The sequence below is a fragment of the Corynebacterium suicordis DSM 45110 genome (assembly GCF_015351405.1).
Lineage (GTDB): Bacteria > Actinomycetota > Actinomycetes > Mycobacteriales > Mycobacteriaceae > Corynebacterium > Corynebacterium suicordis.
In genome coordinates, this window is sequence record NZ_JADKMY010000002.1 from 115344 (window position 1) to 452334 (window position 336991).

Here is a 336991-nt window from a genome sequence, read left to right on the forward strand (position 1 = left end):
TTCCACCGCGCACCTTCGCGTTGCAGCACCACCCACGTTGCTTCAGCCTTTTCTGACGCGCGATCTGCCGATCCCCAGAACACCACGCGGTCATCCGCAAAGTGCATCTCGATGCGTTCGGCATTCTTCACAGAGACGTACTCCAGATGCTCGCGATTCTCCGGCTTGAGGGCCGCCACTGCCTTCGCGGCTGCAGCGATTGCGGCCGAATCATCCGCCTTCACATCCCGGAATTCCGCGGCTCCTTCGGGCTGCACGCCGCGCAGGAAGGTCTTGCCCTGTGCATTCACCGCCAAGGGATCACCCTTGTCCTTCAAGTAGCCCACGGCTTGGTGCTCGGTAATGCTCACCGTCACGGTGTTGGGCCAGGAGCGGGACACTGTTGCTTTCTCCACCCACGGCTGCACGGCCACGCTCTGCGCGGCCGTGGCTGAATCCACCCGGAACATGTTTTCCCCCGCAGGAATGCCCGTGGCGGTCTTCACCTGCTCGGTATCGGCGTGCACCGCGCCCTCGACCTCGATGTTTTTCACCGTGAGCAGCGGGAAGAAATAGGCACACACGGCGAGGATCGCCACGAGGAGGACAACCAGCGCCACTGCCAGCGGGATGCGCCTGCGGTTTTTCTTCTTCACTACTGAGCTCCTGCTGTATCCGCACCAGCGCTGGAGTTACCCGGGTTTTCCCTCGCGGAATCGCGCTCAGTCAGGGCACGCATGATTTCATCTGCCAGCAGCGTGACGGTTCCGGCACCGATGGTCAGCACCATATCGCCGTTCTCCGCCAGCTCAGCAACGGATTCCGGAACTTCGTTGAAGACCGGCTGGTAGGACCATTGGCTGCTCACGTGCTTGCCGATGATCCGCGAGTCCACGCCTTCCACCGGCTCTTCGCGGGCACCGAAGATCTCCAGCAGGATCACCTGATCCGCCAGGGAGAGCGCTTCGCCGAACTCCCGGGCAAAGGTCATGGTGCGGGAAAACAGGTGTGGTTGGAACACGGCGATGACTCGCCCCTTGCCGGCGGCAGTCAAACGCTCGCGGGCGGCGGTGAGCACGGCCGTGATCTCCGTAGGGTGATGGGCGTAATCGTCATACACCTGGACTCCATTGACATCCCCGTGGAACTCGAAGCGGCGTCGCACCCCATCAAAGTCCCCGATGCCCTCCGCGAGCTTGGCCACATTCGCACCCAACAATGCACCGCCCAGCAGCGCGGCGATGGCGTTCAGCACCATATGCACGCCGGGAATTCGCACCAGCATTTCCACGGATTCGGAATCCCCACCTACTTCCGCAGCAACATCCGCATGCAAGCTCACGCTGGCATGGGTGCCTTGAGCGGTGATGCTCATCTTTTCCACCACTGCCCCGGCGGGGATCTCTGGGTGCGCGTCCGCTGCAGCGCGGGTGCCATAGCCCCAGACGGTCACGGGCTCTGCGCGGAAGTCCTGCGCCAAGGCCAGCTTGCCCAGCTCCACGGAACCGGGATCATCCAGGCACACCACCAGCGCGCCACCGGGCTCCACGAGCTGCGCGAAATCGGCGAAGACCTGACGATACGCCTGCTCGGTGCCGAAGTAATCCAGGTGATCGGGCTCCACGTTGGTCACCACGGCAACGCGCGGCGAATAGGACAGGAAGGAGCCATCGGACTCATCGGCCTCCGCGATGAAGATATCCCCCGTGCCGTGGTGAGCATTGGTGCCTGCGCGGTTGAGCTGGCCGCCAATCGCAAACGAAGGGTCCGTGCCCGCGGCCTGCAAAGCAGCCACGGCCATGGAGGTGGTGGAGGTCTTGCCGTGGGTTCCGGCCACCAGGAGCGAGCGACGATCCTGCATCAGCAGTGCCAGCACGTCAGAGCGACGGATCACTGGGATTCCTGCCTCGCGGGCGCCCTTCAGCTCTGGGTTGTCCTGCGGAATGGCAGCGAAGGACGTGACCACCACCGTGGGCTGTTCCCCGAGAAGCTGCAAGTTTTCCAACGCGTGCCCAATGGCCACCTCGGCACCCGCACTGCGCAGGGCCAGGATGCTTCGGGAATCCTTCATATCGGAGCCACTGACGTGATACCCACGGGAGAGCAAAATGCGGGCAATGCCGGACATTCCGGCACCGCCGATACCCACCATGTGCACGCGAGAGAGATCAACCGCTGGAGTGGTCATGTGTGAAGAAAACCTTTCGAAGATTTAAGACTGCTGAGCTGCGTCAATGAGACGCTGCGCGATATTGCGCGCGGCATCGCGGTGGCCAGCCTGGGCAGCGGCTCGGGATGCCTCGGCGAGACGTTGTGGGTCACGCAAGATGGGTACAACTTCGCGCGCGATGCGCTGGGCGGAGAGTTCGGAATCTGGAACGATTACACCGCCGCCAGCCTCCACGATGGGGCGAGCATTGAGCTCCTGCTCGCCGTTGCCATGCGGAAGTGGCACGTACACGGCGGGCAGACCCACGGCGGAGATCTCCGCGACGGTCATCGCGCCTGATCGGCACAGCACCATGTCTGCGGCTGCCAGCGCCAGATCCATGCGGTCGATGTATGGCACGGCCACGTACGCGGGTCCGCCCTGGGCAGTGACCACGAAATCGTTCTTCTGCCCATAGGCATGCAGCACGCCCACCCGGCTATCGGCCAGGATCTGCTGTGCTTCGGCCATCGCTGCGTTGATGGATTGCGCACCCTGGGAGCCACCGGTGACCAGGAGCACTGGGCTCTCCTGATCCAGCCCGAAGAATTCTCGAGCCTCGTTGCGCGTTGCGGCACGATCCAACTGCAGAACGGATTCTTTCACTGGGATGCCGACCACCTCGGCGTCGAGACCCGAACCGGCAACCGCGGCCAATCCCTGGCCACCTAGCCTCACGCCCAGCTTGTTGGCCACACCTGCGCGGGCGTTAGCCTCATGCACGAAAAAGGGAATGCCCAGGGACCTGGCGGCCAAGTAAGCCGGTGCGGAGACGTATCCGCCAAAGCCGATGAGCACATCGGCCTCTACCTCTCGGAGGATCCTCTTGGTCTCAGAGATTGCCTTGCGCAAGCGCAACGGCAGGGTCAGCGCGTCCTTGTTGGGCTTGCGCGGTACTGGGACGGGAGGAATCATCCGCAGATCGAAACCACGCGCCGGCACCAGCACATTCTCCAGACCGCGCGGAGTACCCAATGCGGTGATGCGCGCCTCGGGGCGAAGCGAGCGCACTGCCTCAGCCACGGCCAAAGCTGGTTCGACATGACCTGCGGTGCCCCCGCCAGCAACCACCACGGAAAGTTTTGCGGTCGAGGAATCGGGTTGTTGCGTGTCACTCATGTGGGCTTAACGCCTCCTGGAGTCTGGGCGGTTAGTTCTGCGCTGTACTGGGCTCTTTGCCTGCGGGTCCCGAGGAACGCGCCGGGAACGAGGTTCCTGGACGGGCGGCAATGAGCTGCGTCTGCGTCCATCGTAGTCACGCTGATAATCTTCCGCGCCGACTCGACGGCGAGACTCCGCCAGACGATCCCTCTCCCGGCGGGCATCCTGGCCCGCCCGACCCGCGCCTCCACGACGCTGGGTCACGGGCTCACCGTATTGCTGGGTGGTGGATCGTCGTTCTTCTCGACGCTCACTTCCCGCCACCACCGGTTGTGGCTCAGGCAGGAACAGAATTCTATCGATCCATGGCCGGCCTTCATGCTGCATGGCAGAGACCGTATTGGGCTCATGCCGGGCACAGTTGGCCAGCAATCCCAGGGAGAACAGGGTGATCACCGCGGAGGTGCCACCGGCGGAGATCAGTGGCAGCTGGATACCCGTGACGGGCATGAATCCCACCACATAACCCATGTTGAGGAATGCCTGCACCATCACGCCCATGGTCAGCGAAGCCGCCAGCAAACGCATGAATGGATCCACGTGAGCAAGCGCGGTCTTGATGCCGAACCAGCCCAGCAGAGCGAAGAGCGTAACCACTGCCATCGCGCCCAGGAAACCCAGTTCCTCGCCCACCACGGCGAAGATGAAGTCATTGGTGGCTTCCGGCAGGTAGAACCATTTCGCTCGTGATTGGCCTAAGCCCAGGCCGAAGAAACCGCCGTCGGAAATGGAAAGGATGCCCTGATAGGACTGGAAGGCCGCGCCCTGGGTGGTGGAGTCAGAGAAATCGAGGAACATGGTGTCCAGCCAGGTGGTGATACGCGCTGAGCGGTACGCCGTGGTGAGAATGGCCAACAAGCCAACCGCTGCGACTGCGCCAACAACAACGAGGAAGATCTTTCCTCGAGCTCCAGCCAGAAACACCAGCGAGAGCAGGACGATACCCACGGACATCATCATGCCGAGGTCCTTCTGGAACAGAACCATGCCCAAGATCACGCAACCATAGAGCAAGAACTTCCCCAGCACGTCTAGGAGGCCGTTTGATTTCGGGAGGCGCTCGGCCACCACCGATGAACCCCACACGGCGAGGGCAAGTTTGGCGATCTCCGAGGGCTGCACACCGAATGCGCCCAGGCGAAGCCAAGACCGGGAGCCCAGCTCGTCGCCCGAACCCAATCCGGGCACAAGTACCGCTGCCAATAAGAACAGGGCAACAAATAACAGCGCAGGCGCGTACTTGCGGATGGTCTGCGGCCGCATGCGAATAGCCACCCACATTCCAACCAGGCCGATTGCCACGAAGGTTGCCTGGCGGAAGAATTCAGTGAACACGCTGCCACCATTGGCGCGGGAATCCACCATGGAAGAGCTCAACACCATGGTCAAACCAAAGGCCGTGAGCAGCAGCGTGACCGAAAGAATGACCAGGTAGTTCACCAAAGGGCGAGCCAAAGTTCCGCTGACGCGTTCATGCACGGTCTTCCACGTGGAGGCAGGGCTCGCCCCAGAAGCGCGGACACCTGGAGATTGAGCGCTCTTGGTTCGCGGATCTTGTGAGCGTGAACTGGGAGACTTCACGCTGGCGGATCTGGCGCTGGATAGCGGCATGGATTCACGTTGAACTCGCGGGCTGCCCTTCCCTCGCGAGTTGGACAGCTCGCGGCCGTCCCCGCGGGAGTTGGCACCGGGGATTCTTGTGCTCATGACTGGCTACCTTCCATGGCGTACTCCGCAAAGAGATCGCCCCGCTGACTCATACCCGTATACATATCAAGTGAAGCGGCGGCAGGAGCCAGAATGACACTATCGCCCGGGCTCACCCGCTGTTTCGCGTTAGCAACCACTGCCTTCATTGCGGCCTCAGGATCGGTTTCTTCCACCACATCCACGGGCACATGGGGAGCTAGCTTTTCCAATGCTTCAGCGATGATTGCGCGGTCCACGCCCAGCACCACCACGGCCTTGAGCGCTTCGGCAACCTCCTGGATGAGTGGCTCGATGGCCGCTCCTTTGAGTTGACCGCCGGCGATCCACACCACGTTGGACTGGCCCTTGAGTGCGGCTGAGGCCGCGTGCGGGTTGGTGGCCTTGGAGTTATCGATCCACTGCGCTCCCCCGGTGCTTGCCACCACTTGTCCGCGGTGGGCTTGGACACGGAAGTTTTCCAGGGCGGAGGCGATGCTCGCGGGCTTGACTCCCACGCTCCGGGCCATGGCCGCGGCTGCCGCAGCATCGGCCAAACCGGCGGGTCCGGGAGGGGAAATGCCCTCGGCGCTGGCCAAGACGACGTCCTGAACTGCCAACTCCACCACCTTGCCCCCGCGGATGCACACATCACCGCGGCTCACTCGGCCATCCAGCACACTTTGTGCAGGACCCAGTTCAACCGATTCCCCGCTGCTGAACAGGCGAATGTCTTCACAAGGAATCTGCGTCGCGTCCGGCCACAGACGCGCGATGGTCTCCAGAACCTCAGGTTCGTTGGCCGGGATCACCGCGGTACGAGCGCGGAACACCTGTGCCTTGGCATCGGCATAGCTTGCATAATTTCCGTGCCAGTCCAAGTGATCTTCTGCCAGGTTGAGCACGCAGCCGGTATCGGGACGGAAGCTCGGTGCCCAGTGCAGCTGGAAGCTGGACACTTCGGCCACCATGACATCCACGCGCTGCTCCCCGCGGTCTTCCGCGGTCAGGGCGATTCCCGGTGCGGTGCCGATATTGCCCACCGCAGCGGCAGCTTGGCCATCCGCAATGAGCATGGCGGTGAGCATCGCCGTGGTAGTGGTTTTTCCGTTCGTACCGGTGATCGCCAGCCAGGTGCGCGCCGGTCCGAAAGTCTCCGCCTGATCAGCCAGCCACGCGGCTTCGATATCACCAATCACGGGGATTCCCGCGGCTTGAGCCTCTGTAAGGAGTGGAGAGTCCGGGCGCCAACCCGGAGAAGTGATCACCAGCTGAGGCGCGCTCTCCCCACCAATCAGCTCTCGAGCTTCCGCCACCTTGAGGTAAGTTTCCTTGGCGAATTCCGGCGAGTCCCGCACCGCTAGCTCGGCTTGCGTGACGTGATCATCGGCCACGATGATGTTCGCCGCACCCATCTGGCGCAGCATGGTCAGCACACCGCGCCCGGCCACACCGGCCCCAGCAACCAGCACGCCGCGTTCGCTCAGCATGAATTGCACGGCGTCCGCTGGTTCGAGTGTCTGTGTTGTGGTCACTGTGGCCTCACTTTGTTGAAGAGTATTTCTTTCTATTTCGACGCCATATCGGCCCCGGCTAGAAGCCTATTTCTGCGAGCCACTGCCCGTAGAACAGGGCGAATCCGGACATCGCCATGAGTGCGGCGATGAGCCAGAAGCGAACCACCACGGTGGTTTCCGCCCATCCGCCGTTTTCGAAGTGGTGGTGGATCGGTGCCATGCGGAAGACTCGCTTCCCCGTGGCCTTGAAGTAGCCCACCTGGATCACCACGCTGGCAGCTTCTGCCACGAAGATGACTCCGATAATCACCATGAGAAGTTCGGTGTGGGTGGTGATGGACAACCCGGCCACGAGTCCACCGAGTGCCAAGGAACCGGTATCTCCCATGAAGATCTTCGCCGGAGCCGCGTTCCACCACAGGAAACCAAGGCATGCGCCCAGTGCCGCGGAGGCGAGCACTGCCAGATCCAGCGGGTCGCGCACGGAGTAGCAACCCACGGCTGCGCCCGAGGCGCAGGAGTTGCGGAACTGCCAGAACGTGATGAGCACGTACGCGCCCATGACGATTGCGGTGACACCTGCGGCCAGGCCATCCAGACCATCGGTGAGGTTCACGGCATTCGACCATGCGGAGATCAGCAGGTAGATGAACAGCATGAACAATGCGCCACCGATGATGGCGCCACCGATGGCGATATTGAACGTGGAAATATCGCGGATAAAGGAGAAGTAGGTGCTACCTGGGGTCAGGCCGCGCTCATCGGGGAACTGCAGGATCAGCACGCTGAACAGCACGGCGATGGCCAGCTGGCACAGCAGCTTGGCCTTCGCGTTGAGACCCAGGTTTCGGCCCATGACTAGCTTGATGTAGTCATCGGCAAAGCCCACTGCACCCAGGGAGAGGGTCAGTCCCAGCACCAACCAACCGGAAACGCCTGGCCCGACTCCCCTGGTGATATATCCCAGCAGAGCAGCCACCAGGTAGCCGATGGTCAAACCGGCCAGGATGGCGATGCCACCCATGGTTGGCGTGCCGCGCTTCTTCAGGTGGGACTGCGGCCCATCCTCGCGGATTTCCTGGCCCAGGCCTTCGGCGGTGAACCGGCGGATAAGCACGGGAGTGAAGAACACTGTGACCAGAAACGCGACTGCGCCTCCAATAAAGATCTGCATCATGGTCTTAGTTGTCTCCCTCGTTCACGTCTCCGGCACGGGGAGTGAGCAAGCCTTCGGCCACGCCCCACAGTCCATCACTATAAGAAGCCTTCACCAGGACCACGTCGTGGGGACGTAGATCCACATCCAGCATGTTCACGGCGGCATCGATATCATCCACCAGCTTGGTTTTCACACCCTGAGCCTTGGCTTCGTTGGCCAGCGCGCGCTGGTTGACTCCCCTGCCCACGATGATCGCCCGATCAATCCGGCGTCCACCGAGGAAGCGGCCAAGCTCAGCATGTTCCTCAGAACCATCGTCGCCCAGCTCGCCCATCTGCCCAAGTACTGCCCAGCTGGTGGCTTCGGGACGACCCGCGGCGGTGTACGCCAGGGCGTCGATCCCCGCACGCATGGATTCCGGGTTGGCGTTATAGGAGTCATTGATCACGGTCACGCCATCCGGGCGGGTGCGCACATCCATGCGGTTGGCGCTGGCGGCCACATGGGAACAGAGCGCATTAGCAACCTTCTGCGGGTCGAGACCCAGCTCGATGCCCACCGCGGCAGCGGCCAAAGCGTTGGAAACCTGGTGCGCGCCGAAGACTCCCAGGCACACGTGGATGGAGCTGGTGTCCCGGATGCTGCCTGCCTCCGAGTGAACCGCAGCAGAGCCATCCGCAGACTGCCTGCTGGTGGGATAGTGCAGGTCGAACTCAGCGCGGGCAACCTCATCCAGAACAATATTGGTGGCGTAGTAATCCGCCCGTCCGGACTTCCCCATCGCCTCACTGGTGGAATATTTCACCACGCGGGCCTGGGTGCGAGATTCCATGGCGCTGACGATGTCATCGTCGGCGTTCAAGACGGCCAGCCCGGAGGCGGATAGTGCCTCCACCAGCTCGCCCTTGGCCTGCGCGATGGCCTCGCGGGAGCCGAATTCACCCAGGTGAGCCGTGCCCACGTTGAGCACCACGCCCACGGTGGGCGGAGTGACTTCCGCGAGGTGCCGGATGTGACCCACCCCGCGGGCGGACATCTCGGAGACCAGGAACTTGGTGTTCCATCCAGCTCGCAAGGCGGTGTACGGCAGGCCGATCTCATTGTTGAAGCTGCCCGGAGGCGCCACGGTCTCACCTGCGGTCTGCAACACGGCACCCAGCAGATCCTTAGTTGAGGTCTTGCCCGCTGAGCCGGTAACTCCCACCACGGTCAAGTCTGATTCACTGACCAGCCGGTCGGTGTTGTGCCGCGCCAGCTTGTCCACGGCGGCCAACACGGCTGCACCGTGGCCTGCTGCGTCGTGCTCAAATGCAGAAGCATTCGCTACTTCATCAGCGGTCTTGGCTGGCGCGGCCAGGAGTGCAGGCAGTCCGATATCGCGTCCTACCAGCAGCAGCGCTGCACCATCGGCCTGCGCACCCTGGGCGAAGTCGTGCCCATCCACCTGCGCACCCGGCAACGCCATGAAGATCTGCCCGGGCGTGATCACTCGAGAATCGAATTCCACGGGTCCGGCGACCATCGCGTTCGGATCCACTCCATTAATGAGCGTGCCGCCAGTGACGGTGGCGATATCCCCAATGCTGAGTTCAATCATGTTTCTAGCTCCTGTCACTTTCGGCCAAGACTTCGCGCAAGGCTGCACTGAGTACCGCCACGTCATCGAAATCGTGCATCACACCTGCCACCAACTGGCCTTTTTCATGGCCTTTGCCAGCAATCACAATCGCATCTCCGGGCTCCGCCCACCGCACCGCAGCCGCAATGGCTTCGGCCCGATCGGCGATCTCTTGGATGGTCACCTTATCTTGTTTTTCTTCTCTTTCTTTCGACGCCACCCGTGCCCCCTCCAGCACCTGCGCCCGGATCGCTGCAGGTTCCTCGTCACGGGGATTATCATCCGTCACGAATACTGCGTCTGCCACTCGGGCTGCCTCATATCCCATCTTGGGGCGCTTATCGTGGTCGCGGTTTCCGCCCGCGCCGAGCACCATGCCGATCCGCCCTTCAGCAGAAGGCATGTAATCGGCCAGGGTCTGCACCACGCTGGCCACGGCACCTGGTTTGTGGGCGTAATCCACCATCGCCAGGAACGGCTGACCCTCGTTAACCGCCTGCATGCGGCCAGGCACCTGGACGGTGCCGATGCTGCGGGCGATCTCCTCCACCGAACCAGCCGAGCTATCGCCAAGCGAGTACACGCAGGCCAGGGCCAGCAGGCTGTTGGCTACGTTGAAGTTTCCGGCGAGGGCGATCTGGTAGCCGAAGTCCTCTGTCTGCTCAGCATCTTCTTCCGCTAGCGGGCCCGCGCCGTTGCGGGTGACGTGGATGATCTGTTCGCCGGATGGCTGTACCTGCACGGAATCGGCGTTCCAATGACGTGCGCGCCAACCCGCGGCTCGCTCGGCGGCATCAGCCTCGGTGGTGACCACGCAGGTGAGCGCGGCCACGTCTTGCGTGTTCGCCGAATCGTTGTCCAGCAGCTGCTCCACCAGGCGCTGTCCCCACTTATCATCAGCACACACCACGGGAATAGGGCTGCCGTATGCGGGGCTGAAGAGAGAGGCCTTGGTCTGGAAATAATCTTCCATCGTGGGATGGAAATCCAGGTGGTCTTGGCTCAAGTTGGTGAATGCGGCCACGTCAAAGCCAATTCCGCGCACCCTTCCCAGCGCCAGCGCGTGGGAGGAGACCTCCATCACCACGTGAGTCACACCCTCGTTCACCATGCGCGCTAGCAGCGCTTGCATGGTGGGGGCTTCCGGGGTGGTCAGTTCCGTTTTCACCGGTTGCCCATTGATGCGCGTGCCCGTGGTGCCAATGATGCCCACGGAATGGTTTTGCATCAGCGCATTCTCAATCAGGTAGCTGGTGGTGGTCTTACCGGAGGTGCCGGTGATTCCCACCACCATCAGCTTGCTCGCAGGATGCCCATAGATCTCGGCGGCGGCATCCCCCATGTGGCGTCGAACATCATCAACCACCAGCACGGGCAGTGAGGGGTCTGCGACGGCCACAATCTCCGCGCCTTCCGCATCCGTCAGCACGGCACGGGCGCCAGATTGCGCTGCGAACTTCGCCCCGTGCGCGCGGGTGCCAGGCACGGCGCAGAACAGGGAATCTGCGGTGACTTCGGCGGAGTTCAGGGTGCAGGTGGATACTTCCACTTCCCCAGCGTGGTTATCTGGAAGCAGGGCGCCGCCCGTGATGCGGGCTAGTTCAGCGAGGGTACTCATGATTATTTCTTCTCCAGCATCAACATCGGGCCGGGGTCACCGGACAGAGGAACGTTGTAGTGATCCAGCAGCCAGGATGCGATGTCATTGAACAGGGGTGCGGCGGATCCACCGGCACCGCCATCCGTGCCACGCTCGGGATCATCCAGCATGATGCCCACGGCAAAGCGAGGGTTATCGGCGGGCGCGATGCCCGCGAAGGTGATCCAGTAGTTCGAGTTGGAATACGCACCCGTGTCCGGATCGATCTGCTGCGCGGTGCCGGTCTTGCCGGAGATCTGGTAGCCCTTCACCGCAGCCGCGGCACCCGTTCCCTGCTGCACGCCGGTGGGATCAGACTGGGTGACAGCGCGGAACATGTCCACCACGGTGCGCGCGGACTGTGGGGAAACCACTTCCGTGCGCTTAGCTTCTGGCATGGCGATCTGGCTACCGTCCGCAGCAGTCACGGACTTCACCAACCGGGGCTCAATGCGCACGCCCTCATTGGCCAAGGTCTGGTAAACACTGGTCATCTGCAACAAGCTCATGGACATGCCCTGGCCAATGGGCAGGTTAGCGAATGTGCCGCCGGACCACTGGCTGAGATCCGGCATGTAACCGGAGGTCTCGTGAGGCAGGCCCACTCCCGTGGCTTGGCCGATGCCGAAATCGCGCAGGTATTGGTAGAACTTGTCCTGGCCTACGCGCTGGGCCAGCATCAGCGTGCCCACGTTGGAGGACTTACCGAAGACACCCGTGGTGGTGTACGGAACGGTGCCGTGCTCCCACGCGTCCTTCACGGTCACGCCGGACATTTCGATGCTGCCGGGAACCTGCAGCACCTCATCGGGTTGGGTCTTGCCTTCTTCGATGGCTGCCGCGGCAGTCATGATTTTGGCCACGGAACCTGGCTCGAAGGCGTTCGAGGTGTTCCGATCGCCAAAGACGCGATCCCGCTTGAGCTGCTTTTCCACATCCTCGTTGGGATTGACCGTGTCAGAGCTGGCCATGGCCACGACTTCACCGGTGGTCGTATCCAGCACCACGGCGCTGGCGGACTTCGACTTGGACAGATCCTTGGCCTGCTGCACCTGCTGCTGGATGTAGGTTTGGGCATCCACATCGAGGGTCAGCTGGTAGGCGTCGCCATCCACCGGTGGGTGGGCATCGCGCACTGAGCCCGGGATCTCATAACCATCGCCGCCCACGTCAACGGTTCGTGAACCATCGACGCCCTGCAGGCGTCCGTCCTGGGAAAGTTCCAAACCGAACTGGCCCTGTCCATCAACGCTGATCTTGCCAATCACGTTGTTGCCGATCGCCCCATTGGGGTACTGGCGAATATCTTGGCGTTCCGAGGTGATCTCGGGGAACTCCTTGGTGACGGCGCGGGCTACATCCGGGTCCACGTTGCGCACGAGGACCGCATAGCTGGTGTCCGAAGTGAGCTTTTTGCGCACATCGGATTCGCGAATGTCATCGCCTTCCTCATTGATCATGGTGGGAAGTTTCTTGGCGATTTCATTGAGCCGTTGCTCCGGCGCAGCCACCTCTTCTGGATTGAGCTCGTGGCGCTCCTGCATGAACTTCTGCAGGCGGTCAGGCTGCACTGAAAGGGAGCGGGCTTCCATTGTGTAGGCCAGGATATTGCCGTTGCGATCAGTGATGGAACCGCGATGTGCAGGTTCCGTGATCACTGCCGTGCGCTGCAGCTGAGCTTGCTCGGCGAGCTTTGGGCCAGCCACCAACTGCACCCAGGTGAGGCGGAGAATCATCGCGAGAACCAAGATCACGATGATGATGGCGATCAAACCGAGACGCTTGCTCAGGTTCTCCTTGCTGTTATCGATGATCAGCCAGGCATTTGAGTTGGCTGTTCGCTGTGAATGAGGCTTGCGCGGTGTTGCCAAGACTTATTCACTCCTTTCTGCGGACAGCATTTGTGTCTCATTGTCCATCGCTTAAAGCAATGTGCCGGGCAATCTGCCCGGCGTGTCACTGCTTTGGCGGTGTGGGTGGGTTTGGTTCGTGCGGCTGAGGTGGGCCTTTTCGCGGGCTTAGTTCATCGGGCTTAGTTCGGTGGGGCTACTGGAGCTGCAGCTGGGTTAGCTGCTGGAGCAGGAGCCGCAGGCGCGGCTGGTGCTGCAGGGGTGTTCCCAACGTTAGGGGCTGCGTTGCCCGCGTTGCCCGAATTACCGGACTGCTGGTCAGAATAAGGAACCGCGCCCGTGCTGTTGTTCTGGGCTGCAGCACCCGCTGCGCTCTGCGGTGCGAGTCCTGGCACGTTGTTGGTCTTGTTCGGATCAGAAGTGGCACCGGGCTGACGCTGGTTTCCGTTGACATCCACCACTGGGCGGTTGGAATCGCCGGCCATTTCGCGACGCTCCTCTACCTTGTCCCCCTCCACGCTGAGGATTCCTGGCTGCTGCGGGGCAACCATGCCGAGCTTTGCAGCCTCAGCCGCGATGTTTCCACCGGACTGAGCCACTGCCACGTCGCGCTCCAAGGACTCCAGCTGATCGCTGAGTGCGGTCGACTGTTCCTTGGACTCGGCGATCTGGAAGGACTGCTCGGTGGTGACACCGGAGAGGTATTGGGTGAAGCCAATTCCCACCAAGAATGCAGCTACAGCCGCCACGGCCCAGTTCTTGAGTGCGGACTGAGACTTGACCGGCGCGATGCGACGACCGCGCACCGACACCTGCTGCTGAGAACCAAGCCGACGGGTACGACGCAGCGTGCGTGGAGACGCCGGGGTTTCCACAGTAGAAACGGGGCGAGCGGTTCCGCCCGCAACCCGAGCGCTCACTACCCGGGAACCAGGCCTGACAGTGCTCGTCCGCACAGCACCAGTCCCACCAACGCGAGTGCCGGACTGATCTTCGGTCTGGGAGTCTCCGTAGTACTTCGTTCCCGAGCTCCGACGGGGTGTCGCTGGGGCCGAACCTCGAGTCTTGAGCGAACCGGTGGTCATACTGTGTCCTTCGGGAGTTGAGTGTGGTGAGCGGGAACTACTGGGTGGCATGTGTGTGGTCATGACGTCCCCCGTGGAGGAACAGGGAAACGTTGGTATCCGCGCATGCTTGCCCTAGCAGCAGCGCGAACGCGCACGGGAGCGGATCGGGAATTCTGCTCAATCTCCGCTTCGGAGGCCTTTTCCGCGCCCCGGGTGATCAGCTCAAACTCAGCTTCCGAGCCGGGCAGATCCATCGGCAGACCAGCTGGCGTTTGAGAAGCAGTGAGCTCCGAGAGCCCCTTCTTCACGATCTTGTCTTCCAGAGATTGGTAGCTCATGTACACCCCAACCCCGCCAATGTGCAGCCACGAAGCCGCTGCTGGCAGAACGTTTTCCAGTGCCTCCAGCTCAGCGTTGACTTCAATGCGCAGGGCTTGGAAGGTCCGCTTGGCGGGGTGTCCGCCAGTCCTCCGCGAGGCCGCAGGAATGACCGCGTAGAGCAGCTCGACGAGTCGCCCGGAATCGCTGAACGCTTCCTTCTCCCGCTCTCGCAGAATCGCGCTGGCGATCTTTCCCGCGAAACGCTCATCGCCATAGGTCTTGAGAATCCGCGCCAGGTCACCGTGGGAATAGGTGTTGAGGATTTCCGCGGCAGTCAGAGGCATGTCCGGATCCATGCGCATATCCAGTGGCGCGTCCTGGCTATAAGCGAAACCGCGTTCAGCTTGATCGAGCTGCATGGAAGATACGCCCAGGTCAAAGAGGAAACCGGAGATGCCGTGCGTGGTGGCGTCGGTCGGGATTTTGCCCTGTTCCACCAGGTCCTGCAGTGCCTCGGTGATGCCATCGAAGCGGGTGCGGTAGCTCAGGAAGCGGGAACCGAAACGAGCCAGGCGCTCTTCGGCCTCCGCGATCGCGTTCGGATCGCGATCCAATCCCACCACGATGGCCTCGGGGAATTCCTCGAGGAAAGCTTCCGTGTGGCCACCCGCGCCGAGGGTTCCGTCAACGATGATCGGTTGTTCCGGCGCCAGCGGAGAGCGGACCCCACGAGCGATCAGCTCCACCATTCGATCCCGCATGACGGGTACGTGGCCGTGTGTGCTCATGTTGTCCTCCTCTCCTGACTGCTTGGTGTTCTTCGTCTTTTTCGACGCCGACTTTTCCGCCGAAAACCGTCTCAGAGCTGGTGAAATAACAAAGAGTGCGAACAGGGCCTTACCTGCGTGGGTGTGGGCTTGATATCGGGGAAGTACATCAAACGTCACGTCGTCCACGCAGATAAGGGCCTGCGCACACTCTGTAGAAGGTGCTTGTTAAAGGAAGTCCGCGAAGGATTCATCGTCGCCGACTGAGAAGTCGGTTTCATGCTCTGCGCTGTAGCGCTCCCATGCTTGGGCGTCCCAGATTTCGAGGAAATCCACGTTGCCGATGACCACGCATTCTTTGGTCAATTCCGCATAGTCCCTGTGTGGCGCGGGGATTGTGATCCGTCCTTGGGAATCTGGAGTCTGCTCGTCCGCGCTCGCCGCCAGGTTGCGCACGAAGGCGCGTGCCCTGGGGTTTGTGCGGGAGGCAGCTGCGGCCTTTTTGGCTCGGACCATAAATTCACCTCGCGGGTATACCGCCAAGCTTCGGTCCTGACCTTTGACCACCATCAGCCCGTCTGCCAATTCCTCGCGGAATTTGGCAGGCAGGGTGAGCCTTCCTTTGTCGTCCAACTTCGGTGTGAAAGTGCCGAAGAACATGTCTGCGGCTCCTTTCGCTTACCGGTTGACACTGAGGTTTCTTATCTTCACCAGCTCTGTTCAGTTATCAGCACGTTGCTTCCCCCACTTTACCCCACTGTCCCCCACTTAAACAGCCACACGCCGAACATTAAATAATTACTTGAGGGATTTCCTGTGCTGACCTGCACTATCTTTCCCGTCTCACAGGAGATTAGCAAGACGAGCTCAAAAATTCCGCCAGGGACCTACCCTCTCACAACCTCAGGCATACCGCGCTTCACCAGCGACGATAAGGGTTTGTGGGGCAAAGTGGAGGAAAAATGAGCAAAAGGGGGCGGTTGCGGGCACGAAAAAGGGGCGCCCCACCTTTTCAGTGGAACGCCCCTGCAGAAAGAGACTCGAGGTAAATCCAAAACTATGACGCGCAGCGACCCGCGCTACTGCGCCAGCATCGCGTCAGTGAAAGTTACTTCTCAAAGCGCTTACGGAAACTTTCCTCCATGCGATCACTCACGCCACCTGGCTTGCCGCCCTTGGTGGAAGATGCCGGTCCTGCAGGCCCGCCACGCTTAGCGGAAGGCTTAGCCTTTCCCCTTCCGGACCCTGCCGATCCCCCCTTGAACGCCATGAGCCCACCACCGAACATGATGAAGAACCCGAGCACGCTCAGCGCCACAAACCACAGAGAATGCTGAGCCAAGCTCACGCCACCGACCAGCACACAAAGACCCAAGAGCATGATGGCCACTGATTGAATATTGAGCGCAAAGCCTGTGCCACCCGCCCCTTGAGAAGCACGCTTCGCTAGACGCGGATCTTCCGCGGTAAGCGCCCGCTCAATTTCTTCGAGTGCGCGCTGCTCTTGCTCCGATAGAGCCACGATCAACCTCCATTTATGCGATAAATGAGAAATCTACCTGACTCACCCACCGCGTACTTGCGCAATGAATCCGCCATGTTCTTCCGCTCACTGAGAGCGCAGGCAGATGCTATTTAAGGAACTACTCCATACAACGCCCAGCATACGGATTTAGTTCCCTCTACGGCAGACTTTCTTCATTACTTGCGCGCGCTCCAACTAAGCAACCACCGCAGATCCCTCCACGCGATCGCGCGCCAGATCCACCAGATCACACGCTTGCTCATAGAGCTTTTGCACCACCAGAGGGCTCACATCTTTCTCCAGTCCCATGTCCGCGCGGCTCGCCAAGCGGGCATGGACCTCGAATCGCTGGCAGCGCTCGCTCAGACTCGGATCCAACGCACGAAGTTTGTCCCACGCGCTGCCCTTGGGGCGCCGCTTCCTGTCCGCCATCATGAGCTCAATCATCGCCCCGGCCCCCCGCAACGCAGCCCGGTACGAGAGCGACATCGCCGCATCCAGCCGTTCTGCCTGCCGAGATGCCGCCAGCTGCCTTTCGGCATCGTCCAAATATTCAGCAGCGCTCTTGTGCCCCGCCCGCGGATGAATCCTTTGCACTGCATTCATTTCGCCACACTCCTTCTGCCGCCTCGTTTTACTGCCTCGCTGATCACTTAAGAATCAATATAGGAACGCTCAAGACAAGACCCTCCCACCAGAAATCATAAATAGAACACCCGTTCTATTTTACAAACAATTCTAGAACACCTGCTCTTTTGCCCTGATCCTCATGGCATCATGTTTTCCATGTCCTTGGTATCCATCGTCACTGCGTCGCCCCCGCAGTTCCGCCGCCGCATCGCGGAACTCATTGAGCTCCACCTTGCCGCCATGGATTACCCAGCCTCCTACCGGAGCCAACGGCAAACCCTGTGGCTCTCCACCATGAACCACAAAGATTTCCGCTGTCACCTGGCACTACTCCACACAGCAGAACAACAACCGGATATTGATGATCCTTCCCAGCGAGTAGTCGGCGTGTGCTTCAGTTTCCGCGGCGAGCCACAAAATTGGTGGAATCAGCAGGTCTCCCGCGGACTCTCCGCCGCGGGCCGCTCCCCACAGCAAGTCCGCTCCACCCTGGCGGATTATGCCGAGCTTTCAGAATTTCATGTCAGCCCCCGCGTGCAGCACCAGGGAATCGGGCGCGCGCTCCTGAGAAAGCACTTGGGATCCATCTCCCAGCAGCACGTGCTGCTCTCCACTCCGGAAAGCCCAGGTGAGGACAACAGTGCGTGGCGCCTCTACCGCAGCATGGGCTTCCGGGAAGTGCTTAGGGATTTCTACTTCCCTGCCGATAACCGCCCGTTTGCCATCCTCAGCAAGGCGCTTTAGCGCACCATATCGTGGCCAAAGCCCGGCCCCCAGGCCGGAGCCATGCCCAGGTTGTGCAGCACTTCCTGCGTGGCGCGCACGTTATTCATGGTCATGAAGTGCAAATCTGGAGCTCCTTCAGCCATCAAGCGCTCCGCCATTCCCGTGGAAATCTCGATGCCCACCTCGCGGATCGCCTCCCGGTTAGCGGCTTCGTCCCCGTTGGCTGCCTTCATGAGCTTGTTCTCCACGTCCTTCGGGAGTGCGGCGCTCGCCAGCTCCATCTGCTTGCGTACTCCGCGCAGCGAGGTGATCGGCATCAGTCCCGGAATCACGGGCTTCGCACCATGTTCCCGGTCGGCCGCGGCCAGGCGATCGCGCAACCGCAGGTAGTGCTCCACATCGAAGAACATCTGCGTGATGGAGTACTCCGCCCCGGCACGCAGTTTCTGCAGCGTAAACCGCGTATCCGCCTCCAAGTCAGGAGAGCGGAAATGCCCCTCCGGGAAGCTCGCGATACCAATGTCAAAGTCCTCGCACTCCGGCATTTCCCGCACCATCTTGATGAGCTCATCGGTGTACAGCAGCCCACCCTCGGTTTGCACCCATTCCGCATTCGGATCTCCCGGGGGATCCCCGCGCAAGGCCAAGAGGTTGGTCAGCCCCAGGTCAGCGAAGGTGCGCAGCAGGTCGCGAATCTCCGCTTCCGTGTGCTCCACCAGCGTCATGTGCACCAAGGTGGTCAACGGCTTGCTGGCCAGCTGCTCAGCCACTCGCAGTGTGCGCTCGCGAGTAGAACCGCCCGCGCCATAAGTAACGGACACGAAACTCACCCCGAGGTCGTGAAAAGCCTCAGCCGCACCCCACAAGCGCTGCTCAGCTGCATCATCGCGCGGCGGCATGAACTCCACGCTAAACGGCACCCTTCCTGGGGTGTTGAGCTTGAGAGATTCAGAGACAGCCACCTGCCTGCGGATTTGCACCATGCCAGAAGATACTAATGCCATACCCATTCGCGAACTGAGATTGGGTGAAAAGGCCCAGCCTGTAGAATCTGGATACATGAGTGTTCCTGAGTCCACGTGGGGTTTGGCTTCCCCTCTTTCCGCAGTTCCCAGCGCCGTCAACCAATGCGTGGCGGATTATTTCGCGGCCAGTACTCAGGAATTCGCCGCGATCGGCCCGCAGTTTGCGCACGCCATTTCCCTGCTTCGGGAATTCACCGTGGACGGTGGCAAACGGGTTCGCCCCATGTTCGCGTGGGCCGGCATTCGTGCGGGCGTGGAAGGCGGTGGCGGTAGTTTTGATTTTCCTTTTCCCGACGCCACCCCGGACCCCCAATCACTCCTCACCGCTATTTCTGCAATGGAGTTCATCCAGGCGTGTGCGCTGATCCATGACGACATCATCGATCAATCCGATACCCGGCGCGGCTCTCCCACCACCCACCGCAGGTTCACGGCTCAGCACCGCGAGCATGCCTGGGCAGGTGAAAGCGAGCACTACGGCACCAGCCAGGCCATCCTCACCGGTGATCTGGCTCTGGCCTGGGCGGATGACATGTTTGGCATGTCCGGGATCAGCGCTCAAGCACTGCGGGCCAGCCGGAATCCATGGCGGGCGATGCGCACCGAGGTGATTGCGGGGCAGATTCTCGATGTCACCCTCGAAGCCAACGGCAGCGAAAGCGTGGAGGATTCCCTCAAGGTCATCGAGTACAAAACCGCCAGCTACACCGTGGCCCGTCCCCTGCACATTGGTGCGGCACTCGTCGGGGCTGATGAAGCAGTGGTGAGTACCCTGCGCCAGATTGGCCAGGATATCGGCGAGGCTTTCCAGCTGCGCGATGATCAGCTCGGGGTTTTCGGAAAGCCAGAGATCACTGGCAAGCCCAGCGGAGATGACCTCCGGACCGGCAAGCGCACCGCGCTGATCAATCAAGCGCTGATCAATTTGGCAGAGGGCAAGGGTGTCAAGGGCGGCGTCGAAAAGTTAAGAAATGGTTTGGGGGCTGTCGATACAGAGGAAGAAATCGACGAGTTGCGCGGCGTGATCGTGGAGAGCGGCGCCGCGGCTGACATCGAGGAATGGATCACGCGGCGCAGCCAGCGGGCCATCGAGACCATCCGCGGGGCGAACTTGGGAGCGGAGATCACCGAGGAAATGGTGGACGTCACCGCCAAGCTGAGCGATAGGAAGTACTGAGAATATGGCTGCTGCATCCCATGGCAAAGATCGTCGCCACCTGCGGCTTCCCCGCCCGCTGGTGCCCATGACCCGAGCCACGAAGCGAAAGCGTTACGCGGAAAAATCGCAGCACATCGTGGTGGTGGGTGCCGGGCTTTCTGGTTTGGCGGCGGCGGCTCGATTGCGCGCTTCTGGACTGCAGGTGACCGTGTTGGAAGCAGCCGATCACGTGGGAGGGCGCTGCGCCACGGAGATTCTCCGCAGCTCACACGGTGAATTCGCCGCTGATACGGGTGCAACTGTCCTGACCATGCCGCAGCTGGTGGAATCAGCGGTGCATGCGCTGGGTCAGCACATGCCTGAGACTTGGAAGCTGAACAAGCTCTCGCCTGCCTATCATGCGCAGTTCGCCTCTGGGCGCAGCATTGATCTGTATTCGGATCGGGCGCGCATGTCGCAGGCGATCGCGGATTTCGCAGCGGAGAAATTCCCTGCGGATCAGACCGGGGCCGCGCTTCGCCTCACCGAAGGTTTCCGGAGCTACCGGGATTGGTCTCAAGAGATGTTCGCGGCATCCTTTGAGAATTTCGTGGCTGCGGACTTCGATTCCCTGGTGGATCTGGTTTCTACTCCCGCAGCGGCCAATGACCTGTTGCGGTTGACCGGTTTGGGCGCTTTTGGCTCGCTCTCCAAAGCCATTCGCTCTCATATCGATGATGATGAGCTCTCTAGGCTCTTCACCTTCCAGGCCCTTTATGCTGGCCAGGCCCCCGCAGCCGCCCGCGCGGTGTACTCCGTGATTGGTCACATGGATACCGGGATGGGCGTGTACTACCCGCAGCACTCCATTGGCGAGGCTGCGGAAGCCATTGCCGGAGCGCTGCAGAAAGCGGGGGCGCAGGTTCGCTTGAACTGCGCAGTGGAGGATTTCCACATGGATTCGGCAGGCACGCAGATCACGGGCGTGCGCCTGGCTGATGGGGAGGTTATCCCCGCCGACGCTGTCATCTGCACCACGGATCTCGCGGTCCTGGATGAGATGATGCAGCGCAGCCTGCAAGGCAAGACCGGCCGGACTATGCGCACAGCCCGGCGCGCCATGCAACGCTCCACCCGCCGCGCCAACAGGCCGCTTCCGTTGCGCTGGTCCCCCTCCGCGGTTGTCATCCACGGCACTGTGCCCACGGATGTTTCCGAACACTTCGCATCCTCAGCCCACCACACGCTGAGCTTTGGCGAGGCTTGGGAGGACACCTTCACCGAGCTCACAGCGCGCAAGGGTCGCGGGCGCATCATGAGTGATCCCTCGTTCCTCATCACCCGCCCCGCGCGCACCGCCCCCTCCCGGATCATCCGCGATGCCGCCGGGGCTACATATGAACCGATCAGTATCCTCGCGCCAGTTCCGAATTTGGCCTCCGCCCCCATAGAGTGGAACCTCATCCAAAATCCTTACGTGGAGGAGATTCTCAACACCTTGGAGCAACGCGGATTCTCCCAACTCAGCTCATCCCTGGCCATCGCCCGGGTAGATACCCCTGCCACGTGGCACTCCGAGCACGGATACGGGGAAGGCACGCCATTTTCCGTGGCGCATAGCTTCAGCCAGACCGGCCCCTTCCGTCCGCGGAACACGGGTGCCTATGGCGTGGACAACCTGGTGCTGGCCGGCTGTGGCACCACCCCGGGCGTGGGTGTGCCCACCGTCTTGGTTTCCGGTGCGCTCGCGGCACGCCGAATCACCGGCGGCGGGGTGCGATGAGCACCTTCACCATGCGGCTACGCGCCCTGACGTGGCGCCATGCCATCATTCTGGGGCTCATCGGCTCCATCATCCTGGCGCTGAGTTCCCACGCCGCCGGTGCAGTGCGTGCCCGCGGTGGAGTTCTGCACATCATGAACCTCACCTCTCTCACCTTTGGCCACTTCACCGGCATCATGGTGGTGATCATGTGGATCGGGGTGGGATTATTGCTGCTTAGCTGGATGGTGGCTGGCGGGCACATTCTCCGTCACGGGCACTCCTTGGATGCCCCCATGGTGTTTGCCTGGATTGCCCCGCTGATGTTCGCCGGGCCCATGATGTCCCGCGATCTGTACTCCTATCTCATGCAGGGCACGCTGGCCCGCGATGGCATCAACCCTTATGAGCATGGCGCGGCTGCCAATCCGGGGCCCATTCTCTTCGAGGTCAGTTCGGACTGGCGCAACACCACCACCCCTTATGGTCCGCTTCACCTGTGGATCAGCGAGCTCATCACCACCATCACCGGGGATAACATCACCGCGGGCACCGTGGTGTTCAAGATCGTCTCCGTGGCCTCCATCGCGGGCATGATCTGGTCAGTGAACCGCTTGGCTCGCTACGTGGGCACGCGCCCCTCGGTAGCTGTGTGGCTGGGCGTGGCAAACCCGCTGGTCATCATCCACTTGATTGGTGGCATGCACAACGAGAACATCATGATGGCCCTGGTCTTGCTCGGCCTCGTGCTTTCGCTGCGGTTACGTCCCCTCCCGGGTTTCCTGGCGGGAACCGTGCTCATTGCGCTGGCAGTCTCGCTCAAGGTCACGGCCTTCATCGCCTTGCCATTCTTGGTGTGGATCTTCGTGGCCCGCTGGGCAGGTCCTGGGCCGGTTGCGCTGTTCCGTGAATCCTGGAAACGCCTGGGCACCCTGATGCTCAGCGGCATCGCTGCCCTGGCCATCACCGGCGGAGTGATCCAAGCAGTCACCCTGCTCTCTGGGCAAACCTGGGGTTGGATCGCAGAAATGGCCGGTAATACCAAGGTGATTAATCCCCTGGCGTTGCCGTCGTTGTTAGCCTCCACATTGGAGCCCACGCTCACCCGTTTGGTCGACGACGACCTGACCTTCAACGTGCTGGTCAGCGCAATCCGGCCGTTCACCACCGCACTGATGGTCCTCGGTTTGGCTGTGGTGTGGTGGATGTATCGCCGTGATGAGATGCAGGCCCTCAAGGGTGCGAGCCTGGCCTATCTGGTCACGTGCATCTTCAACTCCGTGACCCTCCCCTGGTACTACGCCGCGGTGCTCGCTCTCTTGGCGGTGTGGGCCACCGACAGGCGGATCATCTTCATCGCGGCCTGGCTCTCCGCCACCCTGTGCTTCATGTTCGATGGCGGCGGAAACAACCGCCTCTACAACCTCTGGTGGGTGCTACTCATCGGTGCGGTCATGTGGTGGGCACTGCGCGGAGCCACCGGTTACAGTCCGCTGCGCAAGCCACACCAGACCGACTCGTGGGTGCTCAATGAAGCCCGGGTGCTGGGGGAAACGCAGACGCCCGCACCAGCGCCAGCGCAGGCACAAGCGCTTAAACGATAGCCATCGCCTGTGCCCGGCGCATCACCTCGCGGGCCAGATGCCCGTGCAGCGCGTCCACTGGTCGCCCGGGGAGGGAATCATCGGCTTCATAGAGGTACTCCAGAATCTCCTGGGAGCTGTAGCCTCCGTCAGACAACAGGGAAATCACACCTGGAACAAACTTGTTGAGGTCCCCGTCCTCGGTGAAGAACATCTCCGGGATATAACGGACATTGTCCAGGCGGATCGCCAGCAGCTGACCGTTGTTGAGCAGATCCATCACCTTGGTCACCACCACGCCCATGCGCTCGGCGGCATCCGGAATAGCAATGACCGATTCCCCAGCGGGAACTCCCCCGGTGGCTTGGTCCAAAATGACTGATTCTTCTGTGGTTTCTCGCTCGTTATTCACAGAAACCACTGTAGCCCACGCCCGTCCGCGTGTGGATTGCTCACCATGCGCTCTCCTGTGCCGGGGTGGGGTGCAGTTAGTATGGGTTAATGAATCTCGCGCTTCGGGCGCAGAAAGCCCCGCGATGAAAGGACATCCACCCCACCGTGAGTGAGCTTTACACCGGAGACCTGCTGGACAACCGCTATCGCATCGGCGCGCGGATTGCCCGCGGAGGCATGTCCACCGTCTATTCAGCCGTGGATACTCGCCTAGATCGTGAAGTGGCAGTCAAGGTGATGGATCCCGCGTTGGCAGATCAGCGCTCTTTCCGCGCCCGCTTCGAGCGCGAAGCCCGCGCCGTGGCCAAGCTCAATCACCCCGCGTTGGTGAATGTTTTTGATCAGGGCGAAGATGGCGAATACGTTTTCCTCGTCATGGAGCTGGTGGTTGGTGGCTCACTGCGGGAACTACTCAAGGAACGCGGGCCCATGCCCCCGCACGCAGCTCTGGCCGTGATGGAGCCAGTGCTCACCGCGCTCTCCGTGGCTCACTCCACGGGCATGATCCACCGGGATATCAAGCCGGATAACGTGCTGATCAGCGATACCCACCAGGTGAAACTCGCCGATTTCGGACTGGTCCGCGCCATCGCCACCGGGGTGAATTCCAGTGGTGCCACCTCGCACGATGGCAAGGTCATCGGCACGGTCGGCTACCTTTCCCCCGAGCAGGTGGAAGGCAGTTCGCTGCAGCAATCTTCGGATGTCTACTCCGCGGGCATCCTGCTCTTCGAACTGCTCACCGGCCACACCCCTTTCCGCGAGGCAGACCCCGTGAGCACCGCGATGGCCAGGTTGCACAGGGATGTCCCCCTTCCCTCCAGCGTGATCCCCGGTGTACCGGCGGAAGTCGATGAGCTCATCGCTAGGGCCACCGCCCGCGCCCCACACCGTCGGTTCGCTGATGGAACCCAATTTCTCGACGCCGTGCAAGAGACCTCCCGGGTGCTCCGCCTCCCGGCATTCAAGGTGCCCTCCCCTCAGCACTCCGCGGTACGCAACGCCCTCGAGGGTGCGGATTATGGCGAGCGGCTCTCCTGGGATGACGAATCCATGTCCACGCGCGCGGTGAATCTCGGTGGGCCCAGCCGCACGTCAGAGCAGCCACACCCGGCACGTCCTTTCACCGAGACCACACACACGCAATTGCAACCGGCCAATCCCGGTGCGATGCAGCCGCACCCCGGCATTGATTCTCATCACCCCGCTGCGGCGTATCCGCTGAGCCAGCAACCCCTTGGCCCTCAGCTCAATCCCTATCCTGCCGGCCCGGTGCACCATGTGGATGACCCCGGGGTGGCGTCGACAAGAAATGATGGTGCCCACCCACCAACGTTGAGCAACCGTTCCACAGGACGGACCGTGCTGTGGATCGTGGTTCTGCTGGCGCTGCTGGTTTCGGTGGCTTTGGGTGCGTGGTGGCTGACCAGTGGTCGCTACGGCGAGGTGCCGGCTGTGGTGGGGATGGATCGGGTCACGGCACAAGCCACGGTGGAAGAGGCGGGATTCACCTCCGGGGTGGAGGAAGTCTATTCCAACGATTCCACCCGGGAATCAGTGATGGGAACCGACCCTCCTTTTGGTGAACGAGCACCGCGGGGAAGCCAGGTAGCGGTGCTCGTATCCCTGGGAAAGCCGACCGTTCCAGAGCCGGGACGGGCGGACACGGTGTCCACCTATACCCAGAAGCTGGAGGATCGCACGCTTCGCGCGCGGCTGGGTGAAGAAGTGTATTCGCAGGATGTGCCCAAGGGGCAGATCGCGCAAACCTCCCCTCCTGCCGGGCGCGAAGTGAACACCGAAAGCACGGTTGAGGTGCGGTTGAGCAAGGGTCCACGGCCCGTGCGCATCCCCGGGGTGAAGGGGCAAAGCCAGCAACGCGCCACCAGCACCATCAAGGCCGCAGGGCTAGAGGTGGGTGAAATTGTCCGCGAATTCAGAAGCAGCATTGAGGCCGGGGATGCGATTGAGACCCGCCCCGGCACAGGCGAGCAAGCCCCCGGTGGCAGTGAGATCACGCTGGTGATCAGCAATGCCATCAAGGTGCCCGATGTGGAAGGTATGTCCGCTGAAAAGGCACGCCAGGCGCTGCGTGCAGCTGGGCTCAACCCCGTAGATGGGGAATCCGTGGATGATTCTTCGGTGAGCTTGGGAGACATCGCTAAGCAGTCCCCCGCCGCGGGTGAGTTGGTGAACCCAGCCGCGAATACGAACGTGAGCATCCACGCCTCAGATTCTGTTCGCGTGCCATTCATGATCGGGAAGAGTGCGGAATCAGTGAGCCGTGAACTGGAGAAACTCGGCGTGGAAGTGGAGATCTCCGGTCCCAGTGATGGGCGGGTGTACTCGCAATCACCGAGCGCAGGAACGCGCATCCGCGCGGGCGATACGGTGAAGCTGAAGACGCTCTAAAAGCTGTAAACGCTGCAAGTACCCCAGACACAACAAAAGCTGGGAACGCTCGCAATGAGCATTCCCAGCTTTGAGAGCTTTGAGAAGATTTAGTTGCGCAGCATCTCAGCCACGAGGAACGCCAGTTCCAAGGACTGCTGCGTGTTCAGGCGCGGATCCACGGTGGTGGCGTAGCGCTCAGGCAGATCCACATCGGTGATGGACTGACCGCCGCCGACAACCTCGGTCACGTCTTCACCCGTGAGCTCCACGTGGATGCCGCCTGGGTGAGAGCCCAGGGAGCGGTGGACCTCGAAGAATCCCTGCACCTCATCGATGATGCGGTCGAAATCGCGGGTCTTGTAGCCGTTGGATGCGGTGTAGGTGTTGCCGTGCATCGGATCGCACTGCCAGATGACCTTGTGCCCGGTTGCCTCCACTGCCTCGATGATCGGAGGCAGAACGGTGCGGATCTTGTCGTATCCCATGCGGGAGATCAGCGTGAGCCGTCCCGGGATGTTGTTGGGATCCAGGGTGCGGACGTACTCCACGGCCTCTTCCGGCGTGGTGGTAGGGCCGATCTTCACGCCCACCGGGTTGGCGATCATGGAGATGAACTGAATGTGCGCATCTTCCAGACCGCGGGTGCGCTCTCCCACCCACACCTGGTGAGCGGAGAGGTTGTACAGCGCGTCTTCGCCGTTTTCGTCATGGCCCAAGCGCAGCATGGAGCGCTCGTAATCCATCACCAGGGACTCGTGGGAAGCGTAAATATCCGCGGTGTGCAGCTGAGAATCGGAGACACCACAAGCATTCATGAACTCCAGGCCGCGGTCGATCTCCTCGGCCAACGCCTCGTAACGAGCACCCGCTGGGGAGTTGGCCACGAACTCGCGGTTCCACTCATGCAGGCGGTAAAGGTCCGCGGTTCCGGAGGTGGTGAGCGCGCGCACCAAGTTCATGGCTGCAGAAGCGTTGGCGTAAGCCCGCACCATGCGGGAGGGATCGTGAGCACGCGCTTCTTCAGTGGCCTCTACACCGTTGACCAGGTCACCGCGGTAGCTCAGCAATCCGTTGCTTTCCCGGTCCGCGGAGCGGGGCTTGGCGTACTGGCCTGCGATACGAGCCATCTTCACCACTGGGGTGGAGGCACCGTAAGTAAGCACCACTGCCATCTGCAGCAGCGTCTTCACGTTTCCGCGAATGTGTGGTTCTGTGTTGGACTCGAAAGTCTCGGCGCAATCGCCGCCCTGCAGCAGGAAGGCCTTGCCCAGTGCCACATCGCGCAGCTGGTTGCTCAGCCGGCGTACCTCTTGTGCCACCACGATGGGTGGAACGGATTCCAAAATCTTCCGCACGCGTGCGGCGTGATCAGCATCCCAAGAGGGCTGCTGCTTTGCATCGCGCGAAAGTACATCGCCATAAAGTTTCTCCGACATCGCTGGTGGCAGCGGTGGCAGATCGGGCAATTCATCTAAAGGTACGTCAATAGTCCAAGCCATGGATCACAGCATACTCGGTCACGCGCAACAAGTACGCACTCGGACTTCCTGCTTCTTTGAGGTTGCTCTCAGGTATTTTTTCCCGACGCCACCCTTAGCGCCCCAGCGCCTGCATCGACAGCCGATACTTCACCACATTGAAGCGCGCGTCCGCGAGGGCGTCATGCGCGTTGGAGGGGGCCTCCGGCAGCCGTGGGCGCCCCGCCATTTCCCACAGTTGCTTGAGCTCATGAGTGAATCGGGGCAGTTCCCGGGGCAATCCGGTCATGTCGCCCCACAGCTGTGCCAGCACCACGTGATCGTAGGCACTCACCCATGCCCAGAGCTCTGGCCGATCTTGCTGGCTCAGGTAGTCCCCCGGCTCGTGGCCCGGCAGCAGGAATTCATAGAGTTTGCGCTTGAGCGTCTCGGTATCCATCCATCGCGAATCCGAGCGAGGTGGGAGCTGGTTTAGTACGTTGCGACGTACCCAGTCTCCCGCGCGGGAGGCATCGAAATCGGTGCAGATCGCATAGAACTCCCGTCCGTCTTCCGCAACCACGCCGATGGAGACCAAGTCAATGGTCTCTCCATCTTCGATAAATTCAGTGTCATAGAAATAGCGCACGTTTACTAGCTTAAACGCTGCTGCGCATGGGAGGTTATCGGGCAGGCTTGCGCAGCGGTGGTGGGTACATGGTCCACTTCACCACGGGAACCTTGCTGAGTCCGTAGAACACCGCTCCCGCGGTGATGCAGATGAGGATCCCCCACAGCACGCGCAGGTCAGGGTTTTCAATGCTCGGTCGCAGCTGTGGCTGGGTTTCCCACAGGTGCGGGTAGATGATCAGGTCAAACAAAGCGAGAAAAGCGTGGTGGGACACGTAGATAGGCAGTGTATTCCTGCCCACGAATCCGAAGATGCTTTTCAGAACCGGAAGGTAGGAAATCCACACTGCGAGCATGATTCCCATCGGCACAGCAGCCAGGATTCGCGCCTGCATGAGCATGGATTGCTGGCTGGCGATGATCTCACTCCAACCCTCGAAGTAGTAAATATCCATGCCGCGGTACAGCAATTCCCCCAGTGCGAAGAGAACCACTGCTGCTGCCACGCTCAGGAGCTGACCCGCATGATGCGAAATGCTGAAGAACAGGCTCCGGTAGTGCAGGCCGAGGAAGAAGATCGGCGCATACGTCAGCGCCTGGTACACGCCCTGAATCACCATCAGACCCGCCATTGCGGCCACGATCGCCGGCACAAAGGAGAGAGCTACTGCTAGCCAGGGCGGTTGGCGTCGAAGCAAAACTGCCGCCAAGTTGTACGCCATCAGGGTGTAGAGGAACCACAGGCCGGGATCACCGACGATCACAGCTTTCACCACATGGGTGAGCGAGAGAGAATCCTCGATATAAAGCCTGGTGGCAGCCTGCACCGGGCTGTACACCAGGTACGGGACCAGCAGAAACCAGAGGCGGCGAAACCAGAGTGTTTCCGCATTCCACGAGATGATCCGGTGGGCGAACATGCCCGAGATGAGGAAAAACAACGGCATGCGCAGCGGGTCCAAGACTGTGGAGACCCAGAACCATGGGGTCTCCATGCCTCCGGGAACGCCGGTGACCACGTGCATCAGACACACGCCGATGATGGATAAACCTTTGGCGCAATCTGCCCATTCAATGCGGCGAGTGGCCGCAGCAGTGCGTTCTTGGGACCGCGCGAGCTGCGGGCGTGGTCCCGAATCTGAAGGTTTCATGAGAGATCTAACGATTGCAGGTGATGGAGGGCGCGGTCAAACCGTTCCGGCAGCGCCTGCGAACCCCTAGTGGGAACGCGGTTCAGAACCCTCTGGGTAACCCGCCCCAGCTTCAAGCGACTTCTTCACGTCCGCAGCATAGAAATCCGGCACGTAATCCTGGCCGGACAGTTCCTGGAGAGCTTCCATGATGGCGTTGGTGAAGGCGCGCGCCTGAGCGTATTCATCGCCGGCATCCCGGAAATCAGCTGGGTGGACGGGATCGCCAATCCGGAAACCGCAGCGGTAAGGCCGGGGAATCCAGCTGCCGATGGGGTTGACCTGTTTGGTGCCGATCATCGCTGCCGGGTACACGGGGAGATCCGCCTGCATGGCAATGCGCGCCAATCCGGTCTTACCGCGGTAGAGGCGACCATCCGGGCTGCGCGTACCCTCCGGATACATTCCCAGCACGCGGCCTTCCTTGAGCACGCGCAACGCGGTCTGCAAAGCAGCGGACTGGGAAGTCTTGTCTTCCCTATCGATGGGCACCTGACCCACTGAGGAGAAGAACCACTTCTGGATCCCGCCGATCAAACCTGGGGTGGTGAAGTATTCCTTCTTGGCCAGGAACGTCATCTTCCGAGGCACCAAGAGAGGCAGGTAGAAGCTATCCATCACTGCCAGGTGGTTGGAGGCCACCACAACCGGGCCTTCCGCGGGGAGTTTCTCCAGGCCTTCCGAGAATGGCCGGTTATAAATGCGCAGCAATGGGCCGACGAAAACATTCTTCAGCCACCAGTACGTATCTCTCTTCATGCGCATTGACCCTTCTCTACCCTTTGTCACCCAGCAGCTCGTTGCGAGCCAATTTAGCTACGCCGATCATACCTGCCTGTGAACCCAGCTCGGCAACCGCAAGCCTGGCCACTGGGCGGCTTCCCGCGCCCACCACGCTGCGGTGCATCACCCGCTCAGCACGTTCCAAATACAGATCCGCATCGGCAGCTACTCCCCCGCCGAGGACGATCAATTCCGGGTCCAGGATGTCCTGCACCATGGCCAGGCCCCTGCCCAACCACGTAGCCATGTCCTTGATCACTGCCAGAGCCAGCGGGTCGCCCTCCCGCGCCATGTTCACCACCACGCGGCCGGTGATTTCCTCCGGATGGTTGCCGTATTCCTGTGCCAACCGGGATTCCGGGTAGCGGCCCATGGCGATGAGATCCTGCGCGGTCAACGGCAACGCCGAACCAGAGCAGTAACGCTCCAAACAACCGCGCTTACCGCAGGGGCAGCGCCGTCCATTGGGCATCACGGTGAGGTGGCCGAACTCCGGAGCCACGCCGAATGCCCCGCGGTAGATATCCCCGTTCATCATGATGGCCCCGCCGATGCCTGTACCCAATGCGCAGAGCACCCAGGTCTTCGTTTCTTTCGCAGCACCAAAGAAGTGCTCACCCCACGCTGCTGAATTCGCATCGTGTTCCACAGTCACGGGCAGGCCCAGGCGCTTGCTCATGTTCTGCTTCACATTGGATCCGCGCCATGGCAGGTGCGGGGCAAAGCGCACGGTTTCCTGGTTCTCATCCACGAATCCGGCGATGGCCAGGCCCACTGCGGCCACCTGCGGATGCCGAGCGGTGAGCTTATCCACCACGGCCTCCACTGCGGTTTCGAGAGCTCCGGACGAAGGCGGAGTGGGCAGCTGCTCCATGTCCAGCACCACCCCGGCCTGGTTGATCACAGCGGCGCGGAGGTTTGTTCCCCCAATATCAATACCGATCGTCAAGAGCTCTTCGCTCACTCCGCTGCCTCTCATCTTTCGTAGAAAACCTCATCAACTCTAGCGCGCTGCCCTGACCCCGTGCCTAACTGGGAACCTCGGGCCGTGCGCCACTCGCGCTTCTTTAGGCAGGGACATTCCACGCCACCTGAGGCGGCCTCATCCCCCGGCCGTGGATAACCGCAAGGAATTGATCACGGAGGACTTCCCACGTCCACGCATCGTTGACGCGTTTCCGGCCGGTTTCTGCCAGTGAATTGCGCAGGTTGGCGTCGGAAAGAAGCTCGTTAATCCTGGCTGCCACCTGACCTGGCTCGCGACCCGAAACCACCAGCCCCGTCTGGCCGTCAATCACCGTTTCGGGAGCGCCTCCGCCGTCCCCGGCGATCGTGGCCACCCCGCAGGCCTGAGCTTCCAGGAACACGATCCCCAAACCCTCCACCGACAACCCGCCCAGCTGCGTACGCACGGGCAACGCGAACACGTCACCCATGCAGAAATGCCCCGGGAGCTCGGAGAAATCCACTGGCCCGGTGACCGTCACGGCACCCTGCACGCCCAAGGACTGCGCCCTGCGCTCCAGCTTGATGCCCATCTTTCCCGGCCCCACCAGCATCAAGTGCGCATCCGGGTGCTGCGCCAGCACGGCGGGCATGGCCTCCACCAAGGTGTCTTGCCCCTTGCGGCTGACGATTCGTGAGACGGCCACGATGACCTTCTTTTTTTCGACGCCATATCTCCCCCGCAGCTCTTCCCTCATGCCTGGGTCTGGGCGGAACAGCGAAGTATCCACGCCACCGGGCATGGGCTCCCAGGCCACATTGGGCCCGAAAGCTGCCATCATGCGACCGCGGGCGTAATGAGAGACGTAGGTGAGGCAGTCCACGAAATCTCCGATGCGCCGCAGGATCTGCCGGGTGCCGGGGAACATGGACCAGCCGACCTCATGGCCGTGCGTGGACGCGATGATGCGGCGGGCACCTGCTCTGCGCGCGGCCGGAGCCAACAGCGCCAGGGGTGCAGCAGCGCCGAACCAGACTGTGTCTATCTGGTGTTCTTTGATGAGTGCTGCCATCTTCCGCGCGGTAGCTGGAGTGGGCAGCATGACCTTCGTGGGCCAGCGAACCACCGTGTACGGCAGTTGGGCATCGAAGGCTTGGGCAGCAGCGGCATCCTGAGTGGAGGCAAAGACGATGACGTGCGCATCTTGTGTGCTGAGGGTGGCCAAGTAATCCCGCACATACGTTTGAATCCCGCCCAAAGTGGGCGGGAAGTCATTTGTCACCACGAGCACCCGAGGGCGCCCCACTGAGCTATCCGTCATGTTTGCACATTGTAGCGGCTAGCCAGACCGGCTCTTTTAGTAGCGAACTGCGCCGGAGATCGGCATGGAATCCACGGGGACAACCTGCACTGGGATTCCGTAGTCAGAGGCGTGAACCAGCTGGCCATCACCGATGTACATGCCGACGTGCGTGGTTCCTGGGTAGTAGCCCACGATGTCACCCGGCTGCAGCTCATTGCGGCTGACTGGCTGGCCGCCGGCCAACTGGGCCTGAGAGGTGCGAGGGATGGTCTTGCCAGTCTGCTGGTATGCCCAGAGCATCAAACCGGAGCAGTCGAATTCATTCGGTCCGGAGGCGCCCCAACCGTAAGGTGAGCCAAGCTTGGACAGCGCCGCAGCTACTGCACCGGTTTGGTTCACCTTGGCGGCGACTGGGGAATCAGGCTGCTTGAGCTTGCCCAGGAACTCTTCAACGTTGACGTCGATGGGGCCATTGCTGTCCACCCAGCGCTGACGATCCTCCGGGCTCAGCCCATCCACCACGTCCATGACGCGCTTCTTGAGCTCATCCAGCTTCTGGGTCTGACGATCCAGCACCCGCTGGCGGGCGCCGAGATCATTGACGCGGAAGTCAGCGCGGAACTTCGCGCGATTAGCTTCCGAGTTGAGGTTGACTGCCTTGAGCAGATCCTCGTCCAGAACAGAGATGGTGCGATCCTTGCTCTCTGCCAAGCTGGCCAGGTAGCTACCGCGCTCCATCGCTGCCTGTGGGCCGGAGGCACTGGAGAGAACGGTGAGCGGATCTACAGAGGCACCGCGGTACATAGACTGGGAGACATCCTTCACGCTCTCCTCAGAGTTCTGCAGGTTCTGCAGAGCGATATCGGATTCACGCTTGGTCTTCTCAACGTCCTTTTGGACACCATCAAGCTCAGCCCGAGCCTTGTCGAGATCCAGCTGGTTCTGCTGCACCTTTTCGTTAGCAGCACCAGTGACGTGGGAAACCTGCTTCATGTGTGCCAACAGGCCGTCCACGTCTTGCGGAATCGGCTTAGCTAGCAGCTCATCAATGTAGCGATTAAAGGCTTTTGCATCGTCAGGGTTCGGAACTTGCTGAGAATTCTGGGCCTGATTCTGCGCGGGATCCGCTAGAGCGGAGGGAACAACTGGAGAAACTCCAATGGCGAGCGCGAGCAATGTTGCTTGCACGGAGCGGGAGAAGCGACCCTGGGGGCGAGCTAGAGAATGAAAAGAAGTGCTGGACACACGAACCTTCTTGAGAAATGAAAACGGATAGGAACCACAATTCAGCGGATTCTAGAAAAACATCCTAGAGAAAACACTGAATTAAACGAACTCCGAAGAGCTCTCTCACACACTGCCCGTGGCAGAGGCATTCCTGCTCTCTTCACAACACGAGCGGAACCCGTCAAGCACGTTGTGCTTCACCAGTTCCGCTGTATTGAGGGGGCGGTTGGGACGAATATTCGCACCAAGACACCGAGTTTTGCCAGATTTAGAAACGCACTGCGTTGTTGATTGGCATGTAGTTCAGGGAATCGATACGCACAGGAGCGTCAGAGTTCAATGCGTGGACGATCTTACCATCGCCGATGTAGATTCCCACGTGGGAAGCGCCACCGTAGTAAGAGACGATGTCACCTGGCTGCAGGGCGTTGATAGCCACTGGGGTACCAGCGGAAGCCTGTGCATCAGAGGTACGAGGAATGTTCTTTCCAACCTGAGCGTATGCCCAAGAGGTCAGACCGGAGCAGTCGAAAGAGCTAGGGCCAGCAGCACCCCACACGTAAGGGGCACCGATCTTGGACTGAGCCTTGTTGGCGATGTCCTGGCCGACAGAGGTAGCGGGTGCTGGAGCGGGAGTTGCTGCTGCAACGTTTCCAGCGGCCTGCTCAGCCTGAGTCAGGTAAGGCTTGATGTGTGGCATTACTTCATCAGGGACATCAACGGTGAAGTTGGTGTTTGGAACAGTAACCGGAGCTGCCTGAGCTGACGCAGGGTTAAGTACGGCAGCACCAACACCTACAGCAGCCATGATTGCAGCGTTGCGCTTGGTGTGAGTGGAGCTCTTCAGGTTGTGCTTTCCCATAGTGTTCGTCTTGAACCTTTCGATTATTCTTCGTGAGACAAAATGTCTCTCGCTGGTGACTATTGCCATCACCATTACGACTTGGAGGGCCTAGACGAGATGCCCTCGCCTCTTAGGTCTCGAAAAGATTACGAAATGGTTGCGATACATGTCTAGCCAAACACGGGATATATCTCGAAATGGTTACAATTTGCAGAAAGTGTAGTTTTTCGGGTGTGCGCAACCCGAAAATTTACCGCTCCGTTACCGAGTCGTTATCTTTCGCTGAACAGGGCATACTCCGGAACGCAGAAAACATCCGTCAAGCGGAAATCGAAGGTCGATCTGCCATATTCAGACGAATGTGACCTTCATCACAAATATCCCGGAAACGGCGCAGAAATCCAGAATCCTCCAGATTCGGCGCACCATTAATGCCCCAGTCTTGCTCCCGATTAAGATGGCATCCGTGCACAGACAGCCAGTAAACGGATCCTCCCGCTCACCACAGCGTGGTGCGGAGAACTCTGCGCAAACCGCGAGCAGCAGCCTTACTGGAAGCAACGCTCCATTGAGTGAGACCCTGCAAAACTGTGTGGTCATTGACGTGGAAACCACTGGGTTAGACCCATCCACAGAGAAAATCATCGAGGTGGGGGCACTCAGGGTCATTGATGGAGAAGTGGCCAGCACGTTTCACACGCTGATTAACCCACGCCGCCCTCTACCGGAAGTCATTCAACGCATCACTGGCCTCAGCGATGCGCATTTGCAGCAAGCACAGGACACGAAGGCTGCCCTGGTGGATCTTCTAGACTTTCTTCACGAAACCAACGCAGTCCACGGGTTTTCCCGAGGAAACCCGCCCGCATACTTCGTCGGTCACCACGTCGAATTCGATATCAGCTTTTTGGAAGCCGAAGCGCAGCGCACTCAATCCTCTGGTTGGGAGTTCCTCTCCCCTGCTGCGCTGCAATGCACAGCGCAGGCAGCACGTAACCTCATCCCGCGAGAGAGCGTTGGGCGCTACCGGCTATCTAACGTCGCCGAGTACCTGAAAACCGCCCACAAGCCCTCACATCGCGCACTGGACGATTCTCGGGCTACCTTCGAGGTGCTCCAGGGTCTGGAAAGAATCCAACGCGCACAGCGGAGTTAGAGGAAAGCTCCGTGGATCCAGGGCTCAGTAATACTGCCCACAAAGCATCAGACATAAAGGAAGGGCCCCAGCGCAATGCTGGAGCCCTTTTCGATCACCTAGGTCTCACTCATCGAGTGATCCCTGGGATTCGGCAACTAGTGCTTATCTGAATCCCGAATGCTCTTCTCCGTGAGCTTGGTGAACATGTCCTTCATCTCATTGTGGTTCTGGTGATCCAGTTCCTCTGCCTTATCGGCAATGTCCTGGTTGTCTGGGGAGAACCAGCCACCGCGACCAGGAGCTCCGGCGAAGCCCAGCTCGTTCATGGTCTTTGGAACCTGAGCACCCTGGTAGGTCAGCGGGATGGCATGTCCATGCTCATCGATGCCGCCCAGTGGCTGGTGAACCTCAATGAAGCCACCGGAAGGAAGCTGCTTGATGGTGCCGGTTTCGATACCGTGCTCCAGCACGTCGCGGTCACTGCGCTGCAAGCCAACGCAGATGCGGTGGGTGACGTAGTAAGCGATCGGCGGAACCAGAACCAGACCGATACGTCCCAGCCAGGTCATGGCATTCAGGGAGATATCGAAGTGGTAGGCGAAGAGGTCGTTACCACCAGAGATGGTCAGGATCACGTAGAAGGAGATCGCCATGACACCCAGCGCGGTGCGGGTTGGCACATCGCGTGGACGCTGCAGCAGGTTGTGGTGGGCGTCATCGCCCGTCATCTTCTGCTCGATCCAAGGGTAAGCGAACAGCAGACCAACCAGGATTCCCAGCAGCAGAGCTACCCAGAACACAGCGGCCACGGTGTAGTTACCCAAGTAGAGCTCCCATGCTGGCATGACACGGGCGGCGCCGTCAGTCCACAGCATGTAGATATCCGGCTGGGAACCAGCGGAGACCTGAGAAGGGTTGTATGGGCCCAGGGTCCAGATCGCGTTGATCTGGAACACGCCAGCCATGAAAGCGATGACACCAGCGGTGATCAGACCGAAGGATGCAGCCTTGAGGCCGAAGATTGGCAGAATACGCACGCCAATCACGTTGTTCTCGGTGCGTCCAGGTCCGGGGAACTGGGTGTGCTTCTGGTACCACACCAGTGCGAGGTGAGCCGCGATGAGAGCCAGCAGGATAGCTGGGATCAGCAGCACGTGCGCGATGTACAGGCGAGGAATGATGATCATGCCTGGGAAGTCACCAGCGAACATGATCCAGTGCAACCAGGTACCCACGATTGGCAGGGAAACCACGATCGCGGACATGATGCGCAGACCCACGCCGGAAAGAAGGTCGTCGGGAAGGGAGTAGCCCATGAAGCCCTCGGCGATGGAGAGCAGCAGGAGCAAGCAACCGATAACCCAGTTAGCTTCACGTGGCTTGCGGAACGCACCGGTGAAGAAGATGCGGAACATGTGCACCATGATGGACACGGCGAACAGCAGTGCAGCCCAGTGGTGGACCTGGCGGATGAACAGGCCACCGCGCACCTCGAAGGAGATGTCCAGCGCGGTGTGGTACGCAGCGGACATTTCTACACCATTGAGTGGTGCATAAGCGCCGTCGTAAATGACCTTCGACATGGAGGGGTCAAAGAACAGGGTCAGGTACACACCGGAGAGTAGGAGGATGACGAACGCGTAGAGCGCGATCTCACCCAGCATGAAGGACCAGTGGGTAGGAAATACCTTGTTGATCTGTGGGCGAATCATGCCGGAGGCACCATATCGCTCATCGATGTTGTTAGCCGCCTTGTTTAGGCGTGAAGTCTTGGTACTCATGAACGGCGCTCCCAGAAAGCAGGGCCAACGGGTTCAACAAAGTTGCCCTTGGCGTACATGTAACCCTCTTCGTCCACGGAGATTGGCAGCTGCGGCAAAGCGCGGGCAGCCGGTCCGAAGATTGGCTTGCCGTAGTGCAGTGCGTCGAACTGCGACTGGTGGCAAGGGCAGAGGATGCGGTTGGTCTGCTGCTCATACAAGGAAGTAGGGCAGCCAATGTGCGTACAGATCTTAGAGAAAGCGAAGTAATCTCCGGCGTGGAAATCCTCCTGGCCTTCACGCAGCACCGCGCGCTGAGCGTCTTCGTGGCGAAGGCGGATCAGCATCACGGAGTTGCGTGGGCCGTGGATGGAGTGCATGTGATCTTCGTACACATCACGCTTCGGGTCGTACTCTGCGCCGTCGTTAACCATGTCCTCGGTGAGCGGGAACACGGTCTCCATGGAGCCCGCATCCAGGTCGATGGCGCGGATACGAACCAGGCGGGAAATGCCGTCGGTGCTGTAGTGACCATCGTGCTCTTCGGCGACGTTGCCGTTATCGCGACCGAGGTACACCTTGTGTCCCTGTTCCACCAAGGTCCAGCCGGTGGTCCAGAGGGTGCCGTCGCCAGCGATGCCCATTGCCTTTGGCTTCCATGGGTTCTTGACGATGCCGCCGAGTGGCAAGATGACAGCCAAACCAGCAAGCGCTGCGCCAGCTCCTGCAAGGCCGGCAATAACTGGGCGTCGACCAAGGGTCGAGGTCTGCCACGAGTCATTCAGCAAGGCCACCAAGGTACGGCGATCCACTTCATCAGAAGGGCCGTCGTGACGAGTCTGTACCGAGATCTCCTCCGGTACGAAGGTCTTGGTGTACTTCACCGCACCCATGCCCAGGGAGATGATGGAAAGACCAGAGGTCAGTCCCAGCAATGGGGTGTAGAGGCTGTACCACCACAGGCCGTCCTGCTCGAGGTGCTTGTACTCCCAAGGCCAGAACAGGTAAACCGCGATGAACGCCAGGCCGAAGATGACGGCCAGTGCGAAGTAGAGAGCTACTCCCCTGGCGGCGCGCTTCTCGGCTGGGTCATTAGTCATTGGGAAGCGTTCCTTGCGGTACGCAACCGTTACTCCATCGAGCTCGGTGCCCAGACGGGCGAGCTCTTCGTTGCTCATGTTGCTGAGCTCTTTGTCTGTGTACTGAGTATTCACTTCATCGCTCACTGCCGGCTTCCAATCCACATTGCGAAGATGATCATCACCACGATGCCGACGAACCACATCAACATGCCCTCAGTGACGGGGCCAATGCCGCCCAGTCCGAAACCGCCTGGGTTAGGAGATTCCTTGGAGGACTTGATGAATGCGATGATGTCCTTCTTCTCGTCAGCGGAGAGCTGACGATCGGAGAACTTCGGCATGTTCTGTGGGCCGGTGAGCATTGCCTGGTAGATCTCCTGCTCGTTAGCAGGATCCAACGCTGGGGCGTACTTACCACCGGAGAGTGCGCCACCACGGCCCGTGAAGTTGTGGCAGGACGCACAGTTCAAACGGAAGAGTTCGGAACCGCGAGCTACGTCAGCTGGGTCGATCTCACCGTTGTTGTTATTTGCACCGCGCAGAGAATCCATGGCGATTGAGCCGTCATCGTTACGCACGATGCCTGGGCCGCCACCATTGGAGTTCACGAAAGCGGCAAGTGCTAGAGCCTGCTGCTCGGAGTAGCGAGGGGTCTTACGAGAAGCCTGTGCCTCGTTGCGCAGCATCGGCATGCGGCCGGAGTGTACCTGGAAGTACACGGCACCTTCGCCGACGCCAACGAGGGAAGGACCGCGGTCCTGAACACCCTGCAGGTTGGCACCGTGGCAGGTGATACAAGCTACTTGGTAGATCTGCTTGCCTTCATCAACCAGCGCGGTGGCATCCTGCTGAGCTACAGCAGTCTGGGAATCAGGGGTGAGCGCGTTAGCGATGAAGCCAGCGCCGGTGAGCGCGAAAACCATAGCCAGCGCACCGGCGAGGGCCTTACGAATCTTCCGGCGGCGGCGCAGGCCGCTGGCCGTACGTGAAGCGGAGGGTGTCACACCTTCGCTTTTCACGTTTGTGGAGTTGGTATCCATCTTGTTCCTTATTAACTCGTCAGTGGAATGCGATGGGCTGTATATGAGCCGATGATTGAACGGCCACTACGGCCTATTGGATGAAGTAGATCGTGATCCATAGGCCGATCCACACTACGTCGACGAAGTGCCAGTAGTAAGACACAACGACGGCGGCGGTGGCCTGAGCCGGGGTGAACTTCGACTTGAAGGTACGAAGCAGGATAACGACGAAGGCCAAAACGCCGGCCAACACGTGTGCACCGTGGAAACCGGTGGTGATGAAGAACACCGATCCGTACACGGAGCTGCTGATGGTGGTTCCGTGCTCCACCAGGTGGAAGTACTCATAACCCTGTCCAGCCAGGAAGACCGTTCCCAAGAGGGCAGATACTGCGTACCACCGGCGAAGTGCGAAAACATCACCTCTCTCCGCGGCGAACACACCCAACTGAGCAGTGAATGAAGAGGACACCAGAATCACGGTGATACCAGCCGCGTACGGCACATTCAGCTCAGTGGGGTGTGAAGGCCACTCGCCTCCAGAGTTGGCCTTGGACACGAAATACATCGCGAACAGGCCAGCGAAAAACATCAATTCTTGAGACAGGAACACGATCGTGCCGACGCTGACCATATTGGGTCGATTCAGCGTCGCAACACGTTGTGGTGCTGCCATACCTGGGTTTTCAACTGCGCTCGTCACGCATATCAGTATGGACTGTTCCCCGGCGTTAGTCGATTCCCCCGCCAGCGTTTCTTTAGGCTTTCTCTAAACCTGCAGGTGAATGCTTGGGTTTCGCTGTCAGTCCACCCCGTTAGGGGGTTGCCGGGAACTTTTACACCCTCGTATCCGACGCATCGCAAACCAACTGGTCATCGCCTTGGGAACCATTAATTGCCGCGGAAATAGCGTTGGCCCAACCCCCTCCGCAGCACTTCTGCTTATCTGGGAGCCAGCTGACAGAACACGCCCCGCCCCTCCCCTGCCGAGCCCTCTACAACGCACGGATACGATGGAGACAACGCACTGATTTTCCAGCACGTCCCCCAACCGTGAAAGTAGAGTCCCCATGCACGCACAGGCCACTTCCAGCAGCCAGGGCAAGCACCTCGCCGCAGACCAGCTTCCACAGAGCTATTTCACCTGGGCTGGAGTTCTGGACCGCTTGGGTAACCGAGATGAGCTCAGCGAGTCTCAGGTGGCGTGGGCAATGGAGCGGATCATGGAAGGCAATGCCTCCGAGGCCCAGATTGCCGCCTTTGCCTTCGGCTTGCGTGTCAAGGGCATTAGTGCCGCCGAGCTGGCCTCTGCCGCCGAAACCATGCGCGGTTTTGCCACGCCGGTGGATTTCTCCGAGGTACCCAACTGCGTGGACATCGTGGGCACCGGTGGAGACGGCCACCACACCGTGAACATCTCCACCATGGCGGGCATCGTGGTGTCCGCCTGCGGAGTTCCCGTAGTCAAGCATGGCAATCGCAAGGCTTCCTCGCAGTGCGGTGGCGCGGACATGCTGGAGAGCCTGGGCTACCACATTGAGCGGTCTCCGGAAGAAGTTGTTGCCGACGCCAAAACGAACCACTTCGCGTTTCTCTTTGCCAAGAGCTACCACCCAGCCATGCGTTATGCGGCACCAGTCCGTAGCCAGCTTGGGGTCTCTACCATTTTCAATCTACTGGGCCCCATGACCAATCCAGCAGCCCCGAAGTTCGGCCTGATCGGCTGCGCATTCCGGGACATGATGCCCATCATCGGTGGTGCGTTTGCCCACCAGGGTTCGCGCGTCTTGGTGGTGCGTTCCATGGATGGGATGGACGAGATCTCTGTTTCCGCCCCCACTGAGGTCGTGACGGTGGATTCCCAGGGTCGCACGGGCGAGACGGTTCTGAATCCGCGTGAACTTGGCTTGGATTTCTACCCTCTGGAAGACCTCCGCGGAGGAGATGCCGCATACAACGCGGACATCACCCGCAAGCTCATGGCCAATGAGCTTTCCGGTGCGATCAAGGATGCCGTCTTGATCAACGCTGCTGCCGCCCTGACTGCCGTCCACGGGTGGGAGGAAGCCGGTCTCAAGGAGACGGTGAAGAAGTACGTGGGCGTGGCCCGCGAAGCTCTGGAATCGGGAGCTGCCCAGGCCAAGCTCGAGGATCTATTGAAGAACTAACCACCGCCCGGTTCTCGAATTAGAGAAACGAAAGAAGCCCTCCCCCGAGAGAATTCGGGGCGAGGGCTTCTTTCGTGCACACTTTGGGGTCTCAGACCCCAGCTAGTGCTTAGTGCTTCTCTGGTGGCAGACCGTACTGCAGGTTCATTTTGGTGGTTGCCCACACCAGAACGGCTGCTCCGAAGAGAACCATCCAGATGTGCCAGAATGCCAGTCCGTAGGCCATGATGATCACGCCGACGGTCATCATCACTGGCCAGATGGAGGAAGCGGAGAAGAAACCGAGCACGCCAGCTCCATCCTCAATTTCAGCCTCTTCCCAGTCGGAAGGGCCGATATCACTCTTAGCCTCAGTGAGGTGAAGGTATCCCGCGAGCATCAATGCCAGCAGGGTGGCCATCACCAGGCCGGTAGCGCCAGCCCACTCCAGACCCTGCAAGCTAGCGGAGTCCTTCACCAGAGCCGTAGCGATGATGTAGACGGTGGTGACGATGCCAAAGAAGGTAGCAATACTATAGAAAAGCTTTGCGCCTGCAGCCATGTCTTTTTCCTCTTTCCGGCTTAGTTCTGGGAGTTACGGTTGATGTCGGAGCTCTCATCGCGAGTGCCCTGACGATCGGTAACGAATGGGCTGGTGGTGACAGCGTATGGATCCACGCCGATTGCCTCGAGTGCCTCGGAGTTAGGAGCCTCTGGGTGCTTCTGGCGGTAGTCGATGTAGCGGGTGAAGTCCTCAGGGGACACCACGCGAACCTCGAAGTTCATCATTGCGTGGTAGGTGCCACACATTTCTGCACAGCGACCCACGAAGGCACCTTCTTCGGTGATTTCCTCAACCTGGAAGCGACGCTCGGAGCGGTTCTGCTCTGGGTGTGGGAACACATCTCGCTTGAAGAGGAATTCAGGAACCCAGAAGGAGTGCACCACGTCAGAGGACGCGAGGTTGAACTCGATGGCGGTCTTGGAAGGGAGCACCAGGATGGGGATCTCTTCGGTGGAGCCAACGGTCTCAATCTTGTTGAAGTTCAGGTAGCTGTAGTCCTCGGCAGACTTGCCGTGGATTGGGCCAACTTCCTGGCCTTCGCGCAGCTCGTACTGAGAATCCTCGGCCAGTTTCTGTGCCTGCTCATCCACACCGTCGTAGTTCTGGTTGTTTGGCATGAGCTCGCTGTTGATCTCGCCGTAACCGAACTTCCAGTTCCACTGGAAACCGGTGACATCCACGGTGACCTTTGGATCCTTGTCCAACGCGGTGGCCTTGTCCTGGACCGGCACGTTGAAGAAGAACAGCACCATGATGATTAGAACGGGGAGCGTGGTCAGCGCGAGTTCCAGGGGAACGTTGTAACCCGTCTGTCGTGGGAATTCTTCGTTATCTCCGCGGCGCTTACGAGCCTTATCGGAGTCACGGAAGATAACCACGAACATCAAGGTCCACATGATGATGCCGATGATCCATGCGGCAACCCATACCCAGACCCAGAAGTTTCCTAGTTCCTGTGCTTCAGGGGTGATTCCCTGAGGCCAGCCCATGCGCAATGCATGAAAGAATCCGTTATCCGGCGGAGCGACCGTACATCCAGATAGAACCAGACCGCTTGCTCCCAGCAAGCCAGCCAAGCCCAGGCGGCGGTTCATACCGTGCACTTTTCGCTGTTCCACGCGAGTTAGCCTTCCTCATTCACACGTCAATTGGTCTAAAACCTCGTCAATCCCAGCCCACCTGCAGTGCGCGGTTTGGGAAAAATTTTAGACCGGTTCAAACAGAAACACTAGACCATTTGCAGCACTTTGCCACTATCCCCACAGGTTCATTTCCCTATTCGGGTGTGATGCTCCGCGAACCCCCTTACCCCGGCCGCTCGCTCGGTCTGCTCCCGCGTGGCAACTGGCTCCACTGTTTATCCAGCGCGTAGAGTCAACAGCCATGTGTGGTTTGCTTGGATTCATTTCCGCCGATGCTTCGGCCCCCCAATATGTCAGTGCAGTAGAGAACGCTCTCCCCTGCATGCACCACCGTGGACCGGACGATAGCGGCACGTGGCATGACAACAACGTGATTTTCGGTTTCAACCGTCTATCCATCATCGATATCGCCCACTCTCACCAGCCTTTACAGTGGGGCCCAGCGGATCAGCCGGAACGCTATTCCCTGGCGTTCAATGGCGAGATCTACAACTATGTGGAACTGCGCGAAGAGCTGCAGGCCGCCGGTTACACCTTTAATACTGAAGGCGACAGCGAGACCATCGTGGTTGGCTTCCACCACTGGGGTCAGGAAGTCGTGGAGCACCTGCGCGGAATGTTCGCCTTCGGCATCTGGGATTCCCAGAAGGAAGAGCTGTTCCTCGCGCGCGATCAATTCGGTATCAAGCCCATGTACTATTCCACGAGTGCTGCTGGCACGGTGTTTGCGTCGGAAAAGAAGTGCATTCTTTCCATGGCCGACGCGCTGGAAATCAGCACTGAGCTGGACGTACGGGCCCTGGCGCACTACACGGACCTGCAATACGTGCCGGAGCCAGAGAGCCTGCACAAGGCAATTCGTCGCGTGGAATCCGGCTGTTTCGCCACCGTGAAGCCAGGCGGAGAGCTCAAGCAGGAGCGTTGGTTCGAGCCTCGCTTCCCCGAGCGTAAGGTGGCCGCGGGTGATGAGGACAAGGTGTTCCAAAAGATCGCCGAGGCGCTGGAAGATTCCGTGGCTAAGCACATGCGCGCTGATGTGACAGTGGGCAGCTTCCTCTCCGGAGGCATTGACTCCACGGCTATCGCCACCCTGGCCAAGCGCCACAATCCTGATCTGCTGACGTTCACCACCGGCTTTGAGCGCGAGGGTTACTCCGAGGTGGACGTGGCAGCGGAATCCGCGGCGGCCATTGGCGCGGAACACATCGTCAAGGTGGTCAGCCCCGAGGAATATGCCGCGGCCGTGCCGAAGATCATCTGGTACCTCGATGATCCCGTGGCCGATCCCTCCTTAGTCCCGTTGTACTTCGTGGCAGCTGAAGCCCGCAAGCACGTGAAGGTGGTGCTGTCCGGTGAAGGTGCCGATGAGCTCTTCGGCGGTTACACCATTTATAAGGAGCCGCTGAGCCTCGCGCCTTTCGAGAAGGTTCCCTCCCCCATCAACGGCGTGCTGGCCAAGCTGGGCGCGGCACTTCCCGATGGCATGCGCGGCAAATCCTTGCTGGAACGTGGCACCATGCCGCTGGAAGATCGCTATTACGGTAACGCCCGCTCCTTCAACTACCAGCAGCTGGAGCGCGTGCTGCGCCACGTCCGCCCGGAGTGGGATCACCGCGAGGTCACCGCCCCCATTTACGCCAAGTCCCGCGATATGGATCCGGTAGCGCGCATGCAGCACCTGGATCTGTTCACGTGGATGCGTGGAGACATCCTGGTCAAGGCTGACAAGATCACCATGGCAAACTCCCTGGAACTGCGCGTGCCATTCCTGGACAAGGTGGTTTTCGAGGCCGCCGAATCTCTGCCCACCGATCTGAAGATCAGCCACGGCACCACCAAGTACGCACTGCGCAAGGCCATGGAGCGGATCGTTCCGGCACACGTGCTGCACCGCAAGAAGTTGGGCTTCCCCGTCCCAATGCGCCACTGGCTGGCCGGCGATGAGCTTTACAGCTGGGCTCGTGAGAACATCGAGGCCTCGCAGACCGATGACCTCATCAACAAGGCCGAGGTTCTCAAGATGCTCGACGAGCACCGCGTGTCCATGAACACCGGTTCCGGCCCGGATCATTCCCGTCGCCTGTGGACCGTCATCGCATTCATGATCTGGCACGGGATCTTCGTGGAAAAGCGCATCGATCCACAGATCGACCAGCGCGATTACCCAGTGAGCCTCTAGTGAACGTCTAGGCGGGCAGGTGGTTCGCGTCGTCTTTCTTGTCGACGCCGCCCCTGTCCCGGCTTCACCACATACAAAAACGCCCAGCGTATCCCACCTTTACAGGTGGCGCGCTGGGCGTTTCTTAAGTGAACGCTTGAGCACTAGGGCTTCTGAACCCCGAGCTCTTAAGCACTAGGGCTTAGGAGAAGGAATCTCCACAAGCACAAGAGCCGGACGCGTTCGGGTTATCGATGGTGAATCCCTGGGACTCGATGGTGTCCGCGAAATCGATCTTCGCACCCATGAGGTAAGGAGTGGACATGCGATCCACAACCAGCTTTACCCCATCGAAGTCATCCGAAACATCGCCATCGAGCGAGCGGTCATCGAAGAACAGCTGGTAGCGCAGTCCTGCGCAACCGCCTGGCTGCACGGCGATACGCAGCGCCAAGTCATCGCGACCCTCTTGGGACAGCAGGGCGCGAGCCTTCTCAGCTGCCTGTGGGGTCAACTCCACACCGGTGGCCTTCTCTGGAGCAGTCATGGTTCCTCCTAGTAATGATTGCTAATACTTTCCAAACTACTCTCCCCAACACCCCAGAACAACCGTTTGTTCCCACTGTCCGCTTGACCTAACCTTGAGTTCGTGAAAAAGCCGTGGAAAAAAGACGATGCCCCAGCCAGCGCAAAGGCTGTACCTGCAAGCCAACTGCTGCAGGAGCAGGAAACCGATGCCGTGACCACCGATCACGCATCGAGGGATCAGCTGGTGGATGAGAAGGCTCAGCAGAGCAAGGCTTTCACTCCGAAGAAGGGTCGTCCCACGCCGAAGCGCAATGAGGTGGAGCGCGAAGTTGGTGCTCGTCGCCCAGCGTATGGCACGGCACCATCCGGGGCAGAGGCGCGCAAGCGTCGTAAGGAATTGAAGAATTCCATGTCCAAGGATGAATACAAGGCCATGAAGCAGCGCGAGCGCGATGAGGCTGCTCGAGCTCGCCGTCAGGCTAGTCAGCGCATGATGGCTGGCGATGAAAGCTACCTGATGGATCGCGACAAGGGCCCAGAAAAGCGCTTCGTGCGCGATTGGGTGGATTCCCACCGCTACCTCATGAACTTCTTCCTGCCGATGACCTTCGTGGTGATCGTGGTGCTGCTGCTCGGCATGCGCAACCCGGCGCTGGCCAACCTCTCTTCCATCATCATGATGGCTGTGTTCGTGATCATGATCGCCGAGGGTTTGTGGCTGGGTCGCAAGATCAACCGCATGGTTGCCGAGCGCTTCCCCAACAACCCGCACTCCAAGTTCGGTTTGGGAATGTACGCGTTCACCCGCGCGACTATGATCCGGAGAATGCGCACCCCAAGTCCTCAGAAAAACATTGGGGACACCGTCTAGACCTTGAGTGGATTCAGCCATGAGTGAGATTCCGGATTTTCCCTCCATCACCGTCCCCGATCAGGCGGCCAGTGATCGAGCGGCCGAGCTGCGCAGCGCATTGCCCCAGGGTTTCGGCATGCCACCTAGGGCACTGGGTCGATTGGAAAACCTCGGCACGTGGATCGCGGCGTGCCAGGGTCACACTCCTCCCCGCTCCTTGGAGAATGTTTCCCTCTTGGTTGTCAGCGCGGAACACGGGGTCGCGCAGCGCGAACCGGCCATCTCCACGTTCTCCCCAGGCTTCGCCGCCGATGTGCGCGAGGCAATCGAATCCGGTTCCTCTCCCCTCGTTTCCACCGCCCGCAGCATGGATGTGGCCGTTTCTTTTATCGACGCCACCTCTCCCCTCACCTCTACCGAAAACTCTGCGGATCGGCCAGCTTCAGGCGAGGTGGATCACGAAGACGCTCTGACCTCAGAGCAACTGGAAGACTGCCTGAACTACGGACGAGAAATCGCTGATAAACACGCAGATGAGGGCACGCAACTGCTGACATTGGGCGAGGCCAGCCGCGGCCTGACCACCGTGTGTGCCGCCATCATCGGCACCGTTTGCCGGCTGGAGCCAGTCAAAACTGTGGGCCGAGGCTCCGGGATTGATGACCACGCGTGGAGAACCAAAACCGCGATCATCCGCGATGCGCAATTCCGGGTGCGGGATGACCGCCAGGATGCCCTACTCATTCTGCGGCGCATCGGTGGAGCGGATCTAGCTGTAATGACCGGGATCCTGGCGCAGGCCGCAGTGCGTCGCACGCCGGTCTTGGTGGATGGCCTCGGGACGATCACCGCCGCGCTGTGTGCACAACTGATCTCCCCCGGTGCTTCCGCCTGGTGGCAGGTGGCCACCGCGGGTAGCGAGCCCGCCATCTCCCCCGCCCTGAAGGTGCTGCACATGGAGCCACTGCTGGGCCTACAGCTGGGCACCGGTCAAGGCCTAGGCGCGCTGCTGGCCTTGCCGATGCTCAGGCACGCCGTGGATGCCCTGCGTCATGAAGGGGCTAGTCCGCAAAGCTAAAAGCGGAACTACTTCACCAGCGTGTGCAACCAGCCGTGGGTATCTTCCACGGCACCGCGCTGGATGCCGGTGAGGTGCTCCCGCAGGCGCATGGTTACTTCACCGGTGCGCCCCTCGGACACCTGGAACTGCCCGGACTCGGACTTCACCGTGCCCACTGGGGTCACCACGGCTGCGGTGCCACAGGCAAACACCTCAGTGAGCTCGCCGGACTTCGCCTTTTCTTCCCACTCCTGGGTGGAGATCTTCCGCTCCTCCACAGGGATGCCCAAGTCAGTGGCCACCTGCAGCAGAGAAGCGCGGGTGACGCCAGGCAGGAGGGAGCCGGAGAGCTCAGGGGTAACGATTGTGGCGTCGGAACCAGAACCGAACACGAAGGCCAGGTTCATGCCTCCCATCTCCTCCACGTACTTGTGCTCGGTCGCGTCCAACCACACCACTTGGTCGCACCCTTCCTTCTCCGCCTGTAACTGCGCCACCAGGGAAGCCGCGTAGTTACCGGCGAACTTGGCAGCACCGGTGCCACCGGGAGCTGCGCGCACGTAATCCTCGGACAGCCAAACGGTCACGGGATTGATGCCACCGGAGAAGTACGCGCCGGCTGGGGAGGCGATCACGGCATAGGTATAGGTATTGGCCGGATGCACGCCCAGCCCCACCTGGGAGCTGATCATGAAGGGGCGCAGGTAGAGGGCCTCTTCGCCACCGGATGCTGGCACCCACTCCTTATCAATGTCCACGAGCTGACGCAGAGACTCAAGGAAAAGATCCTCGGGAAGCTCGGGCATAGCTAGGCGCTGGGCAGAATTGCGGAGGCGCTGGGAGTTCTGATCCGGGCGAAAAGTCTGGATGGAGTCATCCGGGTGGCGGTACGCCTTGATGCCTTCGAAGATGGCCTGTCCGTAGTGAAACACCATGGTGGCGGGGTCCAGCTGGAAGTTCTGATAAGGCTGCACGCGGGCATTGTGCCAACCATCGGCTTCATTCCACTCGATAACGACCATGTGATCGGTAAAGGTCTTACCGAAGCCTGGATTCTCCAGGATTTCAGCAATACGCTCGGCAGACGTGGGGTTTCCGGAACGCTCCACGGTGAATGAATCGATGGTTGCAGGCACAGTATTCATGGTGAAGACCCTACTCCCCTCGGAACTCGGAGATGTAGCCTAGGGGTTTGAGAACGTTGAAAGATTAAGTACGCGAACTAAAGGATCGGGATTTTCATGACTGAAGGCACCTCCGCACGTTTCCAACTGGCCTCCACTGGCACCTTGCCCACGCTGCAGGTAGCTAGCGGCTGGCAGCAGGTGGAGGGGAAGATCGATACTTTCGTGGTGCCTGTCTTTGAGGGGGAAAACGGCCTGGAGCTCGCTGGCGGTTCCGCTTCTGTCCTCACCTCCCAGCAGGAAATTGAGCTGTGGAAGTGGCTCACCTCGGTGGGCGCGCAGGGCAGCGCCGGGGAAATGACCGATCTACCGGGCGAAATTCTGCGCAGTGATGATGACTCTGCGCAGCCGGAGATCACCAAGATCCTGGCCGTGGGCCTGGGTGATGTGGAAGAACTTTCCGATGATGATGTGCGCCAGGCAGCGGGCAGTGCTTCCCGGCACATTGGCAAGGCGGACACGGTTGTTTCCAGCCTCAGCATCTTCAATACCGAAGCTGCGCTGCTGGGTCATGCGCTCGGTGCTTATGCCTACTCCGGGCAGAAGTCCGAGGCCAAGCAGACCATCGGCACGGTCATCGTGCTGGATACCGAGGAAAGTTCGGAGTTGGTGGAGCGCGTGAACATCATCGCGGAAGCGGTAGCGTTTGCCCGTGATCTGGTGAACGCGCCTGCCAATGACCTCTACCCGCAGGCTTATGCCGAGATCATCCGGGATGCTTCCACCGAGGCTGGTCTGGAGGTGGAGGTCCTGGATGAGAATGAGCTCCGCGAGCAGGGCTTCGGGGGAATCGTCGGCGTGGGTCAGGGTTCCCAGAATCCTCCCCGCTTGGTGCGCGTGACCTACTCCCCTGCTGGGTCTTCTAAGACTTCTGAATCTTCTGATCTCCCAGAAATCGCCCTGGTGGGTAAGGGCGTGACCTTCGATACCGGCGGTATCTCCCTGAAGCCGGGCGCCAAGATGTGGGACATGATCATGGATATGGGTGGCTCCGCTGCTGTCATCGCGGCCCTCATCGCCGCTTCCAAGCTGCAGGTCAAGGCCAAGATCACCGCCACCATCCCCATTGCGGAAAACATGCCTTCTGCCACGGCTATCCGCCCCGGGGATATCCTCCGTCACTACGGCGGCCTCACCACCGAGGTTCTCAACACGGATGCGGAAGGCCGCTTGATCCTGGCCGATGCCATCGCCCGCGCCTGCGAGGATGAGCCGGATTACCTCATCGAAACCGCCACGCTCACTGGTGCGCAGATGGTGGCTCTGGGCAACCGCACCCCGGGCATCATGGGATCCGCCGCTTTCCGCGACAAGGTGACTGTGCTGAGCCAATCAGTAGGCGAAAATGGCTGGCCTATGCCGCTACCCCGCGAATTGGATGATGCCATCAAGAGCGATGTCGCGGATCTTCGCAACATCTCTGAGTCTCGTTGGGGTGGGATGTCCGTGGCCGGGCATTACCTCTCCCACTTTGTGTCCGATGGGGTGCAGTGGGTGCACATGGACATCGCCGGCCCTGCGTACAACACGGGCGCGCCTTATGGTTACACCCCGAAGCGCGCCACGGGCGTGCCAGTGCGCACGATCATTGCTGTGGTTGAGGCACTCGCCAAGGAAGGCAAGCCCGCCGCCCCCGAGGCTTAAATCTCATAGCCCCCGAGGCTTAGCTTCCCGAATCTTCCCCACGCCGTGCCCGCTCTTCTTCGAGCCGGGCGCGGCGTTCGCGTTGTTTCAACCTCTCCCGGATGATCCGGTCCTTCTCAATCCGATCCCGCATGCGTTGGGGGTACCCGGTCTCCTCGGCAAAATACAGCGGAACTCCGGTTTGCTTGTGCACCACATCGATGCCCTGCGGCCCGCCAATTTTCCGTCGCGTCCATTCCCCCGACGCATCCACAAACACCACGGACATTTCATTGACCACGGTTTCCGGCTCCACAAATCCCTCCACCCCACTGCGCTGCGACGCCCATTGCTGGAGGTAGCGCAGGTCTTTCGCGCGCACCGTGTTTCCGGGCGCGCGTGGTGGCTGGAGGTTGCTTCGCTTGGATCGGCCAAAAAGGTTAAACACAGCGTTGAGTCTAATGCAGTGGGATGTTGGGCCTCGAAAGGCGCATTGTTGCTGCTCCCCGCAAAAATCTTTTTGTTCGACGCCAACCGCGCCCCAATCGCCCGCTAAATAAAAGCTCTCCCGCCCTGAATCGTAAAAGATGCGGGCGTACACTTATGTAGTATTTCAACCAGATACGACCACAGCTGATTTTTGTTTTGCTAGAGGAGCTGCAACACCATGGCGCATTCCGTCGAAATGCCTGAACTGGGCGAGTCCGTAACTGAAGGCACTGTGACTCAGTGGCTGAAGAAGGTTGGCGACAAGGTCGAGGTCGATGAACCTTTGCTGGAGGTTTCCACCGACAAGGTCGATACCGAAATCCCTTCTCCAGTAGCCGGTGTGCTCCTCGAGATCATTGCTGATGAGGATGACACGGTAGACGTGGGCGCCGTCATCGCCAAGATCGGTGATGAGGATGAAGCTTCTTCCGATTCCGATGGCGCAGACGATTCCGATGACTCCGAAGACGCTGCTGAAGAGAAGTCTTCCGCTGCCGACGAGGACGAAGAAGAATCCGCAGATGAGTCTGACGAGGATGAGTCCGAGTCCGAGGATTCTGCAAGCTCCGATTCTGAGGGCTCCGGCGAGTCCGAAGACGTGGTCATGCCAGAACTCGGTGAGTCCGTCACCGAGGGCACCATCACCCAGTGGCTCAAGAAGCCAGGTGACAAGGTCGAGGTAGACGAGCCACTCCTCGAGGTCTCCACCGACAAGGTTGACACCGAGATCCCTTCCCCAGTTGCCGGAACCCTCGTGGAAATCCTGGCCGAAGAAGACGACACTGTGGACGTGGGCGAAGTAATCGCTCGCATCGGCGATGGATCCGCCAAGAAGTCCAGCTCCTCTGACTCCTCTGAGAAGAAGGAAAAGAAGTCTGCGGACAAGGGCGAAGATTCCGCAGCCAAGAAGGAAGCTGAAGAAGAAGCTAAGGCAGAATCCGAGTCTCAGGACGCCGAAGAAGCCACCAAGTCTGATGAGTCTGACTCCGCTGATTCTGCTTCTGACAGCTCCGATTCTGAGGGCTCCGGCGAGTCCGAAGACGTGGTCATGCCAGAACTCGGTGAGTCCGTCACCGAAGGCACCATCACCCAGTGGCTCAAGAAGCCAGGCGACAAGGTCGAGGTAGACGAGCCACTCCTCGAGGTCTCCACCGACAAGGTTGACACCGAGATCCCTTCCCCAGTTGCCGGAACCCTCGTGGAAATCCTGGCCGAAGAAGACGACACTGTGGACGTGGGCGAAGTAATCGCTCGCATCGGCGATGGATCCGCCAAGAAGTCCAGCTCTTCTGATTCCTCTGAGAAGAAGGAAAAGAAGGAAGACAAGTCTGAGGACAAGGGCGAAAAGTCCGCAGCCAAGGAAGAAGCCGAAGCAGAAGCTAAGGCCGAATCCGACGCTCAGGACGCCGAAGAGGCCACCAAGTCCAAGGACAAGAACACTCAGTCCAAGGAAGAGGATGCCAAGGACGCCGAAGCTGCGAAGAAGAAGTCCGAGGAGTCCGGGTCTGAGAAGTCCGAGTCCAAGTCTTCTTCTAAGCAGTCTTCTTCCGGCAAGTCTTCGGAGGGCTCCTCTTCCGAGAACAAGCCAGGCGAAGATTCCCTGCCTTATGTCACCCCATTGGTGCGCAAGCTCGCCGATAAGCACGGCGTGGATCTCTCCAAGCTCAAGGGCACGGGCGTGGGCAACCGCATCCGCAAGCAGGATGTTATCGCCGCTGCTTCCGGTGAAACCACCGCGGAAACCAGCACTCATGAAGAGGCTCCTGCCTCCCGCAACTCCACCCACCGGGTGGATGCATCCAAGGCTGAGCTACGCGGAACCACCCAGCGCGTGAACCGCATCCGTGAGATCACCGCGTCCAAGACCCTGGAGTCCCTGCGCACCACTGCTCAGCTCACCCAGGTGCATGAGGTGGATGTCACCCGCATCGCAGAGCTGCGCAGCAAGTCCAAGGATGCTTTCCTGGACAAGCACGGTGTGAAGCTCACCTACCTGCCATTCTTCGCGAAGGCTATGGTCGAGGCGCTGGTTGATCATCCAAACATCAACGCTTCCTACAACGCGGAGCGCAAGGAGATGACCTACCACGGTCAGGTCAACCTGGGCATCGCGGTGGACACCGAGGCCGGCCTGCTCTCCCCTGTCATCCACAATGCACAGGATCTGAGCCTGCCGGAGCTGGCCAAGGCAATCGTCGATATTGCTGATCGCGCCCGCAACAAGAAGCTCAAGCCAAATGATCTCTCCGGTGGCACGTTCACCATCACCAACATCGGTTCTGAAGGTGCGCTCACGGATACCCCAATCCTGCTTCCACCACAGGCCGCAATGGTTGGCACGGGCCTCATCGTCCAGCGTCCAATCGTGCTGACGGAAGATGGCGCTGCTGCCATCGCCATCCGCCACATGGTGATGCTGCCAATGACCTACGATCACCAGGTCATCGACGGTGCAGATGCCGGTCGCTTCCTCTCTACCGTGAAGGACCGCTTGGAGAAGGCGGACTTCGAGGCAGATCTGGAGCTCTAAGCTCTCCCCTCGCTCAAGGGTCTTCCTTGAGCGAACCGCAACATCGTAATTGCCCTCCGCGGGGCGCGAGTACTATCAAGTGCATGGGTTTTCAGCACGGTAGTATCCGCAAATCCGCGGAGGGCATTGACGTTTCTTACCTCGGCGAGGTCGATTACACCGAAACGTGGCATACGCAGGCCGAACTCGCCACGAAGCGCGCCAATGGGGAGATCCCGGACACTCTCCTGATCCTCCAACATCCCTCCACCTACACCGCGGGCAAGCGCACCGAGCCTTCCGATCGCCCCACCAACGGCCTGCCCGTGGTGGACGTGGATCGCGGTGGCCGCATCACGTGGCACGGGCCGGGTCAGTTGGTGGCCTACCCCCTCATCCAGCTGGCAGATCCGGTGGATGTGGTGGATTTTGTTCGACGCATGGAGCAGGCACTCATCCAGACCTGCCTGGACGTGGGACTGACGGGCGTAGGCCGGGTGGAGGGTCGCTCGGGCGTGTGGCTCCCCTCCGGAGTGGTGGGCGGTGAGCTCAAGCCCGCGCGCAAGATCGCGGCGATTGGCATTCGCATCACCCGTGGCGTGACCATGCATGGTGTCTCCCTCAACTGCAATAACTCCTTTGCCGCCTATGAATCAATCGTCCCGTGTGGCATTGCGGATGCGGGAGTTACTTCCCTAAGCCTGGAGCTGGGGAGGGATGTTGGCGTCGAAGAGGTGGAAAAATGCCTGGAGACGAACATCATCAATGCCCTCAATGGTGACTTGACACTCACCTAGCAATCCCGGCTGTTCATCTGACTCGGCGACGGCGTAGGGTGGTGCGCATGAGTGTGAGTGCTGATGGACGTCGTATGCTTCGCATCGAAGCTAAGAACTCTCAGACCCCGATCGAGGCAAAACCTCGGTGGATTCGCACCACTGCGAAGATGGGGCCTGAGTACCGCGATATGAAGAACCGGGTTTCCGGGGCTGGACTGCATACGGTCTGCCAGGAAGCGGGTTGCCCGAACATCCACGAATGTTGGGAGGATCGCGAAGCGTCGTTCCTCATCGGTGGAGATACGTGTTCGCGTCGCTGTGACTTCTGCCAGATCAAGTCCGGCCGTCCGAGCCCACTGGATATGGATGAGCCACGTCGCGTGGCGGAATCCATCTCTGAAATGGGCTTGAACTACGCCACCATCACCGGTGTGACCCGCGATGACCTGGATGATGAAGGCGCGTGGCTGTACGCCGAGGTTGTGCGCAAGATTCACGAGCTCAACCCCCGCACCGGTGTGGAGAACCTCACCCCCGACTTCTCCAACAAGCCAGACCTGCTGAAGATCGTCTTTGATTCTCAGCCGGAAGTGTTTGCCCACAACTTGGAGACCGTTCCCCGCATCTTCAAGCGCATCCGTCCCGCGTTCCGCTATGAGCGTTCCCTGGAGGTCATCCAGGCGGCTCACGATTATGGCCTGGTCACCAAGTCCAACCTGATCCTGGGCATGGGCGAGACCCCTGAGGAAGTTCGCAGCACCATTGCTGATCTGGCTGCTGCCGGCACGGATATCCTCACCATCACGCAGTACCTCCGCCCCACGGCCATGCACCACCCCATCGAGCGTTGGGTCAAGCCTGAGGAGTTCCTCAAGCATTCCGAGGCTGCGTATGAGGCTGGAATCAACGCTGTCATGTCCGGCCCGTTGGTGCGTTCTTCGTACCGCGCGGGTCGTCTCTACGCGCAGGCCAAGCAGGCCCGTGGCGAGCAAATCCCAGAAAACCTCTCCCACCTGGCAGCGACTCTGGAGGGCACCACGTCCCAGGAAGCATCCGCCCTGCTGGAGAAGTACGGCGAGTCCCAGGAAACCCCAGTGGCTGCTCGTTAAGCCTTTCCCACTTCTTTAAGAACTAGCCAGGGCGCGCGCGAACGCCCTGGCTTTTTCTACTGTCTTGCCCATGGCCTATTGTTAGGGACATGGCGAAGGACATCCGTGAGAAAGAAAACAAGAAGGCCGAGCGGGCCGCTAAGCGAGCTAAGGGCAAGCAGACCCGTTCGCAGATGTGGCAAGCGTTCAATTTGCAGCGCAAGAAGGACAAGAAGCTTGTCCCGTACATGCTGCTGGCCTTCTTGGTGCCGGTCATCCTCCTGCTGCTGCTCTCGCTCGTTTTCGGCTGGTGGTGGCTCAACCTCATCACGGGCATCATCGTTGGTGCTGCGCTGGCAATGATCGTGTTCACCCGTCGTCTGCAGGCCGGGGTGTACGAGCAGATTGAGGGTGAAGCCGGTGCTGGTGCCTGGGCACTGAGCAACCTGCGCGATGGCGTGGGCATGAAGTGGCTCACCCAGACCGGCGTGGCCACCAACTCCCACATGGATGCAGTCCACCGCGTGGTGGGCACCCCTGGCGTGGTGCTGGTCGGCGAGGGCAAGCCACACCGCTTGAAGCCCATGATGGCTCAGGAGCGCAAGAAGCTGGCCCGGATTGTGGGCCAGACCCCGATCCACGATGTGATCGTGGGCGAGGACGATGGCCAGGTTCCCATCAAGAAGCTACAAAACCACTTGATGAAGCTCCCCCGTCAGCTCAAGAAGAACGAGGTAGAGCCTCTGGAGCACCGCATCGCCTCCATCTCTCGCCTCAACAGCCCAGCCAACGCTATCCCCAAGGGCCCACTGCCCAAGGGTGGCCAGCAGATGGCGGGCATGAACCGTCGGGCGCGCCGCGCCGCCGAGCGCGGTAAGTAGGACCAGCCCTGTCCTGGCAAGTAATCGGAACCCTCCTGCTTCTCAATGCAGGAGGGATTCTCACGCCTGGGCCAGATCTTTTCTTGGTGCTCCGCCTAGCCGCGCGTTCCCGCCGTCACACGCTTGCCGCTATCGCCGGAGAACATCTCTGCCTGACCGGCTGGGTACTGCTCACGGCCCTGGGAGCCACCGCGCTGCTGGCCCGCTTCCCGTGGTTACTGGGCTGGGTGCAGATCCTGGGCGCACTGTGGTTGCTGTTCATGGCACAGTCACTGCTGCGTGAATTTCTTTCCCGACGCCACCTCGGACCCCCTCCGGATATCGACCTCGAAGGCACCATGGGCTCTGCCTGGAAGGCCTTCGGTCAGGGATTTTTCACCAATCTCTCCAACCCCAAGGTGCTGCTGTACTTCAGCTCCATCCTCGCACCTTTGCTGCCGGTGGGAGCTCCGTGGTGGGTGGTGCTGCTGGTGGTCGGGCTAGTGGTGGGTGAATCCCTGTTGATCTTCCTGACCATTGGCCTCACGGTATCCACCGCGCGCATGCGCCGGAAGCTGTTGGGCATCAGCCTGTACATTGACCTGGTGGCGGGAGTGTTCTTCACCATCGCGGGCATCACTCTGCTGGTGATGGGTACCTCTGCGGTACTACCCAGCTAAACCGCAATCTTGCCTAGCGCGTGTGAATAACTGCAGTGCCGGTGGCGCGATCATGCATACCGCGGCCATCCGTATCCTGAATCACCGGCGGGAAGAGGAAGAACGTGAGCACGGTGCGGAATGCAGCTCGCCACAAGCCAACCCGCTGGGTGGGGTCATCCAGGCGAGCCACCCCGACTCCCACCACAGCGTGGCCAGGGGTCTGCGCGAACAACCAGATAGAGATGGTGCGCAGCAAGAGGAAGAGAATCGCGGTCACCGTGGCATTATCGCCCAGCATCGGGGTGGTCTGCGTGATGAAAAACGCCATCGCGTAGCAGAGCAGCCAATCGATCAGCAGTGCACCCATGCGTCGACCCAGCGAGGCCAGTGAGCCTGGACCAGCCTGCGGCAGTCCCCAGTTCTCCCCGGGGTATGCAGAGAGGTTCCGCGGATCCTCATTCTCGCCCGGTACCTGCGGGCCTTCCAGCCAAGAGCGCTTTTGTTCCATGATGTATCCGAGATTAATAGTTGCGGGCGGGAGAGCATAATTTTGGGCTCGCGAGGTGGCGTCGAAAAATAAAAGAAAGAGGGGTGAGTGCACCCACTTTCTACCCGCACGCAAGAAAAACTTATAGGCTTGTACGTAATGTTCTGCGGCGCGCGGCCATTCAGTGGTGCGCGCGCCTCAGAATGTGGCCGAGAGTTGGCCCAGAACAGCCAGTGATTTCCAGACGAGAAATTAACGGGCACGAAACATAAGGTTGACCGCAGAGAAACTTAAGGTCGTTACACTTAAGATAATCGCGTCACTGAAGTTTTCGCAGTTCTGTTAGATCTGTACAAGGTTCGACTCGTAGCAAAGATTCCCACTGCAAGGAACGGATAAAAGATAGTGTCATTCAACACTCCTGAAGAAGTTGTCAAGTACATCAAGGACAACGATGTCGAGTTCGTCGACATTCGATTCACCGATGTCCCAGGTCAGGAGCAGCACTTCACCATCGCTGCTCACGCGTTCGACGAAGATGCGATCGCAGACGGCATGGCATTCGACGGCTCCTCCATCCGTGGATTCACCTCCATCGAAGAGTCCGACATGAACCTGCTGCCGGACTTGGCTACCGCGAAAATCGATCCATTCCGCAAGGCCAAGACGCTGAACATGAAGTTCTTCGTTCACGACCCCTTCACCCGCGAGCCATTCTCCCGCGACCCACGCAACGTTGCCCGCAAGGCAGAGCAGTACCTGAACTCCACCGGAATCGCAGACACCTGCTTCTTCGGTGCAGAGGCAGAGTTCTACCTCTTCAACAACGTGCGCTACTCCACCGAGATGAACCAGGCCTTCTACGAGGTTGACTCCGAAGAGGGCTGGTGGAACCGCGGTGCTGAGACCGACCTCGACGGCACCCCAAACCTGGGCTACAAGACCCGTCCAAAGGGTGGCTACTTCCCTACCGCTCCATACGACCACTACCAGGACCTGCGCGACGAAATGTGCCGCAACCTGTCTGAAGCTGGCTTTGACCTAGAGCGCGCACACCACGAGGTGGGCACCGGCGGCCAGCAGGAGATCAACTACAAGTTCAATACGCTGCTGCACGCAGCTGATGACCTGCAGTCCTTCAAGTACATCATCAAGAACACCGCATGGCAGAACGGCGTATCCGCCACCTTCATGCCAAAGCCACTGGCTGGCGACAACGGCTCCGGCATGCACGCCCACCAGTCCCTGTGGAAGGACGGCAAGCCACTGTTTCACGACGAGAACGGCTACGCCGGACTCTCCGACATGGCTCGCTACTACATCGGCGGCATCCTGGAACACGCAGGCGCAGTGTTGGCATTCACCAACCCAACCCTGAACTCCTACCACCGCCTGGTGCCGGGCTTCGAGGCTCCAATCAACCTCGTGTACTCCCAGCGCAACCGCTCCGCTGCCGTGCGTATCCCAATCACCGGATCCAACCCGAAGGCCAAGCGCCTCGAGTTCCGCGCTCCGGACCCATCCGGCAACCCATACTTCGGCTTCGCTGCGATGATGCTGGCCGGTCTGGACGGCATCAAGAACCGCATCGAGCCACACGCTCCAGTGGACAAGGACCTCTACGAGCTGCCTCCTGAGGAAGCTAAGTCCATCCCACAGGCTCCAACCAGCCTGGAGGCTTCCCTCAAGGCTCTGGAAGAGGACAACGAGTTCCTCACCGAGGGTGGCGTGTTCACCGATGACCTGATCGATGCCTACATCGGTTACAAGTACGATGCTGAGATCTCCCCGAACCGCCTGCGCCCAACCCCGCAGGAGTTCGAAATGTACTACGACTGCTAATCGCTTAGCAGCTGCTTCACCCCTAGCTCGCGCCCTCGCGGTGGCTGGCTAGGGACATACTCAAGGCCAGTGGAAATAATGTTTCCGCTGGCCTTTTGTCATGCTTGGTTTCTGCCACAATCCACGTGTCACCTCAGCTTTTCACCACTGCCCTGTTGGTCCGCAAAACCGGCATGCACACTGGTGCAATAAATCCCGTACGCACAGCGTTACGGTGGATGCGGCCGTGCAAAGCACTGCGACGCACAAAACAGGATCAATATTGAACACATATGAGAGGCCAGTGATGACAGAAAATACAGAAAACCGCCAGCCCGCGGCCGACCCAGCCGAAGCCAACGCATTCTTCCCCTCCCCCTATTCTTTGTCCCAATACACAGCAGAGAAAACTGACTTCGATGGCCTGGCGACTGATCAGAAGTATCAGGGTGATCGTTGGAAGGTTCTCGTCATTGCTACCGACGAGCGCTACATGGAGATGAAGAACGGAAAGTTCTTCTCCACCGGCAACCACCCAGTGGAAACTCTGCTGCCCATCCACCACATGCAGCAGGCAGGGTATGGCATTGACGTGGCAACCGTTTCCGGAAATCCGGGCAAGTTCGAATGGTGGGCCTACCCAGACAAGGATGAGGCTGTCGCCACCACGTGGAAGCAGACCGAGGAAGCCTTCCGGAGCCCTCAGAAGCTTTCTGCGGTGCTGGCAGATGGCCTCGATGACTACGCAGCTATCTTCATCCCAGGTGGCCATGGGGCGATGAACTCCGTCCCCTTCAGCACGGAGGTCGGCGAGGCGCTCCGATACTTTATGGACAACGACCGTTTAGTTATCACGCTGTGCCACGGGCCAGCTGCGCTGCTAGCTGCGGGCACCAACTCGGAAGAGAATCCCTTTGCAGGTTATGAGATCGTCGCGTTCCCCGATTCCTTGGACTTCGGTGCAAACCTCGAGATCGGTTATCTTCCTGGCGAGATGCCGTGGAAGTTGGGTGAGACGCTGAAGGAGGCAGGTGTGGTCATCAAGAACGACCACATGACCGGGGCCACCACGCGCGATCGCAACCTGCTCACGGGTGACAGCCCACTGGCTGCGCACCAGCTGGGAAAGGATTCCGCGCTGGCTTTGTTGGAGAAGTTCGGCAAGTAGCAGCTAGTTGGCGGCGGCTAGTCCTCGTTGTCAGCAGGAGCGGCAGCGAGGCGGGCTTGGAGCGCACCGTACACCAGGTCATGGAGTGGTGTTTCGACGCCAGCGCGCTCACCCATCCGCCTGATTGCTCCCACCTGGGCATCGAGCTCATTGGGCTTACCGGCGGTGATGTCCCGTTGCATGGAACTGGTGGCCTCGGGGATCTGTTTATCCACGAAGCCGAGCGTCTTGTCCACGATGTTCTCCGGCAGCGCCACGTTGTTGCCGCGAGCCACGGCCTCTACCTCGCGCATGAGCTTCTCCAGTGACCCACGCAGCTCGGTACGCAGGTAGCCAAGGGGTTGGTTGGCCAGCGCTCCGAGCTCACCCGTGGTGGTGACGAAGAGTGCTTTGCTCCACACGTCCACGAAAATGTCATCCAGGTACTTGCCGCCGATATCCGCTGCGTGCAGGCGCTCGTTGAGTTCGCGGGCGATCCTCTCAGCGTGTGCTGCCTGGGTGCCTCCCTCAGCAGATGCATCGCCACCCGCGAACGTCCCCACGTTCAGGCTCAGTGGCCCAGGGTTCAACTTGATCTTCGCTGGTCCCACGTGCGTGAGGTAACCGCGAATCACCCCGGGGATCAGGTTGTCTTGGCCAAAGTTCTCCGCCGCGAGGTAGGGAATTTCTACGGAGTTGTGCGTGGTGACCACCGGCACGCCCTCCACATCCGGGAAGGTCTCATTGCCCGGCAGCGCCTTCGTGGCCACGATTACCACGTCCAAGCCGCCCAGTTTTTCTCGTAGCTCGGAGAAGTTTTCCGCAGAAGTCACGGGGATGGTGGAGGTGTTGTCTTCGGGATCAATCAGCGTCAACCCCGTGGAACGCAACGTCTCCAATGTTTCGCCACGGGCCACGAACCCCACATCCTGCCCCGCTTTTGCCATCAGGCCACCGAAGTAGCCGCCCACTGCACCTGCGCCAAGGAATCCAATCTTCATGGTTCCGAGCCTAACCGTTACGGTCGGACTGTGGCAGCGCCCAGTGAGGCCGTAGCCTAGTTAGAAACCTCGGGAGTCTCCGCAATCGCATCCAGGATGAACTGCTTGACCTTCTCCGCGTCATTTGGCAAATCCGCCACGTGGCGGTCTGCGTTCATGATCTCGCGGAAACGTTCCGGCACCTCTGGCTCTGAACCCAGGGCCTCTCGGATGGTGTCCGCGAACTTCACGGGCAGGGCGGTCTCCAGGCAGACGATCGGGGAATCAACCTGCTCAGCCCACTCGCGGGCGGCCTTCACGCCATCTGCGGTGTGCGGATCCATGAGCACACCCAAGTCGCGCCAGCACTGTCCGATCGTCTCCACGCGATCCTTGTGCGAGCTGGTGGCAGACAAGAAGCCGTACTTCTCCGCTGCATCCGCGAAGGCATCCTCGGCATCCAAACTGAATCCGCCCTGTTTCACCTGCGTGCCGAACAGATCGGAAATCCGGGCACCATCGCGACCCAGCAGGTCGAAAATGAAGCGCTCAAAGTTGGATGCGCGGGAGATATCCATCGACGGGCTGGAAGTCTCGTGCGTCTCGGCGGAGCTGCGCACCCGGTAATGGCCGGTGCGGAAGAACTCATCCAGAACGTCGTTCTCGTTGGTGGCCACGATCAACCGATCAATCGGCAGACCCATCGAACGGGCAATGTGACCAGCGCAGATGTCTCCGAAGTTGCCGGTGGGCACAGAGAAGCTCACCTTTTGCTCGTTGTTTTCCGTCACGTGAATCCAGCTGGAGATGTAGTACACCACCTGCGCCATCAGACGCGCCCAGTTGATGGAGTTCACGGCACCAATGCGGTTTTCGCGCTTGAAGTCCGCATCAGCACTGACGGCCTTCACCACGTCCTGGCAGTCATCAAACACGCCCTCAAGCGCAATGTTGAAGATGTTCGGATCATCCAGGCCGAACATCTGCGCCTGCTGGAATGGGGTCATGCGCCCAGCCGGGGTGAGCATGAACACGCGAATACCATCTCGGCCACGCATCGCGTACTCGGCTGCGGAACCGGTATCACCGCTGGTGGCACCGAGGATATTGATGGTCTCCCCACGCCTACTCAGCTCGTATTCAAACAGCTCACCCAGCAGCTGCATGGCCATATCCTTGAAGGCTGCCGTCGGCCCCTCGGAGAGGTGACCGATGTAGAGATCCTCCTCCAACGGAGTCACGGGCACGATATCCTCATCCGCGAACTTCTCCGTGGTGTACGCGCGGGCAGCGATAGCCTCGATATCTGCCTCAGGGATGTCGTCGATAAATAACTTCAACACCTCGGCAGCCAGCTTGGCGTAGCCCTCCGGCTCGGCTAACAGGGCACGCCAGGAGGTCAGCGTGGCATCGTCTAGCTGCGGGTATTCGGCAGGAAGATAGAGCCCACCGTCCGGGGCCAGGCCACCGAGCAGGATGTCGGTGAACTTGGCTGGGGTGCGGGAAGCGTCTCGCGTTGAAATATAATCCACAGTTTCACATCTTAAACGTTTCCCGGCGCGTTAACTCAACCGCAGGCTGGCGTGCACCGCTGCCATCGCCTGATCCTCATAGGATCCGCCGAAGAGCCTCACGTGCAGGAACAACAATTGCAGCTCATGCAGGGGTTCGCGGAGTCGCCAATCAGCGTTCTTGCCGGTCTCCCATCCGGCTTCCTCGGCATAGGCAGCCAGGATCCTCTCCACGTGCGGGGTGCCGAAGATCTGCAGCGCCGCCAGATCCGTTTCCGGATGCCCGGTATGCGCGGCCGGGTCGATGAGCACCACCCCATCCTCGCTCCACATCACGTTGCCGCTCCACAAGTCCCCGTGCAATGGAGCCGGCCGCGCTCCGTCAAAGTCGCCATCCCGCAAACGGCTCAGCAGGGTGTCAATGTCTTTTCTATTCGACGCCGCAAACCCGCCCGCCAAGCCTTCCAACACCTCTGCGTAAAACTCACCCCAGCGTTCCGTGGGTGTCAGTGGCAAGGCCAGGAGGTCATCATTGGGACCTTGGAAGCCATCGCCTTCCCAGCCTTTCGGCCCCTGGCCAAATGCATCCGCCCCGGTGGCGTGCATCTGTGCCAGCCCACGGCCAAACTTCTCCGCTGCTGCTTCCGTGGGTGCGGCGGAACGCACGCGCTCCAGGTGCAGCTCATCGCCTTCGCGCACGAGCACCTCCACCACCCGCAGCTCCGTCCCCTCGGCCCGCTGCCCCAACCAGCGCAATCCCGCGGCTTCCCAGTCCCCGGAACGTCCTGGATTTCGCTTCACGTAATTATTCGCGTCATTATCAGCCATGTCTCCAGTGTGCCCCAAGGTCGCAGCAGTGGGCATCGTTACAGTGGAGAGATGACTCAATCCCGGCTCCCCTCCCGGCGCGTGGCCAGCACGCCGGAAAGTATTTTCCAGACCATCTCCCAGCTTTCCGCTCAGCACGAGGCAGTGGATCTGGGTCAGGGGTTCCCGGACGACGACGGCCCCCGGCACATGCTGGAATTGGCAGCCGAAGCCATCCTGGGCACGGATGGTCACCCCCAAAACCAGTACGCGCCCCTGCGTGGAGAAAAGAACCTGCGCGAGGCAATCGCCAAGGATCGCGCGCGGAAGTACGGGCAAACCCTGGATCCAGACACGGAGATCCTGGTGACCGTCGGCGCCACAGAGGCTTTGGCCGCCAGCGTGCTCGGCCTGGTCAATCCGGGCCAGGAAGTGGTGGCTCTTTCTCCTTATTACGACGCCTACCCCGCCATCACGGCATTGGCAGAAGCTAGCTTTCGCCCAGTGGGGTTGCGTCGAGAAGAAGGGTGGTCAATCGACCGCGAAGCGTTCCGGGCGGCTGTCACCGAAAACACCGCGGCGGTGATCCTCAACACCCCGCACAACCCCACCGGTGCGGTGCTGAGCCGGGAGGATATGGAGTTCGTGGCTGAGGTGGTGCGGGATTCCCATGCCGTGGTGATCGCTGATGAGGTGTACGAGCGGCTGGTCTACCCCGGCGGGGAACATCTCGCGTTTGCCACTCTGCCGGGGATGGCGGAGCGCACGGTGAGTATCTCTGGGGCGTCGAAGAACTTCAATGCGACAGGATGGAAAACCGGATGGGTGTGCGCGCCGGAGGAATTGTTGGCGCCGATCATCACGGCCAAGCAATTCCTCACCTTTTCCGGTGCCCACCCCATGCAAAACGCGGTGGCCTGGGCCTTGGAGGAAGCCGAAGAATGGTCCGCGGAATGGCTGGTCGAAATGCGGCATCGCCGCACCGTGCTGGCGGAGGGATTAACGCGCTTGGGCTTTACTCCGCTGGAAACTCAGGGCACGTATTTTCTGCTCGCGGATATCGCAGAAGTGTGCCCCGGAATGAGCGCGGACGAATTCTGCAAGACCCTCCCCGAGAAAGCCGGGGTGGCGGCTATTCCGCTCACCGCTTTTACCCATGATCCGGAAGATCCCTCCCTGCGAACTCTGGTGCGTTGGACTTTCTGCAAGAGCGAGGCAAATATTCAGCGGGCATTGGGCAGGCTAGAGGAACACTTCGGTTAGTATCATCTGCGTGCTGAAAAGTGTGAAGGCCATTTGGGCGAGCTGGGCAGTGATCAATGGTCTTCTGCTCGCCCTGGTGCTGGGGAAAAACACCACGAATGAGGACATTCGCTATTACTTTCACGGTGTGAACCCAGACGCACCCCACCAGGCGGGCCCTGATTCCATTTACAAAATGAGCGGGCCGATTCCCCTGGGTGAATATCCCGATGCCGGCGTGTGGCCCCTGCGTTTATTGGACGTGTTGGCCGGTGGAAATGAAGAGCGCTTCCTGGCGCTATTCAGCGTGATGTGTGTGCTGATTTCCGGGCTTTTCCTGGGGTTCTTGCTGCGCTGGGGGTCGCGTTATCAAGACCGGGTACCCGGGGGAAAGTTCCACTCCGCGTGGTTCTGGGTGCTCTTCAGCGCAGCCGCCGGGCCCATCTTGCTCACCCGCCTGGATCTCATATCCGGAGTCTGCGTGGGGCTTGGCCTGGCGTTGGCACTGAGCCACCCAGGAGTGGCCAGTTTCATCTTGGCCTATGCCACGGTATCCAAGCTGTGGCCCGGGGTGCTCGCCGCAGCCTTGGTGGGCAAGGCCACGCTGCGCTCCACGTGGGTGCGGCTGTGCGCATTCTTTGCATCCCTGTTCGCCCTGGCGGCAGTAACGGTCCTGGTCTGGGAACCGGGCCGCCTCGTCTCCCCCATTTCTTATCAGGACGTGCGCGGGCTGCAGATCGAATCTGTCTTCGCCACCCCATTGATGGTTGCCAGGCTTTTCGACGCCCACAAGTGGCACGTTGATTACGCATCCTCGAAGAGCTTTGAAATCTTCGGACCCGGTGTGGAAACGGCCACTCTCTTGGCAAATATCCTGCTGCTCGGACTCCTGATCTTTGCGCTGGGATTCGCGCTATGGCGTTTCCTGCGAGGTGGGTGGACCCAGCAATCCGCAGTGCTGTTTGCGCTGCTGCTGGTGTGTTTGTTGATTGTCTCCAACAAGGTCTTCAGCCCGCAATACATCGCGTGGGTAGCGCCACTGGTCGCTTTGGCCAGCATCATGGCCAGGTTCCAGACCATGCGCCTGCTGCGATGGAGCGTTGTCATCGCGGCCGGGCTCACCACGCTGGTCTACCCCGTGACCTATGAATCCATCCTGCATAACACCAGTGCGTGGCCCATCGTGATCCTGGTGGTGCGCAATATCGGCATGGTTCTCATCACCGTACTGACCGCCAAGGCGCTCCTTGAATCCATCAAGCAGCCTCGGCCAACCACTCAGGTTCTGGCTACCGAGTCGCCAAGCGCGCTTTCCCCGGTCGGGTAAGCAGCACCCCGATAAAGCCCAGGCAGCACACCGTGGCAGGCACCATCCACGCCAGGCGGAAATCCAGCCACTGATAGTTTTCATCCGGCGCTGCCCACGTGAGCACCGCACCCATGAGTTGCGCCACGATCATCCCGGCGGTCCATCCGCCCATGTTCGCCAACCCAGTGGCAGTGGCGAGCATGCGTCGATCCACCTGCTCACGCACAGAATCAAATCCCAGGTTGGACAGCGGTGCCATTGCGCCCATGAGGATGGTTACAGCCAAACCCAAGGCTGGGCTGGGTGGCTCGGTGGCGAGGAAGAAGCAGATCCATCCCAGCATCGCCAGGCCACTACCGCTCAGCGTGGCCATCCACCGCTTCTGCCCCATGCGGGCGGAAAGAACGCCTACCAATGGGCCCACCAGCACCGTAGCCAGCGTGGAAAGAGTCAGCGCGAGCCCCGCATAGCCACTGGATTGGCCCATCCCCAGGGTCAAGATGGGCACACCCCACAGCATGGTGAAAGCCACCAACGTGCCCAGCCCGGACCAGTGGACAAAGAACCCGTGCCAACACGTTGGATTACGCAGCACGGCGGTGAACACCTCCCAGCTGGAGACATCCCCCTCCTGCCGATTCTTGCTGCGCGCAGCCGACAACTCCCCCGCACGGCGCTGCTTACGCGCCCTGCTGCGCCCCCGCACAGAGAGCGCATCCGGCGAATCTTGAATCAATACCGCAGCAAGCAGAGCCAGCAGCAGAGCCATCGCACCCAGCGAAAAGAATGCGTTAACCCACCCCGTGGCATGCAACAACGCCATGAAAGGGACCGCGGAGAGAAACTGCCCGAACTGCCCAAAGGCACCGGAAAGCTGGGAGACGATGGGTGTTTTGCGCATCGGCACCCACGCGGGGATCAACCGCATCATGGAAGAAAACGCGGTGGCATCGCCCAAGCCCACCAGCACGCGGGCGAACAGCGCCAGGTAATAATTACCGCTGAAGGCCAGCAACACCTGACCCACGCCCATGAGCAGCGCCCCGGCGATCAGAAGCTTGCGCGAACCGAAGCGGTCCACCAACAAACCCACGGGGATCTGCGCCAGGGAATACGCCCCCAACTGGAGAGAAGCGAAGACAGCCAGGCGGTTGGCGTCGATATGATACTGACCAATCGCCTCCACGCTGGCCACGCCAAACGACGTCCGCCCCGTCACCGCCATGGTGTAAAGCACCACAGCCGTCACGAGGACCAACAGGCCACGCTTACTCAACTAAAAGTCCCCTAGCTGCGCAAAGAGTTGCGGATCATAGCCGCGGTGGTGGCGCAGGTGCGTTCTTGTTCCTGGCCTTGGTAGGCGCGGCAGACATCGCTACCGTGCGCGAGCAAGAGGATGAGCGCGGCGGAGAGCTCCTCGGCGAAAAGTTCTTCCTGCTCTTCATCGCACACCACGGTGATGGCGGGGATGCTCAAGCCCGAAGCGCTGGCCACAGGGCATGCGCCGACCGCAGCGAGTCGGATGGCACTGTGGGCGATGAGGCTCACCACGTCGCCCGCTTCCTGCATCTCATTTACCCGACGCCGAAACTGCAACATCGAAGGCATTGTCACATGGTGTTCGCGCCAACGGGCCGTGGCATGAGATTTGTCCAGCGCCTCGCCCATGTTCTGCACGGTCTCTGCCAGCACTTCGCGCATGCGCGCCAGCTCGACGCCACCTTCCAGCTCATCCAGGCCATTGCGCAGTACGCGCAGTCCCTCCCAGTGTTGCTCCAGGTAGGAGGCGCGCCCGGCGAACGGCAGGGAGCCATCTTCCATGCGCTTCCACAGTGGCGAACGGTGCAGGGTGTTGCGGACATTACCTGCGGCCTGGATGACCAGCGGTGCCACATCAATGTGTTCCGGGGATTCTTTAACTGCGCTCATTTTTGTGGCACCTCCTTTTTCGATGGAGTTAGTATAACCTTGCTTCCGCCTGGATCACCATTCCCCTTTGTGAGGGGTCTGGGCAGCGCGAACTCTAGACGGCGCTGGCTCTACGCAGCCGGACCCAGACAGCGAGCCCCAGACAGCGAGCTCTAGTCCTCGCGGAAATCATTCATCAGATCCTCGCCCCAGAAGATCTTGTCCACCACCCGCCGTGCCCGCCGGGTCTTCTTCAGGTAATCATCCAGGAACTCCTGGGACTCGGTGGGGTCCCAGCCGGAGGCGGCCGCTACCTGCGCGAGTGGCTTGCCCACGGTGGGTAGCTGATCCTTGCGCTTGCCCTTGACCAGGACGATGCCATTGCGCGCCTTGGTGGCTGTGACCCACGCATCGCGGAGAATCTCCGCATCGCCCTCGCTGATGAATTCCGCGGAAGCTAGCTCGCGCAAAGCCGCCATCGTTGAAGTGTTCTTCAGATTCTCACTCACCTGCCCGTTTTGCATGGTGAGCAACTGCACCGTCCACTCCACATCGGTCAGCGCGCCACGTCCCAGCTTGGTGTGGGTATTGCGGTCAGCTCCGCGCGGCAGGCGCTCGGCATCCACGCGCGCCTTGACCCGGCGTACCTCCTGCACCTGCTTATCGCTGGCACCCTCGGCTGGGTAGCGGAATCTATCGATCATGTGCAGGAAGCGAATGCCCAGGTCCTTATCCCCGGCAATCCACGTGGCGCGCAGAAGGGCCTGCATTTCCCAGGTCTCTCCCCATTCGCGGTAATAGCGCTCGTAGGAGGCCAGGGTGCGCACCACGGCACCATTGCGTCCTTCGGGGCGCAGGTCCAGGTCGACCTCCAGCGGCGGATCCTGGGAAGGCTGGCCCAGGCGAGAACGCACGGATTCGCAGATCATCTCGGCCCATTTCACGGCCTTCACGGTGGAGGATACTTCCGTGGATTTGTCATTATCCGGTGCAAATTCTTCCGCGGAGAGCTGTTCCGCTTCTTCCTCGATGGCCTCGGCCACGAACATCACGTCAGCATCCGAGCCATAACCCAGCTCTGCACCACCGAGGCGACCCATGCCTATCACCGAGATCCGCGCGGGAGCGTTCTGGTTATTCGCGTCTTCCCACGCGCGTACTTCTGCCTGCAGTGCTGCTTCCAGTACGGCGTTCCACACCCAGGACAGGGACACGCAGACTTCGTCGATCTCCATGTAACCCAGCAGGTCGGCGGCGGCCACACGTGCCAGCTCTGCGCGGCGCAAGGAGCGCGCCACGGCGATAGCCTTGTCCGGATTGGTGTGGCGCGAGGCAGCAGCAACCAGTGAGTGGGTGACCACGGCGGCGTCGCGGCTCATCAATTTCGGGCCGGTGGCACCATCGGAAAGAAGTTTGACGGTATCGATGCTGTTCAGCAGCAGTTCAGCTAGGTAGGGAGACGTTCCGAGGAGGAACATCAGCCTCTGCCCCACCACGTTCTCATCGCGCAGGAGGCGCAAGAACCAGGTCTTGTCCTCGGCGGCTTCGGAGAGCTTGCGATAGGCCAGCAAACCCGCATCCGGATCCACCGTCGGGGCTAGCCACTCCAAGAGCGTTGGCAGGATGATGACCTGCAGCTTTTGCCTGCGTGAGGAGCCCGAGGCCAAAGCGCTGAGGTGCTCGTAGGCACGGCTCGGATTCTCATAGCCCAGGGCGGAGAGCTGTCGCTTGGCCGCATCCGGTGTCAGGCGGATGGTGTCCGCGCTCATGGCCGCTACGCTGGTGAGCAGCGGGCGGTAGAACAGCTTGGAATGCAACTGATGGATCTGCACGGCCACGCGGCGTACTTCGTCTTCCAGCTGCTCCGAGCAGGATTTCATCCCCTCGGGCAGATAACCCGCGGTGCGGGAGAGCCAGGTCAACAGCTCCAGATCAGTTTTCGGCGGTAGCGTGTGCGTGCGCTTGAGGCGCTGCAGCTGCAGGCGGTGCTCCAGCAAGCGCATGAACTCATAGGACTTGATGAGCACTTGGCCGTCATCCCGGCCCACGTAGCCATCTTCCATGAGGGCTTCCAGTGCCGCGACGGTAGAGCGCACGCGCAGCTTCTCGTTGGTGCGTCCGTGCACCATCTGCAGCAGCTGCACGGCGAATTCCACGTCGCGCAGTCCACCCGGCCCCAGCTTCAGCTCGCGGGAGCGGATTTCATCCGGCACGTTTTCAATTACCCGGCGGCGCATGGCCTGCACGTCCGGAACAAAGTCCTCGCGCTGGGATGCGGTCCACACCTTGGGCGCCAGTGCTTCCACGTACTTTTCACCCAGGGCGATATCCCCGGTCATCGCGCGCGCCTTGAGCAGCGCCTGGAACTCCCAGGTGGCAGCCCATTTATCGTAGTATTTCTTGTGGGAATTCAGGGTGCGCACCAGGGCTCCCTGCTTACCCTCTGGGCGCAGCGCGGCGTCCACTTCGAAGAACACGCGCGTGCCGATGTTGACGAACTCGCCCGCCCAGCGAGTGGCACGGGAATCCGCGGGCTCGGCCACGAAGATCACGTCCACATCGGAAATGTAGTTCAGCTCGCGGGCACCACACTTGCCCATGGCCAACACAGCGAGGCGCGCGGGTGCTTTGGCATCCTCATCATCCGGGCCGCCATATGTGTGAGTGCAGGCCACGGCGAGTGCCGCGGTGAGGGCGGCATCAGCCGCATCGGCCAAACGCTGCCCCATGGTCACAAATGGCACCGGCTCGGGGTCCGGGGCCGAAGGCATCCGGAACGTGCCTTCCACATCGAGTGCCGCGATCCGCGCCAACAGCGTGCGATACGCCACGCGCATCGCTTCATCGGCTTCCGGCCCGGTAATGCGCGCGCGGTAGATCCGGCAGGATTCCCCCGCCGGTTCGGTGGCGGCTTCTTCGGCATCATCCGCGGTCTTGAACTCGGCGAATTCATCCGTGGCCAGAACGTTCTCCACTTGCACGGCATCCACGCTGCCCAGCATGGCCTGCATCATTTCCTCGCCAGAGGGCATCGGCAGGGCTAGGCTCACCCACTCTTCCGGGTGCGCCACGATGTGATCACCCAGCATGCTGGACGCGCCAAACAGGGCCAATACCCGGCGGAGCAGGGTTCGATCATCCTGAAGTGCGGCCAGGAGTGTGTCCGCGGTGGCGTCGGGAAAAGGGGCCTTGTGCTCGCCGGTGTTCACCGAACCAAGGTTGCCGTCCGCCTCGCGAGCCCGCAGTGCCTCCACCAGGCGAATGAGGTTGTTGAGAGCCAAATCTGGGTGGCCCACCGCACCCAGGGTGCGCAGCAGTGGGGCGTGCTGTTCGGTGGTCCAGCCTAGGGCGTCCAGGTCCTCCTGCGCACGCGGACGGGTCAGGCCCAGGGTGCGAGCGGTGGGAATTCGAGCTCGGGACGACCGCGGGCGATCCATCATCTGGCCTTTCTAGAAAGTGAGGTTGAGGCAGGTGAATTGTGGCTGAGTATTGGAGGCCTAGAATTCGAGATTGTGCTTGAGCTCCCACGGGGTGATCTGCGCCTGGTAGTTCTTCCATTCGCGCCACTTGTTGCGGAGGAAGAACTCGAAGACGTGCTCGCCCAGCGCATCTGCAACTAGCTCGGAATTCTCCATCTCGCGAAGCGCGTAATCCAGATCCGTGGGCAGGTCCTTGAAGCCGGCGGCACGACGCTCGCGGGCGGTCATGCGGGAGATATCGCCCTCGGCTGGGGCGGGAAGCTCGTAGCCTTCCTTGATGCCCTTCAGGCCGGCTGCCAGCAACACCGCGTAAGTGAGGTAGGGGTTGCAGGCGGAATCCGGGGTGCGGATTTCCACGCGGCGGGAAGCGGACTTGTTCTGGGTGTACATCGGCACGCGCACCAGCGCGGAACGGTTGGAGGCACCCCACGCAGCGGAGCTCGGAGCCTCATCACCGGTGGAGATTCGCTTGTAGGAGTTCACCCACTGATTGGTCACCGCGGAGATCTCCGAGGCGTGGTGCAGGATGCCCGCGATGAAGGACTTGCCGGTGTGGGAGAGGCACATCTCGTCATCAGGATCGTGGAACGCGTTCTCCTCGCCCTCGAACAGCGACATATGCGTGTGCATCGCGGAACCCGCGTGCTCCGAGAACGGCTTGGGCATGAACGTGGCGCGGACACCGTTGTGCCTGGCCACCTGCTTGATGATGTAGCGGAAGCTCATCACGTTATCCGCCATGGAGAGTGCATCGGCAAAGCGCAGATCGATCTCCTGCTGGCCCGGCGCGGTCTCATGGTGAGAGAACTCCACGGAGATGCCCACGCGCTCCAGGGCGCTGATGGCATCGGCGCGGAAGTGCGGCGCCTCGTCCGTCACTGCCTGATCGAAGTACCCGCCAGTATCGGTGGGCACCGGGGGCTCACCGTTGGTATCGGTGGAATGCACCAGGAAGAACTCGATCTCCGGGTGAACGTAGCAGGTGAAGCCCATTTCGGCGGCAACGTTCATTTGTCGACGCAGAACCTGTCGCGGATCCGCCCAGGAAGGCTGGCCATCGGGCATGGTGATATCGCAGAACATGCGCGCGGAAAGGCTGCCGTCAGCATCAGAGGGGAAAGGCAGGATCTGGAACGTGCTGGGATCTGGCTTGGCGATGGTGTCCGATTCGGCCACACGCGAAAAGCCTTCGATGGCCGAGCCATCAAAGCCGATTCCCTCGGCAAAAGCACCCTCCAGTTCCGCGGGGGCTACGGCCACGGACTTCAAGAAGCCCTGGATATCCGTAAACCACAAGCGAACAAAACGAATGTCTCGTTCCTCGATGGTGCGCAACACAAATTCCTGCTGGCGATTCATGTTGTCCCATTGTAGAGAGTCCTCAGGACAAACGGGGTGAGTTACCCCAATTGGAAATTCTGTAGCGTCTCGCAGCGCGTGGCACTATGTAACGCATGGTTGACAACGCGCAGGATTCTTCCCCATCCGACTCCGTGGGTTACATGGTGCCCACCAAGCAGGTTCGACTCACTGATCTGATTGCTCGCAAGGGTTCTGGCAGCCCCATTGCGTGTCTGACTGCGTACGATTACTCCACCGCGCGGGCTTTCTCCCAGGCTGGTGTGGAGGTGCTGTTGGTGGGAGATTCCGCTGCCAACGTGGTGTTTGGTTACCCCACCACCGCGCAGGTTTCCTTCGATGAGATGTGTTACCTTGCCGCTGCCGTGGTGCGCGGAGCTGGCAATGCCTTCGTGATGGTGGATCTCCCCTTCGGCAGCTACGAGGCCTCCGATGAGCAGGCCGTGCGCAGCGCCACGGAAATCCTGCACCGTTCTGGTGGGCATTGCGTCAAGCTGGAAGGTGGCGTGCGCATGGCCTCGCGCATCAAGGCCATCAAGAACGCGGGCATTGCTGTGTGCGCGCACATCGGGTTCACCCCGCAATCCGTCAATAACCTGGGTGGATTCAAGGTGCAGGGACGCGGCGCAGGGTCAGAAGCGTTGATCGCGGATATGGAAGCCGTAGTGGCGGCTGGCGCAGACTTCGTCTTGATGGAAATGGTGCCCGCCGAGGTGGCCAAGCGCGTCACCGAATTGTGCCCGGTTCCCACCATCGGCATTGGTGCTGGTGCGGAATGCGACGGGCAGATCTTGGTGTGGCATGACATGGTGGCCTACCCGCAGGATGGTCATCGTCCGAAGTTTGCCAAGCAGTGGGGCAACGTGGGCGAGGTTCTCACCAATGCCGCAGCGCAGTACAAGAAGGAAGTCCAAGATGGCACGTTCCCCGCTGCCGAGCACACCTTCAATAGCTAGCTAACCCAGCGCGTCCGCCAGCACGAAGCTCAGTCCGCCGATACCCAGCAATAACAATGCTGCGGTGAGCGCCACCACTGCGAACACCCCGGGCTGCACGCGCTCTTGGCTCAGCCCTTGCGCGGCGTGGAGGTAGCGCCGTTTTTGCGTCGAAACGATGAATACCGCCAGGGTGAGCAGCGCACCGGAGAGCATGAGAACGGCCGGGCCATATACCCCCGCCCATCGGAGCATCACCGCGCTGACCAGCAACATCGAGATCACCGTGCGCGTCCACGCCAGCTGCGTGCGCTCCGGCTGAAGGCCCGGATCAGTGTGCAGGCTCATCGCAACAGCACCACGATGAGCACCGTCACCGTGGCCATCACCGCAACTCCGGACAAGAACGGGACAATGCCCGGCACGGGAAGCGCGCGGGATTCACGCATGGCTCTTTCCACGCGCACCCAGCGGATCGCGGCGCCCAGAGCAATAAACATGCCCACGAGCAGCACCAAGATGGCTGCCCCGCTCCACAGCCAAGCGGGCACGTTGGCGGGGCGGAAAGCTTCCAGTGCTACCCCACCGGCGAGAAATGCCAGCGAGGTGCGGATCCAAGCCAGGAAAGTGCGCTCGTTTGCCAATGTGAAGCGGGGATCCGGTTCCTCCCCCGCGGGCAAGAGCGTGCGCGCCAGCCACGAGCGCTGCGGCTCGGGCTGTTCGGAGGAATTAATCCTTGCCGAACTCATCGCGATCGTAAGCATCCGCCTGTTCGTTGCGACGCTTAGCCGTCTCCAGTGCCTGGGCGGCTTCCTCGCGGGTCTTGTAAGGACCCATGCGGGACTCCCAGCCAGAAGACGCGCCTTGGGTTACTTCACCTGTTTCGGTGTCAAAAAACCATTGATCGCTCATGATGATTTTCTACCACAGACCACCCTGTAGAGGCCTCGGGCTGGATTAGTCCGCAGGCCAGGCGAAGGTGACCTTGCGCTGGACGGGATCCGCCGCGATGAGCGTGACCACCGTCTGCGTGCCCTCCTCCGGCTGGCCCTGGCATTCCGCGATCACTGGCGGTTGGCTCACGAAGATGTTCGCGCCGTTTTCCCCGCTGTGCAGCACCGCGGCGTGGAAATTCTGCCCAACCCACGGCTGCAGCACCACGGCTTCGGTGAGGCGCAGAGCTGCCCGATCCACCTGATTGGCCAGCTGCGTGGTGCGCTTCATGGATTCCAAAACTCCCGGCACGCGCTCCTGCACCCACCCCGGCACGGGTTGTTTGGCGGCGATGGCCAGGCAGATCTCGGTGGCGAAGCGATCCGCCAACCTGCGCAAAGGCGCAGTCACGTGTGCATAATGCCCGCCGATTCCAGCGTGCACCGCTTTGGAGAGATCCACGTCCTCGCCGCCCATCCCAAAGGCCACGTATCCCGCGCCGCGGAGCAGCCCTTGGGCATCGCGCATCAGCGCCATGCCCTGCGGGGTGGATGCATCGATTTCCGCGAGCAGCTGGCCCACGCTCTTCTCCCCGCGGGCAAAGCCCAGGGCTTTGGCCGCGGAATCGAACTTTGCAATGTCCTTGGGGCTCGCATTCGGCAAAGTGCGCAGCAGTCCCACTCCGGCTTCCACCATCATCTGTCCGGCACACATGCCGGTGAGCAGGGAAATCTCCGCGTTGTAGTCATTCATCAGCTGCCGCGGTTCAATGTCCAGCCGGTACTCCCCCTCCTCACCTTCGGTGTTCTTCTCCACGGATACGGAAGGCAGGCGCAGGTTGATGGCATCGCGGCGCAGATCGGATTGTTGCCGCGCCTCACCCAACTCTGGAAGAAGAGCAATCGAGGGGTGCAACGTCCCCGCCAAACGGTCCGCCTCTACCCCTTCGTAGTTCAGCTTCGCGCGGCTGCGCACAATGGCGCGGTAGAGCGTGAACTCGGAGACTTCCCCATCGGCATTCACGTGCATATCCCACACCACTGCCGGCCTATCCTGATCCGGCAGCAGCGAGGCCGTGCCCTCGGACAGCTCCGCTGGGTGCAGGCGTACCGGGTCATCCGGCAGGTACATGGTCTGCCCGCGGCGGATGGATTCTGCTTCCAGCTCGGAACCAGGCTCGATCACTGCCCCCACGTCGGCGATGGCATAACGCACGTGCCATCCACCGGCACCGGAAGCGTCACCACCAGAACCACCAGAACCACCAACAGCAGCCTCAATATGCACCGCCTGATCCAAGTCCATGGAGCTCGGCGGATCAATGGTCACGAAGTCCACGTCACGGGCATCCCGCCGCTCCTCCGCGTATCTATCCTTGGCGGCGGCAGCCTGCTGATGCAGCTCCGGAGAAAAAGTTTCTGGCAACTTGAATTCGCGTGCGATGGCGCGGAAATCTAATTCGGCGGCGAAGATCTTCATTCTTCCCAGAGTGGCACAAGTGGGCGTCGAGTGCCCTGAAAGAAGAAGGATGGGAAAAGTTTAAGGGGCCGAGAAGACCTCTAAGCCGGATTTTGTCCTACACCAGCACGCGGAGGTGCCGGCGCGAGATGGCCATCCATCTGTGCGCACCATCGCTGGGCGCCTCAAGCGGTCTACCTGTTCACTAGCAAGCGAGCAGCTCTAGAACTCGGCCAAACTTTCCGTTCGGCCGCTTGACCTTGCTCCCGGTGGGGTTTACCTAGCCACGCCAGTCACCTGGCATGCTGGTGCGCTCTTACCGCACCCTTTCACCCTTACCCACTCGCAATGGTGGGCGGTTTACTTTCTGTGGCACTGTCCCGCAGGTTGCCCTGGGTTGCCGTTAGCAACCACCGTGCTCTGTGGAGTCCGGACTTTCCTCGACACCAGGCCTACCCCTGTCAAAGGAACGGTTCCTGTTAGTAGCGCCGCGGCCATCCGGTCTTCTCGGCTGGGCATTACTCTACTCGGGGTTTTAGCCCTCCAGGTAATGCGTGTCATTCACTCGGCGGACGATCGCATTGCCGTCCGGGTAGAACTCCACGATTGAGAGGCTCGCCAGGTCCAGGTGCAGGGTGCGGAACATGGAGGCATCGGCTTGCAGTCCGTAGCGGAGGATGGCCTTGATGGGTGTCACGTGGCTCACCAGAACCACGTTCTGGCCTGCGTATTCCTTTGTCAGACGGCGGATCACGTCCTGGGTGCGCTCGTAGATATCCTCCATGCATTCGCCCTCTGGCGGGCAGCTGGTGGAATCGTAGAAGAAGGTCCGGTGCTCTTCCGGGTATTCGGCTCGCACGTCGGAAAAGGACTTGCCTTCCCACGCACCGAAGTCCATTTCGATCAGGCCGTCTTCTGTCTTGACCTGCAGGTTGAGCTCCTCTGCCACGGCCTGTGCAGTGCTTTGCGTGCGCTGCAGAGGCGAGCTGAGCACAGCATCGATCCCGCCCCGCTTGCCGATGTACCCCGCTGCCCGGCGCGCCTGCCACTGCCCCGTTTCATTGAGCTCCGGGTCCGATAGGCCCGAGAATTGCTTGGCAGCGCTCATATCCGTTTGCCCGTGGCGCAGCAAGAGGAACCGAGCCGGACGAGCACCACCGTGCCACTCAGTGTCCTTATTCTTTTCGGCCGTCTCTGCTGGTTCTTCTTCTTTTTTCTCGACGCCACCCGCAACCAGCTTTTCCGTTTTCATCTCCGCGATGAATACTCCGGATTCTTTGTCATCCATCGCCCGGTTAGCTAATTCATCTGCGCGTTTATTCTGTGCGCGCGGCACCCACGTGTAGGTGACCTTGGAGAATTCTTTTTCCAGCTCTTTGACTTGTTGCGCCAATGGCTTCATGTCTGGGTGCTTGATTTTCCATCGTCCGCTCATCTGCTCCACGATGAGTTTGGAATCGAGGAACACATCCAGGGTGGTCTCTGCGGTTTTCGCCCCGGAATTCTCCGCCACGGTTTTGGCAAGGGTAAGGCCGTTGACTACCCCGTGATATTCCGCCACGTTATTGGTGGCGCGCTGGATGAATTCCCATTGGCAGGCCAGCTCTTTTTTCTCCCCGGCGATGGCGCTGGTGGGATCCACGATGCTTGAGCCGGCGCCAGCCAGGCCCGGGTTGCCTCGAGATCCTCCGTCTGCTTCCAGCCTTAATCGCATTCCAGCTGCCTTTCTATGGCGCTATTCTTCGGGTTGTAGGAGTATCACGTTACATTCTGGACACCACGCTAATTCATCGGCGGGGGTCTGCCGAATGTTCTTGAGCGAGGCTGGATCCAGCTCCATGAAACAGCCCTGGCACGTCTGGCCTTTCAGCCAGGCAGCACCCATTCCCTGCTCGGCTTTCCGCTGGTCAAACACACGCAGGATCTCCGGGGAGATGCGTTCGCGGGCGGCTTGCACGCGGGCGTTGGCGGCGGTCATGTCCGCCTGCAGCGCGTTTTCCGCCCTATCCAATTCCTGCTTGGCCTGAGCGATTTTCGCTTCGAACTGGTCGGGTTCTGCCGCGGTTTCCTGGAAGTATTCTGCCGTGCGGGTGGCCTTTTCTAGGCGCTGCTCAAAATCTGCGAGTTTGCGCTGGGTGTTGTTCAGATCATGCTTGAGATCCTTGCGCGCTTCCTTATCCGTGGTGGCGGTGAGGGAGCGCTTATCGTCACGTTCGCGCGCCTTGAGTTTGGATACTTCTTGGCGCAAGCGGAAAACATCCGATTGCTGCTCGTTGCCGTGCGCGCGGGTGCGCACGTTCTCATTGCGCTGCTGGATCTGCTCTGCCTTGAGCTGTTCCAGCTTCTCGCGCTCTGGGAGCGCCTGCAGGCGAGCCTGCAGCATGTCCAGTTCTTGGCTGCTATCCAGCAGCATCTCTAGATGCTTTTTGTCTTCAATTGAGCAGTGCATGATTACTCTTCTCCCGGGCCGTGAATAGTCCACGGGTCTGTACGAATATCTAGAACGGCCGTGCTCACCGGGGTGCCGGCTTCCTGCAGGCTGTCTGCCACGATCTCTGCTGCCTGCTCGCACCACGGGAACTCGCTGGCCCAGTGCGCGGTATCAATCACGGCACACCCCCCGGCGCGCAGATGCTCATCCACCGGGTGGTGCCGCAGATCTGAGGTGACAAAGCAGTCAACGTCCATCTTGGCCACGGTGTCCAGGAAGCTATCCCCTGCGCCGCTGGCCACGGCTACCGTGCGGATCTGCGCCTCTGGGTCTCCTGCGGCGCGCACTCCCCAGGTGGTTTTCGGCAGAGCATCGCTCACGCGTGCAGTGAACTCGCGCAAGGTCATGGGTTGATCCAGCTCACCCACCCGGCCGATGCCGAGGGCAGCTTCTCCGGTGTGAGTTTCCACCACATCGAGCGCCACTTCCTCATAGGGATGAGCCTGCTCTAGGGCGGCGCGCACCGCTTCCCGCTTGCCGCGCGGTGCCACGAACTCCACGCGCAGCTCCTTCACATGCTCCAGCTCTCCCACGTCACCTACCGTGGGATTTGCCCCCTCCACCGGGCGGAATTGTCCATCGACCGCGAACTGGAACGCGGCTTCCGCGTAGTTGCCCACCTGCCCAGCACCCGCTTCGAATACCGCGGTCTTCACCGCTTCGGCATCTTCCGGTGGCACGGTGAAACCCCATTTATCCAGGGGTTCTTCAATCGGCTTGAGTGGGGCACCCGGCGTGACTCCCAGCAGTTCCGCCAGCTTGTCATTTACCCCAGGCCGGGCGGAATCGGCATTGGTGTGCGCTGCAAACAGCGCCACCCCAGCGCGGATGAGCTTGTGGATAATCCTGCCCTTCGGGGTGTTCGCGGCCACGCTGTTCACCCCGCGCATCAGCAGCGGGTGGTGCACGATCAGCATCTGCGCGCCTTGCTCAATGGCGGCATCAGCAACGGCGTCGGTGCAATCGAGAGCAAAGACCACGGACCGTACTTCTTCGGAGGGATCGCCGCACACGAGGCCCACGGCGTCCCAGGACTCCGCCAGGTAGGGCGGGTAGGCGCGGTCCATCACTCGGATGACGTCCTCGACTGTCGCGGAAGTCTTGCCTGGTGTCACGGTGCGCTCCTGTTCTTTCGCGGGCTGGGGTTGTCTACCGCCAGCCTATCCATTTTGCCCCCTCCGGTATGCTGCACAAGGTATGCAATATGCTGATTGGCACAGCAGATGCCACTGCAAATAGCACGAAGTACGGCACAGAAGGAAAGGTCCACAACATGGCTGAACAGGACATTAGCAAGATCACCGTGGTGTGCACGGGCAATATCTGTCGCTCCCCGATGGGCGATGTGATGCTCAACCAAGCCGCCAAAGAAGCCGGGCTTTCCGTCACCATTAACTCCTGTGGCCTGCGCGATTATCACGTGGGTGAGTCTGCAGATGAGCGAGCTATCGCGGAGCTAAAGAACCAGGGTTTCGATGGATCTCAGCACGTCGCCGCGGAATTCGGTCCGGAGCACGAGGATGCCGATGTCTTCCTCGCCATGGACCGCGGGCACGTGGATGGCCTGAAGGAATTGGGCGTAGATGCGGATCGTATTCATCTTTTCCGTGCCTTCGACGCCGACTCCTTCAACCCCCAGGATGATCCCCAAGGCCTGCGCTCGGAGAACGCGCCGGAGGTGGCTGATCCCTACTACGAGGATGAAGCTGCATTCACGGAAGCTGCCACGCAGATCAAGGCCGCTGTCCCCGGCGTGCTGCGGGAGCTGCTTTCCGAAAGCTAGAAGCGTTCGCCGCGCTTCTGCGTGCGGCGCTCCTCGAAGCGGCTGCGCGTGCCACCGTAACGATCCGCGAGCTTGCGCTCGGCGGTGGCTGCTTTCTCAGTTGAAACGGGTTCTGCCGGGGCATCTTGAGCAGACCCCGCAGGTTCTGCCATAGCAGTCTCCCCAGACTCATGCCCCACAGGCTCCGCACCTCCCGGCGCGACACCGGAGCTATTCAGCAGCTTCGCTTCGGATTCGGCGATTTCCTGCTTTTCCCGGCGTCGTTCCCGAATCTCCGCATAGGCGAACCAGATCAGCGCCGCAGGTGCGGCAATGCCGAACGTGATCCATTGGATGCCGTAGGAAAGGTGCGGGCCGTTATCCAGCTGGGGCAAAGAGATGGCGTGCAGGGTGGCATCGGAGGAATCCTCCTGGCCCATCGCATCGACAGATTGCTCATCCATCTGGACATACTCACTGACCAGCTGGCCACCACCAGCAGCCCGCAACTGCTCCTGCATCAGCTTGCTGATGGTCGCGGTATGAATGCCCGAAACCTGCGTGTGACCTTGGGATTCCACCGGATCCGTGATGGCTTCCGCCTCACTCATCCGCACGAACCCCGTCACCGTCACCTCACCCGCGGGCGGCGCGGGAATCTCCGGCACATCGGCACCCTGCTCCGGCGGAGTCCATCCACGGTTGACCAAAATGGTCTGATCAGTGGTGGTCTTAAACGGCGTGAGAACCTGAAACGCGGGGGAACTATCCACCGGGCGGTTGCGCAACAACACTTGCGCGCTGGGCAGAAATTCCCCCTGCAGGCGAACGTGCGTCCATTCTTTTTCGACGCCAGCACTTCCCCCATCAGCGGGAAGCACCTCGGACACAGGGACGGGATCATGCTCCATGGCATCGGCTAGCCGCTGGTTGAACTCAGACTTCTGCTCACCCTTATTCAGCTGCCACGGGCCGAGGAAGGTGAATGCATAGTAAGTGAAGGTAAGCACCAGGACAGCGGTGAGAATCCAACCTGGTGTCAGGAAAGTCTTCCATCCTTGGCGGCGCTTGGGTTCATTCATCACACATTCAACTTATCAGGCAGGCAAGACAGCTCCGATTCGCTGACGAGGGCTGGCAATCACTCGTTGCGGAAGGCCCCTGCCAAAGTTCGACGAATCAGGGAATACACGCCGGATAACACGCACGCTGCCCCCAGCAGCCAGAACAAACCCAGCCCGATATCCCCTGGCTCCGCAAAAGTGTAGAAGATGACGAGGCCGATAATCCCCACCAACCCAATGGCCACCGCAGATTTCAATGATCTACCGCTGATCAGGTCAGAAAATAGGCTGACCACTAACGCGATGACTCCGACCACCACGCAGTTGGAGGTCCACCAGGTTTGTTCCCACGGGCCATTCCAGAGGGAATGGGAATCGAGCCAAAAAACGGACATGTGACCCGCGATCCCTGTGAGCCCCAGAGCGATAACGATCAATTCCAAGACAGGGACACGCCACAACTCTTGTTTCAGATTCATTCGCTCAACTCCTCACCTAGCTACCCTCGCAACAGATACTCGCATTGAAAACCAAGAAAAGCCCCGCTCACGATTTCTCGCGAGCGGGGCTTTAACCATTCTGTGCGCCCTGACGGGCTCGAACCGCCGACCTGCTGGGTGTAAACCAGCTGCTCTCCCAGCTGAGCTAAAGGCGCATGCATGCCATGATTGGCAACGCTGAATACACTAGCACGTTAGTTAATTTTCAAGAAAACCGCAGGTAGAGAAACTAACGCTTGGTTCCGGAGGACACCAAACAAGCGCCCTGCCAATCCCCGAGTCGCTCCGAGCTCGTCTGAACCAAACCTGCCAGCTGAGCGGATTCTGCGATCACTCCGGGCTCAATGGTGCCGGGGCGGCCAGTGGCTGGCGTCAACAACCAAATACGGCCGTCCTCACCCAGGCTGCGGGTGGCATCCACCATCGCGTCCACCAAGTCACCATCTTCGGTACGGAACCAGAGGAGAACGACGTCCACGATCTCATCGGTTTCCTCATCGAGGAGGGGGTTACCAGTGATGTCTTCCAAGGCTTCGCTGATGGAAGAATCAGCATCTTCGTCCCAGCCGATTTCCTGGACGATCTCTTCTGCAGTGACGCTGAGCACGTCCGCCCATTCGGTAGACCCTTGGTCTCGACCCTGCTCGGGCGCAGTGCCCGACGTGTTGCCCACTGTAGTTTCTTGCCTTTCATCAAAGGAGACGTTGGTCGCATCTTGTGTAGTCACACTGTAAATGGTTACGCGTTCTGGCTGCGCAGGCAAATCGACGCGACTACGCCCCGACCATCTTCACCCTGCAACCTAACATAAATCAGCGAGTTCTCAGCGGGTTTTTCAACCCAATATCCGCATTAAGTGAATGTAAATACGCCCGGCCACTGTCCCGGGTGTGACGTAAAGTGGAAACCACCGCTTACCCGCGCATTAGGAGAACCGCTCATGGCTCAGGACACACCACAATTCCGAGATAGCAACTTCCCCACCGTCAGGGACGGCGTGGCTTCCTACCTCATTGATTCAGACCCCGAGGAAACCCAAGAATGGATGGACTCCCTGGACGGTCTGCTGGAAGCCGCTGGTCCAGAACGCGGGCGCTACCTGATGCTGCGCATGCTGGAGCGGGCCACTGCGCAGCGCGTGGCTTTGCCTCCGCTGCTGTCCACGGACTACGTGAACACCATCCCCACCACCATGGAGCCCGAGTTCCCTGGTGATGAGGCCATCGAGAAGCGCTACCGCCGCTGGATCCGCTGGAATGCGGCGATCATGGTGCACCGCGCGCAGCGCCCTGGCATCGGAGTGGGCGGGCACATATCCACCTACGCCTCAGCTGCCCCACTGTATGAGGTAGGCCACAACTACTTCTTCCGCGGCAAGGATCACCCCGGTGGAGGCGACCAGGTGTTCTTCCAGGGCCACGCTTCACCCGGTGTGTACGCGCGCGCTTTCCTCGAGGGCCGGTTGAGCGAAGATCAGATGGATGCGTTCCGCCAGGAGGTCTCGCGCCCAGGTTTGGGACTGCCTTCCTACCCACACCCACACGGGATGCCGGAGTTCTGGGAATTCCCCACCGTCTCCATGGGCTTGGGCCCAATGGATGCCATCTACCAGGCACGCTTCAACCGCTACCTGCATGACCGCGGAATCAAGGACACTTCGGATCAGCATGTGTGGGCCTTCCTGGGCGATGGAGAAATGGATGAGCCGGAATCTCGCGGTCTGATCCAGATGGCTGCGCTGAACAGCTTGGACAACCTCACGTTCGTGGTGAACTGCAATCTGCAGCGCCTGGATGGCCCCGTGCGCGGCAACACAAAGATCATCCAAGAGCTGGAGAGCTTCTTCCGCGGTGCCGGATGGAACGTGATCAAGGTGGTGTGGGGTCGCGAATGGGATGAGCTGCTGGAGAAGGACACCGACGGTGCCCTGGTAGACATCATGAACTCCACCTCGGATGGCGATTACCAGACCTTCAAGGCCAACGATGGCGCCTATGTGCGCAAGCATTTCTTCGAGCGCGATCCCCGCACCGCCAAGCTGGTGGAGGACTTGAGCGATGAAGAGCTGTGGAAGCTGCGCCGCGGTGGCCACGATTACCGCAAGGTGTACGCGGCCTACTTGCGGGCCATGGAAACCAAGGATCAGCCCACCGTGATCCTGGCCCACACCATCAAGGGATTCGGTTTGGGCCACAACTTCGAGGGCCGTAACGCTACGCACCAGATGAAGAAGCTCACGCTGGAGGATCTCAAGCTGTTCCGCGATAAGCAGAACATCCCCATCTCTGATGAGGAGCTGGAGAAGGATCCTTACCTGCCGCCGTACTACAACCCCGGCACTGATTCCGAAGAGATCCGGTACATGCTGGAGCGCCGCAAGGAGCTGGGCGGCTTCGTCCCGGAGCGTCGTGAGCGCTACGCACCCATCGAGGTGCCCCCTGTCGAAGAGATTAAGAGCGGACTCAGAGGCTCCGGCAAGCAGAAGGTGGCCACCACGATGGCTCTGGTGCGCGCATTCAAGGACCTGATGCGCGATGAGAACATCAAGAAGCGCTTGGTGCCCATCATCCCGGATGAGGCACGCACCTTCGGCATGGATTCTTGGTTCCCCACCCTGAAGATCTACAACACCCATGGGCAGCATTACACGCCGGTGGATCATGACCTCATGCTGGCCTACATCGAGGCGAAGGATGGGCAGATCCTGCACGAGGGCATCAGCGAGGCCGGCTCAATGTCCAGCTTCATCGCCGCGGGAACCAGCTATGCCACCCATGGTGAGGCAATGATTCCGCTGTACATGTTCTACTCCATGTTCGGTTTCCAGCGCATCGGTGATTCCATCTGGGCTGCAGGTGACCAGATGGCGCGCGGTTTCCTCATCGGCGCTACTGCCGGTCGCACCACGCTGACCGGTGAGGGCCTGCAGCACATGGATGGTCACTCCCCTGTGCTGGCTTCTACCAATCCGGCCGTGGTCACGTATGACCCCGCGTTCTCCTACGAGGTCGCGCATATCATCCGCGAGGGTATCGACCGCATGTATGGCCCGGGCCGCGGCGAGAACGTGATGTACTACCTCACCGTGTACAACGAGCCAGTACACCAGCCCGCCCAGCCAGAGAACCTGGATGTGGAAGGCCTGCTCAAGGGCATTTACTTGTACTCCCCCGTGGATCGCAAGGTGGGCAGCGGCCCAGAGAGCACCGGCGATGCAGGCCCTGCCGAAGATGCCGAGTTCACCGCCTCCATCCTAGCCTCCGGCGTGGGCATGGAAGCTGCCATCAAGGCCAAGCAGATCCTGGCCGCGGATTACAACGTGAACTCCGCGATCTACTCCGTGACCAGCTGGAACGAGCTAGCCCGCGATGGCCAGGCAGCCGAGCTGGAGCAGCTCCGCGATCCCTCCGCCGAGCCTCGCGTACCGTTCGTCTCCTCTGTACTGCAGGAGGTGGAAGGCCCGAAGGTGGCAGTCAATGACTTCGCCACCGCCGTGGGCGAGCAGCTCCGCCGTTGGGTGCCGGGTGAGTACCTGGTGCTGGGCGCGGATGGGTTCGGGTTCTCCGATACCCGCGAGGCGGCACGTCGTTTCTTTAATATCGACGCCGAGTCCGTCGTGGTCGCCGTGCTCTTGGGCCTCGCCCGGGAAGGGAAGATCGACCGCGACGTGGCCACCCAGGCAGCCGAGCGTTTCGAGCTCACCGATCCCACTGCAGTGTTAGACCCGCACGAATAATTCCTCTCGGATAGTTAGGAATCGCGCCCGGCCAGAGCATTGAGCTCGGCCGGGCGTTTGGGTTGTTCAGTACTTGCGCTCAGCCCTTCCCCGAGTAATGTAGGTGACATGTCAACTAAAACTATTATCCCCGCATCTGATCGCCAACGATGGAAGGACTCTACCGTGGATTCGCGGCAGTCATTCCCAGCCACGGGCAATTTCGATCTCATCGACAACTCATGGGGATTACTCATGATCCACAACGATGACGTGGTCTCCCCCGGCGAGGGTTTCGATATGCACCAGCACGATAACGCGGAGATCGTCACCTGGATCATGGACGGATCACTACGGCACCGGGATTCCGAGGGCACCGATACCATCCTCAAAGCCGGTCATGCCCAGGCCATTAGCGCTGGCCGAGGAGTGCGCCACAGCGAAGTAAACGCCGCCGGCTTCACATCCAGCGCGACCTTGCACGTGATCCAGATGTGGCTGCCACCAGACGAGGAGAACACTGATCCTCGCCACGGGGAAGCGGATTTCACAGAGAGCATCACGCACAGCCGCGGGACGGGAGAATTCTTCACCGTTGCCGTGGGCAAAGACCGAGCTCCCTTCGCGAACCGAATGAACCTTCCCCAGACGGATTCCTCGATTACCCCGCCAACCCCCTTGAGCATCGGCTCGGCGGGAGCTCAACTCGATATCGCCCACCTGGAGGAAGGCAAGAGCTCCACAATCGCCACCTCCCACTACGTGCATCTCTTCGTAGCCAGGGGCACCGTCCAGGCGAAGACTGCTGGAAATACCCCTGGTGACGAGGAAGAGAATCTCACGCTGAGTGAAGGAGACGTGCTGCGCATCGATAACTCCGCAAACTCGGAGGACCCAGCAAACTCGGAAGAGCCAATCACGCTCACCGCTAGCGCAGATGCCGTGATCCTGGCCTGGCACATGGATTATTCAGCGCGGGATCGCAAGCAACGCGCGAAATAGCGATGGGCTAGTGCCCGCCGCGGATGAGCTCGATCAGCTCGATCAGTTCTCGATTGACCTTTTCTGGCGCTTCCATCGGCAGCATATGCCCGGTATCCGGAACTTCCCGGAGCTTGGCTTTCGGCCACATATCCGCGATGGCGCGGGTCTGTGAAGCCGGGGTCACGTTATCCATTTGCCCCACCATCACCACGCCTGGCACCTCAGCCAACAAGGGAGCGGCATCGGTTTCATCGTTATCCACCAGGTCATCCAAGAAGCCCAGCACGGTGGTCATGGTGCACCGCTCGATATCCTGTGCGTGATATTCCACCACGTCATACTTAGCGGAAATGCCCTCTTCCAGCTCTCCGTGATAGACAAAGCTGGCGATAAACGGCTCCAGGATCCAATCAACCTTGCTCTTCACCCATTCAGCCAGCCTCGGCAGCCGCCTGCCGATCCTTCGCATAATCTGCACGGGCCCAGAATCAAGAACTTGCGTGACACCCGCGGAAGCGAATTCAGTGATCGCCCCATTGACCAGTGCTACTCCCACCACGCGCCGGCGGAACTGGTCATCGCCCTGCTCCATGGCACTCAGCACCGTTTGCACACCCAGGGAATGCCCCACCAGCAGAACGGGCCCACTCGGAGCCAATTCCCGGAGGATATGCAGCGTATCCGTGCCCGTCTTCTGCACCGTTAGAGCATCGGAATCAGCTGTGCTTTCGCCATGCCCGCGCAGGTCAGGAATGAGCATGCGCAGATTCGGAACCTTCCGCAGCGCCTCAGCCTGGAACACCCAGGAGCGAGCCGACAATGTGTAGCCATGGGCAAACATCACGCTCAGCTCCGGCAAGGAATCATCTTCTACCTCTGAGCGAACTTCAAAGCAGGTGAGGGTGGCGTCGGGCAAAGAAAAATGGTGAGTGCGTGCCACGTCCTTTAATTCCGGCACGTCCGGCACCTGGCGGCTCAGGCGCTGGGCAGCGCGCCGAAAGATGAACCATGAGGTATCGAGGAACGGGCGGAGGGGATTCATGGGCACTTCTTTTGTCGGTACCGGTGGCGGCGGGCGGAGAGAACCCGGCCATGGCATCACTAGAGATTTTTTCCAGCCTAGCTTTCCGGCCTGGGTAATCGAACAATCACCTCCCATGTGCCTGGCTGAACTCGCTGGCCATCGGTTTCGTAGAATGGAGGGAAGCTTTGCGCCGCACACAGCGCACACACCCCGCAATTCGAAGAGCGGCTTTACTCCGCGCCGCAATTTAGGAAGGATGCACTGATGGCACAAGACACCGCAGGGATCTCGGACCAGGCCAAACAGCAGCTGGCGGAAGCACTGGGTGGGAGCACAGCTGCCAGCGCAAACGGCAAGCTCAACGGCTCGGCCAAGGACGCGGGTGCAGCCGGAAGTGTGCACGAGCGCGTGACCAAGATCCTGGCGGATGCCACCGGTGTGGAGCACGAAGAAATCACTGATCACTCCACCTTGAGCGGGCATCTTGGCGTAGATTCCCTCACCTTGGTGGACGTAGCAGTTCGGTTGGAAGAGGAATTCAACGTGCGCATCGAGGATGAGGAAATTATCTCCACTGAGCAGGTGGGCCAGTTGGTTGAGCTGGTAGAATCACGATCTTCGGAATCGAATTAACGCTCACCACCACCCATTATTGGAAGGCACACGCATGCCAAACGTCCTCATCACCGGAGCTGGCCAAGGAATTGGCCGCGCCACCGCACTCCTGCTGGCTGAACGCGGTTGGAAGGTCGGCGCCTACGACCTCCAGGACTTCCCGCACCCAGACCTGCACACCGGCATCATGGACGTGACCAAGCCAACTGCTTGGGAAACTGCGCTGGCGGACTTCCGCACCAATGTGGGAGAAATCGACGTGCTGGTGAACAATGCCGGCATTCTCTACGGTGGCTCATTCATGGAAGCCGGAAGCTTTGAGAAGGATTCCGCGCTGGTAGACGTGAACATCAAGGGTGTACTGTACGGCTGCCGCGCGGTTCGCCCGCACCTCAAGCCCGGTGCCAAGGTGGTTAACCTCTGCTCCGCCTCCGCCATTTACGGCACCCCAGACATGGCCGTGTATTCCTCCACCAAGTTCGCTGTCCGCGGCATCACCGAGGCACTGAACCTGGAGTGGGAAGAGGATGGCATCACTGTGGAAGCACTGTGGCCGCTCTACGCCAAGACCGGAATGCTGGATAACGTGCGCACCACGGGCACCGACCGCATGGGCGTGCGCCTGACCGCCGATCATGTGGCCAAGGAAGTTGCCGATGTGGTGGAACGCAAGCGCGGCCGCCTAGCCCAGGTGCACACTCCAGTGGGAACGCAGTCCAAGGTAATGTTCGCCCTCTCCCACTTCTCCCCTGCATGGCTGACTCGCTTTGCGAACGCGAAGCTCACCACGAATCGCAAGATTAGGCCTTAGTTCTTACGCTGCTAGGGGGTCTTTTTTCTCGACGCCGACCTTCGCATTTTTTGCGGGGTGACTTAGGTCATACCCCCGTCCTCTAATGCTCAGCGGGTGCAAAAAGTGCATGTTCTAACATCCGCATGAGAAAAACCTTAACGACCCTTGGTGTGGCCACTGCCCTCACTTTTGGCACAATCGCTCCTGCTGTCGCGCAGGGTGACAACCCTGTACCAACCAGCAGTGCAACTCTTTCCGAAGACGGGACTTCAGATTCCTCCGCGGCTTTGAGCGGCGATTCTGAGGACGGAACCGACGCCTCCAGCGGAAGCGCGGAGCTCAGTTCCGAGCCTGTCGGTGAGACCGATCTAGGCACCGTACTGGGAATTGTTGGCGGCATCGTTGGCGTGTTTGCAGTGGCTGGCTTGATTGCAGCTGGAGTAAACTGGGCTGTGCAGTCTCGTCTTATCCCTAACCCACTCCCAGGGATCATTCCCGATGCTCCAGCTCCGGCGCCAGCACCCGCTCCAGCGCCTGCCCCTCAGCCGGCTCCAGCACCTGCTCCAGCTCCTCGCCCGGCACCTGCCCCTCGCCCAGCTCCGGCACCCGCATCCGGTCCGTACTACAGCAACTGCACGGATGTGTGGAACCGCATCGGCCGTCCAATCCGCTCATATGACGCCGGATACCGCTCTGGACTCGACCGCGATGGCGATGGCGTGGGCTGCGAAAGAGATCCTCGGTAATTCAGCTCCGCATTCCGCTTTTGATTTTCCTCTCCCCCCTGCGCACGAACTGTCCGTGCAGGGGTTTTCCTATGCGCGAGGCAATGAATCATCCGGCATTCCCCATTAGACTCGCGCACTATGAGCATTTCTGAAGTCCTCAACTCCACCGAAGAATGGCCAGTCAATTCTGTCGCGGCTGCCGCGATCACCCCAGAGGGCGTAACCACCACCGGGGACACCTCGCGCGTCTATCCCCTAGCCAGCGTGAGCAAATTGATCACCGCATACGCCATTCTCATGGCCGCCGAAGAAGGAGCCTTCGCCCTGGATGATTCCGTCCCCGCGCACCTTCTTCCTTCTTTCGACGGCGCCCCTACCTATCGCGAGCTACTCTCCCATGCCTCCGGTATCGGTTTTCGGGACTGGGAGCCGGAAAAACCTCCACAAACAAAGCGCATTTATTCTTCTGCCGGTTATGAAGTATTGGCGCGGGCATTAGAAGAAAATACGGAAATTGATTTCGCAGAATATGTGCATGAAGGTATCTGCAAACCTCTCGGAATCGAAATAAAGGTAGAAGGATCAGCAGGACACGGCTTCAGTGCGAGCCTAGATTCCCTAACAGCACTTTCTCAGGAATTTTTACATCCTCAGCTTATTAATATGCAGACAGTTGAGGAGGCTTGCACGCCCCAATATCCGGACTTGGCAGGCATCGTTCCGGGGTATGGGCGTCATGATCCATGCACCTGGGGATTGGGCTTTTCTTTACACGGGGGCAAGAATCCGCACTGGATAGGCCTGGAAATGCCGGATGACACCGCAGGTCACTTCGGACAATCTGGCACCTTCCTCTGGATCCACCGACCCACCGGTCGCGCGGGTCTGGTACTGACCGATGAACCATTCGGACCATGGGCAAAAGAGCGATGGGCGAAATTCAATGACTCATTATGGGTAGCAATGAGTTAAGAAATTCCATAATTTTCTACCGGTCAAAAGTTATTTTGGAGGACGAATAACTTAGGCCATTCACATTAAAATTGCACTCCGAATGAAAGTATAGGACTCTGTGCTCAACACAGAATTTTTCGTTCAGAGGAGCCCTTGATGAATAAGCCAAAAATTATGACTGTCTATGGCACAAGACCGGAAGCCATTAAGGTCGCGCCTCTCATCAAGGCCCTCCAGAATGATGAGCGATTCGAAACCGTAGTGGTTTCCACCGGGCAGCATAAGGAAATGTTGGAACAGGTTAATGCGATGTTCCAGATTGTCCCCGATCATGATCTGGGACTCATGAAGCCCGGCCAGCAACTCAATGAGCTGGTGTCGCGCGCGCTTGGCGGATTGAACGAAATCATTTGCCAAGAACGACCCGATGCGATCATCGCTCAAGGCGATACCTCTACCGCCATGACAGCCGCACTCGCAGGATTTCACTGCGGTGCGAAGATCATTCACTTGGAAGCAGGTCTGCGCACGGGTGATATCGAATCCCCGTTCCCAGAGGAAGCCAACCGTCGCATCATCGGTCAGGTGGCTGGATTGCACTTGGCGCCGACCAGTGAGTCGCGCGAAAACTTGGAGCGAGAAAACTTTGCCCCTGAGGACATTGTGGTCACTGGTAATACCGTGATTGATGCGCTCCTGGAAGCCGAAACATGGGACACGCAGTTCACTGATCCTCGTTTGGACGCGCTCACCGTGACCGACCACCGGTTGGTTCTGGTCACCACTCACCGCCGGGAAAACCTCGAAGCGATGAGTGAGATCGGTGCAGCCATCCGAGACCTGGCCGAACACTACGAAGACGTTGCCTTCGCCCTTCCGCTGCACTTGAACCCGAAGGTGCGCAATGTGGTTCTCCCAATGGTGGAGAACTTGCCCAACGTGATCATCACGGATCCACTCCCCTACGACCAATTCACCAAGTTGATGGGACGAGCCACCTTGGTCTTGACGGACTCGGGCGGGGTCCAAGAAGAGGCGCCAAGCTTGGGCAAGCCTGTTCTGGTCATGCGAGACAACACTGAACGACCCGAAGCTGTCACCGCCGGCACTGTGAAACTCGTTGGTACTGACCGGCAGCGAATCATCACTGAAGTGATTAATTTGCTGGATGATTCTGAAGCCTTCGACGCGATGGCACACGCCGTGAATCCCTACGGCGACGGCCATGGAGCAAAGCGCTCTGTTGCAGCCATTGCCGAGCTCTTCGCTTTGGGCGAGAGAGTCGAAGATTTTGAAGCCGGGAATCTCTCACTTCAAGGAGTGGGGCCAGCGGGGCTCGAACCCGCGACCAGCGGATTATGAGTCCGCGGCTCTAACCGACTGAGCTATAGCCCCCGGTGATTTCTTCGACCCCAACACCGGGCCCAAGATGGTCAACCTCCGTGCAGTATATCCACCCGGGACCCCCACGCTGAAATGCGCCTCACAACCGCTCACAAACCGGACTCAACTACACCCCTCACCTGCCGATTTGTACCAATCACCGGGTGCCATATAAAGTATGGGTTCGTTGCACAGAGAATCTTTTTAAGACTCTCTGGCCCAGCGCTTTCCCCCATAGCTCAGTTGGCAGAGCATTCGACTGTTAATCGAAGGGTCACTGGTTCGAGCCCAGTTGGGGGAGCAATGCAAAACACCCCGTAGTTAGATACTGCGGGGTGTTTTTCGCACTCTCAGCTCATTGTCTGGCGGCACACTAAGGTCATCCCCATGTCCGAAAGCTCCGCCACTCCCCTCGCCCGCCGTCTCGGCACCTTCGACGCGGTCATCATCGGCCTCGGTTCCATGATCGGCGCTGGGCTCTTCGTGGTCTTCACACCCGCGGCTGCAGCCGCTGGCAGTTTGCTGTTCGTAGCTCTTGGGGTGGCTGCTTGCGTCGCTTATTGCAACGCCACTTCCACTGCCCGCCTTGCGGCCGTCCACCCCGCCAGTGGCGGCACCTACGTCTACGGCACTCGTCAGCTCGGCCCACTGTGGGGCTACCTCGCGGGCTGGTCATTCATCACCGGCAAAACTGCCTCATGCGCGGCGATGGCCTTGACCGTGGCTCATTATTTACTTCCCGACGCCTGGTCAAGCTATTCCGGCCCTGTAGCCGCGCTCGTGGTGGTGGCTATCACCGCGTTGAACCTGTGCGGGATTCAAAAATCCGCTCTGGCGACCAGGGCAATCGTGGGCTTTGTGCTTATTTCGCTGGCGATCGAGCTGGTTATTGGATGGGTTTCTCCCCGTACGGGTGACTTCGGATGGACCATGTATCAGCCGCTCACGGATGCATCGCAGGCACACGCGCAGGGTATTCGCACATGGCCAATGGATGAATGGAAGTCAGTGCCTTTCAATCCCGGGGTTTACGAAGTCCTCCAGGCAGCAGGATTGCTGTTCTTCGCTTTCGCCGGTTATGCGCGCATCGCCACGCTGGGCGAAGAGGTAAAGGATCCTGCACGCACGATTCCTCGTGCCATACCCATCGCGCTGGGAATTACACTGCTGGTTTATTGCGCAGTGGCGTACGTATTAATGCAGCAGTTGGGGCTGAGCCTCATTGCAAACGTGGATGAGCCACTGCGCGAACTCGCTGACCACACGGGCGAAACCTGGCTAATTATCCTGGTGAGCGTCACGGCAGTTGCGGCTGCGACGTGCAGCTTGCTCACGATGATTCTGGGTGTCTCCCGCACAGGTCTGGCGATGGCACGGGATGGTCACCTGCCCCGCCAGTTAGCGGCAGTTGATGCCAAGCGTGGAGTCCCGCGGGCGATGGAGTTGACCGTTGCTGTCGTGGTGATCGCCGCGGTGTTGTTGACCGACGTGGTGACCGTTATCGGTTTCTCTAGCTTCGGCGTACTGCTGTATTACTCCATCGCCAACATCAGCGCGATGACCCTCACCAACGCGCAGCGTCGCCCGTTTGTACTGGTTCCAATCCTGGGACTCATTGGCTGCGTGGCTCTGGCAGCGAGTGTTCCCTGGACGTCGCTCATTGCCGGCATCACGGTAACTGTTCTCGGCTTGGCGGTCTACGGCATCGTTTTACTCACCAAAACACGCACTTCTCAGGCGGATATTAATTAGAGTGATGCTCAATCTCAAAGGAGCATCCCCATGACCACAGACAGTTCAGCTTCCACGTCACCCTCCGAATTTTCATCTGAGAATGCTTCACCATCTCACAGTCGAATTCGCCTAATGGTGTCTATGGTGATCGCGTGGAAGGTCATCGAGTTGATAGTCGCATTATGGTCCGGCCGATCCGCGTCTTCGACCGTGCTCGTTAACTTCGGGTTGCATTCGTTTATCGAGTTACTCTCCGCAGCGGTAATCGTTTGGCAGTTTTCTACTCCCCGACCTGAGCAGCGCGAAAAGACCGCCCTTCGAGTCATCGCCATTGCCTTCATTTGCCTGGCCGCATTCATCGCAATGGATGCAATATCCACCATGTTCGGCATCAATAAACCCACTCACTCCCCCGTGGGCAATGCACTCGCCATCTTGAGCCTGGTGGCAATGCTTCTCCTCAACCAGATGGCACGCCGCTCAGCCGAGGATCAAGGCTCCACACACACCCTGATCGGTGGTGGAATTGCAGTGGCCTTATTAGCTGGCCTGTTCCTCAATTGGTTTTTCGGCTGGGCCTGGGCAGATCCCATTGCTGCGCTCGTCATCGCAGGTTGTGCACTGTTCACTGGCTACAAAGCCTGGGAAGGGGATGCCCATTGGGCACAGCCCGCATCCGTTCTGGCGAGCAAGAAAAGTACAGAACGCGCAGGTTAGAGCTGCGACTCCGGCTAGAGCTACCGGGGTATTCGGGGGAACCCCGGGGGCGAATGTTCGAGAGAACGCCGCTTAAATTCGAACATTACCGTGCTCCATGTCACAAGCATTGGATAGATTTCACTAGTCCCTCATCGTGGAGTTTCTTCTACTCCACTCGATAAACGAAAAGAGTTTCTAGTGAAAAAAATCTCGGCGGCCATCATGGGCACAATGTGCCTAGTGCTGGGCGCATGCAGCAGCGGATCAGAAGATTCTGAACGCACCACAACCCCACAGGAGGCTCAGTCAGCTGAGCACAAGATGGGTGAAATGGTTGAAGGCAAGGGAGCTGCCTTCAAAATAAACAAGGCTTATCTGGCGAACAATTACACCCAGCAATCGATGGATGACTCCAGCCAAACGGAGACAGTAAAACCTCGAGATAATGCCAAGTTCGTCATTTTGGAAACCATCGTTCGAAATGATGACGACACCGCAATTGATCCTGTTTGCGGGAACGGGTTCCAAACCAAGTTGGTTACTGACAAGGACAAAGAATACGAAGTAGTCGATAATATTTTTCTCCTCAATGTGAACAAGGAGTGCGAAAACCTCGACCCTGAATTCGACCAAGAGGTCACGTTCGTTTACGAAATACCTTCTTCAAGTAAGCCCGATCACGTCAATTTTCATAACGCTAACGTGGACCCCTTCGGTGACGAGCTGACATCGATCAAGCTGGACAAGCTGAGTGATAAAGCTCCCGCAGACAGCAATAAGGGCAATCCCAACCCAACGCCTGCCGCAACCGCTCCCGAGAACAACACCGGCGGAAATTCCAAGTTCCAGAGCTCAGCGCAACAAACCGCATCTCAGCAGCCTCAACAGTCTCAACAAAATGAGGCCGCTCCTGTAAGCGGAGCTCCTTCTTACGGCAATCCTTGCAGTGCTAGCCAAGCACTCCAGCCTGCCGTGGGAGCGGATGGCACCAATCTAGTGTGTGTCTTGCGCACTCCCACTCAGGGCAATTGGGTCTACGGTCCAGCTCCTTCGGGTGAAATCGTGACGGACGGCCAAGAATGCATCGAGGGTGAAGAGGGCGGCCAGGACGAACAAGGTCGTCTTCTCATGTGTGTAAGTGGCCAGTGGGTCTACGGCCCTTAGCACTCCCCGTCCATATCCCATCTACCGCCAGTAGGCCATCGATTCGATCCGCTCCTTCGGGAGCTTCACTTCATTCTTGAAGTACTTCACCAAAGCCCGCGTAGCTGGTGCCTTGGTGGAGATCCACACCCAGTTCTTCGCGGAGATATCCAGCCCGTGGGCTAGATCCACCAGAGCATTCTCATCACCCTCGACCCACTTCACCCGCGCATTCGCGCCAGCTCGGATGGGCAAGTCAACGTCCGTGGAATCCTGCACATGCAGCCACACGCAGACGCTCCGCTCACCTAAAGCGTCCAAGATCGAGTTAATCGCTGGCAGGGAGGCTTTGTCTCCGAACAAGTGCAGCACGGATCCATCCGCTGCCGGAGCATTGAACTTGGCCCCCATCACCGTGGCGGTGATGCTATCCCCCGGTTTCGCATTCTGCGCCCAGTTCGCCGCTGGTCCGTCATGGAGTGCGAACTCGATGAACACTTCGTCGGTCTCAGGGTTGGCGTCGATCAAAGTGTACGCACGCTGCCGTTCCTTGCCGCCCCCAAGCGGAACCCACAAGCGAACCCATTGCGTGGGGAACGGCGGGTGCGAATTGAGCAGACCACCAGCCTGGAATTTCAGGCGGAGAAAATGATCGGTGATCTGCTCTTTATCAAGCACCGTGAGTTCATAATCCGGTGCTTTCATAGCCTTGAGAACCAGGCTATCGAATCCGCGCTGTGCCATAAGTGAACAAGCTACCGCCGCCCGCCACGTTAGGCAAACCTAAGCTACTTCACCAGCCGGGCGATGGCCGCAGATGCCTCCGCCAGCTTCTCCTCCGCTTCATCGCCCCCAGCCTGTGCGGCGTTGAGCACGCAGTGCTGCAGGTGGTCGTCCAATAGCGCCAAGCTCACGACCTTGAGCGCGGACTGCATGGCGGAAACCTGGGTGAGGATATCGATGCAATACTGCTCCTCCTCCACCATCCGCTGCACCCCGCGCACCTGACCTTCAATGCGCTTGAGGCGCGCGAGATAACGCTTCTTATCGGAGAGGTAGCCGTGCTCGGCGCTGCACCCACAGGTGGCATCGCCCGCGCAGGAAGTCTGTTCTTCGCTCACTTAAATCCCTTCAATCGAAGACTGTTGCTCACCACGAACACGCTGGAGAGAGCCATCGCTGCACCTGCCAGCATGGGGTTGAGCAGGCCCAGAGCAGCCAATGGGATGGCCGCGACGTTGTAGGCAAACGCCCAGAACAAATTGCCCTTGATGGTACCCAGCGTCTTGCGGGACAAACGGATCGCGTCAACCACGGCCGTCACGTTGCTGCGCATCAGGGTGATGTCCGCGGCCTGGATGGCCGCATCGGTTCCGGTTCCCATCGCCATACCCAGATCCGCCTGCGCCAGCGCTGCGGCGTCGTTGACACCATCGCCGACCATCGCCACCACGCGCCCTTCCTCCTGCAGGCGCTTGATGGTGGAGACCTTATCTTCCGGCATTACACCGGCAATAATTTTTTCGACGCCAACCTGCGCTCCCACGGCCTTAGCCACCGGCTCGGAATCGCCCGTCAACAGCACGGGATGCAGGCCCATCTCCTTCAGCTGCGCGATGGCCTTTGCGCTGGATGGCTTGAGCGAGTCCGCCACCACCAGCACTCCGAACAGTACTCCATCGATCACCACGGGAACGCGCGTGCCGATGGTTTCCTCGGCGGTATCTCCGAGCAGTTCTTCCACGTGCGCGGAGTCCACGAATCCGCGGCCTACCTGGACCAGCTTGCCGTCAACCGTGGCTTGCACGCCCCGGCCGGCGATATTCTCGAAGTCGCTGATCTGGGACTGCGTGTAGGTGTTGGAGGTTTCATCCGGGGAATCCTTCGCTGCAGCCACCACTGCCTGGCCGATGGGGTGCTCGGAGTTGTGCTCCACTGCGGCGGCCACGCGCAGTAGCTCGGCCTGAGCCTCGCGCTCATCGGCAGACGCTGGGCCGGAGGCCACGCGGATGGTGGACACGCTCATCTTGCCTTCGGTGATGGTGCCGGTTTTATCCAGTACCACGGTGTCCACACCGCGAGCCGATTCCAGAACCTCAGGGCCATGGATCAGCACACCCATCTGGGCTCCGCGGCCAGTGCCCACGAGGAGTGCGGTGGGCGTGGCCAAGCCAAGTGCACAGGGGCAGGCGATGATCAATACCGCCACAGCGCTGCTCAGGGCCAGGGTCACATCACCGGTGGCCAGCAGCCAACCGACAACAGTGAGGATGGCCAGACCAATGACCACGGGTACGAACACCCCGGAGATCCGGTCTGCGAGGCGCTGCACGTTGGCTTTGCCGGATTGCGCGTCCTCCACCAGGCGAGCCATCTGTGCCAGTTGCGTATCTTGACCCACGCGGGTGGCACGGATGACCAAGCGTCCGGAGGAGTTCACGGTTGCACCGGTGACAGCATCGCCCGCACCCACCTCAACGGGAACGGATTCGCCGGTGAGCATAGATTCATCCACTGCGGAATTGCCCTCGATGACCTCACCATCGGTGGCGATCTTCTCGCCCGGGCGCACCACGAAAACATGACCCACCTGCAGCTGATCCACATTGATCAACTGCTCTGTCTTGTCCGGGTTCAGTAGGGTGACCTGCTTGGCACCCATATTCGTCAGGGACCGCAGTGCTTCCCCGGCGCGCTTCTTTGATCGCTTCTCAAAATAGCGTCCAGCCAGCACGAACAGAATCACACCAGCGGCCACCTCGAGGTAGATCTGCCCCAGTGGATGCGAGTGTTCGGGGAAGAGTGACCAACCGTGGGTCATGCCGGGTTCACCGGCACTGCCGAAGAATAGCGCCACCAGGGACCACGCGAAAGCACTCATGGTGCCCACCGTGATGAGCGTGTCCATCGTGGTGGCACCGTGCTTGAGATTGGTCCACGTGGCCTTGTGGAATGGCCAACCCGCCCACAGGATGACGGGTGCGGCGAGAGTCAGCGAGAGCCACTGCCAATTGATGAACTGCAGTGGCGGGATCATGGCCAGCAGGATCACGGGGATAGCCAGAACTGCAGCACCGATGAGGCGCTGACGCAGAGAAGTCAGCTCTTGTTGCTGCGCGAGTTCCTGAAGTGTGGGTTGGTTTGCGCTTTGTTCCCCGCCCGACGGAGCTGAAACTGGGGATGGAGCACTGGGCTCCCCCTCGCCCTGTTGAACCTCCGGCTGCGGAACACCAGCTGCAGCGGATCCAGAACCCGCTGCATTCGCGCCCTCGTTGCTCGGCTGGTTCGTGCCTCGCTCGAGCGGATCCTTCCAAAAAGCTTTGTAACCCAGCTTTTCCACTACGTCGATAAACGGCTGTGGCTCCAGGTTCGCGTTGCCATTGCCGGAGCCATCGCCGGTTTCTGCGCTAGACCCGGTGGATTCAATATGCGCCTTTTCGGTCGCATAGTTCACGGATGCGCTCACGCCGTCCATCTTGTTGAGCTTGCGCTCAATGCGGTTCGCACATGAGGCACACGTCATGCCGGTGATATCCAGATCCAGTGTAGCCATGCCTCAAATATACCCCTGGGGGGTATATTTGTCTAGTGGCCGCGCTTGATCCATTCCTCCAGGTGAGGAGCCTCTTCGCCGATTGACGTGGCATCACCATGGCCGGTGTAGACCTCAGTCTCATCCGGAAGCGTCAACAAGGAGCTGCGGATGGAATCGATGATGGTATCGAAATCACTGAAGCTCCGGCCCGTGGCACCCGGGCCACCAGCGAACAGGGTGTCTCCGGAGAACAGCACCTTTGCCTCTGGCATGTAGAAGGCACAGGATCCGGGTGAGTGCCCTGGGGTATTGATGACCTGCATCTCGGTGCCGGCCACATGAATGTTCTCGCCGTCCTTGAGGTGAAAGGGCTCAAAGTTCGGGTGAGTCTCGTTCCACAGCATCATGTCGCCTGGGTGCACAAATACGGGCGCATCCAGCTTTTCGGAAAGCTCAGGGGCCACGGTGATGTGATCATTGTGCGCGTGCGAGCAGATCACGCTCAGCACCTTTCGCCCATCCACCGCCTCCAGAATTGGATCGGCATCGTGAGCGGCATCAATGATCACGCACTCGGAATCATTGCCCAGTACCCAGATGTTGTTGTCCACTTCCCACTCGCCCCCATCAAGGGCGAACACTCCGTGGGTCACCACGCGGTCAATACGCAGGCCGGTCTCAGACATCGTCTTCATGGTCTTCATCTTTGGTTCCTTGTCACTCATCAGTTGATCTCTGCTGGCCTACTTGAATTCCACGACACTGCGCAGTACTTGGCCCTTGTCCATTTCCTCCATCGCGGACTGCACCCCATCCAGCTGCACGCGGTCATCCACGAACTTGTCCAGGGGCAAGCGACCCTGCTGGAACAGATCCACGTACATGGGGAAATCGCGCTCTGGCAGGCAATCGCCATACCAGCTGGACTTCAAAGATCCACCGCGAGAGAACACATCCTGGAACGGCAATTCCAAGGTCATATCCGGGGTGGGCACGCCCACCAGCACCACGCGCCCTGCCAGATCGCGGATGTAGAACGCCTGCTTATAGGTCTGTGGCACGCCCACGGCATCGATGGCCAGGTCCACACCGAATCCACCGGTGAGTTCCTGGACCTTCTCCGTCAGCTCATCATCGCTGAGATCCTGGGAATTAATGGTGTGGGTGGCACCGAATTCCTCTTCGGCGCGCTTGAGTTTGGCGTCGGAAACATCAATGGCAATCACGGTGGTCGCACCTGCCAGACGGGCTCCGGCGATGGCCGCCATACCGACCCCGCCTACGCCAATCACGGCAACGCTTTCACCGCGCTTGACCTCACCGGTGTTCACCGCGGCACCCAAACCAGCCATCACACCACAGCCCAGCAGGCCAGCCACGGCGGGATCGGCCTCGGTGTTTACCTTGGTGCACTGACCCTCATGGACCAGCGTCTTCTCCACGAAGGCGCCGATGCCCAGGGCTGCCTCCAGCTCGGTACCATCCTCCAGGGTCATCACCTTGGAGGCGTTATGGGTATCGAAGCAGTACTTTGGCTCGCCCTTCTTGCAGGCGCGGCACTCGCCACACACTGCGCGCCAATTCAGCACCACGTAATCGCCCTCGGCCACGTGGGTGACATCCTCGCCGATGCTTTCCACCGTGCCCGCGGCCTCATGTCCCAGCAGGAATGGGTAGTTATCAGAGATGCCGCCATCCCGGTACGCGAGGTCCGTATGGCACACGCCGCAGGCCTGGATTTTCACGATCACATCATTGGGGCCGGGCTCAGGGATCACGATATTGGTGAGTTCAACCGGCTCTCCCTCGGCGCGGGCAATGATTCCTTGCACTGTTTGAGTCATTTGTTTCTCCATCTTCCCTAAATCTCTTGGCGGCACCAGCTTCACGGACGGTGGCTGGTGTTTCTTCCTCATGTCTACCTGTTTTTCGCCCGCAGGACAGGCGTGCTTCGCGGCACTCCCCTGAATCATTGCCGTATGCTGGCTACCGTTAATTGCAGTTGATGTGAGGAGTACCAATGATTCAGTTGGTCGTAGGAGCAGCCGCCGGTTACCTGATGGGGACCAAGGCAGGGCGCCGACGCTACGAGCAGATCCGCCGCGGGTACGAAACCGCGGTGAACTCCGAAATCACCCGCAAGGCAGTGCACGCTGGTCGCAAGGCTGTGGCCAACCGCTTGGATCCGGAGCCTCGGATGCACGAGATCCGCGATCTCAACCGCACCACCCGCAATGGCCTGGATGAGGGTGTGACCATCGTGGAATCCGATAATGCGCACCCTAATGACCGCATTTCTCCCAAGAACACCGGCACCAAGAACATCGGCACGAACGGGCGCGAGAACAACCGCCGCGGTCGCAAGCGCTAGTCCGTAAATTCCCCGTACGCCGCCGCCCGCTCCTGTAGCGATCGGCGGTATTTTTCTAGCGCCATGAGATCCGCGAACACCCCGCGGAACTCTTCCTGTTGCAGGTCACCGCGCATCCGCTGCATGCGAGATTTCATGTCTGCAATTTCATTGCCCACCCAGCGCTCCTGCATGTACGCCATGATCGCATCCGCGTAATACGGCAAACGTTTGGTCTCGCACTCCACATCATCCACCGCCAGCTCGGAGACAACCGCCCGGCCCATCGCGTCCGGAATATGCGAGGCCACCTGGTCAATCCACGCCGCACCACCCGAACTCTGCGCTGCTCCCCCAGCCTCGGCGATCGCCCGAGCCACGCTCACATACGTGGGGTGGCCAAAGCTCTCCGGTGGCATCAGATCGAAAATAGTGCCCGCCAGCTGCGGTTCTTGCAACGCCAGCTTCAGCACCTCGCGCGGGGCATGCAGCATCTGATCACACGGGTCGGGCCGCTCCATCCCGTCCACCGCCCGCAGCCGTGGTGCGGATGGAATTCCCCCACCATGAATGTGGTCCGACGCCACCCCTGGCCCACCAAACTCAGCTTCCACCTGTGGTTCATCGCTGTGCTGAGCCATGCGCTCGCGGCGCGCGGCTCCCTGCTTGAGCTCCAGATGCGGTTGCGCGGACTGGCCTTCCTGGGCGGCCCTGCGCACCTGATCCAGCAGCTCATCAGGATCTGGCCACGCGATCCACCCTGAGGCTTGGCGCGCGTACTCATCCCGCATCGCTTCATCCCGGATGCTCGCGAGCACTGGCACGATGCGCCGCATGGCGTGGACTCTTCCGTCAATGCTTGCCGTGTCATATTCGGCCGCCAGTGTCCGAATGACGAATTCAAACATCGGTATCCGCGAGGCCACCAGTTCCCGCACGGCCACGTCTCCGCGCTCCATGCGCACATCACACGGGTCCTGGCCGCCCGGCGCGACAGTCACATAGCTGTGGCCAGCAAACTGCTGATCCCCCTCGAAGGCGCGCATGGCGGCCTTTTGCCCGGCTTCATCACCATCGAAGGTGTACACAATCTCACCGCGGAAAAACTTATCGTCCAGCATGAACCGGCGGATCATCTGCAGGTGCTCACCACCAAAGGCAGTACCGCAGGCAGCCACCGCGGTGGTCACTCCTGCGGCGTGCATGGCCATCACGTCCGTGTAGCCCTCCACCACCACGGCTTGGTGGGAAGAGGCGATTTGCTTCTTCGCCTGATCAATCCCGAAGAGCACCTTGGACTTCTTGTACAGCAAGGTATCCGGCGTATTGATGTACTTCCCTAGTTTGTCGTCGTCAAACAACTTCCTGGCACCAAAGCCGATGACATCCCCGGCCACGTTCTTGATGGGCCACAGGAGGCGGCGGTGGAAGCGGTCGATGGGACCCTTCTGACCCATGCGCGCCAAGCCCGCGGCTTCCAGCTCCTTGAAGTTGAATCCCTGACGCTGCAGGGCCTTGGTCAGGGTGTCCCAGCCGGCCGGGGCGAACCCACAACCAAACTGTTTGGCCTGCTCCATGCTGAAACCACGCTCGGCGAGGAATTCACGGGCTACATCCGCCCCTTGGACATCGCTGGAAAGCTGTTCCTGATAGAACGCAGACGCGGCTTTATTGGCAGCCACCAATCGCTGCCTCGTGCCGGGTTCCTCGCGCTTGCCGGGAGTGCCGCCTTCATAGCTGATGCGGTAACCGATGCGCTCGGCACATTGCTCCACGGCCTCGGGGAAAGTGACGTGCTCCATCTTCATGAGGAAGCTGAACACGTCACCGCCCTCACCAGTGGAAAAGCAGTGGAAATAACCCTTGTTCGGGCGCACGTGGAACGAGGGGGTTTTCTCATCTTTGAACGGGCTCAGACCCTTCAGGGAATCCACGCCCCCGGGCTTGAGCTGGACGTATTCACCCACCACTTCCTCGATGGGAGTCCTCTCCCGAATCGCCGCAATATCCCGCTCCGGGATCCGTCCATTTGCCATAGCCACATGCTAGCGCAGCACCCAGAAAGCACCAGTAGTCAGGATTTTCTTAGGTTCTTTTCGGAAATGCATTTATGGGCTGCAAATTGTTCTAGCATCACTTGCTATGACTCACTACGACGTTCTCATCATCGGTTCGGGCTTCGGCGGCTCGGTCTCTGCTTTGCGACTCTCGGAAAAAGGCTACAAGGTTGGTGTTCTTGAAGCAGGTCGACGATTCGAGGACAAGGATTTCGCCAAGAACTCCTGGCACCTCAAGGACTTCCTGTGGGCACCGCAGATTGGCTGCTTCGGAATCCAGCGCATCCACCTGCTCAACAACGTGATGATCCTGGCTGGTGCGGGCGTGGGTGGCGGTTCCCTGAACTACGCCAACACGCTGTACAAGCCGGGCGAGTCCTACTTCAAGGACAGGCAGTGGGCTGACATCACTGACTGGGAAGACGAGCTCACCCCGTACTACGAGCAGGCACAGAAGATGCTGGGCGTGGTGGAGAACCCCACCATGACCAACGCTGACAAGGTGTCCAAGCGCGTGGCGGAGGAAATGGGTGTGGGTCACACCTTCCGCATGGCTCCCGTGGGCGTGTTCTTCGGTGAGAAGGTGGGCCTGGAAGGCAAGCCTCGCGAAACCGTGCCAGACCCATACTTCGGTGGTGCTGGCCCTGACCGCACCGCCTGCCACGAGTGTGGCGAATGTATGACGGGTTGCCGCCACAACGCGAAAAACACCCTGCTGAAGAACTACCTGTACCTCGCGGAAAACGCTGGCGCCAAGGTGCATGACCTCACCACCGTGACCACCATCAAGCGCAAGGGTGACAAGTGGGAGGTGGAAACGATCCCGACCGAAACCATTGGTAAGTCCGTGGTCAAGCGCGTCACCGGTAAGAAGAAGGCTGGTCGGAAGACCTTCACCTCTGATTACATCGTGATGGCAGCCGGCACGTGGGGCACCCAGAAGCTGCTGCACACGCAGAGGCTCAAGGGCAATCTCCAGAACTTCCCGGATTCCCTGGGCAAGATGACCCGTACCAACTCTGAGGCGCTTCTGGGCGCGCAGGAGAAGGCATACAACCCAGATTGCGATTTCTCAGAAGGCGTCGCAATTACTTCCTCCTACTACCCAGCTCCGGATACGCACATCGAGCCCGTGCGTTACGGCAAGGGGTCCAACGCCATGGCGCTGCTCCAGACCCTGATGACCGATGGCGATAAGATTCAGCCTCGCTGGCTGGAGTTCATCAAGCAGGTGGGTCTGCAGTACAAGATGATTCCGCGCATCGCCCTGCTGAGCAAGTGGTCACAGCGCACCGTGATCAACCTGGTCATGCAGACACGCGATAACTCCTTGACCACCCACCTGGGCAAGCTGGGTCCGTTCACCATTCTTCGTTCCCGTCAGGGCACCGGCGACCCGAACCCTAACTGGATCCCAGAGGGCAATGAGGCTACCCGACGCCTGGCTAGTCTCATGACGGACGGCCTGGCCGGCGGCGTGTGGTCTGAGGTCTTTGACATTCCTCTGACTGCGCACTTCCTGGGCGGCTGCCCCATCGGCGCCAACGCTGAAAAGGGTGTGGTGGATGGCTACAACCGCGTGTGGGGCTACCCCACCATGTTCATCACCGATGGTTCTTCCATCGCTGCGAACCCAGGTGTGAACCCTTCCCTGTCCATCACGGCTGGCGCTGAGCGCTCCGCTGCGATGTGGCCAAACAAGGGCGAGGAAGACAAGCGACCTGATCAGTCCGAAGGCTACATCCGCATCGATCCAATCGAGCCGAAGAACCCTGCGGTGCCACCTTCTGCCCCAGCTGCACTTCGCTTGCCCCTGACTCCGGTCAACGGCAACAAGGCCAACTCAGACAAGATCGAGAACACTTTCGGAGAATAAGCCCCGCTCTCCTCGCGTTCGCTCTCCCCAGCGTTCGTGCTTGAGTTCACCGGCACGCATGATTGAATAAGTGCCATGAACTCGAAGAACCTCAAACGCCTCGCACCACTAGCAATTGCTGCCATCGCCGCCACGGGATGGATTGGTGCTGAGGCGTTTGAGGGTTTTTCTGACTCTTCGTCCGATCACTCGACCCAGCAGCAGGGCCAGGGTGGCAATAACAACGGTGGCAACGGTGGCAACAACGGCGGAAATGGGTCCGGCAGCGGGTCTGGGAACAAGAACAACGCCAGCAATTGCGAATACGATTCCCTACCCGCCGAGGCGCAGGATCAGATCGAGGACATCCTCGCCAATGCCGCTCCCGATGATGGTGCTGCGGATGGCAAGCATTTCGGCAACTATGAGGGGCTGCTGCCCAAGCAAAAATCCAGCTACTACCGCGAATACACCGTGCGGACTCCGGGCGTGAAGCATCGCGGCGAGCGACGCATTGTGGTGGGCGGAGGCAGCAAGACTGACCCGGACGTGTGGTACTACTCCGGTGATCACTTCGAGAGTTTCTGTTCCATCCCGGATGCTGAGGAATAACCGGGCCGTCCGGACTCGCTGGCTGCACAGCCACCTAGGCCACAGAGCCGCCTAGGCCACACCGCCACCTAAGCCAGCACAGCCACTTAAGCCGGCTAGGCCCAGGCTGCGCTCATCCCGGAGGCCGTGCGGTCCATGCGTTCCAAGCGGTTTTCAGTCAACGACGCCACCTGGTCAATCACCACGCGCAGCTTCGCCGCATCATCCGTGGCCTGGGCAAACCATCCACGGTAGAGAGGATCCAGCGCGCCCTCTCCTCCTTGCCACAGGTATTCCGTGACGCGGAAGATCCGATCCCGCTGACGTTCCTGCTCCGCCATGTGGCTGTGCTCGTCCATCACGTAGAGCACCGCCACGGATTTCAGGAGAGTGACTTCCGCCTGCACCTGTGGCGGGATCACCAGATCCGCGCTGTAGCGCGCCAATGGCTGCTCCCCGAACTTCTCGCGGGTGCCCGTCACGCACGCGGTCACGAATCGGGACACCAGCTCAGAGGTCATGGCCTTCAGTCCTGTGAGTCCCTGCAAATCCCCGGTGAAATCTGCGGCTCGGGAGACCAGATCCATGCGTCGTAACCTATCCGCTGCATCCAAAAGATCCTCCGGTTGCCCACCGAACACACGGGCCCCCTTCTCCGCCAGTTGGGCCAGCTCCACCAAGTCCCACAAAACACTGAGGGTGATGCGGCCGGAGAGGATGCCGTCCTCCACGTCGTGCACAGAATAGGCCACGTCATCGGCCCAATCCATGATCTGCGCCTCCAGGCACTTCTTTCCCGCGGGCGCGCCAGCGCGTGCCCACTCGAGCACGTCCAGGTCGTCGCTGTACGCGGAGTACTTCAGGCGCTTGTTACCCTCTTCATCCACTGGACCCCACGGGTACTTGCAGGCGGCATCAATGCTGGCGCGGGTGAGATTCAATCCATAGGAACGACCGCGGGAATCCACCGCTTTCGGCTCCAGGCGGGAGAGGATGCGGAGGGTCTGCGCATTGCCCTCAAAACCACCACACTTCCGCGCGGCTTCATCCAGCGCGCGCTCGCCGTTGTGGCCATAGGGAGGGTGGCCGATGTCATGACTCAACCCAGCAAGCTCTGTGAGATCCGGATCCGCCCCCAAGGTCTTGCCAATGCCACGAGCGATCTGCGCCACCTCCAGCGAGTGGGTCAGGCGCGTGCGCGGGGTATCCCCGCTGCCGGGGCCCACCACCTGCGTCTTATCCGCCAACCGGCGCAGAGCCGCGCTGTGCAAAACGCGTGCTCTATCGCGGTCAAAGTCATCGCGCCCATCGCGAACCGCTCCGGCTACGCCGAGCGACTTATCCCCCACCGGCAGCATTCTCTCCAGCTCGTGGGCTGAATACGCATAACGCTGAACCATCACAGGGCTCCTGTCACAAAGTCGCGGAAGTTCTCTCGCTCGTGCTCCACGCCCTTGTAGTACAGCAGGCCGCCGGTTTCATGCAGGATGCTGCTAAGCTGCGCTGCCCGGCTTCCCACCGCCGGGCCTTGGCGGGTTGGGGAGCCAGTCGCGGTGATCCCCACATCCTCCACCATGGTGGTGGCGCGCAGGGAATGCCCCGGATCGGTGACCACCACGGAACTCTCCCACCCATTTTCTTGCGCCAAGGTGGAGAAAGCCTGCACGGAGGTCAGGGTGTCCACTCCCTCATTGATCTCCACAATCGCATCGGAGGAAATCCCATACTCTTCCTCCAAATACGTCTTGCCCGCCTGCGCCTCAGTGAAACGGTCCCCTGCCTGGCTACCACCGACGGTCACGATGGTCGGAGCCACACCTTCCTCATACAAACTCGCCGCGTGATCCAACCTGGCTCGCAACCACGAAGAGGGCTCGCCATCGTATTGCGCCGCGCCGAGCACAAAAATAGTATCCGATGCCGGCCGAGCATCCTGACGCGCAAACATCCACACGTGCACCGCCGTGGCCGTGGAAATCAGCACCGCGACCAGCACAGTTCCGAGCACCACGTACACCACGCTGCGGTACAGGAAGCTGCCGGTGCTAGCCATGCCCCGGCCGAAGGATTGGAAAGCGCTCATGAAGAGACAGCCTAGTCGGGCAACCCTCATTTTTCCGTTAAGGTGGGCTGCATGAAGCCAGTGAATCTTCCTTCGCGCACCGCCGCCTCGCTCGCCATTTCGGGCCTGCTTGCCGTTCCGGGCGCGGCCGGATTGTTCCTTTTTTCCGACGCCACATCTCACGCCTCCACCACCACCTCATTGGCGCAAGGTACCGCCACCGAGGTGACCCTCGATTCCCAGCTGGTGGATGAGGCAGGTGTGATCGATCCTTCCCAACGTGGGGAGATCACCAGCCTGCTGCAGAAGGGTGTCCAGGAAAAGGACGTCAAGCTCTACCTCGTCTTTGTCAACGAGATCCCCGGCGATCCGGAAGAATATGCCGCGCAGCTGCGCGCCCAGGACGGCACCGCCAACACCCTGGTGATGGTGGTGAACGTGGAAAAGCGCCAGTTTGGCATCAGCCCGGGCGAGCGTGTGGCCACCGACGTCACCGATAAGGTGCGCGAAAAGGCAGTGGCTGAGTTCAGCCAGTCCAACTGGACCGAAGGCGCCAAGGCCGCAGCTGACGTGGTGGCGGGAACCACCAACCCCGCATCTGTGGCATGGCTGGGCGCAGCTGGTGTGGCGGGCATCGGCGGCACCGCGGGCGCTGTGGTCTGGTCCCGCCGCAACCGGAAGAACAAGGAAGCTGAACAGCTGGACGCAGCCCGTTCCATTGCCCCAGAATCCACCACGGACTTGGCGGCTCAACCCACCCACGTGCTGCAGAAGCTGGCCAATGAGGAGCTGCATTCCACAGATGAATCCATCCGCAAGGGTGAAGAGGAACTGCAGATCGCCATCTCCGAGTTTGGTGAGCAGCGCACCCGTCAGCTTTCCCGGGCGCTGGGTAATTCCCGGAAGACGCTGGCAAACGCCTACGGCCTGCACCAGCGGTTGCGCACCAACTCCTACCAGGATGAAGGCGAACAACGCGCGCTGCTGATCGAGATCATCAGCACCTGTGGCCAGGCCGATGATGAGCTGGATAAGCAGTCCGCTGAGTTCGCTGACATGCGCCAAGAGCTTATTGATGCACCAAAGCTGGTCGATGAACTGCGCCAGCAGACCGTTGCCCTACGTACCCGCGTTCCTGAGGCTCGACAAAAGCTCGCCGACCTGCAAAACCGCTACCCGTACGAGAAGTTGGCGACCGTCCTGGACAACCCAGACGTAGCGGAAGCCGAAATCACGGAAGCCGAAAAGTCTCTTGATGAAGCCCGGCAATATCTCAAGCTTCCGGCCGGGCGACAGACCGGCCTGGTCGAGGCAATCGGAGCCGCCCGCATGGCGTGCCAGCAAGCCGAACAGCAGCTCAGCGCAGCCGAGCGCGCTGATGAAAACATGCAGGCAGCACAGCGAAACCTGGGTGCTCTGCAGCGGGAAGTCGCTGAAGAGATTGCGGAGGCAGCCGAGTTGCGGCGTTCTGCGGCAAACTTCGACCGTTCCGGCCTGGATACAGCAGTGGGCAGAGCAGAAAATGCACTGCAGCGCGCGCTGGAACTCGGGGACAAGGATCCGCTGGGCACCTACTCCGAGCTGCTGGAAGCTGACGGCCAGTTGGACCTGGAGCTGGACGAGGCGCGCGGCGCCAACAACGATTATCAACGCACCATTGAAATGGTTGATAGAACTATTCAGGACGTTAAGCACAGGCTGCGCGCCGTGGAAGACACGATTGCAAACCGCAAGCGGATCATCAGCGTGGACACTCGCTCTTCGGCACAGGCGGCCAAGGAAGCTCTAGCGTTCGCACAGCAGAACCGGACGACCCGGCCGAAGGATGCGTACCTGGCGGCTCACCGTGCCAGCCAGCTGACCACCACGGCATCTTCCCAAGCACAGCGCGATATCGAAGAGTTCAACCGTCGCAATAACTACCGCGGTGGTGGCGGCGGAGACATGATCACCGGCATGGTGCTCGGTAGCCTGCTCAGCGGAAATGGCGGCTTCGGCGGTGGCTTTGGTGGCGGGTTCGGCGGAGGGGGCTTCGGCGGCGGTGGGTTCGGCGGTGGCGATTTCGGCGGTGGCGGCACCTCCGGCAGCTTCTAAATCCAGCTACCTACCCCGCTTTATACAATTCAATAGCAAAAGAAGGACCATTCAGCATTTACGTGCTGAATGGTCCTTCTTTACTTTGAAGCTTTAACTCTTAAAGAGTGGCCTTCCAGGTCGCAGGCTTAGCAATAAAGCCGCCCTTGTACTCAACCTTGTATTCGCCAGGGGTTCCGTCAGTGTCGAAACAAACAGTACCGGAAGTCTGGCCGTTAGGAGAAAGCTCGCCGGTCTCTAGGTTTGGAATATCCAAACCAGTGAAAGTGGTGTCAGAAACCACGCCATTTGGCTTGTGCAGCTTGAAATCGAACTGGTTGAAGCTCACGCTCTTGTCAGACGCATTGTTCAGGTTCACGTCAGAGCAAACATATTCACCGATGACATCGGACTGAAAACGAATGTTGCTCACGGTGATCTTCAGATTGTTCGTCTCTGCAGTCTCTCCCGCTGCCACATCCAGATTAGACTCCTCAGCTGGTGCCTCCTCTGCGGGAGCCTCACCTGCTGCGTTATCTTGATTCTGTTCAGCGCTATTCGAAGCTGAATCAGCAGCATTTGACGAGTCGTCGTTTGACTTAGAATCCTCGCCCCCACCTGCAATAGCAGCCACAATGATCAGCACGGCAAGAATGCCTACGATCCAAGGCCACTTTTTCTTCTTCTTTGGTGGCTCTTGCTGGAATTGTGGTTGAGCATAACCGTTTTGCTGAGCAAAGCCACTTTGTTGTTCAAAACCATTGGGCTGTCCGTAGCCATTGGGCTGACCATAACCGTTAGGCTGCGCACCATTGGGTTGACCGTAACCATTTGGCTGCGCACCGTTTGGCTGTCCAAAGCCATTCGGCTGTGCTCCATGGGGATTCTGCTGACCGTCCATAGATCCGCCTTTCATTTTCAAGTAATAGTTTCCTTGCAGCAGAAAAGAGTCTTCCGCTCGCAACTAAGGAAAATTTATACAGCAGAAAATAAGAATTAGGCGATTTTTTGATAAGGATGACAATCCCACGGGTACCCCCGACTTTCGGAAAGTTCCAGGTAGTAACCGGTTTTAGTTATTAAATTAAAATAAGAATAGAAATTAGATATAACCGATCCAGTACAGCACCGCGATGGGGATGAACAGCAGCATCAGCAGCGTCCATGCCCATGCGGAAGAGACCATCCGGGACTCGAGGCAGCGACGGGCAACCCAGGAAATGAAGATCTGCACGTCCAAGGGGAGCTTCGCCCCTGGGCCTTCGAATTCCACATGCAGGTTGCGCAATCCCCTGTGCAGGGAGCTGAACTGACCCGCTTTTTCTCCGTCGATATCCAGCACGAAATTCTTCGAGGATTCCGCGATGATCTCTACGGTGTGCCGGTCGGCCTGGATGGTGTAGCGGTCTGACTTCTTGAAGTTTTTGTCATTGGCCTTGGCCACCCAGGTTCCCGTGCCGGTCGTCGCAGAGGAAGTGGTGTCCTCGCTTGTGTCCAGCGACCAAGTGTCGCCACCGAAGCGAATATGCGCAACCCCGCGCTCATCGGCGTACTCCGCGACCCGATCCATATCCTTCGGCGGACCAGCGTAAATAGGGAACGTATGCCCGTCATCGGGCAGACCCCAACGAATATCCTCGTTCATGCGCGCCTTCCTAACAGCCGGCGAGACGCTCAGCCAGGTAGCGCTGCAGATCGTCGAGCTGCACGCGCTCTTGCTCCATCGTGTCGCGTTCGCGCACGGTCACTGCGTTATCTTCCAAGGTGTCGAAATCGACAGTGACACAGAATGGCGTGCCGATTTCATCCTGACGGCGGTAGCGACGGCCGATAGCTCCGGAGGTGTCGTACTCCACGTTCCAGAAACCACGCAGCTGGGCAGCCACCTTCTCGGCGGTCGGGGTGAGCGTGTCCTTCTTGGACAGTGGCAGCACGGCTACCTTCACCGGAGCCAAGCGACGGTCCAAGCGGAGCACGGTACGGGTATCAGTGCCGCCCTTTGCATTAGGTACTTCTTCCTCGTCGTAGGCGTCGACAAGAAACGCCATCATCGCACGGGTGAGGCCGAAGGAGGGCTCGATAACCCAAGGGACGTAACGCTCGCCGGTGGCCTGCTCGAAGAAGCTCAGGTCTTCGCCGGACTCTTCGATGTGACACTTGAGGTCGTAATCGGTGCGGTTGGCCACGCCCATGAGCTCACCCCATGGGTTGCCCTGGAAGCCGAAGTTGTACTCCATGTCGATGGTGCCGGCGGAGTAGTGGGCGCGCTCTTCGTCTGGGACGTCAAACTGACGCATGTTTTCCGGGTTGATGCCCAGGTCAATGAACCAGTTCCAGCAGGCGTCTACCCACTCCTTGAACTTCTCGTCAGCCAGCTCCTCGGGCACGAAGTACTCGATTTCCATCTGCTCGAACTCGCGGGTGCGGAAGATGAAGTTACCTGGGGTGATCTCGTTGCGGAAGGACTTGCCCACCTGGCCGATGCCGAAAGGTGGCTTCTGACGAGAGGTGGTCAGCACGTTCTTGAAGTTCACGAAGATGCCCTGCGCGGTTTCTGGGCGCAGGTAGTGCAGGCCTTGCTCGTTATCGACTGGCCCCAGGAAGGTCTTCATCAGACCGGAGAACATCTGTGGCTCGGTCCAGTTGCCGGGCTGGCCGGTTTCTGGATCATTGATGTCTGCCAAGCCGTTTTCTGGTGGGTGGCCATGCTTTTGTTCGTAAGCCTCGATGAGGTGGTCAGCACGGTAGCGCTTGTGGGTGTGCAGGGATTCCACCAGTGGGTCGGTGAAGGTAGCCACGTGGCCGGAGGCCTTCCACACCTGGCGAGGCAGGATGATGGAGGAATCGAGGCCGACCACATCTCCGCGGCCCTGCACGAAGGTGCGCCACCAGTTCTTCTTGATGTTTTCCTTCAGCTCCACGCCCAAGGGGCCGTAATCCCACGCTGAACGGGTGCCACCGTAGATTTCTCCACATGGGTAAACCAAACCTCTGCGCTTGGCGAGGTTTACAACAGCATCGATGGTGCCAGCCATGTTTTCGCGGTGCTCCTTGAAAATCTAGATTGAGAAAATCTAGGTAGGGAAAAACGTGCGTTCTTACTTGTTCACATCCTAGCGGTTTGCCAAGACATTGCAGTTACCGGGGTTTGTCGCGTTCATGCGCGCGCATCTCCCCTGCTCTTTGGCGTTTTGGCTTTGGTTATTTATCGACGCCAAGCACCCCAGCCGCCCGAGCTTAGGGGCTCATTTGGGGGAGAATCACCCTGTTCATCCCCGCAGGTTCTGTCATGATGTGGTTGATCCAGAGGTCGAAGACCTTTGTAAACGTTTGACACACCGACTAAAGAATGGAAATACATGGATAATCTAGGCCTCGCCGAACTCATCTTCATCATTCTTAGCGTAGGAATCACGCTGTTCATCCCCGCCGTGCTCATTGCAATTCTCATTCAGCTCAAGAAGCTCAATAACAAACTCTCTGACAAGAGCCGCAGCTCTTCTGAATAAGCCAGCTTGCCGAAAATTTCAACGGGGGTCAGTGCCCAGGAAAAGGGTGAAGATATAAAAGAACCCGCAGCTAAGGGGGGGTTGCCGCGGGTTCCGGCCACGCTGTTCTCCGAAGAGAATGGGGCCTGTTCCCGTTAGTTGGCGCAGCGTAGGGGGGGTTAACACTGCGCCAGGGAACTACGTACATTAAACGTCCCACGTGAAGAGGTGTCAAGTCCACCGACGCACCGAAACAGGAATCCAATTCCGGCCTTATTGGAAATTAATTGAAAATGAGGTGCAGGGCACCTAAGCTGGCATTTCTAAGCTCAACACCCGCAGCTTGCCCCCTTCAACCCTCCAGGAGCCACCCCATGCCGCAGCAGGAATCTCGGGAATCCGCAGCGCGACCAAAGATCGGTCAGCGCAACACCCGCCAGCGCGCAGCGGTGCAGGACGTTCTGGAAGGTATCACCACCTTTGCCTCAGCGCAGGATATTCACCTCAAGCTCAGTAACTCCGAGCAAAAAGTGGGACTGACCACGGTTTACCGGACGCTGCAGCAACTCTCTGAGCTGGGAGCCATCGATACCCTGCAGGATGAATCCGGGGAAACTCTGTACCGCAGCTGCGCAATGGACGATCACCACCACCACCTGGTGTGTGTGAACTGTCGAAAGACTATCGAGATCGATGGCGGCCCAGTTGAAGAATGGGCTCATGAAACCGCAGCGAAGTATGGCTTCAAGAAATCTGGCCATACCGCGGAGATCTTCGGCCTCTGTGAGACTTGCCAGTCCAGCTAGGCCACGCCCACGCCGAACAGCGAGCCCAACAGGAACGTCACCCCGGCTGCGCCAAAGCCAATGAGCAGCTGACGCAGTGCGCGCTTCCCCGGAGCCACTCCAGACAGCATGCCCACCACTGCCCCGGTGGTCATCAACGCGATGCCCACCAGCACACAGGCAATAACCGCGGCGGTCACACCGGATCCGCCCAGCATGTACGGAAGCACTGGGATCACGGCACCCACGGCGAAGCAGAAGAAGCTAGAGATCGCGGCGGACATTCCCGAGCCACCCGGCTCCAGATCGTCTTCGGTAATCCCGCCCATGTCAGTGCTGTTCCACGAGCCGGAATCCGCCTGCAGGTGCTCAAACACATCCTGCGCCTTCGCCTGCGCTTCCGCTGCGCTCATGCCACGGGCGCGATAAACCAGCGCCAGCTCGTTTTCTTCCATATCCAGCTTGGGCAGGGAATCTTGCGTGGATGGATCGGGGCGGTTGGCGTCGAGCAATTCCTTCTGCGAACTCACGGAAACGTACTCGCCCGCAGCCATTGAGAGCGCTCCGGCAAGCAAACCGGTCAGGCCAGTGACCAGGATGACCTGCGAGGACACGCCCGTGCCCACCATGCCCAGAACCAGGGCCAGGTTAGACACCAGGCCGTCGTTGGCACCGAAGATCGCCGCGCGGAAATCCCCGGACATCTTCGCCCGGCCACGAGCCGCCAGGCCGCGCACTACCTCGGCGTGAATCGCCTCATCGGCCACGATCTGCTCGGAGGCATCCGCATCCTTGACGTAATCATTGCGAGTTTCCGCAGATTGCAGCAGTGCCAGCACGAAGACCGAACCGAAGCGCTTGGCCATCCACGCCATCAAACGGGTGCTCAGATCAGCCTGTCGTGGCAGACCAACGTGCTCCCCCAGGCGTCCGCGCCAGTACTCCTCGTGTCGAGACTCCGCCTCGGCGATCCCCATGAGGATCTCGCGTTCCTCACCGGTCTTCTTTCGCGCCAGCTCGCGATACACGGCGCCTTCGGCCCGCTCATTGGCTAGGTGCTTGCGCCAGCGGGCGATCTGTTGCCGGCTTGGCTGTTCAATCTCATTCATCACTGCCCCCTACTTCGTTCCACCGAAACGACGGTCCCGCTTGGCGTATTCCAACACGGCCGCGCGCAGGTCATTCGGGGTGTAATCGGGGAAGAGCACGTCCTGGTACACCATTTCCGCGTACACGGATTGCCACGGGAGGAAGTTTGACGTCCGCTGCTCCCCGGAAGGCCGGAGGAACAGATCCACGTCAGGCATATCGGGTTCATCCAAGTACTGCGCGAAGAGCTTCTCCGTCACATGGCGGGGCTTAATTCGCCCCTTCGCCACGTCCTCAGCCACCCCCCGGGCCGCGTCCACCAATTCCGCGCGGCCACCGTAATTCACGCACATTGCCAGGGTCATCTTGGTGTTGTTCTTGGTCAATTCCTCGGCCTGCTCCAGCTCAGCGACCACGGATCGCCACAAGCGCGGCCTCCTGCCAACCCACCGGACTCGCACCCCCAAGCTATGCAAATAATCGCGCTGCCTGCGCAGGACATCCCTGTTGAAACCCATGAGGAACCGCACTTCCTCTGATGATCGACGCCAATTCTCCGTAGAAAATGCATACGCCGAGAGGTAATCAACCCCCAGCTCCAAGCACTCCTCCACCAGCGAAATCAGCACCGCCTCACCACGCTTGTGCCCCTCGGTGCGGACCATCCCTCGATCCTCAGCCCAGCGCCCATTGCCATCCATCACTAGTGCGATATGGCGCGGTGTGAGCTGCGCGGAGATCTCACTGCGGTCAATGGTGCGGATCTTCGGATCTTGGTTCACCACATACATATTGCCAAAGACCGCCGCACAGTTACATAGCCAGGCTCGCCAAACCTAGCGAATCCGGTTCCTTTAGAGCGATCCATACGCCGCGCAAGGCGCTTCCAGCTGCTGGCGCACATGCCCCAGCAAGAGCTCATGAGCTGCGCGCATGACGGGAACATCGGCGAGGATCTCCGCGGCTGCCTCCGCCCGGCCACGGGAAAGTAACCACAGTGCGTGAACTGATTCCGTGGGCGGATGGGTGGCACCCGGGGGGCGGCACACACCACACACCGCTCCCCCAGCCAACGCGTGGAAAGCCCGATGCGGCCCCTTGCTTCCGCACTGCGCGCAATCCACCAAGGACGGCGCCCAGCCGGATTGCTGCAGGCTCTGCAGGACGAATTGATCAACTACCGAGATTGCCGGGAGTTTGCGCTCGGGAGAAGCTAGGGAGTGAAGGGTGGCGTCGAGAAGAAAGAAGATGTCCGAATCCCCGAACAATAAAGCCATCTCTAACAGCGCGGCGCCGGCGAAAAAGAGATCGGGATCAGCCACGATGGCCGGTGCATAGGTGGCAACAGTGGTGGCATCCGTGATGTTGGCCAGCCCTTGGTTGCCCGATTTGCGGGAGGGGTAGATCTGCACGTTGACGCGGGAAAAGCGGTCCAGGCGCGCGCCGAAACGAGATTTGGTCTTGCGAATACCCTTGGCCACCCCGCGGATCACACCGTGCTCGGCGGTGAGCATGACCAGGATCAGATCTGCCTCGCCCAGCTTGTGGGTACGCAGCACAAATGCCTCATCACGATAGTTCGGGCGACTACCGTAACGAGGCATGAGTGAAACCTAGATCCTAGAGCCACATGGCTCATGAAGAGATGCGTTCAGAGTCCAGAAACTACTGGCGCGGGGTGTTGAAAAGGTCGTTGGTTGAGGAATTATCCGCTGCGGAACGGAGTTCATTCTTGGCATCGCGCTCATCCATGCTGCCCACAGCCTGAGAGGTACGGATCTGCGCGACAGACACCTCCAAGGACACGCGAACCAGCGCCAAAATAGCCAGTGCGGCCACAGCCAAGAATGGAAGGCCGAGGATCAGCATCAGTGGGTTGCCATCTGGGGAGAAGGACAGCCCAATCAGGGCAAAGAAGCCAAACACCACGTACAGACCCACGAAGATCATCATCAATACATAAACAACCTTCACCACGGAAGGGGTGGTGTACTTGGTGAAACTGAGATCGAACAAGGCCTTGAAGAATGAATCCTTGCTCGCCCCGGTGTTCAGGGTGGAGTTGTAATCATTCTGGGGAGCTGCACCGAAGCCTAGCGGGCTCTGCTGACCCTGCTGATTTTGGTCATAGCCACCGAACTGCGCGTTCTGAGAATAAGGCGCATTCTGGCCGAACTGCGCGTTCTGTGGGTACTGCCCGAACTGGGTGTTGTTCACGTTCTGCCCGAACTGTGCATCCGAACCGAACTGGGCGTCCGAGCCGTACTGGGAGTTCTGGCCGAGCGAAGAATCCTGGTTGTACCCAGCGGACTGGTTGTACGGTGTGTTCTGTGAGTACCCAGCGTTCTGCGAGTAATCAGTGTTCTGGCCCTGCTGCGCGTTGTAATCGTAGGACGGGAACTGCTGGGTCGAATCGTGCTGGGTCGAATCATGCCGAGCGGAATCCTGCGCGGAGCTGGAGTTATCCGAGTTCTCGGAAGCAGCCTGCTGGGAAGCGCCGTAAGCGTGGGATCCGGAGCGGCCGTCTCCGTAGCCATAGGTATCGGAGTACTGGTCCGCAGAATTCTGCGCAGAGTTCTCGGTGGAGTTCTCGTTGGAGGAATCCGCACCGGGATTGCTGCCAAATGGATCATTAGGCGTGGTCATGTTGTGTTAATCCTCTCAACCTCAGGTAATTGCTGACAGAGACGAACCTACCAGCCCGCCAAGACAAAAATTTGCGAAAACCTTGGCGTCGAAAAAAAGAACGCCTAGAAACCCAACCGACCCAGCTGCTTCGGGTCAGACTGCCAGTTCTTCGCCACCTTGAGACGCACGTCCAGGTAGACGTTCTGACCGACCAAAGCCATGATCTGCTGGCGCGCATCGTGGACGGTCTTGGAAAGCCGGCGGCCATCCTTGCCGCGCAGGATCGCCTTCTGACCCTCGCGCTCCACGAAGATCACGGCATGCACGTTGAGCACGCCCTCGCGGGTCGGGTTTTGCAGCACTTCATCGATCTGCACGGCCACGGAGTGTGGAAGTTCCTCATGCAGCCCGGTCAGCGCAGCCTCGCGGATCAGCTCGGCCATGCGGGTGTTCTGGTCATCGTCGGTGATGTGACCCTCGGGGTAGAAACGTGGGCCTTCGGGAAGGTGCTTGGTCAGCACATCGAGCAGCACGTCCAGCTGCACTTCCTTGGTGGCGGAGACGGGCACCACATCAGCCTGGTCCAGCATTTCGTGCAGCTCCAGGAGCTGTGCACCCACCTGGTCCTTCGGGGTCTTATCCAGCTTGGTCACCACACCGACGATGGGGGTGTTCGGAGCAGCCGCGCGCACGGCCTCCACGATCCACCGGTCGCCCGGGCCAATCTTCTCATCGGCAGGGATGCACAAGCAGATCACGTCCACATCGGAGTAGGTCTCCTTGACCATCTCGTTGAGACGCTCACCCAGCAACGTGCGGGGGCGGTGCAAACCGGGAGTATCCACCAGGATCACCTGAGCATCCGGGCGGTTCACAATTCCGCGGATCGGGTGGCGCGTGGTCTCCGGCTGGTTTGCGGTGATGGCGATCTTCTCCCCCACCAGCGCGTTGGTCAACGTGGACTTGCCCGTGTTGGGGCGGCCCACGAAACTCACGAAGCCGGAACGGAATCCCTCCGGGGTGGCGTATTCCGCGTCAGCGCTCGGTGCGGCCATTGCGGATTCGGGAACTGCGGAATCATCCGGGAAGTCGGGGAAATCGGGAAAGTCAGGATTGTCTGTAGCCATCTATTGCTCACTTATTTTCTGTGGTGTCATTGGGGTGTTTTGACGCTTCGGGACCTTCATTGGCGCTATTCAAATGCTCCGCCGGTACCGCGGCGTGATCTAGTTCGCGCTGCACGATTGCGCTGCGAATCTTCATGCGGCCGCGCCTATCCCGGCCACCTTCAAACTGGAAATGTAGACCGGCGGTCGTGATGGATGCACCGGGCAGAGGCACGCGACCCAGTTCAAAAGCGCCGAGACCTGCGACCGTTTCCACTTCTTCGCGCTGCACATCAGAGAATTCGATATCCGGCTGATCCACATCGGATTCTTCAGAGAGCTTATCCAAGTCGGAAATCTCGCTGATAGTTTCCTCGTTCTTTTGCTCCAGCTCATTGATCATCCCGGGATCATTGAAGAGCTCTTCTACTTCATCCAGGCTCAGGCGGGCCACTACGCGGTAGCGCCCATCGCCCAGATCCTCGACCGGGGAGATTTCCGTGTCATCGTACTCATCGGCGATCTCACCGACGATTTCCTCGAGGATGTCCTCGATAGTGATCAGGCCGGCGATACCGCCGTACTCATCCACCAGCATCGCCATATGAATCTGTTCGGTCTGCATGTCCTGCATGAGGTCATCCAGCAGTCGGGAATCCGGTACGAACTTCGCCGGGCGCATCACGTGGCTCACGTTCAGCGTGCGAGCATCCCGGTTGGCCGGGGCAGAAGAAACTTGCGTCCGCGCCGGGTTTGGCCCGGAGGAGAGGTGCGCGATGATGTCCTTCAGGTACGCCACGCCGATCACATCATCCACGTCTTCACCGATCACCGGCACGCGGGAGTATCCGGAGCGGATGCACAGGTTCAGCGCCTGGTTCAGGGTCTTATCCCCCTCGATCCACAGCATCTCGGTGCGCGGAACCATAACCGTGCGCGCGGTGGTGCTGGCCAGATCAAACACGGATTGGATCATCCGGCGTTCATCGCTTTCCACGATGCCCCGCTCGGAGGCGATATCCACCATTTCCCGCAGCTCAATCTCCGTGGCAAAGGGGCCATCGCGGAAGCCCTTGCCGGGGATCAAGATGTTGCCCGCCTTCACCAAGAGGTAGGAAATTGGGCTGAGCAGCGTACCCACACCCATCAGCGCGGGGGCCGCAGCCAAGCTAATCGTGTACGGATTTTGCCGTCCCAACGTGCGGGAAAGCACCCCGATCACCACGAATGAGTACAGCGCCACCACCGTCACGGCCAGCACGATAGCCCAGGTTTCGCTATCCACCACGCGGAGCAGCACGGCCGTGGCCATTACCGCACCCGTGATTTCCGAAACCGTGCGCAGCAGCACCAGCAGGTTCACATACCGCGCCTTATCGATGACCAGGCGCAGCAACCGCTCAGCACCGCGCTTTTCTTCCTTGGCCAGGTTCTCCACCCGCGCCTGGGAAATGGTCACCACGGCGGTTTCCACCAGTGCAAGCAGACCACCGAGGGCAAGCGTGAAGAATCCAATGAGGAGTCCCACCACTGTCAATGTGTCCACCTACTGTTCCTCGCGCAAACCGGTATCGTCCCGGTCAGCAGCAGAGGGGAACGCGGCCGCACCCGTTGGCTTCGGCCCGAACTTCACCCCGCGTTCTGCTTGAGAGTCATACCAATTGGCCAGGATCTCATTTTGCAGCGAGAACATCTGCTGCTCTTCCTCGGGTGTGACGTGGTCGAATCCCAGAAGGTGCAGCACCCCGTGCACGGTCAGCAGGTCCAGTTCATGAGCCAGCGAGTGCCCCGCGCGCGTGGCCTGCCCCTCGGCGAAATCCGGGCACAGCATGATGTCTCCCAGCATCGCCGGGGAGGTTGGTGGGCCGTCCTTGCGCCCCCAGCCGGGAGTCAGCTCATCCATGGGAAAACTCATCACATCCGTGGGGCCAGGCAGATCCATCCATCGAACATGCAGGTCGGCGATGGTTTCCTCATCCACGATGTGGATCGAGAGCTCCGCTGAGGAGTGCACGTCCATGGTCCACAGCGCGTAGCGAGCTGCGTCAATGAGTTCTTCCTCGTTGACCTCGCCCCGCCCGGACTCGTTAAAAACCTCAATGCTCATTATGTGTTCTTCTTCCCGGTGGAACGTTGCTGTCGTTTTTCTTTTTCATCTTCTCGACGCAACTCTTCCTCCGCCTCGAAATTCTCATAGGCCGAAACGATCCGGCTGACCAGGTGGTGGCGTACCACGTCATCCTGATCCAGCCTGGCGATGTGGACTCCGTCCACACCATGCAAAATCTTCTGCGCCACCCCGAGGCCGGATTCCTGATGCCCGGGCAGATCCACCTGCGTGAGGTCACCGGTGACCACCATCTTGGATCCAAATCCCAGGCGGGTGAGGAACATTTTCATCTGCGCCGGGGTGGTGTTCTGCGCCTCATCGAGGATCACGAAGCTGCCATTGAGTGTGCGCCCACGCATGTACGCCAGCGGAGCCACTTCGATGACTCCCGTTTCCATCAGCTTGGGGATGGATTCCGGATCCACCATTTCCCGCAGCGCATCGTGCAAAGGCCGCAGGTAGGGATCGATCTTGTCCCCGAGCGTGCCGGGCAGGAAGCCCAGCTTTTCTCCGGCTTCCACGGCCGGGCGGGTGAGGATAATGCGGTGGACTTCCTTGTTCATCAAGGCCTGCACGGCCTTGGCCATCGCCAGGTACGTCTTACCCGTACCCGCGGGGCCAATGCCCAGCACCACCGTGTTCTCATCGATGGCATCCACGTACTCGCGCTGACCCAGTGTCTTCGGCCGCACCGATTTCCCGCGGTAGCTCACGATGGGAGCCGCGGAGGTGGTGGCTTCTGCGAACGACGCTGTGGTGGATTCATCCACCAACTGGATAACCCGCCTGGTGGTATCCGGGGTGATCTGCGATCCCCGGCTGGCCATGGTGATCAGTTCTTGGACGATTCTCCGGGCGCGGGAAACTTCCGCTGCCTCACCACGAATGGTGATGTGGTTGCCGCGAGTCAATAGATCCGCGTCCACAGCGTTTTCCACCACGCGCAGGTTTTCATCGGCAGGACCCGCGATGTTCACCACGGATTCTGGGTCTACTTCCACCGTGGAACTGGCCACGCGCGGACGCGCGCCGGCGCGCACTCGTGCGTCAATTGGTGGTGTCATATCAGCTGATTGTAGCCTTTCCCCAGCGTGAGGTTAATACGCCCACAGCTCCCAGCGCCACGCTGGCCGCGGTTGCTGTGCGCAGGATTTCCGGTCCCAAGCGGATTGGACGGGCGCCCAAGGCAGTGAACTGCTCCAGCTCATCCTCGCTCACTCCCCCTTCGGGACCTACGATCAGAGCCATTTGCTCCACTCCGGAGAAGTTGATCTCCCCGATTCCCTCCGTGGCTGATTCATGCAGGATCAGGATGAGGGGCTGTGGCGCGTCAGGTTTGGCGTCGAAAAAAGAAGGAAGATCCTGCGGGCGCTTCAACGGACCCGCGACCTCTGGGATGAGGAGACGCCGGGATTGCTTAGCCGCGGCCCGGCTGGCGTTTTCCCACTTCGCAAGGGCCTTGGCCTCCTTGCCATCCCACTTGGCGATGCTGCGCGAGGCAGCCCAGGCGATGATGCGATCTGCACCGGCTTGCACCATCAGATCCACGGCCAATTCCGCGCGGTCAGATTTCGGGATGGCCTGCACCACGGTCACCTGGGGCTGGGGTGGGGAAACGTCCAGGACCTCGGTGACCTCGATGTTTCCGGAGTGCCACTGGCCGCGGATGGCTCGGCCCACTCCGTCGGTAATCACCACCACTTCCCCATCGCGCATCCGCTTGACCTCGGTGTGGCGAGCCTCGCTACCGGTCAAGGCAAACGTGGTGCCCGCCTCACACGGCGTGGGCAGTGGATGAACGAATACCGGATCGGTCATCTAGCGCCCGAACTTGTTGCGCAAACGGGAGAACAAACCACCGGCACGCTCATCCGTGGTGGAGGACAGGCTCACGCTCTGCTTGGAGTGCTCGCGCAGTTGCTCCAGCAATTCCTTGCTGCGCTGATCCACGCTGGTGGGGATCATCACGTCCACGTGGGTGATCAGGTTGCCCTTGCCCTCGCGGCGCAGGCGCGGCATGCCCAGCCCAGCCTCGCGAACGGTGGAATTGGGCTGCGTACCTGCGGGAACCTGCACGGTGGTCACGGAGCCATCCAGCATCGGCACCTTCACCTCGGTACCCAAAGTGGCATCCACGGCGGGAACCTGAACGGTGACGTGCAGATCATCAGCATCGCGGAGGAAGTGGTTGTGCTCAGCCACGTTGATATCCACGTAGATGCTGCCGTTGGGTCCGCCACCTGGGCCAACCTCGCCCTTGCCGGCCATGCGGATGCGCATTCCATCGGCGATGCCCGCGGGGACGGTGATACTCAGATCCTGGCGGGAGCGCACCCGGCCATCGCCAGAGCAGTTCTCGCACGGATCCTTGATGGTCTCGCCGGTGCCCTGACAACGGGTACACGTGCGCGCTACCTGGACTCGGCCCAGGAAGGAGTTCTGGATCTCCGCAACCTGGCCCTGGCCGTGACAGGTGGGGCAGACATCCGGCTCAGCCTTGGTCTGGGATCCGGTGCCATCGCACACGTCGCAGAGCACGGCGGTGTCCACCGTCACGTCCTTGGTGGTGCCGGTGTAGGCATCCTCCAAAGTGATATCGAGCTGCAGCAATGCATCCGCACCGGGACGCACGCGGGAGACGCGTGGGCCGCCACCACCTGCGGTTTGGCCACCGAAGAAGGCGTCGAAGATATCACCCAGGCCACCACCGCTGAAGCCACCGAAGCCGCCTGGTTGTCCGCCGTAACCGCCCTGCTCTTCCGGATCGCCGCCAGCATTGACGATCGCACGCTTCTGCGGATCCGTGAGAACCTCTTGTGCCAGGGATGCCTCGCGGAACTTCTCCGCAGCCTCCTCGGAGGGGTTCACGTCTGGATGGTACTTGCGAGCTAACTTGCGGTAAGCCTTCTTGATTTCCGCATCGGTTGCATCGCGATCCACTCCGAGGATGCCGTAGTAATCTCGAGCCACTGTTCGGTTGCGCCTTTCAGGTTGTGAAAAGTTCGTGCTTGGGGGACGTTCATTCTCTGGGGACGGTCATTGGGCGTACAGCCGGTATGTCCGCACTTAAAGTTCGCTCACGCCAGCAGAAAAACCCTGCCGGGCGCGGGAAACAACTCTAGCGAGTCTACTCGCCCGCCAAAATCCGAGACACATAGTGCGCCACCGCCGTGACACTGGAAATGGTGCCGGGGTAATCCAGGTGCGTGGGACCCACCACGCCCAGGCCGCCCAACACCACGGATGGGCTACCGTAACCTGCGGAAATCACCGCGGCGTGCCGCAGCTTTTCGTCCTCGTTTTCCTCGCCGATGCTCACCTGCCAGTTCATATCGCGGGCACCGTTGAGCATCTTCAGCATCACCACCTGCTCTTCGAGGGCATCAATGATGGGTGCGAAATCCCCCACACTCATGTGGCCAGAGGCCATCAGGTTAGAGGTACCAGCGAGGATCAGGCGTTCATTCGGGCGCTCCAGCAGAGTTTCCACCAGAACGGTGGTGACGGCGAGAATGGCGCCCCGCAATCCCGAGGGCACGGATGGCCCCTTGGCCTCCCCTGCCATCGCCGCGATCTGGGCGGAGGCCTCATCCAGCGTGCGGCCCACCATCGCTCGGTTCACCAATTCGCGCAGGCGAATCACGTCATCTTCGGCCAGACCCTCCAGCACGTCCACGTTGCGTTGATCCACCCGTCCGGTATCCGTGATCAGCACCAGCAGCAGCCTCTGGGTTCCCAGTGGGACCACCTCACAGTGCTTCACGCGGCTGACCCGCAGGTCTGGCATCTGCACCACCGCCACCTGCCTGGTGAGCTGCGCGAGGAGCTGCACGCTGCGGCGCAGCACATCCTCCAAGTCCACGCCGTTTTCCAGGAAATTGAGAATCCCGCGGCGCTCGGCCTGGCTCAGGGGTTTGACCTGGTGGATGGCATCCACGAACTGCCGGTATCCCTTGGCCGTGGGGATGCGCCCGGAGTTGGCGTGCTGCTGCGTGAGGTATCCCTCCGCCTCCAATGCAGCCATGTCATTGCGGATGGTGGCCGAGGAAACGCCCAGTTGGTGCTTATCCACCAGCACCTTAGAACCCACGGGTTCTTGGGTGGCGATGAAGTCAGAGACGATAGCCCGCAATACCTCATTCCGGCGGTGTTCGGTGTTTGCAGACACGAATCCTCCTTCAGGCTTGTGCGGTGTGCACGCTAATCTTGCGCCACGATGATATCTGTCACAATACCGTCTGCCAGATAACGTCCCTGCTCGGTCAGCCGGATCCGCGAGCCTCGGCCCGGCTCCAGCAAGCCTCGCTCCAACAAACCCAGATCCACGTATTTATCAATCACCTGGGTTACTTCGGGGCTCTCCTGCAGCGGGATGCCTTCAGCCAGCCGCAATCCCAGCATGATGCGCTCCGTGCGCACGTCCTCATCAGTCAGCATCTCGGTGGTGATGATGGGGCCGGGGTCGCTCAGGGTGGCGTCGGAAGAAAGCAATCCGGAGAAATACTTACCGGGATGCTTGGCGTTTACCGTGCGCGTCAGCCCGCCGGGGTTGTGGCCGTGCACTTCGGGGCGCAGGCGGACGCAACCGTGCGCGCCCGGGCCGGCTCCCCACCACTGGCCACCGCGCCAATAGATGAGGTTGTGCTGGCATTCTCCACCTGGTTTGGCCCAGTTGGAGACCTCGTACCAGGAAAAACCGTGCTCCTGCAGCGCGTTATCGATCATGGTGTACCGATCCGCCAGCACGTCCTCATCCGGGGCGGGCAGGTCTCCGCGGCGCACCTTGCGGGCCATCGCGGTGCCATCCTCCACGATCAAGGAATACGCGCTCACGTGATCCACCCCGGCGCTGAGCACAGCATCCAGAGAGGCGCGCAGATCCGCATCCGTCTCCGTGGGCGTGCCGTAGATCAAATCCAGGTTCACGTGCGCAAACCCTGCGGCCATCGCCTCCTTGGCAGCTGCCACCGGCCGACCTGGGGTGTGCTGGCGCTCCAGCACCTTCAGCACGTGCCCGGCAGCGGACTGCATACCCAGCGAGATGCGCGTGAAGCCCTCCTCGCGCAGCTCGTGGAAGAACTCCGGGCTGGTGGATTCCGGGTTGGATTCAGTGGTTACCTCGGCATCGGGAGCCAGCCCCACGGTGCGTTTGACTGCCCGCAGCGCGCGCGTGAGCCCCTCGTGGCCCAGCATCGAGGGCGTGCCGCCGCCAAAGAAAACGGTCTGCACCCCGGCATAATCCTCCGGCACATCCCACATCTGTGCGGCGCGCTCCAGCTCTGCCTCCAGCGCGTTGAGGTAACCCGGGATGCTGTTGCCGTGCTGCTCGCCCAGCTCCTGCGGGGTGTAGGTGTTGAAATCGCAATAACCGCAGCGTGAGGCGCAAAAAGGCACGTGAATATACAGACCGTGTGTCAAGGGGTTTGGTTCACTCATCAAGGCTTAAACAACCGCATCGCGGGATTCGCGTCTTTGCAGAAGCCGGGTGATCACGGCATCCACCCGCGCCCGCTCCTGCAGGAATTCCGGAGGCGCCTCGCCACGCATCGATTGCGCCAGCATCGGCTGCTTATCAATCACCGCGCCGAACTTGCCGGCGATCTCCACCGCGCGCTGCCGAGCTTTGGAGTAAGTCTGTGGCAGCAGCACCGACTGTGCCTCCAGCGCCAGGCGGGTTTGCTCCACCACCCATTCCGCGAGTTCGTTCAGCTCCGCGACATGCTGATCCACATTGCTACGCATCCACAACCGCCACGCCGCGGTGCTGGCCATGGCACCTGGTTCTTCTGGTTGCTCGGCGGACAGGGTTGCCCTTTCTTCCGACGCCATCTCTGGCACCTCAGCACCCGTTTTATGGAGGAACGCGAGCGTGCGGCCCGGGTGGGGGTAAGTAACGCTGATCCCGGACATCTGCCCGGATTTCACGCCGGAGATGAAGGCCTGGCGCAATCCATTGAGCTCGGAGAGGCCTGGGCGCACCTCGGCGCGTCCCTGCTCCACGATCTCATCCAGCTCGATGAGACAGTCCTGCACCAGTTCGGGATCCCAGTCGCCGATGGCTTGAGAAACGTGATCGATATACCCGGCGATTTCATCGCCGATATCGTAAATATTTTGGGTGAGCTCGCGGACACGCAGGGATGCATCGTAGTGCACGCGTCACACTCCTCTCCCGTTCACGCGTCGCCCGGCGTCGGTGCGCCCGGGTGTTTCTTGGTCCTCCGCGCTCCGTCAGTTAACGCGGGGGAATCTCGCTTGCAACCATAAAACAAGGCCACGCCCCGGGAATGGAGGCGTGGCCGGTGTGGTGCACAAAATGTGCGCTACTGCGGGGTGGGTTTTTTACTTCCCGGAGTAGATCCAGGCGATATCGTCGGCGAAGTGCTCAGCCACCACGAAACGCTTGAGCTTCATCGATGGGGTCACCTCTCCCTCTTCCTCGCTGAAGTCGCGCTCCACGATGCGGAACTTCTTGATCCCCTCAGCGCTGGATACGGAGCGGTTGGCCTCGTTGACTGCGTCCTGGATGGCGGAGCGCAGCAGCGGGTTCTTGCCACCTTCCTTCATGGTGGTGGACTCGGGCAGGCCGTTGTCCTTCTTGAAGCGAGCGAAAGCATCCTCATCCAGGGAGATGAGCGCGCCGATGAACTTCTGGTCATCGCCCACCACCATTGCCTGGGAGATCAGCGGGGCGGAACGCAGGATATCTTCCATCGGTCCGGGAGAAACGTTCTTGCCACCCGCGGTGACCAGGATTTCCTTCTTGCGGCCGGTGATCTTCAGGTGGCCGGTAGGCAGCAGCTTGCCCAGGTCACCGGTCTTGTAGAAGCCATCGGTGGTGAAGTCCTTCGCGGTGGCTTCGGGGTTCTGCCAGTATTCGTCGAACACCACGGTGCCCTTGAGCTCGATCTCACCGTCTGCAGCGATGCGGACGGAGTTTCCGCCCACGGGCTTGCCCACGGTGCCGATGATGTTATCGGGATCGAAGTTCACGGCCACGGCGGCGGTGGATTCGGTGAGGCCGTATCCCTCGAAAATACGCACGCCAGCGCCACGGAAGAAGTGCATGATATCCGCGTTCAGTGCAGAACCACCGGAGATGCAGTATTCCAACTGTCCGCCGAGCAGCTTGCGCAGCGTGGAGTAAACCAAGCGATCAAACACCATGTGCTTGGCGCGCAAAGCCAGGCCGGGGCCTTCCTTCGTGTCCTGTGCCTTGGAGTACTCAATGGAGGTCTTCTCAGCTTCCAGGAAGACCTTGTTCTTGACCTTTCCGCCTTCGGCTGCCTTTGCCTTGGCGCCAGCGTGCACCTTTTCAAAGATGCGTGGCACACCCAGAATCATGTGTGGCTGGGAGCGCTGGAAGGCGTCGAGCAAAGTAGAGACCTCAGACCACAGGGTCTGCTGCGCGCCACCGATGAGCACGGTGTACGTCACCGCGCGAGCCAGCACGTGAGCCAGTGGCAGGAACATCAGGGTTCCGTAGCCCGGGCCGCACGCCTCGCCGATGGGGTTGGTGAGCAGGCCGCGAACTTCCGAGAGCCAGTTGTAATGGGTCAGGGCCACGCCCTTGGGGCGGCCCGTGGTGCCGGAGGTGTACACGATGGAGTTGATGGATGCGGATGTCATCTCCGCAATGCGCCTTTCCACCTCGGCCTGCTTGATGTCCGCTTCTTTGCCTTCGGCAATGAGGGTATCGATGGCTCCGGAGTTAAAGGAGAATACCCGACGCAAATGCGCGGTTCCCTCCTGGCGCTCGCCTTCCTTCACGAAAGTCTCCAGGCGCTGAGTGTGCCCGGTATCTTCCGCGAAGGCCACCACTGCGCCGGAATCCTGGACGATCCACTCACACTGCGACGTGGAGGAGGAAGGGTAAATGGGAACAGAGATCGCGCCACAGGCCTGGATCGCGAAGTCAACCAGCACCCATTCGAAACGGGTACCGGACATGATGGCCACGCGGTCGCCCGGCTGCACATCATTGGCGATCAGACCCTTGGCTACCGCATAGACTTCCTGGACGAACTCCGATGGGGAGACCGGCTGCCACTCGAAATTGACGGGGCGGCTGAAGCTCTTAATATCCGGATGTTCTTGGGCCAGATCACGGAGAGCGGAGATCATGGTCTCGTTCTCGCCCACGGTATACAAAGCCTCTGCGGTGAATTCCGTCATTTTTCTCCTCAAATTGTGACGTGAAAAAAATTTTACACTTCTATAAATATACCCGACTCGAGACCATCAAGTTTGCTGCAGTCGCGGCCCGGGTGGGTTGAAACAGACAGTAAAACGGGCGTGCACTGGCACGTACGCACCCCAACCGGCACAATGAACGGGGTGAATTCCAATGCAGAAGGCGCGACCTCAAAGAGCATGTCCTCCCCCAAAGATGAGCTGCTCCACCGGCTCGCAGAACTCTGTGGGATTTCCACCGAATACACGGGTCAGAATGGATCCCGGGTGGAAGTATCCGCAGAGACAGTGGTCTTTGCGCTGCAGGAATTTGGGTTGAATGTGCCCGATCAGCCCTCGGAAGCGGATCTCTCCACAGCCGAGGCCGAGCTGCGAAAAGAGCGGCAGTCCCGGTTGGTGGAGCCCACGGTCACTGCCCTCGCAGATACCGCCACTCACTTCCCCATTAACCACGCGGAAAACGAAAACGTGCGAGCGTGGGTGGAATTGGAAGAAGGCGGAGACGCTGTCCACCTGGAGATCGAGTCTCGCACCTCCACCGGAAGCAACTGCGCACTTCCACCCCTGCCAGCCGGATGGCATACCCTGCACGTGGAGGCGCAATCCTCCACGCATCAGCGGGCGATAGAAGCCACGCTCCTGGTGTCCCCCGAAAAGCTGAGCTCCGCGCAGAAATTCGTGGATGCTCCCGCCACCGGCGTGATGGCCCAGATCTATTCTCTGCGGGATCGCGAATCCTGGGGCATCGGCGATTACCGCACCCTGCGTGAGTTGGGTGATGCCCTGCACCGCCTCGGCGGCGCGGATTTCATCCTGGTAAACCCCATGCACGCCGCGGAGGCAGCACCTCCCGTGGAAGATTCCCCCTATCTTCCCACCACGCGCCGTTTCACCAACCCCATCTACATCCGCGTGGAGGACACCCCGGAGTACCAACTGCACCCGGAGCTGCGAGAAACCATCGCGGGCATGAAGGAGTCCCTGAGCCAGAGCAATGGCTCGGCTGAGAAGCTGGAGCGGAACCCCGTGGTGGCGTCGAAAATGAGGGCGCTGTACGAATTGTGGACCGCAGGCATCGGTGAAGAACGAGAGGCCGAGCTGCGCACATACCGCGAAAAGGAGGGCGCGGGCCTGGAGGAATTCGCCGACTGGTGCAGTGAAAACGCGCGCGACTACGGTGCTGAGCACGGCATGGAACTGAGCGCGGATTACTACGCGTGGGTGCAGATGCTCTGCCAGGAACAGGAGTCCGCCGCGCAGGATGCGTTGCGGGAGCACATGCGGATCGGGCTGATGGCGGACTTGGCTGTAGGCGTGCACCCGGGAGGTGCCGATGCGCATATTCTGGCCGATGCGCTGGCTCCCGGCGCGAGCGTGGGAGCTCCACCGGACGGGTACAACCAGTTGGGGCAGGACTGGTCGCAACCACCGTGGCATCCGCGCAAACTGGCCGAGCAGGGATACAAACCGTGGCGGGACATGCTGCGCACCATTTTGCGCAGCGCTGGTGGAATCCGGGTGGATCACGTGCTGGGCCTGTTCCGCCTGTGGTGGATCCCGCGCGGGGCTTCCCCCACCGAGGGCACGTACGTGAAATACGACCACGAGGCGCTCATCGGCACGCTCGTGATGGAGGCGGAGCGGGCTGGCGCGGTGGTGATCGGCGAGGATCTGGGCACCTTTGAACCGTGGGTGCAGGAGTACCTGGCCAGCCGTGGCGTGATGGGCACTTCCGTGGCCTGGTTCGAAGGCGATGATGATGGAGCCAAGTCCCCGGACAAGTACCGGCAACTGGCGCTGACTTCCGTAACCACGCACGATCTGCCCCCAACCGCCAGCTACCTGCGCGGCGGGCACATCGATCTGCGGGACAAGCTTGGGGTGCTCACCCAGGATCCCGAAGATGAATTTGCCGATGATGCGCGCTGGCAGCAGGAAGTCCTCAGCACCATGGGAGAGGCCGGCGCTTTTGCCGGATATCCCTGCGAGTCCTACTTCCAGGCCGATGGGCAGGTCACGCAGGAGTCCGAGCAGCCACGCAACGGGCGGGATAACCGTCCCGGCGGCGCGGACGGGCTAGCGGAGTTTGCGGAAGGTCGTTCCTCGGGAATCCTTGAGGGCATGCACCGCTTCATTTCCCTGACCCCCTCCGCCCTGAAGTGCGTGGCGTTGGTGGATATGGTGGGCGATCTCCGCGCTCAGAATCAGCCGGGCACCACCCAGGATCTGTACCCCAACTGGTGTATTCCCCTGTGTGACCACTCGGGCAAGGCCCTGTTCGTGGACGACTTGCTGGAACTCCCCCTGGCGCGGGCCGTGCTTTCGGCCGCGCGTGGCGATGAGTAGCTGCGGCTCGAAGCTGGGTTGAACTCGTGAGCCTAGAAGCCAGCGCCTAGAAGACCGCGCTGGCCATCCACGCGACCAGCAACAGCACCATGAGCAGGACCAGAGCGGTGCGGACTTTGGAATTATGCTTCATTGGTGGTGACTTTCTCTCGTTGAGCTTCTTGAGCTGGGTTTTCTTGAGCTGGGACATCAAGCCCCAGCATGGCTTTCTCCGCCTCGCTCGGCGGGATAACTTTCCACAGCAGAGCATAGAGAACCCACGCGCAGACACCCGCGATCACCAGAACGATTGCGACCATCAGCGGGGTCTGCACCCACACGGGCAAGTTGATCAGCCATTCAAACATCGCTGTCCAGTCTATCCGCCCAGGGAAATCTTGGTTATTCCTTCCCCGCACCCGCCAGGCCGCGCCGCTTCAGCAGAGGCTCCACGCTGCGTTGCATCCCGCGGAACATCCAGAAGGCATCGTCGTAATCGATGGTTGCGCCCCTGGAGAGGATCATGCGGCGGAATCGGTTGCCGGCAAAGCGGACATCATCCGGATCCACGTCTTCCGCACCGTCTTCCTTCTCGACGCCACCACTGGCCGCCCCGGTATCCACAAAAGCCTGGAACCCATCAGCATCCAGCACTTCTGCCCAGAGGTAGCTCCAGTAGTCAGCGGAGTAGCCCCCGGCGAAGATGTGGTTGAAGTACGCCGACCGATACCGCGGCACGAGATGGCCCTCCATATCCACTCCTGCAGCTTCCAGGGCAGCGCGCTCGAACGCTTCCACGTCGGTGACCTGCGCAGCTTCCTCTGCGCTGAGCTTGTGCCACGCCAAATCCAGCCAGCACGCAGCCAAGAATTCCGTGGTGCTGAAGCCCTGTCCCCACTGCGCCTGCTGCTTCACCGCGTGCACCATGTCTGCTGGCAGCGGTTCCCCGGTATCCACGTGCTTGGCGTAATTGGCCAATACTGCTGGTTCCAGCGCCCAGTTTTCGTTGATCTGGGAGGGGAATTCCACGAAGTCCCGGGGCACGGAGGTTCCGGAAAGGCTGGGATAATGCACGTCTGAGAGCAGCCCATGCAGGGCATGGCCAAACTCATGGAACACGGTGGCCACTTCATCCATGTTCAACAGGGCGTGCTCACCTGGGTTGGGCTTGGCCACATTCATCACGTTGACCACCACGGGCAGCTGGCCGATGAGGTTGGATTGATCCACAAAGCTGCTCATCCACGCACCACCGCGCTTGGTGGGGCGGGCATACATGTCGGTGAGCAAAAGCCCGATCTCCGCGCCGGGCTCGGCCGCATCCGCGCCTTCCCGGACTTCCCACACCTGCACGTCTGGGTGGTAGCCCTGCAGATCCTCCCGCGGGGTCACTTCAATGCCATACAGACGCTTGGCCGCGAAGAACGCGCCATCCATCAGCACGCGATCCAGAGAGAAATACTTCTTCAGTTCGGCTTCGTCCACATCGAGCTCTTCGGCCCGTTGTTGCGCCGACCAATAAGGCCAATCCGCGCTGCTGAGAGGCTGTTCTTGCTCATCGCTCGAAACACCCGCCACGACCCGCTGATCCCCGGCGCGCTTGTATTCACTCCACGCATTAGCCACCGCAGCGGGGGTCAGCTGGCTCAACAGCTCTTCCACTGCCTCCACGGAACCGGCTGTTTCCACCTCGGTGACATAATCCGCGTGGTGGGCATAACCCAGCAGCTCGGCGCGCCGGGCGCGCAGGCGCACGATCTGCAGCAACGTCTCCTGATTTTCTCCGCCGCGGCCCAAGGAAGCGCGATGCACCAGCTCCCGGGCCTCCGCATTCTCCAGTTCTTCGAGCACGGGCTGCACACTGGGGAGTCCCAGCCGGAGCAGCCAGCCCTGTTTGCCCTCGTCTCGCGCAGCATCCGCCAACTGTCGCTTGGTGGCATCATCCAGGCCAGCTAGCTGAGTTTCCTCGGTGAACAGCACCGCGGAGGCCTCCGTGGATTCCTGCAGCTGGGCTCCGAATTGGGTGGTGAGGCTGGCAAGTTTGGCGTCGATTTTCCGCAAATCCTCACGCTGCGCCGCATCCAGGTTGGCTCCTCCACGAATGAAACGGCGGCGCCAATACGTCTGCAACGCGGCTTCCTCGCTACCTTCGGGCTGCTCAGGGATGGCCTGCACGCGCGCCCACAGATCCGCGTTGAGCAGTAGGTCGCTGAAGTGCTCGGATAGTTCCGGGGAAATGGTGGCCTCTACCTCGCGGACCTCCGGGGTGGCCAGCGTTCCCGCGTAGTTGAACGCGATGGCCAACACGCGATGCAGCATCTGCCCGGCCTCTTCCAGCGCGGCAAAAGTGTTCTCCCACGTTGGTTCCTCGGGATTCTGCGCGATCGCCGCGATCTCCGCAGCATGATCTGCCAAGGCCGTGCGGAACGCCGGAACCAGACTGTCCACCTGAATCTGGGCGAAATCGGGCAGCTCGTAGGGCAGTTCTGAAGGGGTGACAAAATCTTCCATAGCCACCACTGTAACCACCTCTACCGCTAAGATCGCACAGCATGAGCGATGCGCCAGTACCGAATCCAGAGTTGGACGTATCAACCCACGTGGGGACGTATCGCGGGTGGAGTGGCCCCACAGCCTCGCACTGGTCGGCCATCGAATACGCCGAACCGCCGCGCACCGTGGCAGAAAAATTCAGCCCCACGCGACCCGCCGAGCCGTTCACTGAAGTGCGCGAATGCCTGCCGCACTCTGACATTGGGCGCCATACCTTATCTGTCACCGCACCCGCCGGCTCAGCGGATCCGCAGGCTCACCTGCCCGTCATCGTGTTTGTGCATGGCGGACGCTTCCAATCCGGCCATGCCAACGGCCCGTGGTACCGCGGGGATGCCTTCGCGGAATCCGGTTGCATCGTGGTCAGTGTGAACTACCGCTACCGTTTCGAGGGGTTCTTGCCCTTGGAGGGCGAGCCTCTTCCTGCTGATTTTGACGCAAGCTCCGAGCCACCCTACTTCCGCGCCGTAGAAGACCTGATCACAGCCTTGCGCTGGATCCGTGACAATATCTCCGCGTTCGGCGGGGATCCACACAACGTCACAGCCATGGGTCAATCCGCCGGCGGCTCCTTGATCACCTACACCCTGGGCAGCCCGCGCGCCCGCGATCTGGTGCAGCGCTGCGTGATTCTCTCTCAAGGTCTTCCCCGAGTTCCGTGGTCGGCGCGCACCCGCATGGCCCGGCGTGCACTCCGTGGACCGCTGACCTTTGAGCACGTCAGCACGTTGTCTCAGGAGCAGGTGGCTTCCGGCTTTTCCCGCTACGCCCGCCGTTACCTCGATGACTGCGCCATCGGGCTGTTCCCGCATTCACCGGAGAACATGCCACCGATCCCCATGCTGATCGGCACGTTGCGTGATGAATTCGTCCGGATGCCCCTGGCGGAGCGCTTGGACACGGCTTATCGAGAAGGCAACCCCGTGACCAGGGCCATGGCAGACAGGACCATTCGGTTGTTGTCCAAAAGCTTGGGAGTGCCGAGCGTGGCGTCGAAAGAAGAAAAGAAGGCCTGGCGCAGCTATTGCGACAGCATCGAACCACCCCGGCCGATGGGGCGGGCGATTGGCGATGCAGCGATTCGTAAGTTCGATGTGGCGACGATGGAAGCCCTTGCCCCACAAGCTCCCACCTGGGTCTATGAATTTCACGGCGGGGCGGGCGACGTGCGATCGCGAGGCACGGATGCGCAACACTGCGCCGATATCCCGCTGGCGTTCAACTGCCTGGATGTCGCGCCCGAGTCCATCGCCCGATACTGCGGGCCCAATGCGCAGCAGCGCCTGCAACCCCTGGCGGATCGCTTCCACCAGCTGATCGTGGATTTTGCCCACGGCGGTGAGCCGGACTGGCCCACCTTCCACCCGAATACCGGGCGGCTGACGAAGCAATTCGATATGTCCAACTGCGCCGAGGACCTCGTGGAGGATGCGCACGGCCCTGTCCGGCGCTTCTTTCCGGAAACGTACAGTAGAAAACATGTCTAACTCGAACCCTTCTACCCCATCCCTGCACGTCCCCGATGTCGCTACTTTGCGTGCCCGCGGCACCATGAAGTGGACGCGTTATCCCGAGGACGTGCTGCCGTTGTGGGTGGCCGAGTCTGATTTTGATACCTGCCCTCCGGTACTCGACGCCGTGACAGACGCTGTTCAGCGCCAGTACTTCGGATACAAGGGCGATGGACGCCCGGTAGAAGAGGCCATCGTCGCGTTCAGCGCGGATCGTTTCGGCTGGCAGATCCAACCCGAGTGGGTGCGCGTGGTTCCTGACGTGGTCAAAGGCGTAGCTGTCGCTGTCGACGAACTCACGCCCGCCGGTTCCTCCGTGGTCATCCCGCTGCCCTCCTACTACCCGTTCTTTGACGTTCCGCGCTCCACCAACCGCCCCACCGTGCACATCCCCATGATCGTTGCGGAGCGCGATGGCAAGCCCGAGTGGACCTTTGATTTCGACGCCATGGAGGAGGCTTTTGTCGCCAAAGATGCAGCGCAACCAGTGGGAGCGCTCATACTGTGCAGCCCTTATAACCCTCTGGGCAGGGCGTTCCGTGCGGAAGAGCTGAACCGCGTGGTGGAGCTGGCGGATACCTATGGGGTGCGGATCATCTCTGATGAGATCCACGCGCCGATCGTCTACCCCGGCGCCATCCACATCCCCACGGCCTCCCTCAGTGAGAAGGCAGCGGAACTGACAGTGACAGTCACCGCGACCTCCAAGGGCTGGAATACCGCAGGTCTGCATTGCGCGCAGATGATTTTCACCAATCCGGCGGATCGCGAAAAGATGGACGGTGTTCACAATCTGCGCACGGGTGAGGCGTCCACTCTGGGCTTGATCGCTGCGGCGACCGCCTACAACGAGGGCCGCGAGTGGCTGGACGAGGAAGTGGCCTACTTGAGTGGCAACCTGGACCTGCTGGAGGAGCGCATCCCCGAAGTACTGCCGGGTGCGACTTTTATCCGCCCCGAGGCCAGCTATCTGCTGTGGATTGATGTCTCCACTGTGCCTGGTTTGGCCATCCAGCCAGCCCGCACTTTGCTGGAGCGCGCAAAGGTAGCGGTTTCCGAGGGCTCGGTGTTCGATCTGGGCCGCGATGGGCACATTCGCCTGAACTTCGCGACCTCCCGGGAGATCCTCAATGAGGCACTGGATCGCATTGCTGCAGCAGTGCGAAATCTGGAGTAGTAACTCTTGTCTCATGGGCGGTTATGCTTGCCCGTATGCTCAAGGCGTTTTCCCAGATTCTTCGTTTTACCCGTGAATTATGGCCACTGTATGTGGCCGTCATTATTACCTCTGTAGTCACTGCACTGCTGGCTCTGGCCACGCCTTTCTTGGTGGGACACGCCACGGACATCATCGTGGAATCTCTGCAAAATGATTCCCCGACCGAGGTGGCCATCAAATCCGTCGCCTGGGTGGCTTTGGCCCTGCTGGCAGCGGAACTGACCAGCACCGTTGTCCGCAACGTGGGCGGCTGGTTCGGAGACGTGCTCTCCACCCGGATGCGCCAGATCCTCTCCAACCGCTATTACGCCAAGCTCCTGTCCCTGCCGCAGAGTTATTACGATAACCAGGTCACAGGCACGGTCATTTCCCGCTTGGATCGCTCGATTCTGGGGCTGACGGACTTCGTTAATTCCTTTGCGAATAACTTCTTCTCGATGCTGCTGACCGTCATCATGATCCTCGGCATCACCGCGTTCTACTACTGGCCACTGGCCCTGCTCCTGGCGATCATCTTCCCGATGTACCTCTATCTCACCGCTTTGACCTCTAAGAAGTGGGCAGTGTGGGAGAAGGAGAAAAACGAGCACATCGACCTTGCTCAAGGCCGCTTCGCCGAGGTCATTGGCCAGGTCAAGGTGGTGAAGTCCTTCGTCACCGAGCTGCGCGAACTGCGTTTGTTCCAGCGGCACTTCGGTGACGTGGTGCGGCTCACCCGCGGCCAGTCCCGCTACTGGCACAAGATGGATATCATCCGCCTCGGCGCCATGAACCTGATCTTTTTCGCCATCTACTTCACGCTGTTCTGGCGCACCATCACCGGGCATTTCAGCCTGGGTGACATGGTGCTGTTGCTGCAGTTCGTGGTCATGGCTCGTCAGCCAGCACAGATGATGAGCTGGTTGGTCGATACCGCGCAGCGCGCAGCGGCCGGATCAATCGACTACTTCAAGGCCATGGATGAGCTGGAGGAGAAGTCCGCCAACCCCGTGTTGATCAATGCAGCTCAACCCAGCGGATCCATGCAGCTCACCGATGAGCAGGTGGAAGCCGCATCCCGTCCACTGCTGACTGCTCCCGATCAGGGCCCGGTCATCGAGTTCGATGATGTGTCCTTTGAATACATCGAGGGCGAGCCAGTGATCCACGGCGTGACCTTCTCTGCCTCCAAGGGGCAGAAGGTGGCGCTGGTGGGCGAATCCGGCGGTGGCAAGTCCACGCTGGTTAACCTCTTGCTCGGCCTGTACTCCCCCACCTCGGGATCCCTGCGAGTGTGTGGTCAGGAACTCTCCGATACCTCAGCTTCGGAACTGCGCAGCTCTGTAGGCGTGGTGTTCCAGGAGCCGGCACTGTTCTCTGGCACCGTGCGGGAAAACATCGCCTATGCTCGCCCGGGTGCCACCGATGCCGAGGTGGAGGAAGTGGCGAAGAAGGCCCATGCGCATGACTTCATCGTGGGCTTTGCCAAGGGTTATGACACGCTCATCGGTGAGCGCGGACTGCGCTTGTCCGGTGGGCAGAAGCAGCGCATCGCGGTAGCCCGAGCCATGCTAAAGGATGCTCCCGTGCTGGTTCTGGATGAGGCCACCTCCGCTCTGGATACCAAGGCGGAGCGCGTGGTTCAGGCCGGTTTGGAGAAGTTGATGGTGGGGCGCACCACGCTGGTGATTGCCCACCGTCTCTCCACGATCGCCAACGTTGACTTGATCGTCACCCTGGACCATGGACGGGTCGATGAGGTGGGTACGCCAGCCGAGTTGGCTGTCTCCGGCGGTATCTACAACGAGCTCTTGCGCCTCACCGCGTCCAGCTCTGCCGCGGACCGCGAGCGCCTCAAGCGCTTCGGTTTCCACGAAGGTGATTCAGAGGAAGATGACGAAACCGAATCTTCTGCCGAGGAAAGTTACACGAGCCAGTAAGTTACTTCCCGCCTTCAAGCATGGGCGGGGCCCGTATGAAAGCGCAGGTTGCGGCCACCTGCGGGACCCTTGGTAAGCCGGGAAATGCCACGGAGGGCTATGGTGGATAGTTATGAAAGAATCTTATCCACTGTCCATTACCGAATTTCCTGACTTTGAGGGCAACACCATCTCTGCGGGCTCCGCAGAGGCCCAAGCTGCGGAAAAGCTAGCGCGCGAGAACGACCGCGGGCATGTCTTCCACAGCTGGTCTGCCCAGGCCAAGATCAATCCACTGCCCATCGCTTACGCGTCGGGTTCTTGGTTTTACGACTACGCCGGCAAGGGTTACCTCGATTCCAGCTCCCAGCTGGTGTCTGCCAACCTGGGTCACAACCACCCACAGTTGGTCGAAGCGATTGAGTCCCAGCTGCGTCGCGTCACCAACGTGAACCCAGCGTTTGCCAGCGATGTTCGTGGCGCACTTGCCGAAGACCTGGTGAAGAAGGCACAGGGTGACTTCTCCCACGTGTTCTTCACCAACGGCGGTGCTGATGCTGTGGAGCACGCCATTCGCATGGCGCGCAAGCACACCGGCAAGGCCAAGGTGCTTACCGCTTACCGCAGTTACCACGGTGCCACCGGTTCCGCGATCATGGCCACGGGTGAAGCTCGCCGCCATGGAAATCCCACCACCGATGGCGATATCAAGCACTTCTGGGGACCTTTCCTCTACCGCTCTGCGTTCCACGCCACCACCGAGGCCGAAGAGTGCGAGCGCGCATTGCAGCACCTCGAGGACACGATTGACTTCGAGTCCGACGTAGCAGCCATCCTCATCGAGTCCATGGTGGGCTCCTCGGGTGTCATCGCTCCCCCAGCCGGTTACCTGGAGGGCGTGCGCGAGATCTGTGACCGCAAGGGCATCTTGTGGATCGCGGATGAAGTCATGGTCGGCTTTGGCCGCACCGGCAAGTTCTTCGCCTACGAGCACGGCGGCGAAGACCTCCAGCCGGATCTCATTACCTTTGCCAAGGGTGTCAACGCAGGCATCGCCCCATTGGGCGGCGTGATCATGACTGAAGCCATCAAGTCCACCTTCGATGAAACCCCTTACCCCGGTGGTCTCACCTATTCCGGACACCCCCTGGCCTGTGCCCCAGGCGTGGCAGCCTTGCGCGTCTATGACCGCGAGAACGTCTTCGCCACGGTTGAAGAGCTCTCGTCCAGCATCTTGGCACCACAGCTGCGCGAGATCGCCGCCAAGCACCCTTCCATCGGTGAAGTCCGCGGACAGGGTTTCTTCTGGGCACTCGAGTTCGTCAGCGATAAGGAGTCCAAGACTCCTCTTGGCGCCGACGCGATGGGTGCCGTGGGTGCGGCGATCAAGGAAGCTGGCGTGTGGCCAATGGTTTCCGGCCACCGTCTGCACATCGCTCCCCCACTGACCACCTCTGCCGAAGAGCTGCAATACATGCTCAGCGTGTTCGATAGCGCCATCGAAAAGGCCGACGCAGCACTTGCATAACCTGCATTAGCTGCCCTTTCGGGCAGCAAAAAGGAGGGTCGAGGCTTTAAGCCTCGGCCCTCCTTTTTTCAGCGTTTATGCTGGAGAAGTATTACTTCTCGCCTGCATCGCCGATGACCTTGTTTACGCCATCAGCAAGCTTGTCCTTGGCCTCGTTGGCCTTTTCCTTGATGCCGCCGACGGTCTGGTCTGCGCGGCCTTCGTTCTCGAGGCGCTCGTTACCGGTGACGTCGCCGGCAGCTTCCTTTGCCTTGCCGCCGAGCTGCTCAGCCTGGTTCTTCAGTTGATCAGACATATTGAATCTCCTTAGTGACTTACGCGTCCAGACCTGCGATCAATCTTTGAGGTCTGTGTCCCCGCGGTGGGAACTTACTTTTTCGATCCTAGCGAAAAATTCGCCAGGTCTGCTGGCAGTTCGCTGGGAACTGCCAGCCAACCGCCTTGAGAAGGCAGCCGGTGGACTACTTGCTGTAGTCGTAGAAGCCCTTGCCGGACTTGCGACCGGTGTGGCCAGCGGTGACCATGCGGCGCAGCAGTGGTGGGCAGGCGTAGGAAGGATCTCCGTACTCCTTGTACATCACGTCTGCGATGAACGCACAGGTATCCAAGCCGACCATGTCTGCCAGGGTCAATGGACCCATTGGGTGAGAAGCACCCAGCTTCATGCCGGTATCGATGTCCTCTGGGGTTGCCACACCCTGCTCCACCATGCGCACTGCGGAGAGCATGTACGGCACCAGCAGGAAGTTGACGATGAAGCCGGAGCGATCCTTGGCGCGGACTGCGGTCTTGCCCAGCGCCTCGGTGGCGTAGGTCTCCGCGCGCTCGATGACGTCCTCATCGGTGGTCAGAGCGGGGATGACCTCCACCAGTGGCAGCACTGGCACTGGGTTGAAGAAGTGCAGGCCGATCACGCGACCTGGGTTCTCCGTCGCGGACGCGATGGTCTGGATTGGCAGTGAAGACGTGTTGGAGCACAGGGCTGCCTTGGGATCGGTGACGATCTTATCCAGCTTGGAGAACACGTCCTTCTTGATGTCCTCGTTCTCCACGATTGCTTCGATGACGATCTCGCGGTCAGCGAAATCTTCCAGTTCGGTGGTGAAGGTGAGGCGGCCCAAGGCAGCTTCGCGATCTTCCGCGCTGAGCTTGCCGCGATCCACGGCCTTGCTCAGGGACTTCTCAATCCGGGACTTGCCTGCATCCGCAAACTCCTGCTTGGCTTCCCAGATGAGAACGTCGCTGCCAGCCTTGGCAGCCACTTCTGCGATTCCGGAACCCATCAGACCTGCACCGATAATGCCTACGCGCTGAACCATTGTCACTCCTAATTTGTTGGGGATGTGATGTACCTCTTTCCAGCCTAACTGTGTGGGACTGGCCACGTCACAGTTCCCCCTCCGATCCAGGAGGGGGAACTACATTGAGAGCTGCTATTTGGCGTCGGAAGAAGAAGGGTTGTTCGCTTCCCCCTCGGTCACTTTGTTCGCAGCTGATTCCGAGTGCTCAACCTCGTAATCTTGCGCCACCTCACCCATGGATCCCTGCACGCCCAGGTCTCCGGCGATCACCACGTTGCCGGGGATCACCAGATTTCCTTGTTCGTCATAGGTCACACCGGGCAGCTCGTTGCCGTGCTCGTCGTAGCCAGGGGCGGGCTTGGCCTCATGCAGCTCCAGCTTTTCAGCGGAGTCTGTCTTGTCCCACTGGCGGGTCGAGGGTTCTGGGTGGTACTGCATGTCGTCGGACATTCCCCTCACCAGGGAATACATCATCACGAAGAAGACCAGGAAGAACGGGAATCCCACGATGATCACCGTCTCCTGCAGTGCCGTGATGCCCGCATCGGGCGCCATCACCAGGATCGCGCCGGCCACCGCACCGATGGCGATTGCCCAGCCCACGCGGTAGATGGTGGGGGTCTTGTCTTCCTCACCGGCAGCAAACATGTCGTTGATCAGCGCCGCGGAGTCAATAGAGGTGATGAAGAAGATTGCCACCACAACCAGCGCGAAGATGCTGGTGAACGTGCTGAGCGGGAAGTAATCCAGGAACCCGAACAGCGCGAAGGCGGTATCACCCTCATGCACCACGGGGCCGGTCAGTGCGCCGGGGTTTTCCCGCTCAATGTGCAGGCCAGCAAAACCGAAGATGGAGAACCAGATCACGGTGAAGAACGTGGGTAGCAGCAGCACGCCACCGATGAACTCGCGGACCGTACGGCCGCGGGAAATGCGGGCGGCGAACATGCCCATGAATGGAGACCAGCAAATGGTCCATGCGAAGTAGAACACTGTCCACTTGCCCTGCCATCCCGGATTAACTTCCAGGGAATCTGACCAGAACATCAGCTTGGGTAGCCATTCCGCGTAGATGGACACGGAGTCCAACGTGCCGCGGAGCAGGAAGAGGGTTGGCCCCACCGCCAGCACGAACAGCATGAGCGCTGCAGCCATGATCACGTTGATATTGGAGAGCAGCTTAATGCCCTTTTCCAGACCAGCGGCCACGGACAAGCACGCCACAAACACGATCACGGCGATGACGATGAGCTGCACCCACGCCACGGTCGGCGCACCAAACACCTTGGCCAAGCCAGCATTAATCTGCAGCACGCCCATGCCCACGGACACGGCAATGCCGAAGACCGTGCCGATAATGGCCAGCGCGTCAATGAGTTTGCCGGGCCAGCGGTAAATTGCGCCGCCGAGCAGTGGCGAGAAGATGGAGGAAACCCGCGGTGGCAGGTTGCGCTTGTAGATGAAGTAGCCCATGCCCAAACCAGGTAGCGCGAAGATCACCCACATGTGCAGGCCGAAGTGGAACATGGTGAATCCCATGGCCTCCCGGATGGCCTCCAGGCTGCCGGGCTCCACATCTTGCATCGGCACATTGGTCATGTGGTTCAGCGGTTCTGCCACACCCCAGAACATCAGCACGGAACCCAAGCCACCTGCAAAAAGCATGGCGAACCACGAGGCGGTGGAGTGTTCCGGGCGCTCGCCATCCTGACCCAGTCTCATCCGGCCGTATCCCGAGATGAACAAGAAAATCAGGAAGATGAACGCCAGCGAGACACCTCCCACGTACAGCCAGTTGAGGTTGGTCAGCAGCCATCCTGAACCTTTGCCCAACACCGTGGCGGATTGCTCCGGCAGCAAGGTGGTTAAGGCAACGAACAACAGGATGAATCCGGCCGAAAGCCCGAAGATGAGCGGGTCAACCTTGCCGTTTTTCTTTTTGTTTTCGACGCCACCCTCAACCGCATGGGCTTGTGACCCAGCGGTGGAGTGGTCTGAAGAATTATCTGGTGTGGTCCCAGGCGCTTGTATGCCCACGGTGAACCAACATCCTTTCTCAGGAAATTTTCTGAGGAATTTTCCCGCGTGACCTGGCTATACCCACCCCATATTGGAGCTGACATGCAAGCCAGATTCATGACAGTGAAAATTCCAACGTACTTGGCCACCCTACGCGGAGGGCAGGACAATTCCAGATTCTGCAAGTTTCCCGCTTTAAGGATTTGCCCATGCTGCTGGGGGTTGAGCTTCAAGCCAACCAGTACAGACCTGGCAGATCGAACACAGCTTCTTTCAATCTTGGGGATCTAAATTAGTGATCACTGGTCAACAGAAAGGACACCATTTACGAACGGTCATTCTCTCCTCTTGAAACGTCAGCACTGATCCCCCGGGCTCCGAATGGACCTGGGGGTTAGGTGTGTCTGGAGTCAGAGAGACAATCGGGCGCAGAAAACCTCATGCGTGTCCGGCCATTCAGTAATGTGTCCCTGGTGAGCCTTGACGCAACTACCCTGGAACGCCTCATCAGCGATGTCCGCGGCGCTATCCAGCACCGCGATGCCACGCAATGGCGTTTAGATACCATCAGCAATGGTGGCTTCGCCCCCACGATCGGCAGCGATGACGATGCCCGCGTGTTTGCCTTCCCGCAGACAATCCAGACTGCTGCCTACCTGGCACAATTCCAGGCGGTGAACTTCGGCCAGCTGCGCACTGATCTCCTGGGCATCCAACTTCCTGTGCTGGCGCAGTTTGAATCCCAGGCCGAAATGGCCCGGCAAACCACGGGATACCGGGGCTTCCGCAAGTTGTTTTCTTCCCGGCCAGTAGAAGGCGAGCAAATTGTCTCTTGGATGCTCTCGGTAGATACCACCACGATTCACTCCATCCTCTCCGGGATTGATGCCGCGCTCGGTTCCACTGATCGCAATGAGTTCATTTACCTCAATCCGAAGAATTTTCAGGGGCAGATCGAAGCGGATCTGGTGCGCCTCACCGGTTGGCCAGTGACATGGGTTGATTCCGAGCAAGTGAACCGCCATGTGGAAGCAGTGGGGTCCATCCAGGCAGCACACGAGACCGAGCGAGCCCTGGAAGCCGCGGTGAACAAGGCAGCGCATGTCTTGAATACCCAGCAGGCCCAGGCCGAATTGCAGCGCACAGATGTCTCCGTCCTGGATGCGATCACCGATGGGCGCGTTCGTTTGAATCAGCTGGCGCATTTGGGGATCCCAGCGATTGCGGGGGCGTCGGCGTCGGAGCTCATGAAGATCGATGGGGTCGGTGAGAAGACGGCCAACCAGGCGATTGCGGCGGCCAGGTCCTACTCGGCCGATGTGATCAACAGTCAGCATCCCATCATCAATTATCAGGACAAAGTGCCCTGCACGGAATACGTGACCGCGCTGGCGAACCTGTTGACTTACCGCGATAACCTGCGGGATCTGCCGGTGAGCCCGCTGCAGCTTTCGCCCGTTCCGCAGGGGACGATGGTTGCCGTGGCTGGGGTCAATGACCTGATCACGGGCGGTAATTTTCAGCGTCCGCACCGGCGGATTGAGAGCGAGGAGGCCTGGAATCTCTACGCTGTTCGCGCCGCGGAGTTTCATGCGTTTGGGGATTCGGAATCCGGTTCGCAGGTGCCGCCGGAGGTGGCAGAGCGGATTGCGGATATCACGCTGCGGGGTACGGTTCACGCCTCGCTGCGTGGCTATCAGGCGTTTGGTTCCAAGTTCATCCTCGCGCAGCACAAGGTGCTCATCGGCGATGAAATGGGGCTGGGCAAGACCATGCAGGCGCTGGCAGTGTTCGCTCACCTGGCCGCCGAAGATAAGCGGCACGCGCTGGTGGTGTGCCCGCCTTCGTTGCGCATCAACTGGCAGCGAGAGATCGGTAAGTTTACCGATCTGAGCACCTTTCTGATTCATGGTGCGGATAAGGACGTGCAGCTCGAGGCGTGGAAGCAGAAGGGTGGGGTGGCAATCGCGGGCTACCCGGAGACCCGTGCGGGCAAGATGCTGGGCGATTCCCTCGGAGTGGGCCTGGACATCCTGGTGGTGGACGAGGCTCACCGTGCCAAAAACCGCGATTCTCAACAATCCCAGGGCGTGTTCGCGCTCACCGGCCACGCGGATTACGTGGTGTATCTGACCGGCACGCCTCTGGAAAACCGGGTATCCGAGTTCGAGGTGCTGCTGGGCTACCTCAACCAGGAGATCCCCGCTGAACTGGATAAGGTGCGCGGCAAGCCGAGCGAGTTTCAGCAGGCCATCGCAGGAATTTATTTGCGACGCAACCAGGTCGATGTGCTGAACGAGCTTCCTCCCCTCTTGGAGGTTGAAGAGTGGGTGGAGCCCAAGCCCGATGATGTGGAGAAGTACGAAGACGCGGTGCGTCGGGCACATTTCATGGACATGCGCCAAGCATTCTCTGGCGCGACGTCCGCGAAAATGGAGCGCGTGACGGAGTTGCTGGATGATGGCGCTGAGGCGGGCAAGACCATTATTTTCACGTTCTTCCGCTCTGTCCTGGATGATCTCTTGAGCACACTGGGTGGCCGGGCCTACGGCCCGATTGCCGGCGGAGTGAGCCACGAGGAACGGCAACAAGCAGTGGACGCGTTCAGCGCCGCCGAACCCGGCGCGGTGCTGGTGTGTCAGATCACCGCTGCTAGCGAGGGTTTGAACATCCAGGCAGCCAACCGCATCATCTTGTTTGAGCCACAGCTGAACCCGGCCACCGAGGCACAGGCCATCGCGCGTGCCCACCGGATGGGGCAAATCAACACCGTGGAAGTCCACCGGTTGCTTACTCCGCACTCAATGGAGGAGCGCCTCGTGGAGATGCTGGAGAGCAAACGGGCATTGTTTGATCGCTTTGCCAGGGATTCCGTGACTGCCGATTCCACGCCTGAAGCAGTGGATGTTTCCGAGGCGGCCCTGATTGATCAGGTCATCGCGTCCGAACGCGCCCGCATTGGGGAGCCGGAGAAGCTCTAGCGGGACTAGCTGGGCTTATTCCTTGAGGAAATCGGCCACCGGCAGGCGGCTGATCTGCACGTCGAGGATGCACGCGGTGCCGTGATGCGCCTCGAGGAAGCGCGCCACGTCTCCCCCGGGAAGCAACTGCTCGGGCTCGGTGACTCGCAGACCATCCACGCCGAACGCTCGGCCCATTTCCGCGAAGTTCACGTTAGGCAACAGCATGGGGTCGGCTGCGAGTCCCTTCGGCGCATACTGATGCACCTCGGCTCCATACGCAGAGTCATTCATCACGACCAACGCGCCACCGGCACCGTGGGCGGCGGCAAAGAACGGCCCCAGATCCGCCAAGGCCATCTGCGTTCCGCCATCACCACTGATCAGCGCAGTAAAACGATCAGGTCGGGCTACCGCCACGCCAGTTGCGCTGGCAAGCCCCAGCCCGATGGTCATCACGGCACCTCCCACCAACACGGTGCCTCGCGGGTCTGGACACTGCAGGTACTTGGGTACCCAGCCCAGGAAGTGCCCGCCATCCGTCACCACACTGCGTTCCGCAGGCAACAGCTCATCGAGCTGACGCAGCACGTACCGGGGATCCAACAATCCGTCTTCCCCGCGCTGCGCGAAACAACCCGGATCCAGATCCTCTCTCTCAGCTTCCGGTAGCTCACCGATGCTTTCCCGCCACGTGCTGCGGGGTCCTGCTTCGGCAAGGCCAGTTGAGTCCTGGCCTTCCACCTGCGCCTGATCTTCGCGGGATTCTGCCAGCTCTAGAAGCATGGCCGGCAACAACTGCTCCAGGGGAATGCTGTGCAGCTCATCCACCGGGATGAAGGGTTGCTTCAAAGGCGTGGCATCCGGTGCTGGATCCCAATCCACCCGAATGATCCGCGCTTCTGGGTGGAGAATCGTGCCCTTGCGCATCTGCAGCAGGTTCATGCTCGCACCCAGCACCAGAACCACATCAGCATCCTGAAAGGTAGACAGCCGACCGCGGTGGGCGAAGCCTCCGCACACTCCCAAGTTCCAATGAGGATCCACGGCATTCCTGGCCATCGCACTGGTTGCGAAAAGCGCGCCAAGCTCATCTCCCAGCTGCTGGGCCTGGGCTTCAGTGCGGGAATCCACCACTCCCCGGCCCACCAAAATCAGCGGCCGTTGAGCCGCGCGTAGCGCCTCGATAATCCCTTGCGCAGCGGCCTTCACCGGGTCACTTGAGCTCTCCGGATCACGAGGGTTTTCCAGATCGGCGCCAGCAAGCGGGGTCATGATGGTGGAGACGTTGACCTCATGCGCGCCATCTTCGTCAGGGCTCGACTCCAGTGGGGCATCCACCACGTTGTGAGGAACTGCCACCACCACGGGCTGACGAGCATCCTGCGCAAACTCGAACGCAGAATAAATTGCCGTGCCTGCTGTTGCCGGGTCCGCGATGATCGTGCGCACTCGCAGGGCCTTGAGCACCCCCAAGGTGTCTACATCCATGGCGCGAGGGGCGGGTTTGGCGTCGATAAAAGGCTCTATACCTGCCACGTACACCAAGGGAATGCGCGCGGCTAGGGCCTCCGACAAAGGGGTCAAAGAGTTGGTGAAACCCGGGCCATAGGTGGTGGTGGCCACAGCCACGCGGCCGGTGGAACGATAATGCGCATCCGCCGCAGCCACTGCGCCCGCTTCGTGCCGCATGCCGGTGTAGCCCGCGCCCTCATTGCAAAGCTCACTCACGAGGTGGATGTTTCCGTTACCCACCACGCCATACGTGTGAGCATCGCGACGGTGGATTTCTTGGGCTAGCGCATGGGAAACGCTGCGAATGGGAGCAGTCATTAGCGGTTCAGGAAATCCTCGGTAGGGAGTTGGAAATCCGGGATGGTGGGGAGTTCATCCGGATTGGGCAGCTCGAAGGTGGGGGTTTCGAAGGTAGGCAGGGTAGGCAGCGTGGGAATTGAAGGTGGGGTGGGCAGCTGTGTGTCCGGGGTTTGCGTCTGAGGTGTTGGCGCGGTGGTGGGCGGGGTGCTCGAGGTACTTGGCGTGGTGGTTGTGGTGGTGGTCGAGGTGCGGGACGTGCTGGAATCGCGGGAGTCAGAATCGCCGGTGGACTTGAGAAACAGCAGCAGCAGACCCAAAGCCAGGGCGATCACGATGATGGCCAGGATCCATGCGGCGGCTCGGCCACCATTCTTGCGTGGCTCGGGACGGGATGCCTGGCGGGGTACTTGGCCAGGTGCGGGGCAGGACGCGGAACCAGCAGGAGGCACCTGTGGTGGGTACTGGTCCGAGTATTGCTGACCGTACTGGTCTGGGTACTGGTCCGGGTACTGCTGCTGGTAGGGCTGATCCTGCCCTGCCTGGCCATAAGCCGGGTACTGCTGGAACTCCTCCGCCCGGTGGTACTCAGGTGGCTTCGGGCCGTTGGGATCATAATGATCCTGCTCGGGCTGGTTGTACTGATCGCGCTGCGCAGAATAATCTCCAGTGCGGTCGCCATCTTGGCGCTCAAAAATCTGCGTGGGCTGATCGTCCTCGTAGTCGCCGTCCACATCCCACGGGTTACGCTGATGCGGAAATTGATCCTTGTCCTTGTCGCTCATGTGAAAAGTATCCCCTATTTTCTCTGCCAGCAGATACGCCAACACGCCTCGCTGGTGGGGCGAGGCGTGCGTAAATCAGTGCGTAACGTGGTCTTTTCGGAAGTTTTAAACCTTTATTGCAGGTGCTCGCCAGCGCGTTCCACATCGGCGTTTTGGGCTGCTGGCCCACCGAAAGTGAAGGCGGCTGCGGTGTAGTTGCTTCCAATCGACGCCGATGCGACCGTCTGGTCTCCGTAATCAGACCAGCCCCACTTGCTGCCGGTCACGCCGGGAAGGTGCGAAGTGCCCCAGTTCTGGCGAGTTCCATCTGCCGCCTCTGGAGCGGCCGTGCGCATCCAGCGGAGAATCAGGGAATCAGGACGCGACTTGCTCACCTTGTCCAGGTAGCGGGCGGTGTCTAGCGCAGAGGTGTAGGACAAGCCCCAGCGTGAACCCCTCCACGTGTTACCCAGGCCGTATTCGCGAGCCACGGCATTGATGCCGTCCGGGTACTTCTTGTCCAGGATGGTGGCTGCGTTGTCATCAGACAGACGAATCATTCGCTCGGATAGCTCCCGTTCGCGCTCGGAATGGTCGCCATGGCGCAGCACGTAATCAGCTAGGTACAGCTTTACGATGGACAGCCCTGGGCGGGATTCATTGGCGTTCGGGGTCTGCACGATGCCCCATGGCTTAATGGCGGCAAACGAAGTGCGGGAAGGCACGTTGGTGAGCATGACATCACCCTGCTGAGCAGGAGCACTCTCCTGGCCCGGGAGGTTAACCCCTGGGATCTCCGGCAACTGCACACCGGGAGGCAGAGGCACATCATTCAAGAGCTGGTCGGGGTCCGGCAAAGTCTGCTGACCACTGAGTTCAGCGAAGTTAGGTAGCTCTGGGAGTGCTGGGAGCGCAGGAGGTGCGACCTGCGCCTGGGCAGCTGCGGTGGATCCGAAGACCACGGATACAGCCAACATCGCGCTCACCGAGAAGCGAGTGAAAAAGCGCGCACGTGTAGTTAAGCTGCCGAGTTGCATGGGAAATCTCCGGTTCACCAGGATGAAATATAACGATTAGTAGGGAATCTTAACCTACTCCCAGGATTATCCAGCTTTCTTTCGCGTGCTTTCCCAGAGTGTTGCCATGACTTCTTCCTGCTTCACAGGTGCTAGGCCCCACGCTTCCACGCCCATGTCCACCTGCCCGGGAGCTGTCACTGGCGCAGAGGAATGCAAATGTCCATGCAATAGATAGGGCACGTTGAGCCGCAGTTCATCAAACCGGGATTCCATCCCCGCGTGCTCATACCCCGGCCGGGGAAAATGGCTCAACCACACTTCGCGATCTTCTCCCTGCGGATCCTGCCAGTGCATGACTTGGCGCTCTTGAACTGCATCAAATACTTCCAGGAACCGAGGCTGCCTGGTGTAAGCCCACTCGTGCAGTGGGTGCGATGAATCATGATTTCCGCTGATCAAGTAGGCGCGCAGAGGATCCGCACCGCCCCTGAACTGGGCGAAAAGCTCCGCTAGTTGATTCAATGCCCGCTCTTCCTGCGGTTCCCAACCGCTGGAAATATCCCCCAATACCCAGAGTTCATCACCACTGTTCAAGCTCTTGGCCAGGTTATCCAGGATCACCCGATCGTGTTCCTCTACCTCAGCAAATCCTCGTAGTTCCGCGATAAACGGGTGGCCTAGATGCAGGTCGCTCGTGAACCAAGTGGTCGCCATGCTTTTCTCCTTCACCAGCTACCAAAGATGGGCAGCTACTCGCAGCTCGAGACACTGTCTCTGCGCAATACATTTCCAGCTTAGTGAAAACGTCGCCTGCCCCTCCCAGCCACCCAGAGTTCATTCCTTAGGATGGTGATCCCATATATTGAGTTACATGACGTCTCACGCGAACAAATCTTCCGGATCATCCGCACCCCAGCCGTCATCGGCATCCGCCCGAGAAGAGAGATCCGCCCGCATTGCGGTCTTCGCATTCCCAGCGTTCATTCTTCTTGGTGCAATCGTTGCCCTGTTTGCGCCCGCCCCGTTCCTGCCTTTGGCCGAACACATCTCTGTGATGATCGCCATCATCATGCTGTGCATGGGGTTGACCTTAACGCTCCCAGATTTCACGCTGGTTATCCGCCGTCCCCTGCCAATCATCATCGGCGTGATTGCGCAGTTCGTGATCATGCCGCTGGGTGCGGTGTTCGTGGCGAAACTATTGGGGCTTAATCCAATGTTGGCCATCGGCCTCTTGATGCTTGGCTCCGTCCCCGGCGGCACCACCTCAAATGTGGTGTCCTATCTCGCCCGCGGTGACGTGGCCCTTTCCGTGACCATGACCAGCGTGTCGACACTACTTTCTCCCCTGGTCACACCCATCATCATGCTGCTTCTCGCGGGTGAAGAAACCCCCGTCAACGGAACCTCGATGGCATGGTCACTCGTGCAAACCGTATTATTGCCCGTCATCGCGGGCCTGATTGTTCGCGTGGTTTTCGATCGATTCGTCACACTAGTCCTGCCGATCCTCCCCTGGTTGTCCATCGTGGCGATCGGCGGAGTGGTCTTTCCCGCGGTCGCCAAATCCTCCGAAACCTTATTGTCTGTCGGCCTACTCGTGGTCGTGGCAGTGATTCTGCACAACCTCATCGGTTACGCACTCAGTTACCTAGCAGCAAAAATGTTCGGCTTCAGCATCCCGGTCGCACGCACCACAGCCATCGAGGTCGCTACACAATCTGCTGGGCTCGCCTCTGGCATGTCAGGCAAATACTGGTCAGCCGAGGCAGCCATTCCCGGTGCAGTCGCCGCAGTGTGGCATAACATTTCGGGCGCGTTGTTTGCCTTCCTCATGCGCAGGATCGATGCCAAAAATGGATTGACAACAGCTCCCCCACAGCAGCACGAGGATCCCTCCCCAGTTGCGACCTAAATCCGCTATGAAGTGTGGAACGATACCAAGTATGAACGTCACCCCGTTTTCTCGCACCAATCTCGCTCGCGCCAGTGCCATCTTGGCGAGTTTCGCGGTTCTCACCTCCACATCAGCCTGCAGTGTGGTCCCCGATTTCCTCAGTTCAGAATCGGAATCCACCACTGCCGAGACCGCGTCGCAATCCGATTCTCCTGCAGCGGACCCTTCTGCTGGCCAGACCAACTCTGGCCGCAAGCCGAACCCGACCACTGCGCAGGCCTCTCCAACGGAATCCACCACAGAATCCACCGCTCCCGCCTCCAACTGTGGCGTGGACACCTCTGCCGAGGAGATCTACCAGAACATCTCGGAAGTCCCCTTGGGGGAAGTCAGCGGCATGCACTGGGAATACAACGGTGACTCCAATTACGATCCTTGCGCAGACCTCAGTTATGCCAGCGTCGATCAGATGCCGCAGGGCAACGGGCAGTTTGCGCGTCAACTCATGCTGTTCCACAAGGGCGAGTACCTGGGCGTGGGCAGCGATCGCTCCCTGCAGCACATCAGCGTGCACAACATCAGCGATGATTCACTCACCGTCACCTATAAAGACTGGTGGGCACAGCGGGCTGCCGGCGCTCCAAACGCTGAGTCCGGCAATTACACCAAGGACGTCACGTACCACTGGGATGGCGATCAAGTCCAGATGATCGGCAACGTCCCCGGCGAGTAATCCGACCTTTATCCACAGGTCACTGGGCTGTGGATAAAGATTATTGATCGACGCCTCCCTCCCCCAGCCCGTCTTGAGCATTTGTTAACGTCAGTTCCGCACGTTGAATGCAGCGTGGCGTCGGGGAAGAAATGGCTTGCTGAGCACGAAGAAGATACAGGGGCGGGGATGGCGAATTTAGACTCAATAAAGCTCAAAGTGGAAAAGCTGCTGGCTATGGCGGCGGATCGCGAAGGCTCCCCGGAGGGGGATGCGTTTCGGGTCAAGGCTTTTGAGCTCATGGCGCAGTACGGGGTGGATGAAGCGCAGCTGAGCGCGGGGGAAGAAGCGCGGGTTGTTCATCGGGAAACGCAGCTGACGGGCACGTATACGGATATGCAATTCATGCTGCTCAATGCGCTGGGTACGGTGCTGCATTGCCAGGTGGTGATGTTTAAGTTGCCGCGCAGTTCCAAGGTGTCCAAGGCGGTGCTTTTTGGGCGTCCGCACCATGTGGAGCGAGCGGTGCTGCTCTACGGGTTTCTCTCTCCCGCGATGATCGCGGGAGCCACCACGATGACGGACATGTGGCCTGATGAAAATATCTCCCTGACCACACGCAAACGCAGCTGGATGACCGGCTTTGTTTCCGAGATCACCGCGCGCTTGCGCAGCATTGAGGCTGAGCACGCGCCGGAATACGCGCAGGCAGACAACGGTGTGCAGCGTTCCGGCGAGGTGGTGTTGCAGCAGGATCGGGACCTGGCAGCGGAGTTGGCGCTGGAGCATTTCCCGCACTTGCGCCGCAGCAGGGGTTCGCGGAGAAGAATCGACCCGCTGAGCTTCGAGCACGGTGCGCAAGAGGGGAAGAATATGGATCTCGGGCAGACTCGCATGAGCAATGCGCGGGGAGCCCTGCCCCAAGGGGCTACTGGTCGCGCAACTGGCTAGGGAGTGGTGTCTAGCGCGGGCGTGGGCTGCACCGTGTCTGGACTGAGCTGGCCAATGACCACAACTGCCACCGCGACCACCAACCAGATGACCCACCAGTGACGCTGCGGGATTTCGGGTAGCTGCTCGGGGTCTGCAAAGAGCGCCAGATCATTGTTGTGCATCATGCTGAGATCTCGCCGATAAGCTCCGTTGGCCTGCATCCACTGGGTGATCTTGGCTTGGTCTTGCTTGTTTCGCCAGAGCCAGTATCCGCTGGGGAGAGCGAAAAACACCGTGGTGCACAGGCTGATGATCACGCCGTGCAGCGCATTGACGTCGTCATTGGGAAGGAAAACGGAGACGGCCATCAACCCTCCCAGACCAAGGGCAATCCAGGAAGCGATTTTCTTGGCGGGGGTGGGACGATATTTCTGCAAGCGCTGCAGGCGCTGCTGATTGAGCACCTGGATGTACTGCTGCTGAGGGTTATTCGAGCTCAGCTGCACCGGCGGAGTGTTGAGCGGCATCCATGCGGCAAGGGCCGAATCATAGGCGCGTTGCAGATCAGCGGCGGGTGCCGGCTGGTGCTGCCACTGGGGATTATTCCCGTATGGATGCTGGTAGCTCATGGGTCACTAGTCCGCATCCGTGGAAAGCGCAGCCACGAAAGCCTCCTGCGGCACCGAAACACTGCCGATGGACTTCATGCGCTTCTTTCCCTCTTTCTGCTTTTCCAGCAGCTTACGCTTACGGCTGATATCGCCGCCGTAGCACTTCGCCAGCACGTCCTTACGTAGGGCACGGATGTTCTCGCGGGCAATGATCTTCGCACCGATGGCAGCCTGGATTGGCACCTCAAACTGCTGACGAGGGATCAATTCCTTCAGCTTCACGGTCATCTTGTTGCCGTACCACTGGGCATTATCCCGGTGCACAATGGCGGAGAACGCATCCACTGGCTCGCCCTGCAGGAGGATGTCCACCTTCACCAGGTCAGCCAGCTGATCGCCGCTCTCCTCGTAGTTCAGGGAGGCATAACCCTTGGTGCGGGACTTCAGCTGATCGAAGAAGTCGAAGATGATCTCGCCCAGGGGCATGGTGTAGCGCAGCTCCACGCGATCCTCGGACAGGTAATCCATACCACCCATCTGGCCGCGCTTGGACTGGCACAGTTCCATGGTGGGGCCGAGGAATTCGGAAGGGACGATCACGGTCATCTTCACCATCGGCTCATAGACCTCGCGGATCTTGCCGCCCGGCCAATCCGAAGGGTTGCGCACGGTGAGCTCGGATCCGTCCTCGGACACCACGCGGTAGACCACGCTCGGTGCCGTGGAGATCAGATCCAGGTCAAACTCTCGCTCCAATCGGGTGCGGGTGATCTCCATGTGCAGCAATCCCAGGAAGCCACAGCGGAATCCAAAGCCCAGCGCCACGGAGGTCTCGGGCTCAAAGGTCAGCGACGCATCGTTGAGCTGCAACTTTTCGATCGCTTCGCGCAGCTCAGGGTACTGATCCGCAGAAATCGGGAAGAGGCCCGAGTAGACCATCGGATTGGGCTCCGCATAACCACGCAGCGGAGTTTCCGCACCGTTGGTAGCCCAGGTGATGGTGTCACCCACCTTGGACTGTCGCACATCCTTCACGCCCGTGATGATGTAGCCCACCTCGCCCACGCTGAGGCCCTGGGACTTCATCGGCTGCGGGGAAACCACACCGATCTCCAGCGTCTCGTGGTTCGTGCCGGTGCTCATCATCTGGATCTTCTGCCGCGGCTCCAGCTTGCCGTCCATCACGCGCACGTAGGTGACCACGCCGCGGTAGGTGTCATACACAGAGTCGAAAATCAGGGCCCTAGCTGGCGCATCCGCATCTCCCACTGGAGTTGGGATCAGCTCACACACGCGGTCCAGCAGCTCCGGCACCCCTTCACCGGTCTTGCCCGAGACACGCAACACGTCCTCTGGCTCACAACCGATGATGTGGGCGATCTCCAGAGAGTACTTATCGGGATCAGCCGAAGGCAGGTCGATCTTGTTCAAGACCGGAATAATCTCCAGGTCTTTCTCCATGGCCAAATACAGGTTCGCAAGGGTTTGCGCTTCGATGCCCTGGGCGGCGTCGACAAGAAGAATCGCACCCTCACACGCCTCAAGGGCGCGCGAGACCTCGTAGGTAAAGTCCACGTGACCAGGGGTATCAATGAGGTGCATGATGAGCTCTTCGCCCTCATGCTTACCGGAACGGGGCACCCACGGCAGGCGCACATTCTGCGCCTTGATGGTGATGCCACGCTCGCGCTCGATGTCCATGTTGTCCAGGTACTGGTCGCGCATGTCGCGATCCTCGATCACTCCAGAGAGCTGGAGGATTCGGTCGGCGAGGGTGGACTTGCCGTGATCGATGTGGGCAATGATGCAGAAGTTGCGAATTCGGCTTGGATCCGTGAACGTGTCCGCCGCGTAATTTCGCTTCTTGACTGCCATATGTAGAAAACCCCTTCGATATTGATACGTGACCTTGAACTCTACTAGAGGGTGCGCGAATTCCCATGTCGCGCCGTCGCGTGGCCGATTGGGGGTTATTATCGGATTCATGTCACCGCACCGCGAACAATCCCGCATGGGAGATTTTTCCTCCCGGAATAGTTCGGGCAACGCCGTGCGTCGCTTTCTCCGCCGGAACTTCACCTCCAAGAACAATTTGGAGGACGGGCTGGACATGCTCAACGAATACCTGGGGCTGGCCTCCAACCGGCAGAGTTATGCCGCCACCAAGGATGAGTCCGTGAAGGTGCCGACCCAGCAGCACGCCCAGGCCGTGATGTACGCCCCGGATATGGATGGCCAGGCCGACCCGGGCGAGGTCATATGGAATTACCTCCGCACCCAAAAGGGCGGCGACCTGCAGCTGCGCTCCATCTTGATCGTCGGCCGGCAGAAGCACACGTTGCTGGGCCTGCTGATTAGCGCCAATCCGGAGCACGCGCACAAGCACAATTGGATGCGCATCGGCTCCGGGCCCTGGGATCGCGAGGGCCGGGAATCCTATGTGTGCCTGGACAAGGTGCTGGAAATCCCGGAATCACAGATCCAACGCCGCGGAGTCTCCATGCCCGAGCGACGCTTCGAGCGCATCGCCGCCGCCCTACGCTCCGATTTCGGGTGGAACTAGCGGCGTGAGCCCTTTCCTTTCTTTTCGGTTGCCTGTTCTTTTCGACGCCAGGGATTATCAGTTCCGCCGATCATGCTGGTAAGTTGATACCTCGTTCATATCTGGGCTCATCCACCGTGGGTTCCCTTCTTTGAGAAGGGGATTCACGATGCGGGGGTTCGTGTCGCACGCTGCAGGACCTTGGGCAGTTTGTTAGAGATCACACGGGCATTGTCACCTCGCTGTTGAGCCACTAGTGCAACGAACACTAACCAAAGAAAGAGGTATGCCACCATGGCAAACATCAAGCAGCAGAAGAAGCGCGTTCTCACCAACGAGATCGCACGTCAGCGCAACCAGGCCATCCGTGCCCGTCTGCGCACCGAAGCCGGCAAGTTCAACAAGCTGGTTGAGGCTGGCGACAAGGAAGGTGCCGAGGCTCAGTTCCGCTCCACCTCCCGCCTGTTCGACAAGGCCGTCACCAAGGGCACCATTCACCGCAACAACGCGGCGAACAAGAAGTCCAACATGGCTCGCGCCCTGAACAAGATCGGCAAGTAAAACCGCCGAGCATTTCTTGCTCATTAAAACTATCCCTACTAGGCATTACGCCTGGTGGGGATAGTTTTTTCTCTGCCCTCATGTGGAGCTTCTGGGAGCTTTATGCTGAATCACTGGCAGGGGGTAGGGTGGTGGGACACTACACACCATTGTGATCTGACCTTATAAAGGAGAAGTCTCGCGATGAACGACCGTTTCCGGTCCGCCCTGCTGGGAACAGCGTTGGGTGATGCTTGGGGCTATCCCTATGAAAACGAAGAGAAGCCCGAATGCACTCCTCTTCCGGAGAACCTGATCATCAGTGATGACACGCTGATGACTTTGGCTCTCTCCTCGGCGATGCGCAAGATCGATAACGAGGATCTGGATCGTCAAACTGGAATGACCCTGATTGGTGAAAAATTCCTGGATTACTACCAGGATCCCGATTATGAACGCTCTTCCGGAACCGCGACTACCGAGTCCTTGGACCGCCTTGAAGAAATGGGCACCAACCACTGGGGTTCCTGCTCCGCCCACTCCAGCGGCGCGGGTGCAATCATGCGCGTAGCTGCCAGTGCGCTTTTGGCGCCCACTGATCAAGGTGTGGGCTGGTCTGTCCAGCAGGCCGTGATTACTCACGACTCCCCCATCGCTCGAACCGCAGCTGCCACGATGTCCACGTTGATGCTGGCCCCACGCGGAGCCAACCTCTTCGACATCGCCGAGAGCCTCGCCAGCGATGTGCACTTCGATCAGGACGTGCTGCTCAGCGATTCGGAAAAGTCCGAGATCCTCGAGACCCTCGATTCCGAGGTCATCCGCAAGCTGCAGGGCCCAGCAGTTCCGCTTTCTGAAATCTTCGCCCGCCTGCGCGAGGTGCACAAGTTCCTCAGCCCTCACTTGGAGAGCGGCGATTTCGAGGAGCTTTATGCCCGCGCGGATAAGTTGGTGAAGATCTTCGGTAAGAGTTACGACGCCGCCTCGTGCACCGCCTCAGCCATGCTGCTGGCGCAACTGTATTTGGATCATCAGGACAAGTACGCGCCTCATGATTTCCTGCATGTGGCAGTGAGCTGGCCGGGTAACCGCAACACGCGTGCTGCCGTGACCGGTGCGATGATTGGCGCTCACCTGGAATCCTCCAGCGTGTGGGAGCAGGATTCCACCTACACTTTCGAACCTCGTTATAACGAGGCCATCCACTCCGGTGTGTGGCGCGGATTCAAGCAGACGCGACCTGCAGTGTAGTTAGTGACAGTTGGTTTTAGCGGCTTGCGCTGAGCTCAGCGATTTCCCGCACCGCGGATTCCACCGCGAAGTGAGGGCTCTGCATTTGCCCTTTCACACCGGCATCCAGCGTCGCTGTGACCTGCACAGCCTTTGCCACGGCAGCGGGTGACCAGTGGCGTGCGAGCTTGATGGTCTTGTCCAATTTCCATGGGGGCATGCCGAATTCCGCAGCTTGTCGGCGGGAATCAATTCTCCGATTCTCAGCCACCTTGGCGATATCTGCCACCATCCCGGACAGCGCGCTGGCCAAGAGCACTGGTGATACTCCCAGCTGCAGGGCGCGTCGCGCTGAGGCTGTAGCTTCAGCCACCCGCCCGTTGACGGCTAGCTCGGCCACGTCGAATCCGCTGACTTCTGCCTTGCCCGTGTAGTACTTCTTCACGCTCTGCACTGTGACTTCACCGTCGGTATCAGCCACCAGCTGGCTGACTGCCCCGGAGAGTTCCCGGAGGTCCGTGCCGACGACCTCCAGCATCATGTTCGGAACGTCCGGGGTCACTCGCACCCGCTTATCTCGGAATTCTTGATCCACGAAGGCTGCGAACTCTCTGCCGCGCAGCTCTTCTGCGGAGTGCACTTGCGCTCCGAGCTTTGGCCACGACTGAACCAGCTTCTTGTTTCTCCCCTTCCCGTTGTGAATGAGGATCAGCACCACGCCTTCGGAAGGGTTCTTGATGGAGGCTTCGAGGATGTCGACGATATCCTTGGCCACTTCTTCGATTCCCCACACCACGATGATGCGATCTTCCGCGAACAACGAGGGGCTGAGTAGCTCCAGGAATTCTGGTGCCGACAGTGTGGATGCCTTGTGGATCTCCGCTGGGAGATCTTGGTTCTTCGCATGGTCTCGAGTGGCCTGGACAATGGCCATTCGGCGTCGCTCGGCCAGAAATTCATCGCCGCCGACGATGAGATGAACCGGAGCTGGCGCAATCGAAGATGTCATGTGTCCGATCATCCCACATCCGGTTCAAGCCTTGGGAACGCCAGCACTACCTCGCGTATTCAGCCTTTAACGCCCCGTGCTTGGGCTCATTGTCCAGTCAATTCGGTGCCATCGCGACACGGATACACCACCGGCACGCCCTCTTTACTAAACGTAGGTCTATTGTGAGGCCGTCCGCAGCCACTCACCACGATGACCGTCCGCTGAGGATCCAACCCATGCAGTGCCACAGCCTGCTCATCATCGGTTACTTCCATCACAACCTTGCCTGACACCTCGATCTGGGCAGGTACACCACCCTCGCCACGCCTTTCCGCGGGATGCTCCCACTGCAACGTCATTCCCAGCACCACCGCTATGCATAGCCACAGCCATCTCCACATCCGCCAGTGCCGAATCCAATAGATGCTCCCCACCCCCAGCGCCGTGATCGCTGCCCAGGCGATAGACCACAGCAATCCGCCAGGCGTGATCACGCGCGGGACCTGTGACAACTGCTCGGCAACATTCATGATCCACCAACCGAAAGGCAATAACGGTCCCCCGAGGATCCACGACACCTCCGTTGGAGTTCCCAGCGAGGAGAGGATCCCGCCCAGCGGAGCAATAAACAGGCCCATGGCGGTAATTGGTGGCACGCACCAGGACACCAGTAGGTTCGCCACGACTGAGGTGGTGGATACCGCGCCCGTCATCAGCACCAAGACCGGTGCAGTCACCATGTCCGCGGCAAGGGAGACACACACCAACCGCACCAACGCAGCTTCCCCTTTGCTCGGTTGGCGCGACCACCAGTCATCGCAACGATGTGTCCACCACCGAAGCAATCGCGTGCTCATCCACGGGGCACACAGGACAATGCCGATTGTTGCTACTACCGATAATCCGAATCCGTAGCTCACAGCCATGCCCGGCGCGAACAGCATCAACACGATCACCGCGCTGCCCAAGGCGGCCACGACATCGGACCAACGAACTGTTGCCACGGCAACGATGCCAACCGAACCCATGACCGCTGCACGCAACACGCTCGGTTCCGGCCCCACAACCAGTACAAATCCCACCAGTGCAAGCGCACACAGTGTTGCAGTTGCCTTCCGCTGAAGCCCGATAAAGGCGCAGATCACCAGCACGGAACCTACCACCGCGGCTACGTTGGAACCACTTACCGCGGTGAGGTGGCTCAACCCAGTGGAGACGAACCAGCCCTGCGCTTGAGGTGATTGTTCACTGGTATCCCCCACCACCATTCCCGGGATCAACCCGCCTACATCACTCGGGAGCTCCGCTACTGCCCAACGCAGTCCATTGCGCAGCCAAGCCGTGCAGGCCCAGATCCCATCAGGGCCGGGATCTGCGGTCAATTCCGGAGCCCGCTCGCCTCGCATCACCACAGGCACTAGCCCTGGCCGATCACTCAGTTCCAACGTGCCAGAAATCTGCACTCTCTGACCCGGTTGCAGGTCTAGCGCATCGACCGAGGGCTCGCCCGCAGAATGAGACCTCTCAGCGCTGAGAAACATCGGAACCGAACCCAACTGTGGCACGTCGATGGGAAGCAACACCCCTCCCTCTACAATTTGCCGCGGCGTGCCTGCCACCGAGTACTCCCCGACGAGTCGAGGCTTGCCACCTCGATGAAGCTGTTGCAGGACAGGGGTGGCGTCGAGAAGAAGAACACGCAGGTAAGCACAAGCCGCGGCCAAGCTGCCGCAGATGAGTGCCACATTGGCGGTCCTCCACACGTGAACCGGTTGCCATGCGCGCATGCGGATGAAGCTCACCGCGAGGCTCAGCACCACGAGGATCGTGAGCGGCCAGCCACTCCGGGTAATGATGGTGCTCGCCACCCCGACCCACATCAAAGCAGCGCTGGGGAGTAATCGGAAGTCGAGCCCTCTGCGTTCGCGGATCGCTTCTGGGGAATGAGGGTCACGCAGCGCCCGCTGGGCGTGGGTGGCTGATTGAGCCCCTCGTGACGTGGGGCTGCGTAGTTGGCTAAGCAAACTATTGGGTGGTGACATGATCTTTCATCGCCTCAAACTTCGCCGGCCCAATCCCCCGCACCTCCATGAGCTGCTCCACGGAGCTGAAGGAGCCGTTGGCTTCTCGCCAGGCGATGATCGCCTCTGCAGTGGCTGGGCCCACTCCATCCAGTGTTTGCAGGGCAGTGGCATCCGCGGTGTTGATGTTGACGACGTCAGCCTGAGCCGAGCCAGAAGTGCCATTTGCCGAGGCGGAACCTCCTCCGGGTGCGGGTGAAACTGACCCGCCAGCCGGGGCAGATGACGCCACACCTGCCGGATACGTGATCGCGCTGCCCTGATCATTGACGGAGATCTGCATGCCGTCCACTACTCTTTCGGCCAGATTGATCCCGTGCATTCTTGCCTCGGGCAACCCTCCCCCAGCTTTTTCGATAGCCTCACCCACGCGCGTTTGCGCATTGACCTGCATGAGTCCGGGACGACGGATGAGACCCTGCACGCTCACCACAGGTTGGGTGGTAGCTTCGGCGGGCGTTGAAGTTGCCGAAGAATCAGCGGAAGCCTGAGCCGCCCCGGAGCCCTTCGCATCCGCCTGCCCAGGAAGCAGGTTGGGATTGCTCACCCCTTGCTGTGTCTCAGACTCGATCGCAAGCCCAGCCGAGGAAGTCCCGCTGCTGTCCTCTGCCATCACGCTGCAGCCAAACAGCGCTGCCCCTCCCATGGCCAAGACTCCGACGAGCAGCACCAGGGCTTTGGCGGACAGCGGCCCAATGCTGGCGCGGGTATCAAAATCTACCGGTTCGATCTCATGTTCCGGCATCGGTTGAGCCAGAGCTTCGATCCGCTGCCGGATCTGTGCGCTGCCAGATTTCTTGGACCATTGTGCTGCCATAGCGGCCATCTCACCAGTGGCGGAGACAACCGATCCCGCTATCGCGCCAAGTTAATCAGTAAAACCCCAGACCCCTGTGGGAAACCCAGCGCTGTGGATAAAACAAAGACCCGTAGCGAACTAGAAGGTCACCACAGAACAGTTGAGACGGCAATCGCACCAGGTCCGGAATGAGCCGCGAGAACGTCGCTCGCCGCGAGTATCATGAACTCCACCTCGGGCAAAGCCACCGTGGCAGCTCCTGCGATATCCTCGGATGTTTCGTCCGTTACTGGAGCATCAGTTGTCTTCGCGTCCACGGACTTCTCACCGGCAAGCTTCTCACCAGAAAGCTTAGAGCCCGCAAGCTTAGAGCCAGCCAACTTATTGCCCGCGGCCCTTCTACCCAGAGACTTTTCCTTCACTGGCTTGTCGCTCGCACCAAGTGGGTTCGCGGACTTGTCGCCGGGGATTCTGGTGACCACGGACTTCAGTCCGGCAAAATGGCCCAGAGCTGCATCAGCGTCAGAAGCTTCCCCGCCAGGTTCGCTGCCCTGTGGGGAAACGTGTAGTTCGGCAACCCGCTTTTCCATGGACGCGATCAGGTTTTCCGCTACGTCCTCAGCGTCCACCTGTTGCACGGCTACCCGCACCTGCCGGGGTTCTTCGTTGGCGGCGGCAGCTCTCCTAGCCTCTGTAGCGACAACGTCGAGCACAATTTCCACCAACTTTTCCATGGCTTTGCGCTGCGTGCGAGTCTTTGCTGCCAGAGCGATCTTGCCATCAGCGAGCCGCAGAATCGGCTTAATCGCCAGAGCGGTGGACAGCAAAGTTTGCCCAGGTGAGAGCCTCCCGCCCTTGCGCATTGAATCCAAGCGATGCAAGTAGAGGTACATCGAGGATTCAGCGATCAAGTCCTTGGCAGCACGTGCGACCTCTTCGAGGGATCCACCAGCCTGGGCCACCTCGGCGGCCTTCATGGCAGCAAATCCATTGCACATTGCCACGCTGTCGGTATCCAGCACTTCCACCAGCCCATCGAAAATCCCCGCGGCCGTGTTGGCATTACTCCAGGTTGCTGATAGTTCTTTGGAGATGTGGATCGCCACCACTCCGCTATCTCCGCCCCGCTCCAGCAAACGCGCGTAAGCCGCAGTGAGTTCCAGGGCCCCTAACCCAGCGGTGGTCTGCTCCGGACCGTCTTCGCTAGTGTGCAGGTCCACAATGGTGACTCCCGCGGCTTGTGCCATCTCGGGAGTGAGGCTGGATGCCGAGTCTGTCACCACTTGAACGTTCATTATTTTCCCGTTTCGGTGGAATGGTTCGGTGCGCTGTTGTTTACGACGCTACCTGCGCCAGCCTCATCAGCGGTGGTGCCATTTCCCAGCGATCCCCCAGAGGCAGTATCCGCGCCATCCACATCTTCGCCGCCTTCATCCGGGCTAGCGGATTGTGCGGACAAGCGGGCGCCCGGCGCGGTGGAGAGGTTCCAACCTTCCAGGTGCCAGTGCGGGTCGCGCCACCACTGCTCATCCTCGGTGCCCTTCATGGGAACCTGGGATCCATCTACTGCCTGTGGAGTCTTCACAGTGGTGGTGTTCGGGAATTTCGGCCGTGCCACCAGCTGTGACCAGCGCACATTGCCCAGACCGGAGAACATGGAGAAGTGCGTTTTCGGCAGCTCCAGCAGCTGCGCGGTGAGGGCACCGATGGTTCCGCCGTGGGCCACCAGCACCACGGTTCCGCGGTCGAAGATGTCTGATTCCATCAGTTCTTCCACCAGCTGATGCGCGCGGCTCGCCACCTCGAGGCGCGTTTCCGCACCGGGTGGAGCCCATTCTGGGTCGTGGCGCCAATACACGCGCTGGCCGGGATAATCCCGATCGATTTCCGCGTGGCTGGCACCCGTCCACTCACCCAAGCGGGTCTCCCTCAAGCGAGGATCCGTCTGCACGTCCACGTCCCAGCCTGCGCTCAAGAGCTCGGCGGTGTGAACAGCGCGCTTCAGGTCGCTGGAGATGACGGCGGACACGTTCCAGCCCGCGATCTCCAATGCAGCAGCCTTGGCCTGGGCGATGCCCACCTCGGAGAGTTCCGTGTCCAGCTGTCCTTGCATCCGCCCCGTGGCGTTATAGGTGGTTTCCCCGTGCCGAACAAGCACTATTCTGCGCTGAGCCATGGCTACTTTCAGGGGTTCGCTTTCTGGAGTCCGAGTGTCTGAGAGCGGGCTGCCTCAGATCCGTGTTGCTGGGCAATCAAGAGGAGCTTAAGTTACCCAAACCCCTGATGACAGTTGACTTAGAGTTCGTCGGTATCCGGGGTTGGTCCGGCCAGTGGGAGGTCGTCGATGCTCATGGCATCCAGCACGTCCACTTCGGTGTCATCGTCCCAGTTATTGCTGCGCTCTACCTGCTCCACGCCCTCGACAGGGATCTGTGGTGAATCGCGGAAGAGGCGGTCCAGCGCGTAGAAATCGCGCTCTTGGTTGCGCTGCACGTGCACCACGATGGAGCCGTAATCCAGCAGAACCCAGTGGCCATCGCCGCGTCCCTCGCGACGCAGTGGCTTGAGGCCTTCTTGGGTCAGTGCGTACTCCACCTCATCAACGATGGAATTGACCATGCGCTCGTTATCGCCGGTGGCGATGACGAAGCAGTCGGTGATGGCCATCCGGTCGGAAACATCGATGACGAGGATGTCTTCCGCCAGCTTCTCCGCCGCAGCGCGGGCGGCGGTAGAGGCTAGTTCAATGGCTTCAGGAGTCGCAGTCAAAAAATTACCTTTCAAGGGCAAGTGGGTGAGGCTTCAGCGGCCAAGCTTGATGGCGCACGCAGCAAAGTTTTACTTCGCACCATACTAACGCGTTAACCCCGCTTGTCCCTACTCTGCAGACTTCCGCGGCAGCGTCTTTCTCATTCCCCGGACTCCTACCGAACTATTCCGCAGAGTTTTCCTTCGGCGCGTACATCCCATGCTTGGTGATGTACTGCACCACGCCGTCGGGCACCAGGTACCACACGGGCCGGCCTTCGGATGAGCGCTTTCGGCAATCCGTAGAGCTGATGGCCATCGCGGGGATCTCCACGAGGCTGAGTCGTCCTTCGTCCAATTCGCTCTGGAGTGGGGCGAGGGTGGCGTCGTCTCCCACCCCTTCCCCAACACCCGGCAATTCGTACCCTGGCCTGGTCACACCCACGAAGTGCGCCAGATCAAACATGGATTCCCAATCGCGCCACGTAACGATCTTGCTGAGGGCATCGGCGCCGGTGATGAAGAACAATTCCGCATCGGGATAGAGCTTGCGCATGTCGGTGAGCGTATCCACCGTGTAGGTATCGCCGCCGCGGTCGATATCCACGCGCGAGACCTGGAAGCGCGGGTTCGAGGCCGTGGCCACCACGGTCATGAGGTAGCGATCCTCCGCCGGGGACACGAATCGATCCTTCTTCTGCCACGGCTGCCCGGTGGGCACAAAAACCACCATGTCCAGGCCAAAGAGGTCTGCCACCTCGCTGCCGGCCACCAGGTGACCATGGTGGATGGGGTCAAAAGTGCCACCCATGATGCCGATGCGACGGGCGGAACGCTCAAGAGTCATGGGCACCAGCATACGGTTTCCTCGCATACAGCGTACTGCCAGCATCATCCGCGAATCTCCGCACATAGTTCCCGAGTGACTCAAAAGTGAACGAGACATAGATCACAGGTAGCCACTTTAGTGTTCTGGGTAGTTCAGAAAGATTTTCTTTTTTCCGACGCCACCCTTCACACCAAGGCTCATCCCCTTGGTCCCAGCAGAAAGCAGGACAGCTCATGTCTCAACAACCACATACCTTTGAAGGTCGCCAACTCGACCGTCCACACGAGGATGTCGAGGATCAGGGCTTGGCCTTCGACCTCACCACCATCCAGCAGCGCGTCTCCCGCCGCAGTGTCCTGAGCCTCTTCGGTATCGGCGCTGGTGCCGGAGTGCTGGCCGCATGCTCACCTGGCTCGGGCACCACGGCTGCAACTTCTTCCTCCACCACGGCTGCGACTACCGCAGCAACCACTGCGGCCGCCACAGAAACTCTCACCGAGATGGTTTCCGAAACCGGCGGACCTTACCCCGGTGATGGATCCAACGGCCCGGATGTGCTGGAGAAAGTGGGCGTGGAGCGCACCGATATCCGCAGCAGCATCGGTGGAGGCGCCACAGCTGATGGCATCGCGATGACCCTCACCATGAACATCATCGACATGGTGAACAGCAACCAACCCATGAAGGGTGCCGCTGTCTACGTGTGGCACGCGGACGCGCAGGGTCGCTACTCCATGTATTCCGAGGGCGTGGAGGACGAGACCTACCTGCGAGGTGTGCAGGTGGTGGGCGACGATGGCACCGTGACCTTCACCAGCGTGGTGCCCGGTTGTTATGACGGCCGCTTCCCCCACGTGCACTTCGAGGTATTCCCGGATAAGGATTCCATCTCGGATGCCAGCAATGCGGTGCTGACCAGCCAGATCGCCATCCCCGATGAAATCTGCGCGGCCGTGTACGAAGTCAGCAACTATGACGGCTCTTCGGAGAATTACTCCAAGGTGAGCCTGGAATCAGATGGCGTGTTCGGCGATGGAGCCGATGCCCAGGTTCCAGAATTCTCCGGCGATAATCGCTCGGGCTACACGCTGAAGATCGACGTGCCCATCGATACCACCACCGAAAATAATTCCGGCGGAGGCATGGGTGGCGGAATGGGCGCCCCCGGTCGCTCCGGTGGTCCCGGAGGCCCAGGCGGCACTCCTCCGAACTAAACCCAAGTAGTCGCGACTAAGCCCAACTGGTAGCGACTAAGCGCGAACGTGGCCGTCGCCAGAGATGACCCACTTCGTGGAGGTCAGTTCTGGCAACGCCATGGGGCCACGGGCGTGCAGCTTCTGCGTGGAAATGCCGATCTCCGCGCCGAAGCCGAACATCTCACCATCCGTCCATGCGGTGGAGGTGTTGATGGACAGAGCTGCGGAATCCACGTTGGTCTCAAAGTAGTTCAGCACGGAGGCATCCTTGGCAGAGATGGCCTCGGTGTGGCCGGAGCTGTACTTGGTGATGTGCTCCACGGCGCCTTCCACCCCGTCCACGATGGCGGCGGTGATATCGAAGCTCAGGTACTCATCGGTCCAGTCGCTCTCCTCGGCCTGAACCACGTCATCCACCAGGGAATCCAGCTCGGACTTGTTGCCATGAATGGTCACTCCCGCCTCTTGCAGGGCCACCAGCACGCGCTTCTTGTCCTCATCGGAGAGTGCCGAATCCAAGAGCACCACCTCGGTGGCGTTGCAGACTGAGCAGCGACGGGTCTTACCGTTGATAACCAGCTTGATCGCCTCGTCCACATCGGCAGATCCGTCCACGTAAAAGTGGCAGTTACCGGTGCCGGTTTCGATGGCTGGAACGGTCGCTCCCAGCACCACCGCGTTGATCAGTCCGGCACCACCGCGAGGAATCACCAGATCCACCAAGCCGCGGGCGGTGATCAAATCCTGCACCGATTCGCGCGTCTCACAGGGCAGAAGCTGCACGATATCGCGGGAAAGGCCATGCTTTTCCGCCACGTCCTGCAGGGTCTCCACCAGCTTCTCATTGGTGTAGCGCGCGGACTTGGAACCACGCAGAAGCGGCACGTTCCCGGACTTGATGGCTAGGCCAAAGGCATCCACGGTCACGTTGGGACGCGCCTCGTAGACCATGCCCATCACTCCCAGGGGCACGCGCACCTGCTTCATGCGCAGACCGTTGGGGCGGTTAAATCCGCGGACGATCTCGCCCACGGGATCTGGCAGGCCCACCACCTGGCGCAAGCCATCGGCGATGCCCTTGATGCGCTCTTCGTCGAGAGCAAGACGATCCAGAAGAGAATCGTTGAAGCCGTTTTCCCGGCCGGCTTCCAGATCCTTCTCGTTGGCAGCCAGAATTGCTGGGACGTTGGCCTCCAGCGCGTCTGCGGAATCCTGCAGCAGATCGTTCTTCTGCTGGGTGGACAGCATGGTGTGCTGGCTCACAGCCTTGGCCTTGCGCGCCTTGGTCAGAACGTCATCGCGTTCGGCCTGGCGCTCGGGGGAAAGTTCAGTTGCAGTCTTTGTGCTCTGATCAGTCATGGCATTCAATGTTACGGAGCTTCCTCATGCACTGCAGAAAACCCCGGTCTCGCCACTGCATTTCAGGGACAAACCGGGGAACAAACTTCGCTTTTTATTCGACGCCTAGCGCGGGAGCTGCGCGCGGTTTGAATACGTAGAGAGGTAGTCAGCGTGCACCACGGGACGCTGAGCGATATCGGGCAGCTCACGCGTGGACTTACCGATCATTCCGTCCAGCATGGTGGAGTCATAGCTGACTTCGCCGCGGCCCACGAGCTGGCCATCATCGCCGACAATATCCACCACCTGGCCCTGAGAGAAGTCTCCCTCCACGCGGGTGATGCCCACGGGAAGCAGGGAGTTGCGGCTATCGGAGATCGCACGCACGGCTCCAGCATCCAGGTGCAGGCGGCCGTGGGATTCAGCAGCGTAGAGCACCCAGAACTTCCACGCGGAGAGGCGATCCTCCTGCGGCCAGAAGCATGTTCCCACCTTGGCATCATTCAGAGCAGCACCGATGTTGTCCATGGCCGTGAGCAGCACTGGCACGCCCGCGCGGGATGCCAAACGCGCTGCGGACACCTTGGCGGCCATGCCACCGGTGCCCAAGCGCCCGCCATCTCCGGCAACCACTCCGCGCAGGTCCTTGCCTGATTTCACCTCGGGCACGAACTGCGCACCTGGCTCGGCAGGGTTGCGGTCGAAGAGGCCATCCACGTCAGAGAGTAGGAAGAGCGCATCCGCGAACACCAGGTGGCTCACCACAGCGGCCAGGCGATCGTTATCGCCGAAGCGCATGTTTGAGGTAGCTACGGTGTCATTCTCGTTGACGATGGGAACGGCCTTGAGCTGGCGCAGGCGGTCGATCGTGCGCTGGGCGTTCCGAGCTCGATCGCGCACGCCGGCGTCGGACGCAGTGAGCAACACCTGGCCGATGGTGCGGCCGTAACGGGCGAAGCTACGTGCCCACTCCTGGGCCAGAAGGACCTGCCCCACGGACGCGGCGGCCTGCTTGGTGGCCAGGTCAGTTGGCTTCTGGTTGAGCTGCAAAGGGCCCATTCCGCAGGCCACGGCGCCGGAGGAGACCACCACCACGTCGGTGCCGCGAGCCATGCGGGCTTCGAGGGCATCGGCGATGATGTCAATGCGGCGGGGATCCACGCGGCCGTCATCATCGGTGAGTGAGGATGAACCGATCTTCACCACGATGCGGCGAGCAGCGGCGATCTCATCGCGAAACTTGGAATCATGACCCATCGCTGGGTGGTTCTCTTCGATTTCCGCGTCCGGGAACTCGATGGTGGTTGCAGGCACCACCGGTCCGGGTCGGTGCACCGGCCGGGTTCCATAGCCCTCAACTGGGATGAAAGGCTCCGCAGCCTCAGTTGGTCCCGGGTACCCGAGACCAAATGCTGCGCTGGACGCTTCGCGTTCATCGGCAGGATGTGCGAAATTGTCTTCGTTATCCGCGTGTGACATACCCGCCAGTATGCCAGCCATTGCACGCGAGCGTTAAAAACCGACTGGGCGATTCCATATCCCCGGCAGGCCGCAGTCTGGGGCAACCCGCGGGGATGAGGTGGCCTTTAGCCTTCCCAGCGCTCGGTTTCTGCTACTTCCCCATCGCCGTAATCGAACTCGTCGATGAGTCCGCGGCGAGCCTGGGAAGCGCGCTTGCGCTCTTCAGACGTGGAGCGCTGATTCTTTTCCAGGCGCTGGTCAGTTCCGCGCCCGGTCGGGGTGAGATCCACGCCTGCTGCGGTCTGCGGATCCCACTCGAACGTGATGGCACCGATGGTGACCTCAGAGCCCTCGACAGCTCCGGCCTTCCACAACTCCTGCTCCACCCCGGCCTTGGCCAGGCGATCGGCGAGGAAGCCCACGGCCTCATCATTTTCGAAGTCGGTTTGCTTGATCCAGCGCTCCAGCTTTTCCCCGGTGACGATGAAAGCGTTATCAAACTCTGGATCCACGGACACCTCAAACTCCGCGAACTTGCCGCCGCGCGCGTTCTTCCGCAGGCTCTGCGGGGTGATGATCTGCGCGGGCTTAACCTCCGCGGGGTTCTTCTTGCGGTGCTGCTGGATGATCTCCGCGAGCGCATACTTCAACTCGTTGAGACCCTTATGCGCCACGGTGGAGATGCGGAAGATGGGCCAGCCGAACTCCTTGAGCTCTTCTTCCTGCAGGTCCGCCATGTCTTCGGCATCCGGCACATCCATCTTGTTGAGGATGATCACGCGAGGGCGATCACGCAGGTCTCCCAAACCGGAATCCGTGGCCAGCTCGGACTGGTAATTAGCCAGTTCTTTTTCCAGCGCGCGGATATCGTCCAACGGGTTGCGGTCGGATTCCAGGTTCGCGGCATCCACCACGTGCGCCAGCACAGCGGTGCGCTCCACGTGCCGCAGGAAGTCCAATCCCAAGCCCTTGCCTTCGCTGGCTCCCGGGATCAGACCGGGTACATCGGCCATGGTGAACACTTCATTGCCCACGCTCACCACACCGAGGTTCGGCACCAACGTGGTGAACGGGTAATCGGCAATCTTCGGCTTTGCAGCAGAGAGCACGGAGATGAGCGAGGACTTGCCCGCGGAGGGGAAGCCCACCAGGCCCACGTCCGCCATGGACTTGAGCTCCAGGGTGATTTCCTTGGCCTCGCCGGGCTCACCCAGCAGGGCAAAACCGGGAGCCTTGCGAGCCTTGGAGACCAGCGAGGCATTGCCCAAACCACCATGACCGCCTTCGGCCACGATCATCCGGGTGCCCACACCGGTGAGGTCAGCGAGCACCTCTCCGCGGTGATCCAGCACCACGGTGCCTTCCGGTACGGGAAGCACGCGGTCTTCACCGCGGGCACCGTGCCGGTGATCGCCCGAGCCATTGCCACCGCGGCCAGCGCGAACGTGCGGGTGGAAGTGAAAGTCCAGCAGCGTGTGGACCTGTGCGGTGACCTCGAGGACGATATCTCCGCCGTGGCCACCGTTACCGCCGTCTGGGCCGCCCAGTGGCACGAACTTCTCTCGGTGAACAGAGGCACAGCCATGTCCTCCGTCGCCAGCTTGCAGGTGCAAGGCCACGCGGTCAACGAATTGCGGCATGAGCAGTTTCCTTTCAAAAGAGAAGACACGTGCGCTGGGAAAATCCCCCACGCTTGCGTGTGTAAATCAGTGAAGCACCATGGCGGTTTAGAACCATTGTCCGGCGCTCATAAAAAATCCGCCAGCAGGATGTTCTCCATCCCACTGGCGGTGTAAAACGATGTGCGGGGCTTTAGGCCTCGACAGCCTCGTTTTCAACGATGTTCACCATACGGCGGTTGCGCTTGGTGCCGAACTGCACTGCGCCTGCCTTGAGTGCGAACAAGGTGTCGTCGCCACCACGGCCGACGTTCTCGCCTGGGTGGAAAGAGGTTCCGCGCTGACGGATCAAGATCTCGCCTGCCTTCACCTGCTGGCCACCAAATCGCTTCACACCGAGACGCTTGGACTCGGAGTCACGACCGTTGCTGGAGCTAGATGCACCCTTCTTGTGTGCCATTGTGTCTCCCTCCTAAAGGAAGTGTTAAGTGCCTCGGTTAATTACTTGATGCCAGCAACCTTCAGAACCGTGAGGTCCTGACGGTGGCCGTAACGGCGCTTGTAGCCGGTCTTGTTGCGGTAACGCATGCCGTTGATCTTGGGGCCACGGACGTGCTCCACGATCTCAGCGTTCACAGTGATCTTGGCAAGCTGGTCACCGGTGGTGACATCAGATCCGTCGACGACGAGAACCGGGGAGAGAGCCACGGACGTACCTGGCTCACCCTCGATCTTCTCGACCTTGACGAGGTCACCTTCGGCAACCTTGTACTGCTTGCCGCCGGTCTTGACGATCGCGTACATATAGGGCTACCCCTTTTTTCTCTCTTCGACTCAGGAACTCCCCCGAAGCACCACTTTAAGGTGTTGCGAGCTCGTCCTGACTGGACAATATGTTTTCACTGCGTTCTCTTTGCCAGAGTGTTTCGCGCCCCCACGCCAATGCCGGAACATCTTCAGTGGTGTTTCGCGAACCGGTGAGGGAATCCCGCAAAAATGGGAGACTCTAGTGCGCAGGGATGCGCAGGTCACCGGCAAATCGAACAGCGACTGCTCAAGACTACCCGTTAACGTGGCGATTACCAAAATCTCTCGCCAGGCCCAACGGCCACCCTTCAGCAGCCACGCAAATCGCTAGTTGGAGCGCCGAACAACGCGCCTTCTGCGACCCTTCTTTTCTTCCGACGCCGCCCCTGAGCCACCACGCTGTGGCTTCTCATTCACGGGATTGCGTTCCGGTTGTGCCGCAGCTTTCCCACCTCGGCGAGAATTACCCGATTCCGCAGCGGGAGAATCCGTCGCGAAGTCTTCCCGCTTGGGAGGAATGTCCGAGCGAGAATTTCCTCGGGTCTGGCGCTTCCTCCGTGGCGAGGATTCAAACTGCTCGCGAGCCTGCTCGAAGGATTTCTTGGAACCCTGCTGCTGAGCACCCTTCTTCTCCGGGATGTTCTGCTCAGGAGCATTCTGCACAGAATCCTCGCGTGCCGGGCTGGTCACCTTGCGCACTACACGACGTCCGCGTCGACGAGACTCGGAACGCTGCGCGGCCACGCGATCGGCCGAAGAAGTGGCCTTCGCAGAGGTGTGACGGGGAGACTTACCGGCACCATTGCCACCCTTTGGCGAGACCACGCGCTGGTCTCCGTAGTCATTCTCATTGGCTTCAGACTTGGCTGGGGCCTGGGTGTCTGCCGGGGCGTGGCGTCGAACCACTCGACGGACCCGACGACGCTGCGAGGCCGAAGTGCCCCGGTTACGCCGGGAATCCGACTCGTCAGTGCCCTGGTCACGAGAATCAGCAGCGCGCGGAGAATCCACGGCGGTCTGATCCTGGCTGGCCTCAGAGTCCGTAGCGCGCTCGGAACGCTTGGAGCGCTGAGCCTGGCGACGGGTGCGCTGTGGCGCATCCTGCTTGGCGGAAGACTTTTCGGTGGCCTTTTCCTGAGCCTTTTCCGGCGCGTTGTCCGCAGCCTTGTTTACATCAGAGTTGTCTACGTCCGACTTCTCTGCACCGCGATCCGCGTTCTGAACTCGCTCCTGCGACTGCTCCCGACGCTGTTTCTCCCGACGAGCCTGCTGGCGCTCCTTGCGGTTGCCATGATCTCGGCGTGGCCGATCGTCCTCTTCTTCCTCATGCTCCACTGGATCAGCGTGCAGGATCACGCCGCGGCCGTCGCAGGCCTCGCACTCGGTGGAGAAAGTCTCCAGCAAGCCGATGCCCAGGCGCTTGCGGGTCATCTGCACCAGGCCGAGGGAAGTTACCTCGGACACCTTGTGACGGGTACGGTCCCGGCCCAGGTATTCGGTCAGACGACGCAGAACCAGATCGCGGTTTTCCTCCAAGACCATGTCGATGAAGTCCACCACGATCATTCCGCCCAAGTCCCGCAGGCGCATCTGCCGGACGATCTCCTCGGCGGCTTCCAGGTTGTTCTGGGTGACGGTTTCCTCGAGATTGCCGCCGGAGCCAATAAAGGAGCCTGTGTTCACGTCGATGACTGTCATGGCCTCGGTCTTGTCGAAGACCAGGTGGCCACCGGAAGGCAGCCACACCTTGCGGCTCAGGGCCTTGGATAGCTGCTGATCCAGCTCCATTCCCTCGAAAATGTCCTGGCCACCGTGCTGTTCAGGGTGCCACTTCACCACGCGATCTTTGAGATCGGCAGCCATGCGGCTGACGTAATCGCGCACGGTTGCCCAGGACTTATCGCCATCCACGATGAGCTGGGAGAAATCGCGGTTGAGGATATCGCGGATCACCTTGATCAGCATGTTCGGCTCTTCGTAGAGCGTCACTGGCTGGGTGCCCTTGGAGCTGCGGGCCTTTTCCTCTTCCTGCAGCACGTTTTCCCACATGTCATGCAGACGGTTCACATCTTCGCCGATGTGCTCCTCGGAAGCGTTCTCTGCAGCGGTACGGATGATCGCTCCGCCCTCACCTGGGATAACGCGCGAAAGAATCGCCTTGAGACGCTTGCGCTCAGCCTCTGGAAGCTTGCGCGAAATACCCGCGGTGGTGCCGCCTGGGAAGTACACCAGGTAGCGGCCAGCAAAACTGATGCGCGCGGTCAGGCGAGCGCCCTTGTGACCCACGGGATCCTTGATGACCTGCACCATGATCTGATCGCCGGAACGCAGCGCAGATTCGATGCGGCGATTCTTGCTGTGCAGATGTGGGGAATGCCAGTTCATCTCACCCGCGTACAGCACCGCATTGCGGCCGGTGCCCAGGTCGATGAACGCGGCTTCCATGCTGGACAGCACGTTTTGCACGGTGCCCAGGTACACGTTGCCCACCATTGAGTTCTGGGTATCGCTGGTCACGAAATGCTCCACGAGCATGCCGTCTTCCACCACGCCGACCTGCGTGGTCAGGCCTGGATGATCGGTGCGCTCGGAATCCCGCACCACCATCACCCGCTCCACGGATTCGCGGCGCGCGAGGAATTCGCTGCGGCTCACAACCTGGCGGGAATCATCGCGATTCTCCGCCTTCCACCGACGCCGAGACTCCAACCGCGTACTCCCCTTAAAACGCACGGGTTCATCGACGATATCCGCCTCATCCCGCTCCGCTGGGTGTAGCTTGTCCTTATCTTCTTCCGACGCCACCTCGGACTCAATCCGCTCTGGCTTGGACTCAGCTGGGCTCTCTTCCGGCTGAGGCTCGGATTGGCGAAGCTCGTCTTGTTGTGAGTCTGCTTCTGCCCCGCTCACACCTCGTCGCACCACACGGCGGACTCGGCGCACCTTGCGCTTGGGGTTGTCGTGGGCTGCAGGGATTTCAGCCTCGGTAGCGTCAGATTCGGCGGAGCTGGATTCTGCAGCACCCTTCTCTGCGCGCTCATCGCCACGGGCGTCTTCATGGTTGAACAGCGGCGCGATCACCAGATCCACCGCATCGTCCAGAGCATCCCGCTGCGGTTCATCCTGAGCAGGAGTTTCCTGCTTGGCAACCTGTGGCTCTGTCTGCTCTTGCTCAGCCTGCTTCGCGGCGGCCTTTTTCGGTGCCGCCTTCTTCACGGTCCTCCGTCGAGTGCGCTTCGGCCGCTCCGAGTTCTCGCTCTTTGCTGCAGCTTCTTCCCCAGCGTTGCCTGCAGCGTTATCAGCAGGCTTTTCTTCTGGGGTGTCCTGCGAAACCTCGGACGGAGCCGTATTCGCCAATGGCGCTGGGGTCTCAGTCTTGAGTTCCGCTGGAGCCTCTACCTGCGCGTCAGTGGATTCCTCGGTGGGCAGTTCGGCCGTCTTTTGCGCTGTCTTGCCCTTAACCGCGGTCTTCTTAGCCGTGGTGGACTTCTTGGCTGCAGTCTTCTTCGCAGCTGGCGACTTAGCGTTGGACTTCTTGGCGGTCGATTTCTTCGCCTTGGGGGAAGTCTTCTTCGGCGCTTTGCTGGCGTCGCTCCCCTCATCACCCGGTGCCACGGTCAGCGAGTCCAACAACATCTCTGCCTGCTGGCGAGTCACCGTCGAGGCGGGGCGTTTGTCAGAAACTCCCTGGCTGGAAAGGATTTGCAGCACATCGCCGCTGGAAGCACCAAGCATTTTGGCCAGGGCATGCACGCGGGTCTTTTCACCCAATTCTGCCTTGTTAATTTTCGCAGCCTGAGCTGCTAATTCTGGGCTAAATGTAGCCACATTTCTCCTTCGAGCGGGCGGGCTCGCCACGAAGAATGCGTCGCAACCGAAAGCATTCCTCGGGCGACCGCTCCGCAAATATTAATACAGTGAGGTTTGGTCAGATTTCTGCCGCATCTTCGTTGTGGGCGGATCTCCACTTACTATTGTTGCACAATTTCCTCAGATCACGTGTGCGCTGTCCGGGCGTGTGGGCGGCCTGGGCACACACTAAGGTGTGCTGCATGGAGATCACCGCGCAACAATTCAGAGAAATTGGGCAACAGCGAGAACTGCCACAAGGCCCGCGCATTGCCTTCGCGGCGCTGCTGGCACTCGCTCTGGCGGTGACCATTACGCAGCCCGCTCCGTTGGTCGGAATGTTGATGTTGGCGGTGGCCTTTGCCGGGTGCATCGTGGTGTGGTGGAAATTCATGCGACGCAGCGGTGAGCGTTTCAACAATTACGATCCCCTCAAGCCAGATACGGAAATGCAACGCACAGCCACCGACTGGAAAGAGGAATTTCGCCTGGTAGCGGTGGTCGCCGCGAGCTTTGTCTTGGTGAACCTCGGCCGCATCTGGCCTGGTTGGATCTCTGGGCTAATCGTTGGTGTGATCGGCTTTGCGGTGTTTTTCTACCTGCTGGGCCGCAAGCCTTCGCGTCCGGAAAAATACACGCTCCCCGAAGAACTGGTTGCTGGGCGCGATGCTTCCGCCGTGGTGGCCACTGGAAATGACGCGCTTTTGGCGGGAATGTATGCGCTGAAGATGGTCACCGGTGGGGTGCAAATTCAGAAGCACATCGCGGTGGATCATCTCACTGAAGCACTGCGGATGAATCCGGCCGAGGTTCACGAGGCTATCGAGGCCGCGAAGTCCCGGAAAGACATCGCCAGCATCAAGGAGCTGCGCAGCCGGGACACGGCCAACGAATGGCTCACGCTCACGCCGAAAACCAGCCATGCATTTCAGAAGAGAATGCGTGGCGAATAACGCTTGCTCTGATTCCGCGCGAAAAAATCCCCATCGCAGTGATTCTCTGCGGCGGGGATTTTCTGGTGAGGGGAGATAGTTACTCCGCGCTTCGCTTTAGAGGTTCGGGAACCAGATCCCGATTTCGCGCTCAGCGGACTCAGGAGAATCGGATCCGTGGACCACGTTCTCACCGACGGTCAGAGCGAAGTCTCCGCGGATGGTGCCTGGGGTGGCCTTGGACACTGGATCCGTGCCGCCGGCCAGCTGACGCCATGCGTCGATGGCGCGCTCGCCTTCAACGATTCCTGCAATCAATGGTGCAGAGGTGATGAAGTCAACCAATTCGCCGAAGAAAGGCTTGTCGGAGTGCTCTTCGTAGTGCTTCTCAGCGGTCTCGCGGTCTGCAGTGCGCAGATCCAGTTCGACGAGCTTGAGACCCTTGCGCTCGATGCGAGCGAGGATCTCTCCTACGTGGCCGTTGGAGACGCCATCAGGCTTGATCAGGATGAGTGTACGTTCAGTCATGTTTGCCGAGTCTACAGCCCAAGTTCACAGATCGCGCGCTTATGCTCCTCGATTACACCCCTGCTGAGAGGCGCGCTTAAACGCGGGAACGAACCGAATCCATCATCGGGTACATGAGATCGCCCGGGCAGCCGGTCCCACCGCTGATGTCAGCCCAGTCACGGTGTCCGCTGATGGCGCGTCGCATGGAGGAATGGCCGGTGTCCCGGTTGGTGTAGCGCATGCTGGAGCGGGGATCCAGACCCAAGCCGCGGCACAGGTGACCCAGCACGCGAACCAGGGAATCGATGGCTTGGGTGGTGGGTCGCTCGTAGGTGTAATCACCCATGAGGCAGACACCGACGTTGCTGGTGTTTGCGTTGTAGACGTGGCCAGCGGTAGCCACAGAACGGGTGCCCGGTTGGAACACCGCGTACCCGGCACGGCCCGTGGTGCGACCCTGGAACACGGTGCCATCCGGTGCGATGACCAGGTGGTAGCCGATATCGCCCCATCCCTGGCCGCCGTTGGCGCTGGATGCGTGATAGGCATAAATGCTGCGCATCGCGGCATATTAATTGGTCAATCCGGTGGTGGCCATGGCCGTATGGTGCACGGTGATTACTTGGGCGGGGGCGAAATTCGGAACCCAGGATGCCAGGCTTTCATCCGCGCCCCATTGCGCGCGGGACACAACCTCGAGACCATCGATCACCGCAGCCTTACCCGCACCGGGCACTGGCGTGGGTAGGACAGGGCCTGGGTTGAGGCCGGACTGCCGGATAATATCCGCGATTGCGCCTGCTAGTGCGGTGGATCCTTCTAGCCCATCCTGGCTCAGCTGGAGAGCCTGGTTTGGATCAACCTGCACCAGACCTGCCCCGTTGTTCGCCACATATGGGGTGACTCCAGCCCCAGCTACATCGCGCTCTTCACCCTCTTTGGCTTCCACCACGTGCACATAAGCGCGGGAGGTATCCGCGGCGGCAATCTTGTGTGCGCCGTCATACTTCACAGCCACTGCATCTTCCGGCACCACGATGGGCTCGGAAGAATGTACCCCTGCGAGTCCCTCTTGGCCATCGCGGCCATGGGATAGCGGGTGAATCTTTGCGGTGCGGACCGAGCCGTCGGTGAGGGTGAATTCCAGGCTTCCCACGCTGTGCTCGGAGGTCGCGATGGGCTGAGGGAAGCTGACGTTCATGTACCGGTTACCACCGGGCAGAGCTGCGGCATTGCCGCGTCCCAGGCCGGCGGAGGTCAGCTTCTCTGCAATTTCGGCGGAACCGGCTGGCTGCGCACCCGCACCCAGGAGTGCGGAGCTAGAGAGTGTTGCATCCGCGGGAGAGATCAATGTGCGGGAAAGGGGGATGGTTGAGACCGCTGCGAACGCGCCTGCAGCTGTGGTCGAGCGAAGGAATGTACGGCGAGTCCACGTCATGCCTGTGAATTCTATGGCAAAAGTATGCCCCCATTTGGGTAACCCCAAAAGGCACCCCCATCACGGTGTAATCCCAAGACAATGTGAAAGGTGTGACAGAAGTGGTTATGGGGCCCTGCGTGGCGAGGTTGAGGCCATTACCCCGGCACGCGAATATTCCTTAGATATCCAGGTGCTGGCTGGGCAGCAATCCCCTCTCCATGCGCAGCTGCATGTTCTTTTTCAGGTGGTAGATGTACCACCACACGGCAGCAAACATGATCGCTACCACTCCCATGGAGATGTGTACGAAAAATCCGGCAACAGCAGCTACCTGCAACCCAATATTGAGCGCATCGGCGAATTTCGCGCGCTGCAGGAAGGCCGCCACCACCATCAGTAGGCCCAAGCCCACCACATAAGTAAGAGCCAGCGGGGTGGCCGCGGCACCGTTATCCACGCGGGTCACCACGGTGAGCACCAGGAGAATCACGATGGCTTCCATGATGTGAGTGCCGGCCATCACGCCTCGCACACCCTTCATCGGGTCGTTCTTCGGCGTATGCCCTAATCCCAGCGGGCCTACTTTGGCCGCCCCTGCTTGGCCAGTGGCTGGCTCCTGCTCATTATTCGCCATGTCTCCCGCGCTCCTTAGTTAGAAAAATTTCCACGTTCTTTGCTGTGCCCGCATCCGCGACTTCAGGCCGGTTCTTTGCCAAACAATGTGCGTGCTTCACCGGCTGTCACCACGGAGCCCGTGATGAGCACTCCCGATCCAGAAAGCAGCCCATCACTATCTTCCTCTGCCAGTTCAGTGGCCAGTTCCACCGCGCCTGGCAGGTTGTATGCCACGTGCACTCTCTCTTCTCCGAAGGCATCGCGCGCATAGTCCGCCAGCACATCCGCATCCAGCGCTCGCGGTGAGCTGCTCTGGGTGATCACCACTTCGTCAAGCACCGGCTCCAGGTTCTCCAACACTCCGCGCGCATCCTTATCCCCCAGCATTCCCACTACACCGATCAAGCGGCGGAAGGAGAAATCCCTGCCCATGGCGGTGGCCAACGCTTTGGCACCGTGCGGATTATGGGAGGCATCGATGAAAACGCTCGGCGCGGAGCGCACTCGTTCCAAACGGCCGGGCGATTCCACCTGGGCGAAACCTTCCCGCACACGCTCGATATCCAGTTTTCTCTCTCCACCTGCACCGAAAAATGCTTCCACAGCGGCCAGGGCCACTGCCGCATTCCTGGCCTGGTGCTCGCCGGAAAGAGGCAGGAAAATATCCTCGTACAATCCGCCCAAACCCTGGATGTTCAGCTGTTGCCCACCCACGGCCACGCGAGAATCCACCACCGCGAATTCCGAACCAGCACGAGCCACCGAGGAGTCCTTCTCCACAGCTTCGGCCAGCAATACCTGCATCACGGCAGGCTCCTGCTCAGCGATCACGGTCACGTTATCCGGCGGGGTGAGCAGATCATCGGCATCCCAGCGCGACTTGATGATGCCCGCCTTCTCCCCCGCGATCTCCTCCAGGGTCTCCCCCAGATAATCCGTGTGGTCCAGCCCAATGGGAGTGATCACAGCCACGTCCGAGCTGATCACATTCGTGGCATCCCATCGGCCGCCCATGCCCGTTTCCACCACGGCGACATCCACTGGCGCATCCGCGAAAGCGGCATAAGCGATGGCCACGAGCACCTCAAACTTGCTCATCTTCGGCCCGCCTTCAGCCTCGCTGCGCGCGTCCACCATCTCCACATAGGGCTTGATTTCGCGCCAGATGGCCACGTAATCGGCAGGGTGCAGCGGCTTTCCGTCCACCGCGATGCGCTCAGTAACGATCTGCAAGTGCGGGCTTGTAGTCCGACCTGTGCGACGATGGAAGGCCCGCATTAGCGACTCCACCATGCGCACCACGGATGTCTTCCCGTTGGTTCCCGCCACGTGAATTGCCGGGAAGGCCCGCTCCGGATTGCCCAGCAGATCCATGAGCAGTTCGATACGCTCCAGCGAAGGATCAATCTTCGTCTCCGGCCAGCGCAAATCCAGTTCCGCTTCGGTCTCTGCCAGTGCCAGCACATCCTCCGGGGTCACCGGCCGCTCGATCACCTCTCCCTCGCCGGCAGCGGGTTGGTCCGAGGTGGCGTCGATCGGCAAGGCCAGCCCCGAATCATCCAAGGTCACCTCACCGAACTCCGGTAGCTGTTCCAGCGCCGCGTCGATGTCCGCGTCTTCTTGTGGCGTATTTTTTTCGACGCCACCCTTGTCCTCAGTCACTTTTCGACTCCCATTGTGCTGCATACTCCCCGGGCTAGGCCTGGGGCAATTCGGCCAGGCGGGCGGTGATGCGATCGCGCTCTTCTGCCGCAACCGCCTGACGCTCCTTGATACCTGCAACAACCTTTTCCGGCGCCTTGGCCAGGAAGTTTTGGTTGCTCAGCTTCTTGGCGGCGTTATCCAGTTCCTTGTTCGCCTCTGCCAGATCCTTCTCCAGGCGCTTGCGCTCAGCGGCTACATCCACGGTGCCGGAAGTATCCAGCTCCACGGTGACCGTGGCCTGCGACAAACGCACCTCGATGCTGGCCGTTGCCGTGAAGTCTTCCTCCGGGAGCTCCAGGCGCACCAATGAACGGGCTGCGGCTTCCAAACCGCTGAGATCCGCTGCGGCAAAGTCTACTGCTGCGGGCACCTTTTGCGTGGGCTTCACACCTTGATCGCTGCGGAAACGGCGGATCTCGGTGATGAGCTTTTCCAGGTCCTCCATGCGACGCACGGCCACCTCATCGGTGGCCGCGCCACCGTTGGTGAGTTCCTGGCCTGGCCACTGGCTCACTGCCAGCGAAGGCGCGTAGCCTTCTACCCCATCGGTGAGGGTCTTCCACAGGGTGTCGGTGACGAATGGCATGGCTGGGTGAAGCAGGCGCAACACGGAATCCAGCACGCGGCCGAGCACCAGCTGGGTATTGATGCCGCGGGAGATTTCCTCCTGGCTGGCGGCATCCCAATCGCGCGGGATCTGCACCTTGGCGATCTCCAGGTACCAGTCACAGAATTCACCCCAGGCGAAGCGATAGAGGGATTCGTTGGCCCAGGCGAATTCATAGCGATCCAGAGCGGAATCAACATGCTCGCGGACGGCTTCCAAGCGATCCAGGATCCAGCGATCCGCATCGGTGAGATCCGCGCGCTCCGGCAACTCGCCCACCTGTGCGCCGTTCATCAGCGCAAACTTGGTGGCGTTATAGAGCTTGGTGGCGAAGTTGCGGGAAGACTGGGCGGAATCTTCTCCCACGGGGAGATCGCTTCCGGGGTTCGCGCCACGGGCCAGGGTGAAGCGCAGCGCATCGGCGCCGTAGTCGCGAACCCAGTCCATGGGGTCGATGCCGTTACCCAGGGATTTGGACATCTTGCGGCCATGCTCATCGCGCACCAGACCGTGCAGGAAAATATCCTTGAACGGCACCTGTGGCCGACCGCCGCGCTCTTCCGCGCCATTAGCCTGCATGCTGCCCGGAAACGGGGAGCCTTCCAAGGTGTCCACGAACGTGCTGAACATCATCATGCGAGCAACCCAGAAGAACAGGATGTCATAGCCGGTCACCAGCACGGATGTGGGATAGAAACGCTCCAGATCAGGGGTGGCCTCTGGCCAGCCCATGGTGGAGAAAGGCCACAGCGCGGAGCTGAACCAGGTATCCAGCACGTCTTCGTCCTGCTGCCAGCCTTCACCCGTTGGGGGTTCATCATCTGAGCCGCAGCACACCACTTCGCCCTCTGGTCCGTACCAGATAGGAATGCGGTGGCCCCACCACAGCTGGCGGGAGATGGACCAATCGTGCATGTTGTCCACCCAATCGAACCACCGGGGTTCTTGGGATGCGGGGTGGATAACGGTATCGCCTTCGCGGATGGCGTCACCCGCCATCTTCGCCAGCTCATCCACCTTCACGTACCACTGCAGGGAAAGGCGCGGCTCTATAGCTTCCCCGGAGCGCTCAGAGTGGCCCACTGAGTGCACGTAGGGGAACTTCCGGCCCACAATTCGCCCTTGCTCCTCAAGCGCGAGGCGGATCTTTTCCCGAGCTTCATAGCGTTCCATGCCATCGAACTGCGTACCGGTATTCGCGATATGGCCGGTCACATCCATGATTTCCGGCATGGGGAGATCATGGCGCTTACCCAGCTCGAAGTCATTGGGATCATGAGCCGGGGTGATCTTCACCGCGCCGGTTCCGAATTCCGGATCCACGTAGTCATCTGCCACCACGATCATCTGGCGATCAGCCAGGAACGGGTGCGGCAAGGTGGTGCCCACCAGATCTGTATAACGCTCGTCATCGGGGTGCACGGCCACGGCCACATCGCCCAGCATGGTTTCCACACGGGTGGTGGCCACGATCACGTGTGGCTCGTCATCGTTGAGCGAACCATAGCGGATGGAAACCAGCTCGCCCTCATCATCCGAGTGCACAACCTCGATATCGGAGATCGCAGTCTGCAGCACGGGTGACCAGTTCACCAAACGGTTCGCGCGGTAGATCAAACCGCGATCAAACAACGCCTTGAAGATGGTTTGCACGGCCTCAGACAGGCCCTCGTCCAGGGTGAAGCGTTCGCGAGACCAATCCACGGAATCGCCGATTGCTCGCATTTGACCTTGGATTACATCGCCGTAGCGCTGCTTCCATTCCCAGACGCGCTCAACGAACTCTTCGCGGGAGTAATCAAAGCGGGTCTTGCCCTCAGTCTCCCGGAGATTCGCCTCCACCTTGGTCTGCGTAGCAATTCCGGCGTGGTCTGCACCCGGTAGCCACAGCACTTCATAACCCTGCATGCGCTTGCGACGGGCCATGTGGTCCATCAACGTGTGATCCAGCGCGTGCCCCATGTGCAGCTGACCAGTCACATTGGGCGGCGGCAACACGATGCTAAACGGAGGCTTGGAGCTAGCGGGATCCGCCGTGAAGTATCCCTGATCCACCCAGCCTTGGTAGAGATCCTCTTCTACCTCTGCGGGGTTCCACGCAGGGGGAAGCTGGGCTGAACGGTCAGCGCCGATGGAACGCCCGATGGCTTCGGTGGACTGGGGATTCTCGCTAGATGTACTCACGAGTCATTAGTCTAATAGACCTCAGGACAGCGCTGAACGGAGAGCACCCACTGCCTCGCTCATTGCAATGCGCGCACCTTCCCACACGCCCGTGGAATTGACGAAGGGATGCACCACTCCCTCATGCCGGCGCAAGGTCACGGGCACGCCAGCAGCTTCCAACTTGCGGGCATAGGCCTCACCCTCATCCCGCAGTGGGTCGAACCCAGCCACAGCCACATACGCCGGCGGCAAACCGCTCAAATCCTCTGCGTGCAATGGAGAGACATAAGGATTGGCTCGCTGGGATTTTTCCGGCACATACTGGTCGATGGCCCAGCTGACTTCCTTGGCAGTCAGATACAGCTTCTCGGAAAACTCGTGGTAGCTCGGCGTGCCCAGGTTATAGAGATCCGTGGCCGGGACGAACAGCATCTGCATCCGAGGCAATGGCAGCCCCTCATCTCGCAGGCGCAGGCACGCCGCAGCCACCAGGTTTCCGCCAGCGGAGTCACCGGCGAGGACTACGCGCTGCGCATCCACACCCTGGACTTTTCCTTGGAGAACAGCGGAGGCGACCGAGGTGACGTCGTCTAAACCGGCAGGAAATTGTGCCTCGGGTGCCAGGCGGTAATCCACGCTGAGCACGGCCACCTCGGCCCGCCGGCAGAACCAGCGACACGTGGAGTCATGGGAGTCCAGTGAGCCGAGCGTCCAGCCACCACCGTGCACGAAAACAACGGTGGGCAGGGGGATGCTCGGATCTTCTTTCCCAGCGGGGCGGTAATGGCGAACCTTCACGCCCTCCACGAAGTGCTCGGTGGCGCTGCCCACTGGCTCGTAGGTGAGCGCGCCCATGTGCGCCTCGTTATTGACCAAGGTGCGACCCTCGCGTGGGGGCAGCTCGTACCAGTTCTTGGGAGAAACGATGCTGAGTGCCAAGAGGCTGGCGGCTACGTCAGCATCCAGCACATTGCCGTCCGAGTTCACCTTCTTGCCAAGCACGCGCAAGACAGGTGTGGGCAGCGAAGTCAAAATTCCGGCCAGTTTGGCATTTAACCGGACGACCAGCGGTAATTGGCGTGGTGGAACGGAAGTGGGAGCGTTCTGTTGGTTCATATTCATATCCAAACATATATTGTTTGGCTCCACACAAGAACGCGCGTATTCCTCACAATTCAGCGGCAGCCCGGTCAGAAAGCGCCCTGATCCTGCAGATTAAACCAGGTTAAAACAGGCTGACTAAACCAGGCCTTCGCGCTTCACGGTCTCGAATTCCTCCTGCAGTTCAGCCACCGTTGCGTCCAAACGCTCGCGCTGGAAATCGCTGAGCTGAAGACCCTGCACAATCTCCCACTGGTCATCTACCAGGCGGCAAGGGAAGGAGCAGACGATGCCTTCCGGAACCCCATAGGAACCGTCCGAAGGAAGCGCCACCGATACCCACTCCGTATCGATGCCCTGGAACCAATCGCGCATGTGATCCACCGCGCTGCTGGCCGCCGAGGCCGCAGAAGAATGCCCGCGGACTTCAATGATCTCCGCACCGCGCTTGGCCACGCGGGGAATGAACTCGTCGGTCAGCCATGCTTCATCTAGCTTGTTGCCCACGGGATGCCCATTCAAACGCAGCTCGGTGACATCCGGGAACTGGCTGGCCGAGTGATTTCCCCACACAATCATGTGGCTCAGCTCGGAGACATGCACATCCAAACGCTCCGCCACCTGCGCCAGTGCGCGGTTGTGATCCAAACGGGTCATCGCGGTGATCTGCTGCGGTGCCAGCCCCTTGGCGTGCGCTGCCACGATGGCCGCATTGGTGTTCGCGGGATTGCCCACCACCAACACCTTCACATCGGGCCGAGCCGCCTCCGCTAACGCCTTGCCCTGCGGGCCGAAAATCTTGCCGTTGGCAACCAGCAAGTCAGCGCGCTCCTCCCCCTTGCCGCGTGGCTTGGACCCGACCAGGATTGCCGCGTGAACGTCGCGGAATCCTTCGTGGAGATCCTCCTCGATCTTGACGGACCCCAGGAACGGAAACGCGGAATCCATCAATTCCATTGCCACCCCCTTGGCTGCCTTCAGACCCTCCCCCACCTCGATCAGACGCAGGTGTACGCGACGATTACCAAACACTTCCCCGTTGGCGATGCGCCACAGGAGGGAGTATCCGATTTGACCAGCAGCTCCAGTGACGGCGACGTTGACGATGTTGGAATCAGGCACGTAGATCTCCTCCAATTGAGAAAAATTCGGGTACACCTCCAACGCTACGCCCTTTGGGATCACCCCCGCTTACGCCTGGAAAAATCCGCCCCGGGATTAGCATGAACAGGGTGTCTTCCTCTCCACACTCGCCTGCCAGCCCGGATGCAGATCCGGCCGTCAACCCGTCCAGGGATTCAGCTGCGCTCTCGCCACTTTCTGCAGCTGCAGATCTCCCCCGCACATGGACGCGCTATGGCTTGACCGCGGATCTCTACCGAAAGCTGATGCAGTGCAGCTTGCCCGTGGTGGCGCGAGTGGGCTCCTCGCTTTCTGCCGAGCAGCTACAGCAGTTGGCTGCCTGTTGCACGGTGTCCCCGGATCATTGGCTACTGCAGGATCCCACGGCGTTTTACGACGAATGCCTCCGCTTCGCCTCCAGCCAACTCTGGCCAGATTTCTCGCAGGCCCTGCCTGATGACCTCTCGCGCACCATCCCTGCAGATGCCATCCGTTCCCTGGTCTCCGCGACGTTCCGCCGTATCCAGGCTCACCCCCAGGCACTGCGTTTGGTCATTTCGGAGAACCTTTTCGACAGCGCGAACTTAGCTAAGCGCAACGTGCTGCTCCCCGATTCCCCCGGGGTGCTGCAGCTGGATCGAGTGCTCATGCGCGGCCACGATGTCGGTGCTTTCCGAGCCAGCATCTCCGCCGAGGATCTCTACATCCTGATCCTCTCCCTGTGCAGCTTCCCGGTTGCCCTGGGCTCCACGTTCCACCAGCTCTATGGAATGAATGTCACTGAACCGGCCAATGTCAACGGCCTGGAAACCCTGGCCAAGGATGCGGTTCTGGCGTTCCTCACCACCCCCATGCCCGCTTCGCACTCCGGAAGCTACACCCACTCTTCCCTCTCGATGGGACTGGGCCCCTCCGTGGCAGCCAACTTGTACTCCGGGGAAACTGCCACTTCCCCGTTGTTGCACCCGGATTCTTCTTCTTTTTCCGACGCCGCCCCCGACTATCCAGAAAACGACCCCTACCAGCACGAATAACTGGAGGGGCCGAGTGTGTTAAGCGGACTTCTTATCCCGCTTGGCCACTTCTTCGTGGCTCAATAGCGTGGGCTCAGCCTCACCAGCCGCGCATTCTGCGGTGATGATGATCTCGCCAGTATCTTCATCTTCCGGGATGGTGAACATCACGGGCAGCAGGATGGATTCCATGATGGAACGCAATCCGCGGGCACCCGTCTCCCGGGCCAGAGCCTGGCGAGCGATTTCCTTCAGGGCGCCTTCTTCGAAGGTGATCCGCACGCCATCCATTTCGAAGAGTCGCTCGTACTGGCGCACCAGCGAGTTCTTCGGCTCGGTGAGCACGCGCACCAGCGCTTCTTCATCCAAGTGACCCACGTGAGTGAGCACTGGAAGACGGCCGATGAGCTCTGGGATCAAGCCGAACTTCACCAGATCCTCCGGCTCCACGAACTCGAATGGGTTGGCATCAGCTTCTGCCTTGGAGGAGATCTCCGCGCCGAAGCCCAGCCCCTTCTTGCCGCGGCGCTCGGCGATGACCCGCTCGAGTCCGGAGAATGCTCCGGCCACGATGAACAGCACGTTCTTGGTATCGAACTGGATGAACTCCTGGTTCGGGTGCTTGCGTCCACCCTGAGGTGGCACGGAAGCCACGGTGCCTTCCAGGATCTTCAACAGTGCTTGCTGCACGCCTTCACCGGAGACATCGCGGGTGATGGAGGGGTTCTCGGACTTGCGGGAAATCTTGTCCACTTCATCCACGTAGATGATTCCGCGCTGGGCCTTATCCACATCAAAATCGGCAGCCTGCAGGAGCTTCAGCAGGATGTTCTCTACGTCTTCGCCCACGTATCCAGCCTCGGTCAAAGAGGTGGCATCGGCGATCGCGAAGGGCACGTCCAGCATGCGCGCCAAGGACTGCGCCAGGTAGGTCTTGCCGGAACCGGTGGGGCCCAGCATGAGGATGTTGGACTTGGAGAGTTCCACTTCCTCATCAGTCCGGCGTGAGGTCACGTTGGACTGCTCAGCCTGAATGCGCTTGTAGTGGTTGTAAACAGCCACCGCGAGAGTCCGCTTGGCCTGATCCTGGCCGATCACATAGCGGTCCAGGAACTTGGAGATCGCAGACGGGGTGGGCAGCTTCTCGGAGTTCTCAGAAGAGGGTGCGGCCAGCATCTCCTCTTCGATGATCTCATTGCACAGCTCAATGCACTCATCGCAGATATAGACCCCGGGGCCGGCGATGAGCTTGCGTACTTGCTTCTGGCTCTTTCCACAGAAGGAGCACTTCAGCAGTTCAGCACTTTCTGGCATACGGTTCAGCCACTGCTTTCTTTAAAAAATTGGCGAAAAATTGTTCAGACACGAATAGTGCCCAGATTACTCTGGGCGCGGACAAAAAAGCTTAACCCCAGTGTCGTGTCGGACACTGGGGAAGTTCCTCGCTCGCCCGGGCTGAATAAGCCCAGGCAGGCGAAAGATGGGTACGCTACTACTGCTGGGCAGAGAGCTTGCGGTATTCGAACACCTGGTCGATAATTCCGTATTCCTTGGCTTCTTCGGCCGTGAGGATCTTATCGCGATCGGTATCGATACGCACCTGCTCTTCGGTACGGCCGGTGTGGCGAGCCAGCGTCTTCTCCATCAAAGTACGCATGCGCTCGATCTCCCGAGCCTGGATCTCCAGGTCGGAAACCTGACCCTGCACGCCACCGGTAGCAGGCTGGTGGATCAGCACGCGGGCGTTTGGCAGTGCTGCACGCTTGCCGGGAGTACCAGCGGCCAGCAGCACGGCAGCTGCGGAGGCAGCCTGACCCAGGCACACGGTCTGCACGTCTGGGCGGACGTACTGCATGGTGTCATAAATGGCCATCAAGCTGGTGAAAGAGCCACCAGGCGAGTTGATGTACATCGTGATATCGCGATCAGGATCCAAGCCCTCAAGCACCAACAGCTGCGCCATGATGTCATTGGCAGAGGCGTCGTCTACCTGCGTACCGAGGAAGATGATGCGCTCTTCGAAGAGCTTGTTGTAAGGGTTAGATTCCTTGGCGCCGTACGTGGAGTGCTCCACGAAGGAGGGAAGGATGTAACGCATATCTGGCATTTTCATTCTTACTTCTCCTTCGCAGAAGTGATCACGTGGTCAACAAAGCCATAATCCTTGGCCTGCTCCGCGGTGAACCAGCGGTCACGGTCGGAATCCTTGGCGATCTGCTCCACGGTCTGGCCGGTGAACTGAGCGATAAGCTCCGCCATTTCCTTCTTGGTGTGAGCAAACTGCTCAGCCTGGATGGCAATATCTGCCGCGGTACCACCCACGCCAGCGGAAGGCTGGTGCATCATGATGCGGGCATGAGGCAGCGCGTAACGCTTGCCCTTGGTACCTGCGGAAAGCAGGAACTGGCCCATCGACGCAGCCAAGCCCATGCCGTAGGTAGCGATATCGCAAGGCGAGTACTGCATGGTGTCAAAGATCGCCATGCCCGCGGTCACCGAACCACCCGGGGAGTTGATGTACAGAGAAATATCCTTGGTGGGATCCTCAGCGGAAAGCAGCAGGATCTGGGCACACAGTTTGTTGGCGATCTCGTCATCGACCTGACTGCCGAGGAAAATGATGCGTTCCTTCAGCAGACGCTCAAATACCGAGTCGTGTGCGCTCGGCGTGTCCCCGCCGCCAGTGGCAAGCGGATTGGATTGAGTACTCATGGTGCTCCTCACGGATATGGACGTTCTTGTCTTCAAGCCTTCGATGCCCAAGCCTAGTCATCATCGAGCTCAGCTTGTGCCTCGGATCGGGCTTGTTCGCTGTCAGCGCACGCGCCTCGCATGCCGTGCCGGTACGCCGCAGCTGGAACAGCGAAAATCCCCCGGCCTTGGCGGATGCCAGGACAGGGGGATTTACGTTAGGCGCCTCGAAGCTATGCAGCCTGGAGGTAAAAAGTCCTACTTATCGGACTTCTTCTCTGCCTTCTTGCCGGAATCCTTCTTCTTGTCGGACTTCTTTGCAGAATCGTCCTTCTTTGCGGATTCCTTCTTCTTCGCAGGCTTCTTCTCAGCCTTGTCTGCAGACTTCTCATCTGCGGACTTCTCGTCAGCAGAATCCTTGTCCGCATCTGCATCTGCATCAGCAGATTCAGCAGAATCGGCAGGCTCATCGATGCCGAAGAACTGCTTCGGGTCAACCTCGTTGCCCTCGGTGTCCTTCACGGAAGTCTTGGCAATGTTCAGCGCCAGGGACTTGCCGCGGCGAACATCCGCGAACAGGCTAGCCAGCTGGCCGGCCTGCTGCAGCTGCATGATGAACTGGTTTGGATCCATGCCGTACTGCGCAGCAGTAAAGGTGATGTGATCCATCAGCTCTTCCTGGGACACGTCTGGCTGCTCTTCGTCAGCCAGGGCATCCAGGAACAGCTGGGTGCGAACGGAGTCCTCGGCTGCCTCGCGGGCATCTTCCTCGAACTTCTCGCGGGTGAGATCCTGCGCGGCCAGCATGGCCTCGAAGGTCTTCTCGTCGCCACCGAACTGGGCGATGATCTGCTGGATCTGTCCATCAACCTGGTCCTTGACCACGGCTTCTGGCAATGCCACCTCAGTCTGCTCCAGGGCTGCAGCCAACACCTTGTCGCGGATTTCTCCGGCCTGGGTGTTCTTCAGCTGCTCTTCCACCTGGCCCTTGAGGGACTCGCGGAGCTCCTCCAGGGTGTCGAACTCGGATGCCAACTGGGCGAAATCATCGTCCAGCTCAGGGAGCTCGCGCTCCTTCACAGCACCGAGCTTCACGGTGACCTCAGCATCTTCATTGGCGTGATCGCCGGCAACCAGCTTGGAGGTGAAGGTCTTCTCTTCGCCTTCCTTCATGCCGGTCAGAGCCTCATCAAGGCCCTCAACCAGAGAGTCGTTGCCGACCTCATGGGAAAGTCCCTCGGTGGTGGCTTCATCCACGGTCTCGCCATCGATGGTGGCGGAGAGATCGATGGAGACGAAATCGCCTTCCTTGACCTTGCGATCCACTGGCTTCAAGGTTCCGAAACGAGCCTGAAGGTTCTTCAGCTCGGCGTCGATTGCCTCATCATCAGCCTGCAGGGGCGCTACTTCAACGAAGATGGAAGAGAAATCAGGAAGCTTGATCTCGGGGCGCACGTCCACCTCAGCGGTGAAGGTGACGGACTCGCCATCCTTGAGCTCGGCGATGTCGATCTCGGGCTGGCCGAGAGCCTTGACATCGTTTTCCTCAACGGCCTGGCCATAGCGAGATGGCAGCATCTCGTTGATGACCTGATCCAGCACTGCACCGCGACCCAAACGAGCCTCGAGGATCTTGGCAGGAACCTTTCCCTTGCGGAAGCCAGGCATGTTGACCTGGGATGCGAGGGTCTTGTACGCCTGATCGAACTCTGGCTTCAACTCATCGAAAGGTACCTCGACGGTTAGCTTGGTGCGGGTGGCGCTCAGCTTCTCTACAGAGCTCTTCACGAATGCACACTCCTGTTGTTCTTTGGTTGACAGGCGGGCAGATTTGCGCCTGCCTGTTTGGTCATTCCTAGATTTTATCTGGTCGCGTGGAACCTCGTCGCTGGGGGTCTGTTTTCCCGGTTTTCTTCCCAACCTTCTTTTCGACGCCGCCACTGCCCCATCCGCGTTTGCGGAAACAAAAAACCGACCTACCGGAGAGAAACTCTCCGATAGGCCGGTCAATGTTAATGGTCGGGATGACAGGATTCGAACCTGCGACCCTCCGCTCCCAAAGCGGATGCGCTACCAAGCTGCGCCACATCCCGACGAGAGGGAACGACGGGAATCGAACCCGCGTCTTCAGCTTGGAAGGCTGAGGTATTAGCCACTATACGACGTTCCCGTGTCCATCACTAATCGGTTAAACCCGAGGGACAAACCTAGGGACTAACGATGTGAATTACGGGCTTTCGCCCGTGTGATTTCCACGAGAAGTAACGATACATCATTAGCCCCAAGGATCAATAATCACAGGCCCTTGAATCCCGAAGGCCGAGGTACATTGCGCAAATTGGCCCGGGCGAGATTGATCATCTTCCCCACTCCGCCGTCCAGAACCGTGGCCACTGCGGCGCGGGAGAAACCGGCCACCTGCTCCAGGGAAATCTCTGGCGGGATGCTCAGCGCGTTGGGATCCGTCACCACATCCACCAGCACTGGGCCCTGGTAGGCAAAGGCCTCGCGCAGCGTGCTCTGGACATCCTCTGGGCGCTCAATGCGATAAGACTTCAGGCCAGCCGCTGCGGCGATGTCCGCGTAATTGACTGCTTCGTGGTCCGTGCCGAAGTCCGGCAGACCAGCCACCAGCATCTCCAGCTTGACCATGCCCAGGGAGGAGTTGTTGAACACCACGGCCTTCAGAGGCAGGTCATGCAACTTGGCGGTGAGCAGCTCGCCCATGAGCATGCTCAAGCCACCATCGCCACACATGGCCACAACTTGCCGCTTGCGATCAGCGAACTGCGCGCCGATGGCCTGTGGGAATGCGTTAGCCATGGTGCCGTGGCGGAAGCTGGCCAGCAGCTTCCGCTTGCCGTTGGGGTTGATGTAGCGGGCATGCCACACGTTGCACATGCCGGTGTCCGCCGTGAACACGGCATCGTCGGTAGCCACGGAATCGATGATGTCAGCGAGGTACTCGGGGTGGATCGGGGTGCTCTGCGCGTGCTTTGAGGTGTAGGCCTCGATCACGTGCGAGAGGTTCTTTTCCTGCTTGACCAGCATCTTGTCCAGGAAGCTGCGGTCTTCCTTGGTTTCCAGCAGGGGCAGCACGGCCTCGATGGTTGCTGCCACATCTCCGTGCACTGGCACGTCCACTGCAGTGCGGCGGCCGATATTGCCCGCCTTGATGTCCACCTGGGCGGTGCGGGTGTCCCGTGGCAAGAACTCCGTGTACGGGAAGTCAGTGCCCAGCAGGATGAGCAGGTCTGCCTCGTTGAAGGCCTCGCTGCAGGCGCCATAGCCCAGCAGGCCGGACATTCCCACGTCATAGGGGTTGTCGTAGTGCAAGAATTCCTTGCCACCATAGGCGTGGCCGAGCGGTGCCTTGATCTTCTCTGCCAGCTCCAGCACCTGCTCGCGTGCGCCAGCACAACCGGCACCACCGAAAAGGGTGACGGATTCCGCGGCGTTGATGGCCTCGGCCAGTGCCTGCACCTGGGATGCGGCGGGAACCACGGTGGGCTCAGCGGAGGAGATCTTGGAGGCCAGCTGCGGGGAATCAACCGCATCCTCAGAGGCGATATCCCCGGGGATCACCAGCACGGATACGCCGTTGCCAGCCATGGTGGACTGGATGGCGTGGTGCAGGATGGTGGCACCCTGCTCAGCCGAATTCACCATTTCGCAGTAGCTGGAGCACTCCGCGAAGAGTTGCTCTGGGTGAGTCTCCTGGAAATAGTGGGAGCCGATGAATTGACTGGGGATGTGGCTGGCGATAGCCAGCACCTTGGCACCGTTGCGGTGTGAGTCATAGAGGCCCTGCAGCATGTGCAGGTTTCCTGGGCCACAGCTTCCGGCGCAGACCGCCAGCTTGCCGGTCATCTGAGACTCAGCGCCGGCGGCAAAGCCAGCCGCTTCTTCGTTACGCACATGCACCCATTCGATGTCACTGCGCTTCACGGCATCCACGATGGGGTTAAGGCTGTCCCCCACCAGGCCAAAAATTCTTTCTACACCGTTGTCTTCTAGGGTTTTTACCAACTGCTCGGCGTATGTCTTGCTCATTATCCCGTTCAGCATTCCTTCTTCATTGACGCTTATCGCATGTTGTGCGAACTCGATACTCTCCACCCTACGTGCGAGACCCGCACCTTGGCCGGGTAAAGAAGCGCTCAATACATGCCTTGGGTGCGCACGCGTGAAAAAATATTTTGCGAAAGTTCTTTGCTTCTGAGGTGGCTCTTAGGTTTTAGCCTTAAACTCACTAGGCATGGAACCAGTGATTATTGATCGCGTGAGCGGCGTTGAATTATGGACAGCTATCCAGTGTGCTGAGTTCTCCGGGACGGCACGCGGGACTTTTACCAGCTACGCCGGCCGCGGCCGCGCACCCCAGCCCGTAGTCAAGCTTCATGGCCTCACGTTGTGGAACTCCCAGGACGTGAAGGACTGGCAGGAAAAACGCACCGCGCAGAAGAGCTAAGGTTCTCTCAGAAAAACCCCAAAGCCCGCCTCGCTGCGCAATACGCAGCAGGGGCGGGCTTTGTGTACCTCGGGGCGGGTTAACTTCTCCCCTCCCCGCGGAAAACGGGGTCAAACGGTGCTAGTTCTTCGGCAGCTCTGGAGCTTCACCGGTGCGTTCGTACTCAGCCAGGATGTCAATGCGGCGCTGGTGGCGCGCTTCTTCGCTCCATGGCTGGCTAATGAAGGCATCCACGATCGCGAGTGCTTCCTCCTCGGAGTGCATGCGGCCGCCCAAGCCGATCAGCTGAGCCTTGTTGTGCTCCCGGGCTAGCTTGGCGGTCTCCACGGACCACGCGAGTGCGCAACGCGCACCCGGTACCTTGTTCGCGGCGATCTGCTCGCCGTTGCCGGATCCACCGAGGACAATGCCCAGGGATCCTTCGTCCTCTACCGTTCGACGCGCAGCTTCGATACAAAAAGCTGGGTAGTCATCGTTGGCGTCATACTCGTGAGCGCCACAATCGATGACCTCCAAGCCCTTGCTATTGAGGTGATCCTTGATCACGTTCTTCATCTCGAAGCCGGCATGGTCTGCACCTAAGTAAATTCGCATAGTTGCAAATCTTAGCGCGTTGCGGAGGCGGGTTCCGCCTTGGGAGACTCGTTGCGGGAGCGCTTGAGCTCAAAGAAGTGGGGGAAGCTACCGAGGGTGATGGCGGCGTCGAAAAGTTCTCCGGCTTTTTCGCCCTCTGGAATGCGGGTGAGTACGGGTCCGAAGAATGCGTTGTCGCCGATCTGCACCACGGGAGTTCCCACGTCATCGCCCACCAGGGAAATGGCCTTCTCGTGGGAGGACTTGAGCTGGCTCATGTAGGAACCCTGCTCGTCATCTTCCTTGTGCGCTGCCTCAAAGAATGCAGGATCCGCGCCGATTTCTTGCAGGGTGTCCTTGATGAGCTGGTCATAGGCGTCTGCTTCTTGGCGGTGGCCGTAGCCTTCATTGTGGATCTTGGTTCCGAGAACGGTGTAGTAGGAATCCACCAGCTCTGGGCTTTCGGTGAACAGTCCGGCGGCAACCAGCGCTGGGCCCCGGGCGGCGATCATCATGCGCTGGTAATCCTCTTCCAGGCCTTCACGACCGTCGTTGAGGACGAACAGGCTCATGGGAGCCCACTCGATTTTCACCTCGCGGACCTTTTCTACTTCCTTGAGCCAGCGGCTGGTGACCCAGGCAAACGGGCAAGTGACATCGAAGTACATGGTGACATTCTGATTCTGTGACATGTCTCCCACTGTAGACATCCCTGCGGACAACGGTGGCCACGAAGGGATTGTCCTGGCCGTGAGTATGGTGAGAATTATGACTTCAACAAACCTGAACCACCGCGAGGCTGCAGAGCGCGCTCGTCTCATTTCCCACGTGCATTACGGCATTGAGCTGGATCTTAGCGAGGGTGGAGATGCTTCTGTCACCACGTTCCCCACCACAACCACCATTCGTTTTACCTCTGAGGCCGGCTCCACGTTTGTGGATCTCCGCGCCCCGGAGGTGCACGCTGTGGTGCTGGATGGGCAGGACATCACCGATGCTGCCGTTCCCGTGGTTGATTCTTCTTACGACGCCACCGCGGGCATCCAGCTCCGCGATCTTTCCCAGGGCGAGCATGAGTTAGTCATCCGTGCTTCCGGCGCTTATTCCACCACGGGCGAGGGTCTGCACCGCTTCACGGATCCCGCGGACAGCGAGGTGTACATGTACACCCAGTTCGAAACCGCCGATGCCAAGCGGGTGTTCGCGTGTTTCGATCAGCCGGACATCAAGGCCACCTACGAGGTGTCCGTGACCACCCCGGATGGCTGGTCGGTGGTGACCAATAACGTGATGGAGGAAAAGAGCGCTGCTGGCGGAGACGCTGCTGGTGAGGATGCCGGCGCGGGCAAGACCGTGCACACCTCCACCGTGGATTACCAACTCTCCACCTACTTGATCGCTTTCTGCGTGGGCCCCTGGCACGTGGTCCGCGATGAGTGGACGGGAAGCGTAACTGCGCACCCGGAGACATCCGCAGAAGCCACTGAAGCCGCGCGCCAACGGGGTGAGCTGATCACCGAGGGTGAGATGCGCGTGCCGCTTGCCCTTTACTGCCGCCAATCGCTGGCGCAGTACCTGGACGCGGATGAACTCTTCGAGGTAACCAAACAGGGCTTTGATTACTACGCAGAGCACTTCGGGGTGGGTTACCCGTTCTACAAGTACGACCAAATCTTCTGCCCCGAATACAACATGGGCGCCATGGAAAATGCCGGCTGTGTGACCATCCGGGATGAGTACATCTTCCGTTCCGCAGCCAGCCACTACCAGTACGAACGCCGCGCGGACACCATTCTGCATGAGCTTGCCCACATGTGGTTCGGCGACCTGGTGACCATGCAATGGTGGGATGACCTGTGGCTCAATGAGTCCTTCGCCACGTGGTCAGCTGCCATGAGTCAGGCGGGTGCCACGAAGTACACCACCGCATGGGTGACTTTCGCTAACAAGGAAAAGGCCTGGGCTTATGGGCAGGATCAGCTCCCCTCCACCCACCCGGTGTTCAGCGATGCTTCGGACATCGTGACCGTGGATGCCAACTTCGATGGCATCACCTACGCCAAGGGTGCCAGCGTGCTCAAGCAGCTCGCGGAATACGTGGGCATCGAGGCATTCTTCTCCGGAATTCGCGCGCACTTCGCGGCTCACGCATGGGGCAATGCCACGTTTGCGGACTTGCTCCAGGCATTGGAGAAGGCCAGCGGACGCGATCTTTCCGATTGGGCTGCGCAGTGGCTCAAGACCACCGGCATCAATACGCTGGCTCCGGAATTCGAGGTCGCGGAAAACGGAATTTACTCAAGTTTTGCCATTACACAGACTGGCGCGCAGCCGGGTGCTGGGGAAACCCGCACGCACCGCGTGGCAGTCGGCGTGTACTTCCTCCAGGAATCCGCCGATGGCGTGAGCTTGGAGCGCGGAGCTCGCGCTGAGCTGGATGTCTCCGGCGAGCGCACTGAGGTGACCGCACTGGTGGGTGCGAAGGCCGGGGATCTGGTGCTGGTCAATGACGATGACCTCACCTACGCCTTCACCCAACTGGATGAGCAATCCCTGCGGACGGCCACCGAGAACATCGAGAAGATCACCAACCCGATGCCCCGCTCCCTCATCTGGTCCGCCGCATGGCAAATGACCCGCAACGCACAGATGAAGGCGCGCGATTTCGTGGCGCTGGTGGCCCGTGGAGCCGCGGCAGAAACCGAACTGGCTGTCTTGGAGCAGCTGCTGTTGCAGAGTCGCTCGGCCGTGAGCAGCTTTGCCGATGAGGAATGGGCACGCACCGAAGGATGGCGCACCTTGCGCGGAGCACTTTTGGGTGGCGTGGGCTCTTCCACCGGTCAGGCGCAGTTGGCGTTCGCGCGTGCCTTCGTGGGTTCCCAGCACTCTGAGCATTCCGCGGATGTACTGCGCGTACTGCTGGGAGAGAAGACCGAAGTGGATACCGCCGGCCCTCTGCAGGGCAAGACAGCTGCCGAGATGGCTCCTGGACTGGACATCGATCAGGATCTCCGCTGGTCACTGATCATCGCGCTGACCGGTGCGCAAACCGCTTCGGGAGAAAGCGCGGAGCAGGTGGAAGCCCGCATCGCTGCTGAGCTGGAGAAGGACTCCTCCTCAACTGGAGCCGCATTGGCCGTGCAGGCTCGCGCTGCCCGCCCCGATGCAGAAAACAAGCGAAACATCTGGGAGGACATCACGGTGCGTGGCCCACAGCTCTCTAACCTGCAGCTGCGCCACAAGATGGCAGGCTTCGCGCACGTTGGCCAGGGATCGCTACTGGAAGAGTTCGGCCCGAAGTACGTGGACATCGCGCCGCGGTTGTGGAACGCGCTGTCCCCAGAGATGGCGCTGCGCACTCTGGAAGGAATCTACCCATCCTGGGATAAGCGGGAAGAGACGGACGCTGCCATCGCTCAGCTGGTGGATGCGCAGGACACTCCTGCAGGATTGCGCCGTACTTTGCGCGAAGGCCGCGACCGGGTGGCCCGCGCCAAGGCCGCGCGCGAGTTCGACCGTTCATGATTTTCCAGCTGGCTACTATGGATGTTGAGGCTCGAATCTTAGGAGGATTCAACGATGAGTAACTTCTACGATGCTGTCGGAGGCGAGGAAACCTTCCGGACCATTGTTCACGAGTTCTACAAGCAGGTTCCGGAGGATGACATCCTCGGCCCGATGTACCCCAACCAAGATTTCAAGGGTGCGGAAGATCGCCTGCGCTGGTTCTTGGTGCAATATTGGGGCGGCCCGCAAGAGTTCAACGAGAAGCGTGGCCATCCTCGCCTGCGCATGCGCCACGCGGCCTTCACCATTGATGAGGCCGCGCGCGATCGTTGGCTGGAACTGATGGGTAACGCGATGTCCACGCTGAGCAGCGAGCAACTGCCCGATGAATACCGCGCTGCCATGTGGGACCACATGGTGCGGGTGGCCAACATGTTGATCAACACGGAAACCCCCACCGAGCATGGGCTGCCCCTGACGGAAAATCCTCCCCAGGCCTGACTCAGCCGTCTAGCGCTAATCTCCTAGCGTGGCGATGGCACGCGCGCTAGGCCACCTGGCCGTGGCGAGTAAACGGTGCCGTAGAGGGCGTCGATACGGATCCACGAAGCGGTCACGGACACCCGCAGCAGATCGAACTTGCTCAGTTCTGGTGCGGTGGGCTTAGCAATCACGCCCAAACCGCCCAATGCGGCCAGGTGCCTGCCGGTGAGTGCCACGCGCTCGTCGTTTTCTTCCGACGTCACCTCCACCACCTCTTGCTCCAGCAGCGAACGAGCGATCCCTCCCGGAGCGGAGGCATCGGCATTCTCCTTGCCCATCGTGGCGTGAGCATTGCGAACTTCCTCAGCGGGGATCTTATCAACCACCTGGAATCCCTCCAGTGGCGGCAGAGTGCCTGCCCACATGAAGTCCATGCTCATTCCCAGATCCAGCTGTTCTCCTGGGCTGGCGGTATCCAACTTAGGCGCGATCTCGCGCGCCATTGCTACGGTCTCCTCGGTCACCGTTCCGGCGATCCTCTGGGAAACCACGCAGTGCAAGGGAGTGGAGATGAATACATCCGTGGCACCTTCTACGGCTGAAGGGCGGAAGCGGATGAGCGCATCGGGATCCATGGACAGTGCCCTTCGCGCGATCGACGCGGTGCGCTGCAATGCCCCCTCGATGCTCTTGGCATCTTGCGGGGTGGATGAGACGGGAATGTTGAGCTGCGCAGTCATAGTTCCCAGTGTAGGACTTCTCCCCCGCTGACCCCGCGAAGCCCAACTGTTGCCACTCGTAGATCGAGCGTTTTAGGCGACTTCACCTTCGATGTCGTCCGCGTTTTGCTCATCCTCTTCCACGGGGATGAAGAACAGGTTGAGGTTCTTGATGTCTTCCTCAGACCACGCACGGGACTTGCCAGTCATCATGTCCACGCCAACCATGACGGTGTCCACGGTGCAGACCACGTTGGAGTTGGAATCCCGGCACTCTTGGCGCATCACGCAGGACTTCGTGCCCACCTGAGTCACGAAGGTTCGCACGGCTACTTCGTTCTCCCCTGGGGAGAGCGGGCGCGGGTAATCGATGGTGGTGTGACGAACAAAGAACGGTGGGACAGCGATATCCATCTCAGTGAGCACATCTCGCAGGAAAACCATGCGGGCATCTTGCGCGAATTCCAGGTACTTTGCGTTATTCACGTGCTGGTACTGGTCGAAATCTGTCCACCGCAGTTCGCGGTGGCAGGTGTGCCATCTGGCACCGGTCTCTTCGTGCTTGATAAATGGCATGGTTGAACCATTGTCCTTTCCTACTGCATGTCCTACTGCGTGCTTCGCCGTCTCGCGGAACACCGTTGATACTATCCTTCAGGATATTATTTTGTTACAAAATAGTAACCGATCCCACCGGCATTACACGGCAAAACCCCGGAAAACGCATAAGCGTTTCGGGGGTTTGACGAGAAAAACGGGCGAAAAGTTAGCGGGTCAACCTACGGTGAGTAACCCGAGATGGGCGCGCGGCATCTGGGCCCAAACGCTCGATCTTGTTCTTTTCATAATCCTCGAAGTTGCCTTCGAACCAGTACCACTGGCCTTCTGCAACATTGCCTTCCCACGCCAAAATGTGGGTACAGGTTCGATCCAGGAACCAACGATCGTGAGAAATCACCACGGCGCAGCCCGGGAACTTCTCCAGAGCATTCTCCAAAGAACCGAGGGTTTCCACGTCCAGGTCGTTTGTTGGCTCATCCAGCAGGATCAGGTTGCCACCCTGCTTCAAGGTCAGTGCCAGGTTGAGGCGGTTGCGCTCACCACCGGACAGCACCTTGGAAGGCTTCTGCTGATCTGGTCCCTTGAATCCGAACGCGGAAAGGTACGCACGTGATGGCATTTCATTTTGCCCCACCACGATGTAGTCCAGACCATCGGAAACTACTTCCCACACGGTCTTTTCCGGATCAATGTTCGCACGGTTCTGATCCACGTAGCTCAGCTGAACGGTGGAGCCCACCTTCACCTCGCCAGCATCCGGATCTTCCAAGCCCACGATGGTCTTGAACAGGGTGGTCTTACCCACACCGTTGGGGCCGATGACTCCCACGATGCCGTTACGGGGCAGGGTGAACGAGAGGTCCTTGATCAGAACGCGATCGCCGAAGCCCTTGACCAGACCCTTGGCTTCCACAACCTGGTTACCCAAGCGTGGAGGGGTGGGGATCTGGATTTCTTCGAAATCTAGCTTCTTGAACTGCTCTGCCTCGGCCGCCATTTCTTCATAGCGATCCAAACGAGCCTTGTTCTTGGCCTGACGAGCCTTAGCACCGGAGCGCACCCAAGCCAGCTCTTCCTTCAGACGCTTCTGCAGCTTCTGATCCTTCTTGCCTGCAACCTCCAAGCGCTTCTGCTTGGTCTCCAGGTAGGTGGAGTAGTTGCCCTCGTATGGGTAGAGCTTTCCGCGGTCCACCTCACAGATCCAGCTGGCCACGTGATCCAGGAAGTAACGGTCGTGTGTCACGGCCAAGACGGCACCTGGGTATTTAGCCAGGTGCTGCTCCAGCCAGAGCACGGATTCCGCATCCAGGTGGTTAGTTGGCTCATCGAGAAGCAGAAGATCGGGCTCGCTCAACAGCAGCTTGGCCAGCGCAACGCGACGACGCTCACCACCGGAGAGCTGAGTAACGCTCTCCTCCGGTGGAGGACAGCGCAGGGCATCCATGGCCTGCTCAACCTTGGAATCCAGTTCCCAGGCATCTGCGGCATCGATCTTTTCCTGCAGCTCAGTCATTTCTTCCATGAGCTCATCGGTGTAGTTAGTGGCCATTTCTTCCGCGATGGCCTCATAACGCTGGCGGATCTGGAAGATCTCGCCCATGCCCTCTTCGACGTTCTCGCGAACGTTCTTCTCTTCATTCAACGGGGGCTCCTGCAGCAGGATGCCCACGGAAGCGCCCGGGTCGAGGAAGGATTCACCGTTGGACGGCTGATCAATTCCCGCCATGATCTTCAGAATCGAAGACTTACCCGCACCATTTGGTCCCACCACGCCAATCTTGGCGCCAGGATAAAACGCCATGGTGACGTTATCGAGAATGACCTTATCGCCGTGCGCTTTGCGCACGTTCTTCATTGTGTAAATGAACTCGCCCACGGTGAACTCTTCTTACCTTTCGACGTACATGAATTTCCCTTCAACAGTGTACGTCCTTAACCTGCGCCTCCCTAGTTCACACGTTTGCCGAGAGGATTACGCTTAATCTGCTCCTACTGGCCAGCGACAGCACCCGCAAAGACATCCTGATTTACGGACAGTTCCCTGCCATCGCCCTCTACGGGCGCTGAGCTACGAAGAGCTTCCGGGTAAGAATCCTCATCCGGCTGCTGGATTGTCTGCTGACTTGATTGCTGAGCTTCCTGTGCCCGCTTCGCCTTATCTGCCAGCACGGTCACTTCCCGCTGGTTCAAATCCGGCCCCACATAGGATGCCCGCAGGCGAAGAATACTGCGGGTCTCCTCCCTGCCCAGATGATCGGTCACCGTCCAAGAAGACTGCACCATCCGACCATAGGCAATCACCGGATACCCCTTGTGCAGGGAAGCGAAGACGTTTTGCCCCAGACGATCCCAACACTGAACCTGGAAGAAGGAGCTATCGCCGTCCTTCCACTCGCCATCCCTGTCCTTGTAGCTGTGGTTCGTGGCCACGCGGAACTCCACCACGTGTGAGTTTTCCCCGACCTGCTTCCACTTCGGATCGCTGGCAATGCGCCCCGCGATGAACATTTGTGCCTGATCCATACTCATGATGTGGCCTCCCCGCCCCTAGATTGTCATTCGCCCAAGGCTTGTCCTCGAACCGAATGTCATCCACCTTTTCATGCCCCCAGCAGCATCAACGGGCTGCAAAGGTAAAGCCTGTGGAGCTAACCGCGAGGAAGCTCGGGTTATCCACAGGCTTGAACGAGAGGGATTGACAGCGGGAGATACGCAGTTTGGCGTCGGGGAAAAAGAAGAAAACCGCTAGTGGCGATGCTGCTGCCGGCGCTTGTAACGTTCCGAATGGAAGGCACCGGAGACGTCGTCCTTGTGGTAATCGGACTCGTAGTAATCGTGGGCGGAAGAATCGGATTCGCCAGAGGCCAAGCCCGCCAGCATGCGGTTATATGCCTGCAGATCCTGCTCGCCGGTGCGCTCCTCCTTGCGGTCGTGCCGCTCGGACTCCCGCTTGTCTGAACGCGCCCACTGCACACCGTGCGCGATGGTGACGATGATCAGGGGAAGCTCACCGATTGCCCAGGCCACACCGCCGCCGACCAACTGCTGATGCAGCAGATCCACGGGGAACGGCAGATCCAGGGACTGGTAGAACTCCTGGTTCAGAGGCACGCTCATCTGCATCATCGCGATGCCAAACCACGCGTGGAAAGCAGTCACCGCGAGCAGGGTGAGCATGGTGGTGAAGTGCGAGAGTTGGCGAGGGGCGGCGTCCACACCAATGATCACCCAGTAGAACAGGTAACCCGAAATGATGAAGTGAATCATCATGAACAGGTGCCCCGCGTGCTCGGAGGCCATCACATCGAACAGATTCGAGAGGTAGAGGTAGTAGAAACCGACCGCGAACTGCACGCCTGCCACCACGGGGTGGGTCAGGAAGCGGGACACGGGGTTGTTGATGAACACCACCAGCCACTCGCGCGGTCCCGGTACGCCATTGCGGCCTGCGGTGGGCAATGCGCGCAGGAGGATGGTCATCGGGCCACCCAACACCCAGAAAATGGGGACTGCCATAGAGAGCAACATGTGCTGCAACATGTGCGGCCCGAACATGGCCATCGCGTACATGCCCAGGCCGGAGCTGGTGGAGAGGAAGAGGATGAGGTTGCCGCCGGTCCACCACAGCAGACGCGAGATGGGCCACTCAATCTCCCGCTTGCGCAGCGTGAAATATGCCCACATGTAGATGGCTTGCAGCAGGATGGCGCCGGTGCCAAACACCAGGTCAAAGCGCCAGTGCGTGAGATAGACCAGCAGGCTCGGCGGCTCGGTCAGGGTGTAACCAAGCAGCACATCCTGGCGCGTGAGATCCAGCTGTTCCTGCAGCGGTGGCGGGATGCGGGACAGGGAAATCGCCACGCCGATCGTGGCCGCCATGACCAGTAGCTCCACCACTGCCACGCGCACGAACGGACCACGTTGCTCCGCGGTGGACTCGCCATTGGGGCCAGCCAACTTTTCCAAGGTGGGAATGATCCGCTTGCGATGCCACCAGCCAAACCCAGCCAGGGCCAGCAACAATACGGCCTTGGTGGTGACAACCAATCCGTAATTGGTGGTGAACCACTCGGAGAACTTCACGCGCAGTGATGCATTGATGAGACCAGAAACCGCCACACCGATGATGGCGCACAAAGCGAGGAAACTGTAGCGCTTCACCAGCAGCGGCAGGTGTGGGCCGCGACGCTTCGCATGAGCGATGAGGGCCAGGAGCCCACCCACCCACAGTGCGGAGAGAATGATGTGCCAGAGCAGCGAGTTCACACCGAAATCGTGATTACCACCGCTGGCGGAGTGCCCCTCCAGGGCAATGGGAATCAGAGACACGATGGACAGCGCGAGGAAAACAGGCTGCCAGATCCAACGCCGTGTAAACAACGAGGAGATCGACGCCACGAGTGCGAATATCGCCACCCACTGCCACGCCTTAGCTGCGGAAACCTGCTCCAGCGCCACGCCCCAGTATTCAATCTGAATAGATTCCCGCAGTGGCGAACCGGATACATCGGAAAGACTCAGCGGGATCATCATCACCGCGCACACTGCCCAGAGGAACATGCTCCACGTACCCGTGCGCGCCGCCCGGAAGCCATCTAAGTCCAGGTAGCCATCCTTCCGCGGGGGCGTGCCGAACGCGGACATCAGGAACCCGCCCACGCCCACGCATGCCAGAAACGTGCCCATTGATCGGATCAGCGGCAGGCCGAACGTGGTGACCTCGCCAGGATCGGGGATGCCCAACACCGCGAGCGATTCCCCCGTGAAGGAGAAACCGATGATCCCGCCCACGATCCCTGCCGTGAGCACCGCCAAGATATAGACCAGCGCTGGCGAGGACATTTTCGCCGAGCCGCGCTTGATCTCAGGCGCGTTTTCGGGCGGTTGCTGCGCTGATTTTTGGGCAGCTTCCTGCCCTTTTTTCGACGCCAAGCCACGCGCGTCCTGCTGCGTATCCGCTGGCGTATGGGTTTCTGCCGGGTTGGGGCTCTGATCAGGCATAGTCTTACCGTACCGCTCCACCCGATGTATTCCACCTTCGTGTGGCGTGGCATACTTTATGGGTATCGCCTACCGGTTCGACCGCTCAATCCAGCGTGTTTGTGCAACGGGAATGTGACGGGAAACAGTGCGATTGCAGCCTCCGTAGCTCAGTGGATAGAGCAGTGGGTTTCTACCCCACGTGCCGCGGGTTCGATTCCTGCCGGGGGCACAATTTTCAAAGGGGCGGGGTTACGCGCGGAGTGCCAAGCTCCTCGCTCAGCAATTTCGTTGAGCTGACCTATTGAGCGGCCTGCTCCTCCACCCAATTCATCAGTGCGCGAGCCGAAGGCACCGCAGATTCCCCCATTTCCGTGAGCGCGTAGACCACCCGCGGTGGAGTCTCGGGATGTGAGGTTCTAGTCAGCATTCCCAATCGGGTGAGCATCGCGAGGCGCTGGGACAGCACCTTCTGGGAGATGCCTTCCACCATGGCTTGGATCTCTCCGTACCGCTTTCCCCCATCAGCCACGGACATGAGGATGAGCACCACCCAGCGGTCTGCAATCTCCTTCAGCAGGTTCTGCGCCGTGAAGGATCGGGTGGCCGATCCCGAATTCAGCGGACCCTGAGTGAGCGCACTAGGAGTGATGATCCCGCCGCTCAGATCCGGATCTACAAATGCTTTCATAGAGGAAAGGTTATCAACTGAACCCGTATTTAGTTGACGAATCTCATACTTTCCCAAAATTCTTCTCGGCGGTCCACGCGCAGTCTAGGCCCAGTCCACGCCCAGCCCACGCCCAGCCCACGCGCTCCTCCACACTCTCCCCGCTCTCACTCAAAGCGGTCCCCAGGCGCGGTAACGTGGGGGAGAAATATTTGGGCTAAGAACTAGCCTCAGTTAAATCAGACGCATCAGCCATTTTTTAGGAGTACGAGCCATGACTGAACCAAACACCCCGGAGATTCCCGCACCCAGCGCGAATAGCTATGCGGTCATAACCGGCGCATCTTCCGGAATTGGCCGCGCGCTTGCCCTGGAATTGGGTAAGCGGGGCCATAACCTCATCGTCGTGGCCCGTTCAGCCGGGCCCATGGAAGAGATCGCGGCTCAACTTCCCAACGTCGATGTGCAGGTACGCTCCGTGGATCTGGCCAATGTGGAGGCGCGCACCGGGTTCATCCAGGAGCTCAAGCGCACCGACGTGCACATCATCATCAACTCTGCGGGCATCGCCACCTTCGGCAATTTCATTGATTTGGATTATGAATACGAGCGCGCCCAGTTCGAACTGAACGCCACCGCGCTGTTCGAGCTCACCGCTGCAGTGATCCCTGGAATGGTGGCCCGCGGCGAGGGTGGAATCGTCAACGTTGGCTCTGCAGCCGGCAACATGGCCATCCCGGGCAACGCCACCTACGTGGGCACCAAGGCCATGGTGAACACCTTCACCGAGGCGCTGCACTATGAGCTCAAGCCCGCGGGCGTGACCTGCACCTTGCTGGCTCCCGGCCCCGTCCGCGAAGAGCGCAAGGAATCCGACAATCTCACCGAGGTGGACGATGCCGTCCCAGATTTCCTCTGGACCACCTACGAAAGCTGCGCGGTGGACACCCTCAACGCCCTGGCCAAGGGCAAGCTCCGCGTGGTTCCCGGCCCACTGTCCAAGGTGATGAACTTCGTCTCCACCTACACACCTCGCCGCGTCACCGCGCCGATCATGGGCAAGTTCTATTCCAAGATGGCAGCCGAGGAGGCAGCAAAAAAGTGAGCACCCCGAACCAAATTTCCAAGCAGGATCGCATCGTCTGGGCAGATTGTGAGATGACCGGGCTGGATCCGGATCGTCACGTGTTGGTGGAAATCGCCGTCATTGTTACCGATGCCAACCTCAATCCCCTCGATGAAGGCATTGACCTGGTTATTCATGCGTCGGAAGAAGAGCTGGCGGAGATGGATGATTTCGTCACCAAGATGCACAACAGCTCTGGCCTGACTGAGCAGATCCGCGAGTCGAAGATCTCCCTGCAGGATGCGGAAGCCCAGGTGGTGGAATACCTCAAGAAGTACGTGCCGGTGTCCGGCATGGCTCCCCTGGCTGGAAATTCCATTGCCACCGACCGCACGTTTATCACCCGTTACATGCCTGACCTGGATGGATTCCTGCACTACCGCATGATCGATGTCTCCAGCATCAAAGAGCTGGCCCGCCGGTGGCATCCCCGGATTTACAATGGCCAGCCGGAGAAGGGCATGGCGCACCGGGCTCTCGCGGATATCCGCGAATCCATTCGTGAGCTGGCGTTTTACCGCGAAGCACTGTTCGTCAGCGAATCTCCCGATGCAGAATCCATCAAGACCGCTGCCACCAAGGTGGCCCAGGATTTCCCGGTGGATTAAGCGTCCGCTGGAGAATAACCCCCGCATATCCCAGTTTTTTGGATTGCGCGCAGCCGTGGTCTAACATGAACTTCGCTGCTTGAACAGCGGTTGGTGTTATACCAACCCAATTTCAATGGCAATGGTGACTGTAGTTCAGCTGGTAGAGCACCAGGTTGTGATCCTGGGTGTCGCGGGTTCGAGTCCCGTCAGTCACCCCAAAGTTTTCTTGTGAAGCGGCGTTCTTCTGCGAGTATTCCTCGCCAGATGGGCGCCGCTTTTGCTATGCCCCGGTTTTCTCAAGCCCCCGGTTTTCCCAAGCCCCCGGTGCCCTCCGGGAGCCGTCCTGGCGCCGAGTACGCTGAAGAGAAACAACCCGTCCGCCCGCACACAGGGAGTTATCTTGGCGAATCACCCGCAGCAGCACCACCTCGAGGAGACGTTTCGCGATGTCTTCCGCGGTCACCCAGCGGGCGTCACCCTCATCACCGCGTTGGTCGACGGCCAACCGGTGGGCATCACCGCCACCTCCGTGTCCTCCCTCTCCCTTTCTCCCCTGGCCGTGAGTTTTTCCTTCATGAAGGACACCGGCTCGGCCGAAAAATTGTTGCGCGCCGAATCCCTTTTGATTCATTTTCTTTCCGACGCCCATGCTCATCTCGCCGCAGCCTTCTCCACCACCGCAGAGGAGAGATTCTCCGAAGCCCAAGGCTGGATTTTCACCGAGGCTAGCGAGCCACACCTGCCTGATGCCCGGGCCACCATGCGCGTGCAGATCTCCGATACTGCCTGTTCAGGCGCGGCCACACTGGTGGCCGCTGAGGTGCTGGAAGTATCCACACCCACCACGGAATCCGCATTGCTATTCCAGGGTCACAATTTCTTCAGCATGCGAAATGCTGAGCGGTTGGCGTCGGAAAAAGAAGAAAATCCGCAGGCCTAACCGCCCAGCATGAAGGCTTGAACGAGACGAGAAGAACTACACCGCGTCAGCGTTGCCGGCCTTCCAGGTCTTCCAGTCGATGTTCCAATCGCCGAGGCCATCGTTGCCGCTGAGGGTTTCGCCGGTGGTGTTCTTGATCTCGATGGTGTCGCCGCGCTTGAAGTTTTGCAGGACCCACTGAGCATCAGCCTCGCTGGCATTCACGCAGCCGTGGGACTGGTTGGTGTTCCCCAGCGCCCAGCTCGCCCACGGTGCGCCATGCACGTAGATGCCCGAGTAGCTCAGCTGGGTGGCGTAGTTCACGTCCGTCACATAACCGCCCTGAGCTTCCGAGAAACCGAAGGTATTGGAATCCATGGTGAGGCGTTCATGCTGGTCACCCACCTGATAGATGCCGTTAGGGGTGGACCAGCGGCCACCGTCATGACCCAGGGAAACCGGGATGGTCTTGATGACCGCACCGTTCTTGTAGACGGTCATGGTCTTCTTGTTATCGTCCACCACGCCATGCATTGAATCACCAATGGTGAAGTTCGCGGAGCGGTCGACCTCGCCGTACACTCCCCCGCCGAGGTCATGACCGTACAAATCGGCCTTCACGCTGACCTTCGTGCCTGGCTCCCAGTAATTTTCTGGGCGCCAGCGCAGGGCTTGATTGGAGATCCAGTAGAAAGCGCCTTCCACCTTTGGGGTGGTCTCGATGGAGATGAGATCCTCCACGGCCTGGCGATCCGTGATGGGAGTATCGAACTGGAAGCTGACCGATTGCCCGGTTCCCACGGTGGAGCCATCCAGTGGTGAGAGTGACGCATTGGTCTGACCTGCTGGAACTTCCGTGGTGAAGGTGGAGTTCAGCTTGTCATCCTTGGTGCTGGCGGTCAGCGTGTAGGAGCGACCATAGCCCAGCTTTTGCCTGGCCACCCACTTCTTGCCGTCCTCTGACTTCTTGCCTTCGACCTCAAGGCCGGCATCGTTGACGAGCGAGACGTTTTCCAGCTTCTCCCCGGAGGAAACGGTGAGGAGATCTCCGACAGACGCTGCGGTATCGCCATCCTTCACGTTCACGGTGATTTCGGAGGACTTCTTCGAGTCCTCAGGCTTGCTCTCCGTGGTGGTGGATTCAGTGGTGTTGTCATTGGTATCGATGGTGCAAGCAGCAAGGCTGAAAGCAAGACCCGCGGTAGCCAGGATCGCGGCCGCACTACGCCCATTCCGCGCAGCCGAAGTGGTGGTGAAAAAACGCATTACTCTCCAAAAATTCATGTAGTTGCGCAGCTAAACGCATAGATTCGCAGTCACCGAATCTTTCACTCCTAGTGACCATACTCGGGCGCAAGACAAAACCCCTTACGGAATCGCAAACCGAAACCCAACTGTTATCTTGGAGTTTCTGAGCAAACTCTCAGGCGGGTTTTCGGGTTGGTTTGGGGTTGGTTTCGGGTTCGTTACACGGTTGGTCGGTAGCTATTTGGCGGTTGTTTGGCCACTCGTGCGGATGCGGTGCTTGGTCGATCTTGAGTGCTCGGCCATACCTGTGAGACGCGCCTGAACAGGCGATTTGGCGAGAACGCGGAGTGCATATATAGTTTCTCTTCGTTGCGAACGAACACTCTGTGTCTCGAATGCAGCACGTGAAGAACTGGGCTAATAGCTCAACTGGCAGAGCAGCTGACTCTTAATCAGCGGGTTCGGGGTTCGAGTCCCTGTTAGCCCACCAGTTTGGAAACATCACCCCCACCGGGATTACCTCGGTGGGGGTTTTGCGTATGCGGCATCAATATTCAGGCCGAAATGGCGCTGGAGTAGTGCCGAAATGATGCCCGCGAGGCTTCCCCCGCAGCTCAATGTCGCATTCCCGCCACTTTTTGCATTGCTGCTCTGCATAACCGCAGGTCGCAAAATCCGAATGTGCAAAAAGTGGCGGGAGTGCGACATTTGCCCGAAGTCACGCACCGCAGAACAATCCAGACCCGCGAAACCACACCAAGCCCAACCCGCCACCCAACCAACCAGTCACACAACACCCCAATGGAATGTAAACCGCGCCGCAGGCATTGTAGAGAGTATGAGCAATCCGAAAATGCCCCTATCCCTCATCGATTTCGCCACCGTTTACGGCGATGAGCGCCCAGCGGATGCCTTCGCCCGCAGCGTCCAGTGGGCGCAGCTGGCGGAGAAGCTGGGATATAAGCGCATTTGGTATGCCGAGCATCACAATATGAAGTCCATCGCCAGCGCTGCCCCCGCAGTACTGATTGCGCACGTGGCTGCCAACACCGAATCCATTAACCTCGGCGCGGGCGGAGTGATGCTCCCCAACCACTCACCACTGGTGATCGCGGAGCAGTTCGGCACCCTCGCGGAGATCCACCCTGGCCGCATTGACCTCGGCCTGGGCCGCGCGCCCGGTACTGACCAGATGACTGTTCGCGCATTGCGTCGCGAGCCTTCTGCTGCGGAGCGCTTCCCACAGGACGTGCAGGAACTCGCGGGTTACTTCAGCAATGAATCCCTCATCCCCGGTGTGGAGGCGACCCCCGGTAAGAACACCAATGTTCCCCTCTACATCCTCGGGTCTTCTCTGTTCGGCGCGCAGTTGGCGGCTCACCTGGGTCTGCCTTATTCCTTCGCTTCGCACTTCGCCCCCGCTGCCTTGGAGCAGGCCGTGCGCGTGTACCGCGAGAATTACCGTCCTTCCGCCCGCCACCCGGAGCCGTACGTGATCGCCGCGGTGAACGTGACTGTCGCCGATACCGAGGAAGAAGCCGCCAAGCAGGCCGATAAGGTCAAGCGCGCCCGTGTCCGCGCAATGGCAGGCCGTGGCCGCACCCTCTCCGAAGAGGAACTCGACATGCTCGTCGATTCCCCTGCGGGCCAGCAGATCCTGGGCATGCTCCAATACTGGGCCACCGGCACCCCGGATCAGGTCCGCACTTACCTACAGGATTTCGCCGAACTCGCCCAGGCCGATGAGCTCATGATCGCGCTGAACTCCACCTCGACCGAGCAGTCCCTGCGCGCGATGGAGCTGCTGGCCCAGGCCTGGAACTAGTTAGTTTTCTTTTCTTTCTCGACGCAACCACTCAATAATCTGCGGTGCGTACGCCCCCACCACGAGCATGGCAATCATCCGCATGACCTGCACCACTGTCACCACGGGGTCTGAATCTGCCTCGTGGGCAAAGGCGAGCACCGCGTAGATGCCACCGGGGACGGTGGCCAGGTAGGCATCCAGCACGCGCAGATCCGTGGCCGCGCTAATAGCGAGCGCCACGCCCAGCGAGCTCAGGATCATCAGCACCACCACGCCCACGATGATGGGCAACGCTCCGGCAAAATGCCGCAGTGCAGACTTGGTGAGCGTGCCCCCAGCCTGAATACCGATGAGCGCATACGCGGCATTCACCACCAGTCCATCGGGCTGCAGGAACGCATCCGGCGCGCCCAGCAAATGCGCGATCACCGCGAAGGCCACGGCCAGCAGCAGATATGGCGAAGAGATGGTGAACCAGCGCCCAGTCAAGCGCGTAAATGCCCACACTGCGGCGATCGTGACCAAGACCCCAATTACTGGTTCCCAACTGGTGTGCCACCAAGCTTCGCCCGCCGATCCCCCGCCAGAGCCCGACCCAGAATCCCCCATCCCTTCCGCGCCTGCCAGCAAGTGCACCATCGCCGGCAGGGTGAGCACCACGATGGACAAGCGAAGGTATTGGGTGAGGGTGGTAAAGCGCATGTCGGCGTCGTCAATCTCGCGAGCCAACATCACCATGGCGCTGGCCCCGCCCGCCATCACGGAGAGGATTGAGGTGGCCGGGGTGACCCCACGGAAACGAACCAGGAGCCACGCGCCCAGCGCGCACACGGCGAAAGTGGTGACCAAAGAAGCCACCACGGCGCCCGCGTAGCTCGCCGCGGAGGACAACCCCACGGTGGCCAAGGGGGCGGCGCACAGCAGGGAGATAATCACCTGCGCGGGGATCATGGTCTTTTTCGGGGGCTGGACCTGGCGGTCGCCCAAGATGGCATACGCGCCGAACACCAGAAGGAAACTGAAGATCCACGCGGCAGGAACCCCAACCGCAGTGCCCCACACGCCACCGGCCACGGCCACCGCAATCAACAGCGCAATGGTGCCCCAACGGCCAATAACCCCGGATACCTTATCGGTACTCCGGGGTGTGCTGGTGAGCGGTGAGCTCACTCTAGCGGGTGGCAGCCAGCAAGCGCTGGATCTCCTTAATCTGCTTCTTCTCCTTGCGCTTGGAGGAAACAGTCAGGGCCAGAAGGGTAACTACTCCCAACGCCACGCCGCCGGCGATCATCTGGAACTTAGGCTCTTGAACGGCGCCCAAGGCCTGAGACTTGGCATCGTCAGCCAGGTTCTTTGGCGCTACGCGCACGGACAGCTCATCCAAAGTCTTGGCTAGCTGGTTACGGGTGCGCTCAATATCGCGCTGGATGGCATCGGTGCTGCGGGCCATGAGGATTCTCCCTTATACGAGGACAGCGGACGTCTAAATTAATACTCGAACCATTGTAAAGGAATGCGCAGCAACCGGTTGTGCATTGGGTGGGTGGAAGCTCACTAGGGGGTTGCGAATGGCGGCGTCGAAAGGCCTCCCAAAGGCACTGGTTGGCTCGGTACACTCGGAAACATGTCTGAAAACACTTCCGAAAACACTGAACAGACCACCCAGCCCACCACTCTTGAGGTAGGGCAGAAGGCTCCGGAGTTCTCCCTGCAGAATGCCGATGGGAACACCGTGTCCTTAAGCGATTACAAGGGCAAGAAGGTCATCGTGTACTTCTACCCCAAGGCCGATACCCCGGGCTGCACCACCGAGGCCTGCGATTTTCGCGATTCCCTGACCGAGCTCAACGGCCAGGACGTTGAGGTGCTGGGCATCTCCCCTGATCAGCCTGAGGCGTTGAAGAAGTTCACCGAGAAGTACGAGCTCACCTTCCCTCTTCTTTCCGACGCCGACAAGTCCGTCATGACCGCTTATGGCGCATTCGGTGAGAAGAAGAACTACGGCAAGGTGGTGCAGGGCGTGATCCGCTCCACTTTTGTGGTGGACGAGCAGGGCAATATCGAGCTGGCCAAGTACAACGTGAAGGCCACGGGTCACGTGGCGCGGATCATCAAGGAACTGGACAAGTAGTTCTCCCTAGGCGTTAATCCGCACCGAGCTGAAACCGATTGGCCCCTTGGAGAGCTTCTGCTCACCGGCCGCATCCGGAGCCCCGAGGGTGCCGATCTCCGCGCGGTGCATTTCATCCGGACCCGTGTTGTAGGCATTGGAGATCATCGCGGTGAGCACCTGCTTGCCATCTCGGTTTTCCACCCACGGATCCTTCATCGTCACTTCCACCAAACTGAACTTCGCGGTGGCGGTGATTGAACCCTTGAAACGCTTGGTTCCATCCATCGCCACGGCATCCGCATCCGTGTTCCGGGTAAAGCTCACTTTGTTGCCGGGTTGCTTCGCCGCACCGTTGCGGGGGTTGATGCCACCGCGGGTGGCATTGGTGGCGCGGTAGACAGCATCGGCCGTCAGCACCAGATCTGGCTGCGCGGGCGCTGGGGTGTTTGGCCCTGGCTCCGGCGAATAATTGATGGGCACATAGTGCTCTTCTGCCGGGTTCACGGAACCTGCGCCGGCATAGACGTACACACCGAAGTTCTTACCTGCAGTGTCAGCTGGCGGATCCACCACGATTCGCGCGGTGAAATTTCCCTGCTCATCCATCGGCTGCGAAACGCGGGCAATGGAGCGGCGCATGTCGATTGGCATCGTGGGGATGGCGTTCAGCGTCTTTGGAGGGGTCACCCATGCCATGCGGTCATGCGGATGAGTTCGGTTGCTACCGGGCGCGCCTTCACTGGGCTTCCAGTTATCGGGAAAACCTGAGTAGAGCACGTACACGCCGTTGGGGGTTCCCGGCGGGATGGGCAGTGGGAATCCGCCACGGTTGGCATCCGGAGAAAAGCCCGAGCCGTGCACCAGCAACACATCCCCGCGATGCACGGTAATGCCCTCTGCTGGCTGACCGTCCTCGGTGGTGACGGTGATCTTCGTGTTTTCCTTTACCTGCGGGAAGAACGGCAGGTTGTCCGGAACGTTGGCAGCGGCCAACGCGGTTCCGGAATTCAAGTAGGCATAGGACACAGTCACGAGACCAATTAGCGCCCCGGCTAGGACTTTTGTTGAAGTTTTCATACTTCTATCTTAGGTCTGCCAAACCTAAAAAGACCCGTGACAAATATCACGGGTCTGCTTTGTCTCAAAGCCTTGCTTTGTGCGCCTGGGGAGACTTGAACTCCCACGTCATAAGACACTGGAACCTAAATCCAGCGCGTCTGCCAATTCCGCCACAGGCGCGTAACTGCAAGCTCATACTAGCAACACATCCGTTGGATTCTTCAACTCGCTGGTGGGTAGACTCGAACACTGTGAGTAATCAGCAGCCTCAGGACAATCAGGACATCCAGCGGGATCACGTTCCCGCCTCTGCACCTGCCGAAAATGCTGAGCCCTTCCCACTGCGGGTACGCATCGTCCAGATCTGCTTTCTCATCCTGGCGGTACTCGCCACCATGGGTTTGGCCTACTGGCAGTGGAGCCGTTTCACCTCAGCGCAGGGTGATTTTCAGAACCTCGGCTACGCCCTGCAATGGCCAATTTTTGGAATCTTTATGGTGGTTGCGTATCGGAAATACATTCAGTATGAGCGCGAGCGTTTGCTGGGCGAGGACATGGCCGCAGTGCCCAAGGAAATTCGGGAATCCATGCGCGAAATCCCGGATGATTTCATAGCGTTGCCGGGCCAGCGTGTCCCAACCGATTTGGAAGCCGACGCCAAGGCCGATGACCGCCGAAGCCGTGCCAAACAAGCAGCAAGAAACCATCGCACGCAGCAGTAGCTATCTCTATTGCCCGAAAGCCAGCCTGCCCCTCACCCACCGCAAGCATTAAGGAATCCCCCGGAATGACTTCTCCTCAGACCCCTCAAGACGATCACACTTCCCAGGCTGTGAACCCTCAGCTCCACCCTGCGCGCCAAGCACGCGTGGCCAAGAGCCTGAAGTATTACTCCATCGCCGCCATCATCACCGGTATTTGGCTGTTGGTGCTGGTGGTGGAGATGTCACTGAAGTACCTCATCCTCGATGATGCACCTTCGTGGTTCCAATTCATTGGACAAGCTCACGGCTTGTTCTTCATCATTTACTGCATCGCATGCCTAGACTTGGGCACCAAGGCTCGCTGGGAGCCTGCGAAGTGGCTCACCACAATCCTGGCTGGTGTCGTTCCGCTGCTCAGCTTCTATGTTGAGCGCAAGCGTCGCCTCGAGGTCAAGGAAAAGTTCCAGCTCAGCTAGTTAGCGCCGGAGATTTCCACCGCAACTGCATCGATGTCCTCATCCGTTGGAACGGTGGGCGAATAGATCCGGTCTTCCGGCTCCTCCCCTGGCCGCTCCCATTCCTGCTGCAGGCAGGAGAGGATGCCCACGGCCGCGGCGCGCACACCCACGGGGAGGGTGTTGAGATCCGGCAGGAACAGCGGATTGTGGTTGGTGGGGATATCGATATCCAGGCGGCCAGCCTTCTCCGCCCGATCCCACTGCCAGCGCGGGGTGATGCCCACGGTCCACAGCATGTAGGGAGCGCCGAAGGCTTTGGGGATTGCGGAGAAATCCTCGGAGGCGGACCATGGCTCCATGTCCGTGGATTCCTCGCCGAAGGTCTCGTCGAAGTTCTCACGAACGGTGTTGAACACGTTCTCGGAGTTCTTCAGCGCGCTCAGCATGCCCACGAACTTGAACGATGGCGGGCGCTCCGCACCCATGGACGTGGCCTCGGCACGCACGATGCGCTTGATGGAATCCACGCACTTCTTACGCAGGGCTTCATCGTAGAAACGACAGCTCAGGGAGATCTTCGCGGAATCGGGGATCACGTTATTAGCCTTGCCAGCCTCCACGGATGCCACGGTGATCACGGCGAATTGGTTCGGGGGAACCTCGCGGGACACCACGGTCTGCAGCTTCATCACGGTGGACGCTGCCAGCACCACGGGATCCACCGAGCGATGTGGCATGGAGGCGTGCGCGCCACGGCCGTACAGGGTGATCTCGATGGTGGTGGAGCTGGCCATTACGGGACCCGGCGCGGTGAATACCCGACCCGCCGGCCCGGCAATGATGTGCTGCGCCAAGCAGACATCGGGCCGAGGAATAACCCGGCCCAGACCATCGTTGACCATGCCATTTGCGCCGATGGACGCTTCCTCTGCCGGCTGGAACAGAGCCACCACGGTGCCGGACCATTGCTCGCGCGTGCCGTCCAGCACCCGCATGGCGCCCAGCAGAGACATGGTGTGATGATCGTGTCCACACGCGTGCATGGTGGGAACGCGCTGCCCACCAGCATCTAGCTGTGAGTGCTTGGACTTGTAATCCACATCGGTCTTCTCAGCCACGGGAAGGCCATCGAAGTCCGCGCGGAAAAGTACCGTGGGCCCCTCCCCGTTTTCCAGCACTGCAGTGATGCCGTAACCGCCGATATCCGTGGTCACAGCCCAGTCGCTGAAGTGCTCCAGTTCGCGCTTGATGCGCGCCGCAGTCTTCTCCTCTGCGGTGGAGAGTTCTGGCTCGCGGTGAAACTCTTTGTACGTTTCTTCCAGCCACTCCAGGTCGAGGTTTCCGCCATCCGCTTCGCGCGTCTTATCGGAACGCCCGCCGAACAGTGGCCCCATGAACCCTCCGACAATCTCAGCAGGGCTAGCTGTCAAGTGTCCTCGAGGGCTCATGTTCTTAGCTTCAGTAGGGCGTGCTCCTGCTTCGGCGGTCACGGACTGCGTTCCTTTCACGGGCTCACATAGCGTTACCGGCGGAATCTCCACCGGTGATTCTTAATTGCTTCCTACTGTACTGAGCCTGCGCAATACCGGCACGAGTTGCGCCAGCGCCTTCCCGCGGTGCGATAGCTCATCCTTGCGTTCCGGGCTGAGCTCAGCAGCGGATTTCCCTGGCTCTTCAGCAGGCAGGAACAGTGGGTCATAGCCAAAGCCACCCTCTCCCTGCTCCTCCCGCGCAATAGTGCCGTGCCACGCACCCTCCGCCACGTATTCAGTCTCCATCCCCGCTGTAACCGCCAATTCCTCCGGCAGCTGCATCACGCAGACGGACACATAGTGCGCTCCCCGGCGTTCATCGGGAGTGTCAGACAATTGGGCGAGCAGCAGGCGGTTATTGGCGGCGTCGTCCCCATGCGCCCCAGCCCAACGAGCCGAAAGCACGCCGGGCATGCCACGCAGTTCATCCACGGCCAGGCCGGAATCATCCGCGATGGTCACGAGCCCCGTTTCGCGCACCCCATCAGCGGTTTTGATGCGCGCGTTGTCCACGAAATCCGCGCCCGTCTCTAGAGTCTCCGGGTATTCCGGCACATCACTGAGGTTCACCAGCTCGATCCCCGTCACGCCAGCCGCATCCAGCACGCGGTTGAGCTCGCGCAGTTTCTTGTTATTTCTCGACGCCACCAGTACCCGCATTTACTTCAGCTCCCCCTGCAGCGCTTCCTTTTGCAGGTCGATGAGCTGGTGCAATCCACCTTCGGCCAGATCCAACAGGGCGTTCAGCTCCTCGCGGGAGAACTCGGAGTTCTCGCCGGTGCCCTGGATTTCCACGAAGCGGCCTTCTTCTGTCATGACCACGTTCATGTCCACATCGGCGCGAGAATCCTCCTCGTAGGGAAGATCCAGGCAAGGCACGCCATCGATCAAGCCCACGGAGACCGCGGCAACGGGTGCGCGCAGTGGCTGGCCGGGCACCACGCCCTGGCTCTGCAGGAAAGCCAAAGCATCTGCCAGCGCCACGTAGGCACCGGTGATCGCCGCGGTGCGGGTGCCACCATCGGCCTGGAGAACATCGCAGTCGATGGCGATGGTGTTCTCGCCCAGCTGGCGCAGATCCACTGCCGCGCGCAGAGAGCGGCCAATCAGGCGGGAGATCTCATGGGTACGGCCCTTGACCTTGCCGCGCATGGACTCGCGTGGCATGCGCTCATGCGTAGAGGAAGGCAGCATGGCGTACTCGGCGGTGAGCCAGCCTTCACCGGAATCGCGCTTAAAGCGGGGCACGCCGAACTCCACGGAAGCGGTACACATGACGCGGGTGTTTCCGAACTCCACCAGCACACTTCCGGCTGGGTTGGAGGTGAATCCTCGGGTGATGCGGATTGGGCGCAGTTCGTCTGTGGCGCGGCCGTCCGCGCGGGTAAAGGTCGATTCAATAGCCATGCCTGCCACCTTACAAGGCGGGCAGGACAGTCCCGGTTCAGCGCTTGCTCGGATGAGACGAGGCTGTCGGATTAGACAGCGCTGTTAGAAGTTCAGCACCATGCCGGGGTGCGCCAACACGATCTCCCCGGCGAACTCGCGCTGCGCTGCTTGCAGCGTCTGATCCTTATCACCCCATGGCGGGATATGCGTCAGCACCAGCTTCTTCACCCCAGCCAGGGCAGCGGCGCGTCCCGCCAGATCCCCGGAGAGGTGCATACCTTCGGGCTTACCCGCGGAACTTGCACCCCACGCGGCCTCGCACAGCAACACATCCGCTCCCCTGGCGAACTTCCCTAGGGCCTCCGCGTCTGCGGTGTCTCCCGAATAGACCAGGCTGCGGCCCTCGGCATCGTGAATTCGCGTGAGATATGCCTCCGTGGGGTGCAGCGCAGGCGCGGCAAATACTTGGAAGTTCCCGATCTTGTGGTGTGGCCAGGAGTTGGCGTCAAAATCACCAGAACCCGTCTCATGGACGCGAACCTCAAAGGTGTCCGAGAAATCATCGGGGTCATCAGGGTAATCGCCGGAAGCGTGAGCCAAGTGCTCCTGCGCGATGGCTGGGCCCAGCAAAGTGTGAGTGCGCGTGGCGGCACAGGTGGGGTGGAAACGGCGCCAGACCAGCAAAGATGGAAAATCCAGGCAATGATCGGCGTGCATGTGAGAGAACACCACGTGGCACTCGGAAGGCTCCACGCCCTCGGTGCGCTGCATTTGTGCCAACACTCCCGGGCCGATATCCAGCAGGATGCTCTCCTGCTGCTTATCGCGGAGGAAATAACCAGACGCCGGAGCATCCGGACCCGCCACGCTGCCTGAGCAGCCCAACACAATAATTTCCATAGAATGTCATTGTCACACGAAACTCATAGAAACAGCCACCACACCTGTGGGAAAACTAGCGCAGCGCCTCAGGAATATGACTCACAGAAGTGATCGCTGGACCCAAGAAACGCGTGGCCAGGGCCGCAAAACGGGCGGGATCCCCGGTGGATTCAAAGCTTAAAGAGACTTCGCGCACAGGGTCGGTATCGGCCAGTTTTCCTGTCTCACTGAGCGTCCGATACACCGTTTTGGCCGTTTCCTCCGCGCTGGACACCAGCGTCACCTCTGGGCCCATCACCAACTGCACCACTCCGGAAAGCAGCGGGTAGTGCGTGCATCCCAGCACCACGGTGTCCACGTCTGCGGCCTTGAGCGGTTCCAGGTAGTTCTCCGTGAGACCCAAAATCTGCCGGCCGGTGGTGATCCCGCGTTCCACGAAGGGCACGAACAGCGGGCACGCCTCGGAGAAGACCTCCACGTCGCGGATATTCTCCGGCTCCGTGTGGCTCTGGAAAGTACGCAGGTACTCCCCGGATTCCACCGTGGCGGTAGTGCCAATCACACCCACTTTGCCATTGCGGGTGGTGGCCACAGCTCGCTTCACCGCGGGGAGGATCACCGGAATCACGGGCACGTCATAGCGCTGCTCAGCTTCCGCGGCGAAGGCCGCAGAGGCAGAATTGCATGCAATCACGATCATCTTGCAGCCCCTGGCCACCAAGTCATCGGCGATGGCCTGCGAAAACTCCCGCACCTGCTCCAGCGGCTTATCCCCATAGGGCGAGTGCGCCGTATCCCCCACGTAAATGATGGATTCGTGCGGCAGCTGGTCAACGATGGTGCGCGCCACCGTCAACCCACCCACACCGGAATCAAATACGCCGATGGGAGCGTTATCGAAGGTTTCTTCCGCCATGTCAGCGTGCACTCGCAATCCCCTTTCGTGCCTTGGCATTGGCCGTTGGAGTCAACTTTCCCATGATCACGCTGAGCCATGCGGCGATCACTCCACCCAGCGCGCCGAACAGGTGTCCCTGCCAGCTCACGCCCTGATCCCCGGGCAATATCCCCCAGATCATGCCCGCATAGGTGATGCCCACGATCACCCCGAGCGCAATCTGCATCGGTTGCCGAGTGAAGAATCCACGCGCCACCAAATAGGTGAGCCAACCGTAGATCAACCCGGAGGCGCCCACCACCACGGTGTACGGATTCCCGAAAATCCACACGCCCAGTCCGCCGACCAGCACAATCATCGCGGAGCTGAACCACAGCTCCCGCCGCCCGGATATAGCCAGCAGGAACAGGATCACCGCTCCCGCTGAGGTGTTGGCCAGCAGGTGCGCGTAGTTCACGTGGATGAACGGCGCGCTCAGAATGCCCCACAGGGTGTCCACATCCCGCGGGTGGATTCCAAAACTAGTCAGCCGATACGCACTCAGCGCGTTGACGATATGCACCACCCAAATGATGGCGAGAAACCAGATCACGCTGAGCCCGGCGCGGAAGAACTGATTGCGCTCGTGCTTCACGGGCCACGTGCGGGTCCGCCTCTGCGGCACGGGACGGCCCAAGTTATTCCCGCTCATATCCGGTGACGTCCTTCCACGATCGCGTCCCGTATGCAGTCTGCGCGTTCAACACCGCGTGCACGATCGCCCTCTCCACGCAGTTCGCTCCAGCCGCGCTCAGCATGCTCATTTCCACCGGGCCGGTTTCCTTCGCCTCGCGCGCCGTGGACAGTGCAAACAGCGTGTCTCCATCCATCGGCATGTGCGCAGGTCGGATGGCCCGGCTCAGCCCATCGTGCGACGCCATCGCCAGCCGCTTCGCCTGCGCCTTATTCATCGGCGCATCGGTAGCCACCACCCCAATCGTGGTGTTGAGCTGTGGCACACTCAGCATCTCGGGCAGGATCTTGGTGCCCAGCACGTTCATCCCGGCCAATTCTTCAATTTTTTCCGACGCCACCTCGAAGCCAACCAGCCCCTCCCCCGAAGCGTTGGCTGATTCTCCCCCGCTGAATTCCGCGCCGAGTTCCGCCTCCGCGCCCCACAACATGCCGCTGCTGGGGTTGAACACCGCGCCTTGCGGGTTCACTGCCACTGCGGCACTAACGCAGATTCCCCCCAGTGGCGTGCGTTCCGGGAAAACATAGCTGGCCTGGCCGAACCCGCCCTTGAGCGCGCCTGCTGCCGCACCTAGACCCACGCCTACGTTGCCCTGGGCCGTGTCTGCATCTCGAGTTTTCCACGCTTCCAGCGCTCGCCGGGCGGCTTCCGCACCGGTTTGTTCATCTGGCCGGGATGTCCATTCACCCAGCAAGAGATCGAAAATCACCGCGCCGGGCACGATCGGCACCCGCTTGTCCATGTCCACTGGGCCAAGCACGGGGAATCCATAACCCTGGGTTTCCAATTCCCGCATCACTCCAGAGGTGGCGCTCAGCCCGAAGGCCGAACCTCCGCACAGAGCCAGCGCATGGATGGCACCCACAGTGTTCTCCGGGGAGAGCAGATCCGTCTCCCGCGTCCCGGGACCGCCACCGCGCACATCCACGCTGGCCACGGCACCTTCGGGAACCACCACCACGGTGACTCCGGAATCTCCTGCGCCCCCATCACAAATGGCGTGCCCCAGCCCCAACCCGGGCACATCCATCAAAGAGTTTGTGGGGCCCGGCGCGCCGCCGAAGAGATCAATCGTCATCGTGAATCCCATTGCCGTCGCGGAGGTCTTCATCGATGTCCAGATCGCCCATCATCGCGAAGAGCAGAGAATCCAAGTGCCCGCCCAGCCAGTCCATGTACTGCTGCGCGGCAATGCAGCGCTGATCTTCTTCGCCATAGCGCAGAATGAACTCCTGCAACTGCTGGTGGTGATAGTTGCGGATATCCGTCAGGGCATTGGTCCACAGTCGCGCTTCGGATTCCGAAAGTGAGATGTTCACGGAACCATCGGGACCCAGCGTGTCCGCCACGATGCGCAGGCTGAGCAGTTTATTACGAATGATGTCCGTCTCATTGAGCTGGCGCATCAGGGCGGCGTCGCCTTCAACTTCTTCCTGCCCCTCCTTGAAGAAGCTGGGCAGCAAACGAGCCAGGGCAGCATTCTCCGGCGCCTTCGCGTGCCCGGATGTCATGCCCGTCATCTCCGCGAGCTCATCCTTGGGCGCGGTGCGCACCCGCTCCATCAGTGCATCCGCAATGGTGGAGGCACTTTCCCCGAGCATTTCCCGCTCCATCGGATCCAGGCGAGTGATGAAGCGGGTGCCGCGCATCATCCCCTTTTTCTTTGACCATGCATCCATGATTTATCCGTCCGATCGCTGCAGGGTGGCCCACAGGCCAGCTGTGTGGAGCTTTTTCACATCTGCTTCCACTTTGTCCCGCTCACCGGAGCTGACCACGGCTTTGCCCTCGTTGTGCACCTGCATCATCAATTCTGTGGCCTTCTTGCGCGAGTAGCCCAAGGTGGTTTGGAAGACATAGGTGACATAGCTCATGAGGTTCACGGGGTCATCCCAGCAGATGCACAACCACGGCAGGTTGGCTTCCGCGAGGGTGTCCGGAACCTTTTCCTCTACTGGTGTTGCCATAGGCGCTGCTGGAGACGTCATGCCCCACACCTTACCGCCGCGTGCGCAGTAGTGCCCCCATGGCGAACCCGGTTGGCTAGAGTAATGGAGGTGACTCACAATGACTCTCCCAAACTCACCGACATCACCTCTGTGCGCTCCTCTGCTCTCCTCACGGACAAGTACGAGCTCACGATGCTGGAAGCAGCGCTGCAGGATGGCTCGGCTCACCGCGAATGCGCCTTTGAGGTGTTCACCCGTCGCCTCCCCAATGAACGCCGTTATGGCGTGGTAGCCGGAACCGCGCGCGTGCTGGCGGCAGTGCGGGACTTTGTCTTTACCGAAGAGCAGCTGGAAGATCTGGATTTCCTCCACGAGCGCACGCTGGAGTACCTGCGTAACTACCGTTTTAGCGGGCACATCGATGGCTTCCGCGAGGGTGAGCTGTACTTCCCCAATTCCCCCATCCTCACTGTTCGCGGCACATTCGCGGAGTGCGTGATCCTGGAAACGGTGATTCTTTCTATCCTGAACGCCGATTCCGCCGTGGCCTCCGCCGCCGCGCGTATGGTCACCGCTGCCGCTGGCCGGCCGATCATCGAGATGGGCTCCCGCCGGACGCACGAGTATGCCGCGGTCACTGCGGCCCGTGCGGCCTATCTGGCCGGATTCGACGCCACCTCCAACCTCGAGGCATCCCGCCGCTACGGTATCCCTGCCTCCGGTACCGCGGCGCACGCGTGGACTCTCCTGCATGTGGACGAGAACGGCCAGCCCGATGAGAAGGCTGCTTTCCAGGCGCAGATCGATGCCCTTGGAGTGGACACGACCCTGCTGGTGGACACTTTTGACATCACCCAGGGCGTGGACAATGCCGTGGCCGTGGCCGGCCCGAAGCTGGGTGGCGTGCGTATCGATTCCGGCGATCTCGGTGTGCTCACCCGGGAAGTGCGCGCACAGCTGGATGGCCTCGGCGCCACCGAGACCAAGATCGTGGTCTCTAGCGACCTCGATGAATTCGCCATTGCCGCCCTGCGCTCCGAGCCCGTGGACGTGTTTGGCGTGGGCACGTCCGTGGTGACGGGCTCCGATGCCCCCACCGCTGGACTGGTGTACAAGCTCGTGGAGGTCGAGGGACACCCCGTAGCCAAGCGAGCTCGCGGCAAGGCGTCCAAGGGTGGTGCGAAGGCAACCGTGCGTTTCTGCCGCTCCACGGGAACCGCAGTTGAAGAAGTGACATACCCGTTTGGCGGGGAAGAGCCGGCGTCGAACGGCTTTACCACCACCCCATTGACCAACTCCCTGATACGCGACGGCGAGCTGGTGGAGCCTCAGCCCACCTTGGAAGAATCCCGCCAGTATTTGGCGGATCAGCTGGTCACGCTGCCGTGGGAGGGCCTGGCTCTCACCCGAGACGAACCCGCCTTGAGCGTTCGTCACATCACCGCACCTTAAAGCACGTCTACCCAGGAAAACTGATTCACGAGTGACATCTCAACAAACCAGTACGCAAAAGCTCCTCCAGGTGGCGGTCGAATCGCTGGGTGGCAGCCCTCGCGAGGGGCAACAGCGGATGGCAGATGCGGTGCATCAAGCCATGAGCGATCAGGAGCACCTGGCCGTGCAAGCGGGCACCGGCACGGGTAAATCCCTGGCCTACCTGGTGCCAGCAGTGCAGCAGGCGATGGACGCGGATCTTCCCGTAATCATCTCCACCGCGACCATTGCGCTGCAGCGACAGCTGGTGGAGCGGGATCTGCCGCGGCTGGCGGAGTCCCTGAAAAAAGAATTGCCGCGTCCCCTGGAATCCGCGATCCTCAAGGGGCGGAACAATTACCTGTGCCTGAACAAGGTTCATGGTGGCGCCAAGGAAGCTCACAGTGACTCCGGTGTGCACCCGGATGCGGAGGCGCTGCTCTCCCCGGAGGAGATTTCCCACACCGGTGCGCAGGTCAAGCGGCTGCATGAATGGGCTGCCGAGACCGAAGACGGCGATCGGGACAACCTGGACCGTGGCGTGAGCGATCAGGCCTGGCGACAGGTTTCCGTGAATTCTCGCGAGTGCCTGGGTGCCTCCCGCTGCCCCTATGGGGATCAATGCTTCGCGGAGCTGGCACGGGCCAAGGCAAGCGAGGCGGACATCGTGGTGACCAACCACGCGCTGCTGGCGATCGATGCCATGGCCGATGCGCCTGTACTGCCGGAGCATGACGTGGTGGTGGTCGATGAGGCCCACGAGCTGGTCTCGCGGATAACCTCCGCTGCCACCGCCGAGCTCTCCCCCATGGCCGTGGCGATCCTGGCCAAGCGAGTGGAGAAACTGGCCCCCAAGGGTGGCGAGAGCGGCAAGGATGCGGGCGCTGAACTCGAAGATGCCGGAGATGCGTGGAACAAGGCGCTGGATTCTGCCATCGCCGCTTCTGGCCGTGCGGGTTCTCCGGATTCCATCATCGGCCGGTGGACTGAAGTTCCCATCGGATTAGACGTTTCACTGGCCGCGTTGCGCGACGCCGCGTGGAAGGCCAACCGCATGATTAACGGCATTCCGCCTGGTGAATTTAGCAACGACCCCACGCAGGCCGCAGAGCGTCAGGCGATCCTCGCGGCCACCGAGGAGCTGCACGATACCGTGCAGCGAGTGCTCGAGGCCTCCGCACCCGATGCCGCTGAAAAGGCCTCTGATCTGCTGGGCGAAGACGTGGTGTGGTTGTCTTCGGAGCTCAAGCGTAAGCAGATCTTCGTGGCTCCGCTGAGCGTGGCCGACCTACTGCGCCAGCGCCTGTTTTCCCAATCGACGGTCATTTTGACATCCGCGACCCTAGCCCTGGGCGGTAAATTTTCCGGGATGATGGCTCAGTGGGGATTGAAATCCACCGCCACCACCCTTGATGTGGGTACTCCCTTCGAGGCCCGCACGCACGGCATTTTGTACGTGGCTTCACACCTGGATAAGCCGGGCCGCGAGGGTGCCAACGCCCAGACCATTGATGAAACCGCGCAGCTGATCAATGCCGCCGGTGGACGCACGCTCGGGCTGTTTTCTTCCCGGCGCGCTGCCGAGGAAATGGCTGATCAACTCCGCGGAGTGGTCCCCCACAAGATTCTCCTGCAGGGCGAGGATTCCATGTCCTCACTGGTGGAGCGGTTCCGCGAGGATGAATCCACGTGCTTATTCGGCACACTCGGCCTCTGGCAGGGAGTGGACGTTCCGGGGCCGAGCTTGTCTCTGGTGATCATTGACCGCATCCCTTTCCCTCGCCCGGATGACCCCCTCATGAAGGCACGGCAGGAAGCGGCCGCGAAGGCTGGGCGCAATGGCTTCATGGAAGTCGCCGCCACGCATGCAGCATTGTTGCTGGCTCAAGGGGCAGGCCGGTTGTTGCGCTCGGTGGATGATCGCGGAATGGTCGCGGTACTGGATCAGCGTTTGGCTACCGCTCGCTACGGCAGCTTCCTGCGGAATTCGATGCCCGACTTCTGGGAAACTACGTCCCAGAAGACAGCACTGGCAGCTCTGCGCAGGCTGATTAAATAAGTAGCTCTGCGCGCCTAAACCATGATCTTGGTGCGGGCCATTCCCTCGTTGATTCGGCGGTTATAGCTGTTGAGGAAGCGGCGCAGCACCAGACCCAGGATGAGGGCCGGGATGGTGAAGAGCAGGAGCAGCCCCAGCTCAATCCATAGATCGCCTTGGTAAATACCTGCCATCGCGGAACGCATCGCGTTGATCGCATGGGTGGCTGGCAGCCATCCACTGATGCGTTGGAACCATTCCGGCAGCACCTGCAGTGGGTATGCTCCGCCCGCACTGGATATCTGATTAACCAGCAGGAACACGGATATTGCCTTGCCCGCGCTGCCGAAGGAAAGCACCAGGGTGTAGACGATCAGCATGAAGACCAAGGCCGTCACCACACAGGTGAGCAACAACAGGAATGGATGCTGCGGGCCAGCGTGGGCGAACGCCAGCAAACCCACGACGGTCAAGATGGCCTGCATGACACCAATCAGCGCGAAGATCCCGTAGCGCCCGAAGTAACTCTGAGCCGGCGAGAACGCGGGCTCGTCAGCATCGGAATACTCCTCGAAGTCGGAATCATCATCGTCTGAGCCATCATCGTCTGCGTCAAACGTTGAGTCAGCGTCATCCTCATCTGCAAAATTCTTGCTCACATGCTCGTTGGTGCCGTCGGTCGCGATGTGGCTCAGGTTCGCGTTGTCTTCTTCATCCCACGGATTACTTTCCAACTCAGAGTCTTCATGTTCAGCATCTTCGCCGAACTCAGAGTCCTCATCCATCATTTGGCGCTTGCTGTAGGTGACCTCAGGGCGCACGAGCACGGCGGTGAGCAAGGCGCCGATCCACAGTGCCAACGTGGTGTACAGGGGCAACATGCCTGCGCCGAAGCTCGCCACGGGGTAAATCGCTTCACGCGAGACCGAAACCGGGGTGGCCAGCTGAGAGGCCAAGGCTTCTGGGTCTGATCCCACGACCTTTGACAAACGAGCGAAGTCACCCGTTTTGCCGGCGTTCGCCAGCTCGTTTTCTAGGTCCGCGAATCGCTTGCTCTGTTCCTCCAGCTTGTCCGCCAAATTGCGGGCGGAAGTCTGCGCCTTGGACAGTGTCTGATCAAGGGATCCGGGGGAATCGCCGAGCTGGGTTTTCACGGAATCCAGGTCTTGGCGAACCGTAGCGATGTTGTTACCCAGCTCGTTGAGGCTGCCGCCCAACTGCTCGAGCTGCGGGCGAAGGTTGTTGTTGTACGCACTGCGGGCGTTGACCACTGCGTTGCGCGCCCTATCGATCGCGTCCCGCACGCCTTGGCGGGAAGACTGGGAAGACGTTCCCCCATCGCGGATATCTGCGCTGGTCTGACGCAGACGATTCTGCAGATCGGTGCTGCGGGTGATGGCGGCGTCGAGTCCGGTCAACGACCGATCCAGCTCAGCCTTGGCAGGCGCCGGTAACTGCTGCCCCACGGACTGATCCAAAGTGTCGCGCAGCTGTTGGAGACCATCAGTCTGCGTCTGCACCCGCTGGGCGATGGAATCAAAAGTATCTGCGACAGACGCACCAGAGCTGTCCGCGTTGGCGAAGAGCGCGTCCAAGCGTTGACCAACCACCTCAAAGCTGGCTGCGGTCGCGTTCAGAGAGGCATCAACCGAGCCGGAGGCACCTCCGAGGGTTGTCTCCAGGCCGGACGCGTCACCCGTCGCGCCGCCGATGCTCGAGTTGGGATCATCGAACTGCGCGCCTGCTGCACGCGCGATATCACCCGCACTGTTCACCAGGGGCCGGGTGGTATCCAGGAGATCTGCGAAAGATCGCACCGTTTGCGCACCGGAGTGCAAGCGGAGGCTCACGTTATCCACTCGGGACTGGATCCGCGCAACGGAAGCTTGGGTGTCCGACTCGTTCAGGTAATCGTCGAGCGAGGACACCACCCCAATGCCCACCGAACTCACGGTTTGGGTGAAGTTGGCATTGATCTGGTTGATCACGCCATCCGCACCCTGGGAAGTAATGACAGTTGAGAGGGCATTCTTCTTCTGGTTCGTATAGAGCTCGAGCTCCGTGGGCTTCGTACCGGTCACATAGAAACTCAGCAGAGACTTGCTGAAGTTTTCCGGCAGGACGATGGAGGCGTAGTACTCACCCGACTTGGTGCCCTCGATGGCCTCATCCTCGCTGGTGATGATCCAATCGATCTGATGGTTACGGCTGAGCTGAGCCAGGACCTGATCACCAATATTGATGTCCATAGCGGCCAGGTCACTCTTATAGCCCTCATCCGTGCTGGCCACGGCAATTTTCAGCTCATTCGTGCGGGAAAATGGATCCCAGCTGGCGAGGACGTTAAAGACAGAGAAGAACATCGGGATGACAACCAACCCGCAGACCACCAGTGCCGTCATGACACTGCGTCGAATTGCCCAGATGTCCCGTGTGAAAACCTTTCGCGCGCTCATCATGATGGGTCACCTTGGCTATCAGTTTTCGAATCCACATTGGATTCCAGATCGGAGGGCTTATGCGGAGATGCACCGGCGGGCACCCTGGAGGACAACTCCTCGCGCAGTTCACTCGAGGACAACTCGGAGAGTGTGTGCGCGTGAAGGTAGCTCTGCTTGACGTACTCCAGACCAGCCACGAAAGTCACGACTGCCAGTAACCACAGGCACAGCACGCCGAAGAGCAAGGTGCTTTGATCCTCCAGCAATTGTGCGAGGCCGGCAATCAAGACAGCTCCGGCGATACCGGCAACCGCGGTGAGGCGAAGCAGGAATGAGTAGTTGGTTCGCATTGTCTTCCACCGCTCGTCGATCGAGTAGCGGAACGCATCCTGGTCACGCACGGCAAAGAGCACATCGCGCAAGCGGTAGCCATGTCCCACGACTTCCACGCGATCGCTGACGATGAGCCCGCCCTTCTCCAGTTGATCGTTGACCAGCCGCATGACGTTGGCCAGACCGCGCTTGAGCAATACGCCCACCAGATAGGCAACAAACGCCATGAGCGCCAGAATACCCAGGGACCTCACGTAGAAGTTGCCGTAGAAACCACCGATGGTTTCGCGCAGTGCATCCACACCATAGGTAATGGGCAGCAGTGGGTGAATGAGCTGGAAGAAATCCGGAGTCATCTCAATCGGGTACAGACCCGAGGCGCCTGAGACCTGCAAGAACGCCAGCACCACGACTATGCCGCGTCCCAGGTGGCCCCACGTGGCGATCAGACTGTAGACAATCGTCAGATAACACACACCAATGAACGCGGATGTGGCAATGAAGACAACTGGGTTCACAGTCTGCACACCGATGATGAGGTTACCGATGGACACGATGATGGCCTGACCCAGCGCGAACACGGTCAACAGCGCCAATCGACCACGGAAGGCCTGGCCAACAGAGAGCTTCTTGAGACCCTCTTTATCCACCTCTGTGCGGAAGATGATCATCAGCATGAAGGCACCGATCCACAGCGACAGGTTAGTGAACAGCGCTGCCATACCCGATCCATAACTGCTTACGGGGTAGACCGCATGGCTGGTGACCTCGGCTGGCGTCGCCAAGAAACGGGAAATACCCACGGAATCAAGCTCGGTGACGGTATCAAGCAGGCTGCCGTCATCCGCGAACTTCAGCGCGGCCACGTCGAGGCGTGCCGTGTTGAGCCCATCAGCGGTTCCCCGGAGTTCGTTCTCGAAGTTATCGAGCACTTCGTTGGTCTTCTTGAGCTGGGCTCGCACCCCGTCCAAGAGTTCGATGGAACTGCCGATTTGGGTGCGAGTGGCACCGATGGCCCCGGAAAAGTTTCCGGCAGTGTTGTTCAACCTGTTGATCGCGGCCTGGACCTTGGGCAGGGTTTCCGACGTTGCCTTGTGCAGGGCTTGCGCAGAATTGTTTGCCTGCCCGGTGGCCTGTTCGAGCGCATCGCCCGCGCCGGCCAAGTCATTGAGCGATTGCGAGGTGTTGTTCTGCAGCGCATCGAGGTCATTGAGAATATCCCGGTTTTGCGCGTTGCGGGACTGCAACCCGTTGAGCGCATCCTGCAATGGCTGGGCAACTCCCGGGGCAAGTGCTGCCCCTCCCAGCAATCCCTGAAGCTGATTCACGGTCTGCTCGCCCTGGCGGAGGGCATCCGAAGCATCGCGTCGGGCAGTTCCCACGGTGGAGTTCGCACGCTCCAGCTCGCCGGTCACGGTTGCCACCGCCGCGTTCGCGGAGGAGGTTCCTTCGGCGAGTGCGCCCGTTCCATCAACGAACGCACCGGAGGTTTCTGTAGCGAAGGTGGTGATCTGACCCTGCACATCGGTCATGATCGATTGGACTTGAGACAAAGATTGTTGCGCCGTGCCCAGAGAAGTATCGACCGAGCGCAGCGTGTCTTGAGCTGCGGTAATGCTAGGGTCCGCGTCCGTGATCCGCTGCTGCGTGGTGGCCAGCTCATTGCTGGCGTTATCCAGCGTGCGGGAGGTCTCGTCGAAGGCATTGACAGCATTGTTTTGGGCAGATCCCAAGCGATCTTCCAGGCGGCCACCTTGCTTCTTCAGTTCCTTGGTGACAGCATCGGCCACCTTTTCTTTGACCACCGAGTTGATGACGGTATCCAAGCTGGTCGCGCCCTTATCCGTGATCTTCGGCGAAATCGCGGAGTCCTTCTCATTGACCCGGTAGATCAGCTCCGGCTGCGTGTAACTGCCTTCGAAAATGCCCAGGATGTCCCCGGTGAACGTGGGAGGAACCGTAATGGACGCGTAAACGTCTCCCTTCCTCACCGCCTCATCAGCTTGATCGGCATCCATGAAGGTCCAGCCCAGTTGCTGGTTTTCCTTCAGCCTGTCCACCAATTGACCGCCGACATCAAGCGGGCCGGTGAGATCAGAACTGTCCCCCCGGTCCTCATTAACCACAGCCACCCGAATATTTTGCACATTCCCGTAAGGATCCCAGAACGCTGCAACGTTAAACCAGGAGTACAAAGCCGGGGTAAACATCACGCCAATCACGATTACCCACACTTGGGGCACCCGTAACAGGCGGGCTATGTCCCTCACAAACACGGTCCACGTTGCTTTCACAAGGGATCATGCTAGCACCTGCGGTTGCCCCCTCCGGCAAACTTAAGAATTCCCAGTTTCCGTTCTCAGTAACCAGAGAGTGCACGGATCGGCACAAATTGGCTGTTCACGCCCTCTCCCACCCAAGCCCCCTGCACGTCACCCTGATATTCGCGCAATATAAACCTTTGCTATCCAAAACAAACTAGGCTTGGTGCGTCCCGGATCCCAACCAAGGAGAACCACATGCCAGTGACCAGTAAGCAACCGGATATCGAATCCCCACAACTCGGGCTCTTCGAACTCCTCTACGGCGATATCAATCCAGAAACCGAGAACAAGGTGGCCATCATCGATGCGGCCAGTGGCTCGGAAACCACCTACGCAGAGCTGCGTGCCTACACCGAATCAGCCGCAGGCGCCCTCTACGATCTCGGCATCAAGCCCGGTGACGTGGTGGCACTCCACTGCCCCAATTCTCTGGCATTCGTGGTGGCCGCGCACGCTGTCTGGCGCCTCGGCGCTGTCCTGTCTCCCGTCTCCCTGCTGGCCACGGAAGACTCCATCGTCGCCCAGCTCGAGGATTGCGGCGCGTCCATGCTGCTTACAGTTGCGGCCGTGGGGGAGGCGTCGGCCAACGCCGCCAAGCAGGTTGGGGTGGAGCATGTCGTTTTTCTCGACGCCAACAACGGCCTCAAACAGTGGTTCGCTGAACGCCGCACGGCTCCCTCCGTCAATATCGACAGCGCCACCCACTTGGCAGCTCTTCCCTACTCTTCTGGCACCACTGCCCTGCCCAAGGGAGTGCAGCTGACGCACGAGAACCTGGTGATGAACGTCACGCAGGCCAAGGCCATGGGGTTGGTGAAGAAAGATGACGTGGTGTTCGGCGTGCTGCCGTTCTTCCATATCTATGGGCTGACGGCTCTGGTCAATCTCACGTTGGCCGCTGGTGCCACGCTGGTGACCTTGCCACGCTTCGAGGTGGAGAGCTTCCTGAGCGCCCACCAGCGCTACAACGTCACGTTCTCCTTCATCGCCCCACCCATCGCGGTCCTGCTGGCGAAGCACCCTGCGGTGGACAACTATGACCTCTCCTCGCTGCGTGCATTCTTCTCGGGTGCTGCCAGCTTGAACGCGGATCTCGCTGCCGCGGTGGAAAACCGCTTGGGCGTGCACATGCAGCAGGGATACGGGATGACGGAGACCTCCCCCATGACCCACATCAACATCAAGCCCGAGTATGACCGCGGAGCCATCGGCGAGGCCGTAGCCAACACCTCGCACAAATTGGTGGACCCGGAGACGCTGGCCGAGGTTGAGCTCCCGACCGGTGAAGAACTTTCCGAAGTGGGCGAGCTATGGATCCACGGCCCACAGGTAATGCGCGGTTACCTGAACCGGCCTGCGGAAACGGCCGCCACCCTGACCGATGATGGCTGGCTGCGCACGGGAGACCTCGCCGTGCAGAACGCTCAGGGTCACGTGTTCATCGTGGATCGACTCAAGGAGCTCATCAAGTACAAGGGCTACCAGGTTCCCCCGGCTGAGCTGGAAGCCGCGTTGCTCACGCACCCGAATGTGGCTGATTCAGCCGCGATCGGCGTGCAGCGCGAGGGCGAGGAAATCCCCAAGGGATTCGTGGTTCTGCAGCCAGGCGTGGAAGCCACCGAGGAGGAAAGGGCCGCAATCATCGCTCACGTGGCCGCGCGCGTGGCTCCGTACAAGAAGATTCGCGAGCTCGAGTTCCTCGAGCAAATCCCCAAGTCCGCGACGGGCAAGATTTTGCGTCGCGAACTCAAGCAGCGCGAAACCTCCCGCTAGCCCCGCAGCGGCACGCGGCGGTAGGTACCGTCGCGCAGATCCGCATCCTCGATCTCGTGGCGGGAAATTCCCAGCAGGAACAGCACCTGGTCGAGGAAGGGATGGTTCACGGAGGCGTCCGCCACTTCCTGCAGCGCTGGCTTCGCGTTGAACGCGATGCCCAGCCCGGCGGTGGAGAGCATGTCGATGTCATTGGCTCCATCGCCCACGGCCACGGTCTGGTGCAGCTGGATTCCGTTGGACCATGCGAACTCCTTGAGGGATTCCGCCTTGGCCTTCCTATCAATCACCGGGCCAATCACCCGTCCGGTGAGCTTGCCGTCCACGATCTCCAGCGTGTTGGCGCGGGCGAAATCCAGTTCCAGCTCGCGAGCCAGTGGCTCAATCACCTGAATGAACCCGCCGGAAACCACCCCAGCCTTGTAACCCAGGCGCTTCAGCGTGCGGATGGTGGTGCGCGCACCCGGGGTGAGCTTGATGTCCCTGGCCACCTTGTCCACCACTGAAGCATCCAAACCAGCCAGGGCTTTGACCCGTTCGTGGAGGGATTCAGCAAAGTCCAGCTCTCCGCGCATGGCCCTTTCGGTCACCGCAGCCACTTGTTCTTCCCTGCCCGCGTAGGCAGCCAGCATCTCGATGACCTCATGCTGGATGAGGGTCGAGTCGACGTCGAAACAAATCAAACGCTTTGCCCGCCGTGACAGACCCGCCCGCTCGGTGGCGATATCCACCCCGATATCGCTGGTCAATTCAGCCAGAGCCTTGCGCAGCGGCACTCCACCACCCGGGGAAGCGTCCGGCACAGTAAGTTCCAGCTCCAGGCCGGTGACGGGGTAATCGGCGATCCCGTGGATGCTATCGATGTTCGCCCCATAATCCGCGAGCGTCTGACCAATCTGCGAGATATGCACCGCAGTAACCGGCCGGCCAATAACCACCATCACGTGCGTGGAACGTGGGCGGGTGGATTCCAGATCCCGGTCCACCTGCACCTGCACGCCCATTCCATAAGAGCTCAGGGTGGCCTGGAGCCCATCGCGCATGGAGTCCAGATTCTCCTTTTCGACGCCAGCCAGTGCCGCCAGGGACAGATTGCCCCGGAAGATGGATTGTTCTACGTCCAGCAGTTGCACGCTGTAGGAGGAGAGCATGCGGAAGAAGGCCGCGGTCACGCCTGGGCGGTCTGGCCCTGTGACGGTGATGAGCGCGGGGGCGAGCCCTTCACCGATGGCATCGGCTACGGTGCCGGCGAATTCTTCATCCGCGTGCAGACCCTGGGTTTCCGGGGCTGTCTGCGTGGCTGCTGTTTCCGTGGCTGCTGTCTGGGAAGAGCTGGGGGTGGATTCAGGGTTCATTGTCCTGTGCTTCTGCTTGAGTGGTTGGGTCTTCTGCAAGATTACGATATGGCAAAAGCCACACCCCGCGTAGTTGGGGTGTGGCTTTTGTTTTTAAAGCACTGCAGTTGTGGACTGTGGAGCTTTAAAAGTGACGGCCGATGTGGGCTTCGTCGCGCATACGCTTGACCATGTGCGGGTAGTGCAGCTCGAACGCTGGGCGCTCGGAGCGGATTCGCGGCATGGTGGTGAAGTTGTGGCGTGGAGGAGGGCAAGAGGTTGCCCACTCCAGGGAGTTGCCGTAGCCCCATGGGTCATCCACGGTAACGACCTCACCGTAGCGGTAGGACTTGAACACGTTCCACAGGAATGGCAGTACGGAAACTGCCAGGGTCAGTGCGCCGATGGTGGATACCTGGTTGTAGATGGTGAAACCGTCGGTTTCCAGGTAGTCAGCGTAACGGCGTGGCATACCCAGGTTACCCACCCAGTGCTGGATGAGGAACGTGGTGTGGAAGCCGATGAAGGTCAACCAGAAGTGCAGCTTGCCCAGCTTCTCGTCCAGCATGCGGCCGGTCATCTTCGGGAACCAGAAGTAGATTCCGGCGAAGGATGCGAAGGCCACGGTTCCGAAGAGGGTGTAGTGGAAGTGAGCAACGATGAAGTAGGTATCCGAGATGTGGAAGTCCAGTGCTGGGGAGGCCATCATGATGCCGGTCAGTCCACCAAAGAGGAAGGTGGAGAAGAAGCCCAGGGAGAAGACCATTGGGGTTTCGAAGGTCAGGCGACCCTTCCACATGGTGCCGAGCCAGTTGAAGAACTTCAGGCCGGTTGGCACAGCGATCAGGTAGGTCATGAATCCGAAGAACGGAAGCATGACGGCGCCGGTCACGAACATGTGGTGTGCCCATACGGCCAAGGACAGTGCGGCGATGGACAAGGTTGCGAAGACCAAGCCCACGTAGCCGAACATTGGCTTGCGGGAGAACACTGGGAAGATCTCGGACACGATGCCGAAGAACGGCAGTGCGAGGATGTACACCTCAGGGTGGCCGAAGAACCAGAACAGGTGCTGCCAGAGGATGGCGCCACCGTTGGCGGTGTCATAGATCAGGCCGCCCAGCTTGCGGTCGTAGAGCACGCCCAGTGCAGCTGCGGTCAGCAGTGGGAAGATCAGCAGAACCAGGAGGGAGGTCACCAGGATGTTCCAGGTGAAGATTGGCATGCGGAACATGGTCATGCCCGGTGCACGAAGACACAGGATGGTGGTGATCATGTTCACTGCGGAGGCGATGGTGCCCACGCCACCGACACCCACGCCGAGGATCCAGAGGTCAGAGCCCACACCTGGGGAGTGCACTGGGTTAGCCAGTGGCTGGTACATGGTCCAACCGAAGTCTGCTGCGCCACCTGGGGTGAGGAAGCCGGTCAGCATGATGATGCCGCCGGCGGTGGTCAGCCAGAAGCCCAGGGCGTTCAGACGTGGGAATGCCACGTCCGGTGCGCCGATCTGCAGTGGCATCACGTAGTTCGCGAAGCCGAAGACCATGGGGGAACCGTACAGCAGCAACATGATGGTGCCGTGCATGGTGAACAGCTGGTTGAACTGCTCGTTTGATAGGAATTGAAGGCCTGGCTGGAACAGCTCCAGACGGATGAGCAGGGCCATGAGGCCACCGATCAGGAAGAAGCTGAAGGACATGATCAAGTACATGATGCCCAACTGCTTATGGTCCGTCGTGGTCAGCATCATCCAGGCTTTACTGCCCAGACGACCCTGCTCGTTGAGCGGCGCTGGCCGGCTCGGGGCGACCTCACGGCCTTCCCGTGGCGCTACAGCGGTCATTGACTCCTCCTGACTACGCAATGATGTGCTCGTCGTGCACACCATTCAATGTGTTTTCCTGTCCGCTGGCTGCGACAATCGTCAATAATCGCTGACAGTGGCTGGTAATAATCTCATGTTAATGCTTCGCGGTCGATATAAATAGTCCAACCACCTCGCGAAGCGTGGTTACACACATTTTGGGGGTGACTAAATTCGGACTTAAAAGTCCCAGTCATCGTCCGTGGTGTTCTCGGCCTTGCCGATCACATAGGAAGAACCGGATCCGGAGAAGAAGTCGTGATTCTCGTCACCACCGGGGTTCAGGGCGGACAAGATGGCCGGGGACACACGAGTCTCCTCTTCCGGGAACAGTCCTTCGTAGCCCAGGTTGTTCAGCGCCTTGTTGGCGTTGTAGCGCAGGAAGCGCTTCACATCCTCGGTCCACCCGAGCTCGTCATAGAGATCCTCGGTGTACTGCGCCTCATTGTCGTAGAGGTCAAACATCAGCTCGAAGGCGTGATCCTTGAGCTCCTGCTGGCGCTCCGGGGTCTCCTGCTCCAGCGCACGCTGATACTTGTAGCCGATGTAGTAACCGTGCACGGACTCATCGCGAATGATCAGGCGAATGATGTCCGCGGTGTTGGTCAGCTTGGCGTGGGAAGACCAGTACATGGGGAGGTAGAAACCGGAGTAGAACAGGAAGCTCTCCAGCAGCACGGAGGCGATCTTCCGCTTCATCGGATCATCACCCTCGTAGAAGTTGAGGATGATATCCGCCTTGGTCTGCAGCTTCTCGTTTTCCTCTGACCAGCGGAAGGCGTCGTTAGTCTCCGGCGTGCTGGCCAGGGTCATGAAGATGGAGGAATAAGACTTCGCATGCACGCTCTCCATGAAGGCGATGTTCGTGAACACGGCTTCCTCATGCATTGTGAGGGAATCTTCAATGAGCTTGACCGCGCCCACCGTGCCCTGGATGGTGTCCAGCATCGTCAGGCCGGTGAACACACGCATGGTGGTCTGGCGCTCAATGTCGTTGAGGGTGTGCCAGCTGGGCACATCGTTGGACAGGGGCACCTTTTCTGGCAGCCAGAAGTTGGCGGTCAGGCGATCCCAGACTTCCAAGTCTTTGTCGTCAGGGATGCTGTTCCAGTTGATTCCCGTGACCGGGGAGCCGGACTGGTGGTGCGCGGGCGACTTCGGAGCGGAGTTGCTCATGGGACCATTCCTCGTATTTCTACCGCGCTCAACTCAGAGGAGTTTGCGCAGTTCAAGCCATCTTTCACGATGAAAATGTTTAGGTTGGGCGAAAATTATCGCAACGTTGCCCAATGTTACCTGTTCGTGACCGTTGGGAAAACGGGGGCGGGGTCTTCTTTCTTTCCGACGCCACCTCTCCCCCAGTTAAGCCTATGAGCTTCAAGAAGACAGTTCCCCCATCCCACTCATAGCCTGCGTCTATGTTTGCCTAACCTGCCATTAGGCAAGGCTACTAATCCTAGCGCGAAGTCTGAAACACTACCTATACTTCGTGTCATGACTATTAACGAGACTTTTTCCGAGCAACTGAACCAACAAGTCAGCGCCGAGCACCAAGCGGCACTGATCTACACCCAGCTTGCGTACGAGCTGGATCGTATGAGCTTCCCCGGCATGCGCGACTGGATGTTCGCTCAGGCTGGCGAAGAGCGCGAGCACGCACAGAAGTTCGCCCAGCACCTGCTGGATCGTGGAGAGCGCGTTCTGCTCACCGATATTTCTGTCCCAGAGCTGAAGATCGATTCTCCTCAGGAAGCTTTCGAGGCCTCCCTGGCTCACGAGCAGAAGGTTTCTGAGATGATCCGCGAGCTCACCCGCACCGCAGACAAGGTCGGGGACATTGATTCCCGCTCCCTGCTGAACTGGTTCCTCGACGAGCAGATCGAAGAAGAAGCCACCGTTGGTGAGATCCTGGATCGCATCAAGATCACCGGCAACGATGGCTCCGGTCTCCTGCGCATCGATGCAGAGCTGGGCACCCGCGATCCTGAGTAAATAACTTCTCCGGAAACACCAAAGCCCGCCAACACCATTCTTGGTGTCGGCGGGCTTTTCCGCGTCTCGAGGGGCAACCCCCCCAAGGCACAAACCCCCGGGCGGGAGCTCGAGTCAGAGCGCCGGGCTCAAGCTCGAGTCAAAGCTAGAGCATGCAGCTCACGCAGCCCTCTACCTCAGTGCCCATCAGCGCGGTCTGGCGCAGACGGATGTAGTAGATGGTCTTGATGCCCTTGCGCCATGCGTAGATCTGCGCGCGGTTGATATCGCGCGTGGTGGCGGTGTCCTTGAAGAACAGCGTCAGGGAGAGTCCCTGGTCCACGTACTTGGTGGCTACCGCGTAGGTGTCGATGATCTTCTCGTAACCGATCTCATACGCATCCTGGTAGTAATCCAGGTTTTCGTTGGTCATGTACGGAGCTGGGTAGTACACACGACCAATCTTGCCCTCCTTGCGAATCTCGATCTTCGAGGCGATCGGGTGGATCGAGGACGTGGAGTTGTTGATGTAGGAGATCGATCCGGTGGGAGGAACTGCCTGCAGGTTGCGGTTGTACAGGCCGTGCTTCTGCACGGATGCGCGCAGCTCATCCCATGCCTGCTGGTCAGGGATCTGCACGGTGGAGTTCTGGAAAATCTCCTTGACCCGCTCAGTGGTGGGCTGGAAGTCCGCAACGTTGTAGCGATCGAAGAATTCCCCGGTGGCGTACTCGGAGTTTTCGAAGTTAGTGAACTTCTCTCCACGCTCTGCGGCGATCTTGTTGGAGGATTTGATGGCCTCGAACATCACGGCTGCGAAGTAGACGTTGGTGAAGTCCAGGGCTTCTTCTGATCCGTAGTGGATGTGCTCGCGGCCCAAGTAGCCGTGCAGGTTCATCTGACCCAGGCCGATGGCGTGGGAGTTGTTGTTTCCCTGGCGGATAGAAGGCACGGAATCGATGCTGGTCTGGTCAGCCACTGCGGTCAGGCCGCGGATGGCGGTATCGATAGTGCGGGAGAAGTCCTCGGAATCCATCGCGCGGGCGATGTTCATGGAGCCCAGGTTGCAGGAGATGTCATCGCCCACGGTGTCATAGGTCAGGTCGTCGTTAAATACGGACGGGGTGGAGACCTGCAGGATTTCCGAGCACAAGTTGGAGTGCGTGATGCGGCCTTCGATCGGGTTGGCCTTGTTCACGGTGTCCTCGAACATGATGTACGGGTAACCGGACTCGAACTGGATCTCTGCCAGGGTCTGGAAGAACTGGCGCGCGTTGATCTTCTTCTTGGAGATGCGTGGGTCTTCCACCATCTCTTCGTAGTGCTCGGTCACGGAAACATCCGCGAAAGGCTTGCCGTAGATGCGCTCCACGTCGTATGGGGAGAACAGGTACATGTCATCGTTGCGACGTGCCAGCTCAAAGGTGATATCCGGGATGACCACGCCCAGGGAGAGCGTCTTGATGCGGATCTTCTCATCTGCGTTCTCGCGCTTGGTATCCAGGAAGCGCAGGATATCTGGGTGGTGCGCGTGCAGGTACACCGCTCCGGCGCCCTGGCGGGCACCCAGCTGGTTGGCATAGCTGAAGGCATCTTCCAGCAGCTTCATCACGGGGATCACGCCGGAAGACTGGTTTTCGATGTGCTTAATCGGCGCACCGTGCTCGCGGATATTGGAGAGCAGCAGGGCCACACCGCCGCCGCGCTTGGAAAGCTGTAGCGCGGAGTTGATGGAGCGGCCGATGGACTCCATGTTGTCCTCAACACGCAGCAAGAAACAGGACACGGGCTCACCGCGTTGGGCTTTGCCGATGTTGAGGAAGGTAGGCGTCGCCGGCTGGAAACGACCATCGATGATTTCATCAACCAGGGCCTCAGCCAGGGTGCGATCGCCATCCGCCAGACCCAGCGCGACCATGGACACACGGTCCTCAAAGCGCTCGAGGTAACGGCGGCCATCAAAGGTCTTCAGGGTGTAAGAAGTGTAGTACTTGTACGCACCGAGGAAGCTCTGGAAGCGGAACTTCTTGGCATATGCGCGCTTGAACAGGGATTTCACGAAGGGGAAATCGTACTTTTCCAGCACGGCTGGATCGTAGTACTTGTTCTCCACGAGGTAATCGATCTTCTCTTCCAGGTCGTGGAAGTAGACCGTGTTCTGGTTGACGTGCTGCAGGAAGAACTGGTTCGCGGCCTCGCGGTCCTTCTCAAACTGGATGTGACCCTGCTCGTCATAGAGGTTGAGCATCGCGTTGAGCGCGTGGTAATCCATTTGTTCGGTCGGGCTCACGGGCTCCGCCACGGTTTTTCCTAATTCAGTGCTTGTCATCCCAGAATTCTCCTGCTTGTGTTTCATTTTTCGGCGCTTCGCCATGGTGGCGGGCCACGTCTGTCACGGGCATCTGTAGTTCTATCGAACCACGGGCTGTTCTATTTCATGTTACGGATTCCACCGTCCCTCGTGGCGGAGTTCGCTTTCAAACTGCTCTAACCCTTGCTTGATGAGCCGCAGGTCTTCGTCGTTTCCCATCAGCTCAAAGCGGTAGAGGTAAGGCACCTGGCATTTGGCCGCCACGATGTCTCCCGCCTTGCAGAAATCCGGGCCGAAGTTGAGGTTTCCCGCAGCGATCACCCCGCGCAGTAGCTCGCGATTGTGCTCGTTGTTGAGGAAGCGGATCACCTGTTTGGGCACCGGCCGGCTGAGATCGCCCACCATTCCCGCTCCCCCGCCGTAGGTGGGAACGATCAGCACGTGCGGCTCGTCCACCACCAGCTCCGGGTCTGCTTTCCGCAGCGGGATCCGTTTGTTCTTGATCCCGAGCTTTTGCACGAACCGGTGGGTATTTTCTGAGGTCGAGGAGAAGTATGTGATCAGCATGCGGATCATATCCTTTCCTGTTTCGAGAGCTTCTTTTCTTTCTTTTCGACGCCACCCCTGCCGCCTTCTACCCCATTCCCAGCGGCTACCAGTGGCGCCTCATGGGAAGTCCAGGTGAGGAAGCGCGGTACCAGCGCCATGGCGACCAGCGTGCCGAGAATCACCAGCACGCCTCCCCACGCCGTGACTGCACCCGCGGACATCGTGGTACCGGCGGATCCGTGGAGGATGTCTGCGATGCGGGGGCCGCCTGCCACAACCACGATGAACACTCCCTGCAGCCGACCGCGCATGGCATCCGTGGCACCCTCTTGCAGCATGGTGGAGCGCAGCACCGCGCTGAACATATCCGCAGCACCTCCCACGGCAAAGGCGAAGAAAGCGATGGCCGCCCACAGCCCGATGACACCCTGGGCTTGAGTTACGGCAAAACCCATCACCACGATCGCCGCGCCCCAGACCAGCACAGCGATGGTGACTCCCAGCCCTCGGCGGGGAATATTGGTGATGCGCCCGGAGAATATTCCGCCGAGCACAGCGCCGATGGGCAAGGCTGCGAACAGCAGGGCATACATCATTCCGCCCTCGGCTGGCTCGCCGAAGTCCACGTGAGACATCTGCGGGATCAGCGCGCGCGGCATGCCGAAGACCATGGCGATGATGTCCACCACGAAGGTCATGAGGATGATCGGCTGGGTAACCAGGAAGGCGAATCCCTGCAGCACAGAGGCCATGCCGGCGCGCTTGTTCGATGCGTCTTCCTCCTGCAAGTCCGTATCCGGACGCAGCGCGGGTAGCTTATGCACGGCCCACAGGGTGGCGAACAGCGCGAGGAAATCCAGGAAGTAGAGCCAGGAGAAACCCAGCAGGGGGATCAGCGCACCGCCCACCAATGGGCCCACGATTGCCCCTGCCTGCATGACAGTCATGTTCAGGCTGACGGCCGGGGCAATGTTCTCCTTGCCCACGAGCTTGGGAATGATGGTGGTTCGCGTGGGCTGGTTAATGGCGAAGAATGCCTGCTGCAGAGCAAACAGACTAAGGATCAACCACACATTGTTGATGCTGAACGCGGCTTGCAACCAAAATCCCGCTGCGGTGACGATCATGCCGATGGTGGTGATGTGCAGCAGGATTCGTCGATCCATCACGTCGGCCAGAGAGCCGCCATAGAGGCCGAAGATGATCAGCGGGACAAGGCCGAACAGGCCGGAAAGCCCCACGTAACCTGAGCTGCCGGTGATCACGTAGATCTGCGCGGGGACGGCGAGGATGTTCAGCTGTGCGCCAATGACCGTGACGATGTTCGCCACCCAGAGGCGGCGGAAGTCATCGTGCTTCAGCGGAGTGGTATCCGCCAGCAACGAGCGCACAGCCATGTTATCTACCTTCGTCCTGCAAAACTTTCGGCGCGCATGTACCTGACATATGCCCCGCAATCAAAAAACCAGCCGGCACGCGTTGACCGGCTGGAAATGTGCCCTCTCTCCGGAGAGGAACGGAGAGCTTTAAGCTGCAGCGGCGGTCAGCGCGCGGATGCGGTCTGGGCGGTAGCCGGACCAGTTCTCATCGCCGGCCACGATCACAGGAGCCTGCAGGTGACCCATTGCCATGACGTAATCGCGTGCTTCATCATCCAGGCTGATGTCCACCGTGTTGTACTCCAGTCCGGCCTTATCGAGGGCACGCTTGGTAGCGGTGCACTGGACGCAAGCTGGCTTGGTGTAAAGGGTGATCATGTTCTTCTTCTCCTAGAAAGACCCTGCTGATGGCGCGAGGTGTGTGGTGGTTTTCAAGTTTTTTTCGACGCAATCTCTCGCGTCAATTCCTCACGCCCTACAGCGTGTGTGACTTCCCTGAGATTACACACCTCCCACACCCCGCACAACCCACACAAACACAATATTTTGCGCAACTACACGCGCGTAAGCCCCATATATAGTGGTTTTTTGAGGGAAATCTGCAGGTGGTCAAATCTGCGACCACTAGATATTGCCCACCAAAAAACATTCTTGTAATTCTCCCGCGTGGATTCCACCTGGAACTTTCGCGCGGGCGGGAGAATTAAAGCGGGCGAGCGCTTCAGCTAGAAAACGAACTGCTCCAGGATCACTGCGGCGAAGCCCATGTACCAGGCCACCAGGATCAGCAGGGCTGGGCTGAAGATGCTGTGCGCCACGTCCTCCCCTGCCGCGCGACGCTTCTCCCTGGAGAGGTGAGCCACCACCATCACGAACAGCGCCAGCATGACTACCCACACCACCATGCAATACGGGCACAGCGCCACGATCTCGTAAACCGCCGCGTAGGCCAGGTAGTGGACGAACACCACACCCAGGCCCAACCCCACGGCAGTGGCGATCCAGATCCAGCGCGGCAGGCGGATTCCGCACGCCAGCACCACGGCAAGTGTCATCACCACTGGGAAGCCGATGATTCCCAGGAAGGGATTGGCGAAGCCGAAAGTGGAGGCTTGATCGGACTGCATCACATCGGTGCAGGAAATCACTTCGTTGAGGGTGCACGCGGGAGTGAAGCTGGAATCCAGCAACAGCTGGACCTTGTCATGCATGATCAGCGCGGAGAACGCGAGACCGATGGTGGCGAGCACCAGCATGGTCAGTGCGAATACTCGTGTGGCTGGAATGGTTTTCATGCTAGGGACTCCCGATCGTGAGATGCAAACTCTAGATGGGATCTTAGCCTACGCGCACAAAACCCCCTGCAGCTCTTAAGGGAGCAACAGGGGGTGAGGTGGCACTATGAGATCTGCGCGACCTGAAAGGGAATTAACCCTGGCGAGCCTTGAAGCGCGGATCCTTCTTGTTGATCACGAAGACCTTGCCGTGGCGACGCACAACCTGAGCGCCCGGCTTGTTCTTTAGCGACCGAAGGGATTTACGAACCTTCATTGGGCGCTCCTTTCTACTACGTCGGAAGTGCTGGTCAACGGCAGTTACACCGCAAGGTTCCAGCGGCTCGGCGGTACCTGACACGCACCGAGCACAAACACAAGAGGTAACTCTACCCAAGTTCCTCCAGTGAACAAAATGCGGTGTCCTGACGCGCGCTACCATCCGCGCTACCATCAAGGCATGACTTCCCTGCATTCCCGCATCGTCGCGGAACTTAATGTTCAGCCTTTTATTGTCCCAGCAGATGAGGCGGAACAGCGCATTGCGTTCATCGCTGATTATCTCAAGTCCACCGGCGCCCGCGCCTTGGTTTTGGGTATCTCCGGCGGGCAGGATTCCACGCTGGCTGGCAGGCTGTGCCAGCTCGCGGTGGAGCGCCTCAATGGTACGGAGGCGGATACCACCTCTGTCTCCCCTACCGTGGCCAATACGGCGCAGGACTCCCAGTACCGCTTCATTGCCGTGCGCCTTCCCTACGGCGTGCAGGCCGATGAAGACGATGCGCAGACTGCCCTGGAGTTCATCGAGCCCACCCAGAGCGTGGTGGTCAATATTAAGGACGCGGTGGATGCCTCCGCAGCCGCCACCGCGCGAGCACTCGGCATCGAAAAGGTCACGGACTTCAACAAGGGCAATATCAAGGCCAGGGAACGCATGGTGGCGCAGTACGCGATCGCTGGCGAGGTCGGCGGGCTCGTGGTGGGCACGGATCATGCCGCCGAAGCCGTGACGGGTTTTTACACCAAGCACGGGGATGGCGCCGCTGACCTCGTCCCCCTGGCCGGCCTGACCAAGAGCCAAGGCGCAGCCATCCTGGAGTACCTGGGTGCCCCGGAATCCACCTGGAAGAAGGTCCCCACCGCGGACCTCGAGGAGGATCGCCCAGCCTTGGCGGATGAAACGGCCTTGGGCGTGACCTACAGGGACATCGATGGCTACCTGCAAAGCACCGAGAATGGAGATGACATCTCCGCCGAGGCAGCAGCGCGGATCGAGCAGCTGTGGTTCCGCAGTCGTCACAAGCGCCACCTGCCAGTCACCCCAGCGAACGACTGGTGGCTGGAGACGCAGGAAGAATAGCTACTCGGAGGTGCTGACTTCTGGCGTCGACCCCAAAGCCTCCGCCGCGGCTAGTTCACGCTTGCGCTTGCGGGTCTGGCGTCGCTTCCATTCCTTGTAGGCCACCAACAGCAACACCAGCCCGATGAGGATCAGATCCAGGATCATCCACCAGCTGAGCACCGGCCGCCAGCCGTGGCCCTGCTGCGCGCTCGAATCATCGGGCAGACGCCCCGCGGTGACCAGCAAACGATCCGTATTGATGCCGTAGGGCGTACAGGTGATGAGAGTGATCTTGTCCTTGCCCTGCTCATAGGTTACGGCATCGTAATCCTCGGGCTTGACCACCTGCTGGCCCACCACGCCATAGCGCAGGTTCTTGCCCATGACCTCGATCTTCACCTCGTCGCCGTTTTTCAGGTTGCGGAGGTTATCGAACATCGAGGCATTCACCATGCCTGTGTGGGCTGAGATCACGGAGTTGGTGGCGTCGCCTCCCACGGGCAGATCACTGCCGTACATGTGGCCCGCACCGTGATACAGCACGGAGGGGTTGGTGGTGTGGAAGATCGGCAGATCAACGTGGATTTCCGGGATGGTAATGCGCGCGATCACGCCCTGAGTTTCCGGCGGGTTCAGCGTGTCCATGTAGCGCTGGAAATCCGGGTTCTGCTCGTTTGCCGGGCGCGCGTAGTGCCCTTCGGCTGCGAGATCAGCGTTGTACTGCTCCGCCTCCCGCAGGTACTGCGCCACGCGCTCATTGGGCTCGATGGACTGCACGTTGTCCGAGTACTGCTGCGCCTGCTTGTTCAGCTTGTAATCGTTGTACTGGGTGGCCACGATCGGGTACAGCAGAATAATCACCCCGAGGAAGATCCAGATCAGATCCCGGTTCTTCCTCGTCTTCTGGGTTTTCTTCGGTGCCTTTTTGGCCTTCGACGCCACCCGCTCCGCACTCCTCAACGTTTAGTTCTCATCTGCTTCCGACTCTTCAGCCCAATCCTCGGAGAGTTCCTCCTCGTCATCTTCATCCTTGGTGCGAAGGTAACGGTATACGCCATAGGCCACAGCGAGCAGTCCCAGCAGAATAAACAGCACCAGGGTCTGCATGCCGGTGTCTGGCAACATCCATCCGAGAGCCTGCTGCAGGCGGATAGCACCGAACTCATCGGTATCGGACACTGTTCCTTGAGCTGCGGTGGCGGAGACGGTCACGGCACCCTTGTAGCTGAAGTACTTGTCCTTCGGCTCGGTGATTTCCACATCGAAGGAGCATGTGTGCTCTCCCCCGCCTTGCAGCTCCACCGCGTTGATGGCGCAGAAGTCTGCAGGGATCACTCCATCTGCCCCGACCGTGAGCTTAGTCCCGGCAGCATTCGTGAGGGTGCGGCCGGATAGGGACTCATCCTTGATGTGGAAGGCGGAGAGGTTCATGCCTCCGTTGTTCTTGATCTTGTAGGTCATGTGCATCGAAGTGGCATCATCCGCCAGAACCACGGTGTCAAAGAGTGCGGAACCCACGGCCCCGATTGGTGAGCCATCGATGGTTTTTTCCACGTCAATGCTCGGGAAGCGGTTGACAGCAGCGACGGTCCACGCGGAGCCACCGTTCGAGGTATCGCCCGCCGAGGTCACTGGCAACACAGTAAAGGAGATGCTGCGTCCATTTTCCGCATTGGGGTGGTCAGGGTCCGCACCAGCGTTATTGACCTGGACGTCCGTGATCCGCTCACCGGAGGATTTCACATCCAGAACGGAGTTCACATCGAGTTGGCTACGGTAATCCTTATAACCGGGAGACTGAGTATCCACCCCGTGCACCCATGGATCGGGTGCCCCGAATTCCGGCAGACGTTCGTTGTATTCCCTGGCCGATTGCAGCATCGCATCTCGCTCTCGCGTATCCATCTCGGAAACTTCTTGAGAGTAGCGTTCCGCGATTTGGTGCTGTTCTTCGTTCTTATAGTGGGTAAGCCCCACGGGGGTCAGGAGAACCAGCATCCCGAGAACGATGTAGATAACCGACCTGGGGTTTGTCTTCTTCTTTTTTTTCGACGTCACCGCTGAGTTTGTCCCCACTCCATTCGCACTGTGCCCGCGGGATGCTGGGCTGTGCTTGGTGTGACGTCCAACCATGGCGTCGACCTTTCTCTTACTCACATCTGAGAGAAGAGTCTTCTCGCAGATGCTTGCCCTGTGGGGGCTGTATTAGGCAGTTGCCTTGCTATCCCGGTAGCTGGTGTACAGGCCGCGTGCCAGCAGGGCCAGGCCGATGAGGAAGATCAGACCAATTCCCCATGCACCGGTGGCGGGCAGCTGTCCGAGGATGGAATCCTTGTGGTTTTCCACGTTGGCGGTCAGGGTGCGGGCAGTCGTATCAACGCTGACCGGCTGTGGCTCTGGGTTACGGACGTAAGTATCTGGAGCCTTGGTTTCCACGACACAGTAGGTGTTCACCTGAGAACCGGCAGATCCGGAGTTGGACAAGAGGGGAATTCCGTAGCCATTGGCAACTGCTGCGGTGTCTCCAGTGTTGGTATCGACGGTAGCGATCGTCGTAGCCACGTCACCTGTAGCTGCGGTTGCACCAGTTGCCATGTTGAGAGCGCCGCTCTGCACGGTCCACTTGCCGGCATTCTGTACACACTGGTACAGCTGGAACTCTGCTCCAGCGAGGTTTCCGGCTTCAGAACTCGTCTTATTGATGGTCAAGTTACCGAACAGGGTGTTGGTAGCCGACCCATCGACATCTGTATCAATGCGACCGCCATTGGGAAGTTCAACAACCGCAGTGTTAGTGATGCTGCCACTGGTAGGAATGGACACTACCTGGGCTTGGAATTTCACAACGACCTGCAGTTTTGCGTTGGTCTTGCGGGCATTCTCCAGAGCGGTTAAGCCGGAGTCGGTGAAGTTCACACGCAGGGTGTTTGCGTCGTACGTGATGGTGTAATCGGCAGGAGTCAGAGTAACGCCTTCACCTTCTCACCTGCGGAAATATCTGCTTCAATCGCATCTCCGGGTGTTTAAATTTCCGCATTGGGCGCTCCCTCCAACAACGCTGGCTCAGCTACTGGAGGAGTCGCTGGCGTGAGGAAGGGCTCCGCATCGGTAGCTGCCGATAATTGCAGGAAAGCATTGTGAGCGGCATATCGATCAATGACGTCGTCAATAATCTGTTGCTGTGTCAGCCCCATCAAGTCATAACCCTCAGATCCCGTTTGACTGAACACCTCCAACCGGAAGTAGGTATCCCCCTGCTGCACTTGGCGGCCACCGTAAGTTTGGCAAAAGCCATCTACTGAGTCCCCGCAGCTCACAAACAAAAAACTCGGGCCCTCACTATCCTTAGATAATGAAAGCCCGAGAAGATAAATCTCAGAAATCAATCTGTGGAGCTAAGGGGACTCGAACCCCTGACCCCCACACTGCCAGTGTGGTGCGCTACCAGCTGCGCCATAGCCCCGAGCAATTATCGCCCCAGCTCATCAACCGGAAACCGGTTGACACTCAAGCGGTGTCTTGAACGTTCTTTTAAGCTACATGAACGGCTGTTTCCCAAACAAATCGCCAGTTCAGCGCCGTATCTCACGGGCCGAACTGGCGAGAGTTAAAAGCAGGGCTAGAGAACTAGCAAAGGGTTACTTCACTACCTCAGGAACCCAGGAAACTGGCTTGCGGTCTTCACCCATCTTGATCTGGAACTGCTTGCCATCAACAAACACCACTGGGGAAGAAACAGAACCGATGCGCTTAGTCAGGTCATCCGCGTTGGCCTTCGTCACGTCAAGCGCCTTGTCCTGCACTTCGCCGTTCTTGATGGATTCCACCACGGAATCATCCAGGCCGTAACCCTTCACAGAGTTCGCGAAGTCCTCGTACTCCCAGCTGCGTGCCACGGTGGCCTGGTTCTCCATGTAGTAGTTGTGCGCGTTCCAGAAAGCCTTGGCATTGCCGGTATCTGCCAGTGCCAGAGCCACAGCTGCGCCTCGGGTGGAGGAGCCAGGGTTGCCATCATCCAGGAAGTTCAGGAAGTTGAAACGGATCTTCACCTTGCCCTCGTTGAGAGCCTTGTAGGAATCTTCCTTGTCCGCTTTCACCAGATCAGCACAGTGAGGGCAAGAGAAGTCCTCGAAGATCTCCACCGTGGGAGCATCGTCCTTCACGTCTTTGGAAGCCAACACCACAGAGTTATCTTCGCGCGAGACCGTGAAGTTCACGTCCTGCTGCGGCATTTCCTCGGCGAGCTTGTCAGAACCGTTGTTCTTGTAGACAAACAGTCCGATCACTACAGCGGCAATCGCAAGGATGGCGACGATGACCCAAAGGAATCCATTGCCACCTTTGGAATTTGGCGCTTTAATCTTCTGGCTCACTGACGCGAATCCTTTCCCGGAGGGCTAGTTGAGAAGTTCTGATCTTCCGTTCCAACTGCACGGTTTGCGCAATAACACAAAGATCAACAAGCACCTACCCTAATGCGAAAGCTGATTCACCTCTAGTCTCTGGGTGCAAAAAGCGTCAATTGCCAGCGAGTTCCTAACTCAGAACGTGGTCGATCACAGATTGCGCTTCCTGCAGAACCTGATCCACGTGTTCTTGACCCTTGAAGGACTCCGCGTAGATCTTGTACTTGTCCTCCGTGCCGGAAGGGCGAGCCGCGAACCAGGCGCTCTCGGTGGTTACCTTCAACCCGCCGATGGCTGCCCCATTGCCCGGAGCTTCGGTGAGAATCGCGGTGATCTCCTCCCCCGCCAACTCGCTGGCGCTCACATCAGATGCGCTGAGCTTCTTCAAGGTTTCGCGCTGTTCCCTATCCGCCGGCGCGTCGATACGGGAATACGTGGGCGCGCCATAGCGCTCAGTCAGTTCCACATAGCGCTGAGAAGGAGACTTGCCCGTCACCGCCAAAATCTCGCTGGCCAGCAGGTTCGCAATGATTCCATCCTTATCGGTGGACCAGACCGTGCCATCCATCCGCAGGAAGGACGCACCGGCGGATTCCTCACCGCCGAAGCCCACGGAACCATCCACCAGCCCCGGCACGAACCACTTGAAGCCCACGGGAACTTCCATCAGCTCGCGGCCCAGTCCCTGCACCACGCGGTCAATCATCGTGGAGCTCACCAGGGTCTTGCCCACTGCCGCAGAAGCCGGCCAGTTCTTCCGGTGAGAGAACAAGTAGTCAACCGCCACCGCGAGGTAATGGTTCGGGTTCATCAAACCAGCATCTGGGGTGACGATCCCGTGGCGGTCAGAGTCGGCGTCGTTACCCGTCGCAATGTCATAGACACTGGCCTCCTGCCCGGCCACCGCATTGACCAACGACGCCATCGCCGCAGGCGAAGAACAATCCATGCGGATCTTCCCATCGGAATCCAAGGTCATGAATCCAAAAGCGGGATCCACCGCATCGTTCACCACGGTCAGGTCCAGATTGTGCACCTCGGCGATCCGTCCCCAGTACGCCACGGACGCGCCACCCATGGGGTCCGCACCAATGCGCACGCCGGCTTCGCGGATGGCTGCCAGGTCCACTACCTCTGGGAGTGCGTCCACGTAAGCGCGTAAATAGTCGTGCTTCTCAATACCTTCCGTGGAGCTGCTCCTGTTTACCCCGGCGAGCCCCGCATCCAAGTAAGCGTTGGCCTTTTCCGCGATCCAATTGGTGGCCGTGGAATCTGCTGGGCCGCCGCTCGGAGGGTTGTACTTGAATCCGCCGTCCCGGGGAGGGTTGTGGGATGGGGTGATCACGATGCCATCAGCGCGCGCGGAGCTGTTGCCGGTGGGGCCACCGTCCGCCTTTTTGTTGTGCTCCAAGATCGCGAAGGAAATGGCAGGGGTGGGGACGAACCCATCCTCGGCATCCACGAAAGTGTGCACGCGATTGGCAGCTAGCACCTCCAGCGCGGTGTGCAGTGCTGGCTCAGAAAGCGCGTGCGGATCCCTGCCGATGTACAACGGGCCCTCAATGCCCTGTTCCCGGCGGTAATCCACGATGGCCTGCGTGGTGGCCAGGATGTGCGCTTCGTTGAAGGCGCCGTCGAAAGAACTGCCGCGGTGACCGGAGGTGCCGAAGGTGACGCGCTGGTTGGCGTCGGAAAGATCCGGCTGGATGTTCGTGTACGCATCCAGGAGGGCAGGAATGTCGGTGAGGTCCTCAGGGCGAGCGGGCTGGCCGGCGCGTGCGTGCATGGTGGGCTCCTTGGGAGGGTGTGCGCGGGAAATGACAGTGCGTTGGGTGAATCTCCACCTTCCAGATTGCCCTAAATCCGCCGAGCTGGCTGGGTAAACCAGAACCCCCCGGTGGTTAATCCGGAGGTTAATTCGCCCATTCTTCACAGAGATTTCACAGCGACTTGTATATTTCTCCCATGACTGACGTTTCATTTGCTGAAAGACTCAACGAGAAACTCAGCGCCATCGACTCGATTGTGTGGGGCCCGTACCTGCTCATCCCCCTGTTGCTTGGCACTGGCCTCTTCTTGACCATCCGCCTCGCCGGAATCCAGTTCCGCTACCTCGGAGTAGCACTGCGCCACGGTTTGATCGACCGCGATGACGAAGGCGGCGAGGGCGATATTTCCCAATATCAGGCCCTGACCACCGCACTCGCCGCCACTGTTGGCGTGGGCAACATCGTGGGCGTGGCCACCGCCATTGGCGTGGGCGGGCCCGGCGCGTTGTTCTGGATGTGGGTCACCGGCCTGGTGGGCATGGCCTCCAAGTACAGCGAGGCGTTCCTCGGCGTGCGTTTCCGCACCCGCGATTCCCGCGGCAACATCAACGGCGGGCCACAGTACTACCTGGCTGCCGGACTCCCCGGAGGTTTCGGCAAGTTCCTGGCTTGGTTCTTCACCATCGCGGCGATCATCGCCTCCTTCGGCATCGGCAACCTCACCCAGGCCAACGCGGTCTCCACCGGCCTCGAAGACACCTTCAATATTGAACCGTGGATCAGCGGCGTGGTGATGTTTGTCTTCGTCGGCGCGGTCCTGCTGGGCGGAGTCCACGCGATTGGCCGCGTCACCAGCGCGTTCGTCCCCCTGATGATCATCATTTACCTGGTGGGCGGCTTCGTCGTCCTTGGCATGCACGTCACCGAAATTCCGGCGGCGCTGGGATTGATTTTTGGCGACGCCTTCACCGGCACCGCAGCAGTAGGCGGATTCCTGGGCTCTGCCATCATCATTGCTTTGCAGATGGGTGTGGCTCGCGGCATCTTCTCCAATGAATCCGGCATGGGCTCGGCAGCCATCGCGGCAGCCGCCGCGAAAACCACTCACCCGGTTCGCCAGGGCCTGGTGTCCATGACTCAGACGTTCATCGACACCCTCATCGTGGTGAGCATGACTGGTTTGGTCATCGTCACAACTGGCGCATGGAAGGAAGGAAAGGATGCGGCTGGCACGATGACCTCAACCGCGTTCTCCCAGGGAATCGGTAGCCAATGGGGTGGGACGATCGTGTCCGTCTCCATCGTGTTCTTCGCGTTCTCCACCATCTTGGGCTGGTCCTACTATGGCGAGCGCAACGCGGAGCGTGCTCTGGGCTCCTGGGCTTCCCTGCCCTACCGCATGATCTTCACCTGCGTGGTGTTCGTGGGTGCGACCACGGAACTGGAGCTGGCATGGACTTTCGCAGACCTGGCCAATGGCCTGATGGCACTGCCTAACCTCATCGGCCTGATCCTGCTGTCCGGCCTGGTGGTCCGCGAGACCAAGGCCTACCTCAAGTTTGACCCCACTCTGCGCGCTCGCCCGGATGACATCCAGCAGTTCATGGTGGAGACGAAGAATCCCTGGCGTAGCTAGGATTCGCGCTTAAAGTGCACGCTTAAAGTGCACAGGAAAACGAGACCTCGAGGTCTCGTTTTTCGTTTGTGTCATCATTCGTGGCCAGCGCCTTCACCGCGTAACCATCACCGGTTCCTTCCACGCTGGCAGCTGCCTTATCCGCGTCATCTGCCTCCCACTCTTCACCGGCCAGTTCCAGCTCCAGGGAATCGAGGCGAAGGCTTTCCTCCTCGATATCGATATCCAGTTCATTATCGGAACCACGAGTGCCGGCTTCGTACTCGATCTGCGGGCGGCCATCGTCTTCCCCACGCGCGCAGCGGGATTCAGCAAACGCAGTGTTATCTACCGGCTGGCCATTCAACGTGATGACTGGCTTTTCCGCGCTGTTACCCGCAGCGCTCGGGGAGCTGCTGGCGGATTCGGCGGATGATGCACCGTCATCATCGGTATTTTCAGACGGCTGAGCAGAGGCAGTCTCAGTAACCGTGGTCTGTGTGGAGTTATCGTCACCAGGCGTGGTGTCTTCTGCACCACAGGCAGCGAGGCTCGCCGCCAAGAGTGGGGTTGCAACCAGTAGTGCGGCGGACCGGGAAACAGTTCGATTCTTCAACATGTTCCCCACCCTAACTACAAGGTGAGCTGAGAATCAAAGGCCATGGTTCGCTTAGGTGGCAGCTTGAAGTAGCCCAGTGGCTGGGCCTGGTTCCGGTAGAGGAAGAAGAAAATGCGCTTGCGCCACGGGGACATTTCCCTGCTCTCCCCCTGCACCAAGCTCATCTTCGAGGTGAAGAAGTACGGCTTTTCGGAAATGGTCAGCCCTGCTTCCTTCATGCCCGGGATGATGGACTGCAGGTTGGGGAATTCGAAGAAGCCAAAGCGGGCAGTCACCCACCAGATATTCGGATCCGCAGATTCCCGATCCACCGTGATGCGCTGATCCTCGGACACCCGCGGCCAGGAGGTGGTGAGGATGCTGAGCACGATAACACGCTCGTGAATCATCTTGTTGAAGCGGATATTCGTCTCGAGCGCCATGGGCGGAGTATCCGGATTGAGGTGGAGGTACACCGCGGTTCCGGGGAGCACCGTGATTCTCTGCTCCCGAACTCTCTCGAAGAAGCGATCCCAATCTTCGGTGATTTCCCGGCGTCGATTAAAGAGCATCCGCATACCCTGCCGCCAGGTGATCATGAGGAACACGATGACGATGGCAATGGTCAGAGGAATCCAACCGCCATGGAAAAGTTTGACGGCGTTTGCGGTGAAGAACAGGATCTCGAACGTGCCGAAGGCCACGGCGGCCAGCACCAGTTTCCACACGGCCCAATGACGCACGATGCGGGCGTAAATGAGGAACAAGCACGTGCTCATGAGGAACGTGCCCGTCACCGCGAGGCCGTAGGCGGTGGCTAGGCGCTCGGAGGAGCGGAAGATGAGCAGCAAGGCCACCACGCCCACGAAGAGCAGCCAGTTGATCACTGGGATATAGATCTGCCCGCGCTCCACGCTGGAGGTCTGACGGATGGTGAGACGCGGCAGCAGGCCTAGGTTCTGCGCCTGCTTGGAGACGGAAAACGCACCAGAGATGACCGCCTGGGAGGCGATGACCGTGGCCACCGTAGCCGTGAGCACCAGGGGAAGCTGCGCCCACGATGGAGCCATGAGGAAGAACGGGTTGGATTTAGCTTCTGGCGTGTTGATGAGCAGCGCTGCCTGGCCCAGGTAGTTCAGGACCAGCGAGGGGAACACCATGAAGATCCACGCGCGGCGGATCGGGGATTTTCCGAAATGGCCCATGTCCGCATACAGCGCTTCCGCGCCGGTGACGGCGAGGACGATGGATCCGAAAGCCACGAACGCGATGGCTGGCTCCCCCAGGATGAACTTCAGAGCAAAGTGCGGCGAGAGAGCGAACAACACGCCAGGGTGCTGCGCGATCTGCGCGATGCCGAGCAGGGCCAGGATCGAGAACCACAGCACCATGATGGGGCCAAACGCCCTGCCCACCGTGCCTGTGCCGAAACGCTGCGCGGAGAACAACACCACGATGATGGCCACGCCCAATGGAACCACCAGGTGCTCCAAGCTGGGGTTGACCACCCCGATGCCTTCGATGGCTGACATCACAGAGATGGCCGGGGTGATCACGGAATCACCGTAGAAAAGGCTGGCAGCGATGGCTCCCAGCATCAGGGCGATGAGCCGCCAACGGCGGGCGGAGGAGCTCAGCGAGCGCTCCACCAGTGCAGTGAGCGCCAGGGTGCCGCCTTCACCGCCGTTGTCCGCGCGCAGGATGAGCGCCACATACTTGATGGTCACGATGACCAGCAACGCCCAGAAGATGGTGGAAACCACCCCGTAGATATTGTCCCGGGTAGTTTCCACTAACCCGTGGTCCAAGGCGAAGATGGATTGCATCGAATACAGGGGGCTGGTGCCGATATCACCAAACACCACACCTAGCGCGGAAACCACAAGCGCTAGCGTGGCAGAACGTGTCTTATTCACGGACGGAAACTCTACGCCGATCTAGATTTAAAGTCACTCACTCATTCCCCGGAACAAATTCGGGGTTACCGGGGGCTGCGAACGTGCATATCCCCGCAATATTTATGCGTGGTGAGCTGCTGCGTTCGGGTGGTTTTTGGTGGAGCGGCGGGCCACCACCGTGATGCCGACCATCCACACTGCCGTGGCGATCAGCCCGATCCGGGTCTCGGCCTCAATGCTCAAGATCACCACCATGCAGGCCAGGAAAGCCAGGACGAGCCATGCACCCACTGCTCCGCCAGGGGACTTGAACGTCGATTTCTGATGGGCCTCAGGGTTCTGCTTGAGGTGGCGCAAGTACGCCACCAGGATGAACGCCCAAGTCACCATGAACAGGGTTGCGGACATCGCGGTCACCATGGTGAACGCTCCCAGGACGGAATCCCCTGCCAACAGGAGAACGATCGAGGTGAGCAGCAGGACACAGGAGAGGAACAAGGCGTTCAGCGGAACCCGGCGGCGCGAGAGCACGCCGAACAGTTCCGGAGCGCTGCCTTGATGGGCCAGTCCCCAGAGCATGCGTGACGTCGAATAAATACCCGAGTTTGCCGACGACGCCGCCGAGGACAGCACGACGATGTTCACCACGGTGGCCGCGGCTCCCAATCCCGTGAGTGCGAACATGGTGACGAAAGGAGACTTCTCTGGATCGATCTGATTCCACGGAGTCACCATCATGATGGCTGCCAGGGCAAGCACGTAGAACAACATGATGCGGACCGGGATGGAGTTGATGGCCTTGGGCAGGGTGACCTCGGGATCCTTGGTTTCCGCCACCGTGGTGCCGACCAGCTCGATGCCGGAGAAGGCAAAGATGGCCAAGGGGAAGGCAGCGATGAAACCAGACACGCCGTGGGGGAACATGCCCTCGTGATTCCACAGGTTGGACACGGATGCAGCAGTACCGGCCTCATTGATCTGGCCGCGGAAGACCATCCAAATGCCCACGATAATCAGGGAAACGATCGCCAGGATCTTGACGAGGGCAAACCAGAATTCGATCTCTCCGAACGCCTTCACCGTCATGGCATTGAGGGTGATCAGAAGCATCACGGTGAGCACCACGGGAATCCACGCGGGAATATCCGCCCACCAGAAACGCGAGTACCCCACGATGGCCACCATGTCCGCGACTCCCGTGACCACCCAGGTGAGCCAGTACGACCAGCCGACCACAAACCCGGCCCAGGGGCCGATCAGCTGCGTGGCGAGATCGGCGAAGGAACCCGAGGTATTGGCCAGCAGGAGCTCACCCATTGCCCGCATGAAGACGAACAGTGCCGCACCAATCAAGAGGTAGACGAACAGGATGGCCGGCCCGGCGGTAGCGATGGTCTTGCCCGAGCCCATGAACAGACCGGTTCCGATGGCGCCACCAATGGCGATCAGCTGGATGTGGCGGTTTTGCAGGCTGCGTTCGAGGTGCTGATCCGCCATGCCGAGGCTGCCCTCGATTCCGGAAACGGGTCGCGCCACTGATGTGGCTGCGGTCCCCGAACGGTCTGATCCCTGGTTAGGGTGCGGAGTATTCGCCATGAGTCTCTCCCAGCTCTGTGCCCGCCACCATCAATTAGCTTCATGAACGAGCATCATTAACGAGAACGAGCAGACGTAAATTAAGACAGCGAGAATGCTACCCTCGCCCTCACCAATCCTTTGCTAACGCTCTACCCTGCGGGAACCACCGAATGGGGGTATGTGGTGCATCACAATCGGTAAGCGAAAGTAGCGCGGCACTCTCCCCTGGAGGTGCATTCTCACCTGTCTTCTCCCGTGTTCCACTACGCTAATCTGCATGGGCGACGCAGTTTCTTCAGACACATACACTCCTAAGCAGCGCACGCGATACCGCCAGCGACTGCTCAACGATCTCGAAGTTTTCGATCGGATTCTTCAGACCGCCGACTTTATCGACGAAGGCACCATCGGCCTGGAGCTTGAGCTCAACCTGGTCGACGATCAAATGCAGCCCAGCCGCACCGGTGAAGCTGTACTGGCTGAACTCTCCGATGAATACCAGTCTGAGATCGGCTCCTTCAACGTGGAGCTCAACCTGCCGCCCCACACCATTCATGGTGATGGCCTCAGCCAGCTGCAGAACGAATTGAGCAAGCGGTTGGACACGGTCAAAAAGGCCGCGAACAAGGCGGATTCCAGCGTGGCGATGATCGGCACTCTGCCCTCGCTCACCACGGAATTCCTGAGCGACCCCGCATGGATGACCCGGGAGAACCGCTACCGCGCATTGAGCAATTCGGTGATCGAGGCCCGCGGTGAACTGGTGCGCATCGATATCGCCCGCGATGAGCACTATGACCACGAGTTTGATGACATCGCCCCTGAATCCGCCTGTACCTCCATGCAGCTGCACTTGCAGGTAGCGCCCAACCGGTTCGCGGATGCGTGGAATGCCTCGCAGGCCATCGCCGGTATCCAGGCTGCTGCCGGTGCGAACTCTCCCCTTTTTGCTGGCCATCAGCTCTGGCACGAGTCCCGCGTACCACTGTTCTATCAGGCCATCGATACCCGCACGAATGAGCTGGTCAACCAGGGCGTGCGCCCGCGCGTGTGGTTTGGCGAGCGTTGGATCACCAGCGTTTTCGACTTGTTTGAAGAAAACGTGCGCTACTTCTCTCCCCTGCTTCCCGAGGATCGCTCGGATTCGGGAACTCCTATTCTCGACGGCGATAACCCCGCTCTGCACTACCTCAACCTGCAAAACGGCACCATCTGGCGCTGGAACCGGCCAATTTACGATCCAGGTACGGAACAGCCCCACATTCGTATCGAGAACCGCTTGCTCCCCGCTGGTCCCACCCCGGTGGACATCGTGGCAGATGCGGCGTTCTACTACGGCTTGGTGAAGTACTTGAGTAATCAGGCCCGCCCGGTCTGGTCCCGTCTGCCGTTCTCCGATGCGCACGATAACTTCAACGCAGGTGCTCGCGATGGCCTGAACGCGGAGATGGTCTGGCCCACCCTGGGACACATTCCGGTGACCAAGCTGATCTCCGAGTACCTGCTGGATCAGGCCCGCGAAGGCCTCGAAGTGTTGGAAGTGGACGGCCAGCTGATCGATAAGTACCTCGGCATCATCGAGGGCCGCATGACCAACCACCAAAATGGTGCAACTTGGCAGATCGCGGCACTCCGTCAGGCTGGTGGCGACCTGACCGCTCCGGAATCCGAAGAGCGCCGGGAGGCCATCGCCAAGGTTCTGCAGCGTTACCTGGAGCTGCAAGAAACGGGTGAACCCGTGCACACGTGGCCAACGAGTATGCAGTAATCAACAACTGCGTTCGGTGACCCGCTGGCAACGCGGCGTCAGACATGAAAAATCCCCCCATCTGCGCGAATGCAAGTGGGGGGGTTCTTCTTGTGGAGCCGCCGGGAATTGAACCCGGGTCCTTCGCGACGTTGCCAGGGCTTCTCCGTGCGCAGTCCGCAGTTATCTCTACTCGGCCCTCCGGATCTTGCGAACCAGTCCGGATGATGAGCCCAGTTGCTCTAAAGTTTCCCGAACGGCCCGAGCAACCCGGCCGTACGGTAAGTCTCTTTAGTCGTTGCCGGTTGCTAGGTCAGAGACAAACCTAGGCCGACAGACACGCGGTCGCTGCTTAGGCAGCGAGGGCGTAGTCGCGCTGAGTGTTCTCGGCGCTTATAGGGTTGCGTCGACGCTTACGGTGGTCGATCGCCTTCACCGGCACGCTTCCCCTGGCTCAGTTCGCGAAGTCGAAACCAAATCGACCCCGTGTACTCCCTGCCGTGGAAACGCTAGTAACCAGCAGGAAAGTTCACACTACTCTTTTTCTTTTTCCGACGCCACTTCCCTCTCCTCAAGCTGTTCCATCCGCGCTGCGAAGAGTCTCGCCAGGTTTTCCCGCTCTGTTCGCAGCTTGGCTTCCCTGGATTTTTTACCCCGTTGGACCGTGGAAATGCCGATGGCCAGTCCCAGGACGATGGGCACCCAGACCTTGGGGTATTCCAGCGCCATCTCCACGATCCAGGGCATGTCCCACTGCGGGAGCTGCCAGTCTGGCCAGGGGATTTGTGGGAGGTTGATATCCGGCCACGGGATGCTGGGGAGGTTCACCTCTGGCCAGGGGATGTTGATATCGAAATCCGGGATGAACTGGGCGAGCCAGCGGAAGATCGGTTCAAGAAGTTTGCCGATCAGCGGCATCCCGATGAGGATGAACAGCGCCCATCCGGCTTGGCCAAAGCCAGCGATGAGTGGGTAGAACCATCGCTTGAAGGGGCTTTCCTCCATGGCTTTGAGCCGCTTTGCACCCCGTGAACCCGGCGGAGCATCCATCTCCATCGGCAATCCACTGGTATGGATGACCAGCTCGCGGATCCACGAGTTCAGCAGACCCGTTTCCATCTTCAGATACGGCTTGACCAGGGCGATTTCGCGATGAAAGCCCTCTTTGTCCTTCTCCCCTGTTTTCAGCAGTTTTTGCTCGGAGTGAGTGGCAGTTGGATCCGTGGCGGAGTGCGCATTCTTGGAGACATTGGAGTCTTTGGGATCTGCTTTCTCCAGCGAGATCTTCACTGCCTCCAAGGTCTTACGGCGGGCAATCACTTGCCCGTTCACGCGCACCAAGTAGGGATGGTTGCCCAGATAGAAATCCACCTTGCCCTCAAGTTGCGAGGTGGGCTTATCCGCTTTGGACGCTGCACTGTCCTTTTCCGCGGATGGGTCTGCAGGGAAATCGGGATCTATTCCCTTGAGCTCCTGAAAGGTGCCAGTGAACACTTCCACCAATCCCACTTTGGGATGTCGGGCGTGCCAACACTCCATGCCTAGGCTCCTCCTTCAGAGACTTCAGTTGCTGCAATTGTGCTTCCCTACTGCACACTACTTGCATACAACCAGCGCGGAAACCTACCAAAGGATGATTTGCTGCATCCCCTGCAAGCCCAATTAAGCGTTGATGCCCTTGATACGACGACCCAGCTCGCGGGTCACTTCACGCTCCTCGGTGCGGCGCTTAATGTCTTGGCGCTTATCGTATTCCTGCTTACCGCGCGCCAGAGCCAGTTCTACTTTCAGCCGACCGCTGACGAAATAAAGCTGGAGAGGAACCAGGGTGGAATTACCGTCCCGCACCTTGCCCATGAGGGAATCGATCTCTCCGCGGTGCAGGAGCAGCTTTCGAGTTCGACGAGGTGAGTGGTTGGTCCAGTTGCCCATCGAGTACTCCGGGATATGCAAACCACGCAGCCAAACTTCACCGTCATCGATGGTGGCGTAGGCGTCGACCAAACTCGCCTTACCCTCGCGCAGCGCCTTGACCTCAGTGCCCACCAAGACCACGCCGCATTCGTAGGTATCGACGATGGAGTAATCGTGACGAGCCTTGCGATTGCTGGCCACGACTAATGGGCCGGCGCCCTTAGCGGCTCCGGCCGAGCCCTTTTTCTTGGACTTTCCCTTCGAGTTTCCGGACTCCACCGGGATGCTCTTTTTCGCCATGATTCCGACAGCCTAGCAGCTCCCCATGAGGAGATTGAAAACCCGCGACGGGCTCAACTTTCCCTTTGTTTCTTGCACTGTGGCCAGGAATACCGCCCCACCCGTGCAAAATTTATTGAGTAGTTTCCGCTGAATATCCTGCTGAACCCTGCAAATCTTGTCCCCATGACTACTCCACGCAACCCGGGGGATCCTTCCTCCCCACAGAATCCACAGAACCCACTTAACGGCCAGGCACCGCAGGGCCAGCAGACACCACAGAAGCCCGAGAATGGCCAGCAGACACCACAGAATTCACAAGCACCGCGGAATCAGTTCGCCGCGCACAACCAGCAGGGAATGCACGCCCAGCAGTTCAACGGTGCCAATAACCAGTTCAACGGCGCCCATGCAGCCGCCCCACAGCCGGTAAAGAAGTCCGGTTCAATGCGCACCATCCTGACGGTAGTGAGCATTGCGCTTATCCTGGCACTCCTCGCGGGCGCTTACTACTTCTTCAACAGGGACAAGACATCCCTGGATGAGCCATTGGCTAACGGCACCTGTATCAAAGAGATCGGATTGATTTCTACGGGATCACCGGATGAGATGAAGCGGGAATGCGACTCTCCTGAAGCCAAGGCAAAGATCCTCGCCAACGTCGATAAGGGCTCCGATGAGAAGTGCATCGATGTACCGGGAGCCAACAACACTTTCGAGACCAGCCAGTATTACGACGGGGAAACCTATCAGTTCACCTATTGCATCGGCGACGTTGACGTGAATCCGGATGAGTCCGTCAACACCCTAGATAAGGGCGATTGCATCAGCTACGAGCTAGGAAGCTCAACGAAGTTGCAAACGAAAGTAGACTGCGGAACAGAAAATTCGCGGAAGATCATCGGCCGGATTGATAACAAGATTCCAGAAGATTGGAACAGCCTGGGCATCTCGGTTCCGCAGATCAATCCAGATGGATCAGTCTCTGAACAGACCTCGCAACTCTGTGCGGAGAATGGCTTCCCCGAAGCCACCGACATTTACACCCTCCACGTTCCAACCGGAACCGACAATCCGGAAGACCCCGCCAACTTCCGGAACTTCTGCCTTCAGCCTTCCTAGTCCTTCACGTACCAGCGCAGCGTCACCTGAGCGGTGATGGCTGCCACGATGACGCCGACGAGCAGCATGAACGGTGCCGCCAACCAGATGTCCGCGGTGGTGATGCGGGCGATGAGGTTGGCGTCGTACAGCGAACGCAATGCGTGATCAGCCACCAGGAACTTGCCGGTGAACATTCCACCCAGCGCCACCAACGCACCGAGGGCCGCGGCAATCACGGCTTCCAGAACGAATGGAGCCTGCGTGTACCAGCGGGAGGCACCCACCATGCGCATGATGGAGATCTCATTGCGGCGGCTAAATGCCGTGATCTGCACCATGTTCACGATGAGGAACACCGCGGCGACAGCCTGCACCGCAGCCACCAGGAATGCTGCATTGCGCAGGGCATCCAGGTTGTTGGTGGCGGCCTGCAGGTCATCGCCCTGATCCACCACGTTGATTACCCCGGGAGCCTCGCGGATGTCATCGATGGCCTGGGTTTCCGTGGGATCAACCAAGCGGATGTGGAGCGCCGCGGGGAAGGCATCCTCGCTGGTCTGCTCCACCAAACGCGGATCAGAATCCCGGAAGAGCTCCACGAACCGTTCATAAGACTGCTGCTTATTGCGGTAGGTCACGGATTCCACGGAATCATCGGATTCCAGCTTGCTGAGAATGTCCGCGCACTCGGGTGAAGAACAGTCCTGGTCTTGCGCGGACACGGCATCATCCATCTGCACCATGACTTCGATGCGATCGATGTAGATATCCTTGGTTCGCTCGGTCATCTGCGTGAGCAGCAAACCAGTGGTGAGCAGCGCCAGAGAGATGGCGGTGGTGATGATCATGGCGATGGTCATCGTGGCGTTTCGGCGCAGGCCGGTGAAGGCTTCGCGGAGAACAAAATTAGTTTTCATGGTTTAGCGCCCCACTCCGTACAGGCCGCGGGCATCGTCACGCAGTACCTTGCCTTTGGACAGTTCGATGACACGCTTGCGCATGGAGTCCACAGCCACGTTATCGTGCGTGGACATCACCACGGTGGTGCCATTTTGGTTAATTCGGTTGAGCAGAAGCAGGATCTCCGCGCTGGTATCTGGGTCCAGGTTGCCGGTGGGCTCATCGGCCAGGAGCACCAGCGGACGGTTGACCGACGCCCGGGCGATGGCCACGCGCTGCTGCTCACCTCCGGAAAGCTCATGGGGGAAGCGGCGTTCCTTGCCTTCCAAACCGACGGTCCGCAATGCTTCCGGGACCAGTTTCTCGATCTCGGAGCGACGCTTGCCGATCACCTCTAGGGCGAAGGCCACGTTGTCAAAAACGTTCTTCTTGGGCAGCAAACGGAAGTCCTGGAAGACATAACCGATGCGCTGACGCAGCTTCGGCACGTCCTTGCCCTTGAGCCGGTTGACGTGAAAGTCAGCCACGTGAAGATCGCCGGAATCCAGCGCTTCCTCGCGGAGCATCAATTGGAGGAACGTGGATTTGCCTGAACCGGAGGGGCCGATGAGAAAGACGAATTCGCCCTTCTCTATTTCTATCGACACATTGTCCAGCGCCGGACGGGTGGATGTCCGGTAGCTCTTGGAAACCTTGTCAAAAGTGATCACAGGCAGACAGTCTAGCCAACCGACCACTGCATATGAAACCCCTGTGGCTGATGTTGCCGATGTCTCAGGAGTAAATAAGGCAATTTCTGCCGGTTTCAGTCACATTTTCCTGCACCCCAAACCATGCTCTGGGCCTTACTCAAATGCCCTTCCCAGAATCTGCCGAAAAATTGCATTGTGCAAAAAGGAAGCGCGAATCCAGCTCACGTGTGATTAACTAACGCCCACGGCACACCCAGCACTCACCTCCTCCCCGCCAGCACCAGAACTAATAGGATGCGCGGAAATGGCGGGGGTGGGCGTCGGAAAAGAAAAAACAACAAGGGGAAAGCACCATGAGCAGCCCGATCACCCACAAGGAAAAGGAATCCCCGGATTCCCCCGCGAAGAGCCCGGAGAGGGAGACCACCTCGGGTTTCCTCGGCGTGGTGGAGAAGATCGGCAACAAGCTGCCGGATCCATTCTGGCTGTTCGTGATCATCGGCGGGATTGTGGCTGTGACCTCGTGGATCGGCACAAAGGTGGGCATGAGCGCAGAGGATCCCGCCACGGGTGAGGCCGTCGCGGTCAAGTCTCTGCTCTCCACCGAGGGCCTGCAGATGATGGTCAACGATGCAGTGGAAAACTTCATCACCTTCCCCGCGCTCGGTCTGATCATCACGGTGATGCTCGGTGTAGCGGTAGCCGAGCAATCCGGCCTGATCAGCGCGGTAATTCGCGCGATGGTGGCGAAGGTGGGGCCGCGCATGCTGACGTTCGCTGTCGCGCTGGCGGGCGTTACGGGATCTGTTGCGTCCGACGCCGTCTACGTGATTCTCATTCCACTGGGTGCCATGTCCTTTAGGGCTCTCGGGCGCTCGCCCATCGTGGGTGCGATTGTGGCTTTCGCTGCATCCTCCGCGGGATTCAATGCGTCGCTGGTGCTCAACGCGACCGATGTTTTGCTGGGTGGCATTTCCTCCAGTGCCGCGGGGATTGTGGAGCCCGGCTATCACGTTTCCGCGCTGGCCAACTACTTCGTAGTGTTCTTCTCCTCGTTTGTGCTGGCACTGATCATCACCGCTGTGACTGAGCTGTACATGAACAAAAAGGCCTACGCGCTGGTGGATCATGAGCAGATCAGTTACGAGGAATTGAGCTTTGATCGCGCGGCTGGTGGCTCGCAGGGTGACGAAGTGGATCCGCTGGAGGTGGAAACCGATCAGGCTGCGGAGTCTGATGCTGGCGATGCGGACGCGGACGGCAACACCGACAGCCGAGAGGTGGCCAAGGAAAGCCTGCAGCTGGAACCACAGGAGAATCGCGCGCTGATCATCACGGGCATCGCCTCCGTGGTGCTGCTGGCGGGGTATTTCGCGCTCATGTTCATCAGCGGCTCCCCGCTGCAGGGTCCTGGTGGCGAAGTAATGGAATCCCCACTCATCAAGCAGGTGGCCGTACCCATTGCACTCGGATTCTTCGTGCTGGGCCTGCTCTACGGTGTACTCGCGGGAACCATCACCAAGGCACAGGACGTGCCCGATTTCATGGCCAAAGGATTGCGCACGCTGGTCCCGATGATGGTTCTGTTCTTCGCCATCGCCCAATTCCTGGCCTGGTTCCAATGGTCCAACCTGGGTAACTGGACCGCCATCACGGGTGCCGGACTGCTGCAGAAATGGGATCTCCCGCCGCTGGTTCTGTTCGGCGCGTTCGTGCTGCTCGTGGCACTCATCAACCTGCTCATCACCTCCGGATCAGCCCAGTGGGCACTCATGGCTCCAGTGGTGGTGCCCATGTTCATGTACGTCGGCATTTCCCCAGAAGTCACCCAGATGCTCTTCCGCATCGGCGATTCCCCGTCCAACATCATCACGCCAATGAGCCCATACTTCGCCCTCGCGCTGACGTTCCTCCAGCGCTATTACAAGCCTGCGGGTATCGGCACTTTGATGTCCCTGGCACTGCCCTACTCCATCGCCATGCTCATCGGTTGGTTCTTGTTCTTCTGCATCTGGTGGCTCACCGGACTGCCTCTGGGCCCCGGAACCCCCATGGACTACTCCTTGCCTCAATAGCGGTTCACCCCCGCTGTCCTGGGGCATATGTAGGCTGGCTGGACAAGCACTTCACGCGAGGAACCCCTCCACCTTGGGGTTTAACTCGCGGATCCAATGAGAGAATGCGAGGCCACGCTTTGCCTACAACCCAAAGCCCCGAAAATTCGCGCCACGAGTCCACCCCCGCCCAGCCAGATATTTCCGCGCTCGCTGCAGACCCCATGTCCAAGGACGTGGAAGCCGCAGTTGGTAGCGCTATCCGCCGGGCAGAAAAGTGGCTGCAGGTCGAGGAAACCTCCAAGTCCACCAAGCAGTTGGCGGACATGGTGCATGACCCCAATGGCGTGGAATTCACCTTCGCATTCGTGGATCGCGTGGCTCGCCCAGAAGATAACTCCGTGGCTGCCCGCGAATTCGGGAAGATCGCCAACCCATTCAACAAGGACACCCAGGCGCCTTCCTTCATGGGCTTGCTGGATACCTTCCTGGTCTCCGCGGGTTCCATCGCCGCACCCATCCTGCCCAACGTGGTGATGCCAATTGCTCGTGCCTACCTGCGCAATACCGTGGGCCACCTGGTGCTGGACGCGGAATCCCAGGCTATGGACGACATGCTGGACAAGGCCAAGGAAGAGGGCTTCACCCTCAACCTCAACCTGTTGGGCGAGGCCGTGCTGGGTGAGTCCGAAGCGCAGAGCCGCCTGGATGACATCCTGGATCTGCTGAAGAACCCTCGCGTGGAATATGTCTCCGTCAAGGCATCTTCCGTGGTCAGCCAGCTGAACCACTGGGACATGCAGGGTTCCATCGAGCGCCTGAAGAACCGCCTGCGCCCCCTGTACCGCCAGGCCATGGAACGCAGCCCTCACCCATTCATCAACATGGACATGGAGGAGTACAAGGATCTCGATCTCACCCTCCAGCTGTTCACCGAACTGTTGAGCGAAGAAGAGTTCCTGGAGCTGGAAGCCGGCATCGTGTTGCAGGCATACCTGCCAGATTCCCTCGCCGCGCTGCAACGCTTGGCTGATTTCGCCAAGAAGCGTCGCGCCCAGGGTGGCGGCAAGATCAAGGTGCGCATTGTGAAGGGTGCAAACCTTTCCATGGAGCGCGTTGACTCGGAAATCCACGATTGGCCACAGGCTCCTTACCTCACAAAGGCAAACGTGGACGCGAACTACGTCCGCCTCCTGGACGTGGCCCTGCGCCCCGAGCACGGAGATTCTCTGCGCATCGGCGTGGCCAGCCACAACCTCTACGATGTGGGCCTGGCGCACGAGCTGGCAGTGGCACGCGGCGTGGAATCCCAGATGGATATCGAGATGCTGCAGGGCATGGCACCAGCCCAGGCCAAGGCAGTGCGCGAGGTCGTGGGAGACATCATCCTCTACACCCCAGTGGTGAAGAAGGAGAACTTCGACGTTGCCGTGAGCTACCTGGTTCGCCGACTCGAAGAAAACGGCGCGAAGCAGAACTTCCTCTACGCGCTGTTCAGCGACAAGGATTCAGACTCCGACACCCCCGGAATGACCCCAATGGAGTCCCAGGAAATGCGTTTCCGCAACTCCGTACGGGACCGTTGGGAAACCTTCGCGGGACGGCGTCGTCAACAAAACCGTCTGGAAGAAGAAGAACAGAAGCTCGGCTGCCGCAGTGAGGGAAGCGAAGGCAACTTCGTCAACGAGCCGGACACCGACCCCACCCTGCCGGGCAACCGCGAATGGGCCCGCCGCATCCTGGATCCGGAATCTGACCCCGGAGCAACCACGTCTCCCCTGATTACGGATCCTTCTGAGATCGACGCCATCGTGGAGAACACCAAGCGGGCCGGTGAATCCTGGTCCTCCAAGTCCGGGCATGAGCGCGCAGAATTGCTGGACAAGGTGGCAGACGCCCTGGCCAACAATCGCTCCCGCCTGATCTCCGCGGCCGTGTTTGAGGCCGGCAAGACCATCGCGGAAACCGATCCCGAGGTCAGCGAGGCTATCGATTTCGCCCGCTACTACGCGGAATCCGCACGCCAGCTGGATCGCGAGCGCAGCAGCGTGTTCACCCCATACAAGACCGTGGTGGTCACTCCCCCATGGAACTTCCCCATCGCCATTCCGGTGGGCGGCTGCCTGGCGGCTCTTGCTGCCGGTGGCTGTGTCATCCTCAAGCCAGCGCCAGAGGTGCTGCGCATCGCTGAGGTCTTCGTGGACATCATGCGCGAGGCCGGAGTGACCGAGGATCTCCTGACCTTGGTCAATGCGGATGAGGAAGATGCGGGCAAGCGCCTGATCAGCCACCCAGACGTGGAATCCGTGATCCTCACCGGTGCCTCCGAAACCGCGAAGCTCTTCCGCGGATGGAAGCCAAAGATGGTGATCAACGCGGAAACCTCCGGTAAGAACGCCATCATCGTGACCCCATCTGCGGATCCTGACCTGGCAGTTGCGGATATCTACAAGTCCGCATTCGGCCACGCTGGTCAGAAGTGTTCAGCGGCATCGCTGATCATCACCGTGGGATCCATGGGCACCTCCAAGCGCTTCATGGGTCAGCTGGTAGATGCAGTGAAGTCCATCAAGGTGGGCCCAGGCTCAGACATCTCCACGTGGATGAACGGCGTGATCTCCGAGCCAGGAGAAAAGCTCATGCGTGGCCTCACCCAGCTGGAAAAGGGTGAGAAATGGCTGGTTAAGCCAGAAAAGCTCAACGATGAAGGCACCCTGTGGTCTCCTGGCCTGCGCGATGGCGTGAAGCCCGGCAGCTGGTTCCACACCCACGAGTGCTTCGGCCCCGTGGCTGGTGTGATGCATGCCGAGACCCTCGAGGAAGCCATCGAATGGCAGAACTCCACGGGCTACGGCCTGACCGGCGGTATTCACACCATCGACCAGGATGAGACCAAGATCTGGCGCGAGAAGGTTGAGGTGGGCAACGCTTATGTGGAGCGCGGCATCACCGGTGCAATCGTGCGCCGTCAATCTTTCGGCGGTTGGAAGAACTCTTCAATCGGCAATGGCGCCAAGGCTGGCGGACCTAACTACGTGACCCAGCAGGGTCGTTGGACCGAGGGTGACCTCAGCCAGCTGAACTCCGCAACGCTGCCCACCCACATCACGCAGCTGCTGCGCGAGATTCAAGGTTTGGGCTCACCCAAGCTCTCCAAGGCAGACATTGCGTGGCTGCGCCAGGCAGCGGAGTCCGATGCCTATGCGATGCAAACCGAGTTCGGCGTGGAGCACGATAAGACCGCGCTGATCGTGGAATCCAACGTGTTCCGCTACAAGCCACTTCTGGAGCCACTGCGCGTGCGCGTCCATGCAGATGCGAACCCGCGGGATATCCTGCGCTTGATGCTCGGTGCAGCAATGACCGGCACTCAGCTGGATATCTCTGCTGAGCATCAGGTGGCTCATGACCTGGGCGAGCTTGGCCAGTCCATGCGCGTCATCGCGGATGCTGACTTCGCTGAGGAAGTCTCCACAGCGCAGTCCGCCCGTGTGCGCGTGGTGGGCACAGCACCGGACGAGCTCTACGAAGCCGCCGCAGATTCCGGAAGCGTAATCCTGGATCAGGATGTGCTGGCAGAAGGCCGACGTGAGCTGCTGCCGATGTTGCTGGAGCAGGCGATTTCCACCACGGAGCACCGCTTCGGTTACATCCATGGCCTCACGCCTTAAGGCTGTGCTGGCCTGGCTGCTAGTCGGTTAAGGGCCTGAAAAAGGGGCTCGAGCGTTAATTCGCTCGAGCCCCTTTTTGGACCGCGCCAGTAGAAAAAACTCCCCGAGGAGAGCTTTAATTAGTTCTCTTTGGGGAGTTCTACGTTGAAGCCCCAGTCGATACCGAACTTGTCCTTGAGACCGCCGAACATGTCGCCCCACATCTGCTTCTCCAGCGGCATGTGCACGGATGCACCTTCGGAGAGCTTCTCAAACTGCTCCACCATGGTGTCCACGTCATCGCCATAAACCACCACGTTCATGCGCTGTGCGCCGGAATCCTCGGTGGCCATTTCGATGTTGTCTGCACCCATGAGTGCCCAGCCAGCAGCAGTGGAAAGGTGGCCGTGCATGACCAGCTTCTCACCGGATTCAGTAGCTGGAGCATCTGGATCCATCCAATCCAACAGGTCCAGCTCTCCGCCGAATACTTCCTGGTAGAAGTTCATTGCTTCGCGGGCCTGGCCGCGGAAGCCCAAGTATGGTGCGCCGTTGATTGACATGTGTTTCTCCTCTTAAAGACAAATGGGGATTGAAGCCACGCAAGCAACTCACCGGCGTGTGAAGTCCGACTCTACTGGGAAGAGCTGGAGTCCTCATTGACAAAGGGATAGTCCGTGTAGCCTTTGGCTTCCCCGACATAGAAGGTGGAAGCGTTCGGCTCGTTGAGCTCCAAGGTCTTTTCCCAGCGCAAGACCAAGTCCGGGTTAGCGATGAGCTGTCGGCCCACGGCCACGGCATCAGCTCGCCCGCTGTTCAGCAGGTTATTCGCATCGTCCAGATCCGTTACCTCGAGAAAGCCGGTGTTCAAGATGACCTTGGTTTCTCCATTGGAGCGGATCGCCTGCACCAGCTCACCGATCATCTCGTTGGTCGCGGCATCCTTGTGCAGCAGGGAAACATAGGCCAGGTTCAGATCTGCGATGTTTTCCAGCAGCTGGACGTAGGTTGCCCGAGTGGTTTCTGCATCGCCTTCAATCACGCCCTGGACATTGTGCTCCGGGGAGAAGCGGATACCCACGCGATCAGCGCCTACTTCTTCCACCACTGCGCGAATGACCATCTCTGGCAGCTTGATGCGGTTGTCCACGCTGCCTCCGAATTCATCTTCGCGCTGGTTGGATGAAGGAGCAAGGAACTCATGGAGCAAGTAACCATTTGCGCCATGGATCTCCACTCCATCGATCCCCGCATCAATCGCGCGCCGAGCGGCAGCTCGGAACTGCTCCACCACCCGGGGAATCTCCTCCGCGTCCAAAGCGCGGGGAACTGGGGCCTCGACTTTTCCCTCAAAATTGTGCACCGGGGTGCCGCTGGCAATGGCGCTTGGGGCCTCGGGAAGTGCTCCGTCCAAGAGATCTGGGTGAGACATGCGCCCGCCATGCATGATCTGCATGAAGATCAGGCCATCGAGCTCATGAACGCGCTGCGCCACCCGCTCCCATCCTGCCTGCTGCTCATCGGTCTCAATGCCGGCCTGGCCTGGGAAAGACCTGCAGCTAAGAGCGGGGAACGTGCCTTCAGTCACCACCAATCCAGCGGATGCGCGCTGGGAATAATATTCCACGTGGAGATCATTGGGGATTCCGGAACGCCCGGCGCGCTGCCTAGTCAGGGCGGCCATGGTCACGCGATTAGCGATGTTATAGCGGCCCAGGGATAGGGGCTGGAACAGTTGGTGTGAAAGCTCTGGCATGGGTTCTCCTCAACAGCGGAATGCATTTTCGGGGACGCATCTCCGGCGCGAATGCACCGTGGTCCCACTCATGTCCAAGACCGCAGCCGAGCAGAATATTCCCCGGCGTTCTTTACTCGGCGTCGCCAAGCCCCTACTGCTCTTGCTGCTCCGCCATCCGCCAGCGGATGCCAGCTTCCAGGAATCCATCGAGGTCTCCATCCAACACCTTGGTCGGATCATTGACCTCATGGTTCGTGCGCAGGTCCTTGACCATTTGGTAGGGGTGCAGCACGTAAGAACGCATTTGGTTGCCCCAGGAGTTGGAGCCATCGCCCTTGAGAGCATCCATTTCCGCGCGCTCTTCCAAGCGCTTGCGTTCCAGCAACTTGGCCTGCAGCACGCGCATGGCCGATGCCTTGTTCTGGATCTGGGACTTCTCGTTCTGACACGTCACCACGATGCCCGTGGGGATGTGCGTGAGTCGAACGGCGGAATCCGTGGTGTTCACAGACTGGCCGCCAGGACCGGAGGAGCGATAGACATCCACGCGCAAGTCATTTTCATCGATGTCGATGTGGTCGGTGGTCTCCACCACGGGAAGCACCTCAACCTCAGCAAAGGAGGTTTGCCGCCTGCCCTGGTTATCGAATGGGCTGATGCGCACCAGGCGGTGGGTTCCCTGCTCCACGGACAGCGTTCCGTACATGTACTCGCCGTGGACAACCAGGGTGGCGGACTTGATTCCGGCCTCTTCTGCATAAGAGACGTCATAGAGATCCACCTTGTGGCCGGACTTTTCCGCCCACCGGGTGTACATGCGCAGCAGCATCTCGGCGAAGTCCGCCGCATCCACACCACCGGCAGCGGAGCGGATATTCACCACGGCCTCGCGCTGGTCGTATTCACCGGAAAGCATGGTGGTTACTTCCAGCGTCTCGATTTCCTTGCGCAATTCCACGCGCTCGTCATCGGCCAATCCCGCGGCTTCCTTGGCTTCCTCCGGGGCGTCCCCGGATTCCTCCTCGGCCATTTCGTACATCACTGGGATGTCTTCCAAGCGCTCACGCAGGCCACGCACGCGCTTGAGCTGCGCCTGGACTCGCGAGAGTTCGCTGGTGATGGTCTGCGCGTGATCCGGGTCATCCCACAGGGATGGATCTGCGGCTTGTTCCTCCAGCTCGCGCACGCGGGTGGCTAGCTCATCGAGGTTGAGCACCTTCTCAATGGTGGTGAGAGTGCCATCCAAGTCCTTCAGATCTGCAGTAACTTCCGGTTGCATAGTGCGCAAGTCTACCTTCCGACGTGCACAATGGATCGCATGGCTCCAAATACCAATCCGCAATCTGACCAGTCTTCGTCTCCCTCCTCCGCGCAGGATTCACCAATCCCCGAGGAGATGCTGAACGCCATCATCAAGACGTTCATCGTGGCGCATGTGGATGACACGGATGCTCATCTGGCCCAAGCCTTGGTATTCAACGCTGGTCGTCTGGCATGGCGCATGCGGGAATCAGGGCTGACCACCGAGCACAAGACCAGCGTGTCCGATGTGGTGACGGCCGCGGATCGAGCCGCGGAAAAGTTCATCGCCGAAGCACTCGCCGTGATTCGTCCCGACGACGGCCTTCTCGGTGAAGAGGGTTCCCACCGAGATTCCGCGTCTGGCCGCACCTGGGTGGTTGACCCAGTGGATGGCACGTATAACTTCTCTACCGGTTCGGACTACTGGTGCAGCGCGCTGGCGCTGGTGGAGGGCGATCCCGAGGATCCGGACAAGCTGATCTTCGGCGCTGTCCACCGCCCCACCATGGGTTACACCTGGTTCGGTGGCCCGGATATCCCCACCACGCAGGACAACTCCCCCATCTCTGTGCAGGCGGATGCTTCCCCCAGCAGCACGTGCCTTGCTTCTTATCTGCACCCCAGCGACCTGCAGCGCGAGGATGTCACCGGCGCATGGACGCGGGTGACCCGGGAATTCGCCACGGTGCGCATGCTGGGCAGCGCCTCGGTAGACATGGCCGGGGTGGCCGGCGGGCAATTCGGCTGCTGGATGCAGCGCAGCGTGGCCGCGTGGGATTGGCTGCCCGGGCGGGCGCTCATCGAGGGTGCGGGCGGCACTGCCATCCGCGTGGAGGCCGGTGGCACTCAGTGGTCCATCGCCGGTTCTGCAGCCAGTGTTGAGGCCGTGCGCGAACTACTCTCCTGAGTCACATGAGTCACCGCTTTCACAGCGAACTGGGGAAATGGCTACACTAAGAGACATGACGGACCCACAATCCACGCGCTATGCCGATGACCTCTCATTGGCACTCTCCCTAGCGGACACTGCCGATGCCATCACCATGAACCGCTTCGAGGCCACTGACCTGCAGATCGAGTCCAAACCAGACCTCACCCCGGTCAGCGATGCCGATACCGCGGTGGAGAAAGAAATCCGCGCAGTGCTGGCTGCACACCGCGCAGATGATGAGGTTTTGGGCGAAGAATTCGGCGGAGAGGTAACCCACGAAGGCCGCCAATGGGTCATCGATCCCATTGATGGCACCAAGAACTTCGTGCGCGGGGTTCCCGTATGGGCCACGCTGATCAGCCTGCTGGAGGACGGCAAGCCCGTCCTCGGAGTGGTCAGCGCCCCAGCACTGTCCCGCCGCTGGTGGGCTGCAGAAGGCATGGGCGCATGGCGCAGCTTTGCCAGCCCTTCAGTTCCCGCAGGCACGGATGTCCCCTCGGCTCAGCCACGTCAGCTTTCCGTGAGCTCGGTGGGGAAAATTGAGGATTCTTCCGTGGCCATTAGTTCATTGTCTGGGTGGGCCGACTGTGGGCGTCGAACTCAATTGCTGGCGCTGACCGATAAGGCCTGGCGCCTGCGCGGCTACGGTGACTTCTGGTCCTACATGTTGGTGGCCGAGGGCGCGGTGGATATCGCTGCGGAACCCGAAGTGAGCCTGTGGGATCTGGCAGCTCTAGTGCCGATCGTTGAGGAAGCCGGCGGGCGCTTCACCGATATCGACGGCAACTCCGGTCCGCACGGAGGCTCGGCCATCGCCACCAACGGTCGCCTCCATGAGGAAACCGTCGCGGCGCTGAAGAACTAGCACTCAAAACTAAGCGCTCAAAAACCGGGCGTCGAGCTAACTACTTAGCCAGCTGGTGCGCAGCCTTGGCCATGGACTTCACGGTCGCTGCGAGCTGCTGATTGTGCTGCTCAGCCGGGGTGAACTTGCCCTCGGAATCCAGCGAGCTGGCCAGATCGATGCCCACCTGTGAGCGCACATCGTGCATCTCAAAGTTGGAGGCAATCTGGCGCCAGTGCTCCACGGCCCGGGCGCCCATGGTGAAGCCGTAACCCACGAAGCCGATGACCTTGCCGGTCCATTCCCCGCCCAGCAGATCTACCGCGTTCTTGAATGGCCCGGGCACGCTGTGGTTGTACTCCGGGGTGACGAACAAGAAGGCATCGGAAGAATCGATGACCTGAGACCAACGGGTCACCCGCTCATCCTCGTACTGCTTGTTCTGCATCATTGGAGGCAGCTCGTGGATGCCGTTGGGAAGATCGAAATCTCCCAGGTACGCCACCTCGAGCTGCACTTCTCCGTACTCCCCACCCAGAGAATTGAGCACGGACTCCGTCTGAGCTTCCACCCAGGCGCCAATCTGGCTACCGGTGTTGCTGTTGCGGATACTTCCAACGATCGCGGTGATCTTCATCCTGGCTCTTTCTTTAGACTTCTTCTGAACCTCACCAGCATACAAACTGGCGAGACTCTAGCCCTCGAGCGAGATGTAGCGAGGCTCCAGGAACTCGGAGATTCCCTCGAAGCCACCTTCGCGACCCACGCCGGATGCCTTCACACCACCAAACGGTGCAGATGCATCGGAAAGAACTCCGCGGTTGACTGCGACCATGCCACATTCCATCTTCTCAGCGAACTGCAGCGTCTCCTTCAGGTTCTCACCGCATACGTAGCCGGCCAGCCCGAACGGGGTGTTGTTGGCCAGTTCCAGACCTTCTTCTGCGTCAGCGAAGGTCTGGATCGCCAAGACCGGACCGAAGATCTCCGTGTTTGCGATCTCCGCGTCTGGCTTCACACCGGAGAGAACCGTGGGTGGGAACCAGAATCCCTCTGGGTCCAGATCCGGGTGCGTCTCGCGGAGATTTTCCAGCTCTTCCACGCCACCGTGCTCGACCTTCGCACCTTCCTTCACGGCACCTTCCACCAGGTCGCGCACCTTATCGCGCTCTTCCTCGCTCACCATCGCGCCCACATCAAGGCCCTCTTGCACGCCTGGGCCCATGGTCATTTCGGAGACTTCCTTCACCACGCGCTGGGTGAATTCCGCAGCCAGGGATTCATGCACCAGGAAGCGGTTCGCAGCGATACACACCTGACCCGCACCCCTCATCTTCGCCTCCATGGCAGCGCTGACCGCCTTGTCCATGTCCGCATCTTCGAGCACCACAAACGGAGCGTTTCCACCCAGCTCAAGGGACACCCTCATGGTCTTTTCCATTGCCTTCGACGCCAAACTCTGCCCCACCTCAGTGGATCCAGTGAAGGTGAACTTTCGCAACCGATCGTCATCCAGCAACACGGAGACGTTCTTCGCGGACTTAGTAGGCAGGATCTGCACCACGCCCTCCGGAACCCCTGCCTCACGCATCAGATTCGCGAGGTACAGGGCACTCAGTGGGGTCATCTGCGCTGGCTTCACCACGATGGTGCAACCGGCGGCAAGTGCTGGTGCCACCTTGCGGGCGATCATGGCCAGTGGGAAATTCCACGGCGTGATGGCCAGTACTGGTCCCACCGGCTGGTGGGACACTACCACTCGGCTATCCCCCTTGGGCGCCACGCGGTAATCGCCGGTGATGGCCATGGCCTGCTGGGAGAACCAGCGGAAGAACTCTGCACTGTAGGCCACTTCGCCCACGGAGTCCTTCAGTGCCCTTCCGAGCTCGAGGGACTGCAGGAGTGCCAAGTCATCGGTATTTTCCTTGATCAACTCGAAGATCTTGTACAGCAATTCGCTGCGCTCCATGGGCGAAGTTTCGCCCCAAGTCTTCTGGGCTGCAGCTGCGTTGTCCATTGCCGTGTTGGCGTCGGAAGTAGTGGCGCTGGCTACCGATGCGAATTCCTGGCCGGTGCTGGCGTCCACCACGGCGAACGTCTCGGACTCGGAACCAGAGGTGAACTTTCCACCCAGGAACAAACCAGTGGGGACGGTGATCTCGCGGTCCCCTGCGCGGACTGTGGTCTGGAACTGTTGTTCAGTCATGCTTTCCACTGTGCCACTTTTCGCACGCTCGCGAGCAGCCACACGGACGGCGCAATTACACTAGCGTGGTGTTAGGCAGTTCTTTGCTCGCGAAAAGCTGCACACGTACTGCTCTCATTAAGCCCCGCTACTCCGCCGCGACACATCACGCGGACTCGCACCATGCCAGGAGGAAGATTTTCCCGTGAACATCCCAGTGACTTCCAGTTCCGCGACCAACACTCGCGATTGGGAAACCTTGGAAAAGCAGGCGAAGATTCTCCACGAAACCACACTGCGGAAGTTGTTCGCAGACCAACCTGGCCGCGCCTCAGACATGACCTTTGACGTAGGCCCGCTGCGCGTGGATCTGTCCAAGAACCTGATTGATGAGCAAACCTTCCGCGTGCTCACGGGCATGGCGCGGGACATGGGCCTGGAGGAATACCGCGCGGCGATGTTCGAGGGCCAGCATGTGAACGTGACGGAGGATCGCGCTTCCCTGCACACCGCGCTGCGCATCCCCGTGGATGGCGAGATGACCGTCGATGGCCAGGACATTGCCGCCGATGTGCATGAAGTGCTGGGCCGGATGCGCGATTTCGCCCGCGCCCTGCGTTCCGGCGCGTGGCAGGGAATCAGCAAGCACACCATCAAGAACGTGGTGAACCTGGGTATCGGCGGATCTGACCTGGGGCCATCCATGGCTTCCAAGGCACTGCGTCCGTACCAGACCGCGGGCATCACCCCGCACTTCATTTCCAACGTGGATCCCACGGATCTGCACGCCAAACTGGATGGGTTGGACCCAGAGTCCACGCTGTTCGTGATCGCCTCCAAGTCCTTCACCACCTCGGAAACCTTGGCCAATGCCCATGCCGCAAAGCGCTGGCTCATCAAGGAGCTGGAGCTGCTGGGCGTGCCCACCGAGACCGAAGAAGAGATCCGGGCAATCACGGAGAAGCACTTCGTGGCGGTATCCACCAACGAGGAAAAGGTGCGCGAATTCGGCATCGATCCCGCCAACATGTTTGGCTTCTGGGATTGGGTCGGCGGCCGCTACTCCGTGGATTCCGCCGTGGGTCTGACCCTCATGGCATCCATTGGCCCGCAGGACTTCATGGAATTCCTCGAGGGCTTCCACGCGGTGGATGATCACTTCCGCACCGAGCCCCTGGAGATGAACGTCCCGGTCATGATGGGACTGCTGGGGGTTTGGTACACCAACTTCTTCGACGCAGAATCCCACGCCGTGCTCCCCTACAACCAGGATCTGGCACGCTTCCCCGCTTACCTGCAGCAGCTGACCATGGAATCCAACGGCAAGTCCGTGCGCCTGGATGGCAGCCCAGTGGACCTCAAGACCGGTGAGATCTACTGGGGAGAGGCCGGAACCAATGGCCAGCACGCGTTCTTCCAGCTGCTGCACCAGGGAACCCACCTGATTCCCGCGGACTTCATCGGCTTTGTGAACAGCCACAATGAAACGCTGTCCGCAGACGGCGAAACCAGCATGCACGACATGTTGATGAGTAACTTCTTCGCCCAGACCCGCGTGCTGGCATTCGGCAAGACTGCCGAAGAGCTCCGCGAAGAGGGCGTGGATGAAAAGCTCATCCCCCACAAGGTGATGCCTGGCAACCGCCCATCCACCACGATCCTCGCCGAGAAACTGCGGCCACACACCCTCGGCGCGTTGATCGCACTCTACGAACACATCACCTTCGTGCAGGGCGTGATGTGGGGCATCAATAGCTTCGATCAGTGGGGTGTGGAACTGGGCAAGAAGCAGGCAAATGACCTGCTGGCTTCCGTGCAGGGCAAGGAGACCAGTGATGCTGGCGACTCCTCCACGGACTCCCTGATTGCTCATTACCGCAGCCTGCGCGAGCAGTAGAACACCCGGCCGGTGGGGCGTGGCGTCGAATAAATTAATCGACGCCACGCCAACGGCGAAGAATACGAAGAACCCCGGTTATCTCTTTTCCGAGATATCCGGGGTGTTTCGTGCCTAGGGCAGGATGCCTAGCGCTGTGTCATTCCGAGGGGGAAGATCAGAACAGGCCAGCGTTGGGGCGGCCACCATCGGTCAGCGTCGCCGTGCGGGAGTCATCATTCTGATCGTTGGCGGTGGAGGTATCAGCCTGGGGGCGACCCACCTGGGTGACGGTGATGTAGTTGACCACGCGGCCGCGATCCGTGTTGCCATCGCCGAAGTCCAGGTTGGCGATGAGGCTGGACTTGCCCTCGCGGATTGGGTTGGACAGGGTGACCTCGAAGGTGCGGGTGGAGGTCGCGCGGTCAAAACCGAGGTCGCGGGTGTACGCGCCGTTGAACCAACCTGGGGTGATTAGACGATCCACACCCTTAGGGCCCTTGGCGGTCTTGACCTCAATGCGGAAGGTGGTCAGGGGGAATTCCTGGTAGTAGGTGGTGTTTCCCACGTTCTTTGCGGAGATGGAGACCAGACCAGCGAAACCTGGGGCCTTTCCAGCAGCCACGCGGATCTCTGGCTTGAGATCCAGGACATCGACCTGGGTTTCATCGGCCGGGGTTGGGGATTCCACAGCAGGAGCGGCGGTGGCCGGAGCTGCGGCGAAGACGGTTGCGCCCAGCAGAGCTGCTGCCAAACCGCTGCGGAGCGAAGTCTTGCGAATGTTCATGATGATGTTTCCTTCTGGTGCGATTTACTTGTTGGAATCAGCTGGGTTGTCGTACAAGCGAACTTGCACTTCGTTCTTCACTGGGGACAGTGCGGACCAGAAGGTCGGGGTGGACCAGGTGCCGTTGGACTTGCAGTACTGCTGGGTGCCGGTCATGTCGATGGTGCGGAAACCGTACTTGGCTTCACCGGTGTGGCCAGCTGGGACGTCGTATGGGCCGATGGTCTGGCCGACGTTCCAGGACAGGGAGTAGGAGAACTCAGCACCAATGGTGGAAGCGAGCTCCTGGGTGATGGAGGCGGAGATGCCATCCTTGGAACCACCGATGTTTGCGGTGGTGGAGTTGGTGCGATCGCCCTTGACGGTGAGGCTGATGGTCTCAGAGCGGGACAGCTCCTGGGTCAGCGGGATGGTGTGCTGGCTCTTGTTGGTGGCAGAGATGGTGCCGGCTGGGCTGAAGTTATCCTTCACCTTGTACACCACGGTGCGGTAGTCCTCGAGAGCGTTGCACACTGGCTCTGGGTTCAGGATGTTGGCCTTGATGTGATCGGAGCCGTGGTAGGTGTTGATGATCGGCAGAGTGGGGTTGAGCTTTGGGGTCTCTGGGTAGTGATCATCCTGGGTAACGGCCTGAGCGCCGCCTGCAAGACCAGCGGTGAAAACGAGTGCGGTGGCTGCGGATGCGAGGACGCGGGTGGCCCCGATGCGCAGGTTCGACTTGTGGGTCATGGTTCTTCTCCTCAAAAGCGCTGGACAATCGCTTGAACGCAGGTGCGTTTGTGGGCTTTTGTCGCGTGATCTCTTCGATAGCAACGAGCCCTCTCGGCTGGTTGAACATCACACTATGGAGCGCGTTACGCCAAAGGAAGAGGCGCTAGGTTGCACAATTCCGCAAACTTGAAGCCGTCCATTTACTGTTGGTCAAATTGCGGCGAAATCTTTATAAGAAAATAAGCAAAGAAACTTAGGGATGCCTCACCTATTTTCCACTCCCCGCTGATCACTGTTCAACAATCCCCCGGTCTTGCTGCCGCAATGCATCGGATCCGCTACTCCCCGCCCCCCAACACAGCCTAAGAAGCCGCAAATCCGCAAAACAGTTTTCCGGGAGAACATTAAATTGAGGTAAACATTTGAAAGACGGCGAAAAAACGCGCTTCATTGCCTACGGAACGCAGTTTTTTACCCCCATCGTGAGGGGAAAACACCCGCGCATGAGCGCTGCCCCGAAAATTTCCTTCACTCCGCTGCAATAACCGTTTTCACCTGCGCTTTTAGCCAGCAGAGATCGCAACCTTCTTCAGCGTGGATCCATGCGTAGACCTACCCAGCCGAAAAACTTCGCGCAGATGTCCAGTGCCTAACGCTCCCCCAGCTCCAACGCCTGGCAGTTGGGGCACCACCAAATGATGCGCTCCAGCTCTGCATCATCGAGGTCTGGATCTCCCCCAGCCCAGCGGCCACCCAGCGTCGATTGCTCGATCGCTTCCCCGCATCGCCGGCAGGCCTTTCCAGCGCGCCCGAACACAAACGTGCTCATGCCTGGCCGCCTATCACCGGTAAAAATCCGGTGCGGTTCCATGCGGTTTTCCCACATCACTCGGCGCGCCAGATCTATCGCCTTTTCCACTCCTCGGCCGCCCACCGCACCAACTGGAACCGCGGGGTGCCGACCCATGAGGAACATGATCTCCGCGCGGTACTCATTGCCGACACCCGCCACATTTTTCTGATCCAGCAGTGCCGCGCCCAAGCTGCGCTCGGGCCGCCGCATCACCCGCCGGATGGCTTCATCTCTGCCGGAACGCCCATCCCAGCGCGGATCCTGCTCCGGCAGCTCCCACCGGGAATCCAAGATATCCGGCCCAAGGTGCTCAATGGTGGCGTCGTAAGAAGAAACGGGAAAGAGCCGCACGAACCCCAAAGAATGGCCCACGATCTCAATATCGGAGCCACCTTGGTGCTGCGGGGACAGATGCAGAATGATCCGCGCGCTATAACCCGGGCGGCGCCAACGCGTCCCTCGCGCATGAATGGCCCACACACCCTCCATTTTCAGGTGGGTGTGCACGATTGTATCCCCGACCTGCATGAACAGGTGCTTTCCATAGGGCCACACGCGATGGACCACCTGCCCGTCCAGGTTGTGGGTGGCAAAGCGCGGCACACGAATATCGGTGTGCGTGACCGTACGGCCCTGCATCCATTGCAGGCGCTCGGAAAGCTGCAACACGGAATCGCCTTCAGGCATGATTCACCTCCACTTCGGGGATCTGCGGGCTCACTTAATGCTCAGCCCCTTGGGTGTCAGCCGCGCGCCAGCAGCGGTCCACGCGCGCGTATCGGCCCCCATGACGCTCACGCCATCGATCCGCTCCAGCACCACCGGCGCCAGCTTCCCGGCGCGCACTGCCGCGGTGATCGCGTCCACGACGTGGGTGATGATTCCCGACGCCACCCCCGCATCCTCATCGCCAAAGCTCACAGCCTGTTTTTGTCCCAGAATGCTGAGCCCGCGGGCGCCTCTGCTGAGGTGCGCGAGAGCCTGACCGTTGCGCAGAATCACCAGCGAGCCCACGCCCCGGTGTGGGCTGGGTACCTCTTCTGCCACTTCTGGCCAAGGCAGTGCGGAGCCATAGGGGTTGGCGGGATCAGCTGCGGCCAGGATGATTGCGTGGGCTGGTCCGATGGCTTGAGTGCTGTCCGTTCCGTCTTCCATCCGCCGCAGTTGAGAGATCACCCCGCGCGGGGCAAACTGGGCTCCACCCAGCCCCTCCACCACGTAGCCGCGCAGGACCACTCCGGAATCCTCCCAGGCAGAAAGCGTGCGATACGCATCCGCGAAACCACCGGCGGATTTCTCCGCCACGATTGATCCCCGCGTGACTACTCCATAGCGGTCCAGCCACGCCTCGCCCCGGGCAACGGCCCGGTCCGCGGCGCTCGCTGCATGCGCGGCACCCCGCGGAACCGCAGCCCAGCGGCCAGGAACCGAAGCGTGCGCATTCACCGCCGCCCGGCGCGCCCGGGCCTCCTCACTCTTGGCCGTCTGGGCAAAGGAGGTGCGCCCCATCCGCAACCGTCGCTGAGATCCTCTACCACGATCCTTCCGGGGTGCGCGGTGGGCGGATTTTCCGCTGGCCCCGGCATCCAGCAAGCGACGCCGGAGAGCGGCGAAGGAATCCGGCACCAGCAGTGAACTATCGAACAGCTCCCACATGGCCGCATCAACTTCGGCGTGATTGGCGCCCGTGACCTGGGCTAATTCGCTGGCGAGGAAAGCTCCGCCATGGCTGACATGCTCCAGGATCTGGGCGGCAACGGTGGTGGTGATGGGCTCCTCGGGCTCCAGCAACGCTGGCGCTAGCTCGGCGGGAAGCAGCATCACCAGCGGGTCATTACTTCCCGCGCTGCCAGCTCCCACGGCCAACACCTCGCCGGAATTGAGCAGCTCGTCCAAGTCCTCCGGCTGATAATTGGGGATGCGCGCCGGCAACACCACGGTTTCCCATGCACTGGCGGGCAGGGCCACGCCAGCCAGCTGTTCCAGTACGCTCGGCAGATCCTCCCGCTCGGACTCCAGCAACCCGTGCCATGCTTGGAGGAATTCGGCATACGTGGCACGGCTGACCGGCTCCAGCGCTCCCCGGGCAGCGGCCAGCGTGGCAGAGCGCAAACGCCGCAGCATTCCCACGTCCACGTATTGCGTGGGCGGCTCCCCCGCGGAGTCTTCGTCAAGCACGAAAGTGCCGGAATCGAGGCGTCGATCCCCCACCCACCTGCGCAACAAGGAATCAGACGTGGCCACACCCAAGCCGAACTCCGCGGCGGCCTCGGCTGCGGTGAACGGCCCACGATGACGAGCCCACCGCAGCAACAACTGATCCACCGCGTCCGCAACCGGCTGCGGGTCTGCGGCGGCACCGGGCGGCACCGGCACGCCCAAACCATCACGTAGCAGGGGTAAATCTTCCACCACGGCCAATTTCCTGGCCCCGCCAAAGCTGACTTCCACGATCCGCTGCGGCATCAACGCACGGATGTCTGCCAGCGGGTCCTCGCCCGTCATCTCTCGGCGCTCCATCACCTGCTCGGCGGTCATGGGCCCGAGCATCCGCAGCATGTCCACCACCTGCTCCACGTGCACGGCCCGGCGCCCCTCCGCCAGCCATTGCGCGCCCTCCACCACGTTGCGGATTACCTGCGAGCTCAGCAGCAAGCCCTCGCCGGACTTGCCCAACACTTTGGCCAGCAGCGCTGGATCCACCGCCAAAGCCGCGGCACGCTCGGCGGAATCGCCCTCGTACATGAACGCGCTGGTGTACGTGAACAGCAAAGACTCCGCGAAGGCACTCGGCGCTTCCGTGGTGACTTCAGCCACCCGCAGCGCGTCCTGCCCACCGCGCGTCTCCAATCCCCGCACCAGGCTTTTCAGCGCATCGAGGTCATACACATCGTGTAGGCACTCGCGCATCGTCTCCACCATCACGGGAAACTCCGGGTGGTTGCGCGCCACATCCAGCAACTGCGAAGCCTTTTGTCTCTGCTGCCACAACGGCTGCCGCTTGCCCGGGGTTCGCCGCGGCAACAGCAGCGCACGAGCAGCACATTCCCGGAAACGCCCCGCGAACAGCGCCGATGAACCCACATTGTCCATCACGTCGGCCAGCACGTTGTCTGCCGCGTCCCCCGTGTTGCTTTCATCTTTTCTTTCCGACGCCAACAGCAACTCCAACCCCGGAGGTTGTTCCGAATAGGGAAGGCGCAGAACCATGCCGTCATCCCCGGCGACGGCCATCGCGTCAATCCCCGTTTCCCGTTGCAGTTGAGCGGCCAGTGCCATGGCCCACGGCGCGTTGATACCCCGACCAAATGGGCTGTGCACAATCACGCGCCAATCGCCGATCTCATCCCGGAACCTCTCGATGAGCAGTGTCTTTTCATCCGGGATGATGCCCGCGGTCTCTTTTTGCGCGGCGTAATACGCATCCAGGTTTCCCCGGGTGTTGTGGCAAATGAAGTCGGAACCCCGCAGGTCTTGCAGGCTCTGCGTGCCCCATTCGCGCCGGTGCTGACCGATGGCCCGCCCCAGCTCGATGGGCCTACCCTCCGCATCGCCTGTCCAAAACGGCAGTCGGCCAGTGTGCCCAGCCGCAGGAGCCACGATCACCTGATCCCGCGAGATCTCCAGGATTCTCCAGCTGGATGCCCCGAGGGTGAACACATCTCCCACACGGGATTCGTAGACCATCTCCTCATCCAGCTCACCCACGCGCCGGGCGCCGGTTTCCTCACCTGCGGCGAGGAAGACCCCGAACATTCCCCGGTCCGGAATCGTGCCACCGCTGGTCACGGCCAGGCGCTGCGAGCCCGGGCGAGCTGTCAGCGTGCCCGCTTGGGTGTCATAGACCACGCGCGCCTTGAGGTCCGCGAAATCCGTGGATGGGTAATGCCCGCTGATTAGCTCCACCACGGCATCGAAGGCTTCGCGTGGCAGGGCAGCATACGGATGCGCGCGGCGCACCACCCGCCACCATTCCTCCACATCCAGCGAGGTCTCCAGTTCAGTCTCAACGGGATCTTCCTCTCCCCGGCCCATGAGCTGCGGCACGGCATCTGCCTGCACAGCCGCCGCCACCGTCTGCTGGGCCAGCACATCAAGCGCGTTGTTCACCACGTGCAGCGGTTCCAGCTCACCCTTGAGGAGTTTGTCCACGATCACCGTGGCGGCTTCCGCATCCTGCTTGTGCAGCGGATAAATAGTCGCGCCACTGGTTGCACCCACTGTGTGCCCGGCGCGACCACAACGCTGAATTGCTGCAGACACACTGGGAGGCGCGCCCACCTGGATCACGTGATCCACCAAACCCATATCGATGCCCAGCTCCAGAGAACTGGTGGCCACCACGCACTTCAATCGCCCGGCCTTGAGAGCTTCCTCGATGTCCGCGCGCTCATCCTTGGACACCGACCCATGGTGCGCCCGGGCGATGATCGGTTCCACCCCGCGCACCGCGGTGGACTGCGCCATGAGCTGGGCGGGATCTCTCCTGGTGGGGTTGGCCAGCGCGTCCGGATCATGCTCCTTGGCCCACTCCTCATTGAGCGCACCAGTGAGTCGCTCCGCGCTACGCCGGGAGTTCACGAACACCAGCGTGGAGTGATTCTCCATGATCTGCTCGTACACCGCGCGCTGCACGTGTGGCCACACGCTCTTTTGCTGTGGCAGAGCGGATTCCTTATCCACCCCGCTGGCCACTCGCGCGCCGGAGCCCGCTGAGGTGTTTCCTCCCAGCCCCTCTCCCATGAGTGAAGGTCCGAGGAGGGCTTCGTCGATAAGCTCTGAATCCCCCTCCGAAATGGCTGAAGCATCTTCAAAGCTCGACGCCGCCACGTCCTCATACGCGGGCGGATCCTGAAAATCCTCCACCACTGAACGGACCTGCACATCCCAGGACTTGGAGGAGCGGGGGTTGACCACGGTGACGGGCCGATCCCCACCGAGGAAGCTGGCCACCGTATCGATCGGGTTGACGGTGGCGGAAAGCCCGATGCGCTGCACGGGTTGCTCCGTGAGCATTTCCAGGCGCTCCAAACTCAGAGCTAGGTGCGTGCCACGCTTTGTGCCCGCCACGGCGTGGACCTCATCCACGATGACCGTGTCCACTCCCCTCAGCGTGCCCGCCGCCTTGGAGGTGAGCATGAGGTAGAGAGATTCCGGAGTGGTGATGAGGATTTCCGGAGGGTTGCGCAGCATCTTCGCGCGCTCGCTGGACGGGGTATCGCCACTGCGGACCCCCACTCGAACTGGCGCCACCGTTTCTTCCATGGCGGCCGCGGTGCGCGCGATACCTGCTAATGGGGCAGCCAGGTTTCTATCCACGTCCACGCCCAGGGCCTTGAGCGGGGAGATGTACAGCACGCGGGTGCCGGCCTTTTGCGTGCTGGATTTCTTGGCATTGGATTTCTTGGTGCTGGATTTCGCGGCGGCGGGGTTCGGCGATTCCTGCAAGAACGACCCGCGGGTGAGTTCAGAGAGCGCCCACAAGAAAGCTGCCAATGTTTTACCCGAACCAGTCGGGGCAACAACGAGGGCGTTGTGGCCAGTGGAAATGGCCTCCCACGCCTGGTTTTGTACCACCGTGGGCTCGACAAACACGTCCCGAAACCATGCCGAGACGGGGGCATGAAATTTATCCAGCGGGTCGTGGAGCATGTGACTATCTTATTCCAACGCTAAAATCGGAGGTTATGACGGCTGATCTCAATGATGAAACCCTCGCCCTGCGTCTTGCACTGGGCACCGGAGAAATTCTCAAGGGTGTGCGAAACGTAGGTCTCCTGCGCGGCGAGGCCTTGGGAGACGCCGGAGATTCCCAAGCTCAGGACTGGATTGCGCGCTGCCTGGAGCAGCACCGCCCGGATGATGCCATGCTCTCCGAAGAGGCTCCAGATACCAAGGAACGCCTGGGGATGGAGCGCGTGTGGATCATTGATCCGCTCGATGGAACCCGCGAGTTTGCTTCGGTTCGCCAAGACTGGGCCGTGCATATCGCGCTGGCAGAGAACGGGAAAATTACCCACGCTGCCGTGGGCATGCCTGATCTGGGAACCGTGTTCCTCACCTCCGAGGTGCGCGCCGTTGATGGGCCTGCCACCAACCGCCTGGTGGTGAGCCGCAACTCCCCACCGAAGATCGGCCAGTTCGTGGCAGATGAGCTGGGCATGGAGCTCGTCACCATGGGCAGCTGTGGCGCCAAGGCTGTCTCCGTGATCCTTGGAGATAACGATGCGTACATCCACGCCGGTGGCCAGTACGAGTGGGATAACGCCGCACCCGTGGGCATTGCCGAAGCAGCCGGTCTGCACACCAGCCGCTTGGACGGCTCCAAGATCGTCTATAACCAAGAGGATCCTTACCTCCCAGACCTGCTGATCAGCCGCAAGAACATCGCGGAGAAGATCCTGGCAGCCGTGGAAAAGTTCCACGCAGGACACGGCGAGTACGCCTAGCCCTTCCCGGGCATTCCCCGGGCTCGGACGCTGAGCAGAGTGCGCTCCGCACGCGATCCCCTGTCCCAGTTCACCGCGCCCACTAGGCTCCGTTAGGCTGTCACTCAGATCAGCGCTGGCTACTTTAATCTTTGACGGCCAGCAGAACATTTTGGAATAAGGCGCGAGGAGAGACGTGTTGGCGTCGGATAACAAGAACACCGAGTCCCCGATCCCGACCCCCTATGAGGATCTGCTGCGGGAGATTCTGGAGACGGGAGCGCACCGCGGCGATCGCACGGGAACCGGCACCACCAGCCTGTTCGGCAAACAGATCCGCTTCAACCTGGCGGACTCTTTCCCGCTGCTGACCACCAAGTCTGTCCACGTGAAATCCGTGGTGGGCGAACTGCTGTGGTTCCTGCGCGGCGACTCCAATGTGCACTGGCTGCAGGAAAACGGCATCCGCATCTGGAACGAATGGGCCGATGAAAACGGCGAGCTGGGACCGGTCTACGGAGTGCAGTGGCGCTCCTGGCCCACCCCAGATGGTGCGCACATCGACCAGATCGCGCAGAGCCTGGAAATGCTGCGCACGCAGCCGGAATCGCGACGCAACATCGTCTCCGCCTGGAACGTCGCGGAGATCTCCAACATGGCGCTGCCTCCCTGCCACCTGCTGTTCCAGTTCTATGTGGCGGATGGGAAGCTCAGCTGCCAGCTGTACCAGCGCAGCGCGGATATGTTCCTGGGCGTGCCATTCAACATCGCCAGCTATTCTCTGCTCACGCACATGTTTGCGCAGCAGGCTGGGTTGGAGGTCGGCGAGTTCATTTGGACCGGCGGTGACTGCCACATCTATGACAACCACCAAGATCAGGTGCGCCTGCAGCTGAGCCGCGAGGCTCGCCCGTACCCGCAGCTGGAGCTCACGAAGGCTGCGGACATCTTCAGCTACGGTTTCAGCGACATCAACTTCACCGGCTATGACCCACATCCGGCAATCAAGGGAAAGGTGGCCGTGTAAATGGCGCAGGATTACCCCAATCTCTCACTCGCTGAGCTGCGTGAGCACCTGGATGAGGGCGTGGAAGTGGCCATGATCTGGGCACAGACCACGGATCTGGTGATCGGAGACGGCGAAGATATGCCGTGGTACCTGCCGGAGGATCTGCAGCATTTCAAGGAATCCACCGAGGGTTACGCCGTGGTGATGGGCCGCACCTCATGGGAGGCGCTGGGGGATGCATATCGCCCACTGCCCAAGCGAGAGAATTTCGTGGTGACCAGTAATGCGTCCTATGACGCGCCGGGCGGGCACGTCTACACCAACCTCTCCGAGGCAATTGGGAAAGCCGCGGAATGGATGGAAGCGCATTCCAGCGCGGAAATCAGCAATACCGTGTGGATTTTGGGCGGCGGCACCGTGTACAAGCAGTGCATGGATGTGGCGGATCGGATCGTCATCACGGAGATCGACATGACCGCGCCGGAGCGTTTCCAGGTCTTCGCCCCGGAGATTCCCGAAGACACGTTCACGCAAAACGCCGGCGAGTGGCTCACCTCGGAAAAGGGCCACGCAGTGGATGATGATGAGCCACTGCACTACCGAATCGTGGAGTGGACCCGGAAGTAGCGGGCGGCCACGGCCTAGGAAAAATCCAAACCTAGTACAATCCTAGAAGTGCTTTTTCAAGCACATTGCCCCAGTAGCTCAGTGGATAGAGCACGGCTCTCCTAAAGCCGGTGTCGGAGGTTCGATTCCTCTCTGGGGCACATTTTTCTGCCCGGAGCTCGCCTAAGCTCCCCCGGAGCCCACGCGGCAACTGAAACCCCCGCCAACGATTTCCCGCGGAAAAGCCACGGGCTGGCGTCGAAAACAAAGAGAAATAAACGCCACTTTCTATAAGTAAATATCGCGGCCACCTGCCGTCTCGGCCCCGATCGCACCCCGATCCTCCCCCATTGCCCCCGAAAATTGCTGCACGTTTGCGCACGTCGCTGGCAGCCGCGAACTATTTTCGCATGAAAAACCACATTAGCCCCAAATTTCCCACGCGTGCACGGTAGCGTTCCGCACTAGCTTAATCGCGACCATTGTCGTAATCCGGCGATGGTCTTTTAGTAAGGAGAATCCGCGTGAGCCAATCAGTGCCTTCGCACGTCAAACACAGTCCCACCGCTGAAGAGTTCCGGACTGCCCAAAAAAGCCCAGAATTTCAAGAATTGCGCTCCAAGCAGCGCGGATTCACCTTCCCGCTCACCATCGCGGGTCTGCTCTGGTTCATCACATATGTGCTGGTCGCGATGTACGCGCCTAGCTTCCTCTCCATCAAGATCCTGGGCAACATCAACCTGGGAATCCTGGTGGGGCTGCTGCAGTTCGTCACCACCTTCGCCATCACCTGGCTGTATGTGTCATTCGCCAATAAGCAACTAGAACCCCGCTCTCGCGCGATCCGCGAAGCTCTGGAAAATCAGGAGCGCCCCTAATGTTTAACCTTGCTGCAGAATCGAGCGCGGGCAACCCCACGCTGAACATGTCCGTGTTCGTCGCCTTCATCGTGGTGACCTTGGGCATTGTGACCTATGCTTCTCGACGCCCACAAAAGAGCGCCTCCGACTTCTACACCGGCGGCGCACAGTTCTCGGGCACCCAGAACGGTTTGGCCATCGCGGGCGATTACCTCTCCGCTGCATCCTTCCTGGGCATCGTCGGCGCTATCGCCATGACGGGTTATGACGGATTCCTGTACTCCATTGGCTTCTTCGTGGCGTGGCTCATCGCGTTGCTGCTGGTCGCGGAGCCGCTTCGTAATACCGGTCGCTTCACCATGGCGGACGTTCTCTCCTTCCGCCTGAAGCAGCGCCCCGTTCGTGTCGCGGCTGCCTTCGCTACGTTGGGCGTCTCCCTGTTTTACCTGGTCGCCCAGATGGCTGGCGCCGGTTCCTTGGTTGCCGTGTTGATGGACATTCACGATAAGACCGCCCAGGCCGCAATCGTGGCCGTGGTGGGCGTGGTGATGATCGCTTACGTGCTGATCGGCGGCATGAAGGGCACTACCATCGTGCAGATGATCAAGGCCGTTCTGCTGTGTTCTTGCGTGGTCATCATGGTGATCATCATCGCCGTGATGGTGAAGGGTAACTTCTCCGAGCTGCTCGCCCGCGCTGTGGAAGCGCACGGCGGTAATGAGGCCATCCTGGAGCCGGGCATGAAGTACGGTAAGTCTGATACCACCAAGCTGGACTTCATCGCGCTGGGTCTTTCCCTGTCCCTGGGTGTGGCTGGTCTGCCTCACGTGCTGATGCGCTTCTACACCGTGCCTACCGCTAAGGCCGCTCGCAAGTCCGTGACCTGGGCAATCGTGCTCATCGGTGGCTTCTACCTGCTCACCCTGGTGCTGGGTTACGCCGCTGCAGCTTACGTGGGACCAGAGCGCATCAAGGCCGCACCGGGTGGCGCGAACTCCGCTGCACCTCTGCTCGCGCTGGAGCTGGCCGGACCAATCTTCATGGCCATCATCTCCGCGGTGGCCTTCGCTACCGTGCTCGCCGTGGTTGCCGGCCTGGCCATTACCGCCTCCGCCTCCGTGGCTCACGACCTCTACAACTCCGTGATCCGCAAGGGTCAGGCCACCCCGGAGGAGCAGGTTCGCGTCTCCCGCATCACCGTGGTTGTGATCGGTATTGTCTCGATCCTGTTGGGCATCGGCGCGATGAGCCAGAACGTGGCCTTCCTGGTTTCCCTGGCCTTCTGTATCGCGGCCTCCGCGAACGTTCCGACCATCCTGTACTCCCTGTACTGGAAGCGCTTCAACACCACGGGTGCCGTGGCATCCCTGTGGACTGGCCTGTTGAGCGCAATCTTCCTGATCATCTTCTCCCCTGCGGTATCCGGCGCGGAAACCTCCATCCTTCCGAACGCCGATTTCGCATGGTTCCCATTGGCCAACCCAGGCCTGGTCTCCATCCCGCTGGGCTTCTTGGCGGGCATCGTCGGCACCTACCTTGGCAAGCCGGATAACCTCGATGACCTGCAGGCCGAGATGGAAGTTCGCTCCCTCACCGGTGTGGGCGTGGAAGCTGCCGTGGATCACTAAATATTCGCAGGATAGCGGCCGTTTTTTATTCGACGCCAACGCGGGGCGCCTCGTTTCTTTCGAAACGGGGCGCCCCGCTTTTTTGCGAATTGCGAATAATCATGCCACCATATTTTTCAGCGCGGAGGGGGTCCGCGCTTGGCGTCGAAAATAAAAACAAACACAGTTTCGTAACAAAGCGTATGGAAACTGAGATGTACGTATGTAAGGAAAACAAAAGCTTATACGATCCTAAGCGCCATTCCGACAAGGAATTACCAGCTCAGGAAGATTTCTCACGGAGCGTGCCGTCTACGCACCGGTGAGTTTGTACCCGAACAACCCCGAGACGGAAGAAACGGTAGTAAATATGAAGCGCCAAGTTACTCGTCTTGCTCTTGCGGCCATCACCGCAATCGCTCCCCTGGCCATCGCGGCACCAACTGCTTCGGCAGCCCCTAACTCTGCTGTGTTTGTGGGCGATTCCATTCCCGCGAACCCAACGGTGGCGAGCTACCTCGCGGTCAAGACGGGCGTGCCGATCCCAGGCGCGCACGTCAACTTGAACGGCTGCGCCACTGATGGGCAGATGCCGGCTGCGTATGGCGCAGCTGCAGGCCTGGAAACCTTCGATTACACCTGTGCCGGAGCTTCTATCCGCACCGGTGGCCAGCACGTGACCGCCCAGTTGGATAATGCTGCGATGGCCGGCAAGCTGAACGCCTCCACCAGAGAGGTTGTCATCATGGCCGGCGCCAATGACACCTACCCGCACATCCTCAACCAGGTACCGCTGGGCCAGATCGAGACGGACCTGACCAATGGTTTTGCAGACACCATCAATCACGCAAAGAAGTTGGCGCCCAACGCGCGGGTGAAGATCATCGGACTCAACCAGATCGCCGCTCCAAACGGTGATGTGTGTCTGGTCAACATCGGCGATAACACCATGCCGCTGGCCCCGATCCCCGCAGTGCGTGACTCCGAGGGCATCCTGCAGCGCGCCGGCATCAATGGCGCTCAGCGCGCGGGAGGAACTTTCGTGGATTCCAAGGCCATCAGCCAAGGCCACGATATGTGCGCTCCTGGAAACAAGCGATGGACCGTTGGCCTGATTGATACCGGCTCCGGACCTCACAACCTCACGTTCCATATGACCAACGAAGGTTTGGGAGCCTTGGCTTCGAACGCTGCTAAGAAGTAGTTTTCGGCCACAGCTCCCGTCTTGACTGATCGGCGGCTGTCAGCCGTCAACCGGTGAAGCGCCCCTGCGAAGTGATTCGCAGGGGTCTTGCTTATTTTGCGCTGCTAACAACAGGGCTTTGGCAACCGATGAAGGCAGTAGATGTTCCAGAGGGAAACCTCAAACACGGGCACATCGGTGTACTCGACTCAAGCTTTTACACCCAGGTTTCACACTCAGCTTTCACTCCCAGGTTATCCACCCAAGTTCCGCAATAAGGAAAGAATTCTGCCATGAAGCGTGCCTCCGCCACTTTGTTCTCACTGACTGCCGCCACCTCACTCGCGTTCGCAGCGGTCTCCCCCGCCTCTGCAGCTGACACCACCCAGCACGTTTCTGCTGCGACCACCCAATATGTCGCCGCTGCAGCCACGCAGTATGTCGCTGCCGATGCCCCCGCAACCGGCAGCTCGTACTATGACGTGTTCGGTCTGCCTGCACCATGGTCCTACATTGCGGCTCCGTTTCTTTTCGGCGCCTTCATTATTGGAACTATCCTCTCCCTGTTCGGCTTCGGTTGTAGCTTGTTGAACGCCAGCGGCAACTGCGGAGAAGGTAGCCTCTAGCGCTTGCCGCTCTCTGCGGCTCCACCGCGCAGCTTCACCGGCTTCAACCCCTCCACCCCTGCACGCTTTCGTGTGCAGCTTATCCACATGAAGTGAGTCCTCACATGAAACGCATTTCCGCTTCCCTAGTTTCTGTCGCTGCTGCAACGGCGCTTACTTTCGGCGCAGTGGCTCCTGCCTCCGCTGCTGAGCCTGCGTATCAGGTTCTGGCTGCGCCTCTGGACGCTCCAGCTGAAGACCCCGTGATCACTTCCGGAGGATCAACCTTCCAGCAGCCAGCGTTTGTGACAGATTTTCTGAGCTGGATGCTCGGCGGCCTCTCGGAAACGCTCAAGGGGCCGTTCGCGCCACTCGCGTATGTGGTCATCATCCCCATCTTGGTGGGTGGCTTTCTTCTTTCGTTGATCCCAGGCAGCGGTGTGAGCGCCACATAACGCCAGCTGGGGCTCGCTGAATCTGCAAGATTTTGGTTCCTCAAAGGCTTTGCGAAAAGCCCCGGAAACTAAACAAGGGCGCTACCGGAAATACTTTCCTGGTAGCACCCTTTAGCTATGCGCCTCTAGAGTTCGGCGCGCAGCTGAGTTACTTCAGCAGAGACTTAATCCACTCGAAGAACTCAGTTCCACCAACGGTGGACAGCACACCGAAGATGAACTCGAAGAATGGCTTGAAGGTAGAACCATCCAGGCTTCCCAGAGAGGAAGATTCATCTTCATCCACGCAAGGAGTGCCGGTCATGGCCGCGCGCATTGAGGTGCCATTGGACACTCCATCATCCGCCCACAGGAAGCGAGTGGAGCAGCCATCGCTGTAGGAAGCGAAACCCTCATTTGCGAAGTTCCCCATTGCCGCGGGGCGAGCCTGAACCTCAGAAACAGGTGCCCATTCGGTGCCCTTTTCCAGCAGGATAGAGGCACCTTCACATGCCTCATCACACATCACGCGTAGCTGGTTCTCACGGTAATCCAGGGCCATCACGCCCTTGAATGGTGACTGGTAACGCTGAACCAGCGTGGGCTCTGCTCCTGCGAGGTCCACGAACAGCACCTCGCCGGTGCCTTCCACGCCAGCTGCAAATCCGCCGGGCACTGCGGAGATAGCCTCGAGGCCGGCATTCGCACCAAGTGTTGCTGGCAAGAACTGGCCCAGGTTCCACTCGTTGGTGGCGGAGAGGTCTCCACCGGTCTGGGTTGGGATGTTGAAGCGCAAGACGGATGGACGGGAGGTGTTCTTGTTCGCGTTATCCCGCTCGGTAGCCACGTACAGGCCGTCCTTGGTCACGGTGACACCTTCGGCATCTGGCAGTCCGGAACCATCGGCATACTTCAGGTTCCAGGTTCCTGCGACGGAGTACTTGTTCTCCTTGTAATCCAGGGCGAACAGGGTGCCTTGGTCGTTGTTGACGATCCATGCGCGGCCGTTTGCATCGAAATCGACGCCAGACATGTCCTCAACAGCGAATTCTGGACCCAGATCCACGTTCTGGATCTCCTGCGGATCGAATGGCCAAGGCTGGTGAACCACTGGATCTGGGGTGTTTCCGCCAACGTTCTTCGCTGAGCGCGTAGCTTCACGAGTCACTCCGAAATCACCGGTCATGTCTGGGAGGCGACCCCAGGTGGTCTCAGCATGTCCATCCCACGTGGTCTGCTCAACCATCTCGCCGTCCTTGTTGAACAGGCGAACGGAATCCTTGCCGCCGAGTCCAAAACCGCCACCGGGAAGAGCGTTGCCCTCCGTGTAGAGGCTGAAGTATCCACCGGACTCGATGGTGGTGCCTTCTGGGATCACGATGCGCTGGTGCTTGTCATCGTTATCCACCACGCTCCATCCACTGATATCCAAGGTTTCATTGTGGTTGGTGTTAGCCAGCTCTACCCAGTCGCCAACGGGATCCCCGTTGGATTCCACCTCGTTGATCACGATCGGACTGGTGGGTGCTGCCTGGGCGGGGACAGCAAAAACGCTGGTGGCAATAGCCACCGTGAGCACGGCAGCAAGACTGCGACGGGTCATGAATGTTCCATTCCTGAGAGTTTCTTGAAAACGACCTCTTGAACCTATCCACACTCAATGAACACCCGGGGGCCATTGGATTAATACCGGGAGAACACGCAGGCTATCCCGGGTTTTGCGCAAGCAAGGAGCCTGCCACGCTCATAGGCAATTCCAAAAAACGCTTCAGGGTTAGCGCGTCTGGGTTAGCGCTTCTGAGCCACCACGGTTGTTACCTGCTCATCTCCGCGCTGCCACGTGGCCAGTAGTTCTCCCGGCGCAGGAGTACTCGACTCGCTGAGCTCCAGCGTGATCTTCAGATCTGTCACACCGACGCCATCTGTTCCAGAACCATCCGGTGCAGAGCCGCTCGGCGCGCTGAGCAGTTCCACGTCAGGAGGGGTGATCTCCCCATTTTCCATGTCCTTGTTCCATGCAGCGGGCAGCTGCTCTTCAATGGTGCGGGTCAATTCGCGTTGGAAAACGGGATCCTGGCGGGCATCGTAGACCCAGCGCTCGCCCAGTTCGGAGTGCTGCATCTTCCCCAACAACGCCCCATCCAGCTCAGGGCCCAAAGGCTTTGGCCGATAGGTCACGGGTATCTGCACCAGGGCTTGCTGGCCGGGGATTTCCGCGAGAAAAATTTCCATGCCCACTACCCCATCGGGATCTACCATCCGCCACGCAGAATGCACATCGAATTTCTCGTCTTCTGCTAACTTTCCAGCGCTCTGGAGGAATGCGCGCTGGAAATGTTCCTTGCCTGGATCGAGTTCTGCATTGAAGAAAATCTCTGCCTTATGTTCCATGACCTTCATCCTACGTGCGAAGAAAGTCACATTCGTCAGGGCAAATTAAACAGTCTGTATGAAATCACTCCACTGCTTGCATACGAACCACTCCGGAAATGGTGCCCTGCCACCACACGCCATCCGGAGAAATAGTGCCCACCATTTGCAATGAATCCTGCAGTGGAGTTTCCGCTATCCTCGTCCGGGAAGTCACATTGCCCGTGTTTGCATCAATCGTGATCGCATCAAACCCCAGGCCAGTTATCCCGTGAAAACTGGGGCGTTCCATTGTGTAAATAGTGTTGTCCGCAGTGGATAACCTCGGCACTGCGGAAGAAGCAATTGGCTTATCCCATTGCTTCTCGCAGCCCTCCCCATTAGCCTTCACCTGAATTTTCTCCATGCCACCCACAAAGGGGGCAAGTGGCGGATTACTAGGGCCAGCTCCTTCCGGAACGGTGGGATATGGATAACCATAAGTGCTGGCCACGATCACGCTATCTGAATAGGCAATTGCGGAATTCTCCGTGCCGCTGCCGCTAGTGCCAAATATCCCCTGTTTGCAGACAAGGGATCCGTCCGTGGATTTAAACACCAGCAAATTGCTCTGCCCATCGGCGTTATCGGTAATGGTCACGTATTCGTCGTTACCCGCTGGGCCGAAAAATGAGGGAGTCGCCCCACTTCCCCAACTCAATTGGCCAGGTTTACGCGCGCTACCCCGGTCATAAGAATTTCTCCAGGCAATGCGCGGAGTCACAGCACCGGACTTCTGATCCGTCTCAGAATCCAGTAGATAAAGCGCGTGTGAAGTGGCGATTGCCACGCCCTGTTGAGAAGCAGAAATCGAATTATCCACCCGCTCACCATTCGGGAAATTCACGTGCTCAATCTCTGGGATGCGGGAACCATCCGCTTCTGCGGGGACAATGCCAACTTTGCCCTCGCGCGTAGCAAGCCAAATATTGCCCTGTGTATCTGGGGTCAGCCCCACCACCCCATCGTCCTGGCTCCCTCCGCTATTCACAAAGTGAGAGACATCGATGCGCTGCTGCGCTGCCAAGCCCCACGTTCCATCCGGATTGTGGTGTTTGCTGATTTTGAGCAGTTCATTCTTGCCGTTGACCAGCACCAATCTATCGTGATCATCCAAGTAGGCGTACACGCCCCCGAGCAGCGCGCCTTTCTCGATATCCAGCGAGGCAAGCGTGTCCCCTGTTGCGGGGTCAAGGATCTCCGCTACCGGAGCCCGCCCAGCGATCTTGGTGCACAGCGTCCACACCATGCCGGTGGAATCCATGAGAATGGTGGGGCACGCTGCGAATTTGGTCTTGTGAACGACGGAAAGACCACGGTTGCCCGGCCCAGGATGCGGGGTGGTGTCGCTGGATTGGGCATCGCCATGCATGGTGGCAGTGCCAACCGGGCCCAGCCCGCTCATTCCTTGATTCTGTGCGGAGACCCCCGTAGGCACAGCAGGGTTCAACGTTTCCGGAGCTCCTGCTGCTGCAACTGGCGCACCGGTGAATGCAAAGAAGAGTCCCGCGCACATGAGCGCGGAACTCAATCTGGCTGGACGGTACGGCGACTGGGCGGGAAGATTACTGAGCACAATTGTTCAGCGTACTTCCCGGAGCATGCGTATCCAGCCAACTTGTCTAGAAAATCACAGGCTAGTCCCCCGTATGCCCCTTCAGCAGTGAGGCGAAATCCATGCCTCCGCCACTCACCTGTGTTCCCGCATCCCGGCGCGGAGTACCGCCAGTGAATTCTGCTGGTGCCAACCCAGCCACCTCTCCATCAGCGCGGACCATGTAGCTAGCCAGCTCTGAGGCAGCTCGCTCCACGCGTGGTGCCATGTCGGTGGTTCCGCCGAAGTCCTCGGTTGCAGCGAAAACTCCGGTGGGCATCACCGTGGCCCGCAGGTACGTGAACAGCGGACGCATGGCGAAATCCAGAACCAGTTGATGGCGCGGGGTTCCCGCGGTGGCGGCGATCAGCACGGGCATGGAATTGAGTGAGTCGGTGGAGAGGGCGTCGATAAACATCTTGAACAGGCCCGAATAGCTGGCCGAAAAAACGGGGGTCACGGCGACCAACGCATCGGCCGCCGTCACCTTTTCCTGCACGGCCCGCAAGTGCTGGGTGGGCACATGGGTGGTCATGAATTGCGCCAAGTCCTGGGCGTATTCGCGAATCTCCACGAATTCCACCTCCACACCCTCGCCGCGCTTGGTTACCTGGGCTTCCACGGCCGCGGCCACTTGCTCGGCCAGCATGCGGGTGGTCGACGGGCTAGAGAGGCCCGCGGTGAGAACCACTAGCTTTTTCATGTCTTACTCCTGTGTTTGTGCAGGTTGGGTCTGTGCAGGTTGAACCAGGTGGTGAGGGCTATCCGGACCGGCAGCCACCAACGAAGCGTGGGTCGGAGGATCGCTCGGCACGTGAGCTGGGCGGCGCAGATCCATCTCCTTGCGGATGACCGGCGCGATCTGCGTGCCCAGGATTTCCACCTGCTCCAGCACCACGTCCAGGGGCAGACCGGCGTGATCCAGCAGGAACATCTGGCGCTGGTAATCGCCCACGCGATCGGCGTAACCCACGTAGCGCTCGGCGATCTGCTCCGGGGTGCCCACGGTCAGCGGGGTCATTTCGCTGAAGTCCTCCAGAGAAGGACCATGGCCGTACACCGGCGCGTTATCGAAGAATGGGCGGAAGTACTTCTTGGCCTCTGCCTCGGTATCAGCAGCGAAGAACTGCCCACCCAAACCCACGATTGCCTGGTCGGCGGAACCATGACCGTAGTGCTCGAAGCGCTGGCGGTACAGGTTCACCATCTGCTCGGTGTGCTCGATGTTCCAGAAAATATGGTTGTGGAAGAATCCGTCGCCATAAAACGCGGCCTGCTCGGCGATCTCCGGGGAGCGGATGGAGCCGTGCCACACGAACGGCGGGGTGTGATCCAGCGGGCGAGGGGTGGACGTGAACTGCTGCAGCGGGGTACGAAACTCGCCGCGCCAATCCACTACATCCTCGCGCCACAGCCGGCGCAGCAGGTGGTAATTCTCGATTGCTAATGGCAGGCCCTTGCGGATATCCGCGCCGAACCATGGGTAAACCGCGCCGGTGTTGCCGCGTCCCATCATCAGATCCACGCGACCTCCGGTGAGGTGCTGTGCGTAGGCGTAATCCTCGGCGATGCGCACTGGATCCGTGGTGGTAATCAGCGTGGTCGCGGTAGAAAATTGCAGCTTTTCCGTCTGCGCCGCGAGGTGCGCCATGAGGATCGGTGGGTTGGCAGGAGCGATAAATGGCGGGTTGTGGTGCTGGCCCGTGGCGAACACGTCCAGGCCTACTTCTTCGGCCTTCTTGGCGATGGCTACGGTGGCCTCGATGCGCTCGTGCTCCGAGGGGGTTTCACCGGTAACTGGGTTGGGGGTGACATCTCCGATTGTGAAAATTCCTATTTGCATGGCTCAAGTATCACACAAGTTAGGTGACGTGTCAACTACTTTCGATTTAAGCAGGAAGCGTAAGGTATTTCGCATGTCTCACGATCACACTTACCTGCACGGCGAAGGCCACGCCCAGCACGTTCACGCAGCTCGCAGCGCCGAGGATTCCGCCGCCTTCCTCCTTCCCCACCTCACGGCGGACACGCGCTTGCTGGACGTCGGCTGCGGACCCGGAACCATCACCCTGGATCTGGCCGATCGCATCGCCCAACTCGGCGGCTCCTCCTCGCAGGTCACCGGCGCCGATTCCTCCGAATCCGCCATTGCTACCGCCCTTAATCTGGCCACTGACCGTGGTTTGGGTACAGAATTTTTTCTTTCCGACGCCAGCTCCCTGCCCTTCGAAGACAATTCCTTCGATATCGTCTTCGCCTCCCAGATGCTGCACCACGTATCCGATCCCATCGCCGCCCTCAAAGAATTTACGCGAGTCACTCGCCCTGGCGGATTGATCACTAGCCGGGAAATCGATTACGGCGCGATGCTCTGGTACCCGCCCACTCCTGGGCTTTCCCGCTGGCGCGCAGTGTTCAGCGTGATCTCCGACCTCAACGGAAACCAGCCGAATGCCGGGCGTCACCTTCCCTACTGGTTCACGCAGGCCGGACTGAGTGATCTCACGGTGAGCTCCAGCAACTGGACCTATGGTTCCGCCGAGGAAAAGCAGACTCTGGCGAGCTCATGGAGTCAGCGCACACAGGAGGAAAACTACCGCGAGCTGGCCGCCCAGGCACTCGGAGAATCTGCCGATGAGGCGATTGAGCAGATCGTGGACGGTTGGAATACCTGGGCACAAACCCCCGGCTCTCTATTCTTGATGCCGCACGTGGAGGTCATCGCGCGCAAGGCTTAACGCGATATTCCTAGCGCGCAGTATCCCTAGCGACCGGATGCCCCTAGTGCCCGATACCCGTAGCGCCCGGTATCCCTAACGCCCGGTGAATTTCGGCGCGCGGCGCTCCTTGCGAGCTGCCCGCGCCTCCTTCACATCTTCGCTGGCCCACGCGGCGTAGAAGAGCTTTTCCAGAGATTCATCCTGGGAGGGATCGGGTGAGTTAAGGACCCGCTTGGAGTGCTCCATGGACAGCGGTGACAACGCAGCCATGGAGTGGGCGTAGTCGAGAGCTGTGGCGTCGTCCCCAATCTTGACCGCAAACCCCAGTGCCACCGCCTGCTCACTGCCCACCTTGGCCGCGCCAATCATCACGTTGCGCGCCACGGCACCACCGAGCATTTCCTTGAGGCGCTCGTGCGTCCACGCATCCAGCGCGAAACCGTGCTCTGCGGCCGGCACCCAGATCGCGGCCTTTTCGCCGAATACGCGCAGGTCGCAGGCCAATAGCAATTGGCATCCGGCACCCACCGCCGGGCCTTGCACGTCCGCAATCACGGGTAGTGGGCTATTGGTAATGGCCTGAAGCATCTGCGTGATTGATTCGAAAAACTCCGTGGCATACACTCCCCCGGCCAGGTCCGCGCCTGCGCAAAAGGCTGGGCCCTGCGCGCGCAGCAAGATCGCGCGCACGGGCTGCCCAGCCTCCCCAGCTGGCGCGCCAGCAACGTCCGGCGAACCAGCGAATCCCCGCACGGCCTCGGCAATCTTCTGAGCCTTCGCCGCATCCAACGCGTTGCGCCGATCCGGATCATTCAACGTGATGATGCCGATAGCGCCATCGCGCCCCACTTCCACAGTCATAAACTCACTCTATCCGTGTTGAGGTGCGCACTACCTGGATTCTTCCCGGTCAGCCCCACCCTGCAAAGTGCGCGCATGCCAGGCGCACGTTGCACAGGGGGGGAAGATTCATTTCAGGTCGACAAACCGTTGCGTTTATACAACACTATGTTGCATGTCCCCCCGTAAGAAACCCGAGCGACCAATCCACAACCGGATTCGCGTGTTGCGTGCTGAACGGGACATGTCACGCGCCACACTTGCCAATCTCATCGACGTCAACCCCCAATCCATCGGCGCCATCGAACGCGGAGATCACTCTCCGAGTCTCGACCTCGCCTTCAAGATCTGCGAGGTTTTTGAACTCCCAGTCGAAGCCGTATTCAGTCGGAAATCCTTCCACCCCATGTCCACCGAAATCTACAACTCCCTTCCATTCCACGCGGGAGTCGGAAAGGAAAACTCATGATCGAAGCCCCCTCCAGCCACTTTCGCTCCCGCTCCGCTGCATCAATTCGCTGGCAGAAGAATCAAGAGAAAACCGAGAAGATGATCCCCAATTGGCGCACCCCGCAGCGCCAACAACTGCTCATCAACATTTTTATCGGCTCTCTCGGCCTGGGATTCTTCACCGCATTCGCTTTCCTCTTTTACGTCCCAGCACTCTTCCTGTGGCTCCCCTTCACGGTGATCATGTGCGTTTCCTGGACCATGCTCCGCATCACCATTGGCTCCCGGGATACCGCACCGCTGGACGTGCTCGATGAATACGAAAGCGCGGTATTGGATCACTGGCGTCGGCGTGCCTACGTCGGAGTGTCCTGGAGCCTGCTGGCAATGGGTGGGCTGCTGGTTTTCATCGGTGTCTCCCTCGGCCTCGGCGAAACCAGTTCCGAGTTCCTGGGTAAAAACACCTCAAGCTGGATGTACTTCCTCGGCCTGATCAGCCTGCTGCTCTACATCACCTTTTCATCATTGCCCGCAATTGGGTACGCGAGGAATTTCCCCGCGAGTTACCCCGAAAATAATTAGAAAGGATTTGCCTCCATGGAAGCCCTCCACATTGATCACCTCAATAAAAGCTATGGTGACAAACACGTCCTCAAAGACATGACCTTCAGCGTCCATCCGGGCGAGCTCTACGGCTTTGTCGGATCCAACGGTGCCGGTAAATCCACCACCATGCGTATTGCACTCGGCGTGCTTGCCTCCGATACGGGAGAAGTTCGCCTGGGCGAGAAGCCTATGGACGATACGTTGCGTCGAAAAATTGGCTACATGCCGGAAGAACGCGGCCTGTACGCGAAAGAAAAACTGGCCGATCAGCTGGCCTTTTTTGGTCGACTGCACGGCATGGACAAGGCGGCGTCGAAGAAGAATGCCGAGAGCCTGCTGGAACGCCTCGGCCTGGGCGAGCGGATGAACGACAAGCTGGACGAGCTCTCCCTGGGCAACCAGCAGCGCGTGCAGCTGGCCGCGTCGCTGATCCACGATCCGGAGCTGCTGATCCTCGATGAGCCGTTCTCCGGCCTGGACCCCGTGGCCGTCAACGTAATGAGCGAGATGCTGCGCGAGCGCGCGAATGAGGGCGTGCCCGTGATTTTCAGCTCCCACCAGCTGGATCTGGTGCAGCGTTTGTGCGACCGCGTGGGCATCATCGTCAACGGTTCCATGCGCACCGAAGGCACCGTGAACGAGCTGCGCACCCGCGGACCCATCCACTTTGAGGTGCTCACCCCAGCCCGCGGCTGGTTGCCCGAATGGGCGCGGCTGGTCTCCGAAACTCCCGAATCTGTGCTGGTGGAAGTGGATTCCGTCGAGCGCGATCAAGAACTACTCCAAGCCGCCCTGAACGCCGGACCTGTGCACGGATTCGGCCGCAAGGTTCCAGATCTCACCGAACTTTTCCGAGAGGTAGTCCAAGCATGAGCACCCAAAAATACTCCAGCGCCAACACCATCAAGACGGTCGCTGGCCGCGAAATTTCGGTGCTCCTGCGCTCCAAGGGCATCATGTTCACCATCGCGCTGACCCTCATCTTCACCATCGGTGGCACCATCGCCGCCAGCTATTTCATGGGCAAGGACGAGGGGCAGCAGAGCCTCGCGGTGGTCGGAATGCCCGCTGATTCCTTTGCGCAGGCCGGCGACCTGGACGTTTCTACCGTTGATTCGCCGGATGCGGCCAAGCAAGCTGTTAAAGATGGGACCGACGCCGCCCTTGTCGCCAAAGGCACCGGCCCAGAAGCTACATATGAGCTGTTCAGCGACGGCACCGCGGATCCCGAAATCGTCAGTTCGGTGAGCACCGTGCTTGCGGCCAACGCACAGAACTCAGCGCTGGAATCCCTGAATGTGAACCCGCAGGACTTCAATGCGGCTCTGCCGGCCAGCACGTTCACTCCCGTGGACATCAGCAAGGATGACTCCACCGAAGCCAATATTGGCGCGGTTGTCACGGTGTTGATCGGCGTGAGCTTGCTGAGCTTCATCATCATGCTGTTCGCGGGCAATATCGGTTCTCGCGTTACGGAGGAGAAGTCCTCCCGCGTGGTGGAGATCATCCTCGCATCCGTGCGTCCGCTGGACTTCTTGGCGGGCAAACTGCTGGCGAATGCACTGATGGGCATCGCTGCCAGCGTGCTGATCCTGGGCGCTGGAGCGATTGCAGTGTCCGCCACCGGACTGCTGGATGATTTCGAACTGGACCTCACCGTGATGCCGATGATGGCATTGTCCTTCATCCTCGGATTGTTGTTCTTCGGCGGCCTGTACGCTGCTGCCGGCTCGATGGTTTCCCGCACCGAAGACCTCCAGTCCACCCAGGCCCCGATCCTCATCTTCGTGATGGGCATGATTTACGCGCCGCTATTCGGCTGGTCCATGCTGGATTCCACCGTGATGCAGGTACTGACCTGGATTCCGCCATTCAGCTTGACCGTGGCGCCGGTACAGTATGCGAGCGGAAATATGAGCATGCCGATGGTTATGGCCTCCTTCGCTGTGGCGGCCGTCGCCACTGTGCTGGTGATGCTGCTGGTGGCCAAGATTTACCGAAACGCCATCCTGCACAACGGCTCCAAGCTGACGTGGGCGAAGGCGCTGAAGGGCTCCTAGCCAGCGTCTTACTCCCTGGCTGGCCGGCACCCCCCTCAACCAGCCAGCCAGCCCACCAACAGACGAACGTCCCGAATACCCGCACCGGCACCTCCAAAAGCCCAGCTCATGAGATCCGGCTTGCGGGTAATCCCGACGATCGTCCCCAACGATCCTCAGCTATCTTTCCCCGTCGCACAACCCACCACTGCGATTACCAACACCGCCACACAACCCACCACCAGAACTAACGTCTCAAAAACCCCTCGTCCCCTCGGACTTTCCACGCTTTCCCTCGCGCAGAGACCCTCACGTCACTGAGATCCACCGGCCGTTCATCCCACTGTGCGAGCCGCAGCTTCAGCGCACGAACCCACGAGCCGTCCCGGAAACTGGATTTATCCACGCGGACCACGGTAAATCCCTCGTTCAGGATCAGCCGCTCGCGTTGCCGTTCCGCCCGGATACTCTCCTCTCCCTGATAGTCTCCCGCATAATCTAGATCCGCCTCGCGATGCTTGCTCTCCCCGTCGTACTCCACCACCACTCCATTGGCGAACATGAAATCCACGCGGCCGAGAAATTTCCCATCCGCCCGAAAGATAGAAACCTGCTGATAAGGCGCTCGAAGCCCCGCCAGTTTCATGAGGACCTTCAGCTCAGACTCTCGCGGGCTTTCGGACCAGCGCGTGATCAGATTCAGCGCTTCCTTCGCCCGTGGCGCCCCATGAGCACGCCTGGCGAAGGCACCCTTCACCTCATCCATATTGATCAGTCCACGATGCAGTGCATCCTCCGCGGCAACCACAGCCTGCTCAATCCCGTGCCATCTCGCCAGCTGCGCGCATGCCTCCGCCACCCCACATACTTTTATTTCCCCATATCCCCAACTCAACGCCCTCGACCGGCGCACCACGTCCGTCGAAACCATCCGATGCATGACCGCCCGGCCCGCTACCTCCGTGCGCTCTTGCCGGGGAGATTCAGTATGCCCTAGCTCCACCTCTTCTCTTTCTTTCTTTCGACGCCACCTCGTCACCTCAGCAAGCCCATATACCCAGGCAGCTGATCGACCCACCACCAGACACTGTGGCCTGGCTACAGCCGCAGCCGCAATGCACATTCCGTAGTCCGCGAGCTCTCTATACGGGAGTGTCTGGGAATCTACGTAAACGCCTCTTTCCAACTTGGTCAGGGAACCTGCGCTGGCCATCTGAAATATCTTCCGCCTATGTTTCGGCTCCTTGCCCCGCGTTGAGATCAACGGCCCCCCAGCCTGGTTCATGCTGCTCATCCTATTTCAGGGGTGCAATGCACGCCATCGCTCCACCAGCACAACCCCCAACCCAGCAGTTCACCACCAGCACTCCCCTCAGCGCGGCAGCTCACCCCGATCCGTACAAACGTCCCGTATATCCGCACCCACGCCAACAAAATCGCAGTTCGCAGACTGATGTCCGCGACTAAGCCCGACGAACGTTCCCCGCACCCCGATAAACCACCCACCAGCCCCATAAACCATCAAACAACCACCCCCCACACAACCCCGCACCGCCCCAAACAGCAAAAACCCGCCACCATGAGCGCATAAGCACACAGCAGCGGGTCACCCGCAAATCAGCGGGTCAGCCGAGATCAGCAGTCAATCTCGGGAAAAGTGGAAGAGAATCTAGCTTTGGGCGTCGAGAAGATCAATGATGAAGACCAACGTCCGGCCAGAAAGAGGATGACCCATGCCCGCTGGGCCGTAAGCCAACTCTGGGGGGATGGTCAGCTGGCGGCGTCCGCCGACCTTCATGCCGGGGATACCTTCCTGCCAACCCTGGATCAGGCCATTGAGTGGGAACTTGATGGACTGTCCGCGATCCCATGAGGAATCGAACTCTTCGCCGGACTCGAAGTCCACGCCAACGTAGTGCACTTCCACCATGCCGCCTGCCAGCGCTTCTGGGCCTTCGCCCACGCTCAGGTCTTCGATGATCAATTCTGCTGGCGCGGGGCCGGTCTGGGCGGGAATTTGTGGCTTGCTCATGGGAGTACTCCTTGTATGTCTCGTGGTCTGGCACCACACAGCCGGGGTACCCGGCCATTGGGTTTAGTGCCATGGCGACTGATATCAATCGCCGGTTTTCGAACACGAATCTCACCTAGCGTAACAAAAAGTCCCGCTGCCTCCGTGCAAAACTGCTGCAGGAAGTACGCGGGACTGTGACTTTCCCCAGTTGGGAGGGGAAAGAAACCGGGATTAAGGCAGCTTGCGCTCTGGGTATCCAGTGTAGATCTGGCGAGGACGGTTGATCTTCGCGGTTGGATCGTTGATCTGCTCTAGGTAGTGAGCGATCCAGCCTGGCAGGCGACCCATTGCGAACAGGACGGTGAAGAAGTCCGTTGGGAAGCCCATGGCGCGGTAGATCAGGCCGGTGTAGAAGTCCACGTTCGGGTAGAGCTTGCGCTCGATGAAGTAGTCATCAGCCAGCGCGATCTCTTCCAGCTTCATGGCCAGGTCCAGCAGGTGATCGCCACCGAGGTGATCGAGGATCTCGTGTGCGGATTCCTTGACGATGGCAGCACGTGGGTCGTAGTTCTTGTACACGCGGTGGCCGAAGCCCATGAGCTTCACGCCAGGCTCCTTGTTCTTGACTCGCTCCATGAAGTCGGTGGCGTCGCCACCGTTATCGTGGATCTCCTCAAGCATTTCCAGAACAGCCTGGTTAGCGCCACCGTGCAGCGGGCCGGACAGCGCGTTGATACCAGCCGCGATGGAAACGAAGATGTTGGCCTGGGAAGAACCAACCATGCGCACGGTAGAGGTGGAGCAGTTCTGCTCGTGGTCTGCGTGCAGGATGAGCAGCTTGTCCAGCGCCTTGGTCAGGATTGGATCCTGCTCGTAGTCCTCAGTCGGGTAGCCGAACATGTTGCGCAGGAAGTTCTCGCGCGCGTTCAGCTTGTTGTCTGGGTACATGTATGGCTTGCCCTTGGACGCGCGGTAGGCGTAAGCAGCGAGCATTGGAACCTTGGCCATCAGGCGGTAGGTGTTGAGCTTCTGGAAATCCTCGTTCAGGGGATCCAGGCTGTCCTGGTAATAGGTGGACAGGATGTTCACGGAGGATGCCATCACGCTCATTGGGTGGGCATCGCGTGGGAACACGCGGAACTGGGACTTGAAGTCCTCGTCCAGCAGGGTGTGCTTCCGGATGTTCTGGTTGAACTCTTCCAGCTGCTCAGAGTTAGGCAGTTCGCCGTTGATCAGCAGGTAGGAGACTTCGTTGAAGGTGGCCTTGTTGGCCAGATCTGCAATGTCGTATCCGCGGTAGCGCAGGATTCCGGCGTCGCCATCGATGTAGGTGATGGCGGATTTGGTGGATCCGGTGTTCACGTATCCGGGATCCAGGGTGGTCAGACCCGTGGTGGCCAGCATCTTGCCAAGCGCTACACCGTCGTTGCCTTCGGTGGCCTTGACGATGTCCATTTCGTATTCTCCACCTGGGTAGTGGAGGACGGCCTTTTCTGCATTTTCGGAAGCCATGTGAGATCCCTTTCTGAAGCTCGCTTGCTTAGTGTTTCAGCGCGTTCCAGTGTAGCGCCTAGCACGTAGCCCTGTTTCGCCCTATTCCTTTGCCCTGCTTCACCGTGGGCTGTGCCGCTGGTGGATCGGGGCGCGCGTCCTCCGGTGTGCGGAGGAGCGACTATTCATGGGACTCACCACACAATAGCGAAATTGTGAACTGAACAACATGGACTTTCGCCAACGATCTTCGCCCCTACCCCCACCACATTTGCAGGCACCTGCACTCACCACTGCATTCCATATATTTTCTTGTCTATTTTTCTCACACTCTCGCGTGGGTGACTACCCACCGACTAACCTTGTTGGAAGTTTCCGTTCCTTCTGAAACAAACTCGTAGAAAGCACCCAGAGCATTGAGCAACGAATTCCCCACCATTCCCGCTGACCTGATTCCCTCCGATGGACGCTTTGGCTGTGGCCCGTCCAAGGTGCGCGTGGAACAGCTGCAGGCCATTCAGGATCACGCAGACATCATGGGCACCTCGCACCGCCAGTCGGGTGTCAAGGATGTCGTGGGTTCTATCCGCTCGGGTCTTACTGAGCTGTTCCAGCTCCCTGAGGGTTACGAGATCATCCTTTCCCTGGGTGGCGCTACCGCGTTTTGGGATGCCGCATCTTTCGGTCTGATCCGCAAGAAGTCCGCTCACCTCACCTACGGCGAGTTCTCCGGCAAGTTCGCCACTGTCTCCAAGCAGGCTCCATGGTTGGATGAGCCTCAGGTGGTGAAGGCTGAGCCTGGAACGGCTCCTTCCCCTTCTGAGCTGGATGGCACGGATGCCGATGTGGTTGCGTGGGCTCACAATGAGACTTCCACGGGCGCGATGGTGCCGGTCAAGCGCCCTGACACGGACGCTTTGGTTTTGATCGACGCCACCTCCGGCGCCGGCGGCCTTCCCGTAGATATCAAGGAAGCGGACGTTTACTACTTCTCCCCACAGAAGTGCTTCGCTTCTGATGGTGGCCTGTGGCTGGCTGCTTTCTCCCCTGCTGCTCTGGAGCGCGTGGAGGAAATCGCCGCATCTGATCGCTACATCCCAGCGTTCCTGGATCTGAAGACCGCGGTGGATAACTCCCTGAAGAACCAGACGTACAACACCCCAGCGGTGGCCACGCTGCTCATGCTGGATAACCAGCTGCAGTGGATGAACGCCAATGGTGGCCTGGACGGAATGGTCAAGCGCACCACCGAGTCTTCCGAGATTCTCTACAAGTGGGCCGAGTCCCGCCCCGAGGCTTCCGCTTATGTGCAGGATCCTGCAAACCGCTCTCTCGTGGTGGGCACCATCGATTTCTCCGATGAGATTGACGCAGCGAAGATCGCCAAGATCCTCCGCGCTAACGGCGTGCAGGACACCGAGCCTTACCGCAAGCTGGGCCGCAACCAGCTGCGCATCGGCATGTTCCCGGCTATCGACCCCGAGGACGTGCGCAAGCTGACCTCAGCCATCGATTTCATCATCGACGGTGGCCACGCTCAGGCGTAATTCGAAGTTTTTTGCAATCGCGCGCGGCGAAGGGACTGTTGCTCCCACGCCGCGCGCGTTGCGTTTACTAAGGTAGAACCACTATCTACTTCCCCGATTCACCCAGGAGGCCCCCTTTGCAGGAGCTCAAGCTGATCCTTGCCGAAAGCGATACCGCCTCCTTGGTGCTGCGCGAGGTGGAATCCGGAGCGGAGTTCTTCCTCCCCGTCACGGAGGAATTGTGTTCTCTTCTTTCCGACGCCAACCCTGTCCCCTCAGCATCTGAGTACACAGATGCTGGTGGGGATCAGCTGGGGCGCGGTATCTCTCATCTGAGCAGCGTGCCCAATGCGAGCGATTCGTCCAGTGCACTCGCTTCCAGCGTCTCGTCTCCCAGCGCGCTGTCCACGGGCAACTTCGCTACCGATGACGAGCCTTCTGAGCAGCCAGATGTAGCGCAACCAGACGCGGGGATTGCCGGGGTTTCCTCCAGTGCTGGTGCAAGCAGCGTCGATGCAACCAGCACCGAGCCGTTCAGCACCGGTTCCAGCAGCGCTGGCACCACCAGCCCCAATACGACCAACACCAGTGCAGCCAGCACCGACGCGACCGGCGCAGAGAAGCCAAGCTCCATCCACTCCGGCCATGCAGCCAGGGATGAATCAGAGAAGAAGCGGCGTCACCGCATCCGCATCAACATGACCCCCCGCACCATTCAGGATCGCATTCGTCATGGTGCGAGCATTGAAGAGTTGGCGGCAGAGGCAGATACTGATGAGTCCCGGATCGAGCCCTACGCCTGGCCAATCCTGCAGGAGCGGGCACGCATCGCGGAGTTGGCGCATTCCGCCCACCCCGTGACCGGTGAAGGCCCCTCTAAGCAGACCCTATGGGAAGTTCTCGCAGCGGCTCTGGCCGCCCGCGGTTCCACCGTGAGCGATACCGAATGGGTGGCTTTCCAGGACTCCGCCCGTCGCTGGGTAATTTCCGTGCGCTGGGAAAAGGAATCCGCGGGCCAGGCTTCCCTGCATGAAGCGGATTTCCACTTCGAGCAAGCGGTCTCCGGCCCGTCCCTGGCCCACCCACTGAATTCAGTGGCCAGCGACCTGGTGGATCCTCGTTATCGTCAACCGGTGCGTCGGATTTCCGCGGTGACCCCGCTGTTAGACGCGAACCCCACGGAGGATGATTTCTCCGAATACGATAACTACGACGATCAAGGCAACGAGCTCCGCGAGGACTCCCCAGCTGAGCCACGCGAGGATTTCCTCCTGCACCCCAATGATGAATCGGATGCCCCGCGCAGCAAGCGCAAGCGCAAGTCTGTCACCCCGCATTGGGAAGACGTCCTGCTCGGCGTGCGCACCAACCCGCGTAAGAAGAAGTAGGGGTTAGCGGCCATGGAAGACACCAAGACTCTGGTCACGCTCTGGTTTGTTTCGGCCGCCCAGCCACGCACCATTCTGGAGGCTGAACCGCATCCTGATCGCGGGTTCGCACGGAAATACCTCGCGCAGTACAACCCCAGTTGGCCACTCACCCACATCGGGGATTTTGACATGACCCGAAGCGCCCCTCCTGGCGTCGATGAATTCTATATCGGTGGCTACGGTGGCCTCTCCGTGGTGCAGACCGTGTTCACCGGCCAGCCGGTCATCTCGGAGATCCCGGAGCGCTACCGCACCCTGGTGAACTCCACGGATGTGTACGCGGTGGCCGTGGGGACCAGCGACTCCCCGGAGGAATTCGCCGAATACGGAGCCTTCGCTCACTGGGCCGGTGGCACGCTCAAGCGCGCGTTTTCCGCCACCCGGGAGACGGTCTTTGAAGACCAGGGTCTCCCCTACGCCTTCGAGTCCTCGTTCTGGGCGGGCAATGCTCCCGCAACAGGCATCCAGCTCCCCTTCATCCCGGCACAGCTGGCGCGCGCCGCGGAGAAGGAATGGCTGGGATTCTCTCCAGCTGATGCGGATTTGGACGTCCCCATCAGCGCTTTCGCTACGGATGGCCGGCCAGAGGTGAAGGCTGAGATCAAGCCAGAGCGACTCACTGGCCGGGGTAATTCCAGGTCCCAGGAGATCGCCAGCTCCAGCAACGAGCAAGGGTACGACGATTACTCCGAGCTCCGCAGCTCATCTCGCAGCGAGGAACCCAGCAATAAACAGCTGGCTGTGGACCTCGCGAAGGCTGCAGGCAGCGCAATTGGGGCAGGCTCGAAGAAGCTCAGCGCGCTGGCTGGAAAGATCGGCGATGAAGTGCGCCGCCGTGCCCGGAACACGGACCGCCCCAAGCAGGAAAAGTCCCCCCAGCCGCCCACGGACGCCCCGGAATAGACCTGCGCCGGAATAGACCGGCACAGGAGCAGCGAACCTCAGCGAGAGCTACTCAGCAGCGCCGTTATCGCGCGCGAGGCGTCGCATCCGGTGGAAGTGATCGACCGGCCCATTGCCCTGACCCACGTGCAGCTCATCGGCGAACTCAATGGATTCGCGGAGCCATTCGCTGGCCCACTCCACTGCCTTCTCGGGCGAATCTCCAGCTCCCAGGCGAGTAGCCAGAGCCGAGGAGAGTGAGCAGCCAGTCCCGTGAGTGTTCTTGGTTTCCACGCGCTCCACTTCCACGGTGTGCACGCTGCCATCTGCCTGCACCAGGGCATTATCCGCCCGGCCGCTGGCCAGGTGTCCGCCTTTGACCAGCACGCTGACGTTCATCTGCGCGGCAAAGCGCGTCGCCTGCTCGATGGCCTCCTCCAGGGTGCCCGCGGTTTCGCCTTCCACCAGCACGGCCAGTTCAGGCAGGTTCGGGGTCACCACCGTGGCCTGACGCGTCAGCTCGCGCACCGCCTGCTCAGCTTCCTCGGAAAGGAGGCGATCCCCGCTGGTGGCCACCATCACCGGATCCAGCACCACGATCGGCACGTCCTGGCGCTCCAGCCAACGAGAGATAGTTTCCGCAGTCACCACATCCCCCAGCATGCCGATCTTCACCGCATCCACGGTCACATCGTCGAACACGCTTGCCAGCTGCGCCTCGAAGAACTCCTGCGGCGGCGCGTGCACCTCGCGCACCCCCTGGGTGTTCTGTGCCACCAGCGCGGTCACCACGGCCATACCATAGCCTCCCGCGGCACCGATGGACTTCAGGTCCGCCTGCACTCCCGCCCCACCCGTGGGGTCTGTGCCGGCGATGGATAGCACCCGTGGAATCTCTTGCATGTTCTCCTACTTTCGTTCTGTGGCCGCATAGAAACCGATGGCCGCTGCGGTGGCCACGTTAAGCGAATCCGTGCCAGGCTGCATCGGGATCTTCGCCCGCACGTCCGCAGCCCGCATGGCATGTTCAGTGAGGCCAGGTCCTTCGGCACCCACCATGATGGCCACTTTGCCATTATTTTTTTCGACGCCACCAACCACGTCCCGCAGCTCATTCTCCGTGTTCGGGGTGAGAGCCACCACGGTGTACCCGCGGTCTTGCAGTTCGGTGAGTTGGCGCTGCCAGGTGGTGGGCGTCCCAGAGAAGTGCGCGAACGGCACCTTGAGCACATGCCCCATGCTCACGCGGACGCTCCGGCGGTACAGGGGATCAGCTGTTCCCGCCCCGAACAGCACTCCGCGCACCCCTAGGCCTGCGGCGTTGCGGAAGATTGATCCGATATTCTCATGATCGCCCACGCCCTCGAGCACGCAGAGCACGTGCGGCTGATCATCCGCATTCGCGGCATCCAGCACATCTTGGACACTCAATTCCTCAGCCCGATTCGCGGCGGCTACTAGCCCGCGGTGCATATCAAACCCCGCGACCTCTCGGAGAGTCTCGCGGCTCACGGAGTACAGGGCAACCCCGGAAAGGGCAGCTGCCAGTCCCGGTTGGTGGTTTTCTGATCGGGGGGAGGTGGCGTCGATAAGAAAACGAAGTTTCTCCGGAAAACCGACCACGCACCTGACCGGGTAACGGGAGTTCAACAGGCGAGGAACCACCAGGTTGCCCTCGGCGATCACCAGACCCTTGCCGCCGGGGAGATCCGGGCGGGAATCGGAGGAGTTGAGATGGCGGATGTCATCGAGCCGGGGGTCTGCGGGATCCTCGATATGGATGGGCTCGATGAGTTCAGACATGCGGTTAAGACTACTGGAGGGCTTCCATCACGGGATCCACGGCGAAGTAGACCACGAACAAGATAGCCACCATGTAGAGCAGTGGGTGGATCTTCTTGGCGTTGCCCGCGACCAGGCCCATCAGCACGTAGGCAACGAAGCCCACGCCGATGCCGTTGGCGATTGAATACGTGAACGGCATGATCACGATGGTGAGGAAAGCCGGAAGAGCGATGTGGAACGCGGAGAAATCAATCTCCGTGATCTGGCTCATCATCATCGCGCCCACGATCACCAGCACTGGGGCAGCTGCCTCGATGGGCACCACGTCATACAGCGGGGTGAGGAACATGGCCAGCAGGAACAGCACGCCGGTGACCACGTTGGCAAGGCCGGTGCGGGCGCCATCGGCAATGCCGGCGGCGGAGTCCACGTAAACCGTGTTGGAGGAGGCAGAGGAAGCGCCACCGACCACGGCACCCACGCCCTCGACAACCAGGGCGCGCTTGAGATCTGGGAGGCGGTTCTCCTCATCCATGAGGTTCGCCTGCTTGCCCAGGGCGGTCATGGTGCCCATCGCATCGAAGAAGTTGGCCAGCACCAGCGTGAACAGCAGCAAGGTAGCGGCCAAAACGCCGACGCGGCTGAACGCGCCCAGCAGGTCAACTGCTCCCAGGAGAGACAGATCCGGGATGCCACCGAAAGAATCCGGGAGGGTTGGGACAGCGAGGTTCCAGCCGGTGGGGTTGGCCTGGCCGTCCTTGAATGAAGGGCCGGAATCGGTGAACGCTTCCACGATCATCGCGATGATGGTGGTGGCCACGATGCCGATGAACAGGCCACCGCGGATATTGCGGACAACCATGACGCCACAGATGATCAGACCCAGCACGAAGACGAACGTGGGCCACGATGCCAAGGAGCCATCAATGCCCAGGCTCACGGGAACGGTGGTGTGGGCGGCATCTGGCACGCGACGCACAAACCCGGAATCCACCAGGCCAATCATGGCGATGAACAAACCAATGCCCACGCCGATGGCCGCCTTGAGGGAGGAAGGAATGGAGTTGAAGACAGCCTCGCGGAAACCAGTGAGAGCCAGCGCCACGATGACCAGACCGTTAATGACCACCAGGCCCATGGCCTCTGGCCAGGTCAGCCCCTCGGCTGCCACGAACGTGACCGCTACCAGCGTGTTGATGCCCAAACCCGTGGCGATGCCGAACGGGTACTTGGCGATCACGCCGAACAGGATGGTCATGACACCCGCAGCGAAGGCGGTGGCAGCAGCCACGCGGGAACCACCGAGGACATCTCCATTGATATCCGCACCCGTGCCGATGATCAGCGGGTTGAGGATCACGATGTAGGCCATCGCGAAAAAGGTCACCACCCCGGCGCGAACCTCGGTGGAGTAGCTGGAGCCACGCTCGGAAATATGGAAGTAGCGGTCTAGTGCGCCGCGGGATTTAGTGGCCGCAGGCTGATCCGCGGAGTGTGGCTGTGCCATAGCTTGATGAATGTCTCTCTTGATTCACGAACGTCAAAATGCCCACGAGAATATGAACGAATCATAGATTCCCACTAAGACACAGCATTTCACAACATTCAGGCACCCACCCGGGGGATTTAAGGGCGCCTTGATGGTTGCGCTGAGGGTGTGAGAGAGGCGCGCGAGGGTTGCACAAGAGCGGCATGCAGCCGTTAGCTGAACCGCTGAATTCCCTCATCATCAAAGGCGCCATAGGGCACCGGGCTCGCGGCGGACTCCGACTGCTCCTTGGTGGCCGAATGCGCGCCACAACCAAAGGTGGCATGCACCACGTGCCCGTCCGCGGAGAACTCATTGGTGCACGCCCCGAAATTGGTCTCCACGCTGTTGAACGGCAGGTAGAAGGCACACGTCCGGCACATCATCGAGGCTTGCTCGGCGAACTCACTGTTCGGACCGTATTCTCCCGTGCGCCAGCGCTGCACAGTTTCCTTCAGCCCGCGCTCGGAGAGCGTCTGCGCGGCCTCCGGGTTACGTGGGAAACCACCGTTGGTGGTGAGTTCACGCCACGAGCTGAGGCGCTCATCATCATGACGCGGCGGCAAGGTGTCTCCCGGCCCGAGGTCGCCCGGCAGCACGCGATCCTCATAAGGCACCCATTCAGGAGCTCGAGTGGCCTTCTTTCCCGCCTGCAGTCCCACCTCGTTGATGGTGATCGCTCGCGTCCCCGGCACGCTGGCCAGCACTGCGACCCATTCCCAGTCCGGGTATCCCGCCATGTGACAGCGGAAGCGGTGCACCACCAGATCCCCTTCGACAATCGCGGCGAGGTGCTCCCCTATGGCGTCGGAAGAATCCGCAATTTCCCCTAGTGCCTCCAGGGCCACCTGCACTGCATCCTCGGTGAAAAGGATGGGGTTCACGCTGGTTTTTCCGGAATTTTTACTACTCACGCTCTCTATTATGCCTACCGGTGGGGCACTATTGTTCACATGATCGCTGTAAGCCTCTCCCGTTTCCGCCGCTGCCTGGCGCCTTTGCTGGCGGTTGCCTTGGTCTCCACCTGTGTTTCCGCGTGCGATTCCTCATCTACCGGTGGCTCCGATTCTGCTGCGCCTGGCAGCTCTTCGCTTCCCGGTATTCCCGACGCCAACCCTGACTCCTACGCTCATCTTGTTCCAGAGATCACCGCTGAGCATCCGTGGGATTCCAACTCCTTCACCCAGGGGTTGGAGATGGATCTCAGCGGAGAACTGGTGGTGGGTACCGGGCTGAATGGGAAATCGCGGATCTATCGGACCTCGGTGGACGGCGTGCAGAGCGATGCACAGACACTGGATCCGAAGTATTTCGGGGAGGGCATCACCATCCACGGTGATTCCGTGTGGCAGCTCACGTGGAAGGAAGGCACTGCGTTTCGCCGGGATCTGAACACTTTGGAGGAAAAGGCGACTGCCTCTTACGAGGGTGAAGGCTGGGGGCTGTGCTCCGATGGGCAGAGGCTGATCATGTCTGATGGCTCCGGCACGCTTTCTTTCCGCGATCCGGAAACCTTCGCGGAGATTGGCTCGCAGGAAGTCCGGCTGGATGGGAAGGCCACTTCTGAGCTCAATGAGCTGGAGTGCACCGAAGACGGCAAGGTGCTGGCCAATGTGTGGCAGACAAATGCGATCTATGAGATCAACCCGGAAAACGGTGAGGTAACCGGGGTAATTGACACCACGGGTGTGTTCCCCGCCCAGGACAAGCCTGGTGCGGATGTGCTCAATGGCATCGCGCAGATCCCCGGCACGGACCGTTACCTACTCACGGGAAAGCTCTGGGACACCCTGTACGAAGTTCGCTTCACGCCGGCCATGTCCTAGCATGAAACACGTGAGTGAGACTTCCCAGCAGCCCGAAAACAGCCAGCCAGTTGCCAAAGCGACGGCGGGAACAGCAGGAACGGCAGGAACAGCGAAGAAGCTGACGAAGAAGCAGAAGCGGCGCAGGGCTCAGCGCAAGCAGCTGTTGACCGTTCTGGCGATTGCCGCGGTTGCCGCGGCAATCATTGGCGCGGTCTTTGCCTACACCAAATGGCAGGACAACCGGGTGGCTACCTTGCCCCAGGATCAGCGGATCACCGCGGTGGTCAATGGAGAAGAAACTGCGTTGGCGCCGTACCGCGCCTGCGAGCTGGATGATAAGGATTGCCAGAACGGCGAGCCCGTCTCGCTGGACACCGCCGGTGCCAGCGAGATCACGCTGAAGCTTCCCAAGGATGTGTATGACCACGATTGGGCAATGCTAAAAATCTTCGATGACCCCGGGGCCAACGAGGAAAAGTATTACAAGGCAGATGAGGCCAAGGAAGTAACTATTCCTTTGGAGTCCGAGCAAACCACGGCTGAGAACGCCAAGCCGAAACTGGCCGTGCTGGAGATTCACAGCATGCTGGTGGGCCTAGATAGCAATGGGGACCAGACCCCGTACAACGTGGTCTGGTCCATCGCTCCGAGCCAGTAGCTGGCCGGTAGCACTCAGCGGTTTGCAGCTCTAAGCGTCCAGCTCGCGCGCGATCGTGCGCAGGATCTCGGCGATCTGGTGGGCTTCCTTGGACTCAGGACGGCGGCCAGCTTCCAGGGCTGGAAGCACGCGCGAATCCAGCACAGTGATGGTGTCCTGCACCATTCCAGCCAGCTCTGCAGGCTTGTACTTGTGCTTGGCCTTGCGGGGGCCTTCGTCCAGCACGGTGACGCGAAGCGCCTGCGGGCCGCGTCGACCGGCCGCGAAATCGTATTCGAGTCGCTGACCCGGTGTCAGTTCGGTGACTCCATCGGGGAGAACTTGGGAGCCCACATAGACGTCTTCATCGCCTGGGTTGGATACAAACCCGAAGCCGCGAGCGGCGTCGTACCACTTCACTTTGCCGATAGGCATGCTGTCACCTTTAACTTCCGTCTCAATACTTTGGCACTCATGGGGAGTGCCGCGCACGCGGGTGCTGGGTGTGCACACGAATGCGGGCAATAAATGAACAGTCAGCATACATAAGCGCAGGGCAAGTCCCAAATGTCACTCTCGTCCCAATTGCACGAGGGCAACTTGTGATCTTCCTCACATTACGATTAGGTAACGAAGTGGTCTCTTTTGTATAAAGCGCAGGCCAGTGCGTTTTCGCAATATGTTCGTTCCCACACCTATTCCGGTAACAACGTGACTCAATCTTTATAAACCGTTATCTTTGGCCAAGACCAACCGCAGCACCCCTCCCGGGGTACTGCACGAGGACCCCACCACTGCCTGTGGTGGCGGCTTCAGAAATCTCAAGAGAAACATTTAAACGAGGACTACATATTGTCGCGATACCGCGGCACCTCGGAAGGGAAACTCACAGACCATGGGACGCCACCAAAAGCGCAACTCTTTCTCCAGCTCCTCCCGCATCGCCCTCGCCGGCGTTGCAATCATCGGAGCCACCGCACTTGCTCCAACCGCAGCACAGGCTGCACCTGATTCCGATTGGGATCGCCTGGCACAGTGTGAGTCCGGCGGAAACTGGGCCATCGACACCGGCAACGGCTACCAGGGTGGCCTGCAGTTCTCTCCTTCCACCTGGTCCGGTTACGGCGGCGGCGAGTTCGCTCCCACCGCAAACCGTGCATCCCGCGAGCAGCAGATCGTTGTTGCAGAGCGCGTTCTGGCCGGTCAGGGCTGGGGAGCATGGCCTTCCTGCTCCAGCCGTCTGGGCCTGAACTCCGCCCCAACCCAGCGCACCGCTCCAGGCGCTCCTGCCGCTGCACCTGCTCAGCAGATCCAGCGCGCTACCCAGCAGATCGCGCAGCAGCGCGACGTGCTGGCCGTAGATGCCATCTACAACGGCCTGGAGGCACAGGCTAAGGCTCAGGGCTTCGTTATTCCTCAGCAGGTCGCCGACCTCTACAAGGCTCACCGCCACGAGCTCAACGGCGCACTGACCGAGTACAACGCTCAGGTGGAAAACATCAACGAGCAGGTCGAGAACGTTAATGATTTCGTCGCTCAGGCTGGCGTGATCCGCTAAAACGGACTTCACCGCGGCGCTATTCTTCTAGCGCACTAAATAAGCGGGTAGCAGCTTCGTGCTGTTACCCGCTTTTTCCGCGTCCGCACACAAAAAAATTCACCGCCCAAAAGCTGCGGTGAATCAAGTGGTGAAGCGCAAACCTACTTGTTGATCACGGTGTGGGGATGCACGTAGCTCAGGGTGGAAGGATCCACGGGGAGATCGACATCACCGTATGGGCTCAGGGCACCAGCGGTGCCCGCAACCAATTCCGTGACTGCATGCTTACCTTCGGGGACGTTGGTCGGCCAGCCCGGATCGACATAGCCCTTTTTCGATACGTTTGACATACCGTTCATCATTCCACATCACCGGCAGATTTACCCATACTCGGAGATCTCCACGTTCCCCCGTTCCCCCTATGGCCGAGGGCGTTAGAATAGAACGATTATGACTGCACACTCGGAGACTCCGGAACAGTCCCCCGCTCATCCACTCACCTACCCACAGTGGCTGGCAAGGCATTCGGATGAAGACATCGCCCAGCTCTTGCGCACCACCCGCGCCCAGGGCGTTTCCTGGACCAATGAACCGCTCCCCGGAACCCCTGCTGAGCCCTCTCTGCGGCACCTCACCGCCCTTCAGCTGGCTATTCTCCACGCCGCGGTGGAACTAGACGCAGCCTTTCACCCGGTGTCCCTGCCAGATCTGCGCGCCACCCTCACCGAGCTTTTCGATATTTCCGGCACTCCCGCCACGGCTCGCCCTTCTACCGAAGACGTCTCTGAGAACATCCTGCAGCTCACCCACCTGGGCCTGTTGTTTGCCCCGGAGCTCTCGCTCACCTCTGCAGACCTGGATCCAGAAGCCCAACTGAAGATTCCCGCGCATCTTCCCGCGCTCTTCGATCCCACTACCGATCAACTCTGGCGCCTGGCCGATTGCCACCGCTGCCCCATTCCCACCGACGAACTGCCGGGCACGGTGGAGGGGCTGCCACCGCGTCAGCGTCGGCTATTGGGCACGTTGTCCATGGCTGGCGGGGTGGGGCATTCGGCCACCTTGCGCCCCGATGCCGACCCTGAAGCACCACTGCCCACCATGGTCCGCCTGGGCGTGCTGGATCAATTGGACGATTCCACGGCTCGGCTCTCCGGTCGCGTGGCCACGTACTTGCGGGGTGGCCTCATCGCCCCTGCTGGCGGGAGTTTTCCTTCCTTTGTTGCCGACGCCACCCTTCCCCCATCCACCTTCTCCCCCACTCTGAAGGCCGATTCCGCTGGCTCCGCCACCGCAGTGCAGACGATTCAAGAGCTCAGTGCGCTGATTCACGATATCGGCGCCCATCCCATTCAGCCCTTGACCAACGGCGGTTTGGGTACTCGCGAGCTGGGTAAAGTGGCGCGGCGGCTGGATTTCGCCCCGGAGCTGGTCTTGCAAAGGCTCACCGAACTCCATCTCTGTAACCTGCTGGCCCGGGAGTTCCCGGAACCTCCGCCACGGGAGAATGCCGGGCAGACCCAGTGGAGCATCACGGAATTGGCGCTGGATTTCCTCGAAGCGCCCCTGGCCACCCAATGGGCAATCCTCCTACTGGGTTGGGCGGGTTCTCCGTATCAAACGTGGCGGGCACGCGAAGAGGAATCCCGCCCGCTGGAACCACAACTCAATGCTCCCATCGCCAAAGAGCTGCGCGCGTTCTTTCCCGGCGCGTTCACGGCACCCAATTCCGCCGGGTTCCTCTGGGCTGCACGGCCAGCACTCGCCGCGGAGACCACCCACGTGGCATGGACCCATTTAGTGCAGGAGGCCACGCAACTTGGTTTGCTAGCCACCGACAGTTCCGCCCGCAGTGCCAACCCCGCACCCAGCGGCACGTCCGCACTGCGCGCCCTCAGTGAAGTGTTGGTGGATCGCCGGGAGAAAATTGCTGCTGATCAGGCCTTGAGCTTCGCTGAGGTTCTGGGGGAGCTAGCCGAAAAGTTGCAGGCCCTGCTCCCCGACCCGGTGGATATGCTCATCGTGCAGGGGGATCACACCATCATGGCCCCGGGCATTCTGCGCTCGGAAGATCACCAAATGCTCGCCCGGTTCGCAGACGCGGAATCCACGGGTATGGCCAGCGTGTGGCGGGTGAGCAAGAGCTCCGTTCACCGCGCGCTGTCCCACGGTGATTCCGCATCCTCCATCTTGGTTTTCCTGAGCCGGCTGACTCCGGGTGGTGAGGCAGGGGTTCCCCAATCTCTGCGCTATCTGCTGGAGGATGCAGACCGCGCCCTTGCCGAAGGAACAGTGGCACTCAGCCAACAGGCACACGCCATCGCCCACCGGGTGCCAACCCCTCAGCGCCATACGCTGGAAACCACCCACGATTACGAAGCGGGGGACTCCCGCGAGCTCGCCGAGGCCGTGGAAAGTTTCCGCCGCACCCTGCAAAGCGAAAGCATCCAGGCGCTAGATGGAAGCACCAGCACCGCCAATACCCGCACCGTGCGCACCTCCCGGGAAATCATGTCCGAGCTGCGCCGCGCCTATTCCGCGGGCACGAAGGTGCGCCTGCATTACGTGGACCATGCCGGTGCCCGGGCGCGGGACTGGATCTCCATCGTCATGATGAGCCCCTCCACAATTTCGGCAGTCGTGGAGGATTCCGGAGACAACCTGGTGGTGCAGCCACATCGCGTGGCCGCCCTGGAAGTGCCAATTTAAGTAAACTTGATTGATTGTTCAGACGGCGGCCGGGTTGGCGTCGGGAAAAAGGTTGCGAAGAAGAAGGAAGAAGGGGTCACGCTTGAGCATTGGAACCGGACCGCTCATTGTGCAATCGGATAAGACTGTGCTGCTGGAGATCGATCACGAGCAGGCCACCGAAGCCAGAAATGCGCTCGCCCCGTTCGCGGAGTTGGAGCGAGCCCCCGAGCACATTCACACGTATCGCATTACCCCGCTGGCGCTGTGGAACGCCCGCGCCGCAGGTCATGATGCGGAGCAGGTCATGCATGTGCTGGAGACGTACAGCCGCTTCCCCGTGCCGCAGCCGCTGCTCATCGATATTGCGGAGACGATGGAGCGCTACGGGCGCTTGACTCTCCACAAGGATCCGGCTCACGGGCTCACGCTGACCACCACTGACCGCGCGGTGCTCACGGAGATCCAGCGCCACAAGCGGATCAAGCCGATGCTGGGTGAGGTTCTGGACGAGGACACCGTGGTGGTGCACCCCTCGGAACGCGGGCGGCTGAAGCAGGAACTGCTCAAGGTGGGTTGGCCGGCTGAAGACCTGGCCGGTTACGTGGATGGCGAAAAGCACCCCATTTCGCTGAGCCGCGAGCACGAGCAGTGGGAGCTGCGCGATTACCAGGAGATGGCCGCGGATAGCTTCTGGGAGGGCGGCTCCGGAGTGGTGGTGCTGCCCTGCGGCGCGGGCAAGACGATGGTGGGCGCGGCCAGCATGGCTAAGGCGCAGGCCACCACGCTGATCCTGGTGACCAACACCGTGGCTGGGCGGCAGTGGAAGGATGAGCTCATTCGGCGCACCTCGCTGACCGAGGATGAGATCGGCGAGTACTCCGGTGAGCGCAAGGAAATCCGCCCGGTAACTATCGCTACGTACCAAGTGGTCACGCGCAAAACCAAGGGTGAATTCCGCGCCCTGGAGCTCTTTGATTCCCGCGACTGGGGATTGATCATCTATGACGAAGTGCACCTGCTCCCCGCCCCGGTCTTCCGCATGACCTCTGACCTGCAGTCGCGGCGTCGGTTGGGATTGACCGCCACCCTGGTTCGCGAAGATGGACGCGAAGGCGACGTGTTCAGCCTGATCGGCCCAAAGCGTTACGACGCCCCATGGAAGGACATCGAGGCCCAAGGGTGGATTGCGCCCGCGGATTGCACCGAGGTGCGCGTGCAGCTCACCGATGCCGAGCGCATGGTTTATGCCACCGCGGAGCAGTCGGATAAGTACCGCCTGGCCGCCACCACTCCCACCAAGAACAAGGTGGTGCGGCGCATCATGTCCATGCACCCCGATGAGCCCACGCTCATCATCGGCGCCTACTTGGATCAGCTGCATGAGATCAGCGAGGAATTCGATATCCCCGTGATCGATGGCAAGACCGGTAATGCCACGCGCGAGAAGCTCTATCAGCAATTCCGCGAGGGTGAGATCCGCGTGCTCGCTGTGTCCAAGGTGGCCAACTTCTCCGTGGACTTGCCCGGCGCGTCCGTGGCCATCCAGATCTCCGGCACGTTCGGCTCCCGCCAGGAAGAGGCACAGCGGCTGGGGCGCATCCTGCGGCCCAAGCCCAATGGTGGCGGCGCGTTTTTCTACTCGATCGTGGCCCGTGACACACTGGATGCTGATTACGCCGCCCATCGCCAGCGCTTCTTGGCTGAGCAGGGCTACGGTTACCGCATCATCGATTCCTTCGATCTCCCTGAGGTCGCAGATGGAGACACTCCATGAACACTTTCATGACCCCTTTCGATTTCCCCGTTGATGAAAACTACGCGCGCAAGCACAATGAATTCTTCCGCGACGCCAAACGCCTGCAGCTCTCCGCCGGCATCCTCGCACTGATTTCGGTGGCGGGTGCAGCCGCGCTCTTCCTCACCCTCGGCGTGACGCTGGTGTCCGTGGCATTCGGCATGACCCTCGGATTCTTCGCGCTGCTGTGCCTCATCATCATCCCGATCCTGCCGCGCAAGATGGGTGCCCCGCAGCACTATTACGACTCTTATGACCTGGTCCCCGCCGTGGTCGCGCAGGTCAACCCGCGGGATCTGGTCCTTCTTTCTTTGACCGACGCCAACTCTGACCCCTCCAAGTCATCTCGCCCAGCTTTGGCGGCGCGAGCAGTCACGTCTATCCCCGGTGTGCCGCGGGAAGTGGGAGCGCATGTGCCGTCAATGGCCGTGACTGGAATGCAGACGTTGCACTCCAAGGGCCTTTATGAAGAGATCTCACCGATGCCCGTGGCTTGGGGAACGCAGGATGAATCAGTGTGGAAGCGCGCTGAGGAAGAGATCCCCGCTGACCAGTGGGCTGCACTGGAAGGGCGAATGAATCTGCTGGACGAGGTGCTGGCAACCAAGCGTAATTTGCTGCTGCTGGATCCGGAAAAGCATGGGATTCGCTTGAAAAATCAGGATTAGCTGCGGAAACCCAGTTGCTCCGTGCCACACTGGATCAGAAAGAGTGATCAGGTACACATTGCGGGATGCACCCGCTAACATGTCCTGAAGATTGTTCAACAATCCGAGACTGGAACAATCCGAGACTGGGATCCGAAAGTGGGAGCACAATCCATGGCACACAACACTGCAGAGCTGCACATAGACCTCAATGCAGACCTGGGAGAAACCACCGCGGGTAACCCCGTGAGTGATGACGCGGCCATGGTGGGCATCGTCTCCAGCGCGAACGTGGCCTGCGGTTTCCACGCGGGCGACCCTCACGCCATTGCGCAGACCGTAGCCGCAGCTCATTCCCACGGAGTCAGCATCGGTGCCCACGTGGGTTATAACGATCTGCGCGGTTTCGGACGTCGATTCATCGACTACGTCCCGGAAGAACTAGCTGCGGAAACCCTGTACCAAATCGGTGCGCTCGATGCCCTTTGCCGAGCCGAGGGCACCCAGGTACGCTATGTGAAGCCACATGGTGCGCTGTACAACACCATCGTGCATCACGAAGCCCAGGCCAAGGCTGTGATTGACGGCATCAAGGCCTTCGGTGATCTCCCCGTCATGCTCCTGCCCGGAGCAGTAGCTGGCGAATACGCGCAATCTCGCGGCCTCCGCGTGATCCAGGAAGTTTTCGCTGATCGCGCCTACAACCCAGATGGAACGCTGGTCTCTCGTCGCGAGACAGGCGCGGTGCTACATGATCCCGAAGCGATCGCCCAGCGCGTGGTTCGCATGGTCACCGAAGGAGAGATCGAGGCCATTGATGGCTCGATCCTGAAGCTGCAGGCAGAATCCGTGTGCGTCCACGGCGATTCCCCGGGATCGGTCACCATGGCGCAGCAGATCCGCGAAGCGCTGGAGAAGAACCAGATCAGCGTGGAAAGCTTCCTCTCATGAGCAGTGCTAATAACTCAGGTGATCAGCGCGCCTCACGGCCAGAGCTGCGACCAGTAGGCACCCGCGCATGGCTCGTGGATCTGCCCGATCTGGATACCGTGATGACGTGGCACGCCCACCTCTCCGAGCACCCACTGCCCGGCCAGGAAGAGGCCATTGCCGCAGCACGCACGGTGTTGGTGCTCTTCGCTACCCGTAAGCACACCATCCAAGCCAAGCCTTTGCTGGAGTCTCTGGCTCCGCAATCCCTCCAGGCCACTGACTCCCGCACGGTGAGCATCGATGTGATCTACGACGGTGAAGACCTGGAGCAGGTGGCCTCGCTGCTGGGTATCTCTGCAACTGAGCTCGTTGAGCGGCACACCCAGCAGGAGTGGAAGGCATCCTTCGGTGGCTTCGCCCCCGGATTCACGTACTGCGTCCCTGCCGGGGATGACTTTTCGTGGGATATCCCCCGCTTGGAAAAGCCCCGCACGGCCGTGCCCAGCGGCGCGGTAGGTCTGGCCGGAAACTTCTCGGCTGTCTACCCGCGCACTTCACCCGGTGGTTGGCAGCTCATCGGCCACACCGAAACCAAGATGTGGAACACCACAGCCAACCCACCTGCGCTGCTCCAGCCTGGGGACAGCGTCAGCTACCGCGCGGTGCGCGAGAACATTGAGTTGCAGGACACGCCTGCGGCTTCCGATGAAGCTTCCTCTACGGCATCCACTCCGGCTTCCGCTTCGGAGAGCACGTCTACCCCGCTGGCTCCCGCTCGTCCGGCCTTCACCGTGGACAACCCCGGCATGCAGACCTTGCTTGAGGACACCGGCCGCGGTGGCTACGGAGACATGGGTGTCAACCGATCCGGAGCTGCAGATAGAACCAGTGCGTGGGTTGCCAACGACGTCGTCGGCAATGCAGGCAATGCAGCAGTTCTGGAGAATATCGGCGGCCTCACGCTGCACGCCACCACCGACGTGGTGGTATGCGCGACCGGTGCAGAAGCCACGCTGAAGGTGCAGGATCAGACCCATCCACTGGCCATTCCCGTGTTGGTGCGGGCGGGTCAGAGCATTTCTCTGACACCAGCGAATGCACCGCACACTGGGCTGCGCCATTACCTCGCGGCTCGCGGCGGGTTCGTGGCCAGCACGGTTCTGGAATCCGCTTCCACGGACGTGCTCTCCGGATTGGGCCCAGCCCCAGTGCAGAAAGCCGACGTGCTGAAGATCGGACACCGCGCCGCACCCCGAGCTATCGGTGAGCCAGCCATCAACCCACTGCGCTCTTCCCGCGAACTGCGCTGTATCCCCGGCCCCCGCGATAACTGGTTCAATTCCGAAGAATTCAGCAAATTCTGCACGCGCGACTGGATCGTCTCCGGGCAATCCAACCGCGTTGGGCTCCGCCTGGAATTACCGAGAGGAGACAGGGGCGGCGTCGAAAAAGAAGATGCCGAAAATAAGGGTCTGCAACGCTCCCACGAGGGCGAACTTGCCTCCGAGGGTATGGTCAGCGGCTGCGTGCAGGTGCCGCCCAACGGTCTGCCCGTGGTGTTCCTGGCCGATCACCCAGTCACCGGTGGCTACCCAGTTATTGCCACTGTGATCAGCGAGGATCTGGACATCGCCGGGCAGCTGGCCCCGGGTGAGACCGTCCGTTTTGTGCCCGTTGATCCAGATACGCTGGCACCCACCGACACTGCGACTGACCCAAGCGCCGAAAACAGCACAACCGCAGAAAATACTGCCCCGGCAGGAGAAAAATCATGAGTACCCAAGGAGAATCCGCCATGAATCAAGAAACTTTCCCCCTGCGCAAGGTGCTGATCGCCAACCGCGGTGAGATCGCCGTGCGCATCGCGCGGACCGCACGCGACATGGGTATCGAATCCATCGCGGTGTACTCCGAAGCTGATGTGGATAACCTCCACCCGCAATTCGCCGATGAGGCCTACGCCCTGCCTGGTAATACCTCGGCGGAAACTTACATGAACATCCCCGCTCTGGTGGATATTGCGTTGCGTGCCGGCGCAGATTGCGTGCACCCCGGTTACGGCTTCCTCTCGGAAAACGCGGACTTTGCGCGCGCGGTCATGGATGCCGGCCTGGTGTGGATCGGACCGACCCCACAGGCCATCGAAGATCTGGGCAACAAGGTCACCGCTCGCACCCTCGCTGCCCGCGCCGGTGCGCCCATGACTCCCGGCACGCCAGATCCCATCGCCACCTGGGAAGAAGCCCGCGATTTCGCCGATGAACACGGCATGCCCATCGCCATTAAGGCTGCGTTCGGTGGCGGCGGACGCGGCCTGAAGGTGGTTTACGAGTACGAAGACATCGAGCAGGCCTTCGCTTCCGCGGGTCGTGAGGCCATCGCGGCATTCGGCAAGGGCGATTGCTTCGTGGAGAAGTTCCTCACCAAGCCCCGCCACGTGGAAACCCAGGTGTTGGCCGATACCCACGGCAACGTGCGAGTAGTGGGAACGCGCGACTGCTCCGTGCAGCGCCGCTTCCAGAAGCTGGTGGAGGAGGCCCCCGCGCCATTCCTCACCGATGAGCAGCGCACCAGCATCATCGAGGGCTCCCGCGACATCATCGCCGAGGCCAAGTACACCGGTGCTGGCACCGTGGAATTCATCGTCGCCGAAGATGGCACCGTGAGCTTCCTAGAAGTCAACACGCGCGTGCAGGTGGAGCACCCCGTCACCGAAGCCGTGACCGGAGTGGACATCATCGCTGAACAGTTCCGCATCGCCGCTGGTCTGGAAATCAGCTTTGACCAGGATCCGCAGTCCAACGGGCACGCCTTCGAGTTCCGCCTGAACGCCGAGGATGCCGCCAACGGGTTTGTCCCCTCCCCCGGTACCGTGCGCCGCTTTGAGGCACCCACCGGCCCAGGCATCCGCGTGGATTCCGGTGTGCGCTCCGGCTCCACCATCCCGGGTTTCTACGATTCCCTCATGGCCAAGCTCATCGTCTCCGGCCCTTCTCGTGACATCGCGCTCAAGCGAGCGAAGGCAGCCCTCAATGAACTGTGCATCGAGGGCGTGCGCACCGTGGTGCCGTTCCACAAGGACATCGTGACCCACCCAGCATTCACCGGGGACTCCCTGGAGGTCTACACCGACTGGGTGGACAAGGAATACCAGCCGGGCGTGGGCAACGGCTATACCGGTAGCTCCGCCGAGGAAATGAACGCCGCTTATGATGAGCGCACCTCAGTCACCATCGAGATTGATGGCCGCCTGCACCGCATGTCTCTGCCCGTTTCTCTGATCGGCGCGGGTCCTTCCCCGCAGGCCGGCCAGAGTGCAGCTGCAGGTCAGGCGGGAAAGTCCGAGGTGGCGTCGAATAAGAATGAAGGCGGCACCGCAGTTCCCTGCCCGTACACCGGCGTGCTGGTGAACTGGCGCGTGGAGGACGGCGAGCAGGTCGAGGCCGGGCAGGCCATCGCCACCGTGGAAGCCATGAAGATGGAGTCCGCCGTGGAGGCTCCCGTGGCGGGAACCGTCACGCGCGCGGACATCCAGGTGGGTGGAAACCTCAACCAAGGCGATACGCTCGCCACCATCGCGGAGGCTTAAACTGGGAGGTATGACCTCCGCAATTTCCCCGCAGGCTGAGCCCGCAGAGCCGAAGCCTTCAGAGCCGAAGCCGTCTGAGTCACGGCCCGCTGTCAACCAGTCTGACTTGGCGGCGGAGGAGCTCACCCGCCGCATCTCCAGCGGCGAGTTCATGCCCGGGGAAAAGCTCAACGAGGTTGCCATTTCCACCCAGCTCAACATCTCCCGCAACACCCTGCGGGAAGCCTTCGCCACGTTGGTGCAGCAGGGCTTGGTCACGCGCATCCCCCACCGCGGGGTTTTCATCACCAAACCCACGCTCACCCAGCTGGAGGAGATCTACGCGCTGCGGCACATCATCGAGCCCGGCGCGCTCCTCTGGGGTTCGCGGGAAGGTTTGGACAACCTGGACGCGATTGTCCGGCGGGCAGAGCGTGCCCGCGATGCGGCGGGTCCTGATCTTATCGACGCCACCGCTGTCTCCAATGCGAATCACGAATTTCACCGCGCCATTGTGGCCAGCGCTCACTCCAAGCACCTCGATACGGTGATGAGCCGTGTGCTGGCGCAGATGCGCCTGGCGTTTCTGCACGCTACCCAGGTGGATCCGAGTTTTCATACTCGGTTCATTGCGGATAATCGAAAGGTGGCGGATCTGGTGAGCGCGGGGGATTTTCCCGGGGCGGCCGATGTGCTGGCGCATTCTTTGAGCACCACGCGTCACAGGCTAGCCAGCATCTTTGCTGAACCCCAGAAGTAGGGGCGCTGAACTGGGGGCGCTAAGGGTTCACGTCAGCCAGCCTGCAGGCAAAAGAAAAACGCTCCGGCTCGGATAATCCTGTATCCGGGTCGGAGCGCTTTTTGAGTTTGGGCTATGCCCAGAGGGTTCCCAGCTTGGAGAGCGAGGACCAGGCGAGGTACAGGGTGAGCAGCCAGGTGAGTACGCCCACGAAGAGCAGCCACGCTGGGTACTTGTAACCCTGCAGCAAGTCGCGGCGCCTCCACGCCACCCACAGCACGGCAGCGAAGCCGATGGGCAGGATCAAGCCGTTGAATGCACCGGCGAAGATCAGCAGCTTTTGCGGAGCCTGGTTCAGCCAGAGGTAGACCACGGCACACACAGCGATGAATGCGATGGTCATCCAAGAACGAGTACGTGCCTTGGTTTCCTGGGTGGTGATGAAGCTGATGGAGGTGTACGAAGCACCCACCACGGAGGTCAGACCAGCGGCCCACAGCACCACGCCGAAGAAGCGCACGCCGATTTCACCAGCTGCGTGGCGGAAGGCATCAGCAGCCATGTTGTCGCCTGCCAGAGTCACGCCAGATGCCACCACGCCCAGGATGGCGAGGAACAGCAGCACGCGCATGATGCCCGTGACGATGATGCCCAACACGGACACCTGCGTGATGCTCTTGACGTTCTCTACTCCGGTCAGGCCGGAATCGATGAGACGGTGCGCACCTGCGAAGGTGATGTATCCGCCGACTGTGCCACCGATCAGGGTGGTGATCACCAGGAAGTCCACTTCCTCAGGAAGGACGGTGTTCTTCAGGGCGTCGCCCACTGGCGGAGCACTGACTACTGCCACGTAGATCATCAGCAGAATCATGATGGCACCTAGCGCCACCACGATGCGATCCAAGGCCAGTCCGGCCTTCTTGGACACGAAAATGAAGATAGCGATCAACGCGGAAATGGCACCACCGATGCGAGCATCGATGCCGAACATGGCGTTCATGCCCAGCCCGGTGCCGCCGATGTTTCCGATGTTGAACACGGCGCCGCCGATGAACACGAAGGCGGCCATGACCCATCCCAATCCTGGGAGGACGGTGTTACCCAGTTCCTGGGCGCGGAGTCCGGAGACTCCCAGTACGCGCCACACGTTGAGCTGAATGGCGACATCCACCAGGATTGACACCAGAATGGCGAACGCGAAAGCCGCACCCATCTGCACGGTGAAAACGGTGGTCTGGGTGATGAATCCGGGTCCGATGGCACTGGTGGCCATGAGGAACATCGCACCGAGCGAAGCTACGAAGCCTGCGCTCCGAGCGGCCGCTTGAGGATTCCCTTCCGGGGTTGCGTGTGCGGTGGCGGTTGCTGCGCTGGGCTCATGCCCACTAACAGCATCACCAGCATTGTTGTGAGACATGTTCTGCCCTCCATCTTGAGTGATGGATGTCACTTTAAGTTATTGTTCAACAATATGTAAAGATTCTGTTGAATGAAGCCTTGCGGGAAATTACCCCCTCTGCCCCGCGAGCCACTGCGCAGCTTCCTCCACGCGTTGGCGCCACACGGCTGGTGCCGCGATAATGTGCTCGGCTGGGTATACCTGAAGAGAGTAATCAACACCGCGCGCTTCCAGCCAGGCCGTTATTTCCGCAGTTGGGGTGCCGCGGGAATCCAGGGAAGCCAGGCTCACATAGTTCTGCGATCCGCTCAAGTCGGCATCGAAGCCATCAGGAATCCGCGGGGTCAACAACAAATGGAAGTCGGCATCCCCCGCCACATCCCGAGCTGCCACGAAACCCGTGCCGAAAGTGATGAGTCCATAACTACGTGCACTACCTGGCTCGGTTGTGAGCTTGGCGTCGGCACCCAAATGCTCCCGAATTACCCGCACCGCCTGAGCCACCGCAGCTTGCGTGCCCTCCCACGCCCCAGCGCCGGGGAGCGGATAACACAGGTCCACCACGGTCACTCCGGATCGCTCTGCCAGGGCTGCGAACATAGGCAACCAGAACTGATCATGGCTCAGGCCATCACCGAACCAGCCCGGCCCGCCATGGAAAGAAAAGGCGAGAGCACCGTTCGGGGTTGAAGGCCGCAATACTGTGGCGCGCACGTCCTCGGAGAGATCGGCAAGTTCCAGCTCTTCTGCGCTGGGGCCCGTGCGGAGGAAAGCCACGTGCGGCATGGCGTGGTCCAACCCAGCCCCGAGCACCAACAGGCTGGAGTGCGCCAGAAGATCGGGGATCTTCGCCCACATGCGCTCAGTGGACTCTTTCAGCTCCGCAGGCACAGGCTGCCCCGCACCCGTAAATTCCTTGCCTTCATCAATGGTTAAGGAGCGGAAGATCTCCGGGTAGTTATCCTCGATGAAATCGCTGAGCTGGGTCACCTGCTGCTCAGGAGTGAGTGGCACCACCCCATCCTGCACATCCCCGCCACTGTGCGGCAGGCCGAGGATATCCGAGTTCGGAGTCTGCCTGGACTCCGCGTTGGCTGGCTTGCTCGGCTGGTTCTGCGAGTTCTCCGTCATAAATCCATTCTAGAACGCGGGCTCGCAGAACCAACCGGGCGGCTAGTCCGCGATCGCTTCCAACGGCGGGGTGGCCGCTGCCTTGTGAGCCGGCCACACGGCAGCGATCATTCCGACAACTGCAGATCCCAGCACCATGAACAGCAGCTGATCCCATGGCACCACGGGGTTGGTGAGACCTTCCTTCTCCATCGCGTTGATGAACGCCCAGCCCAGGAATACGCCCAGCACCGTGCCCACCAGCGCGCCGTATACCGAGATCTGCACGGCTTCCAGGGTGATCATGGTGCGGATCTGCATCCGCTTGGTGCCCACCGCGCGCAGCATTCCTACTTCTTGACGACGCTCCACCACATTGAGCGCCAGAGTATTAATGATGCCCAGGATGGCCACCACCACGGCCAGAGCCAGCAGCCCGTAGAGGATGTTGAGCATTTGATCCACCATCACGGCCTGGGCCCCGGCGAATTCTGTCTTGGTTTGCACGGTGAGGATCACGAAGTCATCCACCGCAGTTTCCAAGTCTTGCCGCAGCTGCTGCAGATCTGTTCCGTCTTTGCCATTGACTGCAACAAGCTGCACGGTGGTGGCCGCAGCGCTATTGCCGGCCAGAGGAGGCACGTCCTTCTTGACCTGGGTCAGCTGTTCATCACTGAGCACGGTGTTACCCAGCACCTGGTTGTCCTTGTAAATACCCCGCAGTGGCACGGTGGCCAGTTCTGGGCCACTGCCACCCATGCGCAGCGGTACTTCCTGTCCCACGGTCCATCCCTGCTCCTTGGCAAAGGTTTCACCCGCCAGCACGCCGGGTTCGTGGAAGTCCACGTCTCCCGCCACTGGTTCGATGTTGGTGACTGCCGAGGGATCGCCATCCATCACGAAAGTGAAGGCCGGCTGTGCAGCCCCACTTCCCCCACCCGCGGTGATTCCGCTGACCCCGAATGTAACGGCTTCCTGCACACCATCGAGTTCCTTGATCTTGGCGATCGCCCCGCGCTGCACCGGAAATTGTCCGGGCCCTGCACCTGATGGGCCCGCGACAATGTAATCCGAGTCAATGCTGGATTCCGTCAACTCAGTAACAGAATTCTTCATCGTTGCACCGAACATGCCGATCGCCGCGACCAATGCCACACCCAAGGTCAGGGCGAATGCAGTGGTGGCCGTGCGCCGTGGATTGCGCTGGGAATTGGTACGCGCCAGCTTTCCCACGGCTCCGAATGGCCAGCCGATAGCTCGGCCAATCAACGGAACCACCAGCATGGAAAGCGCAGGTGAGACCAGGAAGGTGCCCAGAATCATCAGGACTGCACCGCCGCCAATCAAGCTGGCTCGCTGACCAGTGGCGGCGTCGACCAAAATCCACCCACCAATAACGGCCGCTGCCAACCCAAGCAACAGCACCACCACACCACTGATGGTGCGGACTTTCAGGGAACTGTTGGAGGAGATATCCCCCATGCGCATTGCTTCCACGGGGCGCACTTGGCCTGCTCGGCGAGCGGGAGCCCACGCGCTGAGCACGGTGACCAGCACGCCGAGCAGCAGGGGAACCGCCACGCTCGTGGGAGTCAATGAGAGCCCTGCGGCCGGAAGCCCCATTCCGAGACTCTCCAGGACGGTAAAGATCAGCTTGGCCAGACCGAATCCCGCGGCCACTCCCAAGAGTGAACCGATGAGCCCGATAACCACTGCTTCCAGCACCACAGAGGCCGTCAACTGGCCCTGGGAGGTGCCCAAAGCTCGAAGCAGGGCGAATTCGCGCATGCGCTGCGCCACGATCATGGAGAACGTGTTGGCGATGATGAACGTTCCCACCAGCAGGGCAATCAGCCCAAAGGCCAGGAGGAAGTAGTTAACGAAGCTCAGTGCCGAATCGATCTCGGCCGTTTCATCCTTGACCTTTTCCGCACCAGTCGTGAACTCGACGCCGGGATACGCACCATTCAGGTACTCCACAAATGCTTCGGCGCTCTCGTCCTGCGCGGAGGTCATGAGGAGTTCATCAACCACTCCTCCGGAGCGGAAGGTGGAGAGGAAACTATCGACCTCCATGAGAGCACCGAAAAAGCCACCGGCTTCCATGTCCAGGCTATAAATGCCCACTACTGTGACCTTGGTGGGTTTGGAGGGATCGATCAGCGAGATGCGATCCCCCACTTCAATGCCCATGCGCTCAGCGGCAGACTGGTTGACCACTACCTCTTCTGCGCCATGCGGAGCCCGGCCTTCGATGATGGGAGTGGCCGCGCCCACTTGCTGGTCATCGGGATAGAACGCCTGCACGACGGAAGGGGCGGCACCACCGCCCTCAAAGGTGTTGTTCTCATCATCCGCGGCGACGATCTGCACGCCGCTGGAGATGTTGAAATCCTCTACGCGAGGATCCGCCGAGAGCTGCTGGCGAAACTCATCGTCAATGGCCTCATTGCTGTCCTTCTTCGTGGAGGCCACTGCATCCACGTTCTGGTAGCTGCTCTGCACGATGCTATCGAACGCACTGGACAGCGAGTTGGTGAACATGAAGCTACCGGCGATAAACGCAGTGCCCAGCACCACCGACAAGATCGTGAGGAAGAAGCGCAACTTATGCGAGCGGATGTTGCGCATCGAGACTTTGGACATTGTTGCAGAGGAATGTGCCATCAGTAGTCCTCAATGGTGGTCATGGTCTGCAGGATCTCCTCCGTGGAGGGATGCTGCAGTTCCTTCACCAGCTGTCCATCAGCCAGGAAGATCACCCGATCGGCATAGGACGCCGCACGCGGATCGTGCGTAACGATCACCACGGTCTGCTTGTCCTCATCCACCGCAGTCCGCAGGATCTTTAGCACCTCAGCAGAGCTATTGGAATCCAGGTTGCCCGTGGGTTCATCGCCGAAGATGATGTGCGGCCGGCTCACCAGAGCGCGGGCACACGCAACGCGCTGCTGCTGACCACCGGAGAGCTCTGAAGGTCGGTGGCTCAAGCGCTGAGCCAAGCCGAGGCGCTCAGCGACCTCATCAAACCACGCAGTATCCACCTTCTTGCCGGCAATATCCAGCGGAAGTGTGATGTTCTCCCGGGCGGTCAGGGTAGGCACCAGGTTGAATGACTGGAAGATGAATCCCAATCTTTCTCGACGCAACTGTGTCAGGTCTTTGTCCTTCAACCCGGAGAGATTGGTTTCTCCCACATAGGTGTCCCCGGAGCTCGCGCTATCCAGTCCTGCCATGCAGTGCATGAGGGTTGATTTGCCGGAGCCTGATGGGCCCATGATGGCGGTAAATTGCTGGCTTTGGAACTCTACGGATACTTCACGCAGAGCGTGCACGGTGGTGTCTCCGGACCCATAGTGCTTGGATAACGAGACAGCCTTGGCTGCGGGTGTGGACATTATTCTCCTGACTCGAAAACTTTGAGGCGTAGAAGTAACTTCTCACACCAGCATAGGAAGCGTCAGGACAGAATTGATATAGGGGTTGTCCCTGAAGTTATAGAATCCGGTTTTTCGGGGTAGTTATCCCCTGTTACGGCTTGAGCACCGTGTTTTGGGCATAGAAAAGTGGGCCCTCACAGACCAAGAAAGACTTCACATCTCTCCCGGCCCATAAGGACCCACAATTCACACACACAAATAATAAATGCCGGCGGTGACCTACTCTCCCACACCCTCCCAGGTGCAGTACCATCGGCGCAGACAGGCTTAGCTTCCGGGTTCGGAAAGGGACCGGGCGTGACCCCGCCGCTAAAACCACCGAC

288 protein-coding genes, 11 tRNA genes, 1 rRNA gene, 2 other RNA genes and 1 pseudogene (1 of these 303 running past the window's edge) are annotated in these 336991 nt (G+C 60.1%); 107 read left to right on the forward strand and 196 right to left on the reverse strand.

The features are described 5' to 3' along the window. The 14 genes from IRY30_RS06895 to IRY30_RS06960 all read right to left on the reverse strand — a co-directional run. Positions 1-635, reverse strand: the 5' portion of a protein-coding gene (locus IRY30_RS06895) for a cell division protein FtsQ/DivIB (RefSeq protein ID WP_194556702.1). The gene continues 37 nt to the left of window position 1, outside the view; 635 of the gene's 672 nt are visible here — the first part of the coding sequence; it begins with the start codon at positions 633-635; its stop codon lies off the left edge, out of view. Beyond that, entirely contained in the window at positions 635-2167 is a 1533-nt protein-coding gene (murC, locus tag IRY30_RS06900; RefSeq protein WP_194556703.1) for a UDP-N-acetylmuramate--L-alanine ligase, read from the reverse strand. Before murC ends, IRY30_RS06895 begins: the two co-directional genes overlap by 1 nt. Before the next feature lie 24 nt (positions 2168-2191). Then, the gene (gene murG / locus IRY30_RS06905; protein WP_194556704.1) at positions 2192-3307 is read right to left on the reverse strand and encodes an undecaprenyldiphospho-muramoylpentapeptide beta-N-acetylglucosaminyltransferase; all 1116 of its coding nucleotides are present in this window, start codon (positions 3305-3307) and stop codon (positions 2192-2194) included. Positions 3308-3313: 6 nt separating this feature from the next. After that, complete coding sequence (locus IRY30_RS06910; protein WP_228503117.1) at positions 3314-5056, reverse strand: peptidoglycan glycosyltransferase FtsW; 1743 nt, start codon at positions 5054-5056, stop codon at positions 3314-3316. Further along, positions 5053-6570, reverse strand: a complete 1518-nt coding sequence (gene murD, locus IRY30_RS06915) for a UDP-N-acetylmuramoyl-L-alanine--D-glutamate ligase (RefSeq protein ID WP_194556705.1) — start codon at positions 6568-6570, stop codon at positions 5053-5055. The genes IRY30_RS06910 and murD overlap by 4 nt, the downstream gene beginning before the upstream one ends. Before the next feature lie 58 nt (positions 6571-6628). Next, complete coding sequence (gene mraY / locus IRY30_RS06920) at positions 6629-7729, reverse strand: phospho-N-acetylmuramoyl-pentapeptide-transferase (protein ID WP_194556706.1); 1101 nt, start codon at positions 7727-7729, stop codon at positions 6629-6631. Positions 7730-7733: 4 nt separating this feature from the next. Further along, positions 7734-9308: a UDP-N-acetylmuramoyl-tripeptide--D-alanyl-D-alanine ligase gene (locus IRY30_RS06925; protein ID WP_194556707.1), complete on the reverse strand. Its 1575-nt coding sequence runs from the start codon at positions 9306-9308 to the stop codon at positions 7734-7736. Between the two features lie 4 nt (positions 9309-9312). Then, positions 9313-10947 (reverse strand): UDP-N-acetylmuramoyl-L-alanyl-D-glutamate--2,6-diaminopimelate ligase, encoded by a 1635-nt coding sequence (locus tag IRY30_RS06930; RefSeq protein WP_194556708.1) that lies wholly within the window; start codon positions 10945-10947, stop codon positions 9313-9315. A gap of 2 nt (positions 10948-10949) precedes the next feature. Further along, positions 10950-12704 carry a peptidoglycan D,D-transpeptidase FtsI family protein gene (locus tag IRY30_RS06935; RefSeq protein ID WP_228503204.1) on the reverse strand — a complete coding sequence of 585 codons (1755 nt, stop codon included), beginning with the start codon at positions 12702-12704 and terminating at the stop codon, positions 10950-10952. Positions 12705-13000: 296 nt separating this feature from the next. Continuing rightward, positions 13001-13738, reverse strand: coding sequence for a hypothetical protein (locus IRY30_RS06940; RefSeq protein ID WP_194556709.1), 738 nt, complete (start codon positions 13736-13738; stop codon positions 13001-13003). 224 nt (positions 13739-13962) lie between these two features. Continuing rightward, entirely contained in the window at positions 13963-14994 is a 1032-nt protein-coding gene (rsmH, locus tag IRY30_RS06945; RefSeq protein ID WP_194556710.1) for a 16S rRNA (cytosine(1402)-N(4))-methyltransferase RsmH, read from the reverse strand. Positions 14995-15201: 207 nt separating this feature from the next. After that, on the reverse strand, positions 15202-15633 hold the full coding sequence (mraZ, locus tag IRY30_RS06950; protein ID WP_194556711.1) for a division/cell wall cluster transcriptional repressor MraZ: 432 nt from the start codon (positions 15631-15633) through the stop codon (positions 15202-15204). Positions 15634-16081: 448 nt separating this feature from the next. Beyond that, a complete protein-coding gene (locus tag IRY30_RS06955; protein ID WP_194556712.1) occupies positions 16082-16495 on the reverse strand; it encodes a DUF3040 domain-containing protein in 414 nt (137 codons plus the stop codon). Positions 16496-16693: 198 nt separating this feature from the next. Then, entirely contained in the window at positions 16694-17104 is a 411-nt protein-coding gene (locus tag IRY30_RS06960; protein WP_194556713.1) for an SAV_6107 family HEPN domain-containing protein, read from the reverse strand. Positions 17105-17284: 180 nt separating this feature from the next. Between IRY30_RS06960 and IRY30_RS06965 the strand changes: the two genes are divergently transcribed. Further along, positions 17285-17872, forward strand: coding sequence for a GNAT family N-acetyltransferase (locus IRY30_RS06965; protein WP_194556714.1), 588 nt, complete (start codon positions 17285-17287; stop codon positions 17870-17872). Here IRY30_RS06965 and IRY30_RS06970 read toward each other — a convergent pair. Further along, complete coding sequence (locus IRY30_RS06970; protein WP_194556715.1) at positions 17869-18837, reverse strand: methylenetetrahydrofolate reductase; 969 nt, start codon at positions 18835-18837, stop codon at positions 17869-17871. The two genes, IRY30_RS06965 and IRY30_RS06970, sit on opposite strands and share 4 nt — an antisense overlap. A 76-nt stretch (positions 18838-18913) precedes the next feature. Here IRY30_RS06970 and IRY30_RS06975 point away from each other — a divergent pair, with 76 nt between their 5' ends. Genes IRY30_RS06975 through IRY30_RS06985 form a run of 3 tightly spaced genes read left to right on the forward strand, consistent with a single transcriptional unit; the run spans position 18914 to position 23383 of the window. Further along, positions 18914-20056 (forward strand): polyprenyl synthetase family protein, encoded by a 1143-nt coding sequence (locus IRY30_RS06975; RefSeq protein WP_194556716.1) that lies wholly within the window; start codon positions 18914-18916, stop codon positions 20054-20056. 4 nt (positions 20057-20060) lie between these two features. Beyond that, positions 20061-21800 (forward strand): phytoene desaturase family protein, encoded by a 1740-nt coding sequence (crtI, locus tag IRY30_RS06980; protein WP_194556717.1) that lies wholly within the window; start codon positions 20061-20063, stop codon positions 21798-21800. Further along, a complete protein-coding gene (locus tag IRY30_RS06985; protein WP_194556718.1) occupies positions 21797-23383 on the forward strand; it encodes an alpha-(1->6)-mannopyranosyltransferase A in 1587 nt (528 codons plus the stop codon). The genes crtI and IRY30_RS06985 overlap by 4 nt, the downstream gene beginning before the upstream one ends. Here IRY30_RS06985 and IRY30_RS06990 read toward each other — a convergent pair. Continuing rightward, positions 23373-23774, reverse strand: a complete 402-nt coding sequence (locus IRY30_RS06990) for an Rv2175c family DNA-binding protein (RefSeq protein WP_288814190.1) — start codon at positions 23772-23774, stop codon at positions 23373-23375. The two genes, IRY30_RS06985 and IRY30_RS06990, sit on opposite strands and share 11 nt — an antisense overlap. A 146-nt stretch (positions 23775-23920) precedes the next feature. Between IRY30_RS06990 and pknB the strand changes: the two genes are divergently transcribed. Further along, positions 23921-26227, forward strand: coding sequence for a Stk1 family PASTA domain-containing Ser/Thr kinase (pknB, locus tag IRY30_RS06995; protein WP_194556719.1), 2307 nt, complete (start codon positions 23921-23923; stop codon positions 26225-26227). An 89-nt stretch (positions 26228-26316) separates the two neighbouring features. Here pknB and IRY30_RS07000 read toward each other — a convergent pair whose 3' ends face one another. The 8 genes from IRY30_RS07000 to IRY30_RS07035 all read right to left on the reverse strand — a co-directional run bounded on the left by IRY30_RS07000 (position 26317) and on the right by IRY30_RS07035 (position 34607). Beyond that, the gene (locus IRY30_RS07000; RefSeq protein WP_194556720.1) at positions 26317-27708 is read right to left on the reverse strand and encodes a class II 3-deoxy-7-phosphoheptulonate synthase; all 1392 of its coding nucleotides are present in this window, start codon (positions 27706-27708) and stop codon (positions 26317-26319) included. 94 nt (positions 27709-27802) lie between these two features. Continuing rightward, positions 27803-28315, reverse strand: a complete 513-nt coding sequence (locus tag IRY30_RS07005) for a polyadenylate-specific 3'-exoribonuclease AS (RefSeq protein WP_194556721.1) — start codon at positions 28313-28315, stop codon at positions 27803-27805. A gap of 34 nt (positions 28316-28349) precedes the next feature. Further along, positions 28350-29447, reverse strand: coding sequence for an acyltransferase family protein (locus IRY30_RS07010; RefSeq protein WP_194556722.1), 1098 nt, complete (start codon positions 29445-29447; stop codon positions 28350-28352). Between the two features lie 66 nt (positions 29448-29513). Further along, positions 29514-30245 carry a lysophospholipid acyltransferase family protein gene (locus IRY30_RS07015; protein ID WP_194556967.1) on the reverse strand — a complete coding sequence of 244 codons (732 nt, stop codon included), beginning with the start codon at positions 30243-30245 and terminating at the stop codon, positions 29514-29516. Positions 30246-30261: 16 nt separating this feature from the next. Beyond that, complete coding sequence (locus tag IRY30_RS07020; protein WP_194556723.1) at positions 30262-31248, reverse strand: ROK family protein; 987 nt, start codon at positions 31246-31248, stop codon at positions 30262-30264. Positions 31249-31336: 88 nt separating this feature from the next. After that, positions 31337-32536 (reverse strand): glycosyltransferase family 4 protein, encoded by a 1200-nt coding sequence (locus IRY30_RS07025; protein WP_194556724.1) that lies wholly within the window; start codon positions 32534-32536, stop codon positions 31337-31339. 36 nt (positions 32537-32572) lie between these two features. Further along, positions 32573-33763, reverse strand: a complete 1191-nt coding sequence (locus IRY30_RS07030) for a C40 family peptidase (protein WP_194556725.1) — start codon at positions 33761-33763, stop codon at positions 32573-32575. Between the two features lie 250 nt (positions 33764-34013). Next, on the reverse strand, positions 34014-34607 hold the full coding sequence (locus IRY30_RS07035; protein WP_194556726.1) for a C40 family peptidase: 594 nt from the start codon (positions 34605-34607) through the stop codon (positions 34014-34016). 448 nt (positions 34608-35055) lie between these two features. Here IRY30_RS07035 and IRY30_RS07040 point away from each other — a divergent pair, with 448 nt between their 5' ends. Further along, complete coding sequence (locus IRY30_RS07040; RefSeq protein WP_194556727.1) at positions 35056-35745, forward strand: 3'-5' exonuclease; 690 nt, start codon at positions 35056-35058, stop codon at positions 35743-35745. 137 nt (positions 35746-35882) lie between these two features. On the opposite strand, the gene qcrB is transcribed toward IRY30_RS07040, so the two are convergent. The 4 genes from qcrB to ctaE form a co-directional block, all read right to left on the reverse strand. After that, positions 35883-37508: a cytochrome bc1 complex cytochrome b subunit gene (gene qcrB / locus IRY30_RS07045; protein WP_194556728.1), complete on the reverse strand. Its 1626-nt coding sequence runs from the start codon at positions 37506-37508 to the stop codon at positions 35883-35885. Beyond that, positions 37505-38713 (reverse strand): cytochrome bc1 complex Rieske iron-sulfur subunit, encoded by a 1209-nt coding sequence (gene qcrA / locus IRY30_RS07050; protein ID WP_194556968.1) that lies wholly within the window; start codon positions 38711-38713, stop codon positions 37505-37507. The genes qcrB and qcrA overlap by 4 nt, the downstream gene beginning before the upstream one ends. After that, complete coding sequence (gene qcrC / locus IRY30_RS07055) at positions 38710-39609, reverse strand: cytochrome bc1 complex diheme cytochrome c subunit (protein WP_194556729.1); 900 nt, start codon at positions 39607-39609, stop codon at positions 38710-38712. The genes qcrA and qcrC overlap by 4 nt, the downstream gene beginning before the upstream one ends. Before the next feature lie 73 nt (positions 39610-39682). Beyond that, positions 39683-40294 (reverse strand): aa3-type cytochrome oxidase subunit III, encoded by a 612-nt coding sequence (gene ctaE / locus IRY30_RS07060; protein WP_194556730.1) that lies wholly within the window; start codon positions 40292-40294, stop codon positions 39683-39685. A gap of 367 nt (positions 40295-40661) precedes the next feature. Between ctaE and trpD the strand changes: the two genes are divergently transcribed. Continuing rightward, positions 40662-41759, forward strand: a complete 1098-nt coding sequence (trpD, locus tag IRY30_RS07065) for an anthranilate phosphoribosyltransferase (RefSeq protein ID WP_194556731.1) — start codon at positions 40662-40664, stop codon at positions 41757-41759. Positions 41760-41868: 109 nt separating this feature from the next. Here trpD and ctaF read toward each other — a convergent pair whose 3' ends face one another. Then, positions 41869-42300, reverse strand: coding sequence for an aa3-type cytochrome oxidase subunit IV (ctaF, locus tag IRY30_RS07070; protein ID WP_194556732.1), 432 nt, complete (start codon positions 42298-42300; stop codon positions 41869-41871). A gap of 20 nt (positions 42301-42320) precedes the next feature. After that, positions 42321-43421, reverse strand: coding sequence for an aa3-type cytochrome oxidase subunit II (ctaC, locus tag IRY30_RS07075; RefSeq protein ID WP_194556733.1), 1101 nt, complete (start codon positions 43419-43421; stop codon positions 42321-42323). A 265-nt stretch (positions 43422-43686) separates the two neighbouring features. On the opposite strand from ctaC, the gene asnB reads away from it, so the two are divergent. After that, positions 43687-45624 carry an asparagine synthase (glutamine-hydrolyzing) gene (asnB, locus tag IRY30_RS07080; RefSeq protein WP_194556734.1) on the forward strand — a complete coding sequence of 646 codons (1938 nt, stop codon included), beginning with the start codon at positions 43687-43689 and terminating at the stop codon, positions 45622-45624. 181 nt (positions 45625-45805) lie between these two features. On the opposite strand, the gene IRY30_RS07085 is transcribed toward asnB, so the two are convergent. Beyond that, positions 45806-46150, reverse strand: coding sequence for a HesB/IscA family protein (locus IRY30_RS07085; protein WP_194556735.1), 345 nt, complete (start codon positions 46148-46150; stop codon positions 45806-45808). 102 nt (positions 46151-46252) lie between these two features. Here IRY30_RS07085 and IRY30_RS07090 point away from each other — a divergent pair, with 102 nt between their 5' ends. Next, positions 46253-47002, forward strand: a complete 750-nt coding sequence (locus IRY30_RS07090; RefSeq protein ID WP_288814203.1) for a DUF3043 domain-containing protein — start codon at positions 46253-46255, stop codon at positions 47000-47002. Positions 47003-47021: 19 nt separating this feature from the next. After that, complete coding sequence (locus IRY30_RS07095) at positions 47022-48062, forward strand: nicotinate-nucleotide--dimethylbenzimidazole phosphoribosyltransferase (RefSeq protein ID WP_194556736.1); 1041 nt, start codon at positions 47022-47024, stop codon at positions 48060-48062. Positions 48063-48070: 8 nt separating this feature from the next. On the opposite strand, the gene IRY30_RS07100 is transcribed toward IRY30_RS07095, so the two are convergent. Next, positions 48071-49189, reverse strand: coding sequence for a branched-chain amino acid aminotransferase (locus tag IRY30_RS07100; protein ID WP_194556737.1), 1119 nt, complete (start codon positions 49187-49189; stop codon positions 48071-48073). A 96-nt stretch (positions 49190-49285) separates the two neighbouring features. On the opposite strand from IRY30_RS07100, the gene IRY30_RS07105 reads away from it, so the two are divergent. Further along, entirely contained in the window at positions 49286-50872 is a 1587-nt protein-coding gene (locus IRY30_RS07105) for a leucyl aminopeptidase (RefSeq protein ID WP_194556738.1), read from the forward strand. A gap of 19 nt (positions 50873-50891) precedes the next feature. Here IRY30_RS07105 and IRY30_RS07110 read toward each other — a convergent pair whose 3' ends face one another. Then, entirely contained in the window at positions 50892-51299 is a 408-nt protein-coding gene (locus IRY30_RS07110; RefSeq protein ID WP_194556739.1) for an oxidoreductase, read from the reverse strand. A 219-nt stretch (positions 51300-51518) separates the two neighbouring features. Here IRY30_RS07110 and sucB point away from each other — a divergent pair, with 219 nt between their 5' ends. From sucB to IRY30_RS07135, 5 genes are all read left to right on the forward strand, one after another. Then, positions 51519-53870, forward strand: a complete 2352-nt coding sequence (sucB, locus tag IRY30_RS07115; RefSeq protein ID WP_194556740.1) for a 2-oxoglutarate dehydrogenase, E2 component, dihydrolipoamide succinyltransferase — start codon at positions 51519-51521, stop codon at positions 53868-53870. An 83-nt stretch (positions 53871-53953) separates the two neighbouring features. Then, positions 53954-54646, forward strand: coding sequence for a lipoyl(octanoyl) transferase LipB (lipB, locus tag IRY30_RS07120; protein WP_194556741.1), 693 nt, complete (start codon positions 53954-53956; stop codon positions 54644-54646). Between the two features lie 47 nt (positions 54647-54693). Further along, positions 54694-55737, forward strand: coding sequence for a lipoyl synthase (gene lipA, locus IRY30_RS07125; protein ID WP_194556742.1), 1044 nt, complete (start codon positions 54694-54696; stop codon positions 55735-55737). A gap of 89 nt (positions 55738-55826) precedes the next feature. Further along, positions 55827-56597 (forward strand): DUF4191 domain-containing protein, encoded by a 771-nt coding sequence (locus IRY30_RS07130; protein ID WP_194556743.1) that lies wholly within the window; start codon positions 55827-55829, stop codon positions 56595-56597. A gap of 56 nt (positions 56598-56653) precedes the next feature. Beyond that, complete coding sequence (locus IRY30_RS07135) at positions 56654-57256, forward strand: LysE family translocator (protein ID WP_288814342.1); 603 nt, start codon at positions 56654-56656, stop codon at positions 57254-57256. Between the two features lie 13 nt (positions 57257-57269). Here the strand turns inward: IRY30_RS07135 and IRY30_RS07140 are convergent, their stop codons facing one another. After that, positions 57270-57746, reverse strand: coding sequence for an RDD family protein (locus IRY30_RS07140; protein ID WP_194556745.1), 477 nt, complete (start codon positions 57744-57746; stop codon positions 57270-57272). 384 nt (positions 57747-58130) lie between these two features. On the opposite strand from IRY30_RS07140, the gene glnA (IRY30_RS07145) reads away from it, so the two are divergent. After that, entirely contained in the window at positions 58131-59567 is a 1437-nt protein-coding gene (gene glnA, locus IRY30_RS07145; RefSeq protein WP_194556746.1) for a type I glutamate--ammonia ligase, read from the forward strand. A 286-nt stretch (positions 59568-59853) separates the two neighbouring features. Next, positions 59854-60714, forward strand: a complete 861-nt coding sequence (gene hchA, locus IRY30_RS07150) for a glyoxalase III HchA (protein ID WP_194556747.1) — start codon at positions 59854-59856, stop codon at positions 60712-60714. Positions 60715-60731: 17 nt separating this feature from the next. On the opposite strand, the gene IRY30_RS07155 is transcribed toward hchA, so the two are convergent. From IRY30_RS07155 to IRY30_RS07165, 3 genes are read right to left on the reverse strand one after another with little or no spacing between them, the layout of a single operon-like run. Continuing rightward, positions 60732-61694 carry a 2-dehydropantoate 2-reductase gene (locus IRY30_RS07155; RefSeq protein ID WP_194556748.1) on the reverse strand — a complete coding sequence of 321 codons (963 nt, stop codon included), beginning with the start codon at positions 61692-61694 and terminating at the stop codon, positions 60732-60734. Between the two features lie 56 nt (positions 61695-61750). Further along, the gene (gene thrC / locus IRY30_RS07160; RefSeq protein WP_194556749.1) at positions 61751-63205 is read right to left on the reverse strand and encodes a threonine synthase; all 1455 of its coding nucleotides are present in this window, start codon (positions 63203-63205) and stop codon (positions 61751-61753) included. A gap of 30 nt (positions 63206-63235) precedes the next feature. Next, the gene (locus IRY30_RS07165) at positions 63236-64012 is read right to left on the reverse strand and encodes a fructosamine kinase family protein (RefSeq protein WP_194556750.1); all 777 of its coding nucleotides are present in this window, start codon (positions 64010-64012) and stop codon (positions 63236-63238) included. Positions 64013-64063: 51 nt separating this feature from the next. On the opposite strand from IRY30_RS07165, the gene IRY30_RS07170 reads away from it, so the two are divergent. Both IRY30_RS07170 and IRY30_RS07175 read left to right on the forward strand, forming a co-directional pair. Further along, positions 64064-65254 carry an aminotransferase class I/II-fold pyridoxal phosphate-dependent enzyme gene (locus IRY30_RS07170; protein ID WP_194556751.1) on the forward strand — a complete coding sequence of 397 codons (1191 nt, stop codon included), beginning with the start codon at positions 64064-64066 and terminating at the stop codon, positions 65252-65254. Between the two features lie 10 nt (positions 65255-65264). Beyond that, positions 65265-66560 carry a hypothetical protein gene (locus IRY30_RS07175; protein ID WP_194556752.1) on the forward strand — a complete coding sequence of 432 codons (1296 nt, stop codon included), beginning with the start codon at positions 65265-65267 and terminating at the stop codon, positions 66558-66560. Here the strand turns inward: IRY30_RS07175 and IRY30_RS07180 are convergent. The 4 genes from IRY30_RS07180 to glnA (IRY30_RS07195) all read right to left on the reverse strand — a co-directional run bounded on the left by IRY30_RS07180 (position 66523) and on the right by glnA (IRY30_RS07195) (position 73288). Further along, positions 66523-67818 carry an MFS transporter gene (locus tag IRY30_RS07180; RefSeq protein WP_228503127.1) on the reverse strand — a complete coding sequence of 432 codons (1296 nt, stop codon included), beginning with the start codon at positions 67816-67818 and terminating at the stop codon, positions 66523-66525. The two genes, IRY30_RS07175 and IRY30_RS07180, sit on opposite strands and share 38 nt — an antisense overlap. Before the next feature lie 11 nt (positions 67819-67829). Next, positions 67830-68471, reverse strand: a complete 642-nt coding sequence (locus tag IRY30_RS07185; RefSeq protein ID WP_194556753.1) for a hypothetical protein — start codon at positions 68469-68471, stop codon at positions 67830-67832. Positions 68472-68623: 152 nt separating this feature from the next. Next, entirely contained in the window at positions 68624-71887 is a 3264-nt protein-coding gene (locus tag IRY30_RS07190; RefSeq protein ID WP_194556971.1) for a bifunctional [glutamine synthetase] adenylyltransferase/[glutamine synthetase]-adenylyl-L-tyrosine phosphorylase, read from the reverse strand. A gap of 60 nt (positions 71888-71947) precedes the next feature. Continuing rightward, a complete protein-coding gene (gene glnA / locus IRY30_RS07195; protein WP_194556754.1) occupies positions 71948-73288 on the reverse strand; it encodes a type I glutamate--ammonia ligase in 1341 nt (446 codons plus the stop codon). Between the two features lie 95 nt (positions 73289-73383). On the opposite strand from glnA (IRY30_RS07195), the gene panB reads away from it, so the two are divergent. Next, on the forward strand, positions 73384-74244 hold the full coding sequence (gene panB, locus IRY30_RS07200; RefSeq protein WP_194556755.1) for a 3-methyl-2-oxobutanoate hydroxymethyltransferase: 861 nt from the start codon (positions 73384-73386) through the stop codon (positions 74242-74244). Here panB and IRY30_RS07205 read toward each other — a convergent pair whose 3' ends face one another. From IRY30_RS07205 to IRY30_RS07240, 8 genes are all read right to left on the reverse strand, one after another. Continuing rightward, positions 74245-74571, reverse strand: coding sequence for a DUF202 domain-containing protein (locus IRY30_RS07205; RefSeq protein ID WP_194556756.1), 327 nt, complete (start codon positions 74569-74571; stop codon positions 74245-74247). After that, positions 74568-74972, reverse strand: coding sequence for a YidH family protein (locus IRY30_RS07210; protein WP_194556757.1), 405 nt, complete (start codon positions 74970-74972; stop codon positions 74568-74570). The genes IRY30_RS07205 and IRY30_RS07210 overlap by 4 nt, the downstream gene beginning before the upstream one ends. Then, complete coding sequence (locus IRY30_RS07215) at positions 74953-75135, reverse strand: SPOR domain-containing protein (RefSeq protein ID WP_194556758.1); 183 nt, start codon at positions 75133-75135, stop codon at positions 74953-74955. Before IRY30_RS07215 ends, IRY30_RS07210 begins: the two co-directional genes overlap by 20 nt. Positions 75136-75180: 45 nt before the next feature. Further along, positions 75181-76635 (reverse strand): RNB domain-containing ribonuclease, encoded by a 1455-nt coding sequence (locus IRY30_RS07220; protein ID WP_194556759.1) that lies wholly within the window; start codon positions 76633-76635, stop codon positions 75181-75183. 65 nt (positions 76636-76700) lie between these two features. Then, positions 76701-77124: RNase P RNA component class A (gene rnpB / locus IRY30_RS07225), an RNA gene on the reverse strand. A gap of 25 nt (positions 77125-77149) precedes the next feature. Continuing rightward, complete coding sequence (locus tag IRY30_RS07230) at positions 77150-78328, reverse strand: bifunctional RNase H/acid phosphatase (protein WP_194556760.1); 1179 nt, start codon at positions 78326-78328, stop codon at positions 77150-77152. 21 nt (positions 78329-78349) lie between these two features. Beyond that, positions 78350-79063 carry a zinc ribbon domain-containing protein gene (locus tag IRY30_RS07235; RefSeq protein WP_194556761.1) on the reverse strand — a complete coding sequence of 238 codons (714 nt, stop codon included), beginning with the start codon at positions 79061-79063 and terminating at the stop codon, positions 78350-78352. Between the two features lie 2 nt (positions 79064-79065). Further along, the gene (locus IRY30_RS07240; protein ID WP_309824700.1) at positions 79066-80220 is read right to left on the reverse strand and encodes a Nif3-like dinuclear metal center hexameric protein; all 1155 of its coding nucleotides are present in this window, start codon (positions 80218-80220) and stop codon (positions 79066-79068) included. Between the two features lie 158 nt (positions 80221-80378). Between IRY30_RS07240 and IRY30_RS07245 the strand changes: the two genes are divergently transcribed. Continuing rightward, positions 80379-80888 carry a low molecular weight protein-tyrosine-phosphatase gene (locus tag IRY30_RS07245; RefSeq protein ID WP_194556762.1) on the forward strand — a complete coding sequence of 170 codons (510 nt, stop codon included), beginning with the start codon at positions 80379-80381 and terminating at the stop codon, positions 80886-80888. On the opposite strand, the gene IRY30_RS07250 is transcribed toward IRY30_RS07245, so the two are convergent. The 4 genes from IRY30_RS07250 to IRY30_RS07265 form a co-directional block, all read right to left on the reverse strand. Beyond that, positions 80885-81949 (reverse strand): SURF1 family cytochrome oxidase biogenesis protein, encoded by a 1065-nt coding sequence (locus tag IRY30_RS07250; RefSeq protein WP_194556763.1) that lies wholly within the window; start codon positions 81947-81949, stop codon positions 80885-80887. The genes IRY30_RS07245 and IRY30_RS07250 overlap by 4 nt on opposite strands. A 59-nt stretch (positions 81950-82008) precedes the next feature. Further along, complete coding sequence (locus IRY30_RS07255; protein WP_194556764.1) at positions 82009-82410, reverse strand: hypothetical protein; 402 nt, start codon at positions 82408-82410, stop codon at positions 82009-82011. A gap of 103 nt (positions 82411-82513) precedes the next feature. Beyond that, positions 82514-82586: transfer RNA gene (locus IRY30_RS07260), tRNA-Val, on the reverse strand. 74 nt (positions 82587-82660) lie between these two features. Beyond that, complete coding sequence (locus tag IRY30_RS07265; RefSeq protein ID WP_194556973.1) at positions 82661-83104, reverse strand: DUF3052 domain-containing protein; 444 nt, start codon at positions 83102-83104, stop codon at positions 82661-82663. Between the two features lie 267 nt (positions 83105-83371). On the opposite strand from IRY30_RS07265, the gene aceE reads away from it, so the two are divergent. After that, positions 83372-86167, forward strand: a complete 2796-nt coding sequence (gene aceE, locus IRY30_RS07270; RefSeq protein ID WP_194556765.1) for a pyruvate dehydrogenase (acetyl-transferring), homodimeric type — start codon at positions 83372-83374, stop codon at positions 86165-86167. A gap of 108 nt (positions 86168-86275) precedes the next feature. Further along, complete coding sequence (locus tag IRY30_RS07275) at positions 86276-87148, forward strand: pirin family protein (protein WP_194556766.1); 873 nt, start codon at positions 86276-86278, stop codon at positions 87146-87148. A gap of 7 nt (positions 87149-87155) precedes the next feature. On the opposite strand, the gene IRY30_RS07280 is transcribed toward IRY30_RS07275, so the two are convergent. Continuing rightward, positions 87156-88172 carry an alpha/beta fold hydrolase gene (locus IRY30_RS07280; protein ID WP_194556767.1) on the reverse strand — a complete coding sequence of 339 codons (1017 nt, stop codon included), beginning with the start codon at positions 88170-88172 and terminating at the stop codon, positions 87156-87158. Positions 88173-88418: 246 nt separating this feature from the next. On the opposite strand from IRY30_RS07280, the gene IRY30_RS07285 reads away from it, so the two are divergent. The 5 genes from IRY30_RS07285 to wecB all read left to right on the forward strand — a co-directional run bounded on the left by IRY30_RS07285 (position 88419) and on the right by wecB (position 92606). Next, the gene (locus IRY30_RS07285; protein WP_194556768.1) at positions 88419-88787 is read left to right on the forward strand and encodes an acyl carrier protein; all 369 of its coding nucleotides are present in this window, start codon (positions 88419-88421) and stop codon (positions 88785-88787) included. Between the two features lie 34 nt (positions 88788-88821). Beyond that, positions 88822-89580, forward strand: coding sequence for an SDR family oxidoreductase (locus tag IRY30_RS07290; RefSeq protein WP_194556769.1), 759 nt, complete (start codon positions 88822-88824; stop codon positions 89578-89580). A gap of 125 nt (positions 89581-89705) precedes the next feature. Further along, complete coding sequence (locus tag IRY30_RS07295; RefSeq protein WP_194556770.1) at positions 89706-90308, forward strand: excalibur calcium-binding domain-containing protein; 603 nt, start codon at positions 89706-89708, stop codon at positions 90306-90308. A gap of 120 nt (positions 90309-90428) precedes the next feature. Continuing rightward, the gene (locus IRY30_RS07300) at positions 90429-91262 is read left to right on the forward strand and encodes a serine hydrolase domain-containing protein (protein WP_194556771.1); all 834 of its coding nucleotides are present in this window, start codon (positions 90429-90431) and stop codon (positions 91260-91262) included. 138 nt (positions 91263-91400) lie between these two features. Then, positions 91401-92606 carry a non-hydrolyzing UDP-N-acetylglucosamine 2-epimerase gene (gene wecB, locus IRY30_RS07305; RefSeq protein ID WP_194556974.1) on the forward strand — a complete coding sequence of 402 codons (1206 nt, stop codon included), beginning with the start codon at positions 91401-91403 and terminating at the stop codon, positions 92604-92606. Here the strand turns inward: wecB and IRY30_RS07310 are convergent. Next, positions 92566-92639: transfer RNA gene (locus IRY30_RS07310), tRNA-Ile, on the reverse strand. The two genes, wecB and IRY30_RS07310, sit on opposite strands and share 41 nt — an antisense overlap. Positions 92640-92855: 216 nt before the next feature. On the opposite strand from IRY30_RS07310, the gene IRY30_RS07315 reads away from it, so the two are divergent. The 4 genes from IRY30_RS07315 (at position 92856) to IRY30_RS07330 (ending at position 96224) form a co-directional block, all read left to right on the forward strand. Next, positions 92856-92928: transfer RNA gene (locus IRY30_RS07315), tRNA-Asn, on the forward strand. Between the two features lie 86 nt (positions 92929-93014). Next, entirely contained in the window at positions 93015-94379 is a 1365-nt protein-coding gene (locus IRY30_RS07320; RefSeq protein ID WP_194556772.1) for an APC family permease, read from the forward strand. A gap of 30 nt (positions 94380-94409) precedes the next feature. Continuing rightward, a complete protein-coding gene (locus tag IRY30_RS07325; protein WP_228503132.1) occupies positions 94410-95078 on the forward strand; it encodes a cation diffusion facilitator family transporter in 669 nt (222 codons plus the stop codon). 180 nt (positions 95079-95258) lie between these two features. Continuing rightward, complete coding sequence (locus IRY30_RS07330) at positions 95259-96224, forward strand: DUF4352 domain-containing protein (protein WP_194556773.1); 966 nt, start codon at positions 95259-95261, stop codon at positions 96222-96224. 21 nt (positions 96225-96245) lie between these two features. Here IRY30_RS07330 and IRY30_RS07335 read toward each other — a convergent pair whose 3' ends face one another. From IRY30_RS07335 to IRY30_RS07355, 5 genes are read right to left on the reverse strand one after another with little or no spacing between them, the layout of a single operon-like run. Then, on the reverse strand, positions 96246-96947 hold the full coding sequence (locus tag IRY30_RS07335; RefSeq protein WP_194556774.1) for a siderophore-interacting protein: 702 nt from the start codon (positions 96945-96947) through the stop codon (positions 96246-96248). A 44-nt stretch (positions 96948-96991) separates the two neighbouring features. Beyond that, entirely contained in the window at positions 96992-97324 is a 333-nt protein-coding gene (locus IRY30_RS07340; protein WP_194556775.1) for a metal-sensitive transcriptional regulator, read from the reverse strand. Next, positions 97321-99756: a heavy metal translocating P-type ATPase gene (locus tag IRY30_RS07345; RefSeq protein ID WP_194556776.1), complete on the reverse strand. Its 2436-nt coding sequence runs from the start codon at positions 99754-99756 to the stop codon at positions 97321-97323. The genes IRY30_RS07340 and IRY30_RS07345 overlap by 4 nt, the downstream gene beginning before the upstream one ends. Before the next feature lie 32 nt (positions 99757-99788). Then, a complete protein-coding gene (locus tag IRY30_RS07350; RefSeq protein WP_228503134.1) occupies positions 99789-100463 on the reverse strand; it encodes an MBL fold metallo-hydrolase in 675 nt (224 codons plus the stop codon). A gap of 18 nt (positions 100464-100481) precedes the next feature. Beyond that, entirely contained in the window at positions 100482-101582 is a 1101-nt protein-coding gene (locus IRY30_RS07355) for an S-(hydroxymethyl)mycothiol dehydrogenase (RefSeq protein WP_194556777.1), read from the reverse strand. A gap of 176 nt (positions 101583-101758) precedes the next feature. Here IRY30_RS07355 and IRY30_RS07360 point away from each other — a divergent pair, with 176 nt between their 5' ends. After that, positions 101759-102109, forward strand: coding sequence for a hypothetical protein (locus IRY30_RS07360; protein ID WP_228503137.1), 351 nt, complete (start codon positions 101759-101761; stop codon positions 102107-102109). On the opposite strand, the gene dnaG is transcribed toward IRY30_RS07360, so the two are convergent. Beyond that, positions 102106-104124: a DNA primase gene (gene dnaG, locus IRY30_RS07365; protein ID WP_194556778.1), complete on the reverse strand. Its 2019-nt coding sequence runs from the start codon at positions 104122-104124 to the stop codon at positions 102106-102108. The genes IRY30_RS07360 and dnaG overlap by 4 nt on opposite strands. 106 nt (positions 104125-104230) lie before the next feature. Between dnaG and IRY30_RS07370 the strand changes: the two genes are divergently transcribed. Continuing rightward, complete coding sequence (locus IRY30_RS07370; RefSeq protein WP_194556779.1) at positions 104231-106021, forward strand: GMC oxidoreductase; 1791 nt, start codon at positions 104231-104233, stop codon at positions 106019-106021. Between the two features lie 75 nt (positions 106022-106096). After that, the gene (locus tag IRY30_RS07375) at positions 106097-106612 is read left to right on the forward strand and encodes a ribonuclease domain-containing protein (RefSeq protein ID WP_194556780.1); all 516 of its coding nucleotides are present in this window, start codon (positions 106097-106099) and stop codon (positions 106610-106612) included. Between the two features lie 95 nt (positions 106613-106707). Here the strand turns inward: IRY30_RS07375 and IRY30_RS07380 are convergent, their stop codons facing one another. Continuing rightward, entirely contained in the window at positions 106708-107991 is a 1284-nt protein-coding gene (locus tag IRY30_RS07380; RefSeq protein WP_194556781.1) for a deoxyguanosinetriphosphate triphosphohydrolase, read from the reverse strand. After that, positions 107991-108674, reverse strand: a complete 684-nt coding sequence (locus tag IRY30_RS07385; protein WP_194556782.1) for a YdcF family protein — start codon at positions 108672-108674, stop codon at positions 107991-107993. Before IRY30_RS07385 ends, IRY30_RS07380 begins: the two co-directional genes overlap by 1 nt. A gap of 51 nt (positions 108675-108725) precedes the next feature. Between IRY30_RS07385 and IRY30_RS07390 the strand changes: the two genes are divergently transcribed. Then, positions 108726-110747 carry a TPM domain-containing protein gene (locus IRY30_RS07390; RefSeq protein ID WP_194556783.1) on the forward strand — a complete coding sequence of 674 codons (2022 nt, stop codon included), beginning with the start codon at positions 108726-108728 and terminating at the stop codon, positions 110745-110747. A 100-nt stretch (positions 110748-110847) separates the two neighbouring features. On the opposite strand, the gene IRY30_RS07395 is transcribed toward IRY30_RS07390, so the two are convergent. The 3 genes from IRY30_RS07395 to IRY30_RS07405 all read right to left on the reverse strand — a co-directional run bounded on the left by IRY30_RS07395 (position 110848) and on the right by IRY30_RS07405 (position 113761). Beyond that, a complete protein-coding gene (locus IRY30_RS07395) occupies positions 110848-111642 on the reverse strand; it encodes a DUF4352 domain-containing protein (protein WP_228503241.1) in 795 nt (264 codons plus the stop codon). Between the two features lie 186 nt (positions 111643-111828). Further along, positions 111829-112371 carry a hypothetical protein gene (locus IRY30_RS07400; protein ID WP_194556785.1) on the reverse strand — a complete coding sequence of 181 codons (543 nt, stop codon included), beginning with the start codon at positions 112369-112371 and terminating at the stop codon, positions 111829-111831. A gap of 10 nt (positions 112372-112381) precedes the next feature. Further along, the gene (locus tag IRY30_RS07405) at positions 112382-113761 is read right to left on the reverse strand and encodes a glycine--tRNA ligase (protein WP_194556786.1); all 1380 of its coding nucleotides are present in this window, start codon (positions 113759-113761) and stop codon (positions 112382-112384) included. Between the two features lie 324 nt (positions 113762-114085). On the opposite strand from IRY30_RS07405, the gene IRY30_RS07410 reads away from it, so the two are divergent. Continuing rightward, a complete protein-coding gene (locus tag IRY30_RS07410) occupies positions 114086-114235 on the forward strand; it encodes a hypothetical protein (protein ID WP_194556787.1) in 150 nt (49 codons plus the stop codon). A gap of 353 nt (positions 114236-114588) precedes the next feature. Beyond that, complete coding sequence (locus IRY30_RS07415) at positions 114589-115020, forward strand: Fur family transcriptional regulator (protein ID WP_194556788.1); 432 nt, start codon at positions 114589-114591, stop codon at positions 115018-115020. Here the strand turns inward: IRY30_RS07415 and IRY30_RS07420 are convergent. The 14 genes from IRY30_RS07420 to IRY30_RS07485 form a co-directional block, all read right to left on the reverse strand. Further along, positions 115017-116108 (reverse strand): VIT1/CCC1 transporter family protein, encoded by a 1092-nt coding sequence (locus IRY30_RS07420; protein ID WP_194556789.1) that lies wholly within the window; start codon positions 116106-116108, stop codon positions 115017-115019. The genes IRY30_RS07415 and IRY30_RS07420 overlap by 4 nt on opposite strands. 9 nt (positions 116109-116117) lie before the next feature. Continuing rightward, positions 116118-116843 (reverse strand): isoprenyl transferase, encoded by a 726-nt coding sequence (locus IRY30_RS07425; RefSeq protein ID WP_309826307.1) that lies wholly within the window; start codon positions 116841-116843, stop codon positions 116118-116120. Between the two features lie 99 nt (positions 116844-116942). Further along, positions 116943-117692: a DNA repair protein RecO gene (recO, locus tag IRY30_RS07430; protein WP_194556791.1), complete on the reverse strand. Its 750-nt coding sequence runs from the start codon at positions 117690-117692 to the stop codon at positions 116943-116945. A 61-nt stretch (positions 117693-117753) separates the two neighbouring features. Then, a complete protein-coding gene (locus IRY30_RS07435) occupies positions 117754-118734 on the reverse strand; it encodes a DUF4282 domain-containing protein (protein ID WP_194556792.1) in 981 nt (326 codons plus the stop codon). Between the two features lie 104 nt (positions 118735-118838). Next, positions 118839-119771 carry a GTPase Era gene (era, locus tag IRY30_RS07440; RefSeq protein WP_228503244.1) on the reverse strand — a complete coding sequence of 311 codons (933 nt, stop codon included), beginning with the start codon at positions 119769-119771 and terminating at the stop codon, positions 118839-118841. Between the two features lie 79 nt (positions 119772-119850). Next, entirely contained in the window at positions 119851-121353 is a 1503-nt protein-coding gene (locus tag IRY30_RS07445) for a hemolysin family protein (protein ID WP_194556977.1), read from the reverse strand. A 15-nt stretch (positions 121354-121368) separates the two neighbouring features. Next, on the reverse strand, positions 121369-121929 hold the full coding sequence (gene ybeY, locus IRY30_RS07450) for an rRNA maturation RNase YbeY (protein WP_194556794.1): 561 nt from the start codon (positions 121927-121929) through the stop codon (positions 121369-121371). After that, a complete protein-coding gene (locus IRY30_RS07455) occupies positions 121929-122996 on the reverse strand; it encodes a PhoH family protein (protein ID WP_194556795.1) in 1068 nt (355 codons plus the stop codon). Before IRY30_RS07455 ends, ybeY begins: the two co-directional genes overlap by 1 nt. A 1-nt stretch (position 122997) precedes the next feature. Further along, positions 122998-123750, reverse strand: coding sequence for a 16S rRNA (uracil(1498)-N(3))-methyltransferase (locus tag IRY30_RS07460; protein ID WP_194556796.1), 753 nt, complete (start codon positions 123748-123750; stop codon positions 122998-123000). Further along, complete coding sequence (gene dnaJ, locus IRY30_RS07465) at positions 123751-124902, reverse strand: molecular chaperone DnaJ (RefSeq protein WP_194556797.1); 1152 nt, start codon at positions 124900-124902, stop codon at positions 123751-123753. 157 nt (positions 124903-125059) lie between these two features. Continuing rightward, positions 125060-126100, reverse strand: a complete 1041-nt coding sequence (gene hrcA / locus IRY30_RS07470; RefSeq protein WP_194556798.1) for a heat-inducible transcriptional repressor HrcA — start codon at positions 126098-126100, stop codon at positions 125060-125062. Between the two features lie 32 nt (positions 126101-126132). Then, on the reverse strand, positions 126133-127368 hold the full coding sequence (gene hemW / locus IRY30_RS07475) for a radical SAM family heme chaperone HemW (RefSeq protein ID WP_194556799.1): 1236 nt from the start codon (positions 127366-127368) through the stop codon (positions 126133-126135). Between the two features lie 6 nt (positions 127369-127374). After that, a complete protein-coding gene (locus tag IRY30_RS07480) occupies positions 127375-128088 on the reverse strand; it encodes a hypothetical protein (RefSeq protein ID WP_194556800.1) in 714 nt (237 codons plus the stop codon). A gap of 186 nt (positions 128089-128274) precedes the next feature. Continuing rightward, complete coding sequence (locus tag IRY30_RS07485) at positions 128275-130107, reverse strand: AMP-dependent synthetase/ligase (protein WP_194556801.1); 1833 nt, start codon at positions 130105-130107, stop codon at positions 128275-128277. A gap of 198 nt (positions 130108-130305) precedes the next feature. On the opposite strand from IRY30_RS07485, the gene IRY30_RS07490 reads away from it, so the two are divergent. Then, a complete protein-coding gene (locus IRY30_RS07490; protein WP_194556978.1) occupies positions 130306-132471 on the forward strand; it encodes a 4-alpha-glucanotransferase in 2166 nt (721 codons plus the stop codon). 122 nt (positions 132472-132593) lie between these two features. Here IRY30_RS07490 and IRY30_RS07495 read toward each other — a convergent pair whose 3' ends face one another. Both IRY30_RS07495 and IRY30_RS07500 read right to left on the reverse strand, forming a co-directional pair. Continuing rightward, positions 132594-132818, reverse strand: coding sequence for a hypothetical protein (locus tag IRY30_RS07495; RefSeq protein ID WP_194556802.1), 225 nt, complete (start codon positions 132816-132818; stop codon positions 132594-132596). Between the two features lie 34 nt (positions 132819-132852). Next, positions 132853-134961 carry a M3 family metallopeptidase gene (locus IRY30_RS07500; protein WP_194556803.1) on the reverse strand — a complete coding sequence of 703 codons (2109 nt, stop codon included), beginning with the start codon at positions 134959-134961 and terminating at the stop codon, positions 132853-132855. A gap of 41 nt (positions 134962-135002) precedes the next feature. Between IRY30_RS07500 and IRY30_RS07505 the strand changes: the two genes are divergently transcribed. From IRY30_RS07505 to IRY30_RS07520, 4 genes are all read left to right on the forward strand, one after another. Then, entirely contained in the window at positions 135003-136490 is a 1488-nt protein-coding gene (locus IRY30_RS07505; protein WP_194556804.1) for a carboxylesterase family protein, read from the forward strand. Next, a complete protein-coding gene (locus IRY30_RS07510) occupies positions 136483-137691 on the forward strand; it encodes a MalY/PatB family protein (protein ID WP_194556805.1) in 1209 nt (402 codons plus the stop codon). Before IRY30_RS07505 ends, IRY30_RS07510 begins: the two co-directional genes overlap by 8 nt. A 35-nt stretch (positions 137692-137726) precedes the next feature. Continuing rightward, complete coding sequence (locus IRY30_RS07515) at positions 137727-139652, forward strand: ABC transporter ATP-binding protein (RefSeq protein WP_194556806.1); 1926 nt, start codon at positions 137727-137729, stop codon at positions 139650-139652. 136 nt (positions 139653-139788) lie between these two features. Then, positions 139789-141159, forward strand: a complete 1371-nt coding sequence (locus IRY30_RS07520) for an aspartate aminotransferase family protein (protein ID WP_374708563.1) — start codon at positions 139789-139791, stop codon at positions 141157-141159. A 91-nt stretch (positions 141160-141250) separates the two neighbouring features. Here the strand turns inward: IRY30_RS07520 and IRY30_RS07525 are convergent, their stop codons facing one another. The 3 genes from IRY30_RS07525 to IRY30_RS07535 all read right to left on the reverse strand — a co-directional run bounded on the left by IRY30_RS07525 (position 141251) and on the right by IRY30_RS07535 (position 144371). Next, positions 141251-141454 carry a CsbD family protein gene (locus IRY30_RS07525; protein ID WP_194556808.1) on the reverse strand — a complete coding sequence of 68 codons (204 nt, stop codon included), beginning with the start codon at positions 141452-141454 and terminating at the stop codon, positions 141251-141253. Positions 141455-141620: 166 nt separating this feature from the next. Next, positions 141621-142478: a 3-hydroxybutyryl-CoA dehydrogenase gene (locus IRY30_RS07530; RefSeq protein ID WP_194556809.1), complete on the reverse strand. Its 858-nt coding sequence runs from the start codon at positions 142476-142478 to the stop codon at positions 141621-141623. 114 nt (positions 142479-142592) lie between these two features. Continuing rightward, positions 142593-144371, reverse strand: a complete 1779-nt coding sequence (locus IRY30_RS07535) for a BCCT family transporter (RefSeq protein WP_309826303.1) — start codon at positions 144369-144371, stop codon at positions 142593-142595. A gap of 581 nt (positions 144372-144952) precedes the next feature. On the opposite strand from IRY30_RS07535, the gene IRY30_RS07540 reads away from it, so the two are divergent. Then, on the forward strand, positions 144953-147460 hold the full coding sequence (locus IRY30_RS07540) for a DEAD/DEAH box helicase (RefSeq protein WP_309824654.1): 2508 nt from the start codon (positions 144953-144955) through the stop codon (positions 147458-147460). Positions 147461-147475: 15 nt separating this feature from the next. Here IRY30_RS07540 and IRY30_RS07545 read toward each other — a convergent pair whose 3' ends face one another. From IRY30_RS07545 to IRY30_RS07560, 4 genes are all read right to left on the reverse strand, one after another. Continuing rightward, a complete protein-coding gene (locus IRY30_RS07545; RefSeq protein WP_194556811.1) occupies positions 147476-149272 on the reverse strand; it encodes a thiamine pyrophosphate-binding protein in 1797 nt (598 codons plus the stop codon). Further along, positions 149272-150036: a hypothetical protein gene (locus tag IRY30_RS07550; RefSeq protein WP_194556812.1), complete on the reverse strand. Its 765-nt coding sequence runs from the start codon at positions 150034-150036 to the stop codon at positions 149272-149274. Before IRY30_RS07550 ends, IRY30_RS07545 begins: the two co-directional genes overlap by 1 nt. Positions 150037-150149: 113 nt before the next feature. After that, complete coding sequence (locus IRY30_RS07555; RefSeq protein ID WP_194556813.1) at positions 150150-150992, reverse strand: serine hydrolase; 843 nt, start codon at positions 150990-150992, stop codon at positions 150150-150152. A gap of 126 nt (positions 150993-151118) precedes the next feature. Continuing rightward, positions 151119-151748, reverse strand: a complete 630-nt coding sequence (locus IRY30_RS07560; RefSeq protein WP_194556814.1) for a metallophosphoesterase — start codon at positions 151746-151748, stop codon at positions 151119-151121. Between the two features lie 157 nt (positions 151749-151905). On the opposite strand from IRY30_RS07560, the gene IRY30_RS07565 reads away from it, so the two are divergent. The 3 genes from IRY30_RS07565 (at position 151906) to IRY30_RS07575 (ending at position 154594) form a co-directional block, all read left to right on the forward strand. Continuing rightward, the gene (locus IRY30_RS07565; protein WP_194556815.1) at positions 151906-152949 is read left to right on the forward strand and encodes a bile acid:sodium symporter family protein; all 1044 of its coding nucleotides are present in this window, start codon (positions 151906-151908) and stop codon (positions 152947-152949) included. A gap of 31 nt (positions 152950-152980) precedes the next feature. Beyond that, positions 152981-153664, forward strand: coding sequence for an LppP/LprE family lipoprotein (locus tag IRY30_RS07570; protein ID WP_194556816.1), 684 nt, complete (start codon positions 152981-152983; stop codon positions 153662-153664). Positions 153665-153832: 168 nt separating this feature from the next. Further along, entirely contained in the window at positions 153833-154594 is a 762-nt protein-coding gene (locus IRY30_RS07575; protein WP_194556817.1) for a DUF2786 domain-containing protein, read from the forward strand. Here IRY30_RS07575 and IRY30_RS07580 read toward each other — a convergent pair. Together IRY30_RS07580 and lepA are read right to left on the reverse strand one after the other, a co-directional pair. Next, positions 154591-155205: a hypothetical protein gene (locus IRY30_RS07580; RefSeq protein ID WP_194556818.1), complete on the reverse strand. Its 615-nt coding sequence runs from the start codon at positions 155203-155205 to the stop codon at positions 154591-154593. The genes IRY30_RS07575 and IRY30_RS07580 overlap by 4 nt on opposite strands. Before the next feature lie 6 nt (positions 155206-155211). Next, positions 155212-157062 carry a translation elongation factor 4 gene (gene lepA, locus IRY30_RS07585; protein ID WP_194556819.1) on the reverse strand — a complete coding sequence of 617 codons (1851 nt, stop codon included), beginning with the start codon at positions 157060-157062 and terminating at the stop codon, positions 155212-155214. 109 nt (positions 157063-157171) lie between these two features. Between lepA and IRY30_RS07590 the strand changes: the two genes are divergently transcribed. The 3 genes from IRY30_RS07590 to IRY30_RS07600 all read left to right on the forward strand — a co-directional run bounded on the left by IRY30_RS07590 (position 157172) and on the right by IRY30_RS07600 (position 159520). Beyond that, the gene (locus IRY30_RS07590) at positions 157172-157750 is read left to right on the forward strand and encodes a type II toxin-antitoxin system PemK/MazF family toxin (RefSeq protein WP_228503141.1); all 579 of its coding nucleotides are present in this window, start codon (positions 157172-157174) and stop codon (positions 157748-157750) included. A gap of 273 nt (positions 157751-158023) precedes the next feature. Beyond that, on the forward strand, positions 158024-158290 hold the full coding sequence (gene rpsT / locus IRY30_RS07595) for a 30S ribosomal protein S20 (RefSeq protein WP_194556820.1): 267 nt from the start codon (positions 158024-158026) through the stop codon (positions 158288-158290). 183 nt (positions 158291-158473) lie between these two features. After that, positions 158474-159520: an ADP-ribosylglycohydrolase family protein gene (locus tag IRY30_RS07600; RefSeq protein ID WP_194556821.1), complete on the forward strand. Its 1047-nt coding sequence runs from the start codon at positions 158474-158476 to the stop codon at positions 159518-159520. A 16-nt stretch (positions 159521-159536) separates the two neighbouring features. Here the strand turns inward: IRY30_RS07600 and holA are convergent, their stop codons facing one another. The 7 genes from holA to nadD all read right to left on the reverse strand — a co-directional run bounded on the left by holA (position 159537) and on the right by nadD (position 166965). After that, the gene (gene holA, locus IRY30_RS07605; RefSeq protein WP_194556822.1) at positions 159537-160508 is read right to left on the reverse strand and encodes a DNA polymerase III subunit delta; all 972 of its coding nucleotides are present in this window, start codon (positions 160506-160508) and stop codon (positions 159537-159539) included. An 86-nt stretch (positions 160509-160594) separates the two neighbouring features. Beyond that, a complete protein-coding gene (locus tag IRY30_RS07610) occupies positions 160595-162532 on the reverse strand; it encodes a ComEC/Rec2 family competence protein (RefSeq protein WP_194556823.1) in 1938 nt (645 codons plus the stop codon). Continuing rightward, positions 162516-163388: a helix-hairpin-helix domain-containing protein gene (locus IRY30_RS07615; protein ID WP_194556824.1), complete on the reverse strand. Its 873-nt coding sequence runs from the start codon at positions 163386-163388 to the stop codon at positions 162516-162518. Before IRY30_RS07615 ends, IRY30_RS07610 begins: the two co-directional genes overlap by 17 nt. Before the next feature lie 128 nt (positions 163389-163516). After that, positions 163517-164665 carry a DegV family protein gene (locus IRY30_RS07620; protein WP_194556825.1) on the reverse strand — a complete coding sequence of 383 codons (1149 nt, stop codon included), beginning with the start codon at positions 164663-164665 and terminating at the stop codon, positions 163517-163519. Continuing rightward, the gene (locus IRY30_RS07625; protein WP_194556826.1) at positions 164665-165546 is read right to left on the reverse strand and encodes a histidine phosphatase family protein; all 882 of its coding nucleotides are present in this window, start codon (positions 165544-165546) and stop codon (positions 164665-164667) included. Before IRY30_RS07625 ends, IRY30_RS07620 begins: the two co-directional genes overlap by 1 nt. 119 nt (positions 165547-165665) lie before the next feature. After that, entirely contained in the window at positions 165666-166139 is a 474-nt protein-coding gene (gene rsfS, locus IRY30_RS07630) for a ribosome silencing factor (protein WP_194556827.1), read from the reverse strand. A gap of 163 nt (positions 166140-166302) precedes the next feature. Then, positions 166303-166965 carry a nicotinate-nucleotide adenylyltransferase gene (gene nadD, locus IRY30_RS07635; RefSeq protein ID WP_228503145.1) on the reverse strand — a complete coding sequence of 221 codons (663 nt, stop codon included), beginning with the start codon at positions 166963-166965 and terminating at the stop codon, positions 166303-166305. A gap of 215 nt (positions 166966-167180) precedes the next feature. Between nadD and IRY30_RS07640 the strand changes: the two genes are divergently transcribed. Continuing rightward, positions 167181-168161 (forward strand): dioxygenase family protein, encoded by a 981-nt coding sequence (locus IRY30_RS07640; protein WP_194556829.1) that lies wholly within the window; start codon positions 167181-167183, stop codon positions 168159-168161. Between the two features lie 36 nt (positions 168162-168197). Here IRY30_RS07640 and IRY30_RS07645 read toward each other — a convergent pair whose 3' ends face one another. The 6 genes from IRY30_RS07645 to IRY30_RS07670 form a co-directional block, all read right to left on the reverse strand. Beyond that, a complete protein-coding gene (locus IRY30_RS07645; protein ID WP_194556830.1) occupies positions 168198-169502 on the reverse strand; it encodes a glutamate-5-semialdehyde dehydrogenase in 1305 nt (434 codons plus the stop codon). Between the two features lie 105 nt (positions 169503-169607). Next, the gene (gene proB / locus IRY30_RS07650) at positions 169608-170963 is read right to left on the reverse strand and encodes a glutamate 5-kinase (RefSeq protein WP_194556831.1); all 1356 of its coding nucleotides are present in this window, start codon (positions 170961-170963) and stop codon (positions 169608-169610) included. A gap of 107 nt (positions 170964-171070) precedes the next feature. Further along, entirely contained in the window at positions 171071-172585 is a 1515-nt protein-coding gene (gene obgE, locus IRY30_RS07655; RefSeq protein ID WP_194556832.1) for a GTPase ObgE, read from the reverse strand. A 172-nt stretch (positions 172586-172757) separates the two neighbouring features. Next, positions 172758-173024, reverse strand: a complete 267-nt coding sequence (gene rpmA / locus IRY30_RS07660; protein WP_194556833.1) for a 50S ribosomal protein L27 — start codon at positions 173022-173024, stop codon at positions 172758-172760. A 41-nt stretch (positions 173025-173065) separates the two neighbouring features. Then, the gene (rplU, locus tag IRY30_RS07665; RefSeq protein ID WP_194556834.1) at positions 173066-173368 is read right to left on the reverse strand and encodes a 50S ribosomal protein L21; all 303 of its coding nucleotides are present in this window, start codon (positions 173366-173368) and stop codon (positions 173066-173068) included. Between the two features lie 330 nt (positions 173369-173698). Further along, complete coding sequence (locus tag IRY30_RS07670) at positions 173699-177199, reverse strand: translation initiation factor IF-2 N-terminal domain-containing protein (RefSeq protein ID WP_194556835.1); 3501 nt, start codon at positions 177197-177199, stop codon at positions 173699-173701. A 224-nt stretch (positions 177200-177423) separates the two neighbouring features. Here IRY30_RS07670 and IRY30_RS07675 point away from each other — a divergent pair, with 224 nt between their 5' ends. After that, positions 177424-178173 carry a hypothetical protein gene (locus IRY30_RS07675; protein WP_194556836.1) on the forward strand — a complete coding sequence of 250 codons (750 nt, stop codon included), beginning with the start codon at positions 177424-177426 and terminating at the stop codon, positions 178171-178173. 96 nt (positions 178174-178269) lie between these two features. On the opposite strand, the gene ndk is transcribed toward IRY30_RS07675, so the two are convergent. The 8 genes from ndk to IRY30_RS07715 form a co-directional block, all read right to left on the reverse strand. After that, positions 178270-178680, reverse strand: a complete 411-nt coding sequence (gene ndk, locus IRY30_RS07680; protein WP_194556837.1) for a nucleoside-diphosphate kinase — start codon at positions 178678-178680, stop codon at positions 178270-178272. Between the two features lie 76 nt (positions 178681-178756). Continuing rightward, positions 178757-179224 (reverse strand): peptidoglycan recognition protein family protein, encoded by a 468-nt coding sequence (locus tag IRY30_RS07685; RefSeq protein WP_194556838.1) that lies wholly within the window; start codon positions 179222-179224, stop codon positions 178757-178759. 9 nt (positions 179225-179233) lie between these two features. Then, entirely contained in the window at positions 179234-180100 is an 867-nt protein-coding gene (locus IRY30_RS07690; protein ID WP_194556839.1) for a twin-arginine translocation signal domain-containing protein, read from the reverse strand. A 160-nt stretch (positions 180101-180260) separates the two neighbouring features. Further along, positions 180261-180716, reverse strand: coding sequence for a DUF4233 domain-containing protein (locus tag IRY30_RS07695; protein ID WP_194556840.1), 456 nt, complete (start codon positions 180714-180716; stop codon positions 180261-180263). A 62-nt stretch (positions 180717-180778) separates the two neighbouring features. Next, on the reverse strand, positions 180779-182383 hold the full coding sequence (gene folC / locus IRY30_RS07700; RefSeq protein WP_374708535.1) for a bifunctional tetrahydrofolate synthase/dihydrofolate synthase: 1605 nt from the start codon (positions 182381-182383) through the stop codon (positions 180779-180781). A gap of 10 nt (positions 182384-182393) precedes the next feature. Continuing rightward, a complete protein-coding gene (locus IRY30_RS07705; protein ID WP_374708562.1) occupies positions 182394-185153 on the reverse strand; it encodes a valine--tRNA ligase in 2760 nt (919 codons plus the stop codon). 60 nt (positions 185154-185213) lie between these two features. Further along, positions 185214-186290: an alpha/beta hydrolase gene (locus tag IRY30_RS07710; RefSeq protein WP_309824625.1), complete on the reverse strand. Its 1077-nt coding sequence runs from the start codon at positions 186288-186290 to the stop codon at positions 185214-185216. A gap of 123 nt (positions 186291-186413) precedes the next feature. Continuing rightward, positions 186414-187403 carry a malate dehydrogenase gene (locus tag IRY30_RS07715; protein ID WP_194556983.1) on the reverse strand — a complete coding sequence of 330 codons (990 nt, stop codon included), beginning with the start codon at positions 187401-187403 and terminating at the stop codon, positions 186414-186416. Positions 187404-187507: 104 nt separating this feature from the next. Between IRY30_RS07715 and IRY30_RS07720 the strand changes: the two genes are divergently transcribed. Beyond that, a complete protein-coding gene (locus IRY30_RS07720) occupies positions 187508-188431 on the forward strand; it encodes a hypothetical protein (protein WP_194556842.1) in 924 nt (307 codons plus the stop codon). An 18-nt stretch (positions 188432-188449) separates the two neighbouring features. On the opposite strand, the gene clpX is transcribed toward IRY30_RS07720, so the two are convergent. The 7 genes from clpX to IRY30_RS07755 form a co-directional block, all read right to left on the reverse strand. Continuing rightward, complete coding sequence (gene clpX, locus IRY30_RS07725; protein WP_194556843.1) at positions 188450-189724, reverse strand: ATP-dependent Clp protease ATP-binding subunit ClpX; 1275 nt, start codon at positions 189722-189724, stop codon at positions 188450-188452. 178 nt (positions 189725-189902) lie between these two features. Next, positions 189903-190523 (reverse strand): ATP-dependent Clp protease proteolytic subunit, encoded by a 621-nt coding sequence (locus tag IRY30_RS07730; protein ID WP_194556844.1) that lies wholly within the window; start codon positions 190521-190523, stop codon positions 189903-189905. A 2-nt stretch (positions 190524-190525) separates the two neighbouring features. Then, positions 190526-191122: an ATP-dependent Clp protease proteolytic subunit gene (locus IRY30_RS07735; protein WP_194556845.1), complete on the reverse strand. Its 597-nt coding sequence runs from the start codon at positions 191120-191122 to the stop codon at positions 190526-190528. A gap of 237 nt (positions 191123-191359) precedes the next feature. Further along, entirely contained in the window at positions 191360-192889 is a 1530-nt protein-coding gene (tig, locus tag IRY30_RS07740) for a trigger factor (RefSeq protein ID WP_194556846.1), read from the reverse strand. A gap of 228 nt (positions 192890-193117) precedes the next feature. After that, a tRNA-Pro gene (locus IRY30_RS07745) sits at positions 193118-193194 on the reverse strand. Positions 193195-193199: 5 nt separating this feature from the next. Further along, positions 193200-193271: transfer RNA gene (locus IRY30_RS07750), tRNA-Gly, on the reverse strand. A gap of 125 nt (positions 193272-193396) precedes the next feature. After that, the gene (locus tag IRY30_RS07755) at positions 193397-195154 is read right to left on the reverse strand and encodes a pyruvate dehydrogenase (RefSeq protein ID WP_194556847.1); all 1758 of its coding nucleotides are present in this window, start codon (positions 195152-195154) and stop codon (positions 193397-193399) included. A 205-nt stretch (positions 195155-195359) separates the two neighbouring features. On the opposite strand from IRY30_RS07755, the gene IRY30_RS07760 reads away from it, so the two are divergent. Further along, the gene (locus tag IRY30_RS07760) at positions 195360-195572 is read left to right on the forward strand and encodes a hypothetical protein (RefSeq protein WP_194556848.1); all 213 of its coding nucleotides are present in this window, start codon (positions 195360-195362) and stop codon (positions 195570-195572) included. 120 nt (positions 195573-195692) lie between these two features. Here IRY30_RS07760 and IRY30_RS07765 read toward each other — a convergent pair whose 3' ends face one another. Further along, positions 195693-196166: a ribose-5-phosphate isomerase gene (locus IRY30_RS07765; protein ID WP_194556849.1), complete on the reverse strand. Its 474-nt coding sequence runs from the start codon at positions 196164-196166 to the stop codon at positions 195693-195695. 11 nt (positions 196167-196177) lie between these two features. Then, complete coding sequence (locus IRY30_RS07770) at positions 196178-196837, reverse strand: mycothiol-dependent nitroreductase Rv2466c family protein (RefSeq protein WP_228503148.1); 660 nt, start codon at positions 196835-196837, stop codon at positions 196178-196180. A gap of 76 nt (positions 196838-196913) precedes the next feature. On the opposite strand from IRY30_RS07770, the gene pepN reads away from it, so the two are divergent. Continuing rightward, on the forward strand, positions 196914-199670 hold the full coding sequence (pepN, locus tag IRY30_RS07775) for an aminopeptidase N (RefSeq protein WP_194556984.1): 2757 nt from the start codon (positions 196914-196916) through the stop codon (positions 199668-199670). A 54-nt stretch (positions 199671-199724) separates the two neighbouring features. Continuing rightward, complete coding sequence (locus tag IRY30_RS07780) at positions 199725-200153, forward strand: globin (protein WP_194556851.1); 429 nt, start codon at positions 199725-199727, stop codon at positions 200151-200153. Positions 200154-200176: 23 nt separating this feature from the next. Here the strand turns inward: IRY30_RS07780 and IRY30_RS07785 are convergent, their stop codons facing one another. The 5 genes from IRY30_RS07785 to IRY30_RS07805 all read right to left on the reverse strand — a co-directional run bounded on the left by IRY30_RS07785 (position 200177) and on the right by IRY30_RS07805 (position 206416). Further along, positions 200177-200875, reverse strand: coding sequence for a hypothetical protein (locus IRY30_RS07785; protein WP_194556852.1), 699 nt, complete (start codon positions 200873-200875; stop codon positions 200177-200179). Positions 200876-200947: 72 nt separating this feature from the next. Beyond that, positions 200948-201430 (reverse strand): acyl-CoA thioesterase, encoded by a 483-nt coding sequence (locus tag IRY30_RS07790; RefSeq protein ID WP_194556853.1) that lies wholly within the window; start codon positions 201428-201430, stop codon positions 200948-200950. 190 nt (positions 201431-201620) lie between these two features. Then, positions 201621-203291 (reverse strand): energy-dependent translational throttle protein EttA, encoded by a 1671-nt coding sequence (gene ettA, locus IRY30_RS07795; protein ID WP_194556854.1) that lies wholly within the window; start codon positions 203289-203291, stop codon positions 201621-201623. Positions 203292-203404: 113 nt separating this feature from the next. Beyond that, positions 203405-203944, reverse strand: coding sequence for a single-stranded DNA-binding protein (locus IRY30_RS07800; protein ID WP_194556855.1), 540 nt, complete (start codon positions 203942-203944; stop codon positions 203405-203407). Positions 203945-204160: 216 nt separating this feature from the next. Next, positions 204161-206416, reverse strand: a complete 2256-nt coding sequence (locus tag IRY30_RS07805; RefSeq protein WP_374708534.1) for a cytochrome c oxidase assembly protein — start codon at positions 206414-206416, stop codon at positions 204161-204163. A 138-nt stretch (positions 206417-206554) separates the two neighbouring features. On the opposite strand from IRY30_RS07805, the gene IRY30_RS07810 reads away from it, so the two are divergent. Further along, a tRNA-Arg gene (locus tag IRY30_RS07810) sits at positions 206555-206627 on the forward strand. A gap of 69 nt (positions 206628-206696) precedes the next feature. On the opposite strand, the gene IRY30_RS07815 is transcribed toward IRY30_RS07810, so the two are convergent. Then, positions 206697-207086, reverse strand: coding sequence for a winged helix-turn-helix transcriptional regulator (locus IRY30_RS07815; RefSeq protein WP_194556856.1), 390 nt, complete (start codon positions 207084-207086; stop codon positions 206697-206699). Between the two features lie 253 nt (positions 207087-207339). Here IRY30_RS07815 and cmrA point away from each other — a divergent pair, with 253 nt between their 5' ends. From cmrA to IRY30_RS07835, 4 genes are all read left to right on the forward strand, one after another. Continuing rightward, complete coding sequence (cmrA, locus tag IRY30_RS07820; RefSeq protein ID WP_194556857.1) at positions 207340-208170, forward strand: mycolate reductase; 831 nt, start codon at positions 207340-207342, stop codon at positions 208168-208170. A 53-nt stretch (positions 208171-208223) separates the two neighbouring features. After that, the gene (gene orn / locus IRY30_RS07825; RefSeq protein ID WP_194556986.1) at positions 208224-208799 is read left to right on the forward strand and encodes an oligoribonuclease; all 576 of its coding nucleotides are present in this window, start codon (positions 208224-208226) and stop codon (positions 208797-208799) included. A gap of 124 nt (positions 208800-208923) precedes the next feature. Further along, positions 208924-208999, forward strand: a tRNA-His gene (locus IRY30_RS07830). 182 nt (positions 209000-209181) lie between these two features. After that, positions 209182-209721, forward strand: coding sequence for a flavin reductase family protein (locus IRY30_RS07835; protein ID WP_194556858.1), 540 nt, complete (start codon positions 209182-209184; stop codon positions 209719-209721). Between the two features lie 36 nt (positions 209722-209757). Here the strand turns inward: IRY30_RS07835 and IRY30_RS07840 are convergent, their stop codons facing one another. After that, a complete protein-coding gene (locus IRY30_RS07840; protein ID WP_194556859.1) occupies positions 209758-210966 on the reverse strand; it encodes a L,D-transpeptidase in 1209 nt (402 codons plus the stop codon). Positions 210967-211362: 396 nt separating this feature from the next. Here IRY30_RS07840 and IRY30_RS07845 point away from each other — a divergent pair. Beyond that, a tRNA-Lys gene (locus IRY30_RS07845) sits at positions 211363-211438 on the forward strand. A gap of 348 nt (positions 211439-211786) precedes the next feature. Next, positions 211787-212773: an LLM class flavin-dependent oxidoreductase gene (locus IRY30_RS07850; RefSeq protein ID WP_194556860.1), complete on the forward strand. Its 987-nt coding sequence runs from the start codon at positions 211787-211789 to the stop codon at positions 212771-212773. Here the strand turns inward: IRY30_RS07850 and IRY30_RS07855 are convergent, their stop codons facing one another. Further along, positions 212774-213925: an AbrB family transcriptional regulator gene (locus IRY30_RS07855; protein WP_309824607.1), complete on the reverse strand. Its 1152-nt coding sequence runs from the start codon at positions 213923-213925 to the stop codon at positions 212774-212776. 1 nt (position 213926) lies between these two features. Continuing rightward, the gene (locus IRY30_RS07860; RefSeq protein WP_194556861.1) at positions 213927-214205 is read right to left on the reverse strand and encodes a DUF3618 domain-containing protein; all 279 of its coding nucleotides are present in this window, start codon (positions 214203-214205) and stop codon (positions 213927-213929) included. A gap of 174 nt (positions 214206-214379) precedes the next feature. On the opposite strand from IRY30_RS07860, the gene bcp reads away from it, so the two are divergent. Continuing rightward, complete coding sequence (bcp, locus tag IRY30_RS07865) at positions 214380-214886, forward strand: thioredoxin-dependent thiol peroxidase (protein ID WP_194556862.1); 507 nt, start codon at positions 214380-214382, stop codon at positions 214884-214886. A gap of 6 nt (positions 214887-214892) precedes the next feature. Here the strand turns inward: bcp and IRY30_RS07870 are convergent, their stop codons facing one another. Further along, the gene (locus tag IRY30_RS07870) at positions 214893-215945 is read right to left on the reverse strand and encodes an HtaA domain-containing protein (protein ID WP_194556863.1); all 1053 of its coding nucleotides are present in this window, start codon (positions 215943-215945) and stop codon (positions 214893-214895) included. Positions 215946-216025: 80 nt separating this feature from the next. Further along, positions 216026-216107, reverse strand: a tRNA-Leu gene (locus tag IRY30_RS07875). A 71-nt stretch (positions 216108-216178) separates the two neighbouring features. On the opposite strand from IRY30_RS07875, the gene IRY30_RS07880 reads away from it, so the two are divergent. Both IRY30_RS07880 and IRY30_RS07885 read left to right on the forward strand, forming a co-directional pair. Then, complete coding sequence (locus IRY30_RS07880; protein WP_374708533.1) at positions 216179-216649, forward strand: hypothetical protein; 471 nt, start codon at positions 216179-216181, stop codon at positions 216647-216649. A gap of 65 nt (positions 216650-216714) precedes the next feature. Beyond that, a complete protein-coding gene (locus IRY30_RS07885) occupies positions 216715-217107 on the forward strand; it encodes a DUF3817 domain-containing protein (RefSeq protein ID WP_194556864.1) in 393 nt (130 codons plus the stop codon). On the opposite strand, the gene IRY30_RS07890 is transcribed toward IRY30_RS07885, so the two are convergent. From IRY30_RS07890 to clpS, 9 genes are all read right to left on the reverse strand, one after another. After that, positions 217104-218483 carry an amidohydrolase gene (locus IRY30_RS07890; protein WP_194556989.1) on the reverse strand — a complete coding sequence of 460 codons (1380 nt, stop codon included), beginning with the start codon at positions 218481-218483 and terminating at the stop codon, positions 217104-217106. The two genes, IRY30_RS07885 and IRY30_RS07890, sit on opposite strands and share 4 nt — an antisense overlap. 156 nt (positions 218484-218639) lie before the next feature. After that, a complete protein-coding gene (locus IRY30_RS07895) occupies positions 218640-219281 on the reverse strand; it encodes a non-canonical purine NTP pyrophosphatase (RefSeq protein WP_194556865.1) in 642 nt (213 codons plus the stop codon). Then, positions 219282-220028 (reverse strand): ribonuclease PH, encoded by a 747-nt coding sequence (rph, locus tag IRY30_RS07900; protein ID WP_194556866.1) that lies wholly within the window; start codon positions 220026-220028, stop codon positions 219282-219284. Between the two features lie 84 nt (positions 220029-220112). Then, complete coding sequence (locus IRY30_RS07905; protein WP_194556867.1) at positions 220113-220910, reverse strand: MBL fold metallo-hydrolase; 798 nt, start codon at positions 220908-220910, stop codon at positions 220113-220115. 55 nt (positions 220911-220965) lie between these two features. Then, complete coding sequence (murI, locus tag IRY30_RS07910) at positions 220966-221847, reverse strand: glutamate racemase (protein ID WP_374708532.1); 882 nt, start codon at positions 221845-221847, stop codon at positions 220966-220968. Further along, positions 221810-222481, reverse strand: coding sequence for a rhomboid family intramembrane serine protease (locus IRY30_RS07915; protein WP_194556868.1), 672 nt, complete (start codon positions 222479-222481; stop codon positions 221810-221812). The genes murI and IRY30_RS07915 overlap by 38 nt, the downstream gene beginning before the upstream one ends. Continuing rightward, positions 222468-223601 (reverse strand): P1 family peptidase, encoded by a 1134-nt coding sequence (locus IRY30_RS07920; protein ID WP_194556869.1) that lies wholly within the window; start codon positions 223599-223601, stop codon positions 222468-222470. The genes IRY30_RS07915 and IRY30_RS07920 overlap by 14 nt, the downstream gene beginning before the upstream one ends. Beyond that, the gene (locus tag IRY30_RS07925; protein ID WP_194556870.1) at positions 223591-224202 is read right to left on the reverse strand and encodes a DUF2017 domain-containing protein; all 612 of its coding nucleotides are present in this window, start codon (positions 224200-224202) and stop codon (positions 223591-223593) included. Before IRY30_RS07925 ends, IRY30_RS07920 begins: the two co-directional genes overlap by 11 nt. A 3-nt stretch (positions 224203-224205) precedes the next feature. Next, a complete protein-coding gene (gene clpS, locus IRY30_RS07930) occupies positions 224206-224511 on the reverse strand; it encodes an ATP-dependent Clp protease adapter ClpS (protein WP_194556871.1) in 306 nt (101 codons plus the stop codon). Positions 224512-224580: 69 nt separating this feature from the next. On the opposite strand from clpS, the gene IRY30_RS07935 reads away from it, so the two are divergent. Next, a complete protein-coding gene (locus IRY30_RS07935; RefSeq protein ID WP_309824593.1) occupies positions 224581-225924 on the forward strand; it encodes a nicotinate phosphoribosyltransferase in 1344 nt (447 codons plus the stop codon). 31 nt (positions 225925-225955) lie between these two features. Next, complete coding sequence (locus IRY30_RS07940) at positions 225956-228004, forward strand: ATP-dependent DNA helicase (protein ID WP_309824591.1); 2049 nt, start codon at positions 225956-225958, stop codon at positions 228002-228004. A 14-nt stretch (positions 228005-228018) separates the two neighbouring features. Here IRY30_RS07940 and IRY30_RS07945 read toward each other — a convergent pair whose 3' ends face one another. Together IRY30_RS07945 and IRY30_RS07950 are read right to left on the reverse strand one after the other, a co-directional pair. Then, the gene (locus IRY30_RS07945; RefSeq protein ID WP_194556873.1) at positions 228019-230442 is read right to left on the reverse strand and encodes a YhgE/Pip domain-containing protein; all 2424 of its coding nucleotides are present in this window, start codon (positions 230440-230442) and stop codon (positions 228019-228021) included. Then, the gene (locus IRY30_RS07950; RefSeq protein ID WP_323741515.1) at positions 230439-233051 is read right to left on the reverse strand and encodes a YhgE/Pip domain-containing protein; all 2613 of its coding nucleotides are present in this window, start codon (positions 233049-233051) and stop codon (positions 230439-230441) included. Before IRY30_RS07950 ends, IRY30_RS07945 begins: the two co-directional genes overlap by 4 nt. Before the next feature lie 225 nt (positions 233052-233276). Here IRY30_RS07950 and IRY30_RS07955 point away from each other — a divergent pair, with 225 nt between their 5' ends. Beyond that, positions 233277-234854, forward strand: coding sequence for an AMP-binding protein (locus tag IRY30_RS07955; RefSeq protein ID WP_194556874.1), 1578 nt, complete (start codon positions 233277-233279; stop codon positions 234852-234854). On the opposite strand, the gene serB is transcribed toward IRY30_RS07955, so the two are convergent. From serB to nrdF, 3 genes are all read right to left on the reverse strand, one after another. Continuing rightward, entirely contained in the window at positions 234851-236209 is a 1359-nt protein-coding gene (gene serB / locus IRY30_RS07960; protein ID WP_194556875.1) for a phosphoserine phosphatase SerB, read from the reverse strand. The genes IRY30_RS07955 and serB overlap by 4 nt on opposite strands. A 124-nt stretch (positions 236210-236333) precedes the next feature. Further along, entirely contained in the window at positions 236334-238034 is a 1701-nt protein-coding gene (gene ctaD / locus IRY30_RS07965) for an aa3-type cytochrome oxidase subunit I (protein WP_194556876.1), read from the reverse strand. 201 nt (positions 238035-238235) lie between these two features. Further along, complete coding sequence (gene nrdF, locus IRY30_RS07970) at positions 238236-239231, reverse strand: class 1b ribonucleoside-diphosphate reductase subunit beta (protein WP_194556877.1); 996 nt, start codon at positions 239229-239231, stop codon at positions 238236-238238. A 318-nt stretch (positions 239232-239549) separates the two neighbouring features. Here nrdF and IRY30_RS07975 point away from each other — a divergent pair, with 318 nt between their 5' ends. After that, positions 239550-240047, forward strand: a complete 498-nt coding sequence (locus tag IRY30_RS07975; RefSeq protein WP_194556878.1) for a ferritin — start codon at positions 239550-239552, stop codon at positions 240045-240047. 145 nt (positions 240048-240192) lie between these two features. On the opposite strand, the gene nrdE is transcribed toward IRY30_RS07975, so the two are convergent. From nrdE to ykgO, 6 genes are all read right to left on the reverse strand, one after another. Next, a complete protein-coding gene (gene nrdE / locus IRY30_RS07980) occupies positions 240193-242355 on the reverse strand; it encodes a class 1b ribonucleoside-diphosphate reductase subunit alpha (protein ID WP_194556879.1) in 2163 nt (720 codons plus the stop codon). A gap of 111 nt (positions 242356-242466) precedes the next feature. Next, positions 242467-242904: a class Ib ribonucleoside-diphosphate reductase assembly flavoprotein NrdI gene (gene nrdI / locus IRY30_RS07985; protein ID WP_194556880.1), complete on the reverse strand. Its 438-nt coding sequence runs from the start codon at positions 242902-242904 to the stop codon at positions 242467-242469. Positions 242905-242909: 5 nt separating this feature from the next. Beyond that, positions 242910-244283, reverse strand: a complete 1374-nt coding sequence (locus IRY30_RS07990; RefSeq protein ID WP_194556881.1) for an MFS transporter — start codon at positions 244281-244283, stop codon at positions 242910-242912. Positions 244284-244412: 129 nt separating this feature from the next. Beyond that, complete coding sequence (gene nrdH, locus IRY30_RS07995; protein ID WP_194556882.1) at positions 244413-244643, reverse strand: glutaredoxin-like protein NrdH; 231 nt, start codon at positions 244641-244643, stop codon at positions 244413-244415. 347 nt (positions 244644-244990) lie between these two features. Further along, entirely contained in the window at positions 244991-245560 is a 570-nt protein-coding gene (locus IRY30_RS08000) for a vitamin K epoxide reductase family protein (protein WP_228503151.1), read from the reverse strand. A 133-nt stretch (positions 245561-245693) separates the two neighbouring features. Continuing rightward, complete coding sequence (ykgO, locus tag IRY30_RS08005; RefSeq protein WP_012732041.1) at positions 245694-245816, reverse strand: type B 50S ribosomal protein L36; 123 nt, start codon at positions 245814-245816, stop codon at positions 245694-245696. Positions 245817-245999: 183 nt separating this feature from the next. On the opposite strand from ykgO, the gene nadE reads away from it, so the two are divergent. Then, positions 246000-246899 (forward strand): ammonia-dependent NAD(+) synthetase, encoded by a 900-nt coding sequence (nadE, locus tag IRY30_RS08010; protein WP_194556883.1) that lies wholly within the window; start codon positions 246000-246002, stop codon positions 246897-246899. Here the strand turns inward: nadE and IRY30_RS08015 are convergent, their stop codons facing one another. The 7 genes from IRY30_RS08015 to pgm all read right to left on the reverse strand — a co-directional run bounded on the left by IRY30_RS08015 (position 246900) and on the right by pgm (position 253073). Further along, complete coding sequence (locus tag IRY30_RS08015; RefSeq protein WP_194556884.1) at positions 246900-247823, reverse strand: class C sortase; 924 nt, start codon at positions 247821-247823, stop codon at positions 246900-246902. A gap of 21 nt (positions 247824-247844) precedes the next feature. Then, on the reverse strand, positions 247845-248939 hold the full coding sequence (locus tag IRY30_RS08020) for a hypothetical protein (protein WP_194556885.1): 1095 nt from the start codon (positions 248937-248939) through the stop codon (positions 247845-247847). A gap of 147 nt (positions 248940-249086) precedes the next feature. Further along, entirely contained in the window at positions 249087-249845 is a 759-nt protein-coding gene (locus tag IRY30_RS08025) for a SpaH/EbpB family LPXTG-anchored major pilin (RefSeq protein WP_194556993.1), read from the reverse strand. A gap of 59 nt (positions 249846-249904) precedes the next feature. Continuing rightward, positions 249905-250267: a hypothetical protein gene (locus tag IRY30_RS08030; RefSeq protein ID WP_194556886.1), complete on the reverse strand. Its 363-nt coding sequence runs from the start codon at positions 250265-250267 to the stop codon at positions 249905-249907. A gap of 4 nt (positions 250268-250271) precedes the next feature. Further along, positions 250272-250344 (reverse strand) — tRNA-Ala (locus tag IRY30_RS08035). A 175-nt stretch (positions 250345-250519) separates the two neighbouring features. Beyond that, on the reverse strand, positions 250520-251254 hold the full coding sequence (locus IRY30_RS08040) for a DsbA family protein (protein ID WP_194556887.1): 735 nt from the start codon (positions 251252-251254) through the stop codon (positions 250520-250522). Between the two features lie 163 nt (positions 251255-251417). Further along, positions 251418-253073: a phosphoglucomutase (alpha-D-glucose-1,6-bisphosphate-dependent) gene (gene pgm, locus IRY30_RS08045; protein ID WP_194556888.1), complete on the reverse strand. Its 1656-nt coding sequence runs from the start codon at positions 253071-253073 to the stop codon at positions 251418-251420. A gap of 179 nt (positions 253074-253252) precedes the next feature. On the opposite strand from pgm, the gene IRY30_RS08050 reads away from it, so the two are divergent. After that, complete coding sequence (locus IRY30_RS08050; protein ID WP_194556889.1) at positions 253253-254692, forward strand: alanine/glycine:cation symporter family protein; 1440 nt, start codon at positions 253253-253255, stop codon at positions 254690-254692. Between the two features lie 22 nt (positions 254693-254714). Here IRY30_RS08050 and IRY30_RS08055 read toward each other — a convergent pair whose 3' ends face one another. The 3 genes from IRY30_RS08055 to IRY30_RS08065 form a co-directional block, all read right to left on the reverse strand. Beyond that, complete coding sequence (locus IRY30_RS08055) at positions 254715-255290, reverse strand: hypothetical protein (protein ID WP_194556890.1); 576 nt, start codon at positions 255288-255290, stop codon at positions 254715-254717. Positions 255291-255304: 14 nt separating this feature from the next. After that, positions 255305-257185, reverse strand: coding sequence for a potassium transporter Kup (locus IRY30_RS08060; protein ID WP_309824545.1), 1881 nt, complete (start codon positions 257183-257185; stop codon positions 255305-255307). Positions 257186-257287: 102 nt separating this feature from the next. Then, positions 257288-258763, reverse strand: coding sequence for an amino acid permease (locus tag IRY30_RS08065; RefSeq protein ID WP_228503154.1), 1476 nt, complete (start codon positions 258761-258763; stop codon positions 257288-257290). A 259-nt stretch (positions 258764-259022) separates the two neighbouring features. On the opposite strand from IRY30_RS08065, the gene IRY30_RS08070 reads away from it, so the two are divergent. Beyond that, positions 259023-260513: a glutamate--cysteine ligase family protein gene (locus IRY30_RS08070; RefSeq protein WP_194556891.1), complete on the forward strand. Its 1491-nt coding sequence runs from the start codon at positions 259023-259025 to the stop codon at positions 260511-260513. 90 nt (positions 260514-260603) lie between these two features. Here IRY30_RS08070 and ssrA read toward each other — a convergent pair. From ssrA to smpB, 3 genes are all read right to left on the reverse strand, one after another. Then, positions 260604-260978, reverse strand: a transfer-messenger RNA (tmRNA) gene (gene ssrA, locus IRY30_RS08075). 48 nt (positions 260979-261026) lie between these two features. Beyond that, positions 261027-262031: a hypothetical protein gene (locus IRY30_RS08080; RefSeq protein ID WP_194556892.1), complete on the reverse strand. Its 1005-nt coding sequence runs from the start codon at positions 262029-262031 to the stop codon at positions 261027-261029. 123 nt (positions 262032-262154) lie between these two features. Beyond that, complete coding sequence (gene smpB, locus IRY30_RS08085; RefSeq protein WP_194556893.1) at positions 262155-262706, reverse strand: SsrA-binding protein SmpB; 552 nt, start codon at positions 262704-262706, stop codon at positions 262155-262157. Positions 262707-262871: 165 nt separating this feature from the next. Here smpB and IRY30_RS08090 point away from each other — a divergent pair, with 165 nt between their 5' ends. Further along, on the forward strand, positions 262872-263807 hold the full coding sequence (locus IRY30_RS08090) for an LppU/SCO3897 family protein (protein ID WP_194556894.1): 936 nt from the start codon (positions 262872-262874) through the stop codon (positions 263805-263807). Here the strand turns inward: IRY30_RS08090 and ftsX are convergent. Both ftsX and ftsE read right to left on the reverse strand, forming a co-directional pair. Then, positions 263804-264706, reverse strand: coding sequence for a permease-like cell division protein FtsX (ftsX, locus tag IRY30_RS08095; RefSeq protein WP_194556895.1), 903 nt, complete (start codon positions 264704-264706; stop codon positions 263804-263806). The two genes, IRY30_RS08090 and ftsX, sit on opposite strands and share 4 nt — an antisense overlap. Positions 264707-264709: 3 nt before the next feature. Next, positions 264710-265399: a cell division ATP-binding protein FtsE gene (gene ftsE / locus IRY30_RS08100; RefSeq protein ID WP_194556896.1), complete on the reverse strand. Its 690-nt coding sequence runs from the start codon at positions 265397-265399 to the stop codon at positions 264710-264712. 335 nt (positions 265400-265734) lie between these two features. Here ftsE and IRY30_RS08105 point away from each other — a divergent pair, with 335 nt between their 5' ends. Then, positions 265735-267456 carry an AbgT family transporter gene (locus tag IRY30_RS08105; protein WP_194556897.1) on the forward strand — a complete coding sequence of 574 codons (1722 nt, stop codon included), beginning with the start codon at positions 265735-265737 and terminating at the stop codon, positions 267454-267456. Between the two features lie 203 nt (positions 267457-267659). Next, positions 267660-271106 carry a bifunctional proline dehydrogenase/L-glutamate gamma-semialdehyde dehydrogenase gene (locus tag IRY30_RS08110; RefSeq protein WP_228503309.1) on the forward strand — a complete coding sequence of 1149 codons (3447 nt, stop codon included), beginning with the start codon at positions 267660-267662 and terminating at the stop codon, positions 271104-271106. A gap of 119 nt (positions 271107-271225) precedes the next feature. Here IRY30_RS08110 and IRY30_RS08115 read toward each other — a convergent pair whose 3' ends face one another. The 3 genes from IRY30_RS08115 to prfB form a co-directional block, all read right to left on the reverse strand. Then, a complete protein-coding gene (locus IRY30_RS08115) occupies positions 271226-271648 on the reverse strand; it encodes a VOC family protein (protein WP_194556899.1) in 423 nt (140 codons plus the stop codon). A gap of 71 nt (positions 271649-271719) precedes the next feature. Next, positions 271720-272841, reverse strand: a complete 1122-nt coding sequence (locus IRY30_RS08120) for an alkene reductase (RefSeq protein WP_194556900.1) — start codon at positions 272839-272841, stop codon at positions 271720-271722. 133 nt (positions 272842-272974) lie between these two features. Then, positions 272975-274102 carry a peptide chain release factor 2 gene (gene prfB / locus IRY30_RS08125; protein ID WP_194556901.1) on the reverse strand — a complete coding sequence of 376 codons (1128 nt, stop codon included), beginning with the start codon at positions 274100-274102 and terminating at the stop codon, positions 272975-272977. A gap of 39 nt (positions 274103-274141) precedes the next feature. On the opposite strand from prfB, the gene IRY30_RS08130 reads away from it, so the two are divergent. Then, positions 274142-275032 carry an inositol monophosphatase family protein gene (locus IRY30_RS08130; RefSeq protein WP_194556902.1) on the forward strand — a complete coding sequence of 297 codons (891 nt, stop codon included), beginning with the start codon at positions 274142-274144 and terminating at the stop codon, positions 275030-275032. Positions 275033-275087: 55 nt separating this feature from the next. Then, positions 275088-275921: a histidinol-phosphatase gene (gene hisN / locus IRY30_RS08135; protein WP_194556903.1), complete on the forward strand. Its 834-nt coding sequence runs from the start codon at positions 275088-275090 to the stop codon at positions 275919-275921. Between the two features lie 40 nt (positions 275922-275961). On the opposite strand, the gene IRY30_RS08140 is transcribed toward hisN, so the two are convergent. Then, entirely contained in the window at positions 275962-276537 is a 576-nt protein-coding gene (locus IRY30_RS08140; protein ID WP_194556904.1) for an NADPH-dependent FMN reductase, read from the reverse strand. A 57-nt stretch (positions 276538-276594) separates the two neighbouring features. After that, positions 276595-278106, reverse strand: coding sequence for an NAD-dependent succinate-semialdehyde dehydrogenase (locus IRY30_RS08145; RefSeq protein ID WP_194556905.1), 1512 nt, complete (start codon positions 278104-278106; stop codon positions 276595-276597). 184 nt (positions 278107-278290) lie between these two features. On the opposite strand from IRY30_RS08145, the gene pgi reads away from it, so the two are divergent. After that, positions 278291-279982 (forward strand): glucose-6-phosphate isomerase, encoded by a 1692-nt coding sequence (pgi, locus tag IRY30_RS08150; protein ID WP_374708531.1) that lies wholly within the window; start codon positions 278291-278293, stop codon positions 279980-279982. Between the two features lie 157 nt (positions 279983-280139). On the opposite strand, the gene IRY30_RS08155 is transcribed toward pgi, so the two are convergent. The 4 genes from IRY30_RS08155 to IRY30_RS08170 form a co-directional block, all read right to left on the reverse strand. After that, positions 280140-280748, reverse strand: coding sequence for a hypothetical protein (locus IRY30_RS08155; protein ID WP_194556906.1), 609 nt, complete (start codon positions 280746-280748; stop codon positions 280140-280142). A 24-nt stretch (positions 280749-280772) separates the two neighbouring features. After that, positions 280773-281477: a hypothetical protein gene (locus IRY30_RS08160; RefSeq protein ID WP_194556907.1), complete on the reverse strand. Its 705-nt coding sequence runs from the start codon at positions 281475-281477 to the stop codon at positions 280773-280775. Positions 281478-282108: 631 nt separating this feature from the next. Further along, a complete protein-coding gene (locus IRY30_RS08165; protein WP_194556908.1) occupies positions 282109-282999 on the reverse strand; it encodes an Fpg/Nei family DNA glycosylase in 891 nt (296 codons plus the stop codon). A gap of 30 nt (positions 283000-283029) precedes the next feature. Further along, entirely contained in the window at positions 283030-287964 is a 4935-nt protein-coding gene (locus IRY30_RS08170; RefSeq protein WP_194556909.1) for a DEAD/DEAH box helicase, read from the reverse strand. Positions 287965-287999: 35 nt separating this feature from the next. On the opposite strand from IRY30_RS08170, the gene IRY30_RS08175 reads away from it, so the two are divergent. The 9 genes from IRY30_RS08175 to IRY30_RS08215 all read left to right on the forward strand — a co-directional run bounded on the left by IRY30_RS08175 (position 288000) and on the right by IRY30_RS08215 (position 295065). Beyond that, positions 288000-288761 carry a 3'(2'),5'-bisphosphate nucleotidase CysQ gene (locus tag IRY30_RS08175; RefSeq protein WP_194556910.1) on the forward strand — a complete coding sequence of 254 codons (762 nt, stop codon included), beginning with the start codon at positions 288000-288002 and terminating at the stop codon, positions 288759-288761. A gap of 211 nt (positions 288762-288972) precedes the next feature. Next, positions 288973-289767 carry a thymidylate synthase gene (locus IRY30_RS08180; protein ID WP_374708561.1) on the forward strand — a complete coding sequence of 265 codons (795 nt, stop codon included), beginning with the start codon at positions 288973-288975 and terminating at the stop codon, positions 289765-289767. Next, a complete protein-coding gene (locus IRY30_RS08185) occupies positions 289768-290376 on the forward strand; it encodes a dihydrofolate reductase (protein ID WP_194556912.1) in 609 nt (202 codons plus the stop codon). Between the two features lie 67 nt (positions 290377-290443). Further along, positions 290444-290516, forward strand: a tRNA-Arg gene (locus IRY30_RS08190). Between the two features lie 363 nt (positions 290517-290879). After that, positions 290880-291233, forward strand: coding sequence for a DUF485 domain-containing protein (locus IRY30_RS08195; protein WP_194556913.1), 354 nt, complete (start codon positions 290880-290882; stop codon positions 291231-291233). Continuing rightward, a complete protein-coding gene (locus tag IRY30_RS08200; protein WP_194556914.1) occupies positions 291233-292843 on the forward strand; it encodes a solute symporter family protein in 1611 nt (536 codons plus the stop codon). The genes IRY30_RS08195 and IRY30_RS08200 overlap by 1 nt, the downstream gene beginning before the upstream one ends. A 349-nt stretch (positions 292844-293192) precedes the next feature. Further along, positions 293193-294026, forward strand: coding sequence for a GDSL-type esterase/lipase family protein (locus tag IRY30_RS08205; RefSeq protein WP_194556915.1), 834 nt, complete (start codon positions 293193-293195; stop codon positions 294024-294026). 272 nt (positions 294027-294298) lie between these two features. Then, positions 294299-294631, forward strand: a complete 333-nt coding sequence (locus IRY30_RS08210) for a hypothetical protein (protein ID WP_194556916.1) — start codon at positions 294299-294301, stop codon at positions 294629-294631. Positions 294632-294735: 104 nt separating this feature from the next. Beyond that, on the forward strand, positions 294736-295065 hold the full coding sequence (locus IRY30_RS08215; RefSeq protein ID WP_194556917.1) for a hypothetical protein: 330 nt from the start codon (positions 294736-294738) through the stop codon (positions 295063-295065). Between the two features lie 148 nt (positions 295066-295213). On the opposite strand, the gene IRY30_RS08220 is transcribed toward IRY30_RS08215, so the two are convergent. The 5 genes from IRY30_RS08220 to IRY30_RS08240 form a co-directional block, all read right to left on the reverse strand. After that, entirely contained in the window at positions 295214-296647 is a 1434-nt protein-coding gene (locus IRY30_RS08220; RefSeq protein ID WP_194556918.1) for a lamin tail domain-containing protein, read from the reverse strand. A gap of 185 nt (positions 296648-296832) precedes the next feature. Beyond that, positions 296833-297435 (reverse strand): maltokinase N-terminal cap-like domain-containing protein, encoded by a 603-nt coding sequence (locus tag IRY30_RS08225; protein ID WP_194556919.1) that lies wholly within the window; start codon positions 297433-297435, stop codon positions 296833-296835. 64 nt (positions 297436-297499) lie between these two features. Continuing rightward, on the reverse strand, positions 297500-298858 hold the full coding sequence (locus IRY30_RS08230; protein ID WP_194556920.1) for a hypothetical protein: 1359 nt from the start codon (positions 298856-298858) through the stop codon (positions 297500-297502). Between the two features lie 232 nt (positions 298859-299090). Continuing rightward, positions 299091-299750 (reverse strand): CE1759 family FMN reductase, encoded by a 660-nt coding sequence (locus IRY30_RS08235; protein ID WP_194556921.1) that lies wholly within the window; start codon positions 299748-299750, stop codon positions 299091-299093. Between the two features lie 3 nt (positions 299751-299753). Next, positions 299754-300890, reverse strand: coding sequence for a CE1758 family FMN-dependent luciferase-like monooxygenase (locus tag IRY30_RS08240; RefSeq protein WP_194556922.1), 1137 nt, complete (start codon positions 300888-300890; stop codon positions 299754-299756). Positions 300891-300963: 73 nt separating this feature from the next. On the opposite strand from IRY30_RS08240, the gene IRY30_RS08245 reads away from it, so the two are divergent. Beyond that, positions 300964-301785 carry a class I SAM-dependent methyltransferase gene (locus IRY30_RS08245; protein WP_194556923.1) on the forward strand — a complete coding sequence of 274 codons (822 nt, stop codon included), beginning with the start codon at positions 300964-300966 and terminating at the stop codon, positions 301783-301785. Positions 301786-301860: 75 nt separating this feature from the next. Here the strand turns inward: IRY30_RS08245 and IRY30_RS08250 are convergent, their stop codons facing one another. Beyond that, a complete protein-coding gene (locus IRY30_RS08250) occupies positions 301861-302628 on the reverse strand; it encodes an enoyl-CoA hydratase (protein ID WP_194556924.1) in 768 nt (255 codons plus the stop codon). A 154-nt stretch (positions 302629-302782) separates the two neighbouring features. On the opposite strand from IRY30_RS08250, the gene IRY30_RS08255 reads away from it, so the two are divergent. The 4 genes from IRY30_RS08255 to IRY30_RS08270 are packed head-to-tail and all read left to right on the forward strand — an operon-like array spanning position 302783 to position 305723. After that, positions 302783-303076, forward strand: a complete 294-nt coding sequence (locus tag IRY30_RS08255; RefSeq protein ID WP_194556925.1) for a helix-turn-helix transcriptional regulator — start codon at positions 302783-302785, stop codon at positions 303074-303076. Next, entirely contained in the window at positions 303073-303639 is a 567-nt protein-coding gene (locus tag IRY30_RS08260) for a hypothetical protein (protein ID WP_194556926.1), read from the forward strand. Before IRY30_RS08255 ends, IRY30_RS08260 begins: the two co-directional genes overlap by 4 nt. A gap of 15 nt (positions 303640-303654) precedes the next feature. Next, complete coding sequence (locus IRY30_RS08265) at positions 303655-304536, forward strand: ABC transporter ATP-binding protein (protein ID WP_194556927.1); 882 nt, start codon at positions 303655-303657, stop codon at positions 304534-304536. Beyond that, positions 304533-305723: an ABC transporter permease gene (locus tag IRY30_RS08270; RefSeq protein WP_194556928.1), complete on the forward strand. Its 1191-nt coding sequence runs from the start codon at positions 304533-304535 to the stop codon at positions 305721-305723. The genes IRY30_RS08265 and IRY30_RS08270 overlap by 4 nt, the downstream gene beginning before the upstream one ends. A 226-nt stretch (positions 305724-305949) precedes the next feature. Here IRY30_RS08270 and IRY30_RS08275 read toward each other — a convergent pair whose 3' ends face one another. From IRY30_RS08275 to IRY30_RS08285, 3 genes are all read right to left on the reverse strand, one after another. Beyond that, entirely contained in the window at positions 305950-306468 is a 519-nt protein-coding gene (locus IRY30_RS08275) for a hypothetical protein (protein WP_194556929.1), read from the reverse strand. Between the two features lie 903 nt (positions 306469-307371). Then, entirely contained in the window at positions 307372-307734 is a 363-nt protein-coding gene (locus tag IRY30_RS08280; RefSeq protein ID WP_194556930.1) for an FKBP-type peptidyl-prolyl cis-trans isomerase, read from the reverse strand. A 213-nt stretch (positions 307735-307947) separates the two neighbouring features. Continuing rightward, positions 307948-309228, reverse strand: coding sequence for a citrate synthase (locus IRY30_RS08285; protein ID WP_194556931.1), 1281 nt, complete (start codon positions 309226-309228; stop codon positions 307948-307950). A gap of 395 nt (positions 309229-309623) precedes the next feature. On the opposite strand from IRY30_RS08285, the gene serC reads away from it, so the two are divergent. From serC to IRY30_RS08300, 3 genes are all read left to right on the forward strand, one after another. After that, positions 309624-310754 (forward strand): phosphoserine transaminase, encoded by a 1131-nt coding sequence (gene serC / locus IRY30_RS08290; RefSeq protein ID WP_194556932.1) that lies wholly within the window; start codon positions 309624-309626, stop codon positions 310752-310754. Positions 310755-310870: 116 nt separating this feature from the next. Continuing rightward, positions 310871-312121, forward strand: a complete 1251-nt coding sequence (sepH, locus tag IRY30_RS08295; protein WP_194556933.1) for a septation protein SepH — start codon at positions 310871-310873, stop codon at positions 312119-312121. Positions 312122-312133: 12 nt separating this feature from the next. After that, positions 312134-313066: a DUF6928 family protein gene (locus IRY30_RS08300; RefSeq protein ID WP_194556934.1), complete on the forward strand. Its 933-nt coding sequence runs from the start codon at positions 312134-312136 to the stop codon at positions 313064-313066. Between the two features lie 72 nt (positions 313067-313138). Here IRY30_RS08300 and thiD read toward each other — a convergent pair. From thiD to IRY30_RS08320, 4 genes and pseudogenes are all read right to left on the reverse strand, one after another. After that, positions 313139-313948 (reverse strand): annotated as a pseudogene (gene thiD, locus IRY30_RS08305) (bifunctional hydroxymethylpyrimidine kinase/phosphomethylpyrimidine kinase); the annotation flags it as partial. A gap of 6 nt (positions 313949-313954) precedes the next feature. Continuing rightward, positions 313955-314848 carry a TrmH family RNA methyltransferase gene (locus IRY30_RS08310; protein WP_194556936.1) on the reverse strand — a complete coding sequence of 298 codons (894 nt, stop codon included), beginning with the start codon at positions 314846-314848 and terminating at the stop codon, positions 313955-313957. Between the two features lie 10 nt (positions 314849-314858). Beyond that, entirely contained in the window at positions 314859-316337 is a 1479-nt protein-coding gene (locus tag IRY30_RS08315; protein WP_194556937.1) for an NCS2 family permease, read from the reverse strand. 194 nt (positions 316338-316531) lie between these two features. Continuing rightward, positions 316532-317272, reverse strand: coding sequence for a DUF3027 domain-containing protein (locus IRY30_RS08320; RefSeq protein ID WP_309824493.1), 741 nt, complete (start codon positions 317270-317272; stop codon positions 316532-316534). Positions 317273-317311: 39 nt separating this feature from the next. Here IRY30_RS08320 and IRY30_RS08325 point away from each other — a divergent pair, with 39 nt between their 5' ends. Then, complete coding sequence (locus IRY30_RS08325; protein WP_194556939.1) at positions 317312-318184, forward strand: glutaminyl-peptide cyclotransferase; 873 nt, start codon at positions 317312-317314, stop codon at positions 318182-318184. Between the two features lie 10 nt (positions 318185-318194). After that, positions 318195-318824 (forward strand): DUF2771 domain-containing protein, encoded by a 630-nt coding sequence (locus tag IRY30_RS08330; protein WP_288814665.1) that lies wholly within the window; start codon positions 318195-318197, stop codon positions 318822-318824. A gap of 30 nt (positions 318825-318854) precedes the next feature. On the opposite strand, the gene IRY30_RS08335 is transcribed toward IRY30_RS08330, so the two are convergent. Continuing rightward, the gene (locus IRY30_RS08335; RefSeq protein ID WP_194556941.1) at positions 318855-319238 is read right to left on the reverse strand and encodes a cold-shock protein; all 384 of its coding nucleotides are present in this window, start codon (positions 319236-319238) and stop codon (positions 318855-318857) included. A gap of 460 nt (positions 319239-319698) precedes the next feature. Between IRY30_RS08335 and IRY30_RS08340 the strand changes: the two genes are divergently transcribed. Continuing rightward, positions 319699-320361 (forward strand): resuscitation-promoting factor Rpf1 domain-containing protein, encoded by a 663-nt coding sequence (locus IRY30_RS08340; protein WP_194556942.1) that lies wholly within the window; start codon positions 319699-319701, stop codon positions 320359-320361. A 143-nt stretch (positions 320362-320504) separates the two neighbouring features. Here IRY30_RS08340 and IRY30_RS08345 read toward each other — a convergent pair whose 3' ends face one another. Continuing rightward, positions 320505-320693 carry a hypothetical protein gene (locus tag IRY30_RS08345; protein ID WP_194556943.1) on the reverse strand — a complete coding sequence of 63 codons (189 nt, stop codon included), beginning with the start codon at positions 320691-320693 and terminating at the stop codon, positions 320505-320507. Between the two features lie 100 nt (positions 320694-320793). On the opposite strand from IRY30_RS08345, the gene IRY30_RS08350 reads away from it, so the two are divergent. The 7 genes from IRY30_RS08350 (at position 320794) to IRY30_RS08380 (ending at position 330737) form a co-directional block, all read left to right on the forward strand. Then, complete coding sequence (locus IRY30_RS08350; RefSeq protein ID WP_194556944.1) at positions 320794-323052, forward strand: helicase-associated domain-containing protein; 2259 nt, start codon at positions 320794-320796, stop codon at positions 323050-323052. Positions 323053-323134: 82 nt separating this feature from the next. Next, complete coding sequence (locus IRY30_RS08355) at positions 323135-324808, forward strand: DNA repair helicase XPB (protein ID WP_194556945.1); 1674 nt, start codon at positions 323135-323137, stop codon at positions 324806-324808. After that, positions 324805-325497 carry a DUF3239 domain-containing protein gene (locus IRY30_RS08360; protein WP_309824478.1) on the forward strand — a complete coding sequence of 231 codons (693 nt, stop codon included), beginning with the start codon at positions 324805-324807 and terminating at the stop codon, positions 325495-325497. The genes IRY30_RS08355 and IRY30_RS08360 overlap by 4 nt, the downstream gene beginning before the upstream one ends. A 153-nt stretch (positions 325498-325650) precedes the next feature. Beyond that, a complete protein-coding gene (locus IRY30_RS08365) occupies positions 325651-326427 on the forward strand; it encodes a LamB/YcsF family protein (RefSeq protein ID WP_194556946.1) in 777 nt (258 codons plus the stop codon). Next, entirely contained in the window at positions 326424-328184 is a 1761-nt protein-coding gene (locus tag IRY30_RS08370; protein ID WP_194556947.1) for a 5-oxoprolinase subunit B/C family protein, read from the forward strand. The genes IRY30_RS08365 and IRY30_RS08370 overlap by 4 nt, the downstream gene beginning before the upstream one ends. Further along, positions 328181-329998, forward strand: a complete 1818-nt coding sequence (locus IRY30_RS08375; RefSeq protein ID WP_228503157.1) for an acetyl/propionyl/methylcrotonyl-CoA carboxylase subunit alpha — start codon at positions 328181-328183, stop codon at positions 329996-329998. The genes IRY30_RS08370 and IRY30_RS08375 overlap by 4 nt, the downstream gene beginning before the upstream one ends. A 10-nt stretch (positions 329999-330008) precedes the next feature. Then, a complete protein-coding gene (locus IRY30_RS08380) occupies positions 330009-330737 on the forward strand; it encodes a GntR family transcriptional regulator (protein ID WP_194556948.1) in 729 nt (242 codons plus the stop codon). Between the two features lie 112 nt (positions 330738-330849). Here the strand turns inward: IRY30_RS08380 and IRY30_RS08385 are convergent, their stop codons facing one another. The 5 genes from IRY30_RS08385 to rrf form a co-directional block, all read right to left on the reverse strand. Then, positions 330850-332136, reverse strand: coding sequence for an NRAMP family divalent metal transporter (locus IRY30_RS08385; protein ID WP_194556949.1), 1287 nt, complete (start codon positions 332134-332136; stop codon positions 330850-330852). A 90-nt stretch (positions 332137-332226) separates the two neighbouring features. Further along, positions 332227-333249 carry an alpha/beta hydrolase family protein gene (locus tag IRY30_RS08390; RefSeq protein WP_194556950.1) on the reverse strand — a complete coding sequence of 341 codons (1023 nt, stop codon included), beginning with the start codon at positions 333247-333249 and terminating at the stop codon, positions 332227-332229. A gap of 42 nt (positions 333250-333291) precedes the next feature. After that, entirely contained in the window at positions 333292-335895 is a 2604-nt protein-coding gene (locus tag IRY30_RS08395; protein ID WP_194556951.1) for an ABC transporter permease, read from the reverse strand. After that, positions 335895-336626 (reverse strand): ABC transporter ATP-binding protein, encoded by a 732-nt coding sequence (locus tag IRY30_RS08400; protein WP_194556952.1) that lies wholly within the window; start codon positions 336624-336626, stop codon positions 335895-335897. Before IRY30_RS08400 ends, IRY30_RS08395 begins: the two co-directional genes overlap by 1 nt. Before the next feature lie 248 nt (positions 336627-336874). After that, positions 336875-336991, reverse strand: a 5S ribosomal RNA gene (rrf, locus tag IRY30_RS08405).

Bases quoted from the DNA above. Each gene is read 5' to 3' on its own strand.
- murC (WP_194556703.1), bottom strand. From the start codon at position 2,167: ATGACCACTCCAGCGGTTGATCTCTCTCGCGTGCACATGGTGGGTATC.
- murG (WP_194556704.1), bottom strand. From the start codon at position 3,307: ATGAGTGACACGCAACAACCCGATTCCTCGACCGCAAAACTTTCCGTG.
- IRY30_RS06910 (WP_228503117.1), bottom strand. From the start codon at position 5,056: ATGAGCACAAGAATCCCCGGTGCCAACTCCCGCGGGGACGGCCGCGAG.
- mraY (WP_194556706.1), bottom strand. From the start codon at position 7,729: ATGATGCAGATCTTTATTGGAGGCGCAGTCGCGTTTCTGGTCACAGTG.
- IRY30_RS06925 (WP_194556707.1), bottom strand. From the start codon at position 9,308: ATGATTGAACTCAGCATTGGGGATATCGCCACCGTCACTGGCGGCACG.
- IRY30_RS06930 (WP_194556708.1), bottom strand. From the start codon at position 10,947: ATGAGTACCCTCGCTGAACTAGCCCGCATCACGGGCGGCGCCCTGCTT.
- IRY30_RS06935 (WP_228503204.1), bottom strand. From the start codon at position 12,704: ATGATTCTCCGCCTCACCTGGGTGCAGTTGGTGGCTGGCCCAAAGCTC.
- rsmH (WP_194556710.1), bottom strand. From the start codon at position 14,994: ATGAGCACACACGGCCACGTACCCGTCATGCGGGATCGAATGGTGGAG.
- mraZ (WP_194556711.1), bottom strand. From the start codon at position 15,633: ATGTTCTTCGGCACTTTCACACCGAAGTTGGACGACAAAGGAAGGCTC.
- IRY30_RS06960 (WP_194556713.1), bottom strand. From the start codon at position 17,104: ATGAATGCAGTGCAAAGGATTCATCCGCGGGCGGGGCACAAGAGCGCT.
- IRY30_RS06965 (WP_194556714.1), top strand. From the start codon at position 17,285: ATGTCCTTGGTATCCATCGTCACTGCGTCGCCCCCGCAGTTCCGCCGC.
- IRY30_RS06970 (WP_194556715.1), bottom strand. From the start codon at position 18,837: ATGGTGCAAATCCGCAGGCAGGTGGCTGTCTCTGAATCTCTCAAGCTC.
- IRY30_RS06975 (WP_194556716.1), top strand. From the start codon at position 18,914: ATGAGTGTTCCTGAGTCCACGTGGGGTTTGGCTTCCCCTCTTTCCGCA.
- crtI (WP_194556717.1), top strand. From the start codon at position 20,061: ATGGCTGCTGCATCCCATGGCAAAGATCGTCGCCACCTGCGGCTTCCC.
- IRY30_RS06985 (WP_194556718.1), top strand. From the start codon at position 21,797: ATGAGCACCTTCACCATGCGGCTACGCGCCCTGACGTGGCGCCATGCC.
- IRY30_RS07000 (WP_194556720.1), bottom strand. From the start codon at position 27,708: ATGGCTTGGACTATTGACGTACCTTTAGATGAATTGCCCGATCTGCCA.
- IRY30_RS07010 (WP_194556722.1), bottom strand. From the start codon at position 29,447: ATGAAACCTTCAGATTCGGGACCACGCCCGCAGCTCGCGCGGTCCCAA.
- IRY30_RS07015 (WP_194556967.1), bottom strand. From the start codon at position 30,245: ATGAAGAGAGATACGTACTGGTGGCTGAAGAATGTTTTCGTCGGCCCA.
- IRY30_RS07020 (WP_194556723.1), bottom strand. From the start codon at position 31,248: ATGAGAGGCAGCGGAGTGAGCGAAGAGCTCTTGACGATCGGTATTGAT.
- IRY30_RS07025 (WP_194556724.1), bottom strand. From the start codon at position 32,536: ATGACGGATAGCTCAGTGGGGCGCCCTCGGGTGCTCGTGGTGACAAAT.
- IRY30_RS07035 (WP_194556726.1), bottom strand. From the start codon at position 34,607: ATGGGAAAGCACAACCTGAAGAGCTCCACTCACACCAAGCGCAACGCT.
- qcrB (WP_194556728.1), bottom strand. From the start codon at position 37,508: ATGAGTACCAAGACTTCACGCCTAAACAAGGCGGCTAACAACATCGAT.
- qcrC (WP_194556729.1), bottom strand. From the start codon at position 39,609: ATGGATACCAACTCCACAAACGTGAAAAGCGAAGGTGTGACACCCTCC.
- trpD (WP_194556731.1), top strand. From the start codon at position 40,662: ATGCACGCACAGGCCACTTCCAGCAGCCAGGGCAAGCACCTCGCCGCA.
- ctaF (WP_194556732.1), bottom strand. From the start codon at position 42,300: ATGGCTGCAGGCGCAAAGCTTTTCTATAGTATTGCTACCTTCTTTGGC.
- asnB (WP_194556734.1), top strand. From the start codon at position 43,687: ATGTGTGGTTTGCTTGGATTCATTTCCGCCGATGCTTCGGCCCCCCAA.
- IRY30_RS07085 (WP_194556735.1), bottom strand. From the start codon at position 46,150: ATGACTGCTCCAGAGAAGGCCACCGGTGTGGAGTTGACCCCACAGGCA.
- IRY30_RS07095 (WP_194556736.1), top strand. From the start codon at position 47,022: ATGAGTGAGATTCCGGATTTTCCCTCCATCACCGTCCCCGATCAGGCG.
- IRY30_RS07100 (WP_194556737.1), bottom strand. From the start codon at position 49,189: ATGAATACTGTGCCTGCAACCATCGATTCATTCACCGTGGAGCGTTCC.
- IRY30_RS07105 (WP_194556738.1), top strand. From the start codon at position 49,286: ATGACTGAAGGCACCTCCGCACGTTTCCAACTGGCCTCCACTGGCACC.
- sucB (WP_194556740.1), top strand. From the start codon at position 51,519: ATGGCGCATTCCGTCGAAATGCCTGAACTGGGCGAGTCCGTAACTGAA.
- lipB (WP_194556741.1), top strand. From the start codon at position 53,954: ATGGGTTTTCAGCACGGTAGTATCCGCAAATCCGCGGAGGGCATTGAC.
- lipA (WP_194556742.1), top strand. From the start codon at position 54,694: ATGAGTGTGAGTGCTGATGGACGTCGTATGCTTCGCATCGAAGCTAAG.
- IRY30_RS07130 (WP_194556743.1), top strand. From the start codon at position 55,827: ATGGCGAAGGACATCCGTGAGAAAGAAAACAAGAAGGCCGAGCGGGCC.
- IRY30_RS07140 (WP_194556745.1), bottom strand. From the start codon at position 57,746: ATGGAACAAAAGCGCTCTTGGCTGGAAGGCCCGCAGGTACCGGGCGAG.
- hchA (WP_194556747.1), top strand. From the start codon at position 59,854: ATGACAGAAAATACAGAAAACCGCCAGCCCGCGGCCGACCCAGCCGAA.
- IRY30_RS07155 (WP_194556748.1), bottom strand. From the start codon at position 61,694: ATGAAGATTGGATTCCTTGGCGCAGGTGCAGTGGGCGGCTACTTCGGT.
- IRY30_RS07165 (WP_194556750.1), bottom strand. From the start codon at position 64,012: ATGGCTGATAATGACGCGAATAATTACGTGAAGCGAAATCCAGGACGT.
- IRY30_RS07170 (WP_194556751.1), top strand. From the start codon at position 64,064: ATGACTCAATCCCGGCTCCCCTCCCGGCGCGTGGCCAGCACGCCGGAA.
- IRY30_RS07185 (WP_194556753.1), bottom strand. From the start codon at position 68,471: ATGAGCGCAGTTAAAGAATCCCCGGAACACATTGATGTGGCACCGCTG.
- IRY30_RS07190 (WP_194556971.1), bottom strand. From the start codon at position 71,887: ATGGATCGCCCGCGGTCGTCCCGAGCTCGAATTCCCACCGCTCGCACC.
- glnA (WP_194556754.1), bottom strand. From the start codon at position 73,288: ATGAATCGCCAGCAGGAATTTGTGTTGCGCACCATCGAGGAACGAGAC.
- panB (WP_194556755.1), top strand. From the start codon at position 73,384: ATGGTTGACAACGCGCAGGATTCTTCCCCATCCGACTCCGTGGGTTAC.
- IRY30_RS07205 (WP_194556756.1), bottom strand. From the start codon at position 74,571: ATGAGCCTGCACACTGATCCGGGCCTTCAGCCGGAGCGCACGCAGCTG.
- IRY30_RS07210 (WP_194556757.1), bottom strand. From the start codon at position 74,972: ATGAGTTCGGCAAGGATTAATTCCTCCGAACAGCCCGAGCCGCAGCGC.
- IRY30_RS07215 (WP_194556758.1), bottom strand. From the start codon at position 75,135: ATGAGCGATCAATGGTTTTTTGACACCGAAACAGGTGAAGTAACCCAA.
- IRY30_RS07220 (WP_194556759.1), bottom strand. From the start codon at position 76,635: ATGAAGATCTTCGCCGCCGAATTAGATTTCCGCGCCATCGCACGCGAA.
- IRY30_RS07230 (WP_194556760.1), bottom strand. From the start codon at position 78,328: ATGCGATTAAGGCTGGAAGCAGACGGAGGATCTCGAGGCAACCCGGGC.
- IRY30_RS07235 (WP_194556761.1), bottom strand. From the start codon at position 79,063: ATGCACTGCTCAATTGAAGACAAAAAGCATCTAGAGATGCTGCTGGAT.
- IRY30_RS07245 (WP_194556762.1), top strand. From the start codon at position 80,379: ATGGCTGAACAGGACATTAGCAAGATCACCGTGGTGTGCACGGGCAAT.
- IRY30_RS07250 (WP_194556763.1), bottom strand. From the start codon at position 81,949: ATGAATGAACCCAAGCGCCGCCAAGGATGGAAGACTTTCCTGACACCA.
- IRY30_RS07255 (WP_194556764.1), bottom strand. From the start codon at position 82,410: ATGAATCTGAAACAAGAGTTGTGGCGTGTCCCTGTCTTGGAATTGATC.
- aceE (WP_194556765.1), top strand. From the start codon at position 83,372: ATGGCTCAGGACACACCACAATTCCGAGATAGCAACTTCCCCACCGTC.
- IRY30_RS07275 (WP_194556766.1), top strand. From the start codon at position 86,276: ATGTCAACTAAAACTATTATCCCCGCATCTGATCGCCAACGATGGAAG.
- IRY30_RS07280 (WP_194556767.1), bottom strand. From the start codon at position 88,172: ATGAATCCCCTCCGCCCGTTCCTCGATACCTCATGGTTCATCTTTCGG.
- IRY30_RS07285 (WP_194556768.1), top strand. From the start codon at position 88,419: ATGGCACAAGACACCGCAGGGATCTCGGACCAGGCCAAACAGCAGCTG.
- IRY30_RS07290 (WP_194556769.1), top strand. From the start codon at position 88,822: ATGCCAAACGTCCTCATCACCGGAGCTGGCCAAGGAATTGGCCGCGCC.
- IRY30_RS07295 (WP_194556770.1), top strand. From the start codon at position 89,706: ATGAGAAAAACCTTAACGACCCTTGGTGTGGCCACTGCCCTCACTTTT.
- IRY30_RS07300 (WP_194556771.1), top strand. From the start codon at position 90,429: ATGAGCATTTCTGAAGTCCTCAACTCCACCGAAGAATGGCCAGTCAAT.
- wecB (WP_194556974.1), top strand. From the start codon at position 91,401: ATGAATAAGCCAAAAATTATGACTGTCTATGGCACAAGACCGGAAGCC.
- IRY30_RS07320 (WP_194556772.1), top strand. From the start codon at position 93,015: ATGTCCGAAAGCTCCGCCACTCCCCTCGCCCGCCGTCTCGGCACCTTC.
- IRY30_RS07325 (WP_228503132.1), top strand. From the start codon at position 94,410: ATGACCACAGACAGTTCAGCTTCCACGTCACCCTCCGAATTTTCATCT.
- IRY30_RS07335 (WP_194556774.1), bottom strand. From the start codon at position 96,947: ATGGCACAGCGCGGATTCGATAGCCTGGTTCTCAAGGCTATGAAAGCA.
- IRY30_RS07345 (WP_194556776.1), bottom strand. From the start codon at position 99,756: ATGGCTACACTGGATCTGGATATCACCGGCATGACGTGTGCCTCATGT.
- IRY30_RS07350 (WP_228503134.1), bottom strand. From the start codon at position 100,463: ATGAGTGACAAGGAACCAAAGATGAAGACCATGAAGACGATGTCTGAG.
- IRY30_RS07355 (WP_194556777.1), bottom strand. From the start codon at position 101,582: ATGACTCAAACAGTGCAAGGAATCATTGCCCGCGCCGAGGGAGAGCCG.
- IRY30_RS07360 (WP_228503137.1), top strand. From the start codon at position 101,759: ATGATTCAGTTGGTCGTAGGAGCAGCCGCCGGTTACCTGATGGGGACC.
- dnaG (WP_194556778.1), bottom strand. From the start codon at position 104,124: ATGGCAAATGGACGGATCCCGGAGCGGGATATTGCGGCGATTCGGGAG.
- IRY30_RS07370 (WP_194556779.1), top strand. From the start codon at position 104,231: ATGACTCACTACGACGTTCTCATCATCGGTTCGGGCTTCGGCGGCTCG.
- IRY30_RS07375 (WP_194556780.1), top strand. From the start codon at position 106,097: ATGAACTCGAAGAACCTCAAACGCCTCGCACCACTAGCAATTGCTGCC.
- IRY30_RS07380 (WP_194556781.1), bottom strand. From the start codon at position 107,991: ATGGTTCAGCGTTATGCGTATTCAGCCCACGAGCTGGAGAGAATGCTG.
- IRY30_RS07385 (WP_194556782.1), bottom strand. From the start codon at position 108,674: ATGAGCGCTTTCCAATCCTTCGGCCGGGGCATGGCTAGCACCGGCAGC.
- IRY30_RS07390 (WP_194556783.1), top strand. From the start codon at position 108,726: ATGAAGCCAGTGAATCTTCCTTCGCGCACCGCCGCCTCGCTCGCCATT.
- IRY30_RS07395 (WP_228503241.1), bottom strand. From the start codon at position 111,642: ATGAAAGGCGGATCTATGGACGGTCAGCAGAATCCCCATGGAGCACAG.
- IRY30_RS07400 (WP_194556785.1), bottom strand. From the start codon at position 112,371: ATGAACGAGGATATTCGTTGGGGTCTGCCCGATGACGGGCATACGTTC.
- IRY30_RS07405 (WP_194556786.1), bottom strand. From the start codon at position 113,761: ATGGCTGGCACCATCGATGCTGTTGTAAACCTCGCCAAGCGCAGAGGT.
- IRY30_RS07410 (WP_194556787.1), top strand. From the start codon at position 114,086: ATGGATAATCTAGGCCTCGCCGAACTCATCTTCATCATTCTTAGCGTA.
- IRY30_RS07415 (WP_194556788.1), top strand. From the start codon at position 114,589: ATGCCGCAGCAGGAATCTCGGGAATCCGCAGCGCGACCAAAGATCGGT.
- IRY30_RS07420 (WP_194556789.1), bottom strand. From the start codon at position 116,108: ATGAATGAGATTGAACAGCCAAGCCGGCAACAGATCGCCCGCTGGCGC.
- recO (WP_194556791.1), bottom strand. From the start codon at position 117,692: ATGCCTCGTTACGGTAGTCGCCCGAACTATCGTGATGAGGCATTTGTG.
- IRY30_RS07435 (WP_194556792.1), bottom strand. From the start codon at position 118,734: ATGACCACGCCTAATGATCCATTTGGCAGCAATCCCGGTGCGGATTCC.
- era (WP_228503244.1), bottom strand. From the start codon at position 119,771: ATGGCCGCACCGAGCGCTGACGCGGAATACGCCACCCCGGAGGGATTC.
- ybeY (WP_194556794.1), bottom strand. From the start codon at position 121,929: ATGAGCATTGAGGTTTTTAACGAGTCCGGGCGGGGCGAGGTCAACGAG.
- IRY30_RS07455 (WP_194556795.1), bottom strand. From the start codon at position 122,996: ATGACACCACCAATTGACGCACGAGTGCGCGCCGGCGCGCGTCCGCGC.
- IRY30_RS07460 (WP_194556796.1), bottom strand. From the start codon at position 123,750: ATGACCGATCCGGTATTCGTTCATCCACTGCCCACGCCGTGTGAGGCG.
- hemW (WP_194556799.1), bottom strand. From the start codon at position 127,368: ATGAGTGAACCAAACCCCTTGACACACGGTCTGTATATTCACGTGCCT.
- IRY30_RS07485 (WP_194556801.1), bottom strand. From the start codon at position 130,107: ATGACGGAATTCACCGCAGAGGCTTTGTATACCGTGGGCGAGAACGAG.
- IRY30_RS07490 (WP_194556978.1), top strand. From the start codon at position 130,306: ATGTCCTCCCCCAAAGATGAGCTGCTCCACCGGCTCGCAGAACTCTGT.
- IRY30_RS07495 (WP_194556802.1), bottom strand. From the start codon at position 132,818: ATGTTTGAATGGCTGATCAACTTGCCCGTGTGGGTGCAGACCCCGCTG.
- IRY30_RS07500 (WP_194556803.1), bottom strand. From the start codon at position 134,961: ATGGAAGATTTTGTCACCCCTTCAGAACTGCCCTACGAGCTGCCCGAT.
- IRY30_RS07505 (WP_194556804.1), top strand. From the start codon at position 135,003: ATGAGCGATGCGCCAGTACCGAATCCAGAGTTGGACGTATCAACCCAC.
- IRY30_RS07510 (WP_194556805.1), top strand. From the start codon at position 136,483: ATGTCTAACTCGAACCCTTCTACCCCATCCCTGCACGTCCCCGATGTC.
- IRY30_RS07515 (WP_194556806.1), top strand. From the start codon at position 137,727: ATGCTCAAGGCGTTTTCCCAGATTCTTCGTTTTACCCGTGAATTATGG.
- IRY30_RS07525 (WP_194556808.1), bottom strand. From the start codon at position 141,454: ATGTCTGATCAACTGAAGAACCAGGCTGAGCAGCTCGGCGGCAAGGCA.
- IRY30_RS07530 (WP_194556809.1), bottom strand. From the start codon at position 142,478: ATGGTTCAGCGCGTAGGCATTATCGGTGCAGGTCTGATGGGTTCCGGA.
- IRY30_RS07545 (WP_194556811.1), bottom strand. From the start codon at position 149,272: ATGACTGCTCCCATTCGCAGCGTTTCCCATGCGCTAGCCCAAGAAATC.
- IRY30_RS07550 (WP_194556812.1), bottom strand. From the start codon at position 150,036: ATGAGCGACAAGGACAAGGATCAATTTCCGCATCAGCGTAACCCGTGG.
- IRY30_RS07555 (WP_194556813.1), bottom strand. From the start codon at position 150,992: ATGTTGGCTGTATCCGTGGTCTTCGGATCCACCGCAGCTGCCCAGGCG.
- IRY30_RS07560 (WP_194556814.1), bottom strand. From the start codon at position 151,748: ATGGCGACCACTTGGTTCACGAGCGACCTGCATCTAGGCCACCCGTTT.
- IRY30_RS07565 (WP_194556815.1), top strand. From the start codon at position 151,906: ATGACGTCTCACGCGAACAAATCTTCCGGATCATCCGCACCCCAGCCG.
- IRY30_RS07570 (WP_194556816.1), top strand. From the start codon at position 152,981: ATGAACGTCACCCCGTTTTCTCGCACCAATCTCGCTCGCGCCAGTGCC.
- IRY30_RS07575 (WP_194556817.1), top strand. From the start codon at position 153,833: ATGGCGAATTTAGACTCAATAAAGCTCAAAGTGGAAAAGCTGCTGGCT.
- IRY30_RS07580 (WP_194556818.1), bottom strand. From the start codon at position 155,205: ATGAGCTACCAGCATCCATACGGGAATAATCCCCAGTGGCAGCACCAG.
- lepA (WP_194556819.1), bottom strand. From the start codon at position 157,062: ATGGCAGTCAAGAAGCGAAATTACGCGGCGGACACGTTCACGGATCCA.
- IRY30_RS07590 (WP_228503141.1), top strand. From the start codon at position 157,172: ATGTCACCGCACCGCGAACAATCCCGCATGGGAGATTTTTCCTCCCGG.
- rpsT (WP_194556820.1), top strand. From the start codon at position 158,024: ATGGCAAACATCAAGCAGCAGAAGAAGCGCGTTCTCACCAACGAGATC.
- IRY30_RS07600 (WP_194556821.1), top strand. From the start codon at position 158,474: ATGAACGACCGTTTCCGGTCCGCCCTGCTGGGAACAGCGTTGGGTGAT.
- holA (WP_194556822.1), bottom strand. From the start codon at position 160,508: ATGACATCTTCGATTGCGCCAGCTCCGGTTCATCTCATCGTCGGCGGC.
- IRY30_RS07610 (WP_194556823.1), bottom strand. From the start codon at position 162,532: ATGTCACCACCCAATAGTTTGCTTAGCCAACTACGCAGCCCCACGTCA.
- IRY30_RS07615 (WP_194556824.1), bottom strand. From the start codon at position 163,388: ATGGCAGCACAATGGTCCAAGAAATCTGGCAGCGCACAGATCCGGCAG.
- IRY30_RS07620 (WP_194556825.1), bottom strand. From the start codon at position 164,665: ATGAACGTTCAAGTGGTGACAGACTCGGCATCCAGCCTCACTCCCGAG.
- IRY30_RS07625 (WP_194556826.1), bottom strand. From the start codon at position 165,546: ATGGCTCAGCGCAGAATAGTGCTTGTTCGGCACGGGGAAACCACCTAT.
- nadD (WP_228503145.1), bottom strand. From the start codon at position 166,965: ATGACTCTTGAGCGTTCCGCCCGTCGCATCGGCATCATGGGTGGCACT.
- IRY30_RS07640 (WP_194556829.1), top strand. From the start codon at position 167,181: ATGTCTCAACAACCACATACCTTTGAAGGTCGCCAACTCGACCGTCCA.
- IRY30_RS07645 (WP_194556830.1), bottom strand. From the start codon at position 169,502: ATGACTGATCAGAGCACAAAGACTGCAACTGAACTTTCCCCCGAGCGC.
- proB (WP_194556831.1), bottom strand. From the start codon at position 170,963: ATGTCACACGCGGATAACGAAGACAATTTCGCACATCCTGCCGATGAA.
- obgE (WP_194556832.1), bottom strand. From the start codon at position 172,585: ATGCCGCAATTCGTTGACCGCGTGGCCTTGCACCTGCAAGCTGGCGAC.
- rpmA (WP_194556833.1), bottom strand. From the start codon at position 173,024: ATGGCACACAAGAAGGGTGCATCTAGCTCCAGCAACGGTCGTGACTCC.
- rplU (WP_194556834.1), bottom strand. From the start codon at position 173,368: ATGTACGCGATCGTCAAGACCGGCGGCAAGCAGTACAAGGTTGCCGAA.
- IRY30_RS07675 (WP_194556836.1), top strand. From the start codon at position 177,424: ATGGAGATCACCGCGCAACAATTCAGAGAAATTGGGCAACAGCGAGAA.
- ndk (WP_194556837.1), bottom strand. From the start codon at position 178,680: ATGACTGAACGTACACTCATCCTGATCAAGCCTGATGGCGTCTCCAAC.
- IRY30_RS07685 (WP_194556838.1), bottom strand. From the start codon at position 179,224: ATGCGCAGCATTTATGCCTATCACGCATCCAGCGCCAACGGCGGCCAG.
- IRY30_RS07690 (WP_194556839.1), bottom strand. From the start codon at position 180,100: ATGACGTGGACTCGCCGTACATTCCTTCGCTCGACCACAGCTGCAGGC.
- IRY30_RS07695 (WP_194556840.1), bottom strand. From the start codon at position 180,716: ATGGCGAATAATGAGCAGGAGCCAGCCACTGGCCAAGCAGGGGCGGCC.
- folC (WP_374708535.1), bottom strand. From the start codon at position 182,383: ATGCAGCACAATGGGAGTCGAAAAGTGACTGAGGACAAGGGTGGCGTC.
- IRY30_RS07710 (WP_309824625.1), bottom strand. From the start codon at position 186,290: ATGAACCAACAGAACGCTCCCACTTCCGTTCCACCACGCCAATTACCG.
- clpX (WP_194556843.1), bottom strand. From the start codon at position 189,724: ATGCCAGAAAGTGCTGAACTGCTGAAGTGCTCCTTCTGTGGAAAGAGC.
- IRY30_RS07730 (WP_194556844.1), bottom strand. From the start codon at position 190,523: ATGAAAATGCCAGATATGCGTTACATCCTTCCCTCCTTCGTGGAGCAC.
- IRY30_RS07735 (WP_194556845.1), bottom strand. From the start codon at position 191,122: ATGAGTACTCAATCCAATCCGCTTGCCACTGGCGGCGGGGACACGCCG.
- IRY30_RS07755 (WP_194556847.1), bottom strand. From the start codon at position 195,154: ATGAGCAAGACATACGCCGAGCAGTTGGTAAAAACCCTAGAAGACAAC.
- IRY30_RS07760 (WP_194556848.1), top strand. From the start codon at position 195,360: ATGGAACCAGTGATTATTGATCGCGTGAGCGGCGTTGAATTATGGACA.
- IRY30_RS07765 (WP_194556849.1), bottom strand. From the start codon at position 196,166: ATGCGAATTTACTTAGGTGCAGACCATGCCGGCTTCGAGATGAAGAAC.
- IRY30_RS07770 (WP_228503148.1), bottom strand. From the start codon at position 196,837: ATGTCACAGAATCAGAATGTCACCATGTACTTCGATGTCACTTGCCCG.
- pepN (WP_194556984.1), top strand. From the start codon at position 196,914: ATGACTTCAACAAACCTGAACCACCGCGAGGCTGCAGAGCGCGCTCGT.
- IRY30_RS07780 (WP_194556851.1), top strand. From the start codon at position 199,725: ATGAGTAACTTCTACGATGCTGTCGGAGGCGAGGAAACCTTCCGGACC.
- IRY30_RS07785 (WP_194556852.1), bottom strand. From the start codon at position 200,875: ATGACTGCGCAGCTCAACATTCCCGTCTCATCCACCCCGCAAGATGCC.
- IRY30_RS07790 (WP_194556853.1), bottom strand. From the start codon at position 201,430: ATGCCATTTATCAAGCACGAAGAGACCGGTGCCAGATGGCACACCTGC.
- IRY30_RS07800 (WP_194556855.1), bottom strand. From the start codon at position 203,944: ATGAGTATGGATCAGGCACAAATGTTCATCGCGGGGCGCATTGCCAGC.
- IRY30_RS07805 (WP_374708534.1), bottom strand. From the start codon at position 206,416: ATGCCTGATCAGAGCCCCAACCCGGCAGAAACCCATACGCCAGCGGAT.
- IRY30_RS07815 (WP_194556856.1), bottom strand. From the start codon at position 207,086: ATGAAAGCATTTGTAGATCCGGATCTGAGCGGCGGGATCATCACTCCT.
- cmrA (WP_194556857.1), top strand. From the start codon at position 207,340: ATGACTGAACCAAACACCCCGGAGATTCCCGCACCCAGCGCGAATAGC.
- orn (WP_194556986.1), top strand. From the start codon at position 208,224: ATGACCGGGCTGGATCCGGATCGTCACGTGTTGGTGGAAATCGCCGTC.
- IRY30_RS07840 (WP_194556859.1), bottom strand. From the start codon at position 210,966: ATGCGTTTTTTCACCACCACTTCGGCTGCGCGGAATGGGCGTAGTGCG.
- IRY30_RS07850 (WP_194556860.1), top strand. From the start codon at position 211,787: ATGAGCAATCCGAAAATGCCCCTATCCCTCATCGATTTCGCCACCGTT.
- IRY30_RS07860 (WP_194556861.1), bottom strand. From the start codon at position 214,205: ATGGCCCGCAGCACCGATGCCATCCAGCGCGATATTGAGCGCACCCGT.
- bcp (WP_194556862.1), top strand. From the start codon at position 214,380: ATGTCTGAAAACACTTCCGAAAACACTGAACAGACCACCCAGCCCACC.
- IRY30_RS07870 (WP_194556863.1), bottom strand. From the start codon at position 215,945: ATGAAAACTTCAACAAAAGTCCTAGCCGGGGCGCTAATTGGTCTCGTG.
- IRY30_RS07885 (WP_194556864.1), top strand. From the start codon at position 216,715: ATGACTTCTCCTCAGACCCCTCAAGACGATCACACTTCCCAGGCTGTG.
- IRY30_RS07890 (WP_194556989.1), bottom strand. From the start codon at position 218,483: ATGGGGCCACTGTTCGGCGGGCGTTCCGATAAGACGCGCGAAGCGGAT.
- IRY30_RS07895 (WP_194556865.1), bottom strand. From the start codon at position 219,281: ATGCGGGTACTGGTGGCGTCGAGAAATAACAAGAAACTGCGCGAGCTC.
- rph (WP_194556866.1), bottom strand. From the start codon at position 220,028: ATGGCTATTGAATCGACCTTTACCCGCGCGGACGGCCGCGCCACAGAC.
- IRY30_RS07905 (WP_194556867.1), bottom strand. From the start codon at position 220,910: ATGGAAATTATTGTGTTGGGCTGCTCAGGCAGCGTGGCGGGTCCGGAT.
- murI (WP_374708532.1), bottom strand. From the start codon at position 221,847: ATGCCAAGGCACGAAAGGGGATTGCGAGTGCACGCTGACATGGCGGAA.
- IRY30_RS07915 (WP_194556868.1), bottom strand. From the start codon at position 222,481: ATGAGCGGGAATAACTTGGGCCGTCCCGTGCCGCAGAGGCGGACCCGC.
- IRY30_RS07920 (WP_194556869.1), bottom strand. From the start codon at position 223,601: ATGACGATTGATCTCTTCGGCGGCGCGCCGGGCCCCACAAACTCTTTG.
- IRY30_RS07925 (WP_194556870.1), bottom strand. From the start codon at position 224,202: ATGGATGCATGGTCAAAGAAAAAGGGGATGATGCGCGGCACCCGCTTC.
- clpS (WP_194556871.1), bottom strand. From the start codon at position 224,511: ATGACGTCTCCAGCAGCGCCTATGGCAACACCAGTAGAGGAAAAGGTT.
- IRY30_RS07945 (WP_194556873.1), bottom strand. From the start codon at position 230,442: ATGATGAGCGCGCGAAAGGTTTTCACACGGGACATCTGGGCAATTCGA.
- IRY30_RS07955 (WP_194556874.1), top strand. From the start codon at position 233,277: ATGCCAGTGACCAGTAAGCAACCGGATATCGAATCCCCACAACTCGGG.
- serB (WP_194556875.1), bottom strand. From the start codon at position 236,209: ATGAACCCTGAATCCACCCCCAGCTCTTCCCAGACAGCAGCCACGGAA.
- ctaD (WP_194556876.1), bottom strand. From the start codon at position 238,034: ATGACCGCTGTAGCGCCACGGGAAGGCCGTGAGGTCGCCCCGAGCCGG.
- nrdF (WP_194556877.1), bottom strand. From the start codon at position 239,231: ATGAGCAACTCCGCTCCGAAGTCGCCCGCGCACCACCAGTCCGGCTCC.
- IRY30_RS07975 (WP_194556878.1), top strand. From the start codon at position 239,550: ATGACTATTAACGAGACTTTTTCCGAGCAACTGAACCAACAAGTCAGC.
- nrdE (WP_194556879.1), bottom strand. From the start codon at position 242,355: ATGACAAGCACTGAATTAGGAAAAACCGTGGCGGAGCCCGTGAGCCCG.
- nrdI (WP_194556880.1), bottom strand. From the start codon at position 242,904: ATGCTGATCACATACTTCTCCTCGACCTCAGAAAATACCCACCGGTTC.
- IRY30_RS07990 (WP_194556881.1), bottom strand. From the start codon at position 244,283: ATGGCTGTGCGCTCGTTGCTGGCGGATACCACTCCGCTGAAGCACGAT.
- nrdH (WP_194556882.1), bottom strand. From the start codon at position 244,643: ATGATCACCCTTTACACCAAGCCAGCTTGCGTCCAGTGCACCGCTACC.
- IRY30_RS08000 (WP_228503151.1), bottom strand. From the start codon at position 245,560: ATGAAAACCATTCCAGCCACACGAGTATTCGCACTGACCATGCTGGTG.
- ykgO (WP_012732041.1), bottom strand. From the start codon at position 245,816: ATGAAGGTTCGTAAATCCCTTCGGTCGCTAAAGAACAAGCCGGGCGCT.
- nadE (WP_194556883.1), top strand. From the start codon at position 246,000: ATGACTTCCCTGCATTCCCGCATCGTCGCGGAACTTAATGTTCAGCCT.
- pgm (WP_194556888.1), bottom strand. From the start codon at position 253,073: ATGCACGCACGCGCCGGCCAGCCCGCTCGCCCTGAGGACCTCACCGAC.
- IRY30_RS08050 (WP_194556889.1), top strand. From the start codon at position 253,253: ATGACTGACGTTTCATTTGCTGAAAGACTCAACGAGAAACTCAGCGCC.
- IRY30_RS08055 (WP_194556890.1), bottom strand. From the start codon at position 255,290: ATGTTGAAGAATCGAACTGTTTCCCGGTCCGCCGCACTACTGGTTGCA.
- IRY30_RS08065 (WP_228503154.1), bottom strand. From the start codon at position 258,763: ATGGCGAATACTCCGCACCCTAACCAGGGATCAGACCGTTCGGGGACC.
- IRY30_RS08070 (WP_194556891.1), top strand. From the start codon at position 259,023: ATGGGCGACGCAGTTTCTTCAGACACATACACTCCTAAGCAGCGCACG.
- IRY30_RS08080 (WP_194556892.1), bottom strand. From the start codon at position 262,031: ATGGAGTGTTGGCACGCCCGACATCCCAAAGTGGGATTGGTGGAAGTG.
- smpB (WP_194556893.1), bottom strand. From the start codon at position 262,706: ATGGCGAAAAAGAGCATCCCGGTGGAGTCCGGAAACTCGAAGGGAAAG.
- IRY30_RS08090 (WP_194556894.1), top strand. From the start codon at position 262,872: ATGACTACTCCACGCAACCCGGGGGATCCTTCCTCCCCACAGAATCCA.
- ftsX (WP_194556895.1), bottom strand. From the start codon at position 264,706: ATGAAAACTAATTTTGTTCTCCGCGAAGCCTTCACCGGCCTGCGCCGA.
- IRY30_RS08105 (WP_194556897.1), top strand. From the start codon at position 265,735: ATGAGCAGCCCGATCACCCACAAGGAAAAGGAATCCCCGGATTCCCCC.
- IRY30_RS08110 (WP_228503309.1), top strand. From the start codon at position 267,660: ATGTCCAAGGACGTGGAAGCCGCAGTTGGTAGCGCTATCCGCCGGGCA.
- IRY30_RS08115 (WP_194556899.1), bottom strand. From the start codon at position 271,648: ATGTCAATCAACGGCGCACCATACTTGGGCTTCCGCGGCCAGGCCCGC.
- IRY30_RS08120 (WP_194556900.1), bottom strand. From the start codon at position 272,841: ATGCCAGAGCTTTCACACCAACTGTTCCAGCCCCTATCCCTGGGCCGC.
- prfB (WP_194556901.1), bottom strand. From the start codon at position 274,102: ATGCAACCGGAAGTTACTGCAGATCTGAAGGACTTGGATGGCACTCTC.
- IRY30_RS08130 (WP_194556902.1), top strand. From the start codon at position 274,142: ATGGCTCCAAATACCAATCCGCAATCTGACCAGTCTTCGTCTCCCTCC.
- hisN (WP_194556903.1), top strand. From the start codon at position 275,088: ATGACGGACCCACAATCCACGCGCTATGCCGATGACCTCTCATTGGCA.
- IRY30_RS08140 (WP_194556904.1), bottom strand. From the start codon at position 276,537: ATGAAGATCACCGCGATCGTTGGAAGTATCCGCAACAGCAACACCGGT.
- IRY30_RS08145 (WP_194556905.1), bottom strand. From the start codon at position 278,106: ATGACTGAACAACAGTTCCAGACCACAGTCCGCGCAGGGGACCGCGAG.
- IRY30_RS08155 (WP_194556906.1), bottom strand. From the start codon at position 280,748: ATGAACATTCGCAAGACTTCGCTCCGCAGCGGTTTGGCAGCAGCTCTG.
- IRY30_RS08160 (WP_194556907.1), bottom strand. From the start codon at position 281,477: ATGACCCACAAGTCGAACCTGCGCATCGGGGCCACCCGCGTCCTCGCA.
- IRY30_RS08165 (WP_194556908.1), bottom strand. From the start codon at position 282,999: ATGCCTGAAGGCGATTCCGTGTTGCAGCTTTCCGAGCGCCTGCAATGG.
- IRY30_RS08170 (WP_194556909.1), bottom strand. From the start codon at position 287,964: ATGCTCCACGACCCGCTGGATAAATTTCATGCCCCCGTCTCGGCATGG.
- IRY30_RS08175 (WP_194556910.1), top strand. From the start codon at position 288,000: ATGACGGCTGATCTCAATGATGAAACCCTCGCCCTGCGTCTTGCACTG.
- IRY30_RS08185 (WP_194556912.1), top strand. From the start codon at position 289,768: ATGGCGCAGGATTACCCCAATCTCTCACTCGCTGAGCTGCGTGAGCAC.
- IRY30_RS08200 (WP_194556914.1), top strand. From the start codon at position 291,233: ATGTTTAACCTTGCTGCAGAATCGAGCGCGGGCAACCCCACGCTGAAC.
- IRY30_RS08205 (WP_194556915.1), top strand. From the start codon at position 293,193: ATGAAGCGCCAAGTTACTCGTCTTGCTCTTGCGGCCATCACCGCAATC.
- IRY30_RS08210 (WP_194556916.1), top strand. From the start codon at position 294,299: ATGAAGCGTGCCTCCGCCACTTTGTTCTCACTGACTGCCGCCACCTCA.
- IRY30_RS08215 (WP_194556917.1), top strand. From the start codon at position 294,736: ATGAAACGCATTTCCGCTTCCCTAGTTTCTGTCGCTGCTGCAACGGCG.
- IRY30_RS08220 (WP_194556918.1), bottom strand. From the start codon at position 296,647: ATGACCCGTCGCAGTCTTGCTGCCGTGCTCACGGTGGCTATTGCCACC.
- IRY30_RS08225 (WP_194556919.1), bottom strand. From the start codon at position 297,435: ATGGAACATAAGGCAGAGATTTTCTTCAATGCAGAACTCGATCCAGGC.
- IRY30_RS08230 (WP_194556920.1), bottom strand. From the start codon at position 298,858: ATGAGCGGGCTGGGCCCGGTTGGCACTGCCACCATGCATGGCGATGCC.
- IRY30_RS08235 (WP_194556921.1), bottom strand. From the start codon at position 299,750: ATGAAAAAGCTAGTGGTTCTCACCGCGGGCCTCTCTAGCCCGTCGACC.
- IRY30_RS08240 (WP_194556922.1), bottom strand. From the start codon at position 300,890: ATGCAAATAGGAATTTTCACAATCGGAGATGTCACCCCCAACCCAGTT.
- IRY30_RS08245 (WP_194556923.1), top strand. From the start codon at position 300,964: ATGTCTCACGATCACACTTACCTGCACGGCGAAGGCCACGCCCAGCAC.
- IRY30_RS08250 (WP_194556924.1), bottom strand. From the start codon at position 302,628: ATGACTGTGGAAGTGGGGCGCGATGGCGCTATCGGCATCATCACGTTG.
- IRY30_RS08255 (WP_194556925.1), top strand. From the start codon at position 302,783: ATGTCCCCCCGTAAGAAACCCGAGCGACCAATCCACAACCGGATTCGC.
- IRY30_RS08260 (WP_194556926.1), top strand. From the start codon at position 303,073: ATGATCGAAGCCCCCTCCAGCCACTTTCGCTCCCGCTCCGCTGCATCA.
- IRY30_RS08265 (WP_194556927.1), top strand. From the start codon at position 303,655: ATGGAAGCCCTCCACATTGATCACCTCAATAAAAGCTATGGTGACAAA.
- IRY30_RS08270 (WP_194556928.1), top strand. From the start codon at position 304,533: ATGAGCACCCAAAAATACTCCAGCGCCAACACCATCAAGACGGTCGCT.
- IRY30_RS08275 (WP_194556929.1), bottom strand. From the start codon at position 306,468: ATGGATGAGGTGAAGGGTGCCTTCGCCAGGCGTGCTCATGGGGCGCCA.
- IRY30_RS08280 (WP_194556930.1), bottom strand. From the start codon at position 307,734: ATGAGCAAGCCACAAATTCCCGCCCAGACCGGCCCCGCGCCAGCAGAA.
- IRY30_RS08285 (WP_194556931.1), bottom strand. From the start codon at position 309,228: ATGGCTTCCGAAAATGCAGAAAAGGCCGTCCTCCACTACCCAGGTGGA.
- IRY30_RS08300 (WP_194556934.1), top strand. From the start codon at position 312,134: ATGGAAGACACCAAGACTCTGGTCACGCTCTGGTTTGTTTCGGCCGCC.
- IRY30_RS08310 (WP_194556936.1), bottom strand. From the start codon at position 314,848: ATGTCTGAACTCATCGAGCCCATCCATATCGAGGATCCCGCAGACCCC.
- IRY30_RS08315 (WP_194556937.1), bottom strand. From the start codon at position 316,337: ATGGCACAGCCACACTCCGCGGATCAGCCTGCGGCCACTAAATCCCGC.
- IRY30_RS08325 (WP_194556939.1), top strand. From the start codon at position 317,312: ATGATCGCTGTAAGCCTCTCCCGTTTCCGCCGCTGCCTGGCGCCTTTG.
- IRY30_RS08335 (WP_194556941.1), bottom strand. From the start codon at position 319,238: ATGCCTATCGGCAAAGTGAAGTGGTACGACGCCGCTCGCGGCTTCGGG.
- IRY30_RS08340 (WP_194556942.1), top strand. From the start codon at position 319,699: ATGGGACGCCACCAAAAGCGCAACTCTTTCTCCAGCTCCTCCCGCATC.
- IRY30_RS08345 (WP_194556943.1), bottom strand. From the start codon at position 320,693: ATGTCAAACGTATCGAAAAAGGGCTATGTCGATCCGGGCTGGCCGACC.
- IRY30_RS08350 (WP_194556944.1), top strand. From the start codon at position 320,794: ATGACTGCACACTCGGAGACTCCGGAACAGTCCCCCGCTCATCCACTC.
- IRY30_RS08360 (WP_309824478.1), top strand. From the start codon at position 324,805: ATGAACACTTTCATGACCCCTTTCGATTTCCCCGTTGATGAAAACTAC.
- IRY30_RS08365 (WP_194556946.1), top strand. From the start codon at position 325,651: ATGGCACACAACACTGCAGAGCTGCACATAGACCTCAATGCAGACCTG.
- IRY30_RS08370 (WP_194556947.1), top strand. From the start codon at position 326,424: ATGAGCAGTGCTAATAACTCAGGTGATCAGCGCGCCTCACGGCCAGAG.
- IRY30_RS08375 (WP_228503157.1), top strand. From the start codon at position 328,181: ATGAGTACCCAAGGAGAATCCGCCATGAATCAAGAAACTTTCCCCCTG.
- IRY30_RS08380 (WP_194556948.1), top strand. From the start codon at position 330,009: ATGACCTCCGCAATTTCCCCGCAGGCTGAGCCCGCAGAGCCGAAGCCT.
- IRY30_RS08385 (WP_194556949.1), bottom strand. From the start codon at position 332,136: ATGTCTCACAACAATGCTGGTGATGCTGTTAGTGGGCATGAGCCCAGC.
- IRY30_RS08390 (WP_194556950.1), bottom strand. From the start codon at position 333,249: ATGACGGAGAACTCGCAGAACCAGCCGAGCAAGCCAGCCAACGCGGAG.
- IRY30_RS08395 (WP_194556951.1), bottom strand. From the start codon at position 335,895: ATGGCACATTCCTCTGCAACAATGTCCAAAGTCTCGATGCGCAACATC.
- IRY30_RS08400 (WP_194556952.1), bottom strand. From the start codon at position 336,626: ATGTCCACACCCGCAGCCAAGGCTGTCTCGTTATCCAAGCACTATGGG.